Raw genomic sequence first — 461373 nt, forward strand, 5'->3', positions numbered from 1 at the left:
TCGATCACGGCACTGCGGTTCAGTACGCCCGTCAACGCGTCGTGCGATGCGCGATACGCCAACTGCTGGGCCAGCGCCTGCATCTCGCGTTCGGCCCGGTCGCTGCGGCCGATCAGGCGCCGTGTCTCGCGCATCAGGCGCTGGAAGTGCTCGATCAGTTCGCCCAACGACTGGCGATACTCCGCGGGGTCCGCATCGATGATCGAATGCATGGCCCGAGCCTTTGCCAGCGCGGTGCTTTCGTCCTGGAACAGATCGGGTGCGCCACCCGAGGACACGTCAAGGGAAGAGGTCGAACGCACTTTACTTTCCCTGCTGCGCAATGGGACGATCGGTGAACTCGATCGCGCCGAAATCGGCTTTCAGTTCTTCGCCGAACTCGGCAATGGTCTCGTCTTCCTCGTCGCGATACCAGTTCATCGACACGCGGCTTCCCGATTCCGCCGCCTGATCGAGCGCGTCGAAGATGCTGAACAGCATTTTGGTACTCGAGCTATTGAAGTACGTCAGCGCGACGTCGATGGTGATCTCGGCCCCGGCGTTCGCGGCGAGGTATTTGCGCATCTGCTCGATGATCGGCGCGTAAAAGGCGGCTGCGTTTTCGGGGTAAGACTCTCCCCTGATCGACAACGCGTGTTGGTCGAAGCGAAAATCGACTTCGGGCGACGTCGTCGTCGCCGGGATGTGTAGGTTTTCCATTGTTCGTGTGCCTTCCTGCTCAGATGATGGCCATGAGGCAAAACAGCGTGGTGCCCGGTTCGTCGGCACGCGGATGAAAAGCGAATTCAAGCGGCGCGCTCGCATCGCGCGCCATCGTCAGGAAGCCGAGCCCGGCGCCCTTGCTGTCTTTCGGAGCATCGGTGCGCAATGAAACCTTGTACGCTTGCTTGATTTCTTCGAGTGACATGTTGCGCAGAGGCTCCAACCTGCTTCGCAGGTCCTCGACTTCGGCGGTCGCGATGGGATTGACGCACAACATTACGTGATGTTCGCCGTGCCTGGAGATGCACACCGCGCCCTCGCGTATCTCGCCTGCCCGTGCGCCACCGGGCTCCAGCGCGTTCGACGAGTAATGAACGATGTTCTGTGCCAGCTCGATAAAGGACGAGAAGAGTTTGCGGCGAGTAGGACCGCTGACGCCGGCGACTTCGAGCTGCAGTTTCACGACTTCGCCCATCGACGCGACGATGTTATGGGAGAAGTAGCCCTTGTGATAGAAGAGCACGTTGCGCCGCTGCGCGAGTTCGAAAAAGGCGCTGTCTTGTTCTAGTAGTTGGGACATTCTGGGAATTCGCTAAATGCGGGCACAGAAAAGCGTGACGTCGTCACGGCGTGGTTGCTTGCCTTGCCACTCCGCGAGCGCGAGCCGGACGCGCTCGCAAATCGTCGCCGGAGTTTCGGCGCGGTTTTCGAGTATCAGGTCGAGCGCCCGGCGCCGGCCGAAAGAAATGTTGCGCGGGCCGCCGATCTGATCGGCGAGGCCGTCGGTATAGATGAACAGCAGGCTGCCCGCCGCGACCGGAATCGAGCGCAAGCTCCACGCATAGTCGGCGCGACTGTCCACATAACCGACACCCATGCGGTCAGCGCCGATCGTTTCGAACTCCGCGGCATCGGGTGACAGGATGTGCAGAGCGATCCTCGCGCCAGCAAAATGCAGCACGCTCTCCGTGGCGTCGAACCAGAAGAGTGCGGTATCCAGACCGTCGTTGGATTGGGTTCCTTCGTCGGCACTGTTCACTTGCCCAAGCAAGCCCTTGACGTTTTGATTGACGGCCGCCAGTAGCGCGGCGGGGTCGCGCGGACCGATCTGTTCGAGCGCCTTCGACAGCGACGCCGAAGCAAGCAAGGTCATGAAGGCGCCCGGTACGCCATGTCCGGTGCAATCGGCAACAGCGCCAAACCAGCCGTTCGGAAAGGCCGCGAAATGATAGAAGTCGCCGCCGACGACGTCGCGAGGTTCCCAGACCATCGCCGCGTCGCGCAGCTTCATCGACAGGGTCTCGCTGGAAGCACGCAACATGGCGCGCTGTATCACGCTGGCGTACTCGATACTCTGCATGATCTGGCGGTTCTTCTCCGCCTGCATTTCCGCGACCGCACTGATGAGCTGCAGACCACTGCCGAGACCCGAGAAGAGTCCGTCACGTGTCACGATGAAACCATCGACCAGCGCTTTTTCTCCCGCCTCGACGGTCCTGAACGTCAGCGCTTCGATGCTCACGTCGGCGTCGACGACGAGCGGTTCCTTGTCCATGAACGCGATGCAACTCTTCTTGTCGTAAAGCTCTCGATGGAACGGCTTGCTCATTTGCGACATGAAGATATCGCGGTTGATCAGGCCGATGGGACGGTGGTCGTCGATGACAGCGAGACTCTGCATGTCGCGGCGCGCCGAGAAGATCTCCATGACCACGGAGTTGGGATCTTCAACGTCTACGGATGGAACTTCCTGGCACAAGTCGCCGGCAGTGCGCGGATTACCCTGTGCGGAAGAACGGCGAAATCTCGAGAACGCAGCATGCATGGCGACGCCAGTCGATGTGTGAAGAAACCTCGCACGCTAAGGTTTCTCTATGTACATTATGTGACAGAGGGGAGGCGATCCGCTCTATTGGCGCGAGATTAGAAAACTAGCGGTCACGCAAAGGTTTGCGTGACCGACATCAGTAAAAATTGCGATCTGCGAGGTTGCGCAAATGCAACGCCGCCGAATCCGTTATTGAAACGGGTTCTGCACGATACCTGGTTTAGCATCCGGCTCGTCCTGCACCTTTGCCGGTAAATCCTTCTGAGCCTGCAGGCTCGCGACGATCGCATCGAGCGCTTCCTTCAACGCGAGCGCCGCCTTCAGTCCGCGTTGATCGCGCGTCAATTCGAGCGTGCCGTTCAGCACGACACGCGTCGTGCCATTGCTGAGCGTGAGCGCATCGCCTTGAATGTTGAGCACGTCGTCATCGTTCGAATAGGGCTTAAACACCTTTCAGTCCTCCTGGCCGCTGGTCCTTGAGGTTGTCCGGAATGCCCGGAAAGCGGATGCCCGACATCGCTTCGAGTTCGTGAATCGTGCGGATGTCGTAGCGGTTGGTCGCTACATTATCAACCACGACTGCGAAGGCCAGTTGACGCGACGGCACGTAGACGACCTTGTACAACTGGGTGGGCACGAACACGCGCGTCGGGCCGATCGTCTGCAATTGTTGGCCGGTGAACAGCGGTCCGGTGACGACGTACGCGTCGTCGTAGGCGAGTGCGATCTTGCGCACGGCAGTTTCGATGCGTGCCCACAATCGTTGGTTGTTCTGACGATTTTGCGGCACGATGTTCGCGAGCGAGAACGATTGCGCCATCGCCTCGTCGTTCCACCGATTACCCGCCGGACTCATATGACCGCGATCGAAGCCGCTGCGTTTGTAGTCGGCGAGTGTCGCGCCTTCGCCTTCGGGCAGACGCGCGTCTTCGAAGAACTTGTTGGTGCGCACCATGTCCTTCGCTTCTTCGATGTGCTCACGCGTCAGATGCTCGGCAGACCACAGCGGACCGTGCGTGATACCCGAATGCAGCACCGCGAAATCGCTATAACAAAGCAGGCGCGTTTTCGGCGCCATCTTCTGATTGGTGAGGACGGGCCATTGCGCATTCGGCGTGAATCCGGTGCAGGAAGGCGCCGCGCTCGCATGAGCGGCGACGGCGAGTAACAGACAGGCAAGCCACTTCTTCATGGGTCGGTGGTTCGATGAACGGGGACGCAAGTATAGCGTCGTGGCCCGCATCGAGCGACTGCACAATGCGAATCGAAGGAAGGGAATTGGAAACGGCAGAGGCGGCGTGCGCCGGACAAAAAAATGGGCCGCTTTGCAGCGACCCGAATGCGTGGACTTCCGAATCTACGCACGCAAGCTTAAGAAGGTCTTAAGGCGTGCGCTATCGCGGCAGGTTATGTTCGATTGCGCACGAACAGATTTACACGTATGAACAGTGCTCGCGCAATGAGCCGGAAGTTTCGACCGGAAAAGAGAAGCGCGACGAATCGCGCCAGAACTTAATTACCGAACACGCTGTTTTCAGCGTGCACTTTTTGACGATCCACCGCCTGCAAACGCCAGAAGCCGCTAGTCGCCTTGCGTGTTTGCAGCGCGGTCCATGCAGCGGCGCCTTGCGCGGCGCTCACCCGCTCCTTGCGATCGACGTGCAGACCGCGCAACGTACAAAGCGGCGCGTCGGCGCTCGGTGCGCACAGCGTGGTCACGCCGTTTTCGTCGCGCAGTTCGCCCCATGGGGGCAGGTCGATCCCTTGATGCGCTTCTCTCGACCACCGATGTTCATCGGTATCGAGCCAGAGCACAGCGTAATCATGGCTTACGGTGGGATCGGAACCGTTAATCAGGATGGTCAGTCGCATATCAGTTCCGTTCATAAATTGCGAAGCGCCTTATCAGTCTAGGCGGCGCGGCGCTTTATGCAAGACAAAGGCATGATGTGCGAATGGAAAATCAAGTCGCCAAAAGGTGTGGCGAGGTACGGTGAATCCTTACTGCGCCGCGGCGTACGCGATATGCATGCAGTAACGACCACATGCAGACCGCGAGCCGCGACAAATCAACGCAGCCGAGAGGGGCTCAAGCAAGATCGAGCGAAGCGGTCAGATCGCCGAGCGGCGCGAGTCCGTTGCTTGCGAATGCCTTGTCGCGCGCGACCACGCCATCGAGTGGCGCGAGTCCATGCACACGGTTAATGAAACGCAGAATCGAGTTCGTGTCGTACACCGTGTGATCGACATAAGCCTTCTTCGCCAGCGGCGAGATCACGAGCGCGGGAACGCGCGAACCCGGACCCCAGCGATCGCCGATCGGCGGCGCGACGTGGTCCCACCAACCGCCGTTCTCGTCGACGGTGACGATCACGACCGTGTTCTGCCATTGCGGGCCGCGCTGGATGTGCTCGATCAGCGTCGCGATGTGACGGTCGCCCGAGGCGACGTCCGCATAGCCCGCGTGCATGTTCAGGTCGCCCTGCGGTTTATAGAACGTCACGGTCGGCAAACGTCCCGCGTCGATGTCGGCAATCAGGCGATTGGTCGACGCGTCGTTGCCCATGCCGCCGTCGCGCAGATAGCGGCGGCGCGCGGCGGTGCCCGGCGCGTAATTGGCGAAGTAGTTAAACGGCTGATGGTGGTACTGGAAGTCGGGCATCGATCCCGTATCGCGATGATCGAGCGCGAATTGCCACGCGCCGCTATACCACGCCCAGTCGATGCCCTTGCCGGTCAGCCGGTCGCCGATCGTCGCGTAATTCTGCGGCGGCATCACCCGCGGGTTCGACGGATCCGCGAAAGCCGGGTCGCCGCCTTCGGCCGGACGCACGCTGCTGGGCTGATACGGCGGCGCCATCGTGTTGACTGCGTAGCCGTCGGCGGTGAAAGCGCCGTCATTGACGAACTTCGGCGGACCGTCGAGCGCCGACGCGGGCGAATTGGGCGCGAGCTTCAAACGGGTGCCGGTCGGATCGTCGCCTTCCACGACCGACACCATCTTCTTCGCCGGACTGTTGTGAATGTCCGGATAGTAGGGCGCCTGCGCCGAGATCAGGAAGATATGGTTCAGCCACGAGCCGCCGAAGGCGGCCATGAAGAAGTTGTCGCACAGCGTGTACTGCTGCGCGAGATTCCACAGACGCAGCGTGTCGGCGGAATTGCGGTAGTGCCCCATCACAAGGCCGCCGGAATCGCCCCACGCGGCGAACTGGTTGTTGCGCCCCGCGTTGATCTGCATCTGGTTCTGATAGAAGCGATGGATGAGGTCGCGCGTGATCACGCCGGTCGGCAGCGGCGCGCCGTGCGCATCGACGATGCGGAAAGGCCGGTTGCGCAGATGATCGAGATCCTTTTCGCCGATCATGTAGCGCTTGCCGTCCACTTCCTGCGCCTGCGGCACGAGCCCGCCCCAGATCGCCGGCAGCCGCGGCAGCGGCGTCTTGCCATCGCGGTCGAGCTGGACGTATTGCTCGGCGGTGACCGCGTCGAGCGGATGCTGGACGCCCGGGTAGTTGCCGTACAGGTTCGCGAAGCTGCGATTCTCCGCGTAGATCACCACGATGTTCTTCACCTGATCGTGCAGCGCAGCGTCGAGCCGCAAGTCGGCGGCGCTGCGCGGCGGCCCGTTGCCCGCGAGTCCCTCGCCTGTTTTGCAGCCGGTCAGCGCAAGGCCGAGGCCGACCGCCGCGAGACCGGTCAGTACGCGCCGGCGTTCGGGATCGTCGGGGGCGTCGTTGGTGTGATCGATTGAATCGGGGTTGTCCAGTTTCGGCGGCAGGTGAGGATCGTGGTCGGTCATCGGTGAGTTCCGAAGGAGACGTGACGGTCGCATCGGCGCCGCTCGAAGCGGCGCGCGCGACACCGGTTACGGGTCCGCCGATGGCGGCAGGCCTCGCGGCTTTACGGCAGCCGACGCTTGACGCGCCAACTGTGATGCGTGGCATCGACGGCCAATAGTAGCCAGTGCCGTGCGTCGATCGGATGACGTTTTTGCGTCGCATAACGGTCGACGGTCAATTCGAGTTCGTCATGTGCGCGCCGATGGCAGGTGGCGTGCGCACCGGAACCGTCCGCGAATTCGACGCGCGCCTCGGCGACGTTTGACGCGCAGGCCGGCTCGGGAAGATTCGCGATGCGCACCGCGCAGCCCGGATAAAGATGCGAGTCGGCAACCTGAATCTGGACCGCGCTGGACATGACGTGGCCTCCTACGCTTGGGCGGCGCGAGCGAGCGGCTGGAATACACCGCGCCGCCGGACCGGATCAAAGCATAGCACCGCGCATGGCCGATTCGCCGCATGCTTCGCGCTATCATCCTGAATTGAACCCGATGAACCGCATAGAGACGGCAGCCAAGATGGCAAAAGAAGAGCAGACAGGAGTGGGACGCAGGCAGGCCAAACCGCGTGCGGCGGCAGCCTCCGCGGCACAACACGAACCGGCGCAGTCGCACGCGCAAAGCGCGGACATGCCCGCTTCCGCCGCCGACGACGACAGCGCCGGCGGCTCCACATATCTGGTGCCGGGCCTCGAACGCGGCCTGCGCATCCTCGCCGAATTCAGCGCGCGCGAGCCGGTGCTCGGCGCGCCGGAGTTATCGAAGCGGATCGGCATCCCGCGCACCACCACGTTTCGTTTACTACAAACGCTCGAAGCGCTCGGCTTCCTCGAACGCGTCAACGGGGACCGCTATTTCCGGCTCAGCGTCGCGGTGCTGCGGCTCGGCTTCGAGTATCTGAGTTCGCTCGAGCTGACCGACGTCGGCACGCCGATTCTCGAACGCCTGCGCGACGCGACCGGGCTCAGCACGCATCTGCTGATCCGCGATCAGCGCGACGTCGTATTTGTCGCGAAGGCGCAGACGCACGAGCCGATGTACAGCTCGGTCAAGGTGCACGTCGGCACGCGCCTGCCCGCGCATGCAACGGTGCATGGCCAGGTGCTGATGGGCGATCTGAGCTTCGAGGAGTTGCGCCAGCTGTATCCGGAGCCGCAGCTCGAACGCTTCACCGAGCGCACGCCGGCGACCGTCGAAGAACTGTATGGACGGGTGCGCGAGAGCGCGGCGCTTGGCTATGCGGTCAGCGAGGCGTCGTTCGAGCGGGGGATTTCGGTGGTGAGCGCGCCGGTGCGTGACCAGAGCGGTAAGATCGCTGCCGCGTTGACGGTGACGATCCCACGTTCGGATATTGGCGAGACCGCCGAGCGCGAGCCGCTGATCATCGCCGTATGCCAGGCGGCGCTGGAGTTGTCCGAGCGCCTGAGCTATCGCCCGAGGCCGGACGATCCGACCGCGATGCAGGCGCGCCGCAGATCGGTTGCCGCGCATTGAGTGCGCGCTGATTTCACGGTGCTACTACTTCCAATACTTATTTCATATCTGTCGGCGAGTCCTGCTGCATTGCACATCCGGACTCGCCGTGTCACGTCGTCAAATCATCAGAACGAGTGATGGATGCCGCTCAGGACGATCGCCTGATTACGGCCGCTCGATACGCCCGCGGTGAAGAACGCCGCGTCGGTGTTCGAACCCGCGCGCTGATACAGCGCGTTGATATACACCTGCGTCGACTTCGACAGCGCATAGATGTTGCCGATCATGAACTGCGTCCAGCGATGGCCGGCCAGCGTCGTCGTCGCGGCGCCGCCTGCGATCGTGTTGAACGGCGTGACCTGCCAGTTTGCGCCAGCGTCGTAGCTCTGATAGGTGTCCGAGTGACCGGCGCTTTCGAGCTTCACGCGGGTGTACAGGCCGTGTACGAGCACACTGCCGAACTGGTACGACAGGCCCAGGCCCATGTTCTGCAGGTTGTCGGCCGTGTAGGTCGCGGCGGGCTGACCCTGGAAGGTCGTGATGCCGGTCGTCACGATAGACGGCGTGCGGTTGTTCTCGTTCGAATAGCTTGCGCCTGCCTTGAAGCCGCCGTTGGCGTACGTCGCCGCAAAGCCATACGAGCGGCCGATCGCGAAGTTGGTCTGATTGCCGAGGCCCATCATCGCGCCGAAGGTGAAGCCGTCGAACGATGCCGAACGGAATTTCGCCGAGTTGTCGTACGGCACGACCGCGGTGTTGGCGAGCGCGTCGATGTTGCCCGGGTGGAACGCGTACCAGCTCGCCGCCTGGTAGCCGGTGCTGAACGGGCCGAGTATGTCGAAGCTGAACGGCGTCTGATGACCGAAGCTCAGCGTTCCGATCCGGTCGGAAGCGAGACCGACGTAAGCCTGACGGTTGAACAGCACGCCCGCTTTCGCCATCGCGCCCGTGTTCGTATAGAAGCCGTTTTCGAGCTGGAACACCGCCTTCAGGCCATTACCCAGATCTTCGACGCCCTTCAGGCCCCAACGGTCAGGCTGCATGTTGCCCTGTTCCTGAATCCACTTCGAACTGCCGCCCACGTTGCTGATGTACGCGACACCGGCATCGAGGCTGCCATATAGCGTCACGCTGCTCTGCGCCCACGCGCCCGTGGTCATGCAAGCTGCCGTCAAACCGGCCGCAATGATTTGCTTCACCGTTGGTCCTCCTGATCAAACGACGTAGACACTCGCCGAATGCGCCGTCCTTGATCTGTTCTCTGGGGTTAATTCCGTTCTGGTTTCTGCGCCAGAACCACATCGGTCCTACGTTATGCGTTCCACCTATGGACATACGTATCGCCTATGGAAAGTATATTGAAGCTGAGATCATCCAAAATAGATTTTGAGATCGGTACAAACCCGTGGTTGCCGATCGTCCCCCGTCTGGGATTCCGGCTAGGCCATGCTTGACGAAGGCCCGCGTGGATTGGGGCTGTGCGCGCGGCATGGCATGCCGATGTGTGCCAAAAACGACAGTCGGTGTTTTCCCCTAAGAGCTCATTTTTTTATTTTCTCGGCGTAGACCGACTCCTATAATCGACCATATACGAACTGCTGTTCCTTATATGGAACATAAAGGTCCAAGGAGAACGTGAGAAATGACCGAACCATGGCGCTGTGCCGGACATGCCGGTGACCTGTCCGAAGACTCCCCGCTCGAGTTCAAGCTCGACGGCACGGAGATCGGCATCTACAAGGTGGGCGACGAGATCTACGCGATGGAAAACGTCTGCCCCCACGCGTACGCGTTGCTGACGCAGGGCTTCGTCGACGGCGACACCGTCGAATGTCCGCTGCACGAAGCCGTGTTCCATATCCCGACCGGCAAGTGCCTGAAAGAGCCGGGCGGCCGCGACCTGAAGATGTACTCGGTACGTCTCGCAGGCGAAGAAATCCAGATCAAGGTGGAATGACATGCGAGAGATAGCCGTGAATTTCAATCCCTTCCTGAAGCCGTGGCTCGCGCCGCAACCGAACAACGTCGCAGGCAAGGGCGTGATCGAGAAGCCGGGCGAGAGCAGCAACATGGTCTGGCAGAACCGCAAGGCCGAGCCGACCCAGTACGAAAACGACTTTGGCGATGCGCTCGAGCGCGTTTTCGAAGCCGGCGCGACGGAACTGCAGGAGGTCGCCGACGGCTTGAACCGCGACGGTTTCCGCACCCCGGAGGGCACTCAGTGGAACGCCGAGCGCCTGGCCGCCGAATTCCGTCAGCTCGCCGACTAGGCGCGCTTTTCCGAACAGGTTTCATCGCATTCGTACTGGAGTCTCCTCATGACGTCCCCCACTACAACTGAAGGCACGGCTGATCCGGTCAAGTCGTATCTGGACCGCGGCCTGCGCAACTACTGGTATCCCGTCGCGCCGAGCTGGCAGGTCGGCAACGCGCCGATCGGCGTCACGCGTCTCGGCGACCAGATCGTGCTGTGGCGCGATAGCGAGGGCAAAGTCCACGCACTCGAAGACCGCTGCCCGCACCGCGGCGCGCGTCTGTCGCTCGGCTGGAACCTCGGCGATCGCGTCGCGTGCTGGTATCACGGCGTCGAAGTGAACGGCAGCGGCACCGTCATCAACGTGCCGGCCGTGTCGAGCTGTCCGCTCGAAGGCAAGACCTGCGTGAAGTCGTACCCGGCCGAAGAACACGCCGGCGCGATCTTCCTGTGGTTCGGGGACGACGCGCACCAAGAACCGGCGCCGCTAGTGCTGCCTGACGAACTCGTTGGCGAGGAATACGCAAGTTTCCTGTGCATGTCGAACTGGAAGTGCAATTACCAGTACGCGATCGACAACGTGATGGACCCGATGCACGGCGCCTATCTGCACGCGACGTCGCACTCGATGGCCGAAGGCGACAAGCAGGCCGAGATGCGCGTGCGCAAGACCGAAACCGGTCTGATCTTCGAGAAGATCGGCCAGCGCGACGTGAACTTCGACTGGGTCGAACTCGGTGACACCGGCGCGCTGTGGATGCGTCTCGCGATTCCGTACAAGAAGAAGTTCGGGCCGGGCGGCAACTTCGGCATCATCGGCTTCGCGGTTCCGGTCGATGGCGACAACTGCCAGGTTTACTTCTGGCGCACCCGCAAGGTGCAGGGCTGGCAGCGCGACGCATGGCGCTTCCTGTATCGCAACCGCCTCGAAGGTCTGCACTGGGACGTGCTCGAGCAGGACCGCTACGTCCTCGAAAGCCTCGCCCCGAACGCGCGCGATCACGAGTTCCTCTATCAGCATGACGTCGGCATGACGCGTGTGCGCCGCATGCTGCGTCAACGCGCGCAGCAGGATCTCGCCGCGCTCGAAGCGCATCGCGCGGCCAACACGACGCCCGCCGCCAACGAAGCCGGTCACAGCCATGCATAACGACGCACTCGCAGCGCTCAAGGGCCGGCGCGTCCTCGTGACGGGCGGCGCGCGCGGTCTCGGCGCGGCGTTCGTCCGTGCGCTCGTCGAAGCTGGTGCACAGGTCGTGTTCGGAGACGTGCTGCACGACGAAGGCCGCGCGCTCGCGGCATCGCTGCGCGAGCAGGGCCACGCGGCAACTTATCTGCCGCTCGACCTCGCCGATCCGGCCAGCGTCAAGCAGTTCGCGCAAGAGGGCGCGGCCCAGCTCGGCGGTCTCGACGCGCTGATCAACAACGCGGCGATCACGAACTCCGGCGGCAAGTTCGCGGACGAGCTGTCCGTTCAAACGTGGGACGCCGTGATGAACGTCAACGTACGCGGCACCTGGCTGATGAGCACCGCCGCGCTGCCGTATCTGCGCGAATCGGGCCGCGGCGCCGTCGTCAACATCGCGTCGGACACGGCGATGTGGGGCGCGCCGAAGCTGCTCGCGTATGTGGCGAGCAAGGGCGCCGTGATCTCGATGACCCGCTCGCTCGCGCGCGAATTCGGCGCGTACGGCGTGACCGTCAACGCGATCGCGCCGGGCTTGACCGAAGTGGAGGCAACCGCGTACGTGCCCGCCGAGCGTCATCAGTATTACCTGCAAGGCCGCGCGCTCGCGCGCGCACAAGTGCCCGACGATGTGACCGGGCCGGTGCTGTTTCTGTTGTCCGATGCCGCTCGCTTTGTGACCGGCCAGCTGCTGCCGGTCAACGGCGGCTTCGTGATGAATTGATCTTGTCGAATCGAAAGGAGAAAGAGATGGCGGACGCCGACAACGAACGCAAATCCTGGGACCAACCCGCGGACGCAAGCTTCCAGCAATGGCTGGACAGCCGCGTCACACGCCTGGAGACGCGTCGCTACGACTGGGACGCGCTGAAGTTCCAGGCCGACTACGACCCGAAGTATCGCCGTGCGCAGATGCGCTATGTCGGTACCGGCGGTACCGGCGTCGCGAAGGACATGAACACGGTGCCCGCAGGCAACTTCACGTTCTCGACGATGGTGATCCCGGCCGGCAACATCGGCCCGAGCCATATTCATACGGATGTCGAAGAAATATTTTTCGTGCTGCGCGGCAAGATGAAAGTGATCTGCGAGCGTGACGGCGAGACGTGGGAAGCGGTGCTCGGCGAGCGTGACCTGATCTCGGTGCCACCCGGCGTGTACCGCACGGAAGTCAACATCGGCGAGGAAGACGCGCTGATGTGCGTGATGCTCGGTTCGCCGAAGCCGATCACGCCGACGTATCCGCCGGATTCGCCGCTCGCGAAGATCAAGCGCGGCTAACGCGCTGCCACGCCGTCCACGTCGTTCCACTTCACCCGCGAAGGAAATCATGTCCGCAGTCCCGTCCGTCAACGCCGAACAGCTTGCCGCGCTCGAAGCGCGTCTCACACGCTATCCGGCGCAGCAAGGCAGCCTCGCCGTGCAACGCGTGCTCAGCTATCGCGAAGTCGATCGCGCTGGCCACGACGCGCTGCCGCTCGTGTTGCTGCACGGCATCGGTTCGGGCGCGGCTTCGTGGGTGGAGCAGTTCGACGCGCTCGGCGCGACGCGCCGTGTGCTGGCCTGGGACGCGCCGGGGTATGGCGCTTCCTCGCCGGTCGCGGCAGCTTCGCCAGTTGCGCAGGATTACGCAGTCGTACTGAAGGAATGGCTCGACGCGCTCGGCATCGAACGCTGCGTGCTGGTCGGGCACTCGCTCGGCGCGATCGTCGCCGGCGCGTTTGCCGCCGCGCATCCCCGCTATCTGGCGGGTCTGTTGCTGCTGTCGCCCGCGGGCGGCTACGGTGCGGCCGCGCCCGAGGTGCGCGACGCCAAACGCGATCAACGGCTCGCGATGCTGAACGAACTGGGGCCCCAGGGTCTCGCCAACACGCGCAGCGCAAACATGCTGTCCGTCCACGCGAGCGACGACGCACGCGCATGGGTCCGCTGGAACATGTCACGAGTGATGCCGCATGGCTACGCGCAGGCCACGCATCTGCTCGCCAACGCGGATCTCGCGGCCGACCTCGCGCGCTACGACGGTCGCGTGAACGTCGCGGTCGGCGCCGAAGACACGATCACGACGCCCGAGGCCTGCGAAAAGATCGCTCTGGCCGCGCGGACCCGCCTGCAGACCGTGCCGCGCGCGGGCCACGCCGGCTATATCGAAGCACCCGCCGCGTACACCACGATCATCGATACGTTCTGCCGCGCAAGCGACAGCCCATTGAGCCAAAGCGGAGCCAATCAATGACGCCCGACACTCTTGACGCCGACCGCGACCTCGCCGCCGACGGCAACGAAACGAGCAGCGATTCGGGCTACCGTGTGCCCGGTCTCGAACGCGGCTTGAAGATCCTGATGGAGTTCTCGCCGCGCGAGCCGGTGCTCGGCGCACCGGAGCTGTCGCGGCGCCTGAGCATTCCACGCACGACGGTGTTCCGTCTGCTGCAGACGCTCGAATTCCTCGGCTTTCTCGAACGCGCCGACAAGGACCGCAACTATCGCCTCGGCGTCGCGGTGCTGCGGCTCGGTTTCGAATATCTGAGCTCGCTCGAACTGACCGATCTCGGTCTGCCGATCATCGAAAAGCTGCGCGACGAGACCGGCCTCACGAGCCACATCGTGATTCGCGATGCACGCGACGTCGTGTTCGTCGCGAAGGCGCAAAGCCATGCGCCGATTTTCAGTTCGGTGAAGGTCAACGTCGGCACGCGCCTGCCCGCGCATGCGACGACCCATGGCCAGGTGCTGATGGGCGATCTGACGTTCGAGGAACTGAAGAAGCTCTATCCGGAGCCGGAACTCGAGCGCTTCACGACGCAGACGCCGGCCACGGTCGACGACCTGTACGAACGGATTCGCGACGACGCGCGGCGCGGCTTCGCGATCAGCGAGTCTTCGTTCGAGCGTGGCATTTCGGTGGTCAGCGCGCCGGTGCGTAACGACTCGCGCCGCATCGTCGCGGTGATCACGACGACGATTCCGCGCCGCGAGATCGATGCATCGCTGCTCGACGGCGGTCTCGTCGACAAGGTGCGCCGCGCGGCCGACGAGCTGTCGCAGCGGCTCAATTACCGGCCGAAGTCTGGGCCGAATAGCGGCAACAAGTACATGAAGGCACTGGGGCTCTGATGATCCAAATCGATTTGACCGGACAGGTAGCGGTGGTGACGGGCGGTTCGTCCGGCATCGGCCTCGCAACCGCCGAACTGTTTTTGCGCGCCGGCGCTTCCGTCGCGATCTGCGGCCGTGACAGCGAGCGGCTCGCCCAGGCGCAAGCCGCGCTCACGAAGAAGTATTCCGGCGCGCAACTGCTCGCGCAGCGCTGCGACGTGCTCGACGCCGACGAAGTCAACGCGTTCGCGCAGGCGGTGCAGCAGCGCTTCGGCCGCACCGACATGCTGATGAACAACGCGGGCCAGGGCCGCGTGTCGACCTTCGCCGATACGACCGACGAGGCCTGGCGCGAGGAACTCGACCTCAAGTACTTCGGCGTGATCCGCCCGACCCGCGCGTTCCTGCCGATGCTGCGCGACACGGCAGGCGCCGGCCGCAACGCGGCGATCGTCAACGTGAACTCGCTGCTCGCGCTACAGCCGGAGCCGCATATGGTGGCGACGTCGTCGGCGCGCGCGGGCCTGCTGAGCCTGACGAAGTCGCTCGCGGTCGAACTGGCGCCGCAGCGCGTGCGCGTCAATTCGATCCTGATCGGCATCGTCGAATCGGGTCAATGGCGCCGCCGTTATGCCACCCAGGCCGAGCTCGGACAGAGCTGGGAAGACTGGACCGGCGAACTCGCGCGCAAGAAAAACATCCCGCTCGGCCGCTTCGGCCGTCCCGAAGAAGCCGCACAGGCGCTCTTTTATCTGGCTACCCCGCTGTCGTCGTACACGACTGGCAGTCACATCGATGTTTCTGGAGGCGTTGCACGACATGTCTAACAAAACCACCGTTGGCGAACTGATCGCCGCCTTTCTCGAGCAATGCGGCGTTAAAACCGCCTTCGGCGTGATCTCGATCCACAACATGCCGATCCTCGACGCAATCAACACGCGCGGCAAGATCCGTTATGTCGGCGCGCGTGGCGAAGCCGGCGCGGTGAACATGGCTGACGGCCTCGCCCGCGTCTCCGGCGGCCTCGGCGTCGCTTTTACGAGCACCGGCACCGCCGCGGGCAACGCGGCGGGAGCGATGGTCGAAGCGCTGACGGCGGGCACGGCACTGCTGCACGTGACCGGCCAGATCGAAACCGATTATCTCGATCAGGACCTCGCGTACATCCACGAGGCACCGGATCAGCTGTCGATGCTGCAATCGATCTCGAAGGCCGCGTTCCGCGTGCGCTCGGTCGAAACCGCGTTGCCGACGATCCGCGAAGCCGTGCGCGTCGCGCAAGCCGCGCCGAGCGGCCCGGTCAGCGTCGAGATTCCGATCGACATCCAGGCCGCCGAAGTCGAATGGCCGAGCGATCTCGGCGCCCCGCACGTGAGTACGCTCACGCATTGCAAGGACCGCGTCGCGCAACTCGCGCAGCACCTGACGAAGGCGAAGCGCCCGCTGTTGTGGCTGGGCGGCGGCACGCGCCACGCGCGCGCGGCGGTCGAACGTCTGGTCGCGCTCGGCTTTGGCGTCGTGACCAGCGTGCAGGGTCGCGGCGTGCTGCCCGAAGATCACCCGGCCACGCTCGGCGCGTTCAACGTGCACCCGGCAGTCGAAAGCTTCTACAAGACCTGCGACGCGCTCGTCGTGGTCGGCTCGCGTCTGCGTGGCAATGAAACGCTGAAGTACAAGCTCGCGCTGCCGCAGCCGCTGTATCGCATCGACGCCGACGCGCTCGCCGACAACCGCGGCTATCGCAACGACATGTTCATCCACGGCGACGCCGCCGCGGTGCTCGACGAACTCGCGACGCTGCTCGAAGGCAAGCTGAAGATCGATCCGGCGTTCGCGCAAGACCTGGCCGCCGCGCGCGAAAGCGCGGTCGCCGACGTCAGCAAGGGTCTTGGGCCCTACAAGCGTCTCGTCGACGCGCTGCAGGAAGCCGTGGGCCGCGACTACAACTGGGTGCGCGACGTCACGATCTCGAACAGCACGTGGGGCAACCGCCTGCTGAAGATCTTCACGCCGCGCGCTGGCGTGCACGCGCTCGGCGGCGGCATCGGCCAGGGTATGCAAATGGGTATCGGCGCGGCGCTCGCGGGCAACGCTGCGAAAACTGTGGCCCTGTGCGGCGACGGTGGCCTGATGGTCAACGTCGGCGAACTCGCGACGGCCGTGCAGGAAAACGCCAACGTGATGATCGTGCTGATGAACGACCAGTGCTACGGCGTGATCCGCAACATTCAGGACGCGCAGTACGGCGGCCGCCGCTGCTACGTGCAACTGCATCAGCCGGATTTCGCGCAGTTCTGCGAAAGCCTGAAGCTCACGCACTACCGCATCAAGTCGCTCGACGACGCCGCCGCGATCATCCGCGAAGGCATGGCGAAGACGGGGCCGGTGCTGGTCGAAGTGGACATGCTGTCGGTCGGATCGTTCGCGACCGCGTTCGCGGGCCCGCCGGTCAAGAAAGAGGAGCCGCAACATGCATGAGGCCGGCTACGCGGGACATCACGCGCCCATCGACATCGCGATGATCGGCTTCGGCGCGATCGGCCAGGCGGTGTACCGCTCGGTCGCCGCCGATCCGGCGGTGCGCGTGTCGCATGTGATCGTGCCTGAAAGTCATGTGGCGTCGGTGCGTGAAGTGGTGGGCGCGAGCGTCGACGTGGTGTCGTCGGTGGCGGCGCTGAGCACGAAGCCGCAGTTCGCGCTCGAATGCGCGGGCCACAGCGCGCTCGTCGCTCACGTCGTGCCGTTGCTGAAGGCGGGCACCGATTGTGCGGTCGCGTCGATCGGCGCGCTGTCCGATGTCGGGCTGCTCGATGCGCTCGCGGCCGCGGCCGATCAAGGCGACGCGACGGTCACGCTGCTGTCGGGCGCGATCGGCGGTGTCGACGCGATCTCGGCGGCGCGCTTCGGCGGTCTCGACGAAGTGCTGTACACGGGCCGCAAGCCGCCGGTCGGCTGGCTCGGCACGCCGGCCGAAGCGGTTTGCGATCTGGCCACGCTCGCCGAAGAGAAAGTGATTTTCGAGGGCAGCGCGCGCGAAGCCGCGCGGCTCTATCCGAAGAACGCGAACGTCGCCGCGACGATCGCGCTCGCGGGCCTCGGCCTCGACAACACGGCAGTGCGATTGATCGCCGATCCGAACGTGACGCGCAACGTGCATCGCATCGTCGCGCGGGGCGCGTTCGGCGAGATGGCGCTCGAAATGAGCGGCAAGCCGCTGCCGGACAACCCGAAGACGTCCGCGCTGACCGCCTATAGCGCGATCCGCGCACTGCGCAATCGCGCGGCGCGCTGCGTGATCTAAGACCCGTTAAGCCCCTGGCTTGAAAGAACCGGAACGACCGACATGACTCACTTCGATACCAGCCTCGTGCCCAACGGCGATATTTTCATCGGCGGCGAATGGCGGCAGGGGCGCGGCAACCCGTACAAAAGCCTGTATCCGGCGGATCAGTCGGTCAACATGGAAATCTCGACGGCCAGCGCCGACGACGCGCGCGAAGCCATCGAAGCCGCCGACGCGGCGTGGCGCAAGTCCAACTGGTCGGGTCTGAAGCCGCATCAACGCGCATTGATCCTGTATCGCATCGCCGATCTGATCATGGCGCGCCACGAAGCGCTCGCGAATCTGCAGCGCCGCGACAACGGCAAGCCGATCGGCGAGACGCGCGTGCTGGTCGCGAGCGCGGCGAACACGTTCCGCTATTTCGCGGCCTGCCTCGAAACGCTCGATGAAGACGTCACGCCGTCACGCGGCGACTATCTGACGATGAGCATCTACGAGCCGATCGGTGTGGTCGCGGCGATCACGCCGTGGAATTCGCCGATCGCGTCCGACGCGCAGAAGCTCGCGCCGGCGCTCGCGGGCGGCAATGCGGTGGTGCTGAAGCCCGCCGAAGTCACGCCGCTGGTGTCGCTCGCGCTCGCGCGCATCTGCGAGGAAGCGGGCGTGCCGAAGGGTGTGGTCAGCGTGCTGCCGGGCAAGGGCTCGGTGATCGGCGACGTGCTGGTGCGCCATCCGCTCGTGAAGAAGGTGTCGTTTACGGGCGGCACCGAAGTGGGCCGCGGCATCGCGCGCATCGCGGCGGACAAGCTGATGCCGGTGTCGCTCGAACTCGGCGGCAAGTCGCCGACCATCGTGTTCGACGACGCCGATCTCGATCATGCGGTGAACGGCGTGCTGTACGGCATTTTCAGCTCGTCGGGCGAAGCGTGCATCGCGGGTTCGCGCCTGTTCGTGCAGCGCTCGATCTACGACACGTTCATGCAGCGTCTGGTCGAAGGCGCGCGCAAGCTGCGCGTCGGCGATCCGTCGCGCGAGAACACGCAGATGGGTCCGCTGATCACGCAGGCGCATCGCGAGACGATCGAACGCTATGTCGCGCTCGGTCTAGAAGAGGGTGGGTGTCTGCTGTGCGGCGGCGAACGTCCGGTCGGCGATAACCGTGAAGCCGGCACCTACTTCCAGCCGACCATTCTCGAAGGCCTGACCAACGACGCGCGCATCTGCCAGGAAGAAATCTTCGGCCCGGTGCTCGTCGCGATGCCGTTCGACGACGAAGCGTCGCTGCTGAAGGAAGCGAACGACAGCGTGTTCGGCCTCGCCGCCGGCATCTGGACGCGCGACTACAAGCGTGCCTACCGGATCGCGCGCGGGCTCGAAGCCGGCACCATCTGGATCAACACCTACAAGCTGTTCTCGATCTCGACGCCGTTCAGCGGCTGGAAGGAGAGCGGCATGGGACGCGAAAAAGGCCGTGTCGGCATTCGCGAATACATGCAACAGAAGAGCCTCTACTGGGGCTTGAACGACGCGCCGTTGGCGTGGGCGAACTGAAGCGGGACGAAGAGGCACGTTATGACGATTCTCGGCATTGAACAGATTATTTACGGCGTGACGGATCTCGCCACCTGTCGGCAATTTTTCGCGGACTGGGGCATGAAAGAGACCGCCCACGACGAAACCCACGCGCGCTTCGAAACGCTGAACGGCTGCACGGTGCTCGTCGTCGAGGCGAACGATGCGTCGCTGCCGCCCGCGTTCGAAGAAGGCCCGACCTTGCGCGAAGTGACGTGGGGCGTCGCGACGAAGGCGGAGCTCGACGCGCTGCGTGGCCGCTTCGCCGGCCAGCCGGGCCACTTCGAAAACGACGAGGCGGTTGGCTGCATCGACCCGAACGGCCTGGCGGTGCGCGTCGAAGTCACGCGTAAGTGGGCGGTCGACGTGCACGGTTCGCCGTCGAACGTGTGGGGCCAGACGCTGCGCGTCGATCAGCCGTCGCCGGTCTATGAGCGCGCGGAGCCGGTCGAAGTGGGCCACGTCGTGTTCTTCACGAACAGGCTCGCCGAGCAGGAAAAGTTTTATCACGAGCTGCTCGGCTTCGAGACCTCGGACCGTTATCCGGGCCGCGGCGCGTTCATGCGCTGCGCGCCGCACGGCGGCCATCACGACCTGTTCCTGCTGGCCCTGCCGAACGGCAAACGCGGCCTGAACCACGTCGCGTTCACCGTGCGCGACATCCACGAAGTGTTCGGCGGCGGCATGCACATCAGCCGCTGCGGTTGGGAAACGCAACTCGGCCCGGGACGTCATCCGGTGTCGTCGGCGTACTTCTGGTACTTCAAGAATCCGGCCGGCGGCCTGATCGAGTACTACGCCGACGAAGATCAACTGACGCCCGATTGGCAGCCACGCGATTTCGAGCCGGGCCCGACCGTGTTCGCCGAATGGGCGATCGACGGCGGCATCGACGGCAACACGCGGCGCCAGAAAGACGCGAAGGCGCCGGAAGACAAGTTCATGACGGAGCGCAAGAATGACTGACGTTGCCACCGAAAAGGCTCAGACCGCGCATGCGGGGCTCGAGGCGCCGCGCACGATCGTCGTGATCGGCGGCGGCCAGGCGGCCGGCTGGGTCGTGAAGACGCTGCGCCGGGAAGGCTTCGACGGCCGCCTCGTGATGATCGCCGACGAAGTGCATCTGCCGTACGAGCGTCCGCCGCTGTCGAAGGCCGTGCTGGCCGGCGACGCGGACATCGACACGGTGCGGCTCGTGAAGCCCGACGATTTCGACGCCTTGAACGTCGAGGCGTGGCAACCGGATCGCGCGACGTCGATCGATCGCGAGCAGCGCATCGTACGCACGAAGTCGGGCCGCGAAGTGCGGTACGACCGCCTCGTGATCTCGACCGGCGGCGCGGCTCGCCGTCTGCCCGACGCGCTCGTGAAGACCTCGCATATCGCCTATCTGCGCACGCTCGACGAAGCGGTCACGCTCGGCGAACGGCTGCGCTCAAGCAAGCGCGTGCTCGTGATCGGCGGCGGCTGGATCGGTCTCGAAGTCGCGGCGACCGCGCGCAAGCTAGGCGTCGAGGCGTGCGTGGTGGAAGGCGCGCCGCGTCTGTGCGTGCGCTCGCTGCCGCCGCTGGTGTCCGATTTCCTGCTGGAGCTGCATCGCGCGAACGGCGTGGACGTGCGTCTGAACGCGGCGTTGGTCAAGCTCGAAGATCATCCGAACGACGCGAACCGGCTGCGCGCGACATTTAAGGACGGCTCGACGCTCGACGCCGATTTCGCGGTGGCCGGCATCGGTCTCGCACCGCATACGGCGATTGCACAAGCGGCGGGCGTGAAGGTCGAGGATGGCATCGTCGTCGATCACTTCGGCGCCACCGACGACCCGCGCATCTTCGCGTGCGGCGACGTCGCGAATCATCCGAGCGCGTGGCTGAAGCGCCGCGTGCGGCTCGAATCGTGGGCCAACGCGCAGAACCAGGCGATCTCCACGGCGAAGGCCTTGCTCGGCACGTTCGAGCCGTACGCGGATATTCCGTGGTTCTGGTCCGATCAGTACGACGTGAACCTGCAGATTCTCGGCGACATTCCGGCCAACGCGGAACTCGCGGTGCGCGGTGATTTGCCCGGCAAACGCGCAACGCTGTTCTATCTGGAAGACAACACGATTCGTGGCGTGATCGCGATCAACACCCCGCGTGAGCTGAAGCTTTCGCGCAAGTGGATGAACCAGGGCCGGACCATCGACCTTGTCACCCTGACTGACGCCTCCACGGCGCTTGCCTAATCATTTCTACGGACGGCACCTCGGCATGAGAACCATCGAAAACACAACAGGAGACCGCAGCAGCGCCGGTGTTTCAGGCGCTGTGACGCAAGGATCGATCATCGCGCGTCTGGAGCGCTTGCCGAGGAACCGGATGCAGGTGCGTGCGCGCATACTGATCGGTCTCGCGACGTTCTTCGACGGCTTCGACGTCATCGCGATCGCGGCGACGCTGCCCTTGCTGATCGCGAAATGGAATCTGACGCCGTGGGACGTCGGCTTCCTGCTTGGCTCGGGCTCCGTGGGACAACTGATCGGCGCGTTCCTGTTTCCGTGGTACGCGGAACGCGGCGGACGCGTGAAGGCGATCGCGCTGAGCTCGGGCATTATCGGCATCACCAGTATCGCGTGCGGCTTTGCGCCGACCTTCGCGGTGTTCGTCGCGCTGCGTATCGTCCAGGGCCTGGGCCTCGGCGGTGAGTTGCCGGTGGCTGCGACCTATATCAACGAGATCAGCCGCGCGCACGGCCGCGGACGCTTCGTTCTGCTGTACGAAATCGTGTTCCCGATCGGGCTGCTCGCGTCGAGCGCGCTCGGTGCCTGGATCGTGCCGCGCTTCGGCTGGCAGGCGATGTACTTCATCGGCGGCATGCCGTTGATCCTGTTCTTCGTGCTGCGCAAGCTCGTGCCGGAATCGCCGCGCTGGCTCGCCGTGCGCGACCGGATGGCCGAAGCCGATTCCGCCGTGCTCGCGTTCGAACGTACCGCCAAGGTGCCGCTGCCGCCGGTCGCGCAGGCGTCGGAGTTCGACGAGATGATCAATCGCCATCCGAAGCGCCGCGTCGCGGACCTGTTCGGCCCGGCCTATCTGAAGCGCACGCTCGCCGTGGCGATGCTGTGGGTCACCTGCGGCTTCATCCAGTATGGTCTGTCGACCTGGCTGCCGACAATCTACCGCACGATCTATCACGCGCCGCTGCAACTCGCGCTGAACCTGGCGGTCGCGGCGTCGGTGCTCGGCGTGCTCGGATCGCTGGCCTGCGCGTTGCTGGTCGACAAGGTGGGACGCAAGCCGATCATCAGCATCTCGTTCGTGCTGTGCGCGTTGTCGCTGGCCATGGCGGGCGTGTTTCACGGCTCGTCGGTGTATGTGGTCGCAACCTGCTGCGCGCTCGCGCTCGGCTTTCTCGCCAGCGGCTTCATCACGGCCTATGTGTACACGCCGGAGCTGTACCCGACCAGTATCCGCGCGATGGGCTGCGGTGTCGGCGGCGCGTGGCTGAAAGTGGCGGCGATCTTCGCGCCGGCGATCGTGTCGAAGACGATGATCGGCGGCAACCTGGAAGTGGCGTTCTATATCCTCGCCGCCGTGCCGTTCATCGCGGCGGTCGCGGTGCACTTCCTCGGTATCGAAACCAAGGGCAAGGTGCTGGAGCAGCTCGAGGCTTGACCGGGACTGCGTGATGACCGCTTGAGCAGTAAAACGAAAGGCGCACCGGGTGGTGCGCCTTTCGCCGTTGATAGGCCTCTCTGATGAAGCGCTGTGCGTTAGAGCGCTTTGCGATAAACCACGAAGCCGCCCTTATCCGCGACCTTGTCATAGAGCTGCATCGCGGTGTGATTCGTCTCATGCGTCTGCCAGTAGACGCGTTGCGCACCGTCGGCTTTTGCGCGCGCATAGACGGCCTCGATCAGCGCTCGGCCGACACCCTTGCCGCGCTCGCTATCGAGCGTGTACAGGTCCTGCAGATAGCAGATCGGCCCCGCCATCGTCGTATGACGGTGATAGAGAAAATGCACGATGCCCTGCAATTGCCCGGCGCGTTCCGCGACGAATGCATACATCGGCTCGTAGCCATCGAAAAAGCGATTCCACGTGATTTGCGTGATCTCGCGCGGCAACGCGGTCTCGCCCGAGCGGCCATAAAACGCGTTGTAGGCGTCCCATAGCGGGAGCCATGCATCGAAATCGTCACGGGTGACGGCGCGAATCTGCAGCGGGGCGGACATGTGGACGGTTCCTTCGGAAAGCTGTGGAACCGCCAGCATAAAAAATTTGCGACGCGATTGTTAGCTCCACCATGCTCGCAAAATCTGGAGCCACGACGCGTGCGACAGCGCGATGAGCCGATGCATCACCGCATGCCGCGAGTCAGTGCTCGCGATGTTGCTTGTGACGCAGCTCGTTGCGGACCTTCTTCGCGGCGAACAGCGGCACGTAGTCGAACACGCGCGCCTCGTTCCGGAATTCGGCGAGCGTATCGGCGTACATGCGCGACACCGTTTTTGCCGGCGTGTCGGTTTCCTCGGCGATGCTTCGGACCACTTCGTCTACATTCGGCTCAGGCTGGGACATGGTCTCTCTCCGGGTAGGACGGCAGGCTGGATGGACGGTACGCGGACGGCAGGAGTCCATTACAGGATGCGAATCGCGAGCGCGCCAATTGAATCGACCTATCGTCCGACTGATTCCACAGAGATTTTTTTCTTGCGCTGCGGCAAGCACCCACGCGGTGAGGCCGTGCGGAAAATCAACCGGCTGCGCGGTGGTGAATACCCGGGAAACGCACAGGGCTAAGCGACCGCCGTCTCTACCTCTGCACTTTCTGCGCTACATGCGCGATCCGGTCGCGCACGACGCCGATCGCCTGCTTCAGCGCGTAAACGTCCTGAAAGTAGCGGTACGGAATTCGGATCTGACTAGCGTTCGCGTCGATGCTTTCAATCTCCTCACTCCATTGCGCGATCTGCGCGCGAGACGGCTCGGCGTTCTTCCACACTTCGTCCTCGAGCGCCTTGATCGCGCGGTACCACACGATCAGGCGTTTCTTCATACGCGCTTCGAGCATGCGCGGCAGCGCCTGCGCGAGGCCGATCAGCAGCGCGAGGAACGGCACCAGAATCAGCAGCCGCCGTTCGATCAGACTCGCGAGCCAGAACGGCAGGTAGCGATACAGAAACGGCCGGCCCGATTTGAAGTACCGCACGCTTTCGTCGGAGATCGGGAATTCTTCGGTGTTCAGGTTGGGGAACGTGCCGAGCGGCGTGAAGTAGTCCTCGCCGCCGTGCACCGTGCGCGCCGCGTCGAGCAGCAGATAGACGAGCGCCGGATGCAGCGTGTCCTTCGACACGAGCAGCGCCGTCGCCGCGAGCAGCGTGACGTCGCTGCGCGGCAGATCGTCGGCGACGCTCGTCGAGGCACGCGGCAAGATGATCTTCGACAGCGACGGGAATTTTTGCGCCAGTGCATCGGCCTGCGCGAAGCTCATCAGCTTCAGGTTGCTGGTGAGCAGCGTGCGCTGCATGTCGGCGTCGGGCCGGCCAATGAAGAATGCCGCGTCGACCTGACCGCTTTCGAGCCCCTGGTATGCGGCGTTCGCGTCCATCTGCAGCAGCGTCGAGTTCTGACTCGTGACGCCGCTATAGCCGAGCAGCACCTGCGAGACGTTGAGCAATCCGCTGCCTGGCACGCCCATCGAAATGCGCTTGCCGCGCAGTTGCGACAGCCGGTCGATCGTCGCATCGCCGCGATAGAACACCCAGATCGGTTCGTACGACACGGCGGCGATGGTTTCCAGATTGTCGGTGTCATTCGGACTGGTCGTGCCCGACTGGATGAAGCCGACCTGATAGGCGCTGTTCGGGTCCGCGAGCCGCTGGTAGTTTTCGACCGAGCCTGACGAGCTACGGATGTCGAGCTTGACGCCTTCGCGCTTGAGCAGCGGCGCGTAGCGATCGGCGAAGCCGCGATAGATGCCGCCGTCCGCACCGGTGGTGATGACGATCGTGCGCTGGAACGCGGGCTCGAGCACGAGCGCGAGCATCCAGCCGAACGCGGCGATGAGCACGATCGCGCCGACGATCAGAAGACGCCGGCGCCGCCGCGTCATCGGGGTTGTCGGGCTGCGGTACAGCGCGGGGTCTGGTCTCGGCATCGTTACCCGGTTTGGTCAGGTCCGGCCTTGGTGACTAATGGGATGGAGGCGGTCTCTATTTCCTCAACTTTACGATATCAGGGGGTTTTATTGGATAGTCAGTGATGTGCATTGAAAAGGTCTGGCTGACACTGTCATCGGGGCACAGGTCGGTTGGCCCTGATGTCGAAGATTCACTACGCCGTTGCTGCCGCCTTGGGCATTTTGAACGATGTATTCCTGCTTGATCCTGGCAAAAGAGAGGCGAACCTGTTCGTGTTGTGCGGTCATCTCTACGCCCGTGATGAATACATCGTTCATTGTGAGCCTGAGGAAATCGAGGGGGCTGCCACCCGCCCTGCGCATGGTAAGAACCGCTTTCGAAACGTGGGTGCCGGTCAGGCAATAGGACATCAGGCTCGGACTCGCCCGGTCCACGTTGTGGAAGAACACGAGGTCGTCGACCGAGGCTTTGCTGACGCCGCTTCCTGGTCCGGACATCATGGAGAGCCGCTGTGCCATCTTCCATGTCCAGTTGATCACCTCGATTTCGTCCGGGTGTGTCGCGTCCTGCGACTCGCCCGTAATCCCGTCGATTTTTATGAAAACGTCATTTGACATCAAGGCGACACCTCTTTCTAACAAAAAGCACGGACCCGCCCCACGAGAGCCCCCAGCATAGTAGGAAACTGACTGCGAGCAGCAGCGTAACCACCACGTCCTCTTCGCCCTCCACACCGACGGCGCCAACGAGCTTGAAGAGGGGGCGAAGCATTTCTAACGTGGATTCGCTGCCCACCCAGCGCGCAAGCGGGTCGATCGTCGACAACGCAATGCAGACTGGGACAGTCAGCACGAAGGCCGTAAAAATCCGCAGGGCAGTTTTCATTGCACAAGTACCGTACCGTAGTACTGCAGTGTGGTGCCGGGTATCTTCCGGGTTGGGTGCGACAGCAAGAACGAGCGTAAGCGATCGAACTGGGACTGGTCCGTGACCGTGATGCATCCCTCACTTTCTCCCCAGTGACCAGTCGGATGCAGGCGGAAGTTGCCTCGCTTCACGCCATTGATAAATGTCCAATCGTCAATCACGCCGTCGTTTCGATAAAGCGCGAACCAGGTCGAATGATCGACATCGGACCATGCGTCCTTGACAAGGTCATACAGCCATCCCAGATGACCGCCACTCTGTCGGTCTACGATGTAGTACAGGCCTTGCGGAAGCGGACCGCTTTCGGCGACCGCTGTATCTGCGGGGTTGTTGACATGGGCTGGTTTGCCCGAAAAAGCAGACACGTTGCCAAAGCCTTTGCAGGTCAATACAGAGATGAGTCGACGGTTAAGCGTGAAATAGCACTCGGCGGGCATGGTTTACATATCGAAAAGGCGTTCACTCCGTGGTGGCCACGGAAGCGAGAAGACGGGTGGCTCAAGGTAACGTTCGTGACACCGTCAGCTTCGGCGAAGACGGAACCATGCTCAATCAGACGACCCGGAAAGCGAGGCAAAATTGGGCCGATGTGCTGCTCGCTCTTTTGATGACATCACGAATGTGCACGATCGCTGTGCTGCACTACGCCCCCGCCCCCACCTCACCCCCCCAACTCCCGCGCAATAAACTCGACAAACGCGCGAATACGATTCGACATCTGATGCCGCGGCGAATACACCGCGAAGATATCCGCATTCGGTGTGTCGTGATCGGGTAGCAACTGGACGAGCGATCCTTCCGTCAGATACTGCCGGATGTCCCATTCCGCGCGCATCAGGATGCCGTGTCCTTCGAGCGCCCATTTGACGGCGATCTCGCCGTCGTTGGTGGTCAGCGTGCCCTTGATCCGCACCGCCTCGGTCTTGCGCGCGGCGCCGCGTCCCGAGGTCAGCCGCCACACGCCGTACGCTTCGTCGCCCTGACGAATGCCGATGCAGTTGTGGCGCGTCAGATCGTGCGCCGTGAGCGGCATGCCGTGCGCCGCGAGATACGACGGCGCCGCGCACAGCAGACGCCGGTTCGGCGCAAGCCGGCGCGCGACCACGCGCGTATCGGGCGGCTCGCCGAAGCGGATGCAGACGTCGAAGCTGTCGTCGGTAAGCGGCGGGGGCGTGACCGACAACTGCAGTTGAACGGACACCTGCGGATACCGCGCGACGAAGCGCGAGATCGCCGGCCCGACATGGCTGCGCCCGAAGCCGAGCGTCGCGTTCACGCGCAGCAAGCCCTTCGGTGTCTTCTTCGCCGAGCCGAGCAGTTCGGCCAGTTCGTCGATCTCGTCGAGAATCCGCCGCGCGCGCTCGAGGTATAGCTCGCCTTCGGGCGTCAGCATCATGCGGCGCGTCGTGCGGTTCACGAGCGCGACGCCCGCGCGCTGCTCCATCTGCGTGAGGCGCTTGCTGACGGCCGCCGCGGTCAGCCCCAGTTCGCGTGCGGCCGCGCTGAGGCTGCCGCTCGCGGCGAGCGTCGAGAAAAAGCCCAGATCGGCTGGCTGGACGGTGTCGCGCATCGTCTTTTCCGCGCCTTCGCATTTGTGAATGCAAGTTAAAGATGCTTTGAGTTTAGCACCGGTTTTTACCCGTGGGATCGCGCTAGAGTCCACTCACGCCATTCACCAAGCACAGGACGGAGACATGAAGACCTATCGCATCGCAACCATCCCCGGCGACGGCATCGGCAAGGAGGTCGTGCCGGCCGGCGCGCAGGTGCTCGAGGCGCTCGCGAAGACCACGCGCGCCTTCACGTTCGAGTTCGAGAACTTCGACTGGGGCGGCGACTACTACCGCCAGCACTGCGTGATGATGCCGGCCAACGGGCTCGACGCGATCCGCAACAAAGATGCGATCCTGTTCGGCTCGGCGGGCGACAAGGACATTCCCGATCACATCACGCTGTGGGGTCTGCGACTGAAAATCTGCCAGGGCTTCGACCAATACGCGAATGTGCGCCCGACGCGCATCCTGCCCGGCATCGACGCACCGCTGAAGTACTGCAAGCCCGAGGATCTGAACTGGGTGATCGTCCGCGAAAATTCGGAGGGTGAATATTCGGGCGTCGGCGGCCGCGTGCATCAGGGCCATCCGATCGAAGCCGCGACCGACGTGTCGATCATGACGCGCGCCGGCGTCGAGCGCATCATGCGTTTCGCGTTCCGCCTCGCGCAGTCGCGTCCGCGCAAGCTGTTGACCGTGATCACGAAGAGCAACGCGCAGCGTCATGCGATGGTGATGTGGGACGAGATCGCGCTCGAAATTTCGAAGGAGTTTCCGGACGTCACGTGGGACAAGGAACTCGTCGACGCGGCGACCGCGCGCATGGTCAACCGTCCCGAGACGCTCGACACGATCGTCGCCACCAATCTGCACGCCGATATTCTCAGCGACCTCGCGGCCGCGCTCGCCGGCAGCCTCGGCATCGCGCCGACCGGCAACATCGATCCGGAGCGCCGCTATCCGTCGATGTTCGAGCCGATCCACGGCTCCGCGTTCGACATCATGGGCAAGGGGCTCGCGAATCCGGTCGGCACGTTCTGGTCGGTCGTGATGCTGCTCGAACACCTCGGCGAATTCGACGCGGCCAGGCGCGTGATGCAGGCCGTCGAAGCGGTGACCGCGAACAAAGCGCTGCACACGCGCGACCTCGGCGGCACGGCCACGACCGCGCAGGTGACGGCGGCCGTGTGCGCGTTCATCGAGCAGGCGGCGACGCCCGCGGCGAACGCGGCTTGAGCGCCGGCTTCGCGTGAACTGAACCGGACTGAGCGGAACCGCGCGCAAATCAGGCGCGCGGTCTACGCCCCGGCCACGACGTGGCCGGCACACAACCTTGACTCGATTAGCTCGGCCCAACGTCGGCCGGCGCGAGGCTCGCGCGCGGTCAATAGCCGCGCGCCGCAGGAGGAGACAATGACTTCGGAACTCGAAAGCCGGGTGTCCCGCAAGCTGATGCTGCGGATCATCCCGTTCGTCATGATGTTGTACTTCGTGAGCTTTCTCGATCGCGTGAATGTGGGTTTTGCCGCGTTGTCGATGAACAAGGCGATCGGTCTTTCGCCGACCGCGTTCGGCCTCGGCGGCGGGCTCTTTTTCATCGGCTATTTTCTGTTCGAAGTGCCGTCGAACCTGATCCTGCACAAGGTCGGCGCGCGGCGCTGGATTGCTCGCGTGATGGTGTCGTGGGGGCTCGTGTCGCTCGCGTCGGCGTTCGTCGTCGGGCCGACCAGTTTCTACGCGCTGCGCTTCATTCTAGGCGTCGCGGAAGCGGGCTTCTTTCCCGGCATCATCCTGTATTTGAGCCTGTGGTTTCCGGCGCGGCAGCGTGCGGTCGCGGCGGCATGGTTCATGGCCGCCGCGCCGATCTCGACTGCGATCGGCTCGCCGATTTCCGGCGCGATCATGAAACTGCCGCCGATTGCCGGACTCGTCGACTGGCAAATGCTCTACATACTCGAAGCATTGCCCGCGATCATCCTCGGCTTCTGCGTGCTCAGGTATCTGACCGACAAGCCCGCGCAAGCCGAGTGGCTGCAGCCCGAAGAGCGCGACTGGCTGATCGCGAGGCTGAAGCTCGAAGCCGACGCGCGGCACGCGCATGCGGGCCACACGGCCGGCGCGCTCAGCGCGTTGCGCGATCCGCGCGTGCTCGCGCTCGCGCTGATCTACTTCGGCACCTCGGCGGGACTTTATACGCTCGGCTTGTGGGCCCCGCTGATCATCCGCCAATACGGTTTCGGCACGTTCGAAACCGGGCTGCTCGCCGGCGTGCCGAGCGTGCTCGCGGTGATCGCGATGGTGCTATGGGCGAAGCACTCGGATCGCACCGACGAACGTACGTGGCACGTCGTGATTCCGTGCGCGCTTGCGTGCGTCGGCTTCGTGTTCGCCGGTAATGCGACCACCGCATTGATGATCGTGCTTGCGCTCGTCGTCGTGAACGTCGGAATCAGCGCCGCGAAGGCGCCGCTGTGGGCGATGCCGAGCATGTTCCTGTCGGGCGCCGGGGCGGCGGCGGGCATTGCGATGATCAACTCGATCGGCAATCTCGGCGGCTTCGTCGGGCCGTTTGCGATCGGCTGGCTCAAGCACGTGACGGGCGGCTATACGGCAGGGCTTTATGTGGTCGGGGCGACGTTGGCGCTGTCGGCGGTCGTGACGCTGATGTTGAGCCGGCAGACGAAGCGTGCGCCGGTCGCAGTGGGCGAACGGCCGGGGCATTGAGCGAAGCACCGATGAAGCGAGCGCGCCGCCGGTTGAAAAGCCGGCGGCAACCGCGAATTCATCCGATACGTCAGTACCCCACTACCGGAAGCCGTAGACCAGAACCTTCTTCCCTTCGAACGCCTCCTGCACACCTTGCACGCAATCCATCGGGCAGCTGTAGCCGTCGGGGGCCGACGCGGCCGACGGGATGCTCGCCCGATAGACGACGGATTCGACCTGCGTGCCGTCCGAAGTGACCACGATGTTCAGGTCGGTCACGACGCCGGCTGGCACGGGTCCTCCCGCGGTATAGACAACCGACATGGTGCCGGTGCAATCGGAGTTCACCGAATAAGTGCCTTTCTGCGCCGGATTGAAGGTTATCTGCCCACCTTTCGGCACGCCGTTGATGCTCCCGAAATCGGTGCGGGTAAATTTGCCGTTGCCGTCGAATGTCACGAGAGCGACGTCATCGAGGATCGACTGGGTGGCGAACGGATGCAGCACGTTGCTCGAATCCAGCAACCCAAGGATCACGCCGTGACCGATGAACCCATAGGGTCCTTTTAGCGTTGCGTTCGAGCAAAGACCGCCGCCACCGCCGCGGCCACGGTCGCCGTCATCACCACCGGCCTGCGCGGTGCCACTCAGCGACAGAAGTGCAACGGCTACAGCCGACCAAAAATGCTCAATTGGCGGGTCTTCATCTTCATCTCCTTGTCAGCGAATCAGGCGCGTGAAATCGCGCCGTGCAAGGGGCCTATCGGCTGCCGGATCAGGCGCCTGATTCAATCAAGCGAAAATAGTCGATGTGAAATGGCCGCAGCGATACCTGGTCGCCGTCGTGTGAGGGACCAGGGGCGGGCCAAAGTGGTGAATGGCGAAACGCTTTCACCAAGCAGTCGTATTTCGCTCGGTGTCGGCGGATACGTGCGGAAGGGATGCACGAAAGTCCGCGCAATGGTGACTTCGTGGGTCGGCCACGCTTTAAAGTCGCATAGCGAAAACCAGTGTAATCCACGCAATTTGCGGCGACCTGATGAATATCGGACAAAAGAGAGGCACATTCAGATCGCGCGCTGCGAGTCGTCGCGCTGTCTTTCGGGAGCCCCTCACCGAACCTTGTCCTCGGAATACGCTCGCACCCGTCGACGCCGCACCACCATCAACAAACAAACCCCACTTGCCGCCCCGATATTCACCGCCGGATAAAACGCCACGGCCACACTCCATTTCCGCAGCGCAAGAATCGCGAGCGCGTATTTAAAAACACAGAGCGCAAAGTACAAAAGACTCTCACTCCACGGATCACGAATAGTCTTGCGCACCGTCGGCGCGAGGCCGACGAGTTCGATCAGCGTCACAAGACAGATCGACAACGTCGGATCATTAGTGAATATCCAGAGCGGAATAGCGGACAACGCCGCGGCAAGGCAAAGCCAATCAAAAGCGGTCCGCTGCCGTTCACCCCGAAAGACGCTCGATACGAGAACAAAGAAGCAGGTGGCCGCGATCGCCGCGGTACACCACGCCGAAGGACCCGCACCGGCGACGAACTGGCCGACAGCCGCAATCGCCGTGACGAGTGACCAGATCAACCAGGTAAAAAGATGAGGGCGTACGGTGCCGCGCCAGATCGCAAGTCCATAAGGCAGAAACGCGACCAAGGATACGATCGATCCCATGACACCGAACAGTCGAGTCATGTTCTGATCGATGCTCATCATAGGACGATCACACCCGGCATCGCCCCCGATACCGCGCCGGCGGCGCCCCACATGCACGCGTAAAAAACCGCGTAAACGCCGTCGTCGAGGCAAAGCCGACCCGTTCGCTAATCTCGCTGATCGACATCGGCGTATGCGCGAGCAGCGTGCGTGCTTCGTCGATACGCATTTGCATCAGCACCTCGCTGAAGGTTTTGCACTCCGCCGCGAGCTTGCGTTGCAAGGTCCAGCGCGTCAGCGACAGCCGCTCGCAGACGATCGTCTGCAGGCTCTTCGGCTCGATCGCATCCGCGTGCTCGCGCAGCACGTCACGCAGACATCGCTCGACCGTCGGAGAAAAGCGGCCCTGCTCGCGAATCCGCTGCAAGATTCCATGCGCGGCATGCATGTGAATCTTCGCGAGCGGCGCGTTGTAGACCTCGAACGCGCGATCCAGCGCGGACGACTGCAACACCATCCGATTGCGAGCCTGATCGAGGTGAACGCGCACGCCCAACGTCCCGCTCAGCGCCGCGATCGCACCGAGCCGCGCATCGGTGATACCCGCGTCGCGCACGCGCAGTCGCACGTCGTAGAGCTTTGCCACACCCGCTATCAGCGCGAAGTTGCCGAGCGCGCTCGATGCGTTGCGCCCCTCGCCCTCCGTCACATATTCGAATGCGACTTCGTCGCCGTGCTCCTGCATGACGAGCCAGTCGACATTACCGATCAGGTCACGATACGTGACGTAATTGCGCAATGCATCGCGCAGTGTCGGTCTATTGCAGAGCACGCCCGCAAGCTCGGGGAAATACAGCAGACCATCGAACACGTCGCCCTCGGGCGCGCCGCGCATCAGGCAGCTTTCCGCAAGCTGGAGCATTGCGACGTGCTTGTCGCCCGGCACTCGCGCATCGGCCGCGGCGATGTCGGCCTCGTCGATGCCGATATCGTGGGCCACTTTGCTGCGATCGAGGCCCTCACGCTCCGCCGCGTCGAGCAATCCTCGATAGATGCGCGCTGAAACGGACTTCTGACGCAAATCCACTTTGCCTCCTCCGGTCGAAACCTGTCTGCGGGTTTTCCTGACTCTTCATCGGTCAAGTGCTGCACCTATCGGTCAAGCGCGTTTCGGGCGCATCCCTAGAATTTCTTTCGGCGCATTACCACGAGCGCTTAGCGTAACAGGACGCGTCACGTGCCGGTAGCGCGTCGATACAACGTGACGCAATGCAAATCAGATGACCTACAACGACAACACGGAGCGAGATGATGAGAAGGAAGCTGACGATACCCTTTGCCGCAAGCGCCATCGCCTGCGGTGTCGCGCTGGTACTCGCCGCCTGCGGCAATGGCAGCAACATCAGTGAACCGCCGTTGCCGTCCGATCCAGATGCGCGCGCCGATGCGCGTGCCGCCGCGCTCGTCCAGAAGATGACGACCGCCGAAAAGATTCAGCTCGTGCACGGCGTGGGCATCCCCAACGCGGGACTCGGCGGTCCGTATCCGGCCGGGGTCAACGGAGCCGGCTACATTCCCGGCATCGCGCGGCTCGGCATTCCGGGCCTTGCAATGGCCGATTCGGCCGGCGGCGTCAATGTCGTCAACTCGAACGCGACGGCGCTGCCCGCGCCGGTGGCGCTCGCGGCAAGCTGGGACCCCACGCTGGCGAACCAATACGGCGCGCGTATCGCGACCGAGCTGCGCGTGCTCGGCTATGGCGAAGGTCTCGGCGGCGGCGTCAATCTCGCGCGCGAACCACGCAATGGCCGCACCTTCGAGTACATGGGCGAAGATCCGGTACTGACCGGCACGCTGAGCGCCGCGCGCACGATCGGCACGCAGGCGCAGAACGTCATCGCGACGATCAAGCACTACGCGATGAACGATCAGGAAACGAACCGCATGACCAGCAACTCGGTCGTCGACGAACGCACGATGCGCGAAACCGAACTGCTCGCGTTCGAACTCGGCGTCACGCAGGGAACGCCCGGCAACGTGATGTGTTCGTACAACCTGGTGAACGGCGTGTATGCGTGCGAAAACCCGTATCTGCTGACCACCGTGCTGAAGAACGAGTGGGGCTTCAAGGGCGTGGTGCAGTCGGACTGGACAGCCACGCACAGTACGGTCGCCTCGGCATTGGCTGGCCTCGATGAAGAAGAGCCCGGCGATCTCGGCGGCGGAGCGTCGATTCCGGGCTTTACGCTGACGTCGTATTTCAACACCGCGCTGACGGGCGCGGTCAACGCCGGCAGCGTGCCGATGTCGCGACTCAACGACATGGTTCAGCGCAAGCTTCGCACGATGATTCGCTATGGCGTCTTCGATTCGCCGCCAACCACCGGAGGAAGCGTCGATCAAACCGCGGGCAATGCGCTCGCGTTGCAGGTCGCGCAGCAATCGTCGGTCTTGCTGAAGAACGCGGTGGCGAGCGGCGATTCGCAACCGGTGCTGCCGCTGAACGCGGCGGGGCTGTCGTCGATCGTGGTGATCGGCGCTCACGCGGATGCGGGCGTGCTGTCGGGCGGCGGCTCGGGCGCGGTGCCGGCGGCCGCGGGCAACGCGGTGTCCGGTTGCGTGTCGCCGTCGCCGCTGTTGAGCACCTGCGCGACGTGGTACAAGTCGGCACCGCTGGCCGCGATCCAGGCGAAGGCGCCGAACGCGAGCGTGACCTTCGTCGACGGCACGAACGCGGCGGCAGCGGCGACCGCCGCCGCGAAGGCGGACGTGGCGATCGTGTTCGCGACGCAATGGGAAAGCGAGGGCGCGGATCTGCCGAGCCTGAGCCTGCCGAGCAATACGACTGACAGCTATAACCAGAGCTACGATCAGAACGCGCTGATCAGCGCGGTCGCGGCGCAAGCGAAGCGCGTGATCGTCGTGCTCGAGAACGGCAGCCCGGTCCTGATGCCGTGGCTATCCAACGTGCACGGCGTGCTCGAAGCGTGGTATCCGGGCGTGCAGGGCGGTCAGGCGATTGCCGATCTGCTGTTCGGCGCCGTGAACCCGTCCGGCAAATTGCCGATCACGTTTCCGATGCAGGATGCGGATCTCCCGCAACCGACGATCTCGGCCACCGATACCACCGTTACCTACAGCGAAGGACTCTTCATGGGTTATCGCTGGTATGACGGCAAGCAGATCGCGCCGCTGTTCCCGTTCGGTTATGGGCTGTCCTACACGAGCTACAGCTACTCGGGCCTCAACGCGCAAGTGGATGCGAGTGGCAACGTGAAGGTGACCTTTACCGTCAAGAATACGGGCTCGCGCGCGGGCGCGGAAATCGCCGAAGTTTATGCCGCGTTGCCGAGCGGTCTGGGCGAACCGCCGAAGCGTCTGGTCGGCTGGCAAAAGGTCGCGCTGCAGGCGGGGGAGTCGCAGCAGGTCAGCGTATCGATTGCGCCGAAGCTGCTGTCGACGTGGGACGCGACCAACCACGTGTGGAAGCTCAACGGCGGCGTCTATCAGATGATCGCGGGGGCTTCTTCGCGCGATCCGAATGCGTTGACGGCGTCGGTGACGATCGCGGGGCATTGAGCGCTGAGGTTTTGAACTGGAAAGCCTGGTAGCGGGGTACGGGGTCGAGCGCCGTATCCCGCCGGCACGCGTTCGGCATGTCAGTGGTCGGGCAGACGATAAGCGAACTCGTACGAATGCGCGCCGTCGACGATGTCGATCCGGAACTCGCCTTCAATGCCGCTCAGCTCGCCCGTGCCTGAATCCGGCACGACCGTCACCGCCAGCGCCGCTGCGCCGCGATTCATCACGCCGATATGCTGCAGCACGAACGTGCCCTGCTTGCCCGCCAGCGTGCCAGTGACCTGTTCGAGCGCGACATAGCCGGCCGAGCCTTTGACGTTCGTCATCGCGCTCAGCATTTGCCCTTGGGTGGTCGCGGCGAGATCGCCGGAGATCTGCTTGTCGATCGACATGCGGCCGAGCTTCGATTCGGCCTCCGCGTTTTCGAACGGCATCGGTTGAAGGGAGACGATGAAGGTGCCTTTTGCGACGTGGTGAGTCATCGGAATTTCCTCCTGGCTTGAACGGGCGACGGCGAAGCGGCGAAACGAACCGTGACGCTTCCGAACCGTAGCACACGTCGCTGTCAGGGCGCTGCACGCGCAGTGCCGTCGCTCGTGCCGAACGCGTCCGCGAACTCGCGCTTCAACCACGCGAGCGCCGGGTCCTGGTCGTGCGCCGCGGCCCACATCAGCGAAACCTCGTAGCCCGGCACCTCGAATGGCAGCGGACTCAGCGCGAGACCGAGCGTATCGCGCCAGACGCGGCCGATGAACTCCGGCACCGTCGCGATCGCCGCCGTGCGTTGCACGATGAACGGACTGGTCGCGAAGTTCGAGCTCGAAAACACGACGTCGCGCTTCAGTCCCTGCATCTCGAGTCGTTCATCGATGAAGCCGCGCAGCTCGGCGCTGAACGAAGTCAGCACATGGCGGTGGCGCAGAAACTCGTCCATCGACAATTGCTTGCGGCGCGTTCTGACGAGCCGGGGGTTGTAGACGCTCACGAAGCGCCATGAAAACAGCGGCGTGAGTCGCTGCCACGGCACGCATTCGCGGAATACGCCGACCGCGAGTTCGATCGCGCCATCGTCGAGCATCGCGGCGGCGCGCGTCGAATCTGTGGAGCGCGCGATCAGCTTCACGCCGGGTGCGGTGTCGGCGAGGCGCGCAATGATCTCGGGCATCAGCAGCAGTTCGAGCGAATCGCTGAGGCCGATGCGGAACACCCGCTGCGCGCGGGCCGGATCGAAGACGGACGGCTGCGTGAGCGCCTGATGCAGCGATTGCAGGAACGGCTCGATCTGCCGTGCGAGTTCGAGCGCGCGCGGCGTCGGCGTCATGCCCTGCGGCGTGCGCACGAACAGCTCGTCGCCGAACGTTTCGCGCAAGCGCTTCAGTGCGCCGCTGACGGCCGGCTGACCGAGAAACAGCCGCTGCGCGGCACGCGTGACGCTGCGCTCTTCGAGCAACGCGCGGAAGGTCAGCAGCAGGTTCAGGTCGAAGCGCCGAAAATCATTTTCAATGATGTTGGCCATGACATTAAACGATTTGAGTGATGGGATCGCACCGCGCATTCTACTGCCACGGGGTCTTCCGTTCACACTCAGGAGCAATGACATGGACTGGCAAAATCAGAAGGTCGTGGTGCTAGGTGGCTCGTCGGGCATTGGGCTCGCGCTGGTGAAGCGGCTCGTGACGGCTGGCGCGAGCGTCGTCGCGGTGGGGCGCGACCGCGCCAAACTGGACGATGCGCTGCTTGGCATCGGTGGACAGGTGACGAGCGAGGCGCTCGATTGCGCCGATCGCGCGGCGCTCGGACACTTTTTCGGCGGCCTCGGCCAGGTCGATCATCTGGTGATGACGCTGTCGGGCGGCGAAGGCGCGGGGCCGTTTGCCGAACTGGATCTGGCCGCGCTGCGGCGTGGCTTCGAGGCCAAGTTCTGGCCGCAGCTCGAAGCCGCGCAGACCGCGCTACCCACGCTGCGTCGCGACGGCAGCCTGACGTTTCTGACCGCGATTTCGGCGCGCATCGCGAATCCGGGCACGGCGGGTCTGGGTGCGATCAACGGCGCGCTCGAAAGCATGATCGGCACGCTGGCGCGCGAGCTTGCGCCGCTGCGCGTGAACGCGGTGTCGCCGGGTGTGATCGATACGCCCTGGTGGGACAGATTTCCCGCGAGCGTGAAGAGTGAGCTGTTTCGGCAGCAGAGCGAAACGCTACCGGTGCGGCGCGTCGGGCAGGCCGACGATGTCGCGCACGCGCTGCAGTTTCTGCTGGAGAACACGTTTATGACGGGGGCGGTGATCGAGTGTGATGGCGGCTTGCGGCTACTGTGAAGTACGGGCGCGGGAATGCGTGGTCAGGCGTTCTTCGCTCGCTGAACGCGAACCGGCAGAAACATCGCCGCCGCGAAGCACAACAAATGCAGCCCGGCCAGCAGCACGAACGTCGGCAGAAAGCGGCCGGGCTGTGCACCCGAAACACCGTGCAACGTCGACGCTATCACCATCGAAAGCAGCGTCGTCGCGAACGGACCGCCCACTCTCTGCGCGATGTTCAACGCAGTATTCGCAACCGCGAGCCTTTCTCTCCCGATCGACGAATACGCGGCCGAGATCGACGGCACGCTGATCGTCCCCTGACCGACGCCCGCAAAGAACAGACCGACCGCGGCCCATCCGGCGGAGAACGAATCAACGCTCAGCCACAGAAACACGAGCGTGCTCAGAAACGCCAGCAGTGCGCCGCCCGCCGCGAGCGCGCGGCAGCCGAGCCGCTCGGTCAACCATCCGAGCAGCGGAAACGAGCACATCATGCCGACGCCGGTTGCCGCGAGCAGGCCGCCCGCGTGCGCGGCCGACAAACCGCAGCCCGGGATCAGAAAAAGCGGCACGGCGAGCTGCCGTCCATACATGATCGCGTTCGCGAAGAACTGGGCGAGTGCGGCGACCGAGAACGTACGTGTCGCAAACATGCGCACGTCGATCAGCGCGGTATGGCCTTTGCGCGCCGCGTACAGCACGAAGCCGGCGAGAAACGCGACGCCCGCGAGCAGACACGCCAGGCACACCGCTCGCGACGCGTCCTGAAGTCCATAGACAAGCGCGACGAGCCCAGGGGAGATCAACGCAAAGCCGGTGAAATCGAACGGTCGCTTCTGCGACTCGGCGGCATCGCGCGGCAGCAGCAACACCGCCATCGCGACGCCGAAAGCGCCCACCGGAACATTGACGAAGAACAGCCAGGGCCAGCTCGCGTGCGCGAGCACGAGGCCGGCCAGCACCGGGCCGAGGATCGGACCGAGCAGAATGGGTAGCGCGGTGTAGCCCATCACCCGCTCGAGGTTCTTGCCGGCCACGCGTCCGATCATCATTTGTGCCATCGGCCCGAGCACACCGGCAACGAGGCCCTGGAAAATGCGCGCGCCGATCAGCTCGCCGATCGTCTGCGCCGCGCCGCACAGCATCGACGCTATCGTGAACGTCGAAAAGCAGAACAGGTACAGCCGCTTCGCGCCGATGCGGTCGACCAGCCAGCCGTTGAGCGGCAACATCAACGCCATCGCGAGCAGGTAGCCGCTGACGATCCACTGCGCGGTAGCGATCGACGCATCGAGCGTATGGCCGATCGCCGACAGCGACACGTTGACCAGCGTCGAGTCCATCTGCGACATGAACGAGCCGATCGACACGACCGCCGCGACTTTCCACACGGTCGGATCGATCCGCGTGGAAGCGGATGCGCAGGCGCGCTCGCGCATGCCGCTCATCGGTCCGCGCGTGTACAGATGAAGGTCTGGCGTTCGGTCGAGTTCATGTGCCGGCTCACGCTGCCTTGCCGCTCGCGCTCGCCGCGGCCGCAGGCTGTACCTGCTCGAGATGGCGCAGCAGCTTCGTCACCATCACGACGACGACGAACGCGAGGACCACGAAGAACAGCGCGAGCGGTGTGAGCACTTGTACCGACACGAAGCCGGCCAACCCCATCATCGCCGATGAAACCAGCAGCAGCGCGCAGCCGAGAATCGCGCTCGTCAGACCCGCGATGTGCGGGAACAGCGAGTTGCCCTTCGCCATCAGCGTCGGATACATCGCGCCGGCGCAGAAGCCCATCACGAGCACAGGCGTCGCGAGCGTCCACACGCGCAGACCGACCGTCAGCGCGAGCAGCAGCATCGCAAGCGACGCGGCCGCCATCAGCCGTGCGCCGATGCGCAGCCGCTGCTCGGCGCTCGGCAGGCCCGGACCGTGCAGGCGATTCGACAGACCGCCAAGGAAGTACATCATGCCGATGCCGAGCGCGAGGTAGCCGAAGAAGGTCGGCGGCTTGTGCAGCGTGGTCTGCACCATGAACGGCCCGACGATGTTGAACACCAGCAGGATGCTGTAGCACAGGCCCTGCGCGAGGAAGCAGCTCTGGAACACGGGGCTCGCGAGCACTTTGCGCGCGTTCGCGGTCAGCGTGCGCGGTTCGAGATGGACGGGCTTCGGCAAGGTCTCGCGATAACGCCACAGCAGCGCCCACATCACCAGCGAATAGATCAGCAAAAACACGAGGCACGCGCGCCAGCCGAACGCGGTCTGCAGATGCGCGCCGATCACCGGCGCGACGATCGGCGCGAGCCCCCACGCGATCGACATGTACGTGAATGCATGCAGCAAGGCCTGACCCGCGAACGAATCGGTGATGATCGCTTTTGCCAGCAGGTTCGTGCTCGCGATGCCGAAGCCCTGCAGTGCGCGGGCGAGGATGAACGTCTCGAGATTGGGCGCCGCGAGCGACAGCAGGCAGCCGACCGTGTAGACCGTCAGACCGAACGCGAGCACGCGCTTGCGGCCATACGCGTCGGCGATCGGACCGAAGATCAGCTGACCGAACGCGTAGGCGACCATGTAGCCGGTGACGCTGGTCTGGATCGCTTGCGGCGAGGTGCCGAAGTAGCGCGCCATCGCGGGCAGCGCGGGCACGTAGATGTCGATGGCGAGCTGTCCGGCGGACGCGAACAGGCAGATCAGGAATAGCAGGAAGCGCGGCGAGTTCGGGGCGGAGTCGGCGGAAGCGGGGTGGTCGGCGGTGGCGTGGCTCATGGGTGCATCGAAAGGGAACACTGGCGGCGCGGGCATCGATGCGTTCGGATATCGAACGGAAAAGGCGCGAATGCCCCCGGCATTATCGCCGGGTATTGTGCCCGTGGTATGGCAGGAAGTGGGATAGTCCCTGGCGGGGGTGTGGGATGGCGCGGCCGACGAGCGCGCTATCCCGCCGCAACGAGGCTCATTTCGCGCAGTCCTCGATCGACCGCAGCAACGCGCCCTGGTCTGCCGGGTCCTGGAAGAACGCGACGAAGCTCGCATGCTCGTCGTTTGCGAGGCGGCCGGAGCAGTCCTTGCCTTTGAGCGGGGGGCGGGACGCCGTCCAGATCATCGCCATCACGGCGAAAGCCAGCACGACGCCTGTAAAGACGAGCCCGAGCAGTAACGACCTGGCGTCGTCCGATATTGCGTCTAGCCGATGCGAAGCCTCCTGCGGCTCGCAACTTCTGGTTGAAGGTGAGTTCATGCCAATGGCCCCGATGGTGAGCGTTGAAAAAACCAGCGCCACCACCTTCCATCTGCACGTAAGATTGGAAAACGTTGAGTTTACTGACCGCGTGATTCAGCTTTTCTGACCAATGCCATTCCGATTCCCATTCCGATGAGAGAAATCAGTCTCGACCGCCTGCGCACCCTTGTCGTCGTCGCCGACCTCGGCTCTTTCGCCGAGGCCGCTCGCGTTCTGCATCTCGCACCGCCCACGGTCAGTCTGCATATCGCGGATCTCGAGAGCCGCGTCGGCGCGCCGCTGTTGTCGCGCAAACGCGGTCAGGTGCGGGCCTCGGCGATCGGCGAGACGCTGGTGGCCTATGCGCGTCAGATGCTGGCCAATGCCGAGCAGGCACTGGAGGACGTGCGGCGACAGGTGGAAGGGCTCGGCGGACGGGTTCGGCTCGGCGCTTCCACCGCGGCCATCGCGAATCTGCTGCCGCAGGCGTTGGAGGGACTGGCCGCCGGGCATCCCGGCATCGATGTGCAAATCGCCGTGCTGACTTCGCAGGAAACGCTGACGCGACTCGCCCAGGAGTCGCTCGACGTGGGCATCGTGGCGCTGCCGCAAGCGCCGCTACGAGGGCTATCGATCGAAACATGGCGCCGCGATCCGGTGGTCGCGTTCATGCCGGCGGGGTGGACGTGTCCAGCTCGCATCACGCCGCAATGGATCGCCGCGAAGCCGCTGATTCTGAACGACGCGACCACGCGGCTTTCGCGTTTGACGACGGAATGGTTCAGCGCGGCGGGGCAGCACCCCACGCCGCGCATCCAGCTCAACTACTCGGATGCGATCAAGAGTCTCGTGGCAGCGGGATACGGCGCCGCGCTGCTGCCGCAGGAACCGAGCCGCTCGTCGGCCGACGCGCGCATCGTCACACGTGCGCTGCGCCCGGCGTTATGGCGACAGCTGGGCCTGGCCTTTCGCGCGGGTACCGTGGAGCGTCCGACTCAATATGTGCTCGACGTATTGCGGAGTTTGCGGTTGAGCTAGCGGGCCGTGTTACGTCGCCGACGCTTTCCGCCTCTCCTGCTCCTCGCGATAAAGCACGAACTCTTCCGCCAACGCTTTTGCAACGGAAGCCCTACGCGTGATTCAAGGCGGTGTCGCGGCGTGCTCAATACTCAGGTCTCGATCAGATGCAGAAACTGCCTTACCCGTGGACTGCTGCCTTCACCAAAGAAGGCTTGCGGTGTCGTGTCTTCGGCAACCACGCCGCCGTCCATAAAAACAACCCGATCCGCTACATCTCGCGCAAACCGCACTTCGTGCGTGACGATCAGCATCGTCATGCCCGCTTTGGCAACGTCGCGCATGACGGTCAGGACATCCTCCCGCAGCGCTGGATCGAGAGCAGACGTGGGCTCGTCGAAGAAGATGACCTCTGGATCCATCGCGAGCGCCCGCGCGATCGCTACGCGCTGCTTCTGACCGCCGGACAGCCGTGCCGGATATTCGTTGGCTTTTGCGGCCAGGCCAACCTGTGTCAGCAGGTGAATTGCGCGCTCCGACGCTTGCGCACGAGGGACACCCTTGACGCTGACCGGACCTTCCATCACATTTTCCAGTGCTGTCCTGTGCGGAAAGAGGTTAAACGACTGGAACACCATCGCGGTGCGCTGGCGGATCGCGCGGATCTTCTTCTGATTCTGGCGTGACGGTTTTGACAAACCGTTGCATTCGACATCAATGCCGCATACTGTCACGCTGCCGGCATCCGGTAGCTCGAGGAAGTTCAGCGAGCGCAGCAGCGTGGTCTTGCCCGACCCGGAGGGACCCATTACAACGACAACCTCGCCTTTCGATACGCTGAAATCGACGCCGCGCAAGACATGGTTGTCGCCAAATGCCTTCGAAAGTCCACGGACTTCAATCGTCCTGATATCAGTATTCATACAAAACGCCTCGAAATGCGATTCTCGAGGACGGTCTGGACTATCGTGAGAATCTGGTTGATGCCCCAGTAGATCAGGCCGACCATCAGGAACATTTCCATGTAGCGGAAGGTGGAGGCGCCGACCTGGTCGGCGACGCGGGTCAGTTCTACCACCGTAATTGTCGAAGCGAGGGATGTATCTTTGATGAGTGCAATCATGCGGCTGCCGACAGGCGGAATGGCGATGCGTAGTCCTTGGGGAAGAATAACCCGCGACATGGCTTTCCAGTAACCCATGCCCAGCGACATCGCAGCTTCCCACTGGCCCTTGTCCACCGCGTTGATGCCGGAACGGAAGTTCTCGCTCAGATACGCGGCCGAAAACAGCGTGAGCGCGAGGAGCGCGGCGGGAACCGGGTCAAGTGTCAGACCGTACCGGGGCAAACCGAAATAGATCAGCAGTATCTGCACGAGCAGCGGCGTGCCACGGAAGATGGATACATATGCGAATGCGAAGGCGCGTAGCGCACCTATGCTGGAGATACGAGCCAAGGCGACCAGCAACCCTAGCGTCGAACCGAGCACAAACGACAACAAACCGAGAAAGAGTGTCATCAGCACCGCACTCTTTAACAGCGGAAGCGAGCGCATGAAAAGCTCGATCATGACTACTCCTTGTGCGCCTTCGCTTTGGTGATCGTGCCGGGCATATCGTAATCCCGCCCGACCCACTTCCTGGCAATGGCCTCGATCGTCCCGTCAGCCATCATGTCTGCAATCGCCTTATCGACCGCTGCGAGCAGGGCCGGTTGGCCTTTCTGCAAAGCCGGCGCTGATAGCTGGTAGATCAACGGTTCGCCCACTTCCTTGACCGGTAAATGGTTGACGTTGGCGTACTTCATGCCGCCGAAGTGCGAGATGATGACCGCGTCGATACGTCCATTGCCCAGATCGCTGAAGACGAGTCCCCCGTTATCGTACGCACGGATGTCGGAGTCATGCAGGTGTGCTCGTGCCCATGTTTCATTGCTCGAGCCAGTGACCACTCCCACTCGCTTGCCTTTAAGGGTTTCCTTGCCCTTAATGTCTGTGTTGCCGGCAGGTACGAAAATGCGGAAATCCTCCACGCCGTATGGTTCGCCGAAATCAACCTGTTGTTGCCGTTCAGGTGTAGGTGTGAGATCGTTCATCACGAGGTCGTACTTGCCCGTCTTCAACCCTTCCACGAAGTTCTTGAACGAATCGGCGACGAATACTACGTTCGGCACGCCAATGCGCTTGCCGACTTCCTTTGCAATTGCAACGTCGTAGCCGACAGGTTGATTGTTTTCGTCAAGCATGCTCCATGGGGGACTACTCTGGGTGTTGGCCACGCGCAATGTGCCATTCGCCTTCACCTGCGCGAGAAGATCCGCTGCCTGCACAGTAGCGGGTGAACTGAATGCCGCGGAAAGCGTCATGAAACTCGCTACCGTGACAAAGCGTCTCCATCTCTTGATTGATTTCATCTCGTACTCACTCATCCAGGTAAGTTGAATTAAAAAATCTACGCAGCGGTTGCCCGGGCGCGTCCGAATGCGTCAAGACCGGCATTCAGATCCGCAAGCAGCATCGCCGGGTCCTCCAACCCGATCGAAAGGCGCACGATAGGCTGGTCGGTAAGCGGGAACGCACGCTCGGCCTGCAACGGGGCCGGGTAGTAGGCAGCGAGGCTATGCACGCCTCCCCAGCTCGCCCCGATGGGGAAATACTGGAGCGTATCGAAGAATGCGTTGAACGCGTCCTCCGCCGCGGGCTGGAGGATCAGGGAGAAGAGACACCCGCTGCTCGCAAAATCCCGCTTCCAGATGGCATGACCGGCATCGGACGGCAGTGCCGGGAACAGCACCTTGCTCACTTCCGGGTGACGTTCGAGTTCCCTCGCAATCTGCAGCGTTGAGGCGCTCTGGGCAGCGAAGCGGACCTTCAGGGTTTGCAGGCCGCGCATGACGAGGAAGCAGTCATCAGGGCTGGTCTGCTGGCCGAGAACGCTCTGCGTCTCGCGCAAGGTCGCGTAGTAATCCGCGTCGTTCATGCTGATGCAGCCCGCCAGGAGATCCGAATGACCACCAAAAAATTTCGTCGCGGCTTCGACGCTGAAATCCACACCATGTTCGAGCGGTTTGAAAGCGAGCGGGCTTGCCCAGGTGTTGTCCATCATCGTCAATACGCCGTGACGTTTCGCGACTTCGACGATCGCTGGAATGTCGGGCATCTCCATCGTCACCGTCCCCGGCGACTCCATGCAGATCATGCGGGTGTTGGGCTTGATGTACTTTTGAATCGCAGCCCCGATTGCCGGCGGATACAGTTCGACCTCGACGTCGAAGTGCGCCAGCCACTTATGCGCGAATGTCTTGAGCGCGCCGTAGCAGGCAGCGGACACCAGCAGATGATCGCCGCCGCGCACGAAGCCCATCACGGTCGTCATCAGCGCGGATTGACCGGAAGGCGTCACCACGCAATGCGCGCCACCTTCGAGCTCGGCGATGCGGTGTTCCAGTTCACGAGCCGTTGGCGTTCCGGTGATGCCATAGCTGTAACCGTCCGGTTGCCGCTCCTTGCGGCGCGAAAACTCGGCCAGAGAATCGAATACAACTGTCGATGCCCGCATGACGGATGGGGACAGGCTGCGGAACGGCTGCGGCGCTTTCTGGGGATTGCTTGTCATCTTGCTCCCGGCGATGCCTCAAGGTGGATTGATGATCGAAGTTTACTTTTACCCGGGATTGCATCAACATCGGAAATAATTAGCTCAATAAGTGTAGGTTATGCGGATCAGGGATATCGAAGTGTTCAGGGCGGTCATGAACGCAGGAAGCACGAGCAAGGCGGCGGCCCTGCTCGGCATTTCGCAACCGGCTGTCAGTCAGGCCATCAGGCGTCTGGAAACCATGGCGGACTTCAGCCTGTTCGAGCGGATACGCAGCCGGCTCGTTCCCACCCAGGAAGCCGTCGCCCTGATGCGTGAGGTTGACCAGTACTTTCGCGGATTCGAGGTCATCGAGCATCGAATCCGTAGTTTGCGGTCCTACGGATTGGGCCGCATGGCGATCGCCTCTCTGCCGGCACTGGGCACCGGCTTTCTGCCACGTGTCATTGCGGCGTTCGATGCCCCGTCCAGAAACGTGCAAATTTCGCTACAGGTGATGAGTTCGCGCGAAGTGCATGAGAAGGTCTCGGCTGGACAGGTGGATTTCGGCCTGATGTCCGACGAGATGTCGATGGCCGGCCTCGAACACTCGGTGTTCGCGCGTATGCGGGCTGTCGCAGTGATGAATTCGCATCATCCTTTGGCCACGCGTCCTGTCATTGCTGTTGCGGACCTGCCTGAATTTCCTTTCATCGCGCTGAATCCCGAAGACAGCACCAGGCTACGCCTGGAAACGCAACTCACGGCACGCGAAATCCGTCTCAAACCGGTCGTCGAGACGCCGTATTCGCACACGATCTGCGAACTGGCGCTCGCGGGAGTCGGTATAGGAATCGCTCATCCGCTCGTGACGTTGGACTTCGCAGAGCGGGGACTCGTCGTGAAGCCGATCGACATCGAGGTAATGTTCACAGGAGTGCTGGTGTTTCGCCCTGGTACCCCACTCACGGAAACCGCGAGGCAGTTCATGCGGCACATGAGAATGCAGCTCGAACGTGACCAGAAGGCGCTCAAAAGGGCGCTGGCGAATTGATCGGATAGAAATCGGACACGCTTGATCGCTACATCGCGCCTGGCCTGGTCACGTTCGACACCGCGTTCGAGCGACGGCTCGAACGCGCGCAAGCGCAAGGTGAACTCGATGCTGCCGCGAGTCCCGCGCTGATCTGCGGGACGCCAGCCAGAACATGGGCCAAAACACCAGCTAAAAAGCAGCCATGCGAGTGCGATTTGCGCGCGGGTCGTGCATCCGAAGCCCGAAACAAACTAAAACACGCAGGTTAAGCGCTTTGCGGAATAAAACGGCACACTTGGGCGTTTGCCTGATACCGGTAGCGTCGATTTTCAAACAGCTTTCGCGGCATTCATCGCCCTCGCGAACGGAACCCCCATGAACACCCAAGTGAATTCCCTGACCGATTCGACCGATGCCTCTCGCCCGCCGCGCTATACGCGCACCGCGATGACGCTGCACTGGCTGATCGCATTGCTGATGTGCGTCAATGTCGTGCTCGCTCTGTCCGCCGATTCGCTGCCCGACGACTGGGTGCGTCCGGTGATCGACACGCACAAATCGATCGGCATCACGGTGCTCGGGCTCGCGCTGCTGCGCATCCTGTGGCGCGTGTCGCACAAGCCGCCGCCGTTGCCGCGCGAGTTTCCGTCGTGGGAAAAGATTGCCGCGCACCTCGCGCACTTCGCGCTGTATTTGCTGATGATTGCGTTGCCGCTGTCCGGCTGGCTGCACGATTCCGCGTGGAAAGACGCGGCCACGCATCCGATGCAGTGGTTCGGCCTGTTCCAATGGCCGCGCATCGGCTATGTGATGCATCTCGACCCGACACTGAAAGAGACGTTGCACGATCGCTTCGGCGCGCTGCATGCGTGGCTCGGTTATGCGCTCTATGCGTTGCTGGCGATGCATATCGGCGGCGCGCTCAAGCATGAGTGGCTCGATCGCAAATCGGTATTGAAGCGCATGACGCCGTGAAGTCGCGGCGTGTTTTTGATGGCGCGCGAACACAGCTTCGCCAACTAACCGCAACCCAGCTGAACCTGAAACACTCACCTTGAAGAAGACCCTAGAACAGGCACTCGCTGTCGCGTCGCCGCGCATTCTGCCGCGTCGCGCGACGCTATCGAGCACGCTGATCCATTCCAGCGTCGTCGTGCTGTGGGCACTGCTGTTCGCGCGAGCATTCTTTCTGCGTGGCGCGCTCGCGTGGTCGACCGGTATTGCGTATGTCGCATACGACACGTTGCTGCTCGCGTTCGTCACGTGGAAGTCGTTGCCGCTCAGGCGCCGCGCGGCGCCGCTCGAAGTCGACCACGAACGGCGCGAGTTGCCGGGCATGGGTGTCATCGTCGCGTCGCGTAACGAGGCGGCCGTGTTGCCGGTCACGCTCGCCGCGCTGCTGCGGCAAACGCACGGCCCCGCGCAGATCGTGATCGCCGACGACGGCTCCACCGACGCCACCGCCGAGCTGCTCACGCAACGCTTCGGCCTCACGCCCGCCGCCGATGGCGTGCTGAGCGCGCCGAGCTCGCTGCATCCGAACCTGTTCTGGCTGCGCGTGCCGCACGGCGGCAAGGCCCGCGCGCTGAACGCCGCGATCACCGTGATGACGACCGACACCGTGATGACCGTCGACGCCGACACGCTGCTCGACGACGACGCCACCTACGCGATGCGCGCCGCGTTCGCGAGCGAGCCGTCGCTCGTCGCGGCAGCGGGCATTCTCGTGCCGGTCTGCGGCAAGTCGCTGTCGGGCCGCGTGTTCCAGTGGTTCCAGACCTACGAGTACATGCGCAACTTCATCGCGCGTTTCGCGTGGATGCGCGCGGACAGCCTGCTGCTGATCTCGGGCGCATTCGCGTCGTTCCGGCGCGATGCGCTCGTCGCGGTCGGCGGCTTCGATCCGCAGTGTCTGGTCGAGGATTACGAACTGATTCACCGGCTGCGCCGCTATTCGGTGGATCACGAGCTCGGCTGGGACGTGCGCGTGGTCGGCGAAGCGCATGCGCGCACCGATGCGCCCGACACCCTCGCGAGCTTTCTGCGCCAGCGCCGCCGCTGGTTCGCGGGTTTCCTGCAGACCCAGTACTGGAACCGCGACATGACCGGCAATCGGCGCTACGGTACGCTCGGCATGCTGATGCTGCCGGTCAAGGCGGTCGACACGATGCAGCCGATCTACGGCCTCACGGCATTCGCATTGCTACTCGGTTTTCTGTTCGGCGGACACGGGGCGATCGTCGTGTCGATCTTCAGCGTGATCGGCCTGAAAACGGCGATCGATCTGGCGTTTTACCTGTGGAGCATCCATCTCTACCGGCGCTGGACCGGCGAGCGCAGTGGCAACAGTCTCGGCATGGCGATGCTCGCGGCCGTTGCGGAGCCGTTCTCGTTCCAGCTCGCGCGTCATCTGGGCGCCGCGCTCGGCTGGCTGCATTTTCTGCGCGGCGGCCGCGCGTGGGGCGTGCAACGGCGCTCCGGGCTCGTCGCGGTCGACGAGGATTGAGCAGCTCGAAGTGCAGGTCAATGTTTCTGTAGGGCGGGTGTGGTAAAGGTAGCTCGTTCATCCTGATGCGCGCTGCCGCGCAATGTGTGCTGCGATGCATCGCGCATGCCGGCGAAAGTGCCATGCGACGGCTGCATCAAGTAGACTGATGAAGATGCCGCACTGCCATGCAGCGCGGCAACCTTCCATCCGCTGGTGCACGGAGGCTTGACCTATGCATGCAGTTCCCCCGCTCGAACAGGACCAGGAATCCGCAGGCGCAACGCTCGCTGCCGCGCCTGCTCAAGCCACTCACGAGGCGCCGGTGCGCGATCTGCGCCGCGTCGCCATTCATCCGGATTACTGGTACCCACTCGCGTGGTCGCATGAAGTGAAGCGCGGCAAGACGCTCGGCGTGACCTTCGCCGGCGATCCGATCGTGCTCGCGCGCACCGAGAGCGGCAAAGTGTTCGCGCTGGAAGATCGCTGCGCGCATCGGCAGGTGCCGCTGCATCAGGGCGTGGTCGACGGCGAATCGATTCGCTGCGGCTATCACGGCTGGACCTACGACTGCTCGGGCAAGTGCATCGACGTGCCGTACCTCGGCCGCGAGCGTCTACCGAACGGTGTGCGCTCGTATCCGTGTCAGGAAGTGGAGGGGCTGATCTTCGTGTTTCCCGGCGACGCCGCGCTCGCGGAGGAGCGGCCGTTGCCGGGCTTTCGCTCGGTGTCCGACCCGAAGTACAAGACGCGTCGTTTCGGCCGTCCGGTCAAGTGTCATTATTCGTTCATGCACGAGAACCTGATGGACATGAATCATCAGTTCCTGCATCGCCGCCAGATGGGGCGCATGCGCGCGCGTTCGCTCGGGCGGCGGCGCGGTGAGGGCTGGGTCGAGGTCGACTACACGTTTGCGCGCATGGAGGGGCAGCAGCCGCTAGGCGAGGCGATGGTGTTCGGCGAGAGGCGCAAGACCGGTGGCTCCGGCGACAAAGACGTCATGACGATCCGCACCGAATACCCGTTCCAGACGCTGCAAATCCGCAACGACGAGCAGACGCTGGTGATGGACCTGTGGATCGTCTATGTGCCGCTCGACCGCGAGCAGCGCACCAACCGAACGTTCGGGCTGCTGTCGATCCGCAAGCCCGGCATTCCGGGTGTGATGAATCTCGCATGGCCGCTGCTGGTGTGGTTCACCGAGCGCATTTTCAAGGAGGATCGCGAGATCGTCGAGGCGGAGCAGCGCGCCCACGATTCGCAGGGAGCGGACTGGAATCACGAGGTGTTCCCGGTCATCAACGACTTGCGCGCGCTGCTGCGCGAGTGCGGCGCGCCGGACCAGGTGGTCGGCGCGGGCACCGGCGATACGGCGGTGATCCGTTTCTGGGATTCGCGTCACGGCGATCCGCTCGCCAAGACCTGAGCGCGGCGCGGCGCGGGTGTGTTCACCGGCGCCGCGCACCCCGTCCCGCCACGGCTTTCCCCCTCGCCTGGAATTAATCCATCTCCCCACGGTAGACAATGCGCGGCGCGCGAGCGGCGATAATATCGCCCGGTACTTTGATTGCGCGCGAGTTTGCGCCAATCGACATTCGTCGCGTCCGCACCCGTGTACCATTGCGCTTTTTCCGAACTTCAAGCTCGCTCGTGACCACGCAACAAACCCCCACCAACTCGCGTAAATCCCTCACTCTGCTGCAGTTGCTTGGCCTGATCGGCGCCGCTGGCCTGATCGCCTCGATCGCGCTGAATCTGCTGGTCCACGCGCACTGAAGCAGCGCCCGCGTCGCGCGGGCGGCCATATGCCGGCGCGACGCCGGCTTTCTCGAGATTTTTGATTGCCATGTACAAGAAGGGCGTAGCCGTAGAAATCCAGTTTTCCCCCGAGCGGCTCAACGACGGCGCCGGCGATCCGTACTGGATCGATCTGACCCGCGACGAAGCGCAGCGCCTGCTCGACAGCCTGAAGGCGCGGCTCGCGGGAACCGGTAGCGGCACGGTCGCGCCGCTCGTCGTGAGCCTCGATGCGACGGCGCGCACGTGCGCGGCGGATGCCGCTGCGACCGGTACGCCCGATGCGCCGTCGGCCGTGAACGTCGCCACAGCCGACGACTTCAAGCAATGGGTCTGCGTGATCTGCGGCTGGGTCTACGACGAAGCCGCCGGCGTGCCGGAAGAGGGCATCGCGCCGGGCACGCGCTGGGCCGATGTGCCGGCCGACTGGCGCTGCCCGCTGTGCGATGTGGGCAAGGAAGATTTTGCGCTGGTGGAGTTTTAAGCGGCGGGCCGAGGCTCGGCTGATAAACCCGCTCTACGCCGTCCCTTCCGGATAATCCGCCCCCTCGCTCGTCGCTCGCCAGGTGTCGAAATCGCCGCGCAGAAAGTCGAGCTTCCTGTACGCGAGATCGAGCGCGGTCTTGCCGAGCAGCAGACGCAGCGGCGGCGCGTCCGACAACGCCGCATCGATGATCGCCTGCGCGGCGCGCACCGGGTCGCCGGCCTGCTTGCCGCTGCGCGCTTCGGTCTGCTTGCGGCGCTCGCCGGCGGTCGACGCATAGTCGTCGATCAACGTTGCCGACTGCTTGATCGACGGACCCGCCCAGTTGGTGCGAAACGGCCCAGGCTCGACGATCAGCACGCCGATGCCGAGTGGTTTCACTTCCAGCGCGAGCGATTCCGACAGCCCTTCCACTGCGTACTTCGTCGCATGGTAGTAGCCGGTCGCCGCGAAACTCGCAATCCCGCCAATCGACGACACGTTGACGATCAAACCGCTGCGCTGCTCACGCATGATCGGCAGCACGGCCTTCGTGATGTCGACGAGGCCGAACACGTTGGTCTCGAACATCGCGCGGACTTCGCTGTCCTCGCCTTCCTCGATCGCGGCCAGATAACCGTAGCCCGCGTTGTTGACGAGCGCGTCGACGCGGCCGAAATGGCGCTTCGCCTGCGCGACCACGGTTTCTATCTGCGCGCGATTGGTCACGTCGAGCGGCAGCACCAGCGCGCGCTCGCCGTGCCCCTCTGCGATGTCCTTCACTTTCGATGCATCGCGCGCGGTGACGACCGCGCGCCAGCCGCGTTCGAGCACGAGCTTCGCGAGCTCGCGGCCGAAGCCGGTGGAACAGCCTGTGATCAGCCAGACGGGATTGTCTCGATTCATCATTTGGAACACTCCTGTTGAGGGTCTATGACGTGAAGACTGGGAAACGGCGCTAACAACGGCGCCCCGATGCGGCGCAGACGCGCGGCGCGTCGGTAATCGGTATGCGGGTGATGTCAGCTCGAAGCGTGCCCGGTTCGCGCGGCGAACGGTTCGGGCGGTGGCCCCGCGCGAACGCGCGTGGCGCTGCGCGGATTCGCCCGGTGATGAAGCGGGGACGCCGCCGTGACTGCTATGAATGCGATGACCGCTTGGGGCTGGTGTGGCGCTTCAATTGTAGCCGCAGCGCGGCGGCTTCGCTTTGCAGCGCGCCGACGAACGCGTCCGCGAGCGGATGCGCGGGCCGGTGCTCGGGACGGATCACGCTGACGCGAAACGGCAGCGACGACGCGAGCGGCCGGATATGCAGATTGTGGCCCGCGAAATCGAGCGCGGTCAGCGGATTGACGATCGCAATGCCGAGCCCTTGCCGCACGAAGCTGCACACGGACACCGCGGTCGGCGTTTCGATCAGCAGGCGGCGCGCGATGCCGGCTCGCGCGAACGCTTCGTCGATTTGCAGCCGGTATGGATCGTTCGCGGACAGGCTGATGAACGCCTGATCGGCGAAATCTTTCAATGCGATCACGCGTTTCGCGAGCAGCGGGTGAGCGTCGGGCAGCACACACACTTCATCGACGGCGATGAGCGGCGTGAGCCGCGTGCCGGGCGGCGGCGCGTCGTGCTCGGTGAGGCCGAGGTCGCAGCGCTGCGCGCTCAGCCATTCTTCGAGAAACGGCGACTCCTGCGTCGCGATCGATACGCTGACGCCCGGCTGCACATCGTGAAAGCGTTTGACGGCGCCCGGCAGGATCGAATGCGAAAACACCGGCAGCGCGATCACGGACAGCTGGCCACCCTTGAATTCGCGCAGCGCGGCCGCCGTCGACGCGACGCGTTCGAGCCCGACATACGCGCGCTTGATCTCGTCGAACAGCGTCAGCGCGGATTGCGTGGGACGCAGCCGGCCCTGCACTCGCTCGAACAACGCGAAGCCGATGCTCTGTTCCATGCGCGCAAGTTCGCGGCTTACGGTGGGCTGCGACGTGAACAGCATCTCGGCTGCCTTGGTCACGCTGCCGGCCGTCATCAGCGCGCGGAAGATTTCGATGTGCCGGTGCGTGAGCGCCATGGTGGGTCCGTGCTATATCAAAAGTGAATAGGCGAGCAATAGATTGGTATTTTACTGAATGATCGCCACGGATCATCATGTCGGCTATCGCTTTCGCAAAGCTTCGACATGCAACCGACCATGACGCCATTCGACTCCCGTCAACTCGCCGACCTCGCGCGCCAGCACGGCACGCCGCTATGGGTCTATGACGCCGACACGATCCGCCAGCGCATCGCGCAGTTGCGCAGTTTCGACACGATCCGCTACGCGCAGAAGGCCTGTTCGAACGTGCACATCCTGAAGCTGATGCGCGACGAAGGCGTGATGGTCGATGCGGTCTCTTTGGGTGAACTCGCGCGCAGTTTTGCCGCGGGTTATGCGGCTCAACCCGCATCGACCGGTGGGCCCGAAGGCGTCGTCTTCACCGCCGACGTGCTCGACCACGCGACGCTGGCCACCGTGCTCGACGAGCGAATCACGGTCAACGCCGGCTCGCCCGACATGCTCGAACGGCTCGGGAGACACGCGAGCGAAGGCCATCGCGTGTAGCTGCGGATCAATCCCGGCTTCGGTCACGGCCACAGCAGCAAGACCAACACAGGCGGCGAGCACAGCAAGCACGGCATCTGGCGCGATGACCTGCCACGCGCGCTCGAACTGGTGCGGCGCTATCGGCTGAAGCTCGTCGGGCTGCATATGCATATCGGCTCGGGTGTCGATTACGCGCATCTCGCGAAAGTGTGCGATGCGATGGTCGATGCGGTGTCGCAACTCGATCAGGATATCGAGGCGATTTCCGCGGGTGGTGGTTTGTCGGTGCCGTATCGCGATGGTGAGCTGAGTGTCGATACCGCGCATTATTTCCGGCTGTGGGACGACGCGCGGCGCCGCATCGAAGCACGCGTCGGGCATCGCGTGCGACTCGAAATCGAACCGGGGCGCTTTCTGGTCGCGCAGGCAGGTGTACTCGTCGCCGAAGTGCACGCGCTGAACCGGCGGCCGTCGCGGCAATTCGCGTTGCTCGATGCGGGCTTCAACGACCTGGTGCGGCCGTCGTACTACGGCAGTTATCACGAGATCAGCGTGCTTCGGCGCAACGGCACGCCGAGCGATGCGCCGGCCGGCTCGTTCAGCGTGGCGGGGCCACTGTGCGAAGCCGGCGACGTGTTCACGCAGGCGCAAGGCGGTGTCGTCACGAGCCGGTCGATGCCCGCGCCTCGAGTGGGCGACCTGCTCGTGTTCCATGACACAGGCGCGTACGGCGCGTCGATGTCATCGAACTACAACAGCCGGCCGCTCGCGCCCGAGGTGCTGATCGAGCGCGGCAACGCGCGGCTGATCCGGCGCAGGCAGCGCGTCGAAGAATTGATAGCGCTCGAAGCAACGGCGGCTTGAGCGGCGCATTGGAGCTCAACACTCAACGCTCAACGCTCAATGCGCCCGCACCGCGCGCGTGTACGACGCGATCATCGTCGCGAACTCCTGCGCGGCTGGGGTCAGCGGAATCGCGGCGCGTTGCAGCAGACAGACGTTCTGCTGCAACGCGCGCTCGCGCACGGGGATCGTCGTCAGCACGTCCGCGAACGGCCCGCGCTTCGCGATGACCGATGATTCGAGCGACAGGCAATCAGTCGCGGCTACCAGGTGCAGCGTCTCGTACAAGCCCTCGACGGTCGCGACGATCTTCGGCGGCGGCAAGCCGTAGCTATCGAACAGATGGCTCAACCGGTTGACGTGCGGCTCCTCGGTCAGATTCGGCGAGCGCGTCGTCACCCACGTGCAATCGACGAGTTCGGCGAGCGACTTCGCGCGCGCCTTCGGATGACCGCGCCGGCACACGATCACCGGGTCGGACGGATAGAGCGGCGTGACCGACAGATCGGCGGTGTCGGTCTGCTTCGATACGAGCGCGACAGCGAAATCGAGCGTGCCTTCGCGGATCCACGAAATCATCATGCGCGACGTGCCCGTGCGCAGATGCACGGCGACGCGCTCGAAGCGCGCACGAAATTCCATCAACACGGGCGCGAACGCGTCGACGAGCGGCTCTGTCGTCATGCCGAACGTGACCTCGCCCACATAGTCGCCGCGCAGTTGCCGCACGTCCTCCTCGGCACGCTCGCATTCACCGAGGATCGCGCCGGCCCGCTGCAGCAGCCGCTGGCCCAGCGCGGTCAGCGCAATGCCGCGATTCGTGCGCGTGAACAGCGTCGCGCCGAGCATCGATTCGAGGTTCTGCAACTGCTGCGTGATGCCGCTTTGCGCGATGCCGAGCGCGCGCGACGCCGCGCGGATGCTGCCATGCTCGGCGACCGCCGTGAACGCGCGCAGCTGGGAAATCGTCAATGCCATGGCGACAGGGTTTGCTGATCGGTAAAAGTGATCATGATAGTCCGAATGTGACTTCTTTGAGGCGCCACAGCGGCTTACGATCACGCTGTCCTGATCCGCTCATCGTCGCCTTCCATGAAAACTCCACTGATGACTCTCTGCGCCGCGCTGGCTTTCAGCAGCGGCGCGTTCGCCGCTGATGCCACCACGTTGCGCCTCGGCATCGATCCGACCTATCCGCCGATGGACTCGAAGGCGCCCGATGGCAGCCTGAAGGGCTTCGACGTCGATCTCGGCAACGAGATTTGCCGGCGCATCCACGCGCATTGTCAGTGGGTCGAACTCGAGTTTTCGGGCATGATTCCGGCGCTGCAGGCGCGCAAGATCGACGCGGTGCTGTCGTCGATGGCGATCACCGAGAAGCGCGAGCAGCAGATTCTGTTTTCGTCGAAGCTGTTCCAGTTCAAGTCGCGGCTGATCGCGCGGCAAGGCTCGTCGCTCGCGCCTACGGCGAGCGGACTTGCCGGCAAGCAGATCGGCGTGCAGTCGGGCACCCAGTTCGAGAGCTACGCGCTGAAGAACTGGACGCCGCTCGGCGCGAACGTGGTCGCCTACAAGAGCCAGGACGAGGTGTTCGCCGATCTGCAGAACGGCCGGCTCGACGGCGCGTTGCTCGGCACCGTCGAGGCCGATTACGGCTTCCTGCGCACGCCCGCGGGCAAGGGCTTCGCGTTTGTCGGCGAGCCGCTTTCGATGGGAGATCGCGGCGTCGGCATCGGCTTGCGCAAGGACGAAACCGCGGTGCAGGCATCGATCAACGCGGCGATCGCGTCGATGCGCAAAGACGGCACCTATGCGCAGATCGCGAAGAAGTACTTCGACTTCGATCCGTACGGCAATTGATCCAGATTTCCAACATTATCTTCACGGCTTTCCATTCATGAACAGGCAATCGATTCCGCTTGTGTCGCCAGCCATCGGCACGCACCGCGAACTGGTGTCGTTTCATTTCGGCCCGGCCAATAGCGGGCAGAAGATCTACATCCAGGCGTCGCTGCATGCCGACGAAACGCCCGCGATGCTGACCACGGTGCTGCTGAAGCGGCGTCTGCGTGAGCTCGAGGAAGCCGGCGCGCTGAGCGCTCAAATCGTACTCGTGCCGGTGTCGAATCCGGTCGGGCTCAGTCAATACGTGCTCGGGCAGTTCATCGGCCGCTTCGATCTCGGCAGTGGCAAGAACTTCAACCGGCATTTCGTGCAGTTCGCAAAGCTTGTCGCGAAAGCGAAAGAGGCGCTCGGCGCCGACGCGAACCAGAACCGCCGCATCGTGCGCGAGCTGCTCGCGGCCGAACTCGCGCAACAGAAGCCGCTGACCGAATTCGAGTCGCTGCAACTGGCGCTCTTGAAGTTGTCGTGCGACGCGGACGTCGTGATCGATCTGCATTGCTCGCTCGAAGCGGCGATGCATGTGTACACGAGCGAATCCGCTTGGGCCGAGTTCGAGCCGCTGTCGCGCTATCTCGGTGCAGAGGCGTCGTTGCTCGCGACCGATTCGGGCGGCGGCGCGTTCGACGAAACCCACAGCCTGCTGTGGTGGACGTTGCAGCAGCAGATGCCGGCGAGCAAGCCGGTGCCGACCGGCTCGATCGCGGTGACGGTCGAATGCCGCGGCCAGCGCGACGTGTCGTATGAAGTCGCGCAGCAGGATGCCGACGCGCTCGTCGACTATCTGGTGTGGCGCGGCGCGATTCGAGGCGAAGTCAAGCCGTTGCCGCCGCTGCTGTCGCCGGCGACGCCGCTCGCGGGCAGCGAGCAGTTCTATGCGCCGGTGAGCGGGATTCTCGTGCACCGCGCGAAGATCGGCGAGAAGATCCGCGTCGGCCAGCCGCTGTTCGATATCGTCGATCCGCTGACCGACGAGACGACCACGATCGCGAGCCAGACCGAAGGGGTGCTGTACATGCGGCGCGCGATCCGTTTCGTGACGGCCGGTGCGCCGCTCGGTCGCGTGACCGGCACGCGGCCGATCCGAACGGGCGTGTTGCTGGGCGCCTGAGCGCGTAGCGGCTATGCCGGACTCGGCATCCAGCGGCCGTCTCGGCGCCTCACGCGACGGTGCCGACGTGCGCCTCAGCCGCCTTGCTGCGAAGTAGCCGGCTCCGCCCGGCCGGCGATCCGGCGCCTCGCCTGTTGTGCGGATTTAATCTCTTTCAGCCACGAAAAAGCCCAAGCCCGCCTTGGCATAAAGGCCGATACTCGTCGTCATACTCAACGTGTGTCGGCGCGGCCGGCTTTTTGAAGGAGACGGACAAAGTGAGCAAGGCTATCCAATGGAGCGGGGTGTTTCCCGCCGTCAGCACCCAGTTCAAGCCGGATTTTTCGCTCGACATCGACGCGACGCACCGCGTGGTCAGCAATCTCGTCAAGGACGGGGTGTCGGGTCTGGTGGTCTGCGGCACGGTTGGCGAAAACACCTCGCTGAGCACGTCGGAAAAACTGCAGGTGATCGAGGCCGCGCGCGACGCGGCTGGCGGCAAGGTGCCGGTCGTCGCGGGTGTCGCCGAGTTCACGACCGAGTTCGCGCGGCAGACGGTGCGTGAAGCCGCGCGTGTCGGCGTCGACGGCGTGATGGTCATGCCGGCGCTCGTCTATTCCGCGAAGCCGCACGAAACTGCCGCGCATTTCCGCTCGGTCGCGACCAGCACCGATCTGCCGGTGATGATCTACAACAACCCGCCGATCTACAAGAACGACGTCACGCCGGACGTGCTGATCGCACTGCAGGACTGCGAGAACATCGTCTGCTTCAAGGATTCGTCGGGCGATACGCGACGCTTCATCGATCTGCGCAACGCGGTGGGCGACCGCTTCGTGCTGTTCGCCGGCCTCGACGACGTCGTCGTCGAAAGCATCGCGGTCGGTGCGCAAGGGTGGGTGTCGGGCATGTCGAACGCGTTCCCGAAGGAGGGCGAGACGCTGTTCCGCCTCGCCACGCAGAAGCGTTTCGATGAAGCGCTGTCGCTGTACCGCTGGTTCATGCCGCTGTTGCACCTCGACGCGCGCCCCGACCTCGTGCAATGCATCAAGCTGTGCGAGGAACTGCTCGGCCGCGGCAGCGCCGTCACGCGTCCGCCGCGTCTCGCGCTGCAAGGCGGCGCGCTCGCCGAAGTCAAAGACATCGTCGCCAAGGCGCTCGCCACCCGTCCGGCACTGCCGGACGTCGGCCTCTAAGCACCGCGTTTCAATACGAGCCTTAAAAAACATCGGCACCCTGTCCGCCACTTAGGCGGGACAGGAAGCCGAATCAGGCCGCAAGTAAGCGGGGCTGGCGGTGGTTGCCTCAACTCGCGCTCAGCACCGGCGCAACCGCAGCCGGATCGCTGATACTCGGCCGGCCGTTCTCGACGTGACCGGCAAAGCGGCGCGAGAAGCTCGCGTCGTCACTGCTCGTCACCGTCAGGTCGTACCAGTGATGGCTCGACGCAAGCACCCAGCCTTCTTCGATACGCGCATTGGCCGGCACGACCACGGTGCGCGGGCGCGCGCCGTACGCGTTGTCGATCACCGTCAGATGCGCGATGCCGCCGCCGCTGTTGGTGAACTTCAGGAACGCGTTGCCATTCGCGACGTCGTATTGCACGGTCACTTCAGGCCGCGCCGGATGGTTGTCGGCATGACCGTTGCCATGGCCATTCTGCGTGCTTTGCGTGCTCGCCTGGGTGTTGCCCGCGAACTTGCGCACGAAGCCGTTCGGGCCGAACACGTCGAATGCATACACGCCGTTCGTCGTGCTCAGGTCGAACGTGTCGCTGAGCGACTTGCCCGCTTCGACCGTGTAGCGCCACGGACCGTCGGTGCGATTCGTCGCGTACACGTAGAAGTGCGCGCCCTGGTCGCCGGTGTTGCCGATCGTGATTTCGAACGTGTCGTTGCCCGCGTTCGCCGCGCCGTTCACATGCAGTTCGTACGGCAACGCGCGCGCGAAACGGATGCCCGCTTCCTGCGCATCGACCGGAGTCGGCGTCGTCGGCACGGTCGGCTTCGGTTGCGTCTTGCATTGGTTGTCGGCCATGCTCATGTAGTTGCTGGTGTCCGGAAGCGACGGCATCTTCGCATCCGGCGTGCGGAAGTCGAATGCGGTGGTCAGGTCGCCGCATACCGCGCGACGCCATGCCGTGATGTTCGGCTCATGCACGCCGAAGCGCGTTTCGATGAAGCGGATCACCGACGTGTGATCGAACACCTGCGAGCACACGAAGCCGCCCTTGGTCCACGGCGACACGATCGTCATCGGCACGCGCGGGCCGAGGCCGTACGGATAGCCGTCGGCGGTGTAGCTGCCGCCGCGCAGCGGATTGACGACATTGTGGATCTCGCCGTCGGTCGTCACCGTCGACTTGCCCTGGGTGGAGGTCGTCGGCGGCTGCGGCGGCACGAGGTGATCGAAGAAGCCGTCGTTCTCGTCGTACATGATGAAGAGCACGGTCTTGCTCCACACCTCGGGGTTCGACGTCAGGGCGTCGAGAATCTGCGATGTGTATTCGGCGCCGTACGCGGGCGTGTAGCTCGGATGCTCCGAGTAGGCGGCCGGCGGGCACAGCCACGACACCTGCGGCAGCTGGTTCGCGAGCACGTCGGCTTTCAGGTCGTCGATCGTGCGCACGGTTTGCGCGCGCTCGTAGAGCGGCGAACCCGGCTGCGCGTTGATGAAGTTCGTGAAGTTCTGCAGGATGTTGGTGCCGTAATTGCCATTCAGCGGATCGGCGCCCGACGTGCCCTGCTGATAGATCTGCCACGAAATGCCCGCGGCCTGCAGACGCTCCGGATACGTGGTCCACGACAGCAACTGATAGTTCGGCGGACCGTCGCCGTCGACCCAGTCGTTGTTGTCGAGCAGCGGGCCGCCCATCGTGCCGGTCGGGTCGACCATGCCGGTCATCAGATACGCGCGGTTCGGGTGCGTCGGTCCCGGCAACGAGCAGAAGTACGCATCGCAGATCGTGAAGGCGTCGGCGAGCGCGTAGTGGAACGGGATGTCGCTACGCAGGTGGTAGCCCATCGTCATGTCGGTCTTGTTGGCGGGCCACTGGTCGTAGCGGCCGCCGTCGATCGCGTACTGGGTCTTGTACCACGAGTGATCGAGATCGCCGACGCATTGCGCGCTCGTCGTCGCGGTGTCCAGATGGAACGGCAGCACCGGCTTGGTCGGGTCTTCCTTGGACGGCTGATTCCACACCGGCAGGCCGCTCGGCAGCGGAATCGGGAAGCGGTCGTTATAGCCGCGCACGCCGCGCAGATGGCCGAAGTAGTGGTCGAACGAGCGGTTCTCCTGCATGAACACGACGATGTGCTCGACATCGCGAATCGTGCCCGTGCGCGAAAACGCGGGCACGGCGAGCGCGTTGCGGATCGACTCGGGCAATGCGGTCATCGCGGCGGCGGCGCCCGCGGATGAAGCCACGGTTTGCAGGAAACGGCGACGGCTAGTTGATGTCATCGAATATCACCTTCTGCGTAGGGGAAGAGTAGCGCGCGTGAGCGTGCCTTGGGGTGTTTCGTGGTCGGTTACGCGTTGCTCTTGACGATCAGTTGCGGACTAGTTGTTCGCGCTGTCGCCGGGCGCGTAGCGCATGACCGGCGCGACCTGCTGGCTGTCGGCCGCGAGACTGGCCTGCATGTTTTGCGTGATCGCGTCGGTGGCGGCTGCGCCACTTGCCGTGTTGCTCGCCGTGTCGTTCGCCGTGTTGTTCGCGAATGGCGCTGAGGCGTTGGGAGTCGCCACTGCCGCTGCCGCCATTGCGGGTTGTTGCGCCGCGTCGTTCGGCGCAAGGCTCGTGGTCGTCGCGATGCTCGTGGAAGAGGAGTCGTCCGCGCCGCAACCGTTCAACGCTATCGTGGCAAGCGCCAGCAATGCGGCGCTCGCGATGCAACTGATTTTTCTCATGTCCGCATCCGGTTCGATGAAAGCGGGTGCAGTCTCCATTCCTTTCAAGAAATAATTGTGAAACGTTTGCGCCCGGCATAACTTTCGATAAATCGTCGGTTGATCGAAAGAAAATGGAAAGTATCGGGAAGGTCAATGTTCATGGCGCTGCCATCTGCGCTATGTTTGCTGCTTTATCGTTCGCGCATGAGCACGATTCAATGACTCGCATCGATTCACCCATCGACATCTCGCAACTCGAAGACGAATGGCTCGAAGCCGACGGCTTCGGCGGCTTTGCTTCGGGCACGCTCGGCATGTTGCGCACGCGCCGCTACCATGCGCTGCTGCTAGCCGCGACGCGCGTGCCGGGCGGGCGCATGGTGCTCGTCAACGGCATCGAGGCGTGGGTCGAGGCGGGCGGCGAGCGCTTCGCGTTGACCATGCAACGCTATGGGCCTGACGTGATCTATCCGGATCTGCGCGGCCGCCTTGCCAGCTTCGACACCGCGCCGTGGCCGACGTGGCGCATTCAACTCGGTGCGCACGCGGCGATGATCGCCGACGTGTTCCTCAGCAAAGCGACGTGCGAAGCGGTATTGCGCTGGCGGCTCGAAGGCGGCGAACTCGATGCGCCCGTGCTGAAGATCAGACCGCTGCTGTCGGGCCGTGACTATCATGCGCTGCATCACGAGAATCCGGCCTTCAACTTCGGCGCGCAAGTCAGCGCCGATCAATCGTGCGCGAGCTGGCAACCGTATGGCGGACTGCCGGTCGTGCGAGCGGCGACGAACGGCGCCTATACGCATGCACCCGACTGGTATCGCAACTTCTGCTACGTGCGCGAGCAGGAGCGCGGTCTCGATTGCAGCGAAGATCTCGCGACGCCCGGCGTGTTCAGCTTCGATCTCGCGGAGGGCGACGCGGTGATGATTCTGAGCGCGTCGAGCACGTCCGCCACCGAATGCGCGAACGACAAAGCCCAAACCACCGCCCACGCCGCCCGCCTCGCCCACACCGAACAACAACGCCGCGCCGCACTCGGCTCGCGCCTGCAACGTTCGGCCGACGCCTACGTCGTCACGCGCAACGAAGGCCGCACGATCCTCGCGGGCTTTCCGTGGTTCACCGACTGGGGCCGCGACACGTTCATCGCGATGCGCGGCCTGCTGATCGCGTCGAACCGTCTCGACGATGCCGAAGCGATCCTGCTCGAATGGTCGGGCACGCTGTCCGAAGGCATGCTGCCGAACCGCTTCCCCGACCACGGCGACGCGCCCGAATACAACTCGGTCGACGCGTCGCTATGGTTCATCGTCGCGGTTCACGACTATCTGGCGACGCCGCATGCGGGCGCGCAAACGCGCGCGCATCTGCAGCAGGCCGCCGAAACGATCCTGACCGGCTACACGAACGGCACGCGCTTCAACATCGGCGTGTGCGCGGACGACGGCCTGCTGCGCGCCGGCATCCCCGGCGTGCAACTGACGTGGATGGATGCGAAAGTCGGCGACTGGGTCGTCACACCGCGCATCGGCAAGCCGGTCGAAGTGCAGGCGCTGTGGATCAACGCGCTGCGGATCGCGTCAGCATGGAACCCGCAGTGGCGGCAAGCTGCCGAGCGCGCGACGCTCGCGTTTCGCCGGCGCTTCGTCGATCCGGCCACCCAGGCGCTGTTCGATAACGTCGACGTCGATCATGTGCCGGGCACGGTCGACCGCTCGATCCGGCCGAATCAGATCTTCGCGGTCGGTGGCCTGCCGTTTCCGCTGCTCGAAGGCGCGGCGGCGCGCGCGGTGCTGGGCCAGGTCGAAGCGCAATTGCTGACGCCGCTCGGCCTGCGCACGCTCGCGCCGTCCGATCCCGCCTATCGCGGCCGCTACGGCGGCGCGCCGCGCGAACGCGACGGCGCCTATCATCAGGGCACCGCGTGGTTGTGGCTGATCGGCCCGTTCGTCGAAGCGTGGCTGCGAGTGAATGGCGCGAGTGCCGATAATCTCGCGCAGGCGAGGGCGCGCTTTCTCGCCCCGCTGTACGCGCATCTCGATCACGCGGGCCTCGATCACCTGTCCGAGATCGCCGCCGGCGACGCGCCGCACGCGCCCGCCGGCACGCCGTTCCAGGCCTGGTCGCTAGGCGAATTGCTGCGCGTCGAAAGTCTGCTTGCCCGGTTCGAGCACAACGGCGCGTAAACCGCGCTACGATGTGGGTCCCACCGCCAGGCCTGTTGCAAGGACGTTTTCATGCCACCGCTGCGCGCTGCCAATCTGCTCGCCACGATTGAAGGTTCCCGACTGCATTCGCCCGAATGCGGCCACTGGCAGCGCTGGGGGCCGTATCTGAGCGAGCGCCAGTGGGGCACGGTGCGCGAGGACTACAGCGCGAACGGCACCGCCTGGGACTCATTTCCGCACGACCATGCGCGCAGCCGCGCCTACCGCTGGGGCGAAGACGGCATCGCCGGTTTCGGCGACGACCGGCTCAGCTGGTGCGTGTCGCTCGCGCTGTGGAACCGCAAGGACCCGATCATCAAGGAGCGCCTGTTCGGCCTGACCAACTCGCAGGGCAATCACGGCGAGGACGTCAAGGAGCTGTACTTCTATCTCGACGGCACGCCCACGCATTCCTACATGCGCATGCTGTACAAGTACCCGCATGCGGCCTATCCCTACCAGGACCTGATCGACGAAAACGCGCGCCGCGGCGGCGATATGCCAGAGTACGAAGTACTCGATACCGGCGTGTTCGACGATCAGCGCTATTTCGACGTCCAGATCGAATACGCGAAGCACACGCCCGACGACATCGTGATGCGTGTGACGATCGAAAATCGCGCGGACGAAGCGGCGTCGCTCGATGTGCTGCCGCAGATCTGGGCGCGCAACTCGTGGTCGTGGAAAGAGAACAAGGACAAGCCGAAGCTCGTCGCCGGTACCGGTCATGACGGCGCGGTGCGTCTGCTTGGCCATCACCATGTGCACGAACCGATCGTCGTGACCGCGTGGTCGAAGGACGCGCCGCAACTCGCATGGCTGTTCTGCGAGAACGAGACCAACGTGAAGCGGCTGTTCGGCATGGACGGCGCGGGCCCGTTCAAGGACGGCTTCAACGACTACCTCGTGCACGGCGACGCGAACGCGATCCGTCACGACGCGGGCACCCGGGCCGCCGCGCATGCGGCGCTCGAGTTCGGGCCGCACGGACGCGCGGTCGTGTATCTGCGCTGGCACCCGCAATCGGCGACCGATGAAGCGCCATTCGATGCCGACGCGTTGATCGCGCGCCGCCGCGCCGAAGCCGACGAATTCTATGGCGCGTTGCAACACGAGATCACCGACCCCGATGCGCGTCTCGTGCAACGTCAGGCGCTCGCCGGCATGCTGTGGTCGAAGCAGTACTACCAGTACGACGTGCAGCGCTGGCTCGACGGCGATCCGCTGCAACCGAGCCCGCCCGCCGCGCGCAAGCACGGCCGCAACACCGACTGGCGGCATCTGTGCAACGCGGACATCGTGTCGATGCCGGACAAGTGGGAGTACCCGTGGTACGCGTCGTGGGACCTCGCGTTTCATGCGGCCGCGTTCGCGCTGATCGATCCGGCGTTCGCCAAGAAGCAGTTGCTGCTGCTCGTGAAGGACCGCTATCAGCACCCGAACGGCCAGTTGCCCGCTTACGAATGGGCGTTGAGCGACGCGAACCCGCCGGTCCATGCATGGGCCGCGTGGCGCGTGTACGAGATCGACCGCGCGCTGACCGGCAAGGCGGACCGCGATTTTCTGGAGCTCATGTTTCACAAGCTGCTGCTGAATTTCTCGTGGTGGGTGAATCGCAAGGACGCCGACGGCCACAATATTTTTCAGGGCGGTTTTCTCGGGCTCGACAACGTCGGCATCTTCGACCGCTCGTCGCCGCTGCCCACCGGCGGCCACATCGACCAGGCCGACGGCACCGCGTGGATGGCCGCGTATGCGCTCGACCTGATGCGTATCGCGCTCGAACTCGCCTACGCGAACCATGTGTTCGTCGATATTGGTGTGAAGTTCTTCGAGCACTTCCTGTACATCGCGGAAGCGGTCAGTTGCGACGACGGCTGCGACACGGGCCTGTGGGATAGCGAGGACGAATTCTTCTACGACAAGCTGCGCCTGCCCGACGGCAGCAGCATGCCGATGCGCGTTCGCTCGATCGTCGGACTGATACCGCTGTTCGCCGTGCACGTGCTCGAGGAGCGTTTGCATGGCGGCTTGCCGGGCTTGCGCGAGCGCCTCGTGTGGTTTCTCGAGCATCGGCCCGATCTCGCGAAGCTGGTGTCGCGCTGGAACGAGCCCGGCAAGGGCAACGCGCTTTTGCTGTCGCTGCTGCGCGGGCATCGGATGAAGGCGTTGTTACGGCGCGCGCTCGACGAAAGTGAATTTCTTTCCGATCACGGCGTGCGGGCGTTGTCGCGTTGCCATCGCGATCATCCGTTCGTGTACCAGCACAACGGCAACAGCTTCTGCGTCAAGTATCTGCCGGCCGAATCCGATACCCGTGTGTTCGGCGGCAATTCGAACTGGCGCGGGCCGGTGTGGATGCCGGTCAACTATCTGCTGATCGAATCGCTGTACGAGTTTCATCGCTATTACGGCGATGATTTCCGCGTCGAGTATCCGACCGGGTCGGGCCAGAAGTTCTCGTTGAGCGAAATCGCCGACGAACTCGCGCGCCGCGCGACCACGCTGTTCCTGAAGGACAAAAACGGCGAGCGGCCGGTGATGGGTGCGTATCCGCTGCTGCAGGCGGACCCGCGTTCGCAGGATCTGATCCTGTTCCATGAGTATTTTCATGGCGATAACGGTCGTGGCGTCGGGGCTTCGCATCAGACCGGCTGGACCGGGCTCGTCGCGTTGCTGTTGCAGCCGCGCGCCATGGCGGCATCGGGCAACGTGCCGCTGGCGGGGGAACCGGCGCTGGCGCCCGCGCCGATTCCGGTGCCGGCGGCTTCTGCATCCGCGGTAACGCCGGCGGTGGCGAAAGAACCGGTACCGTCGCTCGCGGCCACGACGACGAAGTAAGCACGCCGCGCGCTCACGCGCGAACGCGATTGAACTGTGCGGCAGCGCCCGTGGTCTTTCATGTATCGCCGCGTTCGTTCTATCGGCTTACCGAGGTCCAAGTGAATCCCATGTCGAGCACACCGAACCCTTCCGCTTCTACCGATCAACCCAACGCAACGCCCGCGCTGAGCTGCAAGCTCAGCGCGAACCGGTACGACGCCCTGTCGTCGCCGGCCGGCAAGAAGTCCGCGCCGCCATGCACGCTCGTGATCTTCGGCGCGGGCGGCGATCTGACCAAACGTCTGTTGATGCCGGCGCTCTACAACCTCGCGGTCGATGGCCTGCTCGACGACAGCATGAAGATCATCGGCGTCAATCACGGCGAGCGCGAAACGCGCGAATGGTGCGACGAACTGCATACCTCGCTGCAGAAGTTCGCCGCCGACAAGGCCAGCACCTTTCACGCCGGCAAGCTCGACGACAACGCGTGGAACTGGGTCGCGCAGCGCCTCGAATACATGGCGGGCGAGTTCGAATCCGACGATACGTTCGCGAAGCTGAAGCAGAAGCTCGATCAGTCGAAAGGCGGTAACGCGATCTTCTACCTCGCGGTCGGCGCGCGTTTTTTCAAACCGATCACCGACCGGCTCGGCAAAGCCGGCCTGCTGAAGGAAGGCGACGGCGCGAACGGCGGCTTCCGGCGTCTCGTGATCGAGAAGCCGTTCGGCACCGATCTCGCGTCGGCGCGCGATCTGAACGCGCACATCCTGTCGTATGCGCGGGAGTCGCAGGTGTACCGCATCGATCATTTTCTCGGCAAGGACACCGTGCAGAGCATCCTCGCGGTGCGCTTCGCGAATGCGATGTTCGAGCCGATCTGGCGGCGCGAGTACATCGATTGCGTGCAGATCACGGCGGCGGAAACGATCGGCGTCGAGGGGCGCGGCAGGTTCTACGAGCAGACCGGCGCGTTTCGCGACATGGTGCCGAACCACCTGTTCCAGCTGCTCGGCATCGTCGCGATGGAGCCGCCGAATTCGTTCGAGGCCGAAGCCGTGCGAAACAAGAAGGCCGAGCTGTTCGACGCAATCCAGCCGCTGACGTCCGCCGACGTCGTCTTCGGCCAGTACGAAAAAGGGCCAGCCGGCGTGGGCTATCGCGAGGAGCCCGACGTCGCGCCCGGCAGCACGACGGAAACCTACGCGGCGGCGCGCGTGTTCGTCGAGAACTGGCGCTGGGCCGGCGTGCCGTTCTATCTGCGTACCGGCAAGCGGCTCGCGGTGCGCCGCACCGAGGTTTCGGTGCAGCTGAAGCCGGTGCCGTTCCGCCTGTTCCGCGATACGCCGGTCAACGCATTGACGCCGAACGTGCTGACCATTCGCATCGATCCCGAGCACGGCTCGAGCTTCGATTTCAACGTGAAGGTGCCGGGGCCGGTGATGCAGGTCGGTCCGGTACAGTCGTCGTTCAACTATGGCGACTTCTTTGCGGAAAGCGCGAACGTCGGCTACGAGACGCTGCTGTACGACTGCATGTTTGGCGACGCGACGTTGTTTCAGCGCGCCGACAGCATCGAGACGAGCTGGTGCGCGGTCGACGACGTGCTGCATCCGAGGAGTGGCGGCGCGGTTGCCGTGCGTGGCTATGCGGCCGGCAGCGACGGGCCGGCCGAAGCCGACGCGCTGCTCGCGCGCGCTGGCCACGCGTGGCGCCCGTTGCAGCAGAAAGCGCCCGGTGGCAAGTCGTAGCGGCAACTTTGAACCAACCCGCAGACCCGCATCACAACCGCCTCAACACAATCGGGAGACATCGTGGCAACACGCAAGAAGAACGCAGTGAAACGGAATGCGCCGACAAGCGGCAGCGAGCACATCCTCGCGATCGATGTCGGCGGCACCGGCCTGAAGGCCGCGATCATCGACGCCGACGGGCAGATGAAAACCGAACGCGTGCGCGTTGCGACGCCGCATCCGTGCACGCCGGATCAACTGGTGGACGCGCTCGCGCAACTCGTGGCTCCGCTCATCGAGCAGGTACGGCCCGTCCGTATCTCGATCGGGTTTCCGGGTGTCGTGCGCAACAACCGCATTCTGACCGCGCCGCACTTCGGCATCGAAGGATGGCACGACATTGCGCTCGCGGATTCGCTCGCGCAGCGCCTGGGCGGACTGCCGGTGCGGATGATCAACGACGCCGAAATGCAAGGCTTCGCGGCGATCGAAGGCCACGGCCTCGAATTCGTGCTGACGCTCGGCACCGGCGCCGGCACCGCGATGTTTCGCGATGGCGAACTGATGCCGCATCTGGAGCTCGCGCATCATCCGGTCAGCAAGAAGGGCGTGGCGTACGACGAATACATCGGCGAGGCCGCGCGCGAGCAGATCGGCAACAAGCGTTGGAGCCGGCGTGTCGAGAAGGTGATCGGCATTCTCGAGTCACTGGTCAATTACGACAAGCTGTGGATCGGCGGCGGCAACGCGGCGCGCATCAAGTTTTCGCTGCCGGCGAACGTGGCGACCGTATCGAACGACGCGGGGATCGAGGGCGGCGCGAAATTGTGGCATCCGCTGTCGGTGCGCGAGACGCGACAGTATCCGGAGGCGACGCAGAAGACGGGGCGGTTCAAGCCGAAGTGAGGCGGTGGATTGCCGCTGCCATCACGTATCCAGTGCCGCGGCTCCACGTCCAAGGGTTCATATCAACCCCTCAACAATTGCCAAGGCGATCCGTGCCCGAGCACTGGTCAGCGCTTCGACGCTGGACGTGCTCATAACTACTTCGGCTTTGCTGGCAACGGATTATCTTGCCGGTAAGTGCGCCTGGGGTTAATGACCAAACGCTTGACCTGTGCGTCCAATTCCTTACTGTGATACAGGTCCAGACACTTCAGGAAATCGAAACGGACACCTTCAGTTTCCGATTCAACCAGCGGGTTTTGATAATTTCGCGCCAAATAATTGTCCACCAAGGTTTTGATCGCGTCTGGAGCCTTCTCCAAGTCAAAGTAAGTCCAGTCTCGCAATGCACTGACGCTGCTTCCCGCATCCATAGCAGCATCTTTGTCGTTCCTGTAGGCGGTCGCTATGCAAGTAGCCAGAACCATGTCTTTGTAATTCTGTGCATAAGTACGTGCTCCAGCTTGTGGAGTCGCACGTTGATCGCCTTTTGTATAGCAAGCAGACATGCCGAAGATGAGGGCAAAACCAGTTAGGATGCCAACCCCGACCTTCTTCACGGCAAACTCCAGAAGTTCGCGCGGTCAGTGCGATACTTCGCCTCAGGTTCGTTGAAATAGCAGTGGTCGTAACAGTAGTTTTCGCGCAATCCAGTTGTCCATCACGGGGTGACGGTCTCGTTCACTGCTTCCGCGGTTTGTCTAACGCCCGACGTTTGTCGTACTCGCGCGCAAGGTAAATGTTTTGCCGTCGAACGCGTAGTAGTAGGTTCCGTGCTCGGCGTTTTCATTGCGGCTACCGTGAGCGATCAGCAGGCAACTGTCTGCGCGATACGCAAGCGGATCCGTGATGTCCAGCGGCCAATCGGAAACCGTGAACGGCAGCGAAGTGACGCGGCCCGAGTTCGTATCGATTGCCGCCGCCATCACGCAGCCAGCACCGCATCCCCACGTAGCGAGAACGTAGTGGCCCGCGAAGTTAATCGGCTCCTTTGCGGCTTCACGAAGAATGCTGCGGTAATGACGTGCCGTCGCGTCCGTGAATATCATGCGTGGCATCGCAGCGTGCCTGGACTCGACAGTGGCGGGACAATCCTCAAACCTGAGGACCGATTCCGCAAGGGCCAAACCGGATACTGCGCCGAACATCAATGTGGCAATAAGCCAGGACGAAAGACGCATCGTTTTAATACCAGTGGTGTTGTTGCCAGAATCCTCTGGCCATATTTGCGGAATGGTAGCGGCCATAAATGTAACGGATGCCGCCTTGGCACTCCTCCTTCGCATTACCGAATGATGCCTCTCCGCGCGGGTTCAAGCTGTATTGCGCGCGCAGCAGTTGAAACAGGCCACGTGCTGTTGAAGTCCCGTTGCGCGCATCGACGACACCGGCGGATTCCTGAGCCATGATCCATAGCAGATCGCTGAAATCCGTGTCTGGAATGCGCTCGGTGCGCATGGCGTCTTTCAGCGCATTCTGAACCGTGAGCGGCACAATGCTTGCCGGCTTCTCTTTCCATTGCGGCGGCGCAGTTTTCGTCGGGCGATGCGAGTGGGCGTGTTTTGTAGACATTCAGGCAACTCCATTTTTTTCTTTGAACGACAAAGGGGCGAGAATGAATTAATCAATCGATCACGTAGGATCGCTATCTGTTTGATTCGCGTAGCCCCATGCGCAATATGCCGCCTCTTCCATCTCAAAACAACATTCTCGTTATAGTTGCTCTCTGAACTGCAAAGCTCTCGACGGCACGTCCAACCCCGGAGACTCCCAATGACTCGCATCCACCTGACCCTCGCGCGGCGCCTCCTCTCCGTCGGCGCGTGCGCGCTGCTCGCTTACGCGAGCGCGCATGCGTATGCGGCACAGGCCTTCGCGGTGTCGTCGCCGGGACTGGCCGATGGCGGCACGCTCAACGCGAGCCACGCCGCGAGCGCGAACAATTGCGGCGGCGGCAACGTGTCGCCGGCGCTGCAATGGCATAACGCGCCGGCCGGCACGAAAAGTTTCGCGGTGACGATCTTCGATCCCGACGGCGCGAAAGGCCTCGGCCTCGTGCACTGGATCGTCTATGGCATCGCGCCTACCACGACTGGACTCGCCGAAGGCGAAGCCGCGCCGGCGGGCAGCGTCGCCGGCACGAATCGCACCGGCGGCCCCGGCTATTACGGCCCGTGTCCGCCCGTCGGCGAGGTACCGCATCACTACGTGGCGCAGGTCTATGCGCTCGATCTGCCGCCCGACGCATTGCCGGCCGGCTTGACGCGCGACGCGTTCCACGCCGCGATCAAGGATCACGTGCTCGCCGCGACGAGCACCGTGCTGCGCTACGGACGATGAAGACGTGCGGCCGAACGCCGGGGCCACGCTTGATCTGCCGGCGGGCGGCTAGCGCGCCGCGTCCCCCCAGCGATACTGCACGCTCGCTTCATCGAGCTGGGTCTTGATCGCGGCGTCGAGCGTGAGCCCGGCCGCCGCGAGCGTATCGCTCAACTGCTCCGCGCGGCTCGCACCAATGATCGCCGACGTAATCAGCGGATTCGCGAGCACCCACGCAAGCGACACCTTCGTCAGCGATTCGCCGGTCGGCGCGACGATCGCCTTCAGCCTTTCGATCGTGTCGAACTCGCGCTCATGCCAGTAGCGCTCCTGATACATCGCGCCAGCCTTGCCGACGCTTTCGGTGAAGCGCCCTTCGGCGGGCGTCGCGTCGAGCCGGTGCTTGCCGCTCAGCAGTCCGCCCGCGAGCGGGTTATACGGCATCACGGCCAGTTGCTCCTCGGCGGCCAGCGGCAGCAGCTCGCGCTCGATCTGGCGAAACAGCAGGTTGTAGCGCGGCTGGACCGACACGAAGCGCGCGACGCGGAGCACGTCCGCGCGCCCCAGTGCGCGCGCGAGCCGGTAGGCGAGAAAGTTCGACACGCCGATATAGCGCGCCTTGCCCGAGCGCACGATCGCATCGAGCGCTTCGAGCGTCTCGTCGAGCGGGGTCTTCGCGTCGTCGGAATGGAGCTGGTACAGGTCGACGTAGTCGGTGCCGAGGCGCTGCAAGGACGCGTCGATCGCATCGAGCAGGTGCTTGCGCGACGCGCCCTGGTCCCACGCGGCGGGCCCCATCTTGCCGACCGCCTTGGTCGCGACGATGAAGCGCTCGCGTTTGCCCTTCAGCCAGCGTCCGACGATTTCCTCGGTGCGTCCGGCCAGATTTTCGCTGCCGCCGAGCGGATAGACGTTCGCGGTATCGATGAAATTGACACCGGCGTCCGCGGCCGTGTCGAGGATGCGGTGCGATGCGGCTTCTTCGGTTTGCAGCCCGAAGGTCATGGTGCCGAGACACAGGCGAGAAACGGTCAGGCCGGTGCGGCCGAATTGGCGATATTGCATAAAAGTCGACTCCAGAGGGAAGGAAAGCGCTGCCGAAGCGATGAAACTACATTGTTGTAAAAAGGATAAACCGAGTCGCGATTCGATGTGCCTGACGCACGCCGGGATTGCTGACATCCAGTAGATGTGAAATGATATCGATTCTCATTTAAACCTAGCCAGCCATCCCGTCATCTCCATCTCACACTACGGAGAGCGGCAGCCAGCCATTTGCGGCTTTGTCATGAATTCGACGTCAGTGATGCGAATCTGACAAACGCATTTCTGACGGGATTTCCATGCTCAATCACACGCCGCTCGCGACAGCGCTAGCGCTCGCTTTTGCCATTCCTTTGACGACCCCGGCGCTCGCGCAAAGCGCGCCGCAGAACGTACAAACCAATGCACAGAACGACACACCCGCCTCCGCGCAGACGCTGCCGACCATCGGCGTGCAGGCTCAGGCCGTTCAGCAGGACTTCCAGGCCGACCGGGCGACCGTCGGCGCGAAGACGCCGACCGCGCTGCGCGACATTCCGCAGACCGTCACCGTGATCAATCGCGACCTGCTCGCCTCGCAGGGCGCGACGTCGTTTGCGGACGCGCTGCGCAACGCGCCCGGCGTGACGATCGGCGCGGCCGAAGGCGGCCAGATCGGCAACAACATCAACCTGCGCGGTTTCACCGCGCAGAACGACATCTATCTGGACGGCTTTCGGGACCGCAACCAGTACTACCGCGACACGTTCAATCTTGAATCGCTCGAAGTGCTGTACGGTCCGTCGTCGATGCTGTTCGGCCGCGGCTCGACCGGCGGCGTGATCAACCAGGTCAGCAAGAAGGCGAACCTGACGGACTCGGCGGAAGTCTCCGGCATGATCGGCACTGACGACCGCTACCGCTCCACCGTCGACGTGAACCACAAGCTCACCGACACCTCGGCGATCCGCCTCAATGCATTCGGCCAGAGCCTCGGCTCGACGCGCGACGTGATGAAGAACAAGGACTTCGGCGTCGCGCCGGAACTGCGCTTCGGCATCGGCACGCCGACCGAGATCACGCTGTCCGCGCTGATCCAGCACAACCACGACATGCCCGACTACGGCATCCAGGCGCTGAACGGCCGCCCGTCGCCGGTACCGAAGAACACGTTCTACGGTTTGACCAGCGACCGCACGATCCAGGACGTGCAGATCTTTACCGCGGCGATCAAGCACAAGTTCTCCGAGGACCTGACGCTGACGAACCAGACGCAGATCTCGCACTCGACCACCGACGCGCGCGAAACCGCGCCGCAAGCGGTGCTGACCGGACCGCTGTCGTCCAGCACAGCGTTGACCAACGGCAACTTCACGACGCTGTCGCCGTCGCAGCTGTTCATCAAGCTGCAGAGTCATGACCGCGTGATCCAGAATCATGCGATCTACAACGACACGATGCTCGAATACAAATTCGACACCGGACCGATCAGGCACGACCTGATCGCCGGTGTCGAAGTGGGCCACGACAGCTATACGAACCAGGCGTACACGCGCAACAACCTGCCGATCGTGCCGATGCTCAGTCCGCCGATCATGGGCACGCCGTCGAACGTGACGACGACGGTCGGCAACTACGCCGATTCGAGCGCGAACGAAATTGCCGCTTACCTGAACGACACGATTACGCTGACGCCGCACTGGAAGCTGATCGGCGGTGTGCGCTGGGATCGTTTCTCGGCGGGAATCCGCAATACGATTAGCGCGCCGGCTTATGCGAGCCAGACCAACTACTTCACGAGCGTGCGCGCCGGCGTCATCTATCAGCCGACCGACTGGCAGTCGTACTACGTGTCGTACGGCACGTCGTTCAACCCGTCGCTCGAAAACCTGACGGTCACGAACCGCACTCAGAACCTCGCGCCGGAATCGACGAAGTCGTATGAAATCGGCGGCAAGTGGGATCTGTTCGGCGGCAACATGTCGGTGACCTCGGCGATCTTCCGCGAGGAAAAGGACAACGCGCGCACGCAGGTGTCACCGACCGAGTACCAGTTGGCCGGCAACATTCGCGTCGACGGCTTCCAGGCGGGCGTGACGGGACACATCACCGACAAGTGGCAGATTTTCGGCGGCTACACGTACATGGACGCGACGATCCTGAAAGCGGCCGACGGCACGCAGGGTCACACGCCGGCCAACACGCCGCGCAACACGCTGACGTTCTGGACCACGTACGCGATCACGCCGCATTGGGAAATCGGCGGCGGTCCGATCTACATGTCGCCACGTTATGCGTCGAATACGAACTACGTGAAGGTGCCGGGCTACACGCGCTGGGACGCGACCGCGGCCTATCACGCGAAGAAGTACGACGTGCGCCTGAACCTGCTGAACCTCACCAACAAGTACTACTACGACGCGTTGATTCCGTCGGACGGCGGACGTTCGGTGCCGGGCATCGGCCGCACGCTGCTCGCGACGTTCAACTACCGCTTTTGATACGCACTGAGCGCATGCGTACGGCTTGCCGCTTCTGCAAACGGCAAGCCGACGCGAAGGACACACTATGTTGCTGCACATTCCGAAGGTACTGGACGCCGGGCAATTGCGCTTCATGCGCGAGCGGCTCGATCGAGCCGGCGACGCATGGGTCGATGGCCGCGCGACCGCGGGCTATCAGGGCGCGCCGGTCAAGCGCAATCAGCAGATCGCCGAGCACTCGACGCTCGCGCGCGAACTCGGCGATGTGATTCTCGCGGCGATCGAGCGCAATCCGCTGTTCATCAGCGCGGTGCTGCCCAACCAGGTCTATCCGCCGCTCTTCAACCGCTACGAGGGCGGCATGCAGTTCGGCAGCCACGTCGACGGCGCGGTGCGCGTGCTGCCGAACGGCGTGAAGCTGCGCACCGACGTGTCGGTGACGCTGTTTCTCAGCGCGCCCGACGAATACGACGGCGGCGAACTCGTGATCGAGGACACCTACGGCGTGCAGCAGGTGAAACTGCCGGCCGGCGACATGATCGTCTATCCGGCGACGAGTCTGCACCAGGTGACGCCAGTCACGCGCGGCGCGCGGGTGGCGAGCTTCTTCTGGGTGCAGAGCCTCGTGCGCAGCGACACCCATCGCGCGCTGCTGTTCGACATGGACACCGCGATTCAACGGCTCAATGCCACCCATGCCGACGAAGCTGCGCGACGCAGCCTCGTCGGTTGTTATCACAATCTGCTGCGCACCTGGAGTGAAACGTGAGCGTATCGGACACCCTCGACATTCAACCGCCCGCGGCCGGCGAACATGACGCGCAGGAGCCGCGTCGGCTCGATGACCATGAACTGAAATCGCGCCAGCAGCGCGCTCGCGTCGCGCGACCTTCATCAAGTGGCTGCGCAAGGTGCATGGCTGGGTCGGATTGTGGGGCGCGGCGCTCGGTCTGCTGTTCGGCACGACGGGCTTCTTTCTGAATCATCGCGGCGGCCCGCTGCGCGTCTCGACCGGCGAGCCGCAGGTGTCGGTGATGCAGGTGCCGCTGCCGCAACCGGCGCCGCAAACGCCGCGCGAGCTCGCGAAGTGGCTCAAGCAGGAGCTGAAGATCGCCGGCAATCCGGGGCGCGTGCAGAAGGAAACCGAGCATCCGGTGGCGTGGGGCGATCGCAGCGTCGTGCAGCCCGAGCACTGGCAACTGAATTTCGGGTCGCCGAAGGAAAACACGTCGGCCGAATACTGGGTCGGCAACCACACCGTGACGGTCAAGCGCAGCGCGAACACCTTTCTCGCGATTCTGACGAACATGCACAAGGGTGTGGGCTTGAGCGTCGGTTGGGTGCTGCTGATCGATACGCTCGCGGGCAGCCTGATCCTGCTGTCGTTGACGGGCGTGCTGTTGTGGACCGAGTTGAACAAGCGCAAGACGGTGGGGCTCGCGCTCGTGGTCGGATCGATTGCGGCGGCGGTGGTGTTGGGGACGATGTAAGGGCGCGGCGCAACGCTTCGGGCGATGCCTGCGCGCTGGCGGGCAGGCTTTGAGCGGTCCGCGCTAGAATCGTCGCAGACCTACTCCGCAGGCTCTGCCGCCATCCGCCGATGACCTCTCCCGCGAACCCCGTCGACACCGCGCTGACCACGCGGCGCTCGGTGCGCGCCTTTCTGCCGACACCGGTGCAGCGCGCCGACATCGAAGCGATTCTCGAAGCCGCCAGCCACGCACCGTCGGGCACCAACACGCAGCCGTGGAAGGTATACGTGCTGACGGGCGAATCGCTCGCGCGTCTGTCGCGCGATCTGCTCGCCGCCTACGACGATCCGCAGCGCGACGAACTGTACCAGGAGGAGTACGCGTACTATCCGCGCCAGTGGCAGTCGCCGTTCATCGACCGGCGTCGCAAGATCGGCTGGGACATGTATAGCCTGCTCGGCATCGAGAAGGGCGACAAGGCGCGCATGCACGAACAGCACTCGCGCAATTTCCGTTTCTTCGACGCACCCGTCGGCCTGCTGTTCACGATCGATCGCAGCCTCGAGCGCGGCAGCTGGCTCGACTACGGCATGTTCCTGCAGGCGATCATGACGGCCGCGCGCGGGCGCGGCCTCGACACCTGTCCACAGGCCGCGTTCATGCAGTTTCATCGACTGATTGCCGGACATCTCGGGCTGCCCGAAAACGAGCAATTTGTGTGCGGCATGTCGCTCGGTTTCGGCGACCCCAACGCGCCGGTCAATACGCTGCGCCCCGAGCGCGAACCGGTCGAGCGCTTCGCGCGCTTTCTCGATTGAACGCATCCCTCAGTCCCCACCCAGAGGCAAACGACAATGAAAACATCGCGGCGCCATTTCCTGTTGGTCAGCGCGGGCGTCGGCTCGTCGCTCGCGCTGTCTCGGGTCGCGTTCGCCGCGACCGTTCCCAATGCGCTCAGCGAGAGCGATCCGCAGGCGCAGGCGGTCAGCTATACCGAAGATGCGTCGAAGGTCGACAAGGCCAGATTTCCGAACTTCGCGGCCGGGCAATCGTGCGCGAACTGCTCGCTGTTCCAGGGCAAGGCATCGGACGCATACGGCGGCTGCACGCTGTTCGGCACTAAACAGGTCGCGTCCCGCGGTTGGTGCAGCGCGTATACGAATATGTGAGCACGCCGCCGTAGCGTTCGCAGCGGTGCTATAGCAGCGCCTTCAGCACGAGTTCGTGCGAGTGCCCGATCCACACGGCGGCGTCGCGATGATCGCGCAGCGCGTCGCCGGTGTTCGGATGCAGAAAGACATCGAGCGCGCCGTGATTGAGCGTGAGCCAGCCGACCACGTCGGCGAACTGCGTGTGCGCGAAGGCGAGCTGATACGACCACATCGGATGCGGCCCGACCGGCCGTTCGTGGAAGCGCCCGATCTGCAGTTTGTCGCCCCAATGTGCGTCGATCTGCTCGCGAAACGCCCAGGCGGCATCGCGGCTCGCCGGGTCGAAGTAGATGTGCGCGTGCCAGCTTTGTATCGCTGAAGCAGCGCGAAAAGTCATATCAGAGTTCATTGCCAGGCTCGTTCCGTATCAGTCTTTATCCGACATTCGTTCTGCTTCGCTTTCCGCTGGCGCGCGCGCTGCAAGGCGCATGTGAAACTGTGTCTGATCCTCGCCGACGATCTCGAAGCCAAGACGATCGTACAGCCGTTTGGCGGGATTGCCCTTGAGCACCTGCAAGCTGACCGGCAACGCTTCGGCCGCGGCGGCGCGCAGGATCGTGCGCAGCGCTTGCTCGCCGATGCCGCGACCCTGCAGCGCCGGCGCGATCTGCAACTGCACGACGAACCATTCGACGTCGTTGCGATGCGCCTTCAACAAGCCCGCGGGCGCGCCGTCGATGCAGACCACCTGCGCCGCGTCGTAGCGATGCAACAGGCGCGCGCGATGGGCGTCGTCGTCGGTCGACTCGCCGGCGCGCACCAGGTGTTCGGTCATCGTCGTCTTGCGCAGTTCGAGCAGGAAGGCTTCGTCGTCGGGTTGCGCGGGGCGCAAGGTCAACCCGGATCGTTGGTCGGGCAGTTGGGCGGACATGTCGGCAAGGTAGCGGCGCGCGATGATCGTGCGAAGCGCGAGTAAGAATTGTCGTCGATTGTCGCGCCGGCTGCGCTTTTTTACCACGCGGCTATGTTGCAGTCTTCTCACTTTGCGATGCAAGGCGAACGCTCGATGCGGCGAGGCGCCGCCTGCTGCGTTGTGTGGCATGCGCATTGCTAAAGGTTGATTCGCTTTTCGCGGGCACGGTCGTCGACCCATCGCGGCCGCGCTATCCGCACCACCGTACGAACAGACAAGACGAGGCCTCCGACGATTGGCGCGCGAACGTCCGCTTCGCGCGTCATCCGATGCGGCGAGCGTCCAGATGGTTATCCGGGGACGTTCGCGTTATGCGGCGAACGCCGTAATCAACGTTGCGAGGTGGGCTATGACGATGATCGAGGTGGTACCCAGCGTCTCGGCAGATGGACGCGCGGTGATTTTCCAGCTTTCGTCGCAGGGACGAGACCTTGAATGCGCGGTCACGCGCGAGGCGCTCGAGCAGCACTTCTGGCTGCAACGCGGCGCGGGTGAGGCGCGCGTTCTGAAGACGTTCGCGGATGGGCGCAAACGTATTACGGCGATCGCCGAACGAAAAATGCTCGCGCGTCCCGGTGAGAAGGTCTTGCTGACGATCGACGATTTCTCCACACGCGGTTGACGTGCGTCATCGCTCGAAGCTGCACACGCGACGACGCCGGCGCGACGGCACCGGCTCCGCTCGGCCTGAATGCGGCCGGCTTCGCACTTCGCGTTTTTCTCTCAGGCTTTCGCAGCACCGTTTCGGTGCAATCGCTGATTTCACGTCGAGCGCTACATAGGCCCGCTGTTACATCGATTCGCCAAATTAACCCACCAAAGCGCTTCGCTTCGCTCAATTGCTTTCGCGCGTGCGCGCATACACTCTTTTCCATGGAGCGAGGAATCACCGACCTCCATCGATGCGATCTTCCCCTCGTGTCGGATTTGAACCGTACCGTTGATGAAGTCTGCAGTTCGCAGTGCGTATCTGGCAGTTTGCAGTCCGCAGTTGACGCAATACAAGCGCGCAATGCATCGAGCACGAGCGCGAAGCAACAGGGGTAGCGGCCAGAAGTAGCAGATAGCGAGGACCGGCCCACATGCAGTCGCAATTGAAATGGTAGTTTGAATCGGCAGTTGAAGCTTGCTGTCGAGCGGTAGAAATTGCCGGTGCAGTACACGTAAGCAATAGCTTTGCAGGTTAGGTGGTTATAGGTTGGCAGGCATCCACGCGCCTGCTCGGCCGTTCCATCCTGTCAGCCCTGTTCCTCGCGGAACAGGGCTTTTTTTCGTCGCAACGAAGCGGGCTTCTTGTTTCTGGCGGCTTCGAACCGATATGCGGACATTGCGTTCTTCGATACGTTCGAAGAACGGGGGCGTCGCATGGTGTGAACTGTCGGGCGCGAAATACGTCGGACGTTTGAGCGCGGCGTTTGCCGCCGTCGCGTGCCGAAGTCCGGGCGCGCTGCCGAAAGAAGGAGGTTGAATCGATGTCCAGCAAGTCGCGAGTTCGCAAGCCCGGCCGCACGGCCATGTCCCCATTGTTGCGTTCTCTGACCCAGAGCCGCACCGCGCACGCGCCGGTCACGCAGACCATGCTGTTGCAGGCCTACGCCGCGCTCGATGCATTCCGCCGCGGCCACGGCGCGCGCATTCTGCACACGACGCTGAGCCGGCATTTGCTGGTGTCGCAGGAACTTGTGCATGCCGGACGGGGCGCCGACGCGCGCGCCGACATCGAAAGCGCGCATGCGGCGATGGTGCGGCTCGATGTGCGCGAGCGCCAGACTGGCCGCTGGTCGCTCGAAGACGACGACTACGCAAGTCTGTGCGCGGCGCTAGCGATTTTCGACGGACAGTTGTCGGCGGCGTCGCTGAGCGAACTGGCGAGCGCGGAAGCGAAAATGATCGAAGGTTTGATGCGTTCCGCGCGACTGCGGGCGCTGGCGGAAGCGGCGGTTTGAGCGGCACGCATCTAGCGGCGAGCATTTCGAAAGCGTCGCGGGTCACCGGCGCTGCGCTCAATGCGCTATCGGCGAGCCCGGGCGAGTGGCTGCCCGCTGCGCTGCGTTTCGTCGAACGGCCGATACGACCGTTTCAGCGCGGACGTAAATGGATTCCGGACACATTGAAAGCGGCATCGACGTGTCGCGCGAGGCCGGCTGATGCGCGTGGCGCGGCTTGTTACGAGTGTCCGTAGAAGTCCCGCCGGGCGCGTTTGCCGCTGCGATTCCCGCTTGCTAGACTGGCTGCGCCTGCTTGCCGCCTACCTGCTCGCGTACCTCCTGCATACCGCCGAGGCGAGGCGTCGCTGGCGTCGTTGCGATGCCGACGCGCGCATACAACCGAGCCCTATCGGAGACATCATGTCCTACATGCTGCTGATCGTCGAACCCACGGACCAACGCGAGGAGCGCGCCGAAGCCGCGGGCCGCGACCTCTACGACCAGATGGTGCGTTTCTCCGAGAACCTGAAAGCGCGCGGCAAGCTGCTCGCGGTCGAGTCACTGACTTCGCAGAAGGACGCCGTGCGCGTGCAGGTCCGCCATGGCCAATCGAAGCTCGTCGACGGGCCGTTCGCCGAGGCGAAGGAGATGATCGGCGGCTTCTTTCTGTTGAACTGCGACAGCCGTGAAGAGGCCGTGGCGATCGCGCAAACCTGCCCGGCGGCGTCGTGGTGCACGGTCGAGGTGCGCAAGCTCGGACCGTGCTTCATCTAGGCACGCGTGACTCCCACGTCACCAGCTTCGGTGTTTTCCCTGGGATGTCGGGACCGCCGCGCGTGTCGATCGGACCGTGCATCGCGCGTCGTGTGAGTAAGTGGCGAGTCGGCGTGGCTCCGCCAGGCGATTCACAAGAATCCACTCACGACCAACCACTAACAACAAGGAGCAACGACATGCGATTCATGATCATCGTCAAATCCACGGCCGCGAGCGAAGCCGGCGAGATGCCCGAACCGTCCCTGATCGCCGCCATGGGCGCCTACCACGAAGAACTCGCGAAGGCCGGCGTGCTGCTCGACGCGACGGGCCTGCAGCCGAGCTCGAAAGGCTGGCGCGTGCGCTATAGCGGCGGCAAACGGAGCATCGTGGACGGGCCGTTCGTGGAGACCAAGGAGCTGATCGCGGGTTACACGTTGATCCAGGTGCGCTCGCGCGACGAGGCGATGGAATGGGCGCGGCGTTTTCCGGCGCCGTTCGGTGAGCACGCCGATGGCGAAATCGAAGTGCGGCAGCTGTTCGAACTCGACGACTTCGAGGCGGGGCCGGAAGTCGAGCGCTTTCACAAGCTCGAAGAAGATCGCCGCTGATTTGATGGACTACGTCTGGGAGCCCGCATACATGTTCCTGAACGCGCAACCGCCGGCAGCAGGTGAAGGCTGACGCCGTGACGATACAGGCCACCCATCGTGCGATCGACGCTGTCTGGCGGATCGAATCCGCGAAGGTCATCGCTCACGTCGCGCGGATCGTGCGCGACGTGGGACTCGCCGAGGAACTCGCGCAGGACGCGCTGGTGGCCGCGCTCGAACATTGGCCGGACGCGGGCGTGCCCGACAACCCCGGAGCGTGGCTGATGACCGCCGCGAAGAACTGCGCGCTCGATCGCCTGCGCCAGGAGGCGCTGCATGCGCGCAAGCGCGAGGAGCTCGGCCACGATCTCGACGCGATCGAAGCGCACGTGGTGCCCGATTTCGTCGATGCGCTCGACGCCGCGCGCGCCGACGACATCGGCGACGATCTGCTGCGGCTCATCTTCACCGCGTGCCATCCGCTGCTGTCGACCGATGCGCGCGTCGCGCTGACGCTGCGCCTGCTCGGCGGTCTCACCACCGACGAAATCGCGCGCGCGTTTCTCGTGCCGGAGCCGACCATCGCGCAGCGGATCGTGCGCGCGAAACGCACGCTGTCGGCGGCGCGCGTGCCGTTCGAGGTGCCGCAGGCGGACGCGCGCGCGGCGCGGCTCGCGTCGGTGCTGCAGGTGATCTACCTGATTTTCAACGAAGGTTATTCGGCCACGGCCGGCGACGACTGGATGCGCCCGACGCTATGCGAGGAGGCGTTGCGGCTTGGGCGCGTGTTGAGCGGACTCGTCGCCGGCGAGAGCGAGGTCCACGGTCTCGTCGCGCTGATGGAGATTCAGGCGTCGCGTACGCACGCGCGCACCGACGCCCAGGGGCGTCCGGTACTGCTGCTCGATCAGGATCGCAGCCGCTGGGACCCGCTGCTGATTCGCCGCGGCCTCGCGGCGCTGGACAACGCGCATGCGCTCGGCGGCGAGAGCGGGCCGTATGCGTTGCAGGCGGCGCTCGCCGCGTGCCATGCGCGAGCGCGCCGCGCCGAGGACACCGACTGGGCGCAGATCGTCGCGCTCTACGATGCGTTGGCGCAGGTCGCGCCGTCGCCGGTAGTGGAGTTGAATCGCGCGGTCGCGGTGGGGATGGCGTTCGGGCCGGCGGCCGGACTCGAGATCGTCGATGCGCTCGCCGCCGGTTCGGCGCTCGCGAACTATCACTGGCTGCCGAGCGTGCGCGGCGATCTGCTGGTCAAGCTTGGACGCGTCGACGAAGCCCGCGTGGAGTTCGAGCGCGCCGCGGCGATGACGCGCAATACGCGCGAGCGCGAGTTGTTGCTGGAGCGTGCGCGCGGGCTCGCGGATTGAGGTTGGCACATTGGTGCTGGCACATTGGTGCTCACGCACACGTCAGTGCCGCCTCAACGAATCAGCTGCCGCACCCCCAACGCAACGATCAAGCCGCCGCACACACGATCCGCCCACATCTTGCCGCGCCGATAAGCCGACGCGATGCGCTGATGCGAGAGCGCCAGCGCGACGAACCCATACCAGCAGCTCGCGACGACGAACACCATGCCGAGCATCGCGGCGAACGTGCCGGTGCTCACATGCGCTGGCGCCGCCGACGAAAACACCGCGGCAAAAAACGCCATCGACTTCGGATTCGCGATGTTGGTCGCGAAGCCCTGCGCGAACGCCTGCCTGAAGCCGCCCGCCGGTGCCTTGACGAGCACCGCTTGCCGCGCCGCCGAGGCATTGAAGATCAGCCGCCCGCCGAACCACAGCAGGTAACACGCGCCCACGATCCTGACCACGAGCGCGAGCCACGGGAACGCGGCGAACACGATGCCGACGCCAAGAATCGCGCAGCTGGCCCAGAACAGATTGACGAGCACGATGCCGGCGACCATCGCGAGCGCTTCGATGCGCGTCGCCGAAGCCGCCTTGTGCGCGACCGCGACGAAGTTCGGGCCTGGACTCACCACGCCCGCGACATACACGGAAAACACGCCGACCACGGCGGACCCATCGATCACGACACGCTCCCGATTGCAAAGCTCTGGGTGAAAAGCAACGCGAGCATCCCGCTCATAGCCCGAAAAACGCCGCGCCCGCGGTCAAGACGCCCACTCCCGCGACGAGGTACGACAGATTGCGCAGCCAGTTCTTGCGCGTAAGCAGCGTGATCGCGCACAGCGCAATCGCGACCTGAATCAGCAGCGTCGCCTGAGCCCAGCGATGATGGCCGTGCAACAGCGTTTCGCTGCGCGTATCGGCGGCGACGACCTGTTTTTCGATCGCTTCTGCGTTCGCGCGGATCGGCTCCTTCTGCTGCTTGTATTTCTCGACGTCGGCGACGAACTTCGCGTGCGCGTCGCTATTGGGCGCCGACAGCGCCGCGCCGAGTTCCGCGAGGTTTTCCTTTTCGCCCTTCGCCTGGTAGTAGCTCCACTGGTTCGACGCTTCGGTCTTCTTGATCGCGGCTTCGTTCTTGTAGAACAGCGCGAGGTTTTCGGCGTTGCCGCTCTGGTACGCGCACAGCGCGCCGATCGTCGCGAGGATCGCTGTCATCACGGCCATGCGGCTCGCGAACGGATCGGCGTCGTGATGCGCGGCGTGGCCGGCGTGTTCGACGGCATGGTCGTGCGGACCGTGCACTTCATATTCTTCAGACATCAGATTCTCCGAGGCAATGCTTTTGTCGTTCTCGCCGGACGGGGCGGGCGCCCGGCGGCCTCAATCTTAGCGTGTCGCGGAGGCCCGGAGGCCGCAGCTTCAACGCACTGTGTTAGAGGGACGGTTATTGCATGCGAATCACGACGCGCCCGCGCGTGCCGGCGGCGACCGCCTCGTAGGCTTCGCGCGCGCGGGCGAGCGGGAATTCCTGCGCGATCGCCGGGCCGCTCAGCTTGCCGTCGTCGAAGCCGTCGACGAGCGCCGTCATCAGCGGCGCCGATTCCGCGACGCCGAGCTTCGCGCTGTCGACGCCGAGCAATTGCGTCTCGTTGTGATAGAAGTCGATCAGATCGAACTCGACGCGGCGCTTGCCGGTCCCGCTGATTTCGAGCACGCGGCCGCGCCGCTTCGCGAGACTCAGCGCGGTCTCGAACGCGACACCGCCTACCGTGTCGTACACGACTTCCGCGCCCGCGCCGCCGGTCAGCTCGCGCACGCGTGCGGCCGCGTGTTCGTCGAACGCCACGTAGGCGTCGATCAGGCGGCCCGCGGGCGTGGCGGGATCGAGCGGGCGGCGGTCGACGGCGATCACGCGCGCGCCTCGCGCTTTCGCGATCTGCACGACCGCGCCACCGACACCGCCGCTCGCGCCAAGCACGGCAACGGTCTCGCCGGCCTGCAACTTCGCGTATTCGACGCTGCCGAGCCATGCGACCACGAAGTTCACGCCGATGGCCGCCGCCTCGACGTGGCTCAACGCCACGGGCTTGCGCGACAGCGCCGCGACCGGAATGCTGAGGTACTCGGCGTGCGTGCCGTCGCGCGTGAAGCCGATGTCGCCGCCGGTTCCCCACACCTCGGCGTCGAGCCACGCGGCCGGGCCGTCCACCACCACGCCGCTGAAGTCGCGCCCCGGCGTGCGCGGCAGCACCGTATGTTCGAAATGGCCGGACACGTTCTTCACGTCGCTCGGATTGACCGAGGCCGCCATGACCCGCACGACCGCATGCTCCGCGTCGGCCTGCGGCGTCGGCAGATCGACGTATTCGAGCACTTCGGGGTTGCCAAAAGATTTGAACTGAATCGCTTTCATCGTGCGTGGCTCCGGTTGGTCTTGCGCCGCGTTGCGCAGCGAATGCACCGTAGTCTAAGTGATGCGAGTAAAGGCATCAGGACAGCGGCTTTCAGATTTCGGACAACCCGCGCGCCGGGTACGCGATCACCCAGGCTCTAACCCGCCTGACCCGCCTCATCGGCCTTCGGCGCCTGAGCATGCCGCTGGTGTTCGGCGGCCAGAAACATGTACATCGCCGGCACGACGAACAACGTGAACAGCGTGCCGATCGACATCCCGGTGAAGATCACGAGCCCCATTGCGTTGCGGCCCGCCGCGCCCGCGCCCGACGCGATCACGAGCGGCACCACACCGAGCACCATCGCCGCGGTTGTCATCAGGATCGGGCGCAGCCGCACGCCCGCCGCTTCCTCGACCGCTTCGCGCTTCGCGCGACCTGCGCGCTGCAGTTCGTTGGCGAACTGCACGATCAGAATGCCGTGCTTGCTGACGAGCCCCATCAGCGTGACGAGGCCGACCTGCGTGTAGATGTTCAGCGTCGTCAGGCCGATGTTGATGAAGATCAGCGCGCCGAACAGCGCCATCGGCACCGAGATCAGGATCACGATCGGATCACGGAAACTCTCGAATTGCGCCGCGAGCGCGAGGAACACGATGATCGTCGCGAGCAGCAGTGTGATGACGAAGCCGCCCGACTCCTGCACGAACTGGCGCGACTCTCCCGAGTAATCGGCTGAATAGCCGGCCGGCGCGACCTGCGCGGTCGCCTTGCGCAGAAAATCGAGCACCTGGCCTTGCGATACGCCCGGCACGATCACGCCGGAGATCGTCGCCGAGTTCAACTGCTGGAAGTGGTTGATCGATTCTGGCACGACGCTGTGCCGCAGATGCGCGATCGTCGACGCCGGAATCACGTTGCCGTCCGGCGTGCGCAGATAGTAGTCGAGCACTTGCGACGGATTGAGCCGGTCGATCTGCAACACCTGCGGAATCACCTTGTACGAGCGTCCCGCAATCGAGAAGTAGTTGACGTAGCCGCCGCCCAGCGCCGACCCGAGCGCCTGTCCGACGTCGCTCTGCGACAGCCCGAGCGAGGCCACCTTGTCGCGATCGACGACGAGCGTCACTTCCGGCTTGTCGATTTTCAGGTCGCTATCGACGAAGAAGAACATGCCGCTCTCGCGCGCTTTTTCCAGCACTGCTTGCGACACCTCGTTGAGGTTTTCGAACGGCTCGGTCGTGCTGATCACGAACTGCACCGGCAAGCCCTGCGCGCCCGGCAGCGGCGGAAACTGGAACGCCGCGACGCGCGCGCCCGCGATCTGATTCCACTTCTGCTGCAACTCCTGCTGCAGCACGGTCGCGTTCTTGCCGCGCTGATCCCAGGTCTTGAACAGCACGCCGCCGATGCCCCGGTTGACAGTCGGCGAGCCCGTGAGTTGGAACATCTGCGAATATTCGGGCAGTGTCTTCGAAGCATCGAACACCTGGTCCGCGTAGGTCTGCATCTGCTGGATCGTCGCGTTGGGCGGCCCGATGATCTGCGAGAGCACGATGCCCTGGTCTTCCTGCGGCGCGAGTTCCGACTTCGAGGTCATGAACAGGTACACGGTGCCGCACAGCAGCAGCGCGCCCATGATCACGAACACGGGCCAGGTGTCGAGCGTCGCATGCAACAGGCGGCCGTAGCCGCGATGCACGCGCTCGAACTGGCGGTCGACGAAACGCGCGAAGCGGCCCGACTCCTGCGCGGCGCGGAAGAAGCGCGAGCACATCATCGGCGACAACGTGAGTGCGATTACGCCCGATACCGTCACCGCGCCCGCGAGCGTGAACGCGAATTCGGTGAAGAGCGCGCCCGTCAGCCCGCCCTGGAAGCCGATCGGCGCGTACACGGCGATCAGCACGACGGTCATCGCGACGATCGGGCCGCCCAGCTCGCGAGCGGCGATCAGCGCGGCGTCGAACGGTGTTCTGCCTTCGTGCTTCATGTGCCGATCGACGTTCTCGACGACGATGATCGCGTCGTCCACGACGAGCCCGATCGCGAGCACGAGTGCCAGCAGCGTGAGCAGATTGATCGAATAGCCGAGCACCTGCATCACGAAGAACGTGCCGATCAGCGACAACGGCATCGCGATCAACGGCACGATCACCGCGCGGAAGCTGCCGAGAAACAGGAAGATCACGACGGTCACGATCACGAGCGCTTCGACGAGCGTTTTGATCACTTCCCTGATCGCGGTGTTGACGAAGTCGGTCGCGTCATAAACGATGTCGCCCGTCATGCCGGTCGGAAACTGCTTCTGCAGATCGGGAAACACGGTTTTCACGCGCTTGGCTACGTCGAGAATGTTCGCGTCCGGCGCGACCTTGATGCCGATGAACACCGACCGCTTGCCGCTGAACGCGACGTTGAAGTCGTAGCTGTCGGCGCCGAGCACGACGTTCGCGACATCCTCGAGACGCACGATCGAGCCGTTCTTCTGCTTGACGACGAGCTGCTTGAAGTCGTCGACGGTATGCAGGTCCGTGCCCGCTTCCAGGTCGACGCTGACCATTTGCCCCTTCGTCGTGCCGAGCGTGGCGAGATAGTTGTTGTTGCCGAGCGCGGTGTACACGTCACTCGCGCTCACGCCGTGCGCGGCGAGCCGCGCCGAGTCGAGCCACGCGCGCATCGCGAACTGCCGTCCGCCGAGCACTTCGGCGGTCTGCACGCCCTGGATCGAATCGAGCTTGGGCTTGACCACGCGCAGCAGGTAATCGGTGACGTTGTTGCTCGGCAGCACGCTGCTGTAGAAGCCCATGTACATCGCGTCGGTGGTCTGCCCGGTCTGCACCGTCAGCACCGGCTGCTGCGCCTGCGGCGGCAACTGGTTGCGCACCGAGCCGATCTGCGTGTTGATCTCGGTCAGCGCGCGGTTCGCATCGTAGTTCAGACGTAGCGTCGCGATGATCGTCGACACGCCCGTGATGCTCGTCGACGACATGTAGTCGATCCCCTGTGCCTGCGCGATCGCCGCTTCGAGCGGCTGCGTGATGAAGCCGGCGATGGTGTCCGAGTTCGCGCCATAGTAGGCCGTCGTGATCGTGACGACCGCGTTCTCGGTCTGCGGATACTGGCTGACCTTCAGCACCGCGAGCGCGCGCAACCCGAGCACGAGGATCAGCAGGCTCACGACCGAAGCGAGTACCGGCCGGCGAATGAAGATGTCCGTGAACATGGTCGGGCGGCCTCGCTTATTGTTCCTGCGGCGTCGGATTCGGACTGTCCGACGGCTGAACGCGGTTGTCGATGATCAGCGGCGTGCCGTTCTTGAGCTTGATCTGGCCGCTCGTCACGACCTGCGTGCCGTCGTCGATGCCCTTCAGAATCGCCACCTGGTCGCCGCGCGTCGGCCCCGGCGTTACGAACACCTGCTGCGCGACGGGCAGCGTCTTGCCCTGCGCGTTGGGCTGCGTGCCGGGCTTCACGATGAACACGGTCGCGCCGTACGGGTTGTAGGTGATCGCCGTTTGCGGCAGGGTCAGGTAGCGCTGTTCGGCGCCCGAGTCGATCTTCACGTTCGCGTACATGCCGGGCAGCAGCTTGCGCTCGCGATTGTCGACGCTCGCTTCGATCTGTACGTTGCGCGTCGCGCTATCGACTTTCGGGCTCATCGACTGGATCTTGCCGGTGAAGCTTTGCCCGCTGTACGCGTTGGTATCGACGCTGACGGTCGCGCCGATCGCGAGCTGGCCGAGCTGTTGTTGCGGTACCGAGAAGTCGGCGTAGATCGGATCGATGGCTTGCAGCGTGACGATCGCGTCGCCGGGATTCAGGTATTGCCCCGGATTGATCGTCGTGATGCCGAGGCGCCCCGCGAACGGCGCGCGAATCGTCTTCTTGTCGACGAGCGCCTGCTGTTGCGCGACCTGCGCCTTCTTGCCCTTGAGGTCGGCCGCATCGGCGTCGAGCTGCGCCTTCGCGATCGCCTTGATGTCATACTGCGCGCGGTCGCGCTCGTAGACCGTCTGCGCGAGTTGGGCCGCGGCCTGCAGCGATTGCAGCAGCGCGACGTCGCTGTCGGCGTTGAGTCGCACGAGGATCTGTCCGGCTTTCGCTTCCTGCCCCGACACGAACGCGACCTCGCGCACGAGGCCGGCGACTTCGGTCGTCACGTCTACGCCGCGCACCGCGCGCAGGCTGCCGACCGCCGCGAGCTGCGGCTGCCACGACTGATAGTGGACCACCACCGCCGAGACCGTGGCGGGCGGCGCGGTGTTGGCCGTCATGAACTTCGCGAACATGTGCGCGCGGAACAGGTTGAAGCCGACCAGCGCGGCGAGCAGCAGGCCGACGCTGATCAACATGATCACCATCCGCTTTGTCATCGGTTTTCTTTCGGCCATCGTGATGTCCTTGCTCGGCTTGGGGCGAGGGCTGGGGTTGCGTCAGGGCACGGTCAATGTGGCGTTGCGGCGGTTGCCGTCGTTGCTGATGGCGACGACGTGTTCGACGCGCTCGCCGACGCGGCGGCCGGCGCGGCCGCGGACTCGGGCGCGGCGGCATTCCACCAGCCGCCGCCGAGCGCCTGGAACAGCGCCGCCGTATCGGCGTAACGCGCGGCCTGTGCCTGCGCGAGACTCACGACCGTTTGCTGATACTGGCGTTGCGCGTCGAGCAGCGCGAGGTAGCTGACACCGCCGACGCGATACTGTCCGCGCGTCAGTTCGAGCGAATCGCTCGCGGCGCGCGACGCGTCGCTCTGCGCCTTGAGGCCGGTTGCGTCGTGTTCGAGCGCGCGCAGCGTGTCCGCAACGTTCTGGAACGCGAGCAGCACCGTCTCGCGGTATTGCGCGCCGGCCTGCTCGTAGGCGGCCTCGGCCGCGCGCTTCTGCGCGCTCAGCTGGCCGCCGTGAAAGACCGGTTGCAGCAAGCCCGCGCCGATGCTCCAGATCGTGCTGCCGGCCCTGAGCACCTGCGCGGGCGTCAACGCTTCGGCGCCGTAGCTCGCGGACAGCGTGATCTGCGGATACATCGCCGCGGTCGCGACGCCGACCTGCGCGCTCGCCTGATGCAGCGTGGCGTCGGCGGCAAGGATGTCGGGGCGCTGGTGCACCAGCGACGACGGCAGGCTCACGGGCAGCGTGTCGGGCAGCGAGAACATGTCGAGCGTGAAGTCGGGCACCGAGGTATCGCTCGGCAGCTTGCCGGCGAGTACCGCAAGCTGATGGCGCGCCTGATCGAGCTGCTGTTGCAGCGGCGGCAGCGTCGCGCGGGTCTGCGCGAGCAGCGTTTCCTGCGCGAGCACGGCCGTGCGGCTCACGCCACCGAGTGAGAATTGCTGGTCGAGCACGTTCAGCTGCTGCTCTTCCTCGGTAGCGATCCGCTCGGTCGCGTCGATCTGCGCGCGCACCGACGCTTCCTTGACCGCCGCGGTCACGATGTTGGCCGATATCGTGAGATAGGCGGCCTGCAGCTGGAAGCGCTGATAGTCGATCTGCGCATGCAGCGCTTCGAGTTCGCGCCGCGCGCCGCCGAACACGTCCAGCTTGTACGAGACGTTGACCGACGCGTTGTAGAGATTGAATTCCTCGACGAGGCCGGGTTCGCCGAACGCGATGCCGTTGATCTTTTCGCGCGTGGCGCTCAGTTGCGCGTCGACGCTCGGCAGCAAGGTGCCGCCGGCTTGCGCCGTGTAATTCTCGCGAGCCTGTCGCAACGCCGCCTGCGCGGCGGCCATGTTCGGACTGTTGGCGATCGCCTCGCGGATCAGCGCGTCGAGCGGCTCGCAATGAAACAGCGTCCACCACGCGGCGGGAATGTCCTGGGCCGGCGCGAAACGCTGCGGCAGGCCTGCGGGGCCGGGCGCGGAGGCGGTCTGGTCGGGCAGCGGCGTGGTGGTGAAGGTGTCGGTGGCCGGCGCTGGCGGCGCGTGGTAGTCGGGGCCGACCATGCAGCCGGCCAGCGCGACGCAGCTGCACAACGCAACGTAGAGGCGCCGCCAGACAATACGCTGACTCACGTCGATCATCGATCTACCTTGTATCGCCAATGGCGGGTGGACCGGACGAAGATGTTCAGGGCACCCGAACGTTCCTGGAGTTGTCTTGCCGACGCTGGAATTTACCATGCACGGCGCGAACCGCGCTTGGCCTCGCGTTCGCTGGCGGACGAAGGTGGATACGAGATCACGTAGGAGGGCGGTGATGGCAGGCGGTGCTGCCGCTGTCTGCCACGCCCGGCGCGGTATTCACGACAATTTCACGGATTCGGGCACGCGGTTGGCTCGGCATCGCGCTTGGCGAACTGGCCGAGCTGTTGCCTGGTTATCGATCGTCTGGTTTTACCGGGCCTCGTCCGCCGCTCGGCGCTGCGCGATCAGATCGGCGAGCCGCTCGACCTGCTGCCCTTGCGCATCGAAATTGCCCGCGTCGAGCCACCGCTCATAGGAAGAGCGCAATGCCGGCCACTCGCTGTCGATGATCGAAAACCACGCCGTGTCGCGATTGCGCTCGCGATAGACGATCGCCTGCCGGAAGATCCCCTCGAACGTAAATCCATAGCGCAACGCGGCCTTGCGCGACGGCTCGTTCAGCGAATCGCATTTCCATTCGAAGCGCCGATAACCGAGCTTGTCGAACACTTCGCCTAGCAGCAGGTACATCGCATCGGTCGCGATGCGCGTGCGCTTGAGCCGCGGCGAATACGTGACGTGGCCGACTTCGATCACGCCGTTGGCCGGATCGATCCGCATCAGCGAGAGCGTGCCGACCGGCTTGCCCGTCGCCAGGTCGATGACCGCATAGTGCAGCGGATCTTTCGATGCCGCCATCTGCGTCAGACGCTCACGATAGGCCGCGAGGCTGTCGAACGGGCCGACCGCCAGATAGGTCCAGTCGCGGCCGTCGGTGGCCGAGCCGTACGCGTCGAAGAGGTCGGCCGCGTGGCGCTCGACGTCGACCGCTTCGAGCCGGCAATAGCGGCCGCTCAGCGGCTCGCGGCCCGGCGGCTGCGCGCCGTGCCAGCCGGGCAGGGGCGCGCCGATTGGCTGGCCGTAGGCGTTACGTGTGGGTTCCATGTCTGTTCTCCTGTCGATGAATGGGCGATGCCGGAGGATGCCGATGCGTGTCGATGCAGGAACGATACGGCAAACGTGGTATGTTCAAAAGATCCACGACATGCTTATTCGATAGATCCAGCCACCATGATCGAAATCATCGGACCGCTCGTCCATGCGGACGACGCGTTCGCCGCGCGCGGCGCCAGCGGGGCCAAGCGGCCCGCGCCGCTGCAAAAGCAACTGATCGAACGTCTGCAGCAGGCGATTCTCGCCGGTCGTCTGCCGGCCGGGTCGCTGCTACCGTCGTCGCGGCTGCTCGCCGCCGAAATGGGCGTGTCGCGTAACACGGTCGTGATCGCTTACGAGCATCTCGCCGCGGTCGGCTACGTCATCGCCGATCGCCAGGGCACGCGCGTGAGCCCGCTGTCGAGCCCCGCCGCGCGCGGCGAGCGGGCGGCGGCGTCGGCCGCGCCGGAGGTCGTATATGCGGCGCGCGTCGAGCAGTTCGCGGCGTCGCACAATCACGCCGACAACGGGTACGCGCTGACCCCCGGCACGCCCGCGCTCGACCGTTTCCCGCTTGCCGCGTGGCGGCGCGCGCTCGAACGTGCGATGGAGCGCGCACTACCACGCGCGCTCGGCTACGGCACGCCGGTCGGCGAGCCCGCGCTGCGCGACGCGATCGCCGCGCATCTGCGGATGGCGCGCGGCGTGCGCTGCGATGGCTCGCAGGTCGTGATCACCGAGGGCGCGCAGGAGGCGCTGAACCTGTGCGTGCGGCTGCTGACCAATCCCGGCGATATCGCATGGATCGAGGACCCCGGCTATCGCGGCGCGAAGGCCGCTTTCAACGCGGGCGACTTGCGCACGCTGCCGATTCCCGTCGACGCCGAAGGCATGGCCGTGCCGGCCGACGCGTGGCACACGCATCCGCCGAAACTGATCTACACGTCTCCCGCGCATCAGTATCCGACCGGCGCGGTGCTGTCGGTGGCGCGGCGGCTTGCGCTGATTGCCGAGGCGCGGCGCTGCGGCGCATGGCTGATCGAGGACGATTACGACGGCGAGGTGCGTCACACCGGCGAGCCGATCGCGAGCATGCAGGGCCTCGTCGACGCGGCGCCCGTGCTGTACGTCGGCTCGTTCAGCAAGACGATGTTTCCGGCGCTGCGCATCGGCTTCGTCGTGCTGCCTCGCGCGATCGCCGCGCACGCCGCTGTTGCGCTGCAAGAGATGCTGCGCGGCGGGCATCGGCTGGAGCAGCTGGCGCTCGCGCATTTCATCGAAAGCGGCGAATTCGGGCGGCATCTCGGGCGGATGCGGCGGCTGTACCGCGAGCGGCAGCAGGCGCTGCGCGACGCGCTGGCCGAGCATTTTCCGGCGGCGACGATTCTTGGCGGCGATTGCGGCATGCATCTGACGCTGCGGCTGCCGGCGTCGCTCGACGATCGCGCGCTCACGGCGCGGGCGCAGGCGTTGGGGTTGAGTCCGCGCGCGCTGTCGGGGTTTTCGATCGGGGCGTCGGAGCAGACGAACGGGCTCGTGATCGGGTATGGCAATACCGAGGCGGAGCGCTTGGGACCCGCGGTGAAAGCGCTGGCGGAGGTGGTGCGGGAGATGGAGGGCGAGGCGCGACCGGCAGCGAAGCGCGCGTCAAAACGGGGCGGAAAAACCGTCGTCCGGTCCCGCAAAAAACCCACCCCGCCACGCCGCCCGCCCGCCACTCCGGGCATGTAAGTTTTACGTTTGTCCGCCTGGCCCATGTCGCGCTATCGTGTCGTATGCGCGGCGACTTCGCAGTTCCGACGTGCTGGTTTGCCCGCATGTGCCGCGGTTGCCCGTCCCGTCGCGCGGCGGGTGTGGCGCCGGCGATGGGCACGAACAATGCGTTCAGTGTGGTTATCGATGACGATCTATCCGACCGGAGACGACATGAAGGAAATCGAACCGACCCCGTGGTTTGACCTTGCCATCCATACGCCCGTACGCGAAGGCTGGTACGAAGTGCAGTTGGCGAGCGGGGACACGGCGTTTGCGAAATTTGGCGACGGCGTGTGGACCGAAAAGCCGTTGCTCGTATTCACGCACTGGCGCGGCCTGTGCGCCGATCCCTCGAAAGCCGCGGACGGCGCGGCCGAGTCGGTCGGCGCCGAAGCCACCGCGGCGCAAGGCGTGCGCGCCGCCTGGAACGCGTTCTTCCCGGGACTCGGCGAAGAGCAGCACAAGCCGCTCAATGCGGTGCCGAACGGCAAGGCGCCGCATTGAGGGTCCCTTGAAATTCGTTTGAAGTCCGGTCGGGTGGCGGCTTGTGGGCCGCCGCCCGGCAACTCGATTCGGCCGCCATCCGCGCGTGGTTCGAATCGCTCTCGTATCGCTCGGCCCTGCGCCGCACCGCATTTGTCCCGCCCGCTACAATCAGCGTCATCCTTTCGACGCCATCACGATGCTAGGAACGCTGACGCGTCGCCTGATCGAAGCGAGCGGCGTGTTCGGGCTGCAGTTGCCGAGCCGCGGTTTCGCTGCGCAAACGCTCGCGGTCGGCACGCACGCGGGCGTCGAACTCGACAAGTTCTCCGCGTTCGATCTCGAGACCTTCCGCGCGCAAAAAATCGACGTGCCGATGCTGGCCGGCTGCATCACCTGGATGGAATGCAAGGTGATTCCGGACGACAGCCAACGGCACGATCTGATCATCGGCGAGGTGGTCGCCGCGTATGCGGATAGCCGCGTGTATTCGCGCAACTGCTGGCATTTCGGCGACGATCCCGAACTGCGCACATGCCATTACGTGGCCGGCGGTACCTTCTTCGCGACGGGCGATGCATTCGAGGTGGTGCCCGTCGCGGCGTCCGCGCAGTGACCGGGCTTAGGTGCTCCGTTCGGTTTCGCCTTCGGCGAATGCTTTGAGCGCGTCGCCGGCGAGACGATAACGTACCCATTCGCTTTGCGGATTCGCGCCGATCGACTTGTAGAAGCCGATGGCCGGCTCGTTCCAGTCGAGCACGCTCCATTCGAATCGACCGCAGCCCGTTTCGCAGGCGATTTGCGCGAGATGGCGCAGCATCTGTTTGCCCGCGCCGCTGCCACGCGATGCGGGCGATACGTACAGGTCTTCCAGATAAAGCCCCTGTTTGCCGAGCCACGTCGAATACGAAAAGAAGTACACGCAAAAACCGACTGGCTCGCCGTTCATTTCGCAGATCAGTGCTTTCGCGGGCGCGCCCTCGGAAAACAGGCTCTTCTCGATGTCTTCGACGCCGGCGACGACTTCGTGCTCGGCTTTTTCGTAGATCGCGAGTTCGGCGATGAAGCGCAGGATCAGGGGGGCGTCGGAAGCGGTGGCGGGGCGGATGTGGATCGTCAAGGTCTAGTGCTCGGTGAGTTCGGTGATGACTGCCGGCCGGCGGGCGCTAGGCGCCAAATGCGCCGGCTTCGGAACAGACTCACATCGTAGCAAAGAGCCAAAGGCCCCGCCGCGAACGGACGGGGCCTCGGGCGTTTCCTACAGACCGAAGGCGAACAATTTCAGCGGCCCCGGTCCACTCGTCGAGCCAGAGCCCCAGAACACCACGCCGTCCGCAATGGCCGGCCCGGCATTGCATGCACCCCCGCTATTGAATGACCACAGGACTTTTCCATTGGAAGAATCGAGCGCGTACATCGTGCCATTCGTGTAGTCGAGATTGCATCCGAAGACCACGCCATTGGCGACACTGACGGCTGCCTGCGCGCGGCTTCCGAGCGGGTCCGGCGTGGTCCACTTCACTGCGCCGGTCGCGACATCGAGTGCGACGACGCTGCCGCGGAAACTCCACTGCCTGGCAGGCGGAGGGACATAGGCGGCCATCAGTTCTTCGTTCGATGTGGTTCCTACGAAAGCCGTACCGTTCGCGATGACGGCAGACTGCGTGACCATTGAATAGGTGGTTGAATCGACTTGCGTGTGCCAAAGCCGAATCTTATTTGCGGTCTTTAAGCCCGACCGCAATTTGCGTAGTCACCAATGAAAGCGCGGCAACTCCCCTTCAATCGAATGCCCTTCTACATCCCCGCCGGGTTCGTCGGTGAGAGTATGACGGGGTGGTGCGATTCGCGGCTGATTGGATGATTGCCCGGCTTGAGCGCGCGTTCGGACAGGAAGAGAGACCGAAACGGCACTGCCGCGCTTCAACTCTCCGGCAACACCGACTTATCGCGCCGCTTTTTCGGCTTAGGCTCGACACCCACTCGCGGGTCCCGCTCCAGCACGAGTGCCGTCAACTGCTCGACAGTGTCTTCAAACGCAGGATCCTCCTGCGGCACGTAAAGCCATTTCCCAAGCACCGGGTGAGGCTGCAACGCAGGCATATCGGTAATCAGAGCAGCATGGCGTTCCCGCGACGTACAGACGAGCAGCCCATTCCACGGCTTATCGCGATCGGCGGCAACCAGGCACAACAGCCCATCGATATACGCAGCGTCGCTACCAAACATCCGCCGACGCATATACGTCGGATCGCGTTCGAACGCGTCGAAGATCCACAGGAGCGAATTGCTGATCGAAGAAGGCATCGGCGGACAATCTCAGGAAGCGCGGGTGAACGATAAGCTTACGTAAATTCTCCAGGCTCGGCAGCGAGCCAATTGAAGATCGAGCAAGTCCGGCTAGGTAAGATGTGTCCAACCTCGGCGACCATATCGAAACTCGCACGATCCAGACCATGTTAGCTCACACAGACGCCGCCGCTGCCTACACGAAGCGCTTCGAAGCCGTTCTCGCCTATATCGATGCAAACCTCGAGGGCGATCTGTCGGTCGACGCGCTAAGCCGCATCGCAAACTTCTCGATGTTCCATTTTCATCGACAGTTTGTCGCGTATGTCGGTGTGCCCGTCGCACGCTACGTGCAGTTGATGCGCTTGCGTCGCGCGGGCCGCCGCCTCGCGTCGCAGGCGTCGTGCCCGGTTCTCGATGCCGCGCTCGATGCCGGCTTCGACAGTCCCGAAGCCTTCAGCCGTGCGTTCAAGCGTGCGTTCGGCTTGGCGCCGAGCGCGTTTCGACGACATCCAACGTGGCAATTCTGGAGTGCGAGTTTTGTTGTTCCCTATGTTTCGAGGAAACTGACCATGCAAGTGAAAATCGTCGATTTTGCGGAGACCCGCGTTGCCGCGCTCGAACATTGTGGTTCGCCCGGGCTCGTCAACGAGAGTGCGCGCAAGTTCATCGATTGGCGTATTCAAAGCGGACAATCACCGGTGGCGTCGAGCCGAACCTTCGGCGTCCCGCACGGCAATCCAGACACGGTGCCAGCGGATGAATTCCGTTTCGATATCTGCGGAGAGATCGACGAGCCGGTCGCGCCGAATCTCTATGGCGTGCGCGAGCTCGTGATGCAGGGTGGACGGTGCGCGGTGGTTCGGCACACGGGATCGACCGACCACATCGGCGAGACGATCTACCCGGTCTATCGCGACTGGTTGCCTTCGAGTGGGGAAGAGTTGCGGGACCATCCGCTGTTTTTCCACTACCTGAGCGTCTATCCTGAGACGCCGCTGGAGCAGTGGCAGACGGATATCTACATTCCGTTGGTCTGATTGGGATGGGTGTGATGAGCATGTGAGATGCCTGCTAGTGCGAAGCAAGTCGCTCCCATTCTTCGCGAATGCTCATGTCCGTAGCCGCGGTTCGCTCGAATTTCAATTCGATTTCGGCATCGGTATCAATTGCATTGAGCGCGCATTGCCGATTGCTAATTCGGCAAAAAATGCAATTTCGAAATGTCTCTCTGGAATAAAGCCCCGGTCTCTGCGAATAGTGGTTCGGAGCCGGTTTTTCTCGACCCGGCCGCCCAGCCACAACAATAGCCGCAAAGCCGGTTTTCGCTGCACGTACCTCGCGTCCTCACGGGAACCACGCAATAGCTCAAATGTCAAAGATGTCACCCTTCCATTTTGGGGAGATATCAAATGGCTGCCACGCAATCAGGGGCGGTGCCCCTCTCGGAGGAGGAGGCTCGGCGCCAGTTGCGCCGTGCTGTCATCGCCAGCACGATTGGTACCACAATCGAATGGTATGACTTCTTCCTGTACAGCATTGTCACGGGTCTTGTATTCGCGAAACTGTTTTTTCCTCAGTCGGACCCGCTCGTCGGCACACTCCAGGCTTTTCTGATTTACGCTGTCGGCTTTATCGCGCGGCCGGTGGGCGCGGCGATTTTCGGCCACTATGGCGATCGCATCGGACGTAAAGCCACGTTAATCGTGACGCTGTTGCTGATGGGCCTCGCGACGTTTGCCGTGGGCTTTGTTCCAACCTATGCGACGATCGGTATCTGGGGGGCAATCCTGCTCACGGCGCTGCGCTTCATTCAAGGTGTGGGCGTTGGAGGCGAGTGGGGCGGTTCGGTGTTGATGTCGATGGAGTGGGCACGTACCAACAAGCATCGCGGTTTCATCGCGTCCTGGCCGCAGTTCGGCGTACCGGCGGGATTGTTCGTCGCGAATCTGGTGGTGCTTGCCATCAGTCAGATCTCCGGCAGCGCATTTCTCACCTGGGGCTGGCGGGTGCCGTTTTTCCTCAGTATCGTGCTGGTCGCGATCGGCCTTTATATCCGCTTGAGTATCCTCGAGACGCCTATCTTCGCGAAGCTGCTCGCTGAGCGCAGGATCGAAAAGGCGCCGATGCGTGAAGTATTGCGCCGGCAGCCGAAAGACATTCTTCTGTCGGCTCTTGCGCGTATGGCGGAACAGGCGCCGTTCTATATTTTCACGGCCTTTATATTCACCTATGGTGTGATGAGTCTGGGCGTCACACGCGATCTGTTGCTCACGGCAGTGCTGGCCGCTTCGGTGCTGGAATTCTTCACGATTCCGCTGTTTGGTCACGTGTCTGATCTGATCGGACGTCGACGCATGTATGTGATCGGTGCCGCTGCTGTCGGGCTATTCGGCTTCCTGTACTTTTTCATGGTTGGAACCCATAACCCGATATGGATCTTCGCGGCCATCGTACTTTCGCTGGTGCCGCATGCGATGATGTATGGTCCCCAAGCCGCGTTGATCGCCGAATCGTTCACGGGGCGCTTGCGCTACAGCGGTGCGTCGATGGGCTATCAGTTGGCTTCCGTCATCGCTGGCGGTCCGGCACCGTTGATTGCGACGGCGCTTTATGCTTACTTCCATTCGGGATTTGCGGTGGCGTGGTATGTCTTCGCGTGCGCGGTGATTAGCGTGGCCGCCGCCATGCGATTGGGCGATTACACGAATAAGGACATTTCGCGGGAATACGACGACGCGCATGCATTGCATGACAGCAGACATGCCACTCCGTGAACGATCAGGCGGATGGCCGGGCACAACGGCCATCCGCAACGGCCATCCGCCGAATCGACCATCAACTTTTCAGCGGCAACCAGACTTCGACTCCACCCATCCCCGTCACCGGGTCGAACTGCTCGCCATACCGTTCGAAATGCGGTGCATCGGCAGGCACGTGCCCTGACGCGGGCAACCACTGATTCCAGATCGTATTCATCGTGCGACGAATGCCTGAGATGTGCTCGCGATGAGCGAACACCGCATACCGTTGCGCGGCGATGCGCACACGACTCAACGCTGGCGGCAATGCGGAAAAATCGCTGACTTCGACGCCGCACATGTAGTCGAAGTTACCCAGTTCATCTGCGTTATAGCCAACGCCATAAGCCACCTTGCCGACCTGTCCCGGCACCCTGCCGTACCAGGCGCGAAAGCGCTGCCATTGGGATGGGATCGCCTTGCTGCTGTCGCACGTATAGCGCTCGCTCAGTCCAGCGACGAGAAACGCTCGCGCGTCTTCGAAGCGCGGCGGGTCCAGATGGGTGAGCAGGGTTTCGTCCATTTTGATCGGCTCCACGATGGTCAGGTTGTCGAGATGACCCCGCGCGCGCAGCGCGTCGGGCGTGAGCCCGAACTGTTCGCGAAACGCGCGCGTGAATGCTTCGTGAGAGCCGTAGCCGGCGTCGAGAGCGACTGCGAGGATGTCGGGCGCACCATCGGCCAGACGTCGTGCGGCCTCGCTCAAACGCCGTGCGCGAACGTAGCGCATCACCGGCATCCCGGTGGCCGCTTCGAACGCGCGCGCGAGGTGAAAGCGCGATACGCAACCACAGCGGGCGATGTCGTCGAGCGTCAACTCGCCGGCGAAGTGGCTTTCGATATACCAGAGCGCTTTTCCAACCGGGTTCATCTCGGCTCTCATGTCAGCATGAAGCCAGCATAGTCAGCGGCGAACTCACGCATTTGATCGCGCTTGCGGTTTTGCAGGCGCGGCGGAGGGCCGAGACGATTCGGCCGCGTCACCATGCACGCCCGCGGCGCCACCCACCTGCCCCGGCCTCAGCAACAGCCCACCCAGCACGCCGGCCGCCGCCGCAAAAACCGCCCCAAACAGAAACGCGACGTGATACCCGCTGTTCAGCGCAGCCGCCGCACTCGACGACGCCTGCATCGCCTCGCTACGCGCCGCGGCAAGACTCGCGAGCACCGCAAGCCCGAGCGCCCCGCCCATCATGAACGATGTATTGACGATGCCCGACGCGAGGCCCGAATCGGCGGGATCGACGTCGCTCATCGCGGCGAGCAGCAGCGGATTGAACGCGATGCCCGCGCCAAAGCCGAGCAGCAACATGCCGGGCAACACGTCGGGTACGAAGCTGCCGTCGACGGGCGCACGCGCGAACAGCGCAAGCCCGCATGCCGCGATCAGCAGGCCGGCCGCGAGCGGACGACGCAGCCCGAAGCGCATCACCACGCGCGCCGACAATCCCAGCGAAAAGAGTCCCATGATCAGGTTCGCGGGCAGAAACGCGAGCCCCACCTGCAATGGCCGATAGCCGAGCACGCGCTGCAGATACAGCGCCGAAATAAAGAACCACGCGAACATCGCCGCCGCCCACAACACGCCGACCAGGTTCGCGGTCGCGACATTGCGCAAACGCAGCAGAGCGAGCGGCATCAACGGGTGTTCGATTCTCGCCTCGATTGCGAGGAACACGGCAAGCAGCGCGAGCCCGACGAACAGCAGGCCGAGTGTTTGTGCCGAAGTCCAGCCCGCTTCGTTGCCGTTGACGATCGCATAGACCGCCAGCATCAGCGATGCGGTCACGCTGAGCGCCCCGGCCACGTCGAGCCGTTCGCCGTGCGCGTGGCCGCGCGCGGCGGGCAGTAGCGCGAGGCACAGCGCGTACACCGCAATGCCGATCGGCAGATTGACCAGGAAGATCCAGTGCCAGCTCAGCAGGTTGGTGAGCAGTCCGCCGAGCAGCACGCCGATGCTGCCGCCGCCCGCGCAGACAAAGCCATACACGCCCATCGCCTTCGCGCGTTCGCCGGCTTCGGTGAACAGATTCATGATCAGCGACAACGATACCGCCGAGACGATCGCACCGCCCAGGCCCTGCACGGCGCGCGCGGCGACCAGCAGCACCTGCGAATTCGCGAGGCCGCAGGCGAGCGAAGCGAGCGTGAAGAGCGTAATGCCGCTGAGAAACAGCTTGCGGTGTCCGTACAGATCGCCAAGCCGGCCGCCGAGCAGCAGGCAGCCGCCGAACGTCAGCATGTAGGCGTTGACGACCCACACGAGCGAAGTTTCGCTAAAGCCGAGATCGGCTGCGATGGACGGCAGCGCGACGTTCACGATGGTCGTGTCGAGCACGATCATCAGTACGCCGAGGCAGAGCACGATTAGCGCGAGCCAGCGTTGCTTGCCGTGGAGGGAATGGGTCATGCGGACGCCCCTTTACGCGGATTCGGTCGATCACCGACGATGGGTTTTCGAGTCTAGCACCCGCACATTTAGCGTCCAACTACGAAATCCTGGGCGGCGGCGTTGCGCGAAGCCGCGCGCGGTGGCGGCTTCGAGCGGGAAGGAAGGCAATACCAGGGTTGCAGAAATCTCAGGTATCTACGTTTATATTAGGGATAGTTACGACTTCACCGACAAGCCTGGCGAGGCGTCGCAATATCTTGGCCATTGGAGCAAAAACGGGGTGATCGTTCTGGCGTACAACGGCGCGATGTCATATCTGAACGAACCGCGATTGTATTTTTCCTATCCCGTTGCACTGGGGAATCCGAAGGTCAGGGGCAACGTGTACTACCCGGTTCACAATAAGGACTTTAGAGAGTGGGCAATAAAACACCAGCGAGGAGGTGACTTCGTGATCTATTCGGATCGAAAGCTTGTTCGAGTCGACCCACCGATCAAGGTGTATTTATGAAACCGGGGCGATCGATCGGATGGGGCGCTGTAGTGCTCACAGTCGCGTTTGCCGTGCTTCTCGTCGCGACGCACACCGATCACAGGAATGCGAGCGAATGCATCAAAAGCACGTCAAAAAACGGCCGCTACACTGCAGAGCGGTGCCTGCTCCAATGGAGAGGCGGCAACGACCCGGCTTATCTCGGTCAGGTCTACGACGCCGCGTCAGGCAAACTGCTAGTGCGCAGAACCTTCAGCACACCGGTTCCTGAATTGATTTGGGTGGACGACGAAGGCGTTTCATTTTCCCGCGGCGGCGACGACGCGTCGTTTATAAAGCTGCCGCCGTCATTCTATGACCGCATGATCGCCAGATTTTCGTCGATTGGATGATGAGTTTTTCGGTCTTGCGCGCCGCGATTAATACGCGCTGCCGGCGCGAGTCATTCGGATGATGCACAGCGACGGCAGCACCACTTCCTTAAACCTTCGACTTACCCCCCATCAACCCATTCGACGGCAACGTCTCATCGAGCAACTTCCTCGCACTTTCAATCCCCGCCACCGGCAAGCCCTCCGGATCGAGCAGCCCCACCTGCACGAGCACCGAAGCCTGATCCCAATAGATATGCTCGTTATAAAGCTTGTCGCCGCGGAAGCACACGACGGCGAGCATCGGCACCTCGAAGTACTTGCCGGTCGGCGCGACGCCCGGCAGCAGCCAGTCGATTTCGCAGCTATGCGTGCAGCTGAAAATGAATTCATCGACGACGCGATCCGAGCCGATCGTGCGCGAAATCGGAATCAGCTTCGTGTCGGGCGGATTCGAGTTGACGAAGTGATGCGTGTAAAAGCGCTTCAGATTGTCATGGCCGACGCCGCCAGTCATCGTCGGCACGTGATTGACGTAGGGTTGCGCGACCATCGTCGGCATCACTGCGTCGACGTCGCGTGTCGCGAACTCGTGATAGCAATGCGCTTCCCACAGCGCGTTCAGATCGTAGACCGGACCGAGCACCTTGCGCAGCAGCGCGAGCGTGCGCGAGTACGCCATCATCGCGGCGGGCTTGTCGTACTGTTTGCGCTGCTGCGCGGCGAACGCGTGATCGCAGCCGGGATACACGTATTGCTCGATTTGCGCTCGCGTGCGCAGCGCGGCGCTGATGCGCTCGCGCGTTTCGGGTGGGCAGTGCGCGTCGTTTTCAGGGAAGTGGAACACCATCGGGCAGTTGATTGCCGATACTTCGTCGAGATGCGCTTCGAGGCCCACGCCGTAATAGCTGACGGCGCAATCGACGTCGGTGCGCGCCGCGCTCAGAAACGCGAGCTTGCCGCCGAGGCAGTAGCCGACCACGCCCACCTTGCCGGCCTGCTCGGGCAGTTCGCGCAACGCGGCGACGGTGGCGGCGATGTCCTTGACCGCGACTTCGGCGTCGAACTGACCCAGATAGCCGAGCGCCTCTTTCATGTCGGCGTCGCCCGTAGCCAAGCGCAATGCTCGGCTTGATGCGCCAGAACAGATCGGGCACGAGCACGACGTAGCCTTCTTCGGCGTAGCGATCGGCGCTCGCTTTCATCGTGTCGTTGACGCCGAAGATTTCCTGCAGCAGCACGAGCCCTGGGCCCGAGCCCTGCGCGGGCCGCGCGACGTATGCGTTGAAACGGCCGCCATCGTGGGCGACGACTTCGATGAAAGAGCCGGCCATGCAGTCTGCCTCCAGTCTCACGAAAGATAGGGGTTACGTCATCATGCGCAACTCGAAACGTTTGAGCTTGCCGGTTTCGGTGCGCGGCAGCGCGCCGACGAACGTGATGACGCGGGGATATTTATACGGCGCGACGTTATTCTTAACGAAATCCTGCAGCTGCGCGACCAGTTTCTCGTCGGCGGTGTAGCCCGGGTTCACCACGACGAAGGCTCGCACGATTTGCCCACGCGTTTCGTCGGGCACGCCGATCACGCCGCATTCGGCCACCGCCTCGTGCTGCATCAGCACGCTTTCCACCTCAGGACCGGAGATGTTGTAGCCGGCCGACACGATCATGTCGTCGGCGCGCGCCTGGTAGAACACGTAGCCGTCCGCGTCGAGATAGACCGAATCGCCCGGCAGGTTCCAGCCGTCGCGCACGAAGCGCGACTGCCGTTCGTCGGCCAGATAGCGGCAGCCGGTGGGGCCGCGCACCGCGAGTTTGCCGATCGTGCCGGGCGGCACGGGTTGCATGTCGTCGTCGACGGCTTGCACGACGTAGCCCGGCACCGCGCGGCCGATCGCGTTCGGCCGGATCTCCGCGCCTTGCGACGAAACGAAGATGTGGATCAGCTCGGTGCCGCCGATACCGTCGATCATGTCGATGCCAATCGCCTCGCGCCACAGGCGCCGCGTCGAATCGGGCAGCGCCTCGCCGGCCGACACGGTCTTCTGCAGCGATGAAAGGTCATGTTGCGCGACGAGCGGCGCCATCTGCCGATAGAACGTCGGCGCGGTGAACATCACGGTCGCATGAAATCGTTCGACCACCTCGAGCAAGGTCTGCGGCGTCAGCTTTTCGACCAACACCGTCGAGGCACCGACGCGCAGCGGAAAGCACAGCAGCCCGCCGAGCCCGAACGTGAACGCGAGCGGCGGTGTGCCGCAGAAGATGTCGTTCGCGCAAGGCTTCAGCACATGACGCGGGAACAGGTCGCACATCGCGATCATGTCGCGATGGAAATGCATGCAGCCTTTCGGCGCACCGGTCGTGCCGCTCGTGAACGCGATCAGGCAGATGTCGTCCGCGGCGGTGTCGGTGGCGGTGAAGTATTCGGGCTTGTTGACGGCGAGCGTGTCGAGCGAATCGGCGGAGTCGTCGTGAAAGCGGCGGGTCTGTTTCAGCACCGCGCAGTAGAACTCGTCCCGCGGATTCGTGCAGCGCTCGAGTTCCGCGCTCAGGCGCGCGTCGCAAAGCGCGGCGCTGACCTGCGCCTTCTCGATGATCTGCTTGAGCTCCTTCGCGCGCAGCAGCGGCATGGTCGGCACGACGACGAGCCCGGCCTTCAGCGCCGCGAGTGTGGCGACGGCCATCTGCAATGTGTTCGGTCCGCGCAGCAGCACGCGGTTGCCGGGGCGCAAGCCCATTTCATCGACGAGCACATGCGCGCTGCGGTTGACCATCGCGAGCAGTTCGCCGTACGTGGTGGCTTGCGGCTTGCCGTCCACGTCGGACCAGATCGCCGGCCGGTCGCGACGCCCCGCCTCGATGGTCCGCTCCAGCAGTTCGGTCGCGCAGTTCAGCCTCGGCGGATAGGCGACGTCCGGATTGTCGAGCAGCAAGACGGGCCATTGATCCTGCGGCGGAAGATTGTCGCGCGCGAAAGTATCGACGTGTGCTGACGGTTCCATCATGGTCTCCCGAGGCGTTGAGCCGGAAAATGCGCTTCGTTCGGTGTGAAGGGCTTGCCTGTGCGTTCGGTACCTGTACGACGTTCAGTGCGGAATCACCGCGGTGGCTTCGATCTCGACCTTCGCGCGGTCTTCCATCAGCGCGACGACCTGCACCGCGCTCATCGCGATGTCGTAGTCGCCGATCAGCTCGCGAAACGCCCGGCCGATGTCCTTCAGCGATGCGAGATACTCGCGCTTGTCGGTCACGTACCACGTGAGGCGCACGAGGTGTTCGGGCTTGCCGCCCGCTTCGCGCAGCACGGCGAGCAGATTCTTCAGCGCCTGCTCGGACTGCTGCGCGAAGTCATCGGACTGGAACTGCGCCTGTTCGTCCCAGCCGATCTGGCCGGCGATGAACACCTGCGTGCCGCTCGCAGCGACGCCGTTCGCATAGCCGCGCGGCTTGACCCAGCCGGCGGGAAGGAGAGCCTGTTTCATGAGCGATGCGCCTCGATGGAGGGGGCCGATGGAGCGTACGCCGCGAGCGCGCTCGCGACGTCGCCGGGAATATCGATGGATTTGCCGCTGTCGAACGATATGAACACGAGCACCTGTTTAGAGAGGAAACGCGTTTCGCCGTTGCAATGACCGTGAATCTCGATGCCGATCGAACTGCGGCCGACGGTTCGGACCTTGAGCGTGAGCAGGATCGTTTCGCCCATCTGGCTCGGCCGCGAGAAATCGCAGTCGAGCTTGACGATCGGCAGGCCGATGCGGCGCCGCGCGATCATGTGCGCGTAGTCGATGCGCAAGCCCTCGTTGAACCAGTCTTCGACGAGCACGTTGGTCATCACGAGGTACTGCGGAAAGAACACGATGCCCGCGGGATCGCAGTGCGAAAAGCGGATGCGTATGGGCCGCTCGAACGAAGTGCTCATCGTGCATTCCCGTTCGCGGCGGCATGCGCCTTCAACAGATCGCGGCCGACGATCAGCTGCTGCACCTCGGTCGCGCCTTCGTAGATGCGCAGCGCGCGGATCTCGCGGTACAGCATCTCGACCGCGCTGCCGCTTTGCACACCCATGCCGCCGTAAAGCTGCACTGCCGCGTCGATCACCTGCTGCGCGCCTTCGCTCGCGTGCCACTTCGCCATCGCGGCTTCGCGCGTGACGCTTTCGCCCTGGTCGCGCAGCCACGCGGCGCGATAGACGAGCAGCGCGCTGCTGTCGATCGTCAACGCCATCTGCGCGAGCTTCGCCTGGGTCAACTGGAAGTCGCCGAGCGTCTGGCCGAACATCTTGCGCGACGCCGCGCGCGCTAGGCCCTCGGCCATCGCATGACGGGCAAAGCCAAGCGATGCGGCCGCCACCGACGTGCGGAAAATATCGAGCGTGCGCATGGCGATCTTGAAACCTTCGCCGGGCGCACCTAGCATCTGGCTCTTCGGCACGCGCGCGTTCGTGAAGCGCAGGCGCGCGAGCGGATGCGGCGCGATTACGTCGATGCGCTCGGCGATGTCGAGGCCCGGTGTCTGCGCATCCACGATGAACGCGCTGATGCCGCGCGCGCCCGGCGCTTCGCCGGTGCGCGCGAACACCACGTAGAAGTCCGCGATGCCGCCGTTCGAAATCCACGTCTTTTCGCCGTCGAGCACGTAGTGCTCACCCTCTTCGCGAGCCGCGAGCGCCATCGCGGCGACGTCCGAGCCCGCTTGCGGCTCCGACAGCGCGAACGCGGCGATCGCCGTGCCGCTCGCGACGCGCGGCAGATAACGCGATTTCTGCTCATGCGTGCCCGCGAGCGAGATCGCGCCCGAGCCGAGGCCTTGCATCGCCAGTGCGAAATCGGCGAGGCCCGAATAGCGCGCGAGCGTTTCGCGCAGCAGGCATACGGCGCGCGTATCGATCGTGTCGCCGTGGCCGCCATAGGCGACGCCGCCGACGCCGTATTTCAGCCAGCCGGCGTGACCGAGTTCGCGCACCAGCACACGGCAGGTCGCATCGGTGTCGCCATGCTCGTCATGCGTGAGATGCGCGCGGCACCATGCGTCGATGCCTGCCGCGAGTTCGCGATGACGCGGCTCGAAAAACGGCCACGCGAGCGGGCTGTGCAAATCGATCGGGATGTTCTGATGATCGGCGCTCAACTCAGTCTCCTTCGAACACCGGACGCGTCTTCGCCGCGAACGCGTTGTATGCGCGCTCGAAATCGCGCGTGCCCATGCAGATCGCCTGCGCCTGCGCTTCGGATTCGATCGCTTCGTCGATGCTCATACTCCATTCCTGGTGCAGCATCTTCTTCGTCATGCCGTGCGCGAAGCTCGGGCCGGCCGCGAGATCGGCGGCGAGCTTCTGTGTTTCTTCGATGAGCGCGGCCGGGTCGCACAGGCGGTTGTAAAAGCCCCAGGCGTGAGCTTCGTCGCCGCTTGCCGAGCGGCCGGTGAACAGCAGTTCGGCGGCGCGTCCCTGGCCGATGATGCGCGGCAGCATCGCGCACGCGCCCATGTCGCAGCCGGCGAGGCCGACGCGCGTAAACAGGAACGCGAGCTTGCTGCGCGCGGTGCCGAGGCGCAGATCGGAAGCCATCGCGAGGATCGCGCCGGCGCCCGCGCAGACGCCGTCGACGGCTGCGATGATCGGCTGCGGGCAATGGCGCATTGCCTTGACGAGGTCGCCGGTCATGCGCGTGAACAGCAACAACTCGGGCATCAGCAGATCGATCAGCGGGGCGATGATGTCGTGCACGTCGCCGCCCGAGCAGAAGTTTTCGCCCGCGCCGTGCAGCACGACGGCTTTCACGTCGGTCGCGTACGCGAGATCGCGGAACAGGTTGCGCAGCTCCGCATACGATTCGAAGGTCAGCGGGTTCTTGCGCTCGGGACGGTTCAGCGTGATCGTCGCGACCTTGTCGGTCACCGACCAGCCGACATGCTTCGCCTCGTAGCCCGCCAGGGTCAGGCGGTTGCCGGACAACAGGGCATCGGCGTTGGATCGTGTCATGTATTCCTCCAGTGCGAAGTCAGCCTCTCAGGCTGTCGAGCAGATGCTGCTTGAGCTTGCCGAGGTCCTGATGCGTCTTCATCTTTTCGTCGAGGCTCAGGCCGCCGAACAGTTCGACGACCCATTGCTCGTGCGCGACGGCCATTTTGTCGAACGCCTTGCGGCCAGCGGGCGTCAGGCACACGCTGATCGAGCGGCGGTCGTTGGGATCGGTGTCGCGCGTGACGAGCCCTTCTTTTTCGAGCTGATCGGTGATGCCAGTGACGTTGCCGCCCGTCACCATCAAACGGCGCGACAGCTCGGTCATCTTCAGGCCATCGGGATGTCGTTCGAGCTGCGCCATCAGATCGAATCGCGGCAGCGTGGTGTCGAATTCGGTGCGCAGACGTTTGCGCAATTCGGCCTGGACGAGGTTGGTGGTGGTCAGCATGCGCAGCCACAAACGCAGGCCCATGTGGCTGTCCGCACCGGTGCTCATTTCGAGGTCCACGACGTTCTCCGCGGGTTGAGCCACGCCTTTGCGCGACAGCTTCGCATCCGATGCCGCCGCCGACTTTTTTGCATTCGTTGATTTGCTCACATCACTTCTCCACCCGAAATGGAAATGGATTGCCCCGTGATCGCATCCGAGCCGGGGCGGCACAGCCACAACACCGCGTTCGCGACCTGCTCCGGATTCACGAAGCGGCGCTGCGGATTCGAGCGCAGCAGCGTTTCGCGCGCCTGTGCTTCGGTGCGCGAGGTCTTGCTCGTGATCTGTTCGAGCGAGGCATGCAGCAGTTCGGTTTCGGTGTAGCCGGGGCACACTGCATTGACCGTGATGCCGCGCGTCGCGGTTTCGAGCGCGAGCGAGCGCGTGAGACCGATCACGCCGTGCTTCGCGGCGCAATACGCCGCGACGTACGCATAACCGATCTGCCCCGCGGTGCTCGCGACGTTGACGATGCGGCCATAGCCACGCTCGAGCATGCCGGGCAGGACGGCGCGCGTACCGAGAAACACGCCAGTCAGATTCACGTCGAGCATGCGTTGCCACAGCGCGATATCGGTGTGCGTGAACGGCGCGGCCTGCGCCTGGCCCGCGTTGTTCACGAGGATATCGACGGCGCCGGCCTGCTCGAATGCGCGCGCCACCGAATCTTCTTGCGTGACGTCCACGCTGATACACGCGACGTCGCCGAGCGCCGCGCATTGCTCGCGCTGCGTGTCGAGGCGCTGCGCGTTGCGGCCCATCAGCGTGACGCGCGCGCCGGCGCGCAGCAGCGCCTGCGCGATGGCCGCGCCGATGCCGCTGCCGCCGCCGGTGACGACCGCGTGTTGTCCGGCGAGAGGAGTGTCTGAGGTGTTCACACGGTTCCTTCGGCGCGTTGCGCGCGTTGTTGCGCCGTGAGGCCGACATTGGCGATGGCCTGCGCACGCTCGCGTTCGAGGTTGCGTTCGAGCTGCATTTTCGCGGCGGTATAGGGTTTCGGCCACGCGACGTCGAGATAGCCGATCTTTGCCGCTTCGTTCAACGTCCACGACGGATTCGCGAGATGCGGCCGCGCGATCGCGCACAGATCGGCGCGACCCGCCGCGATGATGCTGTTCACGTGGTCGGCTTCCGAAATCGCGCCGACCCGCGATCGTCGCGATGCCGGCTTCGTTGCGCACGCGATCGGCGAACGGCGTCTGGAACATGCGGCCAAACACGGGCTTTTCTTCCTTGCTGACCTGGCCCGACGACACGTCGATCATGTCCGCGCCGGCCGCCTTGAACGCTTGAGCGATCTTCACGGCGTCGTCGGGCGTGTTGCCGCCCTCGACCCAGTCGTGCGCCGAAATCCGCACCGAGATCGGCTTGTCTTGCGGCCACACCGCGCGGATCGCGCTGAATACCTGCAGCGGATAACGCAGACGGTTTTCGAGCGGACCGCCGTATGTGTCGGTACGGTGATTCGTGAGCGGCGACAGGAAGCTCGACAGGAAATAGCCATGCGCGCAGTGCAGTTCGAGCCAGTCGAAACCCGCTTCGATCGACATGCGCGTCGCCTCGACGAACTGCTGCTCGATGGCGCGCAGCTCCTCGTGTGTGGCTTCGCGCGAATGCTGGCTGATGCCGCGCAAATACTGCTGCGGCGACGCCGAAACGAGTGGCCAGTTGCCTTCGTCGAGCGGCTGATCGATGCCTTCCCACGCGACGCGCGTCGAACCTTTCGCGCCCGAGTGGCCGAGCTGGATGCCGATCTTCGCATCCGATTGCAGATGGACCAGATCGACGATGCGTTTCCACGCGACCAGATGCTCGGGCGCGTACATGCCCGGGCATCCGGGCGTGATGCGCGCTTCGGGCGACACGCAGGTCATCTCGGTCATCACGAGCGCGGCGCCGCCCATCGCGCGCGCGCCGAGATGCATCAGGTGATAGTCGCCGGCCACGCCGTTTACCGCCGAGTACTGCGCCATCGGCGACACCATCACGCGATTTTTCAGCGTGACGCCGCGCACCTTCAAGGGGGTGAACATCGGCGGAATCGAATGCCTGTCAGCGGCGCGCTCCACACCCGCGCGCTTCGCGAGCCAGTCCTCGAAACCGGACAGATACTGCGCATCGCGCTCGCGCAGGTTCTCGTGCGAGATGCGCTGCGAGCGCGTGAGCAACGAATACGCGAACTGTTCCGGCTCGAACGACGTATAACGATCGACGTGCTCGAACCATTCGGTCGAATTGCGCGCGGCGTTCTGGATGCGCAGCACGTCGACGCTGCGTACTTCGGTGTAGTGCTTCAATGCGGCGGCCAGATCGTCCAGGTGCGAACCCCGGTGCGCGCTGATGCTGTTCGCGAGTTCGATCGCGTCTTCGAGCGCGAGCTTGGTGCCCGAGCCGATCGAGAAGTGCGCGGTGTGCGCGGCGTCGCCCATCAGCACGATCGGCGTTCGTGTGCCGTTTGCGTTGCTGCGCCAATGCACCCATTCCTTGTTGACGACACGCGGAAAACGGATCCATTGCGACGAGCCGCGCAGATGCGCCGCGTTCGACATCAGCGCGTTGCCGTCGAGGTACTTCGCGAACAGCTTCTCGCAGAACGCGATGCTGTCTTCCTTGCTCATTTCGTCGAGACCGGCGGCGCGCCAAACGCGTTCCGGTGTTTCCACGATGAACGTCGAGGTTTGATCGTCGAAGCGGTAGGCGTGCGCCTGGAACCAGCCGAATTCGGTTTGCTCGAACGCGAACGTGAACGCCTCGAACAGCTTCTTCGTACCGAGCCACACGAAGCGGCAGTCGCGCACGTCGATGTCCGGCTGGTAGGTGTCCGCGTATTTCTGGCGCACGAGGCTGTTCAGGCCGTCGCTTGCGATGATCAGGTCCGCGTCGTACGCGCTGTCGTCCACGACCTGGGTTTCGAACACGAGCTTCACGCCGAGTTCTTCGCAGCGCGCTTGCAGGATATTCAGCAGACGTTTGCGACCGATGCCGCAAAAACCGTGGCCCGATGAGCGCACGCTGCGGCCGCGAAAGTGAATCTCGATATCGTCCCAGTGATTGAACGCGTCGAGAATCGCCTCGGCGCTCGGGGCGTCGGCGGCGCGCAGATTGCCGAGCGTCTGGTCGGAGAACACGACGCCCCAGCCGAAGGTGTCGTAGGGGCGGTTGCGCTCGATTACCATGACTTCATGGCCGGGGTTACGTTGTTTCATCAACAGACCGAAGTACAAACCGGCCGGACCGCCGCCGATACAGACTATGCGCATGCTGGGTTCCCCAAAATGAACTCTGCGGTGAGATTAATTTAGGTTTTGATAGTTTAGATGTCAAGTAAATTTCGGGGGCGAGTATCGAGTCGTGTTCTTGATCCTGGAAATAACAAGCGTCAGTGAAAAATAAAGAGTGTCACGCGTCTCTCACAATGCGGAATATCGGACTGACGTTTCAGCATGCGAAAGCAGGGCGGGAGCCCCTTCGGGGACGCGCAACAAAGCCTGCATCGAAGCAGGCGAAAACTAGGAGGGCTTGGGCTACGCCCGGAGAAAAGCGCATTCGACTTGCAGCAAAAATCCGCGACGAACTTTTTTTGCGCACCGCAAAGCTTTCTGGCTATCGGGTTCTTCACTCATCGAAGGGCTACTTTGCTTCAGTCTTCCGCTCAAGTCGCATCCGGCCCGGTGGCTCGAAGTACGTGCCGAACCGCACCAGGCCGGTCTTCTTCATGTGGCACGTCATCTCGAAGCTCACGAGCACGCCGGGGTCCTGATTGTCGATGATCTCGACGTCGATTGCGCGAATCCGGGGTTCGTACTTCAAAAGCGTTGCCTCCATCTGCTGCCTGAGCAGGTGGGACGAAGCGGGCAGTGCCTTGTAGATGTTCGTGAGGTCCGGCAGGCCATAATCGGGCAGATGCTTGAGCGCGCCCGCGCGCGTGTTGAGGATGCGCCGCACATTCTGTTGCACGCTCATGATTTCCAGCGTTCTGTCGTCGTAAGCGTCGAGCGACTCACCGCCGATCTGGCCAAGGAGCACGTCGTAGAGCGAGGGGCCTGCCATCGTCTGCTCCGTCAGGCGCTGGCGCCGGCCGGCACCGCGTCGCTCACATGCGCAACGGCTGCCGCAAATGCGTCACCACGATCTAGAAAGTCGATCGTGAGATTCCCTTCAGACGAACCGGACAGCTGGATTTCCGCCGGCGCCGCGCCGTTCGCCATCCGCGTGAGCAGTTCGCGCGACACGGCGGGCAGGATCCGCTGGTTGAGGAACGCATCGACGTTGCGCGCACCCGATTCACGCGCAAGGCAACGCTGCGCGAGTGAATCGGTCAGGGCGTCATCGGCGGTCAATGCGACGTCGTGCTGCCTGCGCAGACGGTCGGCGATTTTCGCGAGCTTGAGCCGCACGATCGAAGCGAGCGCACCTGCGTCCAGAGGGCGATACGCCAGCGTCTGGAAGCGCGCGAGCAGCGCGGGCTGGAAGTGCGCAACGAGCTGCGGATGGATCGCCTCGAGCAGTTCGGCCTGCGAGATGGCCGGGTTCTCCGCTGTCGCCTCGTCGATCTGCGCGCTGCCGAGGTTGGAGGTCATCAGGATCACGCAGTTGCGGAAGTCGATTTCGCGGCCTTCGCCGTCGCGCATCATGCCGCGATCGAACACCTGATAAAAGATGTCGAGCACATCGCGATGAGCCTTCTCGATCTCATCGAGCAGCACGACGCTGTACGGGCGTTGCCGCACCGCTTCGGTCAGGATGCCGCCGCGGCCATAGCCGACGTAGCCAGGCGGCGAGCCTTTCAGTTGCGACACCGTGTGTGCTTCCTGGTACTCCGACATGTTGATGGTCGTGAGCGCCGCCTCACCGCCGAATAGCACATCGGCAAGCGCAAGCGCTGTCTCGGTCTTGCCGACACCCGAGGGACCAGCCAGCAGGAACACGCCGAGCGGCGTGCGCTCGCTCTTCAGCCCCGCCTTGGCGGTGCGCAGGCTCTCCGCGAGCGCGGCCAGCGCATCGTCCTGTGCGACGACCCGCTTCGCGAGACTGTCCTCGATCGTCAGCAGGCTCCTGAGTTCGTCCTCGACAAGTTCGCCGACCGGCACGCCGGTCCACTCAGCGACTACGCGTGCGATCGCCTGCGCATCAACGTCCGCAAAAACCAGCGCTGTCCTGCCCTGTGCATCGGCCAGTGTCCGCTTCGCGCTCGCAAGCGCTCCGGCATCCGGTTTTGAATCTTTCGTGTCCCGCTGTACATGCAACGCCTGGACAAGCCCCAACTCATGCTCGTAGCGCGCCTGCAAAGCCATCAGTTCACTGTTCGCATCAGCAAGAGCAGCAATGAGCGCATCACGTCGCGGCGTGACGTCCGCAGTGACATTGCTAGCGCCGGCCCGTTCGTCCGCGTCGAGCGTCGAGCGTTCAATTTCGATCGCGGCGACTGCTGCGCGGGCACGCTGCAGCTCGGACGGCGGCGATTCCAGCCCCATGCGCACGCGCGCCGCGGCCGTGTCGATCAGGTCGACCGCCTTGTCGGGCAACTGCCGGGCCGGGATATAGCGGCGCGAGAGTTTCACGGCCGCGACGAGCGCTTCGTCGCGGATGTGCACGTTATGGTGTTTCGCGTAGCGGCTCGCGAGCCCCCGCAGCATCAGGCACGCTGCTTCGTCATCGGGCTCGTCGACCTTGATGATCTGGAAGCGCCGCTCGAGTGCCGCGTCGCGCTCAAAATATTCCTTGTATTCCGACCAGGTGGTGGCCGCGATCGTGCGCAGTTCACCACGCGCGAGCGCGGGTTTCAGCAGGTTCGCCGCGTCGGCGCCGCCGGCGGCGTTGCCCGCGCCGATCAGCGTGTGGGCTTCGTCGATGAAGAGCAGGATTGGCACGGGCGAAGCCTGCACCTCATCGATCACGTTCTTCAGGCGCTGCTCGAATTCGCCCTTCACACCGGCGCCTGCCTGCAGCAGGCCCAGGTCGAGCGTCAGAATGCGTACGTCGCGGATCACATTGGGCACGCTGCCTTCAGCGACGCGTAGCGCGAGGCCTTCGACCAGCGCGGTCTTGCCAACACCCGGCTCGCCGACGAGGATCGGATTGTTCTTGCGTCGCCGCGCGAGCACGTCGACCATCTGCTGGATTTCGCGTTCGCGCCCGAACACGGGGTCAATCTCGCCGCGACGGGCCTTGTCGGTCAGGTCGATGGCGAACCGGGCAAGTGCCTCGCCCTCGATCGGGCGTTGCGGCGCATGTTTCGTAGGCGCACTGGTGGCCGCCGGCGGTTGGGTTGCTTCGACTCCGGATGCTGGCGCTATCGCCGGTTCTGCTTCGTCGGGCTGGTTTTCGCAGGACTGGTGGCCGAGTCGCGGGATCAGGCGCTGGATCTGCGCGCTACTGACCGACAGCAGCGGCCACGCGTTTTGCGCACGCAGCACGTGCGGCGCGTCAACAATCGCCTGCAACAGATGACCGGAACGGATGGGCTGGTCAGCCTCCTGCGATGATGCCCAGTTCCAGGCATCCTGCAGCACGGTCGCCAGCTGCAGGGAAAGGGCGGGTTTGCCGCGCAGGTTGCGGGGCAGGTGATCGATCGCCGCGATCAGCGCGTCCCAGACGGCATTGATGTCGATTCCGTAGTGGCACAGGATCGCAGGAATGTCGCCGTCGTCTGCCTCGATAAGCTTGAGCAGCCAGTGCTCGACGGTGATCTCGTCCGCGAGGCGCGTCTGGCAGAGGCTCGCAGCCGCCTCGAGCGATCTCGCGCAGTGCGGGTTGAGCCGGCGAAGCAGGTGGGTAGAGTCGCGCAGTGTCATATCAATGCCGTATCACGGAACGGGGCAGAAACGCCGCTCTACCCGTATCAAAAAAGTGCCAGCCCACGTACGGGGCTGGCAAAAAGGAACCGGCTGCGGGGTGCAATACCGGTTCCGGCACAACATGGCTTGTGGCCAGGATCAGGAACGCTCGTTCCAGGTATCCTTGTGGATGATGTTGCCGTCCTTGTACGACCACGTGATCGTCTCGTAGCGCAACTCGACCTCTTCGATGTGGTTGTGCTTCTCGTAGTCCGGATTCTTGATATCGAGCATCTTCGGGTTGACCGCCACGATCTTCACATTGTCGAGCCTGGTGTTGAAGTACTCCTTCTCCTTGCCCGCGTCGTCGATCTTGTACCACTTGATCTCGACCGACTTCAGCGTCTGACCGCTCGTCACCGCCTTGTACAGGTACGGCGTCGACGCATCGGTTTCCTTGGTCAGCTTGATCGGCTTGTGCACGCGCGTACCGGTCAGCTTGCCCGTGTTGCCGTCGGTCGGGATGTTCACGCCATGGTCGAACGCGACGAGCTCGACGCTGCCTTCGCGACCCTGGACCGTCACCGAACCCTTGATGTCCGCACCACCGTCGTCCTTGACCCACATGTAAGCCGGAATTGCCATCTTTCACTCCCTTTTCTGGTACTACGACAATCGCCCGGAGCCAGCCCCCGAGCCTCTGAAACCCGAAGCGTTCGCTTCGAGGGCTAAAAATGGTCCTGCTATCTGGTCGAATCCCCCAACGGGATTTCTTTGGGGGCGTCCGGCACCAGCGTGATTTCGACGCGCCGGTTCCTGGCTCGCCCCTCCTGCGTATCGTTGCTCGCGATCGGCCGCGTATCGCCGTAGCCCTGGATCGCGAACTGCGTGGCGGCAATGCCCGACACCTCGATGAGCCAGTCGCGCACCGCGCCCGCGCGTGCGACCGACAGCTTCAGGTTGCTGTCCGGATTGCCAACGTTGTCCGTGTAACCTGCGACGAGGATCCGTTTGTCCGGATGCGCCTTGATCATCTCGAGTGCGCCGACCATCGCGCGCGTCGAGCCGGGCTTCAGTTGCGCGCGGCCGCTGTCGAACAGCGACATGCTGTCAAGCGTGACCACCGCAGGTGGAGGCGGCGGCGGCTGGTAGGTTGCGATCGCCTGGTTGAGCGCCGGCATCAACTGCGCACCGCGGTACATGCCGAAGGAAAGTCCGAGCGGCACCCCTGTGCGTGAATAGCGGTCGAGCTGGTCGCGATCGGCCACGAGAGCCTGCAGCGCATCGCGCTTCGCGGCGTCGTGTGCAGCAGGAATCATCGAATATCTTCCGAGATCCGCGCCGATACGGGTGATCAGCGTCTGATTGTTCCTGGCGGCTCCCCAAAACGCCACCGCGATCGCGCAGGCAACCAGAGCAACGGCGTGGGCGAGAGCCGCCAGGCGCGGCGACATCCACAACCGCCGCGGCATGGCCTCGATCAACGGCTGGGGCAGCGGCCACGGCAGCGGGGACGCCGGCAGTGCAGGCGGCACGACCCGGGTCTGCATTTCGACGTCGCGCTCCCAAGGCCTGCCCGGACCGCTCGCCGGCCCGCAATCGATCCAGCCCGCGCCGAACAGTGCCCACGGCGTGGCCGGCTGCCGGCGGTCGCTGAGCACGCCGATCACGACGCGCTGGGTCCAGCCGACGATCGAAGCCAGGCTTGCCGCGCGTGCCGCCACGGCACGGTCGCCTTCGGCCCGCTCAACTTCAGTTTCGGCCACCTGGACCACGGCTTCAAAACGGCTTGCGTCAGCTAGGCGCGTAGCCGATGACACGCCATACCACTGTGGCATCGCGAGTGTGGCCGGCGCATTGGTGAGCCGCTGGTAGACGGCAACAAAGCCTGGCAGGCGCACGCCGAGCATGCGCGAGGCGTCAGCGACGGACTGCCGCACGACGCGCAGATTCTGCGTCAGGACGTTTTCACCCGCGTGCAATGCCGGCGCAACCGACAGCACGACACCATCGGGTGCGCGCCCATCGCGCCACTGCTTCACGGCCACCGCAAGGCGGGGCAGATCCTGCAGCCGGTCGGCCCGTAGCCATATTGCGCCGTCGCCAACGTGTGCGAGACGTCGCTCTCCGGCAATCCGGTCGAACAGGTTCCCCAGGGCGTCGCCGGTCACGAGCACGAGCGGCATGCGGGTGCGCAGGTTGACCGGGATATTCGACGTAGCGGCGCCGAGTGCAGTCAGTACGTGTACGTTCTGTTCGCGCGCGCGTGAGACCTGACGGGTGCGCAGCCAGATCAGTACAAGCCAGGACAGCACGATGGTGACAGTGAGCGTCCATGCGAGACCCTGTCCGGCGCCCCGTCCCACAGGGACTTCCGTTGGTCGAAGGAAGCCCTCCTGGGGGACTGGCAACACCAGCCAGATAACGGCGAGCGCGAGCGCGGCCATCAGTGTCACGATGGCACGGAACGGGTAACCCAGGCCCTCCAGCGCGCGGCTCTGCGCCTGGTCCAGTGTGCGGATCGAGTCCCCGAGCGCCGGTCCGGACGGTTCGTGCAGATCGGACTTCACGGCCGCGGCGCCGTCGGTACAGTTGGTACGAGGTGCGCAATCTGCGCATCGAGCACCTGTGCCCATATCAGCCAGATCACCGCGGCCGCCACGCACGCGAGGCCGGCAATCGCCCAGGGCGAGAGGCGGTAGAACCAGTCCGAGAAGCGCCTGCCGGTACGATCGGCAAAGAAAGGGCGGGCAGCGACCGGGCGCCCCCCAAGGGGACTTCCTTCGGGGCGCAGTTTTTCGAGTTGCGTACTGAGTGAGGCGATCAGCACGGAACGCTTCGCTTCGCCTTCACGGGCGTAGCGGCCCATGAACCCCATCCCGAGGACCGCCGCGTAGCATTCGAGCAGCGCAATGTGCGGCGACGCTTCACGCATCCGCTGCTCGAGCCGTTCGAACACGCGTTCGCCCGCGTCATGCTTGCCAAACCGCTCGACCTGCAACGGCTGCGCATCCCAGACCGGCTTGCTCTCCGCACTCAGGTTGCGCAGTACGGCCTCGTCGAGCAGCCCGCATTGGGCAACCTCTGCGTCTTCGCGGACGTCCGCGGCAAAACCGCGCTGATCGAGCGCGGTTGAGAAACCCGCCATCAGCTGCTTGCAACGTTGACGCAGGGTAGCAGGGTCTTCCGTGTGGCCACCCTCGGACAATCGTGTCACGAGCAGGGCGGTGTCGCGCAGCAGGTCCCGGATACCACTGGCGGAAGTACGGTTCGCAGAGGCGAATCCACCCATCAGGGCGGTTTCGCCGCGGGCAGGGGTGAGCGTGTTCGTCAGCGTGCTCATGAGCGCAACACCGCGTAAAGTTCAAGCGACGCCTCGGGTACCGACGTCGGTAGGTAGATCTGGCAGGCGCGGGCGGCCAGCATCCGCGCGTGCGCGGGATCGCTCGCGTCGAGCGCGAAGTACTGGTTGTCCAGCCGCACCGGAATGGCGGCCGGCACACGCTGCACGGCCTTCAGTGGAATGCCGGGGAGCGCCGAATTGACGATGTGCTCGATATCGTTCGGCGCGCCGATCTTGCACAGCCTCGGGAACTGCTCGACGAGTTCGAATGCAGGCGACGCGGCGTGGACCGACAGGTACCAGTCGGCGGAACTCGCCACGATGCGCTCGTCGAGGAACTGGCCCGCCCATGTCGTCGGATTCCTGTGCGTGAGCCCAATCGACACCACACGCGACGGAATGATCGCGTCGAGCAGGTCCCGGATCTGCGTCTCGAGCCTGGCGAATACTTCATCGGCACGTGCGTGGTCATACGCCGGAATGTCGCCGAGCTGCGAGCCGGTCGAGAACGTCATGAGGACGCTCGCGAGCTGGGCAAGCGTCGAGTACAGCCGCTCCGGAGGCTGGCCCGGATGCGTCGAGAAGAACCGCAGTTGCGGCCAGACCGTATGGATGCAGTGGAGCAACCAGAACAGCTGCACGTCGGCCACGCCGTATTCGGCAACCTGCTCGATCCGTTCGCTTCTACGAGAACCCAGCGCCGTGCTCTTCGCCTGCAGGATGTCGGCAAGACGATTGATCCGTTCGACGTGCAGCGCATGACTGCCAAGCGTCAGGCACGGTGGCACGTATCGGTGGTCGACCTGGAATTGCCCGCTCGTGGTACGCGTCAACCGGGCAATCGCACACACCGTGTCGTCGGCATGCGGCTCGAAGTCGAACAGCAGTCGCACCGCATGGCGTTCGGCGGCAATCTCGGCCTCGCCGGTACCGTTGAGGTCGATGACCTTGACGAACTCCCGGTATGAGCGCCGCGGCCGCGCCAGCGTCGCTTCGTCGAACCGGCAGTTGCTGCCCGTGGCATTGAACAGCGGCAGGGCGGCCAGCACGACCACGCTCTGCACATCGGCTAGCAGTCCCTGCGTCAGATCACGTGCAGGCGGCAACGCATCGGTCACCGTGGAGTCGATCAGTGTGCCGTCCGGAAAACGCAGCTTCAGTCGGGTGAGCTTCAGACGCCCAGCTGCAAGCACTTCCTCGTCGATATCGATGCCCTGCGTGCCCCACGGCTCGGCGACGCAGGCGGCAGCGATCTGGTTCAACGTGAAGTCGACGTTTCGGCCCAGCTGCTGGAAGTGCTGCTGGGTCAGGATCAGCCCTTCGTGAAAGAGCGGTTTATCGATCCGCATGGGTGTGGTTGTGCCGTTATCTTGGATTATGGTGAGTGGCGATTCTATACGCGTGACTTGTGATCCGTATACAGTTGCGAATAGTTAAGCATGCGAACTACATCAAATAGAAGATGATTATTTTTGAGATATTGTCCGTGCCCGAATAGGCAATATTCTCGATGCATGGTTAGCGCGATGTTGCCATCGTACCGCCTTCATCATTGAAAGATTGTCAGAGAATGTCATGTCCTTGTGAGCCAATGCCAGCAACGGTTTCGCGAAAATTGTCACGCATTCGAATATCTCGTTTATCAAATTATTCATATTGACGAGTCTGAATGCGCATTGAATTGATGATAATTAACAATTATTAAAGATGTCTTTACAATCCGTATCGATTTCACAACGTCGACATACTTTGACTCGGCGCGGGTAAACCTGTTTAATAGCGCGTGGCAATAATGATCGCATGAATGGAGGCCGCGCTATGGGGTACCACAAGGAGTCCTTCGCGAGCGAAACACGCATATGCGTGCGCGCCCGATCGAAAGAGGTCACCGCATCGCACCGGGCGAGTTCTGCGGGGATCCTGAACGTCGTTCAATAAGGAATACAAATGGACAGCTTCCAGCGCGAAATTCCGAAAAGTCGGGTTTCGATCACGTTAGATTTGCATACGGGCGGTGCCCAGAAGAAGGTCGAGCTGCCGTTGAAGCTGCTCGTCGCCGGTGACTTCAGCGCGGGCAAGGAACAGGCACCGCTCGCCGAGCGCAAGAAGACGGACATCAACAAGAATAATTTTGATTCTGTTCTCGCTGACTACGCGCCGGACCTCAAGGTCGCTGCGGAAAACACCCTGGCTGGCGACGGCTCGGAACTGCCGGTGAACCTTTCGTTCCGCTCGCTGAAAGACTTCGAGCCGGAACAGGTGGCACGTCAGATCCCGGAGATGCAGGCGCTGCTGGCGGTGCGCAATCTGCTGCGTGACCTGAAATCAAATCTGCTCGATAACGGCACGTTCCGCCGTGAGTTCGAGAAGATTCTGAAGGATAAGCCGCTCTCTGACAAGCTGCGCGGCGAACTCGCACAGATCGCGACGGCGGCCACGCAGCCTGAAGGCCATGCCTGAACGGCGTCGGCCCAAGACGGCCTTCACCGCGTTCCATAACCGGACAGATATGCAGGTAGCGATAGTATCGCAGACAGGACACGAAATGAATCCCACTGAATCGCAGCAAGGCGGCACGACCGAAACCGTCGTGCTGGACGCCCCCCAGGGGGGCAATGACAGCGTCTATGCGTCGCTGTGCAGCAAGATCAACCTGAAGCCCGTCGCCGAGGCACGGCCGCTGGTCGCCTTCCGCGACAGCGACATGCTGTCCGAGGCCTCAGCCGACGAGCGTATCGCGCGCGGCATGGGTGCGTTTCTCGATCTGATCAGCAAGGGCAGCAAGCCGGTCGACCGGCTCGACAAGTCGCTGCTCGATTTCCATATCGGCCAGATCGACCGCCAGATCAGCCGGCAGCTTGACGCAGTGATGCATACACCGGAATTCCAGGCGCTCGAAGGCCGCTGGCGTGGCCTCAAGATGCTCGTGAGCCGGACCGACTTCCGTCGGAACGCGCGCGTCGAAGTGCTCGACGTGTCGAAGGAGGCACTGCACCGCGATTTCGAGGATACGCCCGAGATCATCCAGAGCGGCCTGTACCGTCTGACCTACATCGAGGAATACGATACCCCGGGTGGCCAGCCGATCAGCGCGATGATCAGCGACTACGAGTTCACCAACTCGCCGCAGGACGTGGCGCTGCTGCGTAACGTCTCCAAGGTGGCCGCAGCCGCGCACATGCCGTTCGTCGGCTCAGTCGGCGCCGCGTTCTTCGGCAAGCAGTCGATGGAAGAAGTGGCCGCGATCCAGGATATCGGCAACTACTTTGATCGCGCCGAGTACATCAAGTGGAAGAGCTTCCGTGACACCGACGACGCCCGCTACGTAGGTCTGACAATGCCGCGTGTGCTCGGTCGCCTGCCGTACGGCAAGGATACGACGCCGGTGCGTTCGTTCAACTACGAGGAAGCGGTCAAGGGTCCGGACCACGACAAATACCTGTGGGTCAACGCGTCGTTCGCCTTCGCGGCCAACATGACGCGCAGCTTTGTCAACAACGGCTGGTGCGTGCAGATCCGCGGCCCGCAGGCGGGCGGCAAGGTCGAGGACCTGCCGGTTCATCTGTACGACCTGGGCACCGGCGCGCAGCCGAAAATTCCGACCGAAGTGCTGATTCCCGAAACCCGCGAATTCGAGTTCGCCAACCTCGGCTTCATTCCGCTCTCGTTCTACAAGAACCACGACTTCGCGTGCTTCTTCTCGGCCAGCTCGGCGCAGAAACCGGCGCTGTATGAGACCAAGGAGGCGACCGCGAACAGCCGTATCAATGCGCGCCTGCCGTACATCTTCCTGCTCTCGCGCATTGCGCACTACCTGAAGCTGATCCAGCGCGAGAACATCGGCACGACCAAGGACCGGCGTCTGCTCGAACTTGAGCTTAACAGCTGGATCAAGGGCCTGGTGACCGAGATGAAGGATCCGGGTGACGAGTTGCAGTCGTCGCACCCGCTGCGTGAGGCGAAGGTCACGGTCGAGGACATCGAGGACAACCCGGGCTTCTTCCGTATCAAGCTCTTCGTCATCCCGCACTTCCAGGTGGAAGGCATGGACATCGGCCTGTCGCTGGTATCGCAGATGCCGAAAGCCAAGAGCTGATCCGCATTACCTGATGTAACCCCCGCCGGGGCGCTGAAACATGCGTCCCGGCGCTGTCCTTTGCGATGTGACGTGTGTTCAAGGGGTCTTTCGAAATGTCGATGGTTTTGCCTTCCCAGGCCTATGAATTGAAACTGGCGCCGCACCCGGCGCCGTTCTCGATCCTGAAGTTCAGCGGGCGCGACGCGCTCAGCGAGCTTTACCGGTACGAGATCGAATTCACGAGCCCGATGGCCGGAATTCCGATGGATCAGGTGCTGGGGCGCCCGGCGAAGTTCATCATCGACCCGATCGACCCGAACATGGACTATCTGCGCAAGATGTTCGGCGAGAATGCTGGGCAGTTCAGCAAGATGCCGCCTGCACAAACAGTCCACGGCATTATCACGAAGTTCGATGAACTCGGGACTTCGGCCGACGAGACGCGCTACAAGGTCGTGATGGAGCCGAAGCTCGCCGACCTCGGTCGCGGTGTCACGAGCCGGCTGTTCCAGAAGCAGTCGGTCGAAGAAATCATTACTGATACGCTGCGCCACTATGGTTTCCGCGCGGGCGTCGATTTCGAGTTCAAGCTGCGTGCGAAATACAAGCGGCACGAATACATCACACAGTGCGAGGAAACGACGTTTGCCTTCATCCAGCGGATCTGCGCGGAGGAAGGCATCTGGTTCCGCTTCGAGCAGAAGCGCGATCACGCCGTGATTGTGTTCGGCGACGATCTGGACGCGTATGCCCGCAATCAGCGCGTTGTGCCGTTCCGGCTACACTCGGGACTCGAAAGCGTCGGCGTAGATGCGATCAAGACACTTGAGCGCTATACGCAGCGTGTCCCGGAAGCTGTACGCCTGCACGACTATAACCACCGGCAGGCCGACGTGTCGTTGCTCGTCGAGGAAAACGCCGCACGCGGCGACAAGACGACCAACGCGGTTGACTATCGCTGGGGCGAACATTACGAGACGCCTGAAGAAGGCCGGCGTATCGCACGGCTGCGGCATGAAGCCTATCTCGCAACACAGGTCACCTACAAGGCAACGGGTAACGCATTCGCCATCGAGGCTGGCGAGGTCGTACGGCTCGACCAGAACCCGGTCGATGCGCCGCATGGGCTGTTTATCACGTCGGTGGAATCCAGCGGTGGCCGCAGCCAGTCCTACACCAATACGCTAACGGCGATCCCGGCCGACCGGGTGTGGCGCACGTCGCTCGATACGATCAAAAGACCGGTGATCGACGGTATCCTGCCGGCGCGTATTACGTCGCCGGGCGGATACAAATACGCGTACCTGACCGAGCAGGGCTGGTACGTGATCAAGCTGCCGTTCGATCTCGACGAGTGGAGCCCGGGGGGCACCAGCCGGCCGGTGCGCCTCGCGAAGCCATACAGCGGCGACAATTACGGCCACCATTTTCCGCTGATCGATGGGGCGGAGGTAGCCATCATCCATACGGCGGGGGATCCAAATCGGCCCGTCATCATTGGTTCGATGCACGACAGTCTGCATCCCGACCTCGTCAATAACCTCAACAACACCCGGAACATCGTTCGTACCGCGGGTGGTACGGAGTGGCGAATCGAGGATAAGGAAGGCGTCGAGCACAGCCACCTGACGACGCCGTACCAGACCAGTGAGCTGAACCTTGGCCACATGGTCGACGCCGATAGTAAGGAACGCGGGCAGGGCGCGGAATTGCGGACGGATGGACATCTTTCGGCGCGTGCGGCGAAGGGAATTTTGCTCAGCGCCGAGGCGCAGCCGGGTGCTTCAGGCGAGCAGCTCGCGATGCCCAATGCGGATACCACGCTTCAGCAGGCCGAGGAAATCCTGCGCTCCCTCAATGATTCGGCGAGCGCCGCGCAGGCGTGGCTCGCCGCAGTCGATCAGCAACGTACGCTCGTTGAACAACAGCTCGCGAAACTGCAGAAGCCGGTGATTGTCGCGAGCGCACCTGAAGGCATCGGTGTTGCGAGTGGTCAGCACATGCAGCTGGCCGCCGGCAAGCAGATGTTCGTCACAGCCGGCGAAGGGCTCGATATTGGTGTGCTCAAGCGCATCACGGCAGCAGCAGGCGAGGCGATTTCGCTGTTTGCCGCGAAGCTTGGAATCCGGATTTTTGCAGCCAAAGGCAAGGTGCGGATTCAGGCCCAAGGCGATGCGATGGAATTGATGGCGCTTACCAACATTGCAGTCAGCTCGTCGACAGGCGAAGTGATCATTACCGGTTCGAAGGGCATCACCTTGGGCGATGGAGCGGGCGCGTATCTGAAAATCGCAAATGGAAAGATCGAAATAGTGAGCCCGAGTGAAGTACAGGTCAAGGGTGGTCTGGATGTCGACGGCCCGGCGAAGGGCGATTTCACCTTTCCCAACTGGTCTGGCAGCCCCCTGAAAGAGGTCAAGGGAAACATGAACTTCGGGTTTTCTGAATAAGCACAATCATGGCAAATACGACTCCGCAGAATCGGCCCAGCACTCCCGTGAAGCAGCTTCCTTTTGCGTTTCCGTTTCGCAAGAAAGGGCAGGACACTGGCGCGGCGTCGGCTGACTTCACCGATGAGCATGAGTTTCACAAACTGCTGAGCCAGGAGCCATCAGGCACCTATTCGGTCAGCGGCAAGGGCATGTGGCACGGTGGAATCCATGTGACCGAGGCTGGCGCTGGTGCTTCGCTGGACCTGAAAAGCGGGGTTCGTTGCATAGCCGACGGCGAAGTGGTCGCGTGGCGCGTCAACCGCACTTACCCGGTGAGCGAAATCCCCGCGCAGAACGGCAACCCTGCGATCAGCGCACCGTACAGCACAGGCTTCGCGCTGGTGCGTCATTCGATGGAGTTTCCGAAAGATCAGAAACTGACTTTTTACAGCCTGTACGCACACCTGCAGGATTTCGCGGACTACGAAAGTGACACGTCCCTTCCCAGGCCGAAGTACTGGACGACGCGGTTCGAGGTGACCACTCACGCGCAGGACCGTCCCACCGCTGGAGCGGGCGGCCAGTCGGCGCCGGCTGACCAGCAGGGGCTGCGGGTTCGGGTAACGAAGCCGCATGGCACCGTGCTTGGCATCCTTCCGCATGGGGCGCAGGTGAGCGTTGGAAAGCGCGAGGGCGGCTGGGGAAAGATCAAGGATGCGAGTGGTGTAACGCCGTATCCACCGGTTGCGGGTGGTTTCGTGCAGCCCTCCGCGTTGGTGAACGGATGGATCTTTCTTGGCGTGGAAAACGGCGGCCCCGTCGCGAAGGAGGTGATGCCTGATTCCTCGCTGGACAAGGTGGTGGTGCTATCCGCTCCTTCTGAAGTAGTCCAGATCAAAGCGGGAGAACTGATCGGCCATCTTGGGCGCTATGACTCATTGTCCCAGCAGACTTCGGGTAACCGGATGGTGCACATCGAGGTCTTCTGCGATGACAGCGTCAGGTCGTTTATCGAAAAGGGGAAGTGACTGGATCAAAGATAACGGCGCACACCTTAGCGCCTGGCAGCAGCTGGAACTGCCTGCCGACCCGACAATCCTGCGGATAGCCAGCCAGACCATGTTGTACAAGCAGCCCAACCAGGAGGGTGCGGACCCCAGGCAGGCCGGTGTCATCGAGGTTTTTCCGCTCGCGGCGCTTGTAAAGGCGGACGCGGACCATCAGTTCATGGAGACGGCGGCGGGGAGCGACGGTCAGAAGCGGCACTGGTGGAAGGTGGACAGCGCGGATGTTCGCCACCAGCCAATCGACGGATGGGTGCGGGAACAGAGCTTTACGGGTGGCCGGGTCACGCGGGAGTTTGCGCAGAAGTGGGTGGACTTTCAGCCTCTGGACGACGAACATGATCCCACGCATACGATGTTCGCGACCACGCAAGGGTTCGTCGACTATTCGGTCGGTGCGGATGTGCCGAACCCGGGTTCGCTGGACAAACTCAGCCCGCTCATGACGTCGATTTACCAGGCGTTGCATCTGGCTGGCGACCAGACACAAGCGGCCAATGATCTGCGCAACGCGGCGAACGACCCGTGGAATGCGCTGCGTATGTCGAGGCTGATCATTCAGCACGAGAGCGAGTGGGCTAATCCCGACAAATGGAAGCAGTTGATTGCCGCGATCGAGGCGCACACGGGCCCCCGGCCCGAACATGCTGAGGAACAGAAGCGGATCGAAAAGCTGGTCTGGTGGGATGAGGTCAAGGCCAGCTTGACTGGCTTCCCCGCGTCGAACGTCTTTCATATCCATCCGATCGGATTGGTAGGCAATTTCTTGGATCCCGAAACTTGTGCTTGTGGCTGTTGTATGACCGTCACTGGAACGCGCTTCAAAAAAGATCAGCTTACCTATTGGTACGGACCACAGCATTCGGGTTCAATTCCGTTGGGCGACTGTCCTGCGTTGGCGACGATGCGGACCAACGGGGCATTAAGCGAGACCGAGGAGAGGATACTGCGCGCCATGTCCAAGAATGAAGGCAAGGTGGATACGGTCCAGGCGATTGACAAGGCAATCATAAGTGCTGGGGCCATGCAGAAGACCATTCGTGGCTCGGCAAGCCAAGGCGAACTGGCCACCCAGGTTGCCGCTTTTCGAGACGCGCATCCTGCCGAGTACCAACGGTATTTTGCTAATTGCGGCTGGACCGTCACGGGTTCAGGCAGTGATGCGTCGCTGGGGTATGCGCATGCGAAATTCACGAATGGCGTTCGGATCGTCGGCGACGAGCTTTACACTGCCCTGCGACGCGACTGTTCTGTCCACACCTTTGGCCAGTCAGTCGAATGTCCACCTGTCGCATCAATGGCTCACGCCGTATCGTCGTCGCTATACCAGGAACTGCAAATCAAGGACTTCATCAATCGTCTCAATCAAGCTATTGACAAGGTGCCCAGTGGTTACGCTTATCAGATCAAGGATTACTTTCAGTCACCGCTGGGCCGCGCGACTGTCCTGGATCAGGACGTCAATTGGCCCCGTGCAACTCCAGTCAGTGTGAAAACGTCGTTGGATCGCTTTTTTCAGCACAATCCGCAGGTGTCGCGTAATCCCGCAGAGTGGGGGGCGAACAGGTCTGCGTACGAAACCAGCATTGTGCAGGATTATGGTCCATCACGCTCTATGGCGCAGGTAAACGGGGTATCGGTCGCGCCTGCGCGATATCAGCATCTGGTTCAGGCCCTGGGAATGCCATCTTGAAAAACGCGACTTCAAAATTTATGAAAGCAAGTGTTCCGCCGTTTCGAATCGGCTTGTTTGGCGTGCATGCTGTTCAAATCGGCGCAATGATCTCCACGGCCTTACTGCTAACCGGCGCTGCCGAGTCGGCACTTGCCGCCGCGCCATCATCCACGTTCCGGTTCGCTTTGCCGGGTAGGGCAGCCATTCTCTATGGCGACGCCTCGAACCCTCACGCACCATTGCCCGAACGTACCTGGCAACAGGCAGTATTTCGTTTCCCAAGCGGAGCGACGTTCAGCCTGCTGCCAAGAGCCGGCAAATCGAACGCAGGTGGTACAGAAATTGAACCGCCGAGCGAGAGCGATATCTCGCCGTCTGGACAATACGTTGTCATCGGGCGAGTCGAATCGGGGACGGTATCGTCGGGCCCAGGGCAGGCGGAGTCCGTACTGAGTCGGGAATACTGTTCCGTCATTGAGATAAGTACGGGATGTATTACTGCCGATCAAACTGGTGAGATATGCGGTGCGGGCTGGCAGGCCGGCCAGCGTGCGCAGTGGGGAACGGACGATCAGACGAACGTGATGCTAAAGCGTGACCGTCCATCGGCAAACCGGTTGCTGAACTTTATCATCGCCGGTCAGCCGCCGCGGTCACTCGTCGACGATGATTCCGGTGCTGACAATCTCCTGCGGTGCGATCCGCCATCGTCGGCCAATCGTGACGTCTATCAGAAGATTGCGGTCGCCTTACATGCGGCAGGCGCGTACTACGACGCGCGACTGATCGACGCCGCGATTTCCAAAGTGGACGGCGGCACCGTTGGCACGTCAGCGCCGACAGCATTGGAAACGGAGCATCGTGCGGCAACCGTATCGGCTCAGAAAGCAACGCTTTACACTGCGCCTGACGATGCTCACGCGAGTCGGGCCTATCTCATCCGGAATGATGCGGTGACGGTATTGAAGCAGTCACCGGTCGGTTGGGCCTATGTGGACTACGTCAACGCTTCTGGCAAACATCTGCTTAGATGGATCAAAGCCGACCAACTGGCGATCACGCCGTGATGTGATCCGCTAGCGCCAATCTATGTGTGCAGCATATAAAGGGGTACTGCTGGCTTTGCTAGCAAGTTGGTCATCCATGGCTTTCGCCCAAAGCAGCGGAGGCTATGGGACTTTGGCGGGCGATTGCAGTGAGACTAACGAATGCGTAGTTTTTTTGAATAGCCACGTTCCGGCGCAGAACAGGTTGTGTGATTCTTCCGATTTTTCGGTCCTTTGGACGCAAGGAAGTGGACGATACCTAGTTCAGTGCAGAAGCGGGGACACTGCCGAAGACAACGTCGTGTGGATCGTTGATCCAACGGCGGAGTTTTTTGGGAGATTGAATTACGGTCGATTCATAAAAAAAGCACGCTTGAGAAAAATCCTAACGCGGAGATTCCGGACAAATTCCACTTGAGGAGTCTTTGCAACCCGGTCGACATGCCAAAGCTCAAGGCGAGTGATTTTGTCCTGCTCGACAAGAAGCCCGCTAACGAAGGCGACAACCCGTACTGCTACGACCCAACCTATTTGACGCTTAAAGGCGGCAAGCTCGTTATCGATACAAGCAAAAGCCTAGTGAAGCAAAACGACTCGGACCATACCGTGCATCCGGTCTCGGCTCGTGACCGGACGCGTCTGAAGCAGTTATCAGACGCACTGCGCCAGTGGCGTCCGCAACCGCAGAAGAGCGGCGATACGAACTTACCGAATTGATCGGGTTTGCTTAAACAGGGATACTGAATGAAAAAATTAGCGTACGAAGGTGACAGCACGAGTCACGGCGGGAAGATCCTTACCGGCTCGGACCGTATCAAGGTCAAGGGTCGTCGCGCCGCACGCGTGGGAGACCTGGTGTCCTGTCCGATTCACGGCGACAACGAAATCGTGGAAGGGGGCGGCGGCATCAGGGATGCTGGCACGCCGCTTTCGCGTGATGGAGACAAGGCCCAGTGCGGGAGTGTCCTCATCGCTGTGTCTGATGGGGCGACGGTCCGATAGCCAGATGCCGATTGACTTTGCTCGCATACCGCCGCGGATTCCGGTACCTGCGCCGCCGCAGCTCTCGAAAACCGTTTGGCTAGTGCTCCTCGGCGTCGTCCTGTGCCTGGGTGCCGCGCTGACGATCTTTCTGTGGCCGAAAGGCCGACCGACAAACACTGTTTGGTTCTGGTTCTGTGTCGTCGGCTATCCGATGCTTGCATGGGCGTTTTTGCTGTGCTGTCGCCTTGGATATTTATACGCACGACGGAGTGGGGCCATCGCGGCAAATCGCGTCAGCGACCACGAAACCGAAAAATGCCATGCGCTTGCCAGCGAGCCGCTGGCGTTGCTGGGCCATGCGTGGTGTTTCTCCTCCGATCACGACGAGAACGGTATCGAGGGGCTGGTCGACGGCAGCCTGGTGTTGCGCCCTCGGGCGAGCCGGGCCGAGCCAAACACCGACGTGAGTGCCCGTTGGCTAGAACTCCCGGATCAGCAATTCCATGCGGGAAACGAACTAACGGAACACGCTCGCCATCAGGCAGTCTGCAATTGGCTTCTGGTCCGATTGATCGACAGCCTGGCGCCGCAACTAATGGCCCTTCCGGCGCGCACCACGCTCCAGGTCGAATCGAGCCTGCATTCCGTACTTGAGGACACTGACGTGCGTGCCCTGCTGCAGCAACTCGTTTCCGCGAAATCGCCGTCTCTACGTGTGACGATGACGCCTCCCCCCGCGCCTTCGTCGGTGTTTCAAGCGGACGCGTGGTTCGACCGCATGAGGCCGCCGGTTGTTCACCTGCTAGTTGCAGTTCGATTGCGCAATGCGGTCAGCGAGCGCTTGCAGGACGGAGTCGCGGAGGCGGGTGTCGCGCTGCTATTGGGGCACCCGAGCCTTGCCAAAACAATGACGGGAAACCCGCCCCTACTCCTGCATCGTCCAGCACGGGGCCCGGTCGATACTGTTGGAGAGACACTCGGACATGCCATGCGGTGGGGGAAAGCGGCGTCGACACGCGTCAAGACTGTCTGGAGTCACGGACTTTCGCCCGAGCTAGAGGTAGCAATAAAGTCGGCGTCCAAACTCGACGGACAAAGATCAAAGATCGACCTGAAAACGACGGTCGGGGACTGTGGGGCGGCGGGCGGATGGCTTGCAACCGCTCTCGCGGCTGAACTCGCGGCGCGGACCGGCGACCCGCAACTCGTACTTACACCGGACGGTGGCGACCTGATCGCGCTCGTGTGCAGAAAACAAACATGAATGAACAAAAGTCTGAGCCGGTAGCGCTCTTCGTTGGCATCGGGATTGGCATCCTTTTCGTTGCGGTGGGTCTGGCCTTCTGGATGGAGGGCCCGTCGCGCGGATGGTCGCTTCAGACACGGATCATCATCGAACTATGTCTGCTCTCGGGGCTGCTCCTGGCGTTGATGTTCGTAAAGTACTTTGAGGCCGTCGTACTCTGGATTGCTTCAATGCGTGCGATGCGGTGGTTGGCACGCTACGATTCGCAGAAGCAGGCGCAAGGTGCCAACGAAGGCCCGGCGTTCGCGCACGTCGCAACACCGGACAAGATCGTTATGCTGCGCGATGCGCTTCGCGAGCGTCACGGTTGGAGCTGGCGTTATCGCGACCGCTGGGTCGTGGTCGCAGGCGACGAGCCGCTCGTCAAGCGTCTTGCGCCCGGGCTCGCCGACACCGGCTATGCGATCACCGGCAATACCGTGCTGCTCTATGCGAAGCAGACCACCGACAAGCTCGATATCGAATGGCTCGACCAGATCCGTCGTCTGCGTCGGCGACCCCCTGTTGACGCGATCGTAGCCCTGACGCGAAACCGCGGTTCAGCGAATACGCCGTTCGACGCGGAGGGCATTGCCCAGCGGCTCGCACGTCACGCCCGCGCGCTGCGCTGGGCTGCGCCCGCGTACCTGCTGAACGTCACCGACTTTGGTGGCGAACAGTCCGGACCAGACGAGGCGATCGGTTTCACCTGGGCGAATGAGCGCACGCGTCCCGACGAGGTCGAAGCGTCGCTGCGCGGACTCTCTGAAAATCTTGCCGACGCTGGAGTCGTGCGCCTCACGCAGGATCCGAACGACCGGTACCCGGCCGAGCTGTCGCGACACATTTCGGAACTTCGCGCAGCATTGTCGGACCTTGTGATGCAGACCAGGGCGTCACGCCTTTGGCGCAATGCGATCCACGGGCTGCTGTTTGCTCCGCTGTTCAAGGAGCGGGAGGCAACCGGCACCCGTTCCAGCTCCTGACGCTGAAGACGGTGATCCCCTACCGCCGCAGCAAAGGACGATCTGGCAAACGGTCGCCGACCACAGCCGCAAGATTCACGGCCGCCGTGTCGGCTTCTCACTGTCGACCACGGCCGCGTGGATGACGATGGCGCTTATTGGATGCTGGGTCGCTGGCACGATGCTGTCGGGCTTCACCAACCGCTCGGCGATCCAGACAGCAGCCGGCACGCTGACGAAGCTTTCTATCGTGCAGGACCACACGCAGGCGGTGCTCGCACTCGACAGCCTCGACAAGCAGATCGACACCCTCGAAGTCCGTCAGCGCGACGGCGCATCGTGGACTACACGCTTCGGTCTGAACCACGACGATGCGCTGTTGATCGCCGCCTGGCCCGGTTATGAAAACGCCGTCAGCCGCATCCTCGTCGCGCCGATCCGCCTGAAACTGGAGGAGCGCCTGCACCAGCTCGCCTCGCTCTCGGATGCGGAAATCGCCAGCGGCGGCAACGCGCAGGTCCAAGCCGCCTACGACACACTCAAGACCTACCTGATGCTCGCGAGACCGGACCGCGCGGTTGCTGCATTCCTGACGCCGCAGATGATTGCCACGGCCGTGCCAGCGCGCCCGGCCAATTCCCAGCTCACGTCCGGCACGTGGGAAGACCTGCGCCAGCATGCAATCGCGTTCTTTGCGAGTCACCTGGGGCGCCATGGATCCGCCGGGGACTCATCGCTCGCGATCGTTCCGGATGGCGCACTGGTGGCCACGGCGCGTCAGACCATCATCGGCGTGCGCGGCATCCAGAACTCGACTGACGCGATCTACCAGCAGATCCTCGACGACGCGAAGCCGAAATATCCGCCTGTGTCGCTTGCGACGCTGCTGGGAGATACGAGCAGCAAGGGGCTTTTCAATACCGCGGCGACCGTACCGGGCGTGTTCACGCGCACTGCGTGGGACGAGCGGATCTCGAAAGCGATCGACGACGCGAGCGAGCAGCGCAACGTGACCGGCGACTGGGTGCTCTCAGACGTCCACGCGAGCGCACCGTCGACCGGCTCGCTGAAAGCCGAACTGCGTCAGCGCTATTTTGACGACTACGCGCGAGCCTGGGAGCTGTTTCTCAACAGCCTGCGCTGGCAGCCGGCGCCGACGTTGTCAGGCACGGTTGACCAGCTGACGCTGCTTAGTGATCCGCAGCGCTCGCCGCTTGTTGCCCTGATGAACGCAGTGGTTTATCAGGCAGGTACGGGCACCGCGACGCAATCGCTGTCCGACACCCTGATCAGCAAGGCCCAGCAGCTTGTCGGCGCCGACGAGAAAGATCCGTCGAAGCAGACCCAGCCGCAACTGGCACCGCTGGCCGTGGCCTTCGGACCGGTCCTGCGCCTGACGGGTAGCGACCTGGCTTCCCTGGCTTCGGGCGCGCCCGCAAACACGAAGGCCGCCACGCAGCTGGCGGCCACGGGCGACCTGAGCCTCGCGCGTTATCTCGAACGGGTGAGCGCGATGCGGCTGAAGGCACAGCAGATGGTCGACAGTGCCGACGCGGACGCGATGGCCCGCGCGGCCGCACAATCCGTGCTGCAGGGTAAGACGTCCGATATCGCCGACAGCCGGGATTACGCGAGCCGTCTCGCTGCGAGCCTCGGCGAGCAATGGGCAGGCTTCGGCAATCTCTTTCAGGCACCGCTCGACCAGACCTGGCAGGTCGTGGTACAGCCGGCCGCGGCGAGCCTGAACGACATCTGGCGCACGGCGATTGTCGCGGACTGGAACCGGACGTTCGGCGGCCGCTATCCATTCGCCGACTCCGACAACGATGCCTCGCTGCCGGAGATGGCGCGCTTCATGCGTCCGGACAGCGGCGTCATCACCGGGTTCGTCACGACGCAACTGGCCGGTATCGTCGAGCGTCAGGGCGACCGATGGGTGGCGGCCCAAGGAGCAAACCACGGCGCGCTCACACTCGATCCGGGCTTCCTCACGGACCTGAACAGGCTCACCCGCGTGGCGACCGTGCTGTTTCCATCCGGCGACGCGCATGTGCGCTATGAGCTACGCGCGGTGCCGACACCAGGCGTGACTGACACAAAGTTCGTGCTGTCGGGCCGCGAGTTGCACTACTTCAACCAGAAGGAAGAGTGGACGCCGTTTATCTGGCCCGGCGACTCGCTGGAGAATCTCTCGCATATCGAGTGGCAGACCGAGCAGGGCGGGTTGCGCTCGGGGCTCGACGCCCAGGGCCGGTTCGGGCTGATCCGGCTGCTTGAGCACGCGAAGGTGTCGCCGCAGGACAGCGCGCGCTATCTGTTGACCTGGACGCCGGACCAGAGCCAGGGCATTCCGCTGCGTGTACAGCTTCGCAGCGAGGCTGGAGCGGGGCCGCTCGACGTGCTCGAACTACGCCACTTCACGCTGCCGCCGCGGATCTTCGTGACCAGCACGGCGAAAGGCGGACCGAAGCTCTCGGCCGACAATCCGCCGCCACTGCCGCCGTCAGCGATTGCAGCAGCGAAACACGCTGCGATGCCGCTGCCGCATGGCGCGATGCCGGAGGTCGAGTAAATGCTGTCCGGTCTGTTCAAGAGTCTGTTTCCGTCGCGTGATGCGGAGCAACTTGTGCGCGTGCGTCTCGATGCGTGGGACGCGTGGCTGCACTCGTTACCAGGCGACCACGGTGTGGGCCGCGATCCGGGCTACGAGGATGCGTTCTTCGAACTGAAGGACGAGGCGAACAGGCTCTCCGGCATTGATGACGGCCTGATCGTGCGCGCCTGCGAGCAGCTCACGAAGGAAACCGGCAAGGATCTGCGTGTTGTGGGGTATTACGCGTTCGCGCGACTGCGCCAGGATGGGACGGCTGGCTTCGCGGACGGTCTGGAGCTTGCGGCCGCGCTGGTGGAGCGGTTCGGCGAGGCGCTGCTGCCCGCACGCGCCGAGGCGAAGAAGGGGGCGCTCGATATGCTGGCCACCACCCGCATGATCGATCTGCTTGAGAGCCGCGGCGAGTTCGCGCCGGCCGATCTCGAACGTGCGATCGCCGCGCTCGATCTGCTTGTGACCCGCACCGGGGTGTGGCCAGAAGCGGCCCGGCCTAACCTGCGCCCCCTCGTGTCCCGTTTCGAGCGCGGCGACGATCCCGCACGCAGCGCGGAACCCGACTCGACCGCGCCCTTCGCTGTGGCAGGTGCCCCTTCAGCATCCAGCGCCATCGGCTCCACGCGCGATCTGCTTGAGCAGGCGCGCACAATGGCAACGTGGCTGCGTGATCAGGAAAATGGCTACCTGCCTTCCGTGCGGCTCGTGCGCAGCATCCGCTGGGACACACTCCACGAGGTGCCGCCAGCGGATGCGAGCGCACGTACGCGCCTTGTGCCGCCGCGCGGCGAACTGCGCCAGCAGATGAAACGGCTCGTGCTGCAGAAGCAGTGGCACGAACTGCTGGAGCGCGTCGAAGGGGCGTACATGGAGGGCGTGAACCACCTCTGGTTCGACCTGCAGTATTTCCAGCACGTCGCGCTCGACCACGTCGGTGCGCCCTACAGCACGTGGCGGGAACTGCTGCGCGCCGACTTCGCGCTGTTCCTCGAAAGGTTGCCCGGTATCGAGCGGCTCGCGTTCAACGACGGCACGCCGTTCGCCGACGACGCGACGCTCGAATGGATCGCCCGCCACGCAGTCGTGCGCGACCTCGAAGCAGGCGAGAGCGTCGCGCCGCTGCCTGTTTCGGCCGACAGCGACGACGGCGTCGCCGGCGACTGGCCCGAGATCGAAGCGCAGGCGCGCGACATGGTGGCCGGCGACGGTATCGAGGCAGCCTTCGCATGGCTCGACGCACTGCCCGGCATCCGGACGGAACGCCAGCGCTACCTGCAGCGGCTCGTGATGGCGCGACTTGCCGATCATGCGGGCCGTGCGGAGACGGCGATGGCGCTGCTGACCGAACTCGATGCTGCTGCCCGCTCGTTGCCACTGATGCGCTGGGAGCCGGCGCTCATCTTCGAGGTGAAGCACCAGTTGATGCGTGCCCTGAAAACCGCAAGCAGCCGCAAGGACGCGGACAAGCCAGCGCTCGCGCACCGGATCGGGCAGTTGCGCGATGAGCTGACTGTGCTCGACCCGGCTCGTGCGCTGACGCTGTGATAAGAGAACAAAAACAAGAGAACACCATGGAAAACGACGATCCGATCCTGCGCTACTACGAAGCCGAGATGCGCTATCTGCGCGAGTCCGGCAAGGAGTTCGCGAAAGCGCATCCCGACCGGACGCGCATGCTCAACCTCGATCGCGTCGGAGAGCGCGATCCTTATGTCGAGCGCCTGCATGAAGGCTTCGCGTTCCTGACCGGACGCCTGCAGCAGAAGCTCGACGACGAACTGCCCGAACTGACGGAAGGTCTCGTGAGCCTGCTGTGGCCACACTACCTGCGCATGATGCCGTCGCTGTCGGTTGTCGAGCTGATCCCGCTCGCGGAAAAGCTGCAGAAGACCGAAACGGTGCCTGGCGGTGTGCCGGTGCGTTCTGCGTCCATCGCCGTGCCGCCGGCAGCGGGCGCCGAGGGCACGACGCCCAGGACTGTGCAGTGCCTCTACCGGACCACGCAGGACGTTACGCTGCAGCCGCTGCGCCTCACGCATGCGAGCCCTACCGTGCGACATGACGGCCGCTCGGTGATCCGCTTCGGATTCCATCTGGACCAGTCTGCGCGACGCGAAGCGACGGACCTGTCCCGTGTGCGCCTGTATCTGAACGCGGATCTGCCGACCGCATTCGCGATGCATCTTGCGCTGACCCGCCAGGTGGATTCGGTTGCATGGCGGATCGCCGAAGTGCGCGATGGCGAGGCGCTGCCGCTGGCAGGCGTAACGATCGAGCCGGCAGGGTTCTCGACCGAAGAGCGGTTATGGCCAAAGGCCGAGGCCTCGTTCTCAGGCTACCAACTGCTCCTCGAATACTTCACTTTCCGCGAGAAATTCCTCTTTGTCGACCTGTGCGGCCTCGACGTGGCGAAGCTGCCGGCGAGCACAACCCGTTTCGAACTGGAGCTTGTGCTCAAGCACGCGTATCCATCCGACCAGCGTTTCAGCGCGGAGAATGTGCGGCTCTTCTGCACGCCGGTCATCAACCTGTTCGAGCTTGATGCCGAGCCGGTCGTGATCGATCACCACGAGACCGAATACCGGGTCGTCCCGGCGGGGCACCAGGGCGAGCATGTCGAGACGTATTCGGTCGATGCCATCGAATCATTCGACCACGTGACGGCTGAGCGTTACGAGTATGTACCGTTCACGACCTTCCGGCACCGTGGCGGCATGCTGCGCCATGAAGCACCCGAGCGCTATTTCCACACGCGCGTGCGGCCAGGCGTGACCGGTCTGCACGAAACATGGGTGATCCTCGGCGGCCACGCGTGGGAGACGATGGAGGATCTGCCTGAGGAGAGCGTATCGCTGCGCGTGACCGGCACGAACGGGATGCTGCCGCGCAAGGGTCTGCGCGAGGCCAGCATCGACGAACTGGCCGCAAGCACGCCCAATGTCGCGGGTGTACGCAACCTGGTGGCGCCGACGTTGCCACTCTATCCGCCGACCGGCGACCGCTTCCAGTGGAGAGTCCTGTCGCACCTCGCGCCGAACTTCCTGTCGATGATGGACGCGGAAGTGCTGCGGGGCGCACTGGCGCTCTACGACTGGACCAACGACGAGCTGAACCGCCGACGCCTCGCCGGCATCCTGCATGTGTCGGAGGAACTGCTCGAGGAGGTGTCGGGCGGCTCGGTCGAGCGGGGCGTACTGATCGAGGTCACGCTCGATTCGCACGCGTTCGCGGGCGAGGGCGACGTGATGCTGTTCGGCGAACTGCTGCACCGTTTCTTCGGGCTGTATGCGGAGATCAACCTGTTCACGAAGCTCGCCATCGTGAGCCTGCCTTCGCAAACCCGTACCGTCTGGCCGCGCAGCAAGGCGCAGCGCGCTCCCCTATGAAACCACGCGAGTTGCCGAATCTTGAACCGCTCGTGGCGTCGTTGCTTGCGCGCGCGCCGAAGATGAATTTCATGCAGCTATGCAGGCTGCTCGAAGTGCGTGTACCCGATCAACCGGGCTTCGGCACGCGAGACACGCCGGAGCACGAGCCGGTGAGGTTCCGGCCGAGGCCGCGGCTGGGGTTCCCGGCCGGTGAGATCGCCGCGGTGGAACTTAGTGACGAGCGTCCCGATGCGCCGCCGACCGTGCGCACGACCTTCCTGGGCCTGTATGGCGTCGACGCCGCGGTGCCATCGCACATGATCGATGAGATCGTCCTGCGCGAGGAAGGACATGAAGCCGTCGAAGCGTTTCTCGACCAGTTCAACCACCGCTACGTGGCGCTGCTGTACCGCGCCTGGAAGAAGTACCGCTACCCGGAGAGTTTCCAGGCGGGCGGCACCGATGCGCAGTCGCGCAACCTCCTGTGCCTCGCCGGCTTCGGGTGGGGCGAGAAGCCGGCCCGGTCGGGTCTGCCGGATTCACGCGTGCTCGCGCTGCTGGGTCTGCTGGTCCAGCGCACGCGCACGCCCGAGGGACTCGCTGGTGTGGTGGCGCTGGCGGTGCCCGGTGTCGAGGTGCGTGTCGACGAGTTCTGGCCGACGGTCAAGCGTGCCGGACAGCCGCAGCCCCTCACGTCGTCAGGCAGGCTCGCCGGCGCTCAGGAAGACAGCAAGCGCCGCGGACTTGGCGGGGGCTACGTGCTCGGCAACCGCCTCGAATATCGCAGCCGCGCCGTGCGAGTGACGCTGCGCCCTTCGGACGGACAGCAGGCGCACGACCTGCTGCCCGGCGCATGGCTGCATCGCGAGCTGATGGCGTTCATCCGCCTGTATGTGGGCACGAAGGCCGACGTACACCTGCGCATGGAGGTGTCGTCGCGTCTCGCGCCCGCGCCGTCGGTCGGCACGGCTGCGACCGGCCCGGCACCGCGGCTGGGATGGACCGTCGTGTTGCCGTCTGATGAGGAACGCATCATCACCATTGCGCTCGGCGTCTACGAAGTCTTTCCCACGCCCGGACCGAACCCGCATCGGGTTCCACGTGCCGCCTGAATCTGGAGAAATCATGCCTTTACGTTTAACCGTGGCCGCCCTCGCGTCAGGTCTGCTGCTTTCCGCATGCGGCGCCTGGCAGTCCGTATCTGATACGACTTCCAGCGCGTATCACTCGGTGTTTTTCAGGCAGGTCAAGGTGCTTGACGTCGACCTGACCGCGCGTGCCGAGTTGAATCCGGATGACGCGGGCCGTTCGACGTCACTCGCGGTCCGCGTCTATCAGCTCAAGGATCGAAAGCTGTTTGACGGCGTGTCCTACGACGATCTGCTGAAGAACGACAGGACCGTACTCGCGCAGGACCTTCAGACCAGTATGGCAGCCGTCGTCAATCCTGGCGCGTCGGTCAGCCTGTCTCAGCCCATGCAGGCAGACACGAAGTACGTGGCGATCGTCGCGTTCTATCGCAATCCCGGCAATGGCGATGGCTGGAAATACGTGATCGTAAAGAAGAAGCTGTCTGCCGATGCCCCGCTGAAGCTCACGCTGATGGATCAGGAACTGGTCGCATCCGGTGATCGCCAGAAGGACTAGCCGGAATGACACGACGTCCGGAAGTGTCTGTGCCCAACGTGTTTGCATGACGGGGCGGCCCGATGAAGACGCTTCGCGAACTGCAGCAGGAACTCGACCAGCTGGATGTTGACATCCGGCTCGCCCGTGAACACGAAACCGGATCGGGAGGTCCGGCGAAGTCGACAGCCCGGCGGACCCGACCGGTCGCGACGGCGGTATGGTCAGAGCGGCTACCCGCAGGCACGCGACAGCGCGTACAACGTGCACGGGACGGCCTGCCCGGACCGGGCGGAAGCGGCGCGCCCGACTATCGTGAGCGGGCCTTCGCCGCGATCCGCAAACTCGCGCGGGCTTGGGGTGGGCAATGCGTCTCGGCCGCGTATGAGGGCTACAAGGTGCCGCTCGAGTTCGAGTGCGCAGCGGGACACCGGTTCCCGATGCTGACGCACATGCTGCGCATGGGGAGCTGGTGCCAGGCTTGCGCCTATGAGCGCGCGACGATTCACTCGCTCGAGGAGGCGCGTGCACTCGCGGCGGCGAAGGACGGCCAGTGCCTGTCGACCCAATACGAGAGCACCAGGGAAAAACTACGGTGGCGCTGCGCGGCCGGTCATACATGGCTCGCCAGCCTGGAGGGCGTGCTGGCGGGTGACTGGTGCCAGAGCTGCCATCACCAGAGTATCAAACCCCCGCAGGAAGCTCTTGAACGGGCTGCGGCCGAGCGGGGTGGACGGTGCCTGTCAGCATATGTCGACAAGGAAACGCCGCTGGAGTGGCAGTGCGCCGAAGGTCACATCTGGAAAGCACAGTGGTTCAGGGTGAAGAAAGGCCAGTGGTGCCACCGCTGCGCGGTGAAGGCCAGAACGCGCACGATCGAACAGATGCAGGAAGTGGCGAATTCGCGTGGCGGACGCTGCCTGTCGACGGTCTACCCGGGACCACACGGCAAGATCGACTGGGAGTGCGCCAAGGGTCACCTGTGGCGCGCCTCGGTCAACAGTGTCTGGCGAGGCAGCTGGTGCCCGGAATGCGCCTGGGAAAGCCGCCGTCTGGCGCGTAACCGCCGGCGGAGCAAGGGGTCCGTGCCGATCATGGTATGACGCGCCATGCGGATGATACGCTGGCCGCGATCCTGTTCGCGTGGGGATTTCTACATGTTGCGCTCAAGCTGATTTTCGCGACCAACCCGCTTCACCATTGATTGCAATCATGCAACGACGAAAACTCATCGTCGCCGCGCTGGTTGTCGCCGCGTCGTCGCTGCTCGGCGGCTGTTCCCTGTTCGGCTGCGGCGGCTCGGCAACCAGCGGCGGCGCCTTTGGCGGATGCCACGCCGGCACCCGCTTTTAGACTGACTCGGAGAAGACGAAACAACATACGGATACCCTCAGCTTTCGCGGCCACCAACGGCTGCGTTGAACAGCGAACATGACGCGCACGCATAAACGTAAGCACACGGAGCACAAGGACCACCGCGGCTCGACCGCGTGCAGTCCAACGCAAACGTTGATCCCCGAGTTCGACGCGACGCTACCGGTCACGCATGCTGCGGGCCGCGCGTACAGCGACGAGGACGATCCGTTGTTGACAACGTTCGTAACCGGAATCTGGGACGAGTTGTACTCGCGAGAGACGACGCCCGTGCCACCGTGCCCGGCCTGCAAGAGTGGCAACACGCGGGTGCAGAACCGGCCGAATCGCCATCATGCATTACCGTTTTTCCGGTGCCGCGCGTGCGAGCGGACCTACTCGCGCCTAACCGGGACGCCTCTCGCGCATCGGATCTTGCCCGCGCGCGATGCGGCCAAGGATCTATATGAAGCTTGCGCCTCCGTTGACGGGGATCGTTTGGCCCGTGATGAATGCGTTGCCGACGACCATCAGCACGACCTCCGCGACCTCGCTCGCTTCGCCCAAGCGCCCGACGGGCAGCCTTTCTGCGACGTTGGACGCCTTAAGCGGTCCAGCCATTTCGGTGTCGATCGGTCCCGGTGCAACGGCGTTGACGGTGATCCCTTCGCGGGCGAGCCGTGCCGCATAGCCGCGCGTCAAGCCTTCGAGGCCGGCTTTCGATGCGTTGTAGTGAACGCCAACCAAGCCGGGGCCGCGGGCGGCGGCCGACGAGACGTTGACGATGCGGCCCCAGCGCCTCGCGCGCATGCCGGGCAGCACTGTCTGCGTGCAGAGAAACGCCGATTTCAGATTGACGGCGAGCGTTCGATCGAACTCCGCTTCCGCGAGATCGTCGATGTCGACGATCGTCGCGGTGCCCGCGTTGTTCACGAGCACGTCGATCAGGCCGAGGCGGTTTTCCACCTCGGCGATCATCGCTTCGACGTTGTCTGCGACCGATACGTCGGCGCATACCGCGATCGCGCGGCCTCCGGCGCGTTCGATTTCCGCGACGACGTCGGCCGCGTCGTTCTCGCGTTGCCGATAGTTGACGGCGACTGCTGCGCCGGCTGAGGCAAGCGCGATCGAAATGGCGCGTCCGATTCCGCGCGAGCCGCCGGTCACCAAGGCGACACGATCGTTTAAGTTGAGCGAATGAGCTGGCATCGTGGAACTCCTCAGTTGCGGGGGGCAGAACCGGCTGTGGCCTCGTCTGCGAGGCGTGGTGTCGCCGAGCGAGGCGTTGTCGGAAAGCATCCTGGTTTGCCCCCTTCAAAGCGTCTTCGCCGGAGAGTCGCCCTGCTGCTTTCATCGATCTTTCGGCCGTTCTGGCTTCAAAGAAGCCGTTGCAGCTAGACTGGGCCGAACGGCAGCTCAGGGTCAGCGACAATCGCGGGCGGCGGCACCCTCGCAATGGATGTCGCTCGCCTGGTTGTAGCAAAATCTGGAGCCCGATCATGTATGCGATGCATTATGAAATCACCTTGCCCGCCGACTACGATATGCAGATCATCCGAAATCGCGTCGCGGACCGCGGGCACATGACCGACACGTTCGCTGGCCTTGGTCTCAAGGCTTACCTGATCCGCGAGCGCGACAAGGCAGGTGCGACGCTCAACCAGTATTCGCCGTTCTACTTGTGGAATGACACCGTTGGTATGAACCGTTTCCTGTGGGAAGGAGGCGGTTTCCAAGGCATCGTCGAATCGTTCGGACGGCCCGTCGTGCTGACATGGTCGGGCCTCCTGTGCCAGCGCGGACCGGCGTCCGGCGTATTGCCTTGCGCGGCGACGCGGGAGCGAGTGGTCGTTCCTCGCGAAGCCGATCTCGCGCAGGCCGCGCGAGATGCGGTCGCTGAAGTCGAGCGTATCGCAAGGCATAGTAGTGTGATCGCCAGCGCCTGTGCGATTGATCCGCGCTCCTGGGAGCGTGTCACCTTCACGCTTTGGGCCGACACACCAGAAGCAGTTGTCCCAGGCGAACGCTACGAAGTGCTGCACTTGTCGCGCCCAGGCTTCGATGAACTGGCGCCGTCAACAGAATAGATAGCGCCAGCAGCCTAACGTTTCGTCCAGTCGGCGACCGCATTCAATTGCCGTCAGGCAGTCGTCGGCCACGAACGGACGTTGGACGTCGCGGGCTAGATTGGCGACAATCGGGCAACTTTGCGAGAACGCGACATGTGGAGTCGGTGGTGTCCATCAACGTAAGCGGGACGGAAGGCTACGCTGAGAACGCTCAATCGCTCATCGAGCAATGGCAGGACATCTCATTTGAGAACAGCCACAGGCCCGTCATGCATCTCTTGCCGATGCCCCCGGCCCACATTCTTGACGTTGGCGCCGGTATCGGAACCGATGCAGCTGCGTTAGGAGCTATGGGGCATACAGTGATGGCCGTAGAACCAGTGGACGCGTTGCGCGTCGCAGGAATTGGGCTGCATTCGTCTTCCCGGATTGAATGGGTGGACGACAGTCTGCCGGATCTCATGTCTGTACGTTCGCGACGAAGAGAATTCGACTTGGTGATGCTCTCCGCCGTTTGGATGCATCTGGACGAAGACGAGCGTTGTCAGGCGATGTCGACGGTCAGCTCCTTGCTGCGGGAAGGTGCGATGGTGGTGATGTCTTTACGTCACGGTCCAGTCCCCGAAGGACGCCGAATGTTTGATGTTTCGGCAGCAGAGACCATTCGGTTAGCAAGCGCCCATAGCTTCAGGACTGTGCTAAATGTCCGGACCGAATCCACCCAACGAGGAAATCAGCGGATGGGTGTGACCTGGAGCCGGCTCGCCTTTGTCAAAGGTAGTGGGCGAGATTAGCTTCGATCCCTTCCATCGGCGGTGTCCGGCCATCATCAGCCTTTCGTCCGTGCGTGAGAAGAGACATACGAAGGTCGGCTTCATATCCGACAACGGCCCCTTGCGCTCGAGAGGCTACAGCTCCATCGCGAGTCTAATCGAACATCTCGGCTAAAGATCGAGCACCAGTACCTTGCTTCTCGCGCGCGATACGCAGGCCGTCAGGAATTCGGCCTTCTCGTCGTCGTTGAGAATGCAGTCGTTGTGCTCAACTTCCCCGGACAGATACCGCACCTTGCATGTCCCGCACAACCCCGCATGACACGATGTTTCGATTGTGACGCCCGCTTGTTCGAGTGCGTCCGCGATGCTCTGATCGTTCGCGACTTCGATCATCTGTCCCGTGCTCGCGATCTTCACGCTGAACGTGTCCGCCACATCGTTCGCCGCGCTCGCGGGTTCGCTTCGCCCCGGCGCCTTGAAGTGCTCGAAGTGGACGGTGCCGGCGGGCCAGTGTGCGCTTGCATCCGCGCATGCCTGCATGAAACCAGCTGGACCGCAGTAATACACGTGCACGCCGTGCGACGGCTCGCTCAGCAAGCGGCGGATGTCGAGCCCCGCCTTCGGATCACCGCCGTCGAAGTGAAAGTGCACGCGGCCGTTCACGCGCATCGGCTCGAGTTCCCCGGAAAGCGCGGCACAGTCCGCATCTTTCGCGCAGTAGTGCATTTCGTATTCGATGCCGGCGTCTTCCAGCCAATGCGCCATCGACTTGAGCGGCGTCACACCGATGCCGCCCGCGATGAGGATCACCCTGCGCGCATCGTCGACGAGCTGAAATTGGTTGCGCGGACGGCTCACGCGCACGATGTCCTGCACATGCACGCGCTCGTGCAGCGCTCTTGATCCGCCACGGCCGCGCTCGTCGCGCAGCACGGCGATCACATAGCGATGGCGCTCGTTGGGTGCGTTGCACAGCGAATACTGGCGCACGAGGCCGTCGCCGAGATGGATGTCGATATGAGCGCCGGCAGTGAAGGCCGGCAACTCGGCGCCGGACGGATCGACCAGTTCGTAAGAGTTGATGCCTTTGCCTTCGAAACGAACCTGTCGCACGAGCAACTGGAGCGTGCTGCCGTCGGAGTTCGATGTCTGTTCGCTTGCCATTTTCCTGATCCCTCATATGTGCTGCCGAATCCCGATTCGCCGCACGAGGCGCGCGACGCGCCCCTTGCTTGTCGTGGCGCTTCAGTTCTTCATCGATTGTTCGAGTTCCTCGAACTTCTCGCGCACGAATACTGCGCGTTCATCCGCCTTTAGCCGCTCGCTCTCGTTGAGGATCGAGACGATCGTCTTCGTGACCTTGCGGCGCCGCGCGACTTCTTCTTCGACCGTGTCGCCTTCGGGAATCTCGAACACGTTGCCCGAGCAATAGCTGTTGGGTGCGCCCGCGTTCGCACGGAACCACTCGGCGAAGCTCTGCGCCGATGCCGCGGGATTCGTGCCGCGCAGCGCATCGCGTAGCAACTTGCGAAAGAGGAAGAGGCCGGCGTCGAACTTCGTCGGGTTCTCGAGCGCGTGCACGGCGATCGGTCGCTGGCTGATGATCGCTTCGTAGTCGCCGGGCGCGTATTGCGCGGCCTTGTAGTTCTCGCGCTCGCGATGATTCGGCGGAATGGGCGGCAGATCCTCGAGCTTGTATTCGCCGAAGCGCTCGGGGCGCCGCATCGCGACCTGTCCTTCGAGAAAGTCGATCGACTCATAGCCGACGAGTTCCTTCTTGCCGACGCCGCGCGTATCGATGCCCGGGCCCATCACGCGCCAGCCGATCATCTTGCTGTTCTCGTCGTCGACGGGAACGGTCCAGCGGATGATGTGAAAGCGGCTGAACAGCTTCTTCTTCGATCCGTCTTCCGACGTGTACGCATGCAGGCTCAGATTCGGCAGCACCTGATGTTGCACGCGCACGAAGAGCCGGTCCTTATCGACTCGACGCGCGCCCGCGCAGGCGAGGCTGCGGCCCTGCTGCACCGGCACGAAGTGCATGTCGGGCGCGACTTCCATCGATGCCGCGCCGACCTCGTCGAATGTCGTGCCCTGGTACTGCCCATTCACGACATTCTTGCCGGCATGCAGCGCGGTGGGGTGATAGTTGTCGGCGGCGTTGTCCTGCACCTGCAGCCAATTGCAATGCTGGAAGTTGCTGTACGGCACAAGCTCGTCGCCCGGCAACACCGTGAAGTCGCCTTCCCATTCGGGAAAGGGCGGCTCGGCATCGGGCGGTCCCATGTACGCGAACACGAGGCCGTTGCGCTCGACCGCCTTGTACGCACCCTGCTGGATCGAGCACGCGAATTTCTCGGCTTCCTTCTCTTCGCCCTTCGGAAACGGCACATGCAGGCATGTGCCGTCCACGTCGAACACCATGCCGTGATAGCAGCACCGGATGCCGCGCTCCTGGATCGCGCCGTATTCGAGCGACGCGCCGCGGTGCACGCAATGCGCATGCAGCACGCCCACGCGCCCGCTGCCATCGCGAAACGCCACCAGTTCCTCGCCGAGGATCTTGAGATAACGCGGTGTGTCCGTCAGTTCGATCGACATGCACACGGGATGCCAGAACGCGCGCATGAACTCGCCCATCGGTGTGCCGGGGCCGGTCTCGGTGAGCTCGGGATCGTGGCCAGGCACCTTGCTTGTGTAGTAACCGCCGTACGGAATCAGCTTTTTCGACACGACATTGCCGCCGCTCGTCTTCTGTCCTTCCAGCTTGTCTTCCTTGATCGTCATCGCAAATCCTATTTTGAGGTGGTGGAGTTGTCAGTCGCCGGCACTTTGAACGCCGAACTCGATATTCAGAACACCGTACTCTGTATCCAAAGATTAGTCGCGTGATACGGCGATGTCTCTATGGGTAAACGCGGAGATTCACCTTTTCGCTTCAGCGCCGGACATTGACGCTCCCGCGGTGCGGTTATACCCTTGCCGTATTCTGTATCCATAAACGAGCTTTGATCATGGCGACGAAACTGCTCAAGCTTCAGGCGCGCACCGACTACGTGGACGAGGTCTACAAGGTGCTGCTCGATGCCATTAGCTCTGGGACGCTCGCGCCCGGGACGCGCATCACGCAGGAAGAAATCGCCGAGCAACTTGCGGTGTCGCGCTCGCCGGTGTTGCAGGCGCTGCGCTTGCTCAAGAAGGACGGACTGGTGCAGGACGCGCCCGGTCGGGGTTTGCTCGTGACTCCGCTCGACGCGGCCTGGATCAGCCATCTCTATGAAATCCGCGGCGCGCTCGACTCGCTCGCCGCGCGTCTTGCCGCCGGTCGCGGCGCGAAGCTGGACAAGGCATTGATCACGAACGGCCGCCGCGCGTCGAAGGCCGACGACGTGAAGGCGATGATCGATGCCGACATGGCGTTCCACGCCGCGATCTATGCCGCGTCGGGCAATCCGCTCATCGTGGAGACCGCGCAGATGCACTGGGTCCATCTGCGACGGGTGATGGGCGCGGTGCTGCAGTCGTCGGGGCAGCGCCAGGCGATCTGGGACGAGCACGCAGCCATCGCCGCGGCCATCGCCGATGGCGACCCGCAGCGCGCGACGGAACTGACCGATCTTCATACGACTCGGGCGCGGCAGAATCTCGTCGAGCGGCTCGGGCAGGTGCTGAGCGATCGGCAGGAAGAAAAAGTGAGCTGATGCGATGATCCCGCGATCGCGGGATCTTTGCGTGGAGCGGGACTTCGCTCAAGCCCGCTTGCGCCGGCCGTTCACGAGTGCGGCCGGCACGGTGAAGACGAGCACGCTGCCGATGATCAGGCTCGCCGCCAGCCCAAGTACGCCGTTGCCGGTCGATCCCGTGCCTGTCTGAATCAGCCCGATCACGTAAGGGCTCACGACACCCGATACGCTGCCGACCGAATTCGCCAGCGCAAGCCCCGCCGCCGCAGCGGCGCCGCCCAGGATAGCGGGCGGCAACACCCAGAACTGCGAAATTGTCGTCATCACGCCCATCGTGCCGATCGTGAGGGCGATCATCGCGATTGGCGTCGAATGGGCGAACGCGACGCTCGTGCACAGTCCGGCCGCTCCGACCACCCCGGGCAACGCAAGATGCCAGCGCCGCTCGCCGCGGGCGTCCGAGCTCTGACCGACGAGCAGCATGGAGACGGCCGCCGCCGCGTAAGGGATCGCGGAAAGCAGGCCGATATTGAGCGGATCGGCCACGCCGCTCGCCTTGACGAGCGTGGGCAGCCAGAAGCTCACGCCGTACAGGCCCATCGTGAAGAAGAAGTAGATCGCACTCAGGAGCAGCACCTTCGGGTGCATCAGGCCGTCCTTCACCGAATGCAGCGCGTGAGCCGGCTCTTCGTCCTTCAGACCGGCTTCGAGCATGGCTTTCTGCGAGTCTGTGAGCCACTTCGCATCGGCGAGCTTGTCGTCGAGATAGAAGAACGCGACCAGCCCGAGGATCGCGGTCGGAATGCCTTCTATCAGGAACAGCCATTGCCAGCCCGCCAGCCCGTGCGATGCATTCATATGATTCATGATCCAGCCTGACAGCGGCCCGCCGACGACTCCCGACATCGGAATGCCCGTCAAGAAGAGCGCGGTGACCTTGCTGCGGCGCGAGGCCGGGAACCAGTACGTGAGGTAGAGCAGGATCGCGGGGATAAAGCCCGCTTCGGCGACGCCCAGCAGGAAGCGCATGATGTAGAAGCTCATCGGCGTTCTGACGAACATCATGCTCGCCGAGACGATGCCCCAGGTGATCATGATGCGGGCGATCCAGCGGCGCGCGCCGACGCGCAGCAGGATCAGGTTACTGGGCACTTCGAAGAGAAGATAGCCCACGAAGAAGACGCCGGCGCCCGCGCCATAGACCGCGTCGCTGAACTTGAGCGCTTGCAGCATCTGCAGCTTCGCGAAGCTCACGTTGATTCGGTCGAGATACGCGCATAGATAGCACAGGAACAGAAACGGCAAGAGCCGCCATGTCACCTTCGCGTAGGTGGACGACTCTCTGCCCTGGTAATACGCAACCGGACTGGGGGAACTCATTGTGGTGTCTCCTGGTGTTCAGGTTGCGGCGCAACGCTGCGTTTTTTAGCGCTCGTCTCGCGTTGTCGCCGTGCTCGGACTGCCTCTACGGAATCAGTCGAACATGTCCGGCTGCGTGGCGACGAGGTCGTCCCAGATCGCCTGAAAGTGCAGCCAGCCGATGTAGTCGCTGCCGACGTGCTCGCGGCTGTAGCGCGCGCGCTCGGGGGTGACGAGCTTGGGTGCGATGCCGGTCGACTCGACCAGCAGTTGCTGCTGGCAGCACCGTTCGAGCGCGATGAACCAGAACGCCGCCGATTCGATGCTGTGCCGGCTTGCCGTCAGAAGCCCGTGATTCTGGTGGATCGCGGCCTTCACGTCCCTGAACGCGTTCGCGACCTTGTGACCCGCCTTCACCTCGACGGCTACTTGTCCTGCCTCGTCGCCGATCACGACGTGATCCTCGTAGAACGCCGCGGCGTCCTGCGTGATCGGCTCGAGTTGCCTGCCGAGCGACGCGAACGCGGTGCCGTAGACCGTATGCGCATGGCACATCGCGACGATGTCCTGGTGCATCTCGTGCACGGCCGCATGCAGCACGAAGCCCGCGCGGTTGATTGCATGGCGCCCCTCGACGACGTGCCCTTGATGGTCCGCGCAGATCAGGTTCGAGACCTTCACTTGCGAGAAGTGGATGGCCATCGGATTGGTCCAGTAAAGGCCGGGATTCTCGGGATCGCGCACGGTCAGATGTCCGGCGAAGCCGTAGTCGAATCCTTGCTGGGCGAACGCGCGACAGGCGCCGACCAGCCGTTCCTTCACATGCTGCCGCTGCGCGGCGGGATTCGAAAATGACGGAAGCTCCGGAAAGATGAGTCCTTCCTGCTCCGGCTGATAGATCGAAACCTTGCCGTCCTTGATCAGCGCCTGCGGCCGCGCTTCCATCACTGCTGCCATGGGTCGACTCCTTTTTGAAGTGAGGTTTGAACCGGTCGAAGCGGATTGCTTCGATGGGTCCTATGGTCGCGGTCGCTGCCGTCATTGACAAACGATGGCTGTTCATACAAAGATGAACCACATTCATGTTTCGGTGAAAGACATGAGACGAATTCCCAATTTCGTGCTGCTGCGCGCCTTCGAAGCGGCCGCGCGGCTGGAGAGCTTCACGCTGGCGGCCGAGGAACTGCATCTGACGCAGTCCGCGATCAGTCATCAGGTCAAGGAGCTCGAAGAATATTTCGGCCGGCCGCTGTTTCATCGGCGCAATCGGCGGGTGGAAGCGACATCGGAAGGACGGCGCCTTTATGAGAGCCTCGGACGCGTTTTCGATGTGATCGAGGCTGCATGCAGCGAGGTCGCGCTCGCGCCCGATGCGCAAGTGCTCGCGGTGCACAGCGCGCCGAGCTTCGCCGCCAAGTGGCTCGGTCCGCGCCTGCCTGAATTCACGCAGGCGCATCCGGGCGTGACGATCCGTCTGTCGTCCGGTCCCGAGCCGATCGACCTCACCCGGGTGCATGAAGTCGATGTCGCCATCTCATACGCGGTCGCACACGAGCGCGCGGGCATCGTGACACGCGCGCTCGGCGCAGAACGCATCGTGCCGATGTGTTCGCCTGCGCTCGTGCGAAGCGGCGTTGCCATCGAGAAGCAGATCGGGGAAATGACGCTGATCGATTCCCAGCTCAGCCGCGTGACGTGGTCCGACTGGTTCGCGCTCAACGGACTCCCGTTCCCGTCGCGGGCGCGGCCCTCGTTCGATCGCGGGGCGCTCGCGATCTCCGCCGCTGTCGATGGCATGGGCGTCGCGCTCGAAACCACGCGTCTCGCCGAGCGTGAGTTGTCGCGCGGCGAACTGGTTGAGCTCGGCGCGGATGTCTTCGAGCCGGTCTCCCGCGAGACGCATTTTCTGTCGTATCGCGTGAACGAGCGCAACACGGAGAAGGTGAAGTGCTTCTGCGACTGGTTGTGCGAGGAGGTGGGACTCGATGCTGCGCGCATCGGTTAATGCTGAGATCGAGTCTCCTTCTCCGGCTTCTTTAGAGAGGTCCGCGATCGCATATTCGATGCACATACGCGCGGCGATCCTCGTAGCCCGCCGCAGTGGAAGACTGCGTGGATTCTAAATGGGCTAGCCGCCCGGCCGCCCAAAGCTGATTGCGTGTACGTCTCCTCCGCATTGGCGGATTCAACCGGTCGATGCAACACGATGAACGTCGCATGAGCGGCGGGAGTGTTGCAAATGAAACAGAGGCACCAGTCGCATACGCGAAAAGCAGACGTTCACAGCGCGGAGTGGGCGGCTATCTCAGCGCGCTGGCAGCGTCAATCCGGGGGGGCGCCCATTTCCTGGGCCTTGTCCTCCAGCAATCAACGTTCGTGAGCAGCAAAGGTGCGATGACAATAATAGGAAAGCTCGTATCCCTGGTAAGCCGTCGGACCTTGCGGGCTGAAGGTCATGTCTTCGCCATAACGCCCGAGCGCATCGGGATTACGGAAGGGATACACGCTGCGCTTGCGATGGCGCCGATGCTCTGTGCCGCGGCGATTCTCGGTCGTTCGGATATCGCTTTCGGAGCCGTCGCGGCGTTCTGGAACTGTCTCTGCGATCCGCAAGGGTCCAGGTCACAGCGCCTGAAGGCGATGGCCATCTTCACGGCCATGGGTGTTGTCGTCATGCCGCTGGCGTCCTATGCCGCGCATTGGGGCTATGCCGTCAGCATTGTCACCCTGTTTGTCCTGGTCTTCCTTTGTGGACTGACACGCTCCTACAAGCCCTCGCTCGGGCCTATGCCGGCGCAGGCGGGGTTGGTTGCCTCGCTTGCGGTCGTGATCGGAATTGCGTCGCCCGAGCCGCTTGCCGTTGCACTCGCTCATGGTGGCTATTTTCTGCTCGGGTCAGCCTGGACCATGCTGTTTTGCATCTTCCTCTGGCCCGTCCCGTTCCCACAGTCCGCGGGCTTCACGCTCGCGACGATCTTCGGCAGGCTCGAGGACATGGCCGGTTTTTTGGAGTCGCTGGATTCGCGGCCTGGAATGGATGTGCAGGGCTGGACCGAGTTCGATACCGTTTATCGCCGCGGGGTGCGCATGTCGATCGAGCGCGGCAGGGCATTGGCGGCGCATGATGTTCGCAACGGCCCTGATCTCGGGCCGGGCGTCGATGCCGCGGGCAGGGTGTTTTCCACGCTGATCGCAATCGGTCATGCCCGACGCAACGCAGCGATTGCCGACGACGATGGATCGCGGCAATTGCTCCAGGGCCTGCGACAGTTGCTGCAAAGCGTGGCCGCGCAGGCACAGCAAGAACTGCCCATTGCCGATACGCTGGTAGCGCAAGCACACGCATTGTTGCGGCAGACGGCTGAACGGACGGACCAAACGGCAAGCGCCGTTGCCTTTGCGGCAAGGGCCATCGCTCGGCTCGCGGACGGGCGACATGCGCTCGCAATGGACCCCGAGACGCCCGCGCCTGCCGCCGCTCGCGCGGTCAAGATTGAAAGGCTGGTCTGGGACCATGCGCTGAGGGTGGCTGTCGCATCGGTGCTCGCTTTCATGATCGGCACATCGCTGAGTGTCACGTTTGCATACTGGGGCGTGATCGCTGCAATCGTCGTGACCCAACCGGTTTCCGCCAATACATGGTTGCGCGTGCTGGAGCGTGCATGCGGCAGCCTCATCGGCGCAACGATCGCCGCTGTTCTTCTGACGAGTCTGTCCGGTCCGGTTGCGGTGACATTGGCAATCTTGCCGCTTGCCGCGGTGACCGTCGCATTGAGGTTGGTCAACTACGGTCTGTTCGTTGTCTTCCTGACGCCGATGTTCATGCTGATGTCGGATTTCATCCATCCGGCGGAGGGATTGATTGTCGCTCGTCTTACCAATGAATTCGTCGGTGCCTGCGTAGGCGTGGCGGCGAGCTTTCTTCTCTGGCCGCCGAGGGAGAGTAACGCGCTGAATGCCGTGATCTCAGCCGCGATTTCGGCCAACATGGCATTCGCGTCCGCCGCGCTTCGGATGGCTGGAGGATCGACCGCCACCCTCGATCGCCTCCAACGCGAAGCCGGTCTCGCCAGCTCACGGCTTGAAGTTGCGAGAGAACGTATGCTCCTGGAGGGCCAGCGGCGATCTGCGCGGCTCGAACAACTGCGGAACCTGACCGTCGCGGTGCGGGTGGTTTGCGGCGCCGCCGCGGTGATCGAAGTCCTTCGGAGCGGGGAACCGGACGCACATGACCGGGAAAGGGCCAATCGCTACGATGAGATGACCGCCACACTGCTGGAAGCCCTGACGTCGAGGGAAGCGATGCCACTGAATCAGTCTTTTGAAACGCCGGCAGATGACCTCGAACAGGCGATCCAGCATCTCGTGAGCGCATTTGATAGTTACGTGGGAACCGTAGTTCGTCGACCCGTTTCTGTCGCTCGGTGACGATCGCCATGAAGGGGAACGACGCTAACACTCCGCTCGTTTTGGCCCCGACATAAGCCGCAAAAAGCGTCACACCGACCACGAGCCCTGCGATGAGCAACAAAGAAACAGGCCGGTATGCGGCAGCGCACTCCATTGCGGAACGGTCGCTACGACAGAAAATATCGCGAAGCCCCCCGCGAGAGCCGTCGGCCATCCCAAGATCGCCAGCCTGCAATAGGCAATGCAAAAGGCCGCCTGCGCAGCAAAGGCGGGTCCATGCTCCAGTGCGGGAAACACTGAGATCGGCCCCGACGTGAGCGGCATTTCCACCAGCAAACCGCCGATCGCATCACCCCAGCGACGACCGGCAAGGCTTGCAGTCAATAGCAACAGCGGCGTAACGAGGAGCTTGAAAACAAGAACGATGACCACAGACTGGACTCCAGCAATGTCGGCTTTGAAGGACGTGCGAAGTGCCTCTGTTTTGCGTCAGATGAATGGCGCGATGTTCGCCATCGCCCGCGTCACGTAGATCTCCCTCTCGCCTACTGGGGCGACATGCTGCATCGCGGCGCGCGCAGCCTCGACGCCCTCCAGACGCGCGATCACCCACACGGCCAGATACTGCGAAGCCAGGCACCCGCCTGCCGTCGCGACATTCCCCTTCGCCACGAACGGCTGATTGAGCACCGGCACGCCCGCCTCTTCGACCCACGGTTTGGTAGTCAGATCCGTGCAGGCCGGAACGCCATCCAGCAGGCCCAGTTTCGCGAGTATCAGCGTGCCCGAACATTGCGCGCCCAGCAGTTGGCGAGTCGGATCGAGCCGCAACTGCGACATCAGCGCGGCATCGGCGGCCACTCCACGTGTCTGTATTCCACTGCCGACCAGCACCGCGTCGGCCTCGCAAGCGTCCTTCAGCGACGCTTGCGCCTCCAGGACCACTCCGTTCATCGAACGGATCTTCGCCGCTGGGCTGGCAATCGATACCTGCCAGCCCGGCTTTCTGACCCGGTTAAGGATATTCAGCGCGATTAGCGAGTCCAGTTCGTTGAAGCCTTCAAAGGTCAGAATGGTGATGTGCATGACGTCCTCGGGCAGATGGAGAGGTTGTGCAAGATCATGGTAGGGCCGATAATCAATACAATCAAATTATTGTCATGGATACATTGAGCCATGCCTGGGGCCCGTTACAAGCAATTGGTTGACCGCTTTGCGGCTGACATCCGCGACGGCCGCCTTCCCCCCGGGACGCGTCTGCCCACGCACCGCGAGCTGGCTGCTCGCGAGGGCCTGGCGCTGGTCACCGCGACGCGTGTCTATGCCGAGCTTCATACGATGGGTCTGGTGAGCGGCGAAGCTGGCCGTGGCACATTCGTCAAGGAACCACTTCCTCGCGGGCAAGGCGTTGACTTGCACGCCTGGAGCGCCATTACGATCGACCTGAGCTTCAACTATCCCTCTGCACCGGGTCAGACAGACCTTCTTCGGGCAGCGCTGCGCCAGCTCGCGGCGGCCGGCGACCTCGAGTCGCTGCTTCGATACCAGCCGCACGGTGGCCGCGAGCACGAGCGCGCTACTGCGGCACGCCACCTGGCGAACCGAGGTCTGGCAGCAACAGCCGGAACGACGTTGCTCGTGAGCGGCGCGCAACACGGACTGACGACGGCCGCTATGGCGCTGCTCGAACCCGGCGACGTGGTTGCCGTGGACGCGCTGACTTACCCGGGATTCAAGCTGGCCGCCGAGGCCGTTCGACTGGAACTCGTGCCGATCCCAGCCGCGGGGCGCGGCCCCGATCTGGACGCGTTGACGGCCCTATGCAAGCGACGACGCGTACGCGCCGTCTACGCAATGCCGACGCTGCACAACCCTCTTGGCTGGGTAATGAGCGCGCGGCGGCGCCGCGAGCTTGTCGGTATCGCTCGACAGCATGGACTGATCCTCATCGAGGACGGGGCCTACGCATACCTCGCAGAAGATGCTCCGCCGCCGTTGGCATCGATTGCTCCGGAGACGACGATCTATGTCTCGAGCTTGTCGAAGAGTGTCGCGACAGGTCTGCGCGTCGGTTTCGTCTGCGCACCACGCGAATGGATTCCCAGGCTTGAACGGGTAATCCGGGCCACGACGTGGAACACTCCCGCAACCATGACGGCAATCGCTTGCAACTGGATAAACGACGGCACGGTGGCCCGGCTCGAAGACGAGAAGCGGCGGGATGCGAAGACGCGCCAAATCCTTGCCGCCGAAGCGCTCGGCAAGCTTAAGACGATGAGCCATCCAGCGTCGTACTTCATCTGGATGCCACTGACGCAGGAAGTCCGCGCCGACGCGATTGCGATGGCGCTGATGCGTGAGCGCATTTCAGTGTCGACGGCCCTGCCGTTCGCGACATCGACGCATGTACCTCACGCCATCCGCCTCGCGATTGGGTCCGTCGATCTGGCCACGCTGCGCCGGTCGCTGGAAACAGTGGCCCGGGTTATTACCGAACAGACCTACTGACCGGCAAGCGCGAGGGCGCGGTCTGTCCACCAGGATTGTCCGGCCAGGACCTGTCGTCTCACTACGACGTACTTTCTGTTGCGATGCAATCGTAGAACACGCCGCGACATGCCCTTTCCCGACGACATCGCACGAAACGACCCTCGACATGGAATGCGTCGCTTTCGAGTTGCCAGCACAAGCATAAGACCGCTTCGTTCCTGCACAAACCGGTGCAAAACGGAAGGGAGAAATGTGCTGACTGGTGCGCAGCGCCCGCGCACGTCCGCAGCCACCCTGGATGGATAGCATCGCGTTGTAAAGCGTCGAGGTCCCATCCCCGGACTGCGACGTGTGTGGTAGTGCCCGCACCTTCGTGTGCGGATTTTTTTTGCCTTTTGGAGGTAGGGAAATGAGGCCTGGTGCAAATGTCTCCTATGTGCGTGAGTACCTCGGATGGACGCGAACCGAGTTCACGTATCGTTTCGCGCCCGCCACGTTCGACCATAACAACAGGAAGCGCTGCTACGACAATCTTCGTTCGCTCGAAGTGCGAAAGCAGCATTCGTCAGAATTGCTTGCGTGGATGGAACCCGTGCTGAGAATCAGCGCCGCCGTGTTGCAGACCGACGATCTGAACCAACTCACGCATGATGCGATGTCATCGTTGCGTGCCCGGTATGTCGGCCCGCCGATGGATGCGCTTACGGTGGTGGTGAACCGGTGCTGTGATGGTGTCGAGCCGACGCCTGATGAATACCGGGCCGCTATGGAACAGGCGGATAAAGCCGGCAACCGCGAAGAGGTGTTGCACTTGCTGGAGAAAATCGCAACAGAACGGCGCAAGTGGCATCGTGGTGGATCGCCCCTGAGGCCCAATCGCTGGAATCAGGCGTAACGGCAAAAGGCCCGCGCAGTAGCGGGTCTCTTCGCAGAAAAAGTCGCATTGAAGCGGGACTTATTCGACGGGCATGTTAGCAATGTTTGCCGACGTTGATACACCGATGTCTACTACCATCGCGACAGCCATGCCGGAAAACCGCGCTCAGGGACGTGCTCGCTTCACTTTCCGTCGCAGCAATTATTAGGACAACCGGGGGACAGTTCAATCTCCACACGTCGGACCTTTTCAGGCGGCTCGACGAAATGCTCAAGGGGCTTGTATATTCCAGCGCGGACGTCGTATGGAACTTGAGTAAGACCAAACTGCATCAGCATTGCCTTTGCTGTGTCCGCACGTTGCATTGCCAATTGCTTAGGCTCTTTTTCGCTTGCCTCAGCCACTCCACCAATGGACAGTACCTCTTGAATAGGATACTTAAGGCGCATGTCGATGGCCCAATTTGCCAATTTTAAAATTTGATCCGCCGATACCTGCGTCGAGTTTCTTTCAAAATACAAATCGATATTTTGACCCGGAAGGTTCTGAGATGTATTGCATGCTTGTGCGCTGATAGACAGCAGCCCAAATGCCAAGGCACCCAATTTAATATTCATATACGACGTATCCCGCCAGGCTATCTGCATTATTAATTGCTTGCTGCGGATTTTCTTGCCCCCAGGTTGCCAAGAATCTTGTGATCGTATATTTCCAATCTTTGCTCCCAAAAGTGTCCGTAAAGTGCGTGCACTCATGAATGATCGTTGACAGCTTCGAATCCCCTCCTGACGTGAAATCACGGGTTTCGCAAAAGACCTCGTGAATACTAATGGTATGCGTGGCTGTATCAGGGGCGCAAACGTGCGCAGCAGAACCACTGCTGACTGGATGGGGCAAACACCCAAGAACACGGTCAAGCTCAGGAGACTGCCGAACAAAATTCTTGGGTTGGAGACCACGCATAACTCTATTGACTGCGGTAAATCCTTGAATCAGAAGATCGCGCGTTGCATTGTCCTTCGTGCCAAACCAATTGGCGACGCGCGCTTGCTCTGAAGGACTCCATGTCTTCAATGCAGCTATTCGCTTGTCAACCAAAACAACCGCATCCTCGCGCAACTTCATGACCTTGGCGCGAAATTCGGCGTCCGTCATGTTTGGGCATATTGGTGTAGTGTCAATTGTCACATAAACCATTGAGCCCGGATTCGTGTTCGTCACTGCGCCAGAATGAACCTCGAACCATTCTTCATTTTCGTTCGCCTTGAAACCGTACTTATTGCGTTCACCAGATTCGTTCATTCCGGATTTCTCCTGTAATGTAAAGTATCAAGCTTGATACTGCATTCGTCTTGATGCGTTCGGTCTTCCCATGCGTCTCGATCCCTCACTACAGGAATCCCCATCAGACGCCCCCGCTGATTTCGAGTGTTAGCCGCCGCGCGTCTTTGGTGCTGATTCGCTGTGTGCGGCCTGCGGCGTCCGTGACGCCACTTGCTACTACGTTCAGGCCAACACGCGTTCGATAGCGCGCGTTCGCGAATGGTCGGCCTTTACGATCTCTCAGTACGAACTGTTCATCGAAACGATTCCGGGAGCGTTCCCGGCAATCGCACGCCCATGCGTAACCGAGGGCTTCAGCCATCTCGTAACCATTTGAATACGACTTCAGCCTATCGAACGGAAACCATTCGCCGGTTTCTGCGTTCAGCGCCATTGCGGACGGCATTGGCGGGAAGTTTGAGTAGATTGAATAGGTGATACGGCAAAGCTGGCATTCTTCCTTGCCCCCGGTTTCATCCTGTTTCTGTTGTTCCATCTGACCTCTGCTGATTTTCCAGAACACACCCGACGAATAAACCATCCAAACCGCGACACGGTCAATGACTTTAATTCGAGATAAAACCGTTTTGACGGATATTCACAATTGCTCTGCCTATCTCATTTTCAGGTGCATTTTTTCAGTGTCACCGTCCAACAAAAAAGCGGCATTGAGCCACTTTTTCCGTAAGTGATCGACGCCGGTTAGTGCTTTGTCCACGAAGCGTCCATAGCCGCCAGTTTCCCGTTCGCGCCCTGCGCAGCGTCAGCTAGAATCGCTGCCGCGTCCGCCGGTGTCAGTTGGCGGTTAGGAAGCCCCTTGGCGTCGAGCGCAAGCACCGTGAACAGTTCCTGATCGCAGCGATTGGCGGCGTGGTAGTCCTCGCCGAGCCTGGATCATCACCTCCAGCAGGTTCCGGTGTTCGTGCCTTTCCTCGGCAGTCACAGCAGGACTCCTGAACATCGAGGTCGCAAGTGTAATCAGATGTCGGAGTTGCTGCCCCTGCCGGTCGCAAAGATGAAAGGCGGCCAGCGCGAGCCGTTCATACTGGAGAGCGTCTACAGGGGGACGGGAGGGAGATTGCTGCTTTCTGGTGGGTTTGGTCATGCGCGGTCCCGGTTATCGTGAAAGATCGCCCGGACACATAGGGAGGTCCCGCGCGCGCTGGAAACCGACGAGATCGCCGGCGTGGTTGCGGCCTACCGGCACGGCGCTGAAAACGCCAGAAAGGCAGGGTTCGACGGCGTGGAAGTCCACTGCGCCAACGGTTATCTGCTTGACCAGTTCCTGCAGGACTCCACCAATCAGCGCACTGACGCATATGGTGGGTCGATCAAGAACCGTGCGAGACTGCTGCTCGAAGTCACGGACGCGTGCGTCGCCATATGGGGCGCCAACCGGGTCGGCGTGCATCTGTCTGCGCGCGGTGACGTGAAGTCGATGGGCGATTCGGACCCTGCGGCCACCTTCGGCTATGTCGCAGGCGAGCTCGGCAAACGCCGCATTGCCTTCATCTGCGCGCGTGAAGCGCTGGGAGACGACCGGCTCGGACCCGCACTGAAGGCAGCATTCGGTGGCATCTATATCGCCAACGAAAAGATGACCAAGCACACCGCCGAACGTTTGCTTGCGGTCGGCGACGCCGACGCGGTTGCTTTCGGGCAGATGTTCATCGCCAACCCGGACCTGCCGCGCCGACTTGGATTGGACGCATCGCTCAATGAGCCGCGGCCCGAGATGTTCTATCACCCAGGGGCAGAAGGGTACACGGATTACCCGGCGCTTGCCTGACCGTACAAATAGCCACCCCCGGGCCTCGCACCGGCGAGGCTTTCTTTGGGACGATCAGCCCAGACAACGGAGAAGCCCGCCAGGTCGACGTACGCTTGCACCAGGAGATGCTGCCTCGGACCTCATCCGCATAGCCAGCCAGGTGCCCATGGGTCAACGCCGTTCTTACCGTATGTTTCACAACTCAAGGCGAACATGGAAGCAGCGATCGTCCCTATGCATGCACCGGCATCACAGACGAAAGCGAACGAATCGACAAGCCGTTTTTGGAGCAGGACCTCTGGTCCCCCAAGCGGTCAGTCGATGGCTAGCGAACAAACTTCGCCGTCCATCGCACCGGGAGTGCGGCCCATCCCCAAAGAGTCCGGGTGGGCTGCATCAGCTTGCAGGCATGCCCGGAATGCTGACGCCGAACGACTGAAGCAATAGCACCGCATTCAGCGCGAGGATGACGACCGTCGCGGCAATCGCTGCAATGTCCGTTAGCCGTCTATTGACGAACTCGCCCATGATGTCTTTGCGGCGGGTGAAGAGCACCAGCGCCACCATCGGGATCGGCAACGCAAACGAAAGAACGACCTGACTGATCACCAGCGCCTGGGTGGCATTCACGCCGAGGCCGACCACCACGAACGCCGGCACCATGGTCACCAGACGTCGCACCCAGACGGGAATCCGGAAACCGACGAAGCCCTGCATGATCATCTGGCCAGCCATGGTGCCGACAACGGAGCTGGAGATACCCGAGCAGATGAGCGAAATCAGGAAAACCGCCGCCGCGCCCGCACCGAGCAACGGCGTGAGCGTATGGTAAGCAGTTTCGATTTCCGCGACGTCGCGGTGGCCGGCATGGAATGCCGCGCTGGCCATGATTACCATGGCCATGTTGATGAGACCTGCGAAGAAAAGCGCAACGATGACTTCCCGGTTCGAAAAACGCAGCAGTGCGCGGTGCTCGCTCGCGTTGCTCGCCGGAGTCCGGCCCTGAGTCAGCCCGGAATGGAGATAGATCGCATGTGGCATCACGGTGGCGCCCACGATACCGACCGAAACGGTCAGCGCTTCCCGGTTCGGCATTGAGGGCAAGATCGAGTGCAATCCGGCCTGTCCCCATGCGACGGGCGCAATGAACAATTCGATCAGGTAACACAGACCGATCACAGCAACGAGCGCGCCGATGATGATCTCCATTGGCCGGTAGCCGCCTTTTTCAAACACGAGGATGCCGTATGTCACCACCGCGGTCACCGCCATGCCGGCCATCAACGGCATTTTGAACAGCAACGCGAGGCCGATTGCGCCACCGAGGAATTCGGCCAGGTCGGTTGCCATCGCAGCCACTTCGCTGACACACCACATGACGAAGACGGCCTTGCGCGGCAGTTGCTCGCGACACATTTCCGCCAGATTACGGCCCGTCACGATGCCGAGTTTGGCAGAGAGCGCCTGGAACAGCATGGCGATCAGGTTGGCCATCAGTACCACCCACAGCAGCGTGTACCCAAACTGGGAACCGGCCTGGATGTTGGTCGCGAAATTGCCTGGGTCCATGTAGGCGATCGAGGCAATCACCGCGGGTCCGGCGAACAGCAGCGCAGAGCGCAAGCCGCGTCGTTTGCCGGCCAGCACATCGCGAATCGCAACAGTCGTGCGATCTGTGAGCGTATTTTTGCCGGCAGTGCTGTTCATGGACACTTCCCGACTTCTCTGGACGAACGTGGCACTGCTATTACTCCAGGTTCTTTAGCGCGTGATGGCAATATACAACGGCCAAACTCCGCGGATGATCGGGGCGGGTGCTGCGCAAAGCGCGCCCGGGGCCGCGGGAAGCTCGGTCAAATACGGCGAAATCGCATGCGCATCGTCAGCTTCGCCCGAAATTTGTCAGGCTACTGACAGGAAGCGGTTGAGCATCGCTCCATATCAGCGCCATTCGCAATTCGTCCTTGCGTGACGGTGAATCCATCCAGCAGAATGAGTGGTTAATTCTCTCATGCATGCCCTCCATGAAGCTTTCACGTCGCGAAGTACTTGGCCGTAGTCTGGCCATTCCCCTGAGTCTCGGCCTGTCGCCTTTCCTCGCCCTTCGTTCAGGTATCGCCAGCGCGGCGCCCCCCAATCTCGCTATCGTAATGAATTCCGGCGAAGCCAGCGTTTCGGTCATCGACATGGCGTCGCACAAGATCGTCCGGACATTGCCGACGTTGCGCGAACCCAGTCACTGGGCGCTTTCGCGCGACAGAAGCAAGCTCTATATTGCCGACGCCAGCGGCAATGCACTGTTCATTGTCGACCCGCACACTGGTTTGGCGCTTGGCCATAAGGTGATCGCCGATCCGTACCAGCTTGGCTTCACGCCGGATTTCCGCTACCTCGTCGTCAATGCACTGCGGCTCAACTATGTCGACATCTACCGCCCCGACGACCTGACGCTCGTCAAGCGCTTCTCGCCCGGCGGCATGCCGAGCCACCTCGACTTCTCGCCGGACTCGCGCTGGAGCTTCAATTCGATGCAGGAGTCCGGCACGCTCGTTTCATTCGACCTGACGAACCTGACGATCCGCTGGAAGTCGAACGTCGGATCGACCCCCGCCGGCGTGCTCTGGCACAACGGCAAGGTACTGGTCTGCGTGATGGGCAGCGACCATGTGGCGGAAGTCGATCCAGTGACGGGTAACGTGCTGCGGCGGGTGAAAACCGGCGTCGGCCCGCACAATGTCTTTCTTACGCCCGACGGCGCGACGCTCTACGTGAGCAACCGGATCGGCGGCTCGCTGGTGGCGCTCGATCCAACCACCCTCGAGCTTCGTCGTACCTATCCGTTCCATGCTGCGGGGCCAGATGATATTGCTGTTGGCCCCGACGGCAAGCTATGGGTGACGCTGCGTTTCCGGGAGCAGGTCGCCGTACTCGATCCAGCCAGCGGTAACTATGAGACCATCGATGTCGGACGCTCGCCGCACGGCATCTTCCTCACCACCGAAATGAGCCGCCCAGGTCTCGTTACCGCCGAAACGCTCTAACGTCCATCATGCTGATATTTCTCGACAGATTCTTCAATATGCTGGCCGGTGAAATCGACCAGTATCTCGTTCTGCCGTTGCTGTATCACTTCGGCTGGATGCAATGGGAAGAGCTTTCCTTCGACTGGGCGCTGATCTGCGTCTATGGCCTCTTCGCGGTTATCGTCACGTATGCGGTTTGCTGGCCGCTCGAAGCACTCTTTCCGATCGAACGCTGGGATGACCGCAAAGCCGTCGTAACCGACGCGTTCTATACGATCCTCAACCGCGTCGGGGTGTTGCCTGTCGTCAGTTTCCTGCTGTTCTACCAGGTGCAGGTGTGGGTGAACGGCTTCGTGGTCGATCACGGCTACATACCGCCAACGCTTGAGACGTTGATGCCGCCGCTTCTCGGACATCCGGTCATTACCTTCATCGCGTACGCGCTGATTCTGGACTGTGCCGATTACTGGCGTCACCGCCTGTCGCACTCATACCGTAGCTGGTACGCACTGCATGCGTTGCATCATGCGCAGCGACAGATGAGTTTCTGGTCGGACGACCGCAACCATCTGCTTGACGATCTGGTCGCCGCAATCTGGTTCGGCATCGTCGGCCTCGCGATCGGTATTCCGCCGCTGCAGTTTCCACTGCTGTTCCTGTTCATGCGCTTCATCGAAAGCCTGAGCCACGCCAATATCAAGCTTTCGTTCGGCTGGCTCGGGGACCGGTTGATCGTCTCGCCACGCTTTCACCGGTTGCATCATGGCCTGCGCGCGGCCGGCCGCAATTCCTGTAACTACAGCGCCGTCTTCCCGATCTGGGACGTCGTGTTTGGTACAGCGGACTTCTCCGCCGAGTACCCGCCTACAGGCGACCGGCGCGCACCGGAATCGATGGCCACGGGCGGCTACATCGCACAGCAACTGGGCGGCTTGCAGTTTTTCCTTGAACAGTGGCGGCAACCGGCAAGGGCTCGCCGCAGTTCCTCCTGAGAACATCCCTGCATTGCGCCAATGCCCAAACGGGCCGGTTCATGTGCGCCTGGATTTGGTCCGGACCGGCTGGTGCAAAGCACCTGTCAGTAGACCGTAAGGCATCTGCTCTGTGCCTTTGAACCTGAGGTGCGATAATTGCAGTTGCCGGTTTCAGAATGCCCGGATACCGGCATCTACCCGCTCTATCCAGCTATCCTCAGTTCAAAGAGCTCGAAGTGGCAAAGACTGTCAAGCAAAGATCAGGGCACATACACGTCGCGATACGGCCTGCGCTCCGGCAACATAGGGGGCTGTCTCTCCCCGACGCGACGCGCCCGTCAAGGCGCCCATGGAGTGAATGATGTTGCGCAGAACCAGTTCCTGGTTTGTGCGTTACACGCTCCGCGCGCGCGTTCGCACGCTCGCGCGAAAAGCGATCGGGCTGGCAATCTTTGTCAGCGGTTCCGCAGTGATTGTCGTGTATCTGCTACGACGCGTCTCCGATGGCTAAACGTCAAAGACAGGCGTGGCGCATTTGATTTCCAGGCAGTCCCGCGATGCAAACGTCGGGCGTCTGGAGCTACAGAGCAGCGCCCTCGCGGCTGGCAGCCCGACGCTTCGACTTCCTTTCCCTGGTGTTCAGGCGCGATCGCCGGAGGCACAAGGCAGCCGTAGAACTCCACAGCACGAAAAACGCATCCATACATGGCCGGAGACCGTCCTCTAATTAAACTGGTCATCAATCTCTACCGCGTGATTCGTATGAAGGTCAAATTGGAAAGGCAATGACGAAGACGATACGCTGCCAGTGGGACAGTGGAGAGTTCGCGCTGGACGTGGATGAGGCCGGTAGCGGCGCTTCGGTCGTCCTCCTGCCGGCCCTGAGTACGATTTCCACGCGCCTGGAGATGCGCCCGCTGCTCGACTTGCTCGCGCCTCAGTTTCACGTGACGACGGTTGATTGGCCGGGGTTCGGCGATCAGGCGCGGCCAAAGGAAGAATGGTCGCCGGAGCTTCTCTCGGAGTTTCTTAACTGGTTTTTAAGCGACATCGTGGCACCACCGCACGCCATTGTGGCGGCCGGACATGCAGCCACCTATGCGCTTTACCAGGCCGTCTTGCGCTCAGATACGGTTGATCGCCTGGTCCTCATCGCACCGACGTGGCGCGGCCCGTTGCCGACGATGATGGGTGGCCAGCGGGCCTGGTTCTCCCGTGTGCGCTCTGCCATTGATCACCCCCTCGCTGGCCCGCTTCTCTACCGGCTCAACGTCAGCCGCCATGTCATCACCATGATGGCGAGAGAACACGTTTACAGCGATCCTGACTGGCTTGGCGGCGATCGTCTCGCGGCCAAACTCGCCGTCACCCGTGCACCCGGAGCCCGGCACAGTTCGGTACGCTTTGTGACCGGTGCGCTAGACCGGGTCGCCAACCGTGCGGCATTCCTTGATCTTGCGCGCCGAGCCAACATTCCGATCCTCGTGATCTACGGCGATCAGACGCCGCCGAAATCGCGTGTCGAAATGGAGGCGTTAGGACAATTGCCAAATGTTCAGGTCGAATGGGTCATGAAGGGCAAACTCGCGATTCACGAAGAGTTTCCAGAAGTCGTCTCCGTTGCCATCAGGCGGTTTTTGACGAAGGAATCGCCGCTTTAGACGATCAACGACAGACGGTCATAGCCAGACGCTCCGCATTACAGACAGCGAGTTATCCGGGCGACGCATAGCCACGCCAATATGGCCGGATTACGAATCGATGTGCACCGACACGCCGGTCGACGAGTAGACCGGCGTCGCCTTGTGGCCGTCGACCGTGATCGTCGTGAACTGCTTCGTCGCCCCGTTGCCATCGATCAGATCGATGGTGTCGCCGACCTTGGGCGCATAGCCGCTCACGAACTTCACGTGTAGCGTGCCGCCGGCGATGTTCAGCTGATTACCAACGTGCAGTTGGCCGGCGCCTTTACCGTCAATGTCGAGTTCGAGTGTCGTGCCGGCGAGCTGCGTGTACTTGCCGACGATGGACACGGGCGACGCCGCCGCGATGGTGATGCCACCCGCACCCACATACACGTCGCCCGTGCCGAACGCATTCGGAGAATCGGCCTCGAGCACGCCGCCGCTTACCTGGGAGCCGCCCGACCAGGTGTTGTTGCCGCCGAGCTTCAAGGTTCCGCTACCCTGCAGCGTCAACTTCCCTGCGCCGGCAATGTCGTTGCGCCACAAATCCGACGCGTTGAATCCGCCCTGGGACGCATCCATCGAAACGATGACGCTGCCATGGAACGCACCATATCCGTCCCCGGCTGCAAACATGTTGAGGCGGCCCCACCCTTCCGCATCGTCCATGACCGGATAGCCGGAAGGAAGCTCGGTCGTTTTGAGCACCACGCGGCGCTGCTCAGCGCTCAGATACGGAAAGCGCGTCTCCAGTAACACCTCCGCACCCTTCGGCACAACGGGAGGCGCATTGGTCGATTCGATCGGAGCAAAGCCGAACGTCATACGGCGAGTGAAGTCCGCTTTGTTCGTCGCGTAGTCGGCGAAGCGGTCCGTCGCTGCCGTGCCGGAGTGGGCGAAAACGGCGAAGCTCGTCGAATTGGTATTCGTCGACTGCATCAGGGCCGCGTGCGCCTGGCTAAATGCGGCGCTCTTCAAGGTGGCGTTGCTCGGATCGGAAAGATTCGCAGCAGTCGCCGCAAGTGCAAACATTCGACCAGCAATGACGTCGAGCGGCGAGTGCATACCGGCGAAAATGCGGTTTTCGCCAAGTTCGAGGCCGCGGCTCGCCATCTCCTGGAACCGCTCCGGCAGCACGTAGGCCATCGTCATCGCGTCGCGCATGGCCTCCGCCTCGTGACCGCTGATAAATCCGCCATCGGTCGAAGGCGTGGTGCTCTCGGCAGGCACCAGAGTCGGATCTACCACGACACTCGTGCTCCAGCGGTATGGCCGGGCGTATTTGTAGAAGCGCTTGGCCGGCTCGGTGGACGCGTTGTTGCCCATGATGTTGAGCAGGTCGACAACCTGGCCGAAACTGGTGTTGCCGCCACTGCTGCCGACGCCGATGTTGTTGCCGTTGTCGTTGTACAGAACGGTCGTCGCATCCGCCGGAATCGACGTGATGGTCGTTACCTGCTGCGCCGCCGCGCGCCACGCATTGGTGAGCGGTCCCATGCCATCGGTCACGCTATAACCTTTGCCGCGCCGGTCGTCGTAGTAGGCTGCGTCGGCCTGTGCCTGAGTCCGGTTGGTCGTCTCGGTGACCACGAATTGAATGTTTGCGGCATGGACGGCATTGTTCACGACAGCCCCACCCGGCGTACCGTCATTGGGTAGTCCTGTCCACGTGGACTGCACGACAGCCGGAAAGGAACCATTGGCGGGCGCGGAGACGCCCGCATCGACGATCTCGGTCAACGGTTGCCAGATGTCGAGGAATCGCGAGACGACACGCACGCCCGCATTCGTGGCGAGCGTCGCATATCGCGCATCGCCGCGCTGGTTAGTCGCAATCGTGTCGACGAACGCGGGCACGTCGGGGATTGCGGCGTTGTCGACAAAACCGGGGTCGGCAGGGGGCGCCGGGATCGTGGCCGTCGCCGTCGTCGTCGAAGTGTTCGAGGCGCTCGGCGTAGAAGAATCATTGCTACCACCGCACGCGGCGAGTACCGCCACGCTTGCGAGCACCGTGAGGCGCAGCGGGAGAGGGACGCGAAAATGAGGCATCACGAGACTTTCTTGTGGTTGTTGGTGGCATCGGATTGTGCGGCTGAATTATGACGGCATTGTTTCGACTGATTACGCGGTATCGGATATCGTGGCGCGATTCGCAGGTATCCCAGGAAGACCTGGTGGTGGAAGCTGCACATGCTTCGCAGACGTGGGAACGCAGAACTCCTTAGTATTTGATTGCGGCTCATCCACATTCGCGGAGCATGCGAAAGGTTTCATTCCGCGAGGTATTGGTGCAATGTCGATTCGGAACGCCAACCACAGGGCGATCCTTTAACGGACAACCGTTTCGCGTGAGCCTAAAACTACCCCTTTACCGTCGCCACTCGCCAGACGACAAACATGACGAGGCCCACCGACGCGGCGGTCAACAGAATGAAGTCAATCGAGCGCACTAGCTTTTTCATATCGACGTTGGATCGGACGCGCGACGTCCGCATGAGAACCGGAAGTTAGGCGTGTGGAAGTATCGAAACGCGATCGTATGGAATGTCGAACGCTCACCAGTACTTCAGTGATGCGAGAAAAGCGCGTTATCTGAGGGCGTTGTGAAGGAAAGGCGATGTCCGGATTGCGAATTCACTACCGGCCCTGAACCGTAGTCGTTATTCGCGTGTGCCTGCCGCGGGCTGCTCTCGTCCGGATAGTGCACTTTCGACTGATGGAGCGTGCCGTTCTGTTCGGCCTGTATGACGTTCGCTTCCACCTCGGAGCGAGTGAGGGGCTGCGCCGACGAGAGCGCTGGAATGGCGATTGTGGTTGCGAGGATCGCATGAGCGATAAGTACTTTCATAAGTTGGCTCCTTGGTGAATAGGCAAATTTCGATGGATCGAATGGACCACGCTAACTGCATTGAAAGCGAGTCGATCTTCACGCTGAGGTGGACCGCGAACAGATAGCGATCGACGGGTGACCGGTATTCAGTGTGTGGATATGAAGGTACGCCCTGCAACCTTAAAAGCCGCTTATCCCGTCTCCGAAAAATGCGCGGCGTCCGCGAGCCATGTTCCGACCGTTTATCGATAAAGGCGATCTGGCAGTTCTTTGACGAACCGGGTTCGCCTGACTCGCCAGGCACTGTGGACTGACCCGCCGCAATCGCGAATATCCGCACTGCGCCGTCAAACCGGGCCATCATGGCGAGCATTCAGCAGATGTTTTTCGAGCGGACGGAGGCTGCGTTTGTTGCAAGCGCTTCAGTACCGCACGCTCCGACGCGCCTCGCGCTTGCTCGCATGGCGTGGACGACCGAACGGTCTGATCAAATCAGGCTCGGTAAATCTGTGCGCTATCGAACACACGCCGGTGAGTCGAATGTCCATGATTTACCGGTAAACGTCATTCCCCTAAGCCGTTTCGAAGTGGCCAGCCGGACTGACTTCGATGGGTGTCAGCATGGCTTGTGCGTAACGCGCTATATTTGAAATCTCACTGCGATGCGGCAATGCTCGTATTCGCCCGACAGGCGGCGATCTCGAGCTTCTTCTGCACGGCGACGCCCTACTTGCCGCGCGTGTATGCGCCGCGAAAGCTTCGTCTATCGTTGTGAGCGTTGGTGATTTTCAATCCCCGAGATTAACCGGGCTCGTGTTGGACCGTTGCAGACAGGCCTGGCTCGGGTCTTCCGCTTAACCACGACTTCACAGGACGGCAATATGTCACTTCGTATCAATGACACCGCGCCCAACTTCACCGCGCGGACCACGCAGGGCACCATCGATTTCCACGACTGGATCGGCGACCAATGGGCGGTCCTGTTCTCTCATCCGAAAGACTTCACGCCGGTTTGCACGACTGAACTGGGCTACATGGCGAAGATCGAGCCGGAGTTCACCAGGCGCAACGCGAAGCTGATCGGGTTGTCGGTCGATCCGGTCGAAGACCACGAAAAATGGGCCGCGGACATCGAGGAAACGCAGGGCGCCGCCGTCAAATACCCGATGATCGGCGACACCGACCTCGCGATCGCCAAGCTGTACAACATGCTGCCGGCCGACGCGGGCGATACCAGCGAGGGCCGCACCGCCGCGACCAACGCGACCGTGCGCTCGGTTTTCATCATCGGTCCCGACAAGAAGATCAAGCTGACACTGACCTACCCGATGAGCACCGGCCGCAACTTCGACGAAATCCTGCGCGTGCTCGATTCGATCCAACTGACCGCCAAACACAAGGTCGCGACGCCGGTCAACTGGAAGCAGGGCGAAGACGTGATCATCACGTCCGCGGTTAGCAACGACGAGGCGCAGCAGATTTTCCCTGGTTTCAAGACTATCAAACCGTATCTGCGCACCACCAAACAACCGGGCTGACAGATGTGGCGAGGCGGCCGCTTGCGGCCGCCTCGCCGACCTTCCTATGGGATACAGATGATTTTTCGTCAGCTGTTCGATCCTGCTTCGTCGACCTACACGTACTTACTCGGCGACAGCGGCGAGGCGGTGCTCATCGACCCCGTCTACGAGCAGGTGCCGCGCGATCAGGCGCTGCTGCGCGAGCTGGGCCTATGGCTGCTCACGACGCTCGATACCCACGTGCACGCTGATCACGTAACCGGCGCATGGCGCATGCGTTTGCGTTGCGGCAGCGAGATCGGGCTTGCCGGGGTCGTCGAGGCGAAAGGCGTCACGCGAGCGCTCGCGCATGGCGATCGGATCGACTTCGGCACGCGTCATCTGAGCGTGCGCGCGACGCCTGGCCATACGAACGGCTGCCTGACCTACGTGCTCGACGATCTGAGCATGGCCTTTACCGGCGACAGCCTGCTGATTCGCGGCTGTGGCCGCACCGATTTCCAGCAGGGCAGTCCGCAGCAGTTGTTCGCGTCCGTGCGCGAGCAGATCCTGTCACTGCCGGACGACTGCCTCCTCTATCCCGCGCACGATTATCGCGGCATCACGGTGACGAGCGTGACCGAGGAGCGGCGCTTCAATCCGCGTCTGGGCGGCGACGTCGACGTCGGTGATTTCGCCGGGTACATGAACAACCTGAATTTGCCGCATCCGAAGCAGATGGCGGTCGCGGTGCCCGCAAACATGCGTTGCGGGCAGCCGGAAGGCGGCGCCGAAGTTGCGACCGAAACGCCGGATTGGGCACCGTTGACGCTGCGCTTTAGCGGCGTGTGGGAAATCGAGCCGATGGCGCTGCTCGAGCATGGCGCCGCGTTTCAGATCGTCGATGTGCGCGAGGCGCCCGAGTTCATCGATCGTTTGGGTCATCTGCCGGGCGCGAAGCTGGTGCCGCTGTCGCAATTGACGGGGCGGCTCGATGAACTGGAGCGCGAGCGGCCGGTGGTCGCGGTGTGCCGGTCCGGCGTGCGCTCGGCGCAGGCAAGCGTGTTGCTGACGAAGGCGGGGTTCGGCAAGGTGGCGAATCTTGCCGGTGGGATGCTGCGGTGGAGGACGGAGGGGTTGCCGGTTGCGTCGGATAGTGTTTGAGGGGGAGTCGGCGCTTCGGAACCCCCACAAGCTCAGCCTTGGCCTTGGCGACAGCCTCGACCTTGCCCCAAAGCCGCGCCAGCCCTCGAATAGCAAGCGCTCCGTTGCGCCGGCCGCGTGATCAGCCAGATCCCCCCACATACGAGCACCAGCGCGACGAGATTCTTCAATTCCATGATGTTCTCGTTCAGACATATCGCGGATAGCAAAAGGTGAACGCAAATTCAAACAGACCGCCGCCAAAATTGACGACCATCACGCCGACGAATCCCAGCAGGCATCCAAGTGCCTTGCGTGGGGAGACCTTGTCGTTCTTGTAGATGAAATGGGCAAGCAGCGCACTGAAGAAGGTCGCTGTCGAATTCAGGATCGAACCGCGAACGCCGGTCGTGTAGGCGAGACCGCACGAACCGGTAGCCTGCGAAGATCAGCTTTGAAGGAATATCGTTTTGCGTGATTCCGAGCAACGCATAGCCAATTTTAATTGCCGGGTACGAACTGCCCCACAGCAGGCAGCATACGGTCGCCACAATGACGAGCACTTTCGGTTGGGTGAATGACCGCGCGGAATCGCACGATCCGGTCGTTGCTGAAGGTACGGACATGTTTCTGGTGATGTTGTCTTTGTGCACTGTGTGGGCAGGCCACAGCAGTGCTTTTTTTGTAATGTCTGGCAGATGCGGCTGCTTCGCGTCTTGCCACGCGTCGCACGGGCACGCCAAATACGGCCGCTGAGACCCATCGGCCATCGAACGAAATGCCACGGGCGACCGGACGTTACGCCGGCTGCTATGTCCGCATCACTGTGTCGGGCGATGTTCCGACCATGCGCTGGCGAGTGGTGCGCACCTTCACACCTGCGGCGCAGGCACCCGTGGGTCCAGTCATTGTGCGCCGACCGCGCGATGCTCGCTCGCGCGGCTTCACCCGGTGCGCCCGAGGAGGATGCCAGTGGTGATTTTCGTTTGGGTGGCTGGATCGTCCCTTACGCCGACGAAGCGGTCGGCGCAAGTGTGCATCATCTGCTCGCGCAGCCGTTCGAGTTGCTGCTAGGGCGTTGCACGTACGACATATTCGCGTCGTATTGGCCATATGTACCGGCCGATTCACGCAACCGCGACATGGCCGACCAGTTCAATCAGGTCCGCAAGCACGTGGCCACGCATCGATCCGATACGCTCGGTTGGCACAACAGTCATGCACTGAAGGGCGACCTTGCCGACGCGATACGCGCGCTGAAACTTCAGGACGGTGCCGATCTATTGACGTTCGGCAGCGGCGACATGGTGCGCCAACTGCTGGCGGCGGGCCTCGTGGATGAACTCCAACTCCTGATTTATCCCGTCATGCTCGGGCACGGCAAACGCCTGTTCGGCAACGACGCGCAAGCGTCCGCCTTCAGGATGGCACACGCGACGAGCACCCCCGGCGGCGTGCTGATCACGCGCTACACCCGCAACGGCGAAGTCCGAACCGGAACGTTCGAGTAAGTGCGAAGCTTCCGATCGACGCTTACAAACGGAGGCCTATTTCTTCCTCACGTCCCGCGCTCGCCTGCCACCCGCCACGGTATCGGCGAACAGGTCGATCACGACCTCGCGCAGCCAGCGATTGCCTTCATCCTGATGGACGCGCTCGTGCCACAACAAATGGATCGGCGCGGCGGGCAGCGTCATCGGCAGCGCGCGCAGGCTGAGCGAGAACGGCGTGGCCAACTCCAGAGCGAGGCGCTCGGGCACCGTGGCGATCAGGTCGGTACGTTGCAGGATGTAGCCGACGCTCATGAAGTGCGGCACCGTCAGTCGCACCTGACGCCGCACGCCGCGCCGTTTCAGCCACTCGTCCACTTGACCGTGGCCGGTGCCGGCCGACACCACCACCAGATGCTCGGCTTCGCGCCACGCGGAAAGCGTGAGCGGCGCGTCCTCGAGTGGGTGAGCGCGCCTGAACAGACAGACGTAGCGCTGATCGAACAGACGCCGCTGATAGAACCCCCCCTTCAACTGCGGCAGCAGACCGATCGCCAGGTCGACCCGGCCGTCGGCCATTTCGTTGCTCAGATTGACGCTCGTATTGCGCACCGTATTCATCGCGATGCCTGGCGCGACGCGCGACAATCGTTCCAGCAATGCGGGCAAAAACACGACTTCGCCGATGTCGGTCATACCGATCGTCATCGTACGGATCTCGCGCAGCGGATCGAAGCCCGTCACCGGATTGAGCGCGGCGTGCAAGGTGGAGAGCGCCTGCGAGACCGGTTCCGCGAGACGCAGCGCGAACGGGGTAGGCACCACGCCGCCCGGCGCCCGCACGAACAGCGGATCACCGAGCAGGCGGCGCAGCTTCGCGAGCGCATTGCTGACGCCCGGCTGGCTCATGTTCATTTGCTCGGCGACGCTCGCCACGCGCCGCTCCTGCATCAGCCGCTGGAACAGCAGCAGCAGGTTGAGATCGAGATCGCTCAGTTCCATGGTCTCGGCATGACCTAAGGTCATTCATTTCAGTGATGAAGTAGATTCATTTCATCTTATTGAGCAATGATCGTCTAGTGCTGAAAATACCAACACGGTATCCGCATGCGACGCGCCGGGCGCGCGTTCCAGAGTGGCCCGAATCGATAAACCCGCATATCGGAGACACAATCATGAACCGGATGGATCTGAGCATCGCGATCGTCGGCGCCGGCATCGGCGGCCTTACGCTGGCGCTCGCACTACGCGAACATGGCATCGATGCGCAACTCTACGAGCAGACCGATGAGTTGCGCGAAGTGGGCGCGGCCGTCGCACTGTCGGCCAACGCGACGCGCTTTTACGAGCGCATGGGGCTACGCTCTGCGTTCGAAAACGTGTGCGCCGAAGTACCCGGGCTCATTTATCGTGATGGCCGCAGCGGCAGCGTCATTGGACATCATCGCGGCATGCCCAGCTATCGCGAGCAGTTCGGTGGCTCGTACTGGGGCGTTCATCGCGCCGATCTGCAGGCGGTGCTGTCGAAGGCAGTTGGTCTCGAGCACATCGAGCTCAGCCATCGCTTGATCGATCTCGTGCAGCATCCCGATCGCGTGAGTCTCGCGTTCGACAACGGTCGGCGCATCGATGCCGATCTCGTGATCGGCGCCGACGGCGCACGCTCGATCACGCGACGCTGGATGCTCGGCTACGACGACGTGCAGTATTCCGGTTGCTCGGGCTTTCGTGGCATCGTGCCGGCCGAGCGCATGGACCTGTTGCCCGATCCGGAGACGATCCAGTTCTGGGTCGGGCCCGGCGGCCATCTGCTGCATTATCCGATCGGCGACAAGGGCGATCAGAACTTCCTGCTGGTCGAGCGTCATCCGTCGCCGTGGCCGTCGCGCGACTGGGTCATGCCGTCGACCGAAGGCGAGCAACTGCGCCTGTTCAAGGACTGGCATCCGGCCGTCGTGCAGATGATCACGGCCGTGCCGATCAGTCAGCGCTGGGGCCTGTTTCACCGTCCGCCGCTGGGCCGCTGGAGCAAGGGCCGCGTGACGCTGATCGGCGATGCCGCGCATGCGCTCGTGCCGCATCACGGCCAGGGCGCCAACCAGTCGATCGAGGATGCCGTGGTGCTGGCCGCGCAACTCGCCAAGGCGGGCCCAGGCAAGTGGCGAGAAGCGCAGGAAGCCTACGAGCGTCTGCGCCGGGGCCGCACGCGCAAGGTGCAGTACGCGTCGATCAGCACCGCGGACGTGTTGCATCTGCCGGACGGCCCCGCCGCGCAGGAACGCAACGCGCGGCTAGGGGCGCGCGACAGCATGCTGCATCACCTCGACTGGATTCACGATTTCGATGCGCTTGCGCAAGAGCCGAGCGCGCGACAAGGCGGCACGTGGCTTTGAGCCTCTCCATGAGGCTTCAATAGGGAGGCGGTGGGCCGCATGCTCATGCCAGGCGCCTCTCTCCAGCCACTACGCGTCACATGCAACCCATTGACCGAGTGTCGCGTCACCCTGATCACGTTACCTATATTGCCGCTCGTCTACTTTCTTGGCGCATACCTTCCTGAATTGAGCGGTCGTCCGCTGGCAATCGTCTACGCGTTCTGGGAGCCATTTGTCGCGTGGGGAACAATATTATTTCTCGCAAGCAATTTCCAGCGACGCTTCGACAGACTCGTTGGCGCGTGGCAGCCGCTGTCGCGACGTGCCTGCACGATCTACGTTATCCCTCCGCCCGTTCTGGTTGCCGTCGCGTTGGCGTGGAGAAACGTACCCGCAGCTCCTCTGCTGAAGTTCGCGGTCACGGGTAGCGTCGCTTGCGCGTTGTGCTATCTGCTTGCTGGACTTTTCGCTTCGATTGCCCAAACTGGCATCGATATTGTGAAAAATGGGTTCGCGTGTGACGGCCATACGCGCATGCACGGCATCGAGTGACCGGCAACGCGCGGCCTACCGGCTCCGCGGCTTCTAATGCGAGCCGTAAATTTTGGAGTTCATGCGTTGCCTGGAAACCCGGCGCGTAATTCCCGGTGGAGAAATGTCGAATAGCGACAGCATGGAACCGCGTAGATCGGTCGTATTAGCTAGCGCCTGATATCCGGGAAACTGCGCGCCGGTCGCAATTGCACCTATGTCGCTGCGATCGCAGCCCTTTGTGCTTGCGCTGATTCGCGGCTGACGGTCATTTCTACCAGCTGTCAATGGCCGGTAGCGGCTGGCGACACCACGCTCGGGGTCGCCAGCGTGTTGTTGCTCTTGGGAGCGGCGGTGGTGTCAGACGTCGAGCTGCTATTGCTGCTCGGCAGGCCCGAGTTCGGTGCCTTGGCGCCCATGCCGCTGTCCGTGTTGGTGGTGCCCGGCATGCCGTAGCCGCCCGTCGTTGCGCCGTTCATCTGGTTCGACGGACTAGCCGTGCTGCCGGCTGTACCGGTCGAACCGCTGCCGCTCTGGCCTCCGGCCGCCTGCGCAAAAGCGCCGCCCGACAGCGAGAGTGCGGCGACGGCCGCGACTAGTGTGATGGTTGCCTTGCTCATGATCCGCCCCTCCTTAATTGGACTGGAAGATAGACGCAGACAGTTGCCGCCTGCGCTACAGGAAAGTCGCAAACAGCGTGCCGCGTGCTTTTGTAGGTAGCGAAGCGATCGGCGGCGCACCGAGTGGCGGTCGTGGGGCGCGGATTCAACCGGTGGATCGCACGAGATCTGCCGCGAAATAAGCCGCTCTCCGCCGGAATAAACCCCGCGCCGTTCTCGTTCATTGACCGTTAAGTCCTTTGGGCAGAACAAGGAGTGCGGTCATGAAGTCTCTACTCGCTCTATTCGGCGTCGTTGCATGCGGCGCGGCCGTCGCGACTCTGATGTCATGCGGCGGCGGTGGCGGCAGTGGTTCGAGTTCGAGCAGCGCGAGCCCACCCGTCCAGTCGTCATTCGCAGCGACGGCCCTCGTATCCGATGGCGCGGTGCCCGCTGCACACACCGACGCTAATCTGAAAAACCCTTGGGGCGTGGCCTTCAATCCCAAAGGTTTCGTCTGGGTCGCGGACAACGGCACCAACGTCGCGACGCTCTATGACGGCAATGGCGTGCCGCAATCGCTGGTCGTTACGATACCCGACGGCAAGAACGGCTCCGCATCGCCCACGGGCATCGTTTTCAATGGAACACAAAGCTTCCGCGTCACGGAAAACGGCAAGTCTGGAGTCGCTGCGTTCATCTTCACGGGCGAAGGCGGCACCATCACCGCCTGGGCGCCCGCCGTAGGGCCGACCAATGCGTTCGTCATGTACGACGACGGTACGGGCGGCGCCGTCTACAAGGGTCTCGCGCTCGCCGCGATGAACAACGGCAACTTCCTTTACGCGACGGACTTCCATAACGACAAGATCGACGTCTTCGATACCTCGTTCACGAAGGTCGCGATGCCCGGCGCCTTCACGGACCCGGCGATTCCAGCCGGCTTCGCGCCGTTCGGCATTCAGGCGATCGGCTCGAATCTGTTCGTCACCTACGCGATGCAAGACGCAGCCAAACACGACGATGTCCCGGGCGCGGGGCTCGGCATGGTCGATGTGTACGACACCGCAGGCAACCTGAAGCAACGCTTCGCGACAAGCGGTCCGTTGAACGCGCCGTGGGGCATTGCGCAAGCGCCCGGGAACTTCGGCTCGATGAGCGGCGCAATACTGATCGGCAATTTCGGCGATGGCATGATCAATGCGTTCAACGCGTCGAGCGGTCAGTCGATGGGACAGATCAGTGGGCCGAACGGCAGTCCGATCGTCGAGCAGGGCGTGTGGGGCATCGCGTTCGGCAACGATCTCAGCAATCAGCCTTCCAGCACGCTCTTCTTCGCGGCGGGGCCGAATGACGAAGCCGATGGCGTCTACGGAAGAATCGATCTGAATACGACGTCGAGCTCAGGTACGAACACGGGCACGAACACCGGCACAAGCGCGGGCGGCGGGATGAGCATTGGAATGTAGCGCTAAGCGCGCAATTGAGAAGCGCCGCTCTCGATGCGAGAACGGCAATATTGCTTTTGCGAGACGATGTGTGCTTGAGCAGTGTGTGTGACGATCATCAGATCCACGCGTGGTCGAGCACCAGCAATGTCAGGTCCTGACTGTCCTGACTCACATCTGATTCTGACGCCGGCATGCCCGCAATATCTGCTGAACTGCAAATGCCCCTCGCACGGTTTGCACATTCTGCAGCACACACACGTGATACGACTTTTCCCGCGGCAGAAGCAGTGCGCCATTTCTGTAAAGCGCGCTGCACGAATCGTTAATCACGCGTGCCGCGAAAGTACTCTGGCTATTTCCTAGCGAACCCAGAATGCATTGATCGTAGTCTGGATTATCGGTGCCGAGCGCCAGAGCCGGAAGCGGCGTGGCGAGTGCGATCGACAGAAGCAGAGAGGCGGGCTTGATCATGAATGTGGGCGAGACGCAAGGGATATAACGATGGGCAATCGTAGCATTTTGCGGTTCGATGCAGCACCTGGCCGACGCCCGTCTTGTACTCGACCCGCGAGAGCGGGATCGATCTCGTTGTTTGTCAGGCCGAATTCCGCCATGCGAGCACGATGATCTGGTGAGCCCAGATATGAACGAAGGGCTTTGTTTACCGCATGGATCAGATCGCTGTTACTTCTATTGAACGAAAATGCCCCGAGCGGAGGCTTCTGCTGCTTGCCCTTCGTTCCCGGTTCGTGCTCGATAGCCTCGAGCATTGAGCCTCCGATCCGGTTCGCAGTGATCCGATTCCCCAAGGCCGTGCTCGCATACGCATCGACGGCGCCAGAGAGAACCGCTTCGACAGCGTCGGCCTGATGCTCGAAGACGACTATTTGGTCCTCGCTTACGCCAGACGCTTTCGCTGAGTCGTGCTGCACCTGTCCAGCTATGATGCCAAGGCGCGCATCAGCGCGTTTGGCAAGCGACACGTAGCTGTCGAGCGCTTTCGGGTTTCCAGTCCGAACCAGAAAACCGTCTGCGATCCCCCATACCGGGGCGCTGAACGCGACCATATTGGCGCGTTCGCGTGTGACGAACAGCGGAACGTTCATATCCCACCTGCCTGCTTCAACGCCGGGCAGGAGTTCACTAAACGACGTCAGATGATGCTCGATCCGGGTTACGCCGATCGCCCGAAGAACCGCGTCGGCCAGATCGATGTCAGCGCCCGTGGGGGTACTATCTGCTTCCGTCCAACCGAACGGGGGTTCTTCGATGTACGCAATCGTTACCTTCATCGCCGTGTCTCGCCAATTGGGAACGGCCATTAAATGCCGGGCCGAATGTTGACGATTCTACTTACATGCGCGGTTGTCGTTGCGGCGGCTCTCTCTGAAACGAACGCGGTTATGCCTGGATTGGGTGTCGGTCTTATGGACGTTGGTTGGATTTCGCGGCATCGCCACGGAAACGCACCCACGTCTTCCGGTCAATCCATGGTCACAACCTTGTCACGCACTGCCTCAAGCGAACCGGCAGTTGCTCAAGGAAAGATTTTTCGCGCTCACCACAATATTCGCGCTCCTGAAACGTCTTCAGGCGCATGGAACCGCCACCCACCTCGCACCCGATGACCGACCGAGACAGCGACATCACCGCGACCGTGGTGCGTGAGCGCACGAGGCTCGTCAATTTTATCCGGCGTCGAATACGCGACCCGGACGACGCCGAAGACATCCTGCAGGATGTGTTCCACGAATTCGTGCAGGCTTACCGGCTTCCCGCTCCGATCGAACAGGCGAGCGCGTGGCTTTTCCGTGCCGCGCGCAATCGCATCATCGATCGTTTTCGCAAGAAGAAGGAGCAACCGCTGACCGATCTGTCTGAGGCCGAGGACGACGCCAGCGGTGAGTATCGCCTCGACCTCACGTTACCGGCGCACGATGCAGGCCCCGAAGCCCTCTACGCTCGCGCTGTATTGCTCAAGGCCTTGCAGGATGCGCTCGATGAGTTGCCGCCGAATCAACGTGAAGTATTTATCGCGCACGAGCTGGAGGGGCGGTCCTTCAAAGACATGGTGGCGGAAAGCGGTGTCACGCTCAATACGCTGCTCGCGCGCAAACGCTACGCGGTCTTGCATCTGCGCGCCCGACTGCAGGCCATTTATGACGAACTGGATATATAGAGGAGTCGAGGGATGAAGTTTCGAATCAGATGTGTGGGCAAAGCGCTGCTCGTGGTGGTTGCCATAGCGGTGCTCGGATGGGTGGTCATGACGCTATGGAATTGGGTGATTCCGGCGCTTTTCGTTGGCGCCCGTGCGATCGACTTCGCGCATGCGTTGGGCTTGCTGGTTTTGAGCCGCATCCTGTTTGGCGGATTCCGCGGACACGGCGGCTGGCGCGAACGGCGTCACTGGCGCAAATGGGAAGCGATGACGCCCGAAGAACGGGAGCATTTCCAGACGGCATGGCGATCGGGCCGCGACCGGCGCGCGGGAGATTGACCATGCGCGAGAAATCAACGGGCGACTGCAAACAGAAGCCGGGCGTGATTGCGCCAGTCGTCGACCTGAAACGTTGCGAAGGCAAGGGCGATTGCCTGGAGGTCTGCCCTGAGAATGTGTTTGAGATCCGGCGCATCGATGACGTCGATTATCTCAGCCTCGATTTGATGCACCGCCTCAAGCTACGCGTGCATGGAATGAAAGTCGCCTACACACCGAACGCGTACGCCTGCCGGTCGTGCGGTCTTTGTGTGACGGCGTGCCCTGAACGCGCGATCAAGCTCGTCAGAACGGCATAGCGTTACGCGTTTTAAGAAAAGCGCAGGCCGCCTGGCGCAGTGGTCAGTATTATCGATCTCCTCAAGGAGCGCACATGGCTTCATCAACCACGGATCTTCTGCGACAGCTTCACGAACAGAGCCAGACAGAAGTGATAGCCCGCGCACAGGCGCAATTTCAGGGATCGAGCGAGGAGTTTCTGAGTCTCGCGGAGGAATACGAAACGCTCGTACCTCGACTCCGTGGACGGTTTCTCGAAACGCTCGGGCTATCGAGCGAAGATTTCGAATCCTCGCAAGGCACTGCTTTATCGTTAGCCGTGTCAGCGGAAACGGGACGGTTCTTACGCAACATGGTGCTTTCGCACAGGCCGGCTCGAATCCTCGAGCTCGGCAGTTCCTGCGGCGTGTCCACGCTGTATTTCGCCGAGGCCCTTCGCACGTTAGGCAGTGGGACGGTTGTAGCGACTGAACTCGATGCTGTTAAGTGCGCACAACTTCGGGCCCACGTCAGAACGGCGGGCGTAGACGCTTATGTTGAACTGCGGGAGGGCGATGTCTTCCAGACCGTTGCCGGACTGGACGGCACTTTCGACATGGTGTTTATCGACGTATGGGCCGACGCCTATCTGGAGCTGTTCAAACAGATCGAGCGCCTGCTGCGTCCCGGATCTATCATTCTCGCCGACAATATGTACACAGCCGAGGACGCCGTTCGGCCGTACAAGCACTACCTCGACGACGACCCCCGCTTTTCGACCACGACGCTGGACTTTGAATCAGGGGTCGAATTTACAGTCGTCGTGTCATAGGCTGACGAAGAGTGGACGCCGTCCAGAATCCGGTTCATGTGCCATTCAATCTGGGTTGCGAGCGGAGCAGCTTATGCGTTGCGGGCTCCGCGATGGTGTGCGGCGCATGACTCTCGAAGAACTCGTGCGTGAGTTACTTGACCACGATCGGACTCATTTGCTTGAACTCGAAGAACTTGATGACGAAGAGAGGACGACCGATATGAAGAACGACCCGCCCGTCATTTTCATTCACGGCTTCATCGGAACCTTGGACGCATGGCAATACGAACCCAAGCACGCCTCCCCCGATTTGCTCGGCTATGGAAAGCATCGGTCCGTCCCGTTCGAGCAGATTTCCTTACTCGCGCAAGTCGAGCATATTCGCGGGTTCGTTGACGCACGCTTCGGAGCAAGACGTGTTGATGTCGTTGGTCACTCGATCGGCGGATCGATCGCGATGCTGTTTGCACACGCATATCCAGGATACGTCCGCCGGATTGTCAATGTTGAAGGCAACTTCACGTTGGACGCCCCCCGCCGACCTACGCATTCCCATGCAGAGCCCCCGGGGCCGCAGGCGGCGTATCAGCCATTCGACCTCCTGCGGCGCCGGCTGTCCGGCGTGACCGGGTCGTCGAGCGCGTCGACGAGCGTGCGCCGCCCCGCGTCGAGGATTTCGTCGGCGAAGGCCGGGTCGGCGCCTGCGATCGCACGCGACAGCACGAGCGCCCCGACCATCTGACTGAACGCTGCAATCGCATCGCGACGGGTTTGTTCCGTCGTCGCGTCTTCCGTGGCGATCATGGCTGCAAGCCGGTCGAGATACGCGGCGAGGCCGCGCGCGTAGGACGCACGCGCCGCGTCGGTCATCCGCGCAGCGTCGCCAGCGAAGCCGGACAGCGGGCACCCTGCTTTGACGTTGTCGCGGTGCGAGGCGGACAGGTAGCGTGCCGCCTGCTTCCCCAGGCTGCTGCCGTTTGGCGAATCCGCGTAGTCTTGCATCGCCTTTTCCATGACCGCGGTGACCAGCGCATCCTTCGACTTGAAGTGGTTGTAGAAGCCACCCTGGCTAAAACCGGCTTCCTTCATCAACTCCGTCAGCCCCACGGCATCGACTCCGCGTACCCGGAAAAGCCGCTCGGCGGCCGCGACGATCGCGCTGCGGTTCTCGGCGGCCTGCTGTCGTGACACCCCCATCGATCTCTCCCTTATACAAGCGATCGCGTCGATTGAAAAACACAATGTCGATCACCATTGACATGCCGTAATTACGTCGACACAATGCGCCGTAAGACGATGGTGATCGACATTGACATGAGTGTAGCCGACTTTCGCGCATAACGCGAAGCAACGCCGGCGTGGCACGGATGGCAGTCCAGGTTGATCGCGGTTCTTTGATGCCGGCGGGCGGCGGACGTTGGCGCCGTTCGGCGGCGCAACGGTTCGGTACGCAAGGGCAGGTTTGTTTTCTCCGGATTTCACGCGCGCTGCGAACCGGCGCCCATGCGATTCATCATGCGAAAGGATGAGATATGAAGATCGAAGGTGCTGTTGTTTTCGTGACGGGTGCGAACCGCGGGCTTGGCCTCGAGTTCGCGAAGCAGGCGCTCGAAAGAGGAGCGCGCAAGGTCTATGCGGGCGCGCGCGATCCGGCCAGCGTAACGCTGCCGGGCGTCGTGCCCGTGAAGCTTGACGTGACCGATCCGGCGGCCGTGGCCGCTGCCGCCGACGCGGCGGGCGACGTCACGCTTCTGATCAACAACGCGGGCATCGCGCGGCTCGGCAGTCTGACGGACGACGGCGCGCTCGACGCGTTACGCGATCACTTCGACACCAACGTGTTCGGGATGCTGTCGATGTCGCAGGCGTTCGCGGGCAACCTTGCCGGCAACGGCGGCGGCGCGATCCTGAACGTACTGTCTGTTGCGAGCTGGATAAACCGGCCGATTCTCGCGGCTTATGGCGTGTCGAAGTCGGCCGCGTGGGCGGTGACCAACGGCCTGCGTCACTCGCTGCGCGAGCAGCACACGCAGGTGGTCGGGCTGCATGCCGGTTTTATCGATACGGATCTGACGCGCGGGCTGGAAGTGCCGAAGGCGACGCCGGCCGACGTCGTGCGTCAGGCATACGACGCGATCGAGGCAGGGGCGGAGGAAGTGTCCACCGACGAGTTCACGCGGCAGGTGAAGGCCGGGTTGTCGGCAGGCGTCTATCTCGACGCTCCGGCGCCGCACTGAAGGCGCCGGAGCGCCCGCTCGTCGCGCGCGGGCATCTGGACGGAAAAGCAGGTCGCGGGCTGGAAGGAGGGGACCTCTGCGGTTCACGCAGCCGGCGGTCTGATCGTCTCCCAGTTCTGGCACGTCGGGCGAGTCTCCGATCCCATCTTCCACGCCGCCGATATGCGCCACGAATGGCCGGTAGTGGCCGCGCGCTGCCCCATGCATGAGGGACCGTTTCCCGTGGCACGTAAAGCGGCGATCTGCGGCAGGCGACCCGGAGCACCCAGCCATCGCTACAAAAAAGCGGACGCATGACGCACGCGATCAAACTGGAGTTGCTCCAATGCAGCTATCCGTGTGCGTATTTCAAGTACCCGCAGCACGGATTGCCCGCACGGCCTGTTAGCGTCCCGGGCTCACTCGCCTGGTGGCAAGGAACCCTCAACCGCGGACCGCCGCAGTAACCACAATGAGAGCCGAGAAGATCAGCGCCGGGGCGAGATGCCGGAACGGTTCCCGATTTCGTAGCAACGTGAAGAGCGCACCGATCATGATCGCACCGGCCAGGGTTAGGCCTAAGACTCTGGTTTGTCGTCCAGCAAGAAGTGCCGCACTCAACAACTCGAGAGCGCCACAGAGCCACTGAAACCATGCCGGATAACCCCAGCGTGCGAAGTCGCGCTTCACCGCGCCGGGTCTTGCGAGATTGACCATCCCAGCAACCGCGAACAGAACCGCTACGATCGTCGCGAGGATCGATTCTAAAGACGCACTGTTCCACACCATCGTCATGCTCCGTTGATTTGCTGAAAGTGTTTTTGTGCAGAGAGGTCCGCAATCAGGCCGGGGCCATGGGGCTCCCACGCAAGAACTCGGCGGGCATGCTGGCCGCTTACTGTCTGGTCGAGCGCCAGTGCGTCAGCGAACAGTCCAAGCGATTTGCGAGCATCGTCGAGCGACCAGAGTTCGACGCGATCGGCGCCGACCGAGGCCCGAATCGCTTCACCCATTTCGGCAACGGCAACGGCATCTTCCGCGACCACGTTGAAGATCTGTCCCGTGACCCGACCGTCCCCGTTTGCCGCCTGCTCCACAGCGCTCAGGTAAGCCGTGGCGAGATCGTCGACGTGAACGGCAGGCCAGTGGTCGCGACCATCGCCGACGACCCTCACACTGCCGGTCTGACGGACCATCCCGGCAAGCATGCCGAAGACGCCACCGCCGTAGCCGTGCACCATCGCCGGCCTGAGAATCACCGCGGCAATCGAGCGGCTCGCCGCTAGCGCCCGCACATGTTGCTCCACTGCGGGCCGCCAGGCGATGAGTGGTGTCGGGTTCAGCGCCGAAGCTTCAGTCGCGGGCTCCCCCTCCGTATTGCCGTAGACCCAGGTGCCCGACGTATAGACAAACGCCGCGCCCGGCTGCAAATGCGAAAGCATCGCTACAGCCGCAGCCTCGTCAACGGCACCGGCGGAAGCATCATTGGTCGACGCCATGTGCACCACGCCCTCGGCGGCCCCGGCGGTCGCAGCGAAAGACTGTGGCTCACGCAGGTCGCCGGAATGCAGTTTCACGCCGAGATCTGCCAGCGCGCTGGCAGCAGCCGACCTGTCCTGGCGCACCAGCGCCGTCACCCGATGGCCGCGGCTGATTGCCTTGCGCGCCACCGCTTGCCCGATGTAGCCAGTACCACCTGTAATGAACAGTTCCATAGCGTTCTCCTCGATGATTGCCTGCGAAGTTGATAAAGTCACACGAACGAGACTTATCGGTCTCGTTTTGGCAAATCTAAACGAGACTGACCAGTCTTGTCAACTACGCGGTGATCTGTTATTTATCTGGGATGAACACACCCTCTCTCCCCGACCTGAGCCCGCTGCAACGCCGTAAGCGGTCCGCCATCCTCGAAGGCGCGAGAACCGTTTTTTTAAGCCAAGGTTTCGGCCTGGCAACAATGGACGATGTCGCCGCGGCCGCTGGCGTCGGCAAACAGACGGTCTACCGCCACTTCAAGTCGAAGGAGGCGCTCTTCGTTGGTCTGGTGAGTTCGATGTGCGCTCAGGTGGGTGGACTTCTTGCCGGGGCTCAGGACGAGCAATCCGATGGATCACCCGAAGTCGAGTTGCACGAGTTGGGGTGGTTGCTGGCACGAAGCCTTATCGTGCCGGATTACCTGCGGCTTTACCGGGCCATCGTCGCTGAGGCCGAGCGTCTTCCGGAACTCGGCCAGGTTTTTTACGAAAATGGCGCAAAGGTCGTGCGTGCCTTCGCGGCAAAAATTCTGCGAAAGCGATTTGACGAATCGACTGCTGTATTGCGGGCAGCGACATTCGTTCAGTTGGTGCTAGGCGACGCGTATCTGGAACTGTCAATTGGCTACACGGTGCCCGATGTTGAAGCGCGCTTTGCGCTGCAGATTGACGAGGCCGTGGCGGCTGCACTTCGCTAAAATGGGCCAACCCTGTCGGTTTTCCGCGTAGCGACCCTCCACATCAGTTCATTTTGACGCCGCAACCAGACTAAGCGCGTATGCTGGGGGTACCACCTTCTCACGCAACGCATCAGGAGCAACACCATGGCCAAGAGTCAATTACGCAGCACTCGCGAAGCGAAAAAGCCCAAGCAACCCGCGAAGCCGTCAGTGCCGGCAAAGCCGTTCAGCACGGTTCGTTCGCGGGTGGCGAACGAAGGTGTCGCCAAGAAGAAGACGTAAATCGGTTGGCCGCGGACACGCGGCACAGCGATCACATGCAACCTGTAACGTTCACCGCAGTAAATTGATATCTCCACATTGAAGGCGCAAACCGCTTCGGGAGGTGCATCATGATCCATCACCACTCGGACCCCACTTTTCGTGGGCTTCCGCTCACGGCCGAGCAAGACTCGGAAATTCGTCATTACCTGAACAGGAAGGCCAAGCTGGGCAAGCCATGGAATACTCCCGAGCTGCGCGGGATGCTTGAGGACATGCTGCTGCCGCCAAGTACCGAAGACGACAGCGAGAGCGATATTCCGGGCGACGCGTCGAGCGCCGCTGAGCGCGCAGCCGCGTTCGTCGATCAGGACATGGAACCAATCGAGGCGTATGAGGAATTGCATGCCGCGATGGAAGCCGAAAGCATGAAAGGCGATCCGCACTAGCGGGAGCGCTCCGCGCGGGTAGTGAGCGTGCAACCCGGTCCATCCAAGGCGTAGAACGAAGGACGACACATGGCACTCAGTTTTTCCAACCCCAGCCGCAGCTATGATGGGATCAGGCATGGCGTGTGGTTCTGGGGATACGACAAAGCACGCGAGATTACCTTCTTTGTGGAAGACCGCGTACTGAAGCATTTCGACTCCGCCCTCGGTACTGACGAAGCCGAGGTGCTGGCCTCCTTCGACCGGAATCGCAATGAGATCCTGAAGGTCGCCATGACCCTCTATGCCGAGGGGCCGCAGACTCTCTACACGCTGCACTAAAGCTTCATCCGGTCACCCATGCTGAATGAGTTGATCCGGTTCAGGCGATCAACGCGTTTTCATGCAGGCTCGATCCGCTGCTGCCGGTCGACGGCTTCCGCATCCTGAGGCTGTTTTTTGATGCACTTCGGCCAGTCGCCGGGGCGATCGCTGACGACTTCTCGACCGAAGTCGACTCTTGATATCAGGACTGGCAAGGCAGTTATAAGTCTCCTTTGCCTGCCTACATTTGTGCATCCACGACCTGGAAGGTCGGGATGCAGGACACCTTGCACTTTAGAGGCCCTACCATTGGTAGCGCACGCCGAGATCGCCCGCGACGCCACTACGGCGGACATTGCTGTCTCCACTCACGGCGAACTGGTAGCCGAACTGTCCGTAAAGGTTCAGCCGCTCCTTGAGCCTGGCGGTGACACCGCCGGCGAATTCCAGTCGCGTGGCCTGCACATTCAGCGGCACCCGGTCATTGGCGAAGGTCGTGGTGGCCTCGGCATTGAAATCCCGCCACAGGTTGGCACGCACATACGGCTGCCACACCGCTCCCTGGCTGCCTTCGATGGTCCACTTCCCGCGCACGCCGAGACGGCCACTCGCGCCCGAAGTGGAGCCGAGGGAGACTTCACCCAGACCATCGTTCGCGTCGGAAAACGACACGTGCTGCCAGATGATCTGCGCCTGCGGCTCCAGCTCGAAACCCGGGCCGAGCGGCAGCGGGATCGGATAGCCCCCCTCGAGTGATGTCGCGAAGCCCGTACCCCGGACCGGCAGATTCGCAAACTGAGTGGTCGCGGAGCCGTCGTAGTGCGTACCCTGCACAACCGCATCGACATACCAGCCACTGGGGCCGTAGTCCGTCCAGTAGCCTCCGCCTGTATATGCATTCAGATGCATTGAGCCGGTGTGCTCCAGCGTGTATCCGGTTGCCGCTGCGTTGGTGACCAGGCCATCGACATCTGCACTGCCGTAGCCGTATGCAAAGTAGACGCCTGCAGCGTCGCGATGACCGGGCCAGACGCTTCCACGCCATACGTCGAGACCGGTCTGCACGCCTCCGACTCCGCCGCTCACGCGCGGATCGGCGTAAGACTCGTAGCGGTTGTCGATGTGGCCGCCGAACACGCGTCCCCAGGCGGAGCTTGCCCAGCCCGAGCCGCCCGCGCCGCCGCTCTCCGTCGTGAGCGTGTCGCCGATGCGCTCATGGAGCGTCCCGAGCATCTCGACACCCATCTGCCTGGCGACCGGTTGAACTACGCCATAGGTGGCCAGTTCCGGCCCGATGATCGGGTAGACGCCTGGCGGCAGCGGATCCGGTGGGGGCTCGGTGCCAGGTCCAGTTTCCGGTTCCTCTTCGCTTCCCCCTGGTGGGGGCGGCACGACGAACGACGAGCGCAGAAACCAGTCCTCGGGATTGCTGCTGTTGACGCCACCGCGAAACAAACGATAGTCTTCGGCGCCACCGCGCGCCTCGCCGACGAGCGCAAAGGCGTCCGACGCCGTGGTGCCACCGTTGGTTGTCTCGACGACGAGAATGCCGTTCCCCGTCGTCAATCCACCGGAGCCGCCAGCGTTCGTGATACGTACGGCTGACGGGTCGGCGCTGCCGCCGTTGATGATGAGTCTGTCCGACGGCGAGCCATCCAGACCGAGGAACGTGCGCAGCGCGAGCGTGCCGCCGGCACCCACGAAATTTTTGACAGTCATCGCACCGAATTGCCCTGCCGGGAGCCCGAAGCCCGGCTCAACCGTTCCGGCATTGGTGACGGTGTTCAAGTCCGTTCCTGTACCGCCCAGGGTTCCGTTCGCCTCCACATTGACCGGCGACTGCAACGAGCCGGTCAGATTGAGCACGCCATTGCGAACGTTGGTCGGACCAGTAAAGGTGTTCTGGCCGGATAACGTGAGCACGCCGTTGCCGGCCTTGGCCAGTGCCCCGCTTCCGGAGAGCACGCCGGACCAAGTCGCGCCCATGCCGTTGGTGTCGATGGTCGACGTCGTGCCTCCGACCAGCGTTGCGTTGACGCCTGCGCTCAGCGTCGAACCCACCACCTGTATCGTTCCTCCACCGAGATTGAATGCATAGGTGCCACCCAGATTGTTGAAGTCGCCGAACAGCGAACTTCCCCCAATCTGCAGCGTGCCGCCCGACAGGTTATACGTGCCGTTGCCGGCCGCCGCGAGGAACAGTCTCGACGCGCTGCCGATCGCAAGGGTACCGCCGGTCTGGTTGATCGTACCGGTGCCCTGGCTACCCGAGGACACGACGTTCGAGCCGATGAACAGCGTCCCATTAGCCACGTTGAAGGTGCCGCCGCTCAGGTTGAGCGTGCCGCTGCTCGGGTTGCCTTGCGTATTGCGGCCGAGCGTCATGAAGTCGGTGGTGCTGTTGCCGAATGCGACCGTTCCGCCCGCCAGGTTGTAGGTGCCCGTACCGCCCTGGTTGCCGATGTTCAGCGACACCGGCGTGCCCGGCATACCGAAGACGACGTTGCCCGCGGTCTGCGTAACCGTGCCCGTGCCGCCGAAGTCGCCGACCTGGAGCGCGGAGTTGAACGTGAGCGTGCCGCCGCTCACGTTCAACGTGCCAGACGACGTCGATCCGGGGACCTGCGTCGCGAGGGTATTGCCGAGGCCCAGCGAAAGATAGTCGATCGCGGTGCTGCCGCTGGAGACCGCTAGTCCACCGCCCACCACAAAAGCCGAGCCGCCCTGAATCCGCGCACCGTTGATCGTGAACGTCCCTGCGCCAGTCTTGACGAAGATGCCTTGCAGCGCGTCGCTCGCCGTGCCGGCATTGATGATCGTGCCGGAGAAGCTGGTGCTCGTGTTATCGGTGCCAACCACCAGTATGTTCGTGCCGTCGATCACGGTGCCGCTGCCCGACAGGTTCGGCAGCGGCACGACGCCCGTCGCGACCCCCGGAATCGGAGTGGTTGTGACGCCCGAAATATCGAAGGTGCCGTTGTTTAACATCCCGCTGGTCAAATTGATGCTGCCGCTTCCCGTCAGCGCCAGCGTGCCAGCAGAGATGGTCGTCGTGCCGGTATAGGTATTCGCATTGGTCAGCGTGAGCACGCCGTTGCCGGCCTTGGCCAGTGCCCCGCTTCCGGAGAGCACGCCGGACCATGTCGCGCCCATGCCGTTGGTGTCGATGGTCGACGTCGTGCCTCCGACCAGCGTTGCGTTGACGCCTGCGCTCAGCGCCGAACCCACCACCTGTATCGTTCCTCCACCGAGATTGAATGCATAGGTGCCACCCAGATTGTTGAAGTCGCCGAACAGCGAACTTCCCCCAATCTGCAGCGTGCCGCCCGACAGGTTATACGTGCCGTTGCCGGCCGCCGCGAGGAACAGTCTCGACGCGCTGCCGATTGCAAGGGTACCGCCGGTCTGGTTGATCGTACCGGTGCCCTGGCTACCCGAGGACACGACGTTCGAGCCGATGAACAGCGTCCCATTAGCCACGTTGAAGGTGCCGCCGCTCAGATTGAGCGTGCCGCTGCTCGGGTTGCCTTGCGTATTGCGGCCGAGCGTCATGAAGTCGGTGGTGCTGTTGCCGAATGTGACCGTTCCGCCCGCCAGGTTGTAGGTGCCCGTACCGCCCTGGTTGCCGATGTTCAGCGACACCGGCGTGCCCGGCATACCGAAGACGACGTTGCCCGCGGTCTGCGTAACCGTGCCCGTGCCGCCGAAGTCGCCGACCTGGAGCGCGGAGTTGAACGTGAGCGTGCCGCCGCTCACGTTCAACGTGCCAGACGACGTCGATCCGGGAAGAGTTGGGGCATTGCCCAGGCCCAGCGAAAGATAGTCGATGGCGGCGTCGCTGCTCGTCGCCGCCAGTCCACCGCCAATCACGAATGCGGAGCCCCCCGGATCCTTGCGCCGTCGATCGTCAGTGTTCCGCCACCCGTTTTGACAAACTGGCCTTGTTGCGACGTTGGATCGCTCGCAACGCCAGCATTGTTGATCGTGCCGGAGAAGCTGGTGCTCGTGTTATCGGTGCCAACAAACAGGACGTTGTTGGCGGGGGTGTCGATCGTTTCGCTCCCGGAGAGATTGGGCCGTTCAGTCACCGTCTGCTGCGCAAATGCCGGCACGGGTGACAGGCCCATGAGCCATATGGCATGGAGGATGCAGAAAGGGTTGAGTCGCTGGTGCCGCGTCGTCAGCGGAATCGTCAATCGACCGCGCGCGCCGCCGGCCAACGTGCTTAACGATGCGCGATGAATCGTTCTTGACGCCACGACGACCCTCCGTTACCTGCCGGTGGAAGTTTGCCAGGTCAAGCGAGCTTGACTTCGGGAGACCGACCCATCGACGTTGACTTTGGAAAGCATCTCCCCGAACAGTCGTTGCCTTACTGGTTGTGCGCACGCGATTGAGTTGTTGCCAAGTTCTGCTAAGGGTAGGTAGGCAGATTGATTTGTCAAGAATTAACCTGGAAGGCTTCGATTGCGGTCCTTTCATGCGAGTTACCAACGGCTCGCCACCCGAGAAAAGCGCCTGAGCATATCGTCGTGTCCCGATTGGATCTCCGCTTTCCAGATTGTCACTGACGTTTGACTGTCCCGGCGATGCTTCCGGTGAGCGGCTCCTCGTGGCCGAGCGCAGCCGTTTACCAACCGCGCGACAAGCCGGTGATACTTCGGCATCCACACAGTCAGATCGCGCCCGCCTCAGTTAGAGATGCCTCGGACCCGCCGCGATGCCTCCCGCATCCGTTGGGACTTCTGCTTTCCCAACCATTGCAGCGATTCGCGCACGACCTCGGGCGGAACCTCATTGAATGACGCGCTGCGAATCAGCGCCTCGCTTGCGGCAATGTCGTTGAACTGCCCCAGCTTGTTCTGCACGGATGTCAATTCCTTGACGGTGCGACCGTGTCCGCCTTTGATAACGGGTTGAAAAAACTCCAGCAGGTACCTCAGTTTTTTGCCTGCCTTTCGAACGTCGTGAAGATCCTGCTCGTGGGTGTCCTCGCTGCGTGCAGCGCGTCTGCTTCGCTTTTGAAGTGCACGCCGCGCTAGACGGACACGCTTCTCGGCGAACGCCTGAATGGGTAGATTGTCGCAACACGACAGCAGTGTGGTTTGCGCGCGAAACATGACATCGTTCAGAAACGCCTCGACATCGTCGCTTTTGATCATCGTCCGGCTATGCACCACCGCCTGCGCGCGCTTCTCGCGCGCCGCGGCCACCAGCAGTTCGATCGAGGCGCCGGACTCCTTGGCGGCTCTCAGCAGATCGCCTGCTATGTCCCAGTCACGGGTTCGGCCTGCCACGGCCGCAAGACGCTTGAATTCTTCGGTGGCTTGCGCGGTCGATTCCTCTCCGAGGTATGGAGAGTACGCCCAGTACAAAGCCCGAAGCTTTCTGAAAGCCACGCGAAGCTGATGAAACCCTTCTGCATCGCTCTGCGTGGATAGCTCTCTTGCCCTTTGCACGGCTTCGGCCACGACTGGCGCCGCCAGCGACGAGAAGGTACTGGCGATGGAACTCGTTTTTGAAAGTGATGAAGCGGCCGTCCGGCGGTTGACTTTGAAGAGAGTGTTTGGCCGTGGCAAGGACCAGTCACCATCCATATCCATTGCAGCCTCGAGTCGGATAGAAAATCCATTTGCCGAGACCTTACCATGGCGACCCTCGAGCGCCGAGATTGTGACGCGTTGATGACATACTTTAAGGTGCCGCGCGTCCGCTGTCCTCGCTTCGAAACATTACCGGCTTCTGCTGTTCTGTATTAGGATGCTCAACTATGTCTGGCAACGCCCGATACGCCGCCGTGTGGTGCGCGTCTTGAGAGCATCTGGGGCATAAGTGGGAGTCCGGTTTGAAGAAACGCGCCACCGTGATCTGTCGCAGAGGTAAGCGAATCCTTCTGGTCGCACGTAGTCAAGCAAAGTGGGCTTTACCGGGCGGGATCCTCAAGCGTGGAGAACATCGCACGGACGCCGCACTTCGGGAACTCAAGGAAGAAACTCAACTATCCGGCAAGTCGGCCAAGCATCTCTTCGACTTCCGTGGCAAGCAGAAGCACCATCACGTGTTTTCCTGCGAAATCCCGAATCGGGCCAAAGCTCGCCCGAGTAACGAAATATCCAGGTGTCGCTGGGTTCACATGGACGAGATCCGTCGCCTCATGACCAGCGGGCCGACGACCGATATCGTGAAGCTCATGTATCAGCGGCGCAGGAAGTAGCCCAGACCTTCAACTGATACCCCGGCGCCCGGATTGCATTGCCAGGAACTAAACAAGCGAGGCCGGCGCACCAGCCTCGCTCAGAATTTCGAAGGCCCGAAAAACTACGCCGCGAACTTGAGCGCCTGTGCGAAATCCGCAATCAGGTCGTCGATATCCTCGATGCCCGCGGACAGCCGCAGCATGCCGTCTGAAATACCCATCGCCTTGCGCGTTTCCGGCCCGGCTTCGAAAAAGATCGTCGGCGCGACGGGAATGATCAGCGTGCGCGTGTCGCCGAGACCGGTCGCCTTGACCGGCAGCTTGAGCGCGTTGACGACTTCGACCATGCGATCCACGTTGAGTAATTCGAACGACAACAGCCACGACGCGCCCTTGAACAGCGTCTGTGCGATCTCGTATTGCGGATGGCTCTTCAGGCCAGGATAGAACACGTTGCCGATCGCTTCGTGCCCTTCGAGAAACTGCGCGAGCGCGAGCGCATTGTCGCTGCTTTGCTTCACGCGCAAGGCGAGCGTTTCCGCGCCCATCGCGATCGAGTGCGCCTGCTCGGACGACAATGCCGCGCCCATGTCTCGCAGGCCTTTCTTGCGGATCTGCAGCAGCCCCTGATCCTTTGCCGCCGAACGCCGATAGTCGTCGGCGATGTTCGGATACGCGCTCCAGTCGAACAGACCGGTATCCGTCACCGCGCCGCCGAGGGCCGCGCCATGACCCGCGATAGTCTTCGTCAGCGAGTTGATGACGAGGCTCGCGCCGACCGCCTTTGGCTTGAACAATGCGGGCGAGGTAATCGTGTTATCGACGAAGTACACGATGCCGCGCTCACGGCACACGTCACCGATACCTTGCAGGTCGGGAATCTGCGTGCCCGGATTCGCGATGGTTTCGACGAACACCATGCGCGTATTCGGCCGGATTGCGTTCTTCACGTCGTCGACGTTGCACGCGTCGACGGTCGTGACTTCGACGCCGAGTGCCCGCAACGTGCCGAACAGACTGTTGGTGTTGCCGAACACGTAACGGCTCGACACGAGATGATCGCCCGCGCGCAGCAGCGTCAGGAACGTCGCGGTGATGCCGGCCATGCCTGTGCTGAAGCAGACCGTGCCGACGCCTTCTTCGAGGCTGGTGATCTTGCGCTCGAGCGCGGCGGTGGTGGGCGTGCCCTGCCGTGCGTAATTGAAGCCGCCTTTCTTCGTGCCCTGGAACACGCCGATCAGGTCCTCGACGCGCTCGAAACCATATTGCACGGACGTATGAACTGGCTGACGCAAGGCACCGTGCTCGGTGCCCGCAATTCTGTCGCCGTGAACGATGCCAGTGGTGAAACCTTGCTTGTCCATTCCTTCTCCGCTTTTTTAGATCGATTGCTTCCAACCGATTATCACCTGTAACCGCTCGCCGGCGAAGTCCTTGGCGTCCCGTCCGGCGGCGCGGGACACCCCGAATGGGCAAAACCCGCTCCGCGATGTTGCGCTGCGGGGTTGACTAGCCTTGGTGGCACGAACAGGCTCTAAGTCTTCATCGACCAGCACGGGAGCGAACGTGGCCGACCCTGATCATCCTGGTAGCAAGCCGAGGACGGCGCACGTCATCGCCGCGCAGGCGAGCCCGTGCGACGAGCTCGTCATCCGCACGCAGCCCGTCACGACCGGCCGCCCGTGCCAGCGCAAGCGCCTCGCGCTGGCCGCGACGATCGGTGGTTCGAGCATGGCGTTCATCGATGGCTCCGTCGTCAACGTCGCGCTGCCGGCCATTCAGAGCGAACTCGGCGCGAGCGTCGCGGCGATGCAGTGGGTCGTCAACGCGTATCTGCTGTTTCTCGGCTCCCTCGTGCTGGTCGGCGGATCGATGGGCGACAAGCTCGGCCGGCGCACGGTGTTCATCGCGGGCGTCGCGCTTTTCACGCTGGCGTCGGCCGCTTGCGGGTTTGCACCGAATACGTTTGCGCTGGTCGCCGCGCGCGCGGTTCAAGGCATCGGCGCGTCACTGCTGGTACCCAGCAGTCTCGCGATCATCGGCGCAGTGTTCGACGACGCAGCGCGCGGACGGGCAATCGGCACCTGGGCGGGCGTCGGCGCGATCACCTCGGCCGTGGGGCCGGTGGCGGGCGGCTGGCTCGTCGACGCGTGGTCGTGGCGCGCGATCTTCTTCCTGAACGTCCCGCTCGCGGCGCTGACGATCGCGCTCGCCATATCGGCGGTGCCCAACAGCCACGGGGCCGATGCGCCTGGACAGCTCGACTGGCCCGGCGCACTGAGCGCAGCCACGGGCCTCGCCGCGCTGACGTTCGGCCTGACCGAAGCATCGGCGCGTGGCTTCGCGCATCCGCTCGTATTCTGTGCGATTGGCGCCGGCGTGCTGATGCTCGCCGCATTCGTGACCATTGAGGCGCGCAGCCCCAACCCGATGATGCCGCTCGACCTGTTTCGCTCGCGCGACTTCGCCGGCGCCAACCTCGTCACACTGCTGCTTTACTTCGGCCTTGGCGGCACGTTCTTTTTCCTGCCGTTCACGTTGATCCGCGCGCATGGCTACACCGCGACCGAAGCGGGGGCGGCGCTGTTGCCGGTGCCTTTCATCATCGGTTTGCTCTCGCGCTTCACTGGCGGTCTGACTAGCCGCTTCGGTTCGCGCACGCTGCTGACCGTTGGCCCGGGCGTCGCCGGCGTCGGGTTCACGTTGCTGGGGCTACCGTTCGTGCGCGGCAGCTATTGGGCTGAATTCTTCCCTGCGCTCGTCGTGCTCGGGCTCGGCATGACGATCACCGTCGCGCCGCTTACCACGACCGTGATGGGCGCGGTGCCGAGCGACCGCACAGGCGTGGCGTCCGGCATCAATAACGCCGTTGCGCGCGTGGCGGGCCTGCTGGCGATTGCGGTGCTCGGCATCGTATTCGTGTGGTCGCACCACGCGGCGCTATCGGCGCGCCTCGACGAACTGCATGTGCCGCAAGATACGGGCCAGATCGGACAATTGCTGGCGCCGGTCGAGCAAGCGGGAGGGGCGGCGGGCGACTCGCATACGCCGCGCGAGATATCCGTGGCGCGCGCGCAAGCCGATGCGATGACCGACGCGCTGCGGGCCGTCGCGCTCGTCTGCGCCGCGTGTGCGTTCGCCGGAGCGGGGCTTGCGATGGCCACCATCCAGCCGCTGAAACGGCCGGCGGTGGCGCGCCCGGAGTGAGATACGAAACTCAGTGGTGAACAGGCCGCACCGGGGACCCCGTCGGCCGGATCACCGCAGCCGCTCGCGCCTCGATTCTTGCCGCCGACGAAGTCGGTTGATGTGGCGCGCTGTCGTACCCGTTCATTTGTTCATCGATGACGAAATCCGCGACTCTCATCGCGTCCATCGCGTTGCCGTCCACGTCGTTCCACTCGCGAATCGCGCGATTGACCTTGGTTAGCGCGGTGACAGCAAGCAGTATGGCGTCGGTCTCGGTGATCTTGCCTTCGAGATCATCTACGAGGTAGTCCGCAACACGTAGAGCCGCGCCGATCAGATTGCTGTCGTCGCTCAAGTCCGTCAGTACCGCATGAACCACTGCGAGGCAAGCATCTTTGCGTGCAAGTGCGATGTCTGTCATGAGGTTCTCCAGAGTCCAGGTGCAAACACAATTTATTCCGGGTGCTCCCTGCATGTCGAATGCGCCCACCGCGAAGCCGCCACCGCGTTGCCTTTACCAGCGCTGGTGGACGTGCGGCGCGATCTGGCGCTGATACACATCCCGGACCCGTTGCATTACCTCGTCGGACAGCGGCGCGAGGCTCGCGGCCGAGACGTTCGACGCCGCCTGGGCCGCGTTTTTACTGCCCGGAATGATGACGGAGACGGCATCCTCCATCAGGATCCAGCGCAGAGCCAGCTGCGCCATGGAGGCGTTCACGGGTACCAGGCCGCGCAGTTCATCGACCGCTTGCAACGCGACGTCGTAGGGTACGCCGGAGAACGTTTCGCCGACGTCGAACGCCTCGCCATGCCGATTGAATGCACGATGGTCGTCTGATGCAAAAGTCGAATCCGCGGACATCTTGCCCGTGAGCATGCCGCTGGCCAGAGGCACTCGGGCGATGACTGCAACGTCTTTCTTTTGCGCTTGCCTGAAGAACAGATCGGATGGACGCTGACGGAACATGTTGTAGATGATCTGCACCGAAACCACGTTCGGATATTCGATCGCCTTCAGCGCTTCTTCCACCTTTTCGACCGACACGCCGTAGTAGCGGATCTTGCCGGCGGCGACGAAGTCGTCCATTGCGTCGAACACCTCGGGACGGTAGTAAACCTCCGTCGGCGGGCAATGCAGCTGGACCAGGTCGAGCGTGTCGACGCCGAGATTCGAGCGACTCCGGTCGATGAAAGCTTCGAGCTCGCGCTTGTTCAGATAGCCGCTGGTCACATGCGGGTCGAGTCGGCGCCCGAGCTTGGTGGCGACAATCGGACGTTCGCCGCCTCGTTGCCGCAGCACGTCGCGGATGATCCGTTCGGAGCGACCGTCGCCGTAGACATCGGCCGTGTCGATGAACGTGACACCGTTATCGAGCGCGGCATTCAGCGCGGCCTTGGCGTCATCTTCCGCAACACTGCCCCACGAGCCGCCGATCGCCCATGCCCCAAAACCGATTTCCGACACATTCCAGCCGGTACGACCAAATTTTCTCGTCGAAAGCGTCATTTCGATGCTCATCCTCTGTTTTTTTGCGAAGTTGCGTCGCAGGTGGTTCATGACCCTTGCGGGAGCGCCGGCGACCTTTGTACATAGTGTAGCAAGCGGGCAGGGCCGTTGAAGTGGGGTATGCGTCCGGGCGGAATCGATGATCGCCCGCGCGATGCGATGAAGTATGATTTCCACGGCATCGAAGCGGCTGCTCCGACAACAGGACGTGAAACCCGGATGAAGGTGGCGTAATGACAACCAACGCAGGTTCTGACGGCATCGCGAACGACGGGCTCGGCGTCACGCGCACGAGTGCACGGATTCCGGCCATCGCACCATCGCGAACCGCGCTTGTCGTCATGCACTACCAGACCGACATTCTCGGACTCTTTCCGTCGGTCGCGCCCGCCTTGCTCGCCAATACGCGCAGCTTATGCGACGCGGCCCGGGCCAAAGGCGTCAGCGTCTATTTCGCCAACCTCAGGTTCAGTCCGGGCTATCCGGAAGTCAGCCCGTTGAACAGGAACGGGCAGGGAATCAAAAGTCTTGGCCTCTTCCTCGCAGACCGGATCGCGCCAGAGTTAGGCCAGCAGGCCAACGAACCGCTCGTGATCGCGCATCGTGCGAGCGTGTTCTTCGGCACCGATCTGGAGGCGAAGCTTTCGGAGCAAGGTATCGATTCGCTGATCATGGTCGGCATCGCGTCGACCGGCGTCGTGCTCTCCTCGGTCGCGTACGCCAGCGACGCGGACTTCCGCCTGTATACGGTGAAGGATTGCTGTTACGACCCGGACCAGGTGGTCCACGAGCATCTGTTTTCTACCGCATTCGATTCACGCACAACGGTGCTGTCACTGGCGGACGCGTTACTGCTGCTCGCGTAGACCAATATCGCCAGCTCGATTACGTCTTTGCCCGGCGTTCCGTTGGTTTCGCTACGAACAGACCCCGCTATCGCACCAGCGCTTTCGGGCCGCCCGGCGTGACCGCGTAACCGTCGGTGCATGCCGTATTCGGCGATCACGATGAGTTACTCGCCACATCGGCATATGATTTGCTGGCTGATACTGGAAGAGAAACCAACCGGATGACATAACGTGGCGTCGAAAACAACGGGCATCGCCCCGCTCCAGATGTTCGAAAGCGTCGTCATCCGGTTGTACGACGGCGGCGTCCTGTCACCGGCCGTGCTCGAACGTGTGATCGGCGCCTTCGCGCAAGCGGATGTCGACTGGCATGACACGGTGCAGGGCCGCTCCATCGACGGTCGTTCACTGCACGAAATCGTCGCGCTGACGATGCTGCCGGGACAACCTGTCCGATCGGCATCGGCATCGTTCATGACTGTGATCGAACACATCTCGAGCGTCGCGCCGGATACGGACGAGAAAGCAGCACAGCCAAAAACCGCGCGACGCAAAAAAACCGCGCCGCCCGTGGATGAAACGGACGCGGAGTCGGAGTCCGAATCGCAAGAACTGCTTGCGCAATTGTCGGGCGACGGACGATCCAGCAAGCGCCGCCGCGCGACTGAACAGGATCGGCCGGCGGGTTCGCGCGGCTATAACCCGTTCGTCAACGCACGGCCTCCGCGTTCGAAGAAGCCGTGACGCTGGTTGCCTTCGTCGACAGGAACGGTCGTTGGCCCGACGCGATTCCCCCGCTGCCGTACACTATCCGCTGGCCGCATCGCCCGCTGCCCGCCAGCTCCAACCCATGCCCACTCCACTCAGTCCCGCCAACTGGCTAATCGCCCGCCGCGATGCCGAAACCGGCATCGAGAGCCTGCGCGCGCATTTCGGCGGCCACGCCTACGATCCGCACGATCATGACGACATGTTGATCGGCTATACCGAGCAGGGCGTGCAACGCTTCCAGTGTCATCGGTCGTTGCACACGAGCGTGCCGGGCCGCGCGATCCTGATCGAGCCCGGCGCGCTGCACGACGGTCACGCGCCAGAGGCAGCCGGCTTCACCTACGCGATGCTGTATCTGCCGCAAGCCTGGGTCGAGCGCGCGGCGCGGCGGCTCGATCTGCCGGGACTGGCCGGCGTCGAGGCGGCGTTCGGCCATACGCTGGTCGACGACCGTGCGCTCATCGATGCGATCGGCCAGGCCTTCGCCGCGATCCACGGCAACGAGGGCCGGCTCGCGCGCGACCAGACGCTCGATCGTCTGCTGCTGCAACTCGGTGCCCAGCTACGCGATGCGCCGCTGACCGGCGACCCCGCCGCGTCACCTGCGATCACGCGGGTGCGCGATCTGTTGCACGAACACATGGACGGCAATCTCGGGCTCGACGAACTCGCCGAAGTTGCCGGCATCGACCGGTTCAGGTTGACGCGTCTGTTTCAGCGCGCATTCGGCACCTCGCCGCACGCGTATCTGGTGCGCTTGCGCCTGCGCGCCGCGCGGCGCCTGCTCGCGACCGGCCGCACGCCCGCGCAGGTCGCCGCCGAAGTCGGTTTCGCGGATCAGAGCCATCTCGGCCGCTGGTTTCGTCGGGCGTACCGCATGACGCCGGCGGCGTACCGGCAGATGTGCACAAACGTTCCAGACTGATCGCGCGGCATCGTCGATCATGAGCGGCTCAACGAGGAGTCGTCATGTTCGATACCAAAGTGGCGCTGATCGTGCGCAGCGATCTCGCGGTCTGGCAGAAGCTCAATGTGGTCGCGTTTCTCGCGACCGGTGTCGCGGCCGCGGCGCCCCATGCGCTGGGCGAACCCTACGAGGATGCCGCCGGGCACCGCTACGGCCGCATGCTCGGCCAGCCGATGATGGTGTTCGCCGCCGACCGGTTCGGTCTGCAGGGCGCGCATCGGCAGGCGCTGTCGCGCGAGCTCGGAATCGTGCCGTATGTGCACGCGATGTTTTCGACGGGGCATGACGCGGCGAATCGCGCAGTCTTTCGCGCCGAGGACGCGGCGAATCTCGATCTCGTCGGTCTCGCACTACATGGACCGAAGAAAGCCGTCGATAAGGCCGTGAAAGGTTTGGCCTTGCACGAATGAGTCAACGAGTGCGCGAGCCGCTCGATTGTCGACGGTACTCGCGCCGAACTCCAAAAGAAAAACGTTTGCCGCGCCGGACGCGAATTGCGTTAAAACAAAAAAGCTTATTCGGCGAATGCACGGGGCATATCCAAAGGGCATAGATCAGATAGGCACAAGTACCGCACCCCCTCAATAGCGGATCGTGCCGCCATCGTGGCAATGCGATTGCAAGTCGTTGTCGAGAAACGAATTGTCGGCGATTGCACCCGCGCGCTCGCCAACTCGTTTCAAATGGTTCTTTGCAAAAACGGCTTTCTACAGCACGGACATGCTCGCAAGAAATCCTTGCATATACGTTTCATCCTGAATTTGACCTCAGTCAGAATTGAACGTGTTGATGTTACACTGCAAGCCGCTGGAGCCATTCTGGCAAAGGGCTTTGGTGTTTCCAGCTCAAAGTGGTTTGAAACGCGTCCACGACTTGTCGCCGGTGTCGTGCGTGCGGCAGCCATTCACTGGACTTCTCCAACACCCTGCTGCGTTCCCGGATTCCTCAGGTACTAATACCGTGTACTCTCAAACGCAAATCGACCCGGTGATCAGCTTCCGCAACTCGCAGCGCGAGCATGTGCGTGGGACGATCATTAACCTCCAGAGAAAGTCCTTGGTCATGGAGGTCTATAACCCCTATTCCATCGTGCAGGTCAGCGAGGTGTTAAGCGAGCTGAGCGTGCGCATGGGCACCAAGAATGCCTATCTCGGCAAGGCGGTGGTGGTGAGTCTGGTGAACACCGGTCTGACCGCGGTGGTTTCGCTGGCACTCATCGACGAATGGCGCGAGCTTAGCGTTCTGCCCAATGAAGCGAAGTCGGTCGGCCGGGAAGCAGAACTCTTTATTAGTGACTGGGACGCGCGCTTCAATATCCGGCGCGACTATCAGATCGTCGTGAACGAGATGCGCGCATTCCTGTCGGAAGTGTCGCGCTGGGTCGAGCAGGTCGACCTGACCGAGAGCTTGCCGAAGACCGAAGAAGGCAGGCTGCGCGAGGACCTGTTCTACGAGCTCGCCACGCCGATCATGCTCAAGATCAAGTTCTTCCTCGACCGCCTGGAGGAAGAGGCCGAGCGCGTCGACGCCGAGACCGCACCCGTGCATCGCACGTATGCGCAAGCGGCACTGCATCCGTTGCTGCTGCGCGCGCCATTCGTCTACCGCACGTTCACCAAGCCGCTCGGCTATGCCGGCGACTACGAGATGGTCAACCAGATCCTCAGCGATCCGCAGCAGGGACCGACCACATACTTCCAGATCGTCAATACCGCGTTCCTGCACGCGGCGGTCGCGACTGCGCACCGCAACCGCATCACGCTGCTGATCGACTTTCTGACGCGTCAGGCCGAAGCGGCGCGCGCTGCCGGCAGGCCGTTGCGCATCCTCAACGTCGGTTGCGGGCCCGCTTTCGAGATCCAGCGCTTCGTGCGCGAATATCCGCATCCGGAGCTGCTGTCCTTCGAGCTGGTCGACTTCAGCGAGGAAACGCTGGCGTTTACGAAAGACGCGATCGAAAGCTCGGCGAATGCCGCGGGCCATAAAGCCTCGGTGCAAATGGTGCATCAGTCGGTGCACGATCTGCTCAAGCGTAAAATTTCAACGGACCCCTCCGCGCGCGAATTCGACGCGGTGTACTGCGCGGGTCTGTTCGACTATCTGTCGGACAAGGTCTGCGCGCGTCTCCTGAGTTACTTCGCCGCTCGCACGCGAGCTGGCGGCCAGTTGCTGGTCACCAACGTCCATTCGGCGAATCCGGAGAAGTACGGGATGGAGCATCTGCTCGAGTGGTATCTGATTTATCGGAACGAAAGCGGCATGAGCTCGCTGCTTCCCGCCAACTCCACTGACCAGAAGCTCTACGTCGACGAGACCGGGGTGAATGTGTTCGCGGAAGCCACGATCCTCTGAAACCGTGTCGACATCCCTGTTCATGACTACCAGTCCCCTGCAGAGCGGCTATCAAACCGAGCTGGCCGACTTTCGCGTCACGTTCAGCCGGGGCGGCGCGTGCACAGCGATTGCGCTCGTGCTGCTCGGCGTGGGGCTGGATTACGCTCAGTATCCGCAGTATCAGACGTCGTTCGCGCTCGCGCGCCTGCTCGTGTCGTTGATGATCGGCGGTATCATCGCCTTGCTCGACACCAGCATGGGGCGGCGGCTTACTCCATGGCTGACGCTGTCCTGGCTGCTGCTGCCGCAGGCGATGATTTCATGGATGATCTGGCGCACCGATGGTGTTCTGTCGCCCTACTACATGGGCCTGAATCTGGCCATCTTTGCGTCCGGTATTGCGTTGCCATTCGGTCTGTGGCAAAACCTCGTGTTCGGCGTGCTGTCCTGCTTTCTGTATCTGCTGGCCTGCCTGTTGCCTCCGCATGACGGCGTGCCGCTCGGCACGATGACCGTCAATGTTCTGCTCCTTCTGTTCGCCGCTGCCGCAAGCGCCGTCTACACGTTTTTCAACGAACGCGTGCGCTTCATGCTGTTTCGCCTGAAGGCCGAGGTGTCCGAGAAAAACGCGGAGGTCTCCGCGAAGAACGCCGAACTCGAAGTGATCAATCGGCAGTTGCTCGACATCAAGGGCCAACTGCTGCAGCAGGAAAAAATGGCGGCGATCGGTACGCTCGCGGCCGGCCTGCTGCATGAAGTGAACAACCCGGTGAACTTCTGTCTGATGGCAATCGAGGTTGCGCTGGAAGAGCCGATCTCGAAGAAGGAGCCGACGCTGCAGGAATGTCTGGTCGATGCGCGGCAGGGCATGCAGCGGATCCAGCACATCGTGTCGGACCTGAAGACGTTCGCGTATCGCAAGCCCGGCGCCGAGGCGGAGCTGGGCACGCCGTTCCTGTTCGAAAAGGCGCTCGATTCGGCGATCCGGCTCGTCGGGCATGAATTGCGCGGCGTCACCGTCACGCGCGAGCTGCCCGCGGATACGCTGGTGCAGGGCGACGAGGCGGCCATCATCGGCGTGCTGATCAACCTGCTGTCGAATGCGGTGCTGGCGATGCGCAAGGCGGCCACGCCCGCGCCGGCGATTCACGTCAACGTCAGATGGACCGAAGACCGCCTGCATGTGACGGTAAAAGACAACGGGCCGGGCATCGCGCCGGAGCATCTCGCGCGCGTGTTCGAGCCATTTTTTACCACCCGCGAAGTGGGACAAGGCCTGGGCCTCGGGCTGTCGATCAGCTATGCGGTGATCGAGCGTCATGGCGGCCTGCTGTTTGCTGAGAGCGAGCAGGGAAGTTGGGCTTCATTCAGTTTCGATCTGTCGCCCGCACCCTGAGAAATACCATGAATGACATCCGACAGACACAGCCCACTCTTCTCTACGTCGATGACGAAGAGTTGGCCTGCAAATATTTCGCGCGCACCGTAGGTGCCGATTACGAGGTCCTGCTCGCGACGAGCAGCGACGAGGCGATCGCTATCCTCGAGCAGGACAACGCCCGCATCGCGGTGCTGGTCACGGACTTCCGCATGCCGGGGCGTGACGGTGGCGACCTGCTGCGCCAGGTGGCGCTGGAATATCCGCACATCGTGCGGATTCTGGTCACTGCTTATGCAGACGTCGAGATGTTATTGCAGACGGTCAACACCGGCGAGGTGTTCCGCATCCTCGAAAAGCCGCTGAAGCCGGCGGCAGTGCGCGATACGCTGCAACTGGCGTTTGATCGTTACCACGAACGCACGATGCAGAATCAGCGCCTGATCGCCATCGACGAAACCCTGGCGTTCATCGCGCACGAACTGAACACGCCGCTCGCGGCGATCGCGCTGAACGCGCACAGCATCGAAGATCGCATCGACGCGGAGCGCGATGCGGAAGGCGAAATTCTCGGCGCCGCGAAATCGATGCGCGAGAGCGCGCAGTACTGCATGGCGGTGGTGTCGTCCTTCTGGCGCTCGGTGCACAACGGGCGGCGCCGGCAACTGGAGGGCGACGAGGCGCGCATCGAGAGTACCGCGCATGGGCTGATCTCGGCGTTGCTCGATACGTATCCGTTTACGACCGCGCAGCGCTCGTGGGTGCAGGTCGACGTCGACAGCGACTTTGCCGTGCTCACGCAGCCGAATTGCGTGGCGCTCGTGCTGTCGTCACTGTTGTCCAACGCGTTGCGCGCGCTCGCGGATGTGCCGTCGCCGTCGGTGCGCTTTACCGTGACAACGGAACCCCACCCGAGCATCGGCATCTGCGACAACGGGCCGGGAATTCCGCCCGAGATCAAAGACCGCCTGTTGACGGACCCAATTACAACGCACGCGAAATCCGGGGGGAACGGCTTGGGCCTGATTCTATGCAACCGTGTCATGCAGTCCTGTGGCGGCGGACTCAGGATCGAGTCCACGTCGTGGGGAGGCACCACCGTAGTGCTCGATTTCCCCCATATCAAAGGTCAAACGCACAGGAGTTGTTGATGAACGAAGCAAAAGCCACAGAGGAGTTGGCGCCGGCGATCATCTTCGTCGATGACGAAGCTACCGCCGTCAAGTACTTCCAGCGTGCCATCGGAAGCCTGGCGCCGGTCCTGACTGGCGGCTCGGTGGAAGAGGGCAAGGCGCTGCTCGACGAGCACGGCGACAGGGTGGGGGTGCTGGTCTCCGACCAGCGTATGCCGGGCGAGTTCGGCAACGAGCTGCTGCGCTATGCGAGCGAGCGCTTTCCGCATGTCGTGCGAATTCTGACCACCGCGTATTCGGAAATCGATCAGACCGTCGCGGCCGTCAACCTCGGTCATATCCATCGCTACATCAAGAAGCCTTGGGACATCACGGCGCTGCGCATGGAGCTGAAGCAGGCGCTCGAGCTGGCCGAGCTGCGCAAGGAGCGTGACACGCTGGTGCGCGAGAAGCTGGGCGTGCTGCAAAAGCAGGTGGTCGCCACTCGCATCGGTCTGGTGCGTTCGCTGTCGGCCACCCTGATCGGGCCCGAGCGCTTTCAGCCGGTCGAGACGTATCTCGCCGCAGCGGTACTCGCCGACGTGCCGAACTCCGAGCCGGACTGGCTGCTGCAGGACTACTCCGATCTGATCGCGGCCGAGAGTGCCCGCAGCGGCGCGTTCGGTCATACGGTGGCCGCGCACCTCGCCACGCTGCGTAACCGTCACGGCAGCGCGAGCGTGACTGCGAGCGACGCACTGACGACGCTGGCCGGGGTATTTTCCGAGGCAGGCATCAATGTGCGCCGCGAAGGCGATGGTCTCGTGTGCGACCAGCCGGCCACACTCGCGGAGTTTCTCGCGGAGCCGGGCAACGACGCGGTGTCGAGCGGGCACGCGGTATGGCTGGCGAGCCTTCTGTGGCTCGACGGCAATGACGTTGCACTGCAGCCGGCAAGTGAAGGCAATGCGATCGCGTTCCGGCCGGCGCAGCGCGGTAGCGAGTTCGCCGCCGATCGCCTCGCCACGTGGATCGAGCAGTTCTGATTACCTTGCTTCGAGGGCGCGGCGTCTGACGCGTCCTTCCTGCTACCGGCTTCGCGCTGCAGCCCGCCGCGGCTAGCAGCGCGACGCTGATCAAGGCTCGCGCGAGTCGTTCGAATGTTTTTCCACGCGCGCGGACAGACAGCACGCTCTTTTTACCTCGACAAGCGTTGCCTGTCAGGCCTGACTTCTCAAGCCTGAACGCGCGGCGCGAAGCGCCGCGTCCGAATCCACTTGGTAGCCACCCACTTGTCGCCCGTGCGCAGCGGCGTGCTCGCATGCAGCGAGCTCGGATCGCACAGCCCGTAGCGGTTGCCATATTCGAAGTAGAGCGCGTGCCCGCGCTGCGGCGCGACCGACCAGCCAATCTGCGGAAACACCGTCTCACCGCCGCCTTCCACATCTTTCAGATACATCAGCAGCGTGCCCATGCGCTGGCCGCTGCGCGCGATCGACTCGCGATTCGTTTCGTTGCTCGTCATCAGATAGTCGACGTGCGGCGTCGACTCCGCGCCTTCCTCATAGTGCAGCATTTGCAGGCCTTCGCCGTTCTCGACCGGGGTTGCCGTGAGTTCCGCGATGCGCGCCTCGATGCGCGAGATCAACGGCGTCTCGCCCAAACGGAAAAACATCCCGTGACTGCTGCGATGACCGGCGATCACATCGCGGCCGGTCACTGGATCGACGACGGCCGACCGGTCGAGCCGCGGCTGTGCGAGCGCGATCAGCTGCTCGCATTCATCGGCACTCAGGAAATTGGCGATGTGCACCGCGGCCGGCCGTTGCAACCGCGACAGCACGCGCACCTTGCGCTCGCCGAGTTGGATCAGCGGAGCGTCGGGCACGCGCAGCGGCTCGGGCTGGTAGCTGAGCGGCGCGCTGCCGACTTCGAGCTTGTCGCCGGGCAGCGCCATACCGTACAGGAACGCCGATGCGACCGCATCGACCATCGCCGACGCGAGCTCGGCCGCGTTGTCGCGGCTCACCAGTTCGTCGACGATCGCTTGGGGCGCGACGCCGCGCGAAAGGTTGGCGGCGATCCAGTCGCGGACTTCGGCTGGGAAATTGACGGTGATGGACATCGGGGCGAGGTTGTGGGGTGTCGTGACAGTCGCGGCGCGCGCGACGCTGGCTCGCGATGATAGCGGACGATTGTGACGATTCTGGACGCACGGCCCGGTTGTCAGTTGGCTGTCGTCTGTTACCGTATATTGCGATGTCCCGCCGCGCCCACAACTCGGCCCATGCGGGTGTCCGCCCCCACGTGCCGCCCGATCGATGCCCCGGACTATTCCAGCGGCCAACATGTTGCGCCCCTGTAACTCAAGGCCGGCGCAAGCCGGTTACATTCACGCATGCCCGTATTCAAGCCCTCGCCCCACTTCCTTACGTCTTCATAACAACACGTCCGGAGGCGTTCGACTGATGACAACGCGCGTGAACCATGGCACTTTTGCGCAGTCCCGTCAGCGGACGAGCTTCCAACCGAGTATCGACACCAATATCCGTTCCCGGAGATCAACATGAGCGAAACCGTGTCCCCGCCGCCAAAGCGCTCCCGACGCGGGCTCATCATCTTCGCGGTTGTCGTGCTCATGCTGGTCGCGCTCGTCGTGGTTCATCTGATGACGCGCAAGAAGCCGGTGCGCGAGAACGCGGCGATCGTCGTCACCGTCGCGCAGGCGACGCTCGGTTCGATGCCGGTCACACTGAGCGAGCTCGGCACCGTCACGCCGATCGCAACCGTGACCGTGCTGCCGCAGCTGAGCGGCTATCTGACCGAGGTCGGCTATCACGAAGGCCAGGAGGTGCAAAAAGGCCAGTTCCTCGCGCAGATCGATCCGCGCCAGTATCAGATCAGCAAGCAGCAGGCGGAAGCGACGCTCGCGAAAGACCGCGCGTCGCTCGCGCAGGCGCGCGCCGATCTCGAGCGCTATACGCAGTTGAACGAACGCAAGTCGATCGCGCAGCAAACCTTCGCGGATCAGCAATTCCTCGTGCAGCAGGACGAAGCGGCGGTGAAGGTCGACCTCGCCAACATCGCCCAATTCGATCTCGACCTCGCCTATTGCCGCATCACCGCGCCGATCGCGGGCAAGGTCGGCTTGCGGCTCGTCGATCCGGGCAACTATGTGACCGCGTCGTCGTCGACGGGCATCGTCGTCATCACGACCGTGAAGCCGACCACGGTGCAGTTCACGGTGCCGCAGGATTCGCTCGCGTCGATCGTGCAGCGTCTCGCCACCGGCGCGAAGCTGCCGGTCACCGCGTATTCGAGCGATAACTCGCGCGAGATCGCGACCGGCACGCTGTACGCGGTCAGCAACCAGATGGCGACCGCGACCGGCACCGTCACCTTGCGCGCGACCTTCGCGAACGGCGACGAAACGCTGTTCCCGAACGAGTTCGTCAACGTGAAGCTGCTCGTCGACACGATGCAGAACGCGGTGCTCGTGCCGACCGCCGCGGTACAGTCCGGCGCGCCGGGCGACTTCGTCTATCTGGTCAATCCGGACAGCACGGTGTCCGTGCACAAGGTCAAGCTCGGACCGAGCGACGGCAAGAACACGGTGATCGTGTCGGGACTCGCGGCCGGCAACAAGGTCGTGACGGACGGCATGGATCGTCTGAACGACGGCGCGAAGATCCAGCCGGCGCATCCGAAGTCCGCCGCCGGCCCGAAAGCGCCCGCCGCCGCGTCCGAAGCCGCGCCGGCGTCGAGCGCGGCGGCATCGCCTGCGCCGGCCGCGTCCGAAGCCGCCTCGTCGTAACGGACCCCCGCGCCGATGAACATTTCCCGCCTGTTCATTCTTCGCCCGGTCGCGACGCTGCTGCTGATGATCGCGCTCGTGCTCGTCGGTCTGATCGCGATGCGCGTGCTGCCGGTGTCGTCGCTGCCGAACGTCGACTATCCGACGATTCAGGTGCAGACCTTTTATCCGGGCGCGAGCCCGACGGTGATGGCGACCACCGTGACCGCGCCGCTCGAGGTGCAGCTCGGCGAGATTCCGGGCCTGCAGCAGATGACCTCGTACAGTTCGGACGGGGCGTCGGTGATCACGCTGCAGTTCGATCTGTCGCTGAACCTCGACATCGCCGAGCAGAACGTGCAGCAGGCGATCAACGCGGCGAACAGCTATCTGCCGTCTGGCTTGCCGGCGCCGCCGACCTACGCAAAGGTCAATCCCGCCGACCAGCCCATTCTGACGCTCGCGGTCACCTCGAAGTCGATGTCGCTGACGCAACTGGAGGACGTCGCGAACAACCGCCTCGGCACGAAGATCTCGGAAGTAGCGGGCGTCGGCGTCGTGACGACGAGCGGCGGCAACGTGCCCGCGATCCGCGTCGAAGCCGACCCGCACAAGCTCGCCGCCTACGGTCTGAACATCGACGATCTGCGCACGCTGCTCAGCTATGTGAACGTGAGCCAGCCGAAGGGCAATTTCGACGGCCCCGATCTCGACTACACGATCAACGGCAATGATCAGATCACCGATCCGAAGGACTACCTCGACACCGTAATCGCCTACCAGAACGGCTCGCCCGTATTCATGCGCGACGTCGCGCGCGTGAGCCAGGCCGCCCAGGACGTCGAGCGCGGCGCCTGGTACAACGGCTCGCCCGCGATCGTGCTGAACGTGCAGCGCCAGCCGGGCGCGAACGTGATCCAGACGGTCAACCAGATCATGAAGGAGCTGCCGCAGCTCGAATCGACGCTGCCGGCCGGCATGAAAGTGACCGTGGTGTCGGACAGCACCGGCGTGATCCGCGCGTCGGTCGCGGACGCCGCGTTCGAACTGATTCTCGCGATCGTGCTGGTGGTCGCGGTGATCTTCGTGTTCCTGCGCAACGTGCCCGCCACGCTGATTCCGAGCATCTCGGTGCCGGTCTCGCTGATCGGCACGCTCGCGATGATGTACCAGCTCAACTACTCGATCGACAACCTGTCGCTGATGGCGTTGATCATCGCGACCGGCTTCGTGGTCGACGACTCGATCGTGATGATCGAGAACATCGTGCGCTATCTGGAAGAGGGCATGTCGCCGCTCGAAGCCGCCCTCGAAGGCGCGGGGCAGATCGGCTTCACGATTCTGTCGCTGACTATTTCGCTGATCGCGGTGCTGATTCCGCTGTTGTTCATGGGCGGCGTGATCGGGCGGCTGTTCAGCGAGTTCGCGGTGACGCTCGCGGTCACGATCGTGATTTCGGCGGTCGTGTCGCTGACGGTGGTGCCGATGCTGTGCGCGCGGATGCTGCGCGCGCAGGCCGAGCGCCATCCGAGCCGCTTCGAGCGCATCAGCGAGGGCCTGTTCGACAAGACGCTCGCCGCCTACGAGCGCGGCCTGCGCTGGGTGCTCGACCATCAGACGCTGACGCTGATGGTCGCGATCGCCACCGTGGTGCTGACCGGCATCCTGTATGTGGTGATTCCGAAGGGACTGTTTCCGGTGCAGGACGTCGGCGTGATCCAGGGCATCAGCGTCGCCGACAACTCGGTGTCGTACGCGGCGATGGTGCAGCGCCAGAGCGCGCTCGCCGAGGCGGTCCTGAAGTACCCGGACGTGGTCTCGCTGACGTCGTACGTGGGCATCGACGGCACTAATGCGACGCTGAACAACGGTCGCTTCCTGATCAATCTGCGCGAGCGCGACCAGCGCTCGGACACCGCCCAGGAAATCGCGCGCCGGCTCGCGCAGGAAGTCGCGCACGTGCCCGGCGTGAAGCTGTTCATGCAGCCCGCGCAGGACCTGACGCTCGACACGACCGTGTCGCCGAACCAGTACAGCTTCGTGTTGCGCGGACCGAGCCAGCAGGCGTTCCAGAAGTACGTGCCGGAACTCGTCGCGCGCCTGAAGCAGATTCCGTCGCTGTCGGACGTGCAGAGCGATCTCAACAGCGACGGCCTCAGCGTGAACGTCGAAGTGAACCGGCAACTGGCCGCGCGCTTCGGCATCACGCCCGCGACGATCGACAACGCGTTGTACGACGCGCTCGGCCAGCGCATCGTATCGACGATCTTCGAGCAGTCGGCCCAGTACCGCGTGATTCTGGTCGCGAAGCCGGAAACGATGCCGACCGTGCAGTCGATCGGCAATCTGTATCTGCCGAGCCAGACCAGCAGCACGGGTCAGGTGCCGCTTTCCGGCATCGCGAAGATCCAGATCGCGAAGGCGCCGCTCGTGATCAGCCATCTCGCGCAGTTTCCGTCGGTGACGGTGTCGTTCAATCTCACGAAGGGCGCATCGTTGAGCACCGCGGTCAAGGAGATTCACCAGGCCGAGCAGTCGATCGAGCTGCCGCCGTCGATCACGTCGTCGCTGCAAGGCGCGACCGCGGCGTTCGAGGATTCGCTCTCCAGCGAGGTCTATCTGCTGATCGCGGCGCTCGTTGCCGTGTATATCGTGCTCGGCGTGCTGTACGAGAGCTTCATCCATCCGGTCACGATCCTGTCGACACTGCCGTCGGCCGGTATCGGCGCGCTGCTCTCGCTGATGCTCGCGGGTATGGATCTCGACGTGATCGGCATCATCGGCATCGTGCTCTTGATCGGCATCGTCAAGAAGAACGCGATCATGATGGTCGACTTCGCGCTCGATGCCGAACGCAATCATGGCAAGGCGCCGCGCGATGCGATCTTCGAGGCGTCGCTGCTGCGTTTCCGGCCGATCCTGATGACGACGTTCGCCGCGATGCTCGGCGCACTGCCGATGCTGCTCGGCACCGGCACCGGTTCGGAACTGCGCCGGCCGCTCGGTCTCGCGATCATCGGCGGCCTGACGCTGAGCCAGGTGCTGACGCTGTTCACGACGCCGGTGATCTATCTGTTCTTCGACCGTATGGCCACGCGCGTGAACCGCTGGCGCGCCGAGCGCGCTAAGCGCAACGGCGGCGGCGAGCCGGGCGGGCGTCCGCCGGAAGGCGGCGCGGAGGGCACGCGGTGAACATCCCGGCGATCTTCATCCGACGGCCGGTCGCGACGACGCTGCTCGCGATCGCGATCCTGATCTCCGGCACGCTCGCGTATTTCCGCATGCCGGTCGCGCCGCTGCCGAACATCGCGTTTCCGGTGATCGTCGTGCAGGCCAACATGGCCGGCGCGAGCCCGAATATCATGGCGTCGACGGTGGCCGAGCCGCTCGAGCGGCGGCTCGCAACCATCGCCGACGTCGCGGAGCTGACCTCGATCAGCTATGTCGGCTCGTCGTTGATCATCGTCGAGTTCGGCCTGAAGCGCGACATCAACGGCGCCGCGCGCGACGTCGAGGCTGCGATCCAGGCCGCGCGCGCCGATCTGCCCACCACGCTGCGCAGCAATCCGAGCTACCGCCAGTACAACCCCGCCGAGGCGCCGATCATGGTGCTGTCGCTGACCTCGGACACGCTGACCAAAGCGCAGCTCTACGACTCCGCCGATTCAGTGATCCAGCAGCAGCTGTCGCAGGTGCAGGGCGTCGGCCAGATCACGCTCGGCGGCGGCGCGTTGCCGAGCGTGCGCGTCGAGTTGCAGCCGGGCAAGCTCAATAGCTACGGGATCGGCATGGAAGACGTGCGCGCGGCGATCAGTGCGGCCAATGCCGACAGCGCGAAGGGGCATATCGACGTCGGCGATCAGCGCTACGTGGTCACCTCGAACGATCAGATCACGCACGCGGCGCCGTATCGCGATCTGGTGGTCGCGTATCGCGACGGCGCGCCGGTGCAGTTGCGCGACGTCGCCCAGGTGCGCGACTCGAACGAAAACATCCGCAACGCGGGGCTCTTCAACGGCAAGTCGGCGATTCTCGTGATCGTCTATCCGATGCCGGGCAGCAACGTGGTCAGCACCGTGCAGCAGATACGCAACGTGCTGCCGGCGATCGAAGCGACGTTGCCGAGCAACGTGCACGTCGATGTCGCGATCGATCGCTCGCAGTCGGTCACCTCGTCGGTCAGCGATACCGAGCGCACGCTGTTCATCGCGGTGCTGCTGGTGGTCGGCGTCGTGTTCATCTTCCTGCAGTCGCCGCGCGCGACGCTGGTGCCGGCGGTCGCGTTGCCGCTGTCGATCGTCGGGACCTTCGGGCCGATGTATCTGCTCGGCTATAGCATCGACAATCTGTCGCTGATGGCGCTGACCATCGGCACCGGCTTCGTCGTCGACGACGCGGTCGTCGTGCTCGAAAACGTCGTGCGATACATCGAGCAGGGGTTGAGTCCGAAAGAGGCCGCGCTGAAGGGTGCGGGCGAAGTCGGCTTCACGGTGATCTCGATGAGCCTGTCGCTGATCGCGGTGTTTCTGCCGATCATCCTGTTTCCGGGCATCGTCGGACTGATGTTCCATGAGTTCGCGATCACGCTGTCGATCGCGATCCTGATTTCGCTGGTGATCTCGTTGACGGTCACGCCCGCGATGTGCGCGTACGTGCTGAGCCGCGACAACGCCGGTCATTCGAAAGCGCGTTGGGCGCGCTGGATCGAGCGGCAGTTCGATCGCTTCAAGGGCGTCTACGCACGCACGCTCACGGCCGTGCTCGATCATTCGCTGCTGGTGATCCTGCTGCTGTTCGCGCTGCTGGTCGGCAACGTGTTCATGCTGAAGCTGGTGCCGGCCACCTTCTTCCCCGAGCAGGACACCGGCATCGTGATCGGGCAGATCATCGCCGACCAGAGCATTTCGTTCACGGCGATGCAGAAGAAGCTCGCGCAGTTGCAGTCGATCGTGCAAAGGGATCCGGCGGTGCAGTCCGTCGCGGGCTTTACCGGCGGGCGCGCGCTCAATACCGCCAATGTGTTCATCGAGCTGAAGCCGCTGTCGCAGCGGCACGCAACGGCCACCCAGGTCGTCAACCGGCTGCGGCCGAAGCTCGACGAAGTGTCGGGCGCGCGGCTCTTTCTGCAGGCGCAGCAGGATTTGCGCATCGGCGGGCGGCAATCGGCGGCCGAGTACCAGTACACGCTGACGAGCGACGATTCCGCCGCGCTGTTTGCGTGGACGCCGAAGCTCGTCGCCGCGTTGTCGAAGGAGCGCGGGCGGCTGCTCGACGTGAACTCCGACTTGCAGCAGAACGGCCTGCAGAGCTACCTGACGATCAATCGCGCGACCGCCGCGCGCTACGGCTTTGCGCCGAATCAGATCGACAACGTGCTGTACGACGCGTTCGGCCAGCGCACCGTGTCGACGATCTACAACCCGCTGAACCAGTACTTCGTCGTGATGGAGGTCGCGCCTGAGTACTGGCAGTATCCAGAGACGCTGAAGCGGATCTATCTGAGCACGTCCGCCGGCAATCCGACCGGCACGGCCGCGACACAGATGCCGCACGGCACGGTATCGGCAACGACTACCGCGACCACGACCGGCACGTCGTCGAACACGAACTCGCGCAACTCGGACGCGCAGTCGAACGCGACCAACAACAGCATCGCCAACAGCAAGGGCGGCAGTTCGACCGGTAGCGCGGACAGCACGGCCGCCGAAACGATGGTGCCGCTGTCGGTGCTGACCTCGTATAGGAACAGCCATACGTCGACGCAGGTGAACCACCAGAGCGGGCTCGTCGCCGCGACGATCTCGTTCAACCTGCCGGCCGGCGGGTCGCTGAGCCAGGCGGGCGCGGCGATCAACGAAACGATCCGCGAGATCGGCATGCCCGCGAGCATCCACGGCTCGTTCGCAGGCGCGGCGGCGGCCTATTCGCAGTCGATGGGCGTGGTGCCGCTGCTGATTCTCGCGGCGCTCGGCGTCGTCTACATCGTGCTCGGCGTGCTGTACGAGAGCTCGATCCACCCGCTGACGATTCTGTCGACGCTGCCATCCGCGGGCATCGGCGCGACGCTCGCGCTGCTGATCTTCGGCACGCCGTTTTCGGTGATCGCGATGATCGGCATCATCCTGCTGATCGGTATCGTCAAGAAGAACGGCATCATGATGGTCGACGTCGCGATCCAGTTGCAGCGCCAGCAACAGATGCCCGCGCGCGACGCAATCCACGGGGCCGCGCTGATCCGGCTGCGGCCGATCATGATGACGACATTCGCGGCCGTGCTCGGCGCGGTGCCGCTCGCGGTCGGCATGGGCCAGGGCGGCTCGCTGCGCCAGCCGCTCGGTATCACGGTGATGGGCGGGCTGATCCTGAGCCAGATGTTTACGCTCTATACCACGCCGGTGATTTATCTGTATCTCGACCGTCTGCGTGCACGGCTGGTCAGATGGTCCGCGGGGCTGCGCTGGAACCGCGACGCGAAGCCGGGACAAGCGGATACGAAGGCATGACGATGAAGATTTCGACTGAACGAATGACAGGATCTCGCGCCGGGTTGCCGAGCATCGCGACGCTCGCCGTCGCGATGCTGGCGCTGTTCAACGCCGGCTGCATGGTCGGCCCGGACTATCACCGGCCGCAGGTCAGCGTGCCCGCCACGTACTCGGAACTGCCGGGCTGGACCCAGGCCGAGCCGAACGCGACCGGCCCGAAGGGCACATGGTGGAGCGCGTTCAACGATCCGTTGATCGACGAACTCGAACCGCTCGTCGCGGTGTCGAACCAGACCGTGCGCGTGGACTACGCGAACTACCAGCAAGCGCTCGCCGAAGTGCGCGCCGCGCACGCGGCCCTGTTTCCGACCATCGGCGCTACCGGTTCGGCGACGCGCGAACGCGCGAGCAGCGGTTCGGTCAGTGCATCGGGAAGCTTCGTCAACGGTACGGCGACGCGCATCGTCAATTCGGGCTCGCTGGAAGGCAACGTGAGCTGGGCGCCGGACCTGTGGGGCCAGGTGCGCCGCACCGTCGAGGAAAACGCCGCGAGCGCGCAGTCGAGCGAAGCGACGCTCGCGAATGCGACGCTCTCCGAGCAGGTCGCGCTCGCGACCGCGATCATCGAGCTGCGCACCAGCGACGCGAACATCGACCTGCTGCAGCAAACGGTCGTCGCGTATCAGCACTATCTCGACGTCGTCACCGAGCAGGATCGCGCGGGCACGATTGCGCCGAGCGACGTGATCACCGCGCGCAGCCAGTTGAATACCGCGAAGTCCGATCTGATCGCGCTCGGCGTCGCGCGCGCGCAGAACGCGCATGCGATCGCGGTGCTGGTCGGCAAGAACCCGGAAGAGCTGTCGATCACGCATAGCACCGCGATGCCGGCGCTGCCGTCGGCGCCGGTCGGCGTGCCGTCGACGCTGCTCGAACGCCGCCCCGACATCGCCGCCGCCGAGCGCAAGATGGCCGCGCAGAATGCCGCGATCGGCGTCGAGGTGGCCGCGTATTACCCGGACATCTCGCTGTCGGCCGTGGCCGGATTCACGCAGTCGCCGCTGTCCGGTCTGCTGAAGGCCGCGAACTACGTGTGGTCGCTCGGCGGCAGCGCGACCGAGACGCTGTTCGACGGCGGCCTGCGCAGCGCGGATGTCGACGCGGCGAAGGCGGCCTACGACGCGGCCGTTGCCAACTATCGCGGCACGGTGCTGGGCGCGTTCCAGAACGTCGAGGACGACCTGTCCGGCCTGCGCATTCTCGCCGAGCAGGCGCTCGTGCTCGAAACGGCGGTGCGCGACGCGGACCGTGGCGCGGAGATCGCGTTCAACGAATACCAGGCGGGCACCGTCGATTACACGACGGTCGCGATTGCGCAAGCGACGCAATTGACGACGCGGCAGACCGCGCTGAACGTGCAGGAATCGCGCTTGCTACACGCGGCGTCGTTGTTTGGCGATCTGGGCGGCGGGTGGTCGACCGATGAGCTGCATGATCCGCGGCATCCGGCGGCGGCTTCTTCGGCTGCCTCGGCACCTTCTTCGGCTTCCTCGCCTTCGGCTGCGTCTGCTTCATCGGCTACGTCATCGGCGACGTCTGCGGCTATCGTGCCGGGCGCGCGGCAAGTGCGGCACGATCAAAACGACTAAGGACGAGCATTGGCCAAAGGCATCCACGGGCAAGACGTCAGCGACCCGGTATCGACACCCGAAGACGACGCGCCACACCACGCACCACCGCCGCGCGAAGTGACCTCGCTCGGCCTCTTTCTGATCTTCGCCCGCATCGGTCTGACGAGTTTCGGCGGCGGACTGAGCGGCTGGTTCATGCGCGAGTTCGTGCACGACCGCCACTGGATGAGCGAAGACGAATTTCTCAACGGCCTCGCGTTGTCGCAGGCGCTGCCCGGTGTCAACGTGAAGAATCTGGCGATCTGGATCGGCTACCGGCTGCTCGGCTGGCGCGGCGCTGTTGCGGGATTCTGCGGCATCATCTTTCCGGCGGCCGTCGTGATCATTCTGCTCGGCGCGTTCTTCTCGGCGATCGCATCGTTTCCGCTCACGCATATCGCGCTCGCTGGCGCCGCGGCCGGCGCGATCGGGCTGTCGCTGTCGATGGCGATCACCGCCGCACGCCGGCTGCCGCGCCGCGTGTTTCCGTATCTGGTGCTGCTCGCGACGTTCGCGGCCGCCGCGGTGTTTCGCGTGTCGCTGGTGTGGACCGTGCTGATCGCCGGCGCGTTGAGCGTCGGCTATGAATACGTGCGCGAGGCGCGCCAGCCCTGATCGGCTTTTATCGCCGCTAGTCAAACTCCACACAAAAGCTTCTGCCGTGCTCAGAATTCTTATCGCCCTGTTTTCGGTGTTCGCGCCGCTGTCGATCGTCACCGTCGGTGGCGGGCAAGGGATCATCCCCGAATTGCAGCGCCAGGTCGTCGACGTGCATCACTGGATGACCCATGCGCAATTTCTCAGCGACTTCGCGATCGCGCGGCTCGCGCCCGGTCCTGGCTCGCTGCTCGCGACGCTGATTGGCTATCAGGTCGGCGGACTCGGTGGCGCGCTCGTCGCGACCGTCGCGCTATTTGGGCCGACTGCGTTTCTGATGTATGGCGTCGTGCACGTATGGAACCGGCACGAAGGCGCGCGCTGGCTGAATGCGTTGCAGGCCGGGTTGCGGCCAGTGGCTGCCGGGTTGATTCTCGCGGCCGTCTATGTGCTGCTCAAGGAGCTCGAAGGCGGGTGGATTGCGTGGCTCACCGCGGCCATCGCGACCGTGCTCGTGATGACGACGCGTATCAATGCGTTGGTGCTGATCGCGGGCGGCGCGGTTGTGTTTGTGGTGGCGCATTTTGCGGGGTTGCTGTAGCGCGCCACCGGAACTTCTTCCTAGTTGTGTGTAATTCGCCTGATCGTACTGGTCACGAGATCCACGTAGAACAGGTCGCCATTCTGGCCCGCCTTCAGATCCACCGGTCCTCCCTGCAGACCCCTTGCGAAAGTCTGGGGCACATTGTTCGGAGGTTGCATGGTCCAGATGCATTGCCGCAGAAGATCACCAAAGTACAGTGCGTTTTTGAATTGAGCAGGGTAGGTTGTGCTCGTATCGTCGGTAAACCCGATCGCAGAGATGACACTGCCGTTCTGGTCCGGCCCTCCGCCGTTCCGCTTGCCGCCGCAGGTTCTTCCACGACTGTCATCGGGTGAAATGTAGCTCGTGTGAGCGTACGCATAAAACGGCGCCGTGGCACCCGCGAACTTTCCGCAGTAGCCCGTGTTTTGATAGTCGGGCTCGGGAGCCGCAGCGAAGTTGGCGCCAGGGCTCCATCCTTCGTAGCACGGCCAGCCGAAGTCTTGGCCGTCGACAGTGACATGATCGATTGCCTCCCAACTGTTCCAGCCCACATTGCCGATATACAGCTCGTCCGTACTACCAGGCAGGCGGGCGAACCGGAACGGATTGCGTAAGCCTTGCGCAACCAGGGCAACGCTTTGAGTTGTCGAACCCGGGTTCGTGATCCGGAGAACAGCGCCGTCGCTATAGGGAGACACGCCTTGACTGCGAAACGCGCCCTGCGGCAGATTCGTGCCATCGCCGCACGCAGTATCCAACTGTCCGTAGTCCACCTGATCGAAGCTCGCGCCGTCGCCAGCGCTAACGTACAGCGTTCTGTTGTCAACTCCGAAGACTAGTCCGCCAATACTGTGAGACGTGTAGAAAAAACACCACGTTTGATTGCCTGACCGTGCGGGAGGGAGGATCTTCGTTTCGGTCGTGCCCGCTCCCGCCGTTGTCAGCAGCGAAAGCTGGCCGTGAGTCAGAACGTTTCCGCTACAGGCGCCTGTAGCTGGAGGCGTCGTGTAAAGCACGTAAATTTTGCCGTCGTTCCGAGGATCGACCGCAATCCCGAGAAGTCCCCGGTCGACATCGTTGCAGACTTCATTGCTAAGGTCGGTGATCAACGTACAGGTAGGCGTCGCCAGGTCGCAATTCCAAACCCTGCCGCCTTTTTCGGCGATGAAGACCCTGGTCTGGCTTGCGTTGAAACTGATTGCCGTCGGCTGATTGAGACAACCGCTGTATAAAATCCGCTCTGTAAATCCCTTTGGAAGCACCGGCTGCGGCCTGGTCGTGGAGACGGGCTGACATATGACCGATTGCCCAATGGCGACGGAGGTCGGTACACCAGGGTTGCTGGGAGGATTGGCGTCCGCCGGATCGGCGAAACATGCCAACCCCAGCAGCGCTGCCAGTATGACGATCACGCGGGTCTGAGTTGCCCGCCAGAAAACACGGGGCGACACCTTATCCTCCTGTTCGCGAGTTGAATACAAAAACACCAGCAGACGTACGACCGGTGTATTGACCGCTGTATGTGCATCGCGATTCGCGAATTGTGAATGGTTGAATGATAGGACTCACACCCGCGAATGGTCGCCAATTCTCTGCCGCCGCACGCCACCTCGCGCAAGCCGCATAACGTCCATTCACGCGTTTTCCATGTTGAACTGGCGACGCTGGAATAGGTGGCCTCGTTCAACCGTCATCCTTGGATGGCGCCGCTTGGCGAGATCCTGCCCCACATTTTTTCGCGTTAAATGCCCTAGGACATTAATTTCCTCCCCCGTTTCTGCCGCACTATGGGAGATCAGGCGAGACGACGCCGACTCCTCACGGCGCCAGCATCCACCACAACATAGGAGCAGCGGTGATCGAGCAGTGGCGCGAGGCCGTGCGCGCGGTGCACGGCGTGGAATCGAAATACAAGCGGCTGGTCAAGGCGATTGCCGGCGACATCGAGAACACGTCGCTGCCGCCGGGCGCGCGCCTGCCGCCGCAACGCGACGTCGCCGCCGAACTCGCGATCAGCGTGCAGACCGTGACCAACGCGTACAAGGAACTGGAGCGGCAAGGCCTGATCCGCTGCGAGGTCGGGCGCGGGAGCTTCGTCGCGGCGCGCGTCACCGAAACGATGTCGAGCTACATGCTCGATACGGCCGAGCGTTCGGTGGTCGACTTTTCGATCGCGCGCATCATTCACACGTCCGAGCATGACGCGATGTGGCGCAAGGTCTGCGCGACGCTGTCGACGCTCGACGATCAGCCGTGGATTCGCGCGTTCCGGCCGATCGCGGGCTTCGAGCATCATCGCCAGGCGGGTATTGCATGGCTCGCGTCGCTCGGCATGCCGGCTTCGGCCGATACGCTGCTCGTCACGAACGGCGCCGCCCACGGCATTTTTCTCGCGCTCGCTTCGCTGGTGGGGCCGGGCGACACCGTGCTGTGCGAAAGCCTGACGGATCACGGCGTGATAGGTTCGGCCAACGTGCTCGGCTTCACGCTGAAGGGCCTCGAGATCGACGAGTACGGCATTCACCCCGAGCATTTCGAGGAGATGTGCGACAGCGAGCGCATCTCGGCGCTCGTCTGCACACCGACGCTGAACAATCCGACCGTCGCGTTGATGCCCGATTCACGGCGTCGCGCGATTGCGAAAATCGCCGAACGCTATGGCGTATACGTGATCGAGGACGACGTGTACGGGCCGTTGCCGGCCAAACATTCCACGCCCATTTCGAGCCTGATTCCGGATCTTGCGTTCTACTGCACGAGTTTTACGAAGTCGGTGATGGCCGGCTTGCGCATCGGTTATATGACGACGCCGCGCCGGCTCGCGCTGCGCGCCGAGAGCGTGCTGCGCGTGAGCAGTTGGATGGCGACGCCGCCGATGGCCGAGGTCGCCACGCGCTGGGTTGTCGACGGCACGGCCGCGCGGCTCGTCGAAATTCAGCGCGAGCGGCTCGGGCGGCGTCAGTCGCAATTGCAGCAGACGCTCGGTAAATATGTGCTGGGCGCGCATCCGCAGGCGCTATCGGCGTGGCTGCGGGTGCCCGATCACTGGCGCACCGATCGGCTGGTGCGCGAACTGCGCAACCGCGACATCGCAGTCACGTCGCCCGATCCGTTTCTCGTGCGCGACGCCGACCGGCCCAACGCGGTGCGGGTTTGCGTCGGCGCCGAGGTCAGCGAAGACGCCTATAAAGCCGCGCTCGAAACGATGCGCGACGTGTTCGAGCAGTATCCGCAGGTGCACGATTTCACCTGATCGCGCCGGTGCGCGAATTGTGTAACGCGCTGACCGAAATGAACTAGGACAATAAAAATCCTTTTTTAGAACACTAGACTGGGCTGCATGGAAAGCGATGCGGTCGCGAGTCACTGCGTTTATCTGCGATAGCCGTGCCCGCATCGAATAGCGAATCGACCTCTTTTGATGCAGGGCCTGGTGCATGTCCGTTCCATCGTTAGCAAATCTTTCGTTAGCCGACATTTACCGCGCGCGCAGCCGTATCGACGCTCGCGTATGCCGTACGCCGCTCGTCGAATCGCCGAGCCTGTCGGCGCACGCGGGCACGCCGGTTTATCTGAAGCTCGAAACCGTGCAGCCGACCGGCAGCTTCAAGCTGCGCGGCGCGACCAATGCGCTCGCGCAGTTGGCCGAGCAGGGCTGCACTCGCGTGGTGACCGCATCGACCGGTAATCATGGCCGCGCGCTCGCGCATGCGGCGCGCGCGCTCGGTATGGACGCGACCGTGTGTCTGTCGCGCCTCGTGCCCGCCAACAAGGTCGACGCGGTACGGGCGCTCGGCGCGCACGTGCGCATTACCGGCCAAAGTCAGGACGAGGCCGAGCACGAAGCATTGCGGCTCGCGCGCGAAGAAGGCTATGCGTACGTGCCGCCATTCGACGATCTGCGCGTGATCGCCGGACAGGGCACGATCGGGCTCGAAATCGTCGAGGCCTTGCCCGATGTCGCGAACATCGTCGTGCCGTTGTCGGGCGGCGGGCTGTTTGCCGGCATCGCGCTTGTGGCGAAAAGCACCAATCCCACGATTGGCTTGACAGGCGTCACGATGGCGCGCGGTGCCGCGATGCATGCGAGTCTCGCCGCCGGTCAGCCGGTGCTGGTCGAGGAAGTCGACACGCTCGCCGATTCGCTCGGCGGCGGCATCGGACTCGAAAACCGCTATACGTATGCGCTGACGCGCGATCTGATCGACGAGACCGTGCTGCTCGACGAGGCGTCGATTGCGCGCGGCATCGCGCATGCGTATCGGCAGGAACGGCTCGTTGTCGAAGGCGCGGCGGCGGTGGGGATTGCCGCGGTGCTCGATCACGCGCTGCCCACTGAACGCATCGCGCGCGGGCCGCTCGTGCTCGTCGTGACGGGCGCGAACATCGATATGAATCTGCATCGGCGGATCATCGGCAACGAAACCTCCCAAGCCGCGCCGTCACCGAACTCACACACCCCATCATGACCTCGATCACGCTCCTTGGCGAAGCCGAGCTTCGCAAACTCGTGCCGCTCGATATCGCGGCCATCGATCAGATCGAAGCCGCCTTTGTCGCGCTCGCGACCGAGGCGGTCGCGATGCCGCCGATCCTGCGGCTCGATCTGCCCGCGCATAACGGCGAAGTCGACGTGAAGACCGCGTGGCTGCCGCGCCTCGACAGCTTCGCGATCAAGGTCAGTCCAGGTTTCTTCGACAACCCGTCGCTCGGTCTGCCGAGCCTGAATGGTCTGATGCTGGTGTTGTCGGCGAAGACCGGGCTGACCGAAGCGGTGTTGCTCGACAACGGCTATCTGACCGCGATACGCACGGCGGCCGCCGGCGCGGTCGCGGCGCGCTGGCTCGCGAAAGCGCACACGCCGCAGGTCGCAGTGATCGGCGCGGGCGAGCAGGCGCGTCTGCAACTGCGGGCCTTGATGCTGGTGCGCCGCGTCGAACACATACGCGTCTGGGCGCGCGACGCGGCGAGCGCGCTGCGTTTCTCCGCGGAAGTGAACGACACGCTCGGCGTGCGATGTGATGTCGCGGCCAGCGTTCATGACGCGCTCGCCGAAGCGGACGTCGCGATGACCACCACGCCGAGCCGCACGCCGCTGATCGACGCCGCCGATCTGCATCCGGGCCTGCACATCACCGCGATGGGCTCGGACGCCGAGCACAAGAACGAAATCGCGCCGGCCGCGCTGGCGGCGGCGCGCTACGTGTGCGACCGCGCGCAGCAAACGCGCGTGCTCGGCGAACTGCATCACGCGCTCGCCGCGGGCACGATGCGTGACGATGCGGCGATCGTCGAATTGGGCCAGGTGATCGCGAAACAGGCCGCGGGCCGCACGAGCGACGCCGACGTGACGATCTGCGATCTGACCGGAACCGGCGCGCAGGACACCGCTATCGCCGCGCTCGCATTGCAGCGCGCGCGTGCCGCGAAGGCGGGAACGACATTTGGCAACGACGCGCCGCCTAAATGACGCGCGATGAACGGCAATACGCCGCGCAAGCGGCTCACGAAGGAGTAGCACAGATGCGGGCATCCCCGATTCAACCGACGGTCGATTTCAACGCCGACGGCGAACAGCATGGTTTCCTGAAGCTGCCGCATTCGCACGACGTCTCCGCATGGGGCGCGGAGATGATCCCCATCACCGTGATCCGCAACGGCGAGGGACCGACCGCGCTGCTAACGGGCGGCAATCACGGTGACGAATACGAAGGGCCGATTGCGCTGTCGAAGCTCGCCGCCACGTTGAAGGCGAGTGACGTACGCGGGCGCGTGATCATCGTGCCGTTCATGAATTTTCCGGCGTTTCGCGCGGGCACGCGCACGTCGCCGATCGATCACGGCAATCTGAATCGCAGCTTTCCGGGCAAGCCGGACGGCACCGTGACCGAGAAGATCGCCGATTATTTTCAGCGCTATCTGCTGCCGCTCGCCGACTATGTGCTCGATCTGCACGCGGGTGGCCGCACGCTCGACTTCGTGCCGTTCGCCGCGATTCACGTGCTGCCCGACACGACGCAGCAGGCGCGCTGCGAGGCAGCGATGCGCGCATTCGGCGCGCCGTACTCGATGCGGATGCTCGAACTCGATAGCGTCGGCCTTTACGACACGGCCGTCGAGGAAGCGGGCAAGGTGTTCGTGTCGACCGAACTCGGGGGTGGTGGCACGGCGACCGTGCACAGCGTGGCGATTACGGAGCGTGGCGTGCGCGGCTTTCTGCAGCATGCGGGAATCATCAGGCAAGACGAAGCAATGGGTCACTCAAGGGCGAGCGCGCCGCGCACGACGACGCTGCTCGATATGCCCGACGGCACCTGCTACACGACGAGCGAGCACGACGGCCTGCTCGAACTGTGCAAGGACCTCGGCGACATGGTCGACGGCGGCGAGGTGATCGCGCGGATCTACGACGCGAAGCGCACCGGCGCCGCGCCGATCGAATATCGCGCGCGACGCGGCGGCATGCTGGCCGCGCGGCATTTTCCGGGGCTCGTGCGGATTGGCGACACGGTTGCGGTGGTCGCCGACGTGCTCGAACGAGGCATACCGGTAACGCGTCTGAACGCGTGATGAAATTCGACCGCTACGATCTCGCGATTTTGCGCATTCTCGCGCGCGATGGACGCATCACGAAGTCGCGCCTCGCCGAAGAAATCAATCTGTCGATTTCGCCGGCATGGGAGCGCGTGAAGCGCCTCGAAGAAGAGGGCGTGATTCGCGCGTATCGCGCGGATATCGATTGGGTGCGCGCGTTCAAAGGCAGCCGCGTGGTGGTCGAGGTCACGCTCGCGCGTCATACCGCGCCGGACATGCGGCGCTTCGAGGAGCGCATCGCGGCCGCGCCCGAAGTCGTGCAATGCCTCGCGACGGGTGGCGGTGTCGACTATGTGATGCAGGTGCTGTCGCGCGATATCGACCACTATCAGCGCTTCATCGATACGTTGCTGACCGACGAATTGGGCATCGAAAAGTACTTCACCTATATCGTCACGAAGGTGGTGAAAAGCGGGGCCGAAGGCTTGCCCGAATGGGCGGAACAATCGATTGGCGAGAACGGCTGAGTGGCGCGCTACTTGCGGTCGACGTACGACGAAAAGCCCCACCCGAAAAAACGATAACCATGCGGCGAATTGCAGAAAAAACGTAGTCTTCGAGAAGCGACAACAAAAAAAACCGCAGTGCCGCCGGACCTACAGTGATAGCAGACATCGCACAGAGGAGGTCGTCATGTTGCTGGGTCATCCGGTCTTATTCAAATCGCTGTGCTACGTGGATGGACGCTGGGTTCATAGCGCGAGCGCCGCGAGCGTCGCGGTGCAGAATCCCGCGAATCAGGAAGTGCTCGGCCATGTGCCGATGCTCGACGCGGCGCAGATCACCGCGGCGGTCGATGCCGCGCAGCGCGCGTTCGACACGTGGCGCTGGGTGCCGGTCGCCAAACGTTCGGCGCTGCTGTTGCGCTGGCATGAGCTGATTCTGCGTCATCAGCAGGATCTCGCCGCGATTCTGTCGCTCGAACAGGGCAAGCCGCTTGCTGAAGCGCGCGGCGAAATTGCGTATGGCGCGAGCTTCGTCGAATGGTTCGCGCATGAGGTGCGGCGCCTGAATGGGCGCACGATTCCGACGCATATCGATGGCGCTCATCTGGGCACGATCATCGAGCCGGTCGGCGTGGCCGCGCTGATCACGCCGTGGAATTTCCCGTGCGCGATGCTCACCCGCAAGGCCGCCGCCGCGCTCGCCGCCGGTTGCACGGTGGTTGCGAAGCCCGCACACGAGACGCCGTTCTCCGCGCTCGCGCTCGCGCAACTCGCCGAAGAAGCGGGCTTTCCGGCCGGCGTGTTCAACGTCGTGCTCGGCGAGCCGCAAATGGCGATGGAAACGCTGGTTTCAGATAGCCGCGTGCGCTCGGTCAGCTTCACCGGCTCGACGCGTGTCGGCGCGCTAGTGATGCAAACGGCCGCACGGGCAGGCATCAAGAAGACCGCGCTCGAACTGGGCGGCAACGCGCCTTTCATCGTGACCGAAGATGCGGACCTCGAACACGCCGTGCGCGTCGCGGTCGCGGCGAAGTTCCAGACCTCGGGCCAGGACTGCTGCGCGGCGAACCGGATCTTCGTCGCGCGTTCGTTGTATGAAGCGTTCGTCGCGCGATATAGCGATGCCGTGAAGGCGTTGAAAGTGGGCGGCGCATTCGACCCGAACGTGGACGTCGGCCCGCTGATGCACCAGGCCGCGTTCGACACGACCGTGCAGCGCGTCGCCGACGCGCGTGAGAAGGGTGCGCGCGTCACGGTAGGCGGCGCGGCGCACGAGCGCGGCGGCTGGTTCTTCGAGCCGACCGTGGTCGCCGATGCGGCGCCCGGCATGCGCATTTACGACGAAGAAAATTTCGCGCCGATCTCGGCGGTCACGCCGTTCGATTCGCTCGACGAAGTGGTCGAACGCGCGAACGACACCGAGTATGGACTTGCCGCCTACGTGTGCGCGAAAGATCTGAACACCGTGTTTCAACTGATCCGCCGACTCGACTTCGCGATGGTGTCCATCAACGGCGCGAAGTTCACCGGCGCACCGATTCCGTTCGGCGGCATCAAGTCGTCGGGGCTTGGACGCGAAGGCGGCGTCGAAGGCTTCGAGCCGTTCGTCGAGACACGTTATTTCTGCCTTGGCCAGCTTGGCTTGCCGGTCAGCGACAGCGCCCCCGCTCGTGCCCCTGCACATGCGATGGCGACGGACGCAACGGCCTGAACCTACCGATTCATTCATCCAGACATCACACGAAGGAGCGACCCATGACTCAATTCGATCAACTGCTGAGCGCCGATCGCGCGCACTTCATGCATCCGTCGACGCACGCGCACGATCACGCGAGCGGCGCGCTGCCGGGCCGGATCGTGACCGGCGCGAAAGGTATCCGCATCGAGGACCATCAAGGCAAGACTTTTATCGATGCATTTGCCGGCCTTTATTGCGTGAACATCGGCTACGGTCGCACCGAAGTGGCCGAAGCGATTTACGAGCAGGCTAAGAAGCTCGCGTATTACCACACGTATGTCGGCCATTCGACCGATACGATCATCGAGCTGTCGTCGCGCATCATCGACTGGTCGCCGCAAGGCATGAAGAAGGTGTACTACGGCATGTCCGGCTCGGACGCGAACGAAACGCAGATCAAGCTCGTCTGGTACTACAACAATGTGAAGGGCCGCCCGAACAAGAAGAAGATCATTTCGCGCGAGCGCGGCTATCACGGCTCGGGCATCGTCACCGGTAGTCTGACCGGTCTGCCGAGCTTCCACCAGTTCTTCGATCTGCCGATCGAACGCGTCAAGCATACCGTGTGTCCGCACTGGTATCGTCGCGCGCCGGCCGGTATGAATGAAACGCAGTTCGTCGCGTACTGCGTCGACGAACTCGAAAAACTGATCGCGCGCGAAGGCGCCGATACGATCGCGGCCTTCATCGGCGAACCGGTGATGGGCACGGGCGGCATCGTACCGCCGCCGGCCGGTTACTGGCCCGCGATCCAGCAGGTGCTGAAGAAGCACGACATCCTGTTGATCTGCGACGAAGTGGTGTGCGGTTTCGGCCGGCTCGGCTCGAAGATGGGTGCGCAGCACTACGGCATTCAACCCGATCTGATCACTGTCGCCAAGGGTTTGACGAGTGCTTACGCGCCGCTGTCCGGCGTGATCGTCAGCGAAGGCGTATGGGACGTGATCGATAAGGCATCGCAGGAATCGGGTGCGTTGGGGCATGGCTGGACCTATTCGGGCCATCCGATCTGCGCGGCGGCGGCGCTCGCCAACCTCGAGATTCTCGAACGCGAGAACCTCATGCAGAATGCGGCGCAAACCGGCGCTTATCTGCTGGAGCAATTGCATGCGGCGTTCGACTCGCATCCGCTCGTCGGCGAAGTGCGCGGCGTGGGCATGCTGGCCGCGCTGGAGTTCATGGCCGACAAGGATGTCCGCACGCCGTTCGATGCGGCGCTGAAGGTCGGGCCGCGTGTGTCGGCTGCCGCGATGCAGCGCGGACTGATCGCGCGGGCGATGCCGCACGGCGACATTCTCGGCTTCGCGCCGCCGCTGGTGACGTCGCGCGGCGACGTGGACGAGATCGTGAAGCTGACGCGCGAGGCGGTGGATGAGGTGGCGTCGCAGGTGTTTACGCCGGCTGCTTCGCTTTGATCAAGTGAGGTGAAAGAGAGCCCCGGCTGCTGCGATTCGGTTCATGGTCGGGGCTTTCATTTACTTCGTGCGGTAGTGCCGCCATAGCTTCATGATGGCTACATAGGCAAGCGCTGCCACGATCAATTCAATAGTCACCCACACCACGAAATATAGAATCCGAAGCACGCCACCATGCGAGCGCCTCGCTTTCCGTCCACGGATAGGGGTATAGGTGGACATAATGGATCGACAGAACGAAAAGGCCGAAAAATAGCGCGACCTGAGATCGCAAGAACAGCTACTTTGGCGCTGAAAGATTCAGTCGCGCGGCCAGATCCGGATGCGCTTCGCCTAGACATCGAAGTGCCAGCGCTCCAAGCTTGCGGGCCGATTCGTCATCCAACGGAGTTTCCGGTGCTTCAGGAATATCGAGGAACATCGCCCGATCCAGGGTTGATTGAATAGCACGACGCGACACGTTGCTCATTTTGAGCGTATTCGTGTCGTCGTCGTAGATAAAGACGACAGCAAGGTCTCGGACCATCAATAGCCTCTGCACTGGTTGTATGTTTCAAAAGCACGTTGCTCGCACGCAAAGCGAGTTCTCAAATCGCCGCCGTATGTTTTTGACAGCATCTTGCACGCGATCATATTGCGCTCATATTCCATCTCGCACTCGATCTCTTGCCGTTCGCTCACACCGCGTGCACCAAGGATCGTCACATCTCCGCCTGTCGAAGTGTCAGAATACTCGAACGGCTGGGCATTGCCCAGATTCTGCGGTATGGGCGGGCTGCTGCCATATTGCGAGCGTGCCATGCTAACGTCGTCCGCTTGTTGCGCGCGCCCGCGACAATCGCACGCCCATGCGTAACCCAGGGCTTTGGCCATTGCGTAACCGGTCGAATACGAGCGAAGCCGATCCTGCGGAAACCATTCGCCGGTTTCGACGTTCAGCGCCATTGCGGATGGCATTGGCGGAAAGTTTGAGTATACCGAATAGAGGATACGGCAAAGCAAGCACTCTTCCTTGCCACCGGTTCCTTCCTGTTTCTGTCGCTCCATTTGACCTCTTCTGATTTTCTAGAAAACACCCGACGAATTAATCATCCGAAGGAGTCACGGTCAACTGCTTTAATTTGAGATGGAGTCGTTTTGACAAACATTGACAATAATTGACACGCGCGAAAAAAAGCCCGCCTTGATGAGCGGGCTCGCATATTCCTATTGCAACGAGAGTTACCGAGACTTAATGCGCGGCTTCGCCGCCATAATGCCGATCCGGAATCACAACGATATTCCCCACAAAGCGCTTCTCCATGAACCGCGTCTGCGCATCATGAAACTTCGACAACGGATAAGTCGCCGCGAGAACCGGCCGGATCGTCCCGTTCTGAATATAGTCGAGCACGCGTTTGAACGCACCGCGCGTGCCCTGCGACGATCCATTCAACTGCAGCTGCTTCAGATACATCGTGCGCAGATCGAGCTGCACGACCGGCCCCGCGATCGCGCCCGCGGTCGTGTATCGTCCCTCAGGCCGCAACACGTTCAACAGCTTGCCGAACAGCGCCCCGCCGACAAGATCGGCGACTACATCGACGGCCCGCCCCTCGGTCATCCGTTCGACGTCCCCGACGAAATCGCTACTATCGCGCAGCATCGCGCCTTGCGCGCCGAGCGCTAGCACGGCCTCTTCCTTACCCTTGCTGACGACCGCATACGGAATCGCGCCGCGCGCGCGGCACAGCTGGATGATGGCCGAGCCGACGCCGCCGGACGCGCCGGTAATCAGCACCGTTTCGCCGTGCTTGACGGCCGCGCGTTCGATCATTTGCTCGCCGGTGTGATAAGCGCACCAGAACGTGGCAAGTTCGGCGTCGGAATAGCTGGAGTCGACCCGATGCGCGTTTTCCGCGGGCACGGCCGTGTATTCGGCGTAGCCGCCGTCGCGGCCGTGGCCGATGTAGTCGATGTCGGCGAGGCTGTCGTCGTCGCGGTTGTAGATCGACGCGTCGACGATCACGCGCTCGCCGATACGCGCGTCGCTGATGCCGCGACCCACCGCGACCACGCGTCCGACGATATCCGCGCCCTGAATGCGCGGAAACGTCAGCGTCGAGCGGCCGCGTCGCCACGTCGACACCGCTTGCGGATCGTCCTCGGTGCCGTAGGCGCCCTGGCGGACCCACACGTCGGTATTGTTGAGACCGCATGCGGTGACGTCGATCAGTACCTCGCCAGCCGCGCACGAGGGCACCGGCACGTCGTCGCGATAGACCAGTTTGTCGAGGCCACCGTGCGCGGTCAGCACGACGGCCTTCATCGTTTTCGGAAGCATGTTTCCCCTTTCGTTGAAACGGGCGTCGTGCTTCGCGAGTTCACGCGGGCACGACGCCCGCGCAATCACGGTTTGACGAACAGCTTACGTGGCGTCCTGCAAAAGGTCTCGACGCCGGTCCGCGTAATCAGAATGCTCTCGGTGATTTCGAGGCCCCAGTCGTCGAGCCACAGGCCCGGCATGAAGTGAAACGTCATGCCGGGTTCGAGGACGGTCTTGTCCCCAGGGCGCAGGCTCATCGTGCGCTCGCCCCAGTCCGGCGGATAGCTCGCGCCGATCGGATAGCCGCAGCGGCTGTTCTTCTCGATGCCGTATTTATGCAGCACCGCGAAAAACGCATTGGCGATGTCCTCGCAGGTATTGCCCGGTTTCGCCGCGGCGAGCCCTGCCTCAATCCCTTCGACCACCGCACGCTCGCCCTCGATGAAATGCTTCGGCGGCTTGCCGAGGTAGACGGTGCGCGACTGCGGGCAGTGATAACGCTTGAAGCAGCCGGCAATTTCGAAGAACGTGCCGGCGTCCTTCGCGAACGGCGTGTCGTCCCAGGTCAAATGCGGGGCGGCCGCGTCGGCGCCGGTCGGCAGCAGCGGCACGATCGCCGGATAGTCGCCGCCATAACCGTCGATGCCGGTAATGCCTGCCGAGTAGATCTCCGCGACGAGGTCGTTCTTGCGCATGCCCGGCTCGATTCGCTCGACGATGTGCGCGTGCATCTTCTCGACGATGCGCGCGGCCACGCGCATGTACTCGATCTCGCGCGCGGATTTGACCGCGCGTTGCCAGTTGACGAGGCCGGTTGCGTCCTGCCATTTCGAGTCCGGCAAATGCGCGACGAGCGAGCGATAAGCGGCGGCGCTGAAATAGTAGTTGTCCATTTCGACGCCGATCTTCGCGTTGGCCCAGCCGCGTGCGGCGATCACGTCGCGCGCGAGGTAGTCCATCGGATGACGCGCGGTGGATTGCACGTAATGATCCGGATAGCCGACGATCTGATCGTGCTGCATGAAGACGGTGCGCTTGGCACCGTTCGCGTCCTGACCGCGGCCGAACCAGACCGGCTCGCCATCCAGCGCGAGCAGCACGCACTGATGCACGTAAAACGACCAGCCGTCATAGCCGGTGAGCCAGGCCATATTGGTCGGGTCCGACACGATCAATAGTTCGATGCCGGCCGCCTGCATGGCCTTGCGCGTTTTCGCGAGACGCGCGGCGTATTCGTCGCGTTCGAACGGCAGGCGCACGACGGGCGCCGCGATTCGCGATTCGTGTTGCGTCGTATCTGACATCTTCCCCTCTCTCTGAGCGTGACGTCGTTGCGGAAAGTGGCGCCCGGTGCAAGTGAACGGGGCGTCCACGGGTATTTCTCGCCGCAGTCTAATGCCGCGAAAAAACGCCGCTGAATGTGCTAGTTCAATGTTCGTGACGTTGTCGACGGACGCTGGATGTTTGTTGCAGTGCACGCTGCGCCGCCCTTGTCCGCGCGTAAAAAGAATTGTTCTAGAGCAATCTGGATCGCAAATATGGCTGCGTATTCTGGTTCGCACTACATGTACGACGAACGGGATCGAATCGATATGAACACCGCGCGAGTCACCGATCTGTTGAGCGCTTCAGGCATCGCCCCGGCAAGTCTTTCCTCCGAGGAGCGCGCGGTCGCCTCCGCAAGCACACCGGCGCGCCGAGACGAAAGCCCGGTGAGCAAGCCGTTGATCCGGCTCGACCGGATCACGAAACGATATGGCGCGCTGACCGTGCTCGACGAACTGTCGCTCGACGTGATGCCCGGCGAGAAGCTCGCACTGATCGGTCCGTCGGGATCGGGCAAGACGACGATCCTGCGCATCCTGATGACGCTGGAAACGATCGATGGCGGCCATATCGAAGTGGACGGCGAACAGTTGTTCCATATGCCGCGCGGCGGCCAGATGGTGCCCGCGAACGAACGGCATCTGCAAAAGATGCGCGAGAAGATTGGCATGGTGTTTCAGCACTTCAATCTGTTTCCGCACAAGAGCGTGCTCGACAACGTGACGCTCGCGCCGATGCTGACGAAGGGCGAGAGCCGTGAGTCGGCGCAGAGGCGCGCGCTCGAACTGCTCGACATGGTCGGCATGGCCGATAAGGCGAAGAGCCGTCCGGCGCAACTGTCGGGCGGGCAGAAACAGCGCGTGGCGATCGCGCGGGCGCTCGCGCTCGCACCGCGGATCATGCTGTTCGACGAGGTGACGTCCGCGCTCGACCCTGAACTCGTCGAGGAAGTCCTGAACGTGATGCAGCGGCTCGCGCGTGAGACCGACATGACGATGCTGCTCGTCACGCACGAAATGGGCTTCGCGCACGACTTCGCCGACCGCGTGCTGTTCTTCGATCGCGGCAGGATCGTCGAGGAAGGCAAGCCCGAGGACATCTTCACGCATCCGACGCACGAGCGGACTCAGACGTTCCTGCGCAAGATCCTCGCCGCGGGACATCGAATCTGAGCAGAGCCGTAAGAGATTGCTTTTCCCACGCTGCACATCACTCACTACTACGCCATACCACTACGCCTTAGGAGCCAAAAATCATGAAGCTAAAGGGGATTCTGATTGCGGGAGGGTTGTCGCTGCTGACGCTCGCGAGCCTCGCACATGCCGCCGACGACAAGCTCACGCAGCTGCGCCAGCAAGGCTTCGCGCGGATCGCGATCGCGAACGAACCGCCTTTCACCGCAGTCGGCGCCGACGGCAAGGTGACGGGCGCGGCGCCTGATGTCGCGCGCGCGGTGTTCAAGAAGCTAGGCGTCAACGACGTCGTCGCGTCGGTCTCCGAGTATGGCGCGATGATTCCGGGCCTCGCGGCCGGGCGGCATGACGCGATAGCGGCGGGGCTGTTCATGACGCCGCAGCGTTGCGCGGCCGTCGCTTATTCGCAGCCGGTGTTATGCGCGGTCGAAGCGTTCGCGGTCAAGAAAGGCAACACGAAGAGCATCAAGACCTACGAGGAAATCGCGAAAGATCCGAAGGCGGTGCTCGGTGTGGAAGGCGGCACGACCGAACAGAAGCTCGCGACCGCCGCGAATATTCCGACCGACCGCGTGATCATCGTGCCGGACGGGCAAAGCGGTCTGAAGATGCTGCAGGACGGCCGCATCGACGTGTTTGCGTTGCCGCTGCTGTCGATCACCGATCTGCTCTCAAAGGCGAAAGACCCGAACCTCGAATCGATCGCGCCGGTGCAGAACACGCCGGTGCAATGCGACGGCGTCGCGTTCCGCAAGCAGGACACCGCGCTGCGCGATGCATTCGACGTCGAGCTGAAGAAGATGAAGGAGTCCGGCGAGTTCGCGAAGATCGTCGAGCCCTATGGCTTCTCGGCGAAGGCGGCAATGTCGACGAGCCGCGAGAAACTGTGCGCGGCGAAGAACTGAGTCCGCGATAAGACGCCATGCGCGCAACGCGATAGCGCGCATGGCCCATGACACATTGTGCGCGAGGTGCGTCGATGAACCACTGGTCCGGCTATTTGCAGCTGATTCTGCAGGGAGCGCAGACAACCGTCGAACTGACGCTGATGGGCGCGGTCCTCGCGCTCGTGATGGCATTCGTCGCTGGACTCGGGCGCCTATCGCGTTTCTTCGTGGTGCGGGCATTGGCCACGTCGTATATCGAGTTTTTTCGCGGCACCTCGATATTCGTGCAGCTGTTCTGGGCGTATTTCGTGTTGCCGATGGCCGGCCTCACGCTGACGCCGCTGCAGGCCGGCGTGCTCGCGCTCGGTTTGAACGTCGGCGCGTATGGCGCTGAAGTGGTGCGCGGCGCGGTCGCCGCGATCGGCCACGAGCAGCGCAGCGCCTGCATTGCGCTGAATCTTTCCCGCTATCAGCGCATGCGGCACGTGATCTTGCCACAGGCCTTGCCGCTGATGCTGCCCACGTTCGGCAACAACGCGATCGAGCTGCTGAAGGGCACGGCCGTCGTGTCGCTGATCTCGCTCGGCGACATGACGTTCCAGGCGCAGGTGGTGCGCTCGCAAACCGGCAATACGTTGATCCCGTTCGCGACGATTCTCGCGCTGTACTTCGCCATGGCCTGTCTGATCTCGTTCGGCATGCGCAAGCTGGAAAGCCGGATGAGTTTCGGTCTCGACCGCATCAGGAGATAGACGAATGGAATGGGACTGGAGCTTCGTGCGCGAGATTCTGCCGACCCTGCTGCAAGGGTTGGAGATCACCGTGCTCGCCACTTTGCTAGGCGCGGTGGTGGCGGCCGTGGTCGGCATGGCGATTGCCATTTTGCGGCTGGCGCCGAATCGCGCGGTGTCGCGCGCCACGTCGGCGATCGCGAGTTTTATTCGCGGCACGCCGCTGCTCGTGCAGTTGTACTTCGTGTTCTATGTGCTGCCCGACATCGGCATACGGATGCCGGCGCTCGCGGCCGGTGTGCTCGCAATCGGCGTGCATTACGCGACATATGCGGCCGAGGTTTATCGCGCCGGCATCGAAAACATTCCGCGCGGGCAATGGGAAGCAGCAAAGGCCTGCAACCTGAGTCCCGCGCAAACGTGGCAGCACGTGATCCTGCCCGAAGCGGTGCCGCCGATGGTGCCCGCGCTCGCCAATTATCTGATCTCCATGTTCAAGGAGACGCCGTTACTGTCGGCGATCACGGTCCTCGAATTGATGAATCAGGCAAAGATCATCGCGAATACGGATTACCGCTATCTGGAGCCGATGACGCTTGTCGGCGTGCTGTTCCTGATCATCAGCCTGATCGCGGTGGCCGGTGTGCGACTCCTTGAAAAGCGTTTTCCGGCTCCGGGGCATTGAACGATGCAAATAACTATTCGACAGTTCGAACGCGCGCCGCATCTGATCGAACGCGCTTTCGACAAACGTATCGGCCTCCTGATCCTCGCAACCGATCACACGACCGAGCCGGACTTCGCGGCACTCGTCGCAAACGAGCGTATCGGCATCTATGTGAATCGCGTGCCGTATGCGAACCCGGTGACGCCCGACAATCTGCGCGCGATGCAGCCATCGCTGAGCGCGGGCGCGGCGCTGATCCTGCCCGACGAAACGCTCGACGTCGTGATGTATTCGTGCACGTCGGCATCCGTGATGATCGGCGATGCGCAGATCGAGCGCGCCATTCATGCGGCGAAGCCATCGGCCAAAGTCGTCACCCCGACCGCTGCCGCGGTCACTGCGCTGAGCACGCTGGACGCGCGGCGTATCAGCGTGCTGACGCCGTACACCGCCGAAACCAGTCGGCCGTTGTGCGAGTACTTTGCCGCGCAAGGCTTTGCGATCGACCGCTTCTCATGCCTGGGTCTGACCGACGACCGGGAGATGGCACGGATTTCGCACGATGATATCGTCGCCTTCGCGCGCGATGCGACAGCGCCCGACTCCGATGCGCTGTTTATTTCGTGCACCGCGGTGAGAGCCGCGCCGATCATCGCGCGAATCGAAGCCGCCATCGGCAAGGCGGTAGTGAGCAGCAACCTCGCGACCGCGTGGATGTGTTTGCGCCTTTGCGGCGAAAACGAGGCGAGGCCACAGCAGGGTCGTTTGATGACGCTGCCGTTGCTGGTGCGCTGAGAGCACTGCGCGACGCCAATCATGTTGTTTTTCCCGAACGCGCGCGACGCGTCGCCGACGCACGCGTACGGATTACCGCATCCGTTGCAGGCTTTATGGAAAACCCCGATGCCTGCATCGTCCTAGAACATCGTTGCAGGCGCGGGTCGCCGGTATCGTGGATTCGGGCGACGTTGCCTGTGTCGCATAGAAACATCCCAGGAGAAGACATGCACTACGTACATTCATGGACCGCGCAGAGCGCGCAACCGCAGGCGCGCAGCTTGCTGCGACGCGCAATCGCGGCGTCGGCACTCGGAAACGCAACCGAGTGGTTCGACTACGGTATTTACGCCTACGGCCTGAGCTATATTTCGGCCGCGTTGTTTCCCGGCAGCACCGCGCAGGCCACGTTGTTTGCGCTCGCGACGTTCGCCATTTCGTTTCTCGTGCGTCCGCTTGGCGGCCTGTTCTGGGGGCCGCTCGGCGATCGCCTCGGCCGCAAGCACGTACTCGCGTTGACGATCATCCTGATGTCGGTCGCAACGCTGCTGGTCGGACTCGTGCCGACTTACGCGAGCATCGGCTGGTGGGCACCGGTTATCCTCGTCGTTCTGCGGATGATCCAGGGCTTTTCGACGGGCGGCGAATATGGCGGCGCGGCGACTTTCATGGCCGAGTACGCGCCGGACAATAAGCGCGGCTTTTGTGGCAGCTTCCTCGAATTCGCGACGCTGTCGGGCTTCTCGCTCGGCGCGTTTCTGATGCTCGGTTGCTCCGTCGTGCTCGGCAACACGGCAATGCATGCGTGGGGATGGCGTCTGCCGTTTCTGATTGCGGCGCCGCTCGGCCTGATCGGTTTCTATCTGCGCTCCAGGCTCGAAGACACGCCGGTTTTTCGCGAGCTCGAACAAACGATGCACAAGGAGCAGCATAGCTGCGTCACGCTGAAGGCATTGCTGCGCGACTATTGGAAACCGCTGATCCAACTCGGCGGACTCGTGGTTGCTTTGAATGTCGTCAACTACGTGCTGCTCGCCTATATGCCGACTTTCATGCAGAAGCAGCTCGGCATGAGCGACAACATGTCCCTGCTCGTGCCGCTGCTCGGCATGCTCGCGATGATGGTGTTTCTGCCGTTCGCGGGCACGTTCTCGGATCGCGTGGGACGCAAGAACGTCTGGTGGTTTTCGCTGATAGGCCTGTTCGTCGCGGCGATTCCAATGTTCCTGCTGATGAAGCTCGGCGTGGCGGGCGCGTTCATCGGCTTTGCGGTGCTCGGGCTGTTGTACGTGCCGCAACTGGCCAGCATCTCGGCGATGTTCCCCGCGATGTTTCCGACCCAGGTCCGTTACGCGGGGATGGCGATTGCGTATAACGTGTCGACGTCGATTTTCGGCGGCACGGCGCCGATGGCGAACGAATGGCTGGTCGCGCATACGGGCAATGCGCTGGTGCCCGCTTATTACATGATGGCCGCGTGCGTCGTGGGGGCGATTGCGTTGATCTACGTGCCTGAAACGCGCGGGTGTTCGTTGCGCGGGCAAGGCATTCCGGGGAAGCAGGAAGTGATTGTTTGAAGTGACATGGCGTGGCCAACCGCGTATCGATGCAGTTTGGCCACGCGCGTTTGATTGAGCGTTTATTTCAGCTGGCTTTGCGCGAGCCTCGACTTCAGCAGTTCGTATTTCTCCCGCGACGTATCAGCGAACGCCGCCTCACGACTCGAACGCGTATCGTCGAATGGAATCGGTTCGGCAAACTGGCTGACCGTCAGATCCCATCTGCTGCCGTCGATCAGGTTGTAGAAGTGCGTGCCCCCCGACGTACGCGTCGTCAGAATCTCGCCACCGAAATAGTCCTGCATGATCAGAGACGTAACGCTGCAATGATTCTGCGCGGGATTCGTCGACGACCACGCATGCGTGGGGCTCGACGTATCGCCGGCCCATACGCGTGCAAGGACGCGGTATAGATCGATGGGCGTCGCAAAGATCTTCGATACGGCAGGCGTCTGTGCTTCCTGTGTCATGGCGGCAATCCTTCGTTCGATGAGCGGAAAAGGTCGTGGAAAACAAAAAGCCCCGTCGTTGCCGGCGGGGCTTTCTGGCGCATGTCGCTGCGAATGATGTCTAGCGGCGTATGCGTATGCGAGTCCCCACAGGCAGTCCCACGCGGGCATGCGCATGATGATGCTTTGCAGTCGGGCGGTATGTGAGGGCTTGCATAGTGAGCGAGTGTGCCTTCGATTGCGCGACGCGTCAACGAATCATCGATAACTGCGTCGCGCTGACCGTGCTTACGACTTCGCGCCGCTCAGGATCGCGAGGCTCGGGCAGTAGTGCGTCGCGCTCAGATACGCGGCCTGCTGCGAGCGCACGCCTGCGCTGCTCGACGTCGGCGGATCGATGAATACCTGCGCGTTGTTCGATCCCGCAGGTGCCGTCAGCGTCATCGTTACTGGGGATAGAAATGAACGTGGCGCGCGTCGAATCAGGCGTTCGAGCGCGGATGGCTTGCGCCGATGTGCTTCAACGCAATTCAACCGCCGGACAGAACCGTGTCCTCGACTTCGTAGCGCTCATTGCCAACTGAAATCAGATTGATGCCGGCATGCTTGCGCGTCAGCGTGTCGCCGGGCATCGGCCGATCGCTCGCGGACGCGGCCGTGCCGACTACCCGGCCGTTGACGCCGAAGAAAATCGCCCGCGTGGCGCCATCGGGCCAGTAGACCACGACCGTAGTCGATCGATCGCCGTGATGCACGACGCCGAACTTGCACATCGTTTTGGTCTGTCCGTTGCCGCGCTCGCACGGCAACGTGCCGCTCGCGCTGATAGGCGATTCCTTCACAGGCCCGCGGCCGTTCTGCGAGCCGGCCTGAGCGCTTTCAGTCGAAATCGAAATCAGCGTCACGCCTTCCGCTTCGCCGACCACGCGCGCGCGCCGCTGATGCCCGACGATCGCGCGCACGGCGGCGCTGTCGCGCGAGCCCGGACAGCCGACCAGCATCGCCATATGGTCGAGATAGTTCACGGTCGCGGCCGACTCGCCGAGCCGCCGGCATGCATCGCCCGCGTGCGGATAGCCATCGCCGAGCACGACGAACGACGCGGGCCATTCGAACGGTTTCTCCATGCCAGCGGCCTGCGCGGAAGTCGAAGCGCCGGCGGCACCGAAAGCCATCGCCGCAATCGCCGCGTACGGCGCCGAAGCAAAAGACCGGGTCGTGCGTCGCATCGAAGTTCTCCTCGGCTTGCTCACGCTCGAGCCGCGCCGGCCGCCAACGCGGCCTGCGCCCGCTGCAGCCACTCGCGATTATGCTCGCGCGCGTGGCGCGGCCAATGTTTGGCGTCCTGCACGATTTCCGCATAGAGCGCGCCGGCGCGGCGGCGGTCCGCATCTTCCGGTTGCGCGGCGAGCCAGTCGGCGAAGAGGCAGCGCGGCGCGACGTCGGTCGCGCAGGTCAGCGCCTGTTCGAATGCCGCGCGTGCGCCCGGCGCATTCCGCGCGGCCAGCGTGCGCGCGTTCAGCAGCGCCGGCTCGCCCTGGTTGCGTGCCCGCGGATTGACCGAGAACAGATCCGCCAACGTCGCATCCGCGGCCGTGTAGTCGCCGAGCGCGAACTGCGAGCGCGCGAGACCGAGCAGCAGCGCAGGATCGTTTGCAAATGGGCCGTTCGCCGCGGTCTGGAAATGTTCGAGCGCTTCGCGCGGATTGCCGGCCGCGAGCAAGGCCTCGCCGAGCCGCATCCGATGCTGCACGGTCGGCGCGCGGTCGAAATCGGCGCGCGCTTCACGCAGCGCGCGATTCGGATCGACGAATTGCGTGATCGCCTGCGTGGCCACCCGCGCGCCGCGCGAATGGCGCAGACCCGGCAGGTAGATCGCGAAGAAGTACACGACACTGCCGAGCAGCGGAAAAGCAAACAGAATGAATAGCCAGTAGATGCCCTGGTTATTGCGCATCGCGTGGACGGCGAAAAAGATCGCGATGAAAACGTGAAGACCAATTCCAAAAAAGTAGGGCATATCGATTCAACCTTCGAGCATGAGGAAAAGCGCGCTGCGAGCCCGTCTTTGGCGTAACCGGGCCCTAATGCAGCGAACCGACCCGCAGATACGCGAATAGAAGCGACAACGCCACGACGATCACGCCGGTGGCAATGACGAGACGGTTGGCCAACAGTCGGCGCATCGCAAGTCTCCTAGACGAAACTGTAGCGTTCGGAATGGTAGCGGATGCGCGGCACTTTCATTTCGCCGAGCGCCGTTTCGATCGCATCCATCATGGAGTCCGGGCCGCAGATGAAATACTCGTGATCGGCGAACTCGGGCGGGAGATGTCGCCGGAACATCGCGGCGTCGATGCGCCCGACTTCCCCGCTCCAGCCTTCGGGCGGGTCCGACAGCACATAGACGATGCGCAGATCGAGCCGCGCTTTCAGCGCATCGAGCTCCTCGCGGAAAGTCAGCGAGTCCCAAGTCTTGCCGCTGTACAGTAGCACGAGCGGACGTTGGTCGCCGCGATCGGCGAGCGAGCGGATCATGCTCATCATCGGCGTGATGCCGATACCGCCCGCGATCAGCACGTGCATGTCGGTCGGATGCCCGATCGTGAACGCGCCATACGGTCCGTCCAGATACACGCGCCGACCTGCCTCGATCGTCTTCACCTGGCTCGTGAAATCGCCGAGATTGCGGATCGTCATTTCGACGCGACCGTTCGCGGCCTCGGCGCTCGACGAGAACGAAAAAGGATGTCCGGTGATCCTGAACGGGCTGCCCCATACGTTGAGCCAGCCGAACTGGCCGGGCTTGAAGCGCAAGCCAGCGTGGCCGTCGGGCTGCATCACGAGCGTCGTCGTGTCGCCGCGTTCGGCGCGCACTTCCGCGATCCGGTACGGACGCCTGATCATGAAGAGCGGTTTGAACAGACGCACGTACAGCAGCAGCGCTACCCAGAATACTGTCATGCAGATCCACAGCGTGCGCTTGAACGGATCGGTCAGATAGAAGCCCCAGCCGATCATATGCAGCACGCCGCCGAAGATCGCGACTAACGCGAGCCCGATATGCGACAAATGCCACAGCTCGTAACGAATCTTCAATTGCTTGCGCCATAGCGCGGTGATCACCAGCACGATCACCGAGCCGATCGACAGGAACGCGAACCACGCGCCCCACGGTACCTCGAGCAGCGAGCCGGGCATCGCGACCTTGTCCGAGCGGATCGCGAACAGGATCAGCGGGTGCGCGACGACCAGGCTGACCGCGAGCAGCGACACGCGTCGATGGAAATGATAGATAACGTCCTCGCCCCACGGCTCGGTCACGTGACGAAAGCGCGCGGTGAGGCCGAATTGCAGGCCCATCATCGCGAGTCCGGAATAGCCGAGCGCCACCGAGAATTCGGTGCCGAAGTTGCGCGCGGGCGGGAGCGTGCCGGTCAGCAGCGCAAACAGCGGCGCGAGAATGAACAGTAGATAGATGACCGACCAGACGGCCTTGTGCACGAAATCTCGAGACTGCATCGGTGCTTCTCCATGCCGGGTGCGGCGGTCCCGCTCGCGCTCAGTCCGCGTTTAGACGCAGGTGGTGAGCAGCAGCGCGGGCCCGAACGTGATCACGGTCGCGACCAGCGCCGCGATCAGGGTCCAGACGACGACGGTATGCATGAACGAGCTGATGCGTTCGGGACCGGGGTCGCGGGTGGCGGCGCGATAGCGCCATAGCCAGCCGATCGCGATCAGATGCAGCAGCAGAATGATCGCGAGACTCGCGCGCAGCGGGCCGGTGGGCCACGCGAACGCGCAGCCGATCGCGTGCAGCGCATACAGGATCACGAACGCGAGACACCAGATCGTGAAGCCGACGGCGAGCCACCACAACCGCCGCGGCGAAAGCGGACGCGCATTCATGGTCTGGCTCCCAGCACGGCGACGAGGCTCGGCAGCGCGAGCACGAGTCCAAGCGCGATGATGCCCGTCGCCAGCGTGTAATCGACCCACAGGCGGGTGAGGCGCAGATCGGTCAGGCGTCGCGCGGAAACGAAGCCCGCGCCGACGCGCAGCACGTTGCTGATGAGGAACAACAACCCGACGCCCGCGTGAACTGCGATGTACGTGAGCAGCGCCGCGGCCGTCGCGCCGAGCGCATGCTCGCGCGGATTCGGTGTCACGCCGTTGATCAGCATCACGCAGGCGATGAGCGCGACGATCAGCGCGATCGCGCTCAGCCCGATCGTGCCGTGCGGTTTGCGCTCGGCGGCGGCCGCGCGCAACGAGCCACGCGTGGCGGCTGCGGCGACCGCGAGCGCGACGGCCGCGACGAGAGCGAGCCCGCGGTTCGGATGCGGCGTCACGGCTGCCGGCCAGTTCGGCGCGGCAATCCACAGGTAGAACGTGCCGAAGATCAGCGAGGTGAACAGCGTGCTGTTCGCGATCAGCGCGCAGATCATCGAAAGCCACGACGGCGAACCGACGACCTCGGTATGCGGCGGCACGCTGACGCCTCGGCCGACCGGCAGCGCGCCGTAATCGCGCGCGTGCCCCGCGCTCTGGCCCGCGTAGATGAAGAGGCCAAACGTCACGAATGCGAATGCGACCGACAGCAGATAGAACTTGAACAGCATCGCGAGCACCGCCGCGGCGGTCACGAGCGCGGTGACGAGCGGCAGATAGGTTGAGTTCGGCAGCACGATCAGCTGTTCGGGCTCGCCCGATGTCATATGCACGCCTAGCGTCTCCTGCCAGCCGTTGCGCGTGAAACCGAGGTAACCCTCGCCGCGCGCCAGAGAGGTCGCTAGCTGGCCCGGGGGCACCTTTTCGGTTTCGTCGTCCATGTGCGGGATCGACGCGAATGCGTACGGCGCGGGCGGAATCGGCATCGCCCATTCGAGCGTGGTCGATTGCCACGGGTTACGTCGCACGCGTTGGCCGAAACGCAATTGCACGACGATGTCGATCACGACGAGCGCGAAGCCGATCGTCATCACGAAGCTGCCCACCGACGACAGCAGATTGAGCCAGTTCCAGCCTTCGTCGCCGCTATAGGTGAAGACGCGCCGCGGCATGCCTAGCAGGCCGGTCAGGTGCATCATGAAGAACGTCATGTTGAAGCCGATGAACACGAGCCAGAACGCCGGCACCGAAAGGTTATGCACGGCGGTGCGCCCGGTCAGCAGCGGCAACCAGTAATAGAACGCCGCGAGCATCGGAAACGCGAGCGCGCCGGCCACCACGTAGTGCAGGTGCGCGACGACGAAGTAGGTGTCGTGCGCCTGCCAGTCGAACGGCACGATCGCGAGCATCACGCCGGTCAGGCCGCCGCACGTGAACACGAAGAAGAAGCCGAAGATGTACAGCATCGGCACGTCCCAACGCGGTCGGCCGTGCGACAGCGTGGCGAGCCATGCGAAGAACTGGATCGCGGTGGGCACCGCGACGATCGCGGAGCCCGCCGAGAAGAACGCGAGCGCCAGATGTGGAATGCCCACCGTAAACATGTGGTGCACCCAGATGCCGAAGCTCAGGAACGCGAGCGCGATGATCGCGACGACGATCGTGCGATAGCCGATCAGGCGGCGTCGCGCGAACACGGGGATCATCGTCGACAGCACGCCGGCCATCGGCAGGAAGATGATGTACACGTCCGGGTGGCCGAACAGCCAGAACAGATGCTGCCACAGCAGCGGATCGCCGCCGCGCGTCGGATCGAAGAACGGCAGGTTGAACGCGCGCTCCACCTCGAGCAGGATCGAGCCGAGAATCAGCGGCGGAAACGCGACGATCATCATCATCGCGGTGACGAGGATGTACCACGCGAAGATCGGCATGCGATCCAGCGACATGCCCGGCGCGCGCATCTTCAGGATCGACACGACGATTTCCATCGCGAGCGACAGCGCCGAAATCTCGACGAACGTGATGCCGAGCAGCCACACGTCGGCGTTCAGTCCGGGCGTGTACACGTTGGAGCTGAGCGGCGTGTACATGAACCAGCCGCCGTCGGGCGCGCTGTGCAGAATCAGCGACACCGTCAGGATCGTGCCGCCGAACAGATAGCACCAGTAGCCGTAAGCGGTCAGGCGCGGAAACGCGAAGTCGCGCGCGCCGAGAAACTTCGGCGTCAGATAGACCGCGAAGCTCTCCACCATCGGGATCGCGAACAGGAACAGCATCATCGATCCATGCATCGTGAAGACCTGGTTATAGGTCTCCACATCCATGAAGGCCGCATGCGGCGTCGCGAGCTGCACGCGCGTGAGCATGCCGAGAATCCCGGCGATCGCGAAGAACACGAACGACGTGATCATCATGCGCATGCCGAGCACCGTATGGTTGACCGCGGCGAGCCTTTGCACGCCTGGCCCGGTGGCCCAGATCGCGGCAAGCTGGCGATGCAGCCGCAGCGCGGTGATGCCCTGTGATGGCGGCTCGACGGGCACACTCATTTCTTCACCTCCCCGTTGGCGGCGGCGTTTTTGACAGCAGCCGGAAAATCTTCCGGACGATCGACGATCACGGTGAAGTGCATCCCCGCATGACCGATGCCGCAAAACTGGTTGCATTGTCCGGCGTACTGGCCGGGCTGATCGGCCTGGATACGCAGCAGGTTGTGGTGGCCAGGGACCGCGTCGATCTTGCCCGCGAAGCGCGGAATCCAGAATGCGTGCACGACGTCGAGGCTCGTCACGACGATATCGACCGGCGTACCCGCGGGCAGGTGCAGCACGTTCTCGGTTTCGACGTTGCCGAGTTCCGGATAGCGGAAGGTCCAGCGCCATTGCTGCGCGATAGCCTCGATGCGCGCGGGCGCATGCGCGCGCAGCGGCAGCAGCAATTCGCCCGCGTACAGCGCGTAGCAGATCAACGGGATCAGGATCACTGCCGGCAGCACGAGACCGCCGAGCACGATCCAGCGCGCGGGCGACACGTGCGAGCCCCAGCCGGGCCGGAAGACCGTCATCAGAAACAGTACGAGCACCATCGCGAACAGGATCGCGGCGCCCGCCAGCATCACCCACCACAGCCCGGCGATCGATGCGGCGGCCGGACCCGATGGCTCGAGCGTCGAGAGCGGCCCGGTGCAGCCGGACAACGCGGCGAGCGATCCGGCTTGGACGGCCAGGCGCAAGCAGCTATGATGCTTTGCACCACCAGGCACCCGATGCGAGGACACACCATCATGGCAAACAAAGGCAATGCTGGAAACGAGACGCGAAGCGAAGTGATGCTCGAGCTGTTGCGGCTCGACAAGGGGTCGGTGGTGGCGCTCGTCGGTCATCCGATTCACGTGATGATGGTGCATTTCCCGATCGCGTTCGTCGTCGCGACGTTGGGCGTCGACGTAATCTACTGGTGGACGGGCGACCCGTTCTGGATTCGCGCCGGCTTGTGGGCCGCCGGCTTCGCGTTCTGGAGCGGGGTGGCTGCGAGCGTGGTCGGTACCGCCGAGCTGCTGCTGGTGCGCGGTATCCGCCTGAAGGAAGCGAGCTGGTCGCATGCGGTCGCCGCGATGACGCTCGTCGCGCTCGCGGGTGCGAACTGGGGCGTGCGCCTTCATTACCCCGATGAGATCCTGCCGCATGGGCTCGTGCTGTCGGTGCTCAGCTCGGTGATGACGGGCTTCGCCGGCTGGCATGGGGGCAAGCTCGTGTTCGATCATGGCGTCGGAATTCTCGTTTCGCCGAAGGAGTGATGCAGCCAGCGGCCAAGTCCACCGGGCTCGAACAGATGCGGGGCCAGCAGGTTCGAGTCGATGTGAGGCTTGGCCAGCACGATCCAGATGATCGCGACGATCACGATCAGATAAGCGATGGTCAGCGCGATCGCCGAGGTACGGCTGAACCTGCCGTCGGGCAGATACAGATCGTGCAGTACGAGGCCGGCCAGCACATGCAGCATCGCCATGATGCCGACGAACACCATCTTCGCGGTGAACCATTCGACGAAGGTGGCCTGCAGAAAAATCAGCGCGGTGCCGCTCGCAATCGCGACGAAAGCGGCGGGCGAGGTCAACTCCACGAACACGAGACGCGTGATGCGGTGCAGCCGGTCGAGTTCGGTGCCCGCCGCGAGCCCGCGGCGCTGCCAGAACAGATACGGCAGCACGATCAAACCGCCCGACCAGACGGCGATCGCGGCCAGATGAATGAACTTCAGCAGGGTCGTCACAGCGCGGGCTCTCTGACGCGCAGGCTTGACCAGACGAGCGAAAGTCCTGCCGCGAGATAAGGGATCATCGCCAGTACCCACATCAACAGTCCGGCGAGTTGCTGGTCGGCGAGCGGGGTGAGCCCCCACGCGGCGGTGGTCGCGAAGTGCGCGACGTAGAGCGGCACCGGCGCGAACACGATCAACGCGCCGAGCAAACCCATATGGCCGATCGTCGCGACGAGCGCCATCAGCGCGGGGCCGGTCGGCAGCGACGGCGAGAAGATGCTGCGCCACATGAGCCATGCACTGCCAAGCAAAGTAATCTGCATCAGCCAGTAGCCGGGTACCGTCGCGAGTCCCCACGCATAAGGCCCAGGCGCATGCCACAGCCAGATGATCACCGCATGAGCGGCGACCACCGGCACGAGCGGCGGATGCGCGAGGCGCGGCAGCGGAAACGCGAGGGCGAGCAGGGGGGCGACGGCAGCGATCAGAATGATGTGATGGGTGACGCGCGCGGAGAACAATGCCGAGGACAACGCGCAGAGCGGCGACACGAACACGAGGGCCATCAATGCGACGGCTCCCCATCCCGCCCGTGCATTAGCCGAGCGGTTGCTGGCCACGAACCATGCGAGCGCCGCGAGCGCGACGAGCAATGGCGGATCCGTATTCCAGCGCAGCCACAAGGTTTCGGGGACAGCCGCGGGACCACAGTAGGCGACAGGAAAATATGGCATGGGCGATGTCTTCAACGAGTCCAGGTGCTTCTTCAGTACACGCAAGCAAACGCGTGACAGATAACGCCTTCGAATTGTCGGGACGGCTCACGATCCAACTGATCGCTCACGTACTCTAGCGCAAATAAACTGTTTAGGGACGGCTATCTGAATCCTGTTAGTTTTTGCGTGACAGAATGTTTTCAATTTGTCACTCGAGGCTTTTGCCGGCTGGATAAAAGCCGGTGTAATGGCGGCGGTAAGATTGCAATGGTGCGGCGCAATACTTCAGGCTCACCTGCCCGGCGTACTATGATGAAATCATGTGACGGAGACCCGCCATGTTTCATGATCCCATCCGAATTCCCGCAATGATCGAATTGACATTGCTTGCGATCGTGCTGATCGTTGTCAGCATCGTACGCGCGAGGCAGCAAAGGAAGCGGGCGCGGAATCGGGCCATGGCGGAGCAGCGAAGCTCTGATAAAACGCGAATGTAATATTCGCGTTTACTGCATCTTTTAATACCTCCGTATTCAGCTATTTTTCTGGTCTTTGTTACTTCTATCGACGGCTTTTCGGCGTGGCGGCAGCCACGCCGGTCGACTTTATAGCGGTGGACGCTCCAGTTGGACCCACTGCTGCACGCTGGCGCGCTGCCATTGTTGCGTGGCGTACTCCTTGAGCTTGTGCGGAACGGGATCGCCGTTCAGCACGAGGCGATTGAGCATCAATGCGAGGTCCGTATCGGCGATGCACCACTCGCCGAACAGATTGGGCGAATTGGCCGTAAGCAATGCATCGGCGGCGGCGAAGAGTTTTTGTGCCGCTTCTTGTGCGCTGGCGGAAAGCGGGCCGCCGCGCGATCCGTAGAAAATGACTTCGGTGGAACGCTCCGGGCGAACCGGTAGCAGATCGCTGCGCAGCCAGGCCTGCAGTTGGCGCGCTCGCGCGCGCAGACGCCGATCTTGAGGATAGACCGGGGTGTCCGGGAAAGTCTCTTCGAGGTACTCGGTGATCGCCGACGACTCGGATAACGCAAAGTCTTCGTGTATCAGGGTCGGCACGCGCCGCGTCAATGAGCGGGCCGCATAGTCGGTGGCGTGATTCGCCTTGTTCGCGAGATCGACGGTCGAAAGGTCGAACGGCAAGCGCTTCTCGCGAAGCGTCACGAAGACGGACATCGCGTAGGGGCTGGCGAATTGGGCGTCGGTGTAGAGGTGGAAGGGCGGGTGTGCCACAGGGGCTCCGTTTTCGTTAGTCATTGATGTCGAGCTTCGAATACTAGCTGCTCGTCGCGCGCCGTGCAGCCTTTCACCAGTGCGGATTGGCCATCTCGCACGCGAGCAGGCAGCCTAACGCCGACACGGTGCCGACCGCGCCGAGACCAAATCCTACGGCAAGGTTCTCCGCCGTCGTTGCGCAACCCTGCAGCAGCGTTATCGACGTCAGCAGCGACGCGAGAAAAAGACGATACCGAAGTCGCGAAGAAGATGTGCGTCGTGGTGACATGATATGTTCGCCGTGAAGGGCGCTCTTTCAGCGCATCAGCGTACGAGCATAGCGGTCCGCCATTTGTCGCATTCACCCGAGTAGCGGCCCACAAGCGTCAGACCTTACGAGCGCTTGCGAGGCGCCGGGCCGCGCTCGAATCGGTCGCCGGGCAGCGATACGGGGTGAACGCCTCGTCGGTTTTTCGACCGGTATTGCAACTGCAGAACAAAATCACGCGAGGGGCTTCAAAAAAATAATCAGGCTGATACAATGGCGCCCCTCTGCCCAGGTGGCGAAATTGGTAGACGCACTATCTTGAGGGGGTAGCGCCGAAAGGCGTGTGGGTTCAAATCCCGCCCTGGGCACCATTTCGAATCGTCGATTCGAATCTTCAAGCGCTTCGCGCTTTCTTCAGACAACGGCGGTCGTATCAGACCATCGCGTTGTCTCCGCTTCTGCGCTCAGAACTCGTTCCGATAGGCAAATAGCCCCGGAAGCCCGCCGCTCATCACGAATAGAATTTTCTGTCCGGCACTGTATTTCCCGTTGCTCACGTTTTCCACAAGACCCGCAAATGCTTTGCCGCTATACACGGGATCGAGCAACAGACCTTCCGTCGATGCCATCAGCCGAACAGCCGCGCGCATGTTATCGGTTGGAATGCCATAGCCGGGTCCGAGCTGCGCTTCGTCGATCGAGATCGCGTCATCACTCACGCTTAGGCCCGGGTCGATCAGTCGGACCGTCTGATTCGCCTTATCCAAAGTAACCGTGCGCGCGTGGCCAGCATTCCCATACACCGTGAATGCGGCAACAGGCGACGGATCCACGCCCAGCGCAATAAAACCCGCGACCAGCCCCGCATGCATGCCGCCGCTTCCATTCGGCACCACGACGCGATCGAAGGCCACGTTTTGCGCTTGCGATTGCGCGACGATTTCAGCTGCGCAGTCCGCGTAGCCGAGACAACCGACCGGGCTCGAACCGCCCAACGGACACACATAGACGTTACGGCCCTGCGCTCGCAACTCGTTCGCGCGTTCCTCGGCGAATTGCAATGCGTTGGCCGTGCCGGGAAGATCATGCACGCGCGCATCGAATAGCGCATCGAGCAGCACGTTGCCGTTCTCCATGTAGTCGTGGTCGAAACGTGGCACGGTTCTCGTCAGCACCAGCTCGCATTGAAGCCCGACGCGAGCCGCCGCGGCCGCCGTGAGGCGCGCATGATTCGATTGCCGCGCGCCGACGGTAACGATGGTGTCCGCGCCGCGCGCGAGCGCTTCGCCAATCAGGAATTCGAGCTTGCGCAACTTGTTGCCGCCGCCACCTAGTCCCGTCAGATCTTCTCTTTTGACGTAGATGTCCGCCCCGCCGAGGCGAGCGCTCAGACGCGCAAGGTGCTGAATTGGCGTCGGGCCTTCGAGAAGCGCATGGCGCGGAAACTTTGATAAATCGAGGCGGTGCGATGAGGCGGAGTTCATGGTCGTGTGCGCGCGATTGAGTTGAAAGAGACGTTTCCATTCATTTGACTGACGCAAAGTTCTCTTTGACTCGAGTGCTCAATGCGTCAACGTCCCTATCCCAGCCAGTAATTTATCAACTTCGGCGTCGGTGGTCAGATAGCTGACCGATGCGCGCGCGATCTGTGTCAGCCCTCTGCTAGTCATATCGAACGGCGTGTACGCGACGCCATTCGAGCCGATCGTAATGCCCTGTGCCGCCAACGCGCGTCGCACCGACATGGCATCGAGTCCGGCGACGTTGAACGACACCAGACCGGATCGTTCGACACCCTGGTCGAGCACCCACACGCCCTCCATCGCGGCCAACCGCTCGCGCAATGTCTGCGCGGTCCGATCGATCTGCGCGCGGATGTTGTCGATGCCGATTTCCAGCGCTTCGTCCAATGCATTCGCCAATCCGCAATGCAGTGCAAGCGAGGCTTCCGACGATTCGAAACGCACGGCATCGTCGCGCAGTACAGGGTCGCCATTGGCGTCGAGCGGCGCCGAATAAGTGTCGACGAAGGCCGGCGTCAAGCGGGGCAGAAAATCCCGCCGGACGTATAGCAGCCCGGTGCCGCGCGGTCCACGCAGTGCCTTGCGGCCCGCTCCGGCCAGCACATCGCAGCCGACTTCGACGACGTCGATCGGAAGCTGTCCGACGGCCTGCGCCGCATCGATGAAATACGGAATGCCGTGACGGCGTGCTATCTGCCCAATCGCGGCGGCCGGATTGATCAGTCCGCCATTGGCCGGCAGCCACGTCAGCGCAATCAGTCGGACCCGGTCGTCGAGCATCGCTTCGAGCGCGCGAGGATCGACCCTGCCGCTCTCATCGGAAGGAATCGTCTCTATCGATGCGCCCGCGCGCTGCGCCAGAAGACGCATCGTCGCGAGATTGCCGCCCCATTCGTGCCGTGCAACGAGGATGCGTTGCCCCTCGCGCCACGGACCCAATGCCGCGAAAGCAGCGCCCCAGCCCGGCGAGTTGCCAGTCGTCAACGCGATCTCGGCGGGCTGAGCGTTCAGCAGTCGCGCGGCGAGCGTGCGCGCCCGTTCGGTCTGTTCGCGGGCAGCCGCGCCCGCTTCCATGGGTCCCATCGAGGCTTCGCGCAACAGATGCGCGTGAATCGCTTCGAGCGTGGCGGCCGACGGCAGCGACGCGCCCGCATGATTGAAGTGCGTGGTACTGCGCACACCGGGTGTGCGGGCACGTATTGCGTCGATGACAGCGGGCGACAGCGGAGAAGACATTGGCGGCTCCGGTTGTATGAGTTGAATTCAGACGTTCTTCAAGGCGACAACCGCTTCGACTTCGACGGCGACCCCTGGCGGCAGCGACGCAACACCCACCGCGCTGCGCGCGTGACGGCCGGCGTCACCGAAGATCTGCACGATCACGTCCGACGCGCCATTGGCAATCGTGCTTTGAGCACTGGATGCCGGCGTGCTCGCGATGAACACGTTCAGGCGCACGATGCGTGCCACGCGCTCGAGCCGGTCGCCCGTCGCCGCGACGATCTGCGCGACGACACCAACCCTTACCCTCCAGCATCATTCCTGCCACGCTTCTCCTTCCGGATACCAGTACCTGTCCAGCGTCCCTTCCAGCATCTCGATGCTATACCCGGCCCTTTGCGGCGGCATATAGTGCCCGTTGCGGATCGCCACGGGATCCACGAAATGCTCGTGCAAATGATCGACGTATTCGAGCACGCGATTCTCGAGCGACGCCGACACGCAGATATAGTCGAACAGCGAAATATGCTGCACGTACTCGCACAAGCCGACACCACCCGCATGCGGGCACACCGGCACACCGAACTTCGCGGCCATCAGCAGTACGACGATCACTTCGTTGAGCCCGCCGAGCCGGCAACTGTCGATCTGGCAGAAGTCGATGGCTTGCGCCTGCAGCAATTGCTTGAACATCACGCGATTGTGGCAATGCTCGCCGGTTGCGACGCCAATCGAACCGAGCCGCCGGCGAATCGCCGCATGACCGAGGATATCGTCGGGACTCGTGGGCTCCTCGATCCACCACGGGTCGAACTCGGCGAGACGGCGCATGTTCGCGATCGCCTCATCGACGTCCCACACCTGGTTCGCGTCCATCATCAGCTTCCGGTTCTCGCCGATCTCTTCGCGCAGAATGCGCGCGCGCCGTACGTCTTCCTCCAGATCGCCGCCGACCTTCTGCTTGAAATGCGTCCATCCCTGCGCGACGCCTTCGCGCGCGAGACGGCGAATCTTGTCGTCGTCGTAACCGAGCCAGCCCGCCGATGTCGTATAGGCCGGATAGCCGTGCGCGAGCATTTCCTTTTCACGCTCGCCCTTGGTCTTCGCATGACGATGCAGCATCGCGAGTGCTTCGTGCGGCGTGATTGCATCCGTCACGTAGCGAAAGTCGAGGCAGCGCACGAGTTCTTCCGGGCTCATGTCGACCAGCAGCTTCCAGACCGGCTTGCCGACGGATTTCGCCCACAGGTCCCACGCCGCGTTGACGACCGCCGCGGTGGCAAGATGAATCGCACCTTTGTCCGGGCCGATCCAGCGCAGTTGGCTATCCGAAGTAAATGCGCGCCAGAAAGCGCCCATATTTGCAGCGATATCTTCGAGCTTCTTGCCGACGATCAACGGCGTGAGTGCATTCACGGCGGTCACGCAGATTTCATTGCCGCGGCCAATCGTGAACGTGAGGCCGTGGCCGGTGAGATTCGGCGTGTCGGTTTCGAGCGTGACGTAAGTGGCGGAGTAGTCCGGCGCGGCATTCATCGCGTCGGAGCCGTCCAGCGAACGTGAGGTGGGGAACCGGATGTCCCGAACGGACAGCCTTGTGATCGTTGTCATCTGCGCACCCTCCGGGCTATGGCTATCGGCTTGTCGTCCGCGGACGCAGACGGATCGGTTTCGTGCGCACGTTCTCTGTGTGCGCGTTCCTGCTGCGCGTACGGGTAAGCCCGGAGTTGCCAGATACCAGGTATCCCTAGCTATTTCCAGGCATTTGTACGCGTTGACAACGCGGCATTCACTTTCTAGCATGCTAGCATGTCTTCTCGAAATCAAGGCCTTCGTGAATTCCTCGACCGAACTTGAGAATGCCGCCGGAGACCCGTATGTCGCACTGCAAAAAGTCGGCGGCGGCGAGCGCGGCAGCTTGACCGACGCAGTCGAGGCGGCGTTGCGGGAAGCGATTGTTACGTTGGCGTTGGAACCCGGCATGATGATCGACAAGATGGCTGTGTGCGAACGCATGGGGGTGTCGCGCTTTCCGGTGTCGTCCGCGTTGGCGAGGCTTGCGCATGCGGGTCTCGTCGAGGTTTTGCCGCAACGCGGCACGCGCGTCAAACCGATCGCGCTCGACGACATCCGCCAGCATCTGTTCATCCGCAGCGCACTGGAAGTCGAGACGGTGCGTGGGGTCGCGCTGATGCACGACACGGCGACGCTCGACGCATTGGCAGGCAATCTCGATCAGCAGCGCAGTCTGGCTGGAAGTGGCGAACGTCTGGCATTTCACGCGCTCGATCTGGCTTTCCATGAAATCCTGCTCGACGCGGTGAAGCTGCCGCGCGTGAAGGAGATCGTCGCGGTGTCGCGCAATGCGCTGGACCGCGCGAGACAATTGCTCGCGAGTCCAGAACGGCTCACGCATACGCTGGAAGAGCACGAGAGCATCTTCAAGGCCCTTTGCGCCGGCGACGGCGATGCGGCCGCGAAAGCGATGCACGATCATCTCGACCAGGTCGTCGCCGAATTGCAGCGGTCCGCAAAAGAGCGGCCCGACCTGTTCGCGCCTTGAATGAAAGCTGGAATGAAAGCCGTTGTTCAAGCCGTAAAAAGCTCCACCGTAAAAACGTTGGTGATATAGGCAGCCGTCGACAGATCAGCACATGAACCCACTCATTTCCGTCAACAATCTTTGCAAGAGCTTTCCGGGCGTAAGAGCGCTTCATGACGTCCGGTTCGAACTCATGGCCGGCGAGGTCCATGCGCTGATGGGCGAGAACGGCGCGGGCAAGTCGACGCTGATGAAAATTCTCGCCGGCGTCTATACGCGCGATTCCGGCGAAATTCTCTTCGACGGCAAGCCCGTCGATTTTCAAGGTCCGCGCGACGCGCAAGCTGTCGGCATCGGCATCATTCATCAGGAACTGCAACTGATGAATCATCTGAGCATCGCGCAGAACATCTTTATCGGCCGTGAGCCGCGCAAGGGTCTGGGTCTGTTCCTCGATGAAGACAAACTGAATGCGCAGGCGAGCGAGATCCTCGCCCGCATGCACGTGAAACTCGATCCGCGCACGATGGTCGGCACGTTGACTGTCGCGAGTCAGCAGATGGTCGAGATCGCGAAAGCACTGTCTTTCGATTCGCGCGTGCTGATCATGGACGAACCCACGTCCGCGCTCAACGATGCCGAGATTGCCGAGCTGTTCCGGATCATCCGTCAATTGAGAGAGCGCGGCGTCGGCGTCGTCTATATCTCGCACAAGATGGACGAGTTGAAGCAGATCACCGATCGCGTGACCGTGATGCGCGACGGCGAGTATGTGGCCACCGTGCCGACCGAGGGCACCGGCGTCGAGACGATCATCGGCATGATGGTCGGACGCACGCTGGGCGACGTGACGCCAGTCGAGAGCGCGCCGGTGAAAGGCGAACTCGCGCTCGAAGTGAGAAATCTCGTCGCAGGTCCGCTCGTGCGCGACGTCAGTTTCGAATTGCGCAAGGGCGAAATACTCGGTTTCGCAGGCTTGATGGGCGCGGGCCGCACGGAGGTCGCGCGCGCGGTGTTCGGCGCCGATCCGGTCGAATCGGGGGAGATACTCGTGAAAGGCGTGAAGGCGTCGATCAAGAGGCCCAGTGATGCGGTCAAGCGCGGCATCGGCTACCTGTCCGAAGATCGCAAGCGCTTCGGTCTCGCTACGGGAATGGATGTCGAATCGAACATCGTGATGGCCGATCTCGGCAAGTTCCTGTCAATCAATATGTTTCTGCGCCGCGGGCAGATTCGCAAAAGAGCGCAGCACTTCATCAAGCTGCTTGCGATTCGCACGCCTTCGGCGACGCAGCAGGTGCGGCTTCTGTCGGGCGGCAATCAACAGAAGATCGTGATCGCGAAATGGCTCGAGCGCGATTGCGACGTACTGTTTTTCGATGAACCGACGCGCGGCATCGACGTCGGCGCGAAAAGCGAAATCTACAAGCTGCTGCGCTCGCTGGCGGCGCAAGGCAAGGCGATCGTGATGATCTCCTCCGAACTGCCGGAAGTTCTGCGCATGAGCGACCGCATCGTCGTGATGTGCGAAGGCCGCATTACCGGCGAACTGTCCGCCAGCGAAGCGACGCAGGAGCGCATCATGCATCTCGCGACGCTGCGCGAAACCCTGAAAACGGTACAAGCCTGAAGAGGTCTACGACATGACATTGCGAACGGATACCGCGGCGCTGGACAACGAAAGGCGCACTTCCGGGCTGAAAGCCCGAATTTTCGCGCCGACCGCCGTGCAAAAGATGCTCGCGTTCGCGAGCCTCATCCTGCTGCTGGTGTTCTTCAGCTTCGCGTCGCCGGCCTTCATGCAGATGGACAACATCCTCGGCATTTTTCAGGCGACAGCTGTGAACGGCGTGCTGGCGATCGCCGCCACGTTCGTGATCATTACGGGCGGCATCGATCTGTCGGTCGGTACGTTGATGACATTTACCGCCGTGATTTGCGGCGTGTTTCTCACGTACTGGCATCTGCCGATGTGGACAGGCGTGCTCGCGGCACTCGCGACGGGCGCGGTATGCGGCACGGTATCGGGCACGCTGACCGCCAAAATGAAGATCCCGCCATTCATCGCGACGCTCGGCATGATGATGTTGCTCAAAGGTCTTTCACTCGTCGTGTCGGCGGACAAGCCGATCTATTTCACCGATACCGAGAACTTCTACCGTATTTCCCAGGATTCGCTGATCGGCTATTTCCTGCCGGGCGTGCCGATTCCGAATGCGGTACTAATCCTGTTCTTTCTCGCGATCGTCAGCTCTATTACGCTCAATCGCACCGCGCTCGGCCGCTATACGTTCGCACTCGGCAGCAATGAGGAAGCGGTGCGGCTCTCGGGCGTCAATGTCGATCGCTGGAAGATCGCGATTTACGGCGTGGGCGGCGCTATCTGCGGCATCGCGGGTCTGCTGATCGCGTCGCGGCTCAATTCGGCGCAGCCGGCGCTCGGTCAAGGCTACGAGCTCGATGCGATCGCGGCGGTCGTGATCGGCGGCACGTCGTTGAGCGGCGGTTCGGGAACGATACTCGGCACCATCATCGGCGCTTTCATCATGAGCGTGCTGACCAACGGACTGCGCATCATGTCGGTCGCGCAGGAGTGGCAGATCGTCGTGACCGGTTTGATCATCATTCTGGCGGTGTATGCGGACATCCTGCGGCGCAGCCGGAGAAGTTGACGCAGGAGCAGAAGCAGCAAATAAGCAGGGAACGCAGGAGCAGGAGAGAGAGGGCACGTGAAGGCTCCCTCGAACGCTCGATAGCGGCTTGATAGCCCAACCATTGGAGGAGGCCCCATGTTGAAGAGAAGACTGATCGGTATCGTGGTCGGTGTCGGTGCGCTCGTCGGCGGAAGTAGTCTCGCGTATGCGGACGAGCCGTATATTCCGCTTATTTCGAAAGGCTTCCAGCATCAGTTCTGGCAAGCCGTCAAATCGGGCGCCGAGCAGTCCGCGAAAGCGAACAACGTCAGGATCACGTTCGAGGGACCGGAAACGGAAGCGATGGTCGATAAGCAGATCGATATGCTGTCGGCCGCGCTCGCGAAGAAGCCGCAGGCGCTCGGCATCGCGGCGCTCGACAGTAAGGCGGCCATCCCCTTGCTCAAGCGCGCCCAGAACGAAAAGATTCCGGTGATTGCATTCGACTCCGGCGTCGACAGCGATATTCCGTTGACGACCTGCTCGACGGACAACGTCGCCGCCGCCGCGCTCGCCGCCGACAAGATGGCCGCGCTGATCGGCAATTCCGGCGAAGTCGGCGTGATCGTGCACGACCAGACGAGCCGCACTGGTGTCGATCGCCGCGACGGTTTCGTCAATCAGATCAAGTCGAAGCATCCGAACATCAAGATCGTGTCCGTGCAATACGGCGCCGGCGATCACCTGAAGTCCGCGGAAATCGCCAAGACCATGATCCAGGCGAATCCGAACCTGAAGGGTATCTTCGGTGCAAACGAAGGTTCCGCGGAAGGCGCGGCGATCGGCGTCAAGGAATCGGGCAAGAAACTCGTGCTGATCGGCTTCGACTCCGGCAAGGAGCAGAAGGAGAACATCATGTCGGGCTTGATGGCCGGCGCGATTACGCAGAATCCGGTCGGTATCGGCAAATGCACGGTCGACTCGGCGGTCAAGGCGCTGCACGGCGAGAAGCTGCCGAAGAAGATCGACACCGGTTTTTACTGGTACGACAAGACCAACATGAACGATCCGAAGATCGCAGCCGTGCTGTACGACTAAGCGAGGCCGGCGATCGCGACTCGGCAAGCCGAGGCTGCGACAATCATCAAAGAGGGAGAGCCACGATCTTCCTCTTTTTTTATTGCCGTTCCGCAACTTCGGAATCGCGCTATATCGAGCGGTCCGTTGTGCCGCAACAACATGTAATCCGAACGCTCGTACTCCATCGAGCAAGTCGGGATTCGCGCTCATGCAGGGCTTTTGATCCACGGCTGCCGGTCATTTCACACCATTGCATGCATTAATCTGATACTTTATGTTGATGTAATCGCTGCACGAGCCGTCCATTCGCATGCCGATTCGGACCCACCCACCGTCGAATGCGCAGGTCATGGCTTTTACCGAACCAAGGTCTCCATTTTCCAGGTGGGTCGTGTCCTCGGCCCAGAACCTGAGTCCGGACAACCGGCAGATTCTGCTTGCCAACCTGTTCACGCGAACCGCATCGATCGTTTTCGCGTCGATTTGCGAAATCAGCGTATGCGCAACCGCGTATTATCTTTATCCGATTCCTCTATATGCCGCGTGGGGTACTGCGGTCGTCGCATTGCTGATCGCGCGGCTCACGCTGATCTGGTTATGCCGCACGCGGGCAGCCCTTGGGCTGCCCACGCCGACTTCCGCGTTTATTTTCGCGAGTCTGTTGTGGAGCGCGTTATTCGGGTTTGGCACATTCCTGTGCAATATCAGCGGAAGTCCCACGCTTTTTCTGCTTGGAAACGTTTGTGCGGTCGGTGTGATCGGCGGATTGTCCGGACGCAATGCGGGCACGCCGCGGCTTGCGTTATTGCAGATCGTTTTTATTCTCGGCTTTCTGAGTGTCGGCGCGGCGATGTCGCCGGGCAATGGCAAGCTCGTGCTGCTATTTCAGGCTCCGTTTTGCGCGGCCGGCTTCTTCACGGTCGCGCTGCGCAGTAATCGCGACACCGTTGCGTTGCTGCTCGCGCGGGAAAACAGTCATCGCCTCGCGCGCCAGGATAGCCTGACCGGTTTGCCGAATCGCGCGCGGATCAACGAGCTGCTGATCGAACGCACCGGCGAGAGTTCGACGCGGCAGGGCGAGGCGTTCGCGGTGCTGCTGATCGACCTCGACGGCTTCAAGGCGATCAACGACAGTCTCGGTCATGCCGCCGGCGACCAGATTCTGCAGGAAGCGGCCTCCCGTTTGCGCGATCTGCTGCCGAGCGGCGACCACGTTGGCCGCCTGGCGGGCGACGAGTTCGTCGCGATTTCGGACGACGCCGGGCAGCTTCGCGACGTGCGCGTGCTGGCCGATCGCATCGTCAGAACGCTGGCGCGGCCGTTCGTGTTGAGCGAAGCGCTCGTGCATATCGGCGCGAGCGTCGGCATCGCGCTCTATCCCGAACATGCGAAAACGGGTCCGCAATTGCTGATCTGCGCGGACCGCGCGTTGTACGGCGTCAAGCGCAGCGGCAAAAGCGCGTTTGCGATTTTCGATGCCGAGAAGCACGTATCCGACGAAAGCCTGAGCCTGCTGCGCAGCGACCTCGAAGGCGCGCTGAAGTCGTTCAATGGTTTGCGCATGGAGTATCAGCCGATCATCGATCTGCATACCGGCGCGGTAGCGGGCCGCGAGGCGCTGATTCGCTGGGCCCATCCGACGCGCGGCGAGTTGTCGCCGTCCGCGTTCATTCCGACCGCCGAGCGCACCGGCCTGGTCCTCGCGTTGGGTGAATGGGTGCTGCTGCAATCGTGCATGGCGGCGTCGGCGTGGCGCGACAAGGTGATCGTCGCGGTCAATGTATCGCCGGTGCAATTGCGCGAGGAATCGTTCGCATCGACGGTGACGGCGATACTTCGGAAAACGAGGCTGCCGCCGACGCGGCTCAATCTCGAGGTCACGGAAACGGCACTGCTGAACGACGACGAAGTGACTCGCCGCAATATCACCAGATTGCGCGCATTGGGTATCGGGCTGGCGCTCGACGACTTCGGCACCGGCTTTTCGACGATGTCCACGCTCGTGCGCTTCTCGTTCGACAAGCTGAAGATCGACAGTTCGTTCGTCCGCGAGTCCGTGCATCGGCGCGAATCGGCGGCCGTGGTGCGCGGCATCGTCGCGCTGGCGCGCGAGATCGGCATGCCGACCACGGCCGAGGGCATCGAAACCCAGGAGCAGCTCAATTTCGTGCGCGTATGCGGTTGCACGCATGCGCAGGGTTATCTGCTCGGCAAGCCGATGTGCAACGAAGAAATCGAGCAGTGCGAAGCGGTGCTCGACGCGCGTGTCGCCGACAAGGCCGCGCCTGCGGACTTTTGATATCCGTTACCGATGCGATCGAGGTCGTGATGTCGTCTCCCTTGCAATTTCAACTGCGAATCACCGCGTCGATGGAACTTGCCAACTCGCTGCGAGCGGACCCTTCGTGCGCCGCGCATCCAGCGCTACGTGCCATTTTGCAAACGCATCTCGCAACGCTCAAATGCCAGTTCGATGCATTCGCGGACTACGTGAGCGAAGCGCAGAGAATGGGCATCGAGAACTACCCGCTTTATCAATGGACACGGCAAACCATCGAGAACCCGGAGAAGAAAGCGAAGTACCTGCAGTCGTTCACGCTCCATGTGAATGGCGACGAAGTGTATGACAAGGACGTCGCCGATGCCCTCGAGGCCGGCTTGTCGAAGCTGATCGACGCGAACGGTATTGTTCGCGTGTCACGGTACGACACGAATCCCGGAAACAATCCGCAGCCGCCCGCGCGCGTGTGAGGTAGCCGCTTAAATTTCAGTCCGAAAGCTTCATGGTCAAGCGGTTTAACATTTGAGGACATGCCGCGAAGTTCGTGAGACGATGCAATTTCATTTATTTTTGTGGGAGTGCGACATGGGACTTCTGGACGAAGTGGGCAAGATTGCCGGTGCGGTTGCCGCCGTTGAAGCCGCGGAGAAAGTCGATCCCGAAGCGGGTCTGCTGACCAAAGGCGTGGCCGCTATCGCCGGTTTCGAAGGCGCTGGAAAGCTGGAATCGCTGGTGGAAAAGAAAGAAGAAGAGAAGCAGGACGACGCCGACAACGCTCAAGCCACGGACGATACAAGCTCCCAGACCTGAACGGACGTCAAGCGGATTGCCGGTTGCATGCGCGCGATCGAATCACGCGCTGCACCGGCAATCTGTTTTTATAGACCTTTCGATATCGAACCCTCCTTCCGCTATTCGCCCGATCTTTCATCGGGCTGTCATCGCCGTCCGGCTACGATCGTCCGTCACTTTCCGTCCGCGCTCGCCCCGCGGGGCGTTGTTTTGCGCTGGCATTCTTCCACCTGAACAACCATACCGGACATGTCGAACAGAAAAATCGTCAAGACAACGCCTGCCGATGAGCACGGCGCATCGATCGTCTCGCGTCGCGGCTTTCTGAAGTTCGCCGGCGCATCGAGTCTCGCGACGGCGGCGGGCGCGCTCGCATCGACCGCGCGCGGCGCCAATAGCGGCACACCCGATGGCACGCCCGAACAGATCCATCTGACCTGGGGCCGCGACCCGACGAGCGAAATTACCGTGTCGTGGTCGTCGCTCGCGCCCGCGGTCAATCCGCAGGTGCGCATAAGCGGCGTCAATAACGGGGACCACGCGAAACATACGGTGCACGCGGTGCAAAGCACGTACACCGACGGCATCAACGGCGAGGTCGTATTCAACTATCACGCGCGCGTGCGCGAGTTGAAGGCCGACACGAGCTATCAGTACGAAGTGACGGCCGATAACGACGGCAATGCAGCGCAACCCTTCACCGCGAGTTTTCGTACCGCGCCGCGCGGCCGCGCGCCGTTTCGCTGGACGAGCTACGGCGATCTCGCGACGCCGCATACGAACTGGGTGCTGTCGTCGCCGCAAAGCCGCTTCGCGGTGGCGGCCGTCGAGCGCTTTCAGCCGCTCTTCCATCTGCTGAACGGTGACCTCTGCTATGCGAATCTGAATCCGACGCAGCAGCCCGAGGTGTGGCGCGACTTCGGCAACAACGCGCAGACGTCGGCGTCGAACCGGCCGTGGATGCCGTGTCCCGGCAATCACGAGCTCGAATTCAACAACGGCGAGCAGGGCCTTGCGTCGTATCTGTCGCGCTACGTGCTGCCCGATAATCACACGCGTTTTCCGGGCCGCTGGTACAGCTTCCGCGTCGGCTCGGTGCTGTTCATTTCGCTCGATGCGGACGACGTCGTCTATCAGGATGCCGCCGCTTTCGTCGCCGGGCCCGCGCCGCTGACGCCGGTCGCGAGTACCGGCAATCCGCCGATTCCGGCGGGCACGTCGCTGTACGTGCGCGGCTATAGCAATGGCGAGCAGACACGCTGGCTCGAAAAAGTGCTGCAGCATGCATCGCACGATAACGACGTGGACTGGATCATCGTGCAGATGCATCAGGACGCGCTCAGTTCGTCGAAGACCGGCAACGGTTCCGACAAGGGCATTCGCGAAGCGTGGCTGCCGCTGTTCGATCGCTATGGTGTGGACCTCGTGCTGTGCGGTCACGATCACGACTACGAGCGCAGCTATCCGGTGCGCGGTTGCAATCACAACAAGGGCACCGACATCGCGACGGGGCACCCGGTCGATACGTTGCAGCCCACGCCGATCATGTCGGCGGTATCGGCGGGTGCATCGACGTTCGATACGAGCCACGGCACGATCCACCTGATTCTCGGCGGCGGCGGCACGAGCGCGCCGCTCGACGTGTACGGCGTCGATACCGGCACGGGCCTGCCGCAGGCGCGCATCTTCACGAAGCCGAATCGCCCGATCCCGTCGACGACCGCGGGCACGTTCGTGCGCGCGAGCGCCGACGCGGTCGAAGACGCAATCTGGTCCGCCCAACGCGACACCGGCACCGGCTACGGCATCGCGGTGTTCGATTACGATCCGGGGCAGCGCGGCGGCGACACCACGATCACGATGAACTACTACCATGCGCCGGGCGCGGATCAGACGCCGACACCGGAATACGATCTGTTCGAGACGATCGAATTGAAGAAGAAGCGGCGCGGGTAGAAGGATAGATTCGATTCACTGATCGGCATTCAATTTTCAGGGGCCGCTCATCACGAGCGGCCCTTGTTTTTGTGCGCCCAGCATGGGCGCATTCCTGCGGGTGCAAAGTCCCGCCATAAGCTGGTCACGGCGAATGAAGTGAAGCGCAACTGCACGAGGGCGACCGAGTGTGGAAAGGAAGCGTGGAGCGTAAATTGCGAGCCGATGAACAAGAACTGCATAGAAGGCGCTGCTGAGCAGGGCGAGCGGGCAAGACGCCGCGAAGCTCTTGTGACCAAGGCGAAGCGGCCTAAATGCGGCGGTTGTGCGATGAAGGAGTGCGTTCTTACCTGGGGAGATCTCGCCTCATGCCTGACAGGGCGACGGTCCTGAGCCAGAGCGAGAAGTCCGCAGAGGCCATATTAACTGGAAGGCTAAAGCTGCCAGCGAAGGGCCGAACGAGTAGGAGGGCCGAAGGCCGTGGTGCTCGGAGGTGCAATGCAGCAGAAGTCCGCGAAGGCGGAGCGCGACGAAAGGAGGCGTGGTGAAGCCACGTCGGAATCGTCGCGTGATGAAGCACGGGCGGCGCACGACCAAGCCGGAAGCCTGGGGCGCGACGACCTGCTTGCGCAGGCGTTCGCGAGAGCGAATCTGGTGATGGCGTGGAAACGCGTCAAAGCCAATCGCGGCAGTGCAGGGGTGGATGGGAGGTCGATCGATAGCCAGGTAACGCTGGCAAAGAAGACGAACCGTTAGCCATTGACATGAGTGCCGTCGAGTGGATCGCGATTAAGGGGCTGCCACGCGAAGCTTCGCGCCGACGCCGTCGTCAGTGTGATTGGCGAGCAGTGGTCATTGCATTGCGCAACCTGAGTCGGCGCATGAGAGAGGCTACGACGCGGCGAAGAAGGTGGAGGGGCTCAAGCGGCACATTGCAGTCGATACCAATGGTTGGTTGCTGATGGTCAACCTGACGCCAGCCGATATTGCTGGCAACAGGGGAGCACACTGTAGTGGATGCATTGAAGCAGCGCTGGGCCCGGAGCCGACTACCTATCTATTCTGATAGGTTTTTGAGATGTTCATCGATGATCAAATAGGCCCCCTATCGTTTTTGAGCGGCATGCAAGACCGGCACTCGCCGAAACTGCATTCGGTAAAAAAGAAAAAATCGGTTTGTTTCTCGCTGTCACCATGCTAAATAATCAGTAATCACATTCGAATGCAACGGGCTACCAAGGCCACCTCGGGAGTATCCGAGCGCTTGAAAAACCCTTTTTATTGCGGCGTGGCCGATTGGCTGCATGCTCGGTTCAGTGAATCAAAACATAGCCTATCCATTTCTGTATGAAGATGAATAAAAAAACACTTGTTATTTTGGGTCATCCGGACTTGGCGGCTTCTCGGGTCAGTGCAGAATTCGTGCGGCAACTAGAAGATTATCCCGTCACACTGCATGAAATCTGCAAATTTCATGAACATTTCCGGTTCAACGTCGAGCGCGAACAGGCGTTGCTAACCGCCCATCACCGCATCGTTTTTCTTTTCCCCCTGTACTGGTATTCAGTGCCAGCACTGCTAAAAAAATGGCTGGACGACGTTTTCCTGCCGGGATTCGCCTATGCTCGAGAGGGTGACAAGCTTGCTGGTAAAGAGTTCTTGGTCCTCACGACTGTCGGCGCACCGCCCGAAGGCTACCGTGCCGGGGGCTTTAATCGCTTTACGCTGGACGAACTGTTACGCCCGTTCCAGCAGACAGCCAACTATGTAAAGGCGAAGTATCTGCCGGCCATAGCAATCTACGAGTCTGTTTTTCTTGACCAGCCAACACTGGAAGCTGAAGTTCGCGCGGCGTGCCGCCAGATTGTCGACGACTACGTCGACCCTTCCCAGCTATACGAGCAATTGCTGGAAAAAGCTGAGGCGCAGCAGATTGCACTACTGGACACTGCGACGCAACTGAAAGACCAATCGTCGATCTAGGCAGCTCCGCGTGTACGTCCGTGATATTTGCTCGAATGCTCCCTTGCTGGCTGCCCGTAACGAGTTGGACTTCTTCCATCAGGACCGATGTTTGGTTTCTTCACGCGTTACCGCATTTGAGTCCTACTGTGGCATGACGAATAGCAGCTCCCAGTTGCTTCGAACTGCCTTCTGGTTGCGCGATCGTTTTTGCGCGCTAGCGGGAGTTCGTCCAATTAATGGATTTGCGCAGGAAAGACCGAAAGCAAGTCCAGTAGCCGGTGATGTAGTCGACTTCTTTAAAGTCGACTACATCACCAACGATGAACTCTTTCTGGTTGCTAACGACCGCCATTTGTGCGTCCTGGTCGCGCTCATGCTTTCGCCTGCATTGGGTTTGAAGCGGGAGTTGACCATAACCGCAAGCGTGAAAACCCACAATCTTTTCGGCAAAGTTTATATGGTGCCTGTTGCATATGCTCATGGCCTTATCGTGCGGCGCATGCTGCGCCAACTGACAAGCCGTGCTTGAACTGTTGAGATCAGTAGAATGGAACTTCTTGCTATTACTCCCAATTTATTGCACAAGGACAGTCAGGATGATGTGCTTGTTCGCTGTGTGAAAGACACGCCGTCCGTGCGACTTACAGCTCGACAGTGGGATGAGCTAGTCGCTAATGCCTCGCAAGAAGAGCACGAGCTACTAGACAACGTCTACATTCCCGAAGGCACAGGCCGAATTCTTAAGGATGTCCCGGCACAAATATCAGCAGCAGACGCTATGCGCCTGAACGGTTTCGAGATTGATCTGTCTTCGTTTTATTCGTTGGATGGCGACCGGTGGCGTTTGACCGCCACAATTCTCCCCTTGGGCGTAATCCGTCTATTGCAGCGATTGGGGAGCGCCATTCATTCGCCCATCGTGGATGATGCGAAGCTTGCGAAATTGCGAGTGTTGCTGTCCACGCACCTTGCACCGGGGCTAGCACCGACATTCAGCTATCTCGCTCATAACGATACCGGTAACTATTTTTTTTACCGGAAAATGCACGAGCACGTGCCCGGCCTTATGCTAATCGAGATCGCCAGACAGGCGATGTATCACTACGTCTATTCGACTACGGGTTTCCACCGCGGAGAGGTGTCGATTTCAATGTCCAATCTCGACATCTCTTTTGATCGCTACGTTGAATCGGCTTACGAATTGGAGATCTTGGTCAGTCAAAGCGACCGGCTCATGCGCAATCAACCTCGCGTCATCGACAAAACGGCCTCGTTCTTTCAGAACGGAAGACCGGTCGCTCGGATCCGCCTGCAGGGGACGATCATGAAACTTCCGCTATTCAAGCGCCTGCGTACATTGTCATTTCCAGAAACCCATTGGTTCACTCTTTCTCATCGCGTCTCGCCAACCGGGTTGCTAACCGATCGAACGGGTGGCGTGTATCCAGTGAAAATTGAGCAGCTGTCGATGGTTGGTGTGCGCCTGACTCATCCACCTCGCAACGGCGCCTATGCTGGACTTGGCATTCATGTGCAAGGGGACGGATTCATCGTACTGCCGCTGTCGAAACGTAATGACGACGCACAGGGGAGCGCAGTCGAGTTTAGCTTCGCAGCGCTGGACGCGCGGCAGCGCTACGCGTTGCAGGAACTGATCAAATGTAACGGCTTCTTTAACGGAAGCAGTACACAACTCGACAGCCCAGAATACGCATTCCCGCAGACTTTGCAGCAACAGAGGAAACAACTTCGTGAAAACGGATAACCGGTATCGGCGCTGCAATGAGTCTATTTCATTAGGACGCCGACTACGTCTGAAAAATCGCCTGTATTTTGCACCAATGGGCATTGATGCCGCCGAACACAGTGGCCGTGCGTCAAGTGAGTTGATCAATTTTTACGAGGGAATTATCGCCGGCGGGGCTGGCATGGTGGTACTGGGAAACGCCTCCATCGATTCGAACACGCGACTTCAGCTACGTGGCCTGTGTCTGCATGACGATGCTCATATGGCAGCGTTGCGTCCGCTATTCGTGAAAGGTCGTCGGCAACAATGCGAAGTTGTCGTTCAACTACAGCATTACGGTGCTCAAGGCAACACGGCGCTATCAGGTGGTGTGCTGCTCTCGCCCAGTGGCGTACCGTGCGCGCGGGCACAGGGAAAGGATCCCGGATATCGTACAGTGGAGATGACGTTGTCGAACATTGCTACCGTGCGGCGACAGTTCGTGACCGCGGCCGGACGCGCCCAACTCGCAGGCGCACGCATGGTCCAGTTGCAAGCCTCCAATGGATATCTACTCAGCAGCTTCATTTCGCCATACACGAACAGGCGCACCGACGCCTATGGCGGCGACCCGGGGCGACGCATGCGCCTGTTGTGCGAAGTGATCGCCGATATTCGTCACGCCTACCCTGCAATGGAGGTCTCTGTCCGGCTTGGCATCGACGACGGCCTGCCGGAAGGCGGGCAGCGTCCTGAACTGATTGCGCCGCAACTCGCGATGCTTGATCAACTTGATGTGGCCGCAATCGAGCTCTCGATGACTGTTGGCGAGACCTTTCACCAACTGCTCCAGCCTTCAGATTCGGTACGCGCACGTCTCGCCAATGGCATACGCGTGATTCGCGCGGCCACCCGACTGCCGCTGGGGTTTGCCGGTTTCGTTGCGGACCTGGCTGACGCCGAGAAGGCAAGAGCCGAACTGGGCGTTGACCTGGTAGGAATGTCGCGAGCCCTGTTTGCAGACAACGAGCTGATTTTGAAAACGTTACAAGGACGCGACCACGAAATCCATAGATGCCGCTTCGACGGAAATTGCTTCAAGGACAAATCGAATGCTGCCTTGGATCGCGTCTACTGTTGCGTAAATCCTCGATATCGCAGGCCATCTCACATTCGATATATCTAAATTAAATATGAGCTTTCAGGGAAAGTTTGGCCTCGTGACCGGGGGAACGCATGGCATTGGCTTTACACTCGCTCAGGATCTCGTCCGGGCAGGTGCGCGGCTCACGCTGACCGGGCGAGATACTGAGCGTGGTATGGCCGCGGAACGGGCGCTGAAGGGCCGTGCTCGTTTTGTTCAATGTGACGTTAGCAAGGAAGACGAAGTCGATGCGCTCTTCAAGCGCATTGAAGTCGAGGAAGGCACACTCCATTTCGCAGTCAATAATGCGGGCGTTACCGCTCCGCGCGCGCCAGTGCTGGAGCTGGATCTGCGAGCCTGGAAAACGGTGTTGGACGTCAATCTGACTGGAACCGCACATAGCCTCAAGCGCGAGTTGCAATTGATGGGTCGTCAACCGGGCAGTTCAATTGTCAACGTGACTTCCTGCGCGGGTGTGCTCGCGGTTGCTGATCAAGCGGCTTACTCGGTGAGCAAGGCGGCGCTTAATTGCCTGACTCAAGTCGCCGCTATTGAAAATGCTACGGATCGCGATGGCCGCCATGCGGTGCGGGTCAACGCAGTCGCTCCAGGTCCGACGGTTGGGGGCATGAACACGGCCGAGCGGCTTGCGGCGAATCCTGACGCTACTCAACGGAAGTTGGCGGTAACGGCGATGAAACGCATGGCCGACCCGAAGGAGATAGCGGAGGCGATACTTTTTCTGCTCAGCCCGCGATCGTCGTACATAACCGGGACCGTGCTTTATGTCGACGGTGGTTACAGTAGCGGCAAGTTCTGACGGAGAGATATGAAAACGGTCCTCATCACAGGAGTTAGCCGCGGTATCGGCGCTGCGCTATCCCGGGCCTATCTAGCGCGTGGCTACCAGGTATGTGGTATCGCTCGTGTGGCTCCGCTTGCCCAGCCCGGTTTGCATTTTGTCACCGCGGATCTCACTGACTTCGACCATGTGAAAGACGCTGTCGCAGATTTGCATCGACAGGTGGGCGGACAGCAACTGGATACCCTGTTTCTGAATGCCGGCACGTTTGGCGAACCGCCGGCCCGGGCGGAGCGGGTTGATACGCACCAATTCCTTGATGTGATTCGAATCAACGTCGCTGCGGTCAAGGCCACCCTGGATGCCTGCTTGAACCTCGGCTGGCGTCCGAGACGTGCAGTCGCTTCCGCCTCTGTCTCGGGCAAAAGGCCGCGTGCCGGGATGGTCAGCTATGCCACTTCCAAGGCGGCATTAAATGCGCTGATAAAAATTTATCAATTGGAGAATCCCGACATCGAGTTCTTGCCATTGGGGCTGTGCAATGTGGGTACCGATGCATATTCCACGATGACATCTGGCGTCGGGGCCGACCTTTCTGAATTGCACGCACTCAAGCAACGCGCTTCGACACCCGGCTATGTCGTCACTGCTGACGAGCGAGCGCGCGCCATTATCGATGTGTTGGAGGTGGCACCCAGTCTAAATCTGACATGGGGCGAATTTTATGAGATTCGCGAATTGCTGCCGCGGTTATCCGAAATCTACAATCAACAGAGAGAAAGCTGATGAACATCTGTTCTTCTTCCGCCCGTATCGTGCGCATTGGTGCCATTTATGATCTCATTGCCACGGCTGTTCTGGTCTTCCCGCCAGTCGTTCCGGTCGTATTGGATAAGCTGCACGCGTTGGACGCCGCTCTTGGCTTTCATACGCAATTTGCGCCGCTTGATCCGACGTCAGTCTTTTTCTTCAACCTGGCTGGCTGCTTTGTTGTGGTTTGGGCTTTGGCCAAGCTGAAGACCCCGACGCCCGAAATTGGCAGGATGGACGCAGGGCTGCGATTTGCCCTTGTGTTATGTCAGATTTGGGCCGTATTCGAAGGTGGCACACCGCTGCTCCTGGTTATTTCGGCCGTGCTCCTCGTCATAGGCGTTCTTGAGTGGCTGGCGTCGTCCGGCTCAAAAGGCGGAGCCCGTATTGGATCCCCCGACGGTTCTGTCGTTGGCCCACAAGGCAAATGATGGGCCTGACTTTGTGGTTTCTGTCAGTCAGAGGTGGACGCGAACCGAAGACAGCCGGATGAGTGGTTTGAGGGGGGCGGAGCCAGCGATAATGCTGGCACGCCCAACTCATCCGCATGGGCTTCACGGGTACGGATCGGTTCGAGAATGTCTGACGGCGGTCGGCCATTCTTTCACGCTCACCGCAAGCGCAACGGCCCATTCATTTTGTTACACGTCTTACCGCCACGGACTGTCGTGGTTACAAAGGCCTTTCGAAAGCCCCGCTATACTCGGCGCCGTCTCACTAAAACAAAGACCCGATATGTCGAAGAAAATCATCCAGATGGTTGCCGTGGCTGCATTGAGCGCCGCGGCGTCGTTGCCGGCACTCGCCGGTGATATGAACAACATGCTCGGTGGCGCGCTCGGTGGCGTCGCTGGCGCGGCAGTCGGCGGCGCGGTGGGCGGCAGCACCGGCGCGGTGATCGGCGGCGCGGTGGGCGGCGGGGCGGGCGGCGCGGTCACGTCGAATCGTCACGAACGTACCGGCGCGATCATTGGCGGCGCGCTCGGTGGCGGGGCGGGCACCGCGGCCGGCAACGCGATGGGCGGCCGCACCGGCGGCCTGGTCGGCGCCGCGCTCGGCGGCGGCGCGGGTTCGGCGCTCGGCGGCAACATCTCGCGCTCGAACTCGTATGCCAACGACTACTCCCGCGGCCACCCATCGGGCAAGCACCATCACAAGCATCGTCGTTACGACTGAGACGGCTCGACATCGACAGGGCCGGTCCGCGTCCGCATCACAGACGAACGCGGCGGCCCTCGTCCATCACGCATGCAGAACCAGTTTCTGAATACGCCAGTTCAGCAACTCGGCAACGAATAATACGTTTTCCGAAGGACACGCCATCTCGTGAATCCAGCCGAACTGCTTCGGCTGTTTGCCCGCTTTGCCAAGCACACCGAGCACTTTGCCGTCGAGCGTCATCTTGTAGATGCGGCCCGGAAACGCGTCGGCGCTATAGAGCACCTGATTCGGTCCCGGCGAGATGCAGATCGCCCAAGGCGAGCCCGGCGCGAACGTGCCCGCGGCGAGCTCCGCTTCGCTCGGCATGTTGCCGATCGCGGGGCGCGCGTCCGGCGGCACCGGTACGTCGATCGTGAACTGGCGCAGGAACGTGCCCTCGGTATCGAACACCTGGATGCGCCGGTTGCTGCGATCGGCCACATAAACGTGGTCGTGCGCATCGACCGCGATGCTATGCGGCGTATGGAACTGCCCCGGTCCCGTGCCGCGATCGCCCCATGACTTCAGCCAGTTGCCGTCGCGATCGACCTTCGCGACGCGCGAGTTGATGTATCCGTCGCTGATATAGGTGTTGCCCGCCTTGTCCCACGCGACGTCGGTCACCTGGCGAAAGCGTCCGGGTTCGGACGGCAGCGGCGGATTCGGATGCTTGAGCGGCGCGGTCTCCTCGTCCGATGCTTCCTGCTTGCGGCCGAACACCATCGCGACGCGTCCTTCCGGCGTGAACTTGATCACCATGTCCGAGCCCTTGTCGGTGACCCAGATGTTGTCGTGCCGGTCCACCTTCACCGTGTGCGCGAACGACCACGCATACAGGTTGTGGCCGATCTCGCGCACGAAGCGTCCATCGGGCGCGAACTCGAGCAGTTGCGCGGCGGCCGCGCCATATGCGGGGCCGCTGGTGTTGCCGCGCGACAGCACGAAGATATGGCCATGCGAATTGAGCGCGACGCCCGAGCATTCACCGAAGTACCTGTCGTTCGGCAAACGTACGGGGTTGGCAATCGAGTCATAAGCAATCGTGGGCACGGCCGGTGTGTCCGCGGCGAACGCCGGCGGCATGGCGAGTCCGGCGGCGCTACCCGCAAGCAGGCTCATGAAAGTCCGACGGCTCATCGCCCGGTGGTCGGGACCGCCGCAGCATGCACAAAACGACTCGTATCGCTCGCTCATTCGTTGTCTCCTTTGGTCCATCGCTTGAAGTGTGCAAAGGCAAGCCTAGTGCACAAAACGTTTAATGGCTAAATCGTTTTGGCGATGCTGAAAGAGACACTTCCCGTAATGCGCGATCACGTGCTGGTGGTGGCAGATGCTGTCCAGGTCGCGGCGCGCGGCGGCGCGGTACCGCTCGGCGTCGCGAGCCAGCCCGCTTTGCTACTATGTAAGACCGCGACTGCTTAGGTCCGCTTTAGTCCCGCGTTGGTCCATCACACAAGGAGATTCGAATGAGCAAAGGTTATTGGGTATCGTCGTACCGCAAGACGAACGATCCGCAGAAACTGGCCGCATACGCGCAACTGGCCCCTGCCGCGGTGGCGGCGGCGGGCGGCAAGTTCCTCGTGCGAGGCGTGGCGGACGAGGCGCGCGAGCAGGGCCTCAAGGAGCGCACGGTCGTGATCGAGTTCCCGACGTACGAGGCGGCCGTCGCCGCTTACGAAAGCGAGGAGTACAAGAAGGCGCTGGCCGCCTTGGGCGATGGCGTCGAACGCGATCTGCGCATCGTGCGCGGCACCGACTGACGCACGACCCGCAAGCGAACACTGCGCGGCACGCGCCGCGCAGTCACTCACTTCACCGCGCCGAGCGCGAGCCCCTTCACCATATAACGCTGCAACCACGCAAACACGATCGAAACCGGCAACGTCGCGCACAAGGTCGCGGCCATCACCAGATGCCATTCGACCACGTACTTGCCCGCGACCATATCGGTCACCTGCACGGTCAGCGTCTTGTTTTCCGGCGAGCGGATCAGCGTATAGACGACCGCGAACTCGTTCCACGCATTGATGAACGTGAAGATGGCGGTCACGACGATCGCCGGCACCGCGAGCGGCAGAAACACCTTGAACACCGCGCGCGTGCGGCTGCAGCCTTCGAGCCACGCGGATTCCTCGAGATCCTGCGGCACGGTCTGAAAGTACGACGACAGCATCCACACCGCGAACGCGATATTGAACGCCGCGTACGACACGATCACGCCGATCCTCGAATCGACCAGGTTGCCGTCGCCCCACGGAATCATCGCCGCGAGCCGGAATAGGCCGACCACCAGCAGGATCGGCGACAGCATCTGCGTGACGAGCAGGAACTGCCGATACAGGCCGCGTCCGCGAAACGGGAAGCGCGCGAGCGCGTAAGCGGCGGGCAGGCACACCGCGAGTGCGAGCGCGGTGGACAGGAAACTGATGATCGTGCTGTTGCGCAGCGCGACGCCGAAGTTGGCCGCGTCCCACATGTCGATGAAATTGCGCCACTGCCACTGCACCGGCAGCCAGCGCGCCGGATAGACGAAGATCTCCGAGGCCGGTTTGACCGCGGTGAAGAACATCACCGCGAACGGAAACAGTATGACGATCACGAGCGGCGTCAGCGCGGTCCAGCACCACAGCGAGCGTTTCGTCTTCGCGCTCAGACTCATGATGGCACTCCTTCTTTCGCGCGTTGCAGACGCAGATAAGCGATCGAGAACACGAACAGCATCACGAGCATGATCAGCGAAACGGCGGCCGCTTCGCCGGGCCGTCCGAGCCGGAAGCCGAGTTCGTACAGGTAAGTGACGAGGATGTGCGTGCTGTTGTCGGGGCCGCCTTGCGTCATCACCCAGATGATCGGAAACGAGTTGAACACGTAGATCACGTTCAGCAGGATCGCCATGTTGATGAACGGGCGCAGCAGCGGCATCGTCAATTGACGGAACTGCTGCCAGGCGCTCGCGCCGTCGATACGCGCGGCTTCGTAGATATCGCTTGGCACCGAAGACAGGCCGCCAAGAAAAATCGTCACCGTAAACGGAATCGACACCAGAATGCCGACCGCGATTTCGACGGGGAACGCGAACTCGGGCGTCGCGAGCCAGTGAATCGGCCCGCCGATCAGGCCGAGCCGCTGCAGCGTGACATTGACCATGCCGTAGTCGTCGTTGAAGGCCCAGCGCCAGACGACGGCGGTCATCGTCAAAGAGACGGACCACGGCAGCATCACGATCGTGCGCGCCACGCCGCGACCGTGAAAGTCCTGATTCAGAATCAGTGCGACAGGTACCGAGATCAGCACCGTGCCGCCCACCACGCACACGGTCCAGATGATCGTGCGGCGTACCGAATCGAGAAACACCGGGTCCTGAAACACGTTGATGAAGTTCTGCGCGCCGGTGAAGTCGCGGATCGCGCCGAAGCGCGATACCTCATGCAGCGATTGCCACACGATGTTGAAAATCGGATAGCTGATGATGAACAGCGCGAGCACGAGGCTCGGCGCAATCAGCAACCAGGGCGCCTGCGCGCGCGAAGAAACGGAACGGCTCATGCGTGCTCGATCGTAAGACGCGCCCGCTCTCTGGCGGCGGGCACGACGGAATGGGCCGGAGGGTGCATCGTGCTGCATAGGCTCGAATGTGGGAGTGGCGCGGCGCAACGCGCGGCGCGTGAGCTACGGCGCCGCGCGTCCCCTGTTCGTCTCGTTACCGTCAAAAGCCGCGTATCAGTGACCGAGCGACTTGTTCGCCTGCGCAGCGGCCGCATTCAACGCTTCCGCCGGTTGCGCCTTGTTCAGGTAGATCGCCTGCATCGCGTCGGTCACGGCCTTCGCGGTGTCTTCCCAGCCGGTCACGGTCGGCGCGAAGTGAGCCGTGGGCAGCAGCGCGACGAATGCCTTGATGTCCGGATCGTTGAACGCCGGGTCCGCCGCTTCGGCCTTCGTGGTCGGCAGGAAGCCTTCGGTCGTCGTGAACTCGACGCGCGGTTCCTTCGTGAACAGATAGTCGAGGAATTTCCACGCGGTCTTCTTCACCTTCGAGTTCTTGAACATCACGATCGAGTCGGTGACCGCGTAGGTGGCGTGCGTCGTGCCCATCGGCAACGGATCGATACCGTACTTCAGGTTCGGCGCTTCCTTCTTGATCTGCTTGGCGAGGAACGGCGCGGAGATCACCATCGCGACGCGGCCCTGCTTGAACAGGTTCTGCACGTCTTCGCGGCTATAGCCGGTGACGCCCGGTTGCGTGAGACCCTGGTCGATCATCTGCTTGTACATCGTCGCGGCCTTCACGCCCGCCGGCGAATTGAACGCGGCCTTGCCGTCCTTGCCGACCACGTCGCCGCCCATCGTCCACAGCGCGTAGTAAAAGTAGACGTCGGTTTCGATTTCCTTGCCTTGCAGACCGAAGCCGGCGATGCCTTGCGCCTTCAACTTCTTCGATGCATCGATCACCTCGTTCCAGGTCTTCGGGCCGTCGGGGTAGCCGACCTTCGCGAGCAGATCCTTGTTGTAGTACAGCGCGCGCGCGGAAGCGGCGATCGGCAGGCCGTAGGTCTTGCCGTTGATCTGGCCAGGCGCGAGGAACGGACCGATGAAGCGGGCCTTGAAGTTCGCGTCCATATAACCGTCGAGCGGCTCGGCGACGTCGTCCTTCACGAAGTCGAGGAGCCAGCGCGTGCCGACGATCGCGAGGTCCGCGTTGGCGCCGCCGGAGATGTCCGTTTGCAGCTTCTGTTGCAGCGTGTCCCAGTTCACGTCTTCGATCTTGATGGTCGTGCCGGGATTGGCCTTCTCGAAGTTGCGGGCCATTTTCTCGAAGTACGGCGCGGTCGCGTCGCTGTAGTGAGCGACCGTCACGCGGACCGTCTCGGCATGGGCCGAGACGGCGATACCTGCAAACGCGAGCGCCACGGCGACTTTGCCTAGCGCGAGGGAAGCACGGGCATGCAACGACATTTTTCTCTCTCCTGTGGGTGGTTTGCTGCCGTCGCCGGCCGCCTTGGGTAAATTGTTTGAAAAAATCCTACATGACGCAAAATAGCTTGTCACGTAGGGTCTGCGATATTTTTTCTCGGGCTATTTTGTGCATAAGATGCTGTAAAGCATGGGGTATTCTGCACGGCGCGACGGGGATGGAAACCCACTCTTCGGGATGGCCGGCAGTCGTCGCGGGTCGGATATGTAGGAAATTTACAGCGTTGCGCGGAGCGCGAGCCGGGTGGCGGACGGCGCCGGCAAGACGGCCGAAACGGCCAGGCCAACGAGCGAGGAACACATGGATCGTGTCGTATTGGTAACGGGCGCATGCGGCGGTATTGGCAGCGTGTTATGCGAGCGCTTCGTCGAGGCGGGTGACACCGTGCTCGCACTCGACATCGACGCGACCGCGCTGCAATCGTTGAGCGCGCGACTCGGCGCGCAACGGGGCGCGCAACAGGGCGCGGACCGGGTCGTGCCGGTCGCGGTCGATCTCGGCGACGCCGCTGCGGTGCAGCACGCGGTGGCCGCGGCGGTCGCGCAGCGTGGACCGGTCGACGTACTGGTCGCGAACGCGGGCGCGGCGCTCGGCGCGTCGCTCGCGACTACCGACGCCGCAAGCTGGCAGCGCGACATCCATCTGAATCTGAACGGCACGTATCACACGGTGGAGGCGGTGCGCGCGTCGATGATCGAACGGCAGCGCGGCGCGCTCGTGCTGATCGGCTCGGTGAACGGTCTCGCCGCGCTCGGTCATCCGGCATATAGCGCCGCGAAGGCCGGCCTGATCAGCTATACGAAGGCGCTCGCGCTCGAGCTGGGCCGCTTTGGCATTCGCGCGAACATCGTGTGTCCGGGCACTGTGAAGACGCAGGCGTGGCAGGCGCGTGTCGACAAGAATCCGCAGGTGTTCGAGGAACTGAAGAAGTGGTACCCGTTGCGCGACTTCGCAACGCCCGACGACATCGCCGATGCGGTGCTGTTCCTCGCATCGCCGCAAGCGCGCGTGATCACCGGCGTCGCGTTGCCGGTCGACGGCGGCTTGATGGCGGGCAACCGCCTGATGGCGCAGGAGCTGACGCTCGAGTCGTTCTGAGCCGCGCGCGGCGCGTGCACTACGGCACCGGCAATACAGCATCGGCAATACAACATCGGCAATACAACACACAGCAAGACAATGAGGACAGCATGGCAGCAGTGCAACTGAGCGGCATCTTCAAACGCTATGGCGACACCCAGGTCGTGCACGGCATCGATCTCGACATCGACGACGGCGAGTTCGTCGTGCTGGTTGGTCCGTCGGGCTGCGGCAAGAGCACGCTGATGCGGATGGTGGCCGGGCTCGAGGAAATCAGCGGCGGCGATCTGATGATCGGCGGCACGCGCGCGAATACGCTCGCGCCGCAGCAGCGCAACATCTCGATGGTGTTCCAGAGCTACGCGCTGTATCCGCATCTGTCGGTGTATGAAAACATCGCGTTCGGTCCGAGAATCCGCAAGGAATCCTCGGAGAAATTCAAGCCGCGCATCGATGCGGCCGCGAAGATGCTGAACCTCAGTGACTATCTGGACCGCTTGCCGCGCGCATTGTCGGGCGGTCAGCGGCAACGCGTGGCGATGGGCCGCGCGGTGGTGCGCGAGCCGTCGCTGTTCCTGTTCGACGAACCGCTGTCGAATCTCGACGCAAAGCTGCGCGTGCAGATGCGCACCGAAATCAAGGCCCTGCATCAGCGCTTGAAGAACACGGTGATCTACGTCACCCACGACCAGATCGAAGCGATGACGATGGCCGATCGCATCGTCGTGATGAACGCGGGACGTATCGAGCAGATCGGCCGTCCGCTCGAACTCTATGACCGGCCGGCGAATCTGTTCGTCGCGAGCTTCCTCGGCTCGCCGTCGATGAATTTCGCCGAGGGCGTGATCGTCAATCGCACGCAGGGTGCGGGCCTCGCGTTGAAGCTCGCGGACGGCAGCGAGGTCGCGCTCGAACGCACGCCTGCGTCGGCCGTGGTCGGTGCGAAGGCCACGCTCGGCGTGCGGCCCGAGCACGTCGAGATCACGACGCAGATACCGGATGCCGCGCTCGACGTCGAAGTGATCGAGCCAACTGGCGCCGAAACGCACCTGTACGGGAAAATAGGCGGCGCCTCGTGGTGCGTGACCACGCGCGAGCGCTCGAAGATCGAGCCCGGTCAGCGTGTCGCGCTGCGTCTGCCGGCCGAACACATCCATCTGTTCGATACGGAGAGTGGACGCAGGCTGGTCTGAACCGCGTGCGGCTTGAACTTTGATCAGGCCGATTCAAGCCGAACAAGCTGCGAGCGACGCGGATCCATATGAAACAGCCCCTAAGGAACACCGGGTGTCCGCACCGAACTTGATTCCCCACATCCGCAACGCACTCGCGAGTCTGCGGCCCGCCGAGCGCAAGGTCGCCGACATGGTGCTCGCCGACGTCGACTTCGCGATGCGCGCGAGCATCACCGAACTCGCGCAGCGCGCCGACGTGTCCGAGCCTTCCGTCACGCGTTTTTGCCGCGCGATCGGTGCGCACGGTTTGCGCGACTTCAAGATGCAGCTCGCGCAGAGCGTCGCCGGCGGGCTGCCGTATGCATCGACCGCGGTCGCGCGCGACGACGACGTGCAGACCTTGATGGACAAGGTCGGCGAAGCGGCGATCGACGGCATCACGCATGCGCGCGGCGCGCTCGATCCTGCCGTGGTCGAAAGCGCGATCGCGGCGCTTTCGAGCGCCCGGCGCGTGTTTTTCTTCGGCGTGGGCTCAGGCTCGGGGCTCGTCGCGCAGGACGCGGCGCTGCGTTTTTTGCGCATCGACATCGCGGCGGCCGCGTTTACCGATGGTCATTTGCAGCGCCTATACGCGGGTCTGATGGAGCCGGGCGACGTCGCGTTTGCGATCTCGCATTCGGGGCGCAGCGTCGAAGTGAATGAAAGCATCCAGATCGCGAAGGAGCGCGGCGCGACGACGATCGCGCTGACCAACGTCGGCTCGCGACTCGCATGGCTCGTCGATATTCCGCTGCTGCTGCGCGTGGCGAGCCCGATCGATCCGAACACGCCGGGCGTGTCGCGGCTCGTGCATCTGTGCATCATGGATGCGCTCGCGATCGGCGTCGCGCTGAAGGCCGGGCCCGAGACGCTGGAAAAGATGCGCCACGCGAAGGCGCGGCTCATGCCGCATGAGCCGGAAGGGGCGGGCGGGTAAGGCGCGCACATTGCGCGACTTTCGTCGTCGCTCCAGGTAGAATCGGCTCGCAGCGTTCCCGTTTACGTCCGTCCGCCCATGTCCTCCCGTTCCGCCGACACCGCATCGCACGCGCCATCAACGACCACCGCCGAACGTGTGCCGACCCTGCTGCTGGCCGCCGCGCTATCGCTCGGCAGCGCGTCAGCGCTCGGCTTCGCGCGCTTCGCGTACGCGCTGCTGTTGCCGTCGATGAAACTCGACCTCGGCTGGAGCTTCGCGCAGGCCGGCGCGATGAACACCGCCAACGCGCTCGGCTATCTGCTCGGCGCGCTCGTGTTTCCGCGCCTCGCGCGCCGCTGGTCGGCCGGCGCGCTGTTCGCGGCCGGTTGCGTGCTGACCGCGCTGCTGATGGCCGGCAGCGGCCTCACCGCCAGCACGCACGCGCTGCTGACGCTGCGCGTGATCACCGGTGCGAGCAGCGCGGCGATCTTCATCGGCGGCGGCGTGCTTGCGGCGCGGCTCGCGTCGGCGCGACCGCGCGACGCGGGACTCGTGCTCGGTCTGTATTACGGCGGCACCGGCTGGGGGATCGTCGCGTCGTCGGTGCTGGTGCCGGTGGCGATCCTTGATGCCGCCCACGGCTGGCAATTCGCGTGGATCGCGCTCGCGGCGGCCTGCGCGGTGTTCGCCGCGGTCGCGATCGGCGCGGCGCGCAGGATCGAGCGCGCGTACTCGAGCGCGGCGGCTGCGGCGCATGCGGCCGGCGCCACCCCTGCCCCGGGCTGGCCGCACTTCGCGGCCGCGCTCGCGGGCTACGGACTGTTCGGCGTCGGCTATATCGGCTACATGACGTTCATCGTCGCGCTGCTGCGCAACGCCGGCATGAGCGCGGCGGTCGTCACCGGTTTCTATCTACTGCTCGGCGCGGCGACCGTGGTGTCGGCGCGCATCTGGTCGACGCTGCTCGATCGCATGCGCGGGGGCCAGGCGCTCGCCCTGCTCAACGCGCTGCTGGCGATCGCGACGCTGCTGCCCGCGCTCTTCACGCAGCCGTGGGTCGCGTTCGTTTCGGGCGCGCTGTTCGGCGCGACGTTCCTGTCGGCGGTCGCGTCGACGACCGCGTTCGTGCGCCACAATCTGCCCGCGAGCCACTGGGCGAAGGGCATCAGCGCCTTCACGATCGTGTTCGCGTTCGGGCAGATCGTCGGGCCGGTCGTGATCGGCTGGGTGTCGGATGGCGCCGGGCTCGCGCGCGGGCTCGTGTATTCGGCGCTGCTGCTGGCGGCCGGCGCGATACTCGCGGCGTGTCAGAAGGCGTTGCGTGCGACGTGAGTCGCCTTGTGCGTGCTTCGTATTCAGCGATACGTCCAGCACCGATGCGCGACGAACGTGAGCGGCGGCACCACGCACACGACTAGCGCGATGCCGAGCGCGGGCGGCCCGCCCGCAAGCTGCGTCAGGTGCGATACGAGCGCGGTCGACGTCAGACCGCCCAGCGACACGACCACGAACCGCCCAGCGTTCAGCAACGCAGGCAGCGCAGAAAAACTCCAGAACGTGTTCAACAGATAAGAGGCCGCCGTCGCCCAGGTGAACGCGATCGCGTTGGCCCACGGCGGTGACATGCCGGCGTCCGCGATCAGCGTCAGCGCAATGCATACATGCAGGCCGGTCGCGATGACGCCGCTCGCGCCAAAGCGCATCAGCCTGACCCGTTCGACCGGCATCATCGCGACGCTCCCTCGCGCTTGCGCAGGATCGCGAACAGCGATACGCCATAAGGCAGCGGCGCATGCGCGAGCCAGTGGCGCTCGGCGCTGAAGACGCGGTACAGCGCCGCGTTGAGCAGCCACGGCGGGATCGCGTCGCCGAGCCGATGAGCGGCGAGTTCCGCATCGTGTTCGACGAGATCAGCTACGGCGTGTCGATCAGCGAGGCGCTGACGAATCTCGCGACGCGCGTGCCGATTCGCGATCTGCGTTACTTCGTGATCGCCGTCGTGATCCAGCGCGAGACGGGCGGCAATCTCGCCGAAGTGCTCGACGGCATCACCGCGCTGATCCGCGACCGCTTCAAGCTATTCGACAAGGTTCGCGTGCTCGCCGCCGAAGACAAGATGTCCGCGTGGGTGCTCGGCCTGCTGCCGTTCGGCTGCCGAGCATGGCGGGTGGCACATGACCACGCACTTCGTCGCGGGTGGATCGACATGTGGAATGAACGGAGAGAGCCGGTGGAACGCACGAGACAACGTGGCGCGGCGGCGGTGCTGATTCCGCAAACCGCGAGCTGAAGCGCGCAGGACCTGTTATGGATTGTCGCGTGTCTCGGCCGTGCGTCTGCCCTGGAAGACCGGCAGCCGCCAGCCGTAGCGCAGCGACGCGAGCCGCACCAACACGCAAGCCAACGTCGCGAACCACGGCGTCCACCAGTCCGTCCAGCCCGCGTACGAAAAACCGACCTGCACCGCCGCGCCGAACAGCGCGGCCGACGCATAGATTTCGCGCTCGAGAATCGCGGGTACGCGCGAGAGCACGACGTCGCGCATCACTCCGCCGCCCACCGCGCTGACGACGCCGAGCAGAATCGCGAGTTCGGCATTGTGGCCATACGTGAGCGCTTTCTGCGCGCCCGACACCGCGAACAGACCGAGCCCGATCGCATCGAAGAACAGCACCGGCTGACGCAGCCGGCGCACCTGCGGATACGCGAGAATCGTCACGGCCGACGCGGCGAGCGCGGTCGCCAGATAGCGCCAGTTCGACAGCCCCGCAGGCGGGATCGCGCCGATGCACAGGTCGCGCACGATGCCGCCGCCGCACGCGACCATGAAGGCGATCACGACGATGCCGAGCAGGTCGAGCCGTCGTTGACGCGCGGCCACCGCGCCGCTGATCGCGAATACGAAGGTGCCGATCAGGTCGAGAATGGTGTAGACGGCGTGTGAATTCACTGAGTGGTTTCGTGTTGATCGAGCCAGGCACCGGCCGCGCACAGCATGGCTTCGAGGCCCGTGCGCAGGGTCGGGTCGAGCACAGGCGCGAATTTCGGCGAGTGATTGCTCGGAATTTCGTTGAGTTTTTTCGCGGCGAGCGCCTGGCGGAACACTTCGGGCTCGGTGCCGCCGACGAACCAGAACGAGTACGGCACGTTCCATTCGCGGCCGAACACGCTGAAGTCTTCGCTTGCGGCGGCCGGCGGCGATTCGTACGCGCGCTCGCCGAACCGCGCCTCGAACGCGTTGCGCACGCGCTCGGTCGTGGCCGCGTCGTTGATCGTCAGCGGGTAGCTCGATAGTGTCGTGAATTCTGGCTCGCGCGGCGCGTTCGACGCCACGCATTCGGCGCAGCAGATGCGGCGAATCGCGCCGAGCATGTACTCGCGCACGTCATCGTCGTAAGTGCGCATGTTGAGCTTCAGCGTCGCGTCGTCGGGGATGATGTTCTCTTTCGTGCCGGCTTGCAGCGAACCGATGGTCAGCACGGCGCTGTCGCTCGGCGCGATTTCGCGCGACACGATGGTTTGCAGACGCAAGGTCGTCGACGCTGCCATGATCACGGGATCGATCGACGTCTGCGGCTGCGAGCCGTGCGCGCCGCGCCCGAACAGCTTGATCTTGATGCTGTCGCCGGCCGACAGGATCGTGCCGCTGCGATAGCCGACCGAGCCCGCCGCGCCGACCATCACGTGCTGGCCGAGAATCACGTCGGGCTTCGGAAAGCGCGTGGTCATGCCGTCGTCGAGCATGCTGCGCGCGCCGCGGCCGACTTCCTCACCGGGCTGGAACACGGCCATCAGCGTGCCGCGCCATGCGTCGCGATGCCCTGCCATCAGACGCGCGACGCCGAGCAGCCATGTGACGTGCATGTCGTGGCCGCACGAATGCGCGACGCCGACTTCGAGCCCGTCTTCGTCTTTCGCCCTCACCGTGCTCGCATAGGGCAGGCCGGTCGCTTCGGCCATCGGCAGCGCGTCCATGTCGGCGCGCAGCATCACGGTGGGACCGTCGCCGTTGCGCAGCAACGCAACGACGCCCGTCACGCCGACGTTGCGCGTCACCTCGTAACCGAGCTTTTCCACGTAGTCCGCGACGATGCCCGCGGTGCGCACCTCCTGCATCGACAGTTCGGGGTGCGCGTGCAGGTCTTTGTAGATCGCTTCGAGTTCAGGCAGCAGCGCGTCGATCGCGCTCGACATCGTTTCGATCAGCTTCGACATGGAGGGCTCCTTGTTGCCATGAACGCCAGGGAAGGAAGGCGGCGGAATGCGGACCGTCCGTCAGGATCGCGCAGGCGGCGCGCTTGCGGACTCGCTTTCGAGCAGGCTGTGCGAAAGCTTGCCAAGCAGACGTTCGAGCGTTTTGCGTTCGTTCGCGCTGAGCGCCTTCGCCAGCTCGACCTCGAGTTCGGTGCCCACCGCTTCGGACGCCTGCGCGACTTCGAGGCCGTGCGCCGTGGCACGCAACGCGATACTGCGGCGGTCCGACGCATGCATGTTGCGCGTGATCAGGCCGCGCGTTTCAAGCTCGGCGAGGACTTTGGAAAGCAGCGTTTTTTCGATCAGCGCGCGCTGTGAAACGGATTTGGGCGTGATGTCGGGCTCCGCGCAGACGAGGCGCAGCACGCGCAACGCACGCACGTCGAGATCCCAGCGCTCGCGGTAGACCAGGTTCGCGCGGTTGATCAGCAACGCGCTGGTCAGATCGAGCCTGAAAGTCAGGAAGTCCGAATACAAGAATTTGCTCCGCTGTCCGTGTCATACGCAGTGCAGGCATTATAGGCAAGTAGTTGAAATTTTCAAATACTTGCGTGGACGCCGCCCTGGTGCGAGACAGGTGAAGTGTTAGCGAGCGTCGCGCCCGGAGCCGGATTGGGCCACGCGGGCGGCGACACCCATCGGTTCGATCAAAGCACTTGAATCGGTCTGCTCGCCGCTGAGCGAATCGAGGCTGATGCCGTTGGTCTCGGGCAGAATCCACGCGGTGACGATCACGCACAGATAACCGACGCCCGCGACCAGCGGAATCGCGGAGTCGAGCGCCATATGACCGGTGCTGAGCCAGCCCACGCCAAGCGGGAACAGCGAGCCGATGACGCGCCCCATGTTGTAGGCCACGCCGTAGCCGGTCGCGCGAATTTCGTTCGGGTAGCTCTCCGAGATCGTCGCGGCGATGCCCGAGAACGTTCCCTGCATCAGCACGCCGAGCAGAAAGCCGAGCACGAGCATCGCGCCGTTCGACGCGGGAATCGCCATATAGGCGAGCGCCATGGAAAACGCGCCCGCCGCGAACACGATATACGTGAGGCGTCGGCCGATGCGGTCCGACGAATACGCACCGAGCACGTAGCCCACGAACGAGCCGAGGATCATGATCGCGAGATAGGCGCTCGTGCCGAAGATCGACAGGCCGCGTTCGAGCTTCAGATAGGTCGGCATCCACGTCGCGATCGCATAGTAGCTGCCGAGCATGCCGCCCGACAGCAGACTGCACAGGATCGTCTTGCCGGCGAGCGGCCGCGCGCAGACACGGCGTAGTCCTTCCAAGGCGGCGGGCGAGTGCTGTTTTCCGAGCGCGCGCGAGAACGCTTCGGGCTCTTTCAGATCGCGCCGAAGATACACAACCAGCAGCGCCGGCACGATGCCGATAAAAAAGCAGCCGCGCCACGCCCACTCCGCCGGCAGCCACGAAAACAGCACGCTATAGACGATCGCCGCGGCGGCCCAGCCAAACGAATAACTGCTCGCCGCGAAGCCGGAGAATTTGCCGCGATGCGCGGGATTCCTGATGATCTCGGTCACGAGCACCATGCATAGCGACGATTCGCCACCGAAGCCGAGCCCCTGCAGCATGCGAAACAGCGCGAGCTGTAGTGGCGAGTTGGCGAAGCCGCACGCGAAGCACGCGAGCGCGAATAGCACGATGGTCCAGCGCAGAATGCGCACGCGCCCGAAGCGGTCGGCGAGCAGGCCCGCGCCGATCGCACCGACGAGCGACGCGATCAGCGTGTAGGTGACGATGCTGCCCGCGATGGCCTTGTTCATGTGCCAGGTCGCGGCGAGCACGGGAATCAGGAACGAGTAGATCATGAAGTCGTACACATCGACGGCATGACCCATGAACGCGCCCGCAAAGGCTTTCTTCTCGTTCTTCGACAGCGATTCGAACCAGACCATGATGGAGGACTCCGGGCGAGGATGAGGTGGCGGCTGGCGCCTCCAGAATGCGAGTGGGTGTTATAGCGGTGGCGCGACGAACGACAGTCCCGCCTGCTCGAGCAGCGCGGCCACCCGCAGCGAACGCAGGTCGTGATAGAGCGGCGCGACGATCTGCACGCCGATCGGCAGGCCGTCCGCGGTCGTGCCGGCGCGGGCCACGGTCGATGGCAGGCCGCACAGACCCGAGTGGCCGGCCCAGAACAGCTGGGTCGTCATCGGCTGCGGGCGGCCGTTGACGTCGAGCGTGCGCTGCCACGGCGCCCCGGTTTCGTCGAGCGTGAAGGCGGCGGTCGCGGCGGCGGGGCACAGCAGCACGTCGATCGTGCCGAACAGCTCGCGCCATGCTTCGCAAAACGCGTCGCGCTGCTTTTGCAGCAGCAGCCAGTCGCGGTGACGCAACGCGGTGCCCGCGTATTGCAAGGCGGCGTACGACGACGCGTCGGCGGGCACGGCGGCGCTTGCTGTGAGCGCGGCGGCGAAGGCGTCGTCGTCGAGATAGTGCGAGGTCGACGCGCGCAGCAGCAGCACGTAGGCGCGCATCAGTTGCGCGGCGTCGAGCGCGGGGCGCGCGTCCCAGACCACCGTCGCACCGGCGTCTTCGAGCTGCCGGCCAAGACGCGTGAGGCACGCCTCTACCGGGCCGTCGACGTCGGCGAGCGGATGATTGGTCAGTATGCCGAAGCGGAATTCACGCAGGTCCGTGCGCTCGCAGGGTGGCAGTGCGAGCCGCAGCGCGCTCGCGGCTTCGCCGGCCGGACCGGCGATCGCGCGGAGCACGAGTTCGAGGTCGCGCGCCGAGCGCGCGAGCGGACCCGCGCCGTTGATGTCGGGCTGCGCCATGCCGCCGCCGATGCCATGGCCTTTCAGCGACACGATGCCATGCGTGGTCTTGTGCGAGAAGACGCCGCAGAAATGCGCGGGGTTGCGGATCGATGAGCCGACATCCGAGCCGACGTCGAAGAATGACATGCCCGCGCAGACGGCCGCCGCGCTGCCACCCGACGAACCGCCCGGCGTGCGGGACGGATCGCGCGGATTGCGGGTCGTGCCGTAGAGGTCGTTATAGCTTTGCCAGTCGCGCAGATAGATCGGCACGTTGGTCTTGCCGAGCAGCACCGCGCCCGCGTCGAGCAGGCGTTGCACGACGTCCGCATGGGCGCTCGCGATGTTCTCGCGATGCGCGGGGTCGCCAAGGGTCGTCGGCCAGCCGCGGACGTCGAAAGATTCCTTGATCGTAAACGGAATGCCGTGCAAGGGGCCGCGCAGCCGCCCCCCGCGCCGTTCCTCGTCGCGTGCTTCGGCGGTGGCGTAGGCGGCGTCGAAATCGGATACGACGACCGCGTTCAGCAGGCCGTTGTCGGCCTCGAATGCGGCTTCGCACGCGGCGACGAGCGAGACGGCGTCGATCTCGCCGGCGCGCATGTCGTGCGCGGCCTGCTGGACAGTGGCGTAACGGTAGCGCGCCGCCTGACTGGCGGCGGGTGGGGAGGAGCTTGGTGTCATGAAAGGCCTGAGAGGGCGATTGATGGGCGGTATGTTGTATACCGTCTATCGCCAAATTCAGCCTGTCAAGTGGCTTGCAGCGTAGTCGACGAAATTATCGGGTGGCGTAAAGCGAGCGCGGTGGCGTGTGCCGCGCCTCGCTTCCTATGCCGCGCGTTTCAAAGGCCGTTTCAACGCGCATTGTTCGCCAGATAGTGCTGGGCGGCGCGCATCACATGCCGCTCGGCGAGCAGCGCCGACAGCGTCGCATCGCCCGACTGCACCGCGCGCAGGATCGCGGCGTGTTCGTCCCAGGTCTGGCGGACTTCCGCATCGCTCGCGTTCGTGAACAGCATGCGCGTGCGGTCGCGCAACGAGCGCATCAGGTCGCTCAGAATCGTATTGGCCCCGGCCGCGTAGAGCAGGTCGTGAAAACGCGCGTTGAGTTCGAGCAGGCCGGCCGTCTCGCCGGCGTCGACTTTTGCCTTGCCTTCAGCGAGCACCTGTTCGATCTGGCCGACCAGTTCGGGCGTTCGATGTTCGGCGGCGAGCCGGGCGTTGAGTCCCTCGAGCGTCGCGCGGATCTGGATCATTTCGCGTGCCGCCGACGGCTGCAGCGACGCGACCACCGCGCCGTGCCGCGGCCGCACTTCGACGAGGCCTTCCGAGGCGAGCGCGCGAAGCGCTTCGCGTACCGGCACGCGCGAGACGTCGAGCTCCTGGGCGATGCGTCCTTCGACCAGCCGCTCGCCGGGCACGTACGTGCCCGAGACGATTGCTTCGCGCAGCCGCGCGGTGACGAGATGCGACAGCTGCTGATGCATGATCGGCGCGCTCGATTGCCCCTGTGCGCCGCTTGCCGCGGTCGTGTCCGCTTCAGTGTTCATAAGGATCTCCAACCTGTGTTGCTGATGGCGTGTGATGCAGGCGATTTTACCTCAGTGCACGTCACGAATACTGTAGACCTTATACGGAAATAGCAGGCTCGGCCTTGTCTGGCGGGGCATTGAAGCACGCGCCCCGCTTCCTCGTGGCTGCTGCCGCTCGATTCTTCTGCTTTGAAATGCCGCGACGAATGCGGGTAAACCTCAAGCAAGCAGTCGTTGATCCGGTTTTATTTAGTACATAGTATACCAATCGGTTATCTCAAATCAGCCGCATTCCACCCGCGCTCGCAGGTCCGCGCAGTCAGGAGAAGCAATGGAATCTCACGTCGTTCTAACGTCGGCGCACTGGGTTTATCTGTGTGGTGTCGTCTCTATCATCGCGACGCTGGTGTTTCGCGCCAACGTCGTCGCGCCCGCGATTCTCGCGACCTTCGCCACCGTCTACGCGTTTTCCGGCCAGGTGTCGACCGCGATCGAAGCGGTGTTCTTCGCGCCGCTTACGGCGGCGCGCGAGCTGTTCAATATCTTCCTCGTGATTTCGCTGATGACCGCGTTGCTCAACGCGCTGAAACGGATCAACGCGGATGTGCGCATGGTCCAGCCGTTTCGCGCGGTCATGGTCAACGGGCACGTCGGCTTCTTCGTGCTCGGCTTCGTGAGCTACGTGTTGTCGCTGTTCTTCTGGCCGACGCCGGCCGTGCCGTTGATCGCCGGCATTCTGCTGCCGGCCGCGATTTACGCGGGCGTGCCGCCGCTGGGCGCGGCGTTGTGCATCGGCATCGCGGGACTCGGCACGGCCTTGTCGTCGGATTACGTGATCAAGGTCGCGCCGGGCATCAGCGCGAAAGCGGCCGCGGTCGCGATGCCGGACGTTGCCGACAAGGCGCTGCTGCTGTCGCTGATCACGGGCGGCATCGCGTTCCTGATCGCCTATCTGCGTATCCGCAAGCAGATCCAGGCACCCGATGCGCGCCATCTCGAACGCTGGGAAGCGACCCAGGTCACGGCGAATACCGTTGTCACGCCCGCGGCCGGCACGAGTCGCGCGCGCATCCGGCGCGGCAAACCGCAGCATGCGTCGGTCGGCGACGGCGGCCAGGTCAGCGGCGCGAGCGGCTCGCGGGCGTTGTTGTCGTCGCGCGACCTGTTGACGCCGTGGCAGGAGCGCTGGTCCCGCTGCTTCGCGATCGTGATCCCCGTCGCCTTTCTCGCGATCGTCGCTTACATGGTGTTGCCGCATCTGATCCCCGGCTTCAAGGGCGCGAGCGGTGCAGCGGCCGCGGCGCTCGTCGGCGGCGTCTCCGCGTTGCTGATGGTGGCGGTAGCCGCTGCGCGCGACTATCGCGCGATCTGCCGCAGCACGGCCGAGCACGTCACCGAGGGCTTCGTGTTTTCGTTTCGCGCGATGAGCTCGGTGCTGCCGATTGCGGGCTTCTTCTTCATCGGCGTGGCCGGCACTGCGGCGCCGATCCTCGGCTTGCCCGCCGGTACCCATGCCCCCGGCCTGCTTGCCGATCTCGTGAAAGCGGGCGAGGTCTACATTCCGCACAACGCGTTCTTCGTCTCGTACGGCATTCTGCTGGCCGGCATGGTGACGGGCATCGACGGCTCGGGCTTCGCCGGTTTGCCCTTGACCGGCGCGCTGGCGGGCGCGCTCGGCCGCACGGTGGGCTTCGACGTGTCGACCCTCGCGGCGATCGGCCAGATGGGTTCGGTGTGGACCGGCAAGACGCTGACCGCATGGTCGGCGCTCGCGGCGGTGGCGAGCTTCGCGCGTGTGCCGGTGTTGCAGGCGGTGCGCAATCTGTTGCTGCCGGTGGTGTGCGGCCTGGTGGTGTCGACGTTGGTGGCGATTCTGATCTGGTGATGGGGGGCGGGACGCGCGTGTCGTCCGCGCGGTTTTTGCCGGGCCTTGCGCGTTGGTTTGCCGATGCGCAAGGCCTTGGCGGTTTGATCGTCGGCGCGCTTTGCCCGCGAGTTGCGGCCTACGTCTTACGCCTCGCAACGACAAGCAAAAACGCCGGCTTCAGTGCATCGAAGCCGGCGTCCCAGTTTGACTCACTACGTTGTGTTGCTAACTCACCATGACACGCTGACATTGCCATTGACGAAAGTCTGACAGGCCATCCGATAGCCAGCTTTGATTTCGTCTTCGCTCAGATGGCGTTTTTCCTTGTCCTTCACGCTATCGGTATGTTCGATGCCGTGTTCGACCTTGCATTTGCAGGTGCCGCACAAGCCGCCGCCGCATTTGAACGGAATGCCGCCTTTTTCGCGCAGCGAGACGCGCAGCAGATTGCTGTTGGGCGGCGCGCTGACCGACTTGTTGTCGTTGCTGAGGAAAGTAATCTGGATCATTCGGAAGCTTACGTATTGGGTTCGGAGAGGAGGGGATGAAACGGCGCGGCAACTAGCGCGGGGTCAGTTGCGCGGCGCCGTTGCCATGGCCCGCGAGCTGCCGCAGCGACTCGAGCGCGGCTTCAGGCGTCGCGAATTTTTCGAGGAACCTGGTGGGAACGAGATTGACCGCCGACGGTGTGGCTTCGTCGATCACCCTGATCTTCGTTTCTTTCATGAGCGCGGCGATGACGAACGTGGCGATATGCCGGCCGCCGTAGAGGTAGTCGAAGGTGGCGAGCGGCACGATGCCTTCGGTCGCCTCGGTGCGGTACTGGCCGGGCTTGCTCGTCAGAATCACGTGCGTGCCGGCCGCGACGGAGCGCGTATTCATGCTGCCTGCTCCAGATCGTCCTGCGCGAGTTCGATGTCGTGCTCGATCCATAGTTGGCACGCGAGGCGATAACCCTGCGCAAGCCGCTCGCCGAGCTGTTTTTTTTCCTTCCAGTTGGGCTCGGGCAGATACTGCGCGCCGGACATCACGCGACACGCGCACTTCGAGCACTTGCCCATGCCGCATTCGTAGCGCAGATGCGGAAACGGGAATTGCCTGATGCCGGCGCGCACGACGAGGTTGGTGTTCTCCTTGACCTCGCCCTGATGGGTCGCGCCGTTTTTGTGAAATACCACTGTTGGCATAACGCTCTCCGTGATTCGCTCGGATCTAGTCTAGTTGAAAAAAAGGATATAGTATACCGTCTACTGCCGGACGGGCCCCGGCGAGGGCCGAAGACAGCGGCGGTTGGCGCGCATTAGTTCCAGTTTTCTTAGGGCTTTCCGCGGTGAGGCCGCAATGAAGCGGCGCGTAGACGGAGCGCTCTTCCCAAGAACGGCTCGCGCAATTCAGAGATTGCGGTATACAGTATGCATTAAAGAGGCTACACTAGCTCAACTGTTCCTTCCGTGCCCGACGGCATTCGGGCTTTCGACAACGCCAACCTTTTCCCTACCTGTCAGGAGCTTGAAATGGCTGAATTGATGAACCGTGATGACTTCCGCGCCGCGCTCGAGGACGCCATCAAAGGCAAGAGTGCGAACAAGGCGCCGTTCAGCATCGCGTGGGCGAGCGGCAAGCTGAGCCGCGCGCATCTCGCGCGCTGGGCCGAGAACCACTATCACTACGTGGGCCCGTTCGCCGACTATCTGGCCTACATCTATGCGCGCACGCCGGACCGCTTCACCGAGGCTAAGGACTTTCTGCTCGCCAACATGTACGAAGAGGAAATCGGCGGTGACCGTCATACCGATCTGCTGATCCGTTTCGCCGAAGCGTGCGGCACGACGCGCGAGCGCGTGATAGATCCCGACAACATGTCGCCGACCACGCGTGGCCTGCAGGCATGGTGTTATTCGGTGGCGATGCGCGAGGACCCGATCGTCGCGGTCGCGGCGCTCGTCGTGGGTCTCGAATCGCAGGTGCCGTCGATCTATCGCAAGCAGACGCCGACGCTGCGCGACAAATACCAGTTCACCGACGAGGAAGTGGAGTTCTTCGATCTGCACATCGTGTCGGACGAGATTCATGGCGAGCGCGGCTATCAGATCGTGCTCGAACATGCCGACACGCCCGAGTTGCAGCAACGCTGCCTGAAGATCTGCGAGATCGGCGCGCAGATGCGTCTGCTTTATACGACCGCGCTCTATTACGACTACGTCGAGCAGGACCTGGCGCTGCCCGAACTCGAACTCGCGAGTTGAACCCGCGGCGGCGCGCGCAACGCGGCGCCGTCTTCCGTTGGCATCGCCGCGAGCCAGCCGGCCGGCATGGCGCCGGCCATTGCGGCAACAGCACAGGTATCCGTCATGAGCAATCCGGCAACACCAGAGTTCAAGAATCTCATCGCGGGCGAGTGGACCGCCAGCGTGAGCGGCGGCACGTTCGACAACGTGAATCCCGCCGATACGCGCGACATCGTCGGCCGCTTCCAGGCGTCTTCGGCCGAGGACGCGCGCGCCGCGCTGGCCGCGGCGGCTGGCGCGTTCGCCGCGTGGCGGCGCACGCCGGTCGCGCAGCGCGCGGCCGTTCTCAATCGCGCGGCGGCGTGGCTCGAACAGCATGCGGACGGATTCGCGAACGAACTCACGCGCGAAGAAGGCAAGCCGCTCGCGCAGAGCAGGGACGAAATTCTGCGCTCGGCGCAGGTGCTGCGTTTCTATGCGGTGGAAGGTCAGTCGTATGCCGGCGAGACGTTCCCGAGCGACGATCCCGACATGACCGTCCACACGCAGCGCGAACCCCTCGGCGTCGTCGCCGTGATTACACCGTGGAATTTTCCGATCTCGATCCCGGCGCGCAAGATCGCGCCGGCGCTGATCGCCGGTAATACGGTGATCTTCAAACCGTCGTCGGATGCGCCGCTGATCGGCTACCGGCTCGCCGAAGCATTCGCGCAGGCGGGCATTCCATCGGGTGTACTGAATTTCATCACGGGACGCGCGTCGGAAATCGGCTCCGTCATTACCGCGTCGCCGGTCGTCAGGGCCGTGTCGTTCACCGGTTCGACCGCCGCTGGCGAACAGATTCATCGCTCCCTACCGCTGACCACGCGCACGCAGATGGAACTCGGCGGCAAGAACCCGCTGATCGTGATGGACGACGCGGATCTCGACCGCGCCGTCGACCTGACGATCAAGGGTGGCTTCTCGCTGACGGGCCAGGCCTGCACCGGCACGAGCCGCGTGCTGGTCATGCAGAGCGTGCGCGATGCGTTCAGCGAGAAACTGCTCGCTAAAGTGAAGACGCTCAAGATCGGCAGCGGCCTCACGCCCGGCATGGACATCGGCCCGCTCGCGACCCGGACGCAGCTCGACACCGTGCTCGACTACGTGGCCTCCGGCAAGGCACAGGCCACGCATCTGTACGGCGGCGAGCGCCTGAGCGGTCCCGATTACGAGCACGGCTATTACGTCACGCCGGCGATCTTCACCGACGTGACGCAGGACATGCGTATCTGCCGCGAAGAAATCTTTGGGCCGGTGATCGCGATCGTCACCGTGACCAGCTACGAGGACGCGATCGCGAAGGCGAACGACACCGAGTATGGGCTCTGCGCCGCGATCGTCACGTCGAATGCACGCCACATGCATCGCTTCGCGGACGACATCGAGGCGGGCACCGTGAAGATCAACCGAACGACGACGGGCAACGCGATCAACGCGCCGTTCGGGGGGCTCAAGCGTTCGAGCACGTCGACGTTTCGCGAATCGGGGCGTGGCGGTCTCGAGTTCTATACGCAGATCAAGACGGTCTATCGCGGCATCTGAGAGCGGCGAGATCAGCTTTCCGAATCAATGAATCAATCAACAATGAGGGGGTTGCAATGAAACAGATATTTCGCCTGGAACTGGCCGAAGCGCGCGAAATGATCCGCGCGGCCATCGGCCGGGCGCAGCAGATCGACGTGCTCGAATCGGTCTGCATCGTCGACGAGGGCGGCTATCCGCTCGCGCTCGAACGGATGGACGGCGCGCGCATCACTGGGCCGCAGATTGCGTGGAACAAGGCGTTCACGGCAGCCGGCCACAAGCGCTCGACGCATCTGTTCACCCAGCGGCCCAACGGTCCCGCGTTGCCGGGCAACGAAGCGTTCGGCATTCAATGGAGCTTCGAGGGTAAGTTTGCGGCATTCGTCGGCGGTTTTCCTGTTGTCGTCGATGGCCAGGTGGTGGGTGGTGTGGGCCTGAGCGGCGGCAACGGCGAGCAGGACACGCAGTGCGGCCTCGCCGCTTTGCAGGGGCTGCACGATCTGCTCGCGGCGCAGGGGCATAGCGTGCTCGTGGAAGCCGACATCAAGAAATGACGCCACGGGCCGCCTGTGCATGCCGGCGGTCCTGTCGTTCGCATCGCATCGTCATGAGGTGGCGTCATGTCATACCGGATTCAGGTGCTCGAAACAGGAGCGTGTTTCAGCGCCGAGCGCGACGAATCGCTGCTCGCCGCCGCGCTACGCGCGGACGTGCCGCTTGCGCACGATTGTCAGTTCGGCGGTTGCGGCACGTGCCGCGTGAAAGTGCACGAGGGCACGCTCGACTACGAGGAGTTTCCGCTCGGACTCACCGAGGAGGAGGCGCAGGCGGGATTTGCGCTCGCGTGTCAGGCGCGGCCGCGCAGCGACATTGTGATCGGCGCGGGCCACGCCGGTGCGCCGACATCGGAGCCGGCGCGTCATACGGTGCGCGTCGAGGCGGTACGCTTGCTGGCGCACGACGTCACGCACCTCACGCTCGCGCTTCCAGAGGATGCCGAAATGATCTACCGGCCCGGTCAGTACATGAACGTGATGCTCGAAGACGGTAGTCATCGCAGCTTCTCGATGGCATCCGCCGCGCGCGCGGGCGGCCTCGTCGACTTTCATGTGCGGAAGATCGCGGGCGGCCGGTTCACCGATCGTGTGGTGGCGCAGCTCAAACCGGGCGACCGCCTCGACGTGGAACTGCCGCTCGGCGGATTCCGACTGCACGAAGAGGACTATCGTCCGTTGCTGATGGTCGCGACCGGCACCGGCCTGGCGCCGGTGAAAGCGATGCTCGAATCGCTGATGGACGATCCCGATTGCCCGCCCGTCGCGCTGTACTGGGGCGCGAGAACGGCCGACGGCCTGTATCTGCATGACGAAATCGGCCGCTGGGCGGAGCGTCTCTACGAGTTCCGCTATGTGCCGGTGTTGTCGCGCGCGGACACAGCATGGAGCGGGCGGCGCGGCTATGTGCAGCATGCGGTGTGCGAGGACCATGCGGACCTGTCGGAGCACGCGGTCTATCTGTGCGGCTCGCCCGCGATGATCGCCGAGGCGAAGGCCGCTTTCATCGCGAAGGGCGCGAGCGTGGATCATCTGTACTCGGACAGCTTTACGTTCCAGCACGCCGCAGCGGCGCTCGTGTAGCGCGCGGCACGCGCGCCATCCAGTCATCAGATTCGCACAAGGAAGCATTCTCCATGATTCATCTGAACGACGCGCAGATCGATGCGCTCGTGGGTTTCGACGAAGCGATCCCGACGCTCGAGCAGGCGTTTCGCGCACTGTCGCGGGGACGCGCGGCGGTGCAGCGGCGCGTGCGCACCGAAGCGGGCGGCGTGAAGCTATCGACGCTCGGCGCCGTGTTGCCCGAAGCTGGCGTGACCGGCGCGAAGGTGTACACGACGATCAACGGCCGCTTCTCGTTCTCGATCGTGCTGTTTTCAACCGACGACGGCCGCCCGCTCGCCACGCTCGACGCGAACGCGCTCACGCGAATCCGCACGGCCGCGACCACGGTGCTCGCGGTGCGAGCGCTCGCGCGCGAAGATGCGCGCGCCGTCGCGATTTTCGGCACCGGCGTGCAGGGGCGCGCGCATGCGCAGGCGCTCGCCGCGCATACCGGTTTGCAGTCGTTCAGAATCGTCGGCCTCGATAACGTGGAGCAGGTCGTCGACGAACTCAACGCGCGTCACCGTGCGCGCGGCGTGAAGGCCACCGCAGGCGAAGCCGCCGAGGCGGTGCATGATGCCGACGTGATCGTCACCGCGACGCGCGCGACCGGTGCGCTGTTCGATGGCGCGACGCTTGCGCCCGGTGCGATGGTCGCGGCCATCGGGTCGAGCCTGCCCTACACGCGCGAGCTCGACGACACGACGCTCGCGCGCGCGTCGCGCATCGTGGTTGAACTGCATGAACAGGCAAGGGAAGAGGCCGGCGACCTGGTGCAGGCCGCGCCCGGCACGTTCGACTGGCGCAACGTAGTCGAACTCGGCGACGTGCTGGAAGGGCGCGCCAGCGCACGCGTGCGGTCCGAGGACATCGTCGTCTACAAGGCGGTCGGCATCGGCTTGCAGGACGTTGCGCTCGCCGGGCTCGCGTGGCGCAAGCATGTCGCTCGCGAAGCGGCCGCACAGCGCGCCTGAACGCCGATGAGCAACGGCACGCCACCCGGCGCCATACCGCACGGGACATCGCCGCCCAACACGGCCCGCTCGTTCCGTCAGTCGCTCTTTGCGATGCTTGGCTTGTCGAGCGTCGTGATGATGGTCGCGATCGATCAGACCGTGGTCGGCACCGCGTTGCCTACCATCGTCGCCGAGCTGAAAGGCTTTAATCTCTATGCGTGGGTCGCGACTGCGTATCTGCTCGCCTCGGTCATCACGGTGCCGATCTTCGGGCGGCTCGGTGACTGGTTCGGACGCAAGCCGTTGATCGTGATCGCGATCGTCGTGTTCACGGCCGCGTCGGTGCTGTGCGGTGCCGCGCACAGCATGCAGGCGCTGGTGCTGTTTCGCGCGTTGCAAGGGATCGGTGGCGGCATGCTGGTGGGCACCTGCTTCGCGTCGATTCCCGATCTGTTTCCCGATCCCGTCGTGCGTCTGCGCTGGCAGGTGCTGTTTTCGAGCGCGTTCGGCGTCGCGAATGCGGTAGGGCCTTCGCTGGGCGGCTTTCTGAGCGAGCACTACGGCTGGCGCTCCGCGTTTCTCGTCAACCTTCCGGTCGGCGTGCTCAGTCTTTATCTGACTGCCCGACATCTGCCGAACATTCGCCATCAACTGCGCGGCAAGCTGAGCCCGGACTGGCGCGGCGCATTGTTGATCGCAGCCGGACTCGGTGCGTTGCAACTGCTCGTCGAATCGCTCGCGCAGCAGACGCTGAAGGTTTCGACGATCGCGTTCGGCGTGGTGGCATTGAGCGCGGGCGCGCTGCTCGTGCGCGAGGAACTGCGCGCGGCCGATCCGATTCTGCCGCCGGCGTTGCTGCGCGAGCGGGCCATCATCGCGTTGCTCGCGTTGTCGATGCTGATGGGCTTGGCGATGTTCGCGCTGCTGTTCTATGTGCCGTTGCTGCTGCAAGGCGGCATGGGTCTCAACGCGGATCGCGCCGGCGTGATGGTGACGCCGCTCGTGCTATGCATCACCGTCGGCACGATCGCGAATACGCGCGTCGTCACGCGTCTGCGTAAGCCCAACGTGCTGCTGTACGTCGGCTTCGCGTTGCTGGGCGTGGCGTGTTGGGGCGTCGCGGCCGAACGCATGGAGACCGGTCATGCGTTGATGGCCGCATTGACTGCGGGCGGCGTAGGGATCGGTCTCGTGATGCCGAATCTGACCGTGTTTGCGCAGCAGGTGGCGGGCAAGCGTCAGCTTGGCATTGCGACCGCTATGATCCAGTCGGCGCGGATGGTGGGCGGCATGATTGGAACGGCCGTGGTCGGCACAATCGTGCACGTGCTGTATCGCCAACGGGTGGCCGATGTTTTGCAAGGGCACGGTATCGATACGGACGCGCCGTGGGTTGCGCCCGCCGCGCACAGCCCGCAAGTACTGCTGACGTCTCGCGACGTCGCGAGCTTCATTCGCGATGCCCACGCGGCAGGGTTCGACGGCGACGCGCTGATCGCCGCGGCGCGCGTCGCGCTCGTGCAGGCCATCGACCACGCGTTGCTCGCGGTGAGTGCGGCAATGGTGCTCGCATGCCTCGCCGTGTCGCTCGTGCCGCTGATTCGCGTGCAGCGATTGGGACGCGAGGTCGCGTCAGTCGCAGTAAGCGAATGAGCGCTGGTGCGGGTCAAAGTTGCTTGCAATAGAAGGTCGTGTCGCAAAACGCCCCGTCGGGCATCAGCGCGTAATTCGGCACGCTGCCGACGCGTTGCCAGCCGGCGCGCTGATAGAGTCGCTCGGCATCGCCGCCGGTCACGGTGTCGAGCACGAGAACCGATTTCTTCTCTTCCCGCGCGATGCGATCGAGTTCGCTCATCAGAGCGTGCGCGACGCCGCGCCGGCGTGCTTTTCTGTGCACGAGCATCTTCGCGACGTCGGCGCGATGTGGCTGATTTTCGGGTTGCGCGGTAATCAACTGCACGGTGCCCACGATATCGCCGCTGTGATCTTCGGCGATCAGCAATACGCGCTCGCCACGCGCGACGCTTTCCACGACGTTGCGCCAGAACGCGAGCGCCGTGTTACGCGAGATCGGCAGCATGAAGCTGACCGATGCTCCGCCTTCCACGCAGTCGATCAGCACGTCGGCGAGCGCTTCGACGCAGGCCGAAGCTTCGTTCGCGCCCACGCGCCGTATGGTCACGTTATCGCTCATCCGTTTCTCCGTTCGTTGACTGGCGATGTGGTCAGCGCGACGAGATAGCGCGCGCGTTTGCGAGTGGGGTTACGGAACACGGTCGGGCTGTCGAGCCGCATTGCCAGGCAGTCACCGGTCTTGAGCCGCCAGCTGGTGTCGCCGACCGTGATTTCCATCGACCCGTCGAGCATCCACACCTGTTGATGAATGTCCGCGTCGCGCGCCCCGGTTTCGTAACTGACGCGCTGACCGGCGGGAAAGTTGACCTCGACCAACTGGATCGCCGAGCGCGCGGTTGGCGACAGATGACGTCGCACATACCCCGAGCTCGGATCGGTCCACACCGCCTGCTCGGTCGCGCGACTGACCGGCGATGGCTCGGGAGCCGGCGCGCCATCCTGCTCGAATAGCGACGCGAGCGGCACGTTCAACGCGGTCGCGAGTTTGTCGAGCACGGTCGCGGTAGGGCTGCTCTGAGCGCGCTCGATCAGCGAGATATTCGAGCGGCTGACTTTGCTGCGCTCGGCCAGTGCATCGAGCGACCAATTTTGAGCGTCGCGCAGTTCCTTGATCCGGCGCGCGATCTGGGCGTTGATGTCCATGTAATCCAGTTTAAGGGATGCAGTTTCCAGTAAACTAGACGACGGCTTTTTTGTTGTCAATGCGCAAATGCCCGCTCACCAATTTGAATAAAAACCCCCACAAAATTGCCGACTCTTTATTCGTTTTGATTCGCTAACTTTCAATTAGCCTGTGTCGGAAAAGCCTTACGCCCCATTACGCATAAAATTACACGTATTGGTATAAATACCGATGCTGTAGTGAGACTACATTCCTACATTACTCACCACGAAGAGTCGCTACAGCCCATCCAGTTGCGCCGATTCTTCTTCCCACAGGCAAACGTTTGCAGTCATCGCTGCATGCCTGTTTTCGCGTCCGTTTCCCACCCCCCGACGCACTCCGTTGCCCCAGAAAAGCACAATTTCGGAGAGACACCTATGCAGAAGAAACTATGGCCGGCCGTCGCGATAGCGGCGGCCGTGAGCGCCGCTGCGCACGCGGAAATTCCCACTCCTGGTCTCGACTTCGCGCCCATGTCGACGGTGCTGAACGCGTTCGCGTCGGCAGCGGCGCATCGGCGCGCGGAAACGCTCGTCAACAAGATGACGATCGACGAAAAGCTGCAGTTCATTCACTCGGAGTACGCGATGTCCGCCGTGCCGGGCGGCGGCGCGGGCTATATTCAGGGCGTGCCGCGTCTCGGCATTCCCGACCTGAACATGGTCGACTCGGCCACGGGTTCGGGCAGCACCAACCAGCCATCGACGACCTTCCCGGCGACGCTCGCGGTAGCGGCGAGCTGGGACCGCGCGCTGTCGTGGAACTTCGGCAAGCAGATCGCGATCCAGTTGCGTCAGCAGGGCTTCGGCATGGGGCTCGGCGGTGGCACCAACCTCGCGCGTGAGCCACGCGGTGGCCGGCTCTTCGAGTATCTCGGCGAAGATCCGGTGCTTGCCGGCGAGATGCTCGCCGAGCGCACCGACGGCACGCAAAGCCAGAAGGTCATCGCGACGATCAAGCACTACATGGGCAACGAGCAGGAACATAACCGCGGCGGCGGCAATAGCCAGATCGACGAGCGCACGATGCGCGAGCTCTATCTGCTGCCGTTCGAAATCGCCGCGCGCCGCGCGCAGCCCGGCAGCGTGATGTGCAGCTACAACGAGGTCAACGGCATCCAGGCCTGCGAGAACCCGCACATTCTCAACGACGTGCTGAAGAACGACTGGCACTTCGAAGGTCAGGTGCAGTCGGACTGGGGCGCGACGCATAGCACGGCACCGGCGATCAATGCGGGTCTCGACGAGGAGGAAGACGTCGGTTCGACCGTCTATCTGACGCCCACGCTGGTCAAACAGGCGATCGCGAACGGCTCGGTGTCGACCGCGCGCCTCGACGACATGGTCGAGCGCAAGCTGTATGTGATGATCCGCACGGGCGTGATGGACGATCCGCCGAAGGGTGGCGCGACCATCGACTTCTCGGCCGCGAGAGCCTTCACGCAGTCGGTCGAAGAGCAGTCGATGGTACTGCTGAAGAACGCCAGCAATCAGTTGCCGCTCGCCGCTGGTTCGCTGTCGCGTATCGCGGTGATCGGCGGCCATGCCGACGCGGCGGTGCTGACGGGCGGCGGTTCAGGCAACACGCGCGATCCGGTGACGGGCGCGTTCGCCGGTTGCGGCGGCTTGACGTTCGGCACGGAGACGGGCTGCAGCTGGTGGACCAACCCGTGGCTGAAGCTGAACACGCCGATCGTGTCGGCGATCAAGGCGCTCGCGCCGCAGGCCACCGTGACCTTCGCCGGCAACAGCGATCAGCAGTCGCCGTTTGCCGCCTACACGCAGCAGCAGATCACCCAGGCGGCCACGCTGGCGGCCAACTCCGACGTCGCGATCGTCGTGGTCGCGCAGCCGGCCGGTGAGGATATCGGCGATCTGCCGAGCCTGGGCCTCGCGAATCCGACCAACCAGGATGCACTCGTCGAAGCGGTTGCGGCGGCCAATCCGCACACGATCGTCGTCGTCGAAAGCGGCAACCCGGTGCTGATGCCGTGGAAGGATAGCGTATCGGCGATCATCGAAGCATGGTATCCGGGCGAAGGCGGCGGCAATGCGATTGCGAACGTGCTGTTCGGCAAGGTCAATCCTTCCGGCAAGCTGCCCGTCACGTTCCCGGTGCGCGACCAGGATACGCCGACGTGGGGCACGAATGGCGCGTTTGCGGCGAACCCGGTGTACGCCGAGAAGCTCGATATGGGCTATCGCTGGTACGACTCGCAGAACATTACGCCGATGTTCGAGTTTGGCTATGGCCTGTCGTACACGCACTTCGCCTACTCGGGTCTGTCGGTTCAGCATCTGCCGGGCGGCCTGATCGACGTGTCGTTCAACGTGCGTAACGATGGTCGCGTCGCCGGTGCGGAAGTGCCGCAGGTGTACCTCGGCGTGCCGTATCAGGGTGAACCGCCGCGGCGTCTCGTCGGCTGGGACAAGGTGGGTCTGAACCCGGGCGAATCGCGTCGTGTGCACGTTGTCGTGACGCAGCGCATGCAGAGCGTGTGGGATACGACGAGCAACCGTTGGCTCTATGTGCCGGGCAGCTCGGTGTACGTCGGCGCATCGTCGCGCGACATCCGTCTGCAGGGGCACGGCTAAATAGTGTGACGGTGTAGCGAATGCGGGCGCGCCAGGTTGCGCGCCCGCCTGTATTGTTGATTACGCTTTCAGCGTGTTCTTGTAGAACTTTCCATCCTTCATCACGATGCGCAGGTTCTGCTCCGGGTTCGCGATCAGGTCGAGATTCTCGAGCGGATTGCCGTCGACGAGCAGCAGATCGGCGTACGCACCTTCCTCGAGTACACCGAGCTTGCGCGGGTACGGATTGCGGTGCCCGGACAGCGCGAGTAGCTGGCCATTGGTGCCCGTTGCGATGCCCAATGCTTCGGCTGCGCCATACCACGCCTTCATATGCGTGAGCATCGTGCCTTGCCGTGCGGCCACGGCCTGCGAAAAGATCAGGTCCGTGCCGAACGCGACCTTGATGCCATGCTTGCGCGCGAGTTTGAAAACCCTGTCGGTGCCCGCGATCACCTGAAGAAATTTTTCGCGGATCGGTGGGGCGAGCGGACCCGCGTCGTCTTCGTTGACGAACGGCTGCGTGCTCAACCACGTGCCGTTCTTCGCCATCAACGCCGCAGTCCTGTCGTCCATCAGATGACCGTGCTCGATGCACTGCACGCCTGCCGCAACGGAGCGCTGAACCGCTTCGGGCGTGTACGCATGCGAGAGGACATAGGTGCCCCAGTCGGCCGCTGTTTCGACGGCCGCGCGCAACTGCTTTTCGGTAAACGTGAGCATGTCGAGCGGGCTGCGCGGCGTCGATACCCCACCGGCTCCGACCAGCTTGATCTGCGTCGCGCCCTGAATGAACTGCTCGCGCACCCGCAAGCGGACTTCGTCTTCGCTGTCGGCGATCGCGAAGCCACCGTCCCGTTCCAGTTGGGTGACCTGGTTGCCGGCGCGCGGCAGATCGCTCAGCGCACGAAAATCGCCGTGACCCCCGGTGGTCGTGATCATCGCGCCGGACGGATAGATTCGCGGCCCGGAAATCATGCCGCTATCGATTGCCTGCTTCAGCGCGAATGACGGGCCGCCCGCGTCGCGTATCGTCGTGAAGCCGCGCAGTAGCGTACGTTCGGCTTCAGCGCTTGCCGCAAGATGGACGAAAGCAATGTCGGATTGAAGGATGACCTGAATCGGCACTGCCGCGAGCAGCGCGTGCCAGTGCATGTCGATCATGCCGGGCATCATCACCTTGCCACCGCAATCGACGAGCGTTTTGCCGTCGATCGAAGCCGGTTGACCCCGACCCAACTGGCTGATGCTGTCACCCTCGACAACCATATAGAGGCCGTCACGCAACGTCGACGATTTGCCGTCGAACAAGCGGAAGTTCGTGAACAGCACCGGCTTGTCCGGCGGTGCTGGCGGTTGGGTGGTTTGAGCATTGCCAAGACCGGGCAGAACCAGGCTCAGCATCGAAGCGGCGAGACCGGTGACGAAGCCGCGCCGCGACAGATCGGCACTGATACGGCGGTTGGCATACTGCGCTTGAGACTTGTCACAAAGACATGAAAACGACGAACTGACTGTTTTATCGCCGATGTACTTTCCTGAAGGCATAGCTCACCCGTAACGTAGATCACCGTGCATCGAAAGCCGCCATCTGACTACATTTCACACCTGGCGACGCGAAAGTCAAGCCCGCACAGATTATCGCCTACGAACGAGGATGGCAAATTCCGCGTCGCTTGATACAAGCATTGAAATTGCATCTATTACTCGATTACGCGGCTGCAGCATGTAAATAGAAAAATATGCTTGCGACGGGCGAAAAGAACGGGCTATGCTCACGCCACGTATTCTGTAAGTGAATCCCCCGAAATAAGGCGCGATTCCCTACCCTGCTTGGGGGGATGTGCCAAACAAACGTCCTAATAAAGCGGATGCATCGGCTATTACAAACGTATTTTCTATCATCGCGATTATCGAGCGAGGCGATCGGTCATTCTTTTAACGCCGCTGCAATTAGAAACTCAACTATTTCACAATTTCGCCGCCACTCCATGAATGCCGGGATCGGAAAAGTCGCATTCAGTCTTTTTTAATTTTTTCACGGAGAAACAGAAATGATCGATGTGTCAAAGCCGCGTATGCTCAAGGTGCTGGCGGGGGCTGGCTTGTCGCTGTTTGCCGTCACCGCGATGGCCGACGATACGCTCGGTTTGTCGGAAAGCCTGTTCTCCATCGGCGCGCCGGAAGTGACGCAGGCGCCTGGCGCGGGCGCGAGCCCGTGGCGCTTTGCGGTTGGCGCAGGGGTCGTGAACATGCCGAAATTTCCGGGCGCGAGTGGCACGAAATGGGAGGCGGTGCCGTCGGTGAGCGTGAATTACGACCGCTTCTTTATCGGCGCGAATCCAGACGCGGGCTCGGTGCTATCGCTGGGCGCATATCTGTATCGTGATAGTAACTGGCGCGTCGGCGCGGCGTTGACCTACGATTTCATCGAACCGCGCAGCGAGTCCGACGACTCGCGGCTGCACGGACTCGGCGACGTCAAACGCACCGCGCATGCGGAGCTGTTCGGTGTTTATACGTGGGAGTTCGTCACGGCGCGCGCGAGCGTTTTGACCGATATTGCCGGCAACGATCGCGGCACCGTCGCGACTTTCGATCTGTTGGGACGCTATCAACCCATTGCGCAACTGACGCTCAGCGCAGGCCCGGGCCTGACGTGGGGAAGCGACAAGTACAACGAAACCTATTTTGGCGTGAATTCCGAGCAGAGCGCGCGCTCGGGATTGCCGACCTACTCGGCCAGCTCCGGTTTGAACCAGTTGCGCTTCTCAGTCAACGGGGTTTACCGGATCGCAACGCGTTGGAACGTTGGCGCGAGCGTGTCGTTCGCGTGGCTGCGCGGCGACGCGACCGACAGCCCCATCACCGAAAAGACGAGTCAGATTACGTACGGCCTTTTCGCCAATTACCTCTTTTAGTCGTCCGCCAAAAACGAAGGCCCGCTGCACCCGATCGCGTGGGTGCAGCGGGCTTTCCCGTTCTACGAGTCAGCAAGCGCTTCGTCAATTCTTCTGCGCGAGCAGCGCCTGAATCCTGGCTTCGGTCTGCGCATAGGCGCCTTCTCCAAAGTGCGTGTAGACGATATGACCTTGCTTGTCGATCAGATAGAACGCGGGCCAGTACTGATTGTTATAGGCATTCCAGGTCGCGTACTGGTTGTCCTGTGCAACCGGATAGCTGATACCGAACCGTTTCAGCGCGGTCTTCACGTTGCCGGTGTCGCGTTCGAACGGATATTCCGGCGTATGCACGCCGATCACCGTGAGCCCCTGATCCTTGTACTTCTGGTTCCAGCTTTTTACGTAAGGCAGCGTGTTGGCGCAATTGATGCAGCTATAGGTCCAGAAGTCGACGAGTACCACTTTGCCGCGCAATTGCTGCAATTTGAGCGGCTCGCTATTGAGCCATTGCGTGATGCCAGTGAGCTCGGGTGCGGGCGAGCCGCTTTCCTGCGGCGCGGCGATGGCGACCGTACTCGTCGCGATCAACGCGCAGGCGGCAAACGCGGTGGACAGTGCGAAGGTTTTCAAGCGGGTAGTCATGTCAAAGTCCTTTGAGTGAGGGGAAAAGACCAGCGAGCCGCGCGTACAGCAGCACGTCGTACTGCAAATAGATGGCGAGGGCGGTCAGCATCACCAGTACGCCGAATACCTGTTGCAGGCGCTCCGCGTGACGTGAGACCACACGTACATGACGCGTCACGTAATGGCCGCCGTAGATGATCGCGAGCATCGGAATCGCCGCGCCGATCGCATACAGCGTGAGCAGCAGAGCCGACCAACCAAGATCCTGAGCCTTCACGACGAGCACCAGAATCGACGCGAGCACGGGGCCGGCGCAGGGCGTCCATACCGCGCCTAGCGACATGCCGAGCACGAAGCCGCCCGCGTTGCCGCTGCCGGGTTGCGTAGCTGGCGCAATGGCCGCGCCGATGCGCTCGAGCGGCCCTTGCAGTTGCGCGACGAGCCAGTCGTAAGGTCGCGGCCAGATACGCAGAAGCCCGGACAGTGCGAGCAACGCAATGCCGGTATTGCGCAGTACCTGTTGCGCGACGTGCACGGTGCTCGACACCGCGCCCAATAGCAGCGCGAAAGACGCGAAAGTCAGAATGAAGCCGGCGACGATGAACAGTGGCCGCGTGCGGCTCGGTCGTTCGACGGAAGTGCCGAGCAGGATCGGCATCACCGGCAGCACGCAGGGAGAGGCAATCGTCAGCAGCCCGGCGAGCAGGGCGAGCGGAGTTTCGAGAGTACTGTGCATGATGGGCGTTCCGTTGGCTGGGATGGCCGTATTGGAACGCCCGCACGTATCTGGTTTATGTCGGGGACCGGGCGCGCTTGCAATGTAGTGTGTCTGCGTATGGCGCGGATACATTGCGACACAAATCGGTTGAGCAACCGATGCGCGCGGGGGCGGGGCGGCGGTAGCCGAACGCTGGCTCAGCGCGCCCTGCGCTTACGCACCGCGGTTCCCGTCGCGGCTGCGACGCTATTTGCGCTGGACGTGGAGAACATCGGCATACGCTCCTCGATCCAGCGCAGCAATTCGAGAGGTCCCGGTGCGAGCGGCCGGCCGGTCTTGACGAGCACACGCGCCTGCGCGCCGGAAAACAGCGGATGCGCGATCGGTATCGTCGTCAATTCGCCGCTCGCGATTTCGCGGTAGGCAGCGAATTCGCCGATCAGCGTCATGAAGTTGTCGACCGTGACGAAGCGCTTCAATGCGCTCAGTGAGTTGGTGGTCAGCGTCGCGGGAATCGACACGTTTTCGGCGAGTTCCGTCATCTTGACGACATGACCGATCCCAAAGGTGGGTGGCATCAACGCGAGCGGCCACGCGCGCAGGTCGTCGAGCGTCGCGGGTCGCTTGCGCTTCGCGAGCGGATGGTCGCTTCTTAGCAACAACACGACCGGCTGCGGCGAACTCGCGCGATGCTCGAGGCGCGCATGAGGCGGCGGATTGTACGCAAGCCCGATATGCGCACGACTTTCGGCGACTTCTTCCTGGATCGCGTCGACCGCGAGCATATCGAGGCCGATTTCGAGTTCTGGATATTGGACGCAGAATGGCGCGAGCACATCGTCGACCAGCGTATCGACGAAGCCTTCGCTGACCGCGAGCCGGATCTGCCCTCGCTGCAGGCCTTTCAACGCATGCAATTGATCTTCGAGCTTCTCCTGCTGCGAACGGTAGCCGCGCCAGAATTCGAGCAGATGCGTGGCCGCTTCGGTCGGCCTGACTCCGCGCGGCTGCCGCTCGAACAGCACCGCGCCGAGTTCGTCCTCGAGCAGCTTGATCTGCCGCGTGATCACGGAGGGTGACGTATTGATGCTTTCGGCGGCGCCGCGGATGGTGCCGTGCGTGAGCACCTCGTTGAAGTAGCGAAGGCGTTGCTGGTTGATCTCGCGCATGTGATTTGTCGATTGCGGTTAATGTGTTGCCCACAAGGCAACGATTTGTGAACTTAGTTGCTCTTGCTGATGAAGGCTTGCGCTGTCACTATCCATCTCAAGCGGTGCGACCGCGGTAAGCCAGTGGTTCAGTCGTCAAGGCATCTTCGTTTTCAGATTCGTTCTACCCGTCTCGTTCGATTCGTTTCAGATTGCCATTGAAGTCTGCTCTGCCTGCACGGTGCCCGCATGCGGCTGTGCGATATCGCGCGCGAGCGGACCCGATCAATTCCGTATCAAAGCCTTTGCTTGAAGGAGAACAACCATGTCGGATCAGATCAATAGTCGCCGCCGCCGCTTTCTCGGAACGGCGGTTGCCGGTATCAGCCTGCTCGAATTGGGACTGAGCGGGCTCGCGCATGCGCAATCGGCCGACGCGGCCGGCAATGCGAAAGCGGGCGCGCGCGTGGCGTCGTTCGAGAACATTCGCTCGATCAATGCGGGCACGCTGAACGTCAGCTACGCGGAAGCGGGGCCGCAGAACGGACCGGTGGTCATTCTGCTGCATGGCTGGCCTTACGACATCTACAGCTTTGCCGAAGTGACGCCGTTGCTGACGGCGGCCGGTTATCGCGTGATCGTGCCTTACCTGCGCGGCTACGGCGGCACGCGTTTTCTGTCGGCGGATACGCCGCGCAACGGTCAACAGGCGGTGGTCGCGGTCGACATCATCAACCTGATGGACGCGCTGAAAATCGACAAGGCCGTGCTCGGCGGCTTCGACTGGGGCGCGCGCACGGTGAACATCGTCGCCGCGCTGTGGCCGCAACGCGTGAAGGCGATGGTGTCGGTGAGCGGCTATCTGATCGGCAGCCAGGACGCGAACCGCGCGCCGTTGCCGCCGAAGGCCGAGCTGGCGTGGTGGTATCAGTTCTATTTCGCCACGGAGCGCGGCCGCGCGGGCTATGAAGCGAACCGTCATGACTTCAACAAGCTGATCTGGCATACCGCCTCGCCGAAATGGAATTTCGACGACGCCACGTTCGAGCGCTCCGCCGAATCGTTCAATAACCCGGACCATGTTGCCGTGGTGATTCACAACTATCGCTGGCGTCTGGGACTCGCGCAGGGCGAGCCGCAATACGACGAACTCGAAAAGCGCCTCGCCTCCGGACCGACGATCGCGGTGCCGACCATCACACTCGAAGGCGATGCGAACGGCGCCGCGCATCCCGAGCCCGCAGCATACGCGAAGAAGTTTACCGGCAAGTATCAGCACCGCAATATCAGCGGCGGCATCGGCCATAACCTGCCGCAGGAAGCGCCGAAAGCCTTTGCGGATGCGATTCTCGACGTCACCCGCCTTTGATGGAGCCGGCGCGCGCCGGCTTCTTCTGAACGGAACCCCAGCAGTCGAACGTACGGCTGCTGGGGTTTTTTCATGAGCGGGCCATTTGCAACCCACCTGCAACCCGCACGACGCATGCGACGCCGGCCCTGCTCGGCAGGTTCGGAAGTGGGTTTTTGTATCGCAATGTATCAACGGCATACGCAGACAAACACGCTTGCAGAAATGGGGGATGACGAAAACATTGCAGATACGTTGGAGCGTTCTAATGTCTTCACGCAAGGTTGATTCACGACGTTGCGTGTGAATCAGGCGGGACGTCACAGTGTATCTGCGTCGATGGCTTCGCGTCCCGCTCAATCCTTATCCCTGATGGTTCGATACCCGGAGAAGACTCATGAAACTCGTTCAATCGCTGATCGTCGCCGCACTCGTCGCCGTTCCCGTCGTTTCGTTCGCGCAATCGCAGCCGCAACAGGCACTCACACGTGCCGAAGTCCGCGCGGAACTGGTCCAGTTGGAAAAGGCCGGCTACAACCCGGCCAGCGACAACACGCAATACCCGCAGAACATCGAAGCGGCCGAGGCGCGCATCAGCGCGGGCCATGACGCGGCCGCCTACGGTGGCGTCGCGAACGGCAGTTCCGCTTCGGGCTCGCACGTGCCGATGAAGCGCGCGGCGGCGGATCGCGTGTACGACGGCTCCCACATCGTCGGCCTCGGTTCCATCTACGCGCATTCGTGATCGATGCAAATGAGCAGGCCGTCCGCGTGCATCGGCTCACGTCGACGCGCGGACTCCTTGTTTAACTCAACCTGTCGAGACAATAACGATGACCACGCTGCTGAAAAAAATTCTGGGTTCCGTTCTGTTGCTGGGCGGACTGTTCGCGTTGCAGGCCACGGAGTCCGCGCAGGCGGCGCCGTCCGATGACCTGAAGGGCAAGAACGTCGTTCTCGTACACGGCGCTTTCGCTGACGGGTCCAGCTGGGACAAAGTGATCCCATTGCTCGAAGCGCGCGGCCTGCACGTGGTGGCCGTGCAGAATCCGCTGAGCTCGCTCGCCGACGACGTGGCGGCAACCCGGCGCGTGATCGCGCAGCAGAACGGGCCTGTGATTCTGGTCGGCCATTCATGGGGCGGCGTGGTGGTCAGCGAGGCCGGCAACGACGACAAGGTGAAGAGCCTCGTGTACGTCGCGGCATTTGCGCCGGACAACAGTCAGTCCATTGCCGACATCACGAAGGACCACCCCGCGCCAGTCTGGGCGAGCGAATTGCGCAAGGACTCGGCGGGTTATCTGACGCTATCGACCCAGGCGGTGCTGGACGACTTCGCGCAGGATCTGCCGCTGCCGCAGAAGCGCCTGATCGCGGCGACCCAGCAGCCTTGGGCCGCTGGCTGTATCGACGACAAGGTGACGAACGCCGCGTGGCATGGCAAGCCGTCGTACTTCGTGGTGTCGGGCCGCGACCGCATGATCGATCCGTCCTTGCAACTGGAGATGGCGAAACACATCGACGCGAAGATCACGCGCGTCGCCACCAGCCACGTCGCGATGCTGAGCCAGCCGCAGGCCGTGGCCGACGCGATCATCGCCGCCTCGCGGGCCGCGCATTGAAGCGCGCGCAGTCTTGTCAATCAGATTGCGATTGACGGAATGCTCTTCATGCAGCGCAGCGCGAACATCGAGCGGCTATGGCGAATGCCTGCGATCTTGTTTTTGCTGATCGAGCAATGCGACATAGCCGCGGATATACCCTTCGTTTTCGAGGCTTCAGACAATGGAGATACGGCACGTTTGCGGCTTCACCGGTTCTGTCCCATCAGTACCTCGTCGAATGAAGCGCATTGGTCGGCCAATCATCAGTACCTTTTGCTGGGCAGTACTTTTGCGCTGATATTCGCGTTGGGCCTGGCATCGACGGCACTCTTCCCGCACCGTCTGCGTACGGTTCTACAGCGGCCGACGCGGCTGCGCATCGTGAACCGTCTGAGGGGGGAGCTTGCTGGTAGGGATGGGCACGCTGATGGCGGCGGTACGCTGACCATGAAACGATCCGCATACCGCCGCCGCGGGAACAACGTCATCCTTATCGTCTGTACCGCGCGATATCAATGGAAAATGAGGTACAGGATGATCAATACGATCACTGGAACGCCGAGCAGCCAGCCAAGTAGGTAAGGCATGATGTCATCTCCTTTCGTATTGGAGTTCGAATACGCAGGAGTTTCAGCAGGCAGCGTGCCTGGCTCGAAGATGTCGATCTATTCGAGCAATCGAACGACGGCAACGCCGATGGTCCGCGTATCGGGCTTTAGCCATATCGATGCCATAGCCGATTCCGAACTCGCGCCGGTAATCGGCGCGACCTGATTGGCCAGTAACTTTTCCATCGAGTGCTTCGGCGACGACGAAAAAGCGAAGCCGCCACCTACCGGCACGCGACATCGCGCGGATAGACGGCGGCCCGCCTCATGTTCCAGTCCACTACGCGTGGTCTATATCACACCGGCAACCAGCAGAACGATCACCACGATCAGTACGATGCCGAGTCCACCGGTCGGACCATAGCCCCACGATCGGCTGTGTGGCCACGCTGGAAATGCGCCGATCAGCAGCAGAATCAGCACGATTAGAAGAATGGTTCCTAGCATGTTATGACCTCCGCCTGGTTGAGAGACCTGCTTTATCTACGTTGGCCACAGGGCCGCAGGGTAATCCCCAAGGAGCAAAGCTTGTGCCCAAGGTCGATCCTTTAATCAGATCACCGGGACGGCGCGCGGCGCGTGCGGAGATTCTCGAGCCAATTGAAACGGCACCCGTCGCGCTCAAAACCTGAGCCGGGTGCCGTTTTTCCAATTGCGGACACGTCGCGCGTCCTATAGATAGGTTCCGCTGATGCGGCCTTCGAAGATCGCGGTGTTGATGTCCCAATCGTCGACGGTACCCGTGCCGCCACCGTCCACCTTGACGACTACCGAGCGGCCGCCGCGCAGCGTCTTCATCTGTTCGGCGGTCAGCGTTTTCTCGTCGGATGGCTCGCCCGCGCCGGGCGGCAGGTCTTTGATGATCACAGTGGCTTTCATGGCATTTCTCCTTGACGTGGAAAGGCGAGCACAGTGCGGCGCCCGCATCGATTTCTGCAAGGCCTATGCCAATGTGAGGGAACGTGCGCCGCAACATGGAGCGGGGGCCGCGATGCGAAGCCTGGCAAGGATCCGCGCGATAGCCGCGTTGAATCGCACTGAACACGATCGCGATTGCGCGTCGAAGTGTTTGCGCGCGTCCCACGAGTCACGTGCGAATGGTTGGGGCGCAGCGCAGCGTCGCGCGTGGCGAACTCAGGCGTCCAACACTCAATCGCAAGCGCAAACAGAAACGGCACGCGCCATATGCGCGTGCCGTGATGGTGAAACGCCCCGGCGAGGAATGCTAGCGGCGCTGGCGTCTACGCGGCGAGGCTGCTTCCGCGATACGCAGATGCGCGGCCGGAAAGCCCGGCGGGTATTCGACGACTCGCATCGCGGCCGGCACCAGCGGCGCGGCGAGACTCGAGCGCGCGCCGACACGGGCGCCGCCGACGATCGCGGCCATCGCCTCGCGGTCCAGTTCGACGCTTTCGGTCAGATCCTTGATGCTCAGCTTGGCCATGATGGCTCCAGAAAAACGCTCCGGCGGCCAGACCCGTTCGGGTGCCGGCCGCCGTGCTCGGAATGTGTTCGGCGTGTCATTCGTTGTATTGAGGTCTCAACGCACTATCAGTATAGGAAATCCATTCGCGGCGCGCATGGCCGTGGTGTTGCCGCGGCAGTGAAGGAACCCCCAGTCCCCCGCTGCTGCCCCGGCTTACACGGCGGAGTAATTGGCGCCCGACAGGATAGGGTCGACTCTCAGCTTCAGCGGCAGCACGACGCCTGGGCCGATCGAACCGATGTCATTGAGCGCTGCGACGTTGACGATTTGCTGCTGAGCCAGATTCTGAGTGACGTTGACGTTGACGTTGACGTTGGCGAGGCCGGCAAGGCTGCCGAGACCACCAAGGCCCGAGGGCATGGGCACGTTGCTGCCGGTGCCGCCGGCGATCCCGGACATGGCCCGGCGGTCGAGTTCGCGCGTGCCGGACAGATCGCGAATCATGAGGGATGACATGGCGTTTCTCCAAAGACGTACGGAAAGCGGACATGAATGGCTTGCGGCGAAGCGGCCCGCGGCAGCGGGCGCCTCGCCGCGCCACGCACTATTAGTGGTTGCTGTTGCTCGAATTGATATACGGCGAGAAGTCCGACGTGATGCCGGTGGCGAGCGCAACGTCGTTGCCGTTGGTGTTCTGGAAGTTCAGTTCGTTACTGATCAGTTGCGTGGTGGTGGTGTTCTTGACGCTGGTCGGCGCATAGACCGGGGCGAAGCTGTAGTACTTGCTCGGGCCGAAGCCGCCGCGTACGGCTTGCATGGCTTTGCTGTCGAGTTGTTCGGTGACGGACAGGTCTTTGATCATCAGCGTTTTCATGGTGAGTCTCCTGAAAGAAGTTTTCGCAGTGTTGCGAGTGGTTTCGAGCAATTCGTTTGCTCGGACATCACTAATGCACAGGCTGTGCCAGTATTAATCAAGGATCCTGAGGAAATCGGCGCAGCCCTGTCGTATAAGGGTTTTGCGCGTGGAGGGACCACCGTGCCGGTCAGCTCGAAGCACGCTGACGCGCTCGGAGCGGTGGCCGCCGTCCGACATCGCGGCGGACCCTGTTGGATGGCGCACGACATTGCGCGAGCCAGCACGCGGCGCGGCGCGCGGCTCATGCCTGGTTTGCCTGGTTTGCGAAAGCGCGGACCGGGAGCTAGTATCGAAACGGCACATGTAACTGGATACGACAGGTTTTCTATCGACCCGCGTGGCGTCGGTCGCATGCGACACGGTCCAGCGGCAACGGCGGTGCTTCGCACAAATGGCTAGCCTTGCGCGTGTGATTCTCGACTTCCAGAGCGGCGAGCTATCGCGTGACGAGTTCGTCGCGCAGCTCGACAGCGCGTTGGCGACCGAGCAACTCGGTCCGACGCGGCTGCTGGAGACGCTGTACGCCGCGCATCATCGGTCGCCGTTGCCCGACGATCTCTACCTGGAAGTGCGGCGGCGCATCGAGCTGCTGCGCGTGTCGAACGTCGCGGCGGGTGGCGAGGAAACCGGCATCCAGACCACGGTCGATCTACCGTCGCTGCGTTCGTCGAGCGCTGGCAGTGCGGGCGCCGCGAGTACTGCCGGCAGCGCCGCGCACGAGACCATCAAAGGCATCGGCGATACGCTGAACAACCGCTTCGTGCTCGAGGAGTGCCTCGGCGTGGGCGGCATGGGCACCGTGTACAAGGCGCTCGATCTGCGCAAGCTCGAAGCGTCGGATCGCAAGCCCTATCTCGCGATCAAGGTGCTGAACGTCCAGTTTCGCGGCAATCCGAATTCGCTGGTCGCGCTGCAGCGCGAGGCGCGCAAGGCGCAGGTACTCGCGCATCGCAACATCATCACCGTCTACGACTTCGACCGCGACGGGCCGATCGTCTATCTGACGATGGAGTACCTGAGCGGCAAACCCCTGAGCCAGCTGCTGCGCACGCCGGGCTATCAGGGCATGCCGGTGCGGGCCGCGCTGCCGATCGTGCGCGGCATGTGCGCGGCGCTCGCGTACGCGCACGAGCGCGGCTTCGTCCATTGCGATTTCAAACCCGCGAACGTGTTTTTGACCACGAATGCCGAAGTGAAAGTGATCGACTTCGGCATCGCGCGCGTATTCCAGCGGCCTGAAGAGGAGAGCGACGCGACGGTGTTCGATCCCGGCAGTCTCGGCGCGTTGACGCCGGCCTATGCGAGCCCGGAGATGATCGAGCATCGCGAGCCGGACCCGCGCGACGATATCTACGCGCTTGGCTGCATCACGTACGAGCTGTTGACGGGACATCATCCGTTCGATCGCCTGTCGGCCACGCAGGCGCGCAATGCCGATTTCAAGCCGCAGCGTCCGGCGAATCTCGATGCGCGACAGTGGCGCGCGTTGCGTGCCGCGTTGTCGTTCGATCGCAATACGCGGATACCGAGCGTCGTGCGCTTTATCGCCGAGTTCGACAATGAAGCGCGCGCGGAGAAGTCCGGGACGCTCGCGTGGGTCGGGCTCGCTGGCCTCGCCGTCGTGTGCGCGGTCACCGTGGGCGTGTTCGCTTTTCGCTCGGGGTCCAGCCGGCAGCAAGCCGCGCAAACCGAGGCGGCGCGATCGCAGGGCGATCAGGTCGATCGGGCGGCTGGGGCGTCCGCTGTCGCGCCTGCAACGAATGTCGCGCAGACAACGCCGGCGCCCGCGCCAAAGCCCGCGTTGACGCTCGCCGCGATCACGCCCACGCTTGCCCAGGTGCCCTGTTCGGCTCTATCGGGCGCGGTGCAGGACCACGCACTGACGGTACGCGGTTTCCTGTCGCAGCGATACGGTGCCGCGCATCTGAAGGAGACGTTGGCGGCGCTGCCTGGCGTCGATACGGTTTCGCTAGACGTGCGGCCGCTCGCCGACGATAAATGCGACTTCGTCAAAACGCTCGCGCCGTTTCTGGTGCGCAACTGGCAGGCGGGGCGCGTGGCGTCGCTGCAGATGCGTCCGCCAAGCGGTTTTCTGACCGAGAACGACTCGCTGGTGGTCGACCTGAAAGCGCCGCCGTTCGATTCCTTTGCGACCGTCGACTACTACCAGCTAGACGGCCACGTCGTGCACATGGTGCCCAGTCGTCTGTGGCCGGACAATCAGATGCAGGCGAACGGCGGTCCGTACACGATCGGCAGCAATGCGGGCGATTGGACCGTATCGAAGCCGTTCGGCTCGGAAATGGTGGTGCTGGTGGTGACACCGGTGCCGCTGTTCGACAAGCTGCGCCCGGAAAGCGAAGCACGCGCTGTTTATCTGCGCGCGCTCGAGACCCGGCTCAAGCAGATTGGCGGTCAATACGGGCAGGATCACCTGTTGGCGGACTTCGCCCCGATTACGACCAAACCCGCGACGCGATGATCCGTCAGGGAGCCAATCGACACGGCTTTTAGTGCAGATCCTTGACGACGCGAAAACCGTTCTGCGATTGGCGCACGCCCGCGCTGTATTTGAAGCGCGTCGCGCTGAGCATGTAGTCGCCGCCTTCGCGCCATGAGCCGCCGCGAATCGCGCGCATCTCGCAGCCGGGCGACTCCCACGCGTGGCCATCGACGGGCGCGCCCTGATAGGTGTTGTGCCAGCAGTCGGCGGTCCACTCCCAGACGCCGCCGTTCATGTCGTACAGACCCAGCGGATTCGCGGCGAACGTGCCGACGTTTTCCGGGCCTTCCTTGTGCCACGGGTCGCCGCAGTCCTTGCAATTGGCGTTGCCCTTGCGCATCTGCTCGCCCCACCAGTACGCGGTCGTGGTGCCGGCGCGGTCCGCGTATTCCCATTCGGCTTCGGTCGGCAGACGGTACGGTTTGCCGGTCGTTTTGGCGAGCCACTTGACGTACTGCTGCGCGTCGTCCCAACTGAGATCGCGCGCGGGTGCGGTCTTGATGCTATTGCTCTCCGGCGTCAGCTTCTGGCAGGCGCCGGCGGCGACGCACGCATTCCATTGCTCGACCGTCACGGGGAATTTACCGATCGCGAAGGGCGCGCCAATGCTCACGTGATGCACGGGCTTTTCCGACGGATCGTCGGTATTGCTGCCCATTGCGAACGAGCCGGCGGGTACCGCGATCATGACCGGACAGGCCGCGCAGTCGCGGATTTCACCGGCCGTCGGTGGATGGGCGACGGTCTTTTCGGCGAATGGCGCGGCAGCGGGGCGCGGCGGCGGAGCGGCTGCGCTGGCTTGCGTCGCGGGATGCATGACCTGGGCAGGCGGCGTGGGTGGCGCGACGTGACCGCTTTGCGTCGCGGGCGCGGCTGGCGGTGCAGCCGGCGCGGCACTCACCGCGGGAGTCGATGCCGCCGCGCGCAATCGATCGATACGCGCATGCGCGAGTGTGGCGAAGCGGCCATTCGGATAGGCCTTCAGATAAGCCTCGTAATCGGCTGGGTAGTTGCTGTCCTTGATCGAATCCCAGAACGTGATTTCGTATTGTTCGCCGCTTTCCTTGGGCATGATGCCGCGACTGCGCGGCGTGATGGCCCGACGCTCTGACGTATTCGACGACTCGATAGCGCTTTCGCCACTTGTGGGAATGGATGAACGCGCGACAGCGAGCCACGGTTGCTGCGTTCCGCGTGTAGCGACGCGTACTTCGGCGCCGATCTGTCGGAACAGCGCGGCGAGCGATCGAGACGATGCGTCGGCGTCGTTGAGCGCTTGCAGCAAGGCATCGGTATAGACGCCATGGCGCGGACCGTCCGCCGCGAAACCGCCCGGTGCGGTTGCATAGGCAATCACGGTGTTGGCAGCGATCCTCGGTTTATCGATCGCAACCGCGGCGGGGGCAAATGGATTGTCGAGGCACGTATCGAGAATCACGAGATTGAGCCGGCCGGCACGGGCGGATTGCATCGCATGCAAAACGGTATTCAGATCGACGCCGTAATTCAGTAGCGACACCGGCGCGCGGATATCGCCTCGCGCATCGAGTCCCGCCGGCAAAAGCAGCGTTTGTGCGCCTACCTGCATGCCGTGTCCGGCGAAATAGAACACTCCGATATCGCCTGTTTGCAATCGTCGTTGAAATTCGTCGATGGCCGCGCGCATTTGCGGCGGCGTAGCATTCGTGCGCGTGATGACTTCGAAGCCACGCGCACGGAGTGCAGCGCCGATCGATTCGGCGTCGCGCGGCGCGTTGGCGCGGATCGGGTTAGTGGCGTCACCGTACTCGCCATTTCCGATCACGAGCGCGACTCGCCGCGAATGCGTGTCGTCGCGTGACGAAGCAAAGGGTGAAAGGAGCAAAGCGGTGTCCGCCGGCCGCGCCGGATGACTCGCTACCCAAGCCGGGCTCGGCTCGATGCTTTCATGTTGCGTCGCGGCACCGGCACTGTCCCACTGCGCCTGGATTGCCCCAACCATGCACACCAGCAGGAATCGTCGCCACATCTTTATATCCTGTTTGTACCGGACAGAGTTCAGGCATTCGTGCACCAGGCTCGCGCTGCCTGCGCTCTTTATTAACGATAGCACGCGCTTTGCGTCACAACTGTCCGGGAGTCCTTAACGCGTCATACGGTTAACGAGCATTGCGTATCTTTTTGGCAAGTTACGTCCTAAGCTGATTCACAAAGTCACGTCACACGGTCGTTTTAACTAGGTGGGCTGCCTGCCGGTTTCGACCCGCGACATGCCGCTCGAACACCCGGAAGGTCATCGATAGCCGGGCCCCAGCCATGACTCCTGTTCGGGAGAGTGCGCTATGCGAAGAACCCGTGTTTCCTTTCTTTTCGGCAGTCGTGATCCGGCGCAAGCGCGTCGCGGCGGATTACGCGCGGCGGTGTGCGCGACGCTCGTCGCGGTCTGCCTCGGTATCGGCACTGGCGGCGTTGCGCGCGCCGAGCAGACGCCGTCTCCGCCGGGGGCCGAGGAGTACATCATCTGGCCGTCGGATGGCGCGGTGATTCACGGCGGCAAGCTGTGGGTGCGCATGGGGCTGCGCAATATGGGCGTGTGTCCGAAGGGCGTCGCGTTTCCGAATACCGGCCACCATCATCTTCTGATCGACACGGATTTGCCCGCGCTCGATCAGGAGATTCCATCGGATCGCCAGCACCTGCATTTCGGCGCGGGTGAAACCGACGCGCGCATCGAGTTGCCGCCCGGCAAGCACACGCTGCAGCTGATTCTCGGCGACCATAATCACGTGCCGCACGTACCGCCCGTGTATTCGAAGAAGATCACCATCACCGTGCTAAAGAACTAACGCGGTCCGTTCGTTCGAACTGGTCAAGCCGGAACGGAGAGTCCTGATGAAGAAGATCATTGCGGCCGCGGCATTCGTCGCAGCGGCGCTGACGGTATCGACCGCGCCGCAGGGCGCGTGGGCAGCGACGCCGTCGCCGCCCGGCGCTTACGCGTATATCGGCTATCCGAACGATGGCCAGGTGGTGCCCGCCAATAAACCGTTTCGCGTGTGGTTCGGTCTGCGTTTCATGGGGGTCGCGCCGAAAGGCGTGAAGTACCCGAACACCGGCCACCATCATCTTCTGATCGATACCGATCTGCCGCCGATGGATCAGGAGATACCCTCGGATCGCCATCATCTGCATTTCGGCGCGGGCGAAACGGAAACGATGATTTCATTGCCGCCAGGCAAGCATACGCTGCAGCTGTTGATGGGCGACGACATGCATATGCCGCACAACCCGCCGGTGTATTCGAAGAAGATCACGGTGATCGCGCGCTGACTGTTATCACGCAGCCAACAATGTCGCGCGCGCTGTTGGCTGCGATCCACCATTCACTGGTCTCGCTCTGCCGCTCGTCAGCGTCGGGACAGCGGGTGCGATCTTCGTGGCCTTTGCTACAAGGCGTTCAGGACGCGAATGACGAAAGCAAGGCACTCCTGGCATAGCCCATGCATCAGTAGCGCCCGAGCAGACAAATTGCTCGAACCCCGACGCTCGATGATGCGCTTTCCCATTCCCAGGAGATTTGCCATGAACACGCTGATGATCAAGGACCTGTCCAACACCGAACAACTCGACAGCAAGGCGATGAGCGCCGTGCGCGGTGGCAACGGCTACTATTCGATGCCGTCGTACCTCAGCTATGCGCCCGTCTATGCGCCGACCAGCATCAAGAACGTCTCCACGACGCAGATGATCAACACGGAAATGAACATCCAGAGCGCTAACGGCAACGACTCGGCGCTAGTCAGCGGTACGGCCACCTACATCCAACCGACCATTTACTCGAGCAACGTCAACAACGGGTAGTGAGCGGCGCACACGCGGCCCGGGCGGCCGCGTGTGCGTGCCCCAACAGGCGCGTCGCTCAAAAAGACCGCTAATCCAATCGTCCTTTCCACGCATCCTTCGCGTATCCGCCGCTCCCCGCATCGACTTTTCCGCCGCTTCATTGCCGAAGCCGCGCGGAAGCGGCTCGGGCTGAAAAACCGGGCATCTCGCGCGAAACAGGCGGGTGCAACTGGAGACCACCGTGTCAGCATTGCCGGAATCATCGTTCGATTCGTCGTGTGATTCGCTGGACCTTCAGCGGGTTCCTGCTGAAGCCAGGACGCCTCGCCGCATAGCCCGTGTACTGCGCGGGATCTGCGCGGCAACGATGTGCGCTTTGACAGTGAGCGCGTGCGTCGACGTCAGCATGCCGGCTTATCAACGCCCGGACACGCCGGCCAAGACATCGTGGTCGGATCGCAATGGCGCGCCGGTATCGGCCGCGGAGACGATCGAGCGCGACTGGTGGAAGGGCTTCCAGGACCCGTACCTCGATACGCTGATCGACAAGGCGATCGACGGCAACTTCGATATCCGGGTGCTGGCCGCGCGTATCGAAGTCGCGCACACGCAGATCAGCGAGACAGGCGCGGCCGCATTGCCGACGGCGGACCTCGGTGCCGGCGCCGACTACACGAAGACGACTGGCCAGCCTTTGACGAAGACGTACAACCTCGCGCTGCAGGTGAACTGGGACATCGACATCTGGGGCAAGGTCGAAAAAGGCGTGCAGGCGCAAAAGGCCGAATTCCACGCGAGCGAGGCGGATTGGCGCGCGGGGTATCTCGAACTCGTCGCGAATGTGGCCAGTACCTATTTCCAGATCCTGCAATTCGACGACCAGATCGCACAGCAGCAAAAGACCATCGCCACGAACAAGCAAATCCTGGCGATCTACGAAGGCCAGGCGCGCAATGGGCTCGTGCCGCAAACGCAGGTGTTGCGCCAGCAGGCGGAGATCAACCGGCTCACCAACGATCTCTATGATCTGCGCCGATCGCGGGCGGTCTCCGACAACGCGCTATGCACGTTGCTCGGCGTGCCGGCCGGCGAATTCCATGTGCCGCAGGGCCATTTACAGGAGCGCGTGAAATTGCCGGGCGTGCCGGATGGTTTGCCCGCGCAATTGCTGTCGCGCCGCCCCGACGTGGTGGCGGCCGAATTCAGGGTGCTCGAGGCCTATGACCTCGTCGGTCAGTCGAAGCTCGCGCAATTGCCGAGCATCGGCCTCACCGCGCAAGGCGGCACGGCAAGTTACGCGCTTAACCAGTTGCTGAAGTCGTTCACGTTCGGCCTGATGCCGAGCATCAATTTTCCGCTGTTCGATCCGGGCGTGCGCGCACATGTGAAGGTGACCGAGGCGCAATCGAAAGTCGCCGAGCAGCAATATCGCGTGGCCGTGATGGGCGCATTCGAGGAAGTGGAGAACGCGCTCGTCAACCTGAGTGCCCATAAGGCGCAGCACGCGGAATTGCTGCAGCAGGTGTCGCGCCTGCAGATCGTCGCTGATCAGATCCAGTCGCAACTGCGCCTTGGCGTCGTGTCGCAACTCGAAGTATTCGAAGACGAGCGGACCTTGCTGGAGGCGCAACAGGCGTTGCTGGAAAACCACCAATTGATTCTGTCCGACACGGTAACGCTTTATAAGGCGCTCGGCGGCGGATGGCCCGGTGTCGACGTGCAAGCGCAGGTCAAAGAGAAGTAACGAAACATTGAGCTAATCCACGAGTTGGCGTACCGCGCGGGTATTTCGTCGGCTGACGGCTTATCCGCGGTCTTCTCATCCGGCGATATCCAAATTGACACTCTCGATGCGTGACTTACAATCCTTTAGGGGTCAGCGTTTGCGTGGCTCTTCACGACAATATCGTTGCGCCGTTGTTCTTCGTCCAGTTCGCCCCGCGTTCCCGCCGCGGCAGGTAAACGCTTAGCGATCCAGATAAAATGGCCACCGGCGAAGCTCCGATTGCTGAAATGCGCGTGACAGTGGACGCTGCCTTCGACGTGGTGTTGTCACCGGTTGCCTGCGCGCAGCGCCCCGCGCTCGACGCCATTCGCATCGTCGACAACCTGTTCGCCATCGGCCGCAGCGAAGCGCCGTTCAGCGACTATCCCGCACCATGGACCGCCGCTCTCTCGCGCCGACATGCGCGCGTTTTCATCGAGCATGGCGCGATTTATGTTGCCGATCTCGGCAGCAAGAACGGCACGACGGTCAACGGCATCGCGGTGCGACAAACCCCCGCGCGTGTACGCGCCGGCGATGAACTCTGCTTTGGCGGTGAACTGCGCTATCGCGTCGGCATCGAGCCGCGCGCGCGCGTCGTCACGGGTGGAAGCGCTTCTCCCCTCATTCATCTATTGCTGGTGCCGCAGCGCGATGACCTGGGTCTGCAACCGGTCGACGTGCTGGCTTTTCCATTTCTGATCAGTAAAACGGACGAGGTTTTCTCGCGCTACAAAGACCGTTATCCGCACCAGGTCAATTACATATCCCGGCGCCATGCGCACCTGTTTCTGAAGGGCGGCGAGCTGTATGTCGAGGATCTCGGCAGCACCAACGGCACGTTCGTGAATGGACAGCGGATCGGCGAATCGGCGCTTGCACTGGCGGAGGGCGACGTCGTTGCATTTGGCGGCGACCACTTCGTCTACAGGGTGTCGCTACAGAACTCCGCCGACGTCGAACCCACCGTGACCCAGCTCTCTCTTCAGCCCGCTGTCGACAGTGCCGCCGATGCCGACAAGACGACCTTCGTCGGCGCTGCGCATTCGTTTCTCGACATCTTTTGCGTCGATCCGGCGCTGCAACGCGAAGACGAAGTGAATGAAGCGGCGCAGCCGGGCTCCGCGCGCGCGAAGCGTGACGGAATAGGGACGGCAAATGGCGCGCAGGGCGCCAAAGGTGCGCAGGCGGGGCATCCCGCCGATACGAGAGACGGCGCGAACGAAAGAAGCGGCAAAGCTAACAGCGCGGCAAGAGGTAAGCCGCGTCGCTGGAAGATGGTCGCCGGCGAACTCCACAAGGCGTTAGCGGACGGCGAGCGCACCAATGTGCGGCGCGCGGCGGCATGGGGCGGAGCGGCTATCGCGATCGTGGTTGCGCTTGGCGTGGGCCTTTATCTGCACGGTTCATCGGAACGGGAGTTGAAGAGCCTGCTCGCGAGCGGCGATTACTCGAGCGCTCTCACGATGGCGCGCGGCTATCTGGCCACGCATCCGGCGGACACGAAAATCAGCGCGCTCGCGAGCGAGGCGTTGTTGAAAGCGAACTTGCCGGGCTGGATCGAAGCCGTGCAAAAAGCGCAGTTCGACCAGGCCGACACGCTGCTGAAGAACATGAGGGCGTTGAGCGGAAATGACGCCGATGCCGCGTCGCTGGTCGGCGAATTGCAATGGGTCGGCGATCTCGAACGCTTCGTCGCGGCGCGTGGCGGCGTCGACGCGCCGATCCGCATGTATACGGACGAAGCGACGATCAACGGTTTGCTGCACCGCTGGGACGACGACGCGGCGAGTCACCAGCGCGCGCTCGATCGGATTGCGAGTTACGTGCCGGTCTTCGCGGAGCCCTACGCCCACACGCTCAGCCATCTGCGCAAGCTCGAAAGCGACGATTCGGTGTACGTCGCCGCGATCGATCGGCTCAATGGTGTAATTCATACCGAACTTTCGCGCGACAAACCCGACGCGCTGCCGCCGGTACTCGACGATTACGCGCAGCGTTATCCGCGGCTCGCGGGGCTCGATAGAGTGCGCGACGATTTGCGCCAATACACCGGGTTGCTGAATGCCGCGTTGAGCCGTCAATTGACGTCATTGCTGGCGATGATGAAAACGGTGCGCTTCAGCACGCCGCCTTTTCAGGCGCAATTCCAGCAGCTTGCGGCGACGCGCTTGCCGTCGGCGGACATCGTTCAACGGCAGGACGCGGTCGATGCCGCGTGGCAGCGTGGCGACGCGCAGCAGGCGCTGAACGATTTGCAGTCGATGCCGGCGAGCCCGTGGTCCGATGTGCTCTCGGCCGAAGCGACGCACAAGCAGGCGTTGTCCGATCAATACAACGATCTGCGGAAAACGCGTGACGGGAAAGATTACGACCAGCGTCTGCTGTCGTTCTACGCGAGCCTCGATCCGCGGATAGACGCATGGTTCGTGCAGGCGATCCAGAAAGACGTGGCCGCATTGCATGACAAGGCACTCGCGCATGCGCAAGATCTGCTGGTGCGCGCGCAAAGCCTGTGGAAAGAGTACCGCGCGAACGGCCCGATCGGCGGCACGCAGCGGCTCGAAGCCGGCATCTCGCCGGGCTTTCGCAACGAGGCGCGTCTGCTGAGCGAGGCGCAGACGGCGGCACGCCAGGGCATGCGCATCTATACGCAGCTGAAGGCCGATCATCCCGCCGACTTCGATCGCCTGCTCGCGGATATCGAAGCCGAAGCGAGTTTGCAGCGCCGCTCGTTGACCGAGTTGCGCATGGTGCTGGACCCTGGGCTGCTGAAAGCGAAGCTCGCGTTGATTGGAGGCGATCAGAGTGAAACGCGATCCTCACCCTAGACCGTTGTCGGAGGCGCTCGAAGATCATAGCGTCGAAGGCATTGCGATTCTGACGTCCGAGCCGGTGCGGCTTGCGCGCGCGCTGATCTGGGCGATGGTCGCGCTCGTCGTGTCGGGTTTGCTGTGGTCGTTCGTCGGCCGCGCGGATGTGATCGTCAGCGCGCCCGGCACGTTGGCGCCGGAATCGGAGGTGCGGCGCATCTATACGCCGATCGACGGCGAACTCGCGGATCTGTATATCGCCGAGGGGCAGCCGGTGTCGAAAGGCGACGTGCTCGCGCGGCTCAATGCGCGCGGCGCGATCGAGGCAGCGAGCAACGCGTTACAGGCACAAGTGAAGCTCGAAGACGCCGAACGCGAATGGAAGCAGTTCCCGGAGAAGAAGGCGTTGATGGAACGCAAGGCCACGTCGTTGAAGGCGCAACTCGAAGTCGAGGAGCGCTTGCACGAGAATCGCGTTTCAGAAGGCACGACGAAGCTTGCCGAAGGGCAGAAGGCCGAACTCGACGAAGCGCGCAGCTCGCTCGACAACGCGCGCCGCACGCGCGAAGCGGCGAATCAGGAACTCGATCGCTATTCGCGGCTGTTCGCGCAGCCGGGCGGCGGTGGCATTGCCGAATTACAGGTCGAGCAGAAACGCACGGCCGCGCTCGAAGCGGATAACGCTTACCGTGTCGCGCAGTCGAAGCTGGCCGAGCTCGACTTTCGTCTGAGCCATGAATACGCGCAGGCCAATGCGCAACTGGCGACGAGCGGCCAGCAAAGCACCGATCTGCAGCTGCAATACGATCAGGCGGTGCGCGACATCACCGATGCGGAAGACAAACTGCGCGTGCAACTGCAAAGCGCGCGCCTCGAAGCCGATGCCGCCGCGCGGGTGCGTTTCGAGAACATCGATAAAGACAATTTTCTGCTGATTCTCGCGCCGGTTTCAGGCGTGATCACCGACGTCACGTCGACGCAGCGCGGCGACAAGATTCAGGCGAATGCACCGCTCGGCGGCATTGCGCCAAAAGACGCGCGGCCCGTGCTGAAGATCGAAATCTCCGAACACGACCGCGCCTTTCTGCACGTCGGCCTGCCTGTCAAATTGAAGTTCAACGCGTTTCCTTACCAGCGCTACGGGTTGATCAGCGGCACGCTCGCCTATATCTCGCCGGCCACGAAGCCATCCGCGCAGGACAAGCAACCGGTCTACGAAGGCCGTGTCACGCTGGACAAGGACTACTACCAGGTGGCCGGCACGCGTTATCCGCTGCGTTACGGCATGACCGCCAATGCGGAAATCGTCGTGCGCGAGCGGCGCCTGATCGACCTCGGTCTCGATCCGTTCAGAGAGGTGGCGGGTTGAGCGCGCGAATCAAAACATCCACGAAAGGAGCCGAGCAAATGACCGCGATAGTGCGTATCGATGACGAAGTCGTGGACGTGGACGAGTTCATTCGTCTTCTGAAACTGACCGGCCAGTTCGAGAGCCTGGTCGAGCAGATCGTGCGCGACAAGCTTACCGTCCATGCGGCGAAGAAGCAGGGCGTCGCCGTCAGCGCCGACGAAATCCAGCAGCGCGCGGACCAGTTTCGCCGCGTGCGCGGGCTGCATCGCGCGGCGGACATGAATCATTATCTCGACGCGCTGCACGTGAGCCTCGACGAATTCGAGGCGTTCATTACCGACGGGCTTTATCAGGAGAAGATGCTCGACGACATCGGGAACGAGGCGGCGATCCATGATTACTTCGCGCTGAATTCACCGAAGTTCGACGCGATCGAAGTCAGCCATATCGTGCTCGATAGCGAAGGCAAGGCGAAGGAAATGATCTCGTACCTGCACGACGACCCCGACGCCTTCGGCGAGATGGCGCGCGAGCATTCGATTGCCGATACGCGCGAGTCGGGCGGCGTGATCGGCAAGGTACTGCGCGGTTCGCTGAAGCCCGATATCGAGGCGAAGATCTTCAATGCGGCGGTCGGCGATCTGCTTGGGCCGTTTCCGTCGGCCGACCGTTCGTGTTTCGAGATCTTCGCGGTCACGGCCAAATATCCGGCCACGCTCGATGCCGACGTGGCCACCGAAATCCGCCGTTTGCTGCGCGAGAGCTGGCTCATTGCCCGCGCCCAGGAACACGTGATCGAAGCGCGCTAGCGCCCGACTAGCGCCCGATAAAGCGAGGCTCACCGATACATGGACGCCCTCCAGACCGCGCCATCCGCGCCTTCCACCGCCGAATTTCTCGCTTCGGTGGAGATCCTGTCGCCGTTCTCGCGCGACGAAATCGAGCGGCTTGCCGAGTACGCGCAGGCAAAGTTCTATCCGTTTGGCGAAACGGTGTGCTCGGCCGGTGACGTCGCCGAAGGTCTCTATGTGATCCGCTCGGGCACGGTACGTATCTTCTCCGAGGAGCACGGCAAGGAAACCAGCATGGGCGTGCGCAAGTCGGGCGAGATCTTTGCCGACATTGCGATGTTGCGCTCGTACGTTCACGAAGCGTCGGTACGTTCGTCGGGCAAGACCGAAGTGCTGTTCATTCCGCGCAGCGCGATCGAACCGGTGATGGCGGGCAACGCCGCCGCGTTGGCGTTCGTCGCCAGCTATGTGGCGATCAATTCGGCCGGGGGCTTCGTCGCGCAATTGTTCGATCTGCGCGGCAAGCTGAACAAGGCGGAACTCGAAGAGTACGTGCGCAGCGTCGGCGCAAAACGGGTCGCTGCCGGCAAGGAGATTCTGAAACAGGACGGCCGCGACGACAGGCGGCTTTATGTGGTGCGGCAAGGCCAGGTGCGCATCGTGCGGCAGGAGGAGGGCCACGACTATACGCTCGCGACGCTCGGCAAAGGGGAGATATTCGGCGAGAAGGCGTGCCTGATGCGCCAGGAACAGATGGCATCGGTCGTTGCAACCACCGACACGCGGCTGCTGGTCATCCCCGAGCGCACCGTTCATTTCATTCTCGAGCGCAATCCGAAACTGCGAGAAGTGCTCGACGAGCGGATCCGCTATGGCGACCGCGAATTACAGCGGCAAAAGCGGCTCGAACAGCGGCGCAAGCTGCCGTTGATGCTCGACCTGCAGAGCAAACCGGAACTCGGCGAGAAGATCATCCGGCGTTTCGCGCTCGTCGAGCAGGCCGAGGAGATGGATTGCGGCGCCGCGTGTCTCGCGATGATCTGCCGCCATTACGGCATTCCGATGACGCTCGGCAAATTGCGCGAACTCGCGAACGTGACGACGCAGGGTGCGACGCTCGACAGCCTCGCGCGCGCGGGCGAGTCGCTCGGCTTCACGACGCGCGGCGTGCAATGCACGTTCGATTCGCTACGCGGCTTCGATCTGCCGTTCATCGTGCATTGGGAGGGCTATCACTATGTGGTCGTGTACGGGCTGTCGAAAGACTATGTCTGGATGGCGGACCCGGCACTCGGTTTCAGAAAGCTGAGCGTCGAAGATTTCGAACGCGGGTGGAGCGGCACCTGCCTATTGTTTACCGGCGGATCGCAGCTGCTGCAGATGTCGGCCGAGCGCTCGCCGTGGATTCGCTTTGTCGGCTATCTGAAGCCGTACCGCAAGATACTCGGCTATCTGTTTCTGGCGACCTTCGTGATTCAGGTGCTCGGGGTGATTCCACCGCTGATCATTCAGAACATTCTGGACGGCGTGATCGTGCATCAGAACGTCAGTCTGCTGCATATGCTGATCGGCGGGCTCATCATCTCCAATGTCTTCACGCAGCTGATGTCGACGATTCGCGCGTATCTGGCGAACTTCATGGTTCGCAACATGGACTTCGCGATGATGTCGCAGTTCTTCAAGCATACGTTGTCGCTGCCGTTCTCGTTCTTCGCGAAGCGCAAGACCGGCGATATCTTCGCGCGCTTTCAGGAAAACCAGACGATCCGCGCGTTCCTGACCGAATCCACCGTGACGACCGCGCTGAATCTGCTGATGATCTTCATCTACTTCACGATCATGTTCGTGTACAACGTGAAGATGACGCTGGTGTTGATCGCGTTCGTCATTCCGATCATGGGACTCACGGTGATCGCGACGCCGAAGATCAAGGGCTACGCCCGCGAGGTCTTCACGGCGTCGACCGAGGCGAAGTCGTTCCTGATGGAAGCTCTGTCCGGCGTCGAGACCGTCAAGGGCATGGGCATCGAGCGGCCGGTACGGTTGCGCTGGGAGAAGAAATACGCAAAGGCGCTCGAATTGCAGTATCGCGCTCACGCATTCAATATTCTGGTCGGCTTTGGCAGTCAATTACTGAATGCGGCAACGACGATTGCGATTCTTTGGGTCGGCGCGAATCTGGTACTCGCGCGTGAATTGACGATCGGTCAGTTGATCGCGTTCAATGCATTCATGGGCAGCGTATTGAGTCCGCTGATGGGTCTCGTCGGCTTGTGGAGCATGCTCAACGATGCGGGTGTCGCGATGGAACGGCTCGGCGATGTGCTCGATATCGAGCCCGAACAGAAGCCGCAGGATTTGCCCTCGCGCGTGATGCTGCCGGAGCTGCAAGGCGAGATCAGCCTGCAAGGCGTGTACTTCCGCTATGGCGAAGAGGATTCCGCTTATGTGCTGGAGAACATCAGCTTCGATATCAAGCCGGGTGAACTGGTCGCGATCGTCGGGCGCAGCGGGTCGGGAAAAACCACGCTCGCGAAGCTGCTGGTTGGCTTCTATCGGCCGAGCGAAGGGAAAATAACGATCGACGGCTATGACTCCGGCGTGATCGACAAGACTTATTTCCGCGCGCAAATCGGCTACGTGATGCAAAGCAATCTGCTGTTCTCGGGCACGATCGCCGAGAACATCGCAAGCGGGGACGACGCGCCGGAGCGCCGCCGCATCGAGGAAGTCGCGAAAATGGCCGACGCGCATGGCTTCATCAGCAAGATGCCGCTCGGATATGAGCAGATCGTCGGCGAGCGCGGCATCGGTTTGTCGGGCGGTCAAATCCAGCGGCTTTGCATTGCGCGTGCGTTGTATCACGATCCGCGTCTGCTCGTGTTCGACGAGGCGACGTCGGCGCTCGACTCGCAATCGGAGAGCAATATTCTCGGCAATATGCACGACATCCTGAAGGGCCGCACGGCGGTGATCATCGCGCATCGGCTCAGCACGATCATGCGCGCGGACAAGATTCTCGTGCTGTATGAAGGCGCGATCGTCGAACAGGGCCGTCACGAGGAGCTGATCCAGCGCGGCGGCATGTACTATCAGCTCGTGCAGAAACAGTTGAGTGCATCATGATGAAGATACTCGACCAGATTGAAGAGGCGAGTCCCGCGATATCGTACGCGGGACTGATCGAGCGGATCGAGATCCTGCGCTCCACGTTGCGCTGGTCGTCGCGGCTCGAACGCGCCGATATCGACAAGCTGCTGAGGCAGGCCACGTCGTTGCGCGACGAAGTGATGCAGCTTTCGCACAAGGAGCGCTTCGTGCAGGCGGCCACCGCGGGCGAGCCGCAGACGAGCGCGGAGCAATCGCGCGGTGCGCGCCGCAAGGCACTACTCGAACGCAGCTTCATTTTCGAGGGCACGTTCGGCGACAACCCGCGTTTGCTCGAATCGCTCGAAATCGCGGAAAAAGCGGCGCCAACCGATTTGCCGGTGTTGATCGATGGAGAAAGCGGCACCGGCAAGGAACTGATGGCGAAAGTGATTCACGCGAATGGCTCGCGTGCGGACAAGCCGTTCGTTTCGGTGAACTGCGGCGCGATTCCGGAAAATCTGCTCGAATCCGAACTTTTCGGGCATCGCAAGGGCGCATTCACCGGCGCGTCGAGCGACCGCAAGGGCAAATTCGAAAGCGCGCATACGGGCACGATCTTTCTCGACGAAATCGGCGAGTTGCCGCTCGCGGGCCAGGTCAAGCTGCTGCGTGTGCTCGAGGCGCACGAGATTCAACGCGTCGGCTCGGACGAAACGATCGCGGTCGATACGCGCATCGTCGCGGCGACCAATCGCAATCTGCGCAAGCTCAGCGAGGAAGGCCGGTTTCGCGAGGATCTGTTCTACCGGCTCAGCGTGATTCACGTGACGCTGCCGCCGCTGCGCGAACGGCGCGACGAAATTCCGTTGCTGATTGCGTGGTTCGGCGACGAAGCTGCGGGCACGCTGAAACGCCGGCCAGTCAGGTTGACGCCGCGTTTGCGGGACTTTCTATTGAGCTACGCGTATCCGGGCAACATTCGCGAATTGCGCAACGTGATGTACCGCATCTCGTGTCTGGCTGCCGACATGGCCGACGTCGAGCATTTGCCGCTCGATATGCGACCCGCCGCACCCGGTTCGCCGGCGGCGCCGGCGGAGGGCGGACAGGCGAGCGGCGAGCAGCCGATCAGCGTCGCGAATCTGATGTCGTTGAGCGACGCGAAGCGGGCGGCCAGCGACGACGCCGAGAAAGCGTTCCTCGAACGCGGACTGCGTGAAGTCAGCGGAACGGTCGCCGAACTGGCGCGGCGCATCGATATGAATCGCTCGCACTTGCAGATGCTGCTGAAAAAGCACGGCCTGCATTCGAAGGATTTCCGCAATCGCAATGCGCCGCCCACGAAGAACGGCGCGAACGAGCGCGACGAGGAAGAAGACGAAGGCTGAGTGAACGACCACTGAACGCTCGGTGAAACGCGCGCCTGAAGGTCATCAAGGCGCCGGGTTCAGCAAGGTCTTGTCCGCGGCATTCGGGTCCTGCGCTTCGACGACCACTGCGGTGATGTTGTCGCGCCCGCCGCGCGCGAGCGCGAGGTCGACGAGTTCGCAACTTGCGTTTTCGCGCTCCGCCGTGGTCAGCACGGCGGCGATCTCGTCGTCGCTCAGTTCGTTGCTGAGACCGTCGCTGCACAACAGGAACACGTCGCCGTCGGCGACTTCGATCGCGTCTTCGTCGAGTTCGAGCGAATCCGTTGCCCCGACCGCGCGCGTGATCATGTGCTGCGCGGGATGATGGCGCGCCTCTTCGTCGGTGATGACGCCGAGCGAGCGCAACTCCTCGACCTGGCTGTGATCGCGCGTCAGTTGCCGCAATTGCCCCGCGCGGTACAGGTAGATGCGGCTGTCGCCGGCCCACACGTAGCCGCAGAAGCGATCGCATGCAAGCAGCACGACCACGGTGCTGCCGATGCGCTGCACCTGGCGGCGCGCGGCTTCGTCGCGCAATTGACGGTTCGCGGTTTGCAGACGCGTGCGTACATCGGCGATCAGCATTCTGAGGCCGTGCGGCGCCGCCAGTTGAGTCAACGCGTCGATCACGGTGCGGCTGGCAACGTCGCCGACCGCGTGACCGCCCATCCCATCGGCGACAGCCCAGCGTCCCGCTTCGGGCTCGTCGAGGCAGGCATCTTCGTTGATTTCGCGGACCCGTCCCGTGTCGGAACGCGCGGACGACGTCCAGCGAAATTGGCTCTCGCATGTCACAACGGCTACACCATATCGTTTCGGTTGCGTGCGTCCGGAGACACGGTGAGGTTCGCGTTCGCGCCGGTGTTGCGTACGTCGACCGACTGGAACTGGTTGATCATCTGGTTAGCATAGAAGTTGTTGGAGACCTCGTACAGATTGACCACCGGCCCAATGCTCGGCGTTTGCGGCACGTACGGCTGAATCCAGCCATAGATCCATGGCGCGCCGCCGCCACCGCGAATCGCCGCCATCGCCTTGCGATCGAGCGCGAGGTTCAGCGAGAGGTCGTTCAATTTGATGCAGGACATGTCGTTCTCCGGTTGGCTGCGTGCGCAATGCGCGCGGCTGAATGGACTCTGCACCACACGGTGCAAAGGCCATGCCAATCGGGGGCGGATTCGACGCGAAGCCCGCGGCGCATTGACTGGCGCGGCTTGCGCGGCTTTACCACGAACGCGGTCGACGCGATCGGTCGGCTCGCGGCCAACAAGCCCCCATTCGAACAGGTGTGAGACCCAACACATTCGGCGGGGTCCCACGGGTTCTCCATTCGGTTGAAATCAACCCGCGACACGGCTCGCAAATGAGCGTCACACACCAACAGATCAGCGCGATTTCTGTTGGTCCCGTCCTGACATCTACCTCTTCAGAAAACCGTTCGATCGGCCGTCAACCCTGTAAACAGGGGTTTTCCGGCGCCTGGCCCGGATGATGCAAAAGCTGTCGCAACAGTGTTGGAAATGCGAACGAGGCCAGCCATGAACACCCAAACGCTCGATACACGCGACGACGACCCGCAATCCGCAGCCGCTTGCGACACCGCATCATCGACGATCGATCTGCCGATCGGCGCACATCTGGTCACGCAACGCAACGGCTACGAACATCACGGCATCTATGTCGGCAATGGCCGCGTCGTGCACTACTCGGGCTTTGCGGCCTCCGCGCATCCCGGACCGGTCGAGGAAGTCGAACTCGCGCGCTTCGCCGCCGGCCATTCGCTGTCGGTTCGCGCGACGCCGAGCGCGATCTACGTCGGCGCCGATGCGGTGCGCCGCGCGCGCTCCCGCCTCGGCGAGAACCGCTATCGCCTGCTGACCAACAACTGCGAACACTTCTGCGCGTGGTGTCTGCTCGGCGAAAGCCGCAGCGAACAGGTGCATTGCTGCTTGCGCCATCCGAGCACGGGCATGCGCGCACTGCTGTGCCTCGTGAAGGCGTTTGTCGAGAGCGGAGCGAGGAACGAACACCGCGTGGCGCAACTCGCGCAAGTCGCGTGAACGCAGCGCGTCAGGAATGGGACGATTCGAGGAGAACATCATGGTAGCCGCAGAAAAAAGCTTGCACTGGGCCGTCGACAAATGGCTCGCACCCACGCCGTCGATGCCCGCGCGCGTGGTGCGGTTCTGCCATCACGCGTCGCAACAGCAACGCTATGTATGTGTGCAGGCGTTGAAGCCGGAAGGATTGCTGTCGATTTTCTTCTTCCGCCACGGCGACGGTTCGTGGAACGTGTTCCCGCCGCAAGCCGAGCGGCCCGCGATGAACGGGTATTGCCGCACGGCCGCGTAGAAACTCATGCGTGACCCGCCGTGGCCGCTTCCGTGGCGAGCCACTGACTGAACAGCAACATCGCCGGCGTCATCGGCTTGCCCTTCAGGCAGGTCAGCCAGTAACTGCCCGCCTTGACCTCGACGTCGAACGGGCGCACCAGACGCCCGGTATTGATCTCCCTTTCGAACATCAACACAGGCACGAGCGCGATGCCCGCGCCCTGTATCGCCGCTTCCACCATCAACCGCGACGAATCGAACACCGGTCCGCGCACCGGCCGCGGCGCGATGCCCGCGGCCGCGAACCAGTTCATCCAGTCGTCCATGCGGTACGAGCGCAGCAGCGTTTCGTTGGCGAGATCGTCGGGCCGCGCGAGGCGCGCGGCGATCTCGGGCGTGCAGAGCAGCGCGAGCGGCGCGTCGAGCAGTTTGGTGGCGAGCGAGCCGGGCCACGTGCCGTCGCCGAAACGGATCGCGAAATCGAGGCCCTCGGTCGCGAGGTCGACGAGGTTGTTATTGGTCAGCAGCCGCAGCTCGACGAACGGATGCGCGTCGCGAAACGACTTCAGGCGCGGCATCAGCCAGCCGACCGCGAACGTGCCGACCACACCGACCGTCAGCACCTCGTGAAAATGCCCGCCGTCGAACTGCTTGAGCACCGCCTCGATACGATCGAACGCGTCGGACAGCACGGGGCGCAGCGCGAGCCCTTCGTCGGTCATCGCGAGGCCGCGCGGCAAACGCTTGAATAGCGCGGTGCCGAGCCGCTCCTCCAGCGAGCGGACCTGCTGGCTGACCGCGGCTTGGGTCACGTTCAGCTCTTGCGCCGCGCGCGTGAAGCTCAGATGCCGCGCGGACGATTCGAACGCGCGCAGCGCGTTGAGCGGAAGATACGGTCTCATGGTGCAGATACAAGATTTTCTTGTGAGTGGGCTAACTTATCACCATCGGCCCACTTCGCCGACTCCCTGTCTCTTATTCGCCAGTCGAATTGTGCGACACTAGGGCCACATCGACGGGGGCAATCGCATGCCCGGCGCCGCGCCAGACGCGCGGTGGCGAGTCGGCAATGAAGAGCCGGCAATTGTGAGCAACGGTGAACGGCCGCCACGGATTGCCTCGATGTAGGTGGTGAGAAGTTGACTGTCCAGATGGAATGCTCGACATGTTCTGCCGACGTTCGTCCAGGTAAGCCGTCGGCTCGTGCAACCTTGCATCATTGCCCTCGATCGGGAGTCCGCTATGTCCGTGTATGTTCTGGCCTTGCTGATTGGCGTCGTCGCCGGCCTTCGCGCGATGATCGCTCCCACCGCCGTCAGTTGGGCCGCGCGTCTGGGATGGCTGCCGCTGCAAGGCACGTCGCTCGCCTTCCTCGGCTTCGCGGCCACGCCGTATATCTTCACCGTGCTGGCGGTCATCGAACTGATCACGGATCAATTGCCCGAAACGCCGAGCCGCAAGGTGCCGCTGCAGTTCGGCGCGCGAATCGTGCTCGGTGCGCTGAGCGGCGCGGCGATTAGCGGCGCGCATGGCGGCCTGGCGGGCGGCATGATCGTCGGGGTGGTGGGCGCGGTGGTCGGCGCGGTAGGCGCGGTGATCGGCACGCTCGGCGGCGCGAAGGTGCGCAGTTCGCTCGCCAGCATGTTCGGGCGCGATGCGCCCGCGGCGTTGATCGAGGACGTGGTCGCGATCGTCGCGGCTGCGTTGATCGTCGTGTCGTTGCACGGGTTCTGACACAAACGCAAAAACGCGGCGGGACGCTTTGCGCGTCGCCGCCGCGTTCGGTCGCTGCCCGCAGCTTATTGAACCCGGGCGATTCGCGCGGCCGTCGTGACTTGCGTGACCGGCGCCGCCGCCGTCGAACTCGCCGCCACGGGCGGCATCAGCTTGCCTTGCACGAGCAGTTGAAGCGTCTTCACGACCAGAATCGCGATGATCGCGTTCGCCACCACGAACAGAACCGGTGCCGCGAATTCGATCGGACCCGTCGCGCCGCGTTCGACGAGACGCAGCGCCATCGTCGGCAACGCCGCTACGCCGAAGCTGAATGCCCAGTAGCCGGGCACGAATGCCTGTTGGCGGATCCACGGTAGCAAACGCAGCAGCATCAGCGCCTGATAGAGACCGTAGCCGAGCAGCGCGTAGGCGAACAGATCGGGCGTGCCGCTGGTGAGGCTCAAATACGCGACACCACCGACGACTGGCGGCGCGAGTTGCACGCCGAGGGTCGGGCGCAGCGCTTCGGGCAGCGGTTCATGCACGGCGGCGCGATGCAGGATCATCGATTCGAGCGCGAGCCACGCCAGCATGCCGCCGCCGAAAAACAGCTCGCCCAGTTGATGGAAGCCGAATGCGGCCGAGCTCGCCGCCGCGACGAAGCCCGCTCCGACCGTCGGCAGATAGATCGCCGGCGTGGTCAGTTCGGGCTTGCGGCCGCCTTGCCACAGCTTGCCTTGTAGATAGACGCCGAGCCCAAGTTGCGCGATCGCCGCGATGCCGTACAGCGTCAGCGCGAGGGTATGCGCGTACGGCTGCAGCAGTTGCGCGGCAAGCAGCGTCGAGATCGGCGCGAGCGCGACGAACGAAGACTGCACCGGATGGTCCAGTTCGGCGCGTGCGTCGGCGGTCCGTGCGAACCACTTGTGCGCGTAGGCGAACAGAATGATGACCCAGACGGCGAGCGCCGCGATCGTCACCACGCTGCCGGCGACGGCCGGCAAGTGCCACAGGCGGATTGCTACGCGCCACAGGTTGGCCAGCGCCAACGAGCCCACCGCGATGCTCAAGAAGCCAGCGGGAACCGCACCACGATTGCTGTTCATGACGACCTCCGAAAGTTGCGTCGCGCTGCGGGTTGCTGGCCATGCGCGATCGATGGCCTACTGTAAAAGGCCACGGAGAATCGCAGAACGCTGCAAACGCTCGACAAATGGCGCGAGCGTCTCAAGCTGTGTTTTAGCGGGGGAAAGGGGCAGAGAAGGCGGGGGAGGAAGGGCGGCCGTCAACCGCCCATGCGCACCAGCATCGCCAGCAGCTGGTCGAACGAAAGCGGCTTGCGCGCGTAGGCAAAATGTGGATTCGGCTGCACCGGAATGTCCGATGCGGCGCTGCACAGGATGATCGGAATCTCGCGCAGCTCTGGGTCCTCATACAGCGTCGCGCACAACTGGAGGCCCGACATGACCGGCATCATGCAATCGGACACGATGATATCGGGCCGGCTCGAACGGACCAGTTCGAGCGCGACGGAGCCGTTCGACGCCGTCCGTACCGCATAGCCGTGTCGTTCCAGCAGCAGCCGCCACACCGTGAGGATGTCGAACTCGTCGTCCACCACCAGAATGGTTTTCATGGGCGGCTAGGTTTTTCGCCCCAATTGCAGCGTGGCCGACAGGCCCGGCGTCGGTTGGGTGCCCGCGGCGCCGGGCGAGCCGTCGATCACGTCGAGTCCTTGCGACGAAATCGACAGCTCGCGCAGTGACGTGTCGTGCGCGCTTTCGCGTTGCTTCACCACCGAAATCACGCGCCGCAGTCCGCCTTCGGTCTCGGCGTAGCGCAGCAGCACGAGGTTTTCGGTCAACGCCGACACGCGCACGGCCTTCGCGTGACCCGGATCGCTGTACAGCGGCAGCTCCTCCGTGACGAGCGTCGTGACGGTCGCTTCGCGCAACTGATGCAGCAGTGCATTGAGGAACAGGCCGAAGCGCTCGGTACGCAACGCCGAATCGCGAAAGCCCTCGACGCCGTCGATCACGATGCGCGTCGCGCCGGTCTGCTTGACGGTGGCGAGCGCTTTCGACGCGATTTCATCGACCGCGAGTTCGATCGCCGGCTGCCAAAGCACCATCAGACGACCATCCTGCCACGCATCGGCAAGCGCGATCGACACCGCTTCTGCCTTGCCGATGAGTCTCTGCGGACTCTCGTAGAAGCCGAGATACACGCAACGCTCGCCGCGTGCGAGACCGGCCGCGAGGAACTGCAGGCACAGCAGCGTCTTGCCGACGCCCGACGGGCCGATCAGCGTGGTCGTTGCGCCTTGCGCGAAGCCGCCGCCGAGCAGGTTGTCCAGGTGCAACAAGCCGAAGCCGAGCCGTGCTTTCAGATCGACGGGGCCCGCTTGCTCCGCGCACTGCGCTTCGAGGCGCGGGAACATCAGCAGCCCGCTGCCGGCGATGCGGAAGAAGTGCTTGCCCATCAGATGATCGCGCGCGCGCATCTTGTGCACTTCGATTTCGCGCGCGCGCCGCATGCCGTCGTGATAGCTGTTCAGCTCGATCAGACCGTCCACCAGCGTGTGCTCGGGATGCGACTCGTTGCCCGACAGCGGCGCGAGCAGCAGCGTCGTGCAGTCCATCGCGGCGACCAGCGCGTTCAGCTCGTGAATGAACTTCGACAGCGACAGCTCGGTTTCGCTGAATTCGCGCGCGCTGCGAAAGCCGTCGATGATCATCAGGCTCGGCCGGTAGTCGTAGATGCTCGACGCGATCAGCTTCAGGAAACCGTCGAGGCCGTCCTGCATCAGCTCGTGATAGCCGGACACGAACAGCATCTGCTGCGCGACCGCGGCTTCGTCGAAAAAGCTCAGGCCTTTCAGGTGACCGAGCAGCTTGTCGTGCGATTCGGCGATCAGCGTCATGTACAGCACTTTCTCGCCTTGCCGCACCCGATGAAAACCGATCTGGCTCGACAGGATCGTCTTGCCGGCGCCGGCCATGCCCTCCAGTAGATAGACGCCACCGCTCACCAGACCGCCGCCGAGGATCTCGTCGAAACCGGGCACGCCGGTTTCGACATTGCGTCGGGCCGCGTCAGGTCGGGCCGCCTCGGACGGGCGAGACGTGTTGGATGCGTCGGTAGTCATTGTCGATGTGTCGTTCAAAGTGCAAGCGACGGCCTGGTCGTGACCGTCCTGTGCTCAACCCAGTCGTGGCAGCAATCCCCATTCCCGATCGCGAGCGACAGTGTCCCGCGGCGTGAAATGCGGGGAGTCTATCCGGCAACGCGTGCTCGGCGAACGGCATGTGCTCGACAGGGCGGCGTGAGAGGGCGAAAAAGGCCGGCGGCGAGGAGCGCGGTGCGTGCGGCATGAGGGGGGAGTGAGGTGCGGTGGCCGGTCGAACTTGCAAACCGATGCAATGAAACGGAAAGGCGAGCACTTCGCTCATACGGCGCCGCAGGCTGCGGTCGAGGCTGCCGATCAGATAGGTCAGGTGCAGGTTCGAACGGCGGCTGCGAGTGGCGCCGGCTTCGGCGGACGGCTTCTGATGCTGGTTCATGGTGTACCGGGTGACGCGCCTCGCCGTATACAATTCGGCAGCGCCTGATCCCAGCGGGCTTTCCCCCGCCTATTTGCCAACCGATCCAACCCATGCCGAATCCGACCCGGGCCTTTCTTCTCGGCCCGCTCCTGAAAGGCGTTTCACGCTCCTTCTATCTGACGCTGCGCGTGCTGCCCATCGGCATGCGCGATCCGATCGGCCTTGCGTATCTGCTCGCGCGCGCGGCCGATACGATTGCGGACACCTCGCTGATCGCGCCGGGCCAACGCCTCGAATTGCTGCTCGCGTTGCGCGATCAGGTCAATGGCGTGGCCGTCGACAGCGCGCCGTTCCAGCGCATCGCCGCGGAAGTCGCGGGTCAGCAGGCGCAGTCGGATGAAAAGCTGCTGCTCGAATCGTTGAGCCCCGCGCTCGACGTGCTCGCGCAACTGAGCGAGTCCGACCGCCACGCGGTGCGCGCGATCGTCACGACGCTGACCGAGGGCATGGAATTCGATCTACGCACGTTCCCCGACGAACGCTCCGGCCAGATCGCGGCGCTGCGCGCATACGACGAACTCGATCGCTATACGTATCTGGTCGCGGGCTGCGTCGGCGAGTTCTGGACCACGATGACTTACGCGCACATGCCGGGCACGCTGAAAGAACAACCCGACACGATGAAGCAGCGTGGCGTGCGTTTCGGCAAGGCATTGCAAATGACCAACGTGCTGCGCGATTGCGGAAAAGATTTGCGCATCGGCCGCTGCTATCTGCCGCAGTGCATGCTCGAGCGCCACGGTCTGAGCGCGCGCGATCTGCTGCAACCGGCCAATTCGATGCGCGCGCGGCCGCTGCTCGTCGAACTGCTGCGCAAGACGCTCGATCATTTCCGCGCGGCGCTCGACTATACGCTCGCGATTCCGGTGAGCGCGGTGCGCTTGCGGCTCGCCTGCCTGTGGCCGATCCTCATCGGCCTCGACACCTTACTGCTGCTCGCGGATAACGACGCGTGGCTCGATCCGGCGAAAGTGTCGAAGGTGACGCGCCATGACGTGTATCGGATCATCGCGTCGTCGCTACTGCTGGTGCCGTCGAATGCGCTGGTGCGCCATGCGATCAATAGCCGCATCGCGCGGATCGAAACTCGGCTGTAGGCGTAAACGCCTACGGTTGCGCGCACAGTCACGCGCATCGAATAAAACTGAATCGCTTCAAGGCGCTACGAATCGCCCGCAGTAGCCGCGATTTATTCTGGATCATTGAATCTTCAACAATCGGGAAAGCCCCAGGCCACTGCATTCGCGCTTCACGTTAGTCTCTTCGAAAAGGAGGCGACCCATGCGACAAGCGTTCAATATTGCGTTGGTGCTTTTGCTTGGCTATCTGATGGCGGATCGGGCGTTGATGCGTGCGCAGGCGGGCGAGGTCGGCACGATTACGTGTCACCAGGGCGCGGCGCTCGTCAAATCGGACGCGTTGAAAAAGGGCTTTGGTGACGCTGGCGCGAGCGCGCAGAGCGAGAGCTTCCTGTCGAGTTGCCTCGTGACCGGGCGCGGCCAGGTCGGCGATCTGATCGCACGCGACTGAGCGCGGGCAACTGAGAATTCATCGCGGCGCACGCAGAGCGGCGCGAAAAAGCGCCCAGACCGTGAAGGCCTGGGCGAAGTCATCGGGAGCCCGATGACGGAGGTAACCACATACGAACTGGCCCGCGCTCGGAGATACCCGAGTCGCGGGCCAGTTCATTTGAATCGGGGTGCGCGTCGCAAGGACGCGCTATTTGGAAGTGCTCGCGGTTCGTTTCGCCGTAGGGCTTCGTGGCCACACAGCTGCGCTTGACGAACCGCCTGCCACCTACCGCTTACTGACCGAAGTAGACCGACTTCGGGCCACTCGTCGGAGCCGCATGGCTCGTTTGCGACGTACCGCTCACCACACCACCGAAGCCGGTAGCGGCTTGACCGACGCCGTTTTGCGCGTCGACGCGGGCTTGCGCAGCCTGGATGTCAGCCGGGTAGTGCGGGTCGGCGTGACCAGGTTGATAGCCGGCCTTTTCCAGTTGGATCAGTTCGGCGCGCACTTGAGCGCGGGTCACGGGCTGGTTGGCTTGCGCGAACGCGGCGACCGGAGCGGCGACAGCGACGGCGATGACAACGGCTTGAATCAGCGATTTCATGATACTTACCTCCAGTTCAGGGTTTTATCTTGCTGCGAACTTGCTTGTTCGTAGTCAGTGATTGCATTGTAATTTGGCGAACTGGACAGAGTAAGTCGTGAGGTAGGTAATGTTTGTTGCGAAAATTGATATAAAGCGACGGAACTTTTAGGGTTAACGCCTAGGCGCGTGGCCGGTGTCACAGGAAATGAAAACTATGCGAGGTCGGTGAACGACTGCTAGCACAGTTCGTGATTGATCCGGGCGGTCGACATCCCTTGCAGGAGTAAGGTGGTCCGCGATTGCCTCAAATCGACCCCAAGCCGACCGTGAACCCATCACCACATATTCGGCAGCTTCCAAACTACAGTGGCCATCCATTCCTGCCAGTCGCTCGGCGGGTCATCGGCCCTGAGCGGACGACCGGAAGTACAGGCGTTCCCTTCAGTTAAAGTATCTGCGTCTGTTGCCGATATGCCGTGTGAGTGCCTACCCGTCAAGAGCTCTAAGCAGCCCTGTTTTATAGACATTCAGGTGCCGATCGATAGGCGTCGTCGATGACAAAAGATCGGCCGGCAGCGAGAAAGATTTGTGATGAAATGCGCAGCGGCATGCCGGGCTTCGTCACAACTTACCGCTGCAGGGACGCCGCCTTGGTTATGCAAGTGATTCGACCGCGATGAAAGTTTCACCGGTTTGCCATCGAATGCGCCCATAGCCTCTGCCGAGGGCCGTCCAATCCATGCCGAACCTGAAAAAGTGAACCCCACGTGCGACAAACTGAGTTTGGCTCCTTGCTGTCGGTCTTGGCCTGTTTCATTCTTTTCTCGTTGTGCGGTTGCCATCAGCGAGACCACGATTCTTCGAGCACGAGCGGGCCGGCCAGTACCACCATCACCGCCTTGGTCTGGGCTCCTGACTGGCCGGAAGAAATGCTTCAGATTGCTGCCGAATTCAGCAAGCTGAATCCGGACATACACGTGGATGTGCAGTTCATGATTGGCAATTCGGTGGAAGAAAATATCAAGCCGCGGATCGCCTCCGGCAACTTGCCCGATCTGGTGAGTATCAACCCGAATGCCTACGCGGCCGACCTGGCCGATCAAGGGCTCCTCGCCGACGTTAGCAAGACATCCGCCTGGAACAACATGCTCGATCCTCTCAAAAAGGACTGGACCAGTCGCCAATCCAGGCACTTTGGAATAGCGGGGGGAATGGCTACGACTTTGATCTATTACAACGAGGACATGTTTGCGAAGGCGGGGATCAGGGAGCTGCCGACCAATTTCAACGAATTCCTGGCGGTTTGCGAACAGCTCAAACGTGCGGGCTATACGCCAATAATGTGGAACGGCGGCTTCCCAAATATGCTCGGCAATGGCCCCTTCAGTTCAGGCTTTGCTAACAATGTGGTTGCGCGCGAGCCAGACTGGAAGGACAAAATCAGCGATGGCACGCTGGATTTGAACACCCCCCAGGTAGCGGATATTTTCGCCAGGATCAGGCTGATGCCGGAACGGGGTTTCGTACAGGAATCGTTCACGACAACTGGCTACGATGATGGCATACGGCTATTCAAGGAGGGCAAAGTCGCGATGGCTTTTCACGGTAGTTGGGCAGCCGGTCTGTTGCTGCACGGCAATCCGTTTGAAGTTGGCGTGCTCATCCCGCCGTGGAACGCGCCAGGCGAGCAGGTGGTGCCCGTGATCGGCAGCGAAACCGGGTTTGCGGTGTCGGAAACGCCCAACAAGGCCGCGGCAATGCGTTTTCTCGAGTTCGTCGCTGGGCAGGGGTTTTCCATCCTCCAGATCAAGCGCCAGAACATTTCCCCATTCAAGCAGTTCCCGGGCATGGTGGTGAGCGATCAGAAGATTGTCGACTACACGAACATGGTCAGTCGCTATGCCGTGACCGGCAGCCCGTACTATTCGTTTCTACCCTCCAATTCCATCGAGCGCTTGCATCGATTGATACAGGATGTGCTGTTCAGGAAAATCACGCCAATGCAGGCTGCAAAACTCCTGGACGAGTCTGTTAAGAATGAAGCGAAGATGCACTACAAATGAGCCCACTGATCGCCTGGCTGCGAAGCGCATTCGCCTACTTCTCGTTGGATCTGCTGCGCCGGGTCGAAATTCGCTACCGGCTGATAACCGCGTTTATCCTGCTTTCGCTGATACCGATACTTGTCTCCAGCTACATTTCGTATGTGGAGTCAACAGCAGAGTTCAAGCACAAAGCGGAGATATTTTCCAAAGAGGTAGTCAAACAGGTATCCAAAAACATCTCGTTGCGGATGGAGCAGATCGAGACGGAGAGCAGTCTTCTGGTGCTCTCCGATCAGGTTCAAGACGCGCTGACCCGCGTCGCACACGGCAATGAAAAGGAGCAGAGCGAAGCTCGCCAGGATCTGACCCGACTGCTCCTGGAGCACTACGGCGCGGTTGATTTCATCAATCAGAAATATTTGCTCGACAAGGACAACCGGATCACGGACACCCAGGCGTTCGCGCAATTGACGCGAAGTGTGGTGCATCTGGTCCAACAGGCTCCCGATCGAAATGGCCGGCCTTACTGGGGCAGCTATGACAACGGGGCCGGTCAGCAAGATCTCGGGATGGTGCGCGCCATCATCGGCAAGAGCGACAATCGACAGATCGGTAATCTGGTTCTAGTGATTCGCCCCGAGTATTTCTCATCGATTTTCAATGACGTCGCCGTGGGCAGTGGAACGGAGATCTATGTACTTGACGCCAGCAGCGACAAGCTGATTGTTCGTGCCGACGGCTCTTCAATGAGCACCGACGGAAAGGCTGAACCGGGTCTGCTCGAAAGAATCACAAACGCCGATCCGCACGGCGAGCCAAATGGCTTCGTCGACTTCCATGGCAAGAATGGCGACCGATATCTCGCTGCATACACGGGTATCGCCGGCACAAAATGGTTTGTGGTCAGTACGATCCCGGAGAAGAAGTTGACGGCGGAGGCACAGTCCGTACGCGATCAAATCATACTGGTGGGCATTTCGGGGTTTCTGCTTTCGATCTTCCTCGCCAACTTCATTTCACACAGCATCTCTGTACCGCTCAAAGATCTGGTGCGAAGGATGGACGACACCGGTAGCGATGCAGGCGCAGAGGCGGAGGCATCGGTGGACGCGCGCAGTGAGATTGGCGTAAAGGATGAATTGGGCAGATTGGCGCACAGGTTCGAACGAATGAGTGCGGCGATCGGGCAGAAGATCCAGAAGATCAACGAGATCAACGCTACCTTGGAGCAGACGGTCATCGAGCGAACGGCCGAGCTCGTCGCCAAAGAGCAGGAGTCGCGCACGTTGATCGAGAATTCACCTGACACGATCACGCGCTACGACCGGGAGCTGCGCCGCACCTACGCCAATCCGGCTTTCTGTGTCTCGGCGGCCCGCAGCCTTCGCGAGTCGCTCGGCAAACGGCCCTCAGAGATACCGGGCGGTGCCAACGCGCTGGCTTACGAGAAGAAGATCAGCGAAACCATTACAACCGGGAAAAGTCGCCAATTCGAACTGAGATGGCTCAGTAAGGACGGACAGGAACAGTGCAGCCATATCAGGCTCACTCCAGAGATCGACGCGTCGGGCGAGGTGAACTCCGTGTTGGCGGTCGGTCGTGATTTGTCGGACCGGATGGCATTCGAGGCAACGATATGGAAACAGGCTAATTACGATGCGCTGACCCATCTCCCGAACCGCCAGATGTTTCATGCCCGTCTCGAGCATGAAGCCGGCGTGTCCCATCGCTCCGGGCGGCCGATGGCCTTGATGCTGATCGATCTCGACCGCTTCAAGGAGGTCAACGACTCGCTCGGACACGATATGGGCGACATCCTGCTGATCGAGGCCGCGAGGCGCATTACCTCGTGTGTGCGTGAATTCGACACGGTCGCTCGACTTGGCGGTGACGAGTTCACGGTGATTCTGCCCGAGTTGGACGACACCGGGAGCATCGAACAGATCGCGAAGACGATCATCGCCGCGCTGGCCCAACCCTTCAAGCTTGGTCCGGACGAGGCTTTCATTTCTGCGAGTGTCGGAGTCACGCTTTACCCTAACGACGGGACAGAACTGGATGTTCTCTTCAAGAATGCCGACCAGGCTATGTACGCGGCCAAAGCCGCGGGGCGCAACCGTTTCCACTACTTTACGCCCGACTTGCAAGTGGCGGCAGAAAAGCGCCAGCGTCTCACGAGCGATCTACGTACCGCCCTGCAAGTCGAACAGTTCCGTGTTTATTACCAGCCTATCGTCAATCTGGCGACTGGCGAAATTTACAAAGCTGAAGCGCTCATTCGCTGGCTGCACCCTGTGCGCGGCACGATCAGTCCATTGGATTTCATCGCATTGGCCGAAGACACGGGGCTCATCGTTCCGATCGGCGATTGGGTGTTCAAACAGGCCGTGCGCCAGGCGCATCAATGGCGCCGACGATTCCATCCATCGTTTCAGATCAGTGTCAACATTTCACCGGTGCAGATTCGCCAGGACAATCTGGTGTGTATCCAATGGTCGGAATACCTCATTCGGCAAGGCATGCCTAGACAGAGCGTGGCAATTGAAATAACCGAAGGGCTGTTACTGGACGCCGAATTGAACGAGAAGTTGCTGAGTTTCCGCGAGGCAGGAATCGGGATTTCGATCGACGACTTCGGGACCGGTTACTCGTCCTTGGCCTATCTGAAGCGCTTCGACATCGATTATCTCAAGATCGACCGTTCATTCGTACAGAACCTCGGTTTCGACGGCGGCAATCAGGCGCTCTGCGAAGCAATGGTCATGCTCGCTCACAAGTTGGGATTGCAGGTTATTGCCGAGGGGGTCGAGACGACGGATCAACGTGATTTTCTCGCCGCCGTGGGTTGTGACTTTGCGCAAGGCTTTTTGTATTCGGAGCCGGTTCCGTCTGATCAATTTGAGGAGCGGGTGTGGCCGACAGCCAGGCGCGCGTCTTGAACCAGTCAGCAACGTGTTCAACCGCTACGTCAAGTTTCCCCAATATCCGAAAGCTCAATTCGGCGACCTCGGCAGCCGCTGGTTTTAGCTCTGGAACGACGGCCACAGCCATACCGGCACTAGCAGCCGCGTGGGCACCGTTATCGCTATCTTCAAAGGCTAAACAAGCATCTACCGGCAGGGCTTGCAGACAAATTCAGCTCCATCCGGAAACCGGCGACCAGTTGAGCGCGTAACGATCCCGCCGCCACGCCCGGCGAGTTCTGGTTTCAGTTTCTCAACGGACTGCGGTTCTAATCCATGGGATTGAACAGCGCAAAGTTCATCCCCACCGCCCGCATTAATGCAATTCTGCCAGGCAAATATGCGCGAGTAAAACCTGCCGTACCGATGCTACTATGTCCAGCATAGCGTCATTCGGGAAAATAAAATGATTTACTGTGTGCAGTTCGAGGACAACGAGGCGATTGCCTCTGCTCGTGCGGAAAATATGAAACTCCATCTGGCGTTTCTTCAAAAAAACAAGGCGGCGTTTCTGCAGGCCGGACCGCTGATCGACACGGCTGACGGCACTGGTGCAGGCGGCCTGTGGGTGGTCGAGGCGGAAACGCCGGAGCAGGTCCTCGGTTTAATCAAGGAAGATCCATTCTGGCCGACCGGTTTGAGAAAGTCGTTTCGCATTTTTGAATGGCCCCAGGTGTTTTCGACGGTTAGGCGGAATGTATAGCTTCGCTGGTTGGATGCTTACTTTAGAAGAAATTGAATTTTAAGCATCGCCGCTTATATTCAGCGTGCGCGGCTTTATCAAGTTCATCTCGATCATTTAACTAGCCGAAAAGGCATAGGATTCCGTGAATCAACGGTCACTCAACCTGCCGGAAACCTGGGTCGTGCGCGACGCGACGTTCGTGCGAATCTGGGCGGCGATATTCGCGTCAACGGTCGCAACCTTCCTGCTGCTGATGACACTGTCAGCCGCCGTGTTCACACAAACCCACTCCCCGGTCTTTTCAAACGGCATCGTCCTGACACAGTGGGTGCCGGCAGTGCTGGCGTTGCCGCTGATTAGGTCGCTCGCTTCGCGATACGACGGGCGCTCGCTTCTGATCGCGGCGGAAGTGGGCTCGGCGCTTTCGTTGCTGGTCGCGATGCGGCTGCTGAACGATCTCTATCCGTTGCTCGGGATTCTCGTTGTCAAGGGCACGTTCGACAACCTGTCGAAGGTCGCGCGCCCCGTCGCGGTCAAGCGGCTTTTTACGGGCGCCACGCTGGATCGCGCCGCGTCGTACTACAACACAGCGATGCTGTTCGGCGGCGGTGTGGGTGCGCTGGCCGGCGCGCTGTTCCTGCCGCGTCTGAGTTCGCAGCAGGTCATCGCACTGTCGATCGCGCTTCACCTGATTTCGGCCTGCAGCTATGCGACGGTCGCCAAAGCACGCCAACCCGCCGATCAGTCCGGCAAATCGCGCGCGGTGAACGAGCGCGCCGATCCGGATGCGCAATCGGCGCTCGTCTATTTCATTGCCGCGGTGGCGCTCTTTCAGGGGTATCACAACATCGCCCGTTCGGTCTTCGCGGTCGACCAACTCGGCATGCCGGCATCGGGTATCGCGCTGCTGCAGGCCGTTACTAATATCGCGTATGTGGTCGGCGCGCTCGCGGCGGCGCGCATCGGTGTCGCGGGCGGCCGCTATCGCACGATCGGGCCACTGTCGCACTGCCTCGCGCTCGCCACGCTGATTCCGCTGATCTTCATCACGCGCCCTGCGTTCGGCGTGCCGATGTACGCGGTGTTCGCGTTCGGCTTCGAGGCCGCGTACTGCGTGCATATGCGCTTCGTGCTCACCTCTGTGCCGTCGGCAAGCATGCCCAGAATCATGGCCAACGCGAATGCGTGGGCGCTCGGCCTGATGCTGGCCGTCTCGCTGGGCGGCAGTTATCTGGTGAGCGAAATCGGCTTCGCGCCGGTCACGCTCATCGTGATAGTCATCGCCGCGCTGGTGCCGCTGTTCGCCCGGTTTCGCCGGGCGGCGTTCGGGAACCAAGCCGGCTTCCTTGAAAAAGAAGTGGGGTAATCATGCATATCGCGTTTGTCGACAGTAATCCGGTCGGATTGAATGCGCTGCTTGCCGCGAAGCGCCGCGGACACGAAGTCACGTTCGTTTCGTCGAAGCAGTTTGTCGAATTTCTCGGCGATCTGTCGGCGATCGAAGCACGCGGTCTGGCCGACCGGATCGTCCGCATCGATGCGTCGAGAGACGAGGACGAACTGTTTGCCGCGCTGTCCGAGCTGAACCGTAAACATCCGCTCGACGCGGTGGTGACGGTGCTTGAGTACTGCGCGAATTCGGTGGCGCGTTGCGCGCAGCGATTGGGCCTCGCGGGCACCGACCCGGCCGCGTTGTCGCTGGCGCAGAACAAGGCCGCTTGCCGCGACCGGATCAGCGCGAGCGGCCTGAGGTCTGTCGGCCATTTCGTCGTCGACACCCTTGAGCTGGCACTCGTGCGCGCGGCGCACATCGGCTATCCGGTCATCGCGAAACCGTTGAGCGGCGGCGGCAGTATCCTGGCCGAGAAGATCGACAACGAAGACCGGCTGCGCGCGTACTTCGCCTCGCTGGGCAAGCAGCTTGCGTTGCCTGCCGGTTTGCTGGACGCGATTTCACCGCAAACGCTGCTCGAGGATTACATCGACGGGCCGCTGTTATCCGTCGAGGTCGCGGCGGCCGCCGGCGAAGTGGTGCCGCTGATCGTCTCCGCCAGAAAGCGCTGCATTGACGAACCCGCGATCGAACTGGGCACGACGATGCCGGCTCCCGTGTCGTCGGAAGTGGCGGATGCGTTGCGCGCTTACGCAGTCGAGGTCGTGCGCAGCGTGGGGCTGGACTTCGGCATCTTCCACATTGAGCTCATTCTGAGCGAACACGGGCCGGTGCTGGTGGAGGCGAATCCGCGCATCATGGGCGGCAACATGCCGACGGTTTTCAAGCTCGCGACCGACATCGACGCCTACGATCTGCTCGTCGACATGTACCTGACGCGCGCGATGCCGGTCGCGTGCCGCGACATCGTGCCGATCCAGGCGGCGACCACCAGAATGATCGGCGCGGCGGAATCGACGCAGGTGGAAAAAGCGATCGCGCCGCACTGGAACGCGCCGTTCAAGGAACGTTTGGCCGGCTGGCGCTTCGACGTCAGCCGCGGCACGCGGGTGGCGAAAATGGACAGCAGTACGTGCCCGTTTCACTTTCAGGTGGTCGGCGCATCGGCGCACGAAAGCAGCCTACTGGCCGAGTGGATCATCGGTCAAACGGCTCGGGCGACCGGCATCAAACTGCGCAGTTCGAGCGAAGACTATCTGTTCCGCTAAGCGCTCGCCTCAACACCCGGCGGCGTGGCGCGACGCGAGCGCGTTCACCGTCGCCGCGGCCCAGTCAATAACCGTGCGCACCCGGTTCAGCTTGCGCAGGTCGGGATGCACGAGCAGCCAGATTTCGCGTGTCAGGTCGCAAGGAAATTGCGTCGCACGGACAAGGCCGCCGATGCTCTCGCCGACGGCGACCGGCAGCAGCGTTTTGCCCAGACCTTCCTGTACACAGGCGAGCAGCGCCTCCGCATCGTTGACCATCACCTGGCCCGCCGATCCTTGTCCAAGTCCGATGGTTTTCGCCATCCACTCCGCTTGCGGCAGATCGTTCATCCGATCATCGTAGGTGACCCATCGCAGCGTGTCTTCTGCCGCGCCCTCGCGCAGATAGACACCATACGGCAGATCGCCCAGTTTTCTCGCGACCACGCTGACTTCGTCGCGCGGCCGCGCGAGGCGAATCGCGATATCCGCTTCACGCTTGGTCAAACTCAGCGAACGCGCTTCAGCGACCAGTTCGACGTTGAGGTCTGGATGCTGGCCGAGCAGATTCGGCAACGCCGGAATGAGAATACGGTTGGTGAGGATCGGCACCGACGTGACGCGTACGGTGCCGGCGACGCGAACATCGGCGCCGGAAATCGTCCGCGTGGAGCTTTGCACTTCGATCTCGATGCGCTCGGCGAGGCTGGCGATTTCGAGGCCCGCATCCGTCAGCGTCAGTTTGCCTTTGACGCGATCGAACAGGCGCGCGGCCAACCGCTCTTCGACCTGAGCAATCCGCCTGACCACCGTGCTTTCGTTAACTGACAGCAGACGCGCCGCCTCGCCGAAATTGCCGGTCCGCGAAGCGGCCAGCACGACCCGCAGGTCGTCCCAGTTTTCTTTTGACATACACCGTATTTCCTTACGCGATCTATCGTCTGGATCGGATCATAACTGCATCACCGATATGCGCCAATAGTCAAACAATGTGAAATCACTGGTCGCGCGCCGCTGTTTTAAATCAATATGGATAATTAAGTGCAGGCACGTCTGTATAAATTGTTATGCACTGCAATTTTGCAGTTCAAGACTGCAAATCTGCAGATGCATCGAGACCATTTGTAGATATATGATAATCAAAGTCAATTTCGTGATAACGCACATCGTTCTTCAGAAGGAATTAATTTTTAAACTGAAGTATGGGGAGGTGAGTGGTGTTGTTTATGGTATTGATCAGTTATTTTTTTCTGGTTACCTGTTGTCCGTTCTTTTTGTGGCGGTCATTTCTTGTCGTCGCGAGGGAGGTTATTCGAAGCCGCGAGGTGACGCTGAATCAGAAGCGCAGCATGGTATGGCATCTTTGCAAGGAATTGATTTATGCACCGTTTTTCACCGTGCTCTGGTATCTTGACGAGATTCTGTTTTCACGGTTTACGCAGCAGAAGTTGGCCAGGCCGGTTTTCATCATGAGCCAGCCGCGGAGCGGAACCACGTTCCTGCTGCGGACGCTGTCGCTCGACGCGAATACCTTCTTTTCCCTGACGCATCTGGAATGGCGCTTTCCGTTCATCACGCTGTGGAAAATCCTCGATATATTGGGTTTGCGAAAATGCGTCGAGGGAATCAGCTATTGGCCGAATACCGAATTAGGCCGGCTTGCCGCGAAGATTCACGAACACCAGTTGGGCAGTGTCGAGGAGCACGGAATATTTTTTGAAGAACGCATGTATCACCATTATTTCACGTTCCGGCGCTTCCCGTTTATTGAAGTTCTGAAGCGTGTAATGGAAGTGCAAATGCTGAGCGCGAGAGAAAAACGCAAACTTTTGCTCACATTCAGAAAAACAGTTCAAAAGACCGCTTATTATCGTGGCGGCGGTCGTACATGGCTGACGAAAGAAAATGAGAGTGTCGATCTGTATAAATTATTACACGATGAATTCAATGACGCTAATTTCGTGGCTATTGTCAGGCCGCCGGAAGAATTTGTCAGTTCGTACGTGACGATGTCGGATATCTGTACAAAAGCGAAGCACGGCGTCGACCCGCAACTCATCGCGGATTGGGATAAAGAAAACATGAAATTCCGTAAAGAGGAGTGTTTGAAACTGATTGAATTCTGCGGGGAGCTGGAGCGAAGCAACGCGATCACCTACCTGACGTTCGACCAGTTCACCACGGAAATCCAGCATACCGTCGAACGCATTTATGCGGCCATCGGCGTGCCGCTGAGCAGCGACTATGCACGGCTTCTCGCGGACATGCAGGCGGAGCAGGACCGGCGCGATTCCGGCTATGTGAACGCGCCGCGCAGTGTCGACGGCTTCGAAGCCTTCGGCGCGTTCGTCGCCCGCATCGGGGCCGGCGCTCCCGAACACGGTCTCGCGACCCAACACAACCTGTAAGAGTCCGTCTGATGAACATCCTTGGTCTGAACTACATTTTTCATGACTCGTCCGCATGTGTCGTTGCCGATGGCGAACTGCTGGTTGCCGTGGAAGACGAGCGCCTGACGGGCGAAAAACATTCCCAGAAGTTTCCGGAGCGCGCGATCGAAAGCTGTCTCGCGCGCAGCGGGTTGAAAGCATCGGACATCGACCACATCGCGATCTCGTTCAATCCGAACAAGCATGTCGTCACGAAGGCACTGTATGCGGCGTCGCTGCACCGGGCCGCGGGCTCTTTCATCTCCTATGAGTTCTTGCGACTGAGAGCGCGGCAGAAAGCGTTCTGGAGCTGGTACAACAGAACGTGGGACCGGCGCGGAGCGCGTCCCAAAGTGCATTTCATCGACCATCACTTGTCGCATATCGGCGGCAGCTATTTCGTCTCACCGTTCGACGAAGCCGCGCTGCTGTCGATCGACGGCTGGGGCGAGTGGTCGACCACATGGCTCGGCCATGCGAAGGGCCGCATGCTGCAGGCATTCGGCGAGAGCCTGTTTCCGCATTCTCTGGGTTGCTTCTATTCCGCCGCGACGGAGTTCTGCGGCTTCAAGCCGAACTACGACGAAGGCAAAACGATGGGCCTCGCGCCTTGCGGCGATCCCGAGCGGTTCTACGACAAGGCGAAGTCGCTCGTGCGGATCAGCGCGGCCGGCGAGATCGAACTGGATCTGTCGCTGTTCGACTTCCCGCAAGTCACCGGCCGCTTCTGCAACGACGCGTTCTACCAGGCATTCGGCGCGCCACGCAAGCGCGGCGCACCGTTCGAGGATCATCACCGGGATGTCGCGGCGGCGTTTCAGCGGGTGATCGAGGAAAGCATCCTGCAGTTGTGCCGGGTGCTCGAAAAGAAGACCGTCACGCGCAACCTCGTGCTCGCCGGTGGCGTGTCGCTGAACAGCGTCGCGAACGGGCGCGTGATGCGCGAAACCCAGTTCAAGAACATCTATGTGATGCCGGGCGCGGGCGACAACGGCACCTGCATCGGTGCGGCGTATTACCTGTACAACGGCCTGCTGAAGGGCGAGAAGCGCTATCACCATGAGCACCCGTATATCGGCACCGAGCACTCGAACGAGGCGATCGAAGACGTGCTTCGCCAATCGAAGGTAGCTTATCGGAGATCGGCCGACGTCTGCGCTGAAACCGCGTCCATTCTGCGGACGGGCAAGATCGTCGCGTGGTTTCAGGGCAAGATGGAGTTCGGTCCGCGCTCGCTCGGCGGCCGCAGCATTCTCGCGGATCCAACGCTGCCGGGCATGAAAGACAAGATCAACGCCGAGGTCAAGCATCGCGAGTTGTTCCGGCCGTTTGCGCCGTCCGTCGCGGCGGAAGACGTGTCGAAGTTCTTCGACTTCTCGGGCGAATCGCCGTTCATGCTGATGGTGTGCGACGTGCTGCCCGACAAGCAGGCGCTGTTGCCAGCCATCACGCACGTCGACGGCACCGCGCGCCTACAGACAGTGTCGGCGACGTCCAGCCGGCGCTACTACGGTCTGATCAAAGAGTTCGAGAAGTTGTCCGGCATTCCGGTTATTCTCAATACAAGCTTCAACATCATGGATCAGCCTATCATCGAATCGCCGCTGAACGCGATTCGATGCTTCTTTTCGACAGGATTGGACGTGCTGGTAATGGGCGACTTCATCGTCGAGAAAGCGCCCATGGCCGTTGGCGAAACACCGGTCGTGCTGCCCGCTTCGCCGCAACGTGCGCCCGCTTCGTTCGTGACGGTCTCGGCGGCGAATCGCAGCGACGCACAACTAGATACCATTTCTTGATGCGGCGTCCCGCATTTCGGCCAGTCGAAAAGAATAGGGGAAAGACATGGACCTGACCGATATCGCCAGCAGCGATATCTCCTGGCACACAATGCATGTCGACAAACTATCGCGTGCCAAACAGAAAAACCAGAAGGCGGCCGTGTTGTGGCTGACCGGACTGTCGGCGTCTGGAAAATCGACGATCGCCTCGATGCTCGAGCGGCGCTTGCATAGCAACGGGTCACATACGTACGTTCTCGATGGCGACAACGTACGTTTCGGCCTGAATCGCGACCTGGGTTTCTCGGACCGCGACCGGGTCGAGAATATCCGACGGGTGGCCGAAGTCGCGCGGCTGATGGTGGATGCTGGACTGCTCGTCATCGTGTCGTTCATCTCGCCGTTTCGCGTGGATCGCGACGCGGCGAGAGAACTGTTCGACGAGACCGAGTTTATCGAAGTGTTTGTGGAGACACCGATTGCGGAGTGCGTCCGCCGCGATCCAAAGGGCCTGTATGCGCGCGCGCTGCGCGGCGAGATCAAGAACTTCACCGGACTCGATTCTCCGTACGAGGTGCCCGAGTCACCGGAGATCCGGCTCGATACCGTCGGGCACTCGGTGGAGAAAACGGTCGAGCGAGTGGAGGTATGGTTGAAGGAGCGGGGGTTTTTGAATGATTGAACAGGAAGACGCGTTGTCGGTGGATGCCAGCACGCTGGACCGTTTCGAGCAGCTCGCCATCGCGGCGGCCGAAAAGATTCTCGAGTATTTTGACAACCGGTGCCCGGTATGGGCCAAAGCGGACCGGTCGCCGGTAACCGAAGCCGATCACGCCGCCGAGGCGGTCATCGTGGACGGATTGCGCGCGGTGTATCGCGGCGTGCCGTGCGTGGCCGAAGAGGCGGTATCGGCGGGCGTGATGCCGAACGTGCTGGGGCGAGCCTTTTTTCTAATCGATCCGCTCGACGGCACCAAGGAGTTCATCGCGGGCCGCAACGATTTCACGGTGAACATCGCGTTGATACGGGACGGTACGCCACTGATCGGCGTGGTGCTTGCACCGGCGACGCGCATGCTGTACTCGGGCCGCCCCGGTTACGCGTGCATGTCGGAGGTCGGTGCTGATCGCGGAATACGCAACCGGCAGCGAATCGCGGTGCGTGCCCGTTGCGAGCCGCCGACCATCGTCGCAAGCAGATCGCACGCGTCGGCCGATACCGACGAATTTATCCAGCGCTACCCCGACGCAAAATGTGTGTCGGTCGGCTCGTCGCTGAAATTTTGCGCCATCGCGAGCGGCGCGGCGGATATCTACCCGCGGCTCGGCCGAACAATGGAGTGGGACACCGCCGCGGGGCACGCGGTGCTGTCGGCCGCGGGTGGTCGCGTCATGTCGATGGACGGCACGGTGTTGACTTACGGCAAGCGCGGGCAGAGCAGCGACGTCGATTTCGCGAATCCGTGGTTTGTGGCGGAGGGTGGCCCGAGCGGCTCTATCTAGCCGACGGTCCCTTCTTGGCCGCACCCGGTCCGACGATGAGCTGACGGCGTGCTCCGCCATTGATGCCTCGGGTCGGGCAGTAGTCGGACCCGAAGCGGACCTTGGCATTTTCCGGAAGCAGCCGTTCGTGCCAGTGTCTCGCCACGTCTCCACGGGGCGAGGTCAATGAACGCAATCGCAATTAAATCTTGCGAATCTCAGGGCTGCAATCGTCAATGGCGTCCGTCCTACATCTGATTTTGACGTCGGCATGCATGCAGTATCTCGTTGACCGCAAATGCTCCTCTCACGGTCTGCACATTTTGCAGGACACACAGGTGATACGCTCTTTCGCGCGGCAAAAGCATTGCGCCATTTCTGTAAATCGCGTCGCACGAGTTGCTGATCTGGCGAGCCGCAAAGCTGCTCTGACTGTTTCCCAACGAATGCAGAATGCATTGATCGTAGTCTGGATTATCACTACCGTACGCTAGGGCCGAGAGCGGGGTGGCGAGCGTGATCGAGAGAAACAGATAGGCGAGTTTGAGCATGATTGCGACCAAGACTCAGGGATATAACGGCGGGCAGTTACCGATTATCAGCGATTCAGGCGTCAGTGTCGAATGACCGGTGGTGGCAGGGCCGAGTCAAACACTCGGCCCACCTATGTGAATGCCTCAGACCGACCCTCAACGGCCAGTCACGGTGCGCGCTCTCACTGGCAGAAAACTGACCGGTCCGTACGTTCAAGTGGCATTTTCGGGAACAACTATTCGACTTAGCCGCCGCTGGCCGGTCGCCACACCGACGGCGGCTTAAGCCAACAAGGTGCTGGGACCTGCGTCGTCATGGTGTTTCGCGTCCGCGGTCCGCGTGGGAGTCCGTTGTTTTACGAGGAGAAAAGTTGAGCACGCCTGGTGAGGAACCGGAAGCCTAGTACCTCATCGATCGTGAACAAGAAGACGGTCGTAATGCCCTCGGAAAGAATGCTCACGCTCACAACAACCCGTCGAATTGAAGCGGAACGGTCGGTATCGGGGCAGCGCAGATAAAGTCACCGGAAGCGAATTCAAAGAGGCCCCTCGTTGGCGGGGCCTTGAGCTACGAAATCACCGTGTTTCTGTTAGTACGTCACAGAAGTCCCACTGCCAGTAAAACTGTGCTGAGTAGGAGCGTCATTTGCATAGTCGCCAACGGCCTGGATGATGTTCACGATCTGCTGCGGCAACCTGCCGCCGCTGACGGCGGTCATTGCAGTACGATCCATCTCAACGACTACGGGGAGGTCTTTGATTACCAGCGCGTTCATTTCGATTCTCCAAGGGTAAATTAGTCAGTCAGGAATGTCAGAGCTTGTTTTGAGGGTGTAGATACTCCTCGATGAGGATCAAGGCAAAGTGCGTGCCAAACGGTGTCACCGCGGTAAGCGATCACACAACTAATTGAAAATATTGGATTTTTAATGGCGACCAGTGCGAATTGGTAGACAGACATGCGCGCTGCGACCGGTGGGTCGGATCCAACTCTCCGTCTGGCGCTGTGGGTTAGATCGCGACACATGCGGTCCGCCTCCGTATCCCGTGTTTGTACGATGTCCTCGAGGCTTAGAATCCGATCGAAGCCTGAGGACAATGAGTCTGTCGCACGGTCGCTGAGGGAAACGCCGATTCGCTCCGCGGCTTTCCTCGTTTCAATGACGGGAGACGCTGTCAGTCAGCGAGACATTGCCCGGCTCTTCGATGTCTATCTGCACAAGCCGTTCTCTTGCGAGGCACTCATGCAGGTCATCGAAGATGCTCGCTGCAGCAGCGATGCGAATACTCGCCAAGCCGCCTGGACTAACTGTTGTCGACGGAAGCGCACACAACCCATAGTCGGAGGTTCAACGGCAAGCCTCTTCCGGGTCACGGAGCAAAGCGAGCGGCAGCTTTCAGCGTGAAAGCGACTTTTGAATCTCTGGCCGAGTGAGCGGGCGACCGGCTGAACATGGCCGAGAGTGCCAGTTCAAATGAAGGTCGCGCGAAGCGGGCGTGAACGGCACCGTCTGTTTTTCCGTATTCAAGGGCGCGGATGAGACAAGCGTGCCCCACTACACAGGCAAATCCAGCGTCGAAAGGCTTCTGCGAGCCGTCTGTGCATATGCGAATGGCATATAGCAGGGAGTACCGCCGCGTCTAAACTGAAATTGCCGCCACATCACGATCACGACTTTTCTCTGCCCACATTCCGACGTGTCTGGGTCCTCCGGCGCAGTTGCCCGACTCGGCGAATCAATCCACCTGCCTTTGTCATCCGCTGAAAAGGGCGTAGTGACGGGCTGACGGGCGTTCAACGATGTGAGATCTGAACGATGGCCAAAAAATCTATGCGCGCACCAATTCTCGCCCTTTAATAAAGTGAACTAAGGAAGCGCTGATTTATTCAGCTCGGTGGTCATCGTTGGCGTAGCTGAGGACGTTATAGAAGGCAACTCACGGAACAGACTCACACTGATGAAGAGGCAGATCGGCTTCGCCGAAGCGGAAATTGCAGGCAAGAAGCGAGTGACGAGGCGCCAACGCTTCCTCGCCGAGATGGAGAAGGTCGTTCCGTGGCAGCGCTTGCTGTCGGCAATCGAGCCGCACTATCCGAAGGGCACGCGAGGCCGCCCGCCGATTGGCCTGGAGCGAATGCTGCGAATCTACTTCCTGCAACAGTGGTACGGGCTGTCGGACGAAGGACTGGAAGACGCGCTGTATGACAGCATCGCGCTGCGAGCCTTCGCCGGCATCGATCTGGCAGTTGAGAACGTGCCTGATGCGACCACGCTGTTGAAATTCCGGCGCCTGCTGATCGAACACGAACTGACACGGAAGTTGTTCGACGAGATTGGCATCTCGCTGTGCGAGCGTGGGCTGATGATGAAGGAAGGCACGCTGGTTGACGCAACGATCATTGAAGCGCCGCCGTCGACCAAGAACGCCGGGAAGAGTCGTGACCCGGAAATGCATCAGACGAAGAAGGGAAACGAATGGCACTTTGGAATGAAAGCCCACATTGGCGTCGATGCCGATTCGGGCCTGATCCACAGTGTGGTTGGCACATCGGCCAACGTGTCGGATGTATCGCAAGCGCATGCCCTGCTGCACGGACATGAAGAGCAGGCGTTCGCCGACGCGGGCTACATGGGCGTAGACAAGCGCGAGGAAATGGCGGGCAAGACCGTGAAGTGGCACGTCGCTGCCAAGCGGGGAAAGATCAAGGCGATGCAGGACGGGGCGCTGAAGAACCTGGTGATCGCGGTCGAGCGAACCAAGGCGCAGATCCGGTCGCGGGTTGAGCATCCATTCCATATCGTCAAGAACCTGTTTTCACCATCGCAAGACGCGATACAAGGGCTTGGCCAAGAACACCGCGCAACTGTTCAGCCTGTTCGCTCTTGCGAATCTGGTGATTGCGCGAAATCTGTCGCGATCGGTCCATGGGAGCAATCCGTCATGCGTATAAAAAATGCGAGCAGGGAGCCTCGTTTGCGCGTCCAATTCACCGAGTTGAGCATCGATTCGCTTCGTCATCCGGAAAATTCGACGGCATCTCGTCTGCAACTTGGGCAGTTGGTCCATTGATCAGCGCTTCCCTAACGCCTTCGAACCGGAGGTCAGAATGGAGCAAGTTCTGCGTGCAGCGGTCATGCAAACGGGATCGGCCATGTTCGATGTCGAGCGAACGCTGGCCAAGCTCGAACGGGACGTAGTCGCGGCGTCGAAACTCGATTCGCAATTGATTGTGTTCCCGGAAGCCTTCGTATCCGCCTATCCCAAGGGACTGCATTTCGGCGCTCCCGTCGGCGAGAGGACGCCTGAAGGCAGAGAGGACTATCGCCGGTACTTTGACAGCGCGATCGAGGTGTCATCCGTGCGGACAAATCGAATCGCGCAGATCGCAGGCGACCTGAGGCAATACCTGATCGTCGGTGTGATTGAGCGCGACGGCGGTACGCTCTACTGTACCGTCATCTTCCTGGCGCCCGATGGAATACTGCTGGGAAAACATCGAAAGCTGATGCCCACAGCGGCCGAGCGGTTGATCTGGGGGTTTGGCGACGGGTCGACGCTTCCCGTATTCGATACGCCTTTCGGTCGGCTGGGTGCGGTGATCTGTTGGGAAAACTACATGCCGCTTTTGCGCATGGCCATGTACGCGAAGCGAATACAGATTTATTGCGCGCCGACAGCGGACAGTCGGCCCACCTGGGTTGCTTCAATGCAGCACATTGCGATGGAAGGCCGCTGTTTTGTGCTCTCTGCGTGTCAGCATTTACGGCGCCGCGATGCGCCGGACAACTATGCTGCCGTCCAGGGCAACAATCCGGATACCGTTCTCATGCGTGGCGGCAGTTGCATAGTGGGACCACTAGGAGAGGTGCTTGCCGGGCCCGTGTTCGATGAAGACGCCCTGCTTGTTCACGAACTGGATCTCGCTGACCTCGCGAGGGGAAAATACGACTTCGATGTCGTAGGGCACTACGCACGTCCGGATATATTCCGCCTCCATGTAAATGAGTCGGTTACCCCACCCGTCGTCTTTGAGCAGAACCGTTGATTGCGCCTTGTCGGGCTGTTTCTCCGAAACGGCCTCGCACGGATGCCTAACGTCGGTCGCGACATCACCGAGGACATTCGGTCCCAGTATGCATTTCATTGCGGCACTTCACCGTGCCTTCCTGAAACAGGCGAATGATGCCCGGTTCTCGGGCGATGGAGGACGCTATGTATTCCTTGTTGCCAATATTGGGACCTGATCCTGACGCCCCCGTGAGCGCGGAAGCATACTCATTGGGTAATGATGGTCAGGCAGCCGGAACCACATTTGTGAACGACGAGGGGCAATCGCGGCCGGTTGGCGCGCAATGGCTAAACGGCTGGCTTACCTCTACCCTTGCGCCTCCGAATCACACGACCCTCTGGGGTATCAACGACGGCCTTATCGCTGTGGGCAGCATGACAACGGACAACTACGCAACCGAGTCCGCCATCATCGTCGACGCCGGGAATGTGACTGACCTCTCGAACCTGGTCGGGCCGATCTCATGGGCGGCCGATGTCAACGATCAGGGGCTCGTTTGCGGCGGCGGCACTAACGGAGAGGGTTTCCTGTTCAGCGTGCCCGCAAACCGTCTCGTTGCCACTGTTCCGGCGCTTAATCTTGCCGTGATAAACAACCAGGGAGAAGCAGTTGGCTTTAGTGATTCCGGGAAGCCGGGAGTACATAGCGTCGCGAGCGGCGCCACAAAGATGCAGGATGCGATGGAAAGCGCGTACGGCATTAACGACGCCGGGGTAGCCTGCGGAGCAGCCGGCTGGTGCGCGACAATTGGGAAGTCCGCTTTTGCGACAACTATGATGGCCGGTGGTGAGGAGTCGAAGGCGGCGTAGCCGCCGCAGACGACGAGCCACCGGCAGCGCCGATTCGGCGGGGGCTTAGGATGGCTGACTGAAGCTAAAAGAACAGTCAACCAATGCCTGGTACTCACATTACCGATCGACAGGTTCATCTCTACATGACCAAGCGCAAAGATCACACCCAGGAAGTTGCCGCCGCGAAAGCGGGTATGAGCGTGCGCACTGCACGTCGCGCGACGAACGCCACTGAGTTGCCCTCGCAGAAGCCAGAACGTCAATGGCGCACGCGCGCCAATCCGTTCGCTGATGTTTGGGATAGCGAAGTCGTGCCATTACTACGCAGTTTCCCGAAACTCAAAGCGGTCACCTTGCTGCGCAAACTGCAGGAAGACCATTCTGGTCGCTTCCCCGACGGAATGCGGCGCACGTTGGAGCGGCATGTCAGCCGGTGGCGTGCGCTGGAAGGGCCCAGCAAGGAAGTGTTCTTCCCCCAGACGTATCAGCCCGGCGTACGGGGCTTGTCCGACTTCACGCATATGGAGAAACTGGGTGTGACGATCGCCGGCGTCGCGTTCGGACACATGCTCTATCACTTTGTGCTGGCGTTCTCGCGCTGGGAGTACGCCAGCGTCGTTGATAGCGGAGAGAGCTTCCAGGCTCTTGCGGCAGGTTTGCAAAACGCTCTATGGCAGGCGGGGGGCTGCCCGAGCGAACACCGCTCTGACAGCCTGTCGGCCGCCTTTAAGAATCTTCAGGAAGAAGAAGACTTCACGGTTCGCTATAAGGCCTTGCTTGAGCACTATGGGATGGAAGGCACGCGCAACAATCGAGGCTTGGGCCACGAGAACGGTAGTGTCGAATCCTCGCATCGATGGCTGAAGGAAGCGGTCGATCAGGCCTTGTTACTGCGCGGTCATCGGGATTTCGACGACCGGCCAGCCTATGACGAATTTGTGCGCAGTGTGGTGATGCGCCGCAACCGGCGCAATGCCGCCGCATTCCAGGTCGAGCGTGAGTACCTGCGGGATCTGCCTGAGCACCGTACCACCGACTTCGTCGAGGACGAGGCGCGCGTGACGCGCTGTGGCACTTTTACGGTGGACAACAGCCTCTACAGCGCGCCGTCACGCCTGATCGGACATCGCCTGAAGGTGCGGCTCTATAACGATCGGCTTGACTGCTATCTGTCTGGCGCGCTGGTACACAGCACGGCGCGCGTCACACGCACGAGCAAAGGCCGCGGACGCGCCATTGACTACCGGCATTTTATTGAGTCGCTCAAACGCAAACCTCAGGCCTTCAGGGGTCTCGTGTTTCGTGACGATCTGTTTCCGCGCGAAGCTTACCGCCGGACATGGGAACGCCTGGATCAAGCGCTGAGCCCGCGCAACGCCTGCAAGACCATGGTGGGCCTGCTCGATCTGGCCGGGAACCACGGCGTGGAGGCTCAACTGGCAGAACGGCTCGACGCCTTGCTCGCGCTCGGGAAACTGCCCGATCTGAAGGCGCTCTTCGACGAATTCGCGCCGCGTGAGGCCGAATGTCCCGTTGTGTCGGTCGAGATGCCGGATGCCTCGATCTACGACGCGTTGCTTGATGAAGAGGTGTTCGCATGAGCGCACCAACTTACGACATCGGCCGCATGGGACTGATGCTCAATGAACTGCGTCTGCCAACGATTGGTCGGCTGTGGTCTGACTTCGCCCAGCGCTCGGATAAAGAAGGCTGGCAAGCCTCGCAACTGTTGGGCGTATTGTTCGAGCATGAACTGGCTGAACGGGCGAAACGCAGACTGGAACGTCATCGTGTCGAATCACAATTGGACCCGACCAAGACTCTTGCCACGTTCGACTTCAGTGTCGTGCCCATGGTATCGAAGGCACACGTCATGGCGCTGGCCACCGGCGATGCGTGGCTCGAGAAGGGCGCCACGATCCTCCTGTTTGGGCCACCTGGCGGGGGCAAGAGCCATCTTGGAAGCGCCATCGGACACGCGCTGATCGATGCAGGGTACCGCGTTCTATGCACGCGTACCAGTGACTTGGTGCAGAAACTTCAGGCTGCGCGAAAGAGTCTGCAATTGCCCTCGGCGCTCGCCAAACTCGACCGCTTCGATCTGATCATCCTGGACGATCTGTCCTACGTCAGGAAGGACCAGGCTGAAACCAGCGTGCTGTTCGAGTTGATAGCTGAAAGGTATGAGCGCAAAAGTCTTCTCATAACGGCAAATCAGCCGTTCTCGGGCTGGCATAACGTCTTCCCGGACCCCGGCATGACGGTGGCCGCCATAGACAGGCTTGTTCATCACTCGACGATCTTCGAGCTGAATGTCGAAAGCTATCGGCGCCGCAACGCCAGCGACAAACAGAAAGAGCGGCGGCGTCAATTACCCACGGACGACCACAACGGAGCGACAACTATAGCCAATTGACAGCGACAATTACCCCCGTCGACCGGCCATCATAGTTGTCGCGCAACCGGACATCGTAGTTGACGATATCCAAGCCGGCACGCCGCCCACATACAAGGCCGTTCCGGGAACGTGCGACACACGGCAGGCGACGCCGGTCTTTCAGCCTATCCCGCTGCCCGCTGGAGCAACCGAGGGTACTGCAACGGCAATCAACAACAGTGGTGATGTGGTCGGCAGTTGCGTGTTTGACGATCCGTCGTTAAACAACGGCTTTCATTTTGGAGCTTTTCTCTATCAAAACGGAACGACGACGCTTCTGGACAAGCTGATTTCGGATCCCGGATGGCATCTGGAGGTTGTGTTCGATATCAACGCTAGCGGACAGATCATCGGGATGGGGAAGCAGAACGGCACTTTGACGGCTTTCATGCTGTCACCCACGACGAGCTGGCCATGGTGGCATTTTCCGTTGCCGGTACTTGTAGGGCGCCTTCTCGGGGGTGTGGCCGATGACGCAGGTGGTTCGCTAGTTCTTGGCGGCAGACCGATTCCAATCGATCCGTGGGGTCCCTGGCTGCAACTACAGCCGGAAAAGCGCGATGCGCTCATTGCACTAGCGATCGACGAGATCGCGAGTTCTATCTTTGACGAAGCGACCCGCGTGCAGGTGCGAACGACGTTGGTCGAAGCCGCAACCAGCCGCCTGAAAGGTATGAATGTCAGACGCGGTCGAACCGGACCGCGGCAAACCTCGAAACGAAACGCGGAGATTCCCAGAAAGCACGGGCTTCCGGTGAGCTGGCTAAAGAAGTTTGGCCGCTAGCGTCAACCTGGCGGATTCAACCGGTCGATGCAATAGTTCGATCGAATCGTTCAGCCGGTGTTTCGTAATCCAGGGTCTTTCGTGGTCGCTCGTTCAGCCTTCGTCCCACTCGTGTAGACTGCGCGGTTGTCCCAACAGATCGACCACCTCGGCCCGGCTCTTCCTCCTGGGTCCGGCGTGTGTCAATGCCCGCGTTCGACGCGCCCCCGACAACGCTTGATGGTTTTGACCAGCTGGTAGCAGACCCGAGCGAGTACTCGATCGAGCTGCCAGCGGAAGAACAAATAAAACGGATGCATTTCTGGAACACCCCCTGATTGAAGCGGAAATCGGATTGCTGGTTGATTGCCTGATCGACGACGCCGCGCCGGACGAGGCAATCGATGTCGCGTCGAATTCCCGATCCAGCGAATTCGACATCGCGACACGCGCGCTCGCCGTCGACGGCTGGTGTGTCGTGTCGAACTTTTTGTCACAGAGCCAGACGCAGGCCTTATCGACCGAATGCATGGCCATGCACGACGCGCAACTGCTGACTCCAGCCCGTGTGGGGGCCAATCGCGCTGCCACACTTTTGCGCGGCGATAGCACGCACTGGTTCCAATCCGACGCGCTGAGCACGCGGCAGCAGGCGTTCGCCGATCGCATCGACGTGCTACGGAACGCGCTCAACCGCGACCTGTTTCTCGGTCTGGTCGATAGCGAATCGCACTACGCGGTATATCCGCCAGGTGCCGGATACGCACGCCACCTCGACTGCCTGCGTAACAGCGACAGCCGCGTGATTTCCGCTGTGTTCTACCTCAACGAAGCGTGGCAGGACGCCGAGGGCGGCGCACTTCGGCTATACCTTGCCGATCAGTCTTATCACGACGTCTTTCCGCGCGCCGGAACGCTGCTCTTGTTTCTCTCGGCGGAGTTTGAACACGAGGTGCTGCCCGCCACGCGCGACCGCATGAGCATTGCATGCTGGATGAGGCAGCGGGTGTAAGCCGAACCGCGTGCGCATCTGTGGTTAACGATCCAGGATCGCGCCCTTTCGGATCAGCTTGACAATCAATTGCCGGATTTCGTTAGTGTCCAGTGCGGCATGGTGCCGATGGCATACGCGCGAAACCAACGCCGAGTCACGACAATGTGGCCGAGCTCGGAAGCTCAATCAAGCCGTGAGCCTTCCTTTCGCCCCCGTCACCCTGGGTGCAGCAGACGCGGGAACAGAGTCCCCAAAAAGTAGCTCAGTGTTGGAGATTTTCCTCGCAATCTTCCCAGTACCGAAGCGGGTCGCGATGTTGTGGATAGTGTAAGTTGAGCCACTCTGACAACCTGGCCCAATCGGGATGGTTGGTACCAGTTTGAGCCGACCAGATCGACGACCTCTCAAGTACTCGACCGTTCACGCGATCACGGACGAGCAAGCTGCCCAGTCCGCTTGAACTGTTCGTCTGTGACTCAACCAGATACCGCGGCAGAATCCTGAGCTCAGCATCCTCGGCCCACCCGTATATGGCGCGGACCACGCCGGACGGATCTCGCAACTCTATGGGTCCGCTTTCCGGGCGAACGGCTGTCCAACCTTCAGGAAACTCAGTGACAACCTCGTTTTTACCTTCCCTTACCCACTTCGCCCGCCATGCCCTCGCCATCGACTCGCGCATGCGAGATACCGACTCGTAGGCAGCAGGCAACTCGATCGCCATCGGAAGAGTAATGAGGTTGTCTTTCCAGAGTTTGGCTTCGTCGTCGACGCGCTCGACCTCGTCGAACACCCCTGCATCGAATGGGTTCTCTGGCCGGCTCGATACTTTCACGTTCCCATTAGGCAGACCCTCGAAAAGGCGCTCAGCATCATGGCGGGTAAGTTTCGTCTTTCCTTTCTTCATTTGGCTCTCTGCAACAAGGTTGTCGCTAACGCGTAGGCCATAACGACCGAATGGGGTGTCCATTTAACCGGAGTTAGCGTTTTGCCTCCACGGGCGGCTCGGCGAAGGTCGCTCCAAGCTGGGCGGATGTCCGCGTTGCCCCGGCGGCTTTGGAGGAACAGCCTTTGGGCGCTGGGTCATAACAAGGTCTTGGTAACGAACCGGTCCATGGGCGACAGCAAGCTCCATGACCCGATAGAACAGCATCCCTCGGCTACGTGAGCGGCGGCGGTTGAAACGGAACACGAACTCGTCCAGGTAACTGGGCAAGTGTGCAGAATCCACCGCTCCCTGGTGGGTGCCCAGGAGCCAACGTTTTGCAAGGGACGCTATTCGATGCACACCTGGCAGAAGTTCTTCGGGGTCCTCGCCCCGCGCCGACGCGGCCCGCTGGCTACGGCGGTCATGGATGTAACCATTCTTCTCCAGCCACCGGTAACCCTGCCAGGCATCGGTGATGACCGTCGCCCCGGGCTCGACGTTATCCAACACGAAGGAGCGAAGCGATTCCGAGGAGGCATCCGCCACGGGCGCCATTCGACAGCGCCCGAATCCCTTCGGCTCCACGATCTCGATCGCGATACACGTCAGGATCTTCTTCCCTTTGGCACGGCCTCCCGAAAGTCCGGATTCTTTGCCTCCGATGTAGGTTTCGTCCACCTCCACCTTCCCGCAAAGGCGCTCCCGATCGGGGCGAATCAGAACAGACCGCAGGCGATGAAGAATAGCCCACACCGTCTGGTAGGAGCCGATCTCCAAGGTCCGCTTCAAACTCAGCGCGGAGATCCCATCTTTAGCGGTAGCAAAATGCCAACAGACCGAAAACCAAACCGTGAGCGGAGTACGTGTCCGGTCAAAGATGGTGCCAGCCATCACCGATGTGCGGCTACCGCATCCAGTACACATGAACCGGTTGTCCCCAAGCCGCCATCCTCCGTGATGCCCACAGGACGGGCAGACGAAGCCGCAAGGCCATCGCAGCCATTCGAGGTAGTCCAGGCAGTCTGCATCAGTCGGGAACCAGGCCTGAAACTCCCCAAGGGACTTAGGGTAGTGGATGCTGGCGTGGGCGCGTTCCATTGCCCCAGTCTACGCTTAACTCCGGTCAAATGGACACCCCATACGACCGAAATCGGGCGCCACTTCCTCTCACGCGCGGTTGAAGATGCTCACGATCCTATTCTGCGCTATTCGCATGTTACCGGCTTGCGCGGCGGCAATGGCGCGGCGGCTTATGCCGCCGCTCCTGCCGCCGGACATCAGACGGGTCGATCCTCGCACAGGATCAGAGGATGAGCGGACGGGCGTCTAACGATTCCAGCAAACTATTGCATCCACCGGTTGAATCCGCCACCCTTTGCAGACGGTCACGATAAGTGGAATTCTACGGCCGGTATCAGAGGCGATTCAGCCACTTGGCACGCCTGCATTCCGACTAGCTTCTCCCGCGCCCCGGAAGGAATTGACCCAGTTATCAAGCAAGCGCCGTGGCGGCTGATCGCAAAGGCTTACCACTAGAATTCGGACTGCGGGAACGGCGATGCACCATTGAGCCAGTCGTAATGCTCAACATTGACTCTTGACTTCAGTACACCTTTGTTGCGAACGTTGCCGTCGTCATCTTGAGCGTTATCCGACGAAAATCTCAGCGCCACACCGACGGTGGCGTCCGCAAACCGTGCTGTCAGATTTGCGCTGCTCGTGCAGTCTACCGGTGCACTCAGGGTGCCGGTTGTCACGATCGCTCCTCTTTCCAGCGTCCGACCTTGGCGCGCGAACTCCTTCCAAAGGAACGCAAGGGATTCAAACGGCCGAGTTCGATCATCGCCATTAAGCGTTGATGCGATACGCTCACCGTTGCGCCAGATGCCCGCATCCTCATCAAAGGAACAATCATCTGCAAAGGGGATTTGCTCGCCGCAGATTAGTGCGTGGAATCCAAGGTTATCGGCAACGAAGCTAGGCTGTGCGACTGCTTTCCTGTCGATGTATCGGCTACACACGACCTCGATGGCAACAAAAGCACGATCAAGCATTGACGTATCGAACGCTTCTTTTGCAGGAGAAACCGTGCGACCGAAGCGAAAACCAACCTCGGTTTCAAGCGTCGCACGACTATCGACGCGAAAATTGAGGATGCTGCCCGAAGGTGGGACTCGCGATTGGACCAAGCACCCGGTGGCAGGAGCGTTGATTAACTCGCCGCGCAGTCCGCGCGGCGAGGCACCCGCGATTTTCCATCCAATCACTGGCTCGCCGATACGCTCGACAAAAAGCGCCTGTGCGGCGTAGCCGCCACTCAGCGAACTGGGTCTTGATCCGGGCGGCAAGTCTCCAAGCCCCAGCCCGGTCTGCCACGACCATTCCAAGTGGGCCGCGGCGGCAGCGGGATCGAAACGCATCTGTTCCATTCCTTCAACGTGGGCGTGCTCTGTTACACAGTGGACGAATAGCTCGGGGAAAAGGAAGCCCCGCCCTAACGGCAAGGCTGTCGTTCCGAGTTGGCTTAGACGTCCTTGGCTCGAAGTTGAGCCGGGAAGGCCCAGATAGCGATCGCTGCGCAAAGCACGCACAATGCGACGATCGTGTAGAGCGCAGGAGTTGTGCTTCCGGTCAAATCGCTAATACGGCCGACCATCACAGGGCTGACGATGCCGCCCAATTGCCCGATCGAATTGATCAGTGCGATACCGCCCGCAGCACCCACACCGGTCACAACCTTAGGCGGGAGTGTCCAGAACGCCGGAATCGTGGTCAGCATGCCCGTACCGAGAACAATCAGGGCGACGACCAGCGCAACCGGGTTCTTCGCGAAGATGCCCGCGCCAAGAAAGCCTAAGGCGGTGAGCAGCATGCAACCTGCGAAAACCATTCGACGATTCCCAGAACGATCGCCCAGCTTGCCCATCGTGAGCATCCCGATGCCACCAAACAAGTACGGGAGGGCTGTGAGTAGACCGATGGTAGAGGGGTCTTTAATTCCCGACGAGCGAATGAGCTGTGGCATCCAGAAGTTCATTCCGTAGGACGCGATCTGAACGAGGAAGTACGCCAGCGCCAGAATCAGGAAGGCCTTCGACTTCAACGCACCGAGAAACGAGTGGCTTTCGGCCTTCTTCGCGTCGGCATCGAGTTTGGACCGCAAAAGAATCTTCTCGTCGTCATTGAGCCATTTGGCATCTTCGACACGATCGTCAAAGCGGAAGAGCACCACGAACCCCAGCAGCACGCAGGGCAAGCCACCGATCAGAAAGATCCAATGCCATGCGGCCATACCCATGAAGCCGTCGAAGTGCGAGAGGATGAAGCCCGACAAAGGCGCACCGAGGACGCCGGAGAACGCCAGGGCGAGAAAAAGCAGCCCACTGACGCGGCCGCGATGCTTCGCAGGAAACCAGGTCGAAAGGTAATAGAGGACGCCTGGTGCGAAACCCGCCTCCATCGCGCCGATGATAAAGCGAGCAATGTAGAACTGCGTCTCGCTCCGAACGAAGACCATGCACGCCGTGGCGATGCCCCACGAGATCATGATGCGCGCGATCCATTTGCGCGCTCCGACACGAAAGAGAAACAGATTGCTCGGAACTTCGCAGGCAACGTACCCCACTACGAACAGGGCAGCACCCAGGCCGTAGGCAGTATCGCTCAGCGCAAGCTCCTTCTGCAGATGAAATTTCGCAAAGCTGATGTTGATTCGATCAAACCATGCGAACAGATAGCAGATGATGATGAGCGGAATAACGCGAAGTTTGACCTTCAACATTAGCGCTGTTTCGGCATCGCGTATTGCTACGCCACCTTCCAATGCCTTATTGATTTGCATATGCTGCCCCTTATGTCTCTGGTAAAGGGTAGGTGTCGCGGCGTTGTTTTAACGCAGCGTCCAAAACCGTATGTCCGGGTAAGTTCGGCTCGATAGGAACGGCTCAGTTCAACTGCGCAGGCCCGGAATCTTTTTTCGCGTTCTCGTTTCCAAGGAGCTGTTCCTGCACGCGACTGATTCGCTATTTGCCTTGGCGGCTCATGATTGTCTCCATTTCGCTTGTTTAGTATCGGTGCGATGCACCTGTCACTGTCGGACGAAGAACGACACCCACCCGTTGCCGGGTGGGTGGATCTCATTACTTGGTGAAGTTGGCTTCGCGCGCCTTGATGATCGCGACTACCGTGTCATTGACAGGAGTCGGCACGCCGTACTTCCTGCCTTCGCGAGAAATTGATCCGTTGATCGCTTCGACTTCGCCGCGACGGCCGAGGTTATAGTCGAGCAGCATCGAGGGGCGAGCATTGGGAATCTTGCTTCCAAGCTTGCGAATGTGCTCGATCGGATCGCCCACATCGAGGCGGATGCCAGCGGCTTTCGCCACCGCAATCGCTTCTTCCGCCGCGCCCTTTGCTACACTCCAGGCACTGGGGTTCGCCATTACTTCGCCGATGGTCATTCCCGTTGCACACGTGGTGCCCGAGAACGCGACGTTCATGATCAGCTTTTCCCAAACCATCTGATCAAGATCGCCGAAGATCGCAACCTTGAAGCCCGACGAGCGCCAGATTTCAGCAGACGCTTCGAGGTCATCACGCGACAGACCACGATAAGCGCCGAAGCGAATCATTTCCATGCCGTTGTGGTGTGCATGACCGGGTGCGCGAATCGATGCTCCAAAGCCTCCTACAACGCCTATCGCGATCCGGTTCTCTCCGAGGATCGTCGCAGCCTTTTCGGCAGAGCCCAAACCGTTCTGAATGGTTTGAACAACTGTCTTCGGACCGAGGAGTTGTTCCGAGGCACGAGCGGCAGCCTCAACGTCGAACGCCTTCGTCGCGATGATGACGAGATCGCACTCGCCAATACCATCGGTTGTCGTGCTGGCGTGAATCGGCACCGTGCGGTCGCCGCTGGCACCTTCAACACGCAGTCCTTTCTTTTGCATCGCGGCCACGTGATCGGGCCACAGACAGATCGCATGTACTTCGTGGCCGGCGCTCACCATCAGACCAGCGTATACGGAGCCCATTGCTCCGCTGCCTACAATCGCTATCTTCGCCATTTCCGTGCTCCTTAGTGGCTAAGCACGGAGATGATTGCCTTCGTGACGCTTTCCGTGTTGCCGTTGCCGCCGATGTCCGGGGTGCGCGGACCGTCTTGCAACACCTTGGCAGTCGCCTGGCGAATCGCCGCAGCAACCTTTTCGCAACGCGGATCGTCATTCTGTCGGGCGATCCATTCGAGCATCATCGCAGCGGACAAGATCGTTGCAACCGGGTTGGCTACGCCCTTGCCGGCGATGTCCGGCGCGCTGCCGTGGCTCGGCTGGAAGATGCCGTGCTTCAGGCTCACGTCGCCCGAGGGTGCGACGCCGAGACCACCCACCACACCGGCTGCGATTTCCGAGGTGATATCGCCGAAAACGTTCTCAGTCACCACCACGTCATAGCGTTCCGGGTTGGTGACAAACATCATCGAACCGGCGTCGATGTAAATCCGGGCAGTGCCGATGTCGGGGTGACGTTCCGCGACTTCATCGAACACCTTGCGCAGAAAGGCGTTGCTGCGCAGCACGTTCGACTTGTCCAGCAGCGTGACGTGACCGGGCGTGCCATGTGTCTCGCGACGCTGCCTGGCTTGCTCGAACGCCAGTTCAAAGAGTTTTTCGCTGGTAGCGCGGGTGATCGTCAGGCGATCGCTGACAGCTTCATTGCTGGATTCCTGCTTGTCGTGACGACCAGCGAACAGACCTTCCGTCGTCTCACGGATGACGAGCATGTTTACTTTCTCGGCCTTTACACGCGTCGGCACGCCGGGGAACAGCTCGCAGGGACGCAAGCTCGCGAACAGGCCATAGCGTTCGCGCAGATCGATTTGAGGCGCAATTTCGGTACCGTCATCCTTGCGAACAGTCGGCAGACCCATCGCGCCCAGGAGAACAGCGTCTGCCTCGCCGACGGCAACCGCGTCAGCTTCGGCCATTGATTCGCCAGTGCGCTGGTAGAGGTTTGCGCCTGCTTCGTAGGTCGTGTATTTCAGCTCGACGCCTTCGTTCCCAGCCGCCGCCTTCAGGACGCCAACCGCAGCGTCAACCACTTCAGGACCGATACCGTCGCCCGGCAGGAGGGCGATTTCGTATTGCGCCTTGCTCATCTTCGTGTCTCCAGATCTAACCGGCGCCGTTGCGGTGCCGTTGGGTCAAATAATGGAGAAGGCGGGCTGGTCCGTGAATTAGTCTTTCGCTAGCCAGCCGTAACGAACCGTTATGGCTGCCTTACGCGTCACGGCGCGCGGCCGCGCGAGCCTGAAGATGCACTACAAGGCTCTCAGCCGCTGGCGAGAGGGCTTTGCGGTTGCGAATCGCGATGCCGAGGCGACGACGTGCCCAAGGCTCATCGAGGGGCACTTCGGTAATTCCTAAGCGTTTGACGAAAAGTTTGGTGAGGTTGCGAGGGGCAACCGCAATGCCAAGGCCTGACGAAACCATCAAGCAAAGAGCATCGTAGCCGGTGACCTGTATCCGGAGCCTGAACTCCTTTTGGAGCCGATTGGCGATCTGGGTGAGCTGAGTGTTGATCGCACTCCCAGTACGAAGCCCTACGAAATCCCACGAGAGAGTCTCCTCGAACCGAGTATGTCTTCTGCCTGCCAGCGGATGGTCGCGCCGCACCACCACGGCCAACTCGTCTTCCTCATAGGGCAGAGTCTCGACGCTCTCTGCGTGAGGCTCGACAGTGAAGATTCCGACGTCTGCGGCGTTCTCAGCGACTGAACGCAGCGTGACAAGGCTGTTGCGTTCCTCGAGCCGGATCTCGACTGCCGGATGGTCGGCAAGAAAGGTCCCGAGGTCATCGGGCAGGAACTGGGTTATCGCCGAGATATTTGAAAAAACTCGCACCTGCCCCCGCGTACCGGAGGCGAAATCCAGCATCTCGCTGTGAATGTCGTCGAGGTAGTTGACGGCGCGACGTGCAAGATTCAGCAAAACATACCCAGCAGCAGTTGGCTCGACGCCTTTATGATGACGCGTCAACAAAGTGGTTCGCAGTGTTTCTTCGAGCGCGCTGATGCGCTTACTCACGGCCGGCGCGGCGATGTGCTCTCGTTCCGCGGCGGCTGCGATGCTTCCTTCTTCGACCACAGCGATGAAAAAGCTGAGAGAAACGGGATCAAGCTTCATAGGCGGCTCTCTGGCCATTCGTTGCACGCACTAAATTCATTGCTTCAGCGTCCCTTTGGCATCAGGGGAGGAGTTTAACTGACCCACTCGTGGCGCCCCCCGGGCGAACGCCCAGTGCCCAGTGTATTGATCCCGCGCTAGCCCAATGTCAACGGTGCAATCCCTCAAAGGGCGCCTCTCGAGGTCGCACTTTGATAGCGCTTGTTCCGGTACTGATGCATCGATTCGCCTGGATACTTGGATGGCTGGCCGGTACCAGGGTGGGACTGGTCATTTGGATGTCGGATTGCGGCGGCTGTCAAACGTCGACTTATGGCCGAACCCAGAAATTCGGGTTCCGGCCGAGACTCACGGAGTGCGCCAGCGCCGCGAATTCGGGATTCCGCTGAATGCGAGCAGGCCTGCGGAGTGGCCGCTCGCCCCGCTCCAATCAGAGGTTCGACACGCAGCCATTATTCGACTAGGCTTATCAGAAGCCCCATGCTGCACAAACGCGTTGAAAACCCGCCAAGAAAGATTCGATTCAAACATCTGTTTGCAGGGTATCTCACGATAGGCTACCGACCATGGACGACATCTCTCCGCAGGCCTTCGTCGATGCCGCGATAGCCTATCAGAAGACTGCCGCGGTGAAAGCCGCCGTCGAGCTCGATCTGTTCACCGCGATAGCGGACGAGCACGGCGACGTTAAGCGTATAGCCGAGCGGGTAAAGGCCGCCGAGCGCGGTGTGCGCATACTCTGCGACTTTCTGACCGTGCACGGGTTTCTGCAGAAGGAAACGGGACAGTACCGATTGACGCCGTCGACCACCGCATTCCTGACGACTTCCTCGCCGGCCTGGATGGGGAGCATCGTGGATTTCCTGGCGGCTCCTGAAATGACGGCACTGTGGCTGGACGACCCCGCCGCGTTCGTTCGCAACGGAGGAGCCGTGGGGCTGGGCAACATCGAGCCCGAGCATCCCGTCTGGGTGAAGTTTGCGCGTGCGATGGCACCGTTCGTGACACAAACCGCACAGAGCATCGCGCAACACGTGAGTGCGCGGCCTCAGGCACCGAAGCGCGTGCTGGACATTGCAGCCGGGCATGGGCTGTTCGGAATCGCGATCGCCGAAGCGATTCCCGGCGCGGAAATCGTGGCGACCGACTGGCAACCGGTTCTCGAGGTCGCGACGGAGAACGCCGCAGCGGCCGGTGTCAGTTCGCGTTACCGCACGGTCGCCGGCAGTGCGTTCGAAGTCGATTGGGGTACGAATTTCGATCTGGCGCTGGTCACGAACTTCCTGCACCACTTCGATCCGCCAACCTGCGTGGAATTACTCTCGAAAGTCCGCAGGAGCCTCAGTCCCGCAGGGCGAGCGCTCGCGGTGGAATTTGTTCCCGACGAGGATCGCGTGTCGCCGCCGTTCGCCGCCGCGTTTTCCTTTATGATGCTTGCGTCCACGCCGCAAGGCGACGCGTACACCGCGCGCGAACTCGAGCAAATGGGCCGCGAAGCCGGCTTTTCCAACGTAACGGTGATGCCGCTGCCACCTTCGCCGCAAGCCCTCGTTGCATTCGAGTAGCGCACACCCCTCGCGCTCCAGGCACCGCATTTCGTAATGGAGACGGCGTTCAGACGATGTCGATGTTGAAGGTTGCGCTGCCGGCCGACCTGACGGTCGACGCCGGGGTGTGCTCGGCACGGGCGCGGGCGGCTATCTTCCGCCGTCGCGAACGCCCGACGACGTATGCTCTTGCTGACGTACAAAACCTGGTCGATCTTGCTCATCCTGCGGGTCGATGCCGCTCGCAGCCTCGTCGATACCGGAGAACTCTCACTTGCAGTGATCGCCAGAGAGACCGGATTTGGCGATACAGAAAGAATGCGCAGAGCATTCGTCAGGACGCTCGACCACCCCCTCATTGCTTCACGGAATTTTCAAGAAGGGTTCCGCACCTTGTCCACGGCTCAGTCCCCGCACATGGTTGCGGCGCGATTGGCAGCAAACGTGTACACGGCGATCCGTCAGCGGGCCGCGCATAATCGTTGCCTGCCTGAAGGCGCTACGTTTCAGCGGAGATCGAAGTACGGATGCCGAAAGCAGGCGCGTCCGGCGACGCCAAGCACATCACTTGCGGGCTGGATGGTCGCCACCGCGAGACCCGCTCCTGCGAACGCGCACGCGCCGGACACCAGCGCGACTCCGCGCAGCGCGTCAGTGATGGCGTCGGCTTCCGCCTTCGCCACGGGTGTCTGCGGCGGCGTATGAGCATCGCCGGCTGCCGCCGCGGCTTGCGCGTCCGGCTCCAGCAACCGCCCGGTCTGGCAGCTTGTCGCCCATCGATCCGCCCACCAGCACAAAGGACCCGAGAAAGAGCAGGTAGGCGTTGACGATCCACTGCATCGCCGCAACGCTCGCGTGGAGCTCCCTCTGAATGGCAGGCAGCGCTGCGCTGCGGCGGTCCCGAACCGAAATTCCCGGTTTCTGTGGCACGATTCACCGTCCGCTTCACTGCCAACCGGGCACTGCCAACCGGCCACTGCGTCAAGACGATTGAAATAGTCGAAGAAATCCAAGGTCCCCGATTTCACGAACTCTGGCATCCGCCGACGTTCCGCACTACCACCGCTTTGCGGCGTGCTATTTCTCCGGGACCGGATTGACGGACGAGGCCGTTTCTTCCGCATCGTCTCGCGCGATGCCCGGCGTCGCCTCACGGACCGATTGCCGCAAACGCGTGAACGCCTGGCTCGTGCGTGCATCGCGTTGGTCGCGTGCGTCGTAGAAGTCCTTGCTGAGCCACTGGCCGAGACTCATCATCAGCGAGCCCAACGCGCTCTTGAAGCGCACCCATGCGTTGCCGGTGCGCGCCAGTTGCGCGGCCGCCTCGACCGCCTCGGCGGCGAGCCGGTCCAGTTCCGCGTGCAGATAGTCGGCGAAATGATGCAGGCCATGCTGATTGCCATTCGACGATTTGCGCTCCAGTTCGACGTGCTGCGCAATCAGCGATTGATTGGGTACGCGAATAAACGGCGGCGTATCGGTGCGCGCGCCGCCGCCACGGCGAATCGCCACACCGAGGTTCGCGGACGCCTCGGTGCGCTTGCCGAGCGGTGGCATTTGCCACTTGTCGCACAGGTACTTCAGCAGGCTGCAATGATCGAATCGTTCGTTGCACACGCCGGCTTCGCACCACGGTGACACCAGGATGGCGGGAACACGCACGCCGAGTCGTTTGAAATCGAAGCTCGCGGTGTGGTCGTCGGGTGCGAGCACGTCGGCCGGCGGCGATACGTGGTCGTAGAAACCGCCGTGCTCATCGTAGAGGACCACCAGTAACGTGCGCTCCCACAGCGCCTGATTCGAGCGCAGCGCATTGTAGGTATCCGCGATCAGCTTCTCTGCCTTCATGATGTTGTGCGGCGGATGATCGTCGTTCTGCGCTTCGCCGAAGTACTTCGGCTCGATCAGTACGAATTGCGGAAACTGACTGGCGGGTCCCGCTGCGTCCTCGAAGAATTTATCGAAAGAGCGGTAATTCGCGAGGTTTTCCGCGCGTCGCTGGTTCTTCAGCAGCAACGAGGCGGGGAAGTCGTAGAAATAGACGCTCCACGTTTTGCGCGCGGCGTTCAGCCGATCGAAAATCGTGTCCTGATCCTGCTCGGTGTACCAGTGCGGATTGAGCCCGTCGAGTCCCGAAGGCATTCCGATCTCGCCTTTCGACGTACCCGTCAGCGCGAAAAAACGGTTGGGCCACGTCGGCCCCGGCAATGACGAGAACCACCGGTCGCACACGGTGAATTGCGAACCGAGCGTGTGCAGCGCGGGCAGAAAGCCGAGCGGGTAATAGCCCATCACGTCTTGCCGCGCGGCGAGGCTGCTCTTCGGGTAGTCGTTCACGAACGTACGCACGAAACCGCTGTTGTCGGCGGCGATCTGTTCCATCACGGCCTTGTGCTCGTGATTCGGATCGTGCTTCATCTGCCGCTCGCGCGTTTCACGCGGATAGAAGGTGTGGCCTTGACCGTCGGCGTTCGATTTGCCGGCCGCGTTGCGCACGCCGTCCAGTTCGTCGTGCACGGCGTCGAGGCAGCCGAGCATCTGGTCGAACGAGTGATTCTCCATCAACAGTAGCACGACGTGTTCGATCGGATCGTTCTGCGCGTTCTGCTCGACGTCACTCATGTTTTATCGCTCCACTCGGGACGGGATGGACTTCGCGTTGCCAACTTAGCGCAAAATGCGCGCTGGCGAAAGAGCCCTGCTTTGAGGCGGACATGCACGCGACGGTCAATGTACTTCGTCGCGTGCATGATTCGCTTAACGTAGCATCGACTCAACTGCCGCCCGAGAAGATCGGACCTTGCCCGCCCGGCGCGAACGATGGGAAGTGGTCGCCGGACGGCGCGGCCGCCGCCGGTGCGTGCGCTCCCGACTGCGACGCCGGTTCGCGCAACGTCAACGCGCTATCGGCCGTGATCGGCACGCTCGGCTTCGCGAGCAGTTCGGTCTTGCGCATCGAGCCGACCGACGTGCCGAAGTAATAGCCGATGATGCTGATCCACGCGGTTCCCAACGCGCCGACGATCACGTTGACGAGATCCTTGTTGGTACCCGGCAAAGGCTGGAACGCCATCAGCAGCAAAATGCCGAAGAAGCCGGCGGTCACGGCCATCGCGAGCACCTTCGGGACCCAGTCGCGATTGGCGACACCCATCGCGCGTGCATTCGCGGTGTCGCTCGTGGCGATGCGGGCCATGTCGGCGTCGTGCGCGAGGCTCGACTGCGCGGCTGTCACCATCAACTGCTGCAATTGCAGCGAATTCGCGCTTTCGGCCTGGCGAAGTTTTTCGAGTGCGCCGGGGTCGTTCAACGCGGGTTCCACGAAGGCCGGGTCGCCCGGCGTGCCGAGCGCGTGCGAGATGATCGCGGCGGCAGCGGTCACGCCGAGGCCGACCGGCCCCCCTACGAGCCCGGCGAGAAGCGGGGCGGTGCTGTTGATATTCTTCGCTACTTTAGACCAGTCCATCATGCTGCTCCCAGGAGAAGATTGGCTGCCATGCGTTCGGTCCAGCCGCGGCTGAAACTCGGCCACGAATGCAGGTTCCGCAGGTACCGCAGACGATACGCGGCGAAGCGCATCACGAACTTCATCGGATCGGCGTTCTTGACCGCATCGAGCGTGTCGGGGCCGAACTTGCCGTCTTCCCTGGCGCCGGACGCTTTCTGCATCCACAGCACGACGAGGCCGCCGTTGTAGTTCGCATCGAAAATCTGGAAAGCCACGCGCGGATCGAGTTCGTCGAGATGCAACGGGTCCCAGTACCTGCGCTTGGCGATCTGATGGGCGGTATCGAGCGGCAGGTCTTTCATCGCGCCGTTATAGCCCTCACTGCGCGCGACGCGCGCTGTCACACCCCACATCGTTTCGCCGCCTGGATCGGCCGGATTGAAGCTGTACCCGCCTTCGTTTCCGATCAAGGCTTTGAATGCATCTTCGAAGCTGTCCATCGAACTGTCTCCTGTTCGGCTGTGTTGCCAACTCAAATGGCGAATGCGCGCGGCTCAGGCCGCTCGCATCGCCCGTCCTACGGCGTCGCGTACCGTATCGAGCGATGCCCGAAGCGGGTACGACGTCATGGGATTCGAAACGGGCTTGACGCGCAGGTCAGGCCTCGATGTCCGGGTGTCGGCTTCGTCGGGCGATGCGTCCGTCGAGAGCGCCAGCTCGCGTTCGCGCGCCGACAACGTGCCGGCGTCGAGCTGCAATGCCTGTGCATACTTGCGCGCGGCCTCGCGCAGCGCGCCTTTGTGTTCCAGCGCGTGGCCCCATTCCACATAGGACGGCGCGAGATCGGGACGCAACGCGACGGCATGCGACAGCTTGTCGATTGCTTCGTCGTCGTGGCCGGTTTTGACGAGCGCCTCGGCCCAGTCGTGCAGCGTGTCGACGGAGTCGGGGTTCATCTTGGCAGCCTGCCTGAATGCTTCGAGTGCTTCGCGATCGTGCTTCTTCGAATGCAACAGCACGTCGCCGAGCAGTCGCAGGTTTTCAGCGGTGCGCGACTTTTCCTTCGCGCCGGCCCGCAGTTCCTTTAGCGCATCGTCGATGCGGTTCTGCTGTTCGAGCGCAATGCCGAGACTCGCGCGCAGCACCGCCGAGTGCTTGTATTGGGTCAATGCTTCACGGATCTGCTGCTCGGCTTCTGTCGAGCGCTGCTGACTGTCGAGCAACCACGCCTTACCCGCGACTGCCCATTGGGCTTGCTCGGATGAGGGCAACGCGAGGACTTCGTCATAGATCCCGACGATCTCGCGATAGTCGCATTGCGCGAGCGAGCATTTGGTCTTTTTTTGGACCTGCGTGAACAGATGACTGGCGAGGATGTTAGGTTCGGCGAGGCGCATCGCCGTGACTGCGATGTCGTGCACGAGCTTTTCGAGGTCGCGCCCTTCGAACGGCACCGTGCTTTCGCGGCCGTTGAACGGTCCGTGTTCTATCTGCACGTGCGCGACGTATGAATCCGCGCTGCTATTCGTCTTCGTGATGCCGATGTGCACGGCGACATCGTCGCGTTTGAGCACGCCTTTGATGAAGCGCACCGTCGTCGCATACGACATTTCCTGACCCGGAATCTGGATGTCCTGCTGCGCGTCGTTGCTGGTCATCGTGTCGTGCGGAATCGATTCGGCATCCTGGCCGATTTCCTTCATCGCCGACATGATCCGCTCGGCGAGAAAGTTCGCCGTATAGCCGCGCTCGGTCAACGTTTGCGGTGTCTCGACCGGCGGTACCAGCAATTGACGCGTGAGCACGCCGCGCACGACGAGGCAGATGGAACCGATCGTCAGTAGGATGAACAGCCAGGGCAGGACATACGGCCAGAGGCGTTTCGGTCCGCGGCCGATCACACCGGCGGTGCGCAAGCCGAACAGCACGAATCCGCTCGAATGATGACGATCGCGGCGATTCGCGGCGCGCATGAACGGGCCGCCGTACCCGTTGGTTGACCGGCGTTGACTCTGTGCACTCGACATGACTCACCTCGCTTCGATCCGCGATCGATGTTGGCAATCGCCTGACTTGCGCGGTGGGGTACGCATCGAGCGTGCCATAGCGCATGGAACCGGCTGGCAGCCGGATGTTGGCTTCTGGTGGGGGATTGAAAGAAAGAAGTGTTGCGAGGTGACCAACGTATTGCGAAAAACAGTTTGCTGGCGGGAGACAGGATGTGCGTTAGCAAATAAAAATGCCGCTCAGTCCAGAAGACTGAGCGGCATCGGTGCAGCGAACTACTGTTTGTGGACTCTGCGCTGCCCTGGCTTAAACCGAACTCGGCCGCCACTTCAACAATCGACTCTCCACCGCGGTCAGCAGGTAGTCGGCGGCAAGCGCGACCACCGCCAGCACGATCATCGCCGCGAACACGCCGGCCGCATTGAACGCGCCCTGCGCGGTGGAGATCAGCAAGCCGATGCCCTGCTTCGAGCCGAGAAACTCACCGACCACCGCGCCGACCAGCGCGAAGCCGAAGCTCACGTGCAGGCTCGCGAGAATCCAGCTGAGCGCCGACGGAATCACGACCGAGGTCGTCACCTGACGGCGCGACGCGCCGAGAATCTGCGCATTCGCGATCATGTAGCGATCCGCTTCGCGCACGCCCTGGAACGCGTTGGCGAACACGACGAAAAACACCATCACGACCGCGAGCGCGACTTTCGATGCCATGCCGAGCCCGAGCGCGATCACGAACACCGAGCCGAGCACGACGCGCGGGATCGAGTTGGCGATCTTGATGTAGAGACTGAACACGTCGGAGAGCAGCTTGTTGCGGCCGAGCACGATGCCGCAGAAGATGCCCCCGATCGAACCGATGATGAAGCCGAGCCCCGTTTCCTCGAGCGTGACCCACACCTGCGTGAGCAGCGGCCCTTGCGAGGTACCGTTCACGAACCAGTCGATGATCTGAGCGAAGATCTCGGTCGGCATCGAGAAAAAGAAAGGGTCGATCCACTTCAGGCGCGCGGACAGTTCCCAGCCGCCGAGCACGACCACGAGCAGGAGAATACGCAGCGAAATCACCAGAATCTGGCGCTGGCGGATCTTCTTCTGCGCAATACGCTCGACGTGAGCGAGCGACGCGGCGTCGATGCCCGAGGGCATCATCTGTTGAGAGGTTGTAGACATGTTTGCCGTTCCTTGATTAACCGATCTGCACTTCTTCGCGCAGGTCATGCCAGATATCGCGCGAAATTTCGATGAAGCGTGAGTCGTAGCGGATCTCCGATGTGACGCGCGGTCGCGGCAGATCGATTTCGTAGACTTTCTTCAGCGTGGCGGGGCGGGCAGTTAGCACGAACACGCGGTCGGCGAGCGCAATCGCTTCTTCGAGGTCGTGCGTGACGAACACGACCGAGCCGGCGCCGCCCCACAATTGCAGCAACTCGTCCTGCATCAATGTGCGCGTCTGCATGTCGAGCGCCGAGAACGGCTCGTCCATCAGCAGGATTTCCGGCTTGTTGATGAAGGTCTGCGCAAGCGCCACGCGCTTGCGCATGCCGCCGGACAGTTGATGCGGATAGTGCTTGCCGAACTTGTCGAGGCCCACGCGGCGCAGCCATTCGTTCGCTTCGTCGTAAGCGGCCGATTTCGAGCGGCCGCGATACAGCGGACCCGCCGCGACGTTGTCGAGCACCGAGCGCCACGGAAACACCGCATCGGCCTGAAACACGAAACCGATGCGCGGATCGATGCCGTCCACCGGCGCGCCCATCACGCGCACTTCGCCGGTGGTCGGCTTCAGCAAGCCGGTGATCATGCTGAGCGTGGTGGACTTGCCGCAGCCGGTCGGGCCGACCACCGCGACGAATTCGCCGCGTGCCACCGACATGCTGAAGTCGCGCAGCGCGATCGTGGCCTTGCCGTCCGGGGAAATGAAACGGCACGACACGTTGCGCATTTCGATCGCTGGCGTCTCGCGTGACATAGGTTGATTCATCGGCGGGTGCCTCGCAGTTCTGTGAAGATGAAAGAAGCGTTACTTCGACGCGGTCTTGACCGGCGCCGACACGTAGTCGTTGGTGTAGGTCTTGGCGAGATCGATATGCTTGCCCTTCACCGACGGATTGAATGCGGACAGCACCTTCAGCACCGTATCCGGGCCGTCGGCGGGCATCTTGCCGTCCTTCGTGAACATCGGCAGCGACGCCTTCAGCGCGTTCACGTACAGGTCCTTGTTGTTGCCGTAGTAGTCTTTCGGCATCTGCGCGGCGATGTCCTCGGCGCTATGCGTCGCGATGTAGTTCAGCGTCTTCGCGAACGCATGCGAGAGCTTCGCGGCCTCGTCCTTGTGCGCTTCGGCCCACGCGCGCTGCACGTAGAAGCTCGAAGCGGGGTAGGTGCCGCCGAGCGCGGCGCGCGTACCGTCCACGTTGCGCATGTCGACCAGCACCTTCGCGTCGCCGGTCTTGAGCAGTTGCGAGACGGTCGGCTCGGTGGTCATGCCGGCGTCGATGCGGCCTTGCTTGACGGCGGCGATGAAGCTGTTGTCCGCGCCGACCGGCAACATCGTGTATTGCGTCGACGGCACGCCCGCGCGCTGCGCGAGGTACTGCGTGAGGAAGCTGGTCGACGAACCGAGGCCGGTCACGCCGAGCGTCTTGCCTTTGACGTCCGCCATGCTCTTCAGCGAATCGGCCGCCTTCGTCGAGACCATCTCTACTTCGCCCGGCACCTGGCCGAAGACGACGAGCGCCTGCACTTCCTTGCCCTTGCTCTGCAGGTCGATCGTATGATCGTAGAAGCCGACCACGCCTTGCACCGCGCCCGCGAGCAGTTCGTTCTCCGCATCGACACCGGCCGGCTGCGACAGGATCTCGACGTCGAGGCCTTCGTCCTTGAAGTAACCGAGCTGCTCGGTGAGCTTGGCCGGCAGATAGATGATCTTGGTGGCGCCGCCGACCATGATCGTGATTTTCTCGGCGTGAGCGGCGGCCGAAGCGGCGGCAAGGGCGAACGCAACTCCTGACACAGCGGCAATCTGGCGCAAGGTACGCATGAAGCAGTCTCCTTAGGTGGGTCGCCGCGACCCCGTGGTGCGCGGCGCTTTTCTGGGTCAATGGGGGCGATTATAGAAACGCGAAACCTTCTGGCAGCTTTCGGGGTTTGGCGCAAAACATGGGTGTTAACCCGAAAATGCGCCAAAAATGCGCCGAAATTGCGCGCGATCGGCACTGCGCTCGCGGCGGGCACTGGACGTATGCGGCAAACCACACGGTATGCGCGCGGCCCTCTTGTTTTAAGGCACAATCGACGACCTGACTTTTGCCGTTGCCGCCATGAAGCTGCTGCTGATCGAAGACAACCCCACGCTTGCGCACTGGCTCGCGAAGATGCTGGAGCAGGAGGCCTTCGCGCTCGACGCCGTGCAGGACGGCGATGAAGCCGACCGCCTGCTGCGCACCAATCACTACGACGTGATCCTGCTCGACCTGAACCTGCCGAAGCTGTCGGGCAAGAACGTGCTGCGCCGGCTGCGTCAGCGTGGCGACGCGACGCCGGTGCTGATCCTCACTGCGAGCGGCTCGATCGACGAGAAGGTGGAGCTGCTCGGCGCCGGCGCCGACGACTATCTGGTGAAGCCGTTCGAAGTGCGCGAGCTGATCGCGCGCATCAAGGTGGCGATTCGGCGGCAGTCGCCGTCGAAAGCGGGCGAGGTGGTGTGCGGCGATCTGTCGTTCGACATCGACACGCGCCAGTTCACGCTGAAGGGCGCGCCGCTGAACGTGACGCCGCGCGAGCGTTCGGTGCTCGAAGCGCTGATCCTGCGCCTCGGCAAGACGGTGACGAAGCCGGCGCTCGTCGATGCGATCTTCACGCTCGCCGACGAGCCAAGCGAGGATGCGGTCGAGATCTACATTTCGCGTCTGCGCAAGAAGCTCGATGGCAGCTCGGCCGCGATCGTCACGCTGCGCGGGCTCGGCTATCTGCTGCGCAAGCGGGAAGACGACCAGTAACGATGGCCAATAGCCTACGCATACGCCTGCTGTGGTGGCTGCTCGTACCGCTCGCGCTTTATGTGTTCGTGACCGGCAAGACCGAGTACGACAACGCGCGGCACACCGCGAATCTGGTGCAGGACAATCAGCTGGTCGCGTCGGCGCGGATGATCGCGGGCGAGGTCGAATGGAGCGACGGCTTTCTGCGTGTCGATGTGCCGCCCGCCGCGCTCGAGATCTTCGCATCGCCATATCGCGACCAGGTGTTCTATAGCGTGCGTGTCGACGATGGGCGGCTGCTCGCGGGTACGCCTGATTTCCCGCCGCGTCCGCTGCGGGCGCCCGACGTGCCGGATTCGTACTACACGCAGTTGCACGGCCAGCAGGTGCGCGCTGTCGACATCGTGCGGCTCATGTACGACAACGGCGCGACGCGTCCCGTGCGCGTGACGGTCGGCAAGACCGTGCGCTCGCGCGATGCGATGACGCAACAGCTATGGCGGCCGCAACTCGTGCGCCAGCTCGAAATGATCGCGCTGGCGGTGGCGCTCGTTTGCATCGGGCTCACGTTCGAGTTGCGGCCGTTGATGAAGGTGAAAGACGAGGTGGCCGACCGCGATCCGATGCAGCTCGAACCGATTCGCGTCGAGCGTCTGCATACGGAACTGCGGCCCATCGTCGATGCGATCAATCAGTGCATCGCGCGGCTCGGCGTGCAGGTGGCGGCGCAGCGGCGCTTTATCGCCGACGCCGCGCATCAGTTGCGCACGCCGCTCACGCTGCTCGGCACGCAACTGCAATTCGCGCGGCAGCAGGAAGGCCTCAATCCCGCGCTCGACGAAGCGCTTGCCGCGATGCATCGCAGCAACCGCTCGATGGTCGGGCTCACCAACAAGCTGCTTTTGCTCGCGCAGGCCGAGGCCGCCGACAACTCGCAGCTCGCCATGGAGCGCGTCGATCTGGTGCCGCTCGCGATGGAGGTCGTCGAAGATCTCGGCCTGCTCGCGCAGGCACGTGAAATCGATCTGGGCGCGGAATTGCACGGCGCGGCGCCGGTGCTCGGACATCGCGGCTTGTTGCAGGCACTGATCGCGAATCTCGCCGAGAACGCGATTCGCTATACGGGCAGCGGTGGTCACGTGACGGTCGCCGTGAACGCTGATACCGCGGCCAATGCGGTGACGGTCAGCGTGACCGACAACGGCCCCGGCATTCCGGCCGAATCGCGCAGCCGCGTGTTCGAGCCGTTCTTTCGTGCGTCGACGGATACCGAGGGCACGGGCCTCGGTCTTGCGATCGTGCGCGAAATCGCGGACGCCCATCACGGCGAGATCACGCTGAAGGCGGGCGAGGGCGGCAAGGGTGTGCATATCGCCGTGACGTTTCCGCGCGCGACGCCGAAGTGATCGGGATAAACCCGAGGTTCGCGCAACAAGCACAGCCGTGAAAAGCATCGGGACGGGTTCGCACCTTCAAAATCACGGGCAGGCGACCCGCGCGGCGCCCGGACACAAGATAACGGAGACACCCCCAATGAAGCTTTCCTTGACGCGTTTCTCGCGCGCGGCCTATGCCGCCGTCGCGGCGTCGCTCGCGCTGTGCGCGCTCGCGAGACTCGCGACGCCTGTGCAAGCCGCCGCGCCGGAGAAACTCGCGATCATGGTGGGTGGTACCAACAAGCTCATCTATCTGCCGGCGCGTCTTGCCGAACGGCTAGGCTATTTCAAGGCCGAAGGGCTCGACGTCGAACTGCTGTCGCAGCCGACTGGAATAGACGGCGAAAATGAAATGCTCGCGGGCGCGGTGCAGGGCGTGGTCGGCTTCTACGATCACACGATCGATCTGCAGACACGCGGCAAGGAAGTGAAGACGATCGTCGTGTTCAGCCAGGTGCCCGGCGAAGTGCAACTGGTCGCGGCGAAATCGGCCGATTCGATCCGGAGCATGGCCGACCTGCGCGGTAAAACGCTCGGCGTGACGGGGCTCGGTTCCTCGACGAGTTTTCTCACGCAGTACCTCGCACAGCGCGCGGGCGTGCGGTCCACGCAATACACGCTGCTGCCGGTCGGCGCGGACAGCAGTTTCATCGCGGCGATGCGGCAAGGACGCATTCACGCGGGTATGACGACCGAGCCGACCGTCACTCAGCTATTGAAAGCGGGCGACGCCAAAGTACTCGTCGACATGCGCAATGTCGATGGCACGCGCGCCGCGCTCGGCGGCATGTATCCGGCGTCGAGCCTCTACGTGCAAAGCACGTGGCTCGACGCGCATGCCGACGAAGCCGCGAAACTCGCGCGCGCATTCGTCAAGACGCTGCGCTATATGCACACCCACAGCGCGGAACAAATCGCCGCGCAGATGCCAAAAGAAGACATCGGCAACGACAGGGCGCTGTATATCAGCGCATTGCAGGCCTCGCTGCCGATGTACACCGTCGACGGCAAGATGCCTGCCGACGGTCCGCAGACGGTGCTGAAGGTACTGTCGAGCTTCAATCCGGCGGTGAAGGGGCGGCATATCGATCTGTCGCGCACGTTTACCAATCGGTTCGTCGATGAGGTGAAGCCTTGAAAGCGGGCTGACCGCGTGGGTCGCTTCGAGCACAAGATGAAGCTTCACAATGGTTGCGTCGTCGCGACGACGTTTGGCGCGAAGAACCAGTTGCAATTGACGACGGGCATTCGCACGCGGTTCTGAGTTGCGGGACGGCTTGCGAAAGCCACCTCACGACTTGCGCTCGCGTCCCGCACGCGTCTTGCCCGCTTCGCTCCTCGCGCGGGTCTGCGCCGCGAGTTCCTCGACCATCTCCCGCGCGGCCGTCTGCAACTCGGGCACATAGCGCCGCTTCGCTTCCGCGAGCGACACCGCGCGCGACAGAAACACTACGTTCAAGCTCGCGAGCACGCGTTCCTCGAACACGATCGCGACGGCAACCGCGCCGATCTTCCCCTGGTCCGCCCAGTCGCCGTGATTCGAGCCAAAACCATCCGCGCGCACGCGTCGCACGAGACTGCGAATCAACGCGTCGTTCGACGCGAGCGCCTTCTGCTCCTCGCCGCCCGCGCCCGCGCGCAGCAGATCGAGAATGTCCTCGCGCTCCTCGTCGGGGCACATCGCGAAGTACGCACGACCCGCCGCGGTCAGCAGGATCGGCAAACGGCGGCCGACCATCGCGCGATGAAACGATAGCGGACTGAAGCGGTGCGTGGTCTCGCGGACGATCATCGCGTCGCCGTCGGGCGTGGTCAGATCGGACGGCCACGCGACGCGTTGCAGCAGACGCCCCATCACCGGCGGCGCGATCGTCGCGATACGTTCGTCGTCGGTGAAGCCTTCGCTCAGCGCGCGCACCTTCAGCGTGAGCCGGAAGCTGTCGTCCGACGCGCTGCGCCGCACGAAGCCTTCCTCCATCAACGTTTCGAGCAGCCGCCGCGCGGTGGTGCGATGCAGGCCGGTCAGTTCGCTGATCTGCTGGCTCGTCGCGCGGCCGCTGTCCATCGAGTTGAGCGCCTGCAGCACCTGCAAGCCGCGCGACAGACCTCGCACATTCGTGTATTTGGTCACTTTAAACCTCAATAAAATCAACTATGTGCATTCTATGCACAATTTCCAGATTTTGTTGAGCGGGCAGGTGGCCGGTCCTAGACTGCCAACAAATCAACGATTTCATGGAGACAGCAAGCTGTTGTCCGCAGGCGATTTTTCGCCATGGCGACAGCCGGTTCCCGCCGCCGCGCTCCGTGAATATCTCGACCCGGTCACTGTGGTCGACATACGGAGACAACATGCCCCAACCGCTCGACCCGGTGGCCGCGCAAGGCCACAGTGGACCCGTCACCACCGACGTCGCGATCATCGGCGCCGGCCCGGTCGGTTTGATGATCGCCAACTATCTCGGCCTGCAGGGCGTGCGCGTCGTGCTGATCGAAAAGCTCGACGGGATCATCGACTATCCGCGCGCAATCGGCCTCGATGACGAAGCGCTGCGCGTGTTTCAGTCCGTCGGCCTCGCCGATGCATTGCTGCCGCACACGACCCCCGATCACTGGATGCGCTTCGTCACGAGCAACGGTCACTGCTTCGCATCGATCGAGCCGCGCACCGACGAATTCGGCTGGTCGCGCCGCAACGCGTTCATTCAGCCGCTGGCCGATCGCGTGTTGTACGACGGCCTGCAACGCTTCCCGCACGTCGAGGTGCTGTTCGGCCACGCGGTCGACTCGTTCACGCAGGACGGCAGCGGCGTCACGATCAAAGCGGAACATGCGCAGAGCGGCCGCCGCACGATCCGCGCGTCGTACATGGTCGGTGCGGACGGCGGCAACAGCTTCGTACGCCGCACCCTCGACGTGCCGTTCGAGGGCCGTACGAAACCGAATCAGTGGATCGTCGTCGACGTGCGCAACGACCCGATCGGCTCGCCGCACGTGTACATGCATTGCGATCCGCGGCGCCCGTATGTGTCGGCCGCGCTGCCGCACGGGATTCGCCGCTTCGAATTCATGGTGATGCCCGGCGAGACCGAGGAAGAGCTGTCGAAGCCGGAGAACATGGCCGCGCTGATCCGCAAGGTCGTCGCCGAGCCGGAGAAGGTCGACTACATCCGCAAGCGCGTCTATACGCACAACGCGCGCCTCGCGAGCAGCTTCCGCGTGAAGCGCGTGCTGCTCGCCGGCGACGCCGCGCACATCATGCCGGTGTGGCAGGGCCAGGGCTACAACAGCGGTATTCGCGACGCGAGCAACCTCGGCTGGAAACTCGCGATGGTGGTCAAGGGCGTCGCCGGCGATGCGCTGCTCGATAGCTACACCGCCGAGCGCCGTTCGCATGCGCGCTCGATGATCCACCTCTCTGAGGTCGCGGGCGACGTCTTCGCGCCGACGAGCCGCTTCGGCATCAAGTTTCGCGACGCGTTCGTGCGTACGTTCAACTGGTTCCCGGCGCTCAAGCGCTACTTCGTCGAAATGCGTTTCAAGCCGATGCCACGCTATGAAAGCGGCGTCGTATTGCTGGCGCGCACGCCGCGCAAGCGTGGCTGGCTCGCGCGCGTGCTCGAACGCTCGGGGCATTCGGCGCCGGGCCGCCTGCTCGGTCTGATGAGCGAGAAACGCGAGTCGCGGCTCGGCCGTCTGGTGTATGGACGCGACCCGCATTGTCATTCGCCGGTCGGCCGCATGTTCATTCAACCGCGCGTGCGCATGGTGAGCGGCGAGGTCGTGCGACTCGACGATGTGCTCGGCAACCGCTTCGCGATCGTCGGCTGGGGCGCGGAACCGACCTTCGGTTTGTCGGAGCAGGCGCGTGCGATCTGGCAGCGGCTCGGCGGCTGCTTCGTGGTCGCGAAGCCGGACACGCAGCTGTCTTTCCATGACGACGTGCCAGAAGACGTCATCGCGATCGGCGATGTGAACACGCGGCTGAAGGACTGGTTCACGCGAGTGCCGGAATCGGTCGTGCTGTTGCGTCCCGATCGTTTCGTCGCGGGCATGGGCTCGCCGCAGCAGGTGTCGCAACTCGTCGTCGAACTCGCGCGGCAGTTGAATCTCGACGTGGCGGGGCGGGCTGACGTGGCCGGTTCTGGCAACGAAGCAGCGTTCGCGCCCGATGCCGTCGCCACTTTCGCCACCGCTGCAACCGCCGGAGCCTGATATGCCGATGCTGCTCGAATGCCTTTCGCACACGCCGTTGCACGGCTATTACGATCCCGCGCCCGAAGTCGTCGCGGAAGTCGAGCGCGTGCATGCGGCAGCGCGTGCGCGCGTCGTCGAGTTCGATCCCGAACTGGTTGTCGTGTTCGCGCCCGATCATTACAACGGTTTCTTCTATGACGTGATGCCGCCGTTTTGCATCGGCGCATCGGCGAGCGCGATCGGCGACTTCAAGAGCCTCGCCGGTCCGCTGGACGTGCCCGTCGATACCGCGCTCGACCTTGCCGAAGCGGTGCTCGCGAGCGACGTCGACGTCGCCGTCTCGTACCGCATGCAGGTCGATCACGGTTGCGCGCAAGCGCTGGAGATTCTGACGGGCGGCCTCGATCGATATCCGGTCGTGCCGGTATTCATCAATTCGGTGGCCGCGCCGATGGCTTCATGCCGCCGCGCGCGTCTGCTCGGCGATGCGTTGGGTCGAGCGCTCGCACGCTCGATGCAACGCGTGCTCGTGATCGGCTCGGGCGGCATCTCGCACGAGCCGCCGGTGCCGGAACTCGCGGGCGCGAGCGAGGAAGTCGCCGAGCGTCTGATCGCGGGCCGCAATCCGTCGGCCGAATCGCGTGCGGCGCGTGAGGCGCGCACGATCGCGGCGGCGCGCGCGTTCGCCGCGGGCGACAGCCGTCTGCATCCGCTCAATCCGGAATGGGATCGCGCGTTCCTGAAGCTGCTCGAAGACGGCGAACTCACCGCGCTCGACGGTTTGACCAACCGCGCGATCACGCGCGAAGCCGGCAAGTCCGCGCACGAAATCCGCACGTGGATCGCCGCGTTCGGCGCACTGAACGCGAGCGGCCCGTATCACGCGTCGCTCGATTACTACCGTCCGATCCCCGAATGGATCGCGGGCTTTGGCGCGATGCATGCGCGACCCGTGACCGCCCACGTCTAACCGAATCAGGAACCCGCTATGACCACTCAAAGCAATGCAGACGTGCTCGCGCTGCGCCTGCGCGAATCGGAACGTACGCGCGCGACCATCGCGCCGTTGCGCGACGACCAGTGTTTCGTCGACCTGTCGAACCCGGCCGACGCCGAGGAGCTCGCGTACGCGGTGCAGCAGGCCAACGTGGCCGCGCGCATCGCGGCGGGCGAGCGCGTCGTCGGCCGCAAGATCGGACTCACGTCGCCGGCGGTGCAGCGTCAACTCGGTGTCGACCAGCCTGACTTCGGCGCGCTGTTCGCATCGATGGCGTATGGCGACGGCCAGCCGATTCCTCTCGAGCAGTTGATCCAGCCGAAGGTCGAAGCGGAGATCGCGCTCGTGCTCGAACACGATCTGCTGCACGAGCGCCACACGTACGCCGATCTGATGCGCGCAACCGCGTGTGCGGTCGCGGCGATCGAAGTGGTGGACAGCCGCATCGAAGGCTGGAACATCCGTTTCGTCGATACCGTCACGGACAACGCGTCGAGCGCGCGCTTCGTGCTCGGCAGCCGGCCGGTCCTGCTGCGCGATATCGATCTCGCGGCCTGCGCAATGACGCTATCGAAGGATGCGGAAGTCCTGTCGCGCGGCAATGGCGCCGCGTGTCTCGGCAATCCGCTGAATGCCGCCGCCTGGCTCGCGGATCGCATGGTCCGGCTCGGCACGCCGCTGCGTGCCGGCGACGTGCTGATGACGGGCGCTTTGGGCCCGATGGTCGCCGTCAAGGAGCCGGGCACCTACTGCGCGCAGATCGAAGGTCTCGGCAGCGTCCGCGCGACTTTTTCCGCATAAAACATGCACTCGCAAGCACTCGATTGGGAACTCATATGGCAAGCGAAAAACTGAAGGCCGCGATCATCGGCTCGGGCAACATCGGCACCGATCTGATGATCAAGATCCTGCGTCACGGCAAGCATCTCGAAGTCGCGGCGATGGTCGGCATCGATCCGAACTCCGACGGCCTCGCGCGCGCCGCGCGGCTTGGCGTCGCGACCACGCATGATGGTGTCGAAGGTCTGACTCGTCTGCCCGTGTTCCACGACATCGACTTCGTGTTCGATGCGACCTCGGCCGGCGCACACGTCAAGAACGATGCGCTGTTGCGAAAGCTGAAGCCCTCGATTCGCGTGATCGATCTGACGCCGGCGGCGATCGGCCCGTACTGCGTGCCGGTCGTCAATCTGGACACGCATCTCGACGCGCCGAGCGTGAACATGGTCACGTGCGGCGGACAGGCGACCATTCCGATGGTCGCCGCCGTGTCGCGTGTCGCGAAGGTGCATTACGCGGAGATCGTCGCGTCGATCAGCAGCAAGTCAGCGGGCCCAGGCACGCGCGCGAACATCGACGAGTTCACCGAGACGACTTCGAAGGCGATCGAAGTGGTCGGCGGCGCCGCGAAGGGCAAGGCGATCATCGTACTCAACCCGGCCGAGCCGCCGGTGATGATGCGCGACACGGTCTATACGCTGTCGGAGCTGGCCGACCTCGACACGGTCGAGCAGTCGATCGAGCAGATGGCCGCCGCGGTGCAGGCGTACGTGCCGGGCTATCGCCTGAAGCAGAAGGTGCAGTTCGACGAAATCAGCGCGAGCGCGCCGCTGAACATTCCGGGCCTCGGCAAGTTCAGCGGTCTGAAGACCTCGGTCTTCATCGAGGTGGAAGGCGCCGCGCACTATCTGCCTGCGTATGCGGGCAATCTCGACATCATGACTTCGGCCGCGCTCGCGACCGCCGAGCGCATGGCGCAGGCGCTCGTGCAGGCATCAGAGGCTTAAGGAGACTTCCCGCATGGACAAGAAACTGTATATCTCCGACGTGACGCTGCGCGACGGCAGCCACGCCATTCGTCACCAGTACTCGATCCAGAACGTGCAGGACATCGCACGCGCATTGGACCGCGCAAAGGTGGACAGCATCGAAGTTGCCCACGGCGATGGCCTGCAGGGTTCGAGCTTCAACTACGGTTTCGGCGCGCATAGCGACCTCGAATGGATCGAAGCGGTGGCTGACGTGGTCGAGCACGCTCAGATCGCGACCCTGCTGCTGCCTGGCATCGGCACGATCCACGATCTGAAGGCCGCCTACAACGCGGGCGCTCGCGTGGTGCGCGTCGCCACGCATTGCACGGAAGCGGACATCTCGAAGCAACACATCGAATACGCGCGCGAACTCGGCATGGACACCGTCGGCTTTCTGATGATGAGCCACATGACCACGCCGAAGAACCTCGCCATCGAAGCGAAGAAGATGGAGAGCTACGGCGCGACCTGCATCTATGTGGTCGACTCGGGCGGCGCGCTGACGATGAACGACGTGCGCGACCGCTTCCGCGCGGTGAAGGCGGTGCTGAAACCCGAAACGCAGACGGGCATGCACGCGCACCACAACCTGTCGCTGGGCGTGGCCAACTCGATGGTCGCGGTCGAAGAGGGCTGCGACCGTATCGATGCATCGCTCGCGGGCATGGGCGCCGGCGCGGGCAACGCGCCGCTCGAAGTGTTCATCGCGGCGGCCGAGCGCATGGGCTGGAATCACGGCACCGAGCTCTACACGCTGATGGACGCCGCCGACGACATCGTGCGTCCGCTGCAGGACCGGCCGGTGCGCGTCGATCGCGAAACGCTCGCGCTCGGCTATGCGGGGGTGTATTCGAGCTTCCTGCGCCACTCGGAAGTGGCCGCGAAGAAATACGGCCTGAAGACCGTGGACATTCTCGTCGAGCTGGGCAAACGCCGCATGGTGGGCGGCCAGGAAGACATGATCGTCGACGTCGCACTGGATCTGAAGCGCGCGCACGCAACCGACGCAGTGGCTTCATGACCCGGACGCTGCGCGACGGCGCCGCATGCCGCGCGCGCAGCGTTCATTTCATCCAGCAAGGTCGCCGCAAGAGCGACGCTGACTCAACATTGGAGACATTTATGCGGCAGTCAACGCAAGCAACGCAAACAACACAGTCGACGAAACCTCTTGCCGGCGGCGCGCTGACGATCGGGCTCTGCCTGATCGTCGCGCTGCTCGAAGGCGTGGACCTGCAATCGACCGGCCTCGCGGCACCGCGCATGGCGCGCGAATTTCATCTCGCGGTCGCGCAGATGGGCTGGGCGTTCAGCATCGGCGCGTTCGGGCTGCTGCCAGGAGCCGCGATCGGCGGACGTCTCGCCGACCGGCTCGGGCGCAAGCGCGTGCTGATGTGGTCGGTCGCGCTATTCGGCATCTTCTCGCTCGCGACCGCGCAGGTGTGGGACCTGAACAGCCTGCTCGCCGCGCGCTTTCTGACCGGCCTCGGTCTTGGCGCAGCGATGCCGAATCTGATCGCGCTGTGCTCGGAAGCGGCGCCGCCCCATCAGCGCAACACCGCGGTCGGCGCCATGTATTGCGGCATGCCGTTCGGCGCGGCGCTCGCGGCGGTGGTCGGCATCATCAGCCCGGGCGACGCGGGCTGGCGGCATATCTTCTACGTCGGCGGCTTCGGGCCGTTGCTGGTGCTGCCGCTGCTTGCGCTGTTCCTGCACGAGTCGGCGCAGTTCGTCTCGGCGCGTGCAACCAAAGGCGCGCGACGCGATGCGTCGGCGAGCGTGACGCACGCGCTGTGGCGGGAAGGGCGCGCGGGCACGACGATCGCGTTGTGGATCAGCTATCTCGGCACGCTGATCGTGCTGTATTTCCTGATCAACTGGCTGCCGTCGCTCGTCTTGACGCGCGGTCTGACGCGCGTGCAGTCCAGTGTCGTACAGATGATGTTCAACATCGGCGGCGGCATCGGCGCGATCGTGATCGCCGGCATGATGGACCGGATGGGCCGGCGCCGCACGGTCGCGGGCATGTATGTCGGCATCGTCGTTGCGCTCGGCGCGTTGCTGAGCGCGAATGGCGGCACGTCGATGGCGTGGGGCGGTCTGCTCGCGGGGCTGTTCCTGGTCGGCGGGCAGTCGGTGTTGTATGCGCTGGCGAGCAGCCTGTACCCGACCGAAGTGCGTGGCACCGGCGTCGGCGCGGCCGTGGCGGTGGGCCGTCTCGGCTCGATCCTCGGACCGTTGATCGCGGGGCAACTGCTCGCGATCGGTCAGGGTGCGAGCGTGCTGCTCGGCGCGAGCATTCCGCTGATCGCGCTCGCCGCGATTGGCGCGTGGCTCGTCGTGAATCGCTCGACACTTCGTTATACCCCGGTGGCCGCGCAATAGCTTTGCAGCCCGAAATACCGCGCGGGTCCGCCGTCAACGGCGACTCGCGGTCACTTAATCCGTGAAACAAAGGAATTCGACATGAGCAACACCAACACGCAAGCAGCGGCGATCACCGAGGAAGCGACCAGCCGATTCGTCCGCATCACCGAAGACGGCCGCGAGATGCAGCTCCACTACAACGACGTGGGGCAGGGTGCGAAAACGGTCGTGATGCTGCACGGCTCGGGACCGGGCGCGACCGGCTGGGCCAACTTCAATCGGAACGTCGAGCCGCTCGTCGCGGCGGGCTATCGCGTGATCCTGATGGACTGCCTCGGTTGGGGCAAGAGCGACCCGATCGTCTGCAAGGGCTCGCGCTCGGAACTGAACGCGCGCTGCCTGAAGGCGCTGCTCGATGCGCTCGATATCGAACGCGCGCATATCATCGGCAACTCGATGGGTGGGCATAGCGCGGTCGCGTTCGCGCTCGCCGAGCCGCAACGCGTCGGCAAGCTCGTGCTGATGGGCGGCGGCACCGGCGGCCCGAGCCAGTTCGTGCCGATGCCGACCGAAGGCATCAAGCTGCTGCAAGGGCTGTACCGCAACCCGACCATCGAGAACCTGCAGCGCATGATGAGCGTCTTCGTGTTCGACACGAAGGCGTTGACCGAAGACCTGATGCAAGCGCGCCTCGCGAACATGCTGGCGCGCCGCGATCATCTCGAGAACTTCGTCGCGAGCCTCGCCGCGAATCCGAAGCAGTTCAATGACTACGGGCCGCGCCTTGGCGAAGTAACCGCCTCGACGCTCGTGATCTGGGGCCGCGACGATCGTTTCGTGCCGATGGACATCGGCCTGCGGCTCGTTGCCGGGATGCCGAACGCCGATCTGCATGTGTTCGGCCGCTGCGGGCATTGGGCGCAGTGGGAGCATGCGGACAAGTTCAACCGGATGGTGGGGGAGTTCCTGGGACGCGGGCATTAAGCAGGGTTGTCGTCGTGGGCGACTGGTGCGTCGTTGCGGCGGCGGGCTGGTTGCCTCGTTTAGGTTTGGGTTCTTTTCTTCGCCGACTAACAGGCGATTTCAAGGTCCAAATGTAGAGTCAATGTAGATACGGGCGACTTGCTGTTTTCGCTGTGCGTATCTACAATGGATATACATTTGGAGCTGGGATATGAAACTCAAGATTCAGAAGTGGGGCAACAGCGCTGCAGTACGGTTGCCGGCCGTGTTGTTGGAGCAAATTCATGCGTCGGTGGGCAGTTCGCTGAATGCGGACGTGCGCCCCGAGGGGGTGTTGCTTACGCCTGCGCGTCGCAAGTATTCACTGGATGAACTCGTCGCGCAGTGCGATCCGAAGGCGCCACTGCCAGCCGATCTCGACGTCTGGAGTGAAGTCAAGCCGGCGGGGCGCGAAGCATGGTAAGGCGCATCAAGTTCGAGCGCGGCGATATCGTGCGCGTGAGCCTGAATCCGACGCCTGGCAAGGAGCAGCAAGGCGATTTCCGTCCCGCGCTGGTTTTGTCGCCTGCCGCATTCAATGCTCTTGGGGTCGCGCTCGTTGCGCCGATCACGCAGGGGGAGTTCGCTCTATACGCTGGGTTCGCGGTACCGCTCTCGGGTTCGGGAACAGAGACTCAGGGGGTGGCTCTGGTGAATATGGTGCGCACTCTGGACCTCGAGGCCCGCGGCGCACGCAAAGTCGAGCGCGCTCCGGCCGAGGTAGTCGAGGACGCGCTCGCCCGACTTCAAACGATTCTGGAATGACGGGAAAGACGATACGAACTAAACCAATCCGCGGCGAGCGACCCCATCACTGCGCCGCCGACATCCAAGTCACACTCTTCGGCAACCCTCCCATCGCTATCCGCGGCGGCGTCCGCTGGAGGGCCAGCAGTCACGGCTCGGTGGCGGCATTTGCGGCGCGTCAATGCGACCAATTCGCATTCATCCAAAAATAATATCCCGCAAGTCATCTATAAGATATCTGTCTTAAGACCGGGGTAATCGGCCGCAAACCCTTGCCAGTCATGGATCGACCCGTTTGGGTAGGGTCTCGCGACCTGTATGTCTGTCACATTTAGTGGAAAACGCGCATATACTCTCGGTCGTATCGCAAAACGAAGGTCGCGGGGTTGCGTCGTGCCGAACTGACGCCGTCGCCGTCGTGCCACGATTTGCGCTGGCTTCGACTGCCAACGCTCTGTCTATCACTTCCTAGCAAAGCATTAATCATGTCCACACCGCCGAAGATCATCTACACCCTGACCGACGAAGCGCCCGCACTGGCGACGTACTCGCTGCTGCCGATCGTCAAGGCGTTCACGCGCTCGTCCGACGTGCTCGTCGAAACGCGCGACATCTCGCTCGCCGGCCGGATCATTGCCGCATTTCCGGACTACCTGAGCGCGGAGCAGAAGGCTTCCGACGATCTGGCGGAGCTCGGTAGACTCACCATGCGCCCGGAAGCGAACATCATCAAGCTGCCGAACATCAGCGCGTCGGTGCCGCAGTTGAAGGCCGCGATCGCCGAGCTGCGCGACCAGGGCTATAAGCTGCCGTCGTACCCGGACGTCGCGACGACCGACGCCGAGAAGGACGTCAAGGCCCGCTACGACAAGATCAAGGGCAGCGCGGTGAACCCGGTGCTGCGCGAAGGCAATTCGGACCGCCGCGCGCCGTTGTCGGTGAAGAACTACGCGCGCAAGCATCCGCACAAGATGGGCGCATGGAGCGCGGACTCGAAGTCGCACGTCTCGCACATGAGCGCTGGCGATTTCTACGGCAGCGAGAAGTCGGCGCTGGTCGCGCAGGCCGGTAGCGTGAAGATCGAACTGGCCGCCGCCGACGGCACGATCACGGTCCTGAAGGCGAAGACGCCGGTGCAGGCAGGCGAAATCATCGACGCGTCGGTGCTGAGCAAGAACGCGCTGCGCAGCTTCATCGAAGCGCAGATCGCCGAGGCGAAGGCGAACGGCGTGCTGTTCTCGGTGCACCTGAAGGCCACGATGATGAAGGTCTCGGACCCGATCATCTTCGGTCACGTGGTGTCGGTGTTCTACAAGGACGTGCTCGCGAAGCATGCGGAAGCGCTGGCCAAGGTCGGCTTCAACCCGAACAACGGTATCGGCGACCTGTACGCGCGTCTGAAGGATCTGCCGGCTGAAACGGCCGCGGCGATCGAAGCCGACATCGAGGCGCAGTACGAACAGCGTCCGCCGCTCGCGATGGTCAACTCGGACAAGGGCATCACGAGCCTGCACGTGCCGAGCGACGTGATCGTCGACGCATCGATGCCGGCGATGATCCGCGAGTCGGGCAAGATGTGGGGCGCCGATGGCGCGCTGCACGACGCGAAGGCGGTGATTCCGGACCGTTGCTACGCTGGTGTGTACCAGGCGGTGATCGAAGACTGCAAGAAGCACGGTGCGTTCGACCCGGTCACGATGGGCACGGTGCCGAACGTCGGGCTGATGGCACAAGCCGCCGAAGAATACGGTTCACACGACAAGACGTTCCAGATCCCGGCGAACGGCGTGGTCCGCGTCACCGACGAAGCCGGCGCGGTGCTGCTCGAGCAGCCGGTGGAACAGGGCGACATCTTCCGTATGTGCCAGACCAAGGACGCGCCGGTCCGCGACTGGGTCAAACTCGCGGTGAACCGCGCCCGCGCTTCCAACACGCCGGCAGTATTCTGGCTCGACGCGGCGCGCGCGCACGATGCGCAGATCATCAGGAAGGTCGAGCAGTACCTGAAGGATCACGACACGAACGGTCTCGACATCCGCGTGATGACGCCGGTCGAAGCGACGAAGTTCTCGGTCGAGCGCATCCGCGCCGGCAAGGACACGATCTCGGTCACCGGCAACGTGCTGCGCGACTACCTGACCGACCTGTTCCCGATCATGGAACTGGGCACCAGCGCGAAGATGCTGTCGATCGTTCCGCTGATGGCCGGTGGCGGCATGTTCGAAACCGGCGCGGGCGGTTCGGCGCCGAAGCACGTGCAGCAGCTGGTCGAGGAAGGCTTCCTGCGCTGGGATTCGCTCGGTGAATTCCTCGCGCTGGCGGCATCGCTCGAGCATCTGGGCACCGCGTATCACAACCCGAAGGCGCAGATTCTTGCGAAGACGCTCGATCAGGCGACTGGCAAGTTCCTCGACAACGACAAGTCGCCGGCGCGCAAGGTCGGCGGTATCGACAATCGCGGCAGCCACTTCTACCTCGCGATGTACTGGGCCGAAGCACTGGCCGCGCAAACCGACGATGCCGCGCTGCAGGCGCAGTTCGCCGGCGTCGCGAAGGCGATGGCCGACAACGAGGCGAAGATCGTCGCGGAACTCGGCGCGGCGCAGGGCAAGCCGGTGGATATCGGCGGCTACTACCGTCCGAACGTCGAGCTGACTAGCAAGGCGATGCGCCCGAGCGCGACGCTGAACGCAATCGTCGATTCGGTGGCTTGAGCTCGCGCGGGCGACTGATGCGGTAAGCGCCGCGGCCGCACCTGCGCTGGCCCCGAAAGCCGCGCGGTAAGCACGCAGCACAACCGCGGACAAAGCCGCAAGCAGGACCGCAAAAACGACAATGGCGCCTTCGGGCGCCATGGTCGTTTCTACTGTCACTGCTACGTCGCCGTCGGTCATGCCCTTCCTTATACGTGAACGATTTCCCAATCGGCGAGCTTCTCCGGAATCTCGAGCGTCGACGTGTCGAGCTCCGACAGATGCTCGCAGCTCAGACCGCGCGCGAGGTCGTCGGCGGCCTGTTGCGGGTTCGAGAATTCTCCGAGCGTTTCGTTGCCGTAGGTGGCTTCCCAGCCGTCCTGACCCGGCAGAATGTAGAACGCTCCCTGCGTCGAACCAAAGCGAAAGCCTTTCATTTTTAGTCTCCCAGTTGCCAATAAAAAAAGCCGCGATTCGTGACGGCTTCTTCGCAATCTGCGGGATTTGGGTGGCCGTGTCGTGAGACCCCTCGAATCCGACTGCGTGAAGCGCGTGCTCTTGTGAAAGAGTCTACGTCAGCGAATCGGCGGGCAATTGGGCGTCGAGCCGGTCTTTATATTAAAAATATCCGTGTAAAAACAAAGGCTTGTGCGATCCGTTTTGCGATGTGCAACGCCGCCGGGCATCGTGAAATGGCCGCTTTGTGCCACGCAACATGATTTTTTACGACGCGCGGCATCGTTTCGTATCGTGAAAATTAGGGGCTGCGCGCGACGCGCAAAACGACGCTGTGCGGCCCTATGACGCGCCGAGCCGTTCGATCAGCATCGCGACGAAGGTCTCGGTCACCGGCGGCAAGGTTCGGCCGCGCTTTTTGATCAGCGCGATGCGCCGCGTGAACGCGGCTTCGTCGATCGGTCGCGCGACCAGCTCGGGCTCCGCGCGCACCTCGCGCGCCGACGCCGGCAGGATCGTGATGCCGAGCCCGGCGCGCGCCATCGCGACCGCGCTCATCATGTAGGTCGGTTCGCAGGCGATGCGCGGCTCACATTGCGCGTCGGCGAATGCGCTGTCGACGACCGCTCGCACGCTCGTGCCCTGCGCGGTCAGCACGAGCGGCTCGCTGGCGAGATCGGCGAGCGTGACGGGCCGGCGCCGCCGCGCGAGCGCGTGCTGCTTCGGCAGCACGGCGACGAGCCGGTCGATGCCCGCATGCAGTACCTCGAGCCCGCTATCGTTCAGCTCGCCGCCCGTCAGCCCGATATCGGCTTCCTCGTTGCGCACCAACGTGTTGACCATGCTCGCGACGACATCGCGCACCTCGAAGCCGACGCGCGGCACGGCTTTTCTCAGCGCCTGCACGAGCTCGGGCAGCACGCTCGCCGCGAAGGTCGGCAGACACGCGATGCGCACCGTGCCGCTCCCGCCTTCGCCGAGCGTGCGCGCGTCGAGCAGCACGTGCTCCATGTCGTGCAGCGATTTCTGCAGCACGGGCAGCAGCTCGCGGCCGGTCGGCGTCAGGGCGACGTTGCGGCTGTTGCGATCGAACAGGCGCAGGCCGACCGTTTCCTCGAGCCGGCGAATCTGCACCGTCAACGCCGGTTGCGACAGATGCAGCCGCGCGGCCGCACGCGTGAAGCTGCCCGTTTGCGCGACCGCGATAAACGCGCGGATGTCCCGGAGATTCAGATCCATGATGATTTGTGATTGCTGCAATCAATTCATTTCAATTGCATTATTGCTGCCCTGAACTTACGCTCGATCACACTAAAAAACAACCTGGAGACAAGCTCATGCTGCCATTGCTGGGGCTGGCTACCATCGTCGTGCTGCTCGGCGCGATCCTGTCCAAACGCATGTCGCCGCTCGTCGCGCTGATCATCGTGCCGCTCGCGGCCTCGCTGCTCGGCGGCTTCGGCTTGCAGACGAGCAAGTTCGTCGTCGATGGCCTCAAGAGCCTCGCGCCCGTCGTCTGCATGTTCGTCTTCGCGATCCTGTACTTCGGCACGATCACCGACGCCGGTACGCTCGACCCGATCATCGAGCGCATCCTGCGCGCGGTCGGCACACGGCCCACGCGCATCGTGATGGGCACCACGCTGCTCGCGCTGCTGATCCACCTCGACGGCTCCGGCGCCGTCTGCTTCCTCGTCACCATTCCGGCGATGCTGCCGCTCTACGACCGCCTGAAGATGGACCGGCGCGTGCTCGCCGCGGCGGTATCGATGGCGGCCGGCATCAATTTCCTGCCATGGACGGGGCCGATGATTCGCGCGTCCGCGTCGCTGCATCTGCCGATCTCGGCGTTGTTCAATCCGCTTATTCCGGTGCAGGCGATCGGCCTCGTATTTGTGTTCTCGATGGCGTACTGGCTCGGGCGGCGCGAGGAAAAGCGACTCGGTCTCAACGCTGCGAGCGGTTCCGTGCCGATGCCCCAACGCGAACTGACGCCGGAACAACAGGCGCTGCGCCGCCCGCGAAACTTCTGGTTCAACATCGTGCTGACGCTCGTCGTGCTCGGCACGATGGTCGTGATGGGCGAGAAGATTCCGCCGGCGATCATGTTCATGGTGGGCCTGTGCATCGCATTGATGGTCAACTATCCGAATGTGGACATGCAGCGCAAACGGATCGACGCGCATGCGCGCGCCGCGCTGATGATGGCCGGCATCCTGCTCGCGGCCGGCGTGTTCACCGGCGTGATGCAGGGCAGCGGCATGCTGAAGGCGATGGCGCAGGCGGCCGTCGGCTTCGTGCCGCCGGCGATGGCGAGTCATATTCCGATCGTGCTCGGCCTGCTGTCGATGCCGCTCAGCATGCTGTTCGATCCCGATTCGTTTTATTTCGGTGTACTGCCGGTGATCGCGGAAGTGGCCGGCCAGCTCGGGGTGCCCGCGGTGCACGTCGGTCAGGCCGCGTTGCTTGGACAGATGACCACCGGTTTTCCGGTCAGTCCGCTCACGCCCGCGACGTTCCTCGTGGTCGGGCTGTGCGGTATCGATCTGGCCGATCATCAACGATTTACGTTTCCCCTGCTGTTCGGCGCGTCGGTCGTGATGACGATCGCGTGCGTCGTGCTCGGGATCTTTCCACTGTGAGCTTCACTGAAGGAACGGGAGCACCATGACAGCCACTGAACCTCGACGCGTCGTGCGCATCGGCGCGGGCGCGGGCTATTCGGGCGACCGCATCGAACCCGCGCTCGAACTCGCGGAACACGGCCAGCTCGACTATCTCGTGTTCGAATGCCTCGCCGAACGCACGATCGCAATCGCGCAGCAGGCGCGCAGCAAGGACCCGGAGCTCGGCTACGACCCGCTGCTCGAAGCGCGCATGCGCGCGGTGCTGCCCGTCGCGGCGCGCAACGGCGTGCGTATCGTGTCGAACATGGGCGCGGCCAATCCGCTCGCGGCAGCGCGCCGGACCGCGCAGATCGCGCGCGAGTTGGGTCTCGGCGGCCTGAGGATTGCCGCAGTCACCGGCGACGACGTGCTCGACGTCGTGCGCGCGGGCGACTTCCATTTCGTCGAATCGGGCGAGGCGGTGGCCGCGTACGCGGACCGGCTGATATCGGCCAATGCGTACCTCGGCGCGAGCGGCATCGTCGAGGCGCTCTCGGCCGGCGCGCAGATCGTGCTGACCGGGCGCGTCGCCGATCCGTCGCTGTTCGTCGCGCCGCTGATCCACGAATTCGGCTGGCGTATGGACGACTGGCCGATGCTCGGCCAGGCGACGGTAATCGGCCATCTGCTCGAATGCGCGGGGCAGATCACCGGCGGCTATTTCGCGGACCCCGGTTTCAAGGACGTGCCGAATCTCGCACGGCTCGGCTTTCCGATCGCCGAAGTTGCGCGGGACGGTTCAGTGGTGATCACGAAGCTCGCGCAAAGTGGCGGGCTCGTGACCGAGGCGACCTGCAAGGAGCAGTTGCTCTACGAGATCCACGATCCGCGTCGTTATCTGCAGCCCGACGTGGTCGCCGATTTCTCGCAGGTGCGCGTCGAACAGGAAGCCGTGGACCGTGTGCGCGTCACCGGCGGTGGCGGCACGGAGCGCACCGCGACGCTGAAAGTGTCGGTTGCGTATTTCGACGGCTATATCGGCGAGGGGCAGATTTCGTACGGCGGACCCGGCGCGCTCGCGCGGGCGCGGCTCGCGCTCGATATCGTGCGCGAGCGTCTCGCGCTGACCGGCGTGCAGACGCGCGAGTTGCGCTTCGATCTGATCGGCGTGAACGCACTGCATGGTGACGCGGTGGCGGCCGGTCATGGCGAGCCGTACGAAGTGCGCGCCCGGGTGGCGGGACGCACGGCGTCGCTCGCGCAGGCGCTGCGCATCGGCAACGAGGTCGAGACGTTGTACACGAACGGACCGGCGGGCGGCGGCGGCGTGACGAAGGCGGCGCGCGAGGTGGTCGCGGTGCAATCGGTGCTGCTGCCGCGCGAGTATGCGGCGCCGGCTTTCTCGCTGATGGAGGCTTGAGATGAAACTACGAGAACTGGCCCACTCGCGCACCGGCGACAAGGGCAATACGCTCAATATCTCGGTGATCTGCTACGACGCGCTGCATTACGAGCGGTTGCGCGATGTGCTGACGCCCGAGCGCGTCAAGACGCATCTGCGCGATGTGGTGCGCGGCGAGGTGGTGCGCCATGAGTTGCCGGGCCTTGCCGCATTCAACTTCGTGCTCGGCGACGCGCTCGGCGGCGGCGTTACGCGTTCGCTCGCGCTCGACGCGCATGGCAAATCGCTGAGCTCGGCGTTAATGGATCTCGACGTGGGGCAGTGAGGGCATTGCCGGCGGCGTGTCGTATTGCGGAGCGGCCGCTCGGCCCCGCATGTGATCACACGCCAGCCTTCGTCAGGTCATGCGCGCGGCGCAGTCGCTCGCGGCTGTTGCTCAGATGCATGCGCATCGCGGCGCGCGCGTCGTCGGCATCCTGACGCTCGATCGCGCGATAGATCATCAGATGCTCGCCGAGCACGCTGCGCAACACCTCGATATGGTCTAGCTCCGCGATCTCGGCCGAACCGAGCCGGGTGCGCGGGCTGACCGAGCGGCCGAGCTGGCTCAGCACGTCGAAGAAATAGCGGTTGCCGCTCGCGCGCGCGATCTGCAGATGGAACTCGATGTCGTGTGCGAGCGTGTCGGTGCTGCCGCGCTCGAGCTCCGACTCGAATCGATCGAGCGCAGTGCGGATCTGCTTCAGGTTCTGCTCGGTGCGCCGCGATGCCGCGAGCGCGGCCGCGGCCGCTTCGACGTCGATCCGGAACTCGATGATCGCCATCACGTCGAGCATGCTGGTGAGATCGGCGGCGGGAAGCTGCATCGGCTTTTCGGCGGCGGGCGCGAGCACGAACGTGCCAATGCCATGGCGCGTCTCGACGATCCTCTCTGCCTGCAGACGCGAAATCGCCTCGCGGACCACGGAGCGGCTCACGGACAGCTGCTTCATCATCGCGACTTCGGTGGGGATGCGGTCGCCTGGCCTCAGCGCCCCGCGGCGAATCTCATCGGAAAGGGTGGCCACCACCTTTTCAGTTAGGCTGCTCATTTTTGTGGCTGGTTGACTGATCCTGCAAAGTATCGCACAGGACTGTACTCGATTCTGCCGCGTTCGGCGGCATCGGCGCGGGCTATTTTTTGCGTGCGGATGCGCGGTTGGGGGCGGGGATGAGGCGGACATTTGCGCAAACGCATGGGCTGCAGACGACAGTCTGTCAATTGTAGACATCAGACGTCCTAGTTCGAGGCGGATTGCGGGTTAGTCAACAGGGCTATGAACCTTTGAATCTGCCGGTATTTCAAGGCGCTCACTCTGGAACCACAGGGTAAACACCCCACTGGATTTGACAAAAGTAACGCGGTAGACTGTCGTCAGACAACATATCGGGCGTAGAGCAGGGTCTTGCACCCACCGGGTGCGCCGCGCTGCGTTCCACCAGGCCTTGTGGCCGACAAGGAGACACAACTTGACATCAGTTCTGACCACCGCGCTCGACCCGCTGGAATCGGCGGTCGCGAAGGTGAAGCGCAACGTGTTGCCGCTTTTCCTGATCATGTTCATCGCGAACTATATCGACCGCGTGAACATCGGCTTCGTCAACGCGCACATGAAGGCCGATCTCGGCATCGGCGCGGCCGCCTACGGGCTCGGCAGCGGGCTGTTCTTCATCGGCTACGCGCTGTTCGAAGTGCCGTCGAACGTGCTGATGCAGAAGTTCGGCGCGCGCGCCTGGCTCACGCGCATCATGGGCACGTGGGGGCTGGTGGCGGGCGCAATGGCGTTCGTCTGGAACGACACGTCGTTTTACGTGCTGCGGTTCCTGCTCGGCGTCGCCGAGGCGGGCTTCTTTCCCGGCGTCGTCTTTTACTTCACGCAGTGGCTGCCGCAAAAGGAACGCGGCAAGGCGATGGCGATCTTTCTGTCAGGCTCGGCGCTCGCGTCGGTGCTGTCCGGTCCCATCACCGGCTCGCTGCTGTCGATTCGCGGCCTCGGTCTGCAAGGCTGGCAGTGGATGTTCCTGATCGAAGGCGCGTTCTCGATCGCGCTGTGCGTCGTCAGCTGGTTGCTGTTGAAGTCGCGCATCCGCGACGCGCATTGGCTCACGGCCGAAGAACAGCGTGTGCTCGAACAATCGATCGCGGCCGAACAGGGCGAGCGCGAAGCGCAAGGCGGCGCGCATCTGCCGACGGTGAAGCTGCTGAAGGACCCGCAAATCGCGCTGTTCTGCTTCCTGTACTTCGCGATCCAGCTGACCATCTACGCGGCCACTTTCTGGCTGCCGACCATCATCCGCAAGATGGGCGGCCTTTCCGACTTCGAGGTCGGCATGTTCAACGCGATTCCGTGGCTGATCTCGATGGTCGCGATGTACGGCTTCGCGGTCGTATCGGCGAAATGGCGTCATCAGCAGGGCTGGCTCGCGGTCGCGCTCGTCATCGCGGCAGTCGGTCTGTTCGCGTCGACGTCGGGCAACCCGGTGTTCTCGTTCGTCGCAATCTGCTTCTCGGCGATCGGCTTCAAGGCCGCGTCGTCGCTGTTCTGGCCGATTCCGCAGGGCTACCTCGATGCGCGCGTCGCCGCCGGCGTGCTCGCGCTGATCAATTCGCTCGGCAACCTCGGCGGCTTCTTCGCGCCGGCCACCTTCGGCTATCTGCAGCAACACACGGGCTCGATCACGGGCGGGTTGTACGGTCTCGGCGTCGCGTCGCTGCTCGCGGCGGCGGCCGGCTTCCTGACGCGCAACAAGCCCGGCAATCGCGAGCCGTTGCCCGATTCGTTGCGCGGCAACACGCATTGACTACACTGACGGCTCGCGTGCGGCCGTCGATTTTTCTGTATTCGAGTTCTCATCCGGTCCGGTCGAACACGCACGCAGCGCGCGGCGGCTTCCGCCGGCCGGCCTACTTCATCACACAGGTGCTTTTCCCATGTCCACCAAACCTACCGAATCGAACGCCACGCCGGTCGTCACCGAACTGCGCGTCGTGCCCGTCGCCGGTCGCGACAGCATGCTGATGAATCTGAGCGGCGCGCATGGTCCGTTCTTCACGCGCAACATCGTGATTCTGCGCGACAGCGCGGGCCATACCGGCGTGGGCGAAGTGCCGGGCGGCGAGAACATCCGCAAGACGATCGACGACGCGCGGCCGTTCGTGGTCGGTCAGTCGATCGGCAATCTGCAGGCGATTCTGAACAAGGTGCGCACGCAGTTCGCCGATCGCGACGCTGGGGGGCGTGGCCTGCAGACCTTCGACCTGCGCACGACAATTCACGCGGTGACCGCGCTCGAAGCCGCGCTGCTCGACCTGCTCGGGCAGCATCTCGGCGTGCCGGTCGCGGCACTGCTCGGCGAAGGCCAGCAGCGCGACGAAGTGGAAATGCTCGGCTACCTGTTCTATATCGGCGATCGCAACAAGACCGATCTGCCGTACGCGAACAACGCCGGCGCGCGTGACGACTGGGAGCGCGTGCGCACCGAGAAAGCGCTGACGCCGGAGACGGTCGTGCGTCTTGCCGAGGCCGCGAAGGCGCGCTATGGCTTCAACGACTTCAAGCTGAAGGGCGGCGTGCTGCCAGGCGACGCCGAGATCGAAGCGGTCACGGCACTCGCCGAGCGCTTCCCCGAAGCGCGCGTGACGCTCGACCCGAACGGCGCATGGTCGCTCGCGGAAGCGGTGCGCTTGTGCCGTGACAAGCACGATGTTCTCGCCTACGCGGAAGATCCATGCGGCGCGGAGAACGGCTATTCGGGCCGCGAAGTGATGGCCGAGTTCCGTCGCGCAACCGGCCTGCCGACGGCGACCAACATGATCGCGACCGACTGGCGTCAGATGGGTCACGCCATCCAGCTGCAATCGGTCGATATTCCGCTCGCCGATCCGCATTTCTGGACCATGCAGGGCTCGGTGCGCGTCGCGCAGATGTGCAACGACTGGGGCCTCACGTGGGGTTCGCATTCGAACAACCACTTCGACATTTCGCTCGCGATGTTCACGCACGTCGCGGCCGCGGCGCCGGGCAAGATCACCGCGATCGATACGCACTGGATCTGGCAGGATGGTCAGTTCCTGACGCACGATCCGCTGCAGATCGTCGGCGGTAAGGTCAAGGTGCCGCAGAAGCCGGGGCTCGGCATCGAACTCGATATGGATGCGCTCGAGAAGGCGCACGCGATGTATCAGCAGCACGGCCTCGGCGCGCGCGACGACGGCATTGCCATGCAATATCTGATTCCGAACTGGAAGTTCGACAACAAGCGGCCGTGTCTCGTGCGTTAAGGACGATTTAACTCAATCAAAAAGCCTGGCGGGCCGCACGAAAGATGCGGTTCACCAGGCTTTTTTGTTTCCTTTTGCATTGCACGGTGCGAGATAGCCGCACCGCGGATGTCGGCGGCCATCATCGCCACGCTATGCTCGCTCGCCGCTTGCGGCATCCGATTCCTCTGGACAGCCTGCCCCCTCCGTCCCGATCCGCGAATTGTCAATTCCATGCACTCATCAGACGTCCGCGCATGACTATAAGTCATTGTTTTAATTGATGACACGTAAACCCTAGTCGTCTGATGATGATTTAATCATTACGATGTCTTCACTGGAAAGCAGAGCGTGTCCTTGTCGATGGCGCGACGCCGTTTTGGCATCGAGGTGAGCGCCGGGAACGAGAAGCTTCCAGCCAGGCCCACATGTTTTTTTCAGTTTCGGGCTTGGAGAAGCAGCAAGCGGAAAACTGGCAATAAAGCGAATCGCAGTCCTTCACATTAAAACGACGGATGCGCGTCTCGCACTTGTTTATATAACAATAGGGGAAAGACATGTCTGTGAAATTCACTCAGAGGAGAACAGCCGCTGCCGCAAGTTTCGTATTCATTCTGGCGGCGTGCGGTGGCAGTGATAGTCCGAACACAACGGCGGCTTCGACCCCGGCTTCAACCCCACCCCCGACGCAGACATCCATGCCATGGATGAATACGTCACTCTCTCCCGAAGCACGCGCGGCACTGCTTGTCCCTGCCATGGCGCTTGCCGATAAAGAAGAGCAATTGGCCGGTTCAAATCCTGGCATCCTGCCCGAGTTGCCGCAGTGCTACGGTGCGCGGCACATTCTCGGACTGGCGAAGTACGCCATTCCGACACTGCGGATTACCAATGGGCCGGTGGGTATCGGCCAGAATGACTGCGTTTCTCCCTCCGTATCAGGCTTTGCCGCCTATACGGATTCCAGCTCCGCCAAGGCGACCGCTCTCCCTTCAGCGATCGCGATGGCGGCTTCGTTCGATCCTTCCGTAGCAACCCAGTTTGGCAACGTGGTCGGCGTCGAAGGAGGCAATCTGGCTCTGCACGTGTTCGAAGCGCCGGGGCTGAATCTGGCGAGATTGCCCGTGGGCGGACGCAACTTCGAGTACATGGGCGAGGACCCGTATCTCACCGGGACGATGGGTGTCGCCGAAATCCAGGCCGTGCAAGCCCACGGCATGATCGCGATGGCGAAGCACCTGGTGGCGAATGAACAGGAAACGAATCGCATGACGATTCAGGAGAGCGTGGACGATCAAACGTTGCACGAACTCTATATGCTGCCGTTCGAAATGGCGGTGAAAGCAGGCAACGTCGGCGCCGTCATGTGTTCGTACAACTCGGTGAACGGCTTTTCGATGTGCGAGCAGAAGCACATCCTGTCCGATGTCCTTCGCGGACAATGGGGCTTCAAGGGTTACGTGCAGTCCGACTTCTTTGCGGCGCATAGCACCGCGCCGACCCTGCTGGCGGGCATGGACAATGAAATGCCGCTGCCGCAGAACTGGTCGCCGGCGAACCTGAATGCGGCATTGGCCTCGGGGCAGATCCAGACCTCGGATATCGACACTGCGCTGCTGCGCCGATACACGCAGATGTTCCGCGCGGGTATCTTCGATCGGCCCATTGCTCAGACTGCCATCAACGCAACGGCTGGCGGTACGGTCGCGAAACAGATTGGCGAGCAGTCGGCCGTGCTCCTGCAGAACAACGGGACCTTGCCATTGAACAAGACGGTTCGCAACGTGCTCGTGGTCGGCAAGACGACACAGGTCTATGCGCAGCAAGCCGTCGCTGGAGGCAGCTCGGTCGGCCACCCGATGGGCTCCGGCGGCGGCAGCTCCGACGTCGTTGCCTTGTACACCGTGACGCCGGTGCAGGGCATCAAGGACACGCTTGCCAATCTCGGCAATACCGGCGCTCAGGTTCATCTGGCGCTCGTCGACGACAACAATTCGACCGGCACGATCGACGGCGCGGCCGCAACCATCTCCGACGTCAAGACAGCTGCGACCGGTGCCGACGCCGTGATCTTCATGGCCGGTTCCATGTCGGAGGAAGGTGCCGACCAGGCGAGCTTTACCGACTCGACGGGCCTGACGCTCGACACGGGCAAATACCTGAATACGCTTGACTGGTATTCGCCGAAGTCGAGTTCGATTACGACCTCGAGCACCGCCAGGAACAGCAACACGCTCGCGTTGCTGCAGACCATCGTCGCTGCAAACAGCAACACCGTGCTCGTTCTGAAGGACAGTGCCGCCGAAGCGCTCGATTCTTCTATCCTCACTGGCGGGACATCCGCCGCGAGTGCAATTCTCGAGACGTGGTTCCCAGGCGAGGAAGATGGGCACATCGTGGCGGATCTGCTGTGGGGTGTCGCGAATCCGTCCGGCAAGCTGCCTGTGACATTCCCGCAGGTCGGCCAAGGCTTTATGGACTCGATTACGCCTTACCAGTACCCGGGCGTGTCGATCAACGGAAGCGCAACGGTGACCTACTCCGAAGCGCTCAATGTCGGCTATCGCTGGTATGACGCGATGGGCAAAACGCCTGCATTCCCGTTCGGTTATGGCCTTTCGTACACCACCTTCGCGATTACCAATCCGACCGTCAGTACCGGAGCAAACGGCACTTACACGGTTAGCGCGGTCGTGAAAAACACGGGTTCCGTGGCGGGCGCCGAAGTTCCGCAGGTGTACGTTGCGCTGCCGACCTCGGCGGGAGAGCCGCCCAAGCGTCTGGTGGGATTCCAGAAGGTCAGCCTGAATGCGGGAGGAACGCAGACGGTGTCGATCACGATCGATCCCGCCGCGCCGAATCATCCGCTCAGCACCTGGAATAAGGATGCGCAGCAGTGGACGACGCCGACCGGTTCCTACTCGGTGTATATCGGGAACTCGTCGCGCAGCCTGACTCTTGCGGGAACCGTTACCCGATAAAGTCGCGTAAGGCGCCAGAGTCTGTTCAGGTTCGATCCCTGATCAGACCTGGCGTTACACCAGGACCTTTGGCGATCGTTCGCTAAAGTTCTCGAACCAACGAAACTGGTCCGCTTAATGAAAGTACTATCACGACGGATGTTGGCACTTGTGCTCGGTGCAACGCTCTCGCTGGCGACGAGTGCGACAGAGAAGCCCTTCGTCACGGTCAACGGCAAACCGGTATCTCAGGCAGACGCCGATTTGTATATCGGACAGGCGCATGCGCAAGGTTTTTCCGATTCCCCACAATTGACGGACCATGTCCGGGACGAACTGATTCGGCGCGAAGTTCTGTTCCAGCAGGCGGAGAAAACGGGCTTCGACCGGAACCCGGAAGTCGCGGCACGTGCCGAAGCCGCGCGGCAAAAGATTCTCGCGCAGGCGCAGGCGACCTGGGAGATCGAAATCGTCAGAGCGTACATGCAGGACTTTCTGAAAAAGAATCCTGTCAGCGACGATCAATTGAAGGCGATGTACAACGACATGAAAGCGAAAGGCGGAAGCACGGAATATAAAGTCCGCCATATTCTCGTCAAGGACGAGGGGCAGGCAAAAGACATCATTGCGAAGCTCAACAAGGGCGCGTCGTTCGGCGACCTCGCAAAGGAATCGTTTGATGCCGACACGAGATACAACGGCGGAGATCTGGGCTGGATAACTTCCAGCAAGGTGGTCAAGCCGTTCGCCGATGCGGTTTCGCACCTGCACAAGGGCGAATACACGCGAACCCCGGTCAAGACCGGATACGGTTTTCATGTCATCGAAGTCGATGACACCCGCCCTTTGCAGGTCCCGTCGTTCGAAGACATGAAGCCGATGCTGTACCAGCAGGCCCAGGCGGAACTCGTCGACAGAATGGTGAAGAATCTCAGAGCGAAAGCCACCATTCAGTAAGCGGCCCAATCACGTTGGTCATCCTTGGGATGCGATCGAGAGCCTGATGAGACGGCATTGGGCCTCTCAGTCCAACCCATTTGCTCCCCGGTCTTCCATCCCGATCGGGGAGCTTTTTTTGTTCGCTGTCAGCTCTTGCGAAACACCACATGCGAAATCCGCTGCACTAGCAGCGCGGCCGCGAGCGATGCCACCGCCGTCAGCCACACACCGATATGAATCGACTGCACGAGCGCGTCGCGTGCGCTATCGATCAGCGCGAGCGTATTGAGTCCCGAGGCCTTCATATCCGCGATCAACTGAGTGCGCGACGCGTCGTCGATCAGGATGCGCAGATCGACGAAACGCGGCCGCCATTGCGATGAGGCCGGCTCTCCGAGCACGCTCATCGTGCGCGTGACGACATTGCGATAGTGATGCTGCACGACAGTCGCGACGATGCTGGTGCCGAGCATGCCGCCGACCATGCGCGTCGATTGCAATAGCGCGGTCGTGATGCCGAAGCGCTCGCGTCCGGCGATCTCCTGGCCGAACACGTTCAGGTTGTTCAGGATGAAGCCGAGGCCGATGCCGACCGCGCCCATCGGCAGCACGATGCGCCAGTGCGGCGTGTTCGGATTGGCGAACGCGAGCGCGATCGACGCGAACATCAGCAGCGCGAAACCGATCGTCAGAATGCGCGTGGGCTTCTTCATGTGAATCACGATGCGCGTGTTCACCACACTACCGAGCGCGATGCACGCGGCGATCGGCGTCGCGAGCAGGCCGGCCTGCTGCGGCGAAAGACCGAAGCCGCCTTGCAGCAGCAAAGGCGCGAAGAAGATCAGCGAGAACATCACGAACCCGGACAGCATGCCGAGCGTGAATAGCGTGACGAGCTGCGCGTCCTTGAACAGATCGAGCGGAACGATCGGATGCGTGGCGCGCTTTTCGCACCTGAAGAGTGCGATCGCGCCGGCGATCACGCACGCGCCGAGCACGAGATTGCCCACGGTGAGGCCGTGCTTCGGCACCGCTTCGATAAACGCCTGCAAGCCGCCGAGCACGCCCGCGACGAGCCCCGCGCCGAGCCAGTCGATCTTTACTTCGCCGTCATGCGGCCGCCGGAAATTCGGCAGATGCATCCAGATGAAATAGAGCGCCGCCGCGCCCACCGGCAGATTGACGAGAAACGTCGAGCGCCAGCCGAGGTGCTCGCTCATCCAGCCGCCGAGCGACGGGCCGGCCGCCGTGCCGATGCCGTAGGCCGCGGCCAGCACGACCTGCCAGCGCACGCGGGTGCGCGGGTCGGGGAACAGATCGGGAATCGACGCGAACGCGGTGCCGACCATCATGCCGCCGCCAACGCCTTGCAGTCCGCGCGCGATCGCGAGAAACAGCATGCTGTTGGCGAGGCCGCACAACACGGACGCGACCGTGAACGTGATCACCGCGGCGATCACGAAGCGCTTGCGGCCGAAGTAGTCGCCGAGCCGCCCGAACACCGGCACCGTGACGACCGAGGCGAGCAGGTACGCGCTTGCGATCCACGCAAAATATTCGAAGCCGTGCAGCTCGGCGACGATCGACGGCAGCGCGGTGCTGACGACGGTCTGGTCGAGCGCGACCAGCATGTTGACGAGGCCGATGCCGAGCATCGCGTAAAGCGCGTGGCGAAACGGCAGGGCGGGGGCGGCGGCGGCGGAACTGGCGGGGGCGGTGGAATTCACGGATCGGGCAGAAGGCGGTTCGGGGTGGACGCTGCACGGCGGATCGCGGTCAGGCTGCCGGCGATTGTACGCAGGTTGTCTGACGTCTTGAGGATTATACGGGTTTCCCCTGGTCAAAAGAATTCGTCGCGCGAAATACCACACGGCGCGGGAAAAGGTGGTGCCCCGGGCACGGCGCCGCACACGGGCCGCGGCGACTCCTGCATCGCCGTCCTCCAGTCGCGGACGCTGGCGCGCGCTTGCATCGTAGGGATGTGCGCGAGCGTACTGGACGGTGCGCACGGGTTCGCCCGAACGTGGTAAGTTCGCTCGCGGAATATCCGATCGATGTGTTCGAGGAGGAACTCATCCTGCGTCACGCCATGGCTTGCCTGCTGAACACAGTCCGCGAAGCCTTGACGATCAGCGTCGGCGTGAGAGCGGCTTGGGGAGGTGGCGCGCTTCTGCTCTATGCGCACGGCGCAGCCGCCGTCACCGACATCGATACCGGCACCGGCGCCGCCTCAGGAATCGACACCGGCTTCGTCTCGCTGTATGGCGTGATCGATACGAGCGTCGAAATCACCGACCCCGGTTCGGGCTGGGTCGCGCGCATGGACTCCGGCGCGTATCGCGGCTCGCGGGTCGGGCTGCATGGCGCGCAGCCGCTCGGGGGCGGCAACGCGATCGTGTTCACGCTCGAAAACGGCTTCAGCTCGACCGACGGCAGCTTGCAGGTGCCCGGCTCGATCTTCAATCGTCAGGCATGGATCGGCGCGAGCGGCAGCTGGGGCGAACTGCGCGTCGGCCGTCAGTATTCGCCGATCTATATCCCGTTCAAGGGCGATCTCGACGCGTTCGGCGCCGGCACGATCGCCTCGGGGCTCAACAATCTGTCGAAGATCACGCCGTATGCGAACAACGCGGTTGCGTATCTATCGCCGCGCATCGCCGGCCTCAGTGCGACGCTGATGATGGCGATGCGCGATCCGTCCGAGGCCGACGGCAACGGCATCGACGGTTATTACGTGAGCGCGTCGTATCGGCTCGACCACCTGCATCTGCTGTACGCGCGCCAGCAGACGCACGGTGCCGGCGCGCTGCGCGCCAACCTCGGCGGCGCGAACTACGCCTTCGGCAAGCTGCGCGTGTGGCTGTCCTTTTTCAACGGCGATGGCGGCACGCCGGTCTATCACGGCGCGGGCGGCTCGCTGTCGGCGCAGTACAGTTTTTCGACCAATGCGCGTGCCTCGCTCGGCTATGCGCACGTGCGCGACTACACGACGCCTGGCGGCAGCGCGGACCAGTTCAGCGCGGCATTCGAATACAGCATGTCGCCGACGCTGCTGCTGTATTTCAGCGCCGCCTATCTCGCGAATCACGACGACTCGCGCTTCACGCTGCGCGGCGTCAACGTGACCGGGCTGCCCGTTGCCTATCCGGGCGCGCCGGTCGCGGGCGTCCAATTCGGTGTGATCGAGCGGTTCTAGCGCGCATCGCAATACGTCTAGCTTTCAGTCGAGTCATTCACCCAATGGATAAAAGCGCTTGAATGCGTGCGCGAAATCACATGTCGCGCGGGCCTGATTTCTGCGTCGCGTTTCACATAACGCGCAGATTCCGCGGGATCACGCTCGCGCGTCGGCACGATTCCGATTGAACAGAAAACGGGGTAGCGGCGCTATGCTAGCGGTTTCGTCTACTCGAGGAGCGACCGATGACCCAACACGCAGGTTCGATGATCACGTTCAACCGTCCCGACGGCAAGCAGCTACAGGGCTATCTCGCGAAGCCTGAAAAAGCCGCGGGTGCGCCCGCGGTCGTCGTGATCCAGGAATGGTGGGGCTTGAACGACCAGATTCGCGGCGTCGCCGATCGCCTCGCCAAAGCCGGCTACTTCGCGCTGGTGCCCGATCTGTATCGCGGCAAGTCGACGGTCGAAGAGGATGAGGCGCACCACTTGATGAGCGGCCTCGATTTCGGCGATGCCGCAACGCAGGACGTGCGCGGCGCGGTCCAGTATCTGCAGCAGCACGCGGCGAAGGTTGGCTTGACCGGCTACTGCATGGGCGGCGCGCTGACGTTCCTCGCGCTGTGCAACGTGCCTGAAGTGGCGGCCGGCGTCGTCTGGTATGGCTTCCCGCCGCTCGACTATATCGACGCGTCGAAGATCAAGGTTCCGGTGATGGGCCACTGGGGTCTGCAGGACGAGTTCTTCGCCGCCGACACCGTCGACGCGCTCGAAAAGAAACTCACCGACGCGAAAGTCGACGTCGAGTTTCATCGCTATCTGGCGCGTCACGCGTTCGCGAACGAAACGGCGGTCGGGTCGGGCCGCATCGCGAGGACGCAATACGACCCGGTCTGGGCGCAACAGGCGTGGGATCGTACGTTGACGTTCTTTGGCCGCACGCTGTGGAAATGAGTTGGTGAATGGCGGAAGCGGACGGCTCGTCCGCTTCGTGAGAGTGCCCGCGGTCGTGGCGCTTTCTTGATACGGCCGTCCGAACTGTGCCGCACGCTGCCCACGATGGACGCGTCCGCGGCTCAGGAAGCGCTCCACACCTGCGCGCTGTTGATGGCGGCGGCGTTCGGCAAGGAAACAGGCTTGACCGGCAGTGCGCGGGCGGTGGCACGCACCGCGATGTCCACGGCGGCGCGCCGCTATATCGACGCAAATTTCGGCCACCTGATCTGACGGTCGACAGCGTGCTGGCCATGTCGCCGCTGTCGCGGCCCACGCTGTATCGATTGTTCGAGCCGGAGGGTGGGCTTCACGCGTATATCCGCAATCAATTCATGGAGATGACAACGTGGTGAAGATCGATCCTGACCGGCTGATGGCCGACCTCAAACGGCTGCGCGGTTTCGGTGCGACCGGTCCCGGCGTGGTCCGGCTCGCGCTGTCGCCGGTCGATCTGGCGGCGCGCGAATGGCTGGTCGGCAGGATGACTGAGGCGGGGCTCGACGCGCGCATCGACGGCGTCGGCACCGTGTTCGGACGCTCGCGCAATAGCGGTCCTGCGCTCGTGATCGGCTCGCATACCGACACGCAGCCGACCGGCGGCTGGCTCGATGGCGCAATGGGCGTGATGTACGGGCTCGAAATCGCCCGCGCGCTAGCGGAGCACGACGCGACGCGGCACCTCGCCGTCGACGTCGCGTCGTGGATCGACGAGGAGGGCACGTTCTCGGGCCTGCTCGGCAGCCGCAGCTTCGTCGGCGAGGTGGTCGACGATTCGATTCGCGGCGCGACGAATCGGCAGGGCGAACGCCTCGCCGACGTACTCGAGGCCGCTGGACTGGCGGGCCGGCCGCGTGCGCGTTTCGAGGCAGGGCGCCAGGTCGCGTATCTGGAGCCGCATATCGAGCAGGGCGGACGTCTCGAAGCGATCGGCAAAGCGATCGGCGTCGTCACGACGATCGTCGGGCTGCGCGAATCGCGGCTGCGCTTCACGGGTCAGCGCAACCACGCGGGCACGACGCCAATGGCGATCCGCCGCGACGCGGGCGCGGCGCTCGTCGCGTTCATCGCGCGGATGAACGACGCGTTCGGGCAGCTGGCGGACGCGGATACCGTCTGGACCGTGGGCCGCATCGATCTCGATCCGGGCTCGATGAGCGTCGTGCCCGGCGCGGCCGACATGTACCTGCAATTCCGCGATGCGAACCCGGCACGGCTTCAGGCCATGGAACGCGCGCTCGCGGAACTGGTGCGCGATTTCAACGCGCACGACGCGGTGAGCGTCGAATTGCAGACGCTCGACGAGCCGATCGAACCCGTCAGCATGGACGCCACGCTCGCGGAGCACATCGCGCGAGCCGCCGAAGCACTCGCGCCGGGCCAGTGGCTGCGCATGCCGAGCGGCGCCGCGCACGACGCGCAGGTGATCGCGCGTTGCATGCCGGCGTGCATGATGTTCGTGCCGAGCATCGGCGGCGTGAGTCACGACTTTATCGAGGACACGGCCGAGGCGCATATCGTGCTCGGCTGCCAGGTCGCGGCGACGGCCGCGGCTTCGATGCTGCTGCAGCTAGCGGCTGGGCATTCCTGAGGGCCGCGCTACTTCCACTTGTCGCCGAGCGCGTCGAGCCCGGCTTTCATCAGATCCTCGGGCAGCATCGCGATGCGCAGCTCGCAGTCGGCGTCGAGCGTCAGGAACCACGGTTCGGCAAGCGCGGGGATCGCCGATGCATCGGCGACCTCGACGACCGCCACCGCGCCGCGTTTGCCCTGCTGCTCGGTGAAGTAGATGGCTTCTGGTTTCATGTCCTCGAGGATCTTTCTCATCAGGTCGCCGATTCGGCCTTCGCGCACGAGTGTGCTGAACGGTTCGTTCGGTATTTGTATGTTGAGAAGCATGCGCATGTCATCCTCCTGTTCGATGCCCCAAAGGGCATCTTAAGGATAGGTGTTGCATGCGCGGGCGATGGTGCTGATCGCGGACGAAGCATCGGCGATTACGGCCGGTGGGTGGCGCATCGTGCCGGGTGTGCGCTGCTTTAGCTGCCGAACAGCGAACCCTGCGTTCCCCGGCTCGGCTGACGATGCGCCGGTTTCGCGGGCGCATCGTCCTTGACCGCTTGCGCCGCTCCCCGCTCAGGCGCCTGCCTTTGCGCGTGGTCCGCCGCTGCTTCGAGCGAGGTCTGCCCCGCCTCCAGCGAAAGCAGCAGCATCTTGTTGGCGAGGCCGCCGGCGAATCCCGTCAGCTCGCCCGACGCGCCGATCACACGATGACACGGCGCGACGATCGAGATCGGATTCCGGCCGTTTGCCGCGCCCACCGCGCGCACCGCATTGAGGTTGCCGATCTGCTGCGCGATCTCCGAATAGCTGCGGGTCTGGCCGAACGGAATGGTCAGCAGCGCGCGCCAGACCTGCTTCTGGAACTCGGTGCCGTGAAAGTCGAGCGGCAGATCGAAGGCCAGGCGCGTGCCCGCGAAGTACTCGTGCAATTGCCGCGCGGTCTCGACGAGGACCGCGAGTTCGTTCGCTTCGCTCATCTCGCCGAGTCGCACGCGGTCAGGCTTGTCGTGCTCCCACAGAATCGCGGCGAGGCATTCGCCTTTCGCCACCAGCTTCAACTGACCGACCGGCGAATCGATCAACTTGTATGCATACGTCACTTTCTCAGGCTCCTGACAGGGTGGCGGCGCAAGGACTTGCGAGGCGGCGGCGTTTCGACGACCGGACGCGCAAAACTGCATGAAGGCTGCGCCGTTATCCGATAGTGTGTCGCTTGCGTGGCCCGAACGCGCTCCAGATATTGCTGTCTCATTCGCATTCGACATGGCCGCGACGGCCGTGACCCCCGCGACGCTCGCATCACTGTACCGCAGAGAACCCCAGATGACCTTCGACTCAGTAAAATCGACAGCTTCGGTACGACGCTCTGCGGGCGCTACCCGATCTTCTTTCCCACGACTGTGACCACGACTCTAGAACAACTGCGGGCCGGGCGACTGGCGGGTGCGCGCGAACTCAAACTCGCGTGCGGCCTGAGCGAATTTCCGCGCGAGATTTTCGATCTCGCCGATACGCTCGAAGTGCTCGACCTGTCGAACAACGCATTGACGACGCTGCCGGACGATCTGCCGCGTCTGCGCAAACTGCGCATCCTGTTCGCGTCCAACAACCCGTTCACCGAATTGCCCGGCGTGCTCGGCGAATGCGCTCAACTGAGCATGATCGGCTTCAAGTCGAATCGCATCCGCGAGGTGCCGGCGCGCGCGCTGCCGCCGCTGCTGCGTTGGCTGATTCTGACCGACAACGATCTCGAACGCTTGCCCGCGGAGCTCGGCCGCTGCACGCAACTGCAGAAGCTGATGCTTGCCGGCAACCGGCTGCGCGCGCTGCCCGAGGAGTTGGCCGCATGCACGCGGCTCGAATTGCTGCGGCTCGCGGCGAATCGTTTCGATGCATTGCCGCGTTGGTTGCTGCGTCTGCCGCGGCTTGCGTGGCTCGCGTATGCGGGCAATCCGTTCAACGCGGCGCTCGAACAGGCGGCGCTCATCGACACACCGATCAGCGGCATTCGTTGGGATGCGTTGCAGCTCGAACGGCCGTTGGGCGAGGGCGCATCGGGCGTCATCTATCGCGCGGCGCTGCACGCGGACAACGAGCCCGCGCCGCGTGCGGTCGCCGTCAAGCTGTTCAAGGGCGCGGTGACGAGCGACGGTTTGCCCGACTGCGAGATGGCTGCTTGCATTCGCGGCGGCGAACATGCGAACCTGATCCCCGTGCTCGGCAAGGTGATCGGGCATCCGTCGGATACGCATGGCCTCGTGATGGGATTGATCGATACGCGCTTCGCCAATCTCGCCGGCCCGCCGAGCCTCGCATCGTGTACGCGCGACATCTATCGCGACGACGCGCGCTTTGACCTTGCGACGGTGCTCGGTATCGCGAGCGGCATCGCGAAGGTCGCGAGTCATCTGCATCGGGGCGGCGTGATGCATGGCGATCTGTACGCGCACAATATCCTGCACGGCGGCGCGGGGCGCGCGCTGCTCGGCGATTTCGGGGCGGCGTCGTTTTTTGACGCCGGCGATCGCGAGCTCGCTATCGCGTTGCAGCGGGTCGAAGTGAGGGCGTACGGCTGTCTGCTCGAAGAACTGCTCGAGCGTTGCGACGTATCCGGTGAACTCGACGCGCAACTCGCCGCCTTGAAGACGCGTTGTCTGAGCGAAGATATCGACAGCCGGCCGCTCTTCGACGAAATTGCCGCCAGCGTCGCGTCGTTCGATCGGCACCTCCGCAACCGGCACCTCCGCAACCGGCACCTCCGCGAAGGAGTCAAGCCATGACGCAGAACATGCGCCGCCGCGTGCTGCTCGCGGGCGCGCTGGCCGCAACCGGTCTCACTGGCATCGCGCTGTTCGCGGACGATGCCGGCGCCGAAGTGCTGCCCCGCACGAAGCCGAAGATCGCGCTCGTACTCAAATCGATGTCTGACCCGTTCACGGTCGCGATGGTCGACGCTGCGCGCAATTACCAGGACCACTTCTCGTCGCAATTCAGCCTGACGATTCGCGGCACGGCCAAACAGACCGACACCGCCGCGCAGATCCGCATGGTCGATGAGGCGATCAGGGCGAAGGTGAACGCGATCGTGATCGCGCCGACCGACTCGAAGGCGCTGATCCCGGTGATCGCGCGCGCGATCAAGGCCGGCATCATTACGATCACGATCGACAACCCGCTCGACGATGCGGCGCAAGCGGCCGCCGGCATCTCGGTGCCGTTCGTCGGGCCGAACAATCGCAACGGCGCGAAGCAGGTCGGCCAATATCTGGCCGCGCGGCTGAAGCCCGGCGATCAGGTTGGCATCATCGAAGGCATTTCGGTGAGCAGCAATGCGCAGCAGCGCACGGCCGGCAGCCGCGATGCGATGGATGCCGCGAGCGTGCAGGTCGTCGCGGTCGAGTCGGGTGACTGGGAGTACGGCAAGGCCCGCGACGTGGCCGCGAAAATGCTGGCCGAGCATCCGCAGTTGCGCGCGCTGTTATGCGGCAACGACAACATGGCGATGGGCGCGGTCGACGCGATTCGCGACGCGGGTCGCGGCGGCGGCGTCTATGTCACCGGCTACGACGCGATCGATGCGATCAAGCCGCTACTCGCCGACGGCCGCGTGCTCGCGACGATGAACCAGTTCGCCGGCCGCCAGACCGTGTTCGGCATCGACTTCGCGTTGAAGGCGGTGACCGAGCGGCGCAAGCAGCGCGAGTTGTCGAAGGTGATCGAGACGCCGCTGCAACTGGTGACGGGCTCGAAGCGTTGAGGCGGCGCGCGACGCGGCAGCGATTTTTTCCGTGGCATGATGATGTCCGGTGTATTGGTATTCAACCACAACGAACCGCTGGGCCTGCCATGTCCTTCCATACCTGGTTGCTTTTCGCCGGTGCCTATCTGCTCACCACCATTTCGCCGGGACCGAACGTTCTGCTCGTGATCCGCAATTCGGTCCGCTATGGAAACCGCGGCGCGGCGGCGAGCGTCGCCGGTAATCTGCTCGCGCAAGGAGTCGTCGTCGCGCTCGTGGCGCTAGGTGTCGGCGCGGTATTGACGACGCTGCCGCCGCTCTTCGTCGCGATGAAAGTGCTCGGCGCGGGTTATTTGATGTATCTCGGCATCAGGCAACTGCGCGGCGGCAACAAAGAGGCATCGCGGGCCGCGCAGCCGGCGGGCGTCGCATCGTCCGCTTATACGTTCGAGCGCAAGAAGGTATTCCGCGAAGCCTTGCTCGTGTCGGGAAGCAATCCGAAGACGATGATCTTTCTATCGGCGTTCATGCCGCAATTCATCGACCACGAGCGCGGCCTGTCGGAGCAGTTCATCGTGATGTATCTGACGATCGCGGTCACCGTCGCGCTCGTGCACACCATTTATTCGCTCGGCGTGCGCGGTATCCATACGCGCGTCGGAGCTAGCCGTTGGGTCGCGGCCATCAAACGCGGCAGCGGGCTCGTCTTCGTCGCGCTCGGCATCAAGCTGCTCACCGCGCAACGCGGCTAGTCCGTCATGATGCCGGCAAGAAAATGAGCCGAATGCAAAGCATCGTCGATGTGAACGTGCTGTTCCTGAATGGGCAGGGCGAGTGCCTTTTCATCCAGCGCGCGAATACCGGTTTCAGGGACGGCCAGTACGCGTTGATTGCCGGCCATCTCGAACCGGGCGAATCGATCGAGGCATGCGCGATTCGAGAATCGAAAGAAGAAGCCGGTGTGACGATCGCGCCCGGCGCGCTCGAATTCAAACTCGTGATGCGGCGCGACTCGGACACGAACCGCATCAGCTTCTTTCTCGTGTGCCGTTCATGGCAGGGCGAACTGGCGAACATGGAGCCGCACAAGTGCTCGGGCTTCGTGTGGGCGAAGCCGGACCATCCACCGGCACCGGTCGTCGACTACGTGGCGGCCGCTCTCGCGCATATCCGCGACGGTGTGATGCTGGCCGATTTCAAGCCGTGGTGGGCCACCTGAACTCGGGCGCGTCGATTCCGGCCTCGAAGATCTACAGCGACGCTCGTGACCGGCGAAACGACGTTCGACGCGAAGGGCGACCTTCAGCACGGCGTGATCTCGCTGTACGACTACAAGGACGGCAAAAAGACGCTGCTGGACGTCGTCAAGATGTAACAGCGAACGGTACGCCGCGAAAGCACAAAGGGCCGATCAAGCATTGCTTCATCGGCCCTTTGTTTTGACGGTAGCGAGATCGTTCGACTCAGGTCATTGTGGTTACGGCACGAGCCACAACGCCACCGCGTAAATCACCAGCGACACCGCGAACGTCACCGCCGTATAGCCCATGACGCGCTGAATCCGGATACCCGCGATCGCGACGATCGGCACGGCCCAGAACGGCTGCAGCATGTTCGATACATTCTCGGCCATCGCGACGCCCATTGCGGTGCGCGGCACCGACGCATGCAGGCTGAGCGCCGCGGGCAGCACGAACGGACCCTGCACCGCCCAGTGGCCACCGGCGCTCGGCACCAGCAGCGTGATGATCAGCGAGCTCAGATAGCTCCACAGCGGCAGCGTGACCGGTGACGCGATCGTCACGAACGCTTTCGCGATCATCGACGCGAGACCCGTGCCCTTCATGATGCCCATGATCCCGCCGTACATCGGATATTGCAGCAGCATCGAGCCGGTCTGACGCGCGGCGCGGCGAATCGAATTCGCGTACGCGATCGGCGTGCGTTGCAGCGCGAGACCGATCATCAGGAAGATCAGGATCGTGTTGTTGATGTCGAGATCGAATCCTTCCTTGTGCCACGTCAGCGCCAGATAGCCGATGCCGAGCGCGAGCATCAGCAGTGTGCCGAGCATCGACTGTTCGAGGCGCGCCGCGAGCGATGTCTCGCTGCTCGCGCGGGCATGCGGGTCGTCGCTCGGCGCGTCGGCGGCTGCTTCGCCGCTCTGACGAAACGCGACGACGTTCTCCGCCTTCGGATGCATCTTGATGAAGATCGCGGTCATCACGACGACGACCAGCACGGTCGGAATGAACACGAACGGCGCGAAGATGGTTTCGCTGAGCGGCACCACGTGGCCGGTCGCTTTCTCGACGAGATTCAGCGCATTGCCGTGCGATGCCTGTGATAGCGCGATCGAACTTGACAGCCCGCTGTTGCAGATCGACCAGGCCGAATAGCTGCCCGCGACGAGCCATGCGAAGTCGACGTCGACGCGCCGCGCGATTTCCCGCGACAGCAACGCGCCGACGATGAGCCCGAGCCCCCAATTGAGCCACGCGGCAACCGCGACGACCGGAAACACGAGCAGCGCGGCACGCGTCGGCGAGTTCGCATGCGAGGCGAGCGCGCGCAGACCGCGTTGCACGATCGGCGCTTCCGCGATCGCGTAGCCGGTCGCGAGGATCAGGATCATCTGCAGCGCGAAGCCCAGAATGCCGAACGTGCCGGTGTACCAGGAATCGAGCAGCGTCGGCAGTGTGCCGTTCGGTGCGATTAGCATCGCCAGCACGGCGACGAAGAACGTCAGGCAGATCGACAGTACGAACGGGTCGGGCATGACCTGCTCGAAAACATAAACCAGCCCTTCGACGATGCCGCGCGAAGCGGCCGGTCGGCCGGCGGCGTGAGGGGGAGTGTCTCGCTTCATGTGTGTGACTCTGTGTAGTGCCCGGCCCTGTGCTGGGCGGAGGGGCGGGTACGGCGCGCCGGCGCGGGGTGCTGGCGCGTATTGGCGGCAAACTTGCCTTACCTGATCTTGATCACAGCGGACAGATTGGCGCGAATCCAGGAGGGTGGGCCCAGGCTTGGGCGCGCCTGGCCTCGAACCCGGTGTTGCGCTCGAAAAGACCTCTGTTTCCGTTTCAATGTTCTTACGGTGAACACGGTTTCGTTAAACGAACGCTGCATTATTCGCGGTGGGAGCGGGCAATGTCAAGAAAGGTGAAATCGGCCGAGCGGTCGCGGCATCGTTTAATACTTTCCTCGACCTAATTACGCAGAAAAAATATATTGGACGTCTTACTGGCGTTCTTGCACTATTCGTTCCCAGCGCAAAGTCCGCGCTGCGATCCCCACGCCCGCGCGGGCGCTCATCAAAACCGATAACAGCAATACCTGAGGATACAGATGCCTAACTATCGCTCACGCACTTCGACTCATGGCCGCAACATGGCCGGCGCCCGCGCGCTGTGGCGCGCCACCGGCATGAAGGACGACGATTTCGGCAAGCCGATCATCGCGGTCGTGAACTCGTTCACGCAGTTCGTGCCGGGCCACGTGCATCTGCGCGACCTGGGCGCGCTGGTCGCGAAGCAGATCGAAGCGGCCGGCGGCGTGGCGAAGGAATTCAACACGATCGCCGTCGACGACGGCATCGCGATGGGCCACGGCGGCATGCTGTATTCGCTGCCGTCGCGTGAACTGATCGCGGACTCGGTCGAGTACATGGTCAACGCGCACTGCGCGGACGCGATGGTCTGCATCTCGAACTGCGACAAGATCACCCCGGGCATGCTGATGGCCGCGATGCGCCTTAACATTCCGGTCGTGTTCGTGTCGGGCGGTCCGATGGAAGCGGGCAAGATCAAGTCGCCGACCGACGGCCAGGTGATCGCGAAGATCGACCTGATCGACGCGATGATCAAGGCCGCCGATCCGAAGATCAGCGACGCCGAAGTCGCCGAAGTCGAGCGCAGCGCGTGCCCGACCTGCGGTTCGTGCTCGGGCATGTTCACCGCGAACTCGATGAACTGCCTGACCGAGGCGATCGGCCTCGCGTTGCCGGGCAACGGCACCATCGTCGCGACGCACGCATGGCGCAAGGGCCTGTTCGAGCAGGCGGGCAGCCTGGTCGTCGATCTGTGCCGCCGCTACTATCAGGAAGAGGACGCCTCGGTCCTGCCGCGCAGCATCGCCACCAAGCAGGCGTTCGAAAACGCGATGACGCTCGACGTCGCGATGGGTGGCTCGACCAACACCGTGCTGCACCTGCTGGCCGCCGCGCAGGAAGCGGGCGTCGATTTCACGATGTCGGACATCGACCGTATCTCGCGCAAGGTGCCGTGCCTGTGCAAGGCCGCACCCATGACCGACAAGTACCACATCGAGGACGTGCATCGCGCGGGCGGCATCGTCGGTATTCTCGGTGAACTCGCGCGCGCGGAGCTGCTCGATCTGTCGTGCGGCAACGTGCATAGCGGCACCCTCGGCAACGCGATCGCGAAGTGGGACATCGCCGGCGACGCGGGCGAGGAAGCGCAGAAATTCTTCCGCGCGGCGCCGGGCGGCATTCCGACCACGGTCGCCTTCAGCCAGGAAGCGACCTACGCGACGCTCGACACGGACCGCAAGAGCGGCTGTATCCGCAGCAAGGACAACGCGTACTCGAAGGACGGCGGCCTCGCGGTGCTGTACGGCAATCTCGCGGAGAAGGGCTGTATCGTGAAGACCGCGGGTGTCGACGAATCGCAGTGGCTGTTCTCGGGTCGCGCGCGCGTGTTCGAAAGCCAGGACGACGCGGTCGACGCGATTCTCGGTGACAAGGTCGTGCCGGGCGACGTCGTGGTGATCCGCTATGAAGGTCCGAAGGGCGGTCCGGGCATGCAGGAAATGCTGTACCCGACTTCGTATCTGAAGTCGAAGGGCCTCGGCAAGAGCTGTGCGCTGTTTACCGATGGCCGTTTCTCGGGCGGCTCGTCGGGGCTCGTGATCGGCCATGCGTCGCCGGAAGCGGCGGAAGGCGGCACGATCGGTCTGGTCGAAGACGGCGACGTGATCGAGATCGACATTCCGCAGCGCAAGATGCATCTCGCGGTGTCGAACGAAGAGCTCGCACGCCGTCGCGCGGCGATGGAAGCGCGCGGCGACGACGCATGGCAGCCGACCAATCGCGAGCGTGTCGTGTCGCAGGCATTGCAGGCGTATGCGGCGCTCGCGACCTCGGCCGATCGCGGCGCGGTGCGCGATATTTCGCAATTGAAGCGCAAGTAAAGCGCTGACTGGCGCGGATCAGCGCGGCGGCCCTTTTCGCGGTGACGCGACTGGGCCCCAATAGAGACCGGTATGCGGGCGACTGCATGCCGGTTTTTTTTGCAGTGCCAGTGCGAATGGACGATCGCTTAGGCGTCTCCTGCGCAGCCCTGCGCGGAGCCTTTCCTAAGCCGGAAAACTGGAGACGATGTCATCGGCACGCTGCGACGACCCCGTCAGCATCACGCAGTTTCTGCCGTTGGCTTTCGCGGCATAGAGCGCTGTATCGGCTCTCGCCATCGCCGAGGCAACAGTATCGCCGTCACCGAAAGGCTCCTGGCGCAACACCAGGTCGCGCCAGTTACATCCGTTGCCTCCGCACAAAGCGCATCTCGTACCGGAAGAATTTTTCGCGCCAGATCAAATTTCTACGATTTTCGCCCGACGATTTCCTTTCGAATCGCTGGACAGACTCATCTGGCGTCGACGTAACGGGGCGGTTGCCACGCATAGCCGGATTTCGGGCTCATGCAACCTTCGCGTTACGGCCTGCTTGCGTCTATGCTTGACTCACTTGTTTGGCTGCCAACAACGCCGACGAGGTCTTCTGCAGTCTTCAATAATCGCCCGCTCACCAAGGGCAAACCCAACAGGAGAAAACCAGATGTCACGATCCATCACGCGGCGCGCTTTCATGGTGTTCGGTGGTTTGGCCTTGGCGGGTACACTGACCTTGGCGCAAGCGGCGCCCGTCTCGTTTGAGGTGCCTTTGACGGGCGCCCAACAGGTCCCGCCGGTGCAGACGCCGGGCAGCGGCAGCGCCAAGCTCACGTACGACCCCAGCACGCGGGTCGTCACCTGGAACATCAGCTTCAGCGGATTGACGAGTCCGACCACGATGGCACATTTCCACGGACCCGCCCCGGCAGGTAAAAACGCAGGCATAAAAGTCTGGTTGTCGCAGAAGGGCAACATGGAGGTGACGAGCCCGATCACCGGTCAGGCCACGCTATCTCCGGACGACGCCAAGATGTTCGAAGCCGGTGACATGTACATCAACGTTCACACGAAGAACAATCCGAATGGCGAAATTCGCGGCCAGGTGAAGCCGCCGAAGGGCAGCTGAAGCAGGCACGGTAGCCGCGCCCGGAGAGCGGGTTTGCGGCAGGCTCACAGATAAGCCGCGAGCAGCATCACCACGGCAACGCCGACGCCGAATGGCAGCAGCGCCAGCAGCGCTGGCGCCTGCCGCGGCGCGTCCACGGACGAGGGCAGCAGTTTGTAGCCGGTCAGCATCGGGCGCAGCAGATTGTGTCCCTTCACTACCGCGTAGAGGGCGATCACGAGCACGTGCAGTACCACCGCGGCGAGCAGCACGTACCAGACAAGGCCGTGCAACGCCGAGATTGCGTTGGCGAGCCACACGGGCACCAGTTCGCTAAACGGCCCTTCGTCGGCGATGTCGTTGTTGACGTAGAGCCCGCTCAGCGTCTCGGTCAGCAGCAAGACGAGCAGAAATAGAACCATCCAGCCGCCGGCCGCATTGTGGCCTACCTGCACATCGGGCTCGCGATGAAACAGGCGGCGCAAATGACGAAGCGCAGCCGCGGGTGATGCCACGAAACTGCGAAAGCGGGCGGTCTCACTGCCAAAGCAGCCCCACAGCAGCCGGAAAATAACAAGGGCGAGCAGCGTCTCGCCGACGCGCACGTGCCAGTCGATCCAGTTCAGCTTCAACGTGACATACGCGGCCGTGACCAGCACGACCACCAGCCAGTGAAACAACCGCACCGGCGCGTCCCAGACAAGGACAGGGCGGGTTACGGGCTGGGTCGGCCGCGTGTCGGGTTCGTGAGCATCCATGTGTCGTACCTGCGTGCGCGATCGCGCTCGGACGAAAATCCCCGTGGCTCCTCGGCCACGCGGAAAATCGACGGAGCCGTGCTGGCAAACGAATTCAGTGTTTCGAGCGGGACCGGAAACTTCCCCACACTCTAGCCGGCGGGAGCTTAAATCCGATTGCCACTCGAAGAGCAACTGGCGGCGGCGAGCGCGGTCGTTGGCGTCTGTTCAAGCCGATTGCCGCCCAGCGACTTGGCTCGATACAACGCCTGGTCGGCGGCTGAGAGCAGGTCGGTGAGGGAAGCCGTTTCGCGACTTGACTCGGCGAGTCCAATGCTGACAGTGGCGCGAATCCGGTCGCCGTCGGCGCCATGGGACATTGCGGCGAACCGGCTGAGAACGGTCTCGCCTAGCTTTTTTGCGCGGTCGCTGTCGTAGCCCGGCAGCAGGGCGGCAAATTCTTCGCCGCCGATGCGTGCAAGAATCGCGTCCGTACCCGTCACGGCTCGAACGGTTTCCGCGAATGACCTCAAAACCTCGTCGCCGGTCTTATGCCCAAAGTGGTCGTTGATTCTCTTGAAGTGATCGAGGTCGAACGCAAGAAGTGTGACGGGTAGTCGATTTATGCCGTGGTCGCTGATAACCCGCTCCCCCTCTTCGAAAAACAACTTTCGATTTCCGAGGCGAGTCAGGTAGTCCGTGCGGGACTCCTGCAAAAGCTCACCATGAATTTCTTCCCGGGTCAGCCGGAGCAAGGTCATCGGCAAAATGACCGAGTAGAGAACCCCTTCGTACATCGTGATTTCGCTGGAGACAGCCAGCACGCGCGGCCCGAAGATCGGCACCAGCCATGGCAGCACGAAAGCCCGGGCGACGTAAAACAGCGCGTGGATGCCCGTTACCGCCACGGCGACGCGCCGGGATTGAACCGCCGGCATGCCGTCGCCTCGCAGCAGTTCGAGCGACGTCATGGCGGAAGCCAGCGCGATCGGGATGGCGCTGACGTACATCCAGACGGCAGCCTGCCAACGCACGCCAGCCACGGCCCACGTGAGCCCCATCAGCAGAAGCAACCCGATCGAGCTCGCGAGATATCGCCGGCCGTTGAACATTGCCACACCGTCCAGGACGAGCAGATAGCCGGTGAGAATCACGAGATTACTCACTGCGGGGCCAACTGCACCGAGCAGTTGAACCCGAAATGCAGCCGCCGCGCAACCGATTCCGAGGGTCGCATAGCCGGCCGCCAGCATTCGCAATTCCTTGCCGCGCTTGGGATGGGACAGGTGTTCCCAATACATCATGGCGGAACTGGCAAACAAGGTTCCGATCACAAGAAGGTAAAGCGTGGCTAGATCGACTTTCATCGCTGACTTCAGAGCGCGTCCCCGCTGCAACGGGGCAAAGGTTAGAGACTACATACGTGATAACGGCAAATGCCGCGCATCCTTGCGAAATGATATCGGAATGGGTCGTGGGGAGATTCGCAACCGGTCTCGTGACTCAGCCGTCCTATCGGCCGATCGGCATCGCGCGGGCCAATACCGGCACGATCGGGAACGATGTGTACTGGGACACCGACACCACGACCGTCACAGTCGGCGTCGTGTACGGCACGCAGATTCCCGCGGCGAACGGGCTGACCACCGCGCAGATGAGCACACCGGCATCATTCGTGGGTGATGACTTCGGTCCGACGGGGGTGTGGGCGATGCCTGCCGGCGCGACGCATCCGGTGCTGCGCTGGCAGTTGGCGCAATGACGCGTGACTAATCAAGCGGAAGTTGGAAAAAAATTCTAGCTTCCGCTGATTAGTTACCCCCTGACAAATGAAGCAAAAGGCGGTCAAATTATCGCGGCCAGCGCACGAGCTGGCCAGTTGGGTCAGGCCCGCCCGCTCAACCCTCGCATCCGCCGGGCGAAATGGGCGCGCTCCGCATCGTCCATCAGCATGAGGAACTGATCCGCTTCCATATGAATCAGTTCTTCGTGATCGCCCGCCTCGAAGTAGACGTCGGGCTGGCCTGCCAGGCTGGATTCCAGGTAGGTTTTCATGCCATACGCCATACAAATTGGCGGCAGCGCACCCACATCGCAGTCCTTGAATAATTCGCGCAGTTCGACTTCCGTGGCCAGGGCGAGCCGGCGCCCTGTCTTGCTCCAGAGTTCGGAGAGCTGCACGGCGTAAGTTGACGGCAGCACGGCGGCCACGTAGCCGTGTTCGTCTTCGAGGAGCACGGTCTTGGCGAGGCGGTCGCCCGGAATGTGCGCCGCAGCAGCCGTTTCGATACTCGAGTGGCTGTATGGGTGACGCACGACTTCGTAGCGGGAACCCTTGCTGCGCAGGCAGTCCTGCAAGGTTGGCGACATCGACATGGCACACCTCCTGTCGAATACCTGAAAAGGAATGAACAATTGCGGTCTTTTCAGAATAGTTCACGCACCGGCAATACGCACGCCAGCTGAACGATTCCATCGAGCGATCGCGTCCACCGGTTGAATCCGCCGTTCCTCAGCTGACGTTGGTCGGCCGGTCCGGCGAACGACACCTTTGGTCCGTGCGAGGCATGGCGCCGCCGCGGACCGAAAAAGTTCGCAAGCTGTTGATCGCTAAGGAACTGCGTTCTACCGTTCTCGCAGGTGCAGCCGATTTACAGGTAGCCTGCATTCGTCAACTTGACAACGCCCATCGTGAACCTCGAACGCAGCCATACCTTCTCTTTTAGCCCCGACGGCGAACATTTCCTGCTCGACGGCCTGCCGTTCCAGATTCGCAGCGGCGAGATGCATCCAGCCCGCATCCCGCGCGAGTACTGGCGACACCGGATCCGCATGGCAAGGGCGATGGGGATGAACTGCATCGCGTTGTACATCATGTGGAATTACCACGAGACGCATAGAGGGGTGTTCGACTTCCGCAGCGGGAATCGCGATATCGAGGCCTTCATCCGCCTGTGCCAAGCCGAGCAGATGTGGGTGCTGTTGCGCCCCGGACCTTACGTGTGCGCGGAGTGGGATCTGGGCGGCCTCCCTTCCTGGCTGTTGCGCGATCCGGACATCCAGTTGCGGACCGACTCGGCCACCGATCCTCGCTACATGGCGGCGGTGGCTCGCTATATCGACGAACTGGTTCCGCGTATCAAGCCCTTGATGAGCGAGCACGGCGGACCGATCCTGATGATCCAGATCGAGAACGAATTCGGTTCGTATGCGAGCAATCCGGCTTACCTCGAAGAGCTCAGGCAGCTTTGGCTAGCAGGAGGCATAACCGGGCCGTTCTACACCGAAGACGGTCTGCCGCAACTCGAACGCAATCGCACCACGGTAACGGGCGGCGCGATCGCGCTGAGCAACGGCGACGCAGCGCAGATCGCAACCGTGCGCCGCGAATTCCCCTCGGTGCCCGCGATGGCTGGCGAGGTGTACCCAGGGTGGCTCACGCATTGGGGCGAAGCGGGGTTCGCGGGCGTGGACTACGACCTCTCCAGTACCTTGGCCACGTTCATGCAGGCGCGACTGTCGTTCAACCTGTATGTCATTCACGGCGGCACGAGCTTTGGCTTTTTTGCCGGCGCGAACGTGGACGCTTCAGGCAACTATCAGCCCGACATCACGAGCTACGACTACTGCGCGCCGATCAGCGAGCAAGGCACGGCGACGCCGAAGTACATCAAGTATCGAGACCTGATCGCCAGCTATCTGCCCGAACCCTTGGCAGCCATACCCGAGGTCATCGCCACGCTTGACTGCGCCGGCGCTGAGGCCTTGATGCCAACGCTCTACGCCTCGATCTGGGACAACCTGCCCGCGGCACTGCCACGCGAGCATGGCGTCGAGCCGCAGTCGTTTGAACGCTACGGTCAGGCGTTTGGCTTCGTGCTGTATCGCAAGTCTTTGCCGGAGCACGCGCGCGGTGTGCTGGATATCAGCGCCGTTCACGACTACGCAACGGTTTTCCTTGGTGAACGGTACGCGGGCGGCGTATCGAGAGCGCAACTGCCGCAGAAGTACGCGCAGTCGCTCCACATGATGCATCGCGCGCCGCTTGCCCTGCCTTCGGCGCGGCACGACCACGGGTCGAACCCGGACGGCCAGGTCGCGCTGGAGATACTCGTCGAGGCCATGGGGCGCGTCAACTTCGGACCCGCGATCGTTGACCGTAAAGGTCTGCTCGAGCCGGTCACGATGAAACACGTCGACGGCTCGCTCGCGTTGCTCGAGGAATGGGACATCTACCTGCTGCCGATGGATGAAACGTTTATCGCCAACCTCAACGAAGACTGCACGAACCCACGGAAACCCGGTCTCTTTTATAAGGCGAGCGTGCTGCTGACTGAAGTCGGCGACACCTGGCTCGACATGAGCAACTGGACTAAGGGTATCGTCTGGGTCAATGGCCACAATCTCGGACGCTACTGGAACATCGGCCCGCAAAGGCGCCTGTATTGTCCCGCGCCGTGGCTCGTGCAAGGTAACAACGAGGTGCTGGTCTTCGACCTCCATCAGATCGAGGCAAAGCCGATTCAACTGGCCGACAGGTTGTACTAGGGCCTACGCCTCGTCCCCCCTTCACCGCTTCGCGGCGGCAACCGGCAGCAGTTCGAGCGTGAGCACTTCGAACGGCGCCAGTTGCACTGCTTGCGACAGATCAGCGTCCAGTTGAGCAGGAATACCGGAATCCCCCGCACGCCCAAGGCTGCGCGATTCGAATCGTGCCGCCGTGTTATCCGGCAGTTCCAGTTGGCGCCGCAGCTCGAGTGTGAAGCGTTGCGTGCGACTGTGAGGATTGCGCAGCGTCACGATCGCCTTGTGCGGCGCCCACGCTGCCCAACCGTAGGCCGCCTGTTCGTCCGGCGCTCCACCGATCCAATGACTGTCGCGAAGAATGTCGCCGTTTTCTCGCGCCCACTGGGCGGCGCGCGCAAGCACATCCCAGTCGTGCTCGCCCAGCAGCGCCGGCGTAATGTAGAGCTCCTGCAATTGCGTGCCGGTGCCGAAGAACGACCACACTTCGTTGGAGAATGCGTCGCCCGCCGACGCATTGAGGCGTGGATTGCACTGCGCGTAGAGGATGCCGTGCAGCATCAGCGAATTGAGTGGAAAGAGCGGACTGCGCTCCACGACGTTGTGATACGTCTGCGTGTCGCGGTATGTGATCCAGCGCTCGCGGTTGGTGCCGCTGCCCGCCAGGCCATCGTCGCTGCCGCCGCGCCAGATGGTGTCGACGTGGCGCAGCCAGAACGGCGACGGATGCGTACCTGTGGTGAGATTAATGAAAATTTCGGGCTTGGCCGCGCGGATGTCCTCGATCAGTTGAATCGCCGCGTCCCAATCGCTGTCGAACAGGCTGCCGGGGAACACCCTGTCGGCATTGCCTGTGCCGTCGAACTTGAAATGGTTGACGCCGCCCTTGTCGAGCAAGTCCATCACGACTTCATGAAAGCGCCGGTAATACGTCGGCCCCGATAATGCGAGACCGTTGTCGATGACCTCATAACCAGCGGCACGTCCTCGCGTCACGCGTTCCTGTTTCGGCATACCGTAGCCGCCCCACGGGGAAAGCCATATGCCGGGAGCGGCGCCGAATCGCGCGGCAGCGTCGCGCAGCGGAACGAAGCCATGTGGAAATGCCTTGCTGAATTGCCAGCCGCCGCCAAGGTCGTCCCAGCCATCGTCGAACAGAAGCGAATCGATCTGCACCCCGCGCGCTGTGTGCAACTGGTGGCCGATTGTTGCGATGCGCTCGAGCGCCTGCTCCTGCGTGTACGGCGTGAGGTAGCCGATGTCGCCCCAACTGTTGTAGTGCAGAAACGGGCGATACGGGCGAGCCCGTTCCCGCTCCAGATAGATGCCGAAGTCGCGCCGAACCTGGCCGTCGCTGGCTACACCTGCCACAGCGGAGTAGACCAGCGTCCTGTTTTTCTCCAGCGGCAACGCGCGATGCAGCATGAAGCTGAGGCTGTCGCCCTTCACCTGACTTGTCGCCAGCGGGTGCTCGAAGCCCAGATAGAAGTTGCCCGCAATGACCGGCGTGCCCTTGCGCTCACTACTGGCCCTGGCGCCTGGAGCGCGCGTCTTCAGCAATGAGACGGCAGCGATCGCTTCGTCGTGAAGAAGCGCCGTAATCGCCAGCTGGACGCGCAGATATCGTGACCCTTCGCGCTGCTCCACGCTCCATTGCACCTTTAGGCGTCTATGTGTATCTACCAGGGAGACGCTCGCGCGTCGCCCTGCGATTCGTTCGCCCAAGCGGGACGCATGAGGGTTGGGTTCGAGCGCAGCGTCGCTCACGGGCGCAACGACCCTCAGCTCGGCCAGGCCGATGGTGGTTCCGTCAGCGAGCGTGAGCGTGAGCGGCGCGACGATGCGTAACGTGCGTTTGCGCTCGCAGTCGATCAGCGAGAAACCGGCGAGACGTTCGACCTCGTTCGTCCAGCGCAAGGCAATCGCGTCGTTGCCGAACGAGGAGATATGGCCCGTCGTCTGGAGCACGGGCATGCCAGTTTGCGTGGACAAAGCATGGTTGGCGCGCATGGAGAACCCTGTCTCGGGCCAGAGGAAGAGATTTTCGCCGCTCCGCGAATGGCGTCAGATAACGAACTGCGCCGTGGTGGAGGGCGCGAACAGTTCGTCGATAGTCATTATCCGCTCGGAAAGCCCCTGCGTATGGTGGTAGCGCAAGAACGCGTTGAGCACCGCTCCGTTGCCGGGCACACCGTAGCGCTCGCCCGAGGCGGCTCCGGAGCGGCGACTCTCAAATCCGCCAGCGCGTACTTACGACCCACTGCCGCCCTTCGGCCCGATGCGAAACCAACGGCTGCTTGCGTGTACAACGGCCGTTGGTCGATGTTTATCGGGAGACGGCTGGTCAGCCGGCGTCGCAACGTTACTGTCCCGATGAGGGCGAGCCTTAGACAGGATTCGAGGCGGGCCGTCCTTCCAGCACGGCGGCGATATTGTCCAGCGCCGTAAAGCCCATCTGGTCGCGGGTCTCGATCGTCGCGCTGGCCATATGGGGCGTCAAGAACACGTTGTCAAGCTCAGCAAACCGCTTGTCGACGTTGGGCTCGTTCCGGTACACATCCAGAGCCGCGCTGAACAGATGACCCGACGTCAGGGCGTCATAAAGCGCATCTTCGTCCACCAGGCCGCCACGCGCCGCGTTAACAAAAATCGCGCCTGCGGGAAGGAGTCCAAACTCTCTTTTCGTCATGAGCGGGACGCTTCCACCCGGCACGTGCAGCGTGAGGACCTGGCAGTGCGGTAGCATTTCGTCGAGAGTGGCATAGAAGGTCGCGCCATTTTCCAGCGACGGGGCCGCACGGTGCATGTCCGTGTAGATCACGCGCATGCCGAATCCCTGCGCACGCTTAGCGACCGCCCGTCCAATACGCCCAAATCCGACGATGCCGAGCGTCTTGCCATTCACTCGCGTACCCAGCATCTCGGTCATGCCGAACGATTTGCCCCATCCGTTGCGCATGATCCGTTCGTATTCTGACGCGCGACGGCACGCAGCCAGCAAGAGCAGCATGGAAAAATCGGCTGTGCACTCGGTCAACGCGTCGGGCGCGTTCGTCACGACGATTCCCCTTTCACGGGCCGCCGCTACGTCCATGTGATCGAAGCCCGCGCTCGCGTTCGCAATAATCTTGACCGTCGAAGGCAGCGCGGCAATGTGTTCCGCTTGCAGGCCGGATTTTTTCCCGATGAGTACGGCCGGCACGTCGTGCTTCTTGCAGAAGTCGACGACAGACCACGAATTCATATCGGACTCGGTCACGAAGGCATGGAATTCGGCCGCAGCGCGATTAGCCACGGCGGTGGGAACCGTTCGCGCAATCAACAGGCTGGTGCGTTTATCTTCCGACATGGTTTTTCCTTTGGTAGGCACACGTCGAGAGACTACGAAATCGCTGACCGGGCCGTCAATGTTGATTGGATGAATCAACCCCTCGGTGATGACTCGCCCCTATTGTTCGCGGCGCCCGCGCGTTGCGATCTGTTTCCGTCTTGTCCCTCTTCAATCTTGCTTGCGGCCACACGCGCATCAGGAAAACCCTGATGCGATCCCCATCCGCAAGGCCCGCGGATGTTGATTCAATGAATCAAGATTGCTCAACCCCTGATGCGAATGCAACTCTGTTTCCCATGTCCAATTGACTTGACGAGAGGAAAGGAAATGTCTGCATCGAAGAAGTTCGCAGCCGTGACGGGCGCCGGCTCCGGCATCGGCCGAACCGCCGCCGTCGCACTTGCTAACGCAGGATTCGCCGTCGCGCTGATCGGGCGCAGAGCCGAGCCGCTGCTGGAAACAAAGGAAGCAATCGGCAGGGCGGGGGGAGAAGCGGATGTATTCCAGGCCGACGTTGGCGACGCAGCATCGGTCGAGCACGCGTTTTCGGGAATTGCCGAGGCATTCGGTCGGCTCGACGTGCTGTTCAACAACGCGGGGCGCAATGCTGGGGCTGTCCCTCTGGAAGACTACGAAGTCGACTTCTGGAACGACGTCGTGGCCACCAATCTGACCGGCGTTTTCCTCTGCGCTCGCGCCGCTTATCGTTTGATGAAGGCACAGTCCCCGCAAGGCGGACGAATCATCAACAACGGATCGATCTCCGCCCACTCGCCAAGGCCGCATACCATTGCCTATACGGCAACAAAACATGCTGTGACTGGCATCACCAGATCGATCGCGCTGGACGGACGCGCATTCAACATCGCCTGCAGCCAGATCGACATCGGCAACGCCGCCACATCGCTCACTGAACGGATGAACCACGGCGTACTGCAAGCGGACGGACGCCTGGCACCCGAAGCAAGAATGGATGTGACGCACGTGGCGAATGCAGTCGTGCACATGGCCAGTCTTCCGCTCGAAGCCAATGTTCTCAATATGACCATCATGGCGACCGCCATGCCGTTCGTCGGCCGCGGATAAATCGCCCTTAAGCCAACTAAAAAAACAACAGGCTAATGTTACGGAGACACCGATGAAAATCGCAGAGGAACAAACATTGCCGGTGGGAACCCCGGCTTACGCGGATACCACGAATCGCTCCAGAGTCCGCTACGTCGTGCTCTCGATGTTGCTCATGGCCACCATTCTGAATTACGTGGACCGGTCGGCGCTGGGCATCGTTGCGCCGGGCCTCTCGAAGGGGCTGGCGCTCAACAAGATGCAGATGGGCGAGCTGTTTGCTGCATTTGGTCTTGCCTATTCCATTGCGCTGGTGCCCGGCGGAGTGCTGACCGACATTCTCGGCTCACGCCTCGCCTATGCGCTGTCTCTGGTCGGTTGGTCGTTCGCCACGCTGTCGCAGGGTTTCGCGACCGGCTATCAGATGCTGCTCGGGTCGCGGCTCGCCATCGGCGCACTGGAGGCGCCGGCCTTCCCTTCAAACGCACGCGCCGTGACCTTGTGGTTTCCCGCCCGGGAACGCGGCTTCGCGACCAGCGTCTACGTAATGGGGCAATACATCGGGACGCCCTTGTTCACCGGATTGTTGCTGTGGATCTCCGCCACGTACGGTTGGCGGACGGTCTTTTATGTGACCGGTGGCTTCGGCATTCTGTTCAGTCTGCTCTGGTACCGGGTTTACCGCGATCCGCATCAGCACCCGCGCGTGAATGCCACCGAGCTGCAATACATCAATGAAGGTGCCGCGGCGACGCGCAAGCTCCGCGAGAAGTTCGACTGGCGCATGGCGCTCAAGCTGCTCAGCTACCGCCAGGTTCTCGCCATCTGTCTCGGCAAGTTCTGTAACAACACGCTGCTGGTCTTCTTCACCACGTGGTTCATGACCTATCTGATCGAAGCGCGTCACATGTCGATGATCAAGGTTGGGATCTTCCAGGCACTGCCTTTTATCGGCGCCACGGTCGGCATCCTCGCGGCCGGCTCCCTTTCGGACTTTTTTATTCGGCGCGGAGTGGCGCTTTCGACAGCGCGCAAGGCTCCGCTCATCATCGGCACGATGCTCGGCGCGTCTATCGTGCTTGTCAATTTCGTCGAGTCGAACGAGCTGGTGATCGCCATCCTGACGATCGCGTTCTTCGCGCAGGGCGTCGGGTCGATGTCGTGGGCCGCCGTTTCCGAAATCGCGCCTCGACAGTACGTGGGACTGACCAGCAGCATCACGAGCCTCGCGGCCAACATCGCGGCCGTCACCACGCCGCTCATGATCGGCTACATCACCCAGCACACCGGCCACTTCTACTGGGCCCTCAACCTGATGGGCGCGATCTGCCTGCTCGGAACGTTTTCGTATTCCGTGCTGCTGGGCAAGCTTTCCCGCATCGAACTGTGATGCTTTCAACTATACGGTGAAATCGGATGATTGAATTCAAGTGGGATCATCTGCAACTGTGCTCGGCGGACGCCGAAGCCACTGCGGCATGGTTTGCGCGCTGCCTGAACGCCGAGATCGTGCGTCGTCCTGGGCGAGTGGATTTGCGCATCGGCAGCATCAACCTTTTCATCACCTCGCTGGCGAGCGTCCAAGCCGGCCACCCTCGCTGCGAGCGGCAGCAGGGCATAGATCATTTCGGCGTGGTCGTGGACGATATCGACGCGGCGTTCGTGCATCTGTTGCTCTGCGACGCGGAAATCGTCGAACCGATCAAGCAGGTTCGCCCCGGCGTCAGAGCCTGCTTCGTGCGCTCGCCCGGTGACGTTCTCGTTGAGATACTGGAGCGGCGACCCGCCGAGATGACTTTTACCTGAAAAAAAGTCAATATTGGCGCTGGATCGGTCGTGCTCGAGTGCAAGGCGCGATCTGCGTCGTCACTCCCCCGTTGCCCCGTTGCGCTGCATCACCTTGCTTGCCATCCCATGCGAAACTGGATCACTCTGACTGAAGCGGCTCGACAACTCGGAGTGCAGGCGCAGACTGTCTATGCGTATGTAAGTCGAGGTACCATCGCCGTCATGCCGGATCCGCTCGACCCACGCAAGAGCCTCTATCGCGCGGAGGACGTCGCCGGTCTGTGCCGAAAAAAGCAGGTGGGACGCAAGCGCGAAGCGCTCGCCGCCGGGACCATATTCGGTGCGGAACCCTGCATTTACAGCAGCATTACCACCTTCTCAAAAGGCCGGCCCTACTACCGGGGGCGGGATAGCATCCGGCTTTCGGACGCGGCGACGCTTGAAGACGTGGCGGCCATTCTCTGGAACGCGCGCGCCCCCGTTTCCTTCGAAAGCGGCGAGTTGCCGCTACAGGGCGACGAGCGCGGCAGGCAATGCGCGTTCACATCGCTGGCAGCGCTCGCGGCCTGTGGACACTCGACCCTCGGACGCACGGACAGCGCACTGCATGTCGAGGCCGGCCGGCTCGTGGCGCTGATCGCACAAGCGTTTGGTGCGCGACGCGGCGCGAACGCACAAATGACGCATGAGCGGCTCGCGCTTGGTTGGGGCCAGGACCGCGATGGCGCCGAACTTATCCGCCGTGCCTTAGTCCTCGTGGCCGACCATGAGATTACGAGTTCCGCGTTCGCCGCCAGGATTACCGCCTCCACCGGCGCGTCGCTGCCCGGATGCCTGCTCACGGGACTCGCGACTTTCTCCGGCCCACTGCATGGCGACGCGTCAGGCCGCGTGCGGGCCGTGTTCGACGACGTCGGAAGACTCGGTGCGCAGCACGTGGTTGCCCATCACTTGCAGTCGGCCATTCCAATCCCCGGGTTTGGACATCATCTGTATCCGGACGGCGATCCGAGGGCGGCCGCAGTGCTCGAAGTGCTGAATCCGCCTCAAGAGATCATGTCGTTCATCAACAAGGTGGTTGAGCTGACCGGGCTCAAGCCAAATATCGACGTTGCGCTTGCGGCCCTGACGGCTCAACTGGCGTTGCCGCGCGATGCGTCGTTCGCGTTGTTCGCAACAGCCCGGAGCGTGGGTTTGCTCGCGCACTGCATTGAGCAACTCCGGGTGAGCAAGGTCATACGGCCACGAGGCCGCTATACCGGGCCGGCGCTGGAAGACGCCGCCCCCGAGTCGCCTGCGGAAGGCAGCGAGAATACGCTCGATCCAGCCACGCTCGACAAGAATCGCTTATTCAGGCCGGTTGGGCGCTGAGAGACGCGTCACCTGGATCTTTGCCGAAACAAAAAACCTCGACGCCGATCGGCTCTTGCCGAGAGGGCCGGCTTGTTCCAGTGGACGTAAGCGTTTTGAGCGAAGCGGCGTCGGTAGCTTCGAAGACGTTGCCACCATGCTTATGGCGATGGATGGGGCATGCGACGCCAGACCATGGCCAGATTGCGGACGGAAGGTCTGGAGTCTGGGCGGGAGCCGACATTCCAGGGGTTGCATCAACGTGCGTCCGAGCGGCCGCTATATTGGGCCGACTCCTGCCTGACGGCGGTCGGCGGCTCGCGACCCGGATCTGCCCTTCGCCCCAATGCGGACTCGGCCGCGGCTTTCAAAGTAGAACGGCCGCCTGGTGGTGCATCCGCGCTGCAGGCGCTTGCCGCCCACACGCCGTCGTTTTCGCCAGGGAGAACCGAGAACCCCTGGCGTCCACCTGGGTAGCCCGTCATAACGCAGTACGTGCGATACTTCTCTGCTGCCATCGCCATGCTATGCCACCAGGATCTCGAATTTTGTTATACATCCGTAAGTATTCGTATTTTTCCGTGTCGCGATGAGTGATTCTCGCAAGCGGGGGAGGTTCTTGGGGCGATTAGGCTATGTCTTGATTGTAGTGCTGCTGCGCGTCTTCGCAGTCCTTCCCTATACGCTCGTCGCGAGGTTCGGCAGCGCGCTTGGGGCAATGTTATATGCACTTCCCAGCTCCCGAAAACATATCGCTCTCGTCAATCTGCGTCTCTGTTTTCCGGGCAAGAGCGAGTGCGAGTACGACGACCTTGCCAGAAACCATTTTCGCCACGTCGTTCGAAGCTATCTCGAACGAGGGATTCAATGGTATGGCAGCGCGCAAAGGATACGGAAGCTGGTCCACATCGAAAGTCGAATCGATCTGGAAGACAGGAATGCTCCACCGACCATCTTTCTGGGCTTCCATTTCGTGAGCATCGAGGTCGGCTGCATACTCTACTCAACGCGCCTGCCCGCCGCCTCACTGTATACACGCATGTCGAACGCGCGCCTTTGCAGTCTAGCCAAGCGGCAACGCGGCAGATTTGGCGCCGAGATGATTGAACGTTCGACAAGCGCCAGAAAGATCGTCGGCTTACTTCGTTCAGGCAAACCAGTCATGCTGGCTGCTGACATGGATCACGGCATACACAACTCCGTTTTTGTGCCGTTTTTTGGCGTCCCCGCGTGCACACTCACTTCGGTTTCGCGCCTTGCTCGACTGGCCCATGCGCGGGTTGTACCATTCATGACTGAAGTATTGCCCGACTACCGCGGGTATAAGCTGACCATCTTCGAGCCGCTCAGCGACTTTCCTTCAGAAAGTGAGACGATCGACGCGCGCCGATTGAATGAATTTCTTGAAACGCAGATCAATCGGTGCCCAGAGCAATATTACTGGGTGCATCGACGCTTCAAGAATCGTCCACCGGGCGTACCAGGTGTGTACTGAGCACACCGTCCGTAAGGCATGCGACCGTTCCTGGTTGTGTGCTTCCGTGAGGTAACGCAATGAGCTCGACTGACAGGCATAGGTCCGCTATCTGAGTGGACCGGACGTTTGAGTGTCTGTCCGAATGCTCGAGCGTATGGCCGTTCGTGGCCGGATGGCGACCGTCTCAGTTCGCCCCACTCCGGGCCAAACTCCAGCCGCGAAATGAAACTACCTTCCGCAGCGAGACGACGCGCACATGCTCCCAGATACGAGCGTCCGCGGCCCGGCACCTGCATCAAATGCGCTCGCCAACACGAGCAGGGCACCGCCGGGAACCCTGTCCGCTTACGCGCCGGCACCCGTCTCATCGAAGAATGAGGTTTTGTCCGTCCCGTTCGCTTTGGCGCGATACATCGCGCTATCGGCCTGGCGCATCAGGGCGTGTACATCAAGACGTTCGTCCGCGCTATTGGTACCGAGCATGCGCACGCCAATGCTGGCCGATACGGCGACGGGATGACCGCCGATCTCTCGAAGCCCATGAAGGATGTCGTGAATACCGTCGGCAATCGCGCGCGCGCCGACCTTGCCATGCACATGGCGGGCGAGCACCGCGAACTCGTCGCCTCCCAGGCGGGCAACCGTATCGCCGCGGCGAATGCGTGTCTGCAGACCGTTGGCGAAGCACTGCAACAGTTCATCACCCACCGCATGCCCATAAGCGTCATTGACGTATTTGAAGCCGTCGAGATCGATGAACATCAAGACAGACTGTCCTTTATCGTCGTCTCGCGCCGCAGTCGCTTTAGCGATCGCCTGCTCGAGGCGAATGCGGTTGCTGAGTCCTGTCAGAGGGTCCGTCGCAGCCTGCCGTTCGAGCCGATGCACGAGGGCCATCAAGTACACGGAAGTCGCCGCGATGCTGAGCATGATGCCCAATCCCACCGCGAGGTTTTCTCTCCACCACGGCTCGACGCGCATCAAAATCACGACGCCTGCAAGCGCAACTGCACATGAAAGTAGCAACGGCCGCTTGCCGTGGCGGCAACCGGCACCCACAAGGAACCAGAACACGACCCAGAGCAAGGGCAGCGCCACGCGCCCGCCGAGCGCCAAGGCAGTCATGACAAGCGCCTGGTCTGCAATGGTGGTGACCGTCAATCGAAGGCGCGGCCGAACTGTCGCGGCGGTCGCGGCTACGTATGTCGCCACACCGAATACAACGTATGCGAAAACCACACCCAGAGTGTCATACGCGGCGGCCGTGCGTTGGAGCGCGGCGACGGCGATATAGCCGATCAACACGACCGTGCCCAGGCATATCCGGAGGAGCGCCTGCTCCTTCTCAGGTTGTCCGCGAAAGACACCTAGAAACGTTTGCTCATGCCAACGCTGCGCGCCCGGCCGCTCCATGCCGTCTACCCGTCAATATTGTCTTTTGCAGCGGGCATTCTATCGCTTTTGCCGGCGACCAATGCTTCTTGCCGCTCTCTCCGTCCGCTTCCGAGGGTTGAACGGCCATTCCTGCCGCCGCGGCGACCGACACACATCCACGCTTGAAGCGGTACCAGCAAGCACCGGGTGCATGCTCAAATACCGGTTGGTCTTTTGAACGCGCTGCTACACATTAGGCTGTGTTGTGCGGTATGGCGGCTTTCGCGCCTTGCCTGGTCGCAACAATCTGCGTTCCGCGACGACGCCCCCAACCCCGCGCAATGGGCTATCCTTTTCGCTGGCGTATGCCGGCGCGGCACTCATCGCGCCTCGGTCGCGGCCTTCCGCGTGGAACCGTGTTCTGCGCCCGCTGACGCTTGCACTATGGGTGCCGCTCGCGCTCGCCGCGTGGTGCGTGCCGATGGCCCACGCGGCCGGACCACTGCCGCAGGGCGGCGCCTTCGTCCGGGGCCAGGGCGCGATGACGAGCGGCACCACTTCGCTAACGATCGACCAGTCCTCGTCCCGCGGCGTGATCGACTGGCACAGCTTCTCGATCGGCAACGGCAACACCGTCGCCTTCAACAACGGGTCGGGCGCGACGCTGAACCGTGTCACGGGCGGCGATCCGTCATCGATTCTCGGCAAGCTCACCGCCAACGCGGCACACTCACAGCCATGTGAATGAGGGCAGATGTCGAATAACCTTTAGCGCGTGCAGCCAACCGACGTCAGGCACAGGTCGTTGCAAACCGGCCAGTTCTCGACGGAGAAGGGTAGCCATCACCTACATCGACTGCATTTCGCTGGCGCCTATGGCCTGGGACCTGGGGCCTCAATCAGCATGAGGTCGAAATCGGCTCACCTAATCCTGGCCCGCTTGCAAGTGTCGAGCGAGTGCATGCGAGCAGCTCGCCGTTGCAGTTCGAGCCGGATCGATTCTTTGGGAGACGGTGCGGAAGCAGGAAGGATATCGTCCCTTGATATCAACTCCATATGGTCTATATACAAGCAGAGTGATTGTTGAAACCGGCAAGGAATTGGGAATGGACGACGCTACTTTCGGGGAGCAATTAGCTCCAAATGGAGACGCCGGACTGCCTTGGTCAAGCAGCGTCACGGTGACGATGCGTGTGAACGGCCAGCCGCGGGCCGCTACGGTGAACCCGCGCGTCACGCTGCTGGACTGGTTGCGCGAAGACTCGGGTCTCAGCGGCGCCAAGAAGGGCTGTAATGAAGGCGCATGCGGCACCTGCACCGTGCTGGTCGACGGCAAGCGGATGAACAGTTGTCTGACGCTCGTCGTGCAATGTGACGGCTGCGAGGTCACGACTGTCGAAGGTCTGGCCGCCTCCGACGGGACGCTGCATCCGGTACAGCGGGCATTTATCGAGCACGATGCCTTTCAGTGCGGCTATTGCACGCCCGGGCAAATCGTCTCCGCGGTCGCCTGCATCGCTGAAGGGCACGCGACCGATGAGGCGAGCGTTCGCGAATGGATGAGCGGCAATCTGTGCCGCTGCTCTTGCTATCCGCAGATCGCGGCGGCTGTGCTCGATGCCGCCGGCGCGGCCGGGGACAAACGATGAAAAACTTCGAATACGCGCGTGGCGCAACCGCGCAACAGGTAGTCGCGTCGTTGGCGGCGGGCAACGTGGCGATCATCGCGGGCGGTACGGAGCTGCTCAACTGGATGCGGCTCGGCATCGCAGCGCCCGATCGCGTCATCGATGTCGCTGGACTCACAGGTCTCGTTCGTATTGTGCGCGAGCGTGACGATCTGGTGATCGGCGCGCTGACGGACCTGAACGTGATCGGTGAAGACGCGCTCGTCGGCGCCCACGCGAGCGCGCTGGCTCAAGCCTGTCTGCTCGCCGCCTCGGCGCAGGTGCGCAACCGCGCGACGCTCGGTGGCAATGTGATGCAAAAGACGCGATGCGCTTATTTTCGTTCGGAAGCGCCGTTGCCATGGGGCTGCAACAAGCGCAATCCCGGGTCGGGCTGCCCCGCGCGCAATGGCATCAACGAACGGCATGCAATTTTTGGCTGGAGCGATGCATGCGTCGCGGTTCAACCGTCCGATCCGGCTGTGGCACTGGCTTGTCTGGATGCGACAGCTGAGGTCATCGGGCCGAACGGCGGTCGAATGATCAAGATGACGGAGTTCCACCTGACGCAGCAGGAAGCGGCCGGCATGGGCGGCGATGCCGCCCGGCTCGAGACGAGACTGGCTGCCGACGAAGTGATCGTCTCCTTTCACATACCCATCCGCGCGGACGCACGATCGGCCTACGTAAAAGTCCGCGAGCGCGCCAGCTACGAATATGCGCTGGTCTCGGCAGCCGCATCCGTGGAGCTCGATCGGGATCGCATTGTGTCGGCGCGCATTGCACTTGGCTCGGTGGCGCAACGTCCGTGGCGCCTTCCAGCCGCGGAGGCGTCGCTGGCCGGGCAGGCGCCGACCAAGGAAGTGGTCACGCCGATTGTCGACGCGGCAATGAGCGACGCCCGGCCGCTCGCTCACAATGGCTACAAGGTGACGATGGCGCGCAATGCCGCGGTGCGTGCGTTACTGACGGCAGCCGGGCGATCATGAGCATCGGCACGGCGGTCTCCCGCGTGGAAGGCCAGGCGAAGGTCACGGGACAGGCGAAATTCGCGGCTGACAACACGCCGCCCGGCACGCTTCATGCGGCGTTGGTCGGCGCGCCCGTCGCGTCGGGCCGGCTGATCGACGTGGATGCCACCGCGGCACTTACCTTACCGGGTGTGGTGCGGGTGCTTACCGCGCACGATATGCCGCGATTCGGTGCGGTTCAGCCGCCAGCGGCGGTGCTCGCACTGCCGTTGCAAAACGACGCGATTCGGTACGAAGGCGAGCCGGTCGCAATCGTGCTTGCGGAATCCATCGAGGCGGCGGAAGCCGGTCGCGATGCCGTGCTTGTCCGTTGCGAGCGCGACGACCCCATCCTTCCCGGCGCCGCGACGCGCGAGCCGCCGCCCGAGCCACGCATGCTCGGCGACGATCTGGAGATGGGCGACGTCGATGCGATTTTCGGAACCGCACATGCAAGCGTGGCTGCGACGTATATTCAAGCCGCGCGTCACCACAATGCGATGGAGACATCGGGCACCGTTGCGCGATTCGAGCACGGCAAGCTCACGCTGTGGGATGCGGTTCAGGCGAGCGAGAATGTGCCGCTTGTCGTAGCCGCGGCACTCGGCATGAGGCCGGACGACATTCACGTGATCGCACCGCACACGGGCGGCGGGTTCGGCTCGAAAGGATATGTGTGGCCGCACCAGATTCTTGCCGCCGCCGCGGCACGCGTCGCGGGGCGGCCCGTGAAGCTTCATCTGCGGCGTCACGATCAGTTCGTCTGCGTCGGCTATCAGCCGTGGGTGAAACAGGACATCAAGCTTGCGGCAACGGCGGACGGCCGGCTCAGCGCCATCGATCACGAAATCGTCAATTCGAGCGCGATTGCGGACACGCATCTGGAGCCCGCAAGCGAAGCAAGCAAGACGCTTTATGCGTCGCCCGCCATTCGCACCAAGCAGTGGCTGGAGCGGCGCAACATCAACGTGCCCACGCCAATGCGCGCGCCGGTGGAAGGTCCGGGACTATGGGCGCTCGAAAGCGCGATGGACGAACTCGCCGTGGCGCTGAAGATCGACCCGCTCGATCTACGACTGGCGAACTACGCCGAGGTCGATCCGCATACGAACAAGCCTTGGTCGTCAAAAAAGCTTCGCGAGGCGTATGAGGAAGGCGCGCGGCTTTATGGCTGGCGCACGCGCGGCGAGACGCCACGACGAGACGGAGCATGGCGCATTGGACATGGGATGGCGACGAGCTCAATGGGCAATTTCCGCTTTCCCGGCGGGGCGCGCGTGCGCCTGAGGTCCGACGGCACGGCGCTGATCGAGGCGAACACGCACGATATCGGCACCGGCACGCAGACGGTCTTTTGCCAGATCGCGGCCGAAGAGCTGGGCTTGCCGATCGAGAACGTGTCGATTGTGTGGGGCGATACCAACCTTCACCCGGCGAGTCCCGTCTATGGATCGAGCGCCACGGGCAGCACGGGAAGCGCGATCGCACTGGCTTGCCGGGAAATCAACGCGAAGCTCGATGCGCTCGGCGGGAAAGACGTTCGTGCGAGCCTGCGGCGGGCTAATCTACCGGAGATGGTCGCGGACGGTGCGTTCACGCTTCCGGGTGGCGCCAGCTTCAGCGCGGACGGCGACGGTACGCCATACGCGATGCGGACGTGGGGTGCGATCTTTGTCGAAGTAGGCGTCGATCCCGAGCTTGGCCTCGTGCGCTTGCGCCGGGCGGTGGGTGCCTACTCCGCGGGCCGGATCATCAATCCGAAAACGGCGCGAAGCCAGATGACGGGCGCGATCATCTGGGGTTGGGGCAAGGCGACGATGGAAGAAAGCGTGCAGGAGCCCAATACCGGTGGCTGGCTCGCGAAGAATCTGTCGAACGTGGCGGTCCCGGTGAATGCGGACATTCCGCTCGATATCAAGATCCACTTCGTCAGCGAGTATGATCCGCATGCAAGTGCGATCGGTACCCGCGGCATCGGAGAACTCGGCGCGACCGGCGTGGATGCCGCAGTGGCCGCAGCCGTCTACGACGCCATTGGCTTGCGTGTGCGCGACCTGCCCATTTTGCCGGGCAAGATACTGGCAGGCCTTTCGAGTCAGCACGCCGCTGCGGGATAGCACCATCTGTGCCTTGTGTGACAACGCTCGCTGACATATTGCACCCGCACACCGGGAGTTACAGGTTTATTTCAGCGAGCGGATGTTCCCGCTGACCGGCGACCGGGAAGTGTTCCCACGGTTTTTCGCGATCCTGTACAGACTGTCGCGAGGCGCCTGCGAACGGCAGTTCACGAGCCCAATTGCGGCACATCGGCAAGTCGGGCATGTCCCGAAGTGCCCCCTCGGCAGATTGCTTTTCGCAGCAAGCCGGAAAAACGCTCAGTTCAGAGCCTATACACCCGCTCCGCATTGTCGTGAAATAGCGCGCGCCGCTCGTCGGACGAAAATTCTTGCGTAATTTCCTTGAATGCGTTGAATACGGCGTCATAGCTGCTAAACAGTTTGTCGACCGGGAAATTGCTCGCGAACATACAGCGGTTCGCCCCGAACGCTTCAATCGCGTGCAGCACGAACGGCCGGATGCTATCCACCGTCCATTTCCAGTCTCCCATGCCCAGTCCGGATATCTTGCAGAAAACGTTGGGAGCCGATGCGAGCGATTTCATGCCCTGCTTCCAGCCTTCGATTTCTTCCGGCATCCGGTCGACTGGCATGCCGGTGTGGTTGAGCACCATCAGCGTATCGGGAAACTCCCGTGCGAGAGACAAGGCCTCTTCCATCTGGGTGTAGTAGAGTTGCAGGTCGAACGACAGGTCGTATCGCTTGAGCAACGCATAGCGTCGACGCCATTGCGGATCGCTCATCAGATTTGGGTTATCGATAAACGTCTTCACCGGATCGCGGTGGAAATTCAGACACTGACGGATGCCCCGCACGTTGGCGAACACACAGTGTTCCTCGATCACAGCCTGCGTGTTCGGCGAGGCGAGGTCCGCGAATGCGACGATACCGTGCGGATAACCGTGAACATCGGCGACGCCCTGGAGCCAACGCGTCTCGGCGACAGGATCGTTGTGGTCATATTCGACCTGCAGGTGGACCGACTTCACGACGTTCTGGTTCCTGATGTCGGCGAGGAAATCGTCGATGAGATAGTCGCGGCGAATGGCCGAATAGTCACCGAATACGCGCTCCAGCATCGGCCCCTGCAGCCAGGGATAGTTACCGGTTTTGAGATCGTAGAGATGATGATGCGGGTCGATGATCGGCAGATTGTCCATGATGTCTCCCGTTTAGAGTAAGCCGGAATGCGTTGCCGCTCGCGGCGTACGAACGTCAACGCCACGACCGCCATGCACTATTAGTAGTTGCCCGCCGAAGGCGGATAGACTCGCCTGACCGTCGCCTGTACCTCTGGCTTATCGATGGTCTCTTTCGTCACGAGCGGCTCCTTGAGCGCCAGTTCCTGGGTGGTCGGCTGATGGTTCAGTGCGTTGAAGACCTGCGTGGTCGCGTCGATTCCCTGCCCGACCGCCTCCTGCAGGAATATCCCCTGGATCGCGCCATCGCGCAGCAGCCTGATCGTCGTCGGACTGCCGTCGGCGGTCACGACGGCAACCTTGCCGGCCATGCCGCGCGTTTGCAGCGCCTTCGCGGCGCCCGTAGCGGCTTCGTCGTACATGCCGTAGATCGCCTTGACGTCCGGATGCGCCGTCAGCACGTCGTTCGCCTGGGTGACCGCCTCGTTGACGGTCAGGCCGTGCGTCTCCAACACCTGGACGACTTCACACCCATCAGCCTTGAACGACTCCTGCGCGCCCTTCAAATACTTCTGCGCGTTCTCGCGATCCTGCGGCAGCGACAGCACTGCCACCTTGTTGCTGCCGCGCTCCTTCGCGAGCTTGCAGACATAGGCGCCCTCTGCCTTGCCGGTGTCGTAGTTATTGGCGGTGACCGCCGACGTATAGTCGGTCTGACCGGCTTGCGGCCCGATGCCGGTGAATGCGACCGGGACCGACTTCGACTTCAACAGACGCAGCACCGGCGGCGTGCTGGTCGAACTGACCGGCCCCATGACGATCGCGCTCACGCCGCGTGTCATCGCCGTGCGGACGTTGTCCATCTGCTTGGCCGGGGAATTCTCGGAGGTGAACTCGACGTAATCCATGCCGAGTTCCTTCGCTCGTTGCTTCACGCCGTAGGCCACCCACTGCCAGTACGAAATATCCAGTGACGGCGCGATGTACGCGACGGTCTGCCGGTCCGCGGCGAACGACATCTGCGACGCGAAGGCCATGCTGATCGCCAATGCCGATGCCCCGATCAACCGTCCAAGCGGACGGTCTGAAAACCTGCCGGCTGATTGCAACGTGTGCTTGTCCATCTCCGTCTCCTGAGCTGGCCCGTGCTTAACGCCGGGCTTTGGTAACGCGGTCGACGAGGACCGCAATGAGAATGACGACGCCTGTGACGGTGCCTTGCCAGAAGCTGTTGACACCGATGAGGTTCGCGCCGTTCTGAATGATGGTGATCATGAGTGCGCCAAGCAGCGCGCCAATCGCAGAGCCTGTTCCGCCGAACAGACTCGCTCCGCCGATCACGACTGCCGCGATTGCCTGCAGCATCAGGCTCGAACCCGCGGTCGCTTCCGCATTACTGATGTAGGACACGCTGACGATGCTCGCGAATGAAGCGAACAGTCCCGACAGCAGGTAGGCGCCCAGCCGCACGCGATTGACCGGGATGCCGATCACGCGGGCCGATGAACTGCTGCTGCCGATCGCATACAGCCACCGCCCCGCGACGACCTTGCGCAGGCAGTACTCGATCGCGACGAGCAGCAGCACGCACCACAGCGCGTAGTTCGGCAGGCCGGGAATCAGCGTTCCGGAATTCAGCAGGTAGTAGTTGGGATCTGAAATGGGCAGCGAATGACCATCTGTGACGATGAACGAGAGGCTTCCTGCGATTGCGTACGTGCTCAGCGTCACGACGAACGGCGCCAGCCCGACGAAGGTCACGAGCGCACCGTTGAGCGCGCCGATCACGATTCCGACCGACAGCCCCGCGAGACTGCTGACGATTGCGCCGTAACCGTGCGTCATGGCCAGACCCGTGACCATGCCGGTTAGCGAGAACACCGAGCCGACGGACAGATCGATCCCGCCCGTGATGATCACGAGCAGCACGCCGAACGCCATGATCACGAGCGGCGCGGCCGCTTGCGTCACATTGGAAATGTTGCCACCGGACAGCGCCGCCGGCACGATCATGCCGACCGCGAGTTCGATCACGACGATGGCGATCGCAATGGCGATCTCCGTGCGATACGTCGACAGCAAACGGCGCAAAGCGCCGCCAGACTGGCGATGCTCGCCCGCGATCGGCTGAGTGACTGATTTCATGACTGTCTCCAGATAAATATCGTTCGTATGCAAAGCGGTCTAGGCAGCCATGCCGGTCGCGGCAGCCAGTTGCGTCTCGTTCACGTCGGCATGACGCAACACTTCGGTCGGCCTGCCGTCGAGGTCGAACGCAAGTACCGTGTCGCACAACTCGACGAGTTCGATGTATTCGGTTGACCACCAGACGATCGTCGTGCCCTGCTGCGCCATCCTGCGGATCAGCCCGTAGATTTCCCGCTTCGTGCGGATGTCCACGCCGCGTGTAGGTTCTTCGAGCACCAGCAGCCTGGGCCGCAGTAACAGCCAGCGGGCCACCAGCAGTTTCTGCTGGGTGCCGCCGCTGAGCGTTGCGGGCAAGTCCCACAGCGAGCCTGCGCGGATTTTCAGTGCGTCAAGTAGTTGGGTGCTTTGCTCGATCTCCGCGCGACCCACGACTTGGCGCCGCCCAACGACACGCGCAGCGGCGACGAGGTTGTCGACGATTGGCAGGGTAGCGAGGATGCCTTTGTTGGAGCGGTCGCCGGAGACAAAGCCGACACCGTCGCGTGCGCCGGCGGAGGGGTGGGCGTATCTCACGCGCGTGCCATCACGCGTGATGGCCCACGCTCCGGCGGGTGCGATACCGGTTAGCGCATCGATAAGCGACGATGGACCGACAGGTGCGCCAGCGAGGCCGACAATCGCGCCTTGGGGAACCTCGATCGCCACGCCATCACGTTCGATGCGAAGCACGCCAGCGGAGTGGGCCTTGGCGCCATCGTGAGGTTCCCGGTCGGCAAGCGGCGCGGCTTGTGTCAACTGCGCCGAGCCCGCTACGCTTTCCGCCGCGTCGTCGACCACGACGCTTTGTCCCATGCATTCAATGATTTCGCGGTCCGTGATCGCGCCGAGCGCGGCACGGTCGACCGCTGTCTTGCCATCGCGGATGATCGTGCAGACATCGGCTATCTGGCGGATCTCGCGCATGCGGTGCGAGACGAACAGCACAGCGAGCCCCGCGTCGGCGATCAACCGGCGTATCACCGAAAAGAGCCGGCCCGTTTCCGCCGCGGTCAGATTTGCAGTCGGCTCGTCGAGCAGCAGCAGCTTCGCCCCTGAGCCGAGCGCGCGGGCGATCTCCACCAGTTGGCGCTCATGCAGCGTCAGGCTGCTGACGAGCCGTCCTGCCGATTCGCGCGCGAAGTGAGGATCGATCAGTGAGAGCGCTTCGATGGCGATGGCCATCGAAGCCCGTTCGCTGTAGCGGGCGCACCCGCGCTGTAAGCGCGGCATGGCGATGTTCTCGGCGACGGATAGATGCGGCAGCAGCGCCAGTTCCTGATTGACCACGGCAATGGTGCCCGCGGTGACATGGCCGCCCACGGATGTGCCGATGTCCTGTCCGTCGAATTCGAGCGAGCCGCCGTCGCGGTCGAACTGGCCAGAGATGATTTTGATGAGCGTCGATTTGCCTGCGCCGTTGCCGCCCAGAAACGCGTGCACTTCGCCTGCGGCGATTGAAATATCAAAACCCTTCAACACGCTCGTGGGTCCGAAGCTTTTGACGATCGAACGCGCCGTCAGCAGAAAGGACGGATAATTCATCGCTGTCTCCTGCGCAGCTGTTGCGCTGCGCAATATATGTCTATGGTTTACCGCGGTGCTGCCGGTGCATTGACGCTGTCAGCATCAGGAAACTTCACGGCCCCGGGTTAAGCGGCTTGCCCACAGAATGGCAGTGCGGATGGCGTGCTAACAAGGCGGTTTCATTCAACTTCGACTGAAATAAATTTCACTATGCGCATCCCACCCGTGAAAGCTATCGTCGCTTTCGAGAGCGTGGCCCGAACCAGGAGTGTCAGCCGTGCATCCGAGGAACTTGGTCTGACCGCTTCGGCGGTGAGCCATCAGATCAGCAACCTCGAATCGATCATCGGCCAACCACTTTTCTATCGGTCGGGCCGGGGTCTCGTCCTGACACCGACAGGCGAGCGCTATCTGTCGGACGTGACGGGCTCTCTTGCTGATCTGAGCCGCGCGACCGAGCGCGCATCGAGCCGCGCCGACGTCGATATCCTGCGTGTGCATTCCAGCCCCAGCTTCGGGCTCATGTGGCTGTTGCCCAGGCTCGCGTCGTTTCAGGAAGCCAATGGCGATATCCAGTTGAATCTGGCCTGCTCGTATGAAGATGTATCGTTTACCAGTGGCTACTACGACATCGACTTGCGGCATGGCTATGCGAACTGGCGCGATCTCGAGGTCAGGACACTGCGCAATGAATTCATCGCGCCGCTCGCCTCGCCGAGATATCTGGAAAGCCATCCGGTCAGAACGCCGGAAGACCTTCTGGAGCATCGTCTGATCTATTCGGAGACGCCGCTCGTCCAGTGGAAGCAGTGGTTCGGACGCACCGGCGTGTCCGCTGCGCACAAGACTTTCGATTTCTCGTTTGACCGCTCGTACATGTCGCTCGAGACGGCCGCACTTGGCCTGGGCATTGCGTTAGAAAGCCTGATGCTCGCGTCGGTACGAATCAAGGAAGGTGCGCTCGTGCCGGTATTCGCTGATTCGCACTCTGTCGAAGTGGGCGCGCATCATCTGGTCTATCCGCCCCAGAACGCGGAGCTCCCACGCGTTGCGCGGTTCATCGCCTGGATCGAGCGGGAAATCGGTCACAGGGACCGTACGGCGTAATGACTGCGCCGAATCGGCATCAGGGTATTCCGGTACGTGCATGAGCATGCGGGTTGTTTCGGCGCGTCGACACAGCGACCCGGCATGCCTCGCGGGCTGGCAGCCGGTTACCTGAAAATTTCTCAAGCATAGTTGAGCGCCACGGTGTTGATGCGAGTGACCGCGTGCCGGACACTGCGTCATCAGATCAACACCCAGGAGACAATCATGCTGCTCGACAACAAGGTCGTTATCGTCACGGGCGCGGCTTCACCGCGCGGAATCGGCAAAGCCACCGCCAAAGCACTGGCCGAGCAAGGCGCGCGAATCGTGATCCTCGACTTGCGCGAAGAAGACGCGAAACAGGCCGCTGCCGATCTCGGCGAAGCCCATCTCGGGCTCGCCTGCGACGTCACCGACAAAGACGCTTGCGTGAAGGCCGCGAAGGCGACGCTCGAACGATACGGCCGCATCGACGGCCTCATCAACAACGCCGGCATCACGCAGCCGGTGCGCACACTAGACATCACCGCCGAGGGCTTCGACGCAATCGTCGACGTCAATCTGCGCGGCACGCTCTATATGTCGCAAGCCGTATTGCCGGCGATGAAAGAGCAGAAAGGCGGCAGCATCGTATGCATGTCGTCGGTGTCGGCGCAACGAGGCGGTGGTATTTTCGGCGGCCCCCATTACAGCGCCGCGAAGGCCGGCGTACTCGGTCTCGCCCGTGCGATGGCGCGAGAGTTCGGTCCCGACAGCATTCGCATCAACTCGATCACGCCCGGTCTGATCCAGACCGACATTACCGGCGACAAACTCACCGCGGAGATGCGCGTGGACATCATCAAAGGCATTCCGCTTGGCCGGCTTGGCGATGCTGCCGATGTCGCAAACGCGTGCCTCTTTCTGGTGAGCGATCTGTCAACGTATCTCACCGGCATCACGCTCGACGTGAACGGCGGCATGCTTATTCATTGACTGACACCGTGCGCCCGAGAGAGGGCGCTGAATTCCAGGTACCCGGGCCAACCCGGGGCCAGTGGATGGAGACAAAACATGAAATCCAAGAGTACCGCTTCGCCCATCGAAGGCGGCGTGTTGCCCCTTGCCGACTCGCCCAGCTTCGAATCGAAGACCTACGCGAAAGTAAGCCGCCGGCTCATCCCATTCCTCATGCTGTGCTACCTTGGCGCATATCTCGATCGGGTCAACGTCGGCTTCGCGAAGCTTCAGATGCTCAACGATCTGCGCTTTAGCGAGACGGTCTACGGCATGGGCGCAGGCATCTTCTTTCTCGGCTATTTTCTGTTCGAAGTGCCGAGCAACCTCGTCCTTCACCGTGTCGGCGCGCGCAAATGGCTCGCGCGAATCATGCTCACGTGGGCGGTGATTTCCGCGAGCTTCGTTTTTGTGAAATCACCGACGGCGTTCTACGTGTTGCGATTTCTGCTGGGCGTCGCTGAAGCGGGCTTCGCACCTGGCGTAATTCTCTATCTGACCTACTGGTTTCCGGCTGCCCGCCGAGCGAAGGCGCTCTCGCTGTTTTTTATGGCGATTCCGCTGGCCGGCATAATCGGCGGCCCGCTTTCGGGCTGGATTTTGCACTCGCTGCATGGCACGCTGGATATGGCCGGCTGGAAATGGCTGTTCCTGCTCGAAGCGCTGCCCTCGCTCGTGCTCGGTATAGCGATCCTGCTGTATCTCGATGACAGCATTGTCAAGGCAAAGTGGCTCACCGAATCGGAAAAGACCCTGCTCGCACGCAATGTCGCGAGCGATAACGCGCATAAGATCGCCCACATCTCGGTCAGATCGTTCATCGGGGACCGTCGCTTGTGGCTGATGGCCGCGATCTACTTCTGCGTCGTGCTCGGCCAGTACGGTCTGACGTTCTGGCTGCCGACGATCATCCGCAAGTCCGGCGTTGCCGATCCGCTGTGGGTGGGACTGTTCACTGCGATCCCGTATCTGTGCGCCATCATCGCGCTGCCCTTGATCGGCATGAGCGCTGACCGTCGCCGCGAGCGCCGGCTACACCTGGCGATTCCCATGCTGGTCGCCGCCGCGGGCTTCGCCGTATTGCCCACGCTCGGCAGCATCCCCGCCTCGATCGTCTGTTTGAGTATCGCGGCAGCAGGCATCCTCGCCTCGTCGTCGCAGTTCTGGTCGTTGCCGACAGCCTTGCTAGGCGGCATGTCTGCCGCAGCCGGAATAGCTGCCGTGAACTGCGTCGCCAATCTCGCCGGCTTCTTTTCTCCAGCGATCGTGGGCTGGCTGAACGACCTGACAGGTAAGTCAACAGCGGGGCTGATCTTCATCTCGACCGCTATCACGCTCGGTGCCTGCCTTGTCTTCCTGGTGCCCGCTAAAACCGTGAACCGCTGAACCTCCTTCACCCATTCCGACTGATCACAGGAGACGACATGAACAGTCCATCCAATGCCTCGACGGCATCGCTTGCCGAGCACGCTTACCGTATCCGCAGAAACGCCCTGTTGATGGGCGAAGTCCAGGGACAAGGCTACATCGGGCAGGCGCTCGACATCGCCGATGTGCTGGCCGTTGCTTACTTTGGCGCGATGCGCTATCGCCCCGAAGACCCTGAGTGGGAAGAGCGCGACCGCTTCCTGTTGTCCAACGGACATTACGCAATCGCGCTGTATGCGGCGCTGCTCGAAGCAGGCATTCTGCCGGCCGAAGAGCTAGAAACCTACGGCAGCGACGATAGCCGCTTGCCGATGTCCGGCATGGCCAGCTATACGCCTGGCATGGAGATGTCCGGTGGTTCGCTCGGCCACGGCCTGACCATCGCGGTCGGACGGTGCCTCGGACTCAAGCGCAAGCATTCTGCTTCGTTCGTGTACACGCTGTTCTCTGACGGCGAACTGGATGAAGGCGCGATCTGGGAAGGCATCATGTCGGCAAGCCACTGGAAGCTCGACAACCTGATCGCGGTGGTCGACGTGAACAACCAGCAGGCCGACGGCCCGTCCACGCAGATCATGGCGTTCGAGCCGCTTGTCGAAAAACTGGAGGCGTTCGGCTGGTTCACGCAACGCGTCGACGGCAACGATATTGCCGCCGTGGCCGCTGCGTTCGACGCGGCCCGCGCGCATCCCATTGCGCAACCGCGCATGATCATCGCCGATACACGCATGGGTTGCGGCGTGCCGTTTCTCGAAGAACGCGAGAAGAACCACTTTATCCGCGTCGATGCCCACGAATGGCAATTGGCGCTGCAGGCACTCGAAGCAGGGAGACAAGCATGAGCAACGCAACGACAAGCAAGCCGCGCCTGAAGACCTCGGCCATGATCGCCTCGATCGCCAGCGAAGGACAGATCACGCGTTCGGCGCCTTTCGGCCACGCACTGGTGGAATTGGCACGGCAGAACACGAACGTCGTCGGCATGACGGCCGACCTCGGCAAGTACACCGACCTGCACATTTTCGCCAGGGAGTTTCCCGAGCGCTACTACCAGATGGGCATGGCGGAGCAATTGCTGATGGGCGCGGCGGCCGGCCTTGCGCACGAGGGCGCGCAACCGTTCGTCACGACCTATGCGGTATTCGCTACGCGCCGCGCCTATGACTTCATGCATCAGGCCATCGCCGAGGACAACCTCGACGTCAAGATCGTCTGCGCATTGCCGGGTCTGACTACTGGCTATGGTCCGAGCCACCAGGCGGCTGAAGATATCGCGTTGATGCGCGCGATGCCGAACATGACGGTGATCGACCCGTGCGATGCGCTCGATATCGAACAGATGGTGCCGGCGATTTCCACACATAAAGGACCGGTGTACGCGCGCCTGCTTCGCGGCAACGTACCTGCTGTGCTCGACGAATACGACTACACCTTCGAACTCGGCAAAGCGAAGATGCTGCGCGACGGCGCCGACGTGCTGATCATCTCCTCCGGCATCATGACGATGCGCGCACTTGAAGCGGCGAAGGCGTTTGAAAAAGATCGGATCGACGTGGGCGTGCTGCACGTACCCACCGTCAAGCCGCTCGACACCGAGACGATTCTCCGCGAAGCGAAGCGATCGGGTCGGCTCGTGGTGGTAGCGGAGAATCACACGGTAATTGGCGGTCTCGGCGAAGCGGTGGCGGCGGAACTGATGCGCGCGGGCGTGTCCTGTCCGTTCCGGCAGGTGGGACTGCCGGATGCGTTCCTTGCTGCCGGTGCGTTACCTACGCTCCATGACCGCTACGGAATTTCCACGTCGACGATGGTTGAGGCGATCAAGCGGTGGTTGGTCTGAGGCAAGGCACTCGCCGTCAGACGGGTGACTCGGAATCAGGGGAAATTCGCGGCTGCCGAGGTGCGAATGTCCGGAAAGCAATCTGTAACTGCCTCAGAAACGCAAGCGCGTGTCAGCGCCTTCTATCGGTTGAATGAGACAGCACACGGGGAGCGGCGATACGTTACGTGCCTACGCCTGCCGCGCTGTCGGCGCCGCCGTCCGGCACCTGTATGTAGTCGTCCTGCGAAAGGTCCCTTATTCAGGCTCCGTCGTTGGCTCCGCACGCTCCGACACATCATTCCCCTTCGCGTGCATGCACTCCAGGTACGCGAGATCGTATCTTTGTTGCACGTTCAGTTGTGCCCGCGGCACGTGGGCGTCGCTCGCGGCGCGCGTGTCGACACCGCTCGCCAGCTGCTCCCTCGCATACTGTTTGCACTGCGCATCGTCCCGCAGAAAAACGGTGAATGGCTTGTCGCGCCCCGGCTTCACGGCTACCGCCGGCCCTATGGGCTGCGACACGCATCCGGCGGCAACCGAGCAGGCCGTCACGGCAATCTTGATTCGACAAAGAATACTCACGGCGTCCGTCCCTATCCGAGGCTATCAAGATAGCAGCGTCCCGACGGAGAGGAAGTAAAGGGTAATAAGGTCGACATGCATGCTCTCGCTTGCCTGATAACTTCGCGAAATAGGGATTCCCTACGACGGGTTAACGGCGAGCGGCCCGACGTCTTAAGGGCGACGCAAATCCCGCGCGGCGTTACGATATCTGCGTTCAACCGACAGCCGATTCCTTCCGCTCGACCGCCGCCCCATGGAACTGAAGCAGATCCAGTATTTCATCGCTCTCTTCGAGGAGGGCACCGTGACCCGCGCGGCCAAGCGGCTGAACATCGCGCAGCCCGCGCTCAGCATGCAGATTTCGAAGCTCGAAGCCGAAGTGCGGCAGACACTTTTCGCGCGCGGCCCGCATGGCATGGCTCCGACCGAAGCGGCGCGGCTCATGTACCGCCTCTACACGCCGATCATGCGCGACATCGAACATGCCCGCGAGCATCTGAGCCGGCGCGATGTCATCGTGACGGGACGCGTGTCGCTCGGGATGGTGTCGTCGGAGGCGCAAAGCGTGCTGCCCGAATCGCTCGCACGGTTCGACGCCCTTTTTCCGCAAGTCGAAGTGTCCGTCGCGGACGGCTTCAGCGCGCAACTCATCGACGCCGTCGAAGCGGGCCGACTCGATGCCGCGATCATCAACAAGCCGCGCGGGCGGCTCACGCTCGACGTGGAGCCGCTGCTGGTGGAAGAAATGGTGCTGGTGACGAGCGCGGCGCACGGGCCGGATCTGCCGGAGACGATGCATCTGGTCACGCAGTCCGGTATCGAATTTGTGCTCCCCACGCGCCGCAACGGACTGCGCGGCGCGCTCGACGCCGCCTTGATGGCCGCCGACGTCGTCATTCAGCCGAAGTTCGAGATCGATCTGCTCAGCACCATCGTGCAGTTCGTCGAGCAGAGCAGCATCGCGACGATCCTGCCGCGCGTCGTGGTGCAGGCGAAGGTGGACGAAGGCCTGCTGCGGGCGCGCACGATCGACTCGCCGCCGATCGTGCGTCACATCATTCAGGTCACGCACCCGAAGCGCCCGATCGGGCCGGCGGCGCAGGCGCTCATTGCGATCATCACCGAGGAGATCCGGCGCGTGACCACTGGCGCGCGGGCTTAGTGAAAACTCAACCGCCGCTCGGGCTCATCGGTTCACGCGCGCTGCACGACGCATCGCTGCGCGTGCCGAACAGCGTGTCGCAGATCGGGAACGTGAGGTTGAAGTTCTGCGTCGCCATAAGTTCGGGATCGTGATGCGTGATGTGCAGGCGCCGGACTGTGTTGATGAGCGGCACGCGGTCGAGAAACGGGCTGTCCGTCACATGCGAAAGCGTGTGCAGCCCTTCGTACATCAGATAGTACGCGGCCATCGTCAGGAGCGCGATATAGCCCGCGTTACGCGAGAACGCGAAGCCGATCACCAGCGCGAGCGGCGTGGCCGCGAGCACGAACGCGACCGGCGCAAACGGCGGAAACAGCAGCGCGCGCCAATGCCTGTGGCCCTTGTACTCCAGCGTCACATGCGTGAAAAAGCGATGATGAACCGCGCAATGGCGCTTGTAGACCATGCTGAAATATTTGGTCGGCCGATGCAGCACGTAGCGGTGCGCGGCCCATTCCGCCCAGTTGCCGAACAGAAAGAGCGGCACGACCGCGAGCCATTCCGCGAACGTCGGCGCATGAAGCTGCGCGGCGCAATAGACGATCACCGCCGTCGTGAAAATGAGCGTGAAACCGAGATGCATCTCTCCGCGATACCACCACGGCGTCGCCTGCACATATTCGTCGCGAAACTTGTAGGATCGCGCGCGAATGTCGTCGTCATACTTCATGATGAGCGTCTCCTCTTTCTATCGGACGATGCGCGGGCGCGCTCTTCGGCGCGCCCGCCGATGCTTGCATGCTTCAGGACGGATTGCGCGCCGCTCCGTTTTCGAGCTTGCCGAGCGTCTCGGGCACGACGAACGCGCCGATCAGGAAGATCACGCTGATCGCGCCGACGAAGATCGCGAGCGTCGACGGCAACTGGCTCGCATCCTTCGCGACGAGCGAGACGAAGGTCGGCATCATCCCGCCGATCGCGAAGCCGATGTTCCATGAAAGACCCGTCCCGGTCGCGCGGATCGCAGTCGGAAAGCGCTCGTTCAGGAAGATCAGGATCGGCGCATAGCCCGCGCTGCCGAGCGCGGAGAGCAGCACCGCGTACACGCCGATCATCGTGATGTTCTGCGCGGTCGGCAGCAGCACGAAGAGCGCAGGCAGCGCGACCAGCCGGATGAGGCCGAGCCACACGAACGCGCTCTTGCGCCCGATGAACGTGCTCAGATGCCCCGCCGCAACGGAGGCGACGACCACCGCCACGCTGCAGATCATCAGGATCGCGGCGGCCGCGCCGTTCGGCACGTGGCTCACGACCTTGAGGAAGGTCGGCAGATAGCCCGACGTGAGGTAATAGCCGCTGCCGCCACCGATGGTCAGCAGCAGGTTCACGAACAGCACCTTGCGATAGTCCCGCGAGAACAGCGTGCGAACCGGCGAGCGCACCACTTCCACCTGCCCGCTCTTGACCTGCGCGGCGGCCTTGGCGGCCTTCTCGGCGGCGAGCTTCTTCCAGAGCGGCGATTCTTCCAGGCTATTGAATACGAAGAGGCCGAGCAGCGAACTCAGGATGCCGGTAAAGAACATGCAGCGCCAGCCCCAGACGTCGAAGAGATCGCCGGGAAAAAGCGACGACATCGCGAGATACGTGAGCGACGCGAGC

The 461373-nt window shown here is 62.6% G+C and carries 416 protein-coding genes, 1 tRNA gene and 19 pseudogenes (2 of these 436 cut by a window edge); 245 read left to right on the plus strand and 191 right to left on the minus strand.

Annotation, left to right across the window (positions count from 1 at the left end):
• The 9 genes from OKW37_RS23385 to OKW37_RS23425 all read right to left on the minus strand — a co-directional run.
• Positions 1-302, minus strand: the 5' portion of a protein-coding gene (locus tag OKW37_RS23385) for a GGDEF domain-containing protein (protein ID WP_184057746.1). It extends 424 nt beyond the left edge of the window; 302 of the gene's 726 nt are visible here — the first part of the coding sequence; the start codon lies at positions 300-302; the stop codon falls past the left edge of the window.
• Position 303: 1 nt separating this feature from the next.
• The gene (locus OKW37_RS23390; protein WP_184057748.1) at positions 304-699 is read right to left on the minus strand and encodes a DUF1987 domain-containing protein; all 396 of its coding nucleotides are present in this window, start codon (positions 697-699) and stop codon (positions 304-306) included.
• A gap of 19 nt (positions 700-718) precedes the next feature.
• Positions 719-1282, minus strand: coding sequence for a SiaB family protein kinase (locus OKW37_RS23395; RefSeq protein ID WP_429352783.1), 564 nt, complete (start codon positions 1280-1282; stop codon positions 719-721).
• A gap of 12 nt (positions 1283-1294) precedes the next feature.
• Positions 1295-2527 carry a SpoIIE family protein phosphatase gene (locus tag OKW37_RS23400; RefSeq protein ID WP_429403904.1) on the minus strand — a complete coding sequence of 411 codons (1233 nt, stop codon included), beginning with the start codon at positions 2525-2527 and terminating at the stop codon, positions 1295-1297.
• Positions 2528-2719: 192 nt separating this feature from the next.
• Positions 2720-2980: a hypothetical protein gene (locus OKW37_RS23405; protein ID WP_184057752.1), complete on the minus strand. Its 261-nt coding sequence runs from the start codon at positions 2978-2980 to the stop codon at positions 2720-2722.
• On the minus strand, positions 2973-3722 hold the full coding sequence (locus tag OKW37_RS23410; RefSeq protein WP_429403905.1) for a DNA/RNA non-specific endonuclease: 750 nt from the start codon (positions 3720-3722) through the stop codon (positions 2973-2975). Before OKW37_RS23410 ends, OKW37_RS23405 begins: the two co-directional genes overlap by 8 nt.
• A gap of 320 nt (positions 3723-4042) precedes the next feature.
• A complete protein-coding gene (locus OKW37_RS23415) occupies positions 4043-4402 on the minus strand; it encodes a DUF3564 domain-containing protein (RefSeq protein ID WP_129956126.1) in 360 nt (119 codons plus the stop codon).
• A gap of 217 nt (positions 4403-4619) precedes the next feature.
• Positions 4620-6332 carry an acid phosphatase gene (locus tag OKW37_RS23420; protein ID WP_429403906.1) on the minus strand — a complete coding sequence of 571 codons (1713 nt, stop codon included), beginning with the start codon at positions 6330-6332 and terminating at the stop codon, positions 4620-4622.
• A 101-nt stretch (positions 6333-6433) separates the two neighbouring features.
• Positions 6434-6730 (minus strand): hypothetical protein, encoded by a 297-nt coding sequence (locus OKW37_RS23425; RefSeq protein ID WP_184057758.1) that lies wholly within the window; start codon positions 6728-6730, stop codon positions 6434-6436.
• Positions 6731-6890: 160 nt separating this feature from the next.
• Between OKW37_RS23425 and OKW37_RS23430 the strand changes: the two genes are divergently transcribed.
• Entirely contained in the window at positions 6891-7865 is a 975-nt protein-coding gene (locus OKW37_RS23430) for an IclR family transcriptional regulator (protein WP_184057760.1), read from the plus strand.
• A gap of 107 nt (positions 7866-7972) precedes the next feature.
• On the opposite strand, the gene OKW37_RS23435 is transcribed toward OKW37_RS23430, so the two are convergent.
• Positions 7973-9046, minus strand: a complete 1074-nt coding sequence (locus tag OKW37_RS23435) for a porin (protein ID WP_429403907.1) — start codon at positions 9044-9046, stop codon at positions 7973-7975.
• A 443-nt stretch (positions 9047-9489) separates the two neighbouring features.
• Here OKW37_RS23435 and OKW37_RS23440 point away from each other — a divergent pair, with 443 nt between their 5' ends.
• Genes OKW37_RS23440 through OKW37_RS23505 form a run of 14 tightly spaced genes read left to right on the plus strand, consistent with a single transcriptional unit; the run spans position 9490 to position 22894 of the window.
• Positions 9490-9804 (plus strand): non-heme iron oxygenase ferredoxin subunit, encoded by a 315-nt coding sequence (locus OKW37_RS23440; RefSeq protein WP_090808057.1) that lies wholly within the window; start codon positions 9490-9492, stop codon positions 9802-9804.
• A gap of 1 nt (position 9805) precedes the next feature.
• Positions 9806-10117 (plus strand): recombinase-like helix-turn-helix domain-containing protein, encoded by a 312-nt coding sequence (locus tag OKW37_RS23445; RefSeq protein ID WP_184057764.1) that lies wholly within the window; start codon positions 9806-9808, stop codon positions 10115-10117.
• A 48-nt stretch (positions 10118-10165) separates the two neighbouring features.
• Positions 10166-11251: a Rieske 2Fe-2S domain-containing protein gene (locus OKW37_RS23450; protein ID WP_429403908.1), complete on the plus strand. Its 1086-nt coding sequence runs from the start codon at positions 10166-10168 to the stop codon at positions 11249-11251.
• The gene (locus OKW37_RS23455) at positions 11244-12011 is read left to right on the plus strand and encodes an SDR family oxidoreductase (protein ID WP_184057768.1); all 768 of its coding nucleotides are present in this window, start codon (positions 11244-11246) and stop codon (positions 12009-12011) included. Before OKW37_RS23450 ends, OKW37_RS23455 begins: the two co-directional genes overlap by 8 nt.
• Before the next feature lie 26 nt (positions 12012-12037).
• On the plus strand, positions 12038-12568 hold the full coding sequence (locus tag OKW37_RS23460; RefSeq protein ID WP_429403909.1) for a cupin domain-containing protein: 531 nt from the start codon (positions 12038-12040) through the stop codon (positions 12566-12568).
• Between the two features lie 49 nt (positions 12569-12617).
• The gene (locus OKW37_RS23465; protein ID WP_184057773.1) at positions 12618-13523 is read left to right on the plus strand and encodes an alpha/beta fold hydrolase; all 906 of its coding nucleotides are present in this window, start codon (positions 12618-12620) and stop codon (positions 13521-13523) included.
• Positions 13520-14404, plus strand: coding sequence for an IclR family transcriptional regulator (locus OKW37_RS23470; protein ID WP_184057774.1), 885 nt, complete (start codon positions 13520-13522; stop codon positions 14402-14404). Before OKW37_RS23465 ends, OKW37_RS23470 begins: the two co-directional genes overlap by 4 nt.
• A complete protein-coding gene (locus OKW37_RS23475; protein ID WP_184057776.1) occupies positions 14404-15213 on the plus strand; it encodes an SDR family oxidoreductase in 810 nt (269 codons plus the stop codon). The genes OKW37_RS23470 and OKW37_RS23475 overlap by 1 nt, the downstream gene beginning before the upstream one ends.
• Positions 15206-16864, plus strand: coding sequence for a thiamine pyrophosphate-binding protein (locus tag OKW37_RS23480; RefSeq protein WP_184057778.1), 1659 nt, complete (start codon positions 15206-15208; stop codon positions 16862-16864). The genes OKW37_RS23475 and OKW37_RS23480 overlap by 8 nt, the downstream gene beginning before the upstream one ends.
• Entirely contained in the window at positions 16857-17687 is an 831-nt protein-coding gene (locus tag OKW37_RS23485) for an aspartate dehydrogenase (RefSeq protein ID WP_184057780.1), read from the plus strand. The genes OKW37_RS23480 and OKW37_RS23485 overlap by 8 nt, the downstream gene beginning before the upstream one ends.
• Before the next feature lie 42 nt (positions 17688-17729).
• On the plus strand, positions 17730-19220 hold the full coding sequence (locus OKW37_RS23490) for an aldehyde dehydrogenase (protein ID WP_184057782.1): 1491 nt from the start codon (positions 17730-17732) through the stop codon (positions 19218-19220).
• A 21-nt stretch (positions 19221-19241) separates the two neighbouring features.
• The gene (locus tag OKW37_RS23495) at positions 19242-20207 is read left to right on the plus strand and encodes a VOC family protein (protein WP_429403910.1); all 966 of its coding nucleotides are present in this window, start codon (positions 19242-19244) and stop codon (positions 20205-20207) included.
• A complete protein-coding gene (locus OKW37_RS23500; protein WP_429352787.1) occupies positions 20200-21465 on the plus strand; it encodes an NAD(P)/FAD-dependent oxidoreductase in 1266 nt (421 codons plus the stop codon). Before OKW37_RS23495 ends, OKW37_RS23500 begins: the two co-directional genes overlap by 8 nt.
• Positions 21466-21490: 25 nt before the next feature.
• Positions 21491-22894, plus strand: coding sequence for an MFS transporter (locus tag OKW37_RS23505; RefSeq protein ID WP_184057788.1), 1404 nt, complete (start codon positions 21491-21493; stop codon positions 22892-22894).
• Between the two features lie 98 nt (positions 22895-22992).
• On the opposite strand, the gene OKW37_RS23510 is transcribed toward OKW37_RS23505, so the two are convergent.
• From OKW37_RS23510 to OKW37_RS23540, 7 genes are all read right to left on the minus strand, one after another.
• Positions 22993-23454, minus strand: a complete 462-nt coding sequence (locus tag OKW37_RS23510; RefSeq protein ID WP_184057790.1) for a GNAT family N-acetyltransferase — start codon at positions 23452-23454, stop codon at positions 22993-22995.
• 142 nt (positions 23455-23596) lie between these two features.
• Complete coding sequence (locus tag OKW37_RS23515) at positions 23597-23800, minus strand: DUF3562 domain-containing protein (RefSeq protein WP_429403911.1); 204 nt, start codon at positions 23798-23800, stop codon at positions 23597-23599.
• 235 nt (positions 23801-24035) lie between these two features.
• Positions 24036-25334, minus strand: a complete 1299-nt coding sequence (locus OKW37_RS23520; RefSeq protein ID WP_429404397.1) for a TAXI family TRAP transporter solute-binding subunit — start codon at positions 25332-25334, stop codon at positions 24036-24038.
• A 132-nt stretch (positions 25335-25466) separates the two neighbouring features.
• Entirely contained in the window at positions 25467-25979 is a 513-nt protein-coding gene (locus OKW37_RS23525; protein WP_429403912.1) for an Hcp family type VI secretion system effector, read from the minus strand.
• Complete coding sequence (locus OKW37_RS23530) at positions 25969-26247, minus strand: hypothetical protein (protein WP_184057796.1); 279 nt, start codon at positions 26245-26247, stop codon at positions 25969-25971. The genes OKW37_RS23525 and OKW37_RS23530 overlap by 11 nt, the downstream gene beginning before the upstream one ends.
• On the minus strand, positions 26244-26726 hold the full coding sequence (locus tag OKW37_RS23535; protein WP_429403913.1) for a DUF2778 domain-containing protein: 483 nt from the start codon (positions 26724-26726) through the stop codon (positions 26244-26246). The genes OKW37_RS23530 and OKW37_RS23535 overlap by 4 nt, the downstream gene beginning before the upstream one ends.
• 224 nt (positions 26727-26950) lie before the next feature.
• The gene (locus tag OKW37_RS23540; protein WP_187630037.1) at positions 26951-27859 is read right to left on the minus strand and encodes a LysR substrate-binding domain-containing protein; all 909 of its coding nucleotides are present in this window, start codon (positions 27857-27859) and stop codon (positions 26951-26953) included.
• A gap of 124 nt (positions 27860-27983) precedes the next feature.
• Here OKW37_RS23540 and OKW37_RS23545 point away from each other — a divergent pair, with 124 nt between their 5' ends.
• Together OKW37_RS23545 and OKW37_RS23550 are read left to right on the plus strand one after the other, a co-directional pair.
• Positions 27984-29078 (plus strand): tartrate dehydrogenase, encoded by a 1095-nt coding sequence (locus OKW37_RS23545; protein WP_429403914.1) that lies wholly within the window; start codon positions 27984-27986, stop codon positions 29076-29078.
• A 177-nt stretch (positions 29079-29255) separates the two neighbouring features.
• Complete coding sequence (locus OKW37_RS23550; protein ID WP_429403915.1) at positions 29256-30566, plus strand: MFS transporter; 1311 nt, start codon at positions 29256-29258, stop codon at positions 30564-30566.
• 81 nt (positions 30567-30647) lie between these two features.
• On the opposite strand, the gene OKW37_RS23555 is transcribed toward OKW37_RS23550, so the two are convergent.
• The 3 genes from OKW37_RS23555 to OKW37_RS23565 all read right to left on the minus strand — a co-directional run bounded on the left by OKW37_RS23555 (position 30648) and on the right by OKW37_RS23565 (position 33302).
• A complete protein-coding gene (locus OKW37_RS23555) occupies positions 30648-31055 on the minus strand; it encodes a hypothetical protein (RefSeq protein WP_429403916.1) in 408 nt (135 codons plus the stop codon).
• Between the two features lie 605 nt (positions 31056-31660).
• Positions 31661-32275 (minus strand): hypothetical protein, encoded by a 615-nt coding sequence (locus tag OKW37_RS23560; RefSeq protein WP_429403917.1) that lies wholly within the window; start codon positions 32273-32275, stop codon positions 31661-31663.
• Between the two features lie 7 nt (positions 32276-32282).
• On the minus strand, positions 32283-33302 hold the full coding sequence (locus OKW37_RS23565) for a helix-turn-helix domain-containing protein (protein ID WP_429403918.1): 1020 nt from the start codon (positions 33300-33302) through the stop codon (positions 32283-32285).
• A 224-nt stretch (positions 33303-33526) separates the two neighbouring features.
• On the opposite strand from OKW37_RS23565, the gene OKW37_RS23570 reads away from it, so the two are divergent.
• Positions 33527-35794, plus strand: a complete 2268-nt coding sequence (locus tag OKW37_RS23570; protein WP_429403919.1) for a beta-glucosidase — start codon at positions 33527-33529, stop codon at positions 35792-35794.
• A gap of 80 nt (positions 35795-35874) precedes the next feature.
• On the opposite strand, the gene OKW37_RS23575 is transcribed toward OKW37_RS23570, so the two are convergent.
• Complete coding sequence (locus OKW37_RS23575) at positions 35875-36279, minus strand: DUF3224 domain-containing protein (protein WP_429403920.1); 405 nt, start codon at positions 36277-36279, stop codon at positions 35875-35877.
• A gap of 83 nt (positions 36280-36362) precedes the next feature.
• Positions 36363-37313, minus strand: a complete 951-nt coding sequence (locus tag OKW37_RS23580) for a LysR family transcriptional regulator (protein WP_429352797.1) — start codon at positions 37311-37313, stop codon at positions 36363-36365.
• An 82-nt stretch (positions 37314-37395) separates the two neighbouring features.
• Here OKW37_RS23580 and OKW37_RS23585 point away from each other — a divergent pair, with 82 nt between their 5' ends.
• Positions 37396-38115, plus strand: coding sequence for an SDR family oxidoreductase (locus tag OKW37_RS23585; RefSeq protein WP_429352798.1), 720 nt, complete (start codon positions 37396-37398; stop codon positions 38113-38115).
• 23 nt (positions 38116-38138) lie between these two features.
• Here OKW37_RS23585 and OKW37_RS23590 read toward each other — a convergent pair whose 3' ends face one another.
• From OKW37_RS23590 to OKW37_RS23600, 3 genes are all read right to left on the minus strand, one after another.
• On the minus strand, positions 38139-39548 hold the full coding sequence (locus OKW37_RS23590) for a DHA2 family efflux MFS transporter permease subunit (RefSeq protein ID WP_429403922.1): 1410 nt from the start codon (positions 39546-39548) through the stop codon (positions 38139-38141).
• Positions 39549-39603: 55 nt separating this feature from the next.
• Positions 39604-40866 (minus strand): multidrug effflux MFS transporter, encoded by a 1263-nt coding sequence (locus OKW37_RS23595; RefSeq protein WP_184030682.1) that lies wholly within the window; start codon positions 40864-40866, stop codon positions 39604-39606.
• Between the two features lie 187 nt (positions 40867-41053).
• Positions 41054-41338 carry a hypothetical protein gene (locus tag OKW37_RS23600; RefSeq protein ID WP_184058042.1) on the minus strand — a complete coding sequence of 95 codons (285 nt, stop codon included), beginning with the start codon at positions 41336-41338 and terminating at the stop codon, positions 41054-41056.
• Positions 41339-41473: 135 nt separating this feature from the next.
• Here OKW37_RS23600 and OKW37_RS23605 point away from each other — a divergent pair, with 135 nt between their 5' ends.
• Positions 41474-42358 (plus strand): LysR family transcriptional regulator, encoded by an 885-nt coding sequence (locus tag OKW37_RS23605; RefSeq protein WP_429352802.1) that lies wholly within the window; start codon positions 41474-41476, stop codon positions 42356-42358.
• 131 nt (positions 42359-42489) lie between these two features.
• On the opposite strand, the gene OKW37_RS23610 is transcribed toward OKW37_RS23605, so the two are convergent.
• From OKW37_RS23610 to metC, 4 genes are read right to left on the minus strand one after another with little or no spacing between them, the layout of a single operon-like run.
• Positions 42490-43260, minus strand: coding sequence for an amino acid ABC transporter ATP-binding protein (locus OKW37_RS23610; protein ID WP_429403923.1), 771 nt, complete (start codon positions 43258-43260; stop codon positions 42490-42492).
• Positions 43257-43907, minus strand: a complete 651-nt coding sequence (locus OKW37_RS23615; RefSeq protein WP_090808002.1) for an amino acid ABC transporter permease — start codon at positions 43905-43907, stop codon at positions 43257-43259. Before OKW37_RS23615 ends, OKW37_RS23610 begins: the two co-directional genes overlap by 4 nt.
• A gap of 2 nt (positions 43908-43909) precedes the next feature.
• Positions 43910-44749: an ABC transporter substrate-binding protein gene (locus OKW37_RS23620; protein ID WP_429403924.1), complete on the minus strand. Its 840-nt coding sequence runs from the start codon at positions 44747-44749 to the stop codon at positions 43910-43912.
• 38 nt (positions 44750-44787) lie between these two features.
• The gene (metC, locus tag OKW37_RS23625; protein WP_187630028.1) at positions 44788-45951 is read right to left on the minus strand and encodes a cystathionine beta-lyase; all 1164 of its coding nucleotides are present in this window, start codon (positions 45949-45951) and stop codon (positions 44788-44790) included.
• 100 nt (positions 45952-46051) lie between these two features.
• Here metC and OKW37_RS23630 point away from each other — a divergent pair, with 100 nt between their 5' ends.
• From OKW37_RS23630 to OKW37_RS23655, 6 genes are all read left to right on the plus strand, one after another.
• On the plus strand, positions 46052-46966 hold the full coding sequence (locus OKW37_RS23630; RefSeq protein WP_184057824.1) for a LysR substrate-binding domain-containing protein: 915 nt from the start codon (positions 46052-46054) through the stop codon (positions 46964-46966).
• A 357-nt stretch (positions 46967-47323) separates the two neighbouring features.
• Complete coding sequence (locus OKW37_RS23635; protein WP_429403925.1) at positions 47324-47923, plus strand: cytochrome b; 600 nt, start codon at positions 47324-47326, stop codon at positions 47921-47923.
• Positions 47924-48002: 79 nt separating this feature from the next.
• Positions 48003-49454, plus strand: a complete 1452-nt coding sequence (locus tag OKW37_RS23640; RefSeq protein ID WP_429403926.1) for a glycosyltransferase family 2 protein — start codon at positions 48003-48005, stop codon at positions 49452-49454.
• Between the two features lie 214 nt (positions 49455-49668).
• On the plus strand, positions 49669-50859 hold the full coding sequence (locus OKW37_RS23645; protein WP_429403927.1) for a Rieske 2Fe-2S domain-containing protein: 1191 nt from the start codon (positions 49669-49671) through the stop codon (positions 50857-50859).
• 224 nt (positions 50860-51083) lie between these two features.
• Positions 51084-51209: a hypothetical protein gene (locus tag OKW37_RS23650; RefSeq protein WP_260327592.1), complete on the plus strand. Its 126-nt coding sequence runs from the start codon at positions 51084-51086 to the stop codon at positions 51207-51209.
• A gap of 70 nt (positions 51210-51279) precedes the next feature.
• Positions 51280-51714, plus strand: coding sequence for a rubredoxin (locus tag OKW37_RS23655; protein ID WP_429403928.1), 435 nt, complete (start codon positions 51280-51282; stop codon positions 51712-51714).
• Between the two features lie 33 nt (positions 51715-51747).
• Here the strand turns inward: OKW37_RS23655 and OKW37_RS23660 are convergent, their stop codons facing one another.
• A complete protein-coding gene (locus OKW37_RS23660) occupies positions 51748-52602 on the minus strand; it encodes an oxidoreductase (RefSeq protein ID WP_429403929.1) in 855 nt (284 codons plus the stop codon).
• A gap of 229 nt (positions 52603-52831) precedes the next feature.
• Positions 52832-53770, minus strand: a complete 939-nt coding sequence (locus OKW37_RS23665; protein WP_429403930.1) for a LysR family transcriptional regulator — start codon at positions 53768-53770, stop codon at positions 52832-52834.
• A gap of 120 nt (positions 53771-53890) precedes the next feature.
• Between OKW37_RS23665 and lysA the strand changes: the two are divergent.
• Positions 53891-55147: pseudogene (gene lysA / locus OKW37_RS23670) on the plus strand (diaminopimelate decarboxylase).
• Between the two features lie 36 nt (positions 55148-55183).
• Here the strand turns inward: lysA and OKW37_RS23675 are convergent.
• Entirely contained in the window at positions 55184-56104 is a 921-nt protein-coding gene (locus tag OKW37_RS23675) for a LysR substrate-binding domain-containing protein (protein ID WP_184057856.1), read from the minus strand.
• 114 nt (positions 56105-56218) lie between these two features.
• On the opposite strand from OKW37_RS23675, the gene OKW37_RS23680 reads away from it, so the two are divergent.
• The 3 genes from OKW37_RS23680 to OKW37_RS23690 all read left to right on the plus strand — a co-directional run bounded on the left by OKW37_RS23680 (position 56219) and on the right by OKW37_RS23690 (position 59314).
• Positions 56219-56986 carry a transporter substrate-binding domain-containing protein gene (locus OKW37_RS23680; protein WP_184057858.1) on the plus strand — a complete coding sequence of 256 codons (768 nt, stop codon included), beginning with the start codon at positions 56219-56221 and terminating at the stop codon, positions 56984-56986.
• A gap of 37 nt (positions 56987-57023) precedes the next feature.
• Complete coding sequence (locus OKW37_RS23685) at positions 57024-58139, plus strand: succinylglutamate desuccinylase/aspartoacylase family protein (protein WP_429403931.1); 1116 nt, start codon at positions 57024-57026, stop codon at positions 58137-58139.
• 257 nt (positions 58140-58396) lie between these two features.
• Positions 58397-59314: a dihydrodipicolinate synthase family protein gene (locus OKW37_RS23690; protein WP_429403932.1), complete on the plus strand. Its 918-nt coding sequence runs from the start codon at positions 58397-58399 to the stop codon at positions 59312-59314.
• Positions 59315-59423: 109 nt separating this feature from the next.
• Here OKW37_RS23690 and OKW37_RS23695 read toward each other — a convergent pair whose 3' ends face one another.
• Positions 59424-61580: a phosphocholine-specific phospholipase C gene (locus tag OKW37_RS23695; RefSeq protein ID WP_429403933.1), complete on the minus strand. Its 2157-nt coding sequence runs from the start codon at positions 61578-61580 to the stop codon at positions 59424-59426.
• A gap of 99 nt (positions 61581-61679) precedes the next feature.
• Positions 61680-62027: a hypothetical protein gene (locus OKW37_RS23700; protein WP_429403934.1), complete on the minus strand. Its 348-nt coding sequence runs from the start codon at positions 62025-62027 to the stop codon at positions 61680-61682.
• Between the two features lie 200 nt (positions 62028-62227).
• On the opposite strand from OKW37_RS23700, the gene OKW37_RS23705 reads away from it, so the two are divergent.
• From OKW37_RS23705 to OKW37_RS23720, 4 genes are all read left to right on the plus strand, one after another.
• Positions 62228-64198: an amylo-alpha-1,6-glucosidase gene (locus OKW37_RS23705; protein ID WP_429403935.1), complete on the plus strand. Its 1971-nt coding sequence runs from the start codon at positions 62228-62230 to the stop codon at positions 64196-64198.
• A 51-nt stretch (positions 64199-64249) separates the two neighbouring features.
• A complete protein-coding gene (locus OKW37_RS23710) occupies positions 64250-67060 on the plus strand; it encodes an MGH1-like glycoside hydrolase domain-containing protein (RefSeq protein WP_184057870.1) in 2811 nt (936 codons plus the stop codon).
• A 110-nt stretch (positions 67061-67170) separates the two neighbouring features.
• Positions 67171-68790: a glucose-6-phosphate dehydrogenase gene (gene zwf / locus OKW37_RS23715; RefSeq protein WP_429404399.1), complete on the plus strand. Its 1620-nt coding sequence runs from the start codon at positions 67171-67173 to the stop codon at positions 68788-68790.
• A 63-nt stretch (positions 68791-68853) separates the two neighbouring features.
• Positions 68854-69678, plus strand: coding sequence for an ROK family protein (locus tag OKW37_RS23720; protein WP_429352817.1), 825 nt, complete (start codon positions 68854-68856; stop codon positions 69676-69678).
• Between the two features lie 137 nt (positions 69679-69815).
• Here the strand turns inward: OKW37_RS23720 and OKW37_RS23725 are convergent, their stop codons facing one another.
• The 3 genes from OKW37_RS23725 to OKW37_RS23735 form a co-directional block, all read right to left on the minus strand.
• Positions 69816-70277, minus strand: coding sequence for a type VI secretion system amidase immunity protein Tai4 (locus tag OKW37_RS23725; RefSeq protein ID WP_429403936.1), 462 nt, complete (start codon positions 70275-70277; stop codon positions 69816-69818).
• 141 nt (positions 70278-70418) lie between these two features.
• Positions 70419-70898: a hypothetical protein gene (locus OKW37_RS23730; RefSeq protein ID WP_143037232.1), complete on the minus strand. Its 480-nt coding sequence runs from the start codon at positions 70896-70898 to the stop codon at positions 70419-70421.
• Between the two features lie 4 nt (positions 70899-70902).
• Positions 70903-71289: a hypothetical protein gene (locus OKW37_RS23735; RefSeq protein WP_184057874.1), complete on the minus strand. Its 387-nt coding sequence runs from the start codon at positions 71287-71289 to the stop codon at positions 70903-70905.
• A 201-nt stretch (positions 71290-71490) separates the two neighbouring features.
• Between OKW37_RS23735 and OKW37_RS23740 the strand changes: the two genes are divergently transcribed.
• Positions 71491-72057, plus strand: coding sequence for a YbhB/YbcL family Raf kinase inhibitor-like protein (locus tag OKW37_RS23740; RefSeq protein ID WP_184057876.1), 567 nt, complete (start codon positions 71491-71493; stop codon positions 72055-72057).
• Between the two features lie 48 nt (positions 72058-72105).
• On the opposite strand, the gene OKW37_RS23745 is transcribed toward OKW37_RS23740, so the two are convergent.
• On the minus strand, positions 72106-73101 hold the full coding sequence (locus tag OKW37_RS23745; protein ID WP_187611575.1) for an aldo/keto reductase: 996 nt from the start codon (positions 73099-73101) through the stop codon (positions 72106-72108).
• A 278-nt stretch (positions 73102-73379) separates the two neighbouring features.
• Between OKW37_RS23745 and OKW37_RS23750 the strand changes: the two genes are divergently transcribed.
• The 5 genes and pseudogenes from OKW37_RS23750 to OKW37_RS23770 all read left to right on the plus strand — a co-directional run bounded on the left by OKW37_RS23750 (position 73380) and on the right by OKW37_RS23770 (position 78183).
• Positions 73380-75560: a TonB-dependent receptor gene (locus tag OKW37_RS23750; RefSeq protein WP_429403937.1), complete on the plus strand. Its 2181-nt coding sequence runs from the start codon at positions 73380-73382 to the stop codon at positions 75558-75560.
• Positions 75561-75627: 67 nt separating this feature from the next.
• Complete coding sequence (locus OKW37_RS23755; protein WP_184030542.1) at positions 75628-76311, plus strand: Fe2+-dependent dioxygenase; 684 nt, start codon at positions 75628-75630, stop codon at positions 76309-76311.
• Positions 76308-77032, plus strand: a pseudogene (locus tag OKW37_RS23760) (PepSY-associated TM helix domain-containing protein). Before OKW37_RS23755 ends, OKW37_RS23760 begins: the two are co-directional and overlap by 4 nt.
• Before the next feature lie 110 nt (positions 77033-77142).
• Complete coding sequence (locus OKW37_RS23765; RefSeq protein WP_184030536.1) at positions 77143-77832, plus strand: nitroreductase; 690 nt, start codon at positions 77143-77145, stop codon at positions 77830-77832.
• A gap of 36 nt (positions 77833-77868) precedes the next feature.
• The gene (locus tag OKW37_RS23770) at positions 77869-78183 is read left to right on the plus strand and encodes a high-potential iron-sulfur protein (RefSeq protein ID WP_429403939.1); all 315 of its coding nucleotides are present in this window, start codon (positions 77869-77871) and stop codon (positions 78181-78183) included.
• 28 nt (positions 78184-78211) lie between these two features.
• On the opposite strand, the gene OKW37_RS23775 is transcribed toward OKW37_RS23770, so the two are convergent.
• A complete protein-coding gene (locus OKW37_RS23775; RefSeq protein WP_090810310.1) occupies positions 78212-78562 on the minus strand; it encodes a DOPA 4,5-dioxygenase family protein in 351 nt (116 codons plus the stop codon).
• Between the two features lie 30 nt (positions 78563-78592).
• Positions 78593-79096 (minus strand): N-acetyltransferase family protein, encoded by a 504-nt coding sequence (locus OKW37_RS23780; protein WP_429404401.1) that lies wholly within the window; start codon positions 79094-79096, stop codon positions 78593-78595.
• A gap of 391 nt (positions 79097-79487) precedes the next feature.
• Between OKW37_RS23780 and OKW37_RS23785 the strand changes: the two genes are divergently transcribed.
• From OKW37_RS23785 to OKW37_RS23805, 5 genes are all read left to right on the plus strand, one after another.
• Positions 79488-79760, plus strand: coding sequence for a DUF1488 domain-containing protein (locus tag OKW37_RS23785; RefSeq protein WP_090807933.1), 273 nt, complete (start codon positions 79488-79490; stop codon positions 79758-79760).
• Between the two features lie 850 nt (positions 79761-80610).
• Positions 80611-81084, plus strand: a complete 474-nt coding sequence (locus OKW37_RS23790) for a hypothetical protein (RefSeq protein WP_187616157.1) — start codon at positions 80611-80613, stop codon at positions 81082-81084.
• A gap of 402 nt (positions 81085-81486) precedes the next feature.
• The gene (locus tag OKW37_RS23795; protein WP_090807928.1) at positions 81487-81840 is read left to right on the plus strand and encodes a YciI family protein; all 354 of its coding nucleotides are present in this window, start codon (positions 81487-81489) and stop codon (positions 81838-81840) included.
• 179 nt (positions 81841-82019) lie between these two features.
• Positions 82020-82433, plus strand: a complete 414-nt coding sequence (locus OKW37_RS23800; protein ID WP_429403940.1) for a YciI family protein — start codon at positions 82020-82022, stop codon at positions 82431-82433.
• A gap of 77 nt (positions 82434-82510) precedes the next feature.
• Positions 82511-83785, plus strand: coding sequence for an RNA polymerase sigma factor (locus OKW37_RS23805; protein WP_429403941.1), 1275 nt, complete (start codon positions 82511-82513; stop codon positions 83783-83785).
• Between the two features lie 53 nt (positions 83786-83838).
• Here OKW37_RS23805 and OKW37_RS23810 read toward each other — a convergent pair whose 3' ends face one another.
• The 7 genes from OKW37_RS23810 to OKW37_RS23840 all read right to left on the minus strand — a co-directional run bounded on the left by OKW37_RS23810 (position 83839) and on the right by OKW37_RS23840 (position 93235).
• Positions 83839-84456, minus strand: a complete 618-nt coding sequence (locus OKW37_RS23810; protein ID WP_429403942.1) for a LysE family translocator — start codon at positions 84454-84456, stop codon at positions 83839-83841.
• A gap of 52 nt (positions 84457-84508) precedes the next feature.
• Positions 84509-85096 carry a DUF4337 domain-containing protein gene (locus tag OKW37_RS23815; protein WP_184052885.1) on the minus strand — a complete coding sequence of 196 codons (588 nt, stop codon included), beginning with the start codon at positions 85094-85096 and terminating at the stop codon, positions 84509-84511.
• A gap of 124 nt (positions 85097-85220) precedes the next feature.
• Positions 85221-86189 carry a quinone oxidoreductase family protein gene (locus OKW37_RS23820; RefSeq protein WP_429403943.1) on the minus strand — a complete coding sequence of 323 codons (969 nt, stop codon included), beginning with the start codon at positions 86187-86189 and terminating at the stop codon, positions 85221-85223.
• 137 nt (positions 86190-86326) lie between these two features.
• Entirely contained in the window at positions 86327-89395 is a 3069-nt protein-coding gene (locus tag OKW37_RS23825) for an efflux RND transporter permease subunit (protein ID WP_221309023.1), read from the minus strand.
• Between the two features lie 16 nt (positions 89396-89411).
• A complete protein-coding gene (locus tag OKW37_RS23830) occupies positions 89412-90563 on the minus strand; it encodes an efflux RND transporter periplasmic adaptor subunit (RefSeq protein WP_429403944.1) in 1152 nt (383 codons plus the stop codon).
• Between the two features lie 53 nt (positions 90564-90616).
• Positions 90617-92188, minus strand: a complete 1572-nt coding sequence (locus tag OKW37_RS23835) for an efflux transporter outer membrane subunit (protein ID WP_429403945.1) — start codon at positions 92186-92188, stop codon at positions 90617-90619.
• 312 nt (positions 92189-92500) lie between these two features.
• A complete protein-coding gene (locus tag OKW37_RS23840; RefSeq protein WP_429403946.1) occupies positions 92501-93235 on the minus strand; it encodes a GNAT family N-acetyltransferase in 735 nt (244 codons plus the stop codon).
• Positions 93236-93361: 126 nt separating this feature from the next.
• Between OKW37_RS23840 and OKW37_RS23845 the strand changes: the two genes are divergently transcribed.
• The 3 genes and pseudogenes from OKW37_RS23845 to OKW37_RS23855 all read left to right on the plus strand — a co-directional run.
• Entirely contained in the window at positions 93362-94954 is a 1593-nt protein-coding gene (locus OKW37_RS23845) for a PLP-dependent aminotransferase family protein (RefSeq protein WP_429403947.1), read from the plus strand.
• A gap of 195 nt (positions 94955-95149) precedes the next feature.
• Positions 95150-95482 carry a hypothetical protein gene (locus OKW37_RS23850; protein ID WP_090810299.1) on the plus strand — a complete coding sequence of 111 codons (333 nt, stop codon included), beginning with the start codon at positions 95150-95152 and terminating at the stop codon, positions 95480-95482.
• 187 nt (positions 95483-95669) lie between these two features.
• Positions 95670-96077 (plus strand): annotated as a pseudogene (locus OKW37_RS23855) (flavin reductase family protein); the annotation flags it as partial.
• Between the two features lie 6 nt (positions 96078-96083).
• Here OKW37_RS23855 and OKW37_RS23860 read toward each other — a convergent pair.
• The 3 genes from OKW37_RS23860 to OKW37_RS23870 form a co-directional block, all read right to left on the minus strand.
• A complete protein-coding gene (locus tag OKW37_RS23860; RefSeq protein WP_184057911.1) occupies positions 96084-96581 on the minus strand; it encodes a GNAT family N-acetyltransferase in 498 nt (165 codons plus the stop codon).
• A 138-nt stretch (positions 96582-96719) separates the two neighbouring features.
• On the minus strand, positions 96720-97133 hold the full coding sequence (locus OKW37_RS23865) for a PQQ-binding-like beta-propeller repeat protein (protein ID WP_184057913.1): 414 nt from the start codon (positions 97131-97133) through the stop codon (positions 96720-96722).
• Positions 97134-97384: 251 nt separating this feature from the next.
• Positions 97385-97768, minus strand: a complete 384-nt coding sequence (locus tag OKW37_RS23870) for a hypothetical protein (RefSeq protein ID WP_184057915.1) — start codon at positions 97766-97768, stop codon at positions 97385-97387.
• A gap of 149 nt (positions 97769-97917) precedes the next feature.
• On the opposite strand from OKW37_RS23870, the gene OKW37_RS23875 reads away from it, so the two are divergent.
• Together OKW37_RS23875 and OKW37_RS23880 are read left to right on the plus strand one after the other, a co-directional pair.
• Positions 97918-98790: an AraC family transcriptional regulator gene (locus OKW37_RS23875; RefSeq protein WP_429403948.1), complete on the plus strand. Its 873-nt coding sequence runs from the start codon at positions 97918-97920 to the stop codon at positions 98788-98790.
• A 372-nt stretch (positions 98791-99162) separates the two neighbouring features.
• Complete coding sequence (locus tag OKW37_RS23880; RefSeq protein ID WP_429403949.1) at positions 99163-100527, plus strand: MFS transporter; 1365 nt, start codon at positions 99163-99165, stop codon at positions 100525-100527.
• A 61-nt stretch (positions 100528-100588) separates the two neighbouring features.
• Here OKW37_RS23880 and OKW37_RS23885 read toward each other — a convergent pair whose 3' ends face one another.
• The gene (locus tag OKW37_RS23885) at positions 100589-101422 is read right to left on the minus strand and encodes an AraC family transcriptional regulator (protein ID WP_429403950.1); all 834 of its coding nucleotides are present in this window, start codon (positions 101420-101422) and stop codon (positions 100589-100591) included.
• Between the two features lie 45 nt (positions 101423-101467).
• The gene (locus OKW37_RS23890) at positions 101468-102961 is read right to left on the minus strand and encodes a DHA2 family efflux MFS transporter permease subunit (RefSeq protein ID WP_429509955.1); all 1494 of its coding nucleotides are present in this window, start codon (positions 102959-102961) and stop codon (positions 101468-101470) included.
• Here OKW37_RS23890 and OKW37_RS23895 point away from each other — a divergent pair.
• On the plus strand, positions 102960-103454 hold the full coding sequence (locus tag OKW37_RS23895; RefSeq protein ID WP_429403951.1) for a DUF6402 family protein: 495 nt from the start codon (positions 102960-102962) through the stop codon (positions 103452-103454). The genes OKW37_RS23890 and OKW37_RS23895 overlap by 2 nt on opposite strands.
• A complete protein-coding gene (locus tag OKW37_RS23900; protein ID WP_184057926.1) occupies positions 103451-103828 on the plus strand; it encodes a hypothetical protein in 378 nt (125 codons plus the stop codon). Before OKW37_RS23895 ends, OKW37_RS23900 begins: the two co-directional genes overlap by 4 nt.
• A gap of 88 nt (positions 103829-103916) precedes the next feature.
• On the opposite strand, the pseudogene OKW37_RS23905 reads toward OKW37_RS23900, so the two are convergent.
• The 15 genes and pseudogenes from OKW37_RS23905 to tssK all read right to left on the minus strand — a co-directional run bounded on the left by OKW37_RS23905 (position 103917) and on the right by tssK (position 121736).
• A pseudogene (locus OKW37_RS23905) lies at positions 103917-105141 on the minus strand (dienelactone hydrolase family protein).
• A gap of 33 nt (positions 105142-105174) precedes the next feature.
• Positions 105175-106815 carry an AMP-binding protein gene (locus tag OKW37_RS23910; RefSeq protein ID WP_429403953.1) on the minus strand — a complete coding sequence of 547 codons (1641 nt, stop codon included), beginning with the start codon at positions 106813-106815 and terminating at the stop codon, positions 105175-105177.
• Between the two features lie 84 nt (positions 106816-106899).
• Positions 106900-107295, minus strand: coding sequence for a RidA family protein (locus OKW37_RS23915; RefSeq protein ID WP_018423881.1), 396 nt, complete (start codon positions 107293-107295; stop codon positions 106900-106902).
• A complete protein-coding gene (locus tag OKW37_RS23920; RefSeq protein WP_429403954.1) occupies positions 107292-107735 on the minus strand; it encodes an acyl-CoA thioesterase in 444 nt (147 codons plus the stop codon). Before OKW37_RS23920 ends, OKW37_RS23915 begins: the two co-directional genes overlap by 4 nt.
• On the minus strand, positions 107732-108943 hold the full coding sequence (locus tag OKW37_RS23925) for an acyl-CoA dehydrogenase family protein (protein ID WP_429403956.1): 1212 nt from the start codon (positions 108941-108943) through the stop codon (positions 107732-107734). Before OKW37_RS23925 ends, OKW37_RS23920 begins: the two co-directional genes overlap by 4 nt.
• A gap of 1 nt (position 108944) precedes the next feature.
• Positions 108945-109796, minus strand: a complete 852-nt coding sequence (locus tag OKW37_RS23930; RefSeq protein WP_429403958.1) for an enoyl-CoA hydratase family protein — start codon at positions 109794-109796, stop codon at positions 108945-108947.
• A gap of 19 nt (positions 109797-109815) precedes the next feature.
• On the minus strand, positions 109816-110376 hold the full coding sequence (locus OKW37_RS23935; protein ID WP_429333243.1) for a MarR family winged helix-turn-helix transcriptional regulator: 561 nt from the start codon (positions 110374-110376) through the stop codon (positions 109816-109818).
• A complete protein-coding gene (locus OKW37_RS23940; protein ID WP_090807882.1) occupies positions 110373-111146 on the minus strand; it encodes an SDR family NAD(P)-dependent oxidoreductase in 774 nt (257 codons plus the stop codon). Before OKW37_RS23940 ends, OKW37_RS23935 begins: the two co-directional genes overlap by 4 nt.
• Positions 111143-113528 (minus strand): annotated as a pseudogene (locus OKW37_RS23945) (bifunctional salicylyl-CoA 5-hydroxylase/oxidoreductase). The gene OKW37_RS23940 and the pseudogene OKW37_RS23945 overlap by 4 nt, the downstream one beginning before the upstream one ends.
• A gap of 370 nt (positions 113529-113898) precedes the next feature.
• Positions 113899-114318 carry a type VI secretion system baseplate subunit TssE gene (gene tssE, locus OKW37_RS23950; RefSeq protein ID WP_429403963.1) on the minus strand — a complete coding sequence of 140 codons (420 nt, stop codon included), beginning with the start codon at positions 114316-114318 and terminating at the stop codon, positions 113899-113901.
• Positions 114319-114329: 11 nt separating this feature from the next.
• The gene (gene tssH / locus OKW37_RS23955) at positions 114330-117062 is read right to left on the minus strand and encodes a type VI secretion system ATPase TssH (RefSeq protein WP_429403965.1); all 2733 of its coding nucleotides are present in this window, start codon (positions 117060-117062) and stop codon (positions 114330-114332) included.
• A gap of 141 nt (positions 117063-117203) precedes the next feature.
• On the minus strand, positions 117204-117689 hold the full coding sequence (locus OKW37_RS23960) for an Hcp family type VI secretion system effector (RefSeq protein ID WP_090807873.1): 486 nt from the start codon (positions 117687-117689) through the stop codon (positions 117204-117206).
• A 98-nt stretch (positions 117690-117787) separates the two neighbouring features.
• Positions 117788-119491: an OmpA family protein gene (locus OKW37_RS23965; protein WP_429510055.1), complete on the minus strand. Its 1704-nt coding sequence runs from the start codon at positions 119489-119491 to the stop codon at positions 117788-117790.
• 119 nt (positions 119492-119610) lie between these two features.
• Positions 119611-120387, minus strand: a complete 777-nt coding sequence (locus OKW37_RS23970) for a DotU family type IV/VI secretion system protein (RefSeq protein WP_429403967.1) — start codon at positions 120385-120387, stop codon at positions 119611-119613.
• Positions 120384-121736 carry a type VI secretion system baseplate subunit TssK gene (gene tssK, locus OKW37_RS23975; RefSeq protein WP_429403969.1) on the minus strand — a complete coding sequence of 451 codons (1353 nt, stop codon included), beginning with the start codon at positions 121734-121736 and terminating at the stop codon, positions 120384-120386. The genes OKW37_RS23970 and tssK overlap by 4 nt, the downstream gene beginning before the upstream one ends.
• Positions 121737-122334: 598 nt before the next feature.
• Between tssK and tssB the strand changes: the two genes are divergently transcribed.
• The 16 genes and pseudogenes from tssB to OKW37_RS24055 all read left to right on the plus strand — a co-directional run bounded on the left by tssB (position 122335) and on the right by OKW37_RS24055 (position 142868).
• Complete coding sequence (gene tssB / locus OKW37_RS23980) at positions 122335-122847, plus strand: type VI secretion system contractile sheath small subunit (RefSeq protein ID WP_090807869.1); 513 nt, start codon at positions 122335-122337, stop codon at positions 122845-122847.
• 85 nt (positions 122848-122932) lie between these two features.
• The gene (gene tssC, locus OKW37_RS23985; RefSeq protein WP_429403971.1) at positions 122933-124483 is read left to right on the plus strand and encodes a type VI secretion system contractile sheath large subunit; all 1551 of its coding nucleotides are present in this window, start codon (positions 122933-122935) and stop codon (positions 124481-124483) included.
• A 95-nt stretch (positions 124484-124578) separates the two neighbouring features.
• A complete protein-coding gene (locus tag OKW37_RS23990; RefSeq protein WP_429403973.1) occupies positions 124579-126915 on the plus strand; it encodes a type VI secretion system Vgr family protein in 2337 nt (778 codons plus the stop codon).
• A gap of 47 nt (positions 126916-126962) precedes the next feature.
• Positions 126963-127925, plus strand: a complete 963-nt coding sequence (locus OKW37_RS23995) for a hypothetical protein (RefSeq protein WP_429509957.1) — start codon at positions 126963-126965, stop codon at positions 127923-127925.
• Positions 127888-129654, plus strand: a complete 1767-nt coding sequence (locus OKW37_RS24000; protein ID WP_429509959.1) for a hypothetical protein — start codon at positions 127888-127890, stop codon at positions 129652-129654. The genes OKW37_RS23995 and OKW37_RS24000 overlap by 38 nt, the downstream gene beginning before the upstream one ends.
• On the plus strand, positions 129651-130703 hold the full coding sequence (locus OKW37_RS24005) for a hypothetical protein (protein ID WP_429403977.1): 1053 nt from the start codon (positions 129651-129653) through the stop codon (positions 130701-130703). Before OKW37_RS24000 ends, OKW37_RS24005 begins: the two co-directional genes overlap by 4 nt.
• Before the next feature lie 420 nt (positions 130704-131123).
• On the plus strand, positions 131124-131399 hold the full coding sequence (locus OKW37_RS24010) for a hypothetical protein (protein ID WP_429403979.1): 276 nt from the start codon (positions 131124-131126) through the stop codon (positions 131397-131399).
• Between the two features lie 27 nt (positions 131400-131426).
• Positions 131427-131684 (plus strand): PAAR domain-containing protein, encoded by a 258-nt coding sequence (locus OKW37_RS24015; RefSeq protein ID WP_429403981.1) that lies wholly within the window; start codon positions 131427-131429, stop codon positions 131682-131684.
• Positions 131685-131688: 4 nt separating this feature from the next.
• A complete protein-coding gene (locus OKW37_RS24020; protein ID WP_429403983.1) occupies positions 131689-132930 on the plus strand; it encodes a hypothetical protein in 1242 nt (413 codons plus the stop codon).
• Positions 132927-136488, plus strand: a pseudogene (locus OKW37_RS24025) (ImcF-related family protein). The gene OKW37_RS24020 and the pseudogene OKW37_RS24025 overlap by 4 nt, the downstream one beginning before the upstream one ends.
• Complete coding sequence (tssA, locus tag OKW37_RS24030) at positions 136489-138066, plus strand: type VI secretion system protein TssA (RefSeq protein WP_429403987.1); 1578 nt, start codon at positions 136489-136491, stop codon at positions 138064-138066.
• 26 nt (positions 138067-138092) lie between these two features.
• Positions 138093-139907, plus strand: coding sequence for a type VI secretion system baseplate subunit TssF (gene tssF / locus OKW37_RS24035; RefSeq protein WP_429403989.1), 1815 nt, complete (start codon positions 138093-138095; stop codon positions 139905-139907).
• A complete protein-coding gene (gene tssG, locus OKW37_RS24040; RefSeq protein ID WP_262419884.1) occupies positions 139904-141001 on the plus strand; it encodes a type VI secretion system baseplate subunit TssG in 1098 nt (365 codons plus the stop codon). The genes tssF and tssG overlap by 4 nt, the downstream gene beginning before the upstream one ends.
• 13 nt (positions 141002-141014) lie before the next feature.
• Entirely contained in the window at positions 141015-141536 is a 522-nt protein-coding gene (gene tssJ / locus OKW37_RS24045) for a type VI secretion system lipoprotein TssJ (protein WP_429403991.1), read from the plus strand.
• Positions 141537-141598: 62 nt separating this feature from the next.
• A complete protein-coding gene (locus tag OKW37_RS24050; protein ID WP_429403993.1) occupies positions 141599-142618 on the plus strand; it encodes a zinc-ribbon domain-containing protein in 1020 nt (339 codons plus the stop codon).
• Between the two features lie 109 nt (positions 142619-142727).
• Positions 142728-142868, plus strand: coding sequence for a hypothetical protein (locus tag OKW37_RS24055; protein ID WP_187611616.1), 141 nt, complete (start codon positions 142728-142730; stop codon positions 142866-142868).
• A 462-nt stretch (positions 142869-143330) separates the two neighbouring features.
• Here OKW37_RS24055 and OKW37_RS24060 read toward each other — a convergent pair whose 3' ends face one another.
• On the minus strand, positions 143331-144077 hold the full coding sequence (locus OKW37_RS24060; RefSeq protein WP_429403996.1) for an SDR family NAD(P)-dependent oxidoreductase: 747 nt from the start codon (positions 144075-144077) through the stop codon (positions 143331-143333).
• Positions 144078-144376: 299 nt separating this feature from the next.
• On the opposite strand from OKW37_RS24060, the gene OKW37_RS24065 reads away from it, so the two are divergent.
• Together OKW37_RS24065 and OKW37_RS24070 are read left to right on the plus strand one after the other, a co-directional pair.
• Positions 144377-144955, plus strand: coding sequence for a DUF4865 family protein (locus OKW37_RS24065; protein ID WP_429404403.1), 579 nt, complete (start codon positions 144377-144379; stop codon positions 144953-144955).
• Between the two features lie 149 nt (positions 144956-145104).
• A complete protein-coding gene (locus OKW37_RS24070) occupies positions 145105-145731 on the plus strand; it encodes a class I SAM-dependent methyltransferase (RefSeq protein ID WP_184057971.1) in 627 nt (208 codons plus the stop codon).
• A 150-nt stretch (positions 145732-145881) separates the two neighbouring features.
• On the opposite strand, the gene OKW37_RS24075 is transcribed toward OKW37_RS24070, so the two are convergent.
• Together OKW37_RS24075 and OKW37_RS24080 are read right to left on the minus strand one after the other, a co-directional pair.
• Positions 145882-146877 carry a PDR/VanB family oxidoreductase gene (locus OKW37_RS24075; RefSeq protein WP_184057973.1) on the minus strand — a complete coding sequence of 332 codons (996 nt, stop codon included), beginning with the start codon at positions 146875-146877 and terminating at the stop codon, positions 145882-145884.
• An 81-nt stretch (positions 146878-146958) separates the two neighbouring features.
• A complete protein-coding gene (locus tag OKW37_RS24080) occupies positions 146959-148500 on the minus strand; it encodes a Rieske 2Fe-2S domain-containing protein (protein ID WP_090807834.1) in 1542 nt (513 codons plus the stop codon).
• 227 nt (positions 148501-148727) lie between these two features.
• Here OKW37_RS24080 and OKW37_RS24085 point away from each other — a divergent pair, with 227 nt between their 5' ends.
• Positions 148728-149414 (plus strand): GntR family transcriptional regulator, encoded by a 687-nt coding sequence (locus tag OKW37_RS24085; RefSeq protein WP_090807832.1) that lies wholly within the window; start codon positions 148728-148730, stop codon positions 149412-149414.
• Between the two features lie 48 nt (positions 149415-149462).
• On the opposite strand, the gene OKW37_RS24090 is transcribed toward OKW37_RS24085, so the two are convergent.
• Together OKW37_RS24090 and OKW37_RS24095 are read right to left on the minus strand one after the other, a co-directional pair.
• The gene (locus tag OKW37_RS24090) at positions 149463-150776 is read right to left on the minus strand and encodes an MFS transporter (RefSeq protein ID WP_429403999.1); all 1314 of its coding nucleotides are present in this window, start codon (positions 150774-150776) and stop codon (positions 149463-149465) included.
• 93 nt (positions 150777-150869) lie between these two features.
• On the minus strand, positions 150870-151712 hold the full coding sequence (locus OKW37_RS24095) for a class II aldolase/adducin family protein (protein ID WP_429404001.1): 843 nt from the start codon (positions 151710-151712) through the stop codon (positions 150870-150872).
• Positions 151713-151854: 142 nt separating this feature from the next.
• On the opposite strand from OKW37_RS24095, the gene OKW37_RS24100 reads away from it, so the two are divergent.
• Together OKW37_RS24100 and OKW37_RS24105 are read left to right on the plus strand one after the other, a co-directional pair.
• Positions 151855-152760, plus strand: coding sequence for a LysR substrate-binding domain-containing protein (locus OKW37_RS24100; RefSeq protein ID WP_429404003.1), 906 nt, complete (start codon positions 151855-151857; stop codon positions 152758-152760).
• A 371-nt stretch (positions 152761-153131) separates the two neighbouring features.
• Positions 153132-155183 (plus strand): FUSC family protein, encoded by a 2052-nt coding sequence (locus OKW37_RS24105; RefSeq protein WP_429404005.1) that lies wholly within the window; start codon positions 153132-153134, stop codon positions 155181-155183.
• Between the two features lie 69 nt (positions 155184-155252).
• Here the strand turns inward: OKW37_RS24105 and OKW37_RS24110 are convergent, their stop codons facing one another.
• Together OKW37_RS24110 and OKW37_RS24115 are read right to left on the minus strand one after the other, a co-directional pair.
• Complete coding sequence (locus OKW37_RS24110) at positions 155253-155597, minus strand: hypothetical protein (RefSeq protein ID WP_429404007.1); 345 nt, start codon at positions 155595-155597, stop codon at positions 155253-155255.
• A 57-nt stretch (positions 155598-155654) separates the two neighbouring features.
• Positions 155655-156251 (minus strand): DJ-1/PfpI family protein, encoded by a 597-nt coding sequence (locus tag OKW37_RS24115; RefSeq protein ID WP_090807823.1) that lies wholly within the window; start codon positions 156249-156251, stop codon positions 155655-155657.
• A gap of 90 nt (positions 156252-156341) precedes the next feature.
• On the opposite strand from OKW37_RS24115, the gene OKW37_RS24120 reads away from it, so the two are divergent.
• Together OKW37_RS24120 and OKW37_RS24125 are read left to right on the plus strand one after the other, a co-directional pair.
• Positions 156342-157673, plus strand: coding sequence for a PLP-dependent aminotransferase family protein (locus OKW37_RS24120; RefSeq protein WP_429404009.1), 1332 nt, complete (start codon positions 156342-156344; stop codon positions 157671-157673).
• Between the two features lie 391 nt (positions 157674-158064).
• On the plus strand, positions 158065-158550 hold the full coding sequence (locus tag OKW37_RS24125; protein WP_429404011.1) for a hypothetical protein: 486 nt from the start codon (positions 158065-158067) through the stop codon (positions 158548-158550).
• A 164-nt stretch (positions 158551-158714) separates the two neighbouring features.
• On the opposite strand, the gene OKW37_RS24130 is transcribed toward OKW37_RS24125, so the two are convergent.
• The 3 genes from OKW37_RS24130 to OKW37_RS24140 form a co-directional block, all read right to left on the minus strand.
• A complete protein-coding gene (locus OKW37_RS24130; RefSeq protein ID WP_184030258.1) occupies positions 158715-159149 on the minus strand; it encodes a hypothetical protein in 435 nt (144 codons plus the stop codon).
• Positions 159139-159834 carry a M35 family metallo-endopeptidase gene (locus OKW37_RS24135; protein WP_429404013.1) on the minus strand — a complete coding sequence of 232 codons (696 nt, stop codon included), beginning with the start codon at positions 159832-159834 and terminating at the stop codon, positions 159139-159141. The genes OKW37_RS24130 and OKW37_RS24135 overlap by 11 nt, the downstream gene beginning before the upstream one ends.
• A 103-nt stretch (positions 159835-159937) precedes the next feature.
• On the minus strand, positions 159938-160351 hold the full coding sequence (locus tag OKW37_RS24140; protein ID WP_429352864.1) for a hypothetical protein: 414 nt from the start codon (positions 160349-160351) through the stop codon (positions 159938-159940).
• Positions 160352-161005: 654 nt separating this feature from the next.
• Here OKW37_RS24140 and OKW37_RS24145 point away from each other — a divergent pair.
• Positions 161006-161644: pseudogene (locus OKW37_RS24145) on the plus strand (alkene reductase); the annotation flags it as partial.
• Positions 161645-162022: 378 nt separating this feature from the next.
• On the opposite strand, the gene OKW37_RS24150 reads toward OKW37_RS24145, so the two are convergent.
• Positions 162023-163333, minus strand: coding sequence for an Nramp family divalent metal transporter (locus tag OKW37_RS24150; RefSeq protein WP_429404016.1), 1311 nt, complete (start codon positions 163331-163333; stop codon positions 162023-162025).
• Positions 163334-163650: 317 nt separating this feature from the next.
• On the opposite strand from OKW37_RS24150, the gene OKW37_RS24155 reads away from it, so the two are divergent.
• The 3 genes from OKW37_RS24155 to OKW37_RS24165 all read left to right on the plus strand — a co-directional run bounded on the left by OKW37_RS24155 (position 163651) and on the right by OKW37_RS24165 (position 167284).
• Positions 163651-164667, plus strand: a complete 1017-nt coding sequence (locus tag OKW37_RS24155) for a YncE family protein (RefSeq protein WP_260321023.1) — start codon at positions 163651-163653, stop codon at positions 164665-164667.
• An 8-nt stretch (positions 164668-164675) separates the two neighbouring features.
• Positions 164676-165641 carry a sterol desaturase family protein gene (locus OKW37_RS24160; protein WP_429404018.1) on the plus strand — a complete coding sequence of 322 codons (966 nt, stop codon included), beginning with the start codon at positions 164676-164678 and terminating at the stop codon, positions 165639-165641.
• Between the two features lie 767 nt (positions 165642-166408).
• Positions 166409-167284, plus strand: a complete 876-nt coding sequence (locus OKW37_RS24165) for an alpha/beta fold hydrolase (protein WP_429404020.1) — start codon at positions 166409-166411, stop codon at positions 167282-167284.
• Positions 167285-167374: 90 nt separating this feature from the next.
• Here OKW37_RS24165 and OKW37_RS24170 read toward each other — a convergent pair whose 3' ends face one another.
• Both OKW37_RS24170 and OKW37_RS24175 read right to left on the minus strand, forming a co-directional pair.
• Entirely contained in the window at positions 167375-169357 is a 1983-nt protein-coding gene (locus OKW37_RS24170; protein ID WP_429404022.1) for a phosphatase PAP2 family protein, read from the minus strand.
• A gap of 517 nt (positions 169358-169874) precedes the next feature.
• Positions 169875-170156: a DUF4148 domain-containing protein gene (locus OKW37_RS24175; RefSeq protein ID WP_429404024.1), complete on the minus strand. Its 282-nt coding sequence runs from the start codon at positions 170154-170156 to the stop codon at positions 169875-169877.
• A gap of 863 nt (positions 170157-171019) precedes the next feature.
• Here OKW37_RS24175 and OKW37_RS24180 point away from each other — a divergent pair.
• Both OKW37_RS24180 and OKW37_RS24185 read left to right on the plus strand, forming a co-directional pair.
• Positions 171020-171676, plus strand: a complete 657-nt coding sequence (locus OKW37_RS24180; protein ID WP_184058000.1) for a peroxiredoxin — start codon at positions 171020-171022, stop codon at positions 171674-171676.
• A 57-nt stretch (positions 171677-171733) separates the two neighbouring features.
• Positions 171734-172801, plus strand: coding sequence for a rhodanese-like domain-containing protein (locus OKW37_RS24185; RefSeq protein WP_184058002.1), 1068 nt, complete (start codon positions 171734-171736; stop codon positions 172799-172801).
• Between the two features lie 187 nt (positions 172802-172988).
• On the opposite strand, the gene OKW37_RS24190 is transcribed toward OKW37_RS24185, so the two are convergent.
• Complete coding sequence (locus OKW37_RS24190) at positions 172989-173171, minus strand: hypothetical protein (RefSeq protein WP_429404405.1); 183 nt, start codon at positions 173169-173171, stop codon at positions 172989-172991.
• A gap of 535 nt (positions 173172-173706) precedes the next feature.
• Here OKW37_RS24190 and OKW37_RS24195 point away from each other — a divergent pair.
• Entirely contained in the window at positions 173707-174291 is a 585-nt protein-coding gene (locus OKW37_RS24195) for a dihydrofolate reductase family protein (RefSeq protein WP_429404026.1), read from the plus strand.
• Positions 174292-174327: 36 nt separating this feature from the next.
• Here the strand turns inward: OKW37_RS24195 and OKW37_RS24200 are convergent, their stop codons facing one another.
• A complete protein-coding gene (locus OKW37_RS24200) occupies positions 174328-175272 on the minus strand; it encodes a LysR family transcriptional regulator (RefSeq protein WP_429404028.1) in 945 nt (314 codons plus the stop codon).
• 173 nt (positions 175273-175445) lie between these two features.
• On the opposite strand from OKW37_RS24200, the gene OKW37_RS24205 reads away from it, so the two are divergent.
• Positions 175446-176663 (plus strand): FAD-dependent monooxygenase, encoded by a 1218-nt coding sequence (locus tag OKW37_RS24205; protein WP_429404030.1) that lies wholly within the window; start codon positions 175446-175448, stop codon positions 176661-176663.
• A gap of 39 nt (positions 176664-176702) precedes the next feature.
• Positions 176703-177197: a hypothetical protein gene (locus OKW37_RS24210; protein ID WP_429404032.1), complete on the plus strand. Its 495-nt coding sequence runs from the start codon at positions 176703-176705 to the stop codon at positions 177195-177197.
• 263 nt (positions 177198-177460) lie between these two features.
• On the opposite strand, the gene OKW37_RS24215 is transcribed toward OKW37_RS24210, so the two are convergent.
• Positions 177461-177796 (minus strand): hypothetical protein, encoded by a 336-nt coding sequence (locus OKW37_RS24215; RefSeq protein WP_429404034.1) that lies wholly within the window; start codon positions 177794-177796, stop codon positions 177461-177463.
• Between the two features lie 263 nt (positions 177797-178059).
• On the opposite strand from OKW37_RS24215, the gene OKW37_RS24220 reads away from it, so the two are divergent.
• Complete coding sequence (locus OKW37_RS24220; RefSeq protein WP_429404036.1) at positions 178060-179244, plus strand: TIGR03118 family protein; 1185 nt, start codon at positions 178060-178062, stop codon at positions 179242-179244.
• Between the two features lie 150 nt (positions 179245-179394).
• Here OKW37_RS24220 and OKW37_RS24225 read toward each other — a convergent pair whose 3' ends face one another.
• Positions 179395-179697: a VF_A0006 family four-cysteine protein gene (locus OKW37_RS24225; protein WP_018423858.1), complete on the minus strand. Its 303-nt coding sequence runs from the start codon at positions 179695-179697 to the stop codon at positions 179395-179397.
• Positions 179694-180518 (minus strand): transporter substrate-binding domain-containing protein, encoded by an 825-nt coding sequence (locus tag OKW37_RS24230; protein WP_429404038.1) that lies wholly within the window; start codon positions 180516-180518, stop codon positions 179694-179696. The genes OKW37_RS24225 and OKW37_RS24230 overlap by 4 nt, the downstream gene beginning before the upstream one ends.
• A 305-nt stretch (positions 180519-180823) precedes the next feature.
• On the opposite strand from OKW37_RS24230, the gene OKW37_RS24235 reads away from it, so the two are divergent.
• The 6 genes and pseudogenes from OKW37_RS24235 to OKW37_RS24260 all read left to right on the plus strand — a co-directional run.
• Complete coding sequence (locus OKW37_RS24235; RefSeq protein WP_187611635.1) at positions 180824-181405, plus strand: RNA polymerase sigma factor; 582 nt, start codon at positions 180824-180826, stop codon at positions 181403-181405.
• A 12-nt stretch (positions 181406-181417) separates the two neighbouring features.
• On the plus strand, positions 181418-181726 hold the full coding sequence (locus OKW37_RS24240) for a hypothetical protein (RefSeq protein WP_184070297.1): 309 nt from the start codon (positions 181418-181420) through the stop codon (positions 181724-181726).
• A gap of 2 nt (positions 181727-181728) precedes the next feature.
• Positions 181729-182025, plus strand: a complete 297-nt coding sequence (locus OKW37_RS24245) for a 4Fe-4S dicluster domain-containing protein (RefSeq protein WP_184061497.1) — start codon at positions 181729-181731, stop codon at positions 182023-182025.
• Positions 182026-182099: 74 nt separating this feature from the next.
• Positions 182100-182816 (plus strand): O-methyltransferase, encoded by a 717-nt coding sequence (locus OKW37_RS24250; RefSeq protein ID WP_429404041.1) that lies wholly within the window; start codon positions 182100-182102, stop codon positions 182814-182816.
• A gap of 61 nt (positions 182817-182877) precedes the next feature.
• Positions 182878-182994: pseudogene (locus OKW37_RS24255) on the plus strand (DinB family protein); the annotation flags it as partial.
• A gap of 24 nt (positions 182995-183018) precedes the next feature.
• Positions 183019-183339, plus strand: a pseudogene (locus tag OKW37_RS24260) (alpha/beta fold hydrolase); the annotation flags it as partial.
• Positions 183340-183383: 44 nt separating this feature from the next.
• Here the strand turns inward: OKW37_RS24260 and OKW37_RS24265 are convergent.
• The gene (locus OKW37_RS24265; protein WP_429404407.1) at positions 183384-183995 is read right to left on the minus strand and encodes a TetR family transcriptional regulator; all 612 of its coding nucleotides are present in this window, start codon (positions 183993-183995) and stop codon (positions 183384-183386) included.
• A gap of 335 nt (positions 183996-184330) precedes the next feature.
• Between OKW37_RS24265 and OKW37_RS24270 the strand changes: the two genes are divergently transcribed.
• Positions 184331-185035 carry an SDR family oxidoreductase gene (locus tag OKW37_RS24270; RefSeq protein ID WP_184004977.1) on the plus strand — a complete coding sequence of 235 codons (705 nt, stop codon included), beginning with the start codon at positions 184331-184333 and terminating at the stop codon, positions 185033-185035.
• 30 nt (positions 185036-185065) lie between these two features.
• Positions 185066-185200: pseudogene (locus OKW37_RS24275) on the plus strand (alkene reductase); the annotation flags it as partial.
• A gap of 258 nt (positions 185201-185458) precedes the next feature.
• Here OKW37_RS24275 and OKW37_RS24280 read toward each other — a convergent pair.
• Together OKW37_RS24280 and OKW37_RS24285 are read right to left on the minus strand one after the other, a co-directional pair.
• The gene (locus OKW37_RS24280; RefSeq protein ID WP_184061499.1) at positions 185459-185803 is read right to left on the minus strand and encodes a DoxX family protein; all 345 of its coding nucleotides are present in this window, start codon (positions 185801-185803) and stop codon (positions 185459-185461) included.
• Between the two features lie 2 nt (positions 185804-185805).
• The gene (locus OKW37_RS24285; protein WP_429404044.1) at positions 185806-186729 is read right to left on the minus strand and encodes an NAD-dependent epimerase/dehydratase family protein; all 924 of its coding nucleotides are present in this window, start codon (positions 186727-186729) and stop codon (positions 185806-185808) included.
• Positions 186730-186860: 131 nt separating this feature from the next.
• Here OKW37_RS24285 and OKW37_RS24290 point away from each other — a divergent pair, with 131 nt between their 5' ends.
• The 4 genes from OKW37_RS24290 (at position 186861) to OKW37_RS24305 (ending at position 188479) form a co-directional block, all read left to right on the plus strand.
• The gene (locus tag OKW37_RS24290) at positions 186861-187466 is read left to right on the plus strand and encodes a TetR/AcrR family transcriptional regulator (RefSeq protein WP_184061501.1); all 606 of its coding nucleotides are present in this window, start codon (positions 186861-186863) and stop codon (positions 187464-187466) included.
• Positions 187467-187592: 126 nt separating this feature from the next.
• Positions 187593-187730 (plus strand): hypothetical protein, encoded by a 138-nt coding sequence (locus OKW37_RS24295; protein WP_184061502.1) that lies wholly within the window; start codon positions 187593-187595, stop codon positions 187728-187730.
• A gap of 110 nt (positions 187731-187840) precedes the next feature.
• Positions 187841-188158: a hypothetical protein gene (locus tag OKW37_RS24300; RefSeq protein ID WP_090807765.1), complete on the plus strand. Its 318-nt coding sequence runs from the start codon at positions 187841-187843 to the stop codon at positions 188156-188158.
• A 69-nt stretch (positions 188159-188227) separates the two neighbouring features.
• On the plus strand, positions 188228-188479 hold the full coding sequence (locus OKW37_RS24305; RefSeq protein ID WP_018425166.1) for a DUF1488 domain-containing protein: 252 nt from the start codon (positions 188228-188230) through the stop codon (positions 188477-188479).
• A gap of 285 nt (positions 188480-188764) precedes the next feature.
• On the opposite strand, the gene OKW37_RS24310 is transcribed toward OKW37_RS24305, so the two are convergent.
• The 3 genes from OKW37_RS24310 to OKW37_RS24320 all read right to left on the minus strand — a co-directional run bounded on the left by OKW37_RS24310 (position 188765) and on the right by OKW37_RS24320 (position 194064).
• Positions 188765-192331 (minus strand): autotransporter outer membrane beta-barrel domain-containing protein, encoded by a 3567-nt coding sequence (locus OKW37_RS24310; protein ID WP_429404046.1) that lies wholly within the window; start codon positions 192329-192331, stop codon positions 188765-188767.
• The gene (locus OKW37_RS24315) at positions 192328-192720 is read right to left on the minus strand and encodes a hypothetical protein (protein WP_429404048.1); all 393 of its coding nucleotides are present in this window, start codon (positions 192718-192720) and stop codon (positions 192328-192330) included. The genes OKW37_RS24310 and OKW37_RS24315 overlap by 4 nt, the downstream gene beginning before the upstream one ends.
• Positions 192721-193152: 432 nt before the next feature.
• On the minus strand, positions 193153-194064 hold the full coding sequence (locus tag OKW37_RS24320; protein ID WP_429404050.1) for a CHAD domain-containing protein: 912 nt from the start codon (positions 194062-194064) through the stop codon (positions 193153-193155).
• Between the two features lie 242 nt (positions 194065-194306).
• On the opposite strand from OKW37_RS24320, the gene OKW37_RS24325 reads away from it, so the two are divergent.
• A complete protein-coding gene (locus OKW37_RS24325; RefSeq protein ID WP_090807757.1) occupies positions 194307-194675 on the plus strand; it encodes an NUDIX hydrolase in 369 nt (122 codons plus the stop codon).
• Between the two features lie 104 nt (positions 194676-194779).
• Here OKW37_RS24325 and OKW37_RS24330 read toward each other — a convergent pair whose 3' ends face one another.
• Positions 194780-196021 carry a cystathionine gamma-synthase family protein gene (locus tag OKW37_RS24330; protein WP_187614652.1) on the minus strand — a complete coding sequence of 414 codons (1242 nt, stop codon included), beginning with the start codon at positions 196019-196021 and terminating at the stop codon, positions 194780-194782.
• A 202-nt stretch (positions 196022-196223) separates the two neighbouring features.
• Between OKW37_RS24330 and OKW37_RS24335 the strand changes: the two genes are divergently transcribed.
• Positions 196224-197864, plus strand: a complete 1641-nt coding sequence (locus OKW37_RS24335) for an MFS transporter (protein WP_429404052.1) — start codon at positions 196224-196226, stop codon at positions 197862-197864.
• 10 nt (positions 197865-197874) lie between these two features.
• On the opposite strand, the gene OKW37_RS24340 is transcribed toward OKW37_RS24335, so the two are convergent.
• Positions 197875-198267 carry a hypothetical protein gene (locus OKW37_RS24340; protein WP_184005010.1) on the minus strand — a complete coding sequence of 131 codons (393 nt, stop codon included), beginning with the start codon at positions 198265-198267 and terminating at the stop codon, positions 197875-197877.
• Between the two features lie 93 nt (positions 198268-198360).
• Positions 198361-199356: an aldo/keto reductase gene (locus tag OKW37_RS24345; RefSeq protein WP_429404055.1), complete on the minus strand. Its 996-nt coding sequence runs from the start codon at positions 199354-199356 to the stop codon at positions 198361-198363.
• A gap of 233 nt (positions 199357-199589) precedes the next feature.
• Here OKW37_RS24345 and OKW37_RS24350 point away from each other — a divergent pair, with 233 nt between their 5' ends.
• From OKW37_RS24350 to OKW37_RS24385, 8 genes are all read left to right on the plus strand, one after another.
• Positions 199590-200222 (plus strand): isochorismatase family cysteine hydrolase, encoded by a 633-nt coding sequence (locus OKW37_RS24350; RefSeq protein ID WP_429404057.1) that lies wholly within the window; start codon positions 199590-199592, stop codon positions 200220-200222.
• Positions 200223-200435: 213 nt separating this feature from the next.
• Positions 200436-200948, plus strand: coding sequence for a hypothetical protein (locus OKW37_RS24355; RefSeq protein ID WP_429404059.1), 513 nt, complete (start codon positions 200436-200438; stop codon positions 200946-200948).
• Between the two features lie 106 nt (positions 200949-201054).
• Positions 201055-201900 carry a helix-turn-helix domain-containing protein gene (locus tag OKW37_RS24360; RefSeq protein WP_429404061.1) on the plus strand — a complete coding sequence of 282 codons (846 nt, stop codon included), beginning with the start codon at positions 201055-201057 and terminating at the stop codon, positions 201898-201900.
• A gap of 44 nt (positions 201901-201944) precedes the next feature.
• Entirely contained in the window at positions 201945-202352 is a 408-nt protein-coding gene (locus OKW37_RS24365) for a DUF2000 family protein (RefSeq protein ID WP_429404063.1), read from the plus strand.
• Positions 202353-202902: 550 nt separating this feature from the next.
• Positions 202903-204294 carry a class I SAM-dependent methyltransferase gene (locus OKW37_RS24370; protein ID WP_090807735.1) on the plus strand — a complete coding sequence of 464 codons (1392 nt, stop codon included), beginning with the start codon at positions 202903-202905 and terminating at the stop codon, positions 204292-204294.
• A gap of 22 nt (positions 204295-204316) precedes the next feature.
• The gene (locus OKW37_RS24375; RefSeq protein ID WP_184061511.1) at positions 204317-205672 is read left to right on the plus strand and encodes a sensor histidine kinase; all 1356 of its coding nucleotides are present in this window, start codon (positions 204317-204319) and stop codon (positions 205670-205672) included.
• An 8-nt stretch (positions 205673-205680) separates the two neighbouring features.
• Positions 205681-206805, plus strand: coding sequence for a hybrid sensor histidine kinase/response regulator (locus OKW37_RS24380; protein ID WP_090807730.1), 1125 nt, complete (start codon positions 205681-205683; stop codon positions 206803-206805).
• Complete coding sequence (locus tag OKW37_RS24385; protein WP_429404066.1) at positions 206805-207812, plus strand: response regulator; 1008 nt, start codon at positions 206805-206807, stop codon at positions 207810-207812. The genes OKW37_RS24380 and OKW37_RS24385 overlap by 1 nt, the downstream gene beginning before the upstream one ends.
• Positions 207813-208000: 188 nt before the next feature.
• Here the strand turns inward: OKW37_RS24385 and OKW37_RS24390 are convergent, their stop codons facing one another.
• On the minus strand, positions 208001-208891 hold the full coding sequence (locus OKW37_RS24390; RefSeq protein WP_429404068.1) for a 2OG-Fe(II) oxygenase: 891 nt from the start codon (positions 208889-208891) through the stop codon (positions 208001-208003).
• 441 nt (positions 208892-209332) lie between these two features.
• Here OKW37_RS24390 and OKW37_RS24395 point away from each other — a divergent pair, with 441 nt between their 5' ends.
• The 6 genes from OKW37_RS24395 to OKW37_RS24420 are packed head-to-tail and all read left to right on the plus strand — an operon-like array spanning position 209333 to position 219912.
• A complete protein-coding gene (locus tag OKW37_RS24395) occupies positions 209333-210580 on the plus strand; it encodes an efflux RND transporter periplasmic adaptor subunit (protein WP_429404070.1) in 1248 nt (415 codons plus the stop codon).
• A 15-nt stretch (positions 210581-210595) separates the two neighbouring features.
• Complete coding sequence (locus tag OKW37_RS24400) at positions 210596-213751, plus strand: efflux RND transporter permease subunit (protein WP_429404071.1); 3156 nt, start codon at positions 210596-210598, stop codon at positions 213749-213751.
• On the plus strand, positions 213748-217062 hold the full coding sequence (locus tag OKW37_RS24405; RefSeq protein ID WP_429404073.1) for an efflux RND transporter permease subunit: 3315 nt from the start codon (positions 213748-213750) through the stop codon (positions 217060-217062). Before OKW37_RS24400 ends, OKW37_RS24405 begins: the two co-directional genes overlap by 4 nt.
• Positions 217059-218693 carry an efflux transporter outer membrane subunit gene (locus OKW37_RS24410; RefSeq protein WP_429404075.1) on the plus strand — a complete coding sequence of 545 codons (1635 nt, stop codon included), beginning with the start codon at positions 217059-217061 and terminating at the stop codon, positions 218691-218693. The genes OKW37_RS24405 and OKW37_RS24410 overlap by 4 nt, the downstream gene beginning before the upstream one ends.
• Positions 218694-218702: 9 nt before the next feature.
• On the plus strand, positions 218703-219329 hold the full coding sequence (locus OKW37_RS24415; RefSeq protein WP_090807716.1) for a chromate transporter: 627 nt from the start codon (positions 218703-218705) through the stop codon (positions 219327-219329).
• Positions 219330-219375: 46 nt separating this feature from the next.
• Entirely contained in the window at positions 219376-219912 is a 537-nt protein-coding gene (locus OKW37_RS24420; RefSeq protein ID WP_090807714.1) for a chromate transporter, read from the plus strand.
• Between the two features lie 20 nt (positions 219913-219932).
• Here the strand turns inward: OKW37_RS24420 and OKW37_RS24425 are convergent, their stop codons facing one another.
• Positions 219933-221348 carry a PQQ-dependent sugar dehydrogenase gene (locus OKW37_RS24425; protein ID WP_429509961.1) on the minus strand — a complete coding sequence of 472 codons (1416 nt, stop codon included), beginning with the start codon at positions 221346-221348 and terminating at the stop codon, positions 219933-219935.
• A 404-nt stretch (positions 221349-221752) separates the two neighbouring features.
• Between OKW37_RS24425 and OKW37_RS24430 the strand changes: the two genes are divergently transcribed.
• The 7 genes from OKW37_RS24430 to OKW37_RS24460 all read left to right on the plus strand — a co-directional run bounded on the left by OKW37_RS24430 (position 221753) and on the right by OKW37_RS24460 (position 230090).
• Positions 221753-223150 (plus strand): PLP-dependent aminotransferase family protein, encoded by a 1398-nt coding sequence (locus OKW37_RS24430; RefSeq protein WP_429404079.1) that lies wholly within the window; start codon positions 221753-221755, stop codon positions 223148-223150.
• Between the two features lie 184 nt (positions 223151-223334).
• The gene (gene eutB, locus OKW37_RS24435) at positions 223335-224366 is read left to right on the plus strand and encodes a hydroxyectoine utilization dehydratase EutB (protein WP_429404081.1); all 1032 of its coding nucleotides are present in this window, start codon (positions 223335-223337) and stop codon (positions 224364-224366) included.
• Positions 224363-225367, plus strand: coding sequence for a cyclodeaminase (locus OKW37_RS24440; RefSeq protein WP_429404083.1), 1005 nt, complete (start codon positions 224363-224365; stop codon positions 225365-225367). The genes eutB and OKW37_RS24440 overlap by 4 nt, the downstream gene beginning before the upstream one ends.
• A 53-nt stretch (positions 225368-225420) precedes the next feature.
• Positions 225421-226467 carry a N(2)-acetyl-L-2,4-diaminobutanoate deacetylase DoeB gene (gene doeB, locus OKW37_RS24445; protein WP_429404085.1) on the plus strand — a complete coding sequence of 349 codons (1047 nt, stop codon included), beginning with the start codon at positions 225421-225423 and terminating at the stop codon, positions 226465-226467.
• Positions 226467-226958, plus strand: a complete 492-nt coding sequence (locus tag OKW37_RS24450; RefSeq protein ID WP_184061523.1) for an Lrp/AsnC family transcriptional regulator — start codon at positions 226467-226469, stop codon at positions 226956-226958. Before doeB ends, OKW37_RS24450 begins: the two co-directional genes overlap by 1 nt.
• 166 nt (positions 226959-227124) lie before the next feature.
• Entirely contained in the window at positions 227125-228648 is a 1524-nt protein-coding gene (locus OKW37_RS24455; protein WP_429404087.1) for an NAD-dependent succinate-semialdehyde dehydrogenase, read from the plus strand.
• A 44-nt stretch (positions 228649-228692) separates the two neighbouring features.
• Positions 228693-230090: an aspartate aminotransferase family protein gene (locus tag OKW37_RS24460; protein ID WP_184061525.1), complete on the plus strand. Its 1398-nt coding sequence runs from the start codon at positions 228693-228695 to the stop codon at positions 230088-230090.
• Positions 230091-230150: 60 nt separating this feature from the next.
• On the opposite strand, the pseudogene OKW37_RS24465 reads toward OKW37_RS24460, so the two are convergent.
• The 5 genes and pseudogenes from OKW37_RS24465 to doeA all read right to left on the minus strand — a co-directional run bounded on the left by OKW37_RS24465 (position 230151) and on the right by doeA (position 233699).
• Positions 230151-230370 (minus strand): annotated as a pseudogene (locus OKW37_RS24465) (hypothetical protein).
• On the minus strand, positions 230371-230616 hold the full coding sequence (locus OKW37_RS24470; protein WP_184040027.1) for a hypothetical protein: 246 nt from the start codon (positions 230614-230616) through the stop codon (positions 230371-230373).
• On the minus strand, positions 230616-231137 hold the full coding sequence (locus OKW37_RS24475) for a hypothetical protein (protein WP_429404089.1): 522 nt from the start codon (positions 231135-231137) through the stop codon (positions 230616-230618). Before OKW37_RS24475 ends, OKW37_RS24470 begins: the two co-directional genes overlap by 1 nt.
• Positions 231138-231321: 184 nt before the next feature.
• Positions 231322-232413, minus strand: a complete 1092-nt coding sequence (locus OKW37_RS24480) for an alcohol dehydrogenase family protein (protein ID WP_429404091.1) — start codon at positions 232411-232413, stop codon at positions 231322-231324.
• Between the two features lie 65 nt (positions 232414-232478).
• The gene (gene doeA, locus OKW37_RS24485; protein ID WP_184061528.1) at positions 232479-233699 is read right to left on the minus strand and encodes an ectoine hydrolase DoeA; all 1221 of its coding nucleotides are present in this window, start codon (positions 233697-233699) and stop codon (positions 232479-232481) included.
• A 288-nt stretch (positions 233700-233987) separates the two neighbouring features.
• Between doeA and ehuA the strand changes: the two genes are divergently transcribed.
• From ehuA to OKW37_RS24515, 6 genes are all read left to right on the plus strand, one after another.
• Positions 233988-234893 carry an ectoine/hydroxyectoine ABC transporter ATP-binding protein EhuA gene (gene ehuA / locus OKW37_RS24490; RefSeq protein WP_429404409.1) on the plus strand — a complete coding sequence of 302 codons (906 nt, stop codon included), beginning with the start codon at positions 233988-233990 and terminating at the stop codon, positions 234891-234893.
• Between the two features lie 83 nt (positions 234894-234976).
• Positions 234977-235819 (plus strand): ectoine/hydroxyectoine ABC transporter substrate-binding protein EhuB, encoded by an 843-nt coding sequence (gene ehuB / locus OKW37_RS24495; protein ID WP_184061529.1) that lies wholly within the window; start codon positions 234977-234979, stop codon positions 235817-235819.
• A gap of 74 nt (positions 235820-235893) precedes the next feature.
• Complete coding sequence (gene ehuC / locus OKW37_RS24500) at positions 235894-236553, plus strand: ectoine/hydroxyectoine ABC transporter permease subunit EhuC (protein WP_018423791.1); 660 nt, start codon at positions 235894-235896, stop codon at positions 236551-236553.
• Between the two features lie 4 nt (positions 236554-236557).
• Positions 236558-237217, plus strand: coding sequence for an ectoine/hydroxyectoine ABC transporter permease subunit EhuD (gene ehuD / locus OKW37_RS24505; protein ID WP_184061530.1), 660 nt, complete (start codon positions 236558-236560; stop codon positions 237215-237217).
• Positions 237218-237220: 3 nt separating this feature from the next.
• Positions 237221-237994 carry an ectoine utilization protein EutA gene (gene eutA, locus OKW37_RS24510; protein WP_429404095.1) on the plus strand — a complete coding sequence of 258 codons (774 nt, stop codon included), beginning with the start codon at positions 237221-237223 and terminating at the stop codon, positions 237992-237994.
• A 209-nt stretch (positions 237995-238203) separates the two neighbouring features.
• On the plus strand, positions 238204-239553 hold the full coding sequence (locus tag OKW37_RS24515; RefSeq protein WP_429404097.1) for an MFS transporter: 1350 nt from the start codon (positions 238204-238206) through the stop codon (positions 239551-239553).
• A gap of 62 nt (positions 239554-239615) precedes the next feature.
• Here the strand turns inward: OKW37_RS24515 and OKW37_RS24520 are convergent, their stop codons facing one another.
• The 8 genes from OKW37_RS24520 to coxB all read right to left on the minus strand — a co-directional run bounded on the left by OKW37_RS24520 (position 239616) and on the right by coxB (position 247110).
• Entirely contained in the window at positions 239616-240005 is a 390-nt protein-coding gene (locus tag OKW37_RS24520) for a YunG family protein (protein WP_184061533.1), read from the minus strand.
• A 267-nt stretch (positions 240006-240272) separates the two neighbouring features.
• The gene (locus OKW37_RS24525) at positions 240273-240428 is read right to left on the minus strand and encodes a hypothetical protein (RefSeq protein WP_167368682.1); all 156 of its coding nucleotides are present in this window, start codon (positions 240426-240428) and stop codon (positions 240273-240275) included.
• Between the two features lie 86 nt (positions 240429-240514).
• Positions 240515-241213, minus strand: a complete 699-nt coding sequence (locus OKW37_RS24530; protein ID WP_429404099.1) for a hypothetical protein — start codon at positions 241211-241213, stop codon at positions 240515-240517.
• Between the two features lie 20 nt (positions 241214-241233).
• The gene (locus OKW37_RS24535; RefSeq protein ID WP_429404101.1) at positions 241234-242004 is read right to left on the minus strand and encodes a tetratricopeptide repeat protein; all 771 of its coding nucleotides are present in this window, start codon (positions 242002-242004) and stop codon (positions 241234-241236) included.
• A gap of 176 nt (positions 242005-242180) precedes the next feature.
• Complete coding sequence (locus tag OKW37_RS24540) at positions 242181-243506, minus strand: ferredoxin reductase family protein (protein WP_429404103.1); 1326 nt, start codon at positions 243504-243506, stop codon at positions 242181-242183.
• A gap of 51 nt (positions 243507-243557) precedes the next feature.
• Positions 243558-243893, minus strand: a complete 336-nt coding sequence (locus OKW37_RS24545; protein WP_018423781.1) for a hypothetical protein — start codon at positions 243891-243893, stop codon at positions 243558-243560.
• On the minus strand, positions 243890-246427 hold the full coding sequence (gene ctaD / locus OKW37_RS24550; RefSeq protein ID WP_429404105.1) for a cytochrome c oxidase subunit I: 2538 nt from the start codon (positions 246425-246427) through the stop codon (positions 243890-243892). The genes OKW37_RS24545 and ctaD overlap by 4 nt, the downstream gene beginning before the upstream one ends.
• Complete coding sequence (gene coxB, locus OKW37_RS24555; protein WP_429404107.1) at positions 246424-247110, minus strand: cytochrome c oxidase subunit II; 687 nt, start codon at positions 247108-247110, stop codon at positions 246424-246426. The genes ctaD and coxB overlap by 4 nt, the downstream gene beginning before the upstream one ends.
• Before the next feature lie 51 nt (positions 247111-247161).
• Between coxB and OKW37_RS24560 the strand changes: the two genes are divergently transcribed.
• On the plus strand, positions 247162-247674 hold the full coding sequence (locus OKW37_RS24560; protein WP_184061538.1) for a DUF2231 domain-containing protein: 513 nt from the start codon (positions 247162-247164) through the stop codon (positions 247672-247674).
• Here OKW37_RS24560 and OKW37_RS24565 read toward each other — a convergent pair.
• The 4 genes from OKW37_RS24565 to OKW37_RS24580 form a co-directional block, all read right to left on the minus strand.
• Positions 247638-248150 carry a CopD family protein gene (locus OKW37_RS24565; RefSeq protein WP_429404109.1) on the minus strand — a complete coding sequence of 171 codons (513 nt, stop codon included), beginning with the start codon at positions 248148-248150 and terminating at the stop codon, positions 247638-247640. The two genes, OKW37_RS24560 and OKW37_RS24565, sit on opposite strands and share 37 nt — an antisense overlap.
• Positions 248147-248872, minus strand: a complete 726-nt coding sequence (locus OKW37_RS24570) for a cytochrome c oxidase assembly protein (protein WP_429404111.1) — start codon at positions 248870-248872, stop codon at positions 248147-248149. Before OKW37_RS24570 ends, OKW37_RS24565 begins: the two co-directional genes overlap by 4 nt.
• Positions 248873-249459: 587 nt before the next feature.
• Entirely contained in the window at positions 249460-250116 is a 657-nt protein-coding gene (yfcF, locus tag OKW37_RS24575; RefSeq protein WP_429404113.1) for a glutathione transferase, read from the minus strand.
• A 49-nt stretch (positions 250117-250165) separates the two neighbouring features.
• Complete coding sequence (locus tag OKW37_RS24580) at positions 250166-250363, minus strand: hypothetical protein (RefSeq protein WP_162634082.1); 198 nt, start codon at positions 250361-250363, stop codon at positions 250166-250168.
• 265 nt (positions 250364-250628) lie between these two features.
• On the opposite strand from OKW37_RS24580, the gene OKW37_RS24585 reads away from it, so the two are divergent.
• Positions 250629-250713 (plus strand) — tRNA-Leu (locus OKW37_RS24585).
• A 93-nt stretch (positions 250714-250806) separates the two neighbouring features.
• Here the strand turns inward: OKW37_RS24585 and OKW37_RS24590 are convergent.
• From OKW37_RS24590 to OKW37_RS24605, 4 genes and pseudogenes are all read right to left on the minus strand, one after another.
• Positions 250807-251826, minus strand: coding sequence for a D-cysteine desulfhydrase family protein (locus OKW37_RS24590; RefSeq protein WP_429404115.1), 1020 nt, complete (start codon positions 251824-251826; stop codon positions 250807-250809).
• Positions 251827-251904: 78 nt separating this feature from the next.
• A complete protein-coding gene (locus OKW37_RS24595; RefSeq protein WP_429404117.1) occupies positions 251905-253101 on the minus strand; it encodes an aminotransferase class V-fold PLP-dependent enzyme in 1197 nt (398 codons plus the stop codon).
• A gap of 27 nt (positions 253102-253128) precedes the next feature.
• Positions 253129-253386 (minus strand): annotated as a pseudogene (locus OKW37_RS24600) (RidA family protein); the annotation flags it as partial.
• 15 nt (positions 253387-253401) lie between these two features.
• Positions 253402-254697 carry an L-fuconate dehydratase gene (locus tag OKW37_RS24605; RefSeq protein WP_429352919.1) on the minus strand — a complete coding sequence of 432 codons (1296 nt, stop codon included), beginning with the start codon at positions 254695-254697 and terminating at the stop codon, positions 253402-253404.
• A 190-nt stretch (positions 254698-254887) separates the two neighbouring features.
• Here OKW37_RS24605 and OKW37_RS24610 point away from each other — a divergent pair, with 190 nt between their 5' ends.
• From OKW37_RS24610 to OKW37_RS24695, 18 genes and pseudogenes are all read left to right on the plus strand, one after another.
• Positions 254888-255649, plus strand: a complete 762-nt coding sequence (locus OKW37_RS24610) for a GntR family transcriptional regulator (RefSeq protein WP_429404119.1) — start codon at positions 254888-254890, stop codon at positions 255647-255649.
• Between the two features lie 91 nt (positions 255650-255740).
• Positions 255741-257258, plus strand: coding sequence for a sugar ABC transporter ATP-binding protein (locus tag OKW37_RS24615; RefSeq protein ID WP_429404121.1), 1518 nt, complete (start codon positions 255741-255743; stop codon positions 257256-257258).
• Positions 257259-257271: 13 nt separating this feature from the next.
• Positions 257272-258300: an ABC transporter permease gene (locus OKW37_RS24620; protein WP_018423767.1), complete on the plus strand. Its 1029-nt coding sequence runs from the start codon at positions 257272-257274 to the stop codon at positions 258298-258300.
• Positions 258301-258417: 117 nt separating this feature from the next.
• Entirely contained in the window at positions 258418-259359 is a 942-nt protein-coding gene (locus OKW37_RS24625) for an ABC transporter substrate-binding protein (RefSeq protein ID WP_090807654.1), read from the plus strand.
• A gap of 331 nt (positions 259360-259690) precedes the next feature.
• Positions 259691-261640: a putative bifunctional diguanylate cyclase/phosphodiesterase gene (locus tag OKW37_RS24630; RefSeq protein ID WP_429509963.1), complete on the plus strand. Its 1950-nt coding sequence runs from the start codon at positions 259691-259693 to the stop codon at positions 261638-261640.
• 29 nt (positions 261641-261669) lie between these two features.
• Positions 261670-262092 (plus strand): hypothetical protein, encoded by a 423-nt coding sequence (locus OKW37_RS24635; protein WP_429404124.1) that lies wholly within the window; start codon positions 261670-261672, stop codon positions 262090-262092.
• A gap of 115 nt (positions 262093-262207) precedes the next feature.
• Positions 262208-262432 carry a hypothetical protein gene (locus tag OKW37_RS24640; protein WP_429404126.1) on the plus strand — a complete coding sequence of 75 codons (225 nt, stop codon included), beginning with the start codon at positions 262208-262210 and terminating at the stop codon, positions 262430-262432.
• Between the two features lie 231 nt (positions 262433-262663).
• Positions 262664-264370, plus strand: coding sequence for a fibronectin type III domain-containing protein (locus OKW37_RS24645; protein ID WP_429404128.1), 1707 nt, complete (start codon positions 262664-262666; stop codon positions 264368-264370).
• Positions 264371-264847: 477 nt separating this feature from the next.
• A complete protein-coding gene (locus tag OKW37_RS24650) occupies positions 264848-265105 on the plus strand; it encodes a hypothetical protein (RefSeq protein WP_429404130.1) in 258 nt (85 codons plus the stop codon).
• A gap of 118 nt (positions 265106-265223) precedes the next feature.
• Positions 265224-265386, plus strand: a pseudogene (locus tag OKW37_RS24655) (transposase); the annotation flags it as partial.
• A 310-nt stretch (positions 265387-265696) separates the two neighbouring features.
• Positions 265697-266332 (plus strand): NAD(P)H-dependent oxidoreductase, encoded by a 636-nt coding sequence (locus OKW37_RS24660; protein ID WP_429404132.1) that lies wholly within the window; start codon positions 265697-265699, stop codon positions 266330-266332.
• A 10-nt stretch (positions 266333-266342) separates the two neighbouring features.
• The gene (locus OKW37_RS24665) at positions 266343-266843 is read left to right on the plus strand and encodes a DUF2867 domain-containing protein (protein WP_409259420.1); all 501 of its coding nucleotides are present in this window, start codon (positions 266343-266345) and stop codon (positions 266841-266843) included.
• A gap of 18 nt (positions 266844-266861) precedes the next feature.
• A complete protein-coding gene (locus tag OKW37_RS24670) occupies positions 266862-268079 on the plus strand; it encodes an AfsA-related hotdog domain-containing protein (protein ID WP_429404134.1) in 1218 nt (405 codons plus the stop codon).
• The gene (locus OKW37_RS24675) at positions 268066-269226 is read left to right on the plus strand and encodes a hypothetical protein (RefSeq protein ID WP_429404136.1); all 1161 of its coding nucleotides are present in this window, start codon (positions 268066-268068) and stop codon (positions 269224-269226) included. The genes OKW37_RS24670 and OKW37_RS24675 overlap by 14 nt, the downstream gene beginning before the upstream one ends.
• A gap of 7 nt (positions 269227-269233) precedes the next feature.
• On the plus strand, positions 269234-270004 hold the full coding sequence (locus OKW37_RS24680; protein WP_184061552.1) for an SDR family NAD(P)-dependent oxidoreductase: 771 nt from the start codon (positions 269234-269236) through the stop codon (positions 270002-270004).
• 9 nt (positions 270005-270013) lie between these two features.
• Entirely contained in the window at positions 270014-270772 is a 759-nt protein-coding gene (locus OKW37_RS24685) for an SDR family NAD(P)-dependent oxidoreductase (RefSeq protein WP_184061553.1), read from the plus strand.
• On the plus strand, positions 270772-271227 hold the full coding sequence (locus OKW37_RS24690) for a hypothetical protein (RefSeq protein ID WP_184061554.1): 456 nt from the start codon (positions 270772-270774) through the stop codon (positions 271225-271227). Before OKW37_RS24685 ends, OKW37_RS24690 begins: the two co-directional genes overlap by 1 nt.
• A gap of 304 nt (positions 271228-271531) precedes the next feature.
• Positions 271532-271972 carry a hypothetical protein gene (locus OKW37_RS24695; RefSeq protein ID WP_429404139.1) on the plus strand — a complete coding sequence of 147 codons (441 nt, stop codon included), beginning with the start codon at positions 271532-271534 and terminating at the stop codon, positions 271970-271972.
• 66 nt (positions 271973-272038) lie between these two features.
• Here the strand turns inward: OKW37_RS24695 and OKW37_RS24700 are convergent, their stop codons facing one another.
• Entirely contained in the window at positions 272039-273190 is a 1152-nt protein-coding gene (locus OKW37_RS24700) for a peptidyl-alpha-hydroxyglycine alpha-amidating lyase family protein (protein WP_429404141.1), read from the minus strand.
• Between the two features lie 272 nt (positions 273191-273462).
• On the opposite strand from OKW37_RS24700, the gene OKW37_RS24705 reads away from it, so the two are divergent.
• The gene (locus OKW37_RS24705; RefSeq protein WP_018423759.1) at positions 273463-273756 is read left to right on the plus strand and encodes a DUF1330 domain-containing protein; all 294 of its coding nucleotides are present in this window, start codon (positions 273463-273465) and stop codon (positions 273754-273756) included.
• Between the two features lie 47 nt (positions 273757-273803).
• On the opposite strand, the gene OKW37_RS24710 is transcribed toward OKW37_RS24705, so the two are convergent.
• The 3 genes from OKW37_RS24710 to OKW37_RS24720 all read right to left on the minus strand — a co-directional run bounded on the left by OKW37_RS24710 (position 273804) and on the right by OKW37_RS24720 (position 276949).
• The gene (locus OKW37_RS24710; protein ID WP_429404143.1) at positions 273804-274655 is read right to left on the minus strand and encodes a carbohydrate ABC transporter permease; all 852 of its coding nucleotides are present in this window, start codon (positions 274653-274655) and stop codon (positions 273804-273806) included.
• The gene (locus tag OKW37_RS24715; RefSeq protein ID WP_090807639.1) at positions 274652-275542 is read right to left on the minus strand and encodes a carbohydrate ABC transporter permease; all 891 of its coding nucleotides are present in this window, start codon (positions 275540-275542) and stop codon (positions 274652-274654) included. The genes OKW37_RS24710 and OKW37_RS24715 overlap by 4 nt, the downstream gene beginning before the upstream one ends.
• Positions 275543-275716: 174 nt before the next feature.
• Positions 275717-276949 carry an ABC transporter substrate-binding protein gene (locus OKW37_RS24720; RefSeq protein WP_429333330.1) on the minus strand — a complete coding sequence of 411 codons (1233 nt, stop codon included), beginning with the start codon at positions 276947-276949 and terminating at the stop codon, positions 275717-275719.
• A 319-nt stretch (positions 276950-277268) separates the two neighbouring features.
• On the opposite strand from OKW37_RS24720, the gene OKW37_RS24725 reads away from it, so the two are divergent.
• The 4 genes from OKW37_RS24725 (at position 277269) to OKW37_RS24740 (ending at position 281513) form a co-directional block, all read left to right on the plus strand.
• Entirely contained in the window at positions 277269-278066 is a 798-nt protein-coding gene (locus OKW37_RS24725) for an SDR family oxidoreductase (protein ID WP_429404146.1), read from the plus strand.
• 92 nt (positions 278067-278158) lie between these two features.
• The gene (locus tag OKW37_RS24730; RefSeq protein WP_184072779.1) at positions 278159-279241 is read left to right on the plus strand and encodes an ABC transporter ATP-binding protein; all 1083 of its coding nucleotides are present in this window, start codon (positions 278159-278161) and stop codon (positions 279239-279241) included.
• A 94-nt stretch (positions 279242-279335) separates the two neighbouring features.
• Positions 279336-280199: a MurR/RpiR family transcriptional regulator gene (locus tag OKW37_RS24735; protein WP_184046190.1), complete on the plus strand. Its 864-nt coding sequence runs from the start codon at positions 279336-279338 to the stop codon at positions 280197-280199.
• Positions 280200-280277: 78 nt separating this feature from the next.
• Positions 280278-281513, plus strand: coding sequence for a YbfB/YjiJ family MFS transporter (locus OKW37_RS24740; RefSeq protein ID WP_429404149.1), 1236 nt, complete (start codon positions 280278-280280; stop codon positions 281511-281513).
• A gap of 23 nt (positions 281514-281536) precedes the next feature.
• Here the strand turns inward: OKW37_RS24740 and OKW37_RS24745 are convergent, their stop codons facing one another.
• Positions 281537-281911: a GtrA family protein gene (locus OKW37_RS24745; RefSeq protein ID WP_429404151.1), complete on the minus strand. Its 375-nt coding sequence runs from the start codon at positions 281909-281911 to the stop codon at positions 281537-281539.
• Positions 281912-282045: 134 nt separating this feature from the next.
• Between OKW37_RS24745 and OKW37_RS24750 the strand changes: the two are divergent.
• Positions 282046-282342: pseudogene (locus tag OKW37_RS24750) on the plus strand (type II secretion system F family protein); the annotation flags it as partial.
• A 144-nt stretch (positions 282343-282486) separates the two neighbouring features.
• On the opposite strand, the gene OKW37_RS24755 reads toward OKW37_RS24750, so the two are convergent.
• The 6 genes from OKW37_RS24755 to OKW37_RS24780 all read right to left on the minus strand — a co-directional run bounded on the left by OKW37_RS24755 (position 282487) and on the right by OKW37_RS24780 (position 288763).
• Complete coding sequence (locus OKW37_RS24755) at positions 282487-283131, minus strand: trimeric intracellular cation channel family protein (RefSeq protein ID WP_429404153.1); 645 nt, start codon at positions 283129-283131, stop codon at positions 282487-282489.
• Entirely contained in the window at positions 283128-284396 is a 1269-nt protein-coding gene (locus OKW37_RS24760) for a M20 family metallopeptidase (RefSeq protein ID WP_429404155.1), read from the minus strand. The genes OKW37_RS24755 and OKW37_RS24760 overlap by 4 nt, the downstream gene beginning before the upstream one ends.
• A 60-nt stretch (positions 284397-284456) precedes the next feature.
• Positions 284457-284912: a MarR family winged helix-turn-helix transcriptional regulator gene (locus tag OKW37_RS24765; RefSeq protein ID WP_187610620.1), complete on the minus strand. Its 456-nt coding sequence runs from the start codon at positions 284910-284912 to the stop codon at positions 284457-284459.
• Positions 284913-285020: 108 nt separating this feature from the next.
• Positions 285021-286355, minus strand: coding sequence for an MFS transporter (locus tag OKW37_RS24770; protein ID WP_429404411.1), 1335 nt, complete (start codon positions 286353-286355; stop codon positions 285021-285023).
• A gap of 57 nt (positions 286356-286412) precedes the next feature.
• Positions 286413-287897 carry an amidase gene (locus OKW37_RS24775; RefSeq protein WP_429404157.1) on the minus strand — a complete coding sequence of 495 codons (1485 nt, stop codon included), beginning with the start codon at positions 287895-287897 and terminating at the stop codon, positions 286413-286415.
• Positions 287898-288067: 170 nt separating this feature from the next.
• Positions 288068-288763: a GntR family transcriptional regulator gene (locus tag OKW37_RS24780; protein WP_429404159.1), complete on the minus strand. Its 696-nt coding sequence runs from the start codon at positions 288761-288763 to the stop codon at positions 288068-288070.
• A gap of 313 nt (positions 288764-289076) precedes the next feature.
• On the opposite strand from OKW37_RS24780, the gene OKW37_RS24785 reads away from it, so the two are divergent.
• Complete coding sequence (locus OKW37_RS24785; RefSeq protein ID WP_429352943.1) at positions 289077-290630, plus strand: hypothetical protein; 1554 nt, start codon at positions 289077-289079, stop codon at positions 290628-290630.
• Positions 290631-290842: 212 nt separating this feature from the next.
• Here the strand turns inward: OKW37_RS24785 and OKW37_RS24790 are convergent, their stop codons facing one another.
• The 3 genes from OKW37_RS24790 to OKW37_RS24800 are packed head-to-tail and all read right to left on the minus strand — an operon-like array spanning position 290843 to position 291799.
• On the minus strand, positions 290843-291121 hold the full coding sequence (locus OKW37_RS24790) for a 2Fe-2S iron-sulfur cluster-binding protein (RefSeq protein ID WP_090807615.1): 279 nt from the start codon (positions 291119-291121) through the stop codon (positions 290843-290845).
• A gap of 52 nt (positions 291122-291173) precedes the next feature.
• On the minus strand, positions 291174-291494 hold the full coding sequence (locus OKW37_RS24795) for a hypothetical protein (RefSeq protein WP_187610618.1): 321 nt from the start codon (positions 291492-291494) through the stop codon (positions 291174-291176).
• The gene (locus OKW37_RS24800) at positions 291491-291799 is read right to left on the minus strand and encodes a 2Fe-2S iron-sulfur cluster-binding protein (protein ID WP_184061583.1); all 309 of its coding nucleotides are present in this window, start codon (positions 291797-291799) and stop codon (positions 291491-291493) included. Before OKW37_RS24800 ends, OKW37_RS24795 begins: the two co-directional genes overlap by 4 nt.
• 327 nt (positions 291800-292126) lie before the next feature.
• On the opposite strand from OKW37_RS24800, the gene OKW37_RS24805 reads away from it, so the two are divergent.
• The 6 genes from OKW37_RS24805 to OKW37_RS24830 all read left to right on the plus strand — a co-directional run bounded on the left by OKW37_RS24805 (position 292127) and on the right by OKW37_RS24830 (position 298676).
• Positions 292127-292858, plus strand: a complete 732-nt coding sequence (locus tag OKW37_RS24805; protein ID WP_090807609.1) for a TenA family transcriptional regulator — start codon at positions 292127-292129, stop codon at positions 292856-292858.
• Positions 292859-292963: 105 nt separating this feature from the next.
• Positions 292964-294424, plus strand: coding sequence for an aldehyde dehydrogenase family protein (locus OKW37_RS24810; protein WP_429404162.1), 1461 nt, complete (start codon positions 292964-292966; stop codon positions 294422-294424).
• A gap of 56 nt (positions 294425-294480) precedes the next feature.
• Positions 294481-294960, plus strand: a complete 480-nt coding sequence (locus OKW37_RS24815) for a GlcG/HbpS family heme-binding protein (protein ID WP_184061585.1) — start codon at positions 294481-294483, stop codon at positions 294958-294960.
• A gap of 66 nt (positions 294961-295026) precedes the next feature.
• The gene (locus tag OKW37_RS24820; RefSeq protein ID WP_429404165.1) at positions 295027-296043 is read left to right on the plus strand and encodes a 2Fe-2S iron-sulfur cluster-binding protein; all 1017 of its coding nucleotides are present in this window, start codon (positions 295027-295029) and stop codon (positions 296041-296043) included.
• A 53-nt stretch (positions 296044-296096) separates the two neighbouring features.
• Positions 296097-297041: an ornithine cyclodeaminase family protein gene (locus tag OKW37_RS24825; protein WP_429404167.1), complete on the plus strand. Its 945-nt coding sequence runs from the start codon at positions 296097-296099 to the stop codon at positions 297039-297041.
• A 6-nt stretch (positions 297042-297047) separates the two neighbouring features.
• Positions 297048-298676 (plus strand): MFS transporter, encoded by a 1629-nt coding sequence (locus OKW37_RS24830; RefSeq protein WP_429404169.1) that lies wholly within the window; start codon positions 297048-297050, stop codon positions 298674-298676.
• Positions 298677-298689: 13 nt separating this feature from the next.
• Here OKW37_RS24830 and OKW37_RS24835 read toward each other — a convergent pair whose 3' ends face one another.
• Complete coding sequence (locus OKW37_RS24835; protein WP_429404171.1) at positions 298690-299217, minus strand: N-acetyltransferase family protein; 528 nt, start codon at positions 299215-299217, stop codon at positions 298690-298692.
• Entirely contained in the window at positions 299214-299801 is a 588-nt protein-coding gene (locus tag OKW37_RS24840) for a helix-turn-helix domain-containing protein (RefSeq protein WP_429404173.1), read from the minus strand. Before OKW37_RS24840 ends, OKW37_RS24835 begins: the two co-directional genes overlap by 4 nt.
• Before the next feature lie 399 nt (positions 299802-300200).
• On the opposite strand from OKW37_RS24840, the gene OKW37_RS24845 reads away from it, so the two are divergent.
• Positions 300201-302417 carry a beta-glucosidase gene (locus OKW37_RS24845; RefSeq protein ID WP_429404175.1) on the plus strand — a complete coding sequence of 739 codons (2217 nt, stop codon included), beginning with the start codon at positions 300201-300203 and terminating at the stop codon, positions 302415-302417.
• A 60-nt stretch (positions 302418-302477) separates the two neighbouring features.
• On the opposite strand, the gene OKW37_RS24850 is transcribed toward OKW37_RS24845, so the two are convergent.
• Positions 302478-303800, minus strand: a complete 1323-nt coding sequence (locus OKW37_RS24850; protein WP_429404413.1) for an amidohydrolase family protein — start codon at positions 303798-303800, stop codon at positions 302478-302480.
• Between the two features lie 650 nt (positions 303801-304450).
• On the opposite strand from OKW37_RS24850, the gene OKW37_RS24855 reads away from it, so the two are divergent.
• Positions 304451-305317 carry a MipA/OmpV family protein gene (locus tag OKW37_RS24855; protein ID WP_429404177.1) on the plus strand — a complete coding sequence of 289 codons (867 nt, stop codon included), beginning with the start codon at positions 304451-304453 and terminating at the stop codon, positions 305315-305317.
• An 84-nt stretch (positions 305318-305401) separates the two neighbouring features.
• Here OKW37_RS24855 and OKW37_RS24860 read toward each other — a convergent pair whose 3' ends face one another.
• The 3 genes from OKW37_RS24860 to OKW37_RS24870 form a co-directional block, all read right to left on the minus strand.
• Positions 305402-305941 carry a thioredoxin family protein gene (locus OKW37_RS24860; protein WP_184024470.1) on the minus strand — a complete coding sequence of 180 codons (540 nt, stop codon included), beginning with the start codon at positions 305939-305941 and terminating at the stop codon, positions 305402-305404.
• Between the two features lies 1 nt (position 305942).
• Positions 305943-306659, minus strand: a complete 717-nt coding sequence (locus OKW37_RS24865) for a cytochrome c biogenesis CcdA family protein (RefSeq protein WP_090807599.1) — start codon at positions 306657-306659, stop codon at positions 305943-305945.
• Between the two features lie 179 nt (positions 306660-306838).
• Positions 306839-307810, minus strand: a complete 972-nt coding sequence (locus OKW37_RS24870) for a LysR family transcriptional regulator (protein WP_090807598.1) — start codon at positions 307808-307810, stop codon at positions 306839-306841.
• A gap of 304 nt (positions 307811-308114) precedes the next feature.
• Between OKW37_RS24870 and OKW37_RS24875 the strand changes: the two genes are divergently transcribed.
• From OKW37_RS24875 to OKW37_RS24885, 3 genes are all read left to right on the plus strand, one after another.
• Positions 308115-309158: an alpha/beta fold hydrolase gene (locus OKW37_RS24875; RefSeq protein WP_429404180.1), complete on the plus strand. Its 1044-nt coding sequence runs from the start codon at positions 308115-308117 to the stop codon at positions 309156-309158.
• Positions 309159-309534: 376 nt separating this feature from the next.
• Positions 309535-309882, plus strand: a complete 348-nt coding sequence (locus OKW37_RS24880; RefSeq protein WP_184061594.1) for a DUF4148 domain-containing protein — start codon at positions 309535-309537, stop codon at positions 309880-309882.
• An 88-nt stretch (positions 309883-309970) separates the two neighbouring features.
• The gene (locus tag OKW37_RS24885) at positions 309971-310759 is read left to right on the plus strand and encodes an alpha/beta fold hydrolase (RefSeq protein ID WP_429404182.1); all 789 of its coding nucleotides are present in this window, start codon (positions 309971-309973) and stop codon (positions 310757-310759) included.
• A 20-nt stretch (positions 310760-310779) separates the two neighbouring features.
• Here the strand turns inward: OKW37_RS24885 and OKW37_RS24890 are convergent.
• Positions 310780-310857: pseudogene (locus OKW37_RS24890) on the minus strand (AsnC family transcriptional regulator); the annotation flags it as partial.
• Between the two features lie 469 nt (positions 310858-311326).
• Here OKW37_RS24890 and OKW37_RS24895 point away from each other — a divergent pair.
• A complete protein-coding gene (locus OKW37_RS24895; RefSeq protein WP_429404184.1) occupies positions 311327-311515 on the plus strand; it encodes a hypothetical protein in 189 nt (62 codons plus the stop codon).
• Positions 311516-311640: 125 nt separating this feature from the next.
• Here the strand turns inward: OKW37_RS24895 and OKW37_RS24900 are convergent, their stop codons facing one another.
• The 5 genes from OKW37_RS24900 to OKW37_RS24920 all read right to left on the minus strand — a co-directional run bounded on the left by OKW37_RS24900 (position 311641) and on the right by OKW37_RS24920 (position 313649).
• Positions 311641-311796 (minus strand): DUF3309 family protein, encoded by a 156-nt coding sequence (locus tag OKW37_RS24900; protein WP_018423731.1) that lies wholly within the window; start codon positions 311794-311796, stop codon positions 311641-311643.
• Between the two features lie 225 nt (positions 311797-312021).
• Positions 312022-312228 carry a hypothetical protein gene (locus tag OKW37_RS24905; protein ID WP_090807594.1) on the minus strand — a complete coding sequence of 69 codons (207 nt, stop codon included), beginning with the start codon at positions 312226-312228 and terminating at the stop codon, positions 312022-312024.
• A 346-nt stretch (positions 312229-312574) separates the two neighbouring features.
• Positions 312575-312793 carry a hypothetical protein gene (locus tag OKW37_RS24910; protein ID WP_184005151.1) on the minus strand — a complete coding sequence of 73 codons (219 nt, stop codon included), beginning with the start codon at positions 312791-312793 and terminating at the stop codon, positions 312575-312577.
• Positions 312794-312988: 195 nt separating this feature from the next.
• Entirely contained in the window at positions 312989-313291 is a 303-nt protein-coding gene (locus OKW37_RS24915) for a hypothetical protein (RefSeq protein WP_184061598.1), read from the minus strand.
• A 91-nt stretch (positions 313292-313382) separates the two neighbouring features.
• The gene (locus OKW37_RS24920; RefSeq protein ID WP_184061599.1) at positions 313383-313649 is read right to left on the minus strand and encodes a hypothetical protein; all 267 of its coding nucleotides are present in this window, start codon (positions 313647-313649) and stop codon (positions 313383-313385) included.
• Positions 313650-314082: 433 nt separating this feature from the next.
• Between OKW37_RS24920 and OKW37_RS24925 the strand changes: the two genes are divergently transcribed.
• On the plus strand, positions 314083-316173 hold the full coding sequence (locus OKW37_RS24925; RefSeq protein WP_429404187.1) for a protein kinase domain-containing protein: 2091 nt from the start codon (positions 314083-314085) through the stop codon (positions 316171-316173).
• Between the two features lie 28 nt (positions 316174-316201).
• Here OKW37_RS24925 and OKW37_RS24930 read toward each other — a convergent pair whose 3' ends face one another.
• Together OKW37_RS24930 and OKW37_RS24935 are read right to left on the minus strand one after the other, a co-directional pair.
• Complete coding sequence (locus OKW37_RS24930) at positions 316202-317266, minus strand: formylglycine-generating enzyme family protein (RefSeq protein WP_429404415.1); 1065 nt, start codon at positions 317264-317266, stop codon at positions 316202-316204.
• A 108-nt stretch (positions 317267-317374) separates the two neighbouring features.
• Positions 317375-318202: pseudogene (locus OKW37_RS24935) on the minus strand (caspase family protein); the annotation flags it as partial.
• Positions 318203-318515: 313 nt separating this feature from the next.
• Here OKW37_RS24935 and OKW37_RS24940 point away from each other — a divergent pair.
• The 9 genes from OKW37_RS24940 (at position 318516) to OKW37_RS24980 (ending at position 331214) form a co-directional block, all read left to right on the plus strand.
• On the plus strand, positions 318516-319019 hold the full coding sequence (locus OKW37_RS24940; RefSeq protein ID WP_187610602.1) for a DUF4399 domain-containing protein: 504 nt from the start codon (positions 318516-318518) through the stop codon (positions 319017-319019).
• Between the two features lie 46 nt (positions 319020-319065).
• Positions 319066-319503, plus strand: a complete 438-nt coding sequence (locus OKW37_RS24945; RefSeq protein ID WP_090807583.1) for a DUF4399 domain-containing protein — start codon at positions 319066-319068, stop codon at positions 319501-319503.
• 252 nt (positions 319504-319755) lie between these two features.
• Positions 319756-320034, plus strand: a complete 279-nt coding sequence (locus tag OKW37_RS24950; protein WP_184061603.1) for a hypothetical protein — start codon at positions 319756-319758, stop codon at positions 320032-320034.
• 349 nt (positions 320035-320383) lie between these two features.
• Positions 320384-321760 (plus strand): efflux transporter outer membrane subunit, encoded by a 1377-nt coding sequence (locus OKW37_RS24955; RefSeq protein ID WP_429509964.1) that lies wholly within the window; start codon positions 320384-320386, stop codon positions 321758-321760.
• A 239-nt stretch (positions 321761-321999) separates the two neighbouring features.
• Positions 322000-324612: an FHA domain-containing protein gene (locus OKW37_RS24960; protein ID WP_429404190.1), complete on the plus strand. Its 2613-nt coding sequence runs from the start codon at positions 322000-322002 to the stop codon at positions 324610-324612.
• The gene (locus tag OKW37_RS24965) at positions 324590-325963 is read left to right on the plus strand and encodes an HlyD family efflux transporter periplasmic adaptor subunit (protein WP_429352962.1); all 1374 of its coding nucleotides are present in this window, start codon (positions 324590-324592) and stop codon (positions 325961-325963) included. Before OKW37_RS24960 ends, OKW37_RS24965 begins: the two co-directional genes overlap by 23 nt.
• 38 nt (positions 325964-326001) lie before the next feature.
• Positions 326002-326754 (plus strand): peptidylprolyl isomerase, encoded by a 753-nt coding sequence (locus OKW37_RS24970; RefSeq protein WP_429404192.1) that lies wholly within the window; start codon positions 326002-326004, stop codon positions 326752-326754.
• 39 nt (positions 326755-326793) lie between these two features.
• Entirely contained in the window at positions 326794-329862 is a 3069-nt protein-coding gene (locus OKW37_RS24975) for a peptidase domain-containing ABC transporter (RefSeq protein ID WP_429352963.1), read from the plus strand.
• On the plus strand, positions 329859-331214 hold the full coding sequence (locus tag OKW37_RS24980; RefSeq protein ID WP_429404194.1) for a sigma-54 interaction domain-containing protein: 1356 nt from the start codon (positions 329859-329861) through the stop codon (positions 331212-331214). Before OKW37_RS24975 ends, OKW37_RS24980 begins: the two co-directional genes overlap by 4 nt.
• A gap of 45 nt (positions 331215-331259) precedes the next feature.
• On the opposite strand, the gene OKW37_RS24985 is transcribed toward OKW37_RS24980, so the two are convergent.
• The gene (locus tag OKW37_RS24985) at positions 331260-332030 is read right to left on the minus strand and encodes a PP2C family protein-serine/threonine phosphatase (RefSeq protein ID WP_429352965.1); all 771 of its coding nucleotides are present in this window, start codon (positions 332028-332030) and stop codon (positions 331260-331262) included.
• Between the two features lie 5 nt (positions 332031-332035).
• Positions 332036-332323 carry a hypothetical protein gene (locus OKW37_RS24990; protein ID WP_090807566.1) on the minus strand — a complete coding sequence of 96 codons (288 nt, stop codon included), beginning with the start codon at positions 332321-332323 and terminating at the stop codon, positions 332036-332038.
• 450 nt (positions 332324-332773) lie between these two features.
• On the opposite strand from OKW37_RS24990, the gene OKW37_RS24995 reads away from it, so the two are divergent.
• Positions 332774-333295, plus strand: coding sequence for a lecithin retinol acyltransferase family protein (locus OKW37_RS24995; protein WP_090807562.1), 522 nt, complete (start codon positions 332774-332776; stop codon positions 333293-333295).
• 40 nt (positions 333296-333335) lie between these two features.
• Positions 333336-333587 carry a hypothetical protein gene (locus OKW37_RS25000; RefSeq protein WP_184061610.1) on the plus strand — a complete coding sequence of 84 codons (252 nt, stop codon included), beginning with the start codon at positions 333336-333338 and terminating at the stop codon, positions 333585-333587.
• A 4-nt stretch (positions 333588-333591) separates the two neighbouring features.
• Here OKW37_RS25000 and OKW37_RS25005 read toward each other — a convergent pair whose 3' ends face one another.
• Complete coding sequence (locus OKW37_RS25005; protein WP_429404197.1) at positions 333592-334470, minus strand: LysR family transcriptional regulator; 879 nt, start codon at positions 334468-334470, stop codon at positions 333592-333594.
• Between the two features lie 340 nt (positions 334471-334810).
• Here OKW37_RS25005 and OKW37_RS25010 point away from each other — a divergent pair, with 340 nt between their 5' ends.
• Positions 334811-335302 (plus strand): DUF4126 domain-containing protein, encoded by a 492-nt coding sequence (locus OKW37_RS25010; protein WP_429404199.1) that lies wholly within the window; start codon positions 334811-334813, stop codon positions 335300-335302.
• A 65-nt stretch (positions 335303-335367) separates the two neighbouring features.
• Here the strand turns inward: OKW37_RS25010 and tehA are convergent, their stop codons facing one another.
• From tehA to OKW37_RS25025, 3 genes are all read right to left on the minus strand, one after another.
• Complete coding sequence (gene tehA / locus OKW37_RS25015; RefSeq protein WP_429404201.1) at positions 335368-336390, minus strand: dicarboxylate transporter/tellurite-resistance protein TehA; 1023 nt, start codon at positions 336388-336390, stop codon at positions 335368-335370.
• Between the two features lie 179 nt (positions 336391-336569).
• Positions 336570-336920 (minus strand): response regulator, encoded by a 351-nt coding sequence (locus OKW37_RS25020; protein ID WP_184061613.1) that lies wholly within the window; start codon positions 336918-336920, stop codon positions 336570-336572.
• 6 nt (positions 336921-336926) lie between these two features.
• Positions 336927-338432: an RAD55 family ATPase gene (locus OKW37_RS25025; protein WP_429404203.1), complete on the minus strand. Its 1506-nt coding sequence runs from the start codon at positions 338430-338432 to the stop codon at positions 336927-336929.
• A 507-nt stretch (positions 338433-338939) separates the two neighbouring features.
• Here OKW37_RS25025 and OKW37_RS25030 point away from each other — a divergent pair.
• Both OKW37_RS25030 and OKW37_RS25035 read left to right on the plus strand, forming a co-directional pair.
• Positions 338940-339986 carry a phytoene/squalene synthase family protein gene (locus OKW37_RS25030; RefSeq protein WP_429404205.1) on the plus strand — a complete coding sequence of 349 codons (1047 nt, stop codon included), beginning with the start codon at positions 338940-338942 and terminating at the stop codon, positions 339984-339986.
• 184 nt (positions 339987-340170) lie between these two features.
• On the plus strand, positions 340171-340419 hold the full coding sequence (locus tag OKW37_RS25035; protein WP_187610593.1) for a hypothetical protein: 249 nt from the start codon (positions 340171-340173) through the stop codon (positions 340417-340419).
• 274 nt (positions 340420-340693) lie between these two features.
• Here OKW37_RS25035 and OKW37_RS25040 read toward each other — a convergent pair whose 3' ends face one another.
• A complete protein-coding gene (locus OKW37_RS25040) occupies positions 340694-341008 on the minus strand; it encodes a DUF4148 domain-containing protein (protein ID WP_184024579.1) in 315 nt (104 codons plus the stop codon).
• A gap of 809 nt (positions 341009-341817) precedes the next feature.
• On the opposite strand from OKW37_RS25040, the gene OKW37_RS25045 reads away from it, so the two are divergent.
• From OKW37_RS25045 to OKW37_RS25065, 5 genes are all read left to right on the plus strand, one after another.
• A complete protein-coding gene (locus tag OKW37_RS25045; RefSeq protein ID WP_429404417.1) occupies positions 341818-343053 on the plus strand; it encodes an ABC transporter substrate-binding protein in 1236 nt (411 codons plus the stop codon).
• Positions 343050-345974, plus strand: coding sequence for a bifunctional diguanylate cyclase/phosphodiesterase (locus OKW37_RS25050; RefSeq protein ID WP_429404208.1), 2925 nt, complete (start codon positions 343050-343052; stop codon positions 345972-345974). The genes OKW37_RS25045 and OKW37_RS25050 overlap by 4 nt, the downstream gene beginning before the upstream one ends.
• A gap of 430 nt (positions 345975-346404) precedes the next feature.
• A complete protein-coding gene (locus OKW37_RS25055; protein WP_090807538.1) occupies positions 346405-346701 on the plus strand; it encodes a YciI family protein in 297 nt (98 codons plus the stop codon).
• 124 nt (positions 346702-346825) lie between these two features.
• Entirely contained in the window at positions 346826-348049 is a 1224-nt protein-coding gene (locus OKW37_RS25060) for an MFS transporter (RefSeq protein WP_429404210.1), read from the plus strand.
• 2 nt (positions 348050-348051) lie between these two features.
• Positions 348052-349344, plus strand: coding sequence for an ATP-grasp domain-containing protein (locus OKW37_RS25065; RefSeq protein WP_429404212.1), 1293 nt, complete (start codon positions 348052-348054; stop codon positions 349342-349344).
• Positions 349345-349353: 9 nt separating this feature from the next.
• Here the strand turns inward: OKW37_RS25065 and OKW37_RS25070 are convergent, their stop codons facing one another.
• A complete protein-coding gene (locus OKW37_RS25070; protein WP_184069476.1) occupies positions 349354-350235 on the minus strand; it encodes a LysR family transcriptional regulator in 882 nt (293 codons plus the stop codon).
• A 314-nt stretch (positions 350236-350549) separates the two neighbouring features.
• Here OKW37_RS25070 and OKW37_RS25075 point away from each other — a divergent pair, with 314 nt between their 5' ends.
• From OKW37_RS25075 to cysQ, 4 genes are read left to right on the plus strand one after another with little or no spacing between them, the layout of a single operon-like run.
• Entirely contained in the window at positions 350550-351731 is a 1182-nt protein-coding gene (locus OKW37_RS25075) for a sulfotransferase (protein ID WP_429404214.1), read from the plus strand.
• An 11-nt stretch (positions 351732-351742) separates the two neighbouring features.
• Positions 351743-353551 (plus strand): carbamoyltransferase family protein, encoded by a 1809-nt coding sequence (locus tag OKW37_RS25080; RefSeq protein ID WP_429404216.1) that lies wholly within the window; start codon positions 351743-351745, stop codon positions 353549-353551.
• A gap of 46 nt (positions 353552-353597) precedes the next feature.
• Positions 353598-354215: an adenylyl-sulfate kinase gene (cysC, locus tag OKW37_RS25085; RefSeq protein WP_090807528.1), complete on the plus strand. Its 618-nt coding sequence runs from the start codon at positions 353598-353600 to the stop codon at positions 354213-354215.
• Positions 354208-355035 carry a 3'(2'),5'-bisphosphate nucleotidase CysQ gene (cysQ, locus tag OKW37_RS25090; RefSeq protein WP_429404218.1) on the plus strand — a complete coding sequence of 276 codons (828 nt, stop codon included), beginning with the start codon at positions 354208-354210 and terminating at the stop codon, positions 355033-355035. Before cysC ends, cysQ begins: the two co-directional genes overlap by 8 nt.
• Positions 355036-355262: 227 nt before the next feature.
• Here cysQ and OKW37_RS25095 read toward each other — a convergent pair whose 3' ends face one another.
• Both OKW37_RS25095 and OKW37_RS25100 read right to left on the minus strand, forming a co-directional pair.
• Positions 355263-355565 carry a VF_A0006 family four-cysteine protein gene (locus OKW37_RS25095; RefSeq protein WP_184046296.1) on the minus strand — a complete coding sequence of 101 codons (303 nt, stop codon included), beginning with the start codon at positions 355563-355565 and terminating at the stop codon, positions 355263-355265.
• Between the two features lie 572 nt (positions 355566-356137).
• Positions 356138-356323, minus strand: coding sequence for a hypothetical protein (locus OKW37_RS25100; protein WP_184061621.1), 186 nt, complete (start codon positions 356321-356323; stop codon positions 356138-356140).
• Between the two features lie 1183 nt (positions 356324-357506).
• On the opposite strand from OKW37_RS25100, the gene OKW37_RS25105 reads away from it, so the two are divergent.
• The 7 genes from OKW37_RS25105 to OKW37_RS25135 all read left to right on the plus strand — a co-directional run bounded on the left by OKW37_RS25105 (position 357507) and on the right by OKW37_RS25135 (position 364622).
• Positions 357507-358500 (plus strand): IS5 family transposase gene (locus OKW37_RS25105; protein ID WP_429404220.1). Its coding sequence is split into 2 segments (ribosomal slippage): positions 357507-358361 and positions 358363-358500, totalling 993 coding nucleotides; the frame shifts between segments, so codons are not numbered across the junction.
• A gap of 156 nt (positions 358501-358656) precedes the next feature.
• The gene (locus OKW37_RS25110; protein ID WP_429404222.1) at positions 358657-359595 is read left to right on the plus strand and encodes a nitrilase-related carbon-nitrogen hydrolase; all 939 of its coding nucleotides are present in this window, start codon (positions 358657-358659) and stop codon (positions 359593-359595) included.
• Between the two features lie 167 nt (positions 359596-359762).
• The gene (locus OKW37_RS25115) at positions 359763-360428 is read left to right on the plus strand and encodes a hypothetical protein (RefSeq protein WP_429404224.1); all 666 of its coding nucleotides are present in this window, start codon (positions 359763-359765) and stop codon (positions 360426-360428) included.
• Between the two features lie 83 nt (positions 360429-360511).
• A complete protein-coding gene (istA, locus tag OKW37_RS25120) occupies positions 360512-362011 on the plus strand; it encodes an IS21 family transposase (RefSeq protein WP_429401526.1) in 1500 nt (499 codons plus the stop codon).
• Positions 362008-362826 carry an IS21-like element helper ATPase IstB gene (gene istB / locus OKW37_RS25125; RefSeq protein ID WP_063500950.1) on the plus strand — a complete coding sequence of 273 codons (819 nt, stop codon included), beginning with the start codon at positions 362008-362010 and terminating at the stop codon, positions 362824-362826. The genes istA and istB overlap by 4 nt, the downstream gene beginning before the upstream one ends.
• Positions 362827-363049: 223 nt before the next feature.
• Positions 363050-363631, plus strand: a complete 582-nt coding sequence (locus OKW37_RS25130) for a hypothetical protein (RefSeq protein WP_429404226.1) — start codon at positions 363050-363052, stop codon at positions 363629-363631.
• 334 nt (positions 363632-363965) lie between these two features.
• Positions 363966-364622, plus strand: a complete 657-nt coding sequence (locus tag OKW37_RS25135; RefSeq protein ID WP_429404228.1) for a 2OG-Fe(II) oxygenase — start codon at positions 363966-363968, stop codon at positions 364620-364622.
• Between the two features lie 244 nt (positions 364623-364866).
• Here OKW37_RS25135 and OKW37_RS25140 read toward each other — a convergent pair whose 3' ends face one another.
• The 7 genes and pseudogenes from OKW37_RS25140 to OKW37_RS25170 form a co-directional block, all read right to left on the minus strand.
• A complete protein-coding gene (locus OKW37_RS25140; protein ID WP_184046304.1) occupies positions 364867-365511 on the minus strand; it encodes a hypothetical protein in 645 nt (214 codons plus the stop codon).
• Between the two features lie 180 nt (positions 365512-365691).
• Positions 365692-366630, minus strand: a pseudogene (locus tag OKW37_RS25145) (IS1595 family transposase); the annotation flags it as partial.
• Positions 366631-367064: 434 nt separating this feature from the next.
• Positions 367065-367952, minus strand: a complete 888-nt coding sequence (locus OKW37_RS25150) for a hypothetical protein (protein WP_429404230.1) — start codon at positions 367950-367952, stop codon at positions 367065-367067.
• Positions 367953-368056: 104 nt separating this feature from the next.
• Positions 368057-369373: an MFS transporter gene (locus OKW37_RS25155; protein ID WP_429404232.1), complete on the minus strand. Its 1317-nt coding sequence runs from the start codon at positions 369371-369373 to the stop codon at positions 368057-368059.
• Positions 369374-369671: 298 nt separating this feature from the next.
• Complete coding sequence (locus OKW37_RS25160; protein WP_184061626.1) at positions 369672-370598, minus strand: ketopantoate reductase family protein; 927 nt, start codon at positions 370596-370598, stop codon at positions 369672-369674.
• Positions 370599-370609: 11 nt separating this feature from the next.
• The gene (locus OKW37_RS25165) at positions 370610-371689 is read right to left on the minus strand and encodes an isocitrate/isopropylmalate dehydrogenase family protein (RefSeq protein ID WP_429404235.1); all 1080 of its coding nucleotides are present in this window, start codon (positions 371687-371689) and stop codon (positions 370610-370612) included.
• Positions 371690-371810: 121 nt separating this feature from the next.
• Positions 371811-372716 carry a LysR family transcriptional regulator gene (locus OKW37_RS25170; RefSeq protein ID WP_429404236.1) on the minus strand — a complete coding sequence of 302 codons (906 nt, stop codon included), beginning with the start codon at positions 372714-372716 and terminating at the stop codon, positions 371811-371813.
• Between the two features lie 566 nt (positions 372717-373282).
• Here OKW37_RS25170 and OKW37_RS25175 point away from each other — a divergent pair.
• The gene (locus OKW37_RS25175; protein ID WP_184061629.1) at positions 373283-374281 is read left to right on the plus strand and encodes a class I SAM-dependent methyltransferase; all 999 of its coding nucleotides are present in this window, start codon (positions 373283-373285) and stop codon (positions 374279-374281) included.
• A gap of 488 nt (positions 374282-374769) precedes the next feature.
• On the opposite strand, the gene OKW37_RS25180 is transcribed toward OKW37_RS25175, so the two are convergent.
• The 9 genes and pseudogenes from OKW37_RS25180 to OKW37_RS25220 all read right to left on the minus strand — a co-directional run bounded on the left by OKW37_RS25180 (position 374770) and on the right by OKW37_RS25220 (position 382758).
• Positions 374770-375012, minus strand: a complete 243-nt coding sequence (locus OKW37_RS25180; RefSeq protein ID WP_429404433.1) for a hypothetical protein — start codon at positions 375010-375012, stop codon at positions 374770-374772.
• Positions 374993-375154 (minus strand): annotated as a pseudogene (locus tag OKW37_RS25185) (MFS transporter); the annotation flags it as partial. The pseudogene OKW37_RS25185 and the gene OKW37_RS25180, both read right to left, overlap by 20 nt.
• Positions 375155-375340: 186 nt before the next feature.
• On the minus strand, positions 375341-376885 hold the full coding sequence (locus tag OKW37_RS25190) for an alkaline phosphatase family protein (RefSeq protein ID WP_429509966.1): 1545 nt from the start codon (positions 376883-376885) through the stop codon (positions 375341-375343).
• Between the two features lie 151 nt (positions 376886-377036).
• Positions 377037-377729 (minus strand): hypothetical protein, encoded by a 693-nt coding sequence (locus tag OKW37_RS25195; RefSeq protein ID WP_429404237.1) that lies wholly within the window; start codon positions 377727-377729, stop codon positions 377037-377039.
• A complete protein-coding gene (locus OKW37_RS25200) occupies positions 377729-378211 on the minus strand; it encodes a glycoside hydrolase family 108 protein (protein WP_090807511.1) in 483 nt (160 codons plus the stop codon). The genes OKW37_RS25195 and OKW37_RS25200 overlap by 1 nt, the downstream gene beginning before the upstream one ends.
• A gap of 54 nt (positions 378212-378265) precedes the next feature.
• Positions 378266-379738: a tetratricopeptide repeat protein gene (locus tag OKW37_RS25205; RefSeq protein WP_429404239.1), complete on the minus strand. Its 1473-nt coding sequence runs from the start codon at positions 379736-379738 to the stop codon at positions 378266-378268.
• A gap of 286 nt (positions 379739-380024) precedes the next feature.
• Positions 380025-380888 (minus strand): ABC transporter permease, encoded by an 864-nt coding sequence (locus OKW37_RS25210; protein WP_429352979.1) that lies wholly within the window; start codon positions 380886-380888, stop codon positions 380025-380027.
• 16 nt (positions 380889-380904) lie between these two features.
• A complete protein-coding gene (locus OKW37_RS25215; protein ID WP_184024643.1) occupies positions 380905-381699 on the minus strand; it encodes an ABC transporter ATP-binding protein in 795 nt (264 codons plus the stop codon).
• 39 nt (positions 381700-381738) lie between these two features.
• Complete coding sequence (locus tag OKW37_RS25220) at positions 381739-382758, minus strand: ABC transporter substrate-binding protein (RefSeq protein WP_018423693.1); 1020 nt, start codon at positions 382756-382758, stop codon at positions 381739-381741.
• 280 nt (positions 382759-383038) lie between these two features.
• Between OKW37_RS25220 and OKW37_RS25225 the strand changes: the two genes are divergently transcribed.
• The 3 genes from OKW37_RS25225 to OKW37_RS25235 all read left to right on the plus strand — a co-directional run bounded on the left by OKW37_RS25225 (position 383039) and on the right by OKW37_RS25235 (position 386272).
• Complete coding sequence (locus tag OKW37_RS25225; protein WP_018423692.1) at positions 383039-383716, plus strand: response regulator; 678 nt, start codon at positions 383039-383041, stop codon at positions 383714-383716.
• Between the two features lie 2 nt (positions 383717-383718).
• Positions 383719-385104: a sensor histidine kinase gene (locus OKW37_RS25230; RefSeq protein ID WP_187619659.1), complete on the plus strand. Its 1386-nt coding sequence runs from the start codon at positions 383719-383721 to the stop codon at positions 385102-385104.
• Positions 385105-385231: 127 nt separating this feature from the next.
• Positions 385232-386272, plus strand: a complete 1041-nt coding sequence (locus OKW37_RS25235) for an ABC transporter substrate-binding protein (RefSeq protein WP_429404242.1) — start codon at positions 385232-385234, stop codon at positions 386270-386272.
• A 153-nt stretch (positions 386273-386425) separates the two neighbouring features.
• Here OKW37_RS25235 and OKW37_RS25240 read toward each other — a convergent pair whose 3' ends face one another.
• Positions 386426-387265, minus strand: coding sequence for a DNA-binding transcriptional regulator (locus tag OKW37_RS25240; RefSeq protein ID WP_429291702.1), 840 nt, complete (start codon positions 387263-387265; stop codon positions 386426-386428).
• A 221-nt stretch (positions 387266-387486) separates the two neighbouring features.
• Between OKW37_RS25240 and OKW37_RS25245 the strand changes: the two genes are divergently transcribed.
• The 10 genes from OKW37_RS25245 to OKW37_RS25290 all read left to right on the plus strand — a co-directional run bounded on the left by OKW37_RS25245 (position 387487) and on the right by OKW37_RS25290 (position 398969).
• Complete coding sequence (locus OKW37_RS25245; protein ID WP_429404244.1) at positions 387487-389349, plus strand: bifunctional 3-(3-hydroxy-phenyl)propionate/3-hydroxycinnamic acid hydroxylase; 1863 nt, start codon at positions 387487-387489, stop codon at positions 389347-389349.
• 1 nt (position 389350) lies between these two features.
• The gene (locus OKW37_RS25250; RefSeq protein WP_429404246.1) at positions 389351-390301 is read left to right on the plus strand and encodes a 3-carboxyethylcatechol 2,3-dioxygenase; all 951 of its coding nucleotides are present in this window, start codon (positions 389351-389353) and stop codon (positions 390299-390301) included.
• Between the two features lie 18 nt (positions 390302-390319).
• Positions 390320-391129, plus strand: coding sequence for a 2-keto-4-pentenoate hydratase (locus tag OKW37_RS25255; protein ID WP_429404248.1), 810 nt, complete (start codon positions 390320-390322; stop codon positions 391127-391129).
• 35 nt (positions 391130-391164) lie between these two features.
• On the plus strand, positions 391165-392115 hold the full coding sequence (locus OKW37_RS25260; RefSeq protein WP_429404250.1) for an acetaldehyde dehydrogenase (acetylating): 951 nt from the start codon (positions 391165-391167) through the stop codon (positions 392113-392115).
• 13 nt (positions 392116-392128) lie between these two features.
• Positions 392129-393160 (plus strand): 4-hydroxy-2-oxovalerate aldolase, encoded by a 1032-nt coding sequence (dmpG, locus tag OKW37_RS25265; protein WP_429404252.1) that lies wholly within the window; start codon positions 392129-392131, stop codon positions 393158-393160.
• A gap of 101 nt (positions 393161-393261) precedes the next feature.
• Positions 393262-394524, plus strand: a complete 1263-nt coding sequence (gene mhpT / locus OKW37_RS25270) for a 3-(3-hydroxy-phenyl)propionate transporter MhpT (RefSeq protein ID WP_429404254.1) — start codon at positions 393262-393264, stop codon at positions 394522-394524.
• An 81-nt stretch (positions 394525-394605) separates the two neighbouring features.
• Positions 394606-395490 carry an alpha/beta fold hydrolase gene (locus OKW37_RS25275; RefSeq protein WP_429404256.1) on the plus strand — a complete coding sequence of 295 codons (885 nt, stop codon included), beginning with the start codon at positions 394606-394608 and terminating at the stop codon, positions 395488-395490.
• A 190-nt stretch (positions 395491-395680) separates the two neighbouring features.
• Positions 395681-395932: an AbrB/MazE/SpoVT family DNA-binding domain-containing protein gene (locus OKW37_RS25280; RefSeq protein WP_429352988.1), complete on the plus strand. Its 252-nt coding sequence runs from the start codon at positions 395681-395683 to the stop codon at positions 395930-395932.
• Positions 395926-396273 (plus strand): type II toxin-antitoxin system ChpB family toxin, encoded by a 348-nt coding sequence (locus OKW37_RS25285; RefSeq protein ID WP_429404258.1) that lies wholly within the window; start codon positions 395926-395928, stop codon positions 396271-396273. The genes OKW37_RS25280 and OKW37_RS25285 overlap by 7 nt, the downstream gene beginning before the upstream one ends.
• Positions 396274-396740: 467 nt before the next feature.
• Positions 396741-398969, plus strand: coding sequence for an NADP-dependent isocitrate dehydrogenase (locus tag OKW37_RS25290; protein ID WP_429404260.1), 2229 nt, complete (start codon positions 396741-396743; stop codon positions 398967-398969).
• 188 nt (positions 398970-399157) lie between these two features.
• Here the strand turns inward: OKW37_RS25290 and OKW37_RS25295 are convergent, their stop codons facing one another.
• A complete protein-coding gene (locus tag OKW37_RS25295) occupies positions 399158-399385 on the minus strand; it encodes a hypothetical protein (RefSeq protein WP_184061645.1) in 228 nt (75 codons plus the stop codon).
• 361 nt (positions 399386-399746) lie between these two features.
• Complete coding sequence (locus tag OKW37_RS25300; protein ID WP_429404262.1) at positions 399747-400643, minus strand: LysR family transcriptional regulator; 897 nt, start codon at positions 400641-400643, stop codon at positions 399747-399749.
• A 98-nt stretch (positions 400644-400741) separates the two neighbouring features.
• Here OKW37_RS25300 and OKW37_RS25305 point away from each other — a divergent pair, with 98 nt between their 5' ends.
• The 3 genes from OKW37_RS25305 to OKW37_RS25315 are packed head-to-tail and all read left to right on the plus strand — an operon-like array spanning position 400742 to position 403737.
• Complete coding sequence (locus OKW37_RS25305) at positions 400742-402046, plus strand: CitMHS family transporter (RefSeq protein ID WP_187610564.1); 1305 nt, start codon at positions 400742-400744, stop codon at positions 402044-402046.
• 25 nt (positions 402047-402071) lie between these two features.
• Positions 402072-403430, plus strand: coding sequence for an acyclic terpene utilization AtuA family protein (locus OKW37_RS25310; RefSeq protein WP_429352994.1), 1359 nt, complete (start codon positions 402072-402074; stop codon positions 403428-403430).
• A 1-nt stretch (position 403431) separates the two neighbouring features.
• The gene (locus tag OKW37_RS25315) at positions 403432-403737 is read left to right on the plus strand and encodes an AtuA-related protein (protein ID WP_184061648.1); all 306 of its coding nucleotides are present in this window, start codon (positions 403432-403434) and stop codon (positions 403735-403737) included.
• A gap of 55 nt (positions 403738-403792) precedes the next feature.
• On the opposite strand, the gene OKW37_RS25320 is transcribed toward OKW37_RS25315, so the two are convergent.
• On the minus strand, positions 403793-404503 hold the full coding sequence (locus OKW37_RS25320) for a FadR/GntR family transcriptional regulator (protein WP_184024710.1): 711 nt from the start codon (positions 404501-404503) through the stop codon (positions 403793-403795).
• Positions 404504-404921: 418 nt separating this feature from the next.
• Here OKW37_RS25320 and OKW37_RS25325 point away from each other — a divergent pair, with 418 nt between their 5' ends.
• The 4 genes from OKW37_RS25325 (at position 404922) to OKW37_RS25340 (ending at position 411629) form a co-directional block, all read left to right on the plus strand.
• A complete protein-coding gene (locus tag OKW37_RS25325) occupies positions 404922-406253 on the plus strand; it encodes an MFS transporter (protein ID WP_184061649.1) in 1332 nt (443 codons plus the stop codon).
• Between the two features lie 130 nt (positions 406254-406383).
• Positions 406384-407733: a glucarate dehydratase gene (gene gudD, locus OKW37_RS25330; protein ID WP_187610561.1), complete on the plus strand. Its 1350-nt coding sequence runs from the start codon at positions 406384-406386 to the stop codon at positions 407731-407733.
• A 686-nt stretch (positions 407734-408419) separates the two neighbouring features.
• The gene (locus OKW37_RS25335) at positions 408420-410693 is read left to right on the plus strand and encodes a beta-glucosidase (protein ID WP_429404266.1); all 2274 of its coding nucleotides are present in this window, start codon (positions 408420-408422) and stop codon (positions 410691-410693) included.
• Between the two features lie 117 nt (positions 410694-410810).
• The gene (locus OKW37_RS25340; protein ID WP_429404268.1) at positions 410811-411629 is read left to right on the plus strand and encodes a peptidylprolyl isomerase; all 819 of its coding nucleotides are present in this window, start codon (positions 410811-410813) and stop codon (positions 411627-411629) included.
• 128 nt (positions 411630-411757) lie between these two features.
• Here the strand turns inward: OKW37_RS25340 and OKW37_RS25345 are convergent, their stop codons facing one another.
• Positions 411758-413266 (minus strand): MFS transporter, encoded by a 1509-nt coding sequence (locus OKW37_RS25345; protein ID WP_429404419.1) that lies wholly within the window; start codon positions 413264-413266, stop codon positions 411758-411760.
• Between the two features lie 368 nt (positions 413267-413634).
• Here OKW37_RS25345 and OKW37_RS25350 point away from each other — a divergent pair, with 368 nt between their 5' ends.
• From OKW37_RS25350 to OKW37_RS25365, 4 genes are all read left to right on the plus strand, one after another.
• Positions 413635-414807: a porin gene (locus OKW37_RS25350; protein ID WP_429404269.1), complete on the plus strand. Its 1173-nt coding sequence runs from the start codon at positions 413635-413637 to the stop codon at positions 414805-414807.
• Positions 414808-415034: 227 nt separating this feature from the next.
• Positions 415035-415742 carry a dienelactone hydrolase family protein gene (locus OKW37_RS25355; protein ID WP_429352997.1) on the plus strand — a complete coding sequence of 236 codons (708 nt, stop codon included), beginning with the start codon at positions 415035-415037 and terminating at the stop codon, positions 415740-415742.
• 105 nt (positions 415743-415847) lie between these two features.
• Positions 415848-416015 (plus strand): hypothetical protein, encoded by a 168-nt coding sequence (locus OKW37_RS25360; protein ID WP_429404271.1) that lies wholly within the window; start codon positions 415848-415850, stop codon positions 416013-416015.
• Positions 416016-416130: 115 nt separating this feature from the next.
• Positions 416131-417372, plus strand: a complete 1242-nt coding sequence (locus OKW37_RS25365) for a Zn-dependent hydrolase (protein WP_429404273.1) — start codon at positions 416131-416133, stop codon at positions 417370-417372.
• A gap of 8 nt (positions 417373-417380) precedes the next feature.
• Here OKW37_RS25365 and OKW37_RS25370 read toward each other — a convergent pair whose 3' ends face one another.
• Positions 417381-417686, minus strand: coding sequence for a panthothenate synthetase (locus OKW37_RS25370; protein ID WP_090807469.1), 306 nt, complete (start codon positions 417684-417686; stop codon positions 417381-417383).
• A gap of 134 nt (positions 417687-417820) precedes the next feature.
• Positions 417821-418444 carry a methylated-DNA--[protein]-cysteine S-methyltransferase gene (locus OKW37_RS25375; protein WP_429509968.1) on the minus strand — a complete coding sequence of 208 codons (624 nt, stop codon included), beginning with the start codon at positions 418442-418444 and terminating at the stop codon, positions 417821-417823.
• Between the two features lie 300 nt (positions 418445-418744).
• On the opposite strand from OKW37_RS25375, the gene OKW37_RS25380 reads away from it, so the two are divergent.
• The 5 genes and pseudogenes from OKW37_RS25380 to OKW37_RS25400 all read left to right on the plus strand — a co-directional run.
• Positions 418745-420124 carry a leucine-rich repeat-containing protein kinase family protein gene (locus OKW37_RS25380; protein ID WP_429402553.1) on the plus strand — a complete coding sequence of 460 codons (1380 nt, stop codon included), beginning with the start codon at positions 418745-418747 and terminating at the stop codon, positions 420122-420124.
• Positions 420121-421101 (plus strand): substrate-binding domain-containing protein, encoded by a 981-nt coding sequence (locus tag OKW37_RS25385; RefSeq protein ID WP_429402554.1) that lies wholly within the window; start codon positions 420121-420123, stop codon positions 421099-421101. Before OKW37_RS25380 ends, OKW37_RS25385 begins: the two co-directional genes overlap by 4 nt.
• Before the next feature lie 89 nt (positions 421102-421190).
• Positions 421191-421835 carry a LysE family translocator gene (locus OKW37_RS25390; RefSeq protein WP_429402555.1) on the plus strand — a complete coding sequence of 215 codons (645 nt, stop codon included), beginning with the start codon at positions 421191-421193 and terminating at the stop codon, positions 421833-421835.
• 23 nt (positions 421836-421858) lie between these two features.
• Entirely contained in the window at positions 421859-422302 is a 444-nt protein-coding gene (locus tag OKW37_RS25395) for an NUDIX hydrolase (protein ID WP_429402556.1), read from the plus strand.
• A 39-nt stretch (positions 422303-422341) separates the two neighbouring features.
• Positions 422342-422458, plus strand: a pseudogene (locus tag OKW37_RS25400) (ABC transporter substrate-binding protein); the annotation flags it as partial.
• A gap of 102 nt (positions 422459-422560) precedes the next feature.
• On the opposite strand, the gene OKW37_RS25405 reads toward OKW37_RS25400, so the two are convergent.
• Entirely contained in the window at positions 422561-423952 is a 1392-nt protein-coding gene (locus OKW37_RS25405; protein WP_090807457.1) for a short-chain fatty acid transporter, read from the minus strand.
• A gap of 479 nt (positions 423953-424431) precedes the next feature.
• On the opposite strand from OKW37_RS25405, the gene ilvD reads away from it, so the two are divergent.
• Positions 424432-426294: a dihydroxy-acid dehydratase gene (ilvD, locus tag OKW37_RS25410; protein WP_429402557.1), complete on the plus strand. Its 1863-nt coding sequence runs from the start codon at positions 424432-424434 to the stop codon at positions 426292-426294.
• Between the two features lie 643 nt (positions 426295-426937).
• On the plus strand, positions 426938-427399 hold the full coding sequence (locus OKW37_RS25415; protein ID WP_429402558.1) for a CHRD domain-containing protein: 462 nt from the start codon (positions 426938-426940) through the stop codon (positions 427397-427399).
• Positions 427400-427443: 44 nt separating this feature from the next.
• Here the strand turns inward: OKW37_RS25415 and OKW37_RS25420 are convergent, their stop codons facing one another.
• Together OKW37_RS25420 and OKW37_RS25425 are read right to left on the minus strand one after the other, a co-directional pair.
• Positions 427444-428136, minus strand: a complete 693-nt coding sequence (locus OKW37_RS25420) for a cytochrome b/b6 domain-containing protein (protein ID WP_184061661.1) — start codon at positions 428134-428136, stop codon at positions 427444-427446.
• Positions 428137-428282: 146 nt separating this feature from the next.
• Positions 428283-429482, minus strand: a complete 1200-nt coding sequence (locus tag OKW37_RS25425) for a diguanylate cyclase domain-containing protein (RefSeq protein WP_429402559.1) — start codon at positions 429480-429482, stop codon at positions 428283-428285.
• Between the two features lie 107 nt (positions 429483-429589).
• Between OKW37_RS25425 and OKW37_RS25430 the strand changes: the two genes are divergently transcribed.
• Positions 429590-429877, plus strand: a complete 288-nt coding sequence (locus OKW37_RS25430; RefSeq protein ID WP_429402560.1) for a hypothetical protein — start codon at positions 429590-429592, stop codon at positions 429875-429877.
• Between the two features lie 122 nt (positions 429878-429999).
• Here OKW37_RS25430 and OKW37_RS25435 read toward each other — a convergent pair whose 3' ends face one another.
• The gene (locus OKW37_RS25435) at positions 430000-430491 is read right to left on the minus strand and encodes an aminoacyl-tRNA deacylase (RefSeq protein ID WP_090807449.1); all 492 of its coding nucleotides are present in this window, start codon (positions 430489-430491) and stop codon (positions 430000-430002) included.
• Positions 430492-430791: 300 nt separating this feature from the next.
• On the opposite strand from OKW37_RS25435, the gene OKW37_RS25440 reads away from it, so the two are divergent.
• Entirely contained in the window at positions 430792-432663 is a 1872-nt protein-coding gene (locus OKW37_RS25440; RefSeq protein WP_429402561.1) for a beta-galactosidase, read from the plus strand.
• A 21-nt stretch (positions 432664-432684) separates the two neighbouring features.
• On the opposite strand, the gene OKW37_RS25445 is transcribed toward OKW37_RS25440, so the two are convergent.
• Complete coding sequence (locus OKW37_RS25445; RefSeq protein WP_429402562.1) at positions 432685-434649, minus strand: enterotoxin; 1965 nt, start codon at positions 434647-434649, stop codon at positions 432685-432687.
• A gap of 376 nt (positions 434650-435025) precedes the next feature.
• Positions 435026-435988, minus strand: a complete 963-nt coding sequence (locus tag OKW37_RS25450) for a 2-hydroxyacid dehydrogenase (protein ID WP_429402563.1) — start codon at positions 435986-435988, stop codon at positions 435026-435028.
• 309 nt (positions 435989-436297) lie between these two features.
• Between OKW37_RS25450 and OKW37_RS25455 the strand changes: the two genes are divergently transcribed.
• The 5 genes from OKW37_RS25455 (at position 436298) to OKW37_RS25475 (ending at position 441668) form a co-directional block, all read left to right on the plus strand.
• Positions 436298-437056 carry an SDR family oxidoreductase gene (locus tag OKW37_RS25455; RefSeq protein ID WP_429353012.1) on the plus strand — a complete coding sequence of 253 codons (759 nt, stop codon included), beginning with the start codon at positions 436298-436300 and terminating at the stop codon, positions 437054-437056.
• A gap of 52 nt (positions 437057-437108) precedes the next feature.
• The gene (locus OKW37_RS25460) at positions 437109-438425 is read left to right on the plus strand and encodes an MFS transporter (RefSeq protein WP_429402564.1); all 1317 of its coding nucleotides are present in this window, start codon (positions 437109-437111) and stop codon (positions 438423-438425) included.
• A 26-nt stretch (positions 438426-438451) separates the two neighbouring features.
• The gene (locus OKW37_RS25465; RefSeq protein WP_090807437.1) at positions 438452-438841 is read left to right on the plus strand and encodes a VOC family protein; all 390 of its coding nucleotides are present in this window, start codon (positions 438452-438454) and stop codon (positions 438839-438841) included.
• A 108-nt stretch (positions 438842-438949) separates the two neighbouring features.
• Positions 438950-440194, plus strand: coding sequence for a citrate synthase (locus tag OKW37_RS25470; RefSeq protein WP_187613146.1), 1245 nt, complete (start codon positions 438950-438952; stop codon positions 440192-440194).
• 568 nt (positions 440195-440762) lie between these two features.
• Complete coding sequence (locus tag OKW37_RS25475; RefSeq protein WP_184061669.1) at positions 440763-441668, plus strand: lipid A biosynthesis lauroyl acyltransferase; 906 nt, start codon at positions 440763-440765, stop codon at positions 441666-441668.
• A 327-nt stretch (positions 441669-441995) separates the two neighbouring features.
• Here OKW37_RS25475 and OKW37_RS25480 read toward each other — a convergent pair whose 3' ends face one another.
• Positions 441996-443063, minus strand: a complete 1068-nt coding sequence (locus OKW37_RS25480; RefSeq protein WP_429402565.1) for a diguanylate cyclase domain-containing protein — start codon at positions 443061-443063, stop codon at positions 441996-441998.
• A 409-nt stretch (positions 443064-443472) separates the two neighbouring features.
• On the opposite strand from OKW37_RS25480, the gene OKW37_RS25485 reads away from it, so the two are divergent.
• From OKW37_RS25485 to OKW37_RS25500, 4 genes are all read left to right on the plus strand, one after another.
• Positions 443473-443772: a filamentous hemagglutinin N-terminal domain-containing protein gene (locus OKW37_RS25485; RefSeq protein WP_429402566.1), complete on the plus strand. Its 300-nt coding sequence runs from the start codon at positions 443473-443475 to the stop codon at positions 443770-443772.
• A 358-nt stretch (positions 443773-444130) separates the two neighbouring features.
• Complete coding sequence (locus tag OKW37_RS25490) at positions 444131-444673, plus strand: (2Fe-2S)-binding protein (protein WP_184063127.1); 543 nt, start codon at positions 444131-444133, stop codon at positions 444671-444673.
• Positions 444670-445680 carry an FAD binding domain-containing protein gene (locus OKW37_RS25495; RefSeq protein WP_429402567.1) on the plus strand — a complete coding sequence of 337 codons (1011 nt, stop codon included), beginning with the start codon at positions 444670-444672 and terminating at the stop codon, positions 445678-445680. Before OKW37_RS25490 ends, OKW37_RS25495 begins: the two co-directional genes overlap by 4 nt.
• On the plus strand, positions 445677-447818 hold the full coding sequence (locus tag OKW37_RS25500; RefSeq protein WP_429402568.1) for a xanthine dehydrogenase family protein molybdopterin-binding subunit: 2142 nt from the start codon (positions 445677-445679) through the stop codon (positions 447816-447818). Before OKW37_RS25495 ends, OKW37_RS25500 begins: the two co-directional genes overlap by 4 nt.
• Positions 447819-448084: 266 nt before the next feature.
• Here the strand turns inward: OKW37_RS25500 and OKW37_RS25505 are convergent, their stop codons facing one another.
• From OKW37_RS25505 to OKW37_RS25520, 4 genes are all read right to left on the minus strand, one after another.
• The gene (locus OKW37_RS25505; protein ID WP_429404277.1) at positions 448085-448972 is read right to left on the minus strand and encodes an amidohydrolase family protein; all 888 of its coding nucleotides are present in this window, start codon (positions 448970-448972) and stop codon (positions 448085-448087) included.
• Positions 448973-449061: 89 nt separating this feature from the next.
• Entirely contained in the window at positions 449062-450084 is a 1023-nt protein-coding gene (locus OKW37_RS25510; protein WP_429402569.1) for a substrate-binding domain-containing protein, read from the minus strand.
• A gap of 25 nt (positions 450085-450109) precedes the next feature.
• On the minus strand, positions 450110-451105 hold the full coding sequence (locus tag OKW37_RS25515) for an ABC transporter permease (protein ID WP_184063137.1): 996 nt from the start codon (positions 451103-451105) through the stop codon (positions 450110-450112).
• 39 nt (positions 451106-451144) lie between these two features.
• On the minus strand, positions 451145-452626 hold the full coding sequence (locus OKW37_RS25520; protein ID WP_429402570.1) for an ATP-binding cassette domain-containing protein: 1482 nt from the start codon (positions 452624-452626) through the stop codon (positions 451145-451147).
• 255 nt (positions 452627-452881) lie between these two features.
• Here OKW37_RS25520 and OKW37_RS25525 point away from each other — a divergent pair, with 255 nt between their 5' ends.
• The 6 genes from OKW37_RS25525 (at position 452882) to OKW37_RS25550 (ending at position 459732) form a co-directional block, all read left to right on the plus strand.
• The gene (locus OKW37_RS25525; protein WP_184063141.1) at positions 452882-453778 is read left to right on the plus strand and encodes a LysR substrate-binding domain-containing protein; all 897 of its coding nucleotides are present in this window, start codon (positions 452882-452884) and stop codon (positions 453776-453778) included.
• A 207-nt stretch (positions 453779-453985) separates the two neighbouring features.
• On the plus strand, positions 453986-454735 hold the full coding sequence (locus tag OKW37_RS25530; protein WP_184063143.1) for an SDR family NAD(P)-dependent oxidoreductase: 750 nt from the start codon (positions 453986-453988) through the stop codon (positions 454733-454735).
• Positions 454736-454813: 78 nt separating this feature from the next.
• Positions 454814-456142, plus strand: a complete 1329-nt coding sequence (locus OKW37_RS25535; protein ID WP_429353019.1) for an MFS transporter — start codon at positions 454814-454816, stop codon at positions 456140-456142.
• A 38-nt stretch (positions 456143-456180) separates the two neighbouring features.
• Positions 456181-457026 (plus strand): transketolase, encoded by an 846-nt coding sequence (locus OKW37_RS25540; RefSeq protein ID WP_184063147.1) that lies wholly within the window; start codon positions 456181-456183, stop codon positions 457024-457026.
• On the plus strand, positions 457023-458024 hold the full coding sequence (locus tag OKW37_RS25545; RefSeq protein WP_429402571.1) for a transketolase family protein: 1002 nt from the start codon (positions 457023-457025) through the stop codon (positions 458022-458024). The genes OKW37_RS25540 and OKW37_RS25545 overlap by 4 nt, the downstream gene beginning before the upstream one ends.
• 799 nt (positions 458025-458823) lie before the next feature.
• Positions 458824-459732: a LysR family transcriptional regulator gene (locus OKW37_RS25550; RefSeq protein WP_184063151.1), complete on the plus strand. Its 909-nt coding sequence runs from the start codon at positions 458824-458826 to the stop codon at positions 459730-459732.
• A 7-nt stretch (positions 459733-459739) separates the two neighbouring features.
• Here OKW37_RS25550 and OKW37_RS25555 read toward each other — a convergent pair whose 3' ends face one another.
• Entirely contained in the window at positions 459740-460444 is a 705-nt protein-coding gene (locus OKW37_RS25555) for a sterol desaturase family protein (protein ID WP_429402572.1), read from the minus strand.
• Positions 460445-460517: 73 nt separating this feature from the next.
• Positions 460518-461373, minus strand: the 3' portion of a protein-coding gene (locus tag OKW37_RS25560) for an MFS transporter (RefSeq protein WP_184063153.1). The gene runs 521 nt beyond the window's last position; only the last 856 of its 1377 coding nucleotides appear in the window; its start codon lies beyond the right edge, outside the window; it ends in the stop codon at positions 460518-460520.

Source organism: Paraburkholderia sp. MM5482-R2 (genome assembly GCF_050436125.1).
Classification (GTDB): domain Bacteria; phylum Pseudomonadota; class Gammaproteobacteria; order Burkholderiales; family Burkholderiaceae; genus Paraburkholderia; species Paraburkholderia tuberum.

Excerpts from the sequence above, each read along its gene's own strand:
- OKW37_RS23390 (WP_184057748.1), bottom strand. The coding sequence starts at position 699 with ATGGAAAACCTACACATCCCGGCGACGACGACGTCGCCCGAAGTCGAT.
- OKW37_RS23395 (WP_429352783.1), bottom strand. The coding sequence starts at position 1,282 with ATGTCCCAACTACTAGAACAAGACAGCGCCTTTTTCGAACTCGCGCAG.
- OKW37_RS23400 (WP_429403904.1), bottom strand. The coding sequence starts at position 2,527 with ATGCATGCTGCGTTCTCGAGATTTCGCCGTTCTTCCGCACAGGGTAAT.
- OKW37_RS23410 (WP_429403905.1), bottom strand. The coding sequence starts at position 3,722 with ATGAAGAAGTGGCTTGCCTGTCTGTTACTCGCCGTCGCCGCTCATGCG.
- OKW37_RS23415 (WP_129956126.1), bottom strand. The coding sequence starts at position 4,402 with ATGCGACTGACCATCCTGATTAACGGTTCCGATCCCACCGTAAGCCAT.
- OKW37_RS23420 (WP_429403906.1), bottom strand. The coding sequence starts at position 6,332 with ATGACCGACCACGATCCTCACCTGCCGCCGAAACTGGACAACCCCGAT.
- OKW37_RS23425 (WP_184057758.1), bottom strand. The coding sequence starts at position 6,730 with ATGTCCAGCGCGGTCCAGATTCAGGTTGCCGACTCGCATCTTTATCCG.
- OKW37_RS23430 (WP_184057760.1), top strand. The coding sequence starts at position 6,891 with ATGGCAAAAGAAGAGCAGACAGGAGTGGGACGCAGGCAGGCCAAACCG.
- OKW37_RS23440 (WP_090808057.1), top strand. The coding sequence starts at position 9,490 with ATGACCGAACCATGGCGCTGTGCCGGACATGCCGGTGACCTGTCCGAA.
- OKW37_RS23445 (WP_184057764.1), top strand. The coding sequence starts at position 9,806 with ATGCGAGAGATAGCCGTGAATTTCAATCCCTTCCTGAAGCCGTGGCTC.
- OKW37_RS23450 (WP_429403908.1), top strand. The coding sequence starts at position 10,166 with ATGACGTCCCCCACTACAACTGAAGGCACGGCTGATCCGGTCAAGTCG.
- OKW37_RS23455 (WP_184057768.1), top strand. The coding sequence starts at position 11,244 with ATGCATAACGACGCACTCGCAGCGCTCAAGGGCCGGCGCGTCCTCGTG.
- OKW37_RS23460 (WP_429403909.1), top strand. The coding sequence starts at position 12,038 with ATGGCGGACGCCGACAACGAACGCAAATCCTGGGACCAACCCGCGGAC.
- OKW37_RS23465 (WP_184057773.1), top strand. The coding sequence starts at position 12,618 with ATGTCCGCAGTCCCGTCCGTCAACGCCGAACAGCTTGCCGCGCTCGAA.
- OKW37_RS23470 (WP_184057774.1), top strand. The coding sequence starts at position 13,520 with ATGACGCCCGACACTCTTGACGCCGACCGCGACCTCGCCGCCGACGGC.
- OKW37_RS23475 (WP_184057776.1), top strand. The coding sequence starts at position 14,404 with ATGATCCAAATCGATTTGACCGGACAGGTAGCGGTGGTGACGGGCGGT.
- OKW37_RS23480 (WP_184057778.1), top strand. The coding sequence starts at position 15,206 with ATGTCTAACAAAACCACCGTTGGCGAACTGATCGCCGCCTTTCTCGAG.
- OKW37_RS23485 (WP_184057780.1), top strand. The coding sequence starts at position 16,857 with ATGCATGAGGCCGGCTACGCGGGACATCACGCGCCCATCGACATCGCG.
- OKW37_RS23490 (WP_184057782.1), top strand. The coding sequence starts at position 17,730 with ATGACTCACTTCGATACCAGCCTCGTGCCCAACGGCGATATTTTCATC.
- OKW37_RS23495 (WP_429403910.1), top strand. The coding sequence starts at position 19,242 with ATGACGATTCTCGGCATTGAACAGATTATTTACGGCGTGACGGATCTC.
- OKW37_RS23500 (WP_429352787.1), top strand. The coding sequence starts at position 20,200 with ATGACTGACGTTGCCACCGAAAAGGCTCAGACCGCGCATGCGGGGCTC.
- OKW37_RS23505 (WP_184057788.1), top strand. The coding sequence starts at position 21,491 with ATGAGAACCATCGAAAACACAACAGGAGACCGCAGCAGCGCCGGTGTT.
- OKW37_RS23510 (WP_184057790.1), bottom strand. The coding sequence starts at position 23,454 with ATGTCCGCCCCGCTGCAGATTCGCGCCGTCACCCGTGACGATTTCGAT.
- OKW37_RS23515 (WP_429403911.1), bottom strand. The coding sequence starts at position 23,800 with ATGTCCCAGCCTGAGCCGAATGTAGACGAAGTGGTCCGAAGCATCGCC.
- OKW37_RS23520 (WP_429404397.1), bottom strand. The coding sequence starts at position 25,334 with ATGACGCGGCGGCGCCGGCGTCTTCTGATCGTCGGCGCGATCGTGCTC.
- OKW37_RS23525 (WP_429403912.1), bottom strand. The coding sequence starts at position 25,979 with ATGTCAAATGACGTTTTCATAAAAATCGACGGGATTACGGGCGAGTCG.
- OKW37_RS23530 (WP_184057796.1), bottom strand. The coding sequence starts at position 26,247 with ATGAAAACTGCCCTGCGGATTTTTACGGCCTTCGTGCTGACTGTCCCA.
- OKW37_RS23535 (WP_429403913.1), bottom strand. The coding sequence starts at position 26,726 with ATGCCCGCCGAGTGCTATTTCACGCTTAACCGTCGACTCATCTCTGTA.
- OKW37_RS23540 (WP_187630037.1), bottom strand. The coding sequence starts at position 27,859 with ATGCGCGACACCGTCCAGCCAGCCGATCTGGGCTTTTTCTCGACGCTC.
- OKW37_RS23545 (WP_429403914.1), top strand. The coding sequence starts at position 27,984 with ATGAAGACCTATCGCATCGCAACCATCCCCGGCGACGGCATCGGCAAG.
- OKW37_RS23550 (WP_429403915.1), top strand. The coding sequence starts at position 29,256 with ATGACTTCGGAACTCGAAAGCCGGGTGTCCCGCAAGCTGATGCTGCGG.
- OKW37_RS23560 (WP_429403917.1), bottom strand. The coding sequence starts at position 32,275 with ATGATGAGCATCGATCAGAACATGACTCGACTGTTCGGTGTCATGGGA.
- OKW37_RS23570 (WP_429403919.1), top strand. The coding sequence starts at position 33,527 with ATGAGAAGGAAGCTGACGATACCCTTTGCCGCAAGCGCCATCGCCTGC.
- OKW37_RS23575 (WP_429403920.1), bottom strand. The coding sequence starts at position 36,279 with ATGACTCACCACGTCGCAAAAGGCACCTTCATCGTCTCCCTTCAACCG.
- OKW37_RS23580 (WP_429352797.1), bottom strand. The coding sequence starts at position 37,313 with ATGGCCAACATCATTGAAAATGATTTTCGGCGCTTCGACCTGAACCTG.
- OKW37_RS23585 (WP_429352798.1), top strand. The coding sequence starts at position 37,396 with ATGGACTGGCAAAATCAGAAGGTCGTGGTGCTAGGTGGCTCGTCGGGC.
- OKW37_RS23590 (WP_429403922.1), bottom strand. The coding sequence starts at position 39,548 with ATGAGCGGCATGCGCGAGCGCGCCTGCGCATCCGCTTCCACGCGGATC.
- OKW37_RS23595 (WP_184030682.1), bottom strand. The coding sequence starts at position 40,866 with ATGAGCCACGCCACCGCCGACCACCCCGCTTCCGCCGACTCCGCCCCG.
- OKW37_RS23600 (WP_184058042.1), bottom strand. The coding sequence starts at position 41,338 with ATGAACTCACCTTCAACCAGAAGTTGCGAGCCGCAGGAGGCTTCGCAT.
- OKW37_RS23605 (WP_429352802.1), top strand. The coding sequence starts at position 41,474 with ATGAGAGAAATCAGTCTCGACCGCCTGCGCACCCTTGTCGTCGTCGCC.
- OKW37_RS23610 (WP_429403923.1), bottom strand. The coding sequence starts at position 43,260 with ATGAATACTGATATCAGGACGATTGAAGTCCGTGGACTTTCGAAGGCA.
- OKW37_RS23615 (WP_090808002.1), bottom strand. The coding sequence starts at position 43,907 with ATGATCGAGCTTTTCATGCGCTCGCTTCCGCTGTTAAAGAGTGCGGTG.
- OKW37_RS23620 (WP_429403924.1), bottom strand. The coding sequence starts at position 44,749 with ATGAAATCAATCAAGAGATGGAGACGCTTTGTCACGGTAGCGAGTTTC.
- metC (WP_187630028.1), bottom strand. The coding sequence starts at position 45,951 with ATGACAAGCAATCCCCAGAAAGCGCCGCAGCCGTTCCGCAGCCTGTCC.
- OKW37_RS23630 (WP_184057824.1), top strand. The coding sequence starts at position 46,052 with ATGCGGATCAGGGATATCGAAGTGTTCAGGGCGGTCATGAACGCAGGA.
- OKW37_RS23635 (WP_429403925.1), top strand. The coding sequence starts at position 47,324 with ATGAACACCCAAGTGAATTCCCTGACCGATTCGACCGATGCCTCTCGC.
- OKW37_RS23645 (WP_429403927.1), top strand. The coding sequence starts at position 49,669 with ATGCATGCAGTTCCCCCGCTCGAACAGGACCAGGAATCCGCAGGCGCA.
- OKW37_RS23655 (WP_429403928.1), top strand. The coding sequence starts at position 51,280 with ATGTACAAGAAGGGCGTAGCCGTAGAAATCCAGTTTTCCCCCGAGCGG.
- OKW37_RS23660 (WP_429403929.1), bottom strand. The coding sequence starts at position 52,602 with ATGATGAATCGAGACAATCCCGTCTGGCTGATCACAGGCTGTTCCACC.
- OKW37_RS23665 (WP_429403930.1), bottom strand. The coding sequence starts at position 53,770 with ATGGCGCTCACGCACCGGCACATCGAAATCTTCCGCGCGCTGATGACG.
- OKW37_RS23675 (WP_184057856.1), bottom strand. The coding sequence starts at position 56,104 with ATGGCATTGACGATTTCCCAGCTGCGCGCGTTCACGGCGGTCGCCGAG.
- OKW37_RS23680 (WP_184057858.1), top strand. The coding sequence starts at position 56,219 with ATGAAAACTCCACTGATGACTCTCTGCGCCGCGCTGGCTTTCAGCAGC.
- OKW37_RS23685 (WP_429403931.1), top strand. The coding sequence starts at position 57,024 with ATGAACAGGCAATCGATTCCGCTTGTGTCGCCAGCCATCGGCACGCAC.
- OKW37_RS23695 (WP_429403933.1), bottom strand. The coding sequence starts at position 61,580 with ATGACATCAACTAGCCGTCGCCGTTTCCTGCAAACCGTGGCTTCATCC.
- OKW37_RS23700 (WP_429403934.1), bottom strand. The coding sequence starts at position 62,027 with ATGAGAAAAATCAGTTGCATCGCGAGCGCCGCATTGCTGGCGCTTGCC.
- OKW37_RS23705 (WP_429403935.1), top strand. The coding sequence starts at position 62,228 with ATGACTCGCATCGATTCACCCATCGACATCTCGCAACTCGAAGACGAA.
- OKW37_RS23710 (WP_184057870.1), top strand. The coding sequence starts at position 64,250 with ATGCCACCGCTGCGCGCTGCCAATCTGCTCGCCACGATTGAAGGTTCC.
- zwf (WP_429404399.1), top strand. The coding sequence starts at position 67,171 with ATGTCGAGCACACCGAACCCTTCCGCTTCTACCGATCAACCCAACGCA.
- OKW37_RS23730 (WP_143037232.1), bottom strand. The coding sequence starts at position 70,898 with ATGCGTCTTTCGTCCTGGCTTATTGCCACATTGATGTTCGGCGCAGTA.
- OKW37_RS23735 (WP_184057874.1), bottom strand. The coding sequence starts at position 71,289 with ATGTCTACAAAACACGCCCACTCGCATCGCCCGACGAAAACTGCGCCG.
- OKW37_RS23740 (WP_184057876.1), top strand. The coding sequence starts at position 71,491 with ATGACTCGCATCCACCTGACCCTCGCGCGGCGCCTCCTCTCCGTCGGC.
- OKW37_RS23745 (WP_187611575.1), bottom strand. The coding sequence starts at position 73,101 with ATGCAATATCGCCAATTCGGCCGCACCGGCCTGACCGTTTCTCGCCTG.
- OKW37_RS23750 (WP_429403937.1), top strand. The coding sequence starts at position 73,380 with ATGCTCAATCACACGCCGCTCGCGACAGCGCTAGCGCTCGCTTTTGCC.
- OKW37_RS23755 (WP_184030542.1), top strand. The coding sequence starts at position 75,628 with ATGTTGCTGCACATTCCGAAGGTACTGGACGCCGGGCAATTGCGCTTC.
- OKW37_RS23765 (WP_184030536.1), top strand. The coding sequence starts at position 77,143 with ATGACCTCTCCCGCGAACCCCGTCGACACCGCGCTGACCACGCGGCGC.
- OKW37_RS23770 (WP_429403939.1), top strand. The coding sequence starts at position 77,869 with ATGAAAACATCGCGGCGCCATTTCCTGTTGGTCAGCGCGGGCGTCGGC.
- OKW37_RS23775 (WP_090810310.1), bottom strand. The coding sequence starts at position 78,562 with ATGACTTTTCGCGCTGCTTCAGCGATACAAAGCTGGCACGCGCACATC.
- OKW37_RS23780 (WP_429404401.1), bottom strand. The coding sequence starts at position 79,096 with ATGTCCGCCCAACTGCCCGACCAACGATCCGGGTTGACCTTGCGCCCC.
- OKW37_RS23785 (WP_090807933.1), top strand. The coding sequence starts at position 79,488 with ATGACGATGATCGAGGTGGTACCCAGCGTCTCGGCAGATGGACGCGCG.
- OKW37_RS23790 (WP_187616157.1), top strand. The coding sequence starts at position 80,611 with ATGTCCAGCAAGTCGCGAGTTCGCAAGCCCGGCCGCACGGCCATGTCC.
- OKW37_RS23795 (WP_090807928.1), top strand. The coding sequence starts at position 81,487 with ATGTCCTACATGCTGCTGATCGTCGAACCCACGGACCAACGCGAGGAG.
- OKW37_RS23800 (WP_429403940.1), top strand. The coding sequence starts at position 82,020 with ATGCGATTCATGATCATCGTCAAATCCACGGCCGCGAGCGAAGCCGGC.
- OKW37_RS23815 (WP_184052885.1), bottom strand. The coding sequence starts at position 85,096 with ATGTCTGAAGAATATGAAGTGCACGGTCCGCACGACCATGCCGTCGAA.
- OKW37_RS23820 (WP_429403943.1), bottom strand. The coding sequence starts at position 86,189 with ATGAAAGCGATTCAGTTCAAATCTTTTGGCAACCCCGAAGTGCTCGAA.
- OKW37_RS23825 (WP_221309023.1), bottom strand. The coding sequence starts at position 89,395 with ATGTTCACGGACATCTTCATTCGCCGGCCGGTACTCGCTTCGGTCGTG.
- OKW37_RS23830 (WP_429403944.1), bottom strand. The coding sequence starts at position 90,563 with ATGGCCGAAAGAAAACCGATGACAAAGCGGATGGTGATCATGTTGATC.
- OKW37_RS23835 (WP_429403945.1), bottom strand. The coding sequence starts at position 92,188 with ATGATCGACGTGAGTCAGCGTATTGTCTGGCGGCGCCTCTACGTTGCG.
- OKW37_RS23840 (WP_429403946.1), bottom strand. The coding sequence starts at position 93,235 with ATGGAACCCACACGTAACGCCTACGGCCAGCCAATCGGCGCGCCCCTG.
- OKW37_RS23845 (WP_429403947.1), top strand. The coding sequence starts at position 93,362 with ATGATCGAAATCATCGGACCGCTCGTCCATGCGGACGACGCGTTCGCC.
- OKW37_RS23850 (WP_090810299.1), top strand. The coding sequence starts at position 95,150 with ATGAAGGAAATCGAACCGACCCCGTGGTTTGACCTTGCCATCCATACG.
- OKW37_RS23865 (WP_184057913.1), bottom strand. The coding sequence starts at position 97,133 with ATGGTCACGCAGTCTGCCGTCATCGCGAACGGTACGGCTTTCGTAGGA.
- OKW37_RS23870 (WP_184057915.1), bottom strand. The coding sequence starts at position 97,768 with ATGCCTTCTTCGATCAGCAATTCGCTCCTGTGGATCTTCGACGCGTTC.
- OKW37_RS23875 (WP_429403948.1), top strand. The coding sequence starts at position 97,918 with ATGTTAGCTCACACAGACGCCGCCGCTGCCTACACGAAGCGCTTCGAA.
- OKW37_RS23880 (WP_429403949.1), top strand. The coding sequence starts at position 99,163 with ATGGCTGCCACGCAATCAGGGGCGGTGCCCCTCTCGGAGGAGGAGGCT.
- OKW37_RS23885 (WP_429403950.1), bottom strand. The coding sequence starts at position 101,422 with ATGAACCCGGTTGGAAAAGCGCTCTGGTATATCGAAAGCCACTTCGCC.
- OKW37_RS23895 (WP_429403951.1), top strand. The coding sequence starts at position 102,960 with ATGCGGACGCCCCTTTACGCGGATTCGGTCGATCACCGACGATGGGTT.
- OKW37_RS23890 (WP_429509955.1), bottom strand. The coding sequence starts at position 102,961 with ATGACCCATTCCCTCCACGGCAAGCAACGCTGGCTCGCGCTAATCGTG.
- OKW37_RS23900 (WP_184057926.1), top strand. The coding sequence starts at position 103,451 with ATGAAACCGGGGCGATCGATCGGATGGGGCGCTGTAGTGCTCACAGTC.
- OKW37_RS23910 (WP_429403953.1), bottom strand. The coding sequence starts at position 106,815 with ATGGAACCGTCAGCACACGTCGATACTTTCGCGCGCGACAATCTTCCG.
- OKW37_RS23915 (WP_018423881.1), bottom strand. The coding sequence starts at position 107,295 with ATGAAACAGGCTCTCCTTCCCGCCGGCTGGGTCAAGCCGCGCGGCTAT.
- OKW37_RS23920 (WP_429403954.1), bottom strand. The coding sequence starts at position 107,735 with ATGAGCACTTCGTTCGAGCGGCCCATACGCATCCGCTTTTCGCACTGC.
- OKW37_RS23930 (WP_429403958.1), bottom strand. The coding sequence starts at position 109,796 with ATGACACGATCCAACGCCGATGCCCTGTTGTCCGGCAACCGCCTGACC.
- tssE (WP_429403963.1), bottom strand. The coding sequence starts at position 114,318 with ATGGCAGGCCCCTCGCTCTACGACGTGCTCCTTGGCCAGATCGGCGGT.
- tssH (WP_429403965.1), bottom strand. The coding sequence starts at position 117,062 with ATGACACTGCGCGACTCTACCCACCTGCTTCGCCGGCTCAACCCGCAC.
- OKW37_RS23960 (WP_090807873.1), bottom strand. The coding sequence starts at position 117,689 with ATGGCAATTCCGGCTTACATGTGGGTCAAGGACGACGGTGGTGCGGAC.
- OKW37_RS23965 (WP_429510055.1), bottom strand. The coding sequence starts at position 119,491 with ATGGCCGCGCTCGCGCTCGCCGTTATCTGGCTGGTGTTGCCAGTCCCC.
- OKW37_RS23970 (WP_429403967.1), bottom strand. The coding sequence starts at position 120,387 with ATGAGCACGCTGACGAACACGCTCACCCCTGCCCGCGGCGAAACCGCC.
- tssK (WP_429403969.1), bottom strand. The coding sequence starts at position 121,736 with ATGCGGATCGATAAACCGCTCTTTCACGAAGGGCTGATCCTGACCCAG.
- tssB (WP_090807869.1), top strand. The coding sequence starts at position 122,335 with ATGGACAGCTTCCAGCGCGAAATTCCGAAAAGTCGGGTTTCGATCACG.
- tssC (WP_429403971.1), top strand. The coding sequence starts at position 122,933 with ATGAATCCCACTGAATCGCAGCAAGGCGGCACGACCGAAACCGTCGTG.
- OKW37_RS23990 (WP_429403973.1), top strand. The coding sequence starts at position 124,579 with ATGTCGATGGTTTTGCCTTCCCAGGCCTATGAATTGAAACTGGCGCCG.
- OKW37_RS24000 (WP_429509959.1), top strand. The coding sequence starts at position 127,888 with ATGACAGCGTCAGGTCGTTTATCGAAAAGGGGAAGTGACTGGATCAAA.
- OKW37_RS24010 (WP_429403979.1), top strand. The coding sequence starts at position 131,124 with ATGCCAAAGCTCAAGGCGAGTGATTTTGTCCTGCTCGACAAGAAGCCC.
- OKW37_RS24015 (WP_429403981.1), top strand. The coding sequence starts at position 131,427 with ATGAAAAAATTAGCGTACGAAGGTGACAGCACGAGTCACGGCGGGAAG.
- OKW37_RS24020 (WP_429403983.1), top strand. The coding sequence starts at position 131,689 with ATGCCGATTGACTTTGCTCGCATACCGCCGCGGATTCCGGTACCTGCG.
- tssA (WP_429403987.1), top strand. The coding sequence starts at position 136,489 with ATGCTGTCCGGTCTGTTCAAGAGTCTGTTTCCGTCGCGTGATGCGGAG.
- tssF (WP_429403989.1), top strand. The coding sequence starts at position 138,093 with ATGGAAAACGACGATCCGATCCTGCGCTACTACGAAGCCGAGATGCGC.
- tssG (WP_262419884.1), top strand. The coding sequence starts at position 139,904 with ATGAAACCACGCGAGTTGCCGAATCTTGAACCGCTCGTGGCGTCGTTG.
- tssJ (WP_429403991.1), top strand. The coding sequence starts at position 141,015 with ATGCCTTTACGTTTAACCGTGGCCGCCCTCGCGTCAGGTCTGCTGCTT.
- OKW37_RS24050 (WP_429403993.1), top strand. The coding sequence starts at position 141,599 with ATGAAGACGCTTCGCGAACTGCAGCAGGAACTCGACCAGCTGGATGTT.
- OKW37_RS24055 (WP_187611616.1), top strand. The coding sequence starts at position 142,728 with ATGCAACGACGAAAACTCATCGTCGCCGCGCTGGTTGTCGCCGCGTCG.
- OKW37_RS24060 (WP_429403996.1), bottom strand. The coding sequence starts at position 144,077 with ATGCCAGCTCATTCGCTCAACTTAAACGATCGTGTCGCCTTGGTGACC.
- OKW37_RS24065 (WP_429404403.1), top strand. The coding sequence starts at position 144,377 with ATGCATTATGAAATCACCTTGCCCGCCGACTACGATATGCAGATCATC.
- OKW37_RS24075 (WP_184057973.1), bottom strand. The coding sequence starts at position 146,877 with ATGGCAAGCGAACAGACATCGAACTCCGACGGCAGCACGCTCCAGTTG.
- OKW37_RS24080 (WP_090807834.1), bottom strand. The coding sequence starts at position 148,500 with ATGACGATCAAGGAAGACAAGCTGGAAGGACAGAAGACGAGCGGCGGC.
- OKW37_RS24085 (WP_090807832.1), top strand. The coding sequence starts at position 148,728 with ATGGCGACGAAACTGCTCAAGCTTCAGGCGCGCACCGACTACGTGGAC.
- OKW37_RS24090 (WP_429403999.1), bottom strand. The coding sequence starts at position 150,776 with ATGAGTTCCCCCAGTCCGGTTGCGTATTACCAGGGCAGAGAGTCGTCC.
- OKW37_RS24095 (WP_429404001.1), bottom strand. The coding sequence starts at position 151,712 with ATGGCAGCAGTGATGGAAGCGCGGCCGCAGGCGCTGATCAAGGACGGC.
- OKW37_RS24100 (WP_429404003.1), top strand. The coding sequence starts at position 151,855 with ATGAGACGAATTCCCAATTTCGTGCTGCTGCGCGCCTTCGAAGCGGCC.
- OKW37_RS24115 (WP_090807823.1), bottom strand. The coding sequence starts at position 156,251 with ATGCACATCACCATTCTGACCTTTGAAGGCTTCAACGAACTGGACTCG.
- OKW37_RS24120 (WP_429404009.1), top strand. The coding sequence starts at position 156,342 with ATGCCTGGGGCCCGTTACAAGCAATTGGTTGACCGCTTTGCGGCTGAC.
- OKW37_RS24125 (WP_429404011.1), top strand. The coding sequence starts at position 158,065 with ATGAGGCCTGGTGCAAATGTCTCCTATGTGCGTGAGTACCTCGGATGG.
- OKW37_RS24130 (WP_184030258.1), bottom strand. The coding sequence starts at position 159,149 with ATGAATATTAAATTGGGTGCCTTGGCATTTGGGCTGCTGTCTATCAGC.
- OKW37_RS24135 (WP_429404013.1), bottom strand. The coding sequence starts at position 159,834 with ATGAACGAATCTGGTGAACGCAATAAGTACGGTTTCAAGGCGAACGAA.
- OKW37_RS24140 (WP_429352864.1), bottom strand. The coding sequence starts at position 160,351 with ATGGAACAACAGAAACAGGATGAAACCGGGGGCAAGGAAGAATGCCAG.
- OKW37_RS24150 (WP_429404016.1), bottom strand. The coding sequence starts at position 163,333 with ATGAACAGCACTGCCGGCAAAAATACGCTCACAGATCGCACGACTGTT.
- OKW37_RS24155 (WP_260321023.1), top strand. The coding sequence starts at position 163,651 with ATGAAGCTTTCACGTCGCGAAGTACTTGGCCGTAGTCTGGCCATTCCC.
- OKW37_RS24160 (WP_429404018.1), top strand. The coding sequence starts at position 164,676 with ATGCTGATATTTCTCGACAGATTCTTCAATATGCTGGCCGGTGAAATC.
- OKW37_RS24165 (WP_429404020.1), top strand. The coding sequence starts at position 166,409 with ATGACGAAGACGATACGCTGCCAGTGGGACAGTGGAGAGTTCGCGCTG.
- OKW37_RS24170 (WP_429404022.1), bottom strand. The coding sequence starts at position 169,357 with ATGCCTCATTTTCGCGTCCCTCTCCCGCTGCGCCTCACGGTGCTCGCA.
- OKW37_RS24175 (WP_429404024.1), bottom strand. The coding sequence starts at position 170,156 with ATGAAAGTACTTATCGCTCATGCGATCCTCGCAACCACAATCGCCATT.
- OKW37_RS24180 (WP_184058000.1), top strand. The coding sequence starts at position 171,020 with ATGTCACTTCGTATCAATGACACCGCGCCCAACTTCACCGCGCGGACC.
- OKW37_RS24185 (WP_184058002.1), top strand. The coding sequence starts at position 171,734 with ATGATTTTTCGTCAGCTGTTCGATCCTGCTTCGTCGACCTACACGTAC.
- OKW37_RS24195 (WP_429404026.1), top strand. The coding sequence starts at position 173,707 with ATGCTCGCTCGCGCGGCTTCACCCGGTGCGCCCGAGGAGGATGCCAGT.
- OKW37_RS24200 (WP_429404028.1), bottom strand. The coding sequence starts at position 175,272 with ATGGAACTGAGCGATCTCGATCTCAACCTGCTGCTGCTGTTCCAGCGG.
- OKW37_RS24205 (WP_429404030.1), top strand. The coding sequence starts at position 175,446 with ATGAACCGGATGGATCTGAGCATCGCGATCGTCGGCGCCGGCATCGGC.
- OKW37_RS24210 (WP_429404032.1), top strand. The coding sequence starts at position 176,703 with ATGCTCATGCCAGGCGCCTCTCTCCAGCCACTACGCGTCACATGCAAC.
- OKW37_RS24215 (WP_429404034.1), bottom strand. The coding sequence starts at position 177,796 with ATGAGCAAGGCAACCATCACACTAGTCGCGGCCGTCGCCGCACTCTCG.
- OKW37_RS24220 (WP_429404036.1), top strand. The coding sequence starts at position 178,060 with ATGAAGTCTCTACTCGCTCTATTCGGCGTCGTTGCATGCGGCGCGGCC.
- OKW37_RS24225 (WP_018423858.1), bottom strand. The coding sequence starts at position 179,697 with ATGATCAAGCCCGCCTCTCTGCTTCTGTCGATCGCACTCGCCACGCCG.
- OKW37_RS24230 (WP_429404038.1), bottom strand. The coding sequence starts at position 180,518 with ATGAAGGTAACGATTGCGTACATCGAAGAACCCCCGTTCGGTTGGACG.
- OKW37_RS24235 (WP_187611635.1), top strand. The coding sequence starts at position 180,824 with ATGGAACCGCCACCCACCTCGCACCCGATGACCGACCGAGACAGCGAC.
- OKW37_RS24240 (WP_184070297.1), top strand. The coding sequence starts at position 181,418 with ATGAAGTTTCGAATCAGATGTGTGGGCAAAGCGCTGCTCGTGGTGGTT.
- OKW37_RS24245 (WP_184061497.1), top strand. The coding sequence starts at position 181,729 with ATGCGCGAGAAATCAACGGGCGACTGCAAACAGAAGCCGGGCGTGATT.
- OKW37_RS24250 (WP_429404041.1), top strand. The coding sequence starts at position 182,100 with ATGGCTTCATCAACCACGGATCTTCTGCGACAGCTTCACGAACAGAGC.
- OKW37_RS24265 (WP_429404407.1), bottom strand. The coding sequence starts at position 183,995 with ATGGGGGTGTCACGACAGCAGGCCGCCGAGAACCGCAGCGCGATCGTC.
- OKW37_RS24270 (WP_184004977.1), top strand. The coding sequence starts at position 184,331 with ATGAAGATCGAAGGTGCTGTTGTTTTCGTGACGGGTGCGAACCGCGGG.
- OKW37_RS24280 (WP_184061499.1), bottom strand. The coding sequence starts at position 185,803 with ATGGTGTGGAACAGTGCGTCTTTAGAATCGATCCTCGCGACGATCGTA.
- OKW37_RS24285 (WP_429404044.1), bottom strand. The coding sequence starts at position 186,729 with ATGGAACTGTTCATTACAGGTGGTACTGGCTACATCGGGCAAGCGGTG.
- OKW37_RS24290 (WP_184061501.1), top strand. The coding sequence starts at position 186,861 with ATGAACACACCCTCTCTCCCCGACCTGAGCCCGCTGCAACGCCGTAAG.
- OKW37_RS24295 (WP_184061502.1), top strand. The coding sequence starts at position 187,593 with ATGGCCAAGAGTCAATTACGCAGCACTCGCGAAGCGAAAAAGCCCAAG.
- OKW37_RS24300 (WP_090807765.1), top strand. The coding sequence starts at position 187,841 with ATGATCCATCACCACTCGGACCCCACTTTTCGTGGGCTTCCGCTCACG.
- OKW37_RS24305 (WP_018425166.1), top strand. The coding sequence starts at position 188,228 with ATGGCACTCAGTTTTTCCAACCCCAGCCGCAGCTATGATGGGATCAGG.
- OKW37_RS24320 (WP_429404050.1), bottom strand. The coding sequence starts at position 194,064 with ATGGATATGGATGGTGACTGGTCCTTGCCACGGCCAAACACTCTCTTC.
- OKW37_RS24330 (WP_187614652.1), bottom strand. The coding sequence starts at position 196,021 with ATGGACAAGCAAGGTTTCACCACTGGCATCGTTCACGGCGACAGAATT.
- OKW37_RS24340 (WP_184005010.1), bottom strand. The coding sequence starts at position 198,267 with ATGACAGACATCGCACTTGCACGCAAAGATGCTTGCCTCGCAGTGGTT.
- OKW37_RS24345 (WP_429404055.1), bottom strand. The coding sequence starts at position 199,356 with ATGACGCTTTCGACGAGAAAATTTGGTCGTACCGGCTGGAATGTGTCG.
- OKW37_RS24350 (WP_429404057.1), top strand. The coding sequence starts at position 199,590 with ATGACAACCAACGCAGGTTCTGACGGCATCGCGAACGACGGGCTCGGC.
- OKW37_RS24360 (WP_429404061.1), top strand. The coding sequence starts at position 201,055 with ATGCCCACTCCACTCAGTCCCGCCAACTGGCTAATCGCCCGCCGCGAT.
- OKW37_RS24365 (WP_429404063.1), top strand. The coding sequence starts at position 201,945 with ATGTTCGATACCAAAGTGGCGCTGATCGTGCGCAGCGATCTCGCGGTC.
- OKW37_RS24375 (WP_184061511.1), top strand. The coding sequence starts at position 204,317 with ATGACTACCAGTCCCCTGCAGAGCGGCTATCAAACCGAGCTGGCCGAC.
- OKW37_RS24380 (WP_090807730.1), top strand. The coding sequence starts at position 205,681 with ATGAATGACATCCGACAGACACAGCCCACTCTTCTCTACGTCGATGAC.
- OKW37_RS24385 (WP_429404066.1), top strand. The coding sequence starts at position 206,805 with ATGAACGAAGCAAAAGCCACAGAGGAGTTGGCGCCGGCGATCATCTTC.
- OKW37_RS24390 (WP_429404068.1), bottom strand. The coding sequence starts at position 208,891 with ATGTCCATCACCGTCAATTTCCCAGCCGAAGTCCGCGACTGGATCGCC.
- OKW37_RS24395 (WP_429404070.1), top strand. The coding sequence starts at position 209,333 with ATGAGCGAAACCGTGTCCCCGCCGCCAAAGCGCTCCCGACGCGGGCTC.
- OKW37_RS24400 (WP_429404071.1), top strand. The coding sequence starts at position 210,596 with ATGAACATTTCCCGCCTGTTCATTCTTCGCCCGGTCGCGACGCTGCTG.
- OKW37_RS24410 (WP_429404075.1), top strand. The coding sequence starts at position 217,059 with ATGACGATGAAGATTTCGACTGAACGAATGACAGGATCTCGCGCCGGG.
- eutB (WP_429404081.1), top strand. The coding sequence starts at position 223,335 with ATGTCCGTTCCATCGTTAGCAAATCTTTCGTTAGCCGACATTTACCGC.
- OKW37_RS24440 (WP_429404083.1), top strand. The coding sequence starts at position 224,363 with ATGACCTCGATCACGCTCCTTGGCGAAGCCGAGCTTCGCAAACTCGTG.
- doeB (WP_429404085.1), top strand. The coding sequence starts at position 225,421 with ATGCGGGCATCCCCGATTCAACCGACGGTCGATTTCAACGCCGACGGC.
- OKW37_RS24450 (WP_184061523.1), top strand. The coding sequence starts at position 226,467 with ATGAAATTCGACCGCTACGATCTCGCGATTTTGCGCATTCTCGCGCGC.
- OKW37_RS24455 (WP_429404087.1), top strand. The coding sequence starts at position 227,125 with ATGTTGCTGGGTCATCCGGTCTTATTCAAATCGCTGTGCTACGTGGAT.
- OKW37_RS24460 (WP_184061525.1), top strand. The coding sequence starts at position 228,693 with ATGACTCAATTCGATCAACTGCTGAGCGCCGATCGCGCGCACTTCATG.
- OKW37_RS24470 (WP_184040027.1), bottom strand. The coding sequence starts at position 230,616 with ATGGTCCGAGACCTTGCTGTCGTCTTTATCTACGACGACGACACGAAT.
- OKW37_RS24475 (WP_429404089.1), bottom strand. The coding sequence starts at position 231,137 with ATGGAGCGACAGAAACAGGAAGGAACCGGTGGCAAGGAAGAGTGCTTG.
- OKW37_RS24480 (WP_429404091.1), bottom strand. The coding sequence starts at position 232,413 with ATGCTTCCGAAAACGATGAAGGCCGTCGTGCTGACCGCGCACGGTGGC.
- doeA (WP_184061528.1), bottom strand. The coding sequence starts at position 233,699 with ATGTCAGATACGACGCAACACGAATCGCGAATCGCGGCGCCCGTCGTG.
- ehuA (WP_429404409.1), top strand. The coding sequence starts at position 233,988 with ATGAACACCGCGCGAGTCACCGATCTGTTGAGCGCTTCAGGCATCGCC.
- ehuB (WP_184061529.1), top strand. The coding sequence starts at position 234,977 with ATGAAGCTAAAGGGGATTCTGATTGCGGGAGGGTTGTCGCTGCTGACG.
- ehuC (WP_018423791.1), top strand. The coding sequence starts at position 235,894 with ATGAACCACTGGTCCGGCTATTTGCAGCTGATTCTGCAGGGAGCGCAG.
- ehuD (WP_184061530.1), top strand. The coding sequence starts at position 236,558 with ATGGAATGGGACTGGAGCTTCGTGCGCGAGATTCTGCCGACCCTGCTG.
- eutA (WP_429404095.1), top strand. The coding sequence starts at position 237,221 with ATGCAAATAACTATTCGACAGTTCGAACGCGCGCCGCATCTGATCGAA.
- OKW37_RS24515 (WP_429404097.1), top strand. The coding sequence starts at position 238,204 with ATGCACTACGTACATTCATGGACCGCGCAGAGCGCGCAACCGCAGGCG.
- OKW37_RS24520 (WP_184061533.1), bottom strand. The coding sequence starts at position 240,005 with ATGACACAGGAAGCACAGACGCCTGCCGTATCGAAGATCTTTGCGACG.
- OKW37_RS24525 (WP_167368682.1), bottom strand. The coding sequence starts at position 240,428 with ATGACGCTGACGGCACCTGCGGGATCGAACAACGCGCAGGTATTCATC.
- OKW37_RS24530 (WP_429404099.1), bottom strand. The coding sequence starts at position 241,213 with ATGCGACGCACGACCCGGTCTTTTGCTTCGGCGCCGTACGCGGCGATT.
- OKW37_RS24535 (WP_429404101.1), bottom strand. The coding sequence starts at position 242,004 with ATGCCCTACTTTTTTGGAATTGGTCTTCACGTTTTCATCGCGATCTTT.
- OKW37_RS24540 (WP_429404103.1), bottom strand. The coding sequence starts at position 243,506 with ATGCAGTCTCGAGATTTCGTGCACAAGGCCGTCTGGTCGGTCATCTAT.
- OKW37_RS24545 (WP_018423781.1), bottom strand. The coding sequence starts at position 243,893 with ATGAATGCGCGTCCGCTTTCGCCGCGGCGGTTGTGGTGGCTCGCCGTC.
- ctaD (WP_429404105.1), bottom strand. The coding sequence starts at position 246,427 with ATGAGTGTGCCCGTCGAGCCGCCATCACAGGGCATCACCGCGCTGCGG.
- OKW37_RS24560 (WP_184061538.1), top strand. The coding sequence starts at position 247,162 with ATGGCAAACAAAGGCAATGCTGGAAACGAGACGCGAAGCGAAGTGATG.
- OKW37_RS24570 (WP_429404111.1), bottom strand. The coding sequence starts at position 248,872 with ATGCCATATTTTCCTGTCGCCTACTGTGGTCCCGCGGCTGTCCCCGAA.
- yfcF (WP_429404113.1), bottom strand. The coding sequence starts at position 250,116 with ATGACTAACGAAAACGGAGCCCCTGTGGCACACCCGCCCTTCCACCTC.
- OKW37_RS24580 (WP_162634082.1), bottom strand. The coding sequence starts at position 250,363 with ATGTCACCACGACGCACATCTTCTTCGCGACTTCGGTATCGTCTTTTT.
- OKW37_RS24590 (WP_429404115.1), bottom strand. The coding sequence starts at position 251,826 with ATGAACTCCGCCTCATCGCACCGCCTCGATTTATCAAAGTTTCCGCGC.
- OKW37_RS24595 (WP_429404117.1), bottom strand. The coding sequence starts at position 253,101 with ATGTCTTCTCCGCTGTCGCCCGCTGTCATCGACGCAATACGTGCCCGC.
- OKW37_RS24605 (WP_429352919.1), bottom strand. The coding sequence starts at position 254,697 with ATGACAACGATCACAAGGCTGTCCGTTCGGGACATCCGGTTCCCCACC.
- OKW37_RS24610 (WP_429404119.1), top strand. The coding sequence starts at position 254,888 with ATGCTAGCATGTCTTCTCGAAATCAAGGCCTTCGTGAATTCCTCGACC.
- OKW37_RS24615 (WP_429404121.1), top strand. The coding sequence starts at position 255,741 with ATGAACCCACTCATTTCCGTCAACAATCTTTGCAAGAGCTTTCCGGGC.
- OKW37_RS24620 (WP_018423767.1), top strand. The coding sequence starts at position 257,272 with ATGACATTGCGAACGGATACCGCGGCGCTGGACAACGAAAGGCGCACT.
- OKW37_RS24625 (WP_090807654.1), top strand. The coding sequence starts at position 258,418 with ATGTTGAAGAGAAGACTGATCGGTATCGTGGTCGGTGTCGGTGCGCTC.
- OKW37_RS24630 (WP_429509963.1), top strand. The coding sequence starts at position 259,691 with ATGGCTTTTACCGAACCAAGGTCTCCATTTTCCAGGTGGGTCGTGTCC.
- OKW37_RS24635 (WP_429404124.1), top strand. The coding sequence starts at position 261,670 with ATGTCGTCTCCCTTGCAATTTCAACTGCGAATCACCGCGTCGATGGAA.
- OKW37_RS24640 (WP_429404126.1), top strand. The coding sequence starts at position 262,208 with ATGGGACTTCTGGACGAAGTGGGCAAGATTGCCGGTGCGGTTGCCGCC.
- OKW37_RS24645 (WP_429404128.1), top strand. The coding sequence starts at position 262,664 with ATGTCGAACAGAAAAATCGTCAAGACAACGCCTGCCGATGAGCACGGC.
- OKW37_RS24650 (WP_429404130.1), top strand. The coding sequence starts at position 264,848 with ATGCAGCAGAAGTCCGCGAAGGCGGAGCGCGACGAAAGGAGGCGTGGT.
- OKW37_RS24660 (WP_429404132.1), top strand. The coding sequence starts at position 265,697 with ATGAAGATGAATAAAAAAACACTTGTTATTTTGGGTCATCCGGACTTG.
- OKW37_RS24670 (WP_429404134.1), top strand. The coding sequence starts at position 266,862 with ATGGAACTTCTTGCTATTACTCCCAATTTATTGCACAAGGACAGTCAG.
- OKW37_RS24680 (WP_184061552.1), top strand. The coding sequence starts at position 269,234 with ATGAGCTTTCAGGGAAAGTTTGGCCTCGTGACCGGGGGAACGCATGGC.
- OKW37_RS24685 (WP_184061553.1), top strand. The coding sequence starts at position 270,014 with ATGAAAACGGTCCTCATCACAGGAGTTAGCCGCGGTATCGGCGCTGCG.
- OKW37_RS24690 (WP_184061554.1), top strand. The coding sequence starts at position 270,772 with ATGAACATCTGTTCTTCTTCCGCCCGTATCGTGCGCATTGGTGCCATT.
- OKW37_RS24695 (WP_429404139.1), top strand. The coding sequence starts at position 271,532 with ATGTCGAAGAAAATCATCCAGATGGTTGCCGTGGCTGCATTGAGCGCC.
- OKW37_RS24700 (WP_429404141.1), bottom strand. The coding sequence starts at position 273,190 with ATGAGCGAGCGATACGAGTCGTTTTGTGCATGCTGCGGCGGTCCCGAC.
- OKW37_RS24705 (WP_018423759.1), top strand. The coding sequence starts at position 273,463 with ATGAGCAAAGGTTATTGGGTATCGTCGTACCGCAAGACGAACGATCCG.
- OKW37_RS24710 (WP_429404143.1), bottom strand. The coding sequence starts at position 274,655 with ATGAGTCTGAGCGCGAAGACGAAACGCTCGCTGTGGTGCTGGACCGCG.
- OKW37_RS24715 (WP_090807639.1), bottom strand. The coding sequence starts at position 275,542 with ATGAGCCGTTCCGTTTCTTCGCGCGCGCAGGCGCCCTGGTTGCTGATT.
- OKW37_RS24720 (WP_429333330.1), bottom strand. The coding sequence starts at position 276,949 with ATGTCGTTGCATGCCCGTGCTTCCCTCGCGCTAGGCAAAGTCGCCGTG.
- OKW37_RS24725 (WP_429404146.1), top strand. The coding sequence starts at position 277,269 with ATGGATCGTGTCGTATTGGTAACGGGCGCATGCGGCGGTATTGGCAGC.
- OKW37_RS24730 (WP_184072779.1), top strand. The coding sequence starts at position 278,159 with ATGGCAGCAGTGCAACTGAGCGGCATCTTCAAACGCTATGGCGACACC.
- OKW37_RS24740 (WP_429404149.1), top strand. The coding sequence starts at position 280,278 with ATGTCCTCCCGTTCCGCCGACACCGCATCGCACGCGCCATCAACGACC.
- OKW37_RS24745 (WP_429404151.1), bottom strand. The coding sequence starts at position 281,911 with ATGATGCCGGTCGAACGGGTCAGGCTGATGCGCTTTGGCGCGAGCGGC.
- OKW37_RS24760 (WP_429404155.1), bottom strand. The coding sequence starts at position 284,396 with ATGTCGAAGCTGATCGAAACGATGTCGAGCGCGATCGACGCGCTGCTG.
- OKW37_RS24775 (WP_429404157.1), bottom strand. The coding sequence starts at position 287,897 with ATGACACCAAGCTCCTCCCCACCCGCCGCCAGTCAGGCGGCGCGCTAC.
- OKW37_RS24780 (WP_429404159.1), bottom strand. The coding sequence starts at position 288,763 with ATGAACACTGAAGCGGACACGACCGCGGCAAGCGGCGCACAGGGGCAA.
- OKW37_RS24785 (WP_429352943.1), top strand. The coding sequence starts at position 289,077 with ATGGAATCTCACGTCGTTCTAACGTCGGCGCACTGGGTTTATCTGTGT.
- OKW37_RS24790 (WP_090807615.1), bottom strand. The coding sequence starts at position 291,121 with ATGATCCAGATTACTTTCCTCAGCAACGACAACAAGTCGGTCAGCGCG.
- OKW37_RS24795 (WP_187610618.1), bottom strand. The coding sequence starts at position 291,494 with ATGAATACGCGCTCCGTCGCGGCCGGCACGCACGTGATTCTGACGAGC.
- OKW37_RS24800 (WP_184061583.1), bottom strand. The coding sequence starts at position 291,799 with ATGCCAACAGTGGTATTTCACAAAAACGGCGCGACCCATCAGGGCGAG.
- OKW37_RS24805 (WP_090807609.1), top strand. The coding sequence starts at position 292,127 with ATGGCTGAATTGATGAACCGTGATGACTTCCGCGCCGCGCTCGAGGAC.
- OKW37_RS24810 (WP_429404162.1), top strand. The coding sequence starts at position 292,964 with ATGAGCAATCCGGCAACACCAGAGTTCAAGAATCTCATCGCGGGCGAG.
- OKW37_RS24815 (WP_184061585.1), top strand. The coding sequence starts at position 294,481 with ATGAAACAGATATTTCGCCTGGAACTGGCCGAAGCGCGCGAAATGATC.
- OKW37_RS24820 (WP_429404165.1), top strand. The coding sequence starts at position 295,027 with ATGTCATACCGGATTCAGGTGCTCGAAACAGGAGCGTGTTTCAGCGCC.
- OKW37_RS24825 (WP_429404167.1), top strand. The coding sequence starts at position 296,097 with ATGATTCATCTGAACGACGCGCAGATCGATGCGCTCGTGGGTTTCGAC.
- OKW37_RS24830 (WP_429404169.1), top strand. The coding sequence starts at position 297,048 with ATGAGCAACGGCACGCCACCCGGCGCCATACCGCACGGGACATCGCCG.
- OKW37_RS24835 (WP_429404171.1), bottom strand. The coding sequence starts at position 299,217 with ATGAGCGATAACGTGACCATACGGCGCGTGGGCGCGAACGAAGCTTCG.
- OKW37_RS24840 (WP_429404173.1), bottom strand. The coding sequence starts at position 299,801 with ATGGACATCAACGCCCAGATCGCGCGCCGGATCAAGGAACTGCGCGAC.
- OKW37_RS24845 (WP_429404175.1), top strand. The coding sequence starts at position 300,201 with ATGCAGAAGAAACTATGGCCGGCCGTCGCGATAGCGGCGGCCGTGAGC.
- OKW37_RS24850 (WP_429404413.1), bottom strand. The coding sequence starts at position 303,800 with ATGCTGAGCCTGGTTCTGCCCGGTCTTGGCAATGCTCAAACCACCCAA.
- OKW37_RS24855 (WP_429404177.1), top strand. The coding sequence starts at position 304,451 with ATGATCGATGTGTCAAAGCCGCGTATGCTCAAGGTGCTGGCGGGGGCT.
- OKW37_RS24860 (WP_184024470.1), bottom strand. The coding sequence starts at position 305,941 with ATGACTACCCGCTTGAAAACCTTCGCACTGTCCACCGCGTTTGCCGCC.
- OKW37_RS24865 (WP_090807599.1), bottom strand. The coding sequence starts at position 306,659 with ATGCACAGTACTCTCGAAACTCCGCTCGCCCTGCTCGCCGGGCTGCTG.
- OKW37_RS24870 (WP_090807598.1), bottom strand. The coding sequence starts at position 307,810 with ATGCGCGAGATCAACCAGCAACGCCTTCGCTACTTCAACGAGGTGCTC.
- OKW37_RS24875 (WP_429404180.1), top strand. The coding sequence starts at position 308,115 with ATGTCGGATCAGATCAATAGTCGCCGCCGCCGCTTTCTCGGAACGGCG.
- OKW37_RS24880 (WP_184061594.1), top strand. The coding sequence starts at position 309,535 with ATGAAACTCGTTCAATCGCTGATCGTCGCCGCACTCGTCGCCGTTCCC.
- OKW37_RS24885 (WP_429404182.1), top strand. The coding sequence starts at position 309,971 with ATGACCACGCTGCTGAAAAAAATTCTGGGTTCCGTTCTGTTGCTGGGC.
- OKW37_RS24895 (WP_429404184.1), top strand. The coding sequence starts at position 311,327 with ATGATGTCATCTCCTTTCGTATTGGAGTTCGAATACGCAGGAGTTTCA.
- OKW37_RS24900 (WP_018423731.1), bottom strand. The coding sequence starts at position 311,796 with ATGCTAGGAACCATTCTTCTAATCGTGCTGATTCTGCTGCTGATCGGC.
- OKW37_RS24905 (WP_090807594.1), bottom strand. The coding sequence starts at position 312,228 with ATGAAAGCCACTGTGATCATCAAAGACCTGCCGCCCGGCGCGGGCGAG.
- OKW37_RS24910 (WP_184005151.1), bottom strand. The coding sequence starts at position 312,793 with ATGGCCAAGCTGAGCATCAAGGATCTGACCGAAAGCGTCGAACTGGAC.
- OKW37_RS24915 (WP_184061598.1), bottom strand. The coding sequence starts at position 313,291 with ATGTCATCCCTCATGATTCGCGATCTGTCCGGCACGCGCGAACTCGAC.
- OKW37_RS24920 (WP_184061599.1), bottom strand. The coding sequence starts at position 313,649 with ATGAAAACGCTGATGATCAAAGACCTGTCCGTCACCGAACAACTCGAC.
- OKW37_RS24925 (WP_429404187.1), top strand. The coding sequence starts at position 314,083 with ATGGCTAGCCTTGCGCGTGTGATTCTCGACTTCCAGAGCGGCGAGCTA.
- OKW37_RS24930 (WP_429404415.1), bottom strand. The coding sequence starts at position 317,266 with ATGCCCAAGGAAAGCGGCGAACAATACGAAATCACGTTCTGGGATTCG.
- OKW37_RS24940 (WP_187610602.1), top strand. The coding sequence starts at position 318,516 with ATGCGAAGAACCCGTGTTTCCTTTCTTTTCGGCAGTCGTGATCCGGCG.
- OKW37_RS24945 (WP_090807583.1), top strand. The coding sequence starts at position 319,066 with ATGAAGAAGATCATTGCGGCCGCGGCATTCGTCGCAGCGGCGCTGACG.
- OKW37_RS24950 (WP_184061603.1), top strand. The coding sequence starts at position 319,756 with ATGAACACGCTGATGATCAAGGACCTGTCCAACACCGAACAACTCGAC.
- OKW37_RS24955 (WP_429509964.1), top strand. The coding sequence starts at position 320,384 with ATGTGCGCTTTGACAGTGAGCGCGTGCGTCGACGTCAGCATGCCGGCT.
- OKW37_RS24960 (WP_429404190.1), top strand. The coding sequence starts at position 322,000 with ATGGCCACCGGCGAAGCTCCGATTGCTGAAATGCGCGTGACAGTGGAC.
- OKW37_RS24970 (WP_429404192.1), top strand. The coding sequence starts at position 326,002 with ATGACCGCGATAGTGCGTATCGATGACGAAGTCGTGGACGTGGACGAG.
- OKW37_RS24975 (WP_429352963.1), top strand. The coding sequence starts at position 326,794 with ATGGACGCCCTCCAGACCGCGCCATCCGCGCCTTCCACCGCCGAATTT.
- OKW37_RS24980 (WP_429404194.1), top strand. The coding sequence starts at position 329,859 with ATGATGAAGATACTCGACCAGATTGAAGAGGCGAGTCCCGCGATATCG.
- OKW37_RS24990 (WP_090807566.1), bottom strand. The coding sequence starts at position 332,323 with ATGTCCTGCATCAAATTGAACGACCTCTCGCTGAACCTCGCGCTCGAT.
- OKW37_RS24995 (WP_090807562.1), top strand. The coding sequence starts at position 332,774 with ATGAACACCCAAACGCTCGATACACGCGACGACGACCCGCAATCCGCA.
- OKW37_RS25000 (WP_184061610.1), top strand. The coding sequence starts at position 333,336 with ATGGTAGCCGCAGAAAAAAGCTTGCACTGGGCCGTCGACAAATGGCTC.
- OKW37_RS25005 (WP_429404197.1), bottom strand. The coding sequence starts at position 334,470 with ATGAGACCGTATCTTCCGCTCAACGCGCTGCGCGCGTTCGAATCGTCC.
- OKW37_RS25010 (WP_429404199.1), top strand. The coding sequence starts at position 334,811 with ATGTCCGTGTATGTTCTGGCCTTGCTGATTGGCGTCGTCGCCGGCCTT.
- tehA (WP_429404201.1), bottom strand. The coding sequence starts at position 336,390 with ATGAACAGCAATCGTGGTGCGGTTCCCGCTGGCTTCTTGAGCATCGCG.
- OKW37_RS25020 (WP_184061613.1), bottom strand. The coding sequence starts at position 336,920 with ATGAAAACCATTCTGGTGGTGGACGACGAGTTCGACATCCTCACGGTG.
- OKW37_RS25025 (WP_429404203.1), bottom strand. The coding sequence starts at position 338,432 with ATGACTACCGACGCATCCAACACGTCTCGCCCGTCCGAGGCGGCCCGA.
- OKW37_RS25030 (WP_429404205.1), top strand. The coding sequence starts at position 338,940 with ATGCCGAATCCGACCCGGGCCTTTCTTCTCGGCCCGCTCCTGAAAGGC.
- OKW37_RS25035 (WP_187610593.1), top strand. The coding sequence starts at position 340,171 with ATGCGACAAGCGTTCAATATTGCGTTGGTGCTTTTGCTTGGCTATCTG.
- OKW37_RS25040 (WP_184024579.1), bottom strand. The coding sequence starts at position 341,008 with ATGAAATCGCTGATTCAAGCCGTTGTCATCGCCGTCGCTGTCGCCGCT.
- OKW37_RS25050 (WP_429404208.1), top strand. The coding sequence starts at position 343,050 with ATGAGCCCACTGATCGCCTGGCTGCGAAGCGCATTCGCCTACTTCTCG.
- OKW37_RS25055 (WP_090807538.1), top strand. The coding sequence starts at position 346,405 with ATGATTTACTGTGTGCAGTTCGAGGACAACGAGGCGATTGCCTCTGCT.
- OKW37_RS25065 (WP_429404212.1), top strand. The coding sequence starts at position 348,052 with ATGCATATCGCGTTTGTCGACAGTAATCCGGTCGGATTGAATGCGCTG.
- OKW37_RS25070 (WP_184069476.1), bottom strand. The coding sequence starts at position 350,235 with ATGTCAAAAGAAAACTGGGACGACCTGCGGGTCGTGCTGGCCGCTTCG.
- OKW37_RS25075 (WP_429404214.1), top strand. The coding sequence starts at position 350,550 with ATGGTATTGATCAGTTATTTTTTTCTGGTTACCTGTTGTCCGTTCTTT.
- OKW37_RS25080 (WP_429404216.1), top strand. The coding sequence starts at position 351,743 with ATGAACATCCTTGGTCTGAACTACATTTTTCATGACTCGTCCGCATGT.
- cysC (WP_090807528.1), top strand. The coding sequence starts at position 353,598 with ATGGACCTGACCGATATCGCCAGCAGCGATATCTCCTGGCACACAATG.
- cysQ (WP_429404218.1), top strand. The coding sequence starts at position 354,208 with ATGATTGAACAGGAAGACGCGTTGTCGGTGGATGCCAGCACGCTGGAC.
- OKW37_RS25095 (WP_184046296.1), bottom strand. The coding sequence starts at position 355,565 with ATGCTCAAACTCGCCTATCTGTTTCTCTCGATCACGCTCGCCACCCCG.
- OKW37_RS25100 (WP_184061621.1), bottom strand. The coding sequence starts at position 356,323 with ATGAACGCGCTGGTAATCAAAGACCTCCCCGTAGTCGTTGAGATGGAT.
- OKW37_RS25110 (WP_429404222.1), top strand. The coding sequence starts at position 358,657 with ATGGAGCAAGTTCTGCGTGCAGCGGTCATGCAAACGGGATCGGCCATG.
- OKW37_RS25115 (WP_429404224.1), top strand. The coding sequence starts at position 359,763 with ATGTATTCCTTGTTGCCAATATTGGGACCTGATCCTGACGCCCCCGTG.
- istA (WP_429401526.1), top strand. The coding sequence starts at position 360,512 with ATGCCTGGTACTCACATTACCGATCGACAGGTTCATCTCTACATGACC.
- istB (WP_063500950.1), top strand. The coding sequence starts at position 362,008 with ATGAGCGCACCAACTTACGACATCGGCCGCATGGGACTGATGCTCAAT.
- OKW37_RS25140 (WP_184046304.1), bottom strand. The coding sequence starts at position 365,511 with ATGAAGAAAGGAAAGACGAAACTTACCCGCCATGATGCTGAGCGCCTT.
- OKW37_RS25150 (WP_429404230.1), bottom strand. The coding sequence starts at position 367,952 with ATGCGTTTCGATCCCGCTGCCGCCGCGGCCCACTTGGAATGGTCGTGG.
- OKW37_RS25155 (WP_429404232.1), bottom strand. The coding sequence starts at position 369,373 with ATGCAAATCAATAAGGCATTGGAAGGTGGCGTAGCAATACGCGATGCC.
- OKW37_RS25160 (WP_184061626.1), bottom strand. The coding sequence starts at position 370,598 with ATGGCGAAGATAGCGATTGTAGGCAGCGGAGCAATGGGCTCCGTATAC.
- OKW37_RS25165 (WP_429404235.1), bottom strand. The coding sequence starts at position 371,689 with ATGAGCAAGGCGCAATACGAAATCGCCCTCCTGCCGGGCGACGGTATC.
- OKW37_RS25170 (WP_429404236.1), bottom strand. The coding sequence starts at position 372,716 with ATGAAGCTTGATCCCGTTTCTCTCAGCTTTTTCATCGCTGTGGTCGAA.
- OKW37_RS25175 (WP_184061629.1), top strand. The coding sequence starts at position 373,283 with ATGGACGACATCTCTCCGCAGGCCTTCGTCGATGCCGCGATAGCCTAT.
- OKW37_RS25190 (WP_429509966.1), bottom strand. The coding sequence starts at position 376,885 with ATGAGTGACGTCGAGCAGAACGCGCAGAACGATCCGATCGAACACGTC.
- OKW37_RS25195 (WP_429404237.1), bottom strand. The coding sequence starts at position 377,729 with ATGGACTGGTCTAAAGTAGCGAAGAATATCAACAGCACCGCCCCGCTT.
- OKW37_RS25200 (WP_090807511.1), bottom strand. The coding sequence starts at position 378,211 with ATGGACAGCTTCGAAGATGCATTCAAAGCCTTGATCGGAAACGAAGGC.
- OKW37_RS25205 (WP_429404239.1), bottom strand. The coding sequence starts at position 379,738 with ATGTCGAGTGCACAGAGTCAACGCCGGTCAACCAACGGGTACGGCGGC.
- OKW37_RS25210 (WP_429352979.1), bottom strand. The coding sequence starts at position 380,888 with ATGTCTACAACCTCTCAACAGATGATGCCCTCGGGCATCGACGCCGCG.
- OKW37_RS25215 (WP_184024643.1), bottom strand. The coding sequence starts at position 381,699 with ATGAATCAACCTATGTCACGCGAGACGCCAGCGATCGAAATGCGCAAC.
- OKW37_RS25220 (WP_018423693.1), bottom strand. The coding sequence starts at position 382,758 with ATGCGTACCTTGCGCCAGATTGCCGCTGTGTCAGGAGTTGCGTTCGCC.
- OKW37_RS25225 (WP_018423692.1), top strand. The coding sequence starts at position 383,039 with ATGAAGCTGCTGCTGATCGAAGACAACCCCACGCTTGCGCACTGGCTC.
- OKW37_RS25230 (WP_187619659.1), top strand. The coding sequence starts at position 383,719 with ATGGCCAATAGCCTACGCATACGCCTGCTGTGGTGGCTGCTCGTACCG.
- OKW37_RS25235 (WP_429404242.1), top strand. The coding sequence starts at position 385,232 with ATGAAGCTTTCCTTGACGCGTTTCTCGCGCGCGGCCTATGCCGCCGTC.
- OKW37_RS25245 (WP_429404244.1), top strand. The coding sequence starts at position 387,487 with ATGCCCCAACCGCTCGACCCGGTGGCCGCGCAAGGCCACAGTGGACCC.
- OKW37_RS25250 (WP_429404246.1), top strand. The coding sequence starts at position 389,351 with ATGCCGATGCTGCTCGAATGCCTTTCGCACACGCCGTTGCACGGCTAT.
- OKW37_RS25255 (WP_429404248.1), top strand. The coding sequence starts at position 390,320 with ATGACCACTCAAAGCAATGCAGACGTGCTCGCGCTGCGCCTGCGCGAA.
- OKW37_RS25260 (WP_429404250.1), top strand. The coding sequence starts at position 391,165 with ATGGCAAGCGAAAAACTGAAGGCCGCGATCATCGGCTCGGGCAACATC.
- dmpG (WP_429404252.1), top strand. The coding sequence starts at position 392,129 with ATGGACAAGAAACTGTATATCTCCGACGTGACGCTGCGCGACGGCAGC.
- mhpT (WP_429404254.1), top strand. The coding sequence starts at position 393,262 with ATGCGGCAGTCAACGCAAGCAACGCAAACAACACAGTCGACGAAACCT.
- OKW37_RS25275 (WP_429404256.1), top strand. The coding sequence starts at position 394,606 with ATGAGCAACACCAACACGCAAGCAGCGGCGATCACCGAGGAAGCGACC.
- OKW37_RS25280 (WP_429352988.1), top strand. The coding sequence starts at position 395,681 with ATGAAACTCAAGATTCAGAAGTGGGGCAACAGCGCTGCAGTACGGTTG.
- OKW37_RS25285 (WP_429404258.1), top strand. The coding sequence starts at position 395,926 with ATGGTAAGGCGCATCAAGTTCGAGCGCGGCGATATCGTGCGCGTGAGC.
- OKW37_RS25290 (WP_429404260.1), top strand. The coding sequence starts at position 396,741 with ATGTCCACACCGCCGAAGATCATCTACACCCTGACCGACGAAGCGCCC.
- OKW37_RS25295 (WP_184061645.1), bottom strand. The coding sequence starts at position 399,385 with ATGAAAGGCTTTCGCTTTGGTTCGACGCAGGGAGCGTTCTACATTCTG.
- OKW37_RS25300 (WP_429404262.1), bottom strand. The coding sequence starts at position 400,643 with ATGGATCTGAATCTCCGGGACATCCGCGCGTTTATCGCGGTCGCGCAA.
- OKW37_RS25305 (WP_187610564.1), top strand. The coding sequence starts at position 400,742 with ATGCTGCCATTGCTGGGGCTGGCTACCATCGTCGTGCTGCTCGGCGCG.
- OKW37_RS25310 (WP_429352994.1), top strand. The coding sequence starts at position 402,072 with ATGACAGCCACTGAACCTCGACGCGTCGTGCGCATCGGCGCGGGCGCG.
- OKW37_RS25315 (WP_184061648.1), top strand. The coding sequence starts at position 403,432 with ATGAAACTACGAGAACTGGCCCACTCGCGCACCGGCGACAAGGGCAAT.
- OKW37_RS25320 (WP_184024710.1), bottom strand. The coding sequence starts at position 404,503 with ATGAGCAGCCTAACTGAAAAGGTGGTGGCCACCCTTTCCGATGAGATT.
- gudD (WP_187610561.1), top strand. The coding sequence starts at position 406,384 with ATGTCCACCAAACCTACCGAATCGAACGCCACGCCGGTCGTCACCGAA.
- OKW37_RS25335 (WP_429404266.1), top strand. The coding sequence starts at position 408,420 with ATGAATACGTCACTCTCTCCCGAAGCACGCGCGGCACTGCTTGTCCCT.
- OKW37_RS25340 (WP_429404268.1), top strand. The coding sequence starts at position 410,811 with ATGAAAGTACTATCACGACGGATGTTGGCACTTGTGCTCGGTGCAACG.
- OKW37_RS25345 (WP_429404419.1), bottom strand. The coding sequence starts at position 413,266 with ATGCTCGGCATCGGCCTCGTCAACATGCTGGTCGCGCTCGACCAGACC.
- OKW37_RS25355 (WP_429352997.1), top strand. The coding sequence starts at position 415,035 with ATGACCCAACACGCAGGTTCGATGATCACGTTCAACCGTCCCGACGGC.
- OKW37_RS25360 (WP_429404271.1), top strand. The coding sequence starts at position 415,848 with ATGGACGCGTCCGCGGCTCAGGAAGCGCTCCACACCTGCGCGCTGTTG.
- OKW37_RS25370 (WP_090807469.1), bottom strand. The coding sequence starts at position 417,686 with ATGCGCATGCTTCTCAACATACAAATACCGAACGAACCGTTCAGCACA.
- OKW37_RS25385 (WP_429402554.1), top strand. The coding sequence starts at position 420,121 with ATGACGCAGAACATGCGCCGCCGCGTGCTGCTCGCGGGCGCGCTGGCC.
- OKW37_RS25390 (WP_429402555.1), top strand. The coding sequence starts at position 421,191 with ATGTCCTTCCATACCTGGTTGCTTTTCGCCGGTGCCTATCTGCTCACC.
- OKW37_RS25395 (WP_429402556.1), top strand. The coding sequence starts at position 421,859 with ATGAGCCGAATGCAAAGCATCGTCGATGTGAACGTGCTGTTCCTGAAT.
- OKW37_RS25405 (WP_090807457.1), bottom strand. The coding sequence starts at position 423,952 with ATGAAGCGAGACACTCCCCCTCACGCCGCCGGCCGACCGGCCGCTTCG.
- ilvD (WP_429402557.1), top strand. The coding sequence starts at position 424,432 with ATGCCTAACTATCGCTCACGCACTTCGACTCATGGCCGCAACATGGCC.
- OKW37_RS25415 (WP_429402558.1), top strand. The coding sequence starts at position 426,938 with ATGTCACGATCCATCACGCGGCGCGCTTTCATGGTGTTCGGTGGTTTG.
- OKW37_RS25420 (WP_184061661.1), bottom strand. The coding sequence starts at position 428,136 with ATGGATGCTCACGAACCCGACACGCGGCCGACCCAGCCCGTAACCCGC.
- OKW37_RS25425 (WP_429402559.1), bottom strand. The coding sequence starts at position 429,482 with ATGAAAGTCGATCTAGCCACGCTTTACCTTCTTGTGATCGGAACCTTG.
- OKW37_RS25435 (WP_090807449.1), bottom strand. The coding sequence starts at position 430,491 with ATGTCGATGTCGCCAACCTTGCAGGACTGCCTGCGCAGCAAGGGTTCC.
- OKW37_RS25445 (WP_429402562.1), bottom strand. The coding sequence starts at position 434,649 with ATGCGCGCCAACCATGCTTTGTCCACGCAAACTGGCATGCCCGTGCTC.
- OKW37_RS25450 (WP_429402563.1), bottom strand. The coding sequence starts at position 435,988 with ATGTCGGAAGATAAACGCACCAGCCTGTTGATTGCGCGAACGGTTCCC.
- OKW37_RS25455 (WP_429353012.1), top strand. The coding sequence starts at position 436,298 with ATGTCTGCATCGAAGAAGTTCGCAGCCGTGACGGGCGCCGGCTCCGGC.
- OKW37_RS25460 (WP_429402564.1), top strand. The coding sequence starts at position 437,109 with ATGAAAATCGCAGAGGAACAAACATTGCCGGTGGGAACCCCGGCTTAC.
- OKW37_RS25465 (WP_090807437.1), top strand. The coding sequence starts at position 438,452 with ATGATTGAATTCAAGTGGGATCATCTGCAACTGTGCTCGGCGGACGCC.
- OKW37_RS25470 (WP_187613146.1), top strand. The coding sequence starts at position 438,950 with ATGCGAAACTGGATCACTCTGACTGAAGCGGCTCGACAACTCGGAGTG.
- OKW37_RS25475 (WP_184061669.1), top strand. The coding sequence starts at position 440,763 with ATGAGTGATTCTCGCAAGCGGGGGAGGTTCTTGGGGCGATTAGGCTAT.
- OKW37_RS25480 (WP_429402565.1), bottom strand. The coding sequence starts at position 443,063 with ATGGAGCGGCCGGGCGCGCAGCGTTGGCATGAGCAAACGTTTCTAGGT.
- OKW37_RS25490 (WP_184063127.1), top strand. The coding sequence starts at position 444,131 with ATGGACGACGCTACTTTCGGGGAGCAATTAGCTCCAAATGGAGACGCC.
- OKW37_RS25495 (WP_429402567.1), top strand. The coding sequence starts at position 444,670 with ATGAAAAACTTCGAATACGCGCGTGGCGCAACCGCGCAACAGGTAGTC.
- OKW37_RS25500 (WP_429402568.1), top strand. The coding sequence starts at position 445,677 with ATGAGCATCGGCACGGCGGTCTCCCGCGTGGAAGGCCAGGCGAAGGTC.
- OKW37_RS25510 (WP_429402569.1), bottom strand. The coding sequence starts at position 450,084 with ATGGACAAGCACACGTTGCAATCAGCCGGCAGGTTTTCAGACCGTCCG.
- OKW37_RS25515 (WP_184063137.1), bottom strand. The coding sequence starts at position 451,105 with ATGAAATCAGTCACTCAGCCGATCGCGGGCGAGCATCGCCAGTCTGGC.
- OKW37_RS25525 (WP_184063141.1), top strand. The coding sequence starts at position 452,882 with ATGCGCATCCCACCCGTGAAAGCTATCGTCGCTTTCGAGAGCGTGGCC.
- OKW37_RS25530 (WP_184063143.1), top strand. The coding sequence starts at position 453,986 with ATGCTGCTCGACAACAAGGTCGTTATCGTCACGGGCGCGGCTTCACCG.
- OKW37_RS25535 (WP_429353019.1), top strand. The coding sequence starts at position 454,814 with ATGAAATCCAAGAGTACCGCTTCGCCCATCGAAGGCGGCGTGTTGCCC.
- OKW37_RS25540 (WP_184063147.1), top strand. The coding sequence starts at position 456,181 with ATGAACAGTCCATCCAATGCCTCGACGGCATCGCTTGCCGAGCACGCT.
- OKW37_RS25545 (WP_429402571.1), top strand. The coding sequence starts at position 457,023 with ATGAGCAACGCAACGACAAGCAAGCCGCGCCTGAAGACCTCGGCCATG.
- OKW37_RS25550 (WP_184063151.1), top strand. The coding sequence starts at position 458,824 with ATGGAACTGAAGCAGATCCAGTATTTCATCGCTCTCTTCGAGGAGGGC.
- OKW37_RS25555 (WP_429402572.1), bottom strand. The coding sequence starts at position 460,444 with ATGAAGTATGACGACGACATTCGCGCGCGATCCTACAAGTTTCGCGAC.